Below are 416,959 nucleotides of genomic sequence, written 5' to 3'. Positions count from 1 at the left end.
TTTGCCTGGCGGCTTTAGCGCGGTGGTCCCACCTGACCCCATGCCGAACTCAGAAGTGAAACGCCGTAGCGCCGATGGTAGTGTGGGGTCTCCCCATGTGAGAGTAGGGAACTGCCAGGCATCAAATCAGTGAAGAGGCCATCCGCAAGGATGGCCTTTTTGCGTTTTTGAACCACCGGTTTTTATATGCCCGGTAAGGCGAAGCCGCCACCCGGCAATGTGGACCACACGATCCCCCCTTTCTGGCCTTTCTCCTAATCCCTTATCCTGCTAATGAAATATGTGATCTCCATCGCAATGTTATTTATAACAAAATTATAACATTTTGTTTACGAAGCAATTGAGACTCTTAGGCTCAACACGCCGCTGTAGATGGCAGGAGCATAATCATAATGACAGAAAACATCACATCACACGGGACGCTGGTTAACAGTGATACCCGCCGAAGGGTATGGGCAATCGTCAGCGCCTCTTCAGGTAATCTGGTTGAATGGTTCGACTTCTACGTCTATTCGTTCTGTTCGCTCTATTTCGCTCACATTTTCTTCCCGTCCGGCAACACAACCACACAGCTACTGCAAACTGCGGGCGTTTTTGCCGCTGGGTTCCTGATGCGCCCAATTGGCGGCTGGCTGTTCGGCCGAATTGCGGATCGTCGTGGCCGTAAAGTCTCTATGCTGATCTCGGTCTGTATGATGTGCTTTGGTTCGCTGGTGATTGCCTGTTTACCAGGTTACGACGCAATTGGTACATGGGCACCGGCGCTGCTGTTACTGGCTCGCTTATTCCAGGGGCTTTCCGTTGGCGGGGAATACGGCACCAGCGCGACTTACATGAGTGAAATTGCGCTCGAAGGTCGTAAAGGATTCTACGCATCTTTCCAGTATGTCACTCTCATTGGCGGCCAACTTTTGGCGATCCTTGTCGTGGTGATCCTTCAGCAGATCCTGACCGATGAACAGCTACACGCCTGGGGATGGCGGATCCCCTTTGCGATGGGAGCTGTACTGGCGATCGTTGCGCTTTGGCTTCGTCGGCAGTTAGATGAAACATCGCAACAGGAAGTCAGGGCGTTAAAAGAAGCCGGTTCATTCAAAGGCTTATGGCGTAACCGTAAAGCATTTCTGATGGTGCTGGGCTTCACCGCCGGGGGCTCGCTGAGCTTTTACACCTTCACCACCTATATGCAAAAGTACCTGGTGAATACAACGGGAATGCACGCGAACGTCGCCAGTGTGGTGATGACCGTGGCGCTGTTTGTCTTTATGCTGATACAACCGGTGATTGGTGCGCTCTCTGATAAAATTGGTCGGCGCACGTCGATGCTGATTTTTGGCGGAATGTCCGCGTTATGTACCGTGCCCATTTTGTCCGCACTTCAGCATGTCTCCTCACCTTATGCAGCTTTTGCCCTCGTTATGCTGGCAATGGTGATAGTCAGTTTCTACACCTCTATCAGCGGGATATTAAAAGCGGAAATGTTCCCGGCACAGGTGCGTGCTCTGGGGGTTGGCCTCTCTTACGCGGTGGCTAACGCACTGTTTGGCGGCTCAGCTGAATATGTCGCACTGTCACTCAAATCGTGGGGAAGTGAAACGACCTTCTTCTGGTATGTCACCGTCATGGGGGCGCTGGCCTTTATTGTTTCTCTGATGCTGCACCGTAAAGGGAAGGGGATCCGCCTTTAATAATGTGCCATCTGCCACACGGCATAGCCGGTGGTTGCCCCAGCGACATCCCACGCGAAATCTTTCCAGCTCCAGCCGCTCCCTGCCGGGCGGCTATCCCACAATTCTTTGGATGCACCCAGGCTTACAGAGAACATGAAACCAATCGCTGCGCTACGATCCCGGCTGTAACCCTGATGTTGTGCATACTCATTGCCCGCAGCGGACAACATTGCGGAGGCGATAAAGTGCTGCGCCTTGTCCTGACCATACCAGTTATCGTTAGCCATATGGCTACATCCGGTCAGACAGAGGATTGTAAGCAGCAGAGGAATACGCACAGTGAGCTCCATAAAAAAAGCCCTGTCGTTGACAGGGCCTCGTGTTACAGAATGCGGCTAATAAGGCGGTCAATTCGGATCCGACGCAAACGGCGGATGAGCTTGCGGACTTTCACCGGATAATCAGCAATGCTTTGCAGATCGCGATAGTGACGTACCACAGTGGTATGTGTGCGAATCAAATCCAGTTCGCGCTCACGTTTCGCAGCTAGTTCATGCTGCGGATCGTGGATCAGAATGGCATTTTCCAGATCCAGGCGCCAGGCGCGCGGGTTCAGGTTATTACCTGTCAGCAGCATCCACTCATCATCTACCCACATCCCTTTCAGGTGATAGGTATTGTCTTCATCTTTCCACAGGCGCACGACCAGCTGGTCAGTGTTGACATAATACTGTAAACGGCTCAGGAAACGGCGCAGGTTAATCTCATAGAGATAAGGCAACGCACCGATGATTTTGAACGGCTGATCTTCCGGGATAAAAAAGTCGTTAGCCGTTTTATCACCCACGATGATTTCGACCTTCTTACCATCACGCAACAGCTGAATGATGTTACGCACCAGCACAGCCGGCAGGTTGAAGTAAGGGGTACAGATCGTGAGTTTCTGATCGGCACACGGCATCAGATGGAAGATGGTCTTATTCAGCAGGCTCGACTTGCCCAGCCCAACCAGCGGCGTGACAGATAACTGCTCGTTGTTTGCATCACCCTGAAAATGATAAATCGCGTCACGTAATTCCTGGCGGAAGAGACGAACGTCGTTTTTAATTTCCGGACTCTTGGGGCGGTGAGGATTATCCAGACGATTCACGCCACGCCCATGTACCAGATTCTTATCAACCCAGTTGAACATGATGTCAGCCATCTGCGGGTTACGAATCAGATGGTAGCGGTCGTAACGATATTTATCGAGCTGGTGCAGGTAAACATCATTCAGGCTCGCGCCGCTATACAGCACGCTGTCGTCGATGATGAAACCTTTGAAATGGAGAACGCCAAGCGCTTCGCGCGTATTAACAGGAACGCCATATACCGGGATATCAATTCCCGGATTTTCCTGGGCAGTTCGGCAATACCAGTCTGCGTTGGTGTTAGAAGCCGCGGCGCCAATACGGCCGCGTTGTGCACGGTGCCAGTCAACCAGCACACGTACATCCAGCTCTGGACGAAGACGTTTTGCTTCATAAAGCGCGTTCAGGATCCCGCGGCCACCTTCATCTTGTTCGAGATAAAGAGCCACAATGCAAATGCGTCGCGTGGCGCTGGCAATCTTTTCCAGAAGCGTCTCCCGAAAATGAGCGGGAGCATAAAAGAACTCTACATCATCAACTGACTGAGAAATCTTCGGTAGTTGAGCAAGGTGTTGTTGATGTTTATTACGCTTAAATTTTGACAACATCACAGTGCGTTTCTTCTCTGTTCATTGAAGGGTTGTCTGTACCAGGCAAACAACATAAGCGGACAATGATACCACCAGTACCATCCAAAGTGGTTAACATTTCCAGTAGGTTACTCTTGTTTATCCGCCGAATTCAGGCCGAGAGTCAGGGAAACAATACCTTCCTCAAGTTGGACATCAACGTCAAAACCAAGTTTTCGCGCCAGAGTGACCATGCCACGATTGTTAGGCATAGTAATGCCATTCAGGCGTAACAATCCGTGATCGCGCGTATAACTGATGAGTTTTTCCAGCAGGCGTCTGCCCAGCCCCAGCCCTTTCAGATCGGAACGTACCAACACGGCAAACTCCGCATCGACATTATCAGGATCAGAGATCGCCCGCGTAACCCCCAGGATCTCTTCCTCTGCTTCAACACGACGAACAGCAACAAATGCCATTTCACGATCGTAGTCGATCTGGGTCATGTTGGCTAAATCTTCGTGGGTAAATTCGTTGATTTCACTGAAGTAGCGATAGTAGAGATCTTCTTTCGTTACTTGCGAGATAAACACCCGCAGCTGCGGTTCGTCTTCTGGCAGGATAGGGCGGAACAGCACGCGTTCGCCGTTCTTCATTTCCACCCATTCTTCAAGTTGCAGCGGGTAAGGACGAATGGCCAGCCGGCTTTCGCTGTCACCTTTAAAGGAAGCAATATCCAGCGTGACGTCCAGGGCGGTAAATTCATTGCCAGAAGCCAGCAGCGGATGAATATCCAGGCGCTGAATTTCAGCACAATCAACAATCAGGTTCGAAACCTGTACCAAAAACTGGCTGAGTCCGGCGATGTCCAGCGGGCGCAACGCACTTCGTCCGCGGATTTTCTTGCTTTTAATGGCCTGAATAACCAGATAGCGCGCCAGATTCATGTTCAGTGGTGGTAGGGCGACCACTGCCTGCTCTTCAGGTCGCCATTCCACTCCGCCTTCACCCAGCATAATCAGCGGGCCAAAGACCGGGTCATGTTCAACCACCACCCGTAATTCCTGGGCGCCAGCGCGGTTAGCCATACTTTGTACCAGTAAACCGTGGATCCTCGCCTGCGGCCAGGCCATTTTTACCCGATCGAAAATGGCGTCTGCGGCCTGCTGTACTTCCGCAGCGGTGCGTAGATACAACATAACACCCTGAATATCAGACTTATGCGGTATGTCCGGCGAGCGCAGTTTCAGTGCAACCGGGTAACCAATTTGCTCGGCGATATGAACGGCCTCTGCGCTGTCGCTGGCAATCCAGGTGGGCAAGGTGTGGAGCCCATAGCTGCCGAGGATCGGCTGCACTTCATGGGTGTCCAGCGACGTTGCACCTTCCTCAATGGCCCGTTGCAACAACCTGCGCACATCAACGGTATTCCCCGCCAGATTACCCGGTAACGCAGGTGTTTCGCGCAGCTGCTTCTGGTTACGACGATATTCCACCATATGCATAAACGCGGTGATGGTCCCTTCCGGGGTACGATAGGTCGGGAGTCCGGCTTCGCTAAACAACCGTCGTGCTTCCTGCGATGAAAACTCCCCACACCAGTTGGTTAACAGCGTGACATATTTCCCGCGAGGATGATGTCGAACCGCCTCGATAAGCCCTCGCGCACTTTCGCTGCCGGGGGCCGCGGCGCTTGGCGAATGAATGATCATCAGCGCATCAAAATCCTGGCTATCCAGCAAGATAGAGATGGCTTTAATGTAACGCTCGCTGCTGGCATCATCGCGCAAATCCAGCGGATTGCCGGGTGAAACGCTTGTCGGCAGAGCATCACGCAGGCGCTGGAGCGTCTCCTCACCGAGCGTCGCCAGTTTGCCGTTACGTAGCCACAGTTCGTCCAGAGCCAGCGCGGCAGGTGCTGCGCCATTGCTGACTATCATTAATTTCTCACCGCGTAACGGGCGCATATGGCTCAGCGTTTCAACCGCGGAGAAAAGCTCATGCGTATCCTGAACACGCAGCAAACCTGCACGCTGAATGGCGGCATCCCACGCAGGATCCATACCAGAATGTGAGTGCAGAAGCCGTTGTGCGGCCGGGCTACGGCCACTTTTGATGACCAGAATCGGTTTATTACGCGATGCGCTACGGGCTGCTGAGACAAAACGGCGGGCATCGCTTAAATGTTCGAGGTAGAGCAAAATCGCGCTGGTTTTGCTGTCTCTGGCGAGGAAATCCAGCAGCTCATCGACATCAATATCCAGGCTGTCACCCAGCGCGATGAAGTAGGAGAATCCCATTTCGCGCTGCTGCGCCCAGTCGAGGATGGTATTTGATACAGCCGCTGACTGGGAAATAAACGCCAGCTTGCCTTTGCGAATCGGAACGGGGGAAAAACTGGCATTCAGGCCCTGCCATGGCGCCAGCAAACCGAGGCTGTTTGGGCCGAGAATGCGCATCTGATACCGGCTGGCGCAGGCCAGAAGTTCAGGCTGCTGTTCAGGAGGAGAAGAGAGGATAATGCAGGTTTTACATCCTTTCTGGCCAAGTGACTCAAGCAGGTCCAGGTTGCGTTTCGCGTTTGTACACAGCACGGCAAGGTCCGGCACAAAAGGCAGGCTCTGCACATCGGGCCATGCCAGTACGCCCTGAACCGCTTTCCAGGAGGGCGTAACTGGTAACACGGGGCCATTAAATCCACCCGCCAGCAAATTACGCATCATCAGATAACCTGCACGATCAGGCTTCATTGACGCACCGATAACGGCAATGGATTTAGGGCGCAGTAACGCTTCCAGGCCTCGCTGACTCATGCAAGTCTCCAGTAGATACGAGTGACCTGATGATTTTAAACGCTTTCTGCTTCGTCTGCTGTGACACTGCCCTTATGAATGGTTTTTCCTGCCAGGTAGCGCTCGCGGAAACGGGAAAAATGGTCGCCCAGCGCAGCTGCCGCTGACGTATCCCCGGCAAGGTCCAACAGCGCAATAGCCACTTCTGCTGTGCAGTATTGCCCCTCAGCGTGCGCTTCACGCAACCGGTAGGCAGAGACGCGTGACAGATCGACTGAAATCACCGGCAGCGCGTCAAGATAAGGACTTTTGCGGAACATTTTTCGCGCTTCCGTCCAGGTGCCATCCAGCATAATGAAGAGCGGCGGCTTACCGGAAGGCGGTGCGGACAGCACCTGACGGCTCTCTCCTGCATAAGACGCCGGGAAAACGACCATCGGCTGATACTCATCGCTGGCAACCAGATCGAGCAGCGCCTTAGGCGGTTCGGTACGTGACCACTGAAATGCCGTTGTCTCCGGAAGAATATCCGCAATCAGCCGACCCGTATTGCTGGGCTTCATGGGTTCGGTATCGAACATGACCAGGCAAAAACGGCTTTTCGCTTCAGCAGGAGCGAGGGTTTCGCACAGGCAAACCTTGAGCGGCAGCAGGCAGCGCTGACAGCGGCGGATACGGTTGCCACGAGCGAGAAAAGGGCGGGTTGCACGCGCAAGGCGTTCAGCGCGCAATTGGAGAACAGCGTTATCAGTCATGGGCGAAATGCAGGAAAAACACCATTTTCGCAGAGGGAAGTACGGGGCACAAGATGTGCCCCGTGATTGTTACACGGATTCGTTCAGCCAGCTCTCAAATGGAGCCTTAGGAACTGCGCCGTTAAGCATGTCGATCACTTCGCCATTTTTGAAAATCATAATGGTCGGGATGCTGCGGATACGGAAGCGAGCGCTCAGCTCGCGTTCCGCTTCGGTGTTCACTTTTACGAAACGCATTTTACCACTGCGCTCTTCGGCAACATCTTCAAAGATTGGCGCAAAGCTCCGGCACGGGCCACACCATGGCGCCCAGAAATCCACCACCACGGGCAGATCATCCTTGAGGAGTTTGTCCAGCGTAGCACCCGTCGCGTTAATCACATCGCCATCAAACAATTCGTGACCGCAACGCCCGCACTTCGCACCATCATCAATCCGGTCTTCGGGAATGCGGTTAAGAGCCTGACAGTTGGCACATACGGTATTCATAACTAACCTCTGATAGAGCTGTGGGACAGAGCGGCAGAACGCCGATTTTGTTTCTAATATGTTACATATTATCAATGAGCCTGTTTGAAACGACAATGCGTTTTATTCAATGAGAACAATAGTCGCAGGCTTTTGTACGAAATAATGGCTATGAGCTTGCACATCGGGTAATCTGCGCGCTTCGCGCAGCGCTGGTGGAGAAAAGCATGAACGACGAATTAAAGAACAAAAGCGGCAAGGTCAAAGTGATGTATGTCCGCAGTGATGAGGATTCTGATAAACGCACCCAAAATCCGCGTACCGGAAAAGGTGGCGGGCGTCCGGCGTCTTCTCGTGCAGACGGTGGCCGTCGCCCCGCCCGCGATGACAGAAATAACCGCGGTGATGACCGCAAACGTGATGACCGTAAGCGTGACGATCGCAAACGCGATGACCGTCCACGTGATGATTTCTCACGTGATGGCTCGTCCCCGTGGCGTACCGTTTCTCGTGCCCCTGGCGACGAGACCCCAGAAAAGGCCGATCACGGCGGTATCAGTGGTAAAAGCTTTATCGACCCTGAAGTGCTGCGCCGTCAGCGTGCGGAAGAGACCCGTGTGTACGGTGAGAATGCGTGCCAGGCTCTGTTCCAGAGCCGCCCTGAGTGCATCGTTCGCGCCTGGTTTATTCAGAGCGTAACGCCACGCTTTAAAGAAGCTCTGCGCTGGATGGCAGCGAACCGTAAAGCTTACCATGTGGTTGATGATGCCGAGCTGACCAAAGCGTCCGGGACCGAACACCACGGTGGCGTTTGCTTCCTGATCAAAAAACGTAATGGAACGACTGTTCAGCAATGGGTGAGCCAGGCTGAGGCAGATGACTGCGTTCTGGCGCTGGAAGATGTGGGCAACCCGCATAACCTGGGTGCGATGATGCGTAGCTGCGCGCACTTTGGCGTGAAAGGCGTGTTGTTGCAGGACGCAGCGCTGCTGGAATCCGGTGCGGCGATCCGTACCGCAGAAGGTGGTGCTGAGCACGTTCAGCCGATCACCGGTGATAGCGTTCTGGATGCCATTGAGCAGTTCCGCAAAGCGGGCTATTCCATTGTGACCACCTCCAGCCATGCTGGTACGCCGCTGTTTAAAGCGACGCTGCCGCGTAAGATGGTGCTGGTGCTGGGCCAGGAGCGTGATGGTCTGTCTGATGCTGCACTGTCGAGTGCCGATCTGAGCGTGTCTATCGACGGTACCGGCAATGTCGAAAGTCTCAACGTTTCCGTTGCAACCGGCGTACTGCTGGCTGAATGGTGGCGTCAGAATAAGGCATAAGCCTTAATCTGCGGTGGTATGCCCGGTGAGCCGGGCATACTGCATCAAACTACTCGCTTTCTGCCGGTAACACAGGCATCCAGTCAATCGGCGTTTCGCCGCGCTTTTCCAGCCATTCATTCGCCAGTACAAAATGATTACTGCCAAAGAATCCGCGATGTGCAGACAGCGGTGATGGATGCGGCGCTTTCAGCACGTGATGACGCTGCGGGTCAATAATCGCCCCTTTTTTCTGCGCATGAGATCCCCACAATAAAAACACCACGCCTTCACGATGTTCATTGATAAGGCTTATCACTTTATCCGTAAAGGTTTCCCAGCCCAGGCTGGCGTGAGAGTGGGCCTGGCCTGCACGCACGGTTAATACGGTATTCAATAACAGAACACCCTGATGCGCCCAGCTTTCCAGGTAACCGTGTGTTGGTCGGGTAAATCCGGGAAGGGTACCTTCAAGCTCTTTATACATATTCAAAAGAGAAGGCGGAATGGCAATGCCAGGACGCACGGAAAATGCCAGGCCATGCGCTTGCCCTGGCCCATGGTAAGGATCCTGACCGAGGATAACCACTTTTACATCGCTCAGTTCGGTATAGCGGAAAGCGTTGAAGACATCTTTCTGTGGCGGATAAATCGTCTGGCCCGATTGCCGCTCAGTCGCGACGGTGCTGAGGGTATTAATAAAATAGGGCTGCTGTTTTTCTTCGGCCAGCACGTCGTGCCATGTTAAAGGGGTTGTCATCTCGCTCTCCTGCGAATCTCATCTGCGCCTAGCTTACCCGTTAAACCCTGGTGATCAAAATTCCACGCGGAAAAATGCCCTAAGTCCTTAAATTTAATTTGAATCTATGCGGATTAGGTTGAATTGGTAAGATCGTTAAATTGATCTGGAGCAATAAAATCAAACCACACTCTTTATGTGGTTGGTGTTTTTGTTGATTTAAATCAATAAATCACGGGGTGCTGAGTGATATATATACACGCAAGCAACAATGGTTTTACCAATTGGCCTTAACAGGCCGACACCAGTTAATGTAGCCTAAGGGAGGCATCACATGATTACAGGTATCCAGATTACTAAAGCTGCAAATGACGACCTGCTCAACTCTTTCTGGCTGCTGGACAGCGAGAAAGGCGAAGCACGCTGTGTAGTGGCTAAAGCAGGTTTTGCAGAAGATGAAATCGTTCCAGTAAGCAAACTGGGCGACATCGAATACCGTGAAATTCCAATGGAAGTGAAACCGGAAGTCCGCGTGGAAGGTGGTCAGCACCTGAACGTTAACGTGCTGCGTCGCGAAACGCTGATGGATGCCGTTGAGCACCCGGAAAAATATCCACAGCTGACCATTCGTGTGTCTGGCTATGCAGTGCGTTTCAACTCTCTGACTCCAGAGCAGCAACGCGACGTTATCGCGCGCACCTTTACTGAAAGCCTGTAAGGCTTTTTGTCACGGGAGCAGCACGGAAGCAGAATGAAAAAAGCCGGGTGATAACCCGGCTTTTTTTTACTCTTCAGTTTGCGAATCTGGCGCAGCAGCACTTGGCTTACGGCGCTTACCAATGTTCTTGGTATCGCGGTGGCGTTGTTTAACGCGCGGCTTCTCTTTTTCTTTCTCTTTCTTCTCAGCACGTTTGGCGAGTGCTTTCTTGGACGGTTTGCCCGTCATTTTTTCGCTCGGGGCACGTGTGGTCGGGCGAAGCTCACTGATAACGCGAGCTTTCAGCGGCTCATCAACATAGCGGCCGATTTTCTGCAACAGCAGGAAGTCATGTGCTTCAACCAGAGAAATAGCGATACCTTTGCGGCCTGCACGACCGGTACGGCCAATGCGGTGCAGATAGGTGTCACCGCTGCGTGGCATATCGAAGTTAATCACATGGCTGACATCCGGAATGTCGATCCCGCGTGCAGCAACGTCGGTGGCGACCAGCACGTTTACGCGACCATCGGTCAGACGCTTGATACCTTCGGTACGCTTAACCTGTGCCATCTCGCCTTCAAGATAGCAGTTGTTGATCCCTGCATTACGCAGCATTTCAGCCAGCTCGTGCACACGCTCGCGCTTACGCACGAATACGATGGTGCGAGTCGCGTCTTCTTGCTTCAGCAAATGCTTGAGCAGCTCAACCTTGTGTTCCAGATCATCTGCACGGTAGTACCACTGGTGGATCTTCTTGCGCTCACGGGTGGAAGGGGTTGCAGATACCTCCACCGGATCTTCCAACAGTCGCTCTGCGAAGTCTTTAATCGCTTCCCCTTCCAGGGTGGCAGAGAACAGCATGGTCTGGTTACGCCAGCGCGTTTCACCCGCGATATGTTCGATATCCTGCGCGAAGCCCATGTCCAGCATGCGGTCAGCTTCGTCGAGGATCAGCGTTTCAACCGCACGGCAGTCAAAGTTCTCTTCTTTAATGTATTGCAGCAGGCGACCGGTCGTGGCTACCACGATATCCTGGTTCTCACTGAACACTTCAGCGTGGTTCATATACGCAACACCGCCGGTAATGGTGGCGATATCAAGATGGGTGTTCGCCGCCAGTTCACGCGCGTGTTCGGCAACCTGCATCGCCAGTTCACGCGTAGGCGTCAGGATCAAAATACGTGGCGGGCCTGATTTTTTGCGTGGGAAATCGAGCAAATGCTGCAAGACAGGCAGCAAGTAGGCTGCTGTTTTCCCCGTGCCGGTTGGCGCAGAACCGAGCACATCGCGGCCCTCAAGCGCAGGCGGAATGGCCGCGGCCTGAATGGCGGTCGGGCGTGTAAAGCCTTTGCTCTCTAACGCATTGAGCAGGCTTTCATCGAGTTCAAGTTCGGAAAAAGTCGTTACAGTCATGTTCTACCTCTGTGTGGGGCGCTGATTATAGACGTTACGGCTGTAATCTTCATCTGTTTGTATGGATATCGCTTTGCGACCACTTCGCTTTCCCCTATGCTACTCCAGTTTCACTTAGAAGGTTGCCCTGACATGTCTCAACTCAAAGCGCAATTGCGCCGCGATGGTTTTACATTTAAACAGTTCTTTATTGCTCACGATCGCTGTGCGATGAAAGTCGGCACAGACGGGATCCTGCTGGGATCCTGGGCGCCTGTTGCTGGCGTTAAACGTATTCTTGATATTGGTACAGGAAGTGGGCTTCTGGCGCTGATGCTGGCGCAGCGTACCGAGCAACATGTCACCATTGATGCCGTTGAGCTTGATGCACAAGCCGCTGAGCAGGCAAGTGAAAATGCCGCTGAATCCCCCTGGGCTGAACGTGTAAAAGTGGAATGTGCCGATGTACTTACCTGGGCACCCGAGCAGACTTCCCGTTACGACCTTATTGTCAGCAACCCACCTTACTATGAACCCGGCGTAGAGTGCGGTACGCCGGAGCGTGAGCAGGCCCGCTATACCGGTTCGCTCGATCACCGTGCATTATTAACCAGTGCCGCTGAGTTGATCTCTGAAGAGGGATTTTTCTGCGTCGTATTGCCGGAAAGCACCGGTAATACCTTTATTGAAATTGCGCGGGAAATCGGCTGGAACTTGCGCCTGCGTACCGATATTTCAGATACAGAAGGGCGCTTGCCTCACCGTGTGCTGCTGGCACTGTCGCCAAAAGAGGGCGAGTGTTTTAATGACCGGATGGTTATCCGTGGGCCAGACCAGCGTTATTCCGAAGATTACACTGCTCTGACCCAGGCATTTTACTTGTTTATGTGAGCACCCGGGGAGAGTACCGACGGGCCTGATTCGGCCAGCTGATCCGGGTAATCCAGAGTGTGGTGCAATCCGCGGCTCTCTTTACGCATCATGGCACAGCGCACAATCAGCTCTGCTACCTGCACCAGGTTACGCAATTCCAGCAGGTTATTGGACACGCGGAAGTTTGCGTAGTACTCGTCGATTTCCTGTTGCAGCATGGTAATGCGTCGCAAAGCACGTTCAAGGCGCTTGGTTGTACGCACAATGCCCACGTAGTCCCACATAAATAGCCTTAACTCGTGCCAGTTATGCTGGATGACAACCAGCTCATCCGGGTTTTCAACGCGGCTCTCATCCCAGGCAGGTAAGTGCGCCGTCGGGCGAGCGTAAGGCATCCGCTTAATAATATCTTCTGATGCAGACCACCCGTAGACCAGGCATTCGAGCAGCGAGTTCGACGCCATGCGGTTTGCCCCATGCAGCCCCGTGTAGCTCACTTCGCCAATGGCATACAGGCCGTCAACGTCGGTACGACCATGATCGTCAACCATGACGCCGCCACAGGTATAGTGTGCTGCGGGAACAATAGGAACCGGCTCGCGGGTGAGATCAATACCCAGGCCCAGCAGCTTTTCGTAAATCATAGGGAAGTGCTGGCGAATGAAATCAGCCGGTTTATGGCTAATATCCAGATACATACAATCAACGCCAAGACGCTTCATCTCGTGGTCGATGGCGCGCGCAACGATATCACGCGGGGCGAGTTCGCCTCTGGCATCAAAGTCCGGCATAAAACGCGAACCGTCCGGCCGCTTCAGGTACGCACCTTCGCCGCGCAGGGCTTCAGTCAGTAAGAAGTTGCGCGCCTGTGGGTGGAACAAGGCAGTTGGATGGAACTGGTTAAATTCCAGATTCGCCACCCGGCAGCCCGCGCGCCAGGCCATGGCGATGCCATCACCCGAGGCGATATCCGGGTTCGTGGTGTATTGATAAACTTTGGATGCACCGCCAGTTGCCAGAACCACGGCTTTTGCCTGGCAGGTTTCGACTTTCTCTTTATTACGATTCCAGACCCAGGCACCCACTACGTGGCGCGTGCCTGGAAGCCCAATCTTATCGGAAATAATAAGGTCGACCGCATTACTGCGTTCCAGTACCCGAATATTCGGGTGACTCAGGGCTTTACTGACCAGCGTGGTTTCAACTTCTTTACCGGTTGCATCCGCTGCGTGGAGGATGCGGCGGTGGCTGTGCCCGCCTTCACGGGTAAGGTGATAACTCTCTTCACCGTTGGGCTGGATCTGCGTATCGAATAAAACACCCTGATCGATGAGCCACTGAACGCAGTGGCGAGCATTGCTGGCGACAAATTCGGCGGCGTGCGCATCCACGATCCCCGCCCCGGCAATCAGCGTATCTTCCACATGGGATGCAATACTGTCTGTCTCATCAAACACGGCGGCAATACCGCCCTGGGCATAAAAGGTTGAGCCTTCGCTCATTGGCCCTTTACTCAGTACGATAACTTTCTGATTTTTAGCCAGGCGAAGCGCCAAAGATAACCCGGCAGCGCCGCTGCCAATAATCAGTACGTCACACGTCAGTTCTGGTGTTGTGTTCATGATTTTTGTTTAATTTACTAAACATTGTTTGGCCAGAATAGCACCCGAATGCGAGATGTCGCACGTTTTTTTTAAATGATGTTGCAATGGCTAAACTCGATATCAAGGCTTAAAAGCGGGTAAATGTATGAAAATATTTTGCGAAGCAGATCGTTAGCTTCAGATTTTGTGGTGAAATAAAGCCTGTGTTGCGTTACTCTTCTGACGGTAAACAGGTAGTTTCTTGACAGAAAGTGCCTACGTATCGTGAACGGACATATAATGATAGAAAATGAACGGTCTGCGGCGCGATGAACAAAAACAAAGGCGTTACGGAACTTATTGAAGAACAGACACTCTAACTCGGTGCTTGCTCAAAAGTGCAGTGTTTTTAGAGTGGCGTTTCGATAACGCGTGGAATTTAGGTTTGGGGAGACATTACCTCGGATGAGCGAGCAGTTAACGGACCAGGTCCTGGTTGAACGGGTCCAGAAGGGAGATCAGAAAGCCTTTAACCTTCTGGTGGTTCGCTACCAGCATAAGGTGGCGAGTCTGGTTTCCCGCTATGTACCGTCAGGGGACGTCCCTGATGTGGTACAAGAGTCTTTTATTAAGGCCTATCGTGCGCTGGATTCTTTCCGGGGAGATAGTGCTTTTTATACCTGGCTGTATCGTATTGCAGTTAATACAGCAAAGAATTATCTGGTCGCTCAGGGCCGCCGTCCACCTTCCAGTGATGTGGACGCAATCGACGCCGAAAACTTCGAAAGTGGCGGCGCATTGAAAGAAATTTCGAACCCTGAGAACTTAATGTTGTCAGAAGAACTGAGACAAATCGTTTTTCGCACGATCGAGTCGCTCCCGGAAGATTTACGCATGGCAATTACGTTACGGGAGCTGGATGGTCTGAGCTATGAAGAGATAGCCGCTATCATGGATTGTCCGGTCGGCACGGTACGTTCACGAATCTTCCGTGCGCGAGAAGCTATTGATAATAAAGTTCAACCGCTTATCAGGCGTTGACGATAGCGGGATACTGAAAAAGGTATTAGGCATGCAGAAAGAAAAACTTTCCGCTTTAATGGATGGTGAAACGCTGGATAGTGAGCTGCTCAACGAGCTGTCTCATTCTCCCGAAATGCAAGAGACCTGGGCGAGTTATCATCTCATCCGTGACACCCTGCGCGGTGATACCGGAGAGGCTCTCCATTTCGATATCTCAGCACGCGTTATGGCGGCGATTGAGAACGAGCCTGTTCATCAGACCACACCGCTGATTCCTGAAGCTCAACCTGCACCTCACCAGTGGCAGAAAATGCCGTTCTGGCAAAAGGTGCGCCCGTGGGCCAGTCAACTTACCCAAATGGGTGTGGCTGCATGTGTATCGCTTGCAGTTATCGTTGGCGTCCAGCACTATAATACTCAGTCTGAAGCCAATCAGCAGCCTGAAGCGCCAGTGTTTAATACACTGCCGATGATGGGTAAAGCCAGCCCGGTTAGCCTGGGCGTACCGGCAGATGCATCCGCAAGCGGCGGTCAGCAACAGCAGGTACAAGAGCAGCGCCGTCGCATTAATGCGATGTTGCAGGATTATGAGTTGCAGCGTCGCCTGCACTCTGAACAGCTTCAGTTTGAGCAGGCACAAACCCAGCAAGCCGCTGTGCAGGTGCCAGGTAACCAAACTTTAGGAACGCAATCGCAGTAATGAAGCAACTTTGGTTCGCCATGTCTCTGATGGCGGGTAGCCTGTTCTTCTGTGCAAACGCCTCGGCTGATGTTTCATCCGGGGCGTTGTTGCAGCAAATGAATCTGGCCAGCCAGTCACTCAATTACGAGTTGGCATTTATCAGCATCAATAAGCAGGGTGTAGAGTCATTACGCTATCGCCATGCCCGCCTTGATAAACAGCCGCTTGCCCAGCTTTTACAGATGGATGGCCCGCGTCGGGAAGTTGTTCAGCGCGGTAACGAAATCAGCTATTTCGAACCTGGTCTTGAGCCTTTCACGCTTAATGGCGATTACATCGTTGATTCCCTTCCATCGCTTATCTATACAGACTTTAAGCGTCTTGCGCCTTTCTACGATTTTATTTCGGTAGGTCGTACGCGCATTGCCGATCGTCTGTGCGAAGTGATCCGCGTAGTTGCGCGCGATGGCACACGATACAGCTACATTGTCTGGATTGACGCAGAAACCAAGCTGCCGATGCGTGTAGACCTGCTCGATCGTGATGGCGAAACCCTGGAGCAGTTCCGGGTTATCTCCTTCACCGTCAACAACCAGGTCGGCAACAGTATGCTGAATCTGGCAAAAGCCAGCCTGCCACCGCTTCTGTCTGTACCAGCGGGTGACACAGTTAATTTCAACTGGGTACCTTCCTGGATCCCACAGGGCTTTAGCGAAGTTTCCAGCAGCCGCCGTCAGTTGCCGACCATCGAAACACCAGTGGAGTCGAGACTCTACTCCGATGGGTTGTTCAGTTTCTCGGTTAACATCAACCGTGCAACGGCAAACAGTTCTGAGCAAATGCTCCGTACCGGTCGCCGGACAGTCAGCACCACGGTGCGAGATAACGCAGAAATTACGATTGTAGGTGAATTGCCGCCGCAAACAGCGAAGCGCATTTCCGACAGCATTAAATTCAAGGCAGCACAATGATTAAAGAGTGGGCCACGGTCATTTCGTGGGCGGATGGCATTGCGCTGGTCAGCTGTGATGTAAAAGCCTCGTGCAACAGCTGCGCATCCAGAGCCGGTTGTGGAAGCCGTGTGCTGAACAAGCTTGGGCCACAGACCTCGCACACTATCTCCGTGCCGAGTGAACAACCGCTGGTGGAAGGGCAAAAAGTCGAACTGGGTATCACTGAAGGCAGTTTACTCACTTCTGCTATGCTGGTTTATCTTTCGCCGCTGGTGGGCTTGTTCGTGATGGGCGGTGTGTTCCAGATGCTTTTTGGCACCGATCTGGCCGCAATGTGCGGCGCAGCATTGGGTGGCGTTGGCGGTTTTTTACTGGCTCGAGGCTTTTCCCATAAGCTTGCAGCACGGGAAGAATGGCAGCCCGTCATTCTGAACGTGGCGCTGGCACCAGACCAGCTTCGTGTTGAAACGCTCTCTTCTGAAGCCCGGTAATTTCACCGGGCTTTATCATTATTTACATCTCTGATAAGAAAACGCTGTTTCTTCACGCTATGCTTGGCTCTAAGTGCATTTCCAGGTTACGGGGATGTAGTGTAGAATGCTGCGTTTTCGCACTGAAAAACGTCAGGCTAAGAACAGCGGCCTCCAGGAATTCGTAAGGCATAATTATTTAACTATATGAAGAACATACGTAACTTTTCGATCATTGCTCACATTGACCACGGTAAGTCGACGCTGTCTGACCGTATTATCCAGATTTGCGGTGGCCTGTCTGATCGTGAAATGGAAGCCCAGGTTCTGGACTCCATGGACCTGGAACGCGAACGTGGTATTACCATCAAAGCACAGAGCGTAACGCTCGATTACAAGGCTGCTGATGGCGAAACCTACCAACTGAACTTTATCGACACCCCGGGCCACGTTGACTTCTCCTATGAAGTTTCGCGCTCGCTGGCGGCCTGTGAAGGTGCGCTGCTGGTAGTGGATGCCGGGCAGGGCGTAGAAGCCCAGACCCTGGCAAACTGCTATACCGCGATGGAAATGGATCTCGAGGTTGTGCCGGTTCTGAACAAAATCGACCTGCCTGCCGCCGATCCAGAGCGCGTAGCCGAAGAGATTGAAGACATTGTCGGTATCGACGCCACCGATGCCGTGCGCTGCTCGGCCAAAACCGGTGTGGGTGTTCCGGATGTGCTGGAGCGTCTGGTGCGTGATATCCCGGCGCCAGAAGGTGACCCGGATGCCCCATTACAGGCGCTGATCATCGACTCCTGGTTTGATAACTACCTGGGCGTTGTGTCGCTGGTCCGTATTAAAAACGGCACCATGCGTAAAGGCGACAAAATCAAGGTGATGAGCACCGGGCAGGTCTATAACGCTGACCGTCTGGGTATCTTCACGCCAAAACAGGTTGACCGTACCGAGCTGAAATGCGGCGAGGTAGGCTGGCTGGTGTGTGCAATTAAAGACATCCTCGGCGCGCCGGTAGGCGATACGCTGACGCTGGCACGTAATCCAGCGGATAAAGCGCTACCTGGCTTCAAAAAAGTGAAGCCGCAGGTATACGCGGGTCTGTTCCCGGTCAGCTCTGATGACTACGAAAACTTCCGTGATGCGCTCGGTAAACTGAGCCTTAACGATGCTTCCCTGTTCTATGAACCAGAAAGCTCAACGGCGCTGGGCTTCGGCTTCCGCTGTGGCTTCCTCGGCCTGCTGCACATGGAGATCATTCAGGAACGTCTGGAACGTGAATACGATCTGGATCTGATCACCACGGCGCCGACCGTAGTCTATGAAGTAGAGACCACGTCGAAAGAAGTTATCTACGTCGATAGCCCGTCCAAGCTTCCGCCGCTGAACAATATTTATGAACTGCGCGAGCCAATTGCTGAGTGTCACATGCTGCTGCCGCAGGAGTTCCTCGGCAACGTGATCACCCTGTGTATCGAGAAGCGTGGCGTTCAGACCAACATGGTTTACCACGGTAACCAGGTGGCGCTGACCTACGAAATCCCGATGGCAGAAGTGGTGCTCGACTTCTTCGACCGTCTGAAGTCTACCTCTCGGGGCTATGCGTCGCTGGATTACAACTTCAAACGCTTCCAGGCATCCAACATGGTACGTGTGGACGTGCTGATCAACAGCGAGCGTGTTGATGCGCTGGCGCTGATCACCCACAACGACAACGCACCATACCGTGGCCGTGAGCTGGTTGAGAAGATGAAAGAGCTGATCCCGCGTCAGCAGTTCGACATCGCTATCCAGGCCGCAATCGGTAACCACATTATTGCGCGTTCTACCGTGAAACAGCTGCGTAAAAACGTTCTGGCTAAATGCTATGGCGGTGACGTCAGCCGTAAGAAAAAGCTGCTCCAGAAGCAGAAAGACGGTAAGAAGCGTATGAAGCAGGTCGGTAACGTTGAGCTGCCGCAGGAAGCATTCCTTGCCATCCTTCACGTTGGTAAAGACGGCAAATAACCCTTAAGGAGTTGGCATGGCGAACATGTTTGCCCTGATCCTGGTCATTGCTACCCTGGTGACAGGTCTGTTGTGGTGTCTGGATAAGTTTATTTTCGCCCCAAAACGTCGTGAACGTCAGGCTGCCGCTCAGGCAGCCACTGGCGACGGGCTCGATGCGAAGACCCTGAAGAAAGTTGGCCCGAAACCGGGCTGGCTGGAAACCGGTGCATCGGTGTTTCCGGTGCTGGCGATTGTTCTGGTTGTCCGTTCGTTCATTTACGAACCTTTTCAGATCCCGTCTGGTTCAATGATGCCAACACTGTTGATTGGTGATTTTATTCTGGTAGAGAAGTTTGCCTACGGCATTAAAGATCCTATCTACCAGAAAACGCTGATCGAAACGGGTCATCCGAAACGTGGCGACATCGTTGTCTTTAAATATCCGGAAGATCCACGTCTTGATTACATCAAGCGTGCGGTGGGCCTGCCGGGTGACCGGGTCTCTTACGATCCGGTAGCGAAAGAAGTGACCGTACAGCCAGGTTGCAGCTCCGGTACGGCATGTGAAAACGCGCTGCCAATCACTTACTCAAACGTTGAGCCAAGCGATTTTGTGCAGACCTTTGCTCGCCGTAACGGCGGTGAAGCGACCAGCGGTTTCTTCCAGGTTCCGAAAGGTGAAAGCAAAGATAACGGCATTCGTCTGGTTGAGCGCAAAGAGACGCTGGGGGATGTTACCCACCGTATTCTGACCGTGCCGATTGCGCAGGATCAGCTGGGTATGTACTACAAACAACCTGGTCAGCAGCTGGCAAGCTGGATTGTTCCTCCTGGACACTACTTCATGATGGGTGATAACCGCGATAATTCAGCGGACAGCCGTTACTGGGGCTTTGTGCCGGAAGCCAATCTGGTGGGTAAAGCGACCGCTATCTGGATGAGTTTTGAGAAGCAGGAAGGCGAATGGCCGACCGGCGTTCGCCTGAGTCGTATTGGCGGGATCCATTAATTCTCAATAATTGAACGCGTAGCCACTTGAATTGGTGGCTACGTGAATTATTTAAGCGATAAATCTCTTCGAACTAACGACATCCCCTGTCGTTGTGTATAGAATATTCCCCCGAAGTTTAAGGTTGGCCCTGTAAGGGTGCCACGGCACACGAAACCGCGTTGGTTTTCTCAGGTCGGTTTCGTGTGCTGCATTTTTGACGCATTCATTTATTGGTATCGCATGAACCCCATCGTAATTAATCGGCTTCAACGAAAGCTGGGCTACACTTTTCAGCATCAGGAGTTGTTGCAACAGGCATTAACCCACCGCAGTGCCAGCAGCAAACATAACGAGCGTCTTGAGTTTTTAGGCGACTCTATTTTAAGTTTTGTGATTGCTAATGCGCTTTATCACCGTTTCCCGCGTGTGGACGAAGGTGATATGAGCCGGATGCGCGCCACGCTGGTTCGGGGTAATACCCTTGCGGAAATCGCACGCGAATTTGAACTGGGCGAATGTCTGCGTCTTGGGCCGGGCGAGCTCAAAAGCGGTGGTTTCCGCCGTGAATCTATTCTCGCAGATACGGTCGAAGCATTAATCGGTGGCGTTTTCCTGGACAGCGATATCCAGACCGTAGAAAAGCTGATCCTGAACTGGTATCAGACCCGTCTGGACGAAATCAGTCCGGGCGATAAACAAAAAGATCCGAAAACGCGTTTGCAGGAATATTTGCAGGGTCGTCATCTCCCGCTGCCATCCTATCTGGTGGTGCAGGTGCGTGGCGAAGCACACGATCAGGAATTTACCATCCATTGCCAGGTCAGTGGCCTGAGTGAACCGGTGGTGGGCACAGGTTCTAGCCGACGCAAGGCTGAACAGGCTGCCGCCGAACAGGCGTTAAAAATGCTGGAGCTGGAATGAGCGAAGAAAAAACCTATTGCGGATTTATTGCCATCGTCGGACGTCCGAACGTTGGTAAATCCACCCTGTTGAATAATCTGCTTGGGCAGAAGATTTCTATCACCTCTCGTAAGGCGCAGACCACGCGTCACCGCATCGTTGGTATCCATACTGAAGGCGCGTATCAGGCGATTTACGTCGATACCCCGGGCCTGCACATGGAAGAGAAGCGTGCCATCAACCGCCTGATGAACAAAGCTGCGAGCAGCTCGATCGGTGATGTTGAGCTGGTAATCTTCGTTGTGGAAGGTACCCGCTGGACGCCGGACGACGAAATGGTGTTGAACAAACTGCGCGATGGCAAAACGCCGGTTATTCTGGCCGTCAACAAAGTGGACAACGTCCAGGAAAAAGCTGACCTGCTGCCGCATCTGCAATGGCTGGGTAGCCAGATGAATTTCCTCGACATCGTACCGCTCTCAGCAGAGACCGGTCTGAACGTCGATACTATCGCCGGCATCGTGCGTAAGCATCTGCCAGAAGCGATTCATCACTTCCCGGAAGAGTACGTCACCGACCGCTCCCAGCGCTTTATGGCGTCTGAAATCATCCGCGAAAAGCTGATGCGTTTCCTGGGCGCTGAACTGCCGTATTCTGTTACCGTTGAAATCGAACGTTTCCAGAGCAACGAGCGCGGTGGCTATGACATCAACGGCCTGATCCTCGTTGAGCGTGAAGGGCAGAAGAAGATGGTGATTGGTAACAAAGGTGCCAAGATCAAAACCATCGGTATTGAAGCCCGTAAAGACATGATGGATATGTTTGAAGCACCGGTTCACCTGGAACTGTGGGTGAAAGTGAAATCTGGCTGGGCCGATGATGAGCGTGCTCTGCGCAGCCTCGGTTACGGCGAAGATCAGTAGTTTTCATACTCTATGGCTTTCGAGGTGCAGGAAGGCGGCAAGGCCGTGAATCCCCGGGAGCTTTCTTCAGTAAGTGACTGGGGTGAACGGGCGCAGCCAACGCATCTGCAACTTGAAAGACGACGAGTATGATGGAAGGATGGCAGCGCGCCTTTGTATTGCATAGTCGTCCCTGGAGCGAAACCAGCCTTATGCTGGACGTCTTCACGGAAGAGTCGGGTCGCGTGCGCCTTGTTGCTAAAGGCGCACGTTCCAAACGTTCTAATCTGAAAGGCGCATTACAGCCTTTCACACCGCTGCTGGTCCGTTTTGGCGGGCGAGGGGAAGTGAAAACCCTGCGCAGTGCTGAAGCCGTCTCTCTGGCGCTCCCCCTTTCTGGTATCACCCTTTACAGCGGCCTATATGTCAATGAACTCATCTCACGCGTTCTTGAACATGAGACTCGCTTCTCTGAACTTTTCTTTGATTATCTGCACTGTATCCAGGCACTTGCTGGTGCAACCGGCACGCCGGAACCGGCGCTGCGCCGTTTCGAGCTGGCGCTGCTGGGGCATCTTGGCTACGGCGTGGATTTTCTGCATTGCGCAGGTAGCGGTGAACAGGTAGACGACACGATGACGTACCGTTATCGCGAGGAAAAAGGCTTTATCGCCAGTATCGTCATTGATAACAGTACATTTACCGGGCGGCAGCTCAGGGCGCTGTATGAACGCGAGTTCCCGGATGCTGATACCCTGCGCGCGGCAAAACGCTTTACCCGAATTGCACTCAAGCCGTATCTTGGTGGCAAGCCCTTAAAGAGCCGCGAATTATTCAGGCAGTTTTTGCCGAAACGTTAACGTTTTACCCCTCACCCCAGCCCTCTCCCGGAGGGAGAGGGGGAAGGGAAATGAACCAAAATACCGAGGATTGTCATGGCTGAATTACTGTTAGGCGTCAACATTGATCATATTGCCACGCTGCGTAATGCACGCGGCACGGCGTATCCTGATCCGGTTCAGGCGGCATTTATCGCTGAGCAGGCTGGCGCTGACGGCATTACCGTTCACCTGCGTGAAGACCGCCGCCACATCACCGACCGTGACGTGCGCATTCTGCGTCAAACGCTGGATACCCGCATGAATCTGGAAATGGCCGTCACGGAAGAGATGCTGACCATCGCCTGCGACACCAAACCGCATTTCTGCTGCCTGGTGCCGGAAAAACGTCAGGAAGTGACCACCGAAGGTGGGCTGGATGTGGCAGGCCAGTTCCACAAAATGCGTGATGCCTGCAAACGCCTGGCGGACGCGGGCATTCTGGTTTCGCTGTTTATCGATGCTGATTTCGACCAGATTAAAGCCGCTGCTGACGTGGGCGCGCCATACATCGAAATCCATACTGGCTGCTATGCAGATGCTGAAGACGATGCCACTCAGGCTAAAGAGCTGGAGCGCATTGCTAAAGCTGCCACCTATGCGGCAGGTCTGGGTCTTAAAGTTAACGCGGGCCACGGCCTGACCTATCACAACGTCAAAGCCATCGCAGCATTGCCAGAAATGCATGAGCTGAATATCGGTCACGCCATTATTGGCCGTGCGGTGATGAGTGGCCTGAAAGAGGCGGTATCAGAGATGAAACGCCTGATGCTGGAAGCGCGCAAGTAATGGCTATTCTGGGCTTAGGCACGGATATCGTCGAAATAGCCCGCATTGAAGCGGTGATCGCCCGTAGCGGCGATCGCCTTGCACGACGCGTGTTAAGCGATAACGAATGGGCCATCTGGGAAGCGCATCAGCAGCCGGTGCGTTTTCTGGCAAAGCGTTTTGCGGTGAAAGAAGCGGCCGCCAAAGCCTTTGGTACGGGCATTCGCAACGGGCTGGCGTTTAATCAGTTTGAAGTGTTTAACGATGAACTGGGTAAGCCACGCCTGCGTTTATGGGGCGAAGCGCAGAAGCTGGCCGAGAAACTCGGCGTGGCGCATATGCACGTGACAATCGCGGATGAACGCCACTACGCCAGCGCGACGGTGATTATCGAAAGTTAGAGACAGACCCTTACAGTTTGTCCGCGTGGTGCATCAGGACAAACTTATCCCACAGCTGTTCTTCGCTTTCAACGTGTGCCGGATCTTTGAGTATCGTATTGGGGATTGGGCACACTTTCTGGCAGGTCGGTGTTTCGTAGTGGCCGATACATTCCGTGCAGCGGTCGCTGTTAATCTCATAAATGCTGTCACCCATCGAAATCGCCTCGTTTGGGCATTCGGGTTCGCACATATCGCAATTGATGCATTTTTTGGTGATTAACAGCGCCATCAGGAATTTCTCAGAAACAACACAAACAGGGCGGGCATTATATGCGCATTCCCTGTTCAAACCAATTTTTTTACCAGCTCCTCGCTGTGGCGAATACGTTCCGGAGCGTGTTCCAGATCCTGCTGAACCAACGCCATAAACAGAAGGTCCGTCAGCATCATTTGGGCGCTGGTGGATGAGATAGCCGCGCTGCGCGTCGCCTGCTCTTCCGCAATGGTATACAAACAGCGCGTTGCCCGTTGTTGCAGGGCATTAGGGGTAAAACCGGTGATCGCCAGTATTTTCCCGCCAACGCGCAGGGCCTCATCGGTAGCCATGTTGATCTCGCGACGCTCGCCGGAATAGGAGATAGCCACCAGTAAATCATCAGGCTCCATCGCCTGCACCGTAGCAAGCAGGGCGTGCATATCAAGCTCGACAATGCCGTTGTAACCAATTTTGGTGAGCTTCCAGCCAAAGTTACGCGCCACCAGACCCGACGCGCCAATCCCGGTCAAAATGATCCGCCGCGCGGTACGCAGCATCGCCACGCTTTCCAGCAATTTTTCTTCTGTATTGACGTCGAGCGTGGCGTGCATCGCTGCCACATTCTCTTTGATTAGTTTTTCCCCCACCAGACGCATCGGGTCATCACCGCGGATCTGGTTGTGCACCGGCATAGACTGCGGGTTGGGATTGCTCACCAGCGCTTCGCTGATGGCAAGCTTTAAAGCCGGGAAACCTTTAAAGCCAATCTTCTGGGCAAATTTCACCACGCTGGACTGGCTCACTCCCGCTTCGCTCGCCAACTGCTGCGAGCTGAGATGGCGGGCGTGATCGGGCTGCGTCAGCAGGAAATCCGCCAGCTTTTTATCGCTCTGGGCAAAGCCTGCGTAACGCTGGCGGATGCGGATTAAACAGTTCATACGTTCTCCTGGCGAAAATGTGATTGCTGCTGCAAATAAAGAAATTTGCTCGCCTGAATGAATTTTATATTCCATTATAGTGTGATTATTATGAATTAAAAATTCTTGAGGTACAAAAGATGAATCTTGGCTCACTTGTTTCTGAAACGCGTAACCCGCAAACCATGGATCTGGACGCACTCTCCACGCTGGAGCTGGTTAACCGTTTTAATCAACAGGATACGCTGGTCGCGCAGGCAGTGAAAGAGACATTACCGGAAGTGGCAAAAGCTGTCGATGCGGCAGCCACCGCACTGAAATCGGGTGGCCGCATCATCTATATGGGCGCGGGAACCAGTGGGCGTCTTGGCGTGCTCGATGCCTCTGAATGTCCGCCAACGTTCGGTGTACCGCATGGGCTGGTTATCGGGCTTATCGCCGGTGGCCCGGGCGCGCTTCTGAAAGCCGTAGAGGGCGCGGAAGACAACAAACAGCTCGGGGAAGATGACCTGAAAGCGCTGAATCTGAGCGAGCGGGATCTGGTCGTTGGGCTGGCTGCATCCGGGCGCACGCCGTATGTCATCGGCGGGCTGGAATATGCTAACCACACTGGCTGCACCACGGTTGCTATCTCGTGCAATCCTGGCTCGCCGATTGCGCAGGTCGCCGCCATTGCTATTTCCCCGGTCGTCGGGCCTGAGGCGCTTACCGGCTCCACACGTCTGAAATCCGGCACGGCACAAAAGCTGGTGCTCAACATGATTTCAACAGGCGCGATGGTCAAGTTTGGCAAGGTGTACCAAAACCTGATGGTGGATATGAAAGCCACCAACATCAAGCTGATTGACCGGGCCTGCCGGATGGTGGTGGAAGCCACAGGCGCAAGCCGCGAAGAGGCGGAATCCGTCCTCAGACAGACGGATTATGATGTGAAACCCGCCATTCTGATGATTTTAAGCGGGCTGGATGCAACCGCTGCGAGAGCAAAACTCGATACGCATCATGGGTTTTTACGGGCGGCTTTAGAAAACTAAAACAGAGGCGTGTATGGAAAAAACGGCAGCGCTCGCCAGCGGTATTTTGCAGGGGATTGGCGGGGAAAAAAATATTCAGCGTCTGGAAAACTGCATGACGCGTGTGCGTGTTGAAGTGCATGACGACGAGCAGCTTGACCTGCCGCGCCTGAAGCAGCTTTCTGGAGTGAGCGGATATGTCAAACAGGGCCAGCAGCACCAACTGATTGTCGGCCCGGGTAAAGCCGCACAGGTGGTGGATGCCATGCGGGCGTTGATGGGGGGAGAAGTCACCGCCTCGTTTGACGATGCTGAACGCACCAAAGCGCAGGCTAAGGCAAAATACAAAGCCCCAATGAGCGATGCGCTGCGGCAGCTGGCAAACGTCTTTATTCCACTGATCCCGGCCTTCATTGCCTCCGGTTTGATCACCGGGATCATCAATATCCTTAAGCGCCCGGATATCGTGGGGGACTTTGCTACCCACTATCCAAACTTGCTGGGTATTCTGGCCATTTTCGGCAGCGCTGTGTTTGCCATTATGAATATTCTGGTGGGGGTCAACACCGCAAAAGTATTTGGCGGCTCGCTGGCAATGGGCGGGGTGATGGCCGGGATCCTCTCCAGCCCGCAGCTGGCGCAGATTACCCTGTTTGGTGAAGCCCTACAGCCCGGGCGCGGCGGCGTTATCGCGGTGCTGCTGGTGGTTATCCTGATGTGCTGGATTGAGAAAAAGCTGCGTACCCTGCTGCCTGGCTCGATTGAACTTATCCTCAATCCATTGCTTACCACTTTAATTACCGGCAGCGTGGCGATTATTGCACTGCAACCGCTCGGCGGCTGGATTTCAGAGGCCATCGCTCATGGTGCGTCTTTGGCTATTGACCGGGGCGGTTTGCTGGTGGGCGCAGTACTGTCAGGGACGTTCCTGCCGCTGGTGTTAACCGGTTTGCATCAGGGACTGGTGCCTATCCACGTTGAGCTGGTACAGGCGCATGGCTATAACGCTTTGCTGCCCATCTTGTCGATGGCGGGCGTCGGGCAGGTTGGCGCGGCTATTGCGGTGCTGATGAAGACCCGAAATACACGTCTGAAGAAGGTGATTAAAGGGGCGCTGCCGGTCGGATTACTGGGCATTGGCGAGCCGCTGATCTTTGGGGTAACCCTGCCGCTCGGCAAGCCTTTCCTCGGGGCATGTCTGGGTGGGGCTGTAGGCGGTGCGCTCATCAGCTACTGGAAAGTGGCAACGGTGATCACCTTTGGCATTTCCGGTTTGCCGCTGGCGTTAACCATCGTGACCGGAAAAGTCATGCTCTATCTGTTAGGCTATCTGGTAGCGGTGATCGCCGGGTTCTTGTTTACCTGGCTGTTAGGATTCAACGATCCAGAGGAGTAAGGTTTGGCTAATCACGAGCGTCGCGTTGTCTTTTTTGACCTGGACGGAACGCTGCATCAGCAGGATATGTTTGGTACGTTTATGCGCTACCTGCTACGGCGTCAGCCGCTGAATGCACTGCTCGTACTGCCTCTCTTACCGGTTGTTGGCCTGGCATTGCTGATTAAAGGGCGCGCTGCGCGTTGGCCGATGAGCCTGCTGTTGTGGGGCTGTACATTCGGCCACAGCGAAGCGCGGCTTAAACAGCTTGAAGTGGATTTTGCCCACTGGTTTCGCGGTCATGTGATCGCGTTTCCGGTTGTGCAGGAAAGGCTGACACGATACCTCGCTGAAAATGATGCGGATATCTGGCTGATTACCGGTTCGCCGCAGCCGCTGGTGGAACAGGTCTACGCCGATACACCGTGGCTACCGCGGGTTAATCTTATCGCCACTCAAATCGCCCGCGGTTACGGCGGCTGGGTGCTGACTATGCGCTGCCTCGGGCACGAAAAGGTGGCGCAACTGGAAAAGCGGATCGGCACGCCGCTTCGCCTCTACAGCGGCTACAGCGACAGCAAGCAGGATAACCCGCTGCTCTATTTCTGCCAGCACCGCTGGCGTGTCACCCCGGTTGGTGAACTTCAGCAACTCGAATAGTCTTATGCGGAGGTGGTGTGTATAATGCCGCCCGCTTTAGACTGGAGTATCTAACGTTGTCCAATCCCGAACACAATCATGAATACTGGATGCGCCACGCGCTGACGCTGGCCCAACGCGCCTGGGAAGAGGGCGAAGTGCCCGTGGGTGCGGTTCTTGTTCATAACAACCAGGTGATTGGAGAAGGGTGGAACCGTCCTATAGGCCGCCACGATCCCACGGCTCATGCTGAAATCATGGCGTTACGCCAGGGTGGGCTGGTGCTGCAAAACTACCGTCTGCTGGATACCACGCTGTATGTCACCCTGGAACCCTGTGTTATGTGCTCCGGGGCCATGGTGCACAGCCGTATTGGCACGCTGGTGTTTGGTGCGCGGGATGAAAAAACCGGTGCGGCAGGTTCACTGATGGATGTGCTTGGTCATCCGGGCATGAACCATCAGGTCAAGACTATCGGCGGGGTGCTTGCACCAGAGTGTTCGGGGCTACTAAGTGACTTCTTTCGAATGCGCCGGCAGCAGAAAAAGCAACAAAAGGCAGAATTGAAGCCGTCGGACGATTAACTTCGTTCGGCAAGACCACCGGATAGCTTTGTGCCAGCTGTTTTGCCTCTACCGCTTCTTTTTCTTTTTCAAGCAAATAACCTACCAGGCTAATCTGATACTTACGGATGTTTTCCACATAGGCGTAAGCCTCATGCCCGCGCGCGTAACCATAGGTCAGCTTGTTGTACCAGGGTTTTTGGCTCAGTAACGGCAGCCGCTGTTTTACATCCGACCAGCTATCCGGGTTGCCTTTTGTTTTTGCCGTCAGCGCGCGCGCATCAAGCATATGCGCGTAGCCCATGTTATAGGCCGCCAGCGCAAACCAGATGCGTTCTTCTTCCGGCACTGTCTCCGGCACTTTGGTCATCATATCCTGCAAATACTGTGCGCCACCGCTGATGCTCTGTTCCGCATCGGTCCGGTCGCTAATGCCAAGGCTCTGTGCGGTATTTTTGGTCAGCATCATTAAACCACGCACACCCGTCGGCGAGGTGGCCTGAGTGTCCCAGTGGGATTCCTGATAAGAAATCGCCGCCAGCAGCCGCCAGTCAATCTCCTGGGCGTATTTCTCGAACAAAGGTTGCAGGTCTGGTAGCACGCTATCTACCGCGCGCAGAAAACTCCGGGTATCGACATAATCAAAGTCTTCACCGTGGCCCAGATATTTCTCTTCCAGACGCGCCAGGGTCCCGTCTTCATTGATCGAATTAAAGAAATCGAGCATGGCGGCGGACAGGGTTTGATCGTCATCGAGCTGGCTAAACCAGGTAACAGGCTGTTCATCAGTGACATCAAGTGCCACGGCGATTTCAGGATGTACGCGCTGGAAAAGGCTGATGGCCACGGAGTCAGCAATGGTGTAAGCCAGCTTTTTGTCTTTTACCTGCTCCAGCAGCGCAGTGGTGCCAAGCTTAGGATCTACCGTCCAGCTGAGATCCGGGTATTTCTTTTCTTTGAGAGTTCGCAGGTCGTCAATCACCACATGGCCCGGGGCGATAGCGAGCTGTTGCTCATTAATAGAGGCAAGGGAACGCGGGCGCGGGTTTCCCACGCGATAAACCAGCTGCTGTGAAACCGAATAGTAGGTTGGCCCGGGCTGATAGTTCTTGCTGCGCTCGCTGTTATACACCAGCCCAGCGGCCAGGATATCGGCATCGTCGTTATCCAGGTCATCAAACAGCTGGCTGATATTCTGGCGAACGGTGATTTTGAGCTTCACGCCGAGGTAATCGGCGAACTGCTGGGCCAGTTCATAATCCAGGCCAATGGTTTTGCCGTTGATGTCGCCGTAAATCAGCGGGGAGCTCAGGGTACTGACGCGCAGCTCCCCCCGCTCTTTGATCGCGGCGATACGGTTTTCGGCTTTGCCGAACCAGGGGATAGAAGGCCAGAGGGCCACTGCCAGCAGCAAGGTAACTATGCCGATGAGCAGATAATTAATCTTTAATTTTTTCAATTAGTTAATTCTCTGCGACGCCGGGTGCCTCAGTGTGCTGTAGCCATGTGAAGAATAAGGTTTGTCATTGAATGTGCGGCATTTTGCGCAAACTTACGCCAGTTGGCAACAAATTAGAGAGAGAGGTCACATCTATTGTTAAATGTCGCGGTCGATTTTATTTCGACGCAAACGGTTTCGTCGGCGCTCAGGATTCTCTATAATGACGCCCGTTTTCCCCCCTTGCGCACACTGTAAGCGCCCCGGCGCTTCGAAGACGAGAGACTTATGATGGAAATTCTGCGTGGTTCGCCTGCACTGTCTGCCTTCCGTATCAACAAACTGCTGGCACGTTTTCAGGCAGCCGACCTTCCGGTAAGCAATATTTACGCTGAGTATGTCCATTTTGCTGACCTGAATGCACCCCTGAATGCAGAGGAGCGAGTACAGCTGGAACGCCTGCTCAAGTATGGCCCAAGTCTGAGCAGCCATACGCCAACCGGCAAACTAATCCTGGCTACGCCTCGCCCTGGCACCATCTCACCCTGGTCTTCCAAAGCCACCGACATTGCCCACAACTGCGGCCTGAGCCAGATTAACCGTCTGGAACGTGGTGTGGCGTACTATGTGGAAGCCTCTACGCTGATGGCCGAACAATGGCAGGCCGTTGCCGCTGAACTGCACGATCGCATGATGGAGAGCGTGTTTACCTCTCTGGACGACGCGCAAAAACTCTTCTCCCATCATCAGCCTGCGCCAGTTCAGAGCGTGGACCTGCTGGGGCAGGGCCGTCAGGCGCTGATTGACGCCAACCTGCGTCTCGGCCTGGCACTGGCTGAAGATGAGATTGATTACCTGCAGGATGCGTTCGTTAAGCTGAACCGTAACCCGAACGACATCGAACTCTACATGTTCGCGCAGGCTAACTCCGAACACTGCCGCCACAAAATCTTCAACGCCGACTGGGTTATCGACGGTGAACAACAGCCGAAGTCGCTGTTCAAAATGATCAAAAACACCATGGAACAAACCCCTGACCACGTGCTGTCTGCTTATAAAGACAACGCCGCGGTGATGGAAGGTTCCGAGGTGGGCCGCTTCTTCGCCGACCGCGAAGCAGGGCGCTATGACTTCCACCAGGAGCCTGCGCATATCCTGATGAAGGTTGAAACCCACAACCACCCGACGGCGATCTCTCCGTGGCCGGGTGCGGCAACCGGCTCTGGCGGTGAAATCCGCGATGAGGGAGCAACCGGACGTGGTGCAAAACCGAAAGCCGGTCTGGTGGGCTTCTCTGTTTCCAACCTGCGTATCCCGGGCTTTGAACAGCCGTGGGAGGAAGATTTCGGTAAGCCAGAGCGCATTGTGACTGCGCTGGATATCATGACCGAAGGCCCACTGGGCGGCGCAGCGTTTAACAACGAATTTGGTCGTCCGGCGCTGAACGGTTACTTCCGTACCTATGAAGAGAAAGTCGACAGCCACAACGGCGAAGAGCTGCGTGGCTATCACAAACCGATCATGCTGGCAGGCGGGATCGGTAACATTCGTGCCGATCACGTGCAGAAAGGCGAGATCGTCGTTGGTGCGAAGCTGATCGTACTGGGTGGCCCGGCAATGAATATCGGCCTGGGCGGCGGTGCGGCCTCTTCAATGGCCTCCGGTCAGTCTGACGCGGATCTCGACTTCGCTTCTGTACAGCGCGACAACCCGGAAATGGAACGTCGTTGCCAGGAAGTGATCGACCGCTGCTGGCAGCTTGGCGAAGCTAACCCAATTCTCTTTATTCACGACGTGGGCGCGGGCGGTCTGTCTAACGCCATGCCGGAGCTGGTCAGCGACGGTGGTCGTGGTGGCCGCTTTAACCTGCGCGACATCCTGAGCGATGAGCCAGGCATGAGCCCGCTGGAAATCTGGTGTAACGAATCCCAGGAACGCTACGTGCTGGCGGTTGCCGCTGACCAGTTGCCGCTGTTTGACGAGCTGTGCCGTCGCGAGCGCGCACCTTATGCCGTTATCGGTGAAGCCACCGAAGAGCAGCACCTGAGCCTGAGTGACACCCACTTCGACAACCAGCCGATTGATCTGCCGCTGGACGTGCTGCTGGGCAAAACGCCGAAGATGACCCGCGACGTCACAACCCGTAAAACGGCGGGCAAGGCGCTGGATCGTCAGGACATTACCGTTGCCGAAGCGGTTAACCGCGTTCTGCACCTGCCTGCTGTGGCGGAAAAAACCTTCCTGGTCACCATCGGCGACCGTACCGTAACCGGTATGGTGTCGCGCGATCAGATGGTTGGTCCGTGGCAGATCCCGGTGGCTAACTGCGCCGTGACCACCGCAAGCCTTGACAGCTACTACGGTGAAGCAATGGCGTTGGGTGAGCGTACTCCGGTAGCCCTGCTGGACTTCGCAGCATCTGCGCGTCTGGCTGTAGGTGAAGCGCTGACCAACATCGCGGCCACCCAGATTGGCGACATTAAACGTATCAAATTGTCAGCAAACTGGATGGCGGCTGCTGGTCACCCGGGTGAAGATGCGGGCCTGTATGAAGCGGTGAAAGCGGTAGGTGAAGAGCTGTGTCCTGCGCTCGGCCTGACCATTCCGGTGGGTAAAGACTCCATGTCGATGAAAACTCGCTGGCAGGAAGGCAACGAGCAGCGCGAGATGACGTCTCCGCTGTCGCTGGTGATCACCGCATTTGCCCGCGTGGAAGATGTGCGTCATACCATCACCCCGCAGCTGGCGACCGAAGACAACTCCCTGCTGCTGATTGACCTGGGTAAAGGCCACAACGCACTGGGCGCAACCGCGCTGGCGCAGGTTTACCGTCAGCTTGGTGATAAACCTGCCGATGTGCGTGACGTAGCACAGTTAAAAGGTTTCTACGATGCCATTCAGGCGCTGGTTGCTCAGCGCAAACTGCTGGCCTACCACGACCGTTCAGATGGTGGCCTGCTGGTTACCCTGGCAGAAATGGCCTTTACCGGCCACTGCGGCGTGGAAGCAAACATTGCTACGCTGGGCGAAGACCGACTGGCTGCACTGTTCAACGAAGAGCTGGGTGCAGTGATTCAGGTTCGTGCCGCGGATCGCGACGCCGTTGAAGCCGTACTGGCACAACACGGTCTGGCTGACTGCGTGCATTATCTGGGTAAAGCCGTTCAGGGCGACCGCTTTGTGATTGAAGCAGACGGCCACACAGTGTTCAGCGAAAGCCGCACCACCCTGCGTATGTGGTGGGCAGAAACCACCTGGCAGATGCAGCGCCTGCGTGACAACCCGGAATGTGCCGATCAGGAACACGACGCAAAAGCCAACGACAACGATCCAGGCCTGAACGTGAAGCTCTCCTTCGATATCAACGAAGACATTGCTGCACCGTACATCGCGACCGGCGCGCGTCCGAAAGTGGCCGTGCTGCGTGAGCAGGGCGTTAACTCCCACGTTGAGATGGCGGCTGCCTTCCACCGTGCAGGCTTTGATGCCATCGACGTGCACATGAGTGATCTGCTGGCAGGACGTACCGGTCTGGAAGATTTCCAGGCGCTGGTGGCGTGCGGCGGCTTCTCTTACGGCGACGTGCTGGGTGCGGGTGAAGGCTGGGCGAAATCCATTCTGTTCAACAATCGCGTGCGTGATGAATTCGAGACCTTCTTCCACCGTCCGCAGACGCTGGCGCTGGGCGTTTGTAACGGCTGCCAGATGATGTCTAACTTGCGTGAACTGATCCCGGGTAGCGAAGCCTGGCCGCGCTTTGTGCGTAACCAGTCCGACCGATTCGAAGCACGTTTCAGTCTGGTCGAAGTCACGCAAAGCCCGTCTCTGCTGTTGCAGGGGATGGTGGGCTCGCAGATGCCAATTGCGGTTTCTCACGGCGAAGGTCAAATCGAAGTGCGTAACGCGGCACACCTTGCCGAGCTGGAAAGCAAAGGTCTGGTGGCGCTGCGCTTCGTCGATAACTTCGGTAAAGTCACGCAAACCTACCCGGCTAACCCGAACGGCTCAGCGAACGGTATCACCGCCGTCACCACTGAAAACGGCCGTGTGACCATCATGATGCCACACCCGGAACGTGTATTCCGCACAGTGAGCAACTCCTGGCACCCGGAAAACTGGGGCGAAGACAGCCCGTGGATGCGTATTTTCCGCAACGCGCGTAAACAGTTGGGGTAATCGGTTCTGCCGGGCGGCACCAGGTTTGCCCGGCCTACATACTTACTCTTGTCGGCCCGGTAAGCGTCATCGCTACCGGGCTTTTTTGTCCTTGTCGCAAAATCGCGACAATCCTGTGAGTTAGGTGTCTCCAAAAGGAGACATTTAACTCATTGATTTATATATGGCAGTTAAGGTTCCCGTTAAGGTGTTGCTGAATAGCGACACTTAGCCTGAAAATCATTCAACTGATAATTTACAGGTTAAACGAGTAAAGATTATATATTTCAATAAGTTAATATTTTGTTTTGTATTTTGGCACGGCTGTTGCATAATAATAACCAGTGGCTCATTCACCTTCTTATGTCAGCCCCTTCGGGACGTGCTACATAAACTTCGAATGACGCACAAAAAGGTGCCTGCCGTCCAACTACTGATAAAAGCATTGCTTATCAGGCCAGGGCGTAACGTCGAGTTAGGCACCGCCTCATTCCACAACAAAGCCGGGTTTTTACCCGGCTTTGTTGTATCTGAAGGGCAGACTCAGTTACGCTCTCCTGAAACCAACATGAAGAGAGTAATGTGTTGAAACGCTGGCCTGTTTTCCCTCGTTCCTTGCGACAACTCGTGATGATGGCGTTTTTGCTGATCCTGCTGCCTCTGCTGGTGCTGGCGTGGCAGGCATGGCAAAGCCTGAATGCACTGAGTGCTCAGGCTGCACTGACCAACCGTACTACGCTGGTCGATGCCAGGCGCAGTGAAGCGATGACGAACGCGGCGCTGGAGATGGAGCGTAGCTATCGTCAGTATTGCGTTCTGGACGATCGCACGCTGGAAAAGGTCTATCAAAATCAACGCAAGCGCTACAGCGAAATGCTGGATGCGCACGCAGGTGTCCTGCCTGACGACAAGCTGTATCAGGCGCTGCGTCAGGATCTTAACGATCTGGCTCAGCTTCAGTGCCACAACAGTGGCCCGGCAGCCTCTGCCGCCGCGCGCCTTGAGGCCTTTGCCAGCGCTAACACCGACATGGTTCAGGCGACGCGTACGGTGATTTATTCCCGTGGGCAGCAGCTGCAACAAGAGATTGCCGAGCGAGGCCAGTTCTTTGGCTGGCAGGCGCTGGTGCTGTTTTTGGTCAGCCTGGGGCTGGTACTGCTGTTCACCCGTATGATTATCGGCCCGGTGAAGGGGATCCAGCGCATGATCAATCGCCTGGGCGAGGGGAAATCGCTAGGTGATACGGTCGCTTTCAAGGGGCCGCGCGAGTTACGCTCCGTCGGGCAGCGGATCATCTGGCTTTCCGAGCGCCTGGCATGGCTTGAATCTCAGCGTCATCAGTTTTTACGCCATATCTCCCATGAACTCAAAACGCCGCTCGCCAGTATGCGCGAAGGCACAGAGTTGCTGGCTGATGAGGTCGCAGGACCATTAACCGTCGAACAAAAAGAGATTGTCGAAATCCTGGATGCCAGCAGCCGTAATTTGCAAAAGCTCATCGAGCAACTGCTGGATTACAACCGCAAACTGGCTGATAGCTCGGTGGTTCTGGAGAAAGTTGCGATAGCGCCGCTGGTGGATATGGTTATCTCCGCACACAGCCTGCCAGCAAGAGCTAAAATGATGCATACCGAAGTGGAGCTTGGCGAGTCAGTCTGTTTTGCCGAGCCGATGTTGTTAATGAGCGTGCTGGATAATCTTTATTCCAATGCGGTGCACTATGGTACTGAATCCGGTAACATTTATATCCGTAGTTATACCAATGGCTCGCGTGTGTTTATTGACGTAGCCAATACGGGAACCCCGATCCCTGATGATGAAAAAGCGATGATTTTCGAACCCTTTTTCCAGGGGAGCCATCAGCGAAAAGGTGCGGTTAAAGGAAGCGGTTTGGGGCTGAGTATTGCCCGCGACTGCATACGGCGAATGCAGGGTGAGCTCAATATCGCCAGTGACGAACGCTCGGATGTGTGCTTTCGTATCGAACTGCCTCTTGGGCCGGAAAAATCAATACAATGAATCTATGTCTGGTGAGTATGTCACACGTCTTTTCCCGCGCAGTGCGCGCGGTGTTTTCCAGCAAAAAATTACGCCTGGGTCTGCCATGTCTTCTGCTGGCAGGCTGCGTTTCCCATGCACCCACGAGTGCTATCAGTGATAAACCTGATGCCAAATGGCCAGAGAATCAACTGGCCGATTTTCTGACAACGGGATGCGACGATATCTGGAATTTATCGGGGCATGACGTTGAAGCAAACCCGCTGTTCTGGTTGCGGGGTATTGATTGCTCGCAGCGCCTTGCGCCGACAACAGCTCGCGCCAGGGCAGCAATGTGGGACGATGACACCTGGCAGGATGCGTTTAAACGCGCAATCTTACTGGCCGATGCCAAAATTACGCCTGTCGAACGTCGTGCCAATACCTCACGTCTGGACGGGCTGGCAACAAGCATTCCGGCGCAGGTTCGCCCGGTGTATCAGCTCTGGCGGGACGGACAGGTGCAGCAACTTCAGTTGGCTGAAGAGCGCTCACGCTACGGCAAGTTGCAGCAGTCCAGCGATGCTGAACTCGATACGCTGCGCCAGCAGCAGGATTATTTGCGCGCTCAGCTTGATACCACGACACGCAAGCTTGAAAACCTGACGGACATTGAAAGGCAGCTTTCAACGCGTAAACCGGCGAGCAACTATCTGCCTGATGGAACAAAGGGGAGTTCGCCATCCACCTCGCCGGATCAGGATAGCGACACGAAACAAGAGGATGTGAAGCCATGACAAGCCGCAAACCTGCCCATCTCTTGCTGGTGGACGATGACCCTGGATTGTTAAAACTGCTGGGAATGCGTCTGGTCAGCGAAGGCTATAGCGTGGTCACCGCCGAAAGTGGGCAGGAAGGGCTGAAAGTGCTCAGTCGCGAAAAGATAGACCTGGTGATTAGCGATTTGCGCATGGACGAGATGGACGGGATGCAGCTGTTTGCGGAGATCCAGAAGCAGCAGCCAGGGATGCCGGTTATCATCCTCACCGCCCACGGCTCTATCCCCGATGCGGTCGCTGCCACACAGCAGGGCGTATTCAGTTTTCTGACCAAGCCCGTCGATAAAGATGCGCTTTATAAAGCCATCGACAGCGCGCTTGAACACACTGCACCGTCGGGTGATGAAGCATGGCGGGAATCCATCGTGACCCGCAGCCCCGTTATGTTACGCTTGCTTGAACAGGCACGGATGGTGGCACAGTCTGACGTCAGCGTGCTGATTAACGGCCAGAGCGGAACCGGGAAAGAGATCCTGGCACAGGCCATCCACAATGCCAGCCCGCGCAGCAAAAATGCCTTTATCGCCATTAACTGCGGCGCACTGCCGGAACAGCTGCTGGAGTCTGAGCTGTTTGGTCACTCGCGCGGGGCCTTTACCGGCGCGGTGAGCAGCAGAGAAGGGCTGTTCCAGGCCGCAGAAGGCGGCACGCTATTCCTTGATGAAATTGGCGATATGCCTGCGCCGTTGCAGGTTAAGCTGTTGCGCGTATTGCAGGAACGCAAAGTGCGTCCGCTGGGCAGTAACCGCGATATCGACATCAACGTGCGCATCATTTCAGCGACCCACCGTGATTTGCCTAAAGTGATGGCGCGCAACGAGTTCCGTGAAGACCTTTACTACCGTCTGAACGTTGTGAACCTGAAAATCCCCGCGCTTGCCGAGCGCGCGGAAGATATCCCGCTGCTGGCGAACCATTTGCTGCGCCAGTCTGCCGATCGCCATAAACCCTTCGTCCGTGCTTTTTCGACCGATGCCATGAAGCGCCTGATGACCGCAAGCTGGCCGGGGAACGTGCGTCAGCTGGTCAACGTTATCGAGCAATGTGTCGCGCTCACCTCGTCGCCGGTGATCAGCGATGCGCTGGTGGAGCAGGCGCTTGAAGGGGAAAATACGGCTCTGCCGACTTTTGCAGAGGCACGTAACCAGTTCGAGCTAAACTATTTGCGTAAGCTACTGCAAATTACCAAAGGCAACGTGACTCACGCGGCGCGAATGGCCGGGCGTAACCGCACAGAATTCTACAAATTGCTGTCGCGGCACGAGCTGGAAGCGAACGATTTTAAAGAGTAGTACCGCAAAAACCGAATGAATATGATACTGTGAGCAACCGATTACGAGGCAGCTTACTGGCAAGAGTTTAAGGACCCACCATGAAAAAGATTGATGCGATTATTAAACCTTTCAAACTGGATGATGTACGTGAAGCACTGGCTGAAGTCGGCATCACCGGGATGACCGTAACAGAAGTGAAAGGTTTTGGTCGCCAGAAAGGCCACACCGAACTGTACCGTGGTGCAGAGTACATGGTGGACTTCCTGCCAAAAGTGAAAATCGAAATCGTGGTGAGCGATGACATCGTGGATACGTGTGTGGATACCATTATCCGTACGGCGCAGACGGGCAAGATTGGCGACGGTAAAATTTTCGTCTTTGACGTGGCGCGCGTAATTCGAATCCGTACCGGCGAAGAAGACGACGCGGCGATTTAACAATGCCAACGGTTTTGTAGGCCGGGTAAGGCGCAGCCGCCACCCGGCGAAAAAAAGCCCCTCGAACGAGGGGCTTTTTCATTACAGCACTTTATGCGGGCCGAAGCATTCATAATGAATGCTGTCTTTATTTACGCCCAGCTCAACCAATTGCTTCGCTGCATACTGCATAAACGCTACCGGGCCACATACATAGAACTGCATATCCGGTGCGCTAAATGCCCCTTCATGCTGGCTTAAGTCGATCAAACCTTCGCTGTCGAAACGTGCAGCCGCGCGGTCAGCATCGGTTGGCAGACGATACCAGGTATGCGCGATAAAGCGCGGCAGATCCGCCGCCAGCGTTTTCACTTCATCCGCAAAGGCATGAACGTCGCCGTTTTCTGCGGCGTGGAACCAGTTTACCTGCGCTTTGTGGTGAGCTTTCGCCAGCGTATCCAGCATCGCCAGCATTGGTGTTTGACCAACACCTGCGGAGATAAGCGTTACCGGTGTATTGGCGTCAACAGCCATAAAGAAATCACCCGCAGGCGCGGCCAGATGCACCACATCACCCACGCTGGCTTCGTTGTGCAGCCAGGTAGAGACCTGACCGCCGTCTTCGCGTTTCACGGCAATGCGGTAGCCTTTGCCGTCAGGCTTACGGGTCAGAGAGTACTGGCGTATCTCCTGGTGCGGGAAACCTTCTGGTTTCAGCCATACGCCCAGGTATTGACCCGGCTGATAATCTGCCACTGGCTTGCCATCCACAGGTTCAAATTCAAAGCTGGTAATCAGCGCGCTGCGTGGCGTTTTTTCGACAATACGGAATGCGCGAGTACCTTCCCAGCCGCCATTTTTACTGGCGTTTTCGCTGTAGATCTGCGCTTCGCGATTAATAAAGACGTTTGCCAGCACGCCGTAGGCTTTACCCCATGCGTCCAGCACTTCCTGACCCGGGCTGAACATCTCATCGAGCGTTGCCAGCAGGTGACCGCCAACGATGTTGTACTGCTCTGGTTTGATCTGGAAGCTGGTATGTTTCTGCGCAATTTTCTCCACCGCAGGCAGCAGCGCCGCCAGGTTTTCGATATTGCTGGCATACGCTGCGATGGCGTTAAACAACGCTTCGCGCTGATCGCCGTTACGCTGGTTGCTCATGTTGAAAATCTCTTTGAGCTCCGGGTTATGCGTGAACATACGATCGTAGAAATGGGCGGTGAGTTTAGGGCCGGTTTCAACCAGCAGGGGAATAGTAGCCTTAACGGTAGCGATGGTTTGAGCGTCGAGCATAGCAGCTTCCTTCAAATGTTACTTTAATAATGTATTTTAAATGCATCTTATAAAAAATACCCCTGCGTTGTAAATGGTTCTTTGCATCGTGAAAAATATGCATCACAAACCTGAAAAGAAATCCGTTGAAAAGGGTGAGCGCTTTATTCCTCAAACCCTTGCGTGGCGTGGAGGTAAACGTTTGCGTAAAATCGTTTGTCAAGACCTGTTATCGCAGAACTAATCAGTTATACTGTTGCCCGTCGTCCAACAGGACTGCCTTTTCAGGCCAAAATTTTATTGTTAGCTGAGTCAGGAGATGCGGATGTTAAAGCGTGAAATGAACATTGCCGATTATGATGCCGAACTGTGGCAGGCTATGGAGCAGGAAAAAGTACGTCAGGAAGAGCACATCGAACTGATCGCCTCCGAAAACTACACCAGCCCGCGCGTTATGCAGGCGCAGGGTTCTCAGCTGACCAACAAATATGCTGAAGGTTACCCGGGCAAGCGCTACTACGGCGGTTGCGAATACGTTGATATCGTTGAGCAACTGGCTATTGACCGTGCAAAAGAACTGTTTGGTGCTGACTACGCTAACGTGCAGCCGCACTCTGGCTCTCAGGCTAACTTCGCGGTTTACACCGCGCTGCTGCAACCGGGTGATACCGTTCTGGGTATGAACCTGGCGCAAGGCGGTCACCTGACTCACGGTTCCCCGGTTAACTTCTCCGGCAAACTGTACAACATCATCCCTTACGGTATTGATGAGTCCGGTAAAATTGACTACGAAGACATGGCTAAGCAGGCTAAAGAGCACAAACCGAAGATGATCATCGGTGGTTTCTCTGCTTACTCCGGCATCGTTGACTGGGCAAAAATGCGTGAAATCGCAGACAGCATCGGCGCATATCTGTTCGTTGATATGGCGCACGTTGCCGGTCTGATCGCCGCAGACGTTTACCCGAACCCGGTTCCACATGCTCACGTTGTGACTACCACCACCCATAAAACCCTGGCGGGTCCGCGCGGCGGCCTGATCCTGGCGAAAGGCGGTAGCGAAGAGCTGTACAAAAAACTGAACTCTGCTGTGTTCCCAAGCGCGCAGGGCGGCCCACTGATGCACGTCATCGCGGGTAAAGCGGTTGCGCTGAAAGAAGCAATGGAGCCTGAGTTCAAGGTTTATCAGCAGCAGGTTGCTAAAAACGCCAAAGCGATGGTGGAAGTGTTTCTGAACCGTGGCTACAAAGTGGTTTCTGGCGGTACTGAAAACCACCTGTTCCTGCTGGATCTGGTTGATAAAAACCTGACCGGTAAAGAAGCTGACGCTGCCCTGGGCCGTGCCAACATCACCGTGAACAAAAACAGCGTGCCAAACGATCCAAAGAGCCCGTTTGTGACCTCTGGTATCCGTATCGGTTCTCCGGCTGTGACTCGCCGTGGCTTTAAAGAAGCTGAAGTGAAAGAGCTGGCTGGCTGGATGTGTGACGTTCTGGACAATATCAATGACGAAGCGGTTATCGAGCGCGTTAAAGGTAAAGTTCTGGATATCTGCGCACGCTTCCCGGTTTACGCATAATTATCCTGCTTTGCAGAAATAAAAAAGGCCGCGATTGCGGCCTTTTTTGTGTTTAACGCCTGTCGAGGGATATTGCGCCAGGCCCGGTTATCGCCAGCAAAATAAACGCGCCAGCAATACTGACGTTCTTGTAGAAGTTAATCATATTTGGCACCACGGCATCACCGGTCAAATTCCAGTAATGGTGACCAATCACCGCCGTTCCCAGCGTATAGAAAATAAAGAGCACGGCAATAGGGCGGGTGAAAAAGCCCAGCACGATAAGAATAGCCGCGGGGACTTCCATCACTACCGCGATAATGGCTGCCAGCATGGGCGCAGGCGCGCCAAGGGATGTCATATATTGTACCGTGCCGCTAAAGCCGGTCATTTTCGGAAAGCCAAAAATAATAAACAGCACAACAATCGCGATACGGGCAATCAGCAACAACAAGTGACGAGACTGGCCGAAATCAAAATAACGTAGAGAGTTCATAGCAGGCTCTTTTTTCGGTGGGACCTGATTTAAAACTAATACACAAACCGGCAGCCTGCCATTCAGCTTTTCTTCATAAATCAGCCGTAAGGATGATATTCATTTTTCGCCATTCAGCATGGTGACCCTGGGCGATAAAATAGAGGTCATTGCGCCATCTAAGCCCTGTGAAGTGTGGGTGTTATTTGCTTGTTAATAGTCACTTGCGCTGGCTTACATTTAACGACAGACTATCGCCTCCATTTCAGGAGGGATTCATGGTTTTGCATTCCACACGCTGGCTGGCGCTCAGCTATTTCACCTACTTTTTTAGCTACGGTATTTTTCTGCCTTTCTGGAGCGTCTGGCTCAAAGGGATTGGCCTTACGCCAGAAACCATTGGTGTACTGTTGGGTGCCGGGCTGGTTGCGCGTTTTCTGGGAAGTCTGTTAATTGCGCCGCGCGTCAGCGATCCCTCCTTACTGATTAAAGCCGTGCGTATTCTGGCGCTGCTGACGCTGGTCTTTATGGCCTGCTTCTGGGTCAGTCATCAGTTTGCCTGGCTGATGGTAGTAATGGTGGGCTTCAACCTGTTCTTCTCTCCGTTGGTGCCGCTGACGGATGCGCTGGCGAATACCTGGCAAAAACAGATAACCATGGACTATGGCCGCGTTCGCCTGTGGGGATCGATTGCCTTTGTCATTGGCTCGGCGCTGGTGGGCAAGCTGGTCAGTCTCTACGATTATCGCGCCATTCTGGCGCTGTTGAGTGTCGGGATCGCCTCGATGCTGCTGGGCATGTTATTGCGCCCATCAGTGATGCCGCAGGGGGAAAGCCGTCATCAGGAGAGCGCAGGCTGGCCGGCCTGGCGGGCGTTGATCGTCCAAAGCTGGCGTTTTCTGGCGTGCGTGTGTCTTCTTCAGGGGGCACATGCGGCCTATTACGGTTTTAGCGCGATTTACTGGCAGGGGGCTGGATACTCGGCTTCAGCCGTGGGGTATCTCTGGTCGCTTGGTGTTGTCGCTGAGGTGATTATCTTTGCCCTGAGCAAAAAATTGTTCCGTCGCTTTGGAGCTCGTGACCTGCTGCTGCTTTCCGCCGTCTGTGGTGTGGCGCGCTGGGGCATTATGGGCTGGACGACAGAACTGCCGTGGCTTATCGTGGCGCAAATCCTGCACTGTGGCACCTTCACGGTGTGTCATCTGGCTGCCATGCGCTATATCTCAGCCCGGGAAGGTGGGGATGTTATTCGCTTGCAGGCGGTCTATTCAGCCGTCGCGATGGGTGGCAGTATTGCCGTGATGACGGTATTTGCGGGCTTCCTGTATCAGCAGCTCGGCCACGGCGTATTCTGGGTCATGGCACTGGTCGCACTGCCTGCAATGGTGGTACGTCCAAAAGTGGCGGCGCGGGTCTGATTACGACTCCAGCATCGCGCGAATATGTTCTTGCTGCTGCGCATTGAGTGTCTCAACGGCATGGATCAGTGGCGGTGAGAACAGCGGCAGCGCCGTGGGGTAGGGAGTGATAACCAGTGAGGCTTCACGCGGTGCTCCCTCCTTCTGAAAGGCCTGTAACGTCAGATAACGAATATTGAGCGGCAGCAGCGTCAGTTCACGTAGCTGTTGCTCAATTAACGCCTCGCACTCTTTATCATCCCCCGTTAACAGCACGACCTGTTTTTCGTGCAGATCGTTCTCCTGCATCAGCCAGGCACCAAAAATCACTGCCACCAGGCTCATCTCTTCCTCGGAAAAACGCAGCCCGAATTCCGCTTCCAGCTCAAACAACGACTCTTTGGTCGTGCGCAGCAGGCGTGGGTAAAGACGATGGATCTCTTCAGGCAGGCTGTTATCGATGCCGATATCAAATAAAGAGCGATCAAGCGCCTGAGCCAGGTGGATATAAAGCTGATCGGTCAGCCCCTGCTCGTCGCTGAAATTCATCCCGGTCTGCGCCCGAAAGCGCGCAATCATGCGGACAATGGTGCGGCGCAAGCGCTGGTCCTGCTGGTGCTTGTCCAGAACCGGATCGGGGGTGCGCAGCATCATAAACAGTAGCGACAAAAACAGTTGCTCATCGATATGCGGAGCCGAGGGTACCCGGCGTTTCCAGTGGCGAACAATCTCCTGTGCGGTGAAATACTCACCTCTGGACTGCGCCCAGTTACGCTGAACGTGGGTGAAGTGCGGCGTGTTACCCTGATGATGTTGAATCAGACAATATTGTAAAAACAGCTGTAAAAACTGCACATCCCGGCATTCGAACTGGCGCTGAAGCCTGCGCGAACAGAAGTTAATCAGTGCGCGCAGGTTGGTGTCATCGTACAGAGGGCGGGCAATGCCGTGCCGTTTAAGTGCGGTTTTTAATGCCGGGGTAAACTGGTGAGACACAAACTGTGGGCAAAGCCTGAGCGCCCTGCGCAGCCAGTGCAGCAGGCATAAACGCTGGTTCAGTGCGGTGCCCTCAATTCGGTAGCTGCCGTCATGATGCGTGATGATATCAAGCCGATGATAGCGCTGGATTTCATCGCGTGTCTCGGCTATATCTTGCCGTGCGATGGTGTCGTCTACCCCGTTGGCAGCCGTAATGCTCTGTGCGGTGACGACAGCATCTGGCAGGTAAAGCATCAAAAGCACCTGGCAGCGGCGCTGCGAACTGGAAAGCACAGATGGTATCTCAAGCGTCGTCATCATCTGTCGGGTATCCAGTATGAGTGTTTGGTAAGAATAGCTAAAGGATGTCGGCAATAAAGCGCAACGGGAACGCTTTCCTTCAGGATTGCAGGCGAACATCACAGAATTTTTGACGTGAGGAATTGATGCAAATAGTTAAACAAAGTGCTCTGGCGTTATTTTTGGCGGTTTTCACTTTTACCGTCAGCGCACATCCTCACAGTTTTATCAGCCTGAAAACAACGCTGGTGACAGACGGGACGCAGCTTAGCGGCCTTAAAATGCGCTGGACGATGGACGAAATCACCTCTGCTGACCTGCTTTATGATGCCGGAAACGCCAAACCCGGGGATGAAGTCTGGAAAAAACTGGCGGCTGAAGTGATGGCAAATGTGCTGGGTCAGCACTATTTCACCGAGTTCTGGCATAACGGCCAGAAGGTCAAATTCCTTAATCGCCCAACGGAATACGGGATGTCGCGTGAAGGGCATCAGGCGGTGCTGACGTTTGTGCTGCCGCTGGCGCAACCCCAGCCGCTGGCGGGGCAAAAGTACACCTTTTCTACTTTTGACCCAAGCTATTACGTCGATATGAGTTATGCCGAAGACAGCAATGCGCAGCTGCCAGCTGAGCTACAAAAACGCTGTACGCTGGCGGTTCATACCCCGAAACCCAGTGAAGAAACGCTTAACTTTGCCGTGTCTCTCGATAAAGAAGATGCTCCGCCAGAGGACATGGATCTGGGTAAACAGTTTGCACAGCAGGTGACGTTGCAATGTCAGTGATCTCTTCCCCCGTCAGAAAATCCCGCCGTTGGTTACAGCTTTGGCCGCTGGCTCTGTTCCTGGTGTTGGCCGCAGGCGGTGTGCTTTGGCTGTGGCACTCATGGCCGCAGGTGATGATGAAAAGCATCCTCTGGCAGCGTGATGTTAATCAGCAGATGAGCGGGCTGCTAAAAGCGGTGGCGGACAACCCAACTCAGGCGGGGGGATCGCTGCTGATTTTCAGCTTTTTGTATGGCGTTCTGCACGCGCTTGGCCCCGGACACGGCAAAATTGTGATCACCACCTGGCTTGCCACGCATCCCTCAAAGCTGAAATCGAGCATCGGCCTGACGCTGGCCTCCTCGTTGCTACAGGGGCTTGTGGCTATTGTGCTGGTGGTGGTTGTGCTGTCGCTTTTGCAGCTTCCTGCTCGCCAGTTGCACATGAGCAGTTTCTGGCTGGAGAAGGGTAGTTACGCACTGGTGGGCATTCTGGGGCTGATCCTCTGCTGGCGGGCGCTGAAAAAATTGCGCATCTTACTGCAAAAACCAAAATTCAAAACGTTCACGCCGCATCACGTTCACGATGCCCACTGCTGCTGCGGGCATCAGCATTTACCGACCCAGGAACAGCTGCAAAATGGCGACGACTGGCGCGCACGGTTGATGATTGTTCTCTCGATGGGGATGCGCCCGTGTTCGGGGGCGATAATGGTGCTGCTGTTCAGTAAGGTTATCGGTGTGTTTGGCTGGGGAATGATCTCCGCGCTGGCGATGGCAGCAGGGACATCTCTGACCATCTCTTCGCTGGCGTTGCTGGTGCACAGTTTCCGTCAGCTGGCGGTCAAACTGAGCGGCAACAAAACGCCGGTATTGTGGCGACAGGTTGGCTGGACAACGCTTGCGCTGGCAGGTGGGGTTATTTTACTGGTTGCGGCGGTAACGATGTGGATGAGTGCTGTGCCGGTAGGAAGGGGATTGCGACCGTTTTGACAGGAGCGGGCTGGTGCCCGCACCCTGATACTGAATTAACGCTTCAGCGCATCGCTCAGTTCATCACGCATGTTTGCCAGCATGGCTTTAACAACGCGTGGGTTACCTGCAACGATGTTGCCGGTGGTCATGTAATTGTGACCGCCGGTGAAATCACACACCAGTGCACCTGCTTCACGCGCGATCAGCTCGCCCGCAGCAAAGTCCCACGGCTTCAGTGCCAGTTCGAAGTAACCGTCAACGCGACCGGTCGCAACGTAGGCCAGATCCAGCGCAGCAGAACCGGTGCGACGGAAATCAGCACATTCGGTGAACAGTTTGCCCAGGATATTCATATAGGTAGTTGCGTGCTGCTTCGCTTTGAACGGGAAGCCGGTCGCCAGAATGGTGCCGTCCAGGTCACGTGCATTGCTGCAACGCAGACGATAGCCGTTCAGCTGAGCGCCCTGGCCGCGGGTTGCGGTGAACAGTTCGTTACGCATTGGATCGTAGACAACGGCGACTTCAGTACGGCCTTTAATGCGTACTGCGATAGACACAGAGAAGTGTGGCAGGCGTTTTACGAAGTTGGTGGTGCCATCCAGTGGATCGATAACCCATTGAACATCCTGATCGGTACCTTCATGTTCACCGCTTTCTTCGGTGATGATGGTGTGCTGTGGGTAAGATTTGCGGATTGTTTCGATAATAATCGCTTCTGCGGCTTTATCGACGTTAGTCACGAAATCATTGCTGCCTTTCTGGCTGGTTTCTACGGAGTCTGGAGTTTCGTAGTGTTTGGCAATTACATTACCCGCCTTGCGCGCTGCGCGCACGGCGATGGTCAGCATCGGATGCATCGGTCTCTCTCACTGGATGTTAAAGAACATGAAAATCGGCGCAGAGTATAGCAGCGGGATCGGATTATGTCTCCCGATTATGATAATATGCCCGAATATTCTTCAGACACTGAATTCAGACACCAAAAACTATGCTGCAAAATATTCGAATCGTGCTGGTCGAAACATCGCATACCGGCAATATGGGCTCTGTCGCCCGCGCAATGAAAACCATGGGTTTAACCAATCTGTGGCTGGTTAACCCATTGGTCAAACCCGACTCCCAGGCAATCGCCCTGGCGGCCGGCGCCAGTGACGTTATCGGCAATGCCCAGATTGTTGATACCCTCGACGAAGCCCTGGCGGGTTGTAGCCTGGTGGTGGGCACCAGTGCGCGTTCGCGTACGCTGCCATGGCCAATGCTGGATCCGCGTGAATGCGGTCTGAAAAGCGTGGCGGAAGCTGAACAGGCGCCAGTTGCTTTGGTGTTTGGTCGTGAGCGCGTGGGCCTGACCAACGATGAACTGCAAAAATGCCATTATCACGTGGCGATTGCCGCAAACCCGGAATACAGCTCACTGAACCTGGCGATGGCGGTACAGGTCATTGCCTACGAAGTGCGCATGGCCTGGCTGGCAACGCAGGAGAAACCGGTAGAACAGAAAGAAGAGGCGGCTTACCCGCTGGTGGACGACCTTGAGCGTTTCTACGGCCACCTGGAGCAGACGCTGCTCTCAACCGGCTTTATCCGTGAAGGTCACCCGGGCCAGGTGATGAATAAGCTGCGTCGTATGTTTACCCGTGCGCGCCCGGAAAGTCAGGAGCTGAACATCCTGCGCGGGATCCTGGCGTCGATTGAGCAGAAGAATAAAGAGTAGTGCCGGTTTGTTTTCCCCTCTCCCCTTGGGAGAGGGCCGGGGAGGGCATCAGGCCGCACCCGACAAAAACGGCACGGAAGGTTAAATACCTGACTAAAACAGTCAAGTAAATAGTTGACCAATTTAGTCAGGAATGTCAGACTTGGCCCTGCTATGCAATACCCCCATTTTACAATAAAAAACCCCGGGCAGGGGCGAGTTTGAGGTTAAGTAAGACATGAGACTGACATCTAAAGGGCGTTATGCCGTGACCGCGATGCTGGACGTTGCGCTCAACTCCGAAGCGGGCCCGGTTCCGTTGGCTGATATTTCTGAACGACAAGGGATCTCCCTCTCTTATCTGGAACAGCTGTTCTCCAGACTGCGTAAAAATGGACTGGTTTCCAGCGTTCGTGGCCCAGGCGGCGGATATCTGCTGGGTAAAGACGCGGGCAGTATTGCGGTAGGCGAAGTGATTAGCGCAGTTGACGAATCCGTTGACGCGACCCGTTGCCAGGGTAAAGGCGGCTGCCAGGGCGGCGATAAATGCCTGACCCACGCGCTGTGGCGCGATCTGAGCGACCGTCTGACCGGCTTCCTGAACAACATCACTCTCGGTGAGTTGGTGAATAACCAGGAAGTCCTGGATGTGTCTGGTCGCCAGCACAGCCATGAATCACAACGCAGCACCCGCGCGCAAGACGCAATCGACGTTAAATTACGCGCCTAATTTGCCCGTTATATTTCGTGCCGCAACTGCGTTGGCCGCACTAGCTCGCCCCAGTCACTTACTTGATGTAAGCTCCTGGGACTCGCAAGTTTGCCGCCTTGCTGCAACACGAACTATTTAGGGCAAAAATTATAAGATTTCAGAATCAGGCCGGGGTGGAAACACCCCGTGTACTCGGTCGTACATCCAGCCGGTTGCCTGATTCCTTGCATTGAAGCGATGTACGGAGTTTATAGAGCAATGAAATTACCGATTTATCTCGACTACTCCGCAACCACGCCGGTGGACCCGCGTGTTGCCGAGAAAATGATGCAGTGTCTGACCCTGGACGGAAACTTTGGTAACCCAGCTTCCCGTTCACACCGTTTTGGCTGGCATGCTGAAGAGGCGGTAGATATCGCCCGTAATCAGATTGCTGACCTGGTGGGTGCCGATCCGCGTGAAATCGTATTCACCTCCGGTGCAACCGAATCCGACAACCTGGCGATCAAAGGTGCAGCCAACTTCTATCAGAAAAAAGGCAAGCACGTTATCACCAGCAAAACCGAACACAAAGCCGTGCTGGATACCTGCCGCCAGCTGGAGCGTGAAGGGTATGAAGTCACCTACCTGGCGCCACAGAGCAACGGTATCATCGACCTGAAAGAGCTCGAAGCGGCAATGCGTGAAGACACCATTCTGGTTTCCATCATGCACGTGAACAACGAAATCGGCGTCGTGCAGGATATCGCGACCATCGGCGAAATGTGCCGTGCGCGCGGCATCATCTATCACGTTGATGCAACTCAGAGCGTGGGCAAACTGCCTATCGACCTGAGCCAGCTGAAAGTGGACCTGATGTCCTTCTCTGGCCACAAAATCTATGGCCCGAAAGGTATTGGCGCACTGTATGTTCGTCGTAAGCCACGTATTCGTATCGAAGCACAGATGCACGGCGGCGGTCACGAGCGCGGAATGCGTTCCGGTACTCTGCCTGTTCACCAGATCGTGGGCATGGGCGAAGCGTACCGCATTGCGAAAGAAGAGATGGAAACCGAGATGGCGCGTCTGCGCACTCTGCGTAACCGTCTGTGGGACGGCGTGAAAGATATGGAAGAAGTGTATCTGAACGGCGATCTGGAGCAGGGCGCACCAAACATCCTCAACGTGAGCTTCAACTATGTTGAAGGCGAATCGCTGATCATGGCGCTGAAAGACCTGGCTGTTTCTTCTGGCTCTGCATGTACTTCTGCAAGCCTCGAGCCATCCTACGTGCTGCGCGCGCTGGGGATGACCGACGAGCTGGCACACAGCTCTATCCGTTTCTCTTTAGGTCGTTTCACTACCGAAGAAGAGATTGACTACACCATCAAGCTGGTTCGCAACTCCATCGGCCGTCTGCGTGACCTTTCTCCACTGTGGGAAATGTTCAAACAGGGCGTGGATCTGAACAGCATTGAATGGTCACATCACTAATCGGTACATAAGGAGAATTCAATCATGGCATACAGCGAAAAAGTTATTGATCATTACGAGAACCCACGCAACGTTGGCTCTTTTGACAACAGCGATGAATCCGTAGGTAGCGGCATGGTCGGTGCACCGGCGTGTGGCGACGTGATGAAGTTGCAGATTAAAGTCAACAATGAAGGTATCATTGAAGACGCGCGCTTCAAGACCTATGGCTGCGGTTCTGCAATTGCGTCCAGCTCACTTGTGACCGAGTGGGTAAAGGGCAAGTCTCTGGACGAAGCACAGGCAATCAAAAACACCGATATTGCTGACGAACTCGAACTGCCGCCGGTGAAAATTCACTGCTCTATCCTGGCAGAAGACGCGATCAAAGCCGCTATTGCGGATTACAAAAGCAAACGTGAAGCAAAATAATTGAGGTTTGAGTATGTCGATTACCCTTAGCGACAGCGCTGCCGCGCGAGTAAGCGCCTTCCTGGCGAACCGTGGTAAAGGCTATGGCCTGCGACTGGGCGTACGTACCTCCGGCTGTTCTGGTATGGCTTACGTACTGGAGTTTGTTGATGAACCGGCGTCTGACGACACCGTGTTTGAAGACAAGGGCGTGAAGGTGGTGGTCGATGGCAAGAGCCTGCAATTCCTCAATGGCACTCAGTTGGACTTTGTAAAAGAAGGCCTGAACGAAGGGTTTAAATTCACGAACCCTAACGTAAAAGACGAGTGCGGTTGCGGCGAAAGCTTCCACGTTTGATCGTGCGTCATCCGATGAACCCCACCGCAGGAATCTGTGCGTGGGGTTTGTTTTAATCGGCTACCCCTGAGATTGTTATGGATTACTTCACCCTCTTCGGATTACCCGCTCAATACACTGTCGATATTCCGGCCCTGACGGTCCGTTTTCAGGATCTGCAACGTCAGTACCATCCGGATAAATTTGCCAGTGGTACTCAGTCAGAGCAATTGGCGGCCGTATCGCAATCTGCGACCATCAATCAGGCCTGGCAGACGCTGCGTAATCCGTTAACCCGCGCAGAGTACTTACTCTCCCTTCACGGATTTGATCTGGCGAGCGAACAGCACACCGTGCGTGATACCGCATTTCTGATGGAACAGCTGGAGCTGCGTGAAGAGCTGGATGAGATAGACCAGGCGAAAGACGAAACCCGGCTGGCGCGCTTTATCAAACGTGTCAAAGAGATGTTTGATACCCGCCATCAGCAGATGGTTGAACAATTGAATAACGAGACATGGGACGTAGCGGCGGACACAGTACGCAAGCTCCGTTTTCTCGATAAACTGCGAAGCAGCGCTGAACAACTCGAAGAAAAGCTGCTCGATTTTTGATTCTGGAAGCTCAACATGGCCTTATTACAAATTAGTGAGCCTGGTTTAAGTGCTGCACCGCACCAGCGTCGTCTGGCGGTGGGCATTGATTTAGGTACCACCAATTCCCTCGTGGCGACCGTGCGTAGCGGCCAGGCGGAAACGCTGGCAGACGCAGACGGCCGCCATTTGCTGCCATCTGTGGTCCACTATCATCAGCAGGGCCACACGGTCGGCTACGATGCACGCACTAACGCTGCGCGCGATCCGGCCAATACCATCATCTCTGTTAAGCGCATGATGGGCCGCTCTCTGGCTGATATCCAGAGCCGCTACCCGCACCTGCCTTATCAGTTCCAGGCAAGTGAAAATGGCTTGCCAATGATCGCCACCACCGCCGGTTTACTGAACCCGATTCGTGTGTCTGCGGACATCCTCAAAGCGCTGGCGGCTCGCGCTACAGCCACGCTTGAAGGTGAACTGGACGGCGTGGTGATCACCGTTCCGGCCTATTTTGATGATGCACAGCGTCAGGGTACTAAAGACGCTGCGCGTCTGGCGGGCCTGCACGTACTGCGCCTGCTGAACGAACCGACGGCTGCTGCCATTGCCTATGGCCTGGACTCCGGTCAGGAAGGGGTGATTGCAGTTTACGATCTGGGCGGCGGGACGTTTGATATCTCTATCCTGCGCTTAAGCCGCGGTGTATTTGAAGTGCTGGCCACCGGCGGTGACTCTGCGCTCGGCGGTGATGACTTCGATCATCTGCTGGCGGATCACATTCGCGAGCTGGCGGGCATTACCGATCGTAGCGATGCGCGCGTGCAGCGTGAACTGCTGGATGCGGCGGTTGAAGCCAAAATTGCACTCAGCGACGCCCAGACTGTCACCGTGAATGTGGCGGGCTGGCAGGGTGACATCACCCGTGAACAGTTTAATGATCTGATTACCTCGCTGGTGAAACGCACACTTCTGGCCTGCCGCCGCGCGCTGAAAGACGCGGGCGTCGAAGCGGAAGAAGTACTTGAAGTGGTCATGGTGGGGGGCTCCACACGTGTACCGCTGGTGCGTGAACGCGTGGGTGAATTCTTTGGCCGCACGCCGCTGACCTCCATCGACCCGGACAAAGTGGTCGCTGTGGGCGCCGCAATTCAGGCTGATATTCTGGTCGGCAACAAGCCGGACAGCGAAATGCTGCTGCTGGACGTCATTCCACTTTCCCTGGGGCTGGAAACCATGGGCGGCCTGGTAGAGAAAGTGATCCCGCGTAATACCACCATTCCGGTGGCGCGTGCGCAGGAGTTCACCACCTTCAAAGACGGTCAGACCGCGATGTCCATCCACGTGATGCAGGGCGAACGCGAACTGGTGCAGGACTGCCGTTCTCTGGCTCGCTTTGCGCTGCGCGGTATTCCGGCGCTGCCTGCGGGTGGGGCGCACATTCGCGTGACCTTCCAGGTGGATGCGGACGGCCTGCTGAGCGTCACAGCGATGGAAAAATCGACCGGTGTTGAATCGTCCATCCAGGTGAAGCCGTCTTACGGCCTGACCGATGGCGAAATCGCGACCATGATTCAGGATTCAATGAGCTACGCCGAACAAGACGTGAAGGCGCGAATGCTGGCTGAACAGAAAGTTGAAGCCGCACGCGTGCTGGAAAGCCTGGTTGGCGCACTCACTGCCGATGCCGCGCTGTTAAGCGCCGCTGAGCGTCAGGTGATCGACGAAGCTGCCGCGCACTTACGTGCCGTAGCGCAAGGCGATGACGCTGATGCAATAGAAGAAGCCATTAAAAACGTTGATAAACAAACCCAGGACTTCGCCGCTCGCCGCATGGACAAATCTGTCCGCGTCGCGCTGAAAGGCCAGTCCGTGGACGAGGTTTAATATGCCAAAGATTGTTATTTTGCCTCATGCGGACCTCTGTCCGGATGGCGCTGTTCTGGAAGCGAAGACCGGTGAAACCATTCTCGATGTTGCCCTGCGTAACGGTATCGAAGTGGAACACGCCTGTGAAAAATCCTGTGCCTGCACCACGTGTCACTGCGTAGTGCGTGAAGGTTTCGACTCTCTTGCTGAGAGCACCGAAGACGAAGATGACATGCTGGATAAAGCATGGGGTCTGGAGCCAGACAGCCGTTTAAGCTGCCAGGCGCTGGTAACCGATGAAGATCTGGTCGTGGAATTCCCACGCTACACCATCAACCACGCACGCGAGCATTAATATGGGACTGAAGTGGACAGACAGCCGTGAAATCGGCGAAGCGCTCTACGACGCGAACCCGGATCTCGATCCAAAGACCGTACGATTCACCGACATGCACCAGTGGATCTGCGATTTAGAGGATTTTGACGACGATCCAAACGCATCCAATGAAAAAATTCTGGAGGCGATTCTGTTAGTCTGGTTAGATGAAGCAGAGTAAATCACTTAACGGGCTGCCTTCAGGCGGCCCGTTTGCTAATAAGGATAAATAAAATGACCGAAGCGATGAAGATTACGCTCTCCACACAGCCTGCTGACGCACGCTGGGGCGAGAAAGCCACCTACAGCATCAACAACGACGGCATTACCCTGCACCTGACAGGCAACGATGACACCGGCCTGATCCAGCGTGCCGCGCGTAAAATTGACGGCCTGGGCATTAAACATGTTTCTCTGGACGGCGAAGGCTGGGATACCGATCGCAGCTGGGCTTTCTGGGCAGGTTATAAAGGTCCGAAAGGCACCCGTAAAATTGAGTGGGCGAACCTCGATGAAGCCGGCCAGAAAGAGCTGGAAAGCCGTCTGACCATTATCGACTGGGTGCGTGACACCATCAACGCTCCGGCTGAAGAGTTAGGCCCGGAGCAGCTGGCACAGCGCGCGGTTGACCTGCTGTGCGGCGTGGCGGGTGACAAAATGTCTTACCGCATCACCAAAGGCGAAGATCTGCGCGAGCAGAACTACATGGGTATTCACACCGTGGGTCGCGGCTCTGAGCGTCCTCCTGTGCTGCTGGCGCTGGATTACAACCCAACCGGCGACAAAACAGCGCCCGTCTTTGCTTGCCTGGTCGGTAAGGGTATTACCTTTGATACCGGCGGTTACAGCCTGAAGCAGAGCGCGTTCATGGATTCCATGAAGTCCGATATGGGCGGCGCAGCCACCATCACTGGTGCACTGGCGTTTGCGATTACCCGCGGTCTGAACAAGCGCGTGAAACTGTACCTGTGCTGCGCCGACAATATGGTCAGCGGCAATGCCTTCAAGCTGGGCGACATCATTCGCTACCGCAACGGCAAAAACGTCGAAGTGATGAACACCGACGCCGAAGGCCGTCTGGTGCTGGCCGATGGCCTGATCGACGCTTGCGCCCAGAAACCCGAGCTGATTATCGATATGGCAACGCTGACCGGTGCGGCGAAAACTGCCCTGGGCAACGACTACCATGCGCTGTTCAGCTTTGACGACAAACTGGCTGCCCGCCTGCTGGCAAGCGCTGCCGCAGAGAACGAGCCGTTCTGGCGTCTGCCGCTGGACGAGTTCCACCGCAGCCAACTGCCGTCTAACTTTGCCGAATTGAACAACACCGCGAGCGCGGCGTACCCGGCAGGTGCAAGCACCGCCGCGGGCTTCCTGTCTCACTTCGTTGAGAACTACCACGAAGGCTGGCTGCACATCGACTGCTCCGCAACGTACCGTAAAGCGGCAGTTGAGCAGTGGTCTGCGGGCGCGACCGGTCTGGGTGTGCGTACCGTGGCGAACCTGCTGACGGCTGAGTAATCTCATTGCCCTCACCCTAACCCTCTCCCACGGGGAGAGGGGATGGTTTGCTCCCTCTCCCTTGAGGGAGAGGGCCGGGGTGAGGGGGGAAATGCATCATCTGGAATTGTTATGTCCGAAACCAAAAATGAATTAGAAACCCTGCTGGAACAGGCGGCGACCGAGCCTGCGCATCGTCCAGCATTTTTCCGCACCTTGCTGGAATCCAGCGTCTGGGTGCCAGGCACGGCAGCGGAAGGTGAGCAGGTTGTGGAAGACAGTGCGCTGGATCTGCTGCACTGGGAGAAAGACGACGGCACCTCCGTTATCCCGTTCTTCACCTCTCTTGAAGCACTCCAGGAAGCGGTTGAAGACGAACAGGCGTTTGTGGTGATGCCGGTGCGCACGCTGTTTGAAATGACGCTGGGCCAGACGCTGTTCCTGAACGCCAAACTGCCGACCGGGAAAGAGTTCACCCCGCGTGAAATCAGCCATCTGATTGGCGAAGAGGGCAACCCGCTCAGCACGCAGGAAGTGATTGAAGGTGGCGAAACGCTGCTGTTGTCTGAAGTGGCGGAACCGCCAGCACAGATGATTGACTCCCTGACCACGCTGTTCAAAACCATCAAGCCGGTAAAACGCGCGTTCCTGTGCTCCATTAAAGAGAGCGCGGAAGAGCAGCCGGTGCTGCTGATTGGTATTGAAGCCGACGGTGAAATCGATGAGATCATTCAGGCGGCCGGGAACGTAGCCACTGACACACTGCCAGGTGATGAGCCGATTGATATCTGTCGCGTTGTGAAAGGTGAGAAGGGCATCAGCCACTTTATTACTGAACACATCACCCCGTTCTATGAACGTCGCTGGGGCGGTTTCCTGCGCGATCTGAAAACCAATCGCATTATCTGATAGCACTGGGGTGAGCACTCACCCCGTTGCTTCCAACAGCAGTAAATCCATCAACAGCACCAGGTTAGACTCGAACGACGTCACGCCAGCGGCTTCGGCGGCGTAATGCACCGCTTCGTCATACAACGCGAAATGCAGATCCGCCATACCTGCCAGGGTATTTGCCGAGGCGCGGGTAAAGGCCACCACCGTCATGCCAACGTTTTTGGCAATCCGCGCTTTATCCAGCACCTGTTCCGTTTCGCCACTGCGCGACACGGCGATAAACACCTGATAACGAGCAGCGTTACTCAGAAAAATATTCCTGCTGTCGCCGGGCCCGGAAATAAAGGCCGTTTTGCCCAACACCTGCAATTTCTTGGTGAGGTACTCGGCAAAAAGATACGAAAACCCGGCACCGTAGAGAAAGAAACTCTCTTTCTGGCGCAACAGGTCGGCAAACTGCTGGCGTTTATCTTGCGTAACCCACTGGAATGTCTGCTGATAATTCGCAATAAACTGGCTGAACAGGGCAGGCAATTCCGGGAGATCATTCCTTTGCGCAGTAATGTGTGGCGTGTCTGAAAGAAGCTGTTTGCAGTGCCAGATAAACTCGCTAAAACCGCTAAACCCCAGCTTCTGGCACAGGCGCATAATGGTGGCGGTAGAGACGAATGTCGCCTGCGCCAGCTCGCGCACCGTGATGTTACCCACCAGCAGCGGATGTTCCGTGAGGTGGGCGAGCACGCGATACTCCGCGCGGGTCAATGACTCCCCGCGCGTTAAGAGCGTTATCAGGCGGTTATCCATTATTTGGCAGGTTCAACCGGCAAATCGTCACGGGCACCCCATTCGCTCCAGGCACCGTCATAGAGCGTCACATCGGCTGCGCCAAGCGTGGCGAGCGCCAGGATCACCACACAGGCCGTCACGCCGGAACCACAACTGGCGATAATCGGACGCTGCAAATCCACACCCTGACGAGCAAAAATGGCCTGTAGTTCGTCGGTGGTTTTCAGTTCGCCCTCAAACACCAGATCGCCCCACGGTACGTTCAGCGCGCCGGGGATGTGTCCGCGCTTGAGGCCCGGACGCGGTTCGTCCGCTTCGGCGTTGAAACGCGGTGCAGGGCGAGCATCAACGATTTGCGCTGTTTTTTCATGGCTTACTACCAGCACATCGGTCAGACGTTTTACGATAGTGGCATCAAACGTGGCGTCGAAATCCCCTTCAGGCAACGTCACGTCACCCTGCTGGAGTGGCAGCTCATCGCGTTTCCAGGCGGCGAGTCCGCCCGCCAGAATCGAAACTTTTTCCGCACCGAAGTTCTTCAACATCCACCACGCGCGCGGGGCGGAGAAGAGATTGCCTTCGTCATAGACAACCAGATGCTTGTCACGGCTGATGCCAAGCTCGCGCATCGCCACGGAAAAGGCTTCCGGGCGTGGCAGCATATGCGGCAGGGGAGATGTGTGGTCAGAGAGGGCTTCAATATCAAAAAATACTGCGCCAGGCAGATGCCCTGCACGGTACTCACCGGGAACGTCGCGATGCTCTTGCCCCGGCGGGGCCATGCGCGCGTCTATAATCTGGACTTCCGGGTCGTCACTGTGTTCAATCAACCAGTCGGCGGCGACAAAATATGAGGTGGACATGGGTGCCTCCATTCTTTTCCGTAAAAAAGGATTGTCGGTGTTTTTTCTGACACCGACAAGCACACCACGTTCAACTCGCGAGCAACGCCTTATTTTTTCACCGCTTCGCCGTTATTCCAGGCTTTTTGCAGCGCAGGCCAGTAATCACGGTTAGCCTCTATCATCTCATCGAGAATCGCTTTTGCATGTTCCATAGTGGGCACGGTACGGTTCAGGGTGAATGCCTGCAACGCTTTTTCATAGTTGCCTTCTATAGTGGCTTCCACCAGCAGCTGTTCAGAAGCCAGTTGCTGTTGCAGCAACGTCTGGTGGAACAGCGGCACCTGGCCCACGCGTATTGGCTCCGGCCCTTCTGAGGTGATATAGGCTGGCACTTCCACCACGGCATCGTACGGTAGGTTAGTAATCGCCCCGCGGTTTTCCACCATCACCAGATGGCGTTGGCGCAGGTTGAACGCCAGCGAGCAGGCAACATCAACAATGAATTCACCGTGCACACCTACGTGGAAGGCGTCCGACAGTACGCCAGTGCGCTTGTACTCTTCTGCGGCCGCGAACAGCTTTTTCTCGCGCCCGTTCATCACTTCGTTAGCACGGGTGTATTCCGGGTTCTGGTGCTCGACAATCTGGTTCGGCATCAGGTAGTACTGCAGATACGGGTTCGGCAGATAATCCGGGAAATTGTCCATGATCGGTTTGATGTTGCGCCAGGTCTTCACCCATGACGGATCGGAATGCTGCGGGTCGGTTTTCGCGGCATCTTCCGTCAGCAGGCCAAACTTCGCGATATGTCGACGTAGCTCCGGCAGCTTATCTTCGCCATCCACCAGCACGCGGGTAAACCAGCCGAAGTGGTTCAGACCAAAGTAGTCCACTTCCAGCTTGTGGCGATCGACACCCAGAATCGCCCCCATATTACGCATCGCGGCCACCGGCATATCGCAGATGTTTAGCACGCGGGCGTTCGGACGCAGACGACGCACGCCTTCTGCGACGATCGCCGCCGGGTTGGAGTAATTTACGATCCACGCTTTTTCATGCGCGTAGCGATCCACTAAATCGATAAGCTCTACCATCGGCAGGATGGTGCGCAGGCCGTACGCCAGCCCGCCAGGGCCGCAGGTTTCTTGCCCAACCACGCCGTGACGCAATGGGATCTTCTCATCCTGCTCGCGCATTTTGTACTGGCCAACGCGCATCTGGGCGAAGACAAAGTGTGCGCCGCTGAAAGCCACTTCTGGGTCACTGGTTACGGTGAACTTGATACTCTGGCTGTGGTCGCGAATAACTTTCTCTACCACCGGCGCAATGGTGTTCTGACGCGCGTCGTCAATATCGTAGAGGCGTATTTCTGCCAGCGGGAAATCCTGCAGGCGTACCATCAGGCTTTTCACGATGCCCGGCGTGTAAGTACTACCGCCACCGGCAATAGAGAGAATAAACGGGGGTTTAAACATCTTTAGCTCCTTTCAGAGAAACGTCTCAACGGCTTCTCGCATTTTTTTGACATGCAGCCCGTAGACCACCTGAACGTTGTTACCTTGTTTGATAATCCCTTTCGCGCCGGTCGCCTTGAGGCGCGGTTCGTCGATGATGGCGACATCCTTCACCGTGACGCGTAAGCGGGTGTAGCAGTTATCCACCACTTCAATATTTTCCCGGCCACCCAGGCCTGACACGATTGACTCACCCAGCCCATCGTTGTTGCCTTTCGCCTGGTATTCCTGCTTGCTGTAGAGCCGTGTTTCTTGTTCGTCATCTTCACGGCCTGGCGTCTTCATGTTGAAACGCAGGATCAGGAAGCGGAACACCACGAAGTAGAGCGCGAACATAATCAGCCCAACCACGAGGTACATTGGCCAGTTGGATTTCTCTGTGCCGAGCGGCAGGTTGTAAAGAATGAAATCAATAATCCCGTTAGCGCCAATCGCATGAACGCCAAACAGCGAGAAGAGCATCATGCCGATGCCGGTCAGCACCGCGTGCACCACGAACAGCAGGGGGGCAACAAACAGGAACGAGAACTCAATCGGCTCGGTCACTCCCACCAGCAGGGAGGTCAACGCCGCCGGGATCAAAATAGCCTTCGCGATAGCTTTACGCTCTGGCTTCGCGGTCATATACATCGCCAGCGCCGCCGCAGGCAGGCCAAACATTTTGCTGATGCCACGCGCATCCCACACCACGGTACTGCTAAGTTGTTTGACCTGCGGGCAAGCCATCTCGGCGAAGTAGATATTGCGCGCACCCTGGTAGGTTGCACCGCAGACCTCTTGCGTCCCGCCCAGTTCGGTATACAGGAACGGCGTATAGACCAGATGGTGCAAACCGGTTGGCACCAGAATGCGCTCCAGGAAGCCGTAGATTGCGACACCAAACGGGCCGGAACCTTTTATTGCCAGTGCCAGGGTGCTGATTCCATGTTGGGCAAATGGCCAGAGTTCACTCATCACCACGCCGAGGAGCATGGAAACGGGAAGCATCACAATGGCGACAAAACAGTGGCCGGAATAAATCGCCATCGCGCCATTAAACTGTACGCTGGCGTATTTGTTGTACAGGTAGCCGGAGAGCGCCCCGGTCAGGATCCCGGCAAAGACGCCCATCTCCAGTACCTGAACCCCCAGCACCATGGCTTGTCCGGCCGCTTTCATCTGATCTACCGGAGCAAGCTCGCCCTGCAACTGCAGTGTGACGTTCATGGCATTGATAAACACCACAAAGGTCACCAGACCAATCAGGGCGGCGTAGCCTTTATCACGGGTCGCCAGGCCAATTGGGATACCCACGGCAAAGACCAGCGCCAGGTTAACCAGCACTGACACGGCAGATTTGGCGATAAGTTGCCCCAGGCTCTGGATTAACGGGTGGCCGAGAAATGGCAGATAGTCTGCCAGGTTACCGTTACCCAGCACGTTCCCCAGTGCGATAAAAAGGCCGACAATCGGTAAGATAAGTACCGGTCCGTACAATGATTTTCCGAAATTTTGTAGGGCGTTCACGGCTCGTTTCATGGCTATCTCTCTTATTGAACCGCGCACTCGGTGTGCGTCTTGGGCCTTAAACTAGCAGGCAACTGGCGGGTTCATCCAGCTATCTGATTGTTTTAAAAACAAATGACGTGAAAGGTAACATGTGACGTTTGAGGGTGTGATCGGCGTTGCAGCATCGGTTGTGAGGTACCAACTCTTTGCGAGGTGCTTTCCAGAATCTCAATTTAGACTTTTTGTATTAATGAAACTTGCGGATAATACTTAACCGGATGACGACCAACAGGCCCGATGGGCCAGGGATAAAGGATGAAACCGTTTCGTTTAGCCGCGATCTCTCTCGCGCTGCTTACCACTTTTACGCTTGTCGGCTGTGATAACGGCGACGATAAACCACAGGCTTCGGCCCCGGCACCTGCAAGCGCCAGTCCATCGAAAGAGAACACTCCGGCAAAACCCGATAGCGCGCAGTTGGCGAAGCTGGCCTCTGCCAGCCAGGGTAAACCTCTCACCTTACTGGATGCGTCTGAAATCCAGCTCGACGGCGCGGCTACGTTAGTTCTGACATTCTCTGTCCCGCTCAATCCCGACCAGGATTTTGCAAAGACGGTGCACGTAGTGGACAAGAAAAGCGGCAAAGTGGATGGCGCGTGGGAGCTGGCACCCAACCTGAAAGAGCTGCGTCTGCGTCACCTCGAGCCGAACCGCAATCTGGTGATTACCGTCGAACGCGACCTGCTGGCGCTGAACAAAGCCACCTTTGGCATTGATTACGAAAAAGCGATCACCACCCGGGATGTTGAACCGACGGTCGGTTTTGCCAGCCGCGGATCGCTGCTGCCTGGAAAAGTGGTGGAAGGGCTGCCGGTGATGGCGCTCAACGTCAACAACGTGGATGTTAATTTCTACCGCGTGAAGCCAGAGTCCCTGGCATCGTTTGTCAGCCAGTGGGAATACCGTAACTCGCTCACCAACTGGGAGTCTGACAATCTGCTCAAAATGGCCGATCTGGTCTATACCGGCCGTTTTGATCTCAACCCGGCGCGAAACACACGGGAAAAACTGCTGCTACCCCTGAGTGATATCAAACCGCTGCAACAGTCCGGCGTGTATATCGCCGTGATGAACCAGGCGGGACATTACAACTACAGCAATGCGGCAACCCTCTTTACCCTGAGCGACATTGGTCTGTCCGCTCACCGTTATCATAATCGCCTCGATATCTTTACCCAGAGCCTGGAAAACGGCGCGGCGCAGGCCGGTATTGAGGTCGCATTACTCAACGATAAAGGCCAGACGCTGGCACAGGGCACCAGCGATGCTGACGGCCACGCCAGGCTTGAGACCGATAAAGAAGCTGCGTTAATACTGGCGCGCAAAGACGGGCAGACCACGCTGCTCGACCTGAAACTTCCGGCGCTGGATCTGGCTGAATTTGATATCGCCGGTGCGCCGGGTTACAGCAAACAGTTCTTTATGTTTGGCCCGCGCGATCTCTATCGCCCGGGTGAAACCGTTATTCTCAACGGCCTGCTGCGTGACAGTGACGGTAAGCCACTGCCTGCACAACCGGTGAAACTTGATGTGCTGCGCCCGGATGGACAGGTGGCACGCACCCTGGTGGTTCAGCCAGAAAACGGTCTGTATCGCTTTACCTATCCGCTGGACAGCGGGGCGCAAACCGGTATGTGGCATATTCGCGCCAATACTGGCGATAACCTGCAACGGATGTGGGATTTCCACGTCGAAGATTTTATGCCGGAGCGAATGGCGTTAAATCTGACTGGGCAAAAAACGCCGGTGTCCCCGGCAGATGACGTCAGGTTTGATGTGACGGGCTATTACCTGTATGGCGCGCCCGCCAACGGAAACAGCCTGCAAGGGCAGTTATTCCTGCGTCCTCTGCGTGAGGCCGTGTCGGCACTGCCGGGCTTCCAGTTTGGCGATATCGCGGAAGAGAACCTGACCCGCAGCCTGGATGAAGTGCAGCTCACGCTTAACGAGCAGGGCCGGGGTGAGGTATCAGCGGAAAGCCAGTGGAAAGAGGCGCACTCGCCGTTACAGGTGATTCTGCAAGCCAGCCTGCTGGAATCTGGCGGCCGTCCGGTGACTCGTCGCGCAGAGCAGGCCATCTGGCCAGCGCAAACCTTGCCGGGGATCCGCCCGGAGTTTGCCAGCAAAGCGGTATATGACTACCGCACAGACACCACCGTCAATCAGCCTATTGTGGATGAAAACAGCAATGCCGGTTTTGATATCGTCTATGCCGATGCCAGCGGAGCGAAAAAAGCGGTTTCAGGGCTACAGGTCCGGCTTATCCGCGAACGTCGGGATTACTTCTGGAACTGGTCAGAAACTGACGGATGGCAGTCTCAGTTTGATCAAAAAGATCTGGTTGAAGGTGAGCAATCGCTCGATATCGCCGCCGATCAGACCGGTAAAGTGACCTTCCCAGTGGAGTGGGGCTCTTATCGTCTGGAGGTCAAAGCCCCGGATGATACGGTCAGTAGTGTGCGTTTCTGGGCCGGCTACAGCTGGCAGGATAACAGCGATGGTACCGGTGCGGCGCGTCCCGACCGTGTGACGCTGAAGCTGGATAAACCGTCTTACCAGCCTGGCGACACCATTAATCTTCACATTGCCGCACCTGCCGCAGGCAAAGGCTACGCGATGATTGAATCCAGCGAAGGGCCGCTGTGGTGGAAAGAAATCGATGTTCCGGCCAACGGTCTTGATCTGGCTATTCCGGTGGATAAAGCCTGGAAGCGTCACGATCTGTATCTCAGCACGCTGGTGGTGCGTCCGGGCGATAAATCTAAATCGGCCACGCCAAAACGTGCTGTTGGGCTGCTGCACCTGCCAATGGGTGACGAAAATCGTCGCCTGAATATTGTGCTCGATAATCCGCAAAAAATGCGCCCAAATCAGACGCTGTCGGTGAAAGTGAAAGCCAGCGTGAAAGAGGGCGCGGTGCCACAGAAAGTCAACGTGCTGGTTTCTGCGGTGGATAGTGGCGTGCTGAGCATTACGGATTACGTCACGCCAGATCCTTGGCAGGCGTTCTTTGGGCAGAAGCGTTATGGGGCAGATATTTATGATATCTACGGCCAGGTTATCGAAGGCCAGGGCCGTATGGCGGCGCTGCGTTTTGGTGGTGATGGTGATGAACTGAAACGCGGTGGTAAACCGCCGGTGAATCACGTCACCATTATCGCCCAGCAGGCGCAACCCGTAGAGCTTGATGCCAACGGCGAAGGCACTATTACGATGCCGATTGGTGATTTCAACGGCGAATTACGTCTGATGGCGCAGGCCTGGACGGAAGACGACTTTGGCAGCAGCGAAAGCAAAGTGATTGTCGCGGCGCCAGTTATCGCTGAACTGAACACGCCACGCTTCCTCGCCAGCGGTGATACCTCAAGGTTAACGCTGGATGTCACAAACCTGACCGATCAACCGCAGACCCTGAACGTTGCCTTAACGGCATCCGGCTTGCTGAGCCTGGAAAGCGCGCAGCCGCAGCCGGTTAAGCTGGCACCAGGTGTGCGAACTACCCTGTTTATCCCGGTTAGGGCGCTCGCGGGTTATGGCGACGGTGAAATTACCGCTCAGGTAACAGGGCTTACGCTTCCGGGTGAAACCTTCGCACCGCAGCAAAAAAGCTGGAAAATCGGCGTTCGTCCGGCGTTCCCGGCCCAGACGGTAAATACGGGAGCAATGCTGAACCCGGGTGAGTCCTGGACTGCACCTGCTCAGCATATCAATGGGTTAGCTCCTGCGACCTTGCAGGGGCAGCTGTTGCTTAGCGGTAAACCACCGTTGAACTTGGCACGCTATATTCGTGAGTTGCAGGCTTATCCATATGGTTGTCTTGAGCAGACGACCAGTGGCCTGTTCCCGTCGCTTTATACCAACGCCGCACAACTGACGGCGCTGGGCATTAAAGGGGATAGCGATGATAAGCGTCGTGCTGCGATCGACATCGGGATTTCTCGTCTGTTGCAAATGCAGCGTGATAACGGCGGCTTTGCGCTCTGGGATAAAAATGGTCAGGAGGAGTACTGGCTCACCGCCTATGTGACCGATTTCCTGGTGCGTGCTGGAGAGCAGGGCTACAGCGTTCCGGCCGATGCCATCAATAATGCCAATAACCGCCTGCTGCGCTATTTGCAGGACCCGGGCATGATGTCAATTCGCTACAGCGACGATACTCAGGCCAGCAAATTTGCGGTTCAGGCTTATGCCGCGCTGGTGCTGGCACGTCAGCAAAAAGCACCACTCGGCGCATTGCGGGAAATCTGGGATCGTCATGGTCAGGCGGCGTCTGGCTTGCCACTGATGCAGCTCGGCATGGCATTAAAACTGATGGGGGATGCGCCACGCAGCCAGCAGGCGCTGGATCTGGCCATCAAAACGCCGCGTAACGATAGCAAAAACTGGATGGCCGATTACGGCAGCGCGCTTCGCGACAACGCGCTGATGCTCTCCCTGCTGGAAGAGTACAAGCTGCTGCCGGATGCGCAAAACACTTTGCTGAACACGCTTTCTGAACAGGCGTTTAGTCAGCGCTGGCTCTCCACTCAGGAGAGCAATGCGCTGTTCCTCGCTGGCCGTGCATTGCCGACGCTTTCCGGCGCCTGGCAGGCCACGACCAGTCTGGCGGATAAACCACTCAGCGGCGACAATGCGCAGGTGCAAAACGTCAATGGCGACCAGCTCGGTGCGTTGCAGGTGACCAACACCGGCACGACGCCGCTCTGGATCCGCCTTGATAGCAGCGGATACCCGGAATATGCGCCTCAGCCGTCATCTAACGTATTGCAGATCGAACGACATATTCTGGCCACCGATGGCAGCACCAAATCGCTCTCTTCGCTGAAAAGTGGTGAACTGGTGCTGGTATGGCTTGATGTGAAAGCCAACCAGAACGTCCCGGATGCGCTGGTGGTTGATTTGCTCCCGGCAGGGCTGGAGCTGGAGAATCAGAATCTGGCAAACAGTAGTGCCAGCTTGCAGGACAGCGGAAGCGAGGTGCAGAACCTGCTGACGCAGATGCAGCAGGCGGATATTCAGCATATGGAGTTCCGCGACGATCGCTTTGTGGCGGCGGTTCCTGTCAGTGACGGCCAGCCGGTAACGCTGGTTTATCTGGCGCGCGCCGTAACGCCTGGAACCTATCAGGTGCCGGCTCCGATGGTGGAATCCATGTATGTTCCGCAGTGGCGGGCAACGGGTGCGGCAAGTGGCCCGCTGATTGTCGTTCCATAACATGCAGATAGCTCGTCTGACACGCTCCCGCTGGCTTCAGCTCGCGGGAGCGCTTCTCGTTTTATGGGGGCTAATCATTGCCGCCGATCGCCTGTGGCCGTTACCGCTCAAAGAGGTTAATCCCGCGCGCGTGGTGGTGGATGAGCAGGGGACGCCACTGTGGCGCTTTGCCGACAGCGAAGGGATCTGGCGTTATCCGGTGACCATTGAAGAAGTTTCTCCGCGCTATCTCGACGCCCTGATCCAGTATGAAGACCGCTGGTTCTGGGATCATCCCGGCGTTAACCCTTTTTCCGTGCTGCGTGCGGCCTGGCAGGATCTGAGTTCCGGCAAAGTGGTGTCCGGGGGAAGCACGCTCACCATGCAAGTTGCACGGTTACTCGACCCGCATCCGCGTACCTTTGGCGGTAAAATCCGCCAGCTCTGGCGGGCTGTCCAGCTCGAATGGCATCTCTCAAAACGCGATATTCTGACGCTCTATCTGAACCGCGCGCCTTTTGGCGGCACGTTACAGGGCGTGGGCGCGGCCAGCTGGACTTATCTTGGCAAACCGCCCTCGCAGCTAAGCTATTCGGAAGCCGCGTTGCTGGCCGTTTTACCCCAGGCGCCAAGCCGGTTGCGCCCTGACAGATGGCCTGAGCGTGCCGAAGCCGCGCGCAATAAAGTGCTCGACAGAATGGTGACTCAGGGCGTCTGGTCAGCTCAGCAGGTTAAAGAGTCTCGTGAAGAGGCCATCTGGTTGGCGCCACGGCAAATGCCGCAGCTGGCACCGCTTTTTTCGCGGATGATGCTCGGCAAAAGCCGGGACAACAAAATCATCACCACGCTGGATGCGTCATTGCAGCGACAGCTTGAGGAGCTGGCGCTTAACTGGAAGGCGCGCCTGCCGGAAAGAAGCTCTCTGGCGATGATCGTCGTTGATCATACCAACATGAAAGTGCGCGGCTGGGTAGGTTCCGTGGATATCAACGACGACAGCCGGTTCAGCCACGTGGATATGGTCAATGCGATCCGATCGCCGGGTTCGGTACTCAAGCCCTTTATCTATGGCATGGCGCTGGACGAGGGGCTGATCCATCCTGCGTCACTGCTACAGGATGTGCCGCGCCGCACCGGGGATTATCGGCCCGGTAATTTCGACAGCGGATTTCATGGGCCCGTCAGTATGAGCGAAGCGCTGGTGCGATCGCTGAACCTCCCGGCGGTGCAGGTGCTGGAAGCCTACGGGCCAAAACGTTTTGCCGGAATGCTCAGCAATGCCGGGCTTCCGCTTATTCTGCCTGCGGGTGCTCAGCCCAATTTATCGCTCATCCTGGGGGGCGCAGGAGCAAGGCTTGCGGATATCACCGCTGCCTACAGCGCGTTTGCCCGTCACGGCAAAGCGGCAAAACTGCGTGTCCGGCCAGGCGATCCGATCCTGGAGCGCCCTTTGTTGTCACCGGGTGCGGCGTGGATTATTCGCCGGATCCTGGCAAACGAGGCACAACCACTGCCGGATGGTGCGCTGCCACAGGTGATGCCGCTTGCGTGGAAAACCGGCACCAGTTATGGCTATCGGGATGCCTGGGCTATCGGCCTTAATGCCCGCTATATCATTGGGATCTGGACCGGACGGCCGGACGGTACGCCAGTAGCTGGACAGTTTGGCTTCGCGAGTGCGGTTCCGTTGCTCAATCAGGTGAATAACATGCTTCAGTCTCGCTCAACGATTGCTGAAGCGCGTCTGCCGCGCGACCCACGTCCGGCATCGGTTGGGCGCGGTGTTATCTGCTGGCCTGGCGGGCAGTCTCTGCCGGAAGGTAGCGAGAACTGCCGCCGTCGCCTTTCGACCTGGCTACTGGATGGCAGCGAGCCACCTACGTTGCTGCTGCCGGAGCAGGAAGGCGTTCGCGGTATCCGCTTCCCCATCTGGCTGAGTAAAGAGGGCAAGCGTGTTGCCGCGGATTGCCCGGATGCCACAGAGAAGGTTGTGGACGTGTGGCCGCTGCCGTTGGAACCGTGGCTCCCGGCAGCCGAGCGGCGGGCTGCAAGGATCCCCGCGGCGTCTGCAGTTTGTCCGCCGTTAGCGCAGGATTCTCCGGCACCGCTCATCCTCTCTGGCGTGCGTGAAGGGGCCGTTATCAAGCGTCTGCCGGGTGAAGCACGTGTGTCGCTGCCTCTCCTGGCCAGTGGCAGTAGCGGCGAACGCTGGTGGTTTTTAAACGGGGAACCGCTGGATGTGAAAGGTAGGGTTTACACTTTACAGCTTGATAAGTCAGGTGATTATCAGTTACTGGTAATGGATGATGCAGGTCAGGTAACAACGGTGAACTTTACGCTTCAGTAGCGAAATAGTGGCCTTTAGATGTGAGCTGTTGCTAAAACTCATCTTATTTTAAAAAAATGTTACTTAGATCCGTAGGCAATGGCGCTATTGCTCATTATAATCCGCGCCACACCATACTCCGGTATGCAAACAACAGAACATTTGACAGAGGTTATCATGGCTATTGAACGTACTTTTTCCATCATCAAACCAAACGCGGTGGCAAAAAACGTTATTGGCAGCATCTTCGCTCGCTTTGAATCAGCAGGGTTCAAAATCGTTGGCACCAAAATGCTGCACCTGAGCGTTGAACAGGCTCGCGGTTTCTACGCTGAGCACGAAGGTCGCCCATTCTTCGACGGCCTGGTTGAGTTCATGACTTCTGGCCCAATCGTCGTTTCCGTACTGGAAGGCGAAAATGCAGTACAGCGTCACCGCGATCTGCTGGGCGCAACCAACCCGGATAACGCGCTGGCAGGTACTCTGCGCGCTGACTACGCTGACAGCTTCACCGAGAACGGCACCCACGGTTCTGACTCTGTAGAATCTGCTGCGCGCGAAATCGCTTTCTTCTTCGCTGAAGGCGAAGTGTGTCCACGTACCCGTTAATTTAACGGTTTCGTTTACACATTATTTTCGTAAATGCCGCGTGCAGACGTGGCATCCCTGCGCCAGACTTTGTACAATGCAACGCCCCGGATGAGCAGATGCTTTCTGGGGCGTTTCTTTTTAACCCTCCACGGGCCATAACGTGTAACAACGAGGCCGGAAAAAATTATGTCTGAACTAGTGAATACCTCCGAAGTCGTCATTCCTGCGGTTCCAAATAAAAATGGAAAAATCAACCTGTTGGATCTGAACCGTCAGCAGATGCGCGAATTCTTTAAAGAGATGGGCGAGAAGCCGTTTCGTGCCGACCAGGTCATGAAATGGATGTACCACTATTGCAGCGACAACTTTGATGACATGACTGACATCAACAAAGTGCTGCGCAATAAGCTTAAAGAAGTGGCCGAAATCCGTGCGCCAGAAGTGGTAGAAGAGCAACGCTCTGCCGATGGCACCATCAAATGGGCTATCGCAGTAGGCGATCAGCGTGTTGAAACCGTGTATATCCCGGAAGATGACCGCGCCACGCTGTGCGTCTCTTCTCAGGTCGGTTGTGCGCTGGAGTGCAAATTCTGCTCTACGGCTCAACAAGGCTTTAACCGTAACCTGCGCGTGTCCGAAATTATCGGCCAGGTGTGGCGTGCGGCTAAAATCGTGGGCGCAGCAAAAGTGACGGGCACGCGTCCCATCACCAACGTGGTGATGATGGGCATGGGTGAACCCCTGCTGAACCTGACCAACGTCGTTCCGGCGATGGAAATCATGCTCGACGACTTCGGCTTTGGTCTGTCCAAGCGTCGAGTGACCCTGTCTACCTCGGGTGTTGTGCCTGCGCTGGATAAGCTCGGCGACATGATTGACGTTGCGCTGGCGATTTCCCTGCATGCCCCGAACGATGCGATTCGTGACGAAATTGTGCCGATCAACAAAAAGTACAATATCGAAACCTTCCTCGCCGGTGTTCGCCGTTACCTGGAGAAATCCAATGCGAACCAGGGTCGCGTAACCATCGAATACGTGATGCTGGATCACGTGAACGACGGTACCGAGCATGCACACGAGCTGGCTGAGCTGCTGAAAGATACGCCGTGCAAGATTAACCTGATTCCATGGAACCCGTTCCCGGGCGCGCCGTATGGCCGCAGCTCGAACAGCCGTATCGATCGCTTCTCCAAAGTACTGATGGAGTACGGTTTCACCACTATCGTGCGTAAAACACGTGGTGATGATATTGATGCCGCGTGCGGACAGCTGGCAGGTGATGTGATTGACCGTACGAAACGAACGCTGCGTAAACGTATGCAGGGTGAGACAATCGCGGTGAAAGCTGTTTGATTATTATGCAGTCACGGCGCATCATCGTCGCCGTGACGCATAATCTTACTGAATAATCAGTCATATTCGTGATGATTGATTAATAATTACGGTGCGTTTCATGCGACTTTCGGGCAGTATGTAACGGCCTAAAAACAGTTTGGCTGCGCAGGCAGGGCTTTACTGTCATCTACGGGCTGACAGTCTTATACTGTCTGTTCGAGGTTAACTGACCAGAAGTTTCGCGGTGCGGGTGGCATTGTGACTCACCGGCACCTGAACCCTTATTTTTCACGTACCAGTAGTTGTAGCGAATGAATACTGAAGCCACTCACGACCAACATGAAGCACTCTCCACTGGCGTTCGTCTTCGCAACGCCCGTGAACAACTCGGACTCAGCCAGCAAGCTGTTGCAGAACGCTTGTGCCTGAAGGTTTCCACGGTTCGCGATATTGAAGAAGATAAGGCGCCTGCCGATCTGGCTTCAACATTTCTGCGTGGTTATATCCGCTCTTACGCAAAACTGGTGCATATCCCCGAAGAAGAATTACTGCCTATGATCGAGAAGCAGGCGCCGGTGCGTGCAGCAAAAGTTGCGCCGATGCAGACCTTCTCGCTGGGGAAACGTCGTAAAAAACGTGATGGCTGGTTGATGAGCTTTACCTGGCTGGTGCTGTTTGTAGTTATTGGCCTGACGGGCGCATGGTGGTGGCAAAACCACAAAGCGCAGCAGGAAGAGATCACCACCATGGCCGATCAATCTTCCGCCGAGCTGAACAACGCAGGTAGCGATAACGCACAGAACGTGCCGCTGAACACCGACAATGCGGCAACGTCTAACGACCCGCAAACGGCTGCAACAGATGCACCTGCAACCGACCCGGCTCAGGCACAAGCGCCAGCAGCGAATCCTGCTGCGCCAGCACCAAATAATACCGTTGTAGCCCCTTCTCAGGCGAATGTTGATACCGCGGCAACCACGCCAGCGGCATCTGCGCCTGCGGAAAGCGCGGCTCAACCACTGCCAACCGATCAGGCGGGCGTAGCGAATGCTGCGGCTAACCCGAATGCGCTGGTGATGAACTTCTCGGCCGATTGCTGGTTAGAAGTGACCGATGCAACCGGTAAAAAACTTTTCAGCGGCTTACAGCGTAAAGATGGCACGTTAAACCTAACCGGCCAGGCACCTTACAAACTTAAAATCGGCGCTCCGGCAGCGGTACAGATCCAGTACCAGGGAAAACCTGTCGATCTGAGTCGCTTTATCAGAACTAACCAGGTTGCGCGTCTTACCGTTAATGCCGAACAATCAGCAGCACAGTAACAGACGGGCAACGCGGGAGATTTTTCATGCATAACCAGGCTCCGATTCAACGTAGAAAATCGAAACGGATTTACGTTGGGAATGTGCCAATCGGCGATGGGGCTCCTATCGCCGTCCAGTCGATGACCAACACGCGCACCACGGATGTGGAAGCTACGGTCAATCAAATCAAAGCATTAGAACGTGTCGGCGCGGACATTGTCCGCGTTTCCGTGCCAACCATGGATGCCGCCGAGGCGTTCAAACTGATCAAACAACAGGTCAGTGTCCCGCTGGTTGCAGATATTCACTTCGACTACCGTATTGCACTCAAAGTCGCCGAATATGGCGTTGACTGCTTGCGCATCAACCCAGGCAACATCGGTAACGAAGAACGTATCCGCATGGTGGTGGACTGCGCACGTGACAAAAATATTCCAATCCGTATCGGTGTAAACGCCGGTTCTCTGGAAAAAGATCTGCAAGAAAAGTATGGCGAGCCAACGCCGCAGGCGTTGCTTGAATCCGCTATGCGCCATGTGGATCATCTGGATCGTCTTAACTTCGATCAGTTCAAAGTCAGCGTGAAAGCTTCTGATGTATTCCTGGCAGTTGAATCTTACCGTCTGCTGGCAAAGCAGATCGATCAGCCGTTGCACCTGGGGATCACCGAAGCTGGTGGCCTGCGTAGCGGTTCCGTTAAATCGGCGATCGGTTTGGGGCTGCTGCTCTCGGAAGGGATCGGCGACACCCTGCGTGTCTCTCTGGCAGCCGATCCGGTTGAAGAGATCAAAGTCGGTTTCGATATCCTGAAATCACTGCGTATCCGCGCGCGTGGGATCAACTTTATTGCCTGCCCAACCTGTTCGCGTCAGGAGTTTGACGTCATCGGTACGGTGAATGCCCTTGAGCAGCGTCTGGAAGACATTATCACCCCGATGGATGTGTCCATTATCGGTTGTGTGGTAAATGGTCCAGGTGAAGCACTCGTGTCAACGCTTGGCGTAACCGGTGGTAACAAGAAAAGTGGTCTCTATGAAGATGGTATTCGTAAAGATCGTCTGGATAATAGCGACATGATCGACCAGCTTGAGGCCCGCATTCGCGCCAAAGCCACGATGATGGATGAAGCGCAGCGTATCAGCATCCAGCAGGTTGAAAAATAACGTGATGGGAAGCCGCTCGCTTCCCATGTATGATTGAACCCATTCCTTGGGTTCTTTTTTGTATATAGAAAGAGAATAAACGTGGCAAAAAACATTCAAGCCATCCGCGGCATGAACGATTATCTGCCTGGCGAAACCGCCATCTGGCAGCGCATTGAAGGCACACTGAAACAGGTGCTCGGCAGCTACGGTTACAGCGAAATCCGTTTGCCGATTGTAGAGCAGACCCCGTTATTCAAACGCGCGATCGGCGAAGTGACCGACGTGGTTGAAAAAGAGATGTACACCTTTGAGGACCGCAACGGCGACAGCCTGACACTGCGTCCGGAAGGTACGGCGGGCTGCGTACGCGCCGGCATCGAACATGGTCTCCTGTACAATCAGGAGCAGCGCCTGTGGTACATCGGCCCGATGTTCCGCCACGAACGTCCACAGAAAGGTCGTTACCGCCAGTTCAACCAGCTGGGTGTTGAAGTCTTTGGTCTGCAAGGCCCGGATATCGATGCAGAACTGATTATGCTTACAGCACGCTGGTGGCGCGCGCTCGGTATTTCTGAGCATGTTTCTCTGGAGCTGAACTCTATCGGTTCTCTTGAAGCACGTGCGAACTACCGCGATGCGCTGGTTGCATTCCTGGAACAGCATAAAGAGTCGCTGGACGAAGACTGCAAACGTCGCATGTACAGCAACCCGCTGCGTGTTCTGGATTCCAAAAACCCAGAAGTCCAGGCGCTGTTGAATGATGCGCCTGCGCTGGGTGATTACCTGGACGACGATTCTCGCGAGCACTTCGCGGGTCTGTGCAAACTGCTGGAAGCGGCAGGCATTTCTTATACCGTTAACCAGCGTCTGGTGCGCGGTCTGGACTACTACAACCGTACCGTTTTCGAGTGGGTGACGAGCAGCCTCGGCTCACAGGGAACCGTATGTGCAGGCGGTCGTTATGACGGTCTGGTTGAGCAGCTTGGTGGCCGTGCGGCACCTGCCGTTGGTTTTGCAATGGGCCTTGAGCGACTTGTTTTGTTGGTTCAGGCAGTTAATCCGGAATTTAAAGCAGATTCCGTTGTCGATATATACCTGGTGGCCTCAGGCGCGGATACGCAGTCTGCGGCAATGCAGCTTGCCGAACGCGTTCGTGATGAACTGCCGGGCGTTAAGCTGATGACCAACCATGGCGGCGGCAACTTCAAAAAACAGTTTGCTCGTGCCGATAAGTGGGGCGCAAGTGTTGCACTGGTGCTGGGTGAGTCTGAAGTGGCTAACGGCGAAGTGGTGGTTAAAGACCTGCGCTCTGGTGAGCAAACAACGGTAACGCAGGATGGCGTTGCGGCGCACTTGCGCGCTTTGACTTCCTAAGGAGAAGAACTGCGTGGAAATTTACGAGAACGAAAACGACCAGGTTGATGCGATTAAACGCTTCTTTGCTGAAAACGGCAAGGCACTGGCTGTTGGGGTAATTTTGGGTGTGGGTGCGTTAGTGGGCTGGCGTTTCTGGAACGGTCATCAGGCTGATTCTGCGCGTGGCGCTTCTCTGGCGTATGAAAACACCATCAGCGCTATCCGTGCCGATCAGCCGCAAACGCTGACCGCTGCCGAGAAATTTTCTGCTGAAAACAAGAACACCTACGGTGCGCTGGCCGCACTGGAAGTCGCGCAGCAGTTTGTTGATAAAAATGAGCTGGATAAAGCGGTAGCACAGCTGTCACAAGGCCTTGCTGCGGCGAGTGATGAAAACCTGAAAGCGGTCATCAACATGCGCCTGGCGCGTATCCAGGTTCAACAGAAAAAAGCCGATGATGCGCTGAAAACGCTCGATACCATCAAAGGTGAAGGCTTTGCGGCCATTGTTGCCGACCTGCGCGGTGAAGCACTGCTGAGCAAAGGTGATAAAGAGGGCGCGCGTAAAGCGTGGCAAGCTGGCGTAGATAGCAAAGCTTCACCTGCGCTGAGCGAAATGATGCAGATGAAAATAAATAATTTGTCCGTCTGAGAGGGACCCGATGCAATTGCGTAAATTACTTCTGCCAGGACTGCTTTCTGTTACGTTATTGAGTGGCTGTTCACTGTTCAGTGGCGAAGAAGATGTTGTAAAAATGTCCCCGCTGCCAACGGTTGAAAACCAGTTTACCCCGTCAACCGCGTGGAGCTCTTCCGTCGGTGACGGTATTGGTGAATTTTATTCCAACCTGCACCCGGCATTTGCTGACAGCGTTGTCTATGCGGCCGACCGTAAAGGCACGGTAAAAGCGCTTAATTCCGACGACGGAAAAGAAGTGTGGTCCGTTAACCTGGCGGAAAAAGATGGCTGGTTCTCCCGTAAGCCTGCACTGCTCTCTGGTGGCCTGACGGTTGCTGGCGGCCACGTCTATGTGGGCAGTGAAAAAGCGCAGGTTTATGCACTGAACACCAGTGATGGCTCAATCGCATGGCAAACCACAGTGGCTGGCGAATCGCTGTCCCGCCCGGTTGTGAGCGATGGTCTGGTTCTGATCCATACCAGCAACGGCCAGTTGCAGGCGCTGAACGAAGCCGATGGTCTGGTGAAATGGACGGTAAACCTGGATATGCCTTCACTGTCTCTGCGCGGTGAATCTGCTCCGGCATCTGCTTTTGGCGCGGCGATTGTTGGCGGCGACAATGGTCGTGTCAGTGCGGTACTGATGCAGCAGGGTCAGATGATTTGGCAGCAGCGTATCTCCCAGGCGACCGGTTCGACTGAAATCGACCGCCTGAGCGACGTGGACACGACGCCGGTTATCGTCAATGGCGTGGTTTACGCGCTGGCTTATAATGGTAACCTGACCGCGCTGGACCTGCGCAGCGGCCAGATCATGTGGAAGCGTGAGCTGGGCTCTGTGAATGATTTCATCGTTGATGGCAACCGTATTTATATGGTTGATCAGAACGATCGCCTGCTGGCACTGAACACCGAAGGTGGCGTAACGCTGTGGACGCAAAGCGATCTGCTGCACCGTCTGCTGACGGCACCGGCGCTGTATAACGGCAGCCTGGTTGTCGGTGATAGCGAAGGTTATATGCACTGGATTGATCCAGAAACGGGTCGCTTCACTGCTCAGCAAAAAGTTGACAGCTCTGGCTTCCTGACCGAACCGGTTGTGGCTGATGGCAAACTGCTGATCCAGGCAAAAGACGGCACGCTGTACGCGATCACGCGTTAATTACTCAGCGGTTGTTGTATACTAAACGGCTCCTGTTAACTCAGGGGCCGTTTTGACTTTTTTAAAAACGCCGCGAAAGCGACGTGATTTTGAATTTTATGAGGCTTCAAACATGGTACCTGTGGTCGCGCTTGTCGGGCGCCCTAACGTTGGAAAATCCACTCTTTTTAACCGTTTAACACGCACCCGTGATGCGCTGGTTGCGGATTTCCCGGGGCTGACGCGTGACCGTAAGTACGGTCGTGCAGAAGTGGAAGGACGTGAGTTCATCTGCATCGATACCGGCGGTATTGATGGGACAGAAGACGGCGTCGAAACTCGTATGGCGGAACAGTCTCTGCTGGCCATCGAAGAAGCAGACGTAGTTCTGTTTATGGTTGATGCCCGTGCTGGCCTGATGCCAGCGGACTCCGCTATTGCCAAACATCTGCGCGCGCGTGAAAAGCCAACTTTCCTGGTGGCCAACAAAACTGACGGCATCGATGCCGATCAGGCGATTGCTGATTTCTGGTCGTTAGGTCTGGGTGAGATCTACCCAATCGCGGCATCTCATGGCCGTGGCGTGACCAGCCTGCTCGAAACCGTTCTGCTGCCGTGGGTTGACGAAGTGAACCCGCCGGAAGAAGTGGACGAAGACGCTGAATACTGGGCGCAGTTCGAAGAAGGTGAAGAGGGCGAAGAAGAAGAGCCTGAAGAGGCATTCAACCCGCAGGATCTGCCGATTAAGCTGGCGATTGTGGGCCGTCCAAACGTAGGTAAGTCTACGCTTACTAACCGTATTCTGGGTGAAGAGCGCGTGGTCGTTTACGACATGCCTGGCACCACGCGTGACAGTATCTACATCCCGATGCAGCGCGATGAACGTGAGTACGTACTTATCGATACTGCCGGTGTGCGTAAACGCGGGAAAATCACCGATGTGGTGGAAAAATTCTCCGTTATCAAAACCCTACAGGCAATTGAAGATGCCAACGTGGTGCTGCTGGTTATCGATGCGCGCGAAGGGATCTCCGATCAGGATCTGTCGCTGCTGGGCTTTATCCTCAACAGCGGGCGCTCACTGGTTATCGTCGTCAACAAATGGGACGGCCTGAGCAATGAAGTGCGCGAGCAGGTGAAAGAGACCCTGGACTTCCGTCTGGGCTTTATCGACTTCGCGCGCGTGCACTTTATCTCTGCGCTGCACGGTAGCGGCGTGGGTAACCTGTTCGATTCCGTTCGCGAAGCCTATGACAGCTCTACCCGTCGCCAGAGCACCGCGATGCTGACCCGTATTATGAATATGGCAGCAGAAGACCATCAGCCGCCGTTGGTGCGTGGTCGCCGTGTGAAGCTGAAATATGCTCACGCCGGTGGCTATAACCCGCCAATCGTGGTTATCCACGGTAACCAGGTGAAAGATCTGCCGGATTCCTACAAACGTTATCTGATGAACTACTTCCGTAAATCGCTGGATGTGATGGGCACACCTATCCGTATCCAGTTCAAGGAAGGGGATAACCCGTTTGCGAACAAGCGCAATACCCTGACGCCAAACCAGATGCGTAAGCGTAAGCGTTTGATTAAGCACATCAAGAAAAGCAAATAATCATTGCTAGCTTTCATATAACCCGCGTATTTCGCGGGTTTTTTTTCGTCTTAACCTGTCGTATGTTTCTCTGTGTGATGTCAATCACTATTCGTTATTAGCCAATTTTAAATCTGAGAAAGTAGACGATTGTCGAACTTTCATCTTAAAGGCCTGCTGTTGGTACTAGACAAAACTGGCACCAGGTTATCAAATGGTTAAATAACTCTTCGCCGCAGGCAAAAAATCGGCCAGATATATAACTGGTCGGCGTGTTTTGCGGTGTTTACAAGCACGACGACATACCTTTTCGGGAGAATTATGCAATCCTCTGTTAATCAAAAAGAAAGCCGAACGTTCTTCGGCCATCCGTATCCGCTTGGCTCACTGTTCTTTACTGAAATGTGGGAGCGCTTCTCGTTTTACGGTATCCGCCCGTTACTCATTCTGTTTATGGCGGCAACCGTTTATGACGGCGGCATGGGACTGGCACGTGAGAACGCGTCTGCCATCGTGGGGATTTTTGCCGGTGCGATGTACCTCGCCGCGCTGCCGGGCGGCTGGCTGGCAGATAACTGGCTCGGCCAGCAAAAAGCCGTCTGGTACGGCTCTATTCTGATTGCCCTCGGCCACCTGTCGATCGCGCTCTCTGCCGTGATGGGGAATAACCTGTTCTTCATCGGCCTGATGTTTATTGTGCTCGGCTCTGGCCTGTTCAAAACCTGTATCTCGGTGATGGTCGGGACTCTGTATAAAAAAGGCGATGCACGCCGTGACGGCGGTTTCTCGCTGTTTTATATGGGCATCAACATGGGGTCGTTCATTGCTCCGCTGATTTCTGGCTGGCTGATTAAAACTCATGGCTGGCACTGGGGCTTTGGTATCGGTGGTATCGGGATGCTGGTGGCGCTGGTGATCTTCCGCGTGTTTGCCGTTCCATCCATGAAACGCTACGACAGTGAAGTTGGCCTGGATTCCACCTGGAACAGCCCGGTCGTGAAGCGAAAAGGCGTGGGTGCCTGGCTGCTGGCGCTGGCCGTGGGTGTGGCTGTTGTTGTGACGCTGATTGCGCAGGGTGTGATTGTCATTAACCCGGTAGCGGTTGCCAGTACGCTGGTTTATGTCATTGCCGCGTCTGTTGCGCTGTACTTCATCTACCTGTTTGTTTTTGCTGGCCTCAACCGTAAAGAGCGCGCCAGACTGCTGGTGTGTTTCATCCTGCTGGTTTCCGCCGCATTCTTCTGGTCTGCGTTTGAGCAAAAGCCAACCTCGTTCAACCTGTTTGCCAACGACTACACTAACCGCATGATCGGCGATTTCGAGATCCCGGCGGTGTGGTTCCAGTCGGTCAACGCGCTGTTTATCATCATTCTGGCGCCGGTATTCAGCTGGGCATGGCCGAAGCTTGCGAGCATGAACATTCGCCCAAGCAGCATCACCAAATTTGTTATTGGCATTCTGTGTGCCGCAGCGGGCTTTGGCCTGATGATGCTGGCCGCGCAGAATGTGCTGGCTAACGGCGGGGCGGGGGTTTCTCCGTTCTGGCTGGTGGGCAGTATTCTGATGCTGACCCTGGGTGAGCTGTGCTTAAGCCCGATTGGCCTGGCGACCATGACGCTGCTGGCACCGGAAAGAATGCGTGGTCAGATGATGGGCCTTTGGTTCTGTGCAAGTGCGCTGGGTAACCTGGCGGCTGGCCTGATTGGTGGGCATGTGAAGGCCGACCAGCTGGATATGCTGCCGGATCTCTTTGCCCGTTGCTCTGTCGCACTGCTGATTTGTGCCGCGGTACTGATTGTGCTCATTGTTCCGGTACGCCGGATGCTGGAAAATACCCAGACTAAACCGGCCGCTAACGCCTGATAAAACCTCGACGTTGCCGGGGCAGGCGTAATGCCCCGGCAATTTACTCAACGAGGTAAGCACATGCTGTTAGGGTTTGTTGGACTTGGCTCCGTGGTTGAAACGGCATACCTGCCTGCATTACGACATCGCTTCGGCGACTCGCTACATTGTCTGGGGTTTGATGTTGACCCCGCAAAGCAGCCCGGCGGCGTGACGCGATGCGCATCGCTTGCTGGACTCCTCACCCAACCTCTCGATACCCTGTTTATCACCACGGCTTCTCTGCACCATCTTGAGGTGCTTGAGCAGGCGCTGGCTTCCCCGGTCCGGCGTATTGTGGTCGAAAAGCCCATCGTCGCGACGCTAACCCAAATCGAAAAACTGAAAACTCTGCTGGTTTTGCCCGGTGCGGCTAGCCGCGTGCTGGCGCTCGATCACTGGATGGCGCGTCTCGGTACCGTGCATCAGGGGCTGGTCGACACCGTAGCTGATATTGTCAGAATCGAAGGATTTCTTCAGGAGCCGAGTGGGTTTAACGCGACGGGTGAGCCCATTGCGCTGAACTTTGCCACCGGCGAGCCGGATACACGCACCCTGCGCCACCCGGATGGCGTTATCCTGGATATTGGCACGCATGTGCTGGCGATGATGCGTGAAACCTTGCGCTATCTGGGGGGAAAGGGCGATATGGCCTTGCAGGTGGTGACCGCGAAGGACCGTTTGGGCCGCGATATCAGAAAAGGGGATATGACCACCGCAGAGGGCGAGGCACATCTCCAGGGGCAGATCAGCGGCTTGCCGGTCGATCTCTGGTTAAACAAATATGCCGGGCCGTCTGGCGGGCAAAAAGGGCTGCGGATTTATCTGCGCGATGGACGCATCATCAGTCACGACAGACGCGGTGCAGAAGATGTTCTGGAACATGTTGATGGCGAGGACATTCAGCGCTGGCACGTGCCCGGTTCCATCTATGAGCACTGCCTGGCCGGGCATATTCTGGGGGCGCAAAGCCTGTTCGAACGCGATCCGCAGGAAGTGCCCCGCACGACGCAACGCAGGATTGAAGAGGTTGAGCTGCTGCTGACATTACAGCAACAGCTGCGTGGCCCTCATTAAACGCATCGTGATAAAATTAACGCAGTAATGAATACCTGGCCAAAGGAGTCACTATGTCGATTATCTGCCCGGATTGCCATGCAGAGCTGGAGCCACAAAACGGTGTGGCGCACTGTGAACAGTGCAACAACGATATTGCGCTGGAAGCGCGCTGCCCGGAGTGCCATAAGCCGCTCCAGGTGCTAAAAGCCTGCGGAGCAGTGGATTATTTCTGTCAGAACGGCCACGGGTTGATCTCTAAAAAACGCGTGGAATTTGTGCCGGTTTAATCCGGCTTTTTCTTCCGCGTTTTTTTCGCAGCGGTCACGCCTTTCACTTCGCTTTCCACCCAGCCATCTGATAGCCGGGTGGTGAGCACATCACCGGCTTTCACCTGTTTGGTCTGCTTCAGCACTTTGCCATCCGTTGCGGTTGTCACGCTGTAGCCACGCGCAAGCGTAGAGAGCGGGCTGACGGCCTCAAGATGGGTCACGGCATTACCAAAGCGCTCACGGGTGCTGCTCAGCCGTGCACGCAGGTTCTCTGCCAGGCGAAACTCCAGCTGCTGAATACGCGTTTGCGCGCGATAAATTTTCGGCTGCGGGTTTTGCTGGTTCAGGCGCTGGGTCACACGCTGCTGGCGTGATACCGCGCGCTTAAGCTGATTATCCAGGGCGAGGTTCATCCGCTGACGCAGGCGATCCAGAACCGTCTGCTGACGCGCCAGACGCAGCTGAGGGTGCTGCTGTTGCAGGCGATGATGAATCTGCGTAAAGCGGCGGGTGCGGTTGGCGAGGAAATAATCCATCGCCATTTCCAGACGCTGCTGCCCGTTCTGAAGCTGGCGCAGTAATTCAAGCTGATTGCGGCTCACCACTTCTGCTGCCGCCGATGGCGTTGGTGCGCGCAGATCTGCCACAAAATCCGCGATAGTCACGTCTGTTTCGTGTCCGACGGCGCTCACCACCGGGATAAGGCTGGCAAAGATGGCCCGCGCTACCCGCTCGTCGTTAAAGCTCCACAAATCTTCCAGCGAACCGCCGCCGCGGCCGACGATCAACACGTCACACTCCTGACGCGTATTGGCCAGCTCTATCGCACGGACAATTTGCGCTGGCGCATCGTCACCCTGAACGGCTGTCGGGTAGATGATGACCGGCAGGGAAGGATCGCGGCGCTTAAGCACGTGCAAAATATCATGCAGGGCCGCACCGGTCCTGGAGGTGATGACGCCCACGCAGTGCGCAGGTGAGGGCAGTGGTTTTTTGAACTGCTGGTCGAACAGACCCTCTGCGGAGAGTTTGGCTTTTAACTGTTCGTATTTTTGTTGCAGTAAGCCTTCACCCGCCGGCTGCATACTCTCGACAATAATCTGATAGTCGCCGCGCGGTTCATACAGGGTGATATTGGCGCGAACCAGAACCTGCTGGCCATGCTGCGGGCGGAAGGTCACGCGACGATTGCTGTTGCGGAACATCGCACAGCGTACCTGAGCGGTATCGTCTTTTAGCGTAAAGTACCAGTGGCCGGATGACGGTTGGGTGAAGTTTGAGATTTCACCACTGATCCAGACCTGCCCCATTTCCTGCTCAAGCAGTAAACGAACCGTTTGATTTAGGCGGCTGACAGTAAAAATTGAGGGGGTTTGAGAGGATAACATGTGAGCGGGATCAAATTCTAAATCAGCAAGTTATTCAGTCGATAGTAACTTGCTGAGAGGGGAGCGCAAGTATTTTTTATAAAAAAGTGTGGATGCAATCGGTTACGCTCTGTATAATGCCACGGCAATATTTAACCACCCAGGTCAGAGATATTGCCCATGCTACGTATCGCTAAAGAAGCACTGACGTTTGACGACGTCCTCCTTGTTCCCGCTCACTCCACCGTTCTGCCGAATACTGCCGACCTCAGCACGCAGTTGACTAAAACCATTCGCCTGAACATTCCTATGCTCTCTGCGGCAATGGACACCGTGACGGAAGCGCGCCTGGCTATCGCCCTGGCACAGGAAGGTGGCATTGGCTTTATTCACAAAAACATGTCTATCGAGCGTCAGGCTGAAGAAGTTCGCCGTGTGAAGAAACATGAGTCCGGTATCGTCACCGACCCACAGACCGTTCTGCCAACCACCACGCTGCACGAAGTTAAAGCCCTGACCGAACGTAACGGCTTTGCCGGTTACCCGGTTGTGACTGAAGCCAACGAACTGGTCGGTATTATCACCGGCCGTGACGTGCGTTTCGTGACCGACCTGAACCAGCCTGTCAGCGTTTACATGACGCCGAAAGAGCGTCTGGTGACCGTGCGTGAAGGCGAAACGCGTGAAGTGGTCTTCGCGAAAATGCACGAAAAACGCGTTGAGAAAGCGCTGGTTGTGGATGCGAACTTCCACCTGCGTGGCATGATCACCGTTAAAGACTTCCAGAAAGCAGAACGTAAACCAAACGCCTGTAAAGACGAGCATGGCCGTCTGCGCGTAGGTGCTGCGGTTGGCGCGGGTGCTGGCAACGAAGAGCGTGTTGATGCGCTGGTTGCGGCAGGCGTTGACGTGCTGCTGATTGACTCCTCTCACGGCCATTCCGAAGGCGTTCTGCAACGTATCCGTGATACCCGTGCGAAATATCCTGACCTGCAAATCATTGGCGGTAACGTGGCGACTGGTGCAGGCGCTCGTGCTCTGGCTGAAGCTGGTTGCAGCGCGGTGAAAGTGGGTATTGGCCCTGGTTCCATCTGTACTACCCGTATCGTCACCGGCGTGGGCGTTCCGCAGATCACCGCCGTTTCTGACGCGGTTGAAGCGCTGGAAGGCACCGGTGTTCCGGTTATCGCTGATGGCGGCATCCGCTTCTCTGGTGACATCGCTAAAGCTATCGCCGCTGGCGCTGCTGCCGTAATGGTAGGCTCCATGCTGGCCGGTACTGAAGAATCCCCGGGCGAAATCGAACTCTTCCAGGGCCGTTCTTACAAATCTTACCGTGGTATGGGCTCCCTGGGCGCGATGTCCAAAGGCTCTTCTGACCGTTACTTCCAGACCGATAACGCCGCTGACAAACTGGTACCGGAAGGTATCGAAGGTCGCGTTGCCTATAAAGGCCGTCTGAAAGAGATCATTCACCAGCAGATGGGCGGCCTGCGCTCCTGTATGGGGCTGACCGGCTGTGGTACCATTGACCTGCTGCGTACTAAAGCGGAATTCGTACGTATCAGCGGTGCGGGTATCCAGGAAAGCCACGTTCACGACGTGACGATCACTAAAGAGTCCCCGAACTACCGTCTGGGCTCCTGATTTTCTTCGCCCGACCTTGTGTCGGGCGATTTATTTAATCTGTTTCACTTGCCTCGGAATTAGCGTCAATGACGGAAAACATTCATAAACATCGCATCCTCATCCTCGATTTTGGTTCTCAGTACACTCAGTTGGTGGCGCGTCGCGTACGTGAACTGGGCGTTTACTGTGAACTGTGGGCGTGGGATGTCACGGAAGCACAGATTCGCGAATTCAATCCAAGCGGCATCATCCTGTCCGGTGGCCCGGAAAGCACCACCGAAGAGAACAGCCCGCGCGCACCGCAGTACGTGTTCGAAGCAGGCGTTCCGGTATTTGGCGTGTGCTACGGGATGCAAACCATGGCAATGCAGCTGGGCGGCCACGTTGAAGGTTCTAACGAGCGTGAGTTCGGCTATGCGCAGGTTGAAGTGGTTACCGACAGCGCGCTGGTGCGTGGTATCGAAGACTCCCTGACCGCAGATGGCAAACCGCTGTTGGACGTATGGATGAGCCACGGCGATAAAGTGACCGCTATCCCGTCCGATTTCGTGACCGTTGCCAGTACCGAAAGCTGCCCGTTCGCGATTATGGCGAACGAAGAAAAACGCTTCTACGGCGTACAGTTCCACCCGGAAGTAACCCACACCCGTCAGGGGATGCGGATGCTGGAACGCTTCGTGCGTGACATCTGCCAGTGTGAAGCCCTGTGGACCCCGGCAAAAATCATCGACGACGCCGTTGAGCGTATCCGTCAGCAGGTTGGCGATGACAAAGTGATCCTCGGCCTGTCCGGTGGCGTAGACTCCTCCGTGACCGCGATGCTGCTGCACCGTGCTATCGGCAAAAACCTGACCTGCGTATTCGTGGACAACGGTCTGCTGCGTCTGAACGAAGCCCAGCAGGTTATGGACATGTTCGGTGACCACTTCGGTCTGAACATCGTTCACGTGGAAGGTGAGAAGCGCTTCCTCGATGCGCTGGAAGGTGAAAACGATCCAGAAGCCAAACGTAAAATCATTGGCCGCGTCTTCGTAGAAGTGTTCGACGAAGAAGCGCTGAAGCTTGAAGACGTTAAATGGCTGGCACAGGGCACTATCTACCCTGACGTTATCGAATCCGCTGCATCAGCAACCGGTAAAGCACACGTCATCAAATCTCACCACAACGTGGGCGGCCTGCCGAAAGAGATGAAGATGGGTCTGGTTGAACCGCTGCGTGAGCTGTTCAAAGATGAGGTGCGTAAGATCGGTCTGGAGCTGGGTCTGCCGTACGATATGCTCTACCGTCACCCGTTCCCGGGTCCAGGTCTGGGCGTGCGCGTGCTGGGCGAAGTGAAGAAAGAATACTGCGACCTGCTGCGTCGTGCGGATGCTATCTTCATCGAAGAGCTGCACAAAGCTGATCTGTACAACAAAGTGAGCCAGGCGTTCACCGTGTTCCTGCCGGTTCGTTCTGTAGGCGTGATGGGTGATGGCCGTAAATACGACTGGGTTGTTTCCCTGCGTGCTGTTGAAACCATCGACTTCATGACTGCGCACTGGGCGCACCTGCCGTACGACTTCCTGGGCCGCGTGTCTAATCGCATCATCAACGAAGTTAACGGTATTTCCCGCGTGGTGTACGACATCAGCGGTAAGCCACCGGCTACGATTGAGTGGGAATAACCCCCCCTCTGATCTAACCCCAAAACCCTCTGCCTGTGCAGGGGGTTTTTTATTTCCTCACTTTCTTACTTCCCTTCACCCAACCGATACGCCAGCGCCACCACCAGCGACTGCACCAGGCACAGCGTCGCCGACTGAGACCGGAACGCATCCACCTGCGCCTCTTTCACCACGAAGCAGAGGTCACTAAATGTCGCCAGCGGGCTAATCTGGCTATCCGTAATCACAATCTGCCGCGCGCCGACGCTGGCAGCAGTTTCGCTGACCATCACCGTCTCTTCCGCGTACGGCGAGAAGCTGATCGACACCACAATGTCCCGCGCCTTAATGCGGCTGATCTGCTCGCGCAGCATCCCGCCCATGCCGTCGAGCAGAATAGGGCGGCACTCCAGGTGGCTCAGGGCGTAGGTCAGATAAGCGGCGACGCTAAAGGAGCGGCGTAAACCGGCGATGTAGATGGTGTCGGCATCGGCCAGCAGCTGCACGGCGCGCTCCAGCATCTCCGGCTCGGCGCGGGCGGCCAGCTGCTGTAGCGCCTGTGCATTTGAACGGGCGAACTCTTGCAGGATATCGAGCGGCGTTTCCGGCACGGTCTCGTTCTCCATTTCGCGGAACAGCCGGGCGCGATCGCTGTAGCTGGCGGTTTCTTCCACCAGGTTCATACGAAACAGCTGTTTCATTTCGTTGAACCCGGTGAAGTCAAAGGCGTTGGCAAAGCGGATCAGCGTCGATGGCGGCACGTCGGCACGCTCGGCAATGACGGCAACCGTATCAAAGGCCACACTGTTAGTGTTATCCAGCACATAGCGGGAGACCTGTTGCAGCCTCTTGCTCAGGCTATCGTAGCGATCGCGGATTTGCTGCTGCAGTTCGTTCAGGCTGGTTGCTGTCGTCATGTTATCCCCCAAATACAGTCATATGATTCTAAACGCAAAACCGCGTCTTTTAAATGTCGGCCATCCATCTGGCAGCAAAAATGAAACAGAAGCTTCAGTCATTTCCTCGCCTGAAATGCCTTAATAGCGCACGCTGCGTCAGTGTTGTTGGCTGTTAACATAAAAATCCATCCTTGATCACAATAATCATCATTTATTTTATTTCAACTTAAAATGGAATATTTGTTTCATATATAGTGTTCTGTACACAGTGTTCAGGTAACAGTCACGTATCAACAGCGAGAGGTTAAGGATGGAGACGGTAGCGAATTTTATTCACGGCGAAAGTGTCACCGGTTCAGGCCAGCGCGTTCAGGCGATCTTCAACCCGGCCACTGGCGAGCAGATCCGCCAGGTGGTGATGAGTACGGCACAGGAAACCGGGCAGGCCATTGCCGCCGCGCAGCAGGCGTTTCCGGCGTGGGCGCGCCAGGCTCCGCTTAAGCGCGCGCGTGTGATGTTCCGCTTCAAAGCGCTGCTGGAAGAGAACATGACGCGCCTGGCCCGCATCATCAGCGAAGAGCACGGCAAGGTCTTCTCCGACGCGGTGGGCGAACTGACCCGCGGCCTGGAGGTGGTGGAATTTGCCTGCGGCATCCCGCATCTGCAAAAGGGTGAACACTCTGCGAACGTGGGCACCGGCGTCGACAGCCACTCGCTGATGCAGCCGCTCGGGGTCTGCGTCGGGATCACGCCGTTTAACTTCCCGGCGATGGTACCGATGTGGATGTTCCCGATTGCACTGGCGACCGGCAACACCTTTGTGCTGAAACCGTCGGAAAAAGACCCTTCTCTCGCGCTCGCTCTGGCGCAATTGCTGAAAGAGGCTGGCCTGCCGGACGGCGTTTTCAACGTAGTACAGGGCGATAAAGAGTCCGTTGATGTGCTCCTGACCGACCCGCGCGTGCAGGCGGTGAGCTTTGTCGGCTCCACGCCAATTGCCGAATACATATACCAGGCCGCGTCTGCCCACGGGAAGCGCTGTCAGGCGCTGGGCGGCGCGAAAAACCACTGCATTTTAATGCCGGATGCGGATATGGAGATGGCGGCCAACGCCATTATGGGCGCAGGCTTCGGCGCAGCGGGGGAACGCTGCATGGCACTCTCGGTGGTGCTGGCGGTGGGCGATAAAACTGCCGATGACCTCTGCGCCAGGCTGGAAAAACAGATTGCCGCGCTGCGTGTCGGGCCGGGTCTGGACCAGTCGCCAGAAAACGAAATGGGGCCGCTTATCTCTGCCGCGCATCGCAGCAAGGTGCTGGGCTATATCGACAGCGGGGAAGCGCAGGGGGCGAAACTTCGCGTGGACGGTCGCGGCTTCAGCGTGAAAGGGCACGAACAGGGCTATTTCGTCGGGCCGACGCTGTTCGACAACGTCACCCCGGAAATGACCATCTATAAAGAAGAAATTTTCGGCCCGGTGCTTTCTGTGGTGCGTGTAGCAGATTACGCCAGCGCGGTGGATCTGATTAACCGCCACGAATATGGTAATGGCTCGGCGATCTTCACCCGTGACGGCGGCTGCGCGCGTCGCTTCTGCGAAGAGGTGCAGGCGGGCATGGTGGGGGTCAACGTGCCGATCCCGGTGCCGATGGCATTCCACAGTTTTGGTGGCTGGAAGCGCTCGATTTTTGGCGCGCTCAACGTCCACGGCAACGACGGCGTGCGTTTCTACACCCGAATGAAAACCATCACCGCGCGCTGGCCGGAAATGCAGCAGGAGACAGGCGCTGCGTTCTCCATGCCAACGCTGGGCTGACAGGAGGTTTTATGCAAACCGAACGTATGACCATGGCCCAGGCGCTGGTCCGGTTCCTGAATCAACAGTACGTCAGCGTGGACGGTGACGAAACGCCCTTTGTGGAGGGCATCGCCACAATCTTCGGGCACGGCAATGTGCTCGGTATTGGCCAGGCGCTGGAGCAGAACCCCGGCCATTTGCACGTGATGCAAGGGTGTAACGAGCAGGGCATCGCCCATATGGCAACGGGGTTCGCCAAACAGCACCGTCGTCAGCGTATTTTTGCCGTCACCTCGTCCGTCGGGCCGGGCGCCGCGAATATGGTGACCGCTGCGGCAACCGCCACGGCGAACCGCATTCCGCTGTTGCTGCTGCCCGGTGATATCTACGCCAGCCGCCAGCCTGACCCGGTGCTACAGCAGATCGAGCAATATCACGATCTCAGCATCAGCACCAACGACTGCTTCCGCCCGGTCTCCCGCTACTGGGACCGCATTAACCGGCCGGAGCAGCTGATGAGTGCAATGTTAAGCGCGATGCGAACGCTTACTGACCCCGCCAATACCGGGGCGGTGACCATCTGCCTGCCGCAGGACGTGCAGGGCGAAGCCTGGGATTATCCCCTTAGCTTCTTCGTGCGTCGCGTGCATCACATCGAACGTCGTCCGCCTGACCCGCAGCGTCTGGCGCAGGCGCAGGCGCTGATTGCCCGCAAGCGTCGTCCGCTGGTGGTGTGTGGCGGCGGCGTACGTTACTCCGGCGCGCATGAGGCATTTCGCGAATTTGTCGAGACGTTACAACTGCCGTTTGCCGAAACCCAGGCCGGAAAGGGGGCGCTGGTAAGTGACCACCCACTTAATCTGGGCGGGTTGGGTGTGACGGGCGGAATGGCTGCCAACCAGCTTGCGCCGCAGGCGGATTTAGTGATTGGCATCGGTACGCGCCTGACCGACTTTACCACCGGCTCCAAGGCGCTCTTTTCCCATCCTGACGTCGAATTTCTGCTGCTGAACGTGGCCGAATTTGACGCCCTGAAGCTCGACGCCACCGCGCTAATTGCCGATGCCCAAACCGGGCTGAAGGCGCTGACCCATGCGCTCAGGAATTACCGCAGCGGCTGGGGAGAAGAGATTGCCCTGGCGCAATCCGCCTGGCGCGATGAGTGCCGCCGTCTGTGGGATCGCCAGTGGCATCCGGCAGATATACCCGAAGTGGCGGGGCACCTGGATGCGCAGCTGGCGGAATACGGCGAGACGCTTAATACCCGCCTGACCCAGACGCGGGTGCTGGGGCTGATTAACCAGCATATTGAAGATAATGCCATCGTGGTGGGTGCAGCCGGTTCGCTGCCGGGAGATTTGCAGCGCCTCTGGCAGGTCAAAACGCCGGACAGCTATCACCTGGAGTACGGCTATTCCTGCATGGGCTACGAGATTGCGGCCGCCATTGGCGCCAGGCTCGCCAGGCCCGAGCAGCCGGTATACGCCATGGTGGGGGATGGTTCCTACATGATGCTGCACTCCGAGCTGCAAACCGCGGTGCAGGAGGGGATTAAGGTCACCATATTGCTGTTTGATAACGCCAGCTTCGGCTGCATTAACAATCTGCAAATGGGGCACGGCATGGGCAGCTTTGGCACGGAAAATCGCCAGCGTAATCCAAAAACCGGGCGGCTTGACGGGCCGCTGGTGAAGGTCGATTTTGCGCAAAACGCGGAAAGCTATGGCTGCCGCGCGTGGCGGGTAAACGATGAGCAAAGCCTGCTGGCGGCGCTTGAGGCGTCACGTGCGCATCCGGGCCCGACGCTGCTGGACATCAAAGTGCTGCCGAAGACCATGACCCACGATTACGCCGCGTGGTGGCGAACCGGCGATGCGCAGGTGGCAGAGTCATCTGCCGTGCGCCAGGCCGCTCTGCAAACGCAGGCGCAGGTGAAAAAAGCCCGTCAGTATTAAGTTTTCCCGCCGTAACGAAATTTTCATTTCATTTCCCCCTCACCCTAACCCTCTCCCCAAAGGGGAGAGGGGATAGTTCGGTGCGGCCTTTTCTCCCTGGCCCACTTGGGGAGATGGGACGGCTCAGGGCTGTCTTTTCTCCCTCGCCCCTTTGGGGAGAGGGCCGGGGTGAGGGGAAGATGTCCTCCCTCCCATGTTGTGAGATTGATAACAGAATTTATCTCATTCATCTCAAAAGTGTTAACTCACACTCAAAAACATAATTTTCACTATTTATAAAAATGAAATAAATGTTTTATTTATAGGGTCGTTAGTTCACAGCATTCACCAACACCGGGAGCCGTTATGTTTAACATTGCTTTACTGGGCGCTGGCCGAATTGGCCAGGTACATGCAGCTAACATCGCCAGTCACAGCGCGACCACGCTCTGGTCCGTGGTTGACCCGAATCAGGAATTTGCCACCCGCCTCGCGACGCAGTATCAGGCCCGTCAGCAGAGCCTTGACGAAGCGATGACTGACCCTAACGTTCATGCCGTGCTGATCGCTTCCGCGACCGATACCCACGCGGACCTGATTGAAATGGCCGCCCGCCACGGCAAGGCCATCTTCTGTGAAAAGCCGGTACATCTTGATCTCGCCCGCGTGCGCGATTGCCTGAAAGTGGTCAAAGAGTACGACGTGCCGCTGTTCATCGGCTTTAACCGTCGGTTTGACCCGCAGTTCCGCCGTGTGAAAACCGACGTCCAGGCCGGGCGCATCGGCAAACCAGAGTCACTGCTGATTATCTCACGCGATCCCTCCCCGCCGCCCGCGGAGTACGTGCGCGTCTCTGGCGGCATGTTCTGCGATATGACCATCCACGACTTTGACATGGCGCGCTTCATCATGGGTGAAGAGCCGGTGTCGGTGTATGCCCAGGGCAGCAACCTGGTGGATCCGGCGATTGGCGAGGCGGGGGATATCGATACCGCGTTTATCGTTCTGAAATATGCCTCCGGCGCGATGGCCACCATCGTCAACAGCCGCCGCTCCTCTTATGGCTATGACCAGCGCCTTGAACTGCACGGCTCCGAAGGGCTGCTGTGCGCGGGCAATATTCTTGAAAACCAGGTGCAGCACTACGGCCAACAGGGTTGCACCAGCGCGTTGCCGGAACACTTCTTCCTGCAACGCTACAAATCCGCTTACGCCGCGGAATGGGAACACTTTGTCGCGGTCCTGCGCGGCGAAGCGGTGCCTGATTGCAGCGGCGATGATGGTGAACGTGCGCTGTACCTTGCGGATAAAGCGCTGGAATCGCTGCGTAGCCAGCGCGAGATCGTCCTCTAAACACAACAACCCTACACAGAGAGACATAATAATGAAAAAACTGATCTTAGCCGCCCTCATCGCCATGACGTCCGGGGCTGCCCTTGCCGAAAACGAGCAAATTGTTTTCAGTACGCCAAACCTGGCCATGCCGTTTGAAGTTCACATGCAGCGCACGGCGGTGAAAGCCGCAAAAGAGATGGGCGTGAAGCTTCAGGTTCTGGACGGGCAGGGCAGCTCACCGAAACAGGTAGCTGACCTTGAAAACGCCATCACCCGTGGGGCGCAGGGTTTTATCGTCTCCCCGAACGACGTGAACGCTGTCTCCAGCGCGGTGGATGAAATTCAGGATGCGAAGCTGCCGGTGGTCACCCTGGACCGCTCCGTCGATAGCCAGAAGAAAGTGCCGCACTTTGGCGCCAACAACTACAAGGGCGGCCAGGCGATTGGCGATTTCGTCAAAACCAAATTCCCCAACGGCGCGGACATTATTCTGCTCACCGGTCAGCCAGGCTCTTCCTCCAATATTGAACGCACCAAAGGGATCCGCGACAGCCTGAAGGCGGGCGGGGATAAGTACAAGATCGTCGCCGATCAGACCGGCAACTGGATGCGTTCAGAAGGGATGCGCATTGTTGAAAGCGTCCTGCCTTCACTGCCGAAACGTCCACAGGTGATCCTCTCCGCCAACGACGATATGGCGCTGGGGGCGATTGAAGCCCTGCAAAGCCAGGGCGTGAAACCGGGTGAAATTCTGGTCACCGGTTTTGATGCCGTTCCTGAAGCGCTGGCCCGCGTGCGCGACGGCTGGCTGGCGGTAACGGCGGATCAGCGTCCGGGCTTTGCGGTGCAGACGGCGATGAGCCAGTTGGTAGCCAGCGTGCGTGAGAAGAAAACCATCACCGGTGCGGATTACCCGCCGACGCTGATCACCAAAGAGAACCTGCAGCAGGCTGAGCGTATCGGTGAGGCCGGTAACTAACATATTCGGAGCCGCCCCAGCGGCGGCTCCTTATGAGGAGGAGCAGACTGATGTCGCAACCCTTACTGAAAGTGACCGACCTGGCCAAAAGCTTTTCCGGCGTCTGGGCTCTGAGCAGCGCTCAGCTGACCGTCGGCAGCGGCGAAATTCACGCCCTGCTGGGGGAAAACGGGGCAGGGAAATCCACACTGCTGAAAGCACTCGCGGGTGCGCAGCCGCAAACGCGCGGCGATATCTGGTTCAACGGCGAAACGCTGCCGGTGGACGACTCCCCGGTGGCGCGGCAGAACAAAGGCATTATCACCATCTATCAGGAATTTAACCTGCTGCCCAACATGACCGTCGCGGAAAATATGTTTCTCGGGCGCGAGCCGCGCAGGCGTAACCTGATCGTCGACGAAAAGGCGGTAAATCAGGAAGCGCAGGTCATTCTCGATTACCTGCAACTGAACGTCGCCCCCACCACGCCTGTCGCCCGTCTGAGCGTCGCCCAGCAACAGATGGTGGAGATCGCCCGGGCGCTGACCCTCAACGCCAGGTTAATCATTATGGACGAACCTTCCGCCGCGCTGAGCGACAGCGAGGTGGAAAGCCTGCACCGCGTGGTGCGTGAGCTTAAAAACCGTGGCGTGAGCATTATTTATGTTACCCACCGTCTGCACGAAGTTTTCCAGCTTTGCGATCGCTTCACCGTGTTCCAGGACGGCCGTTTCACCGGTACCGGCGCGGTGGCAGAGACCAACGTCGAACAGCTGATCCGCCTGATGGTCGGGCGCGACGTGGCCTTTAATCGCCGCCCGGCCAGCGAAACCCATCATGAAGACAAACCCGTCCGCCTGGCCGTTAAGGGGCTGAGCCGCGAAAAACCGCCGCTGGATCCGCACGGCATTGCCTTGCACGACATCAGCTTCCACGTCCACGCCGGGGAAGTCTTAGGCATTGCCGGGCTGGTGGGCGCAGGGCGTACCGAAGTGGCGCGCTGCCTGTTTGGCGCAGACGCCTTTACCTCGGGCAGCTTTGAGCTGGACGGCGTGCCGTATCAGCCGCGCGACCCGCTTTATGCCCTTGATCAGGGCGTGGCGCTGGTACCGGAAGACCGCAAAAAAGAGGGGGCGGTGCTGGGGCTGTCGATTCGCGACAACCTGTCGCTCTCCTGCCTTTCGTCGCTCCTGCAATGGCGCTGGTTCGTGAACACCCGCAAAGAGGACGACCTGATCGAGTCATACCGCAAAGCGCTACAGATCAAAATGGTCAACAGCGAGCAGGAGGTGCGCAAGCTCTCCGGCGGCAACCAGCAAAAAGTGATCCTCGCGCGCTGCATGGCGCTCAATCCGCGGGTGCTGATCGTTGATGAACCGACGCGCGGCATCGACGTAGGGACCAAATCAGAAGTGCACCAGGTGCTGTTTGACATGGCGAAAAAGGACGTGGCGGTGATCGTGATCTCCTCCGATCTGCCTGAAGTGATGGCGGTGTCTGACCGGATCATCACGCTCAGTGAAGGTCGGGTGACCGGCGAGATCCACGGTGACGACGCTAACGAAGAACGGCTGATGACGATGATGGCCATCAACCACAACGCCCTGAACGCGGCATAACGGAGTTTCTCATGACGCAGATGATTTCTAAAACGCAGGCCCCGGCTAAACGTGCCGGTCGCATCGATCCCATCGCCTTCTTCGAGCGCTTCGGGGTACTGATTTTCATGATCCTGCTGCTGATTTTCTTCCAGTCGCAGAACAGCAATTTTTTCTCTGAACGCAATATTTTCAACATCCTGACCGAAGTCTCTATCTACGGGATCATGGCCGTGGGGATGACCTTCGTCATCCTGACCGCCGGGATCGACCTCTCCGTAGGCTCCATTCTGGCGGTGTGCGCCATGACCGCGGCGTACGTGATTAAGGGCGACAACTTCACCACCGTCGACCCGAACGCCTGGGGCGGCATGAGCTGGCTGATTGGGCTGGGGATTTGTCTGGCAATGGGCACGGCGATTGGCTTCCTGCACGGTCTGGGCGTGACTCGCCTGCGCCTGCCGCCGTTCATCGTTACCCTCGGCGGGATGACCATCTGGCGCGGCCTGACGCTGGTGATTAACGACGGCGCACCTATTGCCGGTTTCGATCCTGGCTACCGCTGGTGGGGACGCGGGGAGCTACTCGGCATCTCCATTCCTATCTGGATCTTCGCCATCGTTGCCATCGGCGGTTATCTGGCACTGCATAAAACCCGCTGGGGTCGCTTCGTCTACGCCATTGGCGGTAACCCGGAGGCGGCACGCCTGGCGGGGGTGAACGTCAAGCGTGTACTGGTCAGCGTGTATGTGTTGATTGGCTGTCTGGCGGGGCTGGCGGGCTTCATTCTGAGCGCACGTCTGGGAAGCGCCGAGGCGGTCGCCGGGATCTCCTTTGAGCTGCGCGTCATCGCTTCGGTGGTGATTGGCGGCACCTCGTTGATGGGGGGTTATGGACGCATCGGCGGCACCATTATCGGCTCCATCATCATGGGCATTCTGATTAACGGCCTGGTGCTGATGAACGTCTCGGCCTACTACCAGCAAATTATCACCGGATTAATTATCGTTCTGGCGGTGGCGTTTGATACCTACGCCAAGAGCCGTCGCGGCGCACTGTGAGGATCATGATGAAAGAGGTTCGTATTGGATTGATTGGCACCGGGTATATCGGCAAGGCACATGCCATCGCCTATGCCCAGGCCCCGACGGTATTCAACCTGCGCGGCAAACTGGTGCGCGAGATGGTGGCCGAAGTGAACCCGACGCTGGCGGCAGAGCGGGCGCAGGCGTTTGGCTTCAACCGCTCAACCGGGGACTGGCGGGCGCTGGTGGCCGACCCGGTCATTGATGTGGTGGATATTTGTTCGCCTAACCATCTGCATAAAGAGATGGCGCTGGAGGCGATCCGCCACGGCAAGCACGTTTACTCGGAGAAGCCGCTGGCGCTTAACGCCCACGATGCGCGTGAGATGGTCGACGCCGCGAAGCGGGCAGGGGTGAAAACCCTGGTGGGGTTCAACTACATGAAAAACCCGACAGCGCAGCTGGCGAAAGAGATTATTGCGCGCGGCGAGATTGGTGAGGTGATCCATTTCTACGGCACCCACAACGAAGATTATATGGCCGACCCGCTCTCTCCGATCCACTGGCACTGCTTTAAAGAGACCGCCGGGCTGGGGGCGCTGGGCGACCTCGCGGCGCATATCGTCAATATGGCGCAGTACCTGGTGGGGGATATTGAACAGGTATGCGGCGACCTGAAGATTGTCGTCCCGGAACGCCCGGCGAAGGCCGGTTCGTCGGAGATGATTGCCGTTGAAAACGAGGATCAGGCCCACACGATGGTGCGTTTTGTGGGAGGTGCGCAAGGGGTCATTGAAACTTCACGCGTCGCCTGCGGCCGTAAGATGGGGCTGTCGTATGTCATCACCGGGACGAAAGGCGCCATCAGTTTCACCCAGGAGCGCATGGCCGAGCTGAAGCTCTATCTGCATGACGATCCGGTGAATCGCCAGGGGTTCCGCACGCTACTCGTTGGCCCGGCACACCCGGACTACGCCGCGTTCTGCATGGGCGCAGGCCACGGGATTGGCTTTAACGACCAAAAAACGGTGGAGGTGCGCGACCTGGTAGACGGGATTGCCGCCGACGTGCCGATGTGGCCGGACTTCGAAGAGGGCTGGAAGGTGTCTCGCGTGCTGGACGCGATTGCCCTCTCGCATCTACAGGGCCGCTGGCTGAACGTGAACGACATTGTCTGATGAGGTATCAACGTGGAAAAGCAGTTTGATGTGATATGCATGGGCCGCGTGGCGGTAGACCTCTACAGTCAGCAGATTGGTGCCCGTCTGGAAGATGTGTCGAGCTTCGCCAAATATCTCGGTGGTTCGTCCGGTAACGTGGCGTACGGCACTGCGCGTCAGGGGTTACGCTCGTCGATGCTGGCGCGGGTTGGCGATGAACATATGGGGCGCTTCCTGCGCGAAGAGTTAAACCAGGTGGGCTGCGATACCAGCCATCTGATAACCGATAAAGACCGCCTCACGGCGCTGGTGCTACTCGGCATTAAAGACCGGGACACCTTTCCTCTGATTTTTTATCGCGATAACTGCGCGGATATGGCGATTACCGCCAGCGATGTGAACGAAAGCTACATTGCCTCCGCACGGTGTCTTGCCATCACCGGGACTCACCTTTCTCACCCACAGACCCGCGAGGCGGTGTTGACGGCGCTAGGCTATGCCCGTCGCCACGGCGTGCGCACGGTGCTGGATATCGACTATCGTCCGGTGCTGTGGGGGCTAACCTCCTTAGGCGATGGCGAAACGCGCTTTATCGCCGCCGATAAGGTCACCCGCGAATTGCAGGAGGTGCTGCATCTCTTTGATGTCATTGTCGGCACCGAAGAGGAGTTCCATATTGCGGGTGGCAGCACGGATACCCTACGGGCGCTGGAGCAGGTGCGTGGCGTGAGCCAGGCCACGCTGGTCTGCAAACGTGGTGCGCTCGGCTGTTCGGTCTATCCCGATACCATTCCGCAACGACTGGACGATGGCCTGACGGTGACCGGCGTGCGCGTGGAGGTGCTGAACGTTCTCGGTGCGGGGGACGCGTTTATGTCCGGTCTGCTGCGAGGCTACCTGAATGACGAGGGCTGGGAGCAGGCGTGCCGCTATGCCAACGCCTGCGGCGCGCTGGTGGTCTCGCGCCACGGCTGTGCTCCGGCGATGCCGAGCAAAATTGAGCTGGATGATTATCTCTCCCGTGCTGCGCTCGTACCGCGCCCGGATCTTGACCCGCATCTTAACCATCTTCATCGCGTCACCACCCGCCGCCGCGAATGGCCGGAGCTGTGCGTGATGGCCTTCGACCACCGCAGCCAGCTGGAAGAGATGGCGATGCAGTGCGGTGCGTCGCTCAAGCGCATTCCGGCGCTGAAGCAGCTGATCCTGCAAGCCAGCCGTGAGGCGGCGAGCCGCGCCGGGCTGGAGGGCAAAGCCGGTCTGCTGTGCGACGGCACCTTTGGCCAGGACGCGCTGAACGCGATAACCGGCGAAGGCTGGTGGATTGGTCGCCCCATTGAGCTGCCGGGCTCGCGTCCGCTGGAGATGGAGCACGGCAACATCGGCACCCAGCTTATCAGCTGGCCACAGGAGCATGTGGTGAAATGCCTGGTCTTTTTCCATCCGGAAGATGCCCACGGCCTGCGCCTGGAGCAGGAGCAGAAAATCGCCGAGGTTTACCACGCCTGCTGCCAGTCCGGGCATGAGCTGCTGCTGGAGGTGATATTGCCTGCGACCATGCCGCGCAGCGATGAACTTTACCTGCGTGCAATCTCCCGTTTCTACAATCTCGGCATTTACCCCGACTGGTGGAAACTGCCGCCGCTCTCATCCGAGGGCTGGACGGCGCTGAGTGAAATCATCAAACGCCGTGACCCGCACTGCCATGGGGTGGTGATCCTGGGTCTGGACGCCCCGGCAGAACAGCTGCGCGCCGACTTCAAAGCCGCCTCGGGGCAGGCGCTGGTGAAAGGCTTCGCCGTGGGACGCACTCTGTTTGGCGATGCCTCCCGCGCGTGGCTGAAACACGATATTGACGATGCGCAGCTGGTGGCGCGCATTCGGGACAACTACCTACAGCTTATCGCCTGGTGGCGCGAGCGCGGACACGCATAATGGAGACGACAATGAGTGTACAACTGGGCATTAACCCTCTGACATGGACTAACGACGATCTGCCTTCCCTCGGTGCGGAGACATCGCTGGAGACTTGCCTGAGCGAAGGTAAAGAGGCCGGTTTTGCCGGTTTTGAGCTGGGCAATAAATTCCCGCGCGAAGCGCGCCTGCTCGGCCCCATTTTGCAGCGCCACGACCTGCAACTGGTTTCCGGCTGGTACTCTGGCCGCCTGCTGGAGCGCAGCGTGGAGGAAGAGATCGCCGCCGTTCAGTCCCACCTGACGCTGCTGCGCGAGCTGGGGGCGAAGGTGCTGGTCTTTGCGGAAGTGAGCGGCTGCATTCACGGCGAGCAGCAGACTCCGGTACATCTGCGCCCGCGTTTCCCGCAGGAGCGCTGGAAAGAGTATGGCGAGAAGCTCACCGAATTTGCCCGTTATACACAGCAACAGGGTGTGCAAATTGCTTATCATCACCATATGGGCACGGTCATTGAGTCTGCCGAAGACGTGGACAACCTGATGACCCATACCGGCGACGCGGTGGGGTTACTGTTGGATACCGGCCATCTGACCTTTGCCGGGGCCGATCCGCTGGCGGTCGCGCAGCGCTGGGCGTCGCGTATCAATCATGTTCACTGCAAAGACGTGCGTGCCGACGTGCTGGCGGATGTGAAAAACCGTAAAACCAGCTTCCTCGATGCGGTGCTGAGCGGCGTGTTTACCGTGCCGGGCGACGGTTGCGTAGATTACCCACCGATCATGCGCCTCCTGAAAACACAGGATTATCATGGCTGGCTGGTCGTTGAGGCAGAGCAGGATCCGGCGATTGCCCATCCGCTGACTTACGCCCGTCTGGGGTATAACAATCTGAGCCGTCTGGCGCGCGACGCCGGACTTATTTGAGGAGGTGACATGTCACGTCTGTTATCACGCTGGCAACAGCCGAACGGCGAGGGGCGCACGCAGTCCGTCACGCCGGAAAGCGCAGGCTGGGGGTATGTCGGCTTTGAGGCGTATGAGCTACAGGAGGGGCAGCAGTTGACGCTGCCCGCCGTCAGCGAAGAGCGCTGTCTGGTGCTGGTGGCCGGACGCGCTTCCATCAGCACGCCTTCCGCGCAGTTTAACGACATTGGCGAGCGGATGAGCCCGTTCGAGCGTATCAAGCCGTGGGCGGTTTACGTCACCCCGCAGGAGGCGGTGCAGGTGAAGGCGCTGACGAAGCTGGAGCTGGCGGTCTGCGCCGCCCCTGGTAAAGGCACGTACCCGACGCGGCTGATTGCCCCGCAGGATATCGACGGTGAAGCGCGCGGCAAGGGGCATAACCAGCGCTACGTGCACAACATTCTTCCGGAAGATAAACCGGCCGACAGCCTGCTGGTAGTGGAGGTCTGGACCAACGAAGGTTGCACCAGCTCGTACCCGAGCCATAAGCACGACACGGATAACCCGCCAGACGAAACCTATCTGGAGGAGACGTACTACCATCGTCTCAACCCGGAGCAGGGGTTTTGTATGCAGCGTGTCTATACTGACGACCGGTCGCTGGATGAGTGTATGGCAGTCTACAACCGGGATGTGGTCATGGTGCCGAAGGGCTATCACCCGGTGGCGACGATGGCCGGGTATGACAGCTATTATCTCAACGTGATGGCCGGGCCGGTGCGTAAATGGATGTTCACCTGGGAAGATGACCACGCGTGGATTAATCGCGATTATCCCGCGGATGGCGGGCGCTGAGGCTGTTTTTTGCCGGGTGGCGCTGCGCTTACCCGGCCTACAATTCGCAAAAAATTACTTTGCTTCAATCGCCTGCTCAATCGTGCGGGCGATGGCGTCCGGCTGGCTCACCATCGACACGTGGCTGGCCGCCACCTCGGTGGTTTTTGCGTGGAGCGCTTTCGCCATAGCACGTTCAAGATCGGGGTTGATCATACGGTCATTCTTGCTGACCACAAACCAACTCGGTTTGTCATGCCACGCCGCGTGGGCAACTTTTTCACCAAATGCCTCGGCCTTAATTGGCCCCTGTGTGGCTGCAATCGTATCTTGAATGGCTGGCTTCACGTCAGGCGCGAAGTCCTTCCTGACGGCTCCTGTCGGCAGGTATAAGTAGCCGTCCGCTGTTTTAGCAATGCCCGCGCTGCCCGGCGGCGCGGGGAAGCTTCCTGTAAGATCCGCCGTAGACTGACCGGAATCCGGCGCGAATGCCGCCACGTAAACCAACGATTTTACCCGTGCATCATTGCCCGCTTCGCTAATCACCGTCCCGCCCCAGGAGTGGCCGACCAGCACCACATTACCCTGTGCACGAGCAATGGCACGCTGTGTGGCGGCCACGTCATCTTTCAGCGACGTTAACGGTAGCTGCACGGCAATGACCTCCGTGTGCTGTTTTTGCAACTGGCTAATGACCTTATTCCAGCTACTGCCATCGGCAAAGGCGCCATGAACCAGCACCACGCTGGTTTGGGTTTCAGCAAATGCGCTGGCAGAAAGCGCCAGCAGGCCAGCGGTTAAGATCGACAATGTTTTCATTTTCAGCCCCTTAAAAGTGATGAATTGCCGCATGTGGCGGTACGGTGAACACGATGGTTTTGTGGTCGATGGGTTTATGCGTCGGATCGGCGAGGATGAAGGTCACTTTATGTTGACCTGCGGGTAGCCCAACCAGGATCACCGGCTCACTGCTGGTGTCCGCCCAGTGCCATGGCGCGTCATCCACGACGACGTGAATATGGCCAATACGCGGCGTGACCTTTAGCGCTTCCGGGCCGAATACCGGCTCGATACGCAGGTTTTCGACCCGGTATTGAATAAACACCGCGCCTTTGCTCAGCGGGCCCGCAAGCGGCGGGTCGACAATCAGCTTTGCCGGCGGTTGTGGCTGCGATAGTGGCGCAACTGCCGCCGGGCCGTTCACCTCAGCAGCGCTGAGGCCATCTAATGGGCCAGCCCAGCCAGGGGAGGTGAGCGCGATAAAGGGGAGTAACAGATAGTGATATTTCATCCAGTGTCTCCTGTGAATGTAAAAACTGACGACAGACACAGAAGACCACTTTTATGTATCAGGCCTGTTTGTCTTCATGGGTTTTTTGTATCGCCGCGTAAGCCTGGGCGGTGAGATACAGTGCGATACAGTTGGCTCATGCACCGCCGCGGAACTACTGGCATGGTGTCTTCAGTGGCACCTTTTATGGGGCTGACATAAACCGGAGAGAACATCATGAACAACGAGAAAGTCGCTTTGATTTTTGGCGGTGCTCGCGGAATTGGCGCGGCCATTGCCGCACGGCTGGCACGGGAAGGGTACCGCATTGCAATCACCTGGGTTTCCCGACCAGACCGGGCAGAGACGCTTGTAACGTCTGTCAAAAACGCAGGTGGACAGGCGCTGGCCATCAGAGCCGATAGCGCGGATCCTGCCGCCATTCAATCGGCCGTTGATGCCACACTTCATCATTACGGAAGGCTGGACATCGCGGTGGTGAATGCGGGCGTGCTTCGTCTGGGCAGAATTGAGGATTTTCAGCTGGACGACCTCGATGCCACGCTAGCAGTTAATGTACGCGGTGTTTTCCTGTCTGTTCAGGCGGCAGTTAAACGTATGACGGACGGGGGGAGAATAATCACCATTGGCAGCAATACCGCAGTGCGCACGGGACATGCGGGAAGCAGCGTATACGCCATGAGCAAAGCGGCGGTGGCCGCAATGGTGCAGAACCTGGCGCTGGATTTGGCACCCAGACGGATAACCATCAATAACATCCAGCCAGGTCCCATTGCGACGGACATGACCGCCGCAATGGTGGAGCAGATTACCGCGCAGATCCCGTTGCAACGCATTGGGCAACCGGAGGAGATCGCCTCGCTTGCCATATGGCTTGCCAGCGAGGAATCTGGCTATATGACGGGCGCGAGTTTGACGATTGACGGCGGGTTTGTACTTTAACTGCTCAGGGCAGGGACGCCCTGACGACGTTGCTTTCTCACGAGCGTGATGGCCAGTGCAGCAATCACCAGCGTCAGGCTTAACGAAACCCACATCGCGCCTGTTATTCCAAGCGTTTTATTCAGCCACGCATAAGCAAAGGGTGACGCCGCTGCCATCAACTGACCCGGGATAAGCAATAATCCGGTGCGCCTGGCATAGCTTTCAGCATTGAACAGCTCCAGCGGCAGCGTTGCTTTGACTATCGTCACCAGCCCGTTTATCGCGCCATACCCCAGCACAAATCCGGCGGCGCACCACACAAATGTAGACCCACTCAACCCAACGAGAAAACAGAGCGGCATGGCCAGCGAGGTCATTAGCGTCAGCCTGAGCGCTGTCAGGCGCGTACCCGCCAGTACTTCCATCAGCCGTGCACCGGTTTGACCAAATCCCCACAGCATCCCGATACCCACCGGCAGGCCAAAGCTGGCGATAAATTCCGGCAGATGTGTCGACGTACCGTTAGAGACAAAGGTGATAAGAGCGATAAATGTCGCATACAGCCATCCGTTATTCGGGTCATCTTCCGGTACAGAGGCTTTGGCTTTTGCAGTGACCAGAGGCTTGTGGTGAGGCAACTGGCAGATAAGCACAGCACTCAGTAGGCCAAAAAGAGCATAGATCAGCAGCGCATCCTGCCAGCGCATCACCCTGAGCAGCGCATCGCCCAGGGGCCAAAATACCGCGGATGCCAGGCCACCGGCCAGCGTCACGCGGGAAATCGTGCGCCGGGCCTGCTGACCGTAGAGGTTTACCAGAGAGGCGAAAAGCGCGTCATACAGCGAGAGCCGCATTCCGATGCCGGTGATGAGCCAGACGGCATACCAGCTCGCGAGCGTAGAGGTATAGGTCATTGCCACACAGCTTGCGGCAATCAGTAAAGTCCCGCTCATCACCACCCGTTGCCCGCCAAAGCGCGCCAGCAAGCGGGCGACAAAAGGGGAGACGGCGGCCATCATCAGCATGGCGAGAGTCAGACCAAGATAGATTTCCGGCGATGACCATCCCCGGTCGCGGGCAATCGCCTGTGCAAAGGTGCCCGGCATATAAAAAGAGATGCCCCAGTTGATGAGCTGATTACAACCGGCAGTCAGAGAGAGGCGTCGGGGCAGAGCAGGTGTTTCCATTATTTTTCATTCCGTTAATGCAGTTGTCCTCAGCATAACGGGCGCGGTATTGTGCAGGCAGGCTCGCGACCTTATGACCTGTATAAGAGAAACTTTGAATGACGACGCTAAATCTGGGCAATCTGGCGACTTTTCGCCTGGTGGTACAGCGGGGTAGCTTTTCCGCCGCTGCGGATGTGCTGGGCATTTCTCAGCCTGCGGTTAGCCTACAAATCCGCCAGCTTGAGCAATTTCTCCAGACGCGATTAATCGAGCGCACAGGGCGCGGCATTAAAGCCACCGCAGCCGGGCTGGCGCTGCTGAGCCACGGGGAACGTATCGAACAGGTGGTGGATGAGGCCATTCGTTTCGTTAGCGAGTTTAACCGCGAGGTGAGCGGGACAATCACGCTCGGGACGGGGGCAACAGCCTGTATCCATCTTTTGCCCCCGCTGTTGCAGCAGTTACGAAACGACTACCCGTTGTTAAAGGTGGGGGTCACCACCGGGAACACGCTCGATATTGTGCGCGCGATTGAAGAAAACCGTCTGGACATGGGGCTGGTCACGCTGCCTGTCAGCGGGCGTACGCTGGATGTCATGCCGGTGATGAACGAAGAGTTTGTTTTTATTGTTTCGCAGGAGCAGCCTGGCGCGTGGGATCTACTGACGCCAGAGGTCCTGCACGCTCAGCCCCTGATTGCGTTCGAATCGGGAAGCGGTACGCGTGCGCTGATTGACGGCTGGTTTGAGGCCTGCGGAATAGCGATAGCGCCGGTAATGCAGCTCGGGAGCATTGAGGCGATCAAACGTATGGTGCGTGCAGGGCTTGGATACAGCATCGTGCCGCGAATGGCGGTAGAAAACCTGGCCGATCGGGAAGGGTTAAGCGTGCATTCATTGACGCCGGTTTTGCAGCGTCAGTTGGCCGTGGTGATGCGCCAGGACAAAATCCTGAGCAAAGGGATCTCTGCCATTATACGGATGCTGCAAAATAAGCCGCTGGATTAGCGTTCGGAAGTCTCGACAGACAAACTGGTTTGCTGGGATTGCATCTTGTCCTGATGGTGATACCAGGCGCCAATGGAAGAATAAACAAAGCGGCCAAAGAAAAAGAGAAAACTGATAAGCAGTATGATGCGGGTCATCCGAGTGTTAAATCGATGTCGTTTGTGCATACGCGTGGCCTGACTCACTGTGTTTATCCTGGGCATACCCTTTTGGGCGATACGGATATTAAGGCACAGCGGGAAGAGGGGGTCAATTCCGGGATGTGTAAAAAACCGTCAATGTTTACATTAACTAATGTTATTAAACATGGTTCATGCATTTACTGCTTTGATAAAATAAAGGAAATTAGTGCCGAATTTCGTAAGAAAGCATTATTCGAATAAATTAGTTTGATTTAAGTCAACGGATTCCCTGGGCCTCGAACTAAAATCCTTCCTCCTTATGCTCACGCAGAAATTGACTGGCGAGCATGTTCGTCAGGTTGGATGCCTGTCTTAATTTACCCACAGGAGCGAATGGGTTTTTAATCGGGCATCTATGAACATTCTCCTCTTCCTGAAAAACAACAAAGATCGCTGGTGGGCGCTTCCGCTAATTTTACCCAGCCTGTTGTTGCCGTTACTGAGTGAGGTGAATACCTTTGCGCAACTGGGTGATGGAGTGGCTGTTCTCTATTACCTCCCTCTCTTTTTCCTGCTGGCCATGATGTTGTTTTTTGGCCTGGTGGCCGTCCCCGGGATCATTCTGGCGCTGTTTTTCCGCTACTACCCTTCGGTTGGGCTGTTTGAAACGGGCGCATGTATTTTGCATTTTATCGTCCCGCTGGTGCTGAGTTGGGGAGGGTATCGCGTATTTACCCCCAGACGTAATATGACGGCCTATGGGGATGTGCGCCTGATGGCACAGCGCATTTTCTGGCAAGTCTTTTGCCCTGCGACGCTGTTTCTGTTGCTGTTTCAGTTCGCGGTGTATCTGGGGGTGTATGAAAGCCGCCAGAGTTTGGCGGGGCTGAATCCCCTGAATATCCGTACGCTTATCAATTATCAGGCGCTGCTGGTCAGCGGGCTGACGGGCGTGCCATTGAGCTATCTGTTGATTCGCCTGATCCGTAACCCGCGCTACATCAGAGGTTTGATCTCTCAGGTACGTGCGCAGATAGATAAGAAAGTCAGCGTCATGGAGTTCCTGATCTGGGCCGTGATATTAGGCGGCTTGCTCTCTCTGCTGCTGGTCCCGATGAACGAAAACAGCTCCATTTTCAGCACTAACTATACTTTGTCGCTGCTGATGCCTGTGATGCTCTGGGGCGCAATGCGGTTTGGCTATAAGCTGATGTCGATTATCTGGACGCCGGTACTGCTGGTTTCCATTCACTACTATTACCGCTACATTCCGCTGCACCAGGGATATGACGTGCAGCTGGCGATCACCTCGTCGAGCTATCTGGTCTTTTCATTTGTGGTGACTTATATGTCCATGCTGGCGACACGCCAGCGGGCCATTAATATCCGCTCGCGCAGGCTGGCGCTACTCGACCCGGTCGTGCATATGCCAAACCTGCGGGCGTTGTCGCGCGATCTGGCCAAAAATCCGTGGTCGGCGCTTTGTTTGTTGCGTATCCCTGAACTGGAAGTGTTAGGGCGTAACTATGGCGTGCTGCTGCGCATTCAGTACAAACAAAAACTGGCGGAATGGATTAATGGCACGCTCCAGCCCAATGAACGGGTTTACCATCTTACAGGCTACGACCTGGCTGTACGCCTGAATACAGAATCTCACCAGCAGCGTATCGACACGCTGGATGAGCATATTAAACAGTTCCGGTTTATCTGGGATGGAATGCCGTTGCAGCCCCAGGTGGGTGTCAGCTACTGCTTTGTCCGTTCGCCGGTTAATCATCTCTATCTTGTTCTGGGTGAACTGGGGGTCATTGCTGACCTCTCGATGTCTACCAACCATCCTGAAAACCTTCAGCAGCGCGGTGCCGTGAATTTGCAGCGGGATCTGAAGGGCAAAGTGGCAATGATGAACCGGCTCCAGCGCGCGCTGGAGCAGGATGAGTTTACCCTGATGATTCAGCCGGTGCGGGGACTGCGTGGCGATCATTACCATGAAGTGTTGCTGAGGATGCCAGATGAACGGGGTGAACTCATCTCGCCTGATATGTTCCTGCCGGTGGCTCAGGAGTTTGGTTTGTCGTCGCGTGTTGATTTGTGGGTACTGGAACGTACGCTGCGTTTTCTCACTGAACATCGCGACAGACTTCCGGGCCAGCGTTTTGCCATTAACCTGGCACCGTCGACGGTGTGTCGGGCGCAACTGCCGCTGGAAGTCAGCCGCCTGCTAAGGAAGTACAGCGTTGAGGCCTGGCAGTTAGTGTTTGAAATCACCGAAAGCAGTAGCTTCGGTAACTCGCCGCTGGCAGCGCAAACGCTCAGGCAGTTGCAGCAGATGGGCGTGCGAATTGCCATTGATGATTTCGGTACGGGATATGCCAGCTATGCGCGTCTGAAAAGCGTCGATGCCGATATTCTGAAGATTGATGGCAGCTTTATTCGCAATATTGTGAGCAACAGTCTGGATTATCAGATTGTGGCATCAATTTGCCATCTGGCCCGGATGAAGAAAATGCTGGTGGTGGCGGAATATGTGGAAACTGAAGAGATACGTAGCGCGGTGCACGCGCTAGGTATCGATTATGTTCAGGGATACCTGATAGGTAAACCGGTGCCGCTGGAATCGTTACTCGAAGAGAAGGCGCCCTGTGAGAGCGCCTGAGTCACTAGGCCGCAACGTTCGCGTCAGGTGAGCTCTCTTCTTCAATTTTCAGTAACCAGCCGGTCACGGCTTCCCAGTACTGTTGCTCGCGTTCCAAATCCAGCAGCACCAGCGCATTCTGGCTAAACCAGTCATGCGGGAAACTCAGCGTCCAGTGATGATCGTCCGTTTTCAGGCGCAGCGTTGGCGGCGTGGTGGTCGCCTGGCGCTGGTTATTCAGCAGCACGCTTAAACGCAGCAGCTGAATCAACGGCAGGAACTGCTTTTTCTTAAACAGCGTAAAGCGCGGCAGCTCGTCGAGCTTAATGGCTTTGCGATGGTAACGCACCAGCGTCGCCATCATCATCTGCTGCTCCTGGTTGAAGCCAGGTAAATCACTGTTTTGCAGAATATAAGCAGAATGGCGATGCATTCCACTGTGGTTAATATTCAGTCCCACTTCGTGCAGCATGGCGGCCCATTTCAGCAACGCGGCCAGCTGCGGATGCGCGAGCTTAGGATTCTGCTCTTGCCACTGATCATACATTTGGGTCGTGGTATCCAGCACGCGCTTGGCCTGTTCGCGGTCAATGTTGTACTGGTTAGCCAGGCTTTGCGCCGTGCGGCTACGGATATCCTGATGACGGAAGCGGCCTTCCATTTCATACAGGACACCTTCACGCAGCGCGCCATCGGAAAGACGCAACTCCTTAATGGCCAGCGCATCAAACACACCGCACAGGATAGCAAGGCCCGGCACAAACACCGCTTTACGTTCGTCGGAAAGACCGGGCAGGCTCAGCGCGTTAAAGCTTTTATGCTTGAGCACCTCTTCGGTGAGCATGGTCAGGCGTTCTGGGGTAATAAAACCGTCTTTTTCACCCATCGCCAGCAGCACTTCATGCGCCGATTTAATGCTGCCGGATGCCCCAAGCGCCACGTTCCAGCCCTGTATGCGGTACTGCCAGGAGAGCGTTTCCAGCTTTTGAATGGCTGCCATGCGCGCACGCTGGAAGTTTTCGCGGGTGATTGCTCCGCCAGGGAAGTAGATCTGCGCGAAGCTGACACACCCCATGCGGCGGCTTTCCACCAGACGCGGTTCGAAGTCTTCGCCAATTACCAGCTCCGTCGAACCACCGCCGATGTCGATCACCAGCTTGCGGCCTTTTTCGGGTTGCGTGTGTTCCACGCCCATGAAAATCAGACGCGCTTCTTCATTACCCGAGATGATTTCAATCGGGTAGGGGATCACTTTTTCAGCGCGTTTGAGAAATTCCGGCGCATTCAGCGCCTGGCGCAAGGTATGTGTTCCCACGATACAAACGCTGGAGGGAGAAAAGCCTTGCAGGCGTTCAGCGAACAGAGACAGGCAGTTTAGGCCGCGCTCCATCGCTTCTTCGCTGAGCATACTTCTCTCATCCAGACCGTCCGCCAGATGTACACGTTGCTTCAGACGACCGATTATCTGCAACGCGCCATCCACCTCACGGGCGATGACCATGTGGAAACTGTTAGAGCCAAGATCGACCGCGGCAAATTCCTGCGGTCGTGGGGTCTGATCATTTATCGGCATAGGTTAATCGGGTTGCTCGAGTGATTTGATATAGTCGTAAATCGCCAACTGTGACCGCACTTTGCGGCGGTTGCCGCGCGGCACATAGCGGTTACTGAGTTCTTTATCGATATGGCGTGCTTTCACCGTATCGCTAAACAAAATCTCGATAATGTCGAGGATCTGCTGCTTCAGTCGAGGATCCAGCAGCGGAGCCGCTACTTCAATTCTGTAATCAATATTGCGTGTCATCCAGTCCGCAGATGAAAGATAAACTTGTTTATCTCCCGCATTATCGAAAATGTAGATCCTGTCGTGCTCCAGATAGCGGTCAACGATGCTGATCACGCGGATATTTTCGCTGATACCTTCCAGTTCCGGGATCAGGGAACACATACCGCGAATCAGCAGATTGACCGGCACGCCGGAACTGGACGCAGCGTAAAGTCTGTCGACCAGTCCTTTATCCACCAGGTTGTTGAGCTTCAGCGTGATGCCGGAAGACAACCCTTTTTGCGCATTGGCGATCTCTTTGTCGATCATCTCGTACAGCAGGCGGCGCGAGTTCTGCGGCGATACCAGCAGATAATCGAAGCTGACCGGGCGGTACGGGTTCTCAATGAAGTTAAACACCCGACGCACTTCGTTGGTGATGCGCGCATCAGCGGTCAGGAGCGAGTAGTCGGTATAAATTCGCGCGGTCTTCTCGTTAAAGTTACCGGTACCGATATGGGCATAACGCACCACGTCGTCACCCTCTTTACGGGAAATAAGGAACAGCTTGGCGTGAATTTTCAGGCCTGGAGCCGAGAAGATAACGTGCACACCCGCTTCCGTCAGACGACGAGCCCAGTGAATGTTAGCTTCTTCGTCGAAACGCGCCTGCAACTCAACGACCACGGTCACTTTCTTGCCGTTATGCGCAGCATGGATCATGGCGTCGATGATGCGGGAATCTTTGGCCACGCGGTAGATGTTGATCTTGATGGCCAGCACGTTCGGGTCGAAAGAGGCCTGGCGCAGCAGTTCCAGCACGTGTTCAAACGTGTGATACGGATAGTAGAGCAGCACATCGCGTTCACGGATGGCATCGAATCCGTTGCGGAATTTATCAAACCAGAGATGGCGTAAACGTGGCAGCGGTTTGTTGACCAGGTTGGCTTTGCCGACGTTCGGGAAACCAATAAAGTCTTTAAAGTTGTGGTAGCGACCACCCGGTACGATGGAGTCATAGCGGGAAATCGTCAGTTTTTCGCGCAGCATTTCAACCATGGCATCTGGCATGTCACGCTGATAAACGAAGCGCACTGGCTCTGCCGTCAGACGCTGTTTCAGGCTGGATGACATCAGCTCCATCAGGCTGGCTTCCATCTCGTGCACCAGGTCATATTCGGCGTCACGGGTCATCTTCATGGAATAGGCGTTTAACGCATCGTAATCGAAGAAACCTTTGAAGATATCATCCAGGCAATAACGCAGAATGTTGTCCAGCAGGATCATCGGCTTGCGTCGGCGCGGCGTTTCCGGCGGCAGGTTCACAAAACGCGGAACCTTATCAGACGGGATTTCCAGCAGCGCATAGCGAATAGATTCGCCGCGAATGATCTCAACCGCCAGATAGGTGTAATCATCTTTCAGGAACTGCACCAGGTCAGTTTCGCGGTTAATCAGAATCGGGGTAATGTGCTGGCGCAGATACTGTTTGAAGTAGTGGCGTAACCAGTTTTGCTGGTTGACGGAGAGCTGGCGTTCGTTGATCAGGAAGATTTGGTTGCGTGCCATTTCCAGCAGCAGTTCGTTGTACAGACCGTCAAATTCCTGATCGGCTTTCAATACGCGGGCCTGGATTTTGCCAAGCAGATGCCGCGAATGCGAGTTTAAGCCTTGCTCTTCACTGATGATGATTCGGCGCTTCAGCTCTGCAAAGCGAACTTTATAGAATTCATCCAGGTTGTTGGAATAAATACCCAAAAAACGCATACGCTCAATCAGCGGGTTGGCTTTATCTGCCGCTTCCTGGAGTACACGCTCGTTGAATGCTAACCAGCTTAGCTCTTTCTCGATATATAACTTTTCCTGACCCATTACAGCTCACACTCCAGTTCAATCACAGGACGTGGTAAATCCGTCTCGTCCTTATTATGGCGAGCATTTCCACGATATGTCCAACAGTGCCAGAAAAGTATGACAGTTATTTTTTTTCTGGGGGATTTTAGAGGTTTGAGGGAAGGGAATATCGGGTAATGCAATGTGTAGGTCGGGTAAGCGCAACGCCACCCGACATAACAAACTACTCTTCCGCCGCATAGCCCTGCGGGGGTAACTGAACGCCGTCCAGCCAGGCCGTGCCGTCGCGCATCTCCAGACGCCCATCGACAAACCAGCTCACCACCAACGGATAGATAGCGTGTTCCTGCGTCTGCACGCGCTCTGTCACATCCTCTTCGGTGTCGCCGTCAAATACCGGAACCTTCGCCTGTAAAATAACAGGCCCGCCGTCAAGTTCGTCGGTCACGAAGTGTACGGACGTCCCGTGCTCTTCATCGCCATTTTCCAGCACCTGGCGATGGGTATGCAGGCCCGGGTATTTAGGCAGAAGAGAAGGGTGGATATTGAGCAGACGCCCGGAATAGTGAGAAACAAACGCCGGGCTGAGAATACGCATGTATCCTGCCAGCACCACCACATCCGGCGCGTAGGCGTCTATCTCTTGCACCAGTTCGCGGTCAAAGGCTTCACGCCCGGAGAACTGGCTGGCTTCCAGCGCGTGCGCCGGGATATTTGCATCGCGGGCACGCTCAAGGCCGAATGCATCGGCCTTGTTGCTGAAAACTGCACGTATGGTGCCATTTATCTTCTTCTGTTTGCAGGCGTCAATGACCGCCTGCAAATTGCTTCCGTTGCCGGAAATGAGCACCACGATGTTTTTCATTCAATGACCACACGCTGTTCGGAATCAGATGCTTTGATGATACCGATTTTCCACGCGTTTTCACCTTTCTCATTCAGAAGCGCAATCGCCTTATCCGCTTCGCTTGCAGGCAGCGCGATGACCATGCCCACGCCGCAGTTAAAGGTACGATACATTTCATGAGAGCTGACGTTGCCTGCGGTTTGCAGCCAGTTAAATACGGACGGCCACTGCCAGGAGGATTCGTCGATCACGGCCTGGGTGTTATCCGGCAGTACGCGTGGAATGTTTTCCCAGAAGCCGCCACCGGTCAGGTGGGCAATCGCGTGAACGTCGACGTTCTCGATAAGCTCCAGCACGTTTTTCACGTAGATGCGGGTTGGTGCCAGCAGGTGATCGGCCAGAGGTTTGCCATCCAGTTCAGTGGTCAGCGGGTCAGAACCGCTGACTTCAAGGATTTTACGTACCAGAGAATAACCGTTGGAATGCGGGCCGCTGGAAGCCAGCGCAACCAGCACATCGCCGTCAGCCACTTTGCTGCCGTCGATAATTTCTGATTTTTCTACCACGCCGACGCAGAAGCCGGCGACGTCATAATCTTCACCGTGGTACATACCTGGCATTTCAGCGGTTTCGCCACCGACCAGTGAACAGCCCGATTGCAGACAACCTTCGGCGATGCCGTTAATCACGCTGGCTGCGGTATCCACGTCCAGTTTGCCGGTTGCGTAGTAGTCAAGGAAGAACAGCGGCTCAGCGCCCTGTACCACCAGGTCGTTTACGCACATTGCCACCAGATCGATACCGATCGTGTCATGACGTTTAAGATCCATCGCCAGGCGCAGTTTAGTACCTACACCGTCAGTACCCGAGACCAGAACAGGTTCACGATATTTTTGCGGCAGCGCGCACAGTGCGCCGAATCCACCCAGACCACCCATCACTTCCGGGCGGCGGGTTTTTTTCACCACACCTTTGATTCGGTCAACCAGCGCATTACCTGCGTCAATATCAACACCGGCATCTTTGTAGCTGAGAGAAGTTTTGTTGGTCACGGCTCAAGTCCCCACGCGATTGCATAGCTAGTAAGAAAAATCGGCGCAATTCTAACAGTCCAGGCAAACGTTTGCGAGCCTATTCTCGGTACGAGGATTTTTTTTTCTTCCGGGCAGGGAAGAGCCGCCAAACTTGACTCTGTTCACGAAAATGAAACCGGTTTCGGTGATCTGCTTGCAACACGCTGCCCCTTTGCACATCATCGAACTGAAACCGGTTTCTGTAATTGTTTTTGCAGAAAATAACGCAGAATGAGGGAAAGCGAATGCCAGGATTTAAAGAAGGTTTTCTGTGGGGTGGCGCGGTTGCGGCGCACCAGCTTGAAGGCGGCTGGAAAGAGGGTGGCAAGGGCGTCAGCGTCGCCGACGTGATGACCGCAGGCGCGCACGGCGTACCGCGTGAAATCACCAACGGCGTGTTGCAGGGGAAAAATTACCCGAACCATGAAGCCATCGATTTCTACCATCGCTATAAAGAAGACATCCGACTCTTTGCCGAAATGGGGTTCAAATGTTTCCGAACCTCTATCGCCTGGACGCGTATTTTCCCGAAAGGGGATGAGCTGGAGCCTAACGAGGCTGGCCTGAAATTCTACGACGATCTTTTCGACGAGTGCCTGAAGTACGGCATCGAACCGGTCATCACGCTCTCGCACTTCGAAATGCCTTTCCATCTGGTTACCGAATACGGCGGCTGGCGTAACCGCAAGCTGATCGATTTCTTTGTGCGTTTCTCAAAAGTGGTCTTCCAGCGCTACCAGCATAAAGTGAAGTACTGGATGACCTTCAACGAGATCAACAACCAGGCAAACTTCCACGAAGACTTCGCGCCGTTTACCAACTCCGGGCTGAAGTACGAGCCGGGCGAAGACCGTGAGCCGGTGATGTTCCAGGCGGCGCACTACGAGCTGGTGGCCAGCGCGCTGGCCGTCAAAGCCGGGCGCGAAATTAACCCGTCGTTGCAGATTGGCTGCATGATTGCCATGTGCCCGATTTATCCGCTGACCTGCGCGCCAGACGACATGATGATGGCGATGAATGCAATGCACCGTCGCTACTGGTTTACTGACGTGCACGTACGCGGCAAGTACCCGCAGCATCTGCTCAACTACTTTGAGCGTCGTGGCTTCGCGCTGGATATTACCGCTGAAGATAAAGCCGCGCTGAAACAAGGCTGCGTGGATTACATCGGTTTCAGCTATTACATGTCATTCGCCACAAAAGCCACGGCAGATAATCCACAGCTGGATTACGACGAGAGCAAGAGCCTGGTCTCTAACCCGTACGTGCAAAAATCTGACTGGGGCTGGCAGATTGACCCGGTTGGCCTGCGTTATTCCCTGAACTGGTTCTGGGATCACTACCAGCTGCCGCTGTTTATCGTGGAGAACGGTTTTGGCGCAATCGACGTGCAGGAGAGTGACGGTACGGTGAACGATCAGTACCGCATTGATTATCTTGCGGCGCACATCAGCGAGATGAAAAAGGCGGTGGTGGAAGACGGCGTTGACCTGATGGGTTACACCCCGTGGGGCTGTATCGATCTGGTTTCCGCCGGTACTGGCGAGATGAAAAAACGCTACGGTTTTATCTTTGTCGATAAAGACAATGAAGGAAACGGTACGCTGAACCGCAGTAAGAAGAAGTCGTTCGACTGGTATCAGCAGGTTATTGCCAGTAACGGCGAGCAGCTATAATTGCCCGGTGGCGCTGCGCTTGCCGGGCCTACGGGATTTGTAGGCCGGGTAAGCGTTAGCGCCACCCGGCAGAACCCCGCACCAAAGCCGGAGCTTGTCTCCGGTTTTTTTGTCTCTAAATCATTTTGATTGATCGTAGTCAAGTAAGATGGGTATGGCCTAATCCGAAAAAAGCGGTATAATCCCGCGATTTTTTTGCGGTTGCCACCTCAGAGGAGAAAGAGAATGAAGATTGTGGAAGTGAAACACCCACTCGTTAAACACAAGCTGGGCCTGATGCGTGAGCATGACATCAGCACGAAGCGTTTTCGCGAACTGGCATCGGAAGTGGGTAGCCTGCTGACTTACGAAGCAACCTCTGACCTGGCAACTGAAAAAGTGACCATCGAAGGCTGGAACGGTCCGGTTCAGGTCGAGCAGATCAAAGGTAAGAAAATTACCGTTGTGCCAATCCTGCGTGCGGGTCTGGGCATGATGGAAGGTGTGCTGGAGCACGTACCAAGCGCGCGTATCAGCGTTGTGGGTATCTACCGTAATGAAGAGACGCTGGAGCCGGTTCCGTATTTCCAGAAGCTGGTGTCCAACATCGACGAGCGTATGGCGCTGGTTGTTGACCCAATGCTTGCGACTGGCGGCTCTATGATCGCCACCATCGACCTGCTGAAAAAAGCAGGCTGTAGCAGCATTAAAGTTCTGGTTCTGGTTGCGGCACCTGAAGGTATCGCTGCGCTGGAAAAAGCGCACCCGGATGTTGAGCTGTACACTGCATCTATCGACCAGGGGCTGAACGAGCACGGGTACATTATCCCGGGGCTTGGCGATGCCGGCGATAAGATTTTTGGTACTAAATAATCGAATAACAAATGAAAAGCCGACTTTGATAGTCGGCTTTTTTTTGAATAAAACGTCCCACAACAAACAACACTTGAGGAAAACACTATGACGCGCCGTGCTATCGGGGTGAGTGAAAGACCGCCGCTTTTACAGACAATCCCGCTTAGTTTGCAGCACCTGTTCGCCATGTTTGGCGCAACCGTGCTGGTGCCAATCCTGTTTCACATTAACCCGGCTACCGTACTGCTGTTTAACGGTGTCGGTACGCTCCTTTACCTCTTTATCTGTAAAGGTAAAATCCCGGCCTATCTGGGGTCGAGCTTTGCCTTTATCTCGCCAGTGTTGCTGCTGCTGCCGTTAGGCTATGAAGTGGCGCTGGGTGGTTTCATTATGTGCGGCGTACTGTTCTGTCTGGTTTCCTTCATTGTGAAAAAAGCGGGTACGGGCTGGCTGGATGTGATGTTCCCGCCTGCGGCGATGGGCGCAATCGTTGCCGTCATCGGTCTTGAACTGGCGGGTGTTGCGGCAAATATGGCGGGTCTGCTGCCTGCTGACGGCCAGTCACCGGATTCCAAAACCATCATTATCTCAATGGTTACGCTGGGTGTGACCGTATTTGGCTCTGTGCTGTTCCGCGGATTTATGGCCATTATCCCGATCCTTATCGGTGTGCTGGCGGGTTATGCGCTCTCCTTCGTGATGGGTGTTGTGGATACGACACCTATCGCGCAGGCGCACTGGTTCGCACTGCCAACCTTCTACACCCCGCGTTTCGAATGGTTTGCTATTTTCACCATTCTGCCTGCGGCGCTGGTGGTTATCGCGGAACACGTGGGTCACCTGGTGGTGACGGCCAACATCGTTAAGCGTGACCTGATCCGTGACCCGGGCCTGCACCGTTCGATGTTTGCTAACGGCCTTTCTACGATTATCTCCGGTTTCTTCGGCTCTACGCCTAACACCACTTACGGTGAGAATATCGGCGTAATGGCGATCACCCGTGTATACAGCACCTGGGTTATCGGTGGTGCGGCGATTATCGCTATCCTGCTCTCCTGTGTGGGTAAGCTGGCTGCTGCCATTCAGATTATCCCGGTTCCGGTCATGGGCGGTGTCTCTCTGCTGCTGTACGGGGTGATCGGTGCATCCGGTATTCGCGTACTGATTGAATCCAAAGTGGATTACAGCAAAGCACAAAACCTGATCCTGACCTCTGTTATCCTGATCATCGGCGTGAGCGGTGCGAAGGTGCACATTGGTGCAGCCGAGCTGAAAGGCATGGCGCTGGCCACCATCGTGGGTGTGGCGCTGAGCCTGATCTTTAAACTGATCTCCGTTCTGCGCCCGGAAGAAGTTGTGCTGGATGCTGACGACAGCGAAGAAAAAGTGCAACACTGATCGTTATATCGGGCGGACGATCCGCCCGTTTCTCTCCTTGCAGGTTCCGTGCTAAACTCGTTGCCGATTTTATGTAAGATCTGGTTGAGGTATTTCTGAACGGACCGGCACAGCTCTCTCTGCCACTTTATCTACCTGACGACGAAACTTTCGCGAGTTTCTGGCCGGGCGATAACCCCTCTTTACTGGCTGCACTGCAAAACGTGTTGCGCCAGGAACACAGCGGATACATCTATATCTGGTCACGCGAAGGCGCGGGGCGCAGCCATCTTTTGCACGCTGCCTGCGCGGAGCTTTCTGCGCGCGGTGACGCAGTTGGCTATGTGCCGCTGGATAAGCGTACCTGGTTCGTACCCGAAGTGCTGGAGGGAATGGAACACCTCTCTTTGGTCTGCATCGACAATATCGAATGCGTTGCGGGAGATGAGCCATGGGAAATGGCGATGTTTAATCTCTATAACCGCATCCTGGAGTCGGGCAAAACCCGGCTGCTGATCACCGGCGATCGTCCACCGCGTCAGCTCAATCTGGGGCTGCCGGATCTGGCTTCGCGCCTGGACTGGGGGCAAATCTACAAATTGCAGCCGCTGTCTGACGAAGACAAACTCCAGGCGCTGCAGTTGCGGGCAAGACTGCGCGGATTTGAACTCCCGGAAGACGTGGGTCGCTTCCTGCTCAAGCGCCTGGATCGCGAAATGCGCACGCTGTTTGATACGCTCGATCAGCTCGATCGCGCCTCTATTACCGCCCAGCGCAAGCTGACCATTCCGTTTGTGAAAGATATTCTCAAGCTTTGAGTTTGCTCGCCCGGTGGCGCTGCGCTTACCGGGCCTACGAAAACCCGCCACCCGGCATAACATTCAGGCACTATCCCCCAACAAGTGCTCCATGAGCAGCGGAATCGGCCTGCCCGATGCCACGCTCCGCCCATTCTCACGCCATAACGCCGTTCCGCTAATATCCAGATGTGCCCACGGGATCGTCGGCGGGCAGAAGTGGTGCAGCAGCCAGGCCGCCGACGCGCTAATTGCCGCGTTGTTGGTCGGCGTGTTGCACAGATCGGCGATGGCACTGTCGGTCTGCTTTTTCAGCCGCGCATCCAGCGGCAGCGACCATACTTCATCGCCGCTCTTTTGACCTGCCCGGGAAAGCGCATGACGTAATGGCTCATCCTGAGTCATTAGTCCGCTTAGCTCATACCCCAGCGCTTTTACCACTGCACCGGTTAACGTCGCCATATCAATAATATAGCGCGCCTGCGGATGGCGCTTGCTGGCCCAGGCGATAGCATCTGCCAACACCAGTCGCCCTTCAGCATCGGTATTGTTGATTTCCACCGTGGTCCCGTTGCAAGCCGTCGCCACGGAGCCTGGCTGCATGGCATCCGGGCCAATGGCATTTTCCGCCAGGGCCAGCACGCCCATGATCCGAACGGGCAGGCCCAGCTCTGCCATGCTGAGCATCAAACCCAGCACGTTTGCCGCGCCGCACATGTCGTACTTCATGGTGTACATGCCCGCGCCTTCTTTGAGCCACAGGCCGCCGGTATCAAACGTAATGCCTTTGCCCACGTAGCAGCGCACCGGGCCGTCAGGCACGCCGTTATAGTGGATGGCCAGCAGACGTGGCGGGCAGGTAGCGCCTTTGCCAACGGCGTGCAGCAGCCCCAGACCTTGCGCCACGATCTGTCGTTCATCAAGCACCTCGCAGTGCAGGGCAGGGAAGGCGGCACACAGTTTCTGCGCCTCTTCGACCATAAACTGTGGGGTACAACGATCGGATGGGAGGTCGGCAAGGCGTCTTGCGGCAACCATGCCCTGCGCAATGGCCTGCTGCTGGCGGAAGAATGTTTCCAGGCTTACCTGCTGTTCCGGCCGACAGAGGGCAGTAATGTGGCAAAGGCGGACGGCGGTTTCGTCGGTTTTCTTCAGCTGTAAATCGCTCAGGGAATGGGCCTGATTAAAGAGAAACAGGAGCACCTGCGCCAGGACGGTATCGTGGATGTTCGTTATATCAAGCACTATCTCACGGCTGACGGGGGCGGCGAAAAGGGGGCGCAGTGCGGCAAGTAAGCCCCCGGTTAGCGCGTCGTGCCACAAAGCCTCTGGCAGCAGGGTTATCCGGGAAAACGGGGCGCAACCAAAACGGGTATCTGCGACGGTTTGCTGTTCACGCATTTCATCGATAAGCGCCGTGTCCGGCAGCTGTGAACAGGATGAACAGGCAATCAGGTGACTTTGCGGCTTAGCCTGTGAAAGGGTGGTTATGAGTTGCCAGGTGATCATCATTCTTCCTCAATCGGGGCGCGAATACGCTCGGCATAAGCCTGCATCCAGCCATCATCGACGGCGTGATAATGGGTTTTCTCCTGCAGCCGCTCGGTGCGAAACACCGTAAGCGGCTGGCGGGCGGTGGCCACCACGAACGAAAAGGTTTTGATATTGGTGGCTGCGCCGAATTCGCCTTTGTTATTCATGCAGACGACGGAGAGATCCCCAACGCGGCCAAAGCGAGACATCAGCTTATCTTCCAGCTCAAAGACCACCGAGTCTGCCGCCTGTTGCGGTGACATTCCCTGCGCCATCCGACGCACAATTTCGTAGCTGGTGCAGCCTTTCATCAGATCTTCACCCACACCGGTAGCGGTGGCGGCACCGGTTTCACTGTCACAGTAAAAGCCGGACCCAATGATGGGCGAATCACCAATGCGGCCACGCTTTTTCATAAACAGGCCGCTGGTGGACGTCGCCACGCTCATCGAGCCCTGTTTATCCAGCCCAATAATACCGACGGTATCGTGGCCATCGTACGGGCTTAAGCCCTTATCCAGCGTTTCGCGGCAGCGTTTGCGGTAATGCTGCATAGCGCGGTCGGTCAGCATGGTTTTGTCGGCAAAGCCCTGGCTCAGAGCCCACTCGCGCGCGCCCTGGCCAACCAGCAGGCTGTTATAGCGCTGGCGGCTTAATGCGTGAGCGACGCGCACCGGGTTGGCAATATCCACCAGATTACCCACGGCACCAAAGGCCAGCGAATCGCCGTCCATGTATGCGGCATCGAGTTCCACCTCGCCATTCTCCGTGGGAAGCCCGCCATAGCCGACGGATTTATAAAACGGGAAGTCCTCTACGGTGGCGACAGCATCCACTACCGCTGTTGCCACCGGTTTCCCCGCAGCCAGCGCAGACGCAGACTCCGTTACCCCTTCAAGCGCCATTCGCCAGGTTGCGATAATTCCCCACATGCTTTACTCCTGTTTAGCCAGCGTGGTTTCGGGTTGCGTAAGGGTGGCAATTTCCGCCGCGCGGTACTGTTTGTCCACGATACGCATGAAAGGCAGGTACAGCATTGCGCCGATCAGCAAGTTGATAAGCTGCATGACGCTGCCACTGAGATGTCCGGTGACGATAAAACCGCTGATGACGGGGGGCAGCGTCCAGGGGATAAAGACCCCGGTGGTGACGGCAACTGCACCGATTTTCATCGCCGCATACTGCACGGTGACCAGCACCAGCGGGACAAGATTGAAAGGGATAAGCATGATGGGGTTCATGATGACCGGCAGGCCAAACAGGATCGGTTCGTTAATGTTGAACACCGAGGCCCCTGCGCCAAGCCGGGCCACTTCGCGCATGTTTTTACTGCGGGCGAAAATCAGCATGGCTATCACCAGCGACAGGGTTGCGCCTGCACCACCCATCCAGATCATGTCAAAAAACTGTTCGGTAATAATGTGCGGCGGGGTTGTACCCGCCTGGATAGCGGCGATGTTATCGGTCTGGTTCTCCATCCACAGCGGGCGAATAATGCCGTTGATCATCGATCCGGAGTTAATGCCCACTGACCACAGGATAGTGATACTGAACACCGTCATCAGCGCGCCAAAGTAGGACGTGCCGTAGTGGCGCACCGGCGTGGCAACGACCTCGTAAATAAACTGATGAATGGTGTGGTAGTGGGTGTTTTCGAAGACGATGCGGATAACCAGCACCAGAATCATGACCAGCAGGGCCGGGATCAGCGCTGCAAACGACTCCTGCACCGCAGGTGGCACGCCATCAGGCATTTTAATCACCAAATTTTTGCGCTTCAGCCAGCAGAACAGTTCCGTCCACAGCAGCGAGCCGATCATCGCCACAAACAGCCCCTTACTGCCTATCCACTCCACCGGTATTACAGTAATACCGCCGTTTTCAGCCACCTTAATAAACGGCGTCAGGATCAGGAATGCCACCAGCGCCAGAATACCGCAAGAGATGCGGTCTTCACCGTAGTGTTCGGCCAGGCGGAAGGCGACCAGGAAGCTAATGAACAACGACATGGTCGAGAACACCGCATTGAACGGGATTTCGATAATCGCGCTCCAGCTCTCACCAAAGGCCTGCGCCATAAAGTGCTGATAGTTTTGATTCGGGAACGACGAGATCACCAGCAGTATTGAGCCAACGATAATAAACGGCATGAATGAAACGTAAGCACCGCGAATGGCCCCAAGATGACGCTGCTGTGCCGTTTTTGCTGCCAGCGGCATCAGTTTTGCTTCAAGAAATCCCAGAACATTGTTCATTGTGAACTCCGTACAAGATTGAGTGGTGTTGTTTATGTTATGTCTGTGGATTATCAGTGAAGCGGGGTGAGTGAAAGGTGAAATCGGTCACATTGTATTCGCTGAGATAATATAAATCTCATAAGATTGGTTATAAGAAAATTAACTGGAACTCTCGCGATGGAAATCAAACTGCACGCTAACGCCACAACCACACCGCGTATTCGCCGCTATCTTCAGCAGTCTGATAAGAGCGACAGAGAGCTGGCCACCGAGCTTGGGATCTCTGTGACAACCGTCAGACGCTGGCGTAATCGTGAGCAGGTTTCAGATAATCACACCACACCAAAAGTGATACACAAAGCGATGATACAAGATCAGGTTTTACTGGTGAACTGTCTTCGTGATACTACTGGCGCCCCCCTTGATGAGTTACTCCTTCTGGTCAATGAAGGGCTGGGGATTGCCGTTTCTCGCGCCACGCTGAACCGCTACCTGAAACCCGCGTCGGCAAAAACCAGAAACGCACCCTTGCAGGGAAAAAAGGCGCTAAAGGCCGGTATTGTGCCCCGGCAGCTGGCATTGCACCATCAGCCGCTATCACTGCATATGGATGACGGTGGTGAGCAACATCTGCTGTGGGCGCGTGAGCCTGTGAGTGGATGGCTGTATGCCCGCCTTTACGCCGGTGTTTCACCCCAGCTGCTGACGAACTGGGCGCTGGCGCTGCTGGATGCCTGTCCGGCTGATATACAATCTCTTGAGACTTTTGGTTTTGAGGTCGCTCTGCCCGGGCGCGATATCGCGGTCAAGGCCCATGCGGCAAAACACAATGCCGTGCAGGTGGCGGTTCCGTTAGGGGAGATTATTCCGCGGGTGAATGTTGAGCCGGCCGGGCAGCTCCTGATCCAGATGTGTGATTTCTACAACCGGGGGAAAACGCAGAAAAAACTGGGGGATTGTACGCCGCAGGCCTTTCTCGAAGCACTGCAGCGTAAAGATTAGAGGATTTCGAGCACGTCTTCCGGCGGGCGACCAATACGTGCCTGGCCGTTGGCCACGACTATCGGGCGCTCAATCAGCTTTGGATTTTCAACCATCGCCTGAACCAGCTGGTCTTCCGTAAGATGCGAGTCGTCCAGATTGAGCGACTTATACAGGTCTTCTTTCTGGCGCATCAGTTCTCTTGCGCTGCCCATTCCCAGCATGTGCAGCAGTTGGCGGATAGTCTGCGCATCCGGCGGTGTTTCCAGATACAGCACCACGTCAGGATCCACGCCGTTAGACTTCAGCAGGCTGAGGGTGTCGCGGCTCTTGGAGCAGCGAGGGTTGTGGTAGATTTTTACCGCGTCTGTCATGACCTGTTCTCTCCTTTATTACATCTTTTCATACGGCTTGAAGCGCTGCTGCAAACCACGCAGCTGATCGATTCGGGCATCGTAGCGAGCCTGTTGCAGGCTGCCGAGCTTAACCTGCGAGCTGGCACTGCTTAACAGCGAAATCGCCTGATCGAGACGGCCGACCAGCGCAAAACCTTCAGCACGCGCCGCCAGCTCCTGATCGCGGTTGCCCAACTGTGCTTCCGCTTGCGCCAGTAAATCCCAGCCGTTTTGGTCGTCTTTATTATTAAAGGTGTAGCGGTTAAGAATGTTCGCCGCTTCATTTGGCTGGCCGCCCTGTAAGTAAGCATTCGCCAGGTTTAATTGCAGTACCGGGTTGGTACGCACATCTTTTGCGCCCTTCAGGCGATTAATAGCATCGGTGGCTTTTTTCTGCCCCAGGTCGATATCGGTGGCAAGGTCGAGATACCACGGATTATTCGGGTCTGCCGACAGAAGGGGTTGCAGCGCTTTGCGCGCTTCATCGTATTTATCGGCTTCCATCGCCTGCAATGCCTGGCCGTACTGCGCCGCATTTTTCTCGCGCACGTTGCCTTTAGCCAGCGCATCCAGCAGATCGCTGGTGAGTATATTACGCCCGGATTTATACATCCCCAGCGTTCTCACTTTCGCCATATAGAAATCCTGCGACGACTGCACCACCACCGGGCGCATCTGGTTGGCGCGGTTACGCGCATCTGACAGACGGCTTTCCGGCAGGGGGTGAGTCAGTAAGATTTCAGGTGGACGAGTTGAATAACGTGCCTGATCGAGCAGTTTTTCCAGGAAGGTTGGCATGGCCTGCGGATCAAACCCTGCGCGCTGCAACACCTGAATACCGATACGGTCAGCTTCCTGTTCGTTCTGCTGAGTAAAACTGATCATGCCCTGGCGCGTACCGGCCAGCGTACCGGTTAACGCTGCCATCCCGGCCTGAGGGCTGGCCATTGCCAGCAGAATCGAGCCCAGTGCGCCAACCCAGGTCAGCGGGGCATTACGTTTCTGGTCTTCCATCGCGCGCGCCAGGTGGCGCTGCGTGACGTGGGAGATTTCGTGCGCCATTACTGAAGCGAGCTGGCTTTCGTTATCGGAATAGCGGAATAACGCCGAATGCAGCACCACGTTGCCGCCAAAGAAGGCGAAGGCGTTGATTTCGTCGTTATTAATTAAATAGAAGTGGAACGGGGTTTTCACCGAGTTGGCGTGCGCGACAAGGCGCATCCCCAGGCCGTTGATGTATTGCACCAGTAGCGGGTCATTAATGAGCGGGGCACTGCCGCGCAACTGGCGAACGTAGTAATCACCCATTTGCATCTCCTGCCCGATGGAGAGCGTGCTTCCTGCTGAGGTGCCCATATCCGGCAAAGTATCGGCCGAGTCGGCAAAAGCAGGCATGACCTGACCGACCGTCAGTGCGGCGATAAGTGTCGCAACCAGTGTTTTTCTCAACTGCCTGAACATAACCACTGTCCTGTATTTTGGGTGTGCTAATTTGACCGACGAACCCGTACTTCGTTCATCACCACTGCCCTGCGAGTGTAGCCGTGTTGCAGCATGAAGAAAATCCCATTCATCAGGCTTTTGCGGATCGTTACAGTGATACAAAAAGCGAAAGTCTTTTTTGTGACAGTTAGATACAATTCACATTCTCACTCCCGCCATTCGATTCAGGGAAGGGTTGTATGCTCGAAATGTTAATGCAGTGGTACCGGCGTCGTTTTAGCGACCCGGAAGCCATTGCTTTGCTCGTCATTCTGGTTGCCGGATTCGGTATTCTGTTCTTCTTTAGCGGCCTGCTGGCTCCGCTGCTGGTGGCCATTGTTCTGGCGTATCTGCTGGAGTGGCCAACGGTGCGCCTGGAAAATATCGGCTGCTCCCGTCGCTGGGCGACGAGCATTGTGCTGGTGTTGTTTGTCGGCATCCTGTTGCTGATGTCTTTTGTGGTGATGCCGGTTGCCTGGCAGCAGGGCATTTACCTTATCCGCGATATGCCTGGCATGTTGAATAAGCTCTCCGATTTTGCCGCCACGCTACCGCGCCGCTATCCTGCGTTGATGGACGCCGGAATTATTGATGCGATGGCTGAAAATATGCGCGCCCGGATCATGACGATGGGGGATTCCGTGGTGAAATACTCCCTGGCGTCCCTGGTTGGTCTGCTGACGCTGGCGGTGTATCTGGTGCTGGTTCCGTTAATGGTTTTCTTCCTGGTCAAAGATAAAGATCAGATGCTGAATGCGGTACGGCGCATTCTGCCGCGCAACCGCGGTCTGGCCGGTCAGGTCTGGGAAGAGATGAACCAGCAGATCACCAATTACATTCGCGGCAAGGTACTGGAGATGATTGTGGTGGGTGTGGCGACCTGGATTGGCTTCCTGATCTTCGGTCTGAACTACTCGCTGCTGCTGGCGGTACTGGTGGGGCTTTCGGTGCTCATCCCATATATCGGTGCTTTTGTGGTGACGATTCCCGTGGTGGGCGTAGCGTTGTTCCAGTTTGGTCTGGGAACCGAATTCTGGAGCTGTTTCGCGGTATACCTGATCATACAGGGGCTGGACGGCAATCTGCTGGTGCCGGTGCTGTTCTCTGAGGCTGTGAACCTGCATCCGCTGGTGATTATCTTATCGGTGGTGATTTTTGGCGGGCTGTGGGGATTCTGGGGCGTGTTCTTTGCCATTCCACTGGCGACGCTGATTAAGGCTGTGGTTCACGCGTGGCCGGACGTGCCGGCGGTCGACGAAACGTAGAGGTTGTGCGGCCTGATGCCCTCACCCCGACCCTCTCCCACGGGAGAGGGGGAAAACATTAAAAACGGCAACCTGGGTTGCCGTTTTGCTGTTTATCACGCGTTCTCTTTCAGCCAGTTCAACACCACGTCGTGGTGATTGCTGGTTTTGAAGTCATCAAACACATGCTCAACTTTACCGTCAGCGTCGACCAGGAAGCTGATGCGATGAATACCGTCATAGGTTTTACCCATAAAGGTTTTCTCGCCCCAGACACCAAACTGCTCGCACACCTGGTGCTCTTCGTCGGAAAGCAGCGTGAAGTTCAGCAGCTCTTTCTCAGCAAAACGTGACAGTTTTTCTGGTTTGTCGGTGCTGATCCCCAGCACTTCCACACCGACTTTTTTCAACTCGTCCATGTTGTCGCGTAAACCGCAGGCCTGTACGGTACAGCCCGGCGTCATGGCTTTCGGGTAGAAATAGACCAGAACACGCTGTCCCTGGAAGTCGGTTAAATTTACTTGCTCGCCGTCTTGATCCGGCAGGCTAAATTTCGGTGCGATGTCACCGGCTTTCAGTGGATTCATTAATCAACTCCATCTTGTTCATGCTGCGAATAATTGACGACGCTTATACTGCCTTGCGCGTTTAATTCTGTACAGAGGGCTTTAAACGCTTGCTCGATATTTGACGCATCCTGCGAGGCAGGGCAGTGCGCGGTAATCTGAATAAACAGCATTGGAAGTGCGCTGTCATCGCCAGTCTGGGTACGGGAAACCAGCTCAGCAATGTTCATTTGATGGCTGTCAAAAAGCGCGGTAAAGCGTTCAATAAGATGCGGTGAGTCAGGGACTTCAACCTGCACCCACACGGTTGCAGGCATAGCAGGACGCGGGCGAGCCGTGGTGCGTTTCATCACGATCAATAAATCCAGCTCCGCGCCTTTTAGCGGCAGGGTGGATTCAATCAGCGTAATGGCGTTCCATGTCCCGGAAAGCAACATAATAAATGTGAACTCTTCGCCCAGCATCGCCAGGCGGCTGTCTTCAATATTACAGCCGCAACTGCTTACGTGGCGGGTGATGGTGTTCACGATACCCGGCCTGTCAGCACCCAGCGCAGTGATAACCAGGTAATGTTGTGATGAGGTTGTCAAACCCGTTCTTCCTTTGCTTGGTTAAGTCTTCCTAAGGAAAGCATAAAAAAAACATGCATACAACCGCCTGAGAGCCTCAGGTCGCTTGCTTTTATTACAGTTCCAAACGTAACATTGAGGCTCTTGTTCGCACAGAGGATGGCCCATGTTCACGGGAAGTATTGTCGCGCTTGTTACACCGATGGATGAAAAAGGTAATGTCTGCCGGTCAAGCATGAAGAAGCTCATTGATTACCATGTCGCCAATGGAACCTCGGCGATCGTTTCGGTAGGGACTACCGGTGAATCTGCAACGCTGAGCCATGAAGAGCACGGCGATGTGGTTATGCTGACCCTGGAGCTGGCCGATGGACGTATTCCGGTCATTGCAGGAACGGGCGCTAATGCAACCGCAGAAGCTATCAGCCTGACCAAACGTTTTAACGACAGCGGCATTGTTGGCTGTCTGACGGTAACGCCATATTACAACCGTCCTACTCAGGAAGGTTTGTTCCAGCATTTCAAAGCCATCGCTGAACATACTGACTTGCCACAAATTCTGTATAATGTGCCGTCCCGTACCGGGTGCGATATGCTGCCGGAAACAGTTGGCCGCCTCTCGAAAGTAAAAAATATTATCGGGATTAAAGAAGCGACCGGGAACTTAAGTCGTGTTCACCAGATCAAAGAGCTGGTTTCAGATGACTTTATCCTGCTGAGCGGTGATGATGCGACCTCGCTGGACTTTATGCAGCTGGGTGGCCATGGCGTGATTTCCGTAACCGCTAACGTTGCGGCACGTGATATGGCCGAAATGTGCAAACTGGCTGCGGCCGGTCATTTCGATGAAGCTCGCGTGATTAACCAGCGTCTGATGCCGTTGCACAATAAATTATTTGTCGAACCCAATCCGATCCCAGTGAAATGGGCTTGTAAGGAATTGGGACTTGTAGCGACCGACACGTTGCGTCTGCCAATGACACCGATTACCGACCACGGTCGCGAAATCGTTGCAGCAGCGCTGAAACATGCCGGTTTGCTGTAAAGTTTAGGGAGATTTGATGGCTTATTCAGTACAGAAGTCGCGCCTGGCGAAGGTTGCGAGTGTTTCGCTTGTTATGCTGCTCGCTGCCTGTAGCTCAGATTCACGCTACAAGCGCCAGGTGAGCGGTGATGAATCCTATCTGGAAGCGACACCGCTTGCTGAACTTCATGCACCCGCGGGAATGATCCTGCCGATCCAGAACGGCGATTATAATATCCCCGTGACCAACGGGAGTGGCCAGGTCGGTAAAGCGCTCGATATTCGTCCGCCAGCTCAGCCTCTGGCTCTGGTAAGCGGGGCTCGTACCCAGTTTACCGGTGATACGGCTTCTCTGATGGTTGAAAACGGTCGTAACAATACGTTGTGGCCGCAGGTTGTTAGCGTGATTCAGTCGAAGAACTACGCGATTGCGAAACGCGATGACGCCAGTCAGACGTTAACCACTGACTGGGTTGACTGGAACCGTCTGGATGAAGATCAGCAGTACCGTGGTCGTTATCAAGTCTCCGTTAAACCTCAGGGTTACCAGCAGGCTGTTACCGTTAAACTGCTGAACCTGGAGCAGGCTGGTAAGCCGGTTGCCGATCCTTCCTCAATGCAGCGTTACAGCACCGAAATGCTGAACGTTATCGCGTCAGGGCTGGACAAAAATGCGACTGATGCCGCTAACGCCGCACAGAGCCGCAACGGTGCAACCTTCGACGTTCAAAGCGCCGCAGATGATACCGGTCTGCCAATGCTGGTGGTGCGTGCACCGTTTAACCAGACATGGCAGCGCCTGCCAGCAACACTTGAAAAAGTGGGCATGAAAGTGACCGACAGCACCCGCTCAACGGGTAGCATGACGGCAACCTACAAGCCGCTGTCCGATAGCGCATGGCAGGAACTGGGCGCACACGATCCAGATCTGGCCTCGGGCGACTACAAAATTCAGGTAGGTGACCTCGATAACCGCAGTAGCTTGCAGTTTATTGATCCGAAAGGTCACACGCTGACCCAGTCGCAGAATGATGCGCTGGTCGCCGTCTTCCAGGCTGCATTCAGCAAATAAAAAAGAGGGCTGGTTAATCCAGCCCTTTTTATTTTAGTGCTACGCAAACGTGTGCGTGGCATAATATCCCCAGTTTTGAACACAAATCATCACACCAGGAGTAATGAAGATGCAGAAGCAAGCTGAGTTGTATCGTGGCAAAGCGAAAACCGTATACAGCACGGAAAACCCGGATCTGTTGGTGCTCGAATTCCGCAATGATACGTCAGCAGGGGATGGCGCGCGCATTGAGCAGTTCGACCGTAAAGGTATGGTGAACAACAAGTTCAACCATTTCATTATGACCAAACTGGCCGAAGCGGGCATTCCGACTCAGATGGAAGCGTTGCTGTCCGACACGGAATGTCTGGTGAAAAAACTGGATATGGTGCCGGTTGAGTGTGTTGTGCGTAACCGTGCCGCGGGCTCCCTGGTGAAGCGTCTTGGCATTGAAGAAGGTATCGAGTTGAACCCGCCGTTGTTCGACCTGTTCCTGAAAAACGATGCAATGCACGACCCGATGGTCAACGACTCTTACTGCGAAACCTTCGGCTGGGTGAACAAAGAGAACCTGGCGCGCATGAAAGAGCTGACCTACAAAGCCAACGACGTGCTGAAAAAACTGTTTGATGATGCTGGCCTGATCCTGGTCGACTTCAAACTGGAATTCGGTCTGTTCAAAGGCGAAGTGGTGCTCGGCGATGAATTCTCTCCGGACGGCAGCCGTCTGTGGGACAAAGAAACGCTGGATAAAATGGACAAAGACCGTTTCCGTCAGAGCCTGGGTGGCCTGATTGAAGCCTATGAAGCGGTTGCTCATCGTTTAGGCGTTAAGCTCGACTAATACCTGCCTCTGCCAAAGGATGTACGCATCCTTTGGCGTCTTACCTTTGTTTCCTATGGTAATCTTGCCGTTAACCGCCTACGATCATAGCTATTGTTAATGGAATAGTTCGAGGTGGTTATGCGCTGGCAAGGGCGTCGTGAAAGTGACAATGTAGAAGACAGGCGCAGCAGCGGCGGCGGTGGCCCGATGATGGGTGGCCCCGGTTTCCGTTTACCTGGCGGGAAGGGCGGCATTATTTTGCTGGTCATCGTGCTGGTTGCGGGCTACTACGGCGTCGATCTTACCGGTTTAATGACCGGGGAACCGCTACAACAGCAGCAACAAACTCAGCGCTCCATCAGCCCGAATGAAGATGAAGCCGCTAAATTCACCTCTGTTATTCTGGCGACCACGGAAGATACCTGGGGCCAGCTTTTTGACAAGATGGGGCGTACCTATCAACAGCCAAAACTGGTGATGTACCGCGGTGCGACACGCACCGGGTGCGGCACCGGCCAGTCGGTGATGGGACCTTTCTACTGCCCGGCTGACAGCACCGTCTATATCGACCTCTCTTTCTACGATGACATGAAACGTAAGCTGGGCGCCGATGGTGATTTTGCCCAGGGCTATGTCATTGCCCACGAAGTGGGGCATCACGTGCAAAAGCTGCTGGGAATTGAACCGAAAGTCCGCCAGCTGCAACAAAATGCCTCTCAGGCGGAAGTGAACCGCCTCTCCGTGCGTATGGAATTGCAGGCAGACTGCTTTGCGGGTGTCTGGGGCCACAGTATGCAGCAGCAAGGTGTGCTGGAAGCCGGTGATTTAGAAGAGGCGTTAAACGCCGCACAGGCCATTGGCGACGATCGTCTCCAGCAGCAAAGTCAGGGTCGTGTCGTGCCGGACAGCTTCACGCACGGAACATCCGAACAACGCTACACCTGGTTTAAACGTGGTTTCTCCAGCGGTGACCCGGCGCAATGTAATACCTTCGGTAAAGCACTGTAAAACATGCCTTTTGAACGTCTGACTGGCCAGTTACAGCGCAGAGGGCATCGTCATCTGGTGGTGTTGAGCGGTGATGAACACTGGGCGAAGGAGCAGGCGCTGGCCTTACGCGAACAGCTGCGGGGAGACTGGCTGTGGGTGGGGCAACATGCGCCGGTTGAGCCGCACAGCGCGCCTGATGCGTTAAGCGGGCTGCTGGGGCGGGAGTTCCTTCATGCCATCTTTGATGCCCGCAGCGGCTTTGACGTATCGGCTTTTGCCGCGCTGAGCGGCACGTTACGTGCCGGTAGCCTGCTGGTATTGCTGCTTCCGCCGCTTTCCTCCTGGGCAGAACGGCCAGACGCCGACTCTCTGCGCTGGAGCGACAGCGCAGAGCCCATCGCCACCCCGCATTTTATCCACCATTTTAGCCAGGTTATCGCGGCCGACCCGGATGTGGTGTTATGGCAGCAGCACTCGCCATTGCATCTTGAGTCGCTTCCGCCGTCGCACGACTGGCTTCCGGCTAACGGTGAGCCACAGCGTGAACAGGCTGCGATCCTGACACAACTTCTGGCTATGCAAGAGGGCGTTGCTGCCGTCACGGCAGCGCGTGGGCGCGGGAAATCGGCGCTTGCGGGGATGCTACTGAACTGCATAGCCGGTAGCGCCGTTGTGACCGCGCCCGCCAAAGGGGCAACGGATGTCATTGCCCGTTTTGCCGGTGAAAACTATCGCTTTATGGCCCCGGATGCACTACTGGCCTCCAGCGTTCAGGCCGACTGGCTGATTGTTGATGAGGCGGCTGCCATTCCAGGCCCACTCCTTGAAAAGCTGGTGCGACGTTTCGCCCGTGTATTGCTCACCACCACCGTCCAAGGCTACGAAGGAACGGGCAGGGGCTTTTTACTGAAATTCTGTGCCCGGTTTAGCGGGTTGCAGCGCTTTACGTTATCCACCCCGATCCGCTGGGCGGCAGGCTGCCCGCTCGAGCGAGTCGTCGCAAAAGCCTTGCTGTTTGATGACGCGCTTATTGATAGTGTTCCTAAAGGCGCGGTACGCATCAGGGCGTTAGAGCCTCAGGCGTGGGAAAGCCACCCGGAATTAACCGCCAGCGTGTATGAGCTGTTATGTGCGGCACATTACCGCACCTCTCCGCTTGATTTACGCCGCATGATGGACGCGCCGGGCCAGCATTTTACAGTGGCAGAAACCGATGATGCCATCGCCGGGGCGTTGTGGCTGGTGGATGAGGGCGGGTTAACGACCGGGCTTAGCCTGGCCGTCTGGGCGGGATTTCGGCGCCCGCGCGGTAACCTTGTCGCCCAGTCTCTTGCCGCACATGGCGGCTCTCCTCTGGCTGCTACCCTCACGGGCAGACGGGTCACCCGAATTGCCGTCCACCCTGCTCGCCAGCGCGAAGGTATCGGACACGCGCTTATTCACAGCGCACAACAGCACGCGCATCAGGATTACCTGTCGGTCAGTTTTGGCTACACCGATGAACTTTGGCATTTCTGGCAGCAGTGCGGTTTTGTGCTGGTACGAATGGGCAGTCACCGCGAGGCCAGCAGCGGTTGTTATACGGCGATGGCATTACTGCCATTAAGCGACGCGGGGCATCAGCTCTGCGCGCAGGCGCATCAGCGGCTTTGCCGGGATGCACGCGTGCTGTCGGCCTGGAATGCGGAACAGATCCCAGTGGAAGATGGCTGGGAAGCTACCCTTAATAATGACGACTGGCTGGAGCTGGTAGGGTTTGCCTTTGCACATCGGCCCTTTTCCACATCAGTGGCCGCCTTAACTCGTCTGTTGCTGACGGTTGAAGCTCCACTCCCGGCGCTGCGCGGCAAAATTGAAGGACAAAAGGATGATGCCACGCTCAGTGCTGAACTGGCGCTCAGCGGGCGAAAAGCGCTTCTGGTCATGCTTCGCGCTGAAACGGCGCAGATGCTGGAATATCTGGATGCCGACCGCTGCCAGCGGCTGAAGCACGACATTTTGCAATGGCAATTTTTTCAATGACTTCTTCAGTAAAGTGGCATGGTCATTACCCCCGAGAGGCGTAGAATCCAGGTCATCAATTAAGGAGACCGCCATGAAACACGACCATTTTGTTGTTCAACGTCCTGACAAACCGGCTAAACAGTTACTGCTTCTGTTTCATGGTGTTGGTGATAATGCCGCCAATATGGGTCAGATTGGCAGCTGGTTCGCGCCGCTTTTCCCGGACGCGATGATTATCAGTGTCGGCGGTGTGGAGCCGTGCGGTCCGAACGGACGGCAATGGTTCTCCGTGCAGGGCGTGACCGAGGAAAATCGTCAGGCGCGTATTGATGCCATTATGCCAACCTTTATTGAAACGGTTCGCTACTGGCAGCAAGAGAGCGGCGTGGGCGCGGAGGCCACTGCGCTTATCGGTTTCTCTCAGGGGTCGATTATGTCTCTTGAAAGCGTCAAAGCACAGCCTGGGCTGGTATCCCGCGTCATCGCCTTTAACGGCCGCTTTGCCACCTTACCGCAAAGTGCAACCACGCAGACCACTATCCACCTTATTCACGGCGGTGAAGACCGGGTGATTGAGCTTTCTCATGCTGTTGCTGCACAGGAAGCCCTGATCCGCGGTGGTGGTGATGTGACGCTGGATATTGTTGATGATCTGGGCCACGCCATTGACGATCGCAGTATGCAGTTTGCGCTCGATCATTTGCGTTATACCGTGCCGAAGCATTACTTCGACGAAGCACTGAGCGGCGGTAAGCCGAATGACGATAATATTGTCGAATTTATGTGATGAAATTCAACGCTCTCCCCACAGGGGAGAGCGCTGAGATAGAGAGGATTACTTCTTCTGGTCTTTGTTCGGCCAGTTGTCGTCATCATCCCATTTGTCGTTGAAATCACGGTGTGGCGGGAGTTCCGGCTTGTTAGCAAGGAACTTTTTATGGTCAACACGTTTCAGATCTTTAATGACGTTGAGCAACACGCCGACCAAAAAAACCAACACCAGGATCCACCAATATTTTGCCAGCCAGTCCATTCGCTATTCCTTCTCAGAGCAATCGTCAGGCGACGAGTTGCTCCATGATACGTTGATACATGCGGGCCAACAGCTGCAAATCTGCCGCATTTACACATTCATTAATTTTATGAATGGTGGCATTCACCGGGCCCAGTTCTACAACCTGCGCACCCATACGAGCGATAAAGCGCCCGTCTGATGTTCCGCCGGTCGTCAACAGTTGTGGCTTTATTTCATTATAGTGCGCGATAGCGTTCACCACCGCATCCACCAGTTTCCCGCGTTGCGTCAGGAATGGCTGACCCGAAAGCCACCAGTCAACGGTGTAGCGCAGTGAATATTTTTCCAGCAGCGCCACGACGCGGGCTTTGATCATCTCGTCGGTCAACTCGGTGCTGAAGCGGAAGTTGAACTGCACGTAAAAATCACCCGGAATGACGTTGTTGCTGCCCGTGCCAGCCTGCACGTTGGCAATTTGCATACTGGTCGGCGGGAAGAATTCATTGCCTTTATCCCACTCAATCGCGACCAGCTCATTCAGCATTGGTGCGGCACGGTGAACAGGGTTGTCGGCAAGGTGCGGATAAGCAACGTGCCCCTGTACGCCATGAATGGTCAGATTACAGGTCAGCGAACCACGACGGCCATTTTTCACCACATCACCGACCACTTCGGTGCTGGATGGCTCACCCACCAGGCAGTAATCCAGGCGCTCGTTACGCGCCATCAGCGCTTCAACGACCTTCACGGTACCATTGTGCGCGCTGGCTTCTTCATCAGAGGTGATCAGAAACGCGAGGCGGTTTTTATGGTCTGGATGCTGGGCGACAAAGCGTTCCGCTGCAACGACCATTGCCGCCAGCGAGCCTTTCATATCTGCCGCGCCACGGCCAAACAGCATACCGTCGCGGATAGTCGGTTCGAACGGTGGGTTGATCCAGCGGTCTGCATCCCCGGCGGGAACCACATCGGTATGCCCGGCAAAGGCCAGCGTTTCACCCTGGCCACGCCAGGCCCAGAAGTTTTGCGTATCGCCAAAATCCATACGTTCGACGGTAAAACCGATCGCACGCAGGCGCTCAATCATTAATGCCTGACAACCTGCGTCGTCCGGGCTGAGGGAAGGACGGCGAATAAGCTGCTGAGTCAGCTCAATGACCGGGCATGACATAGACTACACCTCAACGAAAAAAGTCTGATAAAGAGAATCACTAAAGCCCAGCAGCATAGGCTGCCCGGGCGCGCAGAGCAATGGGCGTTTGATAATTGCTGGCATTTCCAGCATCAGTTTAACCGCGCTGCTCGCGTCGTTGATACTGGCACGCAGCGATTCGTCCAGTTTTCTCCAGGTCGTGCCCCGGGTATTCAGCAGTGCTTCCCAGCCCAGTTCAGCGATAGCGGTATGCAGAAATTCTGCATCAAGACCGTCGGCGCGGTAATCATGAAAACGATACTCCACACCGTGCGTTTCCAGCCAGCGGCGTGCTTTTTTGATGGTGTCACAATTTTTAATGCCGTACATCACAACCATGTTGAATCCTTTTGTTCTTATGATGGTTAAACGTTCAATTATTTCGAAGATATATCCTTAAGTGGAATATAACACATTCAGAATATCGCTGATTTACAATTCTTCTTAATTCAACTCACACCTGTAAGCTGAATATTCTTTCATCATTTAAGCATAGATGTCCATATTGTTTAAATTCCTAATAAAGTCAGCGATTAATTTAATTCTCACCCGCGCGTATGGTTATTTCAAAATATTGCTATTGGTCACATAAAATTTAGGGTTCTGCGCTCATATTTAGCCTAAGTCCTGATGAGGCGCGGGGCTTATCACAGTAATTGGTTAAAATGTCTTCACAGTGATGATGGGTTTACGTAGAATGCGCATAATAATAAGAGAGGTAGTTATGATTGAACGTGAACTGGGGAACTGGAAAGATTTTATCGAAGGTATGCTTCGTAAATGACTTTCAGCAGAAAATGCAAGAGCACTAAAATAACTAAAATAACCATAGTGTGAATTAATCACACAATAAAAAGGCGGCCTTAAGAGCCGCCTTTTTTATACCCGTTATGCGTTATTCCGGACGTGGCTTCAGCGGGAAGCGGCGACGTACCAGAACAAAGAACAGCGGAACAAAATAGATGGCCAGGATGGTGGCTGAAATCATGCCGCCCATCACGCCTGTCCCTACCGCATGTTGGCTGCTTGAACCTGCGCCTGAGCTGGTCGCCATCGGCAAGACGCCGAACACAAACGCCAGTGACGTCATCAGGATCGGGCGTAAACGCTGACGGCAGGCGTGCAGCGTGGCCGACATCAGATCGTGACCTTTCGCATTCATCTCGTTGGCAAACTCAACAATCAGAATGGCGTTTTTCGCAGACAAGCCAATTACGGTGAGCAACCCGACCTGGAAGTAGACATCGTTTTCCAGTCCGCGCATCCAGGTTGCCAACAGCGCACCGATCACGCCAAGCGGTACAACCAGCATGACGGAGAACGGTACAGACCAGCTTTCATAAAGCGCAGCCAGGCAGAGGAAGACCACCAGCAACGAGAGTGCATAAAGGGCAGGGGCCTGGGCACCAGAGAGCCGTTCCTGGTAAGACATAGCCGTCCACTCAAGACCAAACCCGCTCGGGAGCTGCTGCACCAGTTTTTCCATGGTGTCCATCGCGGTCCCTGTACTGACACCCGGTGCGGCTTCACCGACGATTTCTACCGCAGAATAGCCATCGTAACGCTCCAGGCGCGGAGAGCCACTTTCCCAGTGCGAGCTGGAGAAAGCAGAGAAGGGCACCATGCTGCCGGCATTGTTACGCACAAACCAGCGGTTGATATCATCCGGCAACATTCGGAACTGCGCATCGGACTGGACGTAAACCTTTTTCACACGCCCCCTGTCCATAAAGTCGTTCACGTAGCTGGAGCCCCACGCCGTTTGCAGCGTGTCGTTAATATCGTCGATGGAAACACCCAACGCCTGCGCCTTACGCTGGTCAATATCGACCTGTAGCTGCGGGCTGTCATCAAGGCCGTTATGGCGAACTCGGGTCAGGGTGGTGTCTTTGCCTGCCAGTTCAAGCAACTGGTCACGCGCCGCCATTAACGCCGTGTGTCCTGCACCGGCATGGTCCTGAAGCTCCATATCAAACCCGGCGGAGCTACCCAGCCCGCTGATGGCCGGTGGGCTGCTGGCAAAGACGCGCGCTTCCTTAATTTTGTTAAACGCTTTGGTGGCGCGTTCGATAATGGCAAACGACGTGCCCGTTTTCGTGTCGCGTTCATCCCAGTCTTTCAGGCGCACGAACATGCGCGCCACGTTTTGACCGTTGCCTCCAGGCCCGGAGCCAACGGTTGAAAACACCGACACCACGTTGTCTTTCTCTTTGGTGAAGAAGTAGTGCTCAACCTTTTCGACCACTTTCAGCGTCTGCTGTTGCGTTGCCCCGCTGGGGAGCTGCACAGACGTAGTGAACATACCGCGGTCTTCCATCGGCAGGAATGACGTAGGAAGATGCAGGAACAGCCAGACCATGCCGCCCAGCAGCACCACGTAAATCATCATCCAGCGCAGGCTTCGGTGCAGCACCCGGCCAACGCCCGCTTCATAACGCGCCGCGTTACGATTAAACATGCGGTTAAACCAGCCGAAGAAACCTTTCTGGCCGTGATGTTCACCTTTATGCAGCGGTTTGAGGATCGTGGAACATAAGGCCGGGGTGAGGATCATTGCCACCAGCACCGAAAGCACCATTGCCGACACAATGGTGATGGAGAACTGGCGATAGATTGCACCGGTTGTGCCGCCAAAGAACGCCATCGGAATGAATACCGCCGAGAGCACCATCGCGATACCCACCAGCGCGCCCTGAATTTGCCCCATCGATTTACGCGTGGCGTCACGCGGCGAGAGCCCTTCCTCGCTCATGATTCGCTCGACGTTTTCGACCACCACGATGGCGTCATCCACCAGCAGGCCTATCGCCAGCACCATCGCAAACATGGTCAGGGTGTTGATACTGTAGCCAAACGTGTAAAGCACCGCGAAGGTACCCAGCAGCACCACTGGCACCGCAATGGTCGGGATAAGCGTGGCGCGGAAGTTTTGCAGGAACAGGTACATCACCAGGAACACCAGCGCGATGGCTTCGAGCAGGGTTTTCACCACGTCCTCAATTGAGGCCTTCACGAAGGAGGTGGTTTCGTAGGCGACTTTGTACTCCAGCCCGTGCGGGAAATACTGCGAAAGCTCGTCCAGACGATCTAACACCAGCTTCGCGGTGGCCATTTCGTTTGCCCCGGACGCCAGTTTAATCCCCAGACCGGACGCCTGATTGCCGTTAAAGCGGCTCAGGTAGTCATATTTTTCCGCCCCCATTTCTACCGTGGCGACATCCCCCAGGCGCACTTCAGAGCCGTCCTGATTTACGCGCAGCGTAATATTGCGGAACTGGTCAGGCGTTTGCAGTAGCGACTGTGAGTTGATGGTGGCGTTCAGCGCCTGCTTATCAACGGAAGGGGTACCACCCAGTTGCCCGACGGCGATTTGGGCGTTCTGGGATTTGATGGCGTCGGTGACGTCTGTCGCGGTCATCTGGAAGCTGTTCAGCTTGTTGGGATCCAGCCAGATGCGCATGGAATATTGCGAGCCATAAGCATCGATATCGCCGACACCGTTGATACGGCTAATAGGATCCTGAATATTACTGGCAACGTAGTCCGCAATATCCTGCTTATCCATTGAACCATCGGTGGAAACAAACGCAATGGTCAGAATGTTGGTATCGCCGGTTTTACGCACCGTGACGCCCTGGTTCTGGACCGCCTGAGGCAGCTTACGCATGGCCGATTGCAGCTGGTTTTGCACCTGCTGGACGGCTTCATCCGGGTCAGTACCGGCAGTAAAGCTCAGGGTGACCGTCGCCTGCCCGGTGGCGCTACTTTGCGAGGACATGTACATCAGGTTATCGAGCCCGGTCATGTTCTGCTCGACGACCTGCGTCACGGTATTTTCCAGCGTCTGTGCCGACGCACCAGGGTAGTTTGCCGTGATACGTACGTTTGGCGGTGCCAGATCGGGATATTGCTCAACAGGAAGTGAAGTAATTGCCAGGACGCCAGTCAGACATAAAATAATTGCTAGCACCCAGGCAAAAATGGGGCGATCGATAAAGAAATTCGCCATGAAAATGTGACCTCTTTTTGCTGCACGTCATTATTGTATATTGCCCGCATCACTCTAGCGGTAAGGCGAGAGCCAAACGTGGAGAAATAAAGGAGATATTGTAAATTATCATGCCCTTTTACAGCGTTCCTCCCCGCAGGCGTAACGGCAAGTATCACGCATGACAGTGGCGTGATGGTGGCAATAGTCGTTAATTTACCGTTATTTACCCGCAAGGCTCATCGGCGTTCTGAATGTTACGCTGACCTGGGTTCCGCCATTCGGTGGCTGAGAAAAGTGCAGGGTGCCGCCCAGCCTGCCAGCGCGCTCACGCATAATGTTCAGCCCGTAGTGTCCTGGTGGCTCGCTTGCTTCGCCAATACCAATCCCGTTATCGCGAATATTGACGCTATGCGTCCCGTCAGTGGAGGTCACACAGCTGACGGTTATCTCGCTCGCCTGGGCATGTTTAATGGCATTCAGCACCGCCTCACGGACTATCTGTAACAGGTGCACCTGTTTTTGCGCATCCAGCGCCAGCGAAGACAGACGGCAGTCGAGGATCAGTCTGGCCTGTGTCTGGCTTTGTAGGCTATCCAGCGACTCCTGTAACGCCCCCGGCAGGTTGGCGTGGTTGAGCGTCAGGCGGAAGGTGGTAAGCAGCTCGCGCAACTGGTGCCACGCATTGTTAAGCTCGCGGGAAAAGTCAGAAATAATGGTTTGCGCCGGGGCATTTTCTTCCGGCACAGCGTGCCTGAGCAACGTCAGCTGGATACGTAAATACGAGAGTACCTGCGCCAGCGAATCGTGCAGCTCGCGAGCGATCGTGGCGCGCTCCTCCATTAACAGCAGCTGTTGATAATGTTTTTGTGCCTGGTTGAAGTAAAGCCCGCGGCCCAGCATCGTGGCCACGCTTTTCATCAGCGGAACCGGCACCGTCCCGGTTTCGCTTTGCCATCGCAGCTCGCCGTAAAGCGTATCCTGCATCAGCACCGGCAGGTTTTGCATCTTTAGTGCCTCCTGCTCACTGCCTTCGCAAAGCTGCCAGTCGTCGCTGGTGCGCAGCTCCAGGTAACTCATCTGCGTGTACTCATGCACAATCTGCAAAATATGGCGGAAGCAGTGGCTGTCTATCTGGCCGGTATTCAGCGCCTGCGAGCACTTGAATAACATTTCGAGCTGCTGATGTGCTTCATTCAGATGTTGGGTTTTTTCCGCAACCGAGTGTTCCAGAGAGCGATACAGCGAGTGCAGCTCTGCCGACATATGATTGAACGCGCGGGATAATTGGCCCAGTTCATTAGGCAGGTGGGTATTCGGGACAGGGGTACTAAAATCGCCCTGTTCGATACGTTCACTCGCCTCAACCAGATGGTTCAGCGGTGCCACAACCTGACGGCGGGTGCCCCGCAGGGTAATGAGGGCGAGCAGTAAAATACCCAGCCCACCGGCGAGTGAAATCAGGATAACCAGCTGGATCTTGTGTTCCGTATAGTGCTGAAGCGCCAGCACGAAGGCGTCGATACGGCCGACAAAGTCCTGAATATGCGTCTGATACCAGGCGGTGTCCCCTTTTGCTATCTGTCTGTCCATCTCTTGCCAGGCAAGATGCAGCTGCTGGTAGCGCTGTTTAACGTTGTCCGGCACATACCAGCGGTCGAGCTTTTGCAGCGCGGGCGCACTCAGGGTCTGCTGCCAGGACTGGCGGTGTTTTTGCAGTTCCGGGCTTGCCCGCTGCATTTCGTAGCCCAGGCGATAGCTCTGCATTCGCAGAGAACCCGCAATGTTAATGGCCTCGGCGTCACGCTGGCTGCTGGCAAGCGTCAGCAGCGCGATGGCGCAGGTGAAAACGGACAGCAACACTATCGAAAAAAAAGCCCGAGCCAGGCTTCTGGAAACAGGTCGTTTAACGGTCACAAAACAGCTTCCTGAAAATAAAGGTAATCAGATGAAACGCAATTTCATCCCGAATGAAATAAATTGATCTGCCACAGGTTCACTGTAAATAGTTTGGCTTCCTGGGCATTTGAACATTGCCTGATAACACTGCACTCGGTAAATACAATATTCATATAAAGAATAAGGTTATTGAAGCCAAAACAGGTGTAGTTATGAATCGTTTTATCATGGCCAACAGTCAGCAATGTATCGGATGTCGTGCTTGCGAAGTCGCCTGTGTTATGGCGCACAACGACGAGCAGCATGTCCTGAGCGAGCGCCATTTTCATCCCCGCATTACGGTACTCCGGTCCGGCGCCAGAAAAAGCCCCGTTACCTGTCATCATTGTGAGAATGCACCCTGCGCGCAGAGCTGTCCTAACGGCGCTATCAGTAAAAACCATGACAGCGTACAGGTGAATCAACAAAAATGCATTGGTTGCAAAGCCTGCGTGGTGGCCTGCCCGTTTGGCACGATGGAAATCATCGTTACGCCGCTGAACAACGGTAGCGTGAAGGCCACGGCCCACAAGTGCGACCTCTGCGTGCAACGTCCGCAAGGCCCGGCCTGCATCGAAAATTGCCCGGCGGATGTCCTGACGCTCGCCACGCCTGGCGTGCTGGATAACCTGGCGAAATCGCGTCGCCAGCGCACCGCAAGGCTCGAAGCGCAGCCCTGGCATAGCGAGGCGGCAGAGCGCCAAACGCCACCCACAAAATTGCAGCAGATGCAGGCCCTGGTACCCCGCGGCGAGCCGGACAAGCTTAGCCCTGAAGCACGCGCCTGCCATTTTAACGAGATCTACCTGCCATTCCGGGCAGAGCAGGCGCATCGCGAGGCCTCACGCTGCCTGAAATGCGGCGAACACAGTATCTGCGAATGGACATGCCCGCTGCATAACCACATCCCTCAGTGGATTGAACGCGTAAAAGAAGGGGACATCGCCGGTGCGGTGGCGCTCTCTCATCAGACCAACTGTTTACCTGAAATTACCGGCCGGGTCTGCCCGCAGGACCGATTATGTGAAGGTGCCTGCACGGTGCGGGATGAATCTGGTGCGGTGACGATTGGCAATATCGAACGCTATATCTCCGATCAGGCGCTGGCCATGGGCTGGACTCCGGACATGACCGGGGTCGTCCCGGTAGATAAACGCATCGCCATTATTGGCGCTGGCCCCGCCGGGCTTGCCTGTGCAGACGTGCTGGTGCGCCACGGGGTGAACGTCACCGTATATGACCGACACCCGGAAATCGGCGGATTACTGACCTTCGGCATCCCGGCCTTCAAGCTGGACAAATCACTGCTGGCACGCCGCCGGGAGATCTTTACCGCCATGGGGATCCACTTCGAACTGAACTGCGAAGTGGGCAAAGACGTGTCGATGTCTCAGTTGTTGAGTGACTACGACGCCCTGTTTATCGGCGTTGGCACCTATCGTTCGATGAAAGCGGGTATTCCTCACGAGGATGCGCCTGGTGTGTACGATGCTCTGCCGTTTTTAGTGGCCAACACGCGTCAGGTGATGGGGCTTGAACCGACAGCCGCCGAGCCGTACATCAACACACAGGGGCTGAACGTGGTGGTGCTGGGCGGGGGCGATACGGCGATGGACTGCGTGCGTACTGCATTACGCCATAGCGCGGCGAAAGTGACCTGCGCCTACCGCCGCGATGAGGCCAATATGCCGGGCTCGAAAAAAGAGGTGAAAAACGCGAAGGAAGAGGGTGCAGAGTTTGAATTTAACGTGCAGCCGGTTGAGCTGACGCTGGCGAAGAACGGGCAGGTGAATGGGATCCGAATGCTGCGCACTGAACTGGGCGAGCCTGATGCTCAGGGACGTCGTCGGCCGGTTCCGGTGGCGGGCAGTGAGTTCGTGATGCCTGCGGATGCGGTCATCATGGCATTTGGCTTTAACCCGCACGCCATGCCGTGGTTACAGGCCCAGGGGGTTAACACCGACGACTGGGGACGGATTGTGGCCTCAGTTGACAGCCCTTATCGCTACCAGACAACCAACCCACAAATTTTCGCCGGTGGTGATGCGGTGCGCGGTGCGGATCTGGTGGTTACCGCGATGGCGGAAGGGCGTCATGCAGCGCAGGGCATGATGGACTGGCTTGGGGTTCGCGCGCCAAAAACGCACTAAATCAGGCGGGCGACAAAGCGGGTTTCGCGGCGTAGTATAAGCACATTCCTTGCGCCGTGGAGCCCGTATGACCCTGAAAATAGACGTTATCAAAGACAAAATCCTTTCTGAAAATTACTTTGTCCTGCGTAACATCACCTATGATTTAACACGTAAAAACGGTGAGGTGATCCGTCACAAGCGTGAGGTCTACGATCGCGGTAATGGGGCGACCATCCTGCTGTATAACCGTGAAAAACAGAGCGTGGTGTTAATTCGCCAGTTCCGCGTTGCGACATGGGTAAACGGTAATCCGGACGGACGGCTCATTGAAACCTGTGCCGGTCTGCTTGATGACGACGAGCCGGAAGTCTGTATCCGCAAAGAGGCCATTGAAGAGACTGGCTTTGAAGTGGGCGAAGTGAAAAAAGTCTTTGAGTTATTTATGTCGCCAGGCGGCGTCACGGAATTAGTGCACTTCTTTATTGCAGAATACAGCGATGCGCAGCGCACTCACCGGGGCGGCGGTGTGGATGACGAAGATATCGAAGTACTGGAAATCCCTTTTTCTCAGGCATTAACAATGCTGCGTTCAGGGGAGATCAAGGACGGTAAAGCGGTGATCTTATTGCAGTATTTGCAAACAACCGGGTTAATGAGCGGCGCTTTCGAACGGTAGTCTGATGAGTTTCGGATAAATCTATCCGATAAATCCGATTGAGCCCGCCTGGTTGTAACACGAAGATACTGCCCAGATTTGCGTTTTTGTTTCCGGGATTGTGCCATCCATGCGCTACTGCGTTTTTATTCTCTCGTTATGTTGCGTGCTACGCGCGCCTCTGGTGTGGGCTGCGCCTGCACAGCAGTCTTTTTCTGACTGGCAGGTGACCTGTAATAACCAAAACTTTTGTGTTGCACGCAATACCGGTGAACATCATGGGCTGGTGATGACGCTAAGCCGCAGTGCTGGCGCGAAAACAGATGCCACGCTGCGTATCGACCTGGGAGGGCTTGATTCCCCATCGGTTAAAGAGCCTGACATCGCGCCGCGCCTTCTGCTGGATAACGCCCCGTTAAAGCTGGAACCTCTGCACTGGCAGGTCACTGCATGGCATTTAATGACGGATGACGCCACAACCATTACCGCCTTTTTGAAAAACATCCAGGAAGGCAAAGCGCTGACCCTGAAAGGGGGAAGACAGATTATCTCTCTGGACGGGCTGAAGGCCGCTCTGCTGTTTATTGATGCCCAGCAAAAGCGCGTGGGGAGCGAAACCGCGTGGATTAAAAAAGGCGGAGAGCCGCCGCTGAGCGTGCCGCCTGCGCCCGCCCTGAAAGAAGTGGCGGTCGTGAACCCCACGCCGACACCGCTTTCCCATGATGAACTCAACGATCTGCTGGATTATGGCACCTGGCGGATGAACAACAGCCAGTGCTCACTTGATCCTAATCGCCGGGAAGTGCGGGTGACGGCATTAACCGACGACAAAGCGCTGTTGATGGTAAGCTGTGAAGCCGGGGCCTACAACACCGTCGACCTCGCCTGGCTGGTATCACGTAAAAAGCCCTTTGCCGCCAGAAGCGTCAGGCTACGACTGCCGTTTACGCCATCGAGCGACAGCAGTGAAATGGAGCTGATGAACGCCAGTTTTGACGAGAAAACCCGTGAGCTGAGCACGCTGTCGTTAGGGCGGGGGATTGCGGATTGCGGCATTCAAACCCGCTGGCGTTTTGACGGCCAGCGTTTTCGCCTGGTGCGGTATGCCGAAGAGCCAAGCTGCGATAACTGGCATGGGCCAGATGCCTGGCCCACGCTGTGGATCACGCGCTGAGTTTTGCCGGGTGGCGGCTACGCCCTTGTGCGTTAAAGAATGCTCAACGCTTTCTCCACCACGTTCTCAACGGTAAAGCCGAAATACGGGAACAGTTTGTCGGCCGGGGCAGATTCGCCGTAGCCGTGCATCCCGACAATTGCCCCTTTCAGCCCGACATATTTGTACCAGTAGTCGGCGATCCCGGCTTCGACGGCCACGCGGGCGGCCACATTCGATGGCAGAACCGATTCGCGGTATGCCTCATCCTGGGCATCAAAAATATCCGTTGAGGGCAGGGAAACCACGCGTACCGCATGTCCTTCGGCGGTCAGTTTCTCTGCGGCTTTAACCGTGATTTCAATCTCTGATCCTGTCGCAATCAGAATAACATCAGGCTTGCCGCCACTGTCTTTCAGGATATAGCCGCCGCGCGCGATGTTTTTCACCTGCTCTGGCGTGCGCTCAATTTGCGCCAGATTTTGCCGCGACAAAATCAGCGCCGTTGGCCCGGTGTGGCGCTCTACGGCCAGCTTCCAGCCCACCGCTGCTTCAACCTGATCGCACGGACGCCAGGTGCTGAAGTTTGGCGTCAGGCGCAGGCTTGCCAACTGCTCGACCGCCTGGTGCGTTGGCCCATCTTCGCCAAGCCCGATGGAATCATGGGTGTAGACCATGATCTGCCGCGCCTTCATCAGCGCCGCCATACGCGCGGCGTTGCGGGCATACTCCACAAACATCAGGAAGGTGGCGGTGTAGGGCACAAACCCACCGTGATGGGCGATGCCGTTGGCAATCGCGGTCATCCCGAACTCACGCACGCCGTAGTGAATGTAATTCCCGGAGATATCTTCTTTCAGCGATTTAGAACCCGACCAGATTGTCAGGTTGCTGGGCGCCAGATCCGCAGAGCCGCCCAGCAGTTCCGGCAGAATGGGGCCAATGGCGTTGAGGGTATTTTGTGATGCTTTACGGGTGGCAATTTTTGCCGGGTTGGATTGCAGATTTTCGATCAATGCCTGGGTTTTAGCTTCCCAGTCGTCCGGTAATCCCCCACTCATACGGCGGGAAAACTCGCGGGCCAGGTCCGGGTGTGCCTGCTTATAGGCGGCAAATTTGTCGTTCCAGGCGTGCTGTTCTTTTTCCCCGGCCTCACGGGCATCCCAGGCGTGGTAGATCTCTTTTGGGATTTCGAATGCAGGGTATTTCCAGCCCAGTTTTTTCCGGGTCAGCGCCACTTCTTCCTCGCCCAGCGCGGCGCCGTGCGCCTCTTCTTTCCCGGCTTTATTCGGGGAGCCGAAACCAATGACCGTGCGGCAGATAATCAGCGACGGTTTATCCTTCACGCTCTGGGCTTCGAGGATCGCTTTTTTCACCGCCTCAGGATCGTGGCCGTCAATTTCATGCACCACATGCCAGTGGTATGCCTCGAAGCGTTTTGCCGTATCGTCGGTAAACCAGCCTTCGGTTTCGCCGTCGATAGAGATGCCGTTGTGATCGTAAAAGCCGATCAGCTTGCCAAGACCCAGCGTGCCCGCCAGCGAACAGGCTTCATGCGAGATGCCCTCCATCAGACAGCCGTCGCCCATAAATACATAGGTGTAGTGATCGACAATGTCATGCCCTGGCTGATTGAACTGCGCACCCAGCGTGCGTTCCGCAATCGCCATTCCTACCGCGTTCGCTAACCCCTGGCCCAGCGGCCCGGTGGTGGTTTCCACGCCTGGCGTATAGCCGAGCTCCGGGTGGCCTGGCGTTTTCGAGTGCAGCTGGCGGAAGTTTTTCAACTCCTCGAGTGGCAGATTGTATCCGGTTAAATGCAGCAGGCTGTAGAGCAGCATCGACGCGTGGCCATTGGAGAGAATAAAGCGGTCTCTGTCGGCCCAGGTGGGGTCATTGGGGTTGTGTTTGAGAAAGTCATTCCACAACACTTCGGCAATATCTGCCATGCCCATGGGGGCGCCAGGGTGGCCGGAATTGGCTTTTTGCACGGCATCCATGCTGAGGGCGCGAATGGCATTGGCGAGCTCTTTACGGGACATAATTCACTCCATGGCAAGGTTAAAGTTTGGCGGCGAGCAGATCTTCAAGTTTGCGCTGGTCAACGGCGAACAGACGGATGCCTTCCGCCAGCTTGTCGACGGCCATTGCGTCCTGATTGTGCTCCCAGCGGAACTCCGCTTCCGTCATTGCTTTTGGTTTCGGTAACAGGGTTGACGTCGGTATCAGCTTACGGACGACGGGTTCTTCTTTTTCCTGAAGTTCTTTCAGCAGAGCGGGTGAAATGGTCAGGCGGTCGCAGCCCGCCAGCGCGAGGATCTGCTCGGTGCGGCGGAAACTGGCGCCCATGACAATGGTCTCGTAGCGGTGTTGTTTGAAATAGTCGTAGATATTACGCACGGACTTGACGCCGGGGTCTTCATCAACGATGTACGGATCCATCGGCTGTCTGGACTGATACCAGTCGTAGATGCGCCCGACAAACGGCGAGACCAGAAACACGCCAGCCTCAGCGCAGGCACGCGCCTGAGCAAAGGAAAAGAGCAGCGTCAGATTGCAGTTGATCCCCTCTTTTTCCAGCACTTCCGCTGCGCGAATACCTTCCCAGGTGGAGGCCAGCTTAATCAGGATGCGTGATTTATCGATACCTTGCTCCTGATATAACTCAACCAGCCTGCGGGCCTTGGCGATGCTTTTTTGCTGGTCAAAAGAGAGGCGAGCGTCCACCTCGGTTGAAACCCGACCCGGAACGCTTTTCAGGATCTCCACGCCGAAGTTCACCGCCAGCTTGTCACTGGCTTCGGCAACATGCTGCTCCTGGGTTTTACCGCGCTGCTTGCCGTAGGCGATGGCGTCATCGATCAGGTGGCTGTAATGCGCAAGTCCGGCGGCTTTCAGCAGCAGAGAAGGGTTGGTGGTCGCATCTTCGGGCTGATAGTGACGAATAGATTCAATATCACCACTGTCGGCGACGACGGTGGTGAATTGTTTGATGCCGTCTAATTGGTTCATTGAAATTACTCCTTTGGAATAAAAGAGTTAGATGAGTGCGTTAGTTCACACTTCTGCGAAATACGAGAGGTACTTAACAAAAAAGCATAGCAGACGAGGGAGGCATTGCTTTCTGCGACGGGTAACATGATTGTTATAAATTGATAACAATTTTTGCTTTCTGATGGTGAGAGTTTGGCAGCCTTCAAAGTTTGTCGCGCCTGCATTGGCGATACTAGCCGGCATTCCTGGGTGAGCATCAGGAGAGTTATTACGCCACCCTTTATGAACGATACGTGAAAGGAACGATAAGATGGACGATCAGTTAAAACAGAGTGCCCTCGATTTTCATGAGTTTCCTGTTCCGGGCAAAATCCAGGTTTCCCCTACCAAACCGCTGGCAACCCAGCGCGATCTGGCGCTGGCTTATTCGCCAGGCGTTGCCGCGCCATGCCTTGAAATCGAAAAAGATCCGCTGGCGGCCTACAAATACACTGCGCGCGGTAACCTGGTCGCGGTTATTTCTAACGGCACGGCGGTGCTGGGTTTAGGTAACATCGGCGCGCTGGCCGGTAAGCCGGTCATGGAAGGGAAAGGGGTGCTGTTCAAGAAATTTGCCGGTATCGACGTATTCGATATCGAAGTCGATGAGCTCGATCCCGATAAATTTATCAACGTGGTGGCGGCACTTGAGCCAACGTTTGGCGGTATCAACCTGGAAGACATCAAAGCGCCGGAATGTTTCTACATTGAGCAGAAACTACGTGAACGTATGAACATTCCCGTGTTCCACGACGACCAGCACGGTACGGCGATTATCAGTACAGCGGCCATTCTGAATGGCCTGCGGGTGGTAGAAAAAAATCTTTCTGACGTGCGCATGGTGGTGTCCGGTGCGGGCGCCGCTGCCATTGCCTGTATGAACCTGCTGGTGGCGCTTGGGATGCAGAAGCACAACATTGTGGTCTGTGACTCCAAAGGTGTGATCTACAAAGACCGCGAGCCAAACATGGCCGAAACCAAAGCGGCCTACGCAGTGGAGGACGACGGCAAGCGCACCCTGGATGATGTGATTGACGGTGCGGATATCTTCCTTGGCTGTTCTGGCCCGAAAGTGCTGACCCAGGAGATGGTGCAGAAGATGGCGCGCGCGCCAATGATCCTGGCCCTGGCTAACCCGGAACCGGAAATTCTGCCGCCGCTGGCAAAAGCGGTGCGTGAAGATGCCATTATCTGTACCGGGCGTTCTGACTACCCGAACCAGGTGAACAACGTGCTGTGCTTCCCGTTCATCTTCCGTGGCGCACTGGATGTGGGCGCAACGGCGATTAACGAAGAGATGAAGCTGGCGGCCGTTCACGCCATTGCTGAGCTGGCTCATGCTGAGCAGAGCGAAGTGGTAGCTTCGGCTTACGGCGACCAGGATCTGAGCTTTGGCCCGGATTACATCATTCCAAAACCGTTCGACCCGCGCCTGATCGTTAAAATCGCACCTGCGGTGGCGAAAGCGGCGATGGATTCCGGAGTGGCAACGCGTCCGATTAAGGATTTCGATGCTTACGTCGATAAGCTCACTGAGTTTGTCTACAAAACCAACCTGTTCATGAAACCTATCTTCTCTCAGGCACGTGCGGATGCAAAACGTGTGGTGCTGGCCGAAGGGGAAGAGGCGCGCGTGCTGCACGCCACGCAGGAGCTGATCTCCCTGGGGCTGGCGAAGCCAATCCTGATTGGTCGCCCGAGCGTTATCGAAATGCGTATTCAGAAACTGGGCCTGCAAATCAAGCCGGGTGTGGATTTTGAAATCGTAAACAACGAATCCGATCCGCGCTTTAAAGAATACTGGAACGAGTACTACGCCATCATGAAGCGCCGCGGCATCACCCAGGAGCAGGCGCAACGGGCAGTTATCAGCAATACGACGGTGATCGGGGCTATCATGGTGCATCGCGGTGAGGCCGACGCGCTTATCTGCGGTACGATCGGTGATTACCACGAGCATTTCAGCGTTGTGCAGGAGATCTTCGGTTATCGCGAAGGGGTACACACCGCCGGGGCAATGAACGCACTGCTGCTGCCAAGCGGTAACACCTTTATTGCCGATACCTACGTCAACGACGATCCAACCCCGGAACAGCTGGCGGAGATCACCGTGATGGCGGCTGAAACCGTACGCCGCTTCGGCATTGAGCCAAAAGTGGCGCTGCTGTCGCACTCCAACTTCGGTTCATCTAAATCCCCGGCGGCGTGCAAAATGCGTCAGACACTGGAGCTGGTGCGCGAGCGTGCGCCGGAGTTGATGATTGACGGCGAGATGCATGGTGATGCGGCGCTGGTGGAGAGTATTCGTAACGAGCGGATGCCGGACAGCCCGCTGAAAGGCTCGGCTAACGTGCTGATTATGCCAAACGTGGAAGCGGCGCGAATCAGCTACAACCTGCTGCGTGTGTCCAGCTCTGAAGGGGTGACCGTGGGGCCGGTACTGATGGGCGTGGCGAAACCGGTGCATGTGTTAACACCGATTGCGTCCGTGCGTCGTATTGTGAACATGGTGGCGCTGGCGGTGGTTGAAGCGCAGACGCAGCCTCTGTAATTAACCCCCCCTCACCCTAACCCTCTCCCCAAAGGGGAGAGGGGACGGCTCCGAGCTGTTTTTTCACCCTCGCCCCTTTGGGGAGAGGGCCGGGGTAAGGGTTAAACCCAGTCCCGAACCTGAATAAACTCTTTTAAGGCGGCCTCCGGGCTGCCTTCTTTTGGCTCGAAACTGTACTCCCAGCGCACCAGCGGCGGCATCGACATTAAAATCGACTCCGTGCGTCCACCCGTTTGCAGGCCAAACAGCGTACCGCGATCCCACACCAGGTTGAATTCCACATAGCGCCCGCGGCGATAGAGCTGGAACTCGCGTTCCCGCACGCCGTAGTCGGTGTTTTTACGGCGTTCAACAATCGGCAGATAGGCATCGGTATAACCCAGGCCGACGGCCTGCATAAAGCGGAACGCAGTGTCAAAATCAGGCGTGTTCAGATCGTCAAAGAACAACCCGCCAATACCACGCTGCTCGTCGCGATGCTTGATGTAGAAGTAGTCATCGCACCACTTTTTGTATTTCGGGTAAACGTCTTCACCAAACGGCAGGCACAGGTCGCGTGCGGTGGTGTGCCAGTGCACGGCGTCCTCTTCAAAACCGTAGAATGGCGTTAAGTCGAAACCACCGCCAAACCACCACACCGGGTCGGCACCGGGTTTTTCGGCAATGAAAAAGCGCACGTTAGCGTGGCTGGTCGGGACAAACGGGTTAAGCGGATGCACCACCAGAGAAACGCCCATTGCTTCAAAGCTGCGGCCAGCCAGTTCAGGGCGATGCGCCGTGGCGGAAGCGGGCATGGCATCACCGTGAACGTGAGAAAAATTGACGCCCGCCTGTTCAAAGATGCTGCCGTTACGCAGTACGCGGCTGCGCCCGCCGCCACCGGCTTCTCGCTGCCAGTTATCTTCCTGGAATTCACCGCCGTCAACGGCAGCCAGTTTCTGGCAAATCTCATCCTGCAAATGCAGCAGAAATTCTTTTACCCGCTCAGCATTGGGTTTCATTAACGTTTCCTGGAGTGCGCTTTCTGGTTATCGAACCAGTTGAAATAACTGATGATCCCGGAGGCGATTGCATTGGCGATTTTCTGGCGAAACGCCGTGGTGCCAAGCAGACGTTCTTCGTCCGGGTTAGTAATAAAGGACGTTTCGACCAGTACCGACGGAATCGACGGCGATTTCAGCACCACAAACGCCGCTTGTTCCGTGCCTTTACTGTGCAGGCGGTGGACGGGCTTAATCTTTTTCAGAATGTGCGACCCGAGCGTCAGGCTGTTTTTAATGGTGTCGGTCTGGACTAAATCGAACAGCACCTGCTGTAGCAGATGGTCTTTGTCAGTGGTTTTTTTCCCGGCGACTTCATCCGCGCGGTTTTCACGGTCTGACAGGTATTTCGCCATGGCGCTACTGGCCCCACGGTTAGAGAGCGCAAACACCGACGCTCCGGCCGCAGAGGGATTAGTAAAACCATCTGCGTGAATCGACATAAACAGATCCGCGCCGTGCTGATGGGCAATCTCTACGCGATCGTAGAGCGGGATAAAGGTGTCACCAGAGCGCGTCAGACGGGCGTCAATGCCGTTGCTGCGTAAAATCGAGCGCACATTTTTTGCAATCGCCAGTACGACATGTTTTTCTTTAGAGCCATTTTTACCGATGGCGCCGGTATCAATACCACCGTGGCCCGGGTCGAGCATGACAATGCGCTTCCCGCCCGCTTTTTTAGCTTTTGGCTTACTGTGCCCGTTACTGGTTTTCAGCGCGGTCTCTTCTTTTGCCTGCGCCTGTGATGCGATGCCCGTTAACGTTAAGGCCGCCAGCCCCGCTTTGAGAACCTGACGACGCGATGTGAGTGCTTTTAATGGTTTGAATGTGCTCATGCGGCCTGAATTGTAAAAAATTGGGGTCCTGGTGTTATATCGTATCGCGTTTCACGTTACGACAGTCCTTGTTGATAATTGTTTTACTTTTCATTTCAATACGTGACAGAGTGACATTATGCCAAATTTTAGTGGGATTTTCGCCGGTTATTGGCTATTGGCGGCGTTCGCGCCATAATCACTGTTTTTAAACCTGAAAAGGCGGTTAATACCATGGAGATACGCGTTTTTCGCCAGGAAGATTTCGAAGAGGTGGTCACCCTTTGGGAGCGCTGCGATCTGTTGCGTCCGTGGAATGACCCGGAAATGGACATTGAACGTAAGGTGAACCACGACGTCAGTCTGTTCCTGGTTGCCGAAGTGAACGGCGAAGTGGTTGGTACGGTGATGGGCGGTTACGATGGTCATCGCGGCTCTGCTTATTATCTGGGTGTGCATCCGGAATACCGTGGTCGCGGGATCGCCAATGCGCTGCTCAATCGTCTGGAAAAGAAATTGATTGCCCGCGGCTGCCCGAAAATTCAGATCATGGTGCGGGAAGATAACGACGTGGTGCTGGGCATGTATGAGCGCCTGGGTTATGAGCATTCTGATGTGTTGAGTTTAGGTAAGCGCCTGATCGAAGATGAAGAGTACTGAGATCCATCCGGCAGACTATGATGCGCAAGGGCGTGTCAGGCTGCCGTTTTTGTTCTGGTGTGTTTTGCTGTTGCAGGCCCGCACCTGGGTGTTGTTTGTTATGGCCGCGGCATCACGCGGGCAGGGCGATACGCTGCTGACGCTTTTTTACCCCGATCACGATGCCTTCTGGCTGGGATTGTTGCCTGGCGTACCGGCGGTGGTGGCGTTTCTGTGCAGCGGGCGACGCCATCTTATCCCGCGGCTGTGGCAGGCGCTTCGCTGGCTGCTGATTGTGGCGCAAATTGCGCTGCTGTGCTGGCAGCCCGTACTTTGGCTCTATGGCGAGCCGCTCACCGGGCTGGGGATTGGATTGCTGGTGGCGGATATCGTGGCGCTGATGTGGCTGCTAACTAATCCCCGTCTTCGCGCCTGTTTTACGCCCGAGAAAGATTAAGCGGCACTTTTTGCCGATGCTGCACTCCAACAAGCGTTGATTTAACAAGTAAGGACGTTTCAATGAAATCGCTGCGTTTACTTTTATGCGCTCTCCCGCTGGCATTAACCGGCTGCTCAACGCTCTCCTCAATTAACTGGTCGGCCGCGTATCCGTGGAACTGGTTTGGTTCTTCAACAGAAGTGACCGAGCAGGGCGTGGGCAAAATCACCGCGTCGACGGCGCTGGATCAGGACGCTATTCAGTCTGCGCTGAGCAGTGACTATCGCCTGCGTAGTGGCATGAAAACGGAAAATGGCACCATCGTGCACTATTTCGAAGCGCTGAAAGGTGACAAGCTGGCGCTGGTGATTAACGGTGATAAAGGCACGGTAAACCGCGTTGCGGTACTGGACGAAGATATCCCGACCGCAAGCGGTGTGAAAGTCGGTACGCCATTTAGCGAGCTCTACAAACAGGCTTTCGGCAACTGCACCAGCGTGCCATCCGACGACAGCGTGGCGGTGGAGTGTAAAGCAGAAGGCAGCGCGCACATCAGTTACCTCTTTACCGGCACCTGGAGCGGCCCGGAAGGGTTAATGCCGTCTGACGATACGCTGAAAAACTGGAAAGTGAGCAAAATTATCTGGAAGCAGTAATTTGCGTCTGAACAAACCGCCCCGCTGAAATCCAGGTATAATAGCCGCCATGAATGCCACGTTGTCGTGGCATCTTTATTTCAGGAGGAGCGATGTCTCAGGTTCAGAGTGGCATTTTGCCAGAACATTGCCGCGCGGCGATTTGGATTGAAGCCAATGTAAAAGGGGACGTGGATGCCCTGCGTGCGGCCAGCAAAGTATTCGTTGATAAACTGGCCTCCTTCCAGGCCAAATTCCCTGACGCCCACCTGGGTGCGGTTGTTGCCTTCGGTAATAACGTCTGGCGTCAGCTGAGCGGCGGCGAAGGGGCTGAAGAGCTGAAAGACTTTATCCCTTACGGTAAAGGTCTTGCGCCAGCGACCCAGTACGATGTACTGATTCATATTCTCTCTTTACGTCACGACGTGAACTTCTCTGTTGCGCAGGCGGCGGTAGCAGCGTTTGGCGACAGCATCGACGTGCAGGAAGAAGTGCACGGTTTCCGCTGGGTAGAAGAGCGCGATCTGAGCGGCTTTGTTGACGGTACTGAAAACCCGGCGGGTGAAGAGACGCGCCGTGAAGTGGCGGTCATCAAAGACGGTGTGGACGCAGGCGGCAGCTATGTGTTCGTGCAGCGCTGGGAGCACAACCTCAAGCAGCTTAACCGCATGAGCGTGCACGACCAGGAGATGATGATCGGTCGTACCAAAGAAGCCAACGAAGAGATCGACGGCGACGACCGTCCGGTTACGTCTCACCTGACCCGTGTTGATCTGAAAGAAGACGGCAAAGGCCTGAAGATTGTTCGCCAGAGCCTGCCGTATGGCATGGCAAGCGGCACGCATGGCCTGTACTTCTGCGCGTACTGCGCACGTCTGTACAATATCGAACAGCAACTGCTGAGCATGTTTGGTGATACCGACGGCAAGCGCGATGCGATGCTGCGTTTCACCAAACCGGTAACCGGCGGCTACTACTTCGCGCCGTCCGTTGAGCGCCTGCTGGCGCTGTAATGACCTTTCTCCCTCTCCCTGTGGGAGAGGGCTGGGGTGAGGGCATCAGGCCGCACCCTTATTCTCTTTTCTGCTTGTAAATCACCAAACGGTATATAAAACCGTTACTCCTTTCGTACTCGTTATAAATATTATGACCATTAGATAGTCATCACATTTATAAGGGTGCTCAATGGCCGTTACTGTACTGAAAAAAGGATCTCTGGCGCTGGCAGGTTTACTGCTGGTGGCACAGGCGCAGGCAACTGAGCTGTTGAACAGTTCTTATGATGTGTCCCGCGAGCTGTTTGCCGCCCTGAATCCACCGTTTGAACAGCAGTGGGCGAAAGAGAACAACGGCGACAAGCTGACCATCAAACAATCTCATGCGGGCTCGTCCAAACAGGCGCTGGCGATCCTTCAGGGCCTGAAAGCTGACGTGGTGACCTACAACCAGGTGACGGACGTGCAGATCCTGCATGACAAAGGCAAGCTGCTCCCGGCGGACTGGCAGAGCCGTCTGCCGAATAACAGCTCGCCGTTCTACTCCACCATGGGTTTCCTGGTGCGTAAGGGCAACCCGAAAAATATTCACGACTGGAACGACCTGGTGCGTTCTGACGTAAAACTGATTTTCCCGAATCCGAAAACCTCCGGCAACGCGCGTTATACCTATCTGGCGGCGTGGGGCGCAGCGGACAAAGCTGACGGTAACGATAAAGCCAAAACCGAGCAGTTCATGACCCAGTTCCTGAAAAACGTCGAAGTGTTTGATACCGGCGGTCGCGGCGCGACCACCACCTTCGCGGAACGCGGTCTTGGCGATGTGCTGATTAGCTTTGAATCTGAAGTGAACAATATTCGTAAGCAGTACGAAGCGCAGGGCTTTGAAGTTGTTATCCCGAAAACCAATATCCTGGCCGAATTCCCGGTGGCATGGGTGGATAAAAACGTTGCGGCCAACGGTACAGAGAAGGCGGCAAAAGCCTACCTCAACTATCTGTACAGCCCGCAGGCGCAGACCGTTATCACTGATTATTACTACCGTGTGAATAACCCGGAAGTGATGAACAAACTGAAGGACAAATTCCCGCAGACTGAGCTGTTCCGCGTGGAAGACCATTTCGGCTCCTGGCCTGATGTGATGAAAACACATTTTGCCAGTGGCGGTGAGTTAGACAAGTTGCTGGCGGCGGGGCGTAAGTAATGTTTGCAGTTTCTTCCAGACGTGTGCTGCCGGGCTTTACCTTAAGCCTCGGGACCAGCCTGCTGTTCGTCTGCCTGATTTTGTTGTTGCCGCTGAGCGCGCTGGTGATGCAGCTCGCGCAGATGAGCTGGTCGCAGTACTGGGAAGTGGTCACCAACCCTCAGGTGGTGGCCGCCTACAAAGTGACGCTGCTGTCGGCGTTTGTGGCCTCGATTTTCAATGGCGTATTCGGTCTGCTGATGGCGTGGATCTTAACCCGCTACCGTTTCCCGGGCCGTACATTGCTCGATGCGTTAATGGATTTGCCCTTTGCCCTGCCGACGGCGGTCGCCGGTTTAACCCTGGCATCGCTCTTTTCCGTGAACGGTTTTTACGGCGAATGGCTGGCGAAGTTTGATATCAAAGTGACCTACACCTGGCTTGGAATTGCCGTGGCGATGGCCTTTACCAGTATTCCGTTTGTGGTGCGTACCGTTCAGCCGGTGCTAGAAGAGTTAGGCCCGGAATACGAAGAAGCGGCTGAAACGCTGGGCGCTACGCGGTGGCAGAGCTTCCGCAAAGTGGTATTGCCAGAGCTGTCTCCGGCGCTGCTGGCGGGCGTGGCGCTGTCGTTCACTCGCAGTCTTGGTGAGTTCGGCGCGGTTATCTTTATCGCCGGGAACATCGCGTGGAAAACAGAAGTCACCTCGCTGATGATTTTTGTGCGTTTGCAGGAGTTTGATTATCCGGCAGCCAGCGCTATCGCGTCGGTGATCCTGGCCGCATCGCTGCTGCTGCTGTTCTCGATTAACACTCTGCAAAGTCGCTTTGGTCGACGTGTGGTAGGTCACTGATGGCAGAAGTTACTCAATTGAAGCGTTACGACGCGCCCCGCATTAACTGGGGAAAATGGTTTCTGATTGGTACGGGCGTGCTGGTGTCTGCGTTCATCCTCGTCGTGCCAATGGTCTATATCTTCGTTCAGGCGTTCAGCAAAGGGCTGATGCCAGCGCTGGAAAACCTTGCTAACCCGGACATGCTGCACGCCATCTGGCTGACCGTGCTGATTGCGCTTATCACCGTGCCGGTCAACCTGGTGTTCGGTACGCTGCTGGCCTGGCTGGTGACGCGCTTTAACTTCCCGGGGCGTCAGCTGCTGCTGACCCTGCTGGATATCCCGTTTGCCGTGTCACCTGTGGTGGCCGGTCTGGTTTATCTGCTGTTTTACGGCTCCAATGGCCCGCTGGGCGGCTGGCTTGATGAGCACAACCTGCAGGTCATGTTCGCCTGGCCGGGCATGGTGCTGGTGACGGTGTTTGTGACCTGTCCGTTTGTGGTGCGCGAGCTGGTGCCAGTGATGTTGAGCCAGGGCAGCAATGAAGACGAAGCGGCGGTGCTGCTGGGCGCATCCGGCTGGCAGATGTTCCGCCGTGTGACGCTGCCAAACATCCGCTGGGCGCTGCTTTACGGCGTGGTACTGACCAACGCCCGCGCGATTGGCGAGTTTGGTGCGGTGTCGGTGGTATCCGGATCGATCCGCGGCGAAACTCTGTCGCTGCCGTTACAAATTGAATTACTGGAACAGGACTACAATACCGTCGGTTCCTTTACCGCCGCAGCGTTACTGACGCTGATGGCTATTTTGACCCTGTTTTTGAAGAGTGTGGTGCAGTGGCGTTTAGAGAATCAGGAAAAACGTCAGCATCAGGAGGGAAATCATGAGCATTGAGATTGCCAATATTAAGAAGTCTTTTGGTCGCACCCAGGTGCTGAATGATATTTCGCTGGATATCCCTTCCGGACAAATGGTGGCGCTGCTGGGGCCGTCTGGCTCCGGTAAAACCACATTGCTGCGTATTATCGCCGGGCTTGAGCATCAGACCAGCGGACACATCCGTTTCCACGGCACCGACGTGAGCCGTCTTCATGCCCGCGACCGTAAGGTGGGTTTTGTGTTCCAGCATTACGCGCTGTTCCGCCACATGACGGTGTTCGATAACATCGCTTTCGGTCTGACCGTGCTGCCACGCCGTGAACGCCCGGACGCTGCCACGATTAAGGCGAAAGTCACCAAGTTGCTGGAGATGGTGCAGCTGGCCCATCTGGCCGATCGCTTCCCGGCACAGCTGTCTGGCGGGCAGAAGCAGCGTGTGGCGCTGGCGCGTGCGCTGGCAGTAGAGCCGCAGATCCTGTTGCTGGATGAGCCGTTTGGCGCGCTGGATGCACAGGTGCGTAAAGAGCTGCGTCGCTGGCTGCGTCAGCTGCATGAAGAACTTCAGTTCACCAGCGTCTTCGTGACCCACGACCAGGAAGAGGCGATGGAAGTGGCCGACCGCGTGGTGGTGATGAGCCAGGGTAACATCGAGCAGGTTGATGAACCAGAACAGCTCTGGCGCGAACCGGCGACCCGTTTCGTGCTGGAATTTATGGGCGAAGTGAACCGTTTGCAGGGCACCATTCGCGGGGGGCAATTCCACGTCGGCGCGCACCGCTGGCCGCTGGGCTATACCTCTGCGCATCAGGGGCCGGTTGATTTGTTCCTGCGCCCGTGGGAAGTGGATGTGAGCCGTCGCACCAGTCTCGACTCACCGCTGCCGGTACAGGTGCTGGAAGCTAGCCCTAAAGGTCACTACACCCAATTGGTAGTACAACCTCTGGGCTGGTACACCGAACCGTTGACCGTGGTTATGCGTGATGAAGAGCCGCCATTCCGGGGCGAACGCCTGTTTGTTGGCTTGCAACATGCGCGGATTTACCACGGTAACGAGCGTATTGAAACGCGCGAGGATATTGCTCTGGCGGAGTCAGCCTGATAGGTTAAGGTCACGTAGTTTTGCCGGGTGGCGCTGCGCTTACCCGGCCTACAATCGTGCTCTCTGTAGGCCCGGTAAGCGAAAGCGGCACCGGGCTTTTTATTGGGCAACGAGCATGAGTACATTAGAACACACCATCGGCAACACCCCTCTGGTCAAACTTCAGCGCATGGGGCCTGGCAACGGCAGCGAAATCTGGGTCAAACTCGAAGGCAATAACCCGGCGGGATCGGTCAAGGACAGAGCGGCATTGTCGATGATTGTCCAGGCGGAAAAACGCTGCGAGATTAAGCCCGGCGACGTGCTGATTGAAGCAACCAGCGGCAACACAGGGATCGCCCTGGCGATGATCGCCGCGCTGAAAGGCTATCGCATGAAGCTGCTGATGCCGGATAACATGAGCCAGGAACGCCGCGCTGCTATGCGGGCTTACGGCGCGGAACTGATTCTGGTGACCAAAGAGCAGGGGATGGAAGGGGCGCGTGACTTAGCGCTGGAGATGGCTGAACGCGGCGAAGGGAAGCTGCTCGATCAGTTCAACAACCCGGACAACCCGTACGCACACTACACCACTACCGGTCCGGAAATCTGGCAGCAAACCGAAGGGCGCATCAGCCATTTTGTCTCCAGCATGGGTACTACGGGCACCATTACGGGGGTTTCCCGTTTTCTGCGTGAGCAGGCTAAACCCGTCACCATTGTTGGCCTGCAGCCGGAAGAGGGGAGCAGTATTCCCGGTATTCGCCGCTGGCCTGCTGAATACATGCCGGGGATTTTTAACGCCCAGCTTGTGGACCAGGTACTGGATATTCACCAGCGCGAGGCGGAAAATACCATGCGCGAGCTGGCTGTCCGTGAAGGTATTTTTTGCGGTGTCAGTTCGGGCGGCGCGGTAGCGGGCGCGATCCGGGTTGCAGAGGCAAATCCGGGCGCAGTGGTGGTGGCGATTATCTGCGATCGCGGAGATCGTTACCTGTCTACCGGTGTCTTTGGGGAAGAGAGTTATTCGCAGGGGGCGGGGATTTAAGCATCATGGAGATGGTTTTATTTCGGGACACATCCCGGGCGCAGCAAACCGATATTGTCGCGGTGCAGTCACAGGTCGTGTACGGCAGCGTGGGTAACAGCATTGCGGTGCCGAACATCAGAACGCATCAGCTAAACGTCACCGCCGTGCCGACGGTCCTGTTCAGCAACACGCCGCATTACGACACCTTCTACGGCGGCGTGATCCCCGATGAGTGGTTTAGCGGCTATCTTAAAGCGCTGGAAGAGCGTGACATCCTGCGTGAATTAAAAGCGGTTACCACTGGCTATATGGGTAGTGCCAGCCAGATTGCGCTGCTGGCCCAGTGGCTTAACGCCATCAAGGTACAGCATCCTGATTTACTGGTGCTGGTCGATCCGGTGATTGGCGATACCGACAGCGGTATCTATGTTAAGCCCGACATTCCAGACGCCTACCGTCAGCATCTGCTGCCACTGGCGCAGGGCATCACGCCAAACGTCTTTGAGCTTGAAATCTTAAGCGGTAAACCGTGCCGGACGCCTGAAAGCGCCATTGAGGCTGCGCAGGGACTGTTGTCAGAGACGCTGAAATGGGTGGCGATCACCAGCGCTCCGGTAGCTGACGACCCTGAAAACATTCATGTTGTGCTGGTGACCAAAGAGAGCGTGACGGTCAGTGCGCACCCGCGTGTAGAGACCGATTTGAAAGGGACAGGGGATCTGTTCTGCTCTGAGCTGGTGAGCGGTATTGTCGAGGGCAAAACGGTGGCTGATGCGATTCGCCGTGCGGGCGATCGCGTCACGGACGTGATGACTTATACGCAGTCGAAAGGGTACGACGAGCTTATTTTACCTTCATAAACAAAAATGGCGCCCGAAGGCGCCATTTTTCTGTGCGGCAAGAATTACTTCTTGATGCGGATAACCGGGGTTTCACCCACGGTAACGCTGCCGGACAGTTTGATCAGTTCTTTGATTTCGTCCATGTTGGAGATAACAACCGGAGTCAGGGTAGACTTGGCTTTCTCTTCCAGCAGTGGCAGATCGAATTCAATGACCGGGTCGCCAACTTTAACGCGCTGGCCTTCTTCCGCGATACGTTTGAAGCCTTCGCCTTTCAGTTCAACGGTGTCGATACCGAAGTGAACGAACAGTTCGATACCGCTATCAGATTCGATAGAGAACGCATGGTTGGTTTCAAAAATTTTACCGATGGTGCCGTCAACTGGAGCAACCATTTTGTTGCCAGTTGGTTTGATAGCAATGCCATCACCAACGATTTTCTCAGCAAACACTACATCCGGCACGTCTTCGATGTTGACGATCTCGCCGGAGAGCGGAGCAACAATCTCAATAGTTCCGGAGTCTTTCTTATCATCAGAAACCAGAGATTTCAGTTTATCGAACAAACCCATGATCTTCTCCTAAGCAGTAAATTGGGCCGCATCTCGTGGATTAGCAGATTGTTTTTTCTTCAATGAACTTGTTAACCAGCGTCATTAACTCGTCCGTTGTCGGTTGAGCAAGAGCTTGCTCTGCTAATACCTTCGCATCTTCGAAGTTCGTGTTACGGATAATCTTCTTAATGCGTGGGATGGAAATGGCGCTCATAGAGAATTCGTCCAGACCCATACCCAGCAACAGAAGTGTAGCACGTTCGTCGCCTGCAAGCTCACCACACATGCCTGTCCATTTACCTTCTGCATGAGAAGCATCAATAACTTGCTTAATAAGCGTCAGTACGGACGGTGACATTGGCTGGTAGAGATGTGAAATCATATCATTACCACGGTCAACTGCCAGGGTGTACTGCGTTAAATCATTGGTACCGATACTAAAGAAATCAACTTCTTTGGCTAAATGACGCGCAATGGTCGCCGCAGCAGGTGTTTCCACCATCACGCCAACTTCGATTGCTTCATCAAAGGCTTTACCTTCGTCACGCAGTTCCTGTTTGTAGATTTCGATCTCTTTCTTCAGTGCACGCACTTCTTCAACAGAGATGATCATCGGGAACATGATGCGCAGTTTACCGAAAGCGGAAGCACGCAGGATAGCGCGAACCTGGTCACGCAGGATCTCTTTACGATCCATAGCGATACGTACTGCACGCCAGCCCAGGAACGGGTTCTCTTCTTTCGGGAAGTTCATGTACGGCAGCTCTTTGTCGCCACCGATGTCCATAGTACGGACGATAACTGCCTGAGAGCCACAGGCTTCAGCAACAGCTTTGTACGCAGCAAACTGTTCTTCTTCAGTTGGCAGCGCGTCGCGGTCCATGAACAGGAATTCAGTACGATACAGACCTACACCTTCCGCGCCGTTGCGCTCAGCGCCGTCAACGTCACGAACGGTACCGATGTTCGCGCACACTTCTACCTGATGGCCGTCCAGCGTAATGGCTGGCAGGTCTTTCAGTTTAGCGAGTTCCGCTTTCTCGGTGGCAACCTGCTCCTGAACGGCACGCAGTTGCTCGATCTCTTCGTTTGTTGGGTTGACGTAAACCAGGTTGTTTACGGCATCCAGAATCAGATAGTCGTCGTTTTTCACCTGAGCGGTAACGCTACCGGTGCCCACGATGGCTGGCAGTTCCAGAGAACGCGCCATGATAGAGGTGTGGGAGGTACGTCCGCCTGCGTCAGTGATGAAACCCAGCACCTTGTTCAGGTTCAGCTGTGCGGTTTCAGACGGTGTCAGGTCAGCGGCAACCAGGATAACTTCGTCCTGAATTGAGCTCAGATCGATGATGGCCAGACCCAGGATGTTGCGCAGCAGGCGCTTACCGATGTCACGTACGTCAGCCGCACGCTCTTTCAGGTATTCATCATCCAGTTCTTCCAGGGCAGTCGCCTGACCTTCGATAACTTCATGCGCAGCCGCATCGGCCGTCATGCCTTTATCTTTAATCAGGGCTATGATTTCCTGCTCCAGCTCCTCATCTTCGAGCAACATGATGTGCCCTTCGAAGATGGCTTCTTTTTCTTCACCGAAAGTTTCGCCAGCTTTAGTTTTGATCGCTTCCAGTTGCGCAGATGCCTTGGCACGACCGCTCAGAAAACGTTCAACTTCCTGATCAACCTTGTCGGCAGAAATTTTTTTCCGGTCAATGACGATTTCGTCTTCTTTCAGCAGCAGTGCTTTGCCGAAAGCGATACCCGGGGATGCTAAAATGCCTGAAATCATAACCCTACCTTACTTGTGACTGATATTTAAAAGAACCCGGAAACTTACTCGAGCTCAGCCATCAGTTTTACCAGATGCTCAACTGCTTTCTGCTCGTCTTCACCTTCAGCAGAGATGGTGACTACGGTGCCTTGAGTCAGGCCCAGAGTTTGCAGTTTGAACAGGCTTTTTGCGCTAGCGCTTTTGCCGTTGGAAGTCACAGTGATTTCAGAAGTGAAGCCTTTCGCTTCTTTAACAAACTGAGCAGCAGGGCGGGTGTGCAGACCGTTCGGAGCGGTAATGGTAACTTCTTGCTGGAACATTGTATTTCCCCAACTTATAGGTTTAGTGTTGTGGAACTAAAGTCTAGCCTGGCGACTGAACTTTAGCCTGTATTGTTAGCGCTGACGTTTCGATCGTCATTAAACATTATGCAGTGAAAGCAAGACTTGAACCAAATCATAAAATCGATTCAGCAAGGCTATTTCGTTCACTGATTAATTTCACGCATCAAAATAATTGCTGGTTTAAATACCAGACCCAACGAGGTGAATCAATGCCAGGAGGGGTAAAAGTTTGAAGCAGGCCACAAAAAAGCACCCAGAAAGGTGCTTTTTTACGCGTTTTTAACATGCTGGCATTACTGTTGCAGCTCTTTCTCAGTGAAGAGGTCGGCAAACAGTGCAGTGCTTAAGTAACGCTCACCCGAGGAAGGAAGGATAACCACAATATTCTTATTGGTAAAGGTTTCATCTTCCTGAAGTTTGAGTGCAGCGGCTACAGCAGCACCGGAAGAGATACCGGCCAGAATACCTTCTTCATCCATCAGACGACGGGCGGTAGAGATGGCTTCTTCGTTGGTGATAGCAACAACTTTATCGATCAGTTTCAGATCCAGGTTACCTGGAATAAAACCAGCACCGATACCCTGGATTTTATGTGGGCCTGGTTTGAGCTCTTCACCCGCCAGCGCCTGGGCAATAACAGGGGAGTCAGTTGGCTCTACGGCAACGGTAATCAGGTCTTTTTTACCTTTTGTGCCTTTAATATAGCGGCTAACACCAGTCAGCGTACCGCCAGTACCCACGCCAGAGATAAACACATCAACCTGACCGTCAGTATCTTCCCAGATTTCCGGGCCGGTGGTTTTTTCGTGAATTTCAGGGTTGGCTGGGTTGCTAAACTGCTGAAGCAGCAGATATTTCGCTGGATCGCTGGCCACAATTTCTTCGGCTTTCTGGATGGCACCTTTCATGCCCTTAGCGCCTTCGGTCAAAACCAGGTTTGCACCCAGCGCTTTCAGCAGCTTGCGACGTTCAATACTCATGGTTTCAGGCATGGTCAGCGTCAGCTTATAGCCGCGCGCGGCTGCAACGTAGGCCAGTGCAATACCGGTGTTGCCGCTGGTTGGCTCAACCAGTTCTACGCCAGGCTTCAGAACGCCACGTTTTTCAGCATCCCAAATCATGTTTGCACCGATACGGCATTTTACGCTGAAGCTTGGGTTACGTGATTCGACCTTCGCCAGAATGCGTCCATTACCGATACGGTTCAGTCGAACCAGGGGCGTATGACCGATAGTCAGCGAGTTGTCTTCATAAATCTTACTCATGGCCTGTCCTTAACTGTATGAAATTGGGATACCGACCCAGCATACCTGTTGAATAAGTATGGGGAAGTAAGGAATTCGCATATCTATATGCTGCAAGGAAATAATGGGGATCAGTATGGAATAAGGGGCGGCATAAGCCACCCCTTGTTTACACATTTTTGCATTACTTCCATAACGCGTGCTTAGCACGGTAGCAGTCCACCCACATCGCTGTTGCCCCGCAGACGGCCACCGGCATGATGAACAGGTTGAGAACGGGGATCATGGTAAACAGACTGGTGAGCGCGCCGAACTGCATGTTGGCAACTTTCTGGGTGCGCAGGGCAGTGCGCATCTCTTTAAACGGCACTTTGTGGTTATCGAATGGGTAATCACAGTACTGAATTGCCAGCATCCAGGCGCTGAACAGGAACCACAGTACCGGGGCCACCGTCTGGCCGATGCCAGGCACAAAATAAAGGATAAGCAGCACAATCGCGCGCGGCATATACCAGGCCAGCTTCTGCCACTCGCGCTTCATGATGCGCGGAATATCTTTCATTATTCCCAGCACGCCGGTATCTGGCGGTGTGGCACCGGTAAGACGCGCTTCTAATTGTTCTGCCAGCAGGCCGTTAAAAGGCGCGGCTATCCAGTTGGCGATTGTTGAGAAGAAGTAGCCAAACACCAGCAGCACCGAGATAACGACAATGGGCCACAGCAGATAGCTTAACCACTGGAGCCAGTCCGGAACGTGGCCCATGATGGCCGGGACCCAGCTTTCCAGTTTCGTGAATAGCCACCAGAACGCGCCACCCATCAGAAGGATGTTGATTAATAGAGGCAAAATCACGAAGCGGCGGATGCCCGGCAGAGAAACGAGTTTCCAGCCCTGAGAAAAATAGTGAACGCCGCTGCGAGGGGCGGATGTTGATGTTGAAACCATGACCAGGCTGTACTCCTTTTTTCACAACCAGTGGAATTGCACGACTATATTATCCAGTTACGGACCAATGACCAGTTCGGAAATGTTCGAAAAAACAGCAAAAAGCACGATTTAACTCATCTTTATGCTGTGAATGCTCTGCACACACTTGCACTTGACGTCAACGGCAAATACTCTTAGTGAGTAAATGTTTGCCGTGGTGGCAAGGTGTTAGAACAACAGAGAATATAATGATGCAGGATTTGCGTCTGATATTAATCATTGTTGGCGCGATCGCCATAATCGCTTTACTGGTACATGGTTTCTGGACCAGCCGTAAAGAACGTTCTTCTATGTTTCGCGATCGCCCACTGAAGCGCATGAAGTCCAGTCGTGACGAAGATGACGGTGAAGACGACATCGACGATAGCGAAGACGACGGCGTGGGTGAAGTTCGCGTTCATCGGGTCAATACTGCGCCCGGCGCAGGCCATGGGGAGCATGAAGCACCTCGCGCCGCGCAGCACCAGTATCAACCGCCGTATGCTTCTGCACAGCCGCGCCAGCACGCGCCGCAGCCTGTGGAAGAGCCGGTACGCCAGCCGCCGCAACAGCCTGTTCATCAGCAGCCTGCTGCACCGCAGCCAGTTCAACAGCAACCTGTGCAACAGCCTCAGCAGCCGGTACAGCAACCGCAGCAGCCTGTTCATGTGCAGCCTGCGCCGCAGCCTGCGCCGCAACCTGCGCCAGCGCCAGCTCCGCACGTTGAGCCTGAACCTGTTGTTGAAGAGGCCCCTGTGGTTGAAAAACCGCAGCGTAAAGAAGCCGTTATCATCATGAACGTGGCCGCTCATCATGGCAGCCATCTGAATGGCGATGTACTGCTTAACAGTATTCAACAGGCTGGCTTCAAGTTTGGCGATATGAATATTTTCCATCGTCACCTGAGCCCTGACGGTAGCGGCCCTGCGCTGTTCAGCCTGGCTAACATGGTGAACCCAGGTACGTTTGACCCGGAAATGACCGGTGATTTCGTAACGCCTGGCGTGACCATCTTTATGCAGGTGCCGTCTTACGGTGACGAGCTGCAAAACTTTAAGCTGATGCTCCAGTCTGCTCAGCACATTGCCGACGAAGTGGGTGGTGTGGTGCTCGACGACCAGCGCCGCATGATGACGCCGCAGAAACTGCGCGAGTATCAGGACCGCATCCGCGAAGTTAAGGAAGCCAACGCGTAATTTCCGCGTTAACTTCAACTCCTCCTCAACCCCCGCATGTCGGGGGTTTTTTCTCATTGATGGTGCGATATGGACTCAATCGAACAACAACTGACTCAACTGCGAACCACGCTTCGCCATCATGAATATCTGTATCATGTTATGGACGCGCCGGAGATCCCGGATGCGGAGTACGATCGCCTGATGCGCGAGCTGCGCGAGCTGGAAGCGCAGCACCCTGAGCGTATTACGCCAGATTCCCCCACGCAGCGCGTGGGCGCTGAACCGCTGGGCGCGTTCAGCCAGGTACGCCATGAAGTACCCATGTTGTCGCTCGATAACGTTTTTGATGAAGAGAGCTTCCTGGCGTTCAACAAGCGCGTGCAGGACAGGCTGAAAAGCAGTGATACCCTGAGCTGGTGCTGTGAACTGAAGCTTGATGGTCTTGCCGTCAGTATTCTTTATGAAAACGGCGTGCTGGTGCGTGCCGCCACCCGTGGCGACGGTACAACCGGTGAGGACATCACCACCAACGTTCGCACCATCCGCGCCATCCCGTTAAAGCTGCGCGGCGAGAATATCCCTGCTCGCCTGGAAGTGCGTGGCGAGGTGTTTCTGCCGCAGGCAGGTTTTGAAAAGATCAACGAAGAGGCGCGTCGCACCGGCGGCAAAGTCTTTGCAAACCCGCGTAACGCAGCCGCAGGCTCTCTGCGCCAGCTGGACTCCCGTATTACCGCGAAGCGACCGCTTACTTTCTTCTGCTATGGCGTGGGGATTCTGGAAGGCGGTGAATTGCCTGATACCCATCTGGGGCGTCTGCTGCAATTCAGGGAGTGGGGGTTGCCGGTGAGCAATCGCGTGCAGCTTTGCGACTCCCCCGAGGCAGTGCTGGCGTTTTATCACAAGGTGGAAGAAGACCGCCCAACGCTCGGCTTTGATATCGACGGTGTGGTGATTAAGGTCAACTCGCTTGAGTTGCAGGAACAGCTCGGCTTTGTGGCCCGTGCGCCGCGCTGGGCGGTAGCCTTTAAGTTCCCGGCGCAGGAACAGATGACTTTTGTCCGCGATGTGGAATTCCAGGTGGGCCGTACTGGGGCGATTACGCCTGTGGCGCGTCTTGAGCCGGTTCAGGTTGCCGGCGTACTGGTCAGTAATGCCACGCTGCACAACGCCGATGAGATTGAGCGTCTGGGTCTGCGTATTGGCGACAAAGTGGTTATTCGCCGTGCGGGAGATGTGATCCCGCAGGTGGTGAACGTCGTCGAATCAGAGCGTCCTGACGATACCCGCGCCATTGAATTTCCAACCCATTGTCCGGTGTGTGGATCGGACGTTGAGCGTGTGGAAGGTGAAGCGGTGGCGCGTTGTACCGGCGGGTTAATTTGCGGTGCTCAGCGTAAAGAAGCGCTGAAACACTTCGTCTCGCGTCGGGCGATGGACGTTGACGGCATGGGCGATAAAATTATCGATCAACTGGTCGAGAAAGAGTATGTCCACACGCCAGCGGATCTGTTTAAGCTGACGGCAGGTAAGCTGACCGGCCTTGACCGTATGGGGCCGAAATCGGCGCAAAACGTGGTGAATGCGCTGGAAAAAGCGAAAGAAACCACCTTTGCGCGCTTCCTCTATGCACTGGGCATTCGTGAGGTGGGCGAGGCGACAGCGGCAGGGCTGGCGGCCTATTTTGGTACGCTGGAGGCGCTGGAAAAAGCGACTCTCGACGAGCTACAAAAAGTGCCGGATGTGGGTATTGTGGTTGCCACACACGTCTTTAACTTTTTTGCCGAAGAGAGTAACCGTGAGGTGATCGGTAAGTTGCTGGAAGAGGGCATTAAATGGCCTGCGCCGGTGGTGGTGAATGCAGAAGAGATAGACAGCCCGTTCGCCGGTAAAACGGTGGTGCTGACCGGGAGCCTGAGCCAGTTGTCGCGTGATGATGCAAAAGCACGTCTGGTGGCGCTGGGGGCGAAAGTGGCGGGCAGTGTGTCAAAGAAAACAGACCTGGTGATTGCCGGAGAAGCGGCGGGTTCGAAGCTTGCCAAAGCACAGGAGCTGGGCATTGCGGTTATCGACGAAGCCGAAATGCTGCGCCTGTTAGGAGAGTAATGTGGAAAAAGAACAGCTCATTGATATCGCCAACACCGAGATGCCGTTCGGCAAGTACAAAGGCCGCAGGCTGATTGATTTGCCGGAAGAGTATCTGCTGTGGTTTGCCCGTAAGGATCAATTTCCGGCCGGGCGGCTGGGTGAGCTGATGTCCATCACATTACTGATCAAAACTGAGGGGCTGACGCAATTGGTTCAGCCCCTGAAACGCCCTTAAGCTTTCGCGGCGCGGGTCTCTTCCTGCGCCTGCTTTTCTGCCTGTTGCTTGTAGCGACGTGCCAGTACCGCGCAGACCATAAGCTGGATCTGATGGAAAATCATCAGCGGCAGCACCATCATCCCAATCACTGATGTCGGAAACAGGATGTTGGCCATCGGGATACCGTTCGCCAGACTCTTTTTCGAACCGCAGAAGACAATCGTGATTTCATCTGCTTTATTGAAGCCGCATTTGCGGGCGACGACGGTGTTGACGGCAATCACAATTGCCAGCAGCACAATGCTGACAACAACGATAAACAGTAACGACCCCACGCCAACCTTGTGCCAGATGCCGTTCACAACGGCTTCACTGAACGCGGAATAGACCACCAGCAGAATCGAAGTCTGGTCGGTTTTCGAGATCCATTTCTTGTGCTTCGCTACAAATGCGCCAGTCCACGGACGGGAAAGATGCCCAAGCACAAACGGCAGCAGCAGCTGCAAACAGATTTTACCCACCTGTTCCAGGTTACCTTCCGCACCGTGCATATTCATCAGCAGACCAACCAGCAGCGGGGAGACAAAAATCCCCAGCAGACTTGATGCCGAGGCAGAACAAACGGCTGCGGCGACGTTGCCGCCAGCGAGCGAGGTAAACGCAATGGCAGACTGAACGGTCGCGGGCAGAATGCACAGATACAGGAATCCGGTATACAGCGCCGGGTCGACATTCACTGGCGCCCACCAGGCAAATAGCACGCCAAGGATCGGGAACAGAATGAAGGTGCTGCACATCACCCACAGGTGGAGCCGCCAGTGGCTACCGCCAGCGATAATGGCTTCGCGGGAGAGTTTGGCCCCATGCATAAAGAACAGCAGGGCGATCGCTGCGGTCGTTAACCCTTCAAAGAAAGGGACGAAGCCGCCGCGTGCCGGGAAAAAAGAGGCCAGTAAGACGGTAACGATAAGGGTAAGCGTAAATGGATCAAGGATACGAAAGAGTTTCATAGTGACTCCTGAAAACAGATTTCGCTATTGTGCTTTTTTCTGTTTGAGAAATAAAATTGATTTATTGCATCCATTCATGAATAAAAAAGATGAATTATTCCCTACGTCAGCTTCGTGTCTTTGTGACCGTGGCACATGCCCGTAGCTTTAGCCGGGCAGGAGAAATAATCGGTTTAAGCCAGTCGGCGGTCAGCCATAGCGTGAAAGAGCTTGAGATGCAGACCGGGGTGCGGCTGCTTGACCGTACCACGCGCGAAGTGGTGCTCACCGATGCAGGTCAGCAACTGGCTTCCCGGCTCGAAAGGTTACTGGACGAGCTGAACATCACGCTGCGGGATGTGGGCCGGCTCGGGCAACAACTTTCCGGTACGGTGAGAGTGGCGGCCAGCCAGACCATCTCCGCGCATCTTATTCCGCAGTGCATTGCTGAAAGTAATCATCGCTTTCCGGATATCGATTTTGTCCTGCATGACAGACCACAGCAGTGGGTACTGGAGAGCATTCGTCAGGGGGATGTGGATTTCGGGATCGTTATCGATCCTGGTGCCGTGAGCGATCTTGAATGCGAAGTTGTGCTTTCGGAACCATTTTTACTGTTATGTCGTGACGACGATCCGCTGGCATCGTTGCCGGAGGTAACATGGCAGGCGATGGAAGGGGCGGATCTTGTGCTTCAGGATTACGCCTCGGGAAGTCGCCCGCTGATTGATGCCGCGCTTGCGGAGCAGGGGGTCAATGCAAGGATAGTGCAGGAGATCGGTCATCCTGCCACGCTGTTTCCGATGGTTGAAGCGGGGATAGGCATTAGCGTGTTACCCGCACTTGCGCTGCCGCTGCCTCAGGGAAGCCATCTGACAGTGAAACGGTTTACACCGACTATCGACCGTAAGCTGATGCTGGTCAGGCGTAAAAATCGTTCTATCTCTGGTGCGGCGCTGGCCATCTGGGAAGTGGTGCGTATGCAGGCTCAGCAATTAACCGAAGCACGGATACGCGACCCACTATTTAACCCAACCGATTATCAGATGTAGATATCAATCTGATGTTTGTCGGAAGGGCTATTAACACCTTCCTCTTTACCCTGCTTTTGATCCTGTTTTTTCTGGGCTGCTTCGGCCTGCTGGCGCTGGAGTTGCGCCAGTTGTGCCTGCAGCATTTTGATTTGCGCCTGTAGCAACTCTTGCTGCTTTTTCTTATCTTCCGCACTGCCACTTCCGTTAGCGACATCTTTTAGCTGCTGGGTCAGTTTAGTGATCTGCGATGTAATGCGACTGATCTGTGAAGAGATATCGTTACCGCCTGAGTTGCTGCTGCCTCCGCTACTGCTTGTCTGAATGGAGGGTGTTGATGCCTGAATAGTTGTCATGCTAGTTCCTCTCGCCATAAAAAAGAGATATCGGCACGGGTGACAGTAGCTTGAGAAAAACAGCCATATTTGGCGGGGAGAGCGGGGGATTGATACTGAATCTGTATCGATAGTGCCGCGAAAGTGTATTGGTGATAACCCACAGGCTCCGGATATAAGACATGCAACATGCGATCAGTGGTATCGCATTCTTCGCCCACAAGGAGCCTTTATGACCCTCTCGAATGACCCATTGTATTGTGCCGACATTATCCGTGCAGCTAAGCCGAATTTTATCCCTCGTGTTGCGTTTATTCTGGGGTCCGGGCTCGGCGCACTTGCAGACCAGATTGAAGACACTGTGGCTCTCTCTTATGACAAGCTGCCAGGCTTTCCGGTTAGTACGGTTCACGGCCACGCGGGCGAGTTGGTATTAGGCCATCTTGCCGGGGTTCCGGTTGCTTGTATGAAAGGTCGCGGTCATTTCTATGAAGGCCGGGGCATGACCATCATGACCGATGCTATCCGCACCTTTAAACTGCTGGGCTGCGAGCTGCTGTTCAGTACTAATGCGGCAGGCTCTTTGCGCCCGGAAGTCGGGCCTGGCAGCCTTGTTGCCCTGAATGATCACATCAATACCATGCCCGGAACGCCAATGGTTGGGTTAAACGATGAGCGTTTTGGCGAGCGCTTTTTCACCCTGGCTAATGCCTATGACGCGGAATACCGTGCCGTGCTGCAAACCGTCGCGGCTGAAGAGGGCTTCCCGCTGAGCGAGGGGGTGTTTGTTTCCTATCCTGGCCCGAATTTCGAAACGGCGGCAGAGATCCGCATGATGCAGATTATCGGTGGTGATGTCGTGGGTATGTCGGTTGTCCCGGAAGTAATTTCCGCGCGCCACTGTGACCTGAAAGTGGTTGCTGTATCGGCTATTACCAATCTGGCCGAAGGGCTGGGCGATGTGAAACTGTCCCATGAGCAGACGCTGGCGGCTGCAGAACTCTCACGGCAGAATTTCATCAATCTTATCTGCGGCTTCCTGCGCAAAATCGCCTGATAAAAATAAGTGGCCCTGAACAGGGCCACACCCTGCGAAAAGGAACAGGTTATGAACATCACGACCCGATTAAAGATGATGTCCTTTATGCAATATTTTATCTGGGGGAGCTGGCTGGTTACGCTGGGTTCCTACATGATTAATACCCTACATTTTACCGGCTCAGACGTGGGGCTGGTCTATAGCTCCAAAGGGCTTGCGGCGATCGTTATGCCATCCCTGGTGGGCATCATTGCTGATAAATGGCTGCGCGCAGACCGGGCCTATATGATTTGCCATCTCGTGTGCGCGGTTGCACTCTGCTATGCCGCGCATGTCAACGAACCCAGCCTGATGTTCTGGGTGATGCTGGTCAATGCGATGGCGTTTATGCCCACAATTGCGTTATCGAATACGCTCTCTTATTCCTGTCTTGAGCAGGCCGGGCTGGACACGGTGAGCCATTTTCCACCTGTACGCGTGTACGGTACGGTGGGCTTTATTGTGGCGATGTGGGCAATCAGTCTGATGGGTGTTGAACTCAGTAATGTTCAGCTCTACATCGCTGCGGGGGCCTCACTGGTGCTTGCTCTGTATTCTCTGACATTGCCCAAAATCCCGGTAGTGAAGAGCAAATCAGTCCCGACGTTTGCAAGCAAACTGGGCCTGAATGCTTTTGTGTTGTTCAGACAGCCGCGAATGGCCGTCTTTTTCTTGTTCGCGATGCTGCTGGGCGCGGTGCTGCAAATCACTAATACCTTCGGTAGCCCTTTCCTGCATGATTTTGCGCGCAACCCGGAGTATGCAGACAGCTTTATCGTTAAATATCCGTCGATATTGCTCTCCGTCTCGCAGATGTCTGAAGTTTTCTTCATTCTGACAATCCCGTTTTTCCTGAAACGCTTTGGTATTAAAACCGTGATGCTGATGAGCATGGTGGCCTGGATGCTGCGTTTCGGGCTGTTTGCCTTTGGCGACCCGTCGGTGGTGGGATTTGTTCTGCTGATGTTGTCGATGATTGTCTATGGCTGCGCCTTTGATTTCTTCAACATCTCGGGCTCGGTATTTGTGGAGCAAGAGGTGACGCCGGACATCCGCGCCAGTGCCCAGGGCTTATTTATGACCATGGTAAATGGCGTTGGGGCATACGTGGGGTCGATCCTGAGCGGGATGGCGGTGGACTATTTCTCCGTTGATGGCGTGAAAGACTGGCAGACCATCTGGCTGGTATTTGCGGCTTATGCGCTGATCCTGGCCGTGGTGTTTTTCCTGTGTTTTAACTACCGACACGCGGGTAAAAACAACGCGTTGCGCACAGCGACGCATTAAAACGGGTTGTTCCTGACGCGAAAAGATTTAAGGTGGGGTATTCAGTGTTATCTCCGGGATATGTTTTGATGGAACGCGTCTACCGAACCGATCTGAAATTGCTACGCTACTTTTTGGCGGTGGCGGAAGAACTTCACTTTGGACGGGCTGCGGCCCGTCTCAATATGTCGCAACCGCCATTAAGCCTGCATATCAAAGAGCTGGAAAGCCAGCTTGGTACGCTGCTGTTTATTCGTCACTCCCGTAGCGTTGCGTTAACCCATGCCGGGAAAGTGTTGATGGAGGAGTCGCGTCGATTGCTGACCAGTGCCAATCAGGCTCTGGCGCGCGTTGAACAAATTGGTCGGGGTGAGGCAGGGCGTATTGAGCTGGGGATCGTCGGTACGGCTATGTGGAGTGAGGTACGCACGATTATGCGCGGTTATTTAAAAGTGCATCCCAATGTTGATGTGATTTTCCGGGAAAGATCTCCGGTGATGCAGATGGCGCTGCTGGAGCGGCGTGAACTGGATGTGGGGATATGGCGTATGGCAACCGAACCTTCGGCAGGTTTTAGCAGTATCCGGCTGCGTGATGCCGCATTTTTGGTTGCGATGCCCGAGGATCACCGCCTGGTGGGGGAAACGGCTATCGCGCTAACCGATCTGCAAAATGAGTATTTTGTCACGATGCCTTCTGCCCACTCCGACTGGGCCTTTCTGCATCGCGTCTGCCAGCAGGCCGGTTTTTCACCGCTGATAGTGCGTGAAGCGGTTGAGCCTCAAACGGTACTGGCGATGATTAGCATGGGGATGGGTATTACACTCGCGGCTGACAGCTACGCGCAGATGCAATGGCCTGGCGTGGTATTCCGTCCGCTTAAAGAGCGCATACCGGCAGATTTGTATGTTGTGTATGACGAGAGGCAGGCGACGCCCGCAGTAGATAAGTTGATAGCGACTTTGATAGCAGGGTAATGCGCACATTGTTCAAATCGAAGATAGTAAAAAAGCGCCTTTAGGGCGCTTTTTTACATTGGTGGGTCGTGCAGGATTCGAACCTGCGACCAATTGATTAAAAGTCAACTGCTCTACCAACTGAGCTAACGACCCGAAATGGTGGGCGATGACGGGCTCGAACCGCCGACCCCCTCCGTGTAAAGGAGATGCTCTACCAACTGAGCTAATCGCCCATTTCGGAACTGCTATCGATAAGGTGAGAATGGTGGGCGATGACGGGCTCGAACCGCCGACCCCCTCCGTGTAAAGGAGATGCTCTACCAACTGAGCTAATCGCCCATTCTCAATACTTATCTACACTGCGAGTCTACGTGAAGTAGATGGTGGGTGATGACGGGCTCGAACCGCCGACCCCCTCCGTGTAAAGGAGATGCTCTACCAACTGAGCTAATCACCCCCGCTGTGTGGAGTCGCATTATAGGGAGAGTTGAAAATGAGTCAACGCATTTTCTAAAGTTTTTATTCGTTCGTCGTAAAATTAAACAAAACGATCGCGAAATGGACTATTGCGCATGATTTCTAAACAAAAACAGCAAACTCGAACCCGATACAGGGATCAACATTGAGGAATCGCCCCACAGTGATAGAATATTGCCCATTGTTTTTTTCCCAGGATTTGCCGATTGCCGGCATCTTTATAACGTAAGGCCATTTCATGAAAATCAAAACTCGCTTCGCGCCCAGCCCGACAGGCTATCTGCACGTCGGTGGTGCACGTACTGCTCTCTATTCCTGGCTTTTCGCACGCCACAACAAGGGCGAGTTCGTGCTGCGTATTGAAGACACCGATCTCGAGCGCTCCACGCCGGAAGCAATCGAAGCCATTATGGATGGGATGAACTGGCTGAATCTGGAGTGGGATGAAGGTCCGTATTTCCAGACCAAACGTTTTGACCGCTATAACGCTGTGATTGATGAAATGCTGGTCGCGGGCACCGCATATAAATGCTACTGCTCTAAAGAGCGTCTGGATGCCCTGCGCGAAGAGCAGATGGCAAATGGCGAAAAACCACGTTATGACGGCCGTTGCCGCCACGACCACAGCGAACATGCTGCGGATGAGCCGTGTGTTGTGCGTTTTGCCAACCCGCAGGAAGGTTCTGTTATCTTTGACGATCAGATCCGTGGCCCGATCGAATTCAGCAACCAGGAGCTGGATGACCTGATCATCCGTCGTACCGACGGTTCACCAACCTATAACTTCTGCGTTGTGGTAGATGACTGGGATATGGAAATCACCCACGTTATCCGTGGTGAAGACCATATCAACAACACCCCACGTCAGATCAACATCCTGAAAGCTCTGAATGCACCTGTGCCAGTGTATGCGCACGTTTCTATGATCAACGGTGACGACGGTAAAAAACTGTCTAAACGTCATGGCGCGGTTAGCGTAATGCAATACCGTGATGACGGTTATCTGCCAGAAGCGCTGCTGAACTATCTGGTTCGCCTGGGCTGGTCCAGCGGTGACCAGGAGATCTTCAGCCGTGAAGAGATGATCAATCTGTTCTCCCTGGGCGCGGTCAGCAAATCCGCCAGTGCATTCAACACCGATAAACTGCTGTGGCTGAACCACCACTACATCAACACCATGCAGCCAGAGTACGTTGCGACGTACCTGCAATGGCACATCGAACAGGCAAACATCGATACCCGCACTGGCCCTGAGCTGGCGGAACTGGTGAAACTGCTTGGCGAACGTTGCAAAACGCTGAAAGAGATTGCCGAAAGCTGCCGTTACTTCTATGAAGAGTTCGACGAGTTTGATGCCGATGCAGCCAAGAAACACCTGCGTCCGGTTGCACGTCAGCCGCTTGAAGTCGTGCGTGACAAACTGGCAGCAATTACCGAGTGGACCGCTGGAAATGTTCACCACGCTATTCAGGCGACTGCCGATGAGCTGGAAGTGGGCATGGGTAAAGTGGGGATGCCGCTGCGCGTGGCAGTAACTGGCGCTGGCCAGTCACCTGCACTGGATGTCACCGTCCATGCTATTGGTAAAACACGCAGCGTTGCGCGTATTAACAAAGCACTGGGCTTTATTGCTGAGCGTGAAAGCCAGCAGTAATTGCGCAAAAGGTAAGAATAACGGCAGGGGAACCTGCCGTTTTTTATGCGTGCAATTCAGTAATGCCGAGGCGGGTAAGAAATCCCTGAAGGCCTTCCCGGGTCAGTAACGCCTGAAGTCGCTCTTGCTCAATCAGTGTTAAATTCTCAAGAGAGTCGATGATTTGAGGAAGTAAGCCAGATGGTTTAGATTCCCCGTATAAAGAGGGCGCTTCTGCCAGTTGATAGATAGCCTGGCTGTTACGGATGGCAGGAATACTCATGATATGCTCACGAACACGGGCATCAATATGAATCAACCGCGCACGTCCGCCTTTTACCCCATTAATGCCTTCCGTTTTCCATCCTTGCTGCCGTATCCAGCGATTAACGGTTTGCCGGGCAACACCCAAACTATCGGCCAACTCTTCGGTCGTCATTTTACTGCGTAATCTTTTCATATCAGCTCTGATCGCGTATCCCTAAACGTTGCAATAATCCGGTAATCCCTTCCCGCAGTAACAGAGATGTCAGCTGCTTTTGCTCATCCGGCGTCATTTCATTTGCCAGCGTCAGAAGTAACGTGTGGAGCGAACGGTCATGGTTTTCTGGCATATCAGGTGCGTTGGACGCCCGGCGGGCGCTATGAATAAAGTCCCGAACTTGCTCATTGACATGCACCAGCCGCGCCTTGCCACCCTGTACTCCTGGCTTTGGCGATGTAATCCAACCCTCTTTACGAACCCATTTATTGATGGTCTGGCGGCTATAGCCAGTGAGCAGGGCTAACTCTTCTGGCGTCATTCGTTCCTTGATCATGCAATTGCCTGAATAATAGTAGGGTTAATTAGTGGTTCATTTTATAGCACCGTTTTACGTGAAAACGTGACAGGCTTAACTCCTGACTGCGAGCAGGTACGCAAAGTGATTCATTTGCATGATTTTTCGGCGATTGATTCACGGCGATCAATTTTGCCGTTGACACTCCGCAGCGGAATTCATATTATGCCGCCCGTCAACATGACAGCTTTACGATGGGGCTATAGCTCAGCTGGGAGAGCGCTTGCATGGCATGCAAGAGGTCAGCGGTTCGATCCCGCTTAGCTCCACCAAACTCTGAACCCAACAGAGTGCGGTATGTAAAGTAACATGTGGGGCTATAGCTCAGCTGGGAGAGCGCTTGCATGGCATGCAAGAGGTCAGCGGTTCGATCCCGCTTAGCTCCACCAAAATTTGAACCCTCGTCGAAAGACGGGGGTTTTTTTATGCTTTTGTAACATCTACGCACGGCTTTTGTTGCAAGTAATGGTGTTTTCCTATACCTCACCTCAATCCAGCTTCAGAAAACGGTCTATTTATAGACTTGATCTTGCTTCGCACAATTAATAAACCTATTATCCGTCCGGTCAATGAATAATAGCGGGAAATAGTTTATTCACCTTAATGAAAAGTAAAAATGTCAATAATGTAAAGATATTTATGATTGCGTTACTGCTTTGTCTGATTGCGGTGCCGTTTTCTCGTTATATCTCACCGCGAGCAATAGTTAACGGTCATGATGTTTATTTGGCATGGTTACCATTAAGTGTAATGCTGGCCGTGATTTTATTGTTTGGCCGCCGCGCAATTATTCCCATCTTGTTAAGTTTTACTGCTGCTAATATTTACAATATTAATTTAGCACCGCTACAACATTTAGTTTTGCTGTTTTGTCAGACCTTCTCTGTCTTTGCCGCTTGTGGCGTGATCCGTCTGGTGCTGGGCAAGCGCTGGCGCCATAGTGTGCCCAATAAGCACATCGGCATACGTATATTCTGGCTCGGTTTTATGGTGCCGATAGGCATTAAGCTATCGATGTATCTGGCGGGCTATTTATTTGATTTCCCGGTGACTATCTCCACATTCTTCGGCGAAGGCACTGCAATTTATAACGTTGTTGATATTCAGAGCCTGATATGTGCCGCGCTCATATTTACAATGATGTTTTACTACCCCTTAAGAATGATAATTAGTCCCCGCTACGCCGCATCATTCTGGCGACAAAGTCTTAAACCATTACTCCTGAATAAACAACCTATTTATATAGTAATCTGGCTAATGGTTTTGGTGTTTATTGTTGCAGTTTTGTGCGCTCCACTGGAGTCACCGATAATTGCGGGTTATTTAATGCCCATCATATTTATCCTCTTTACGCTTGGGATCAGCCGCCTGAGCTACGCGCTTATCTCGCTGCTGTGGGCGACGTCGGCACTGTTACTGCTGACGTACAATTATAACTTCCTTAACGGGGTGGAATCGGGATACTCCCTCTCCTTTATCCTGTCGGTACTGATCTCTTTCGCTATTTGTTTGCTCTATATGTCGAGAATTTACCGACGCAGTGAATGGATGAAACGAGGCTGGCAGAAGAGGGCATTAACCGATCCGCTGACCGGTCTGCCCAACATTCGTGCGCTTGAGGATTATCTGCATCTTCATCCTGATGCGAAGATCTGCTGCCTGCGGATGGACAACCTCGAGTTTCTGAGTCGCCACTACGGTATTCTCATGCGCGTGCATTGCAAGCGCATGATTACGGCCTCCCTTCGGCCGCTGATGCAGAAAGATGAACAACTGTTCCAGTTACCCGGCAGTGAACTGGTGCTGGTTATGCTGGGACCGGGAACGGCTGAGCGCTTACAGCATATGGTTGATCAGCTGAACAGCCGTAAAATCTTCTGGAACAACACCGGGCTGGATATTGAGTTTGGCGCATCCTGGGGTGAGATTGAAAACGGTGAAAATCTCCATCACACCCTGGGGCAACTGAGCTGGCTCTCTGAGCAGTCTTGTGCAACGCATAATGTGCTGGCACTGACCAACAGCCTTGAAACCGTTTCAGGGCAAACCACCGACAGAGTGCTGATGTTAGGGCGTATCAAACGTGCGCTCGACGCGGGTGGTATCCGTTTGTACGCCCAGCCGATCCAGAATGCTGCCGGAAAGGGCTATCACGAGATCCTGACCCGGCTCGAGAGTGATGGCGAAATCATTACGCCTGACCGTTTTATCCCGCTGATTGCCCAGTTCAACCTGAGCCATCGGTTCGATTTGAGCGTGGTAGAGAACTTACTGGCATGGCTGCGTGATAACCCGGTATCGCATGACAAAACCCGGTTTTCCGTTAACCTTATGCCGTTGACGCTGATGCAAAAAGAGGTCGCGAACGAGATTATCACGCTCTTCGAACACTATCGGGTTCCGCCTCATGCTGTTGTGATTGAGATAACCGAAGAGCAGGCATTCTCGAACTCAGGAACCAGCATCAAGAACATTCAGCAACTAAGGGATTATGGTTTCCGTATTGCAATTGATGACTTTGGCACAGGGTATGCCAATTACGAACGCCTCAAGCGTCTTCAGGCCGATATCATCAAGATTGATGGCTGTTTCGTAAAAGACATCTGTAGCGACAGCATGGATGCGATGATTGTGCAGTCAATTTGTAATCTGGCGAAAACGAAGTCGTTGTGTGTGGTTGCTGAATTTGTTGAAACGCCGGAACAGCGCGAGATGTTGCTCCGCTTTGGCGTGGACTATTTGCAGGGATACCTGCTGGGTAAACCTGTGCCGCTTAGCGAACTACAGACATAAAAAAACCGGGAGCACAGGCCCCCGGTTTTGTTTTGGTCTGGATTTACAGTACCAGTGCTGCGATAGAAGCAGACAGTACGCTCACCAGGGTAGAACCGTAAACCAGTTTCAGACCGAAGCGGGAAACCACGTTACCTTGCTCTTCGTTCAGGCCTTTAATCGCACCCGCGATGATGCCGATAGAAGAGAAGTTAGCGAAGGAGACCAGGAACACAGAGATAATGCCTTCAGCGCGCGGAGACAGCGTGCCGGCAATTTTCTGCAGATCCATCATCGCAACGAATTCGTTGGAAACCAGTTTAGTGGCCATGATGCTACCAACCTGCAACGCTTCGCTTGCCGGAACACCCATTACCCATGCAACCGGATAGAAGATGTAGCCCAGGATGCCCTGGAAGGAAATACCCAGGACCGCAGCGAACAGTGCGTTCAGTGCAGAAATCAGCGCGATAAAGCCGATCAGCATTGCCGCAACGATAATCGCAACTTTGAAACCTGCCAGAATGTACTCGCCCAACATTTCGAAGAAGCTCTGACCTTCATGCAGATTTGCCATCTGCAGGTTCTCTTCGCCTTCTTCAACGCGGTATGGGTTGATCAGGGACAGCACGATAAAGGTGCTGAACATGTTCAGAACCAGAGCTGCAACAACGTATTTTGGTTCCAGCATTGTCATGTACGCGCCCACGATAGACATGGAAACGGTAGACATCGCCGTGGCTGCCATGGTGTACATACGGTTGCGGGACATTTTGCCCAGAATGTCTTTATACGCGATGAAGTTCTCAGACTGACCCAGGATCAGGGAACTTACTGCGTTGAAGGATTCCAGTTTGCCCATACCGTTGACTTTAGACAGCACAGTACCAATTGCGCGGATAACGACAGGCAGAACACGGATGTGTTGCAGAATACCAATCAGCGCAGAGATGAAGACGATAGGGCACAGCACTTTCAGGAAGAAGAATGCCAGGCCTTCGTCGTTCATTTTACCGAAGACAAAGTTAGTCCCTTCGTTGGCGAATCCGAGCAGTTTTTCGAACATTTCGGAGAAGCCTTTCACGAAGCCAAGCCCCACGTTGGAGTTCAGGAAGAACCACGCGAGTAAAACTTCAATAACGAGAAGCTGAACAACATAGCGGATGCGGATTTTTTTGCGGTCATGGCTGACCAATAACGCAAGCGCAGTAACGACAACGAGTGCCAGGACAAAGTGAAGGACGCGGTCCATATTTGCTCCAAATTTGAGGCAGGTTTAATTTCCGTGCACATTCTATGTAACAAGCGTAAAGAAAACGAGATCAAAGCCACACTATAGTCACATCCTGTGACGAGTCTCAAAAATAGTGATCAACAAGACATTTTTGTTATGTTAGGTAAATGAGTGAAAAGTTAAGTTTGTGTGCTACGCTTCACAAAAGACTGCGCGATTTCACATTCTGTGAGGTCGCACCAGCGAACCTGCCCATCTATCGTTCAAAGCTATCAGAGAAATCACACAAAACGTTTTAAATGATCTTGATAATCATTCTCATTTTGTTAGCATTAAACATAGCAAAGGCTATATTTCCAGAGGCAGAAATGACAAACAGTCGCGTAGAGGGTAGCAGTGGCAGAGCAGCGCGCAAGTTGCGGTTCGCATTAATGGGACCTGCGTTCATTGCTGCCATTGGCTATATCGATCCGGGTAATTTTGCGACCAATATTCAGGCCGGGGCGAGCTTCGGCTATAAGCTGCTATGGGTTGTCGTCTGGGCAAACCTGATGGCAATGCTGATTCAGATGCTCTCCGCGAAGCTTGGGATTGCCACGGGTAAAAATCTGGCAGAACAGATCCGTGACTATTATCCACGCCCGGCCGTCTGGCTTTACTGGGTCCAGGCCGAAATCATTGCGATGGCAACGGATCTGGCTGAGTTTATCGGGGCGGCCATCGGGTTCAAGCTGATACTGGGCGTTTCTCTGTTACAGGGTGCGGTACTGACCGGGATTGCCACTTTCCTTATCCTGATGTTGCAGCGTCGTGGGCAAAAGCCGCTCGAAAAAGTGATTGGCGGCCTGCTGCTGTTTGTGGCTGCGGCTTATATTGTGGAGTTAATTTTCTCACAGCCTGATCTGGCACAGCTTAGTAAAGGGATGGTTATCCCAAGCCTGCCAACCTCTGAAGCGGTATTCCTGGCTGCGGGTGTTCTGGGTGCCACTATTATGCCGCACGTGATTTACCTTCACTCTTCATTAACGCAGCACCTGCACGGCGGGACACGCCAGCAGCGTTATTCTGCGACCAAATGGGATGTCGGTATCGCGATGACAATTGCCGGGTTTGTGAATCTGGCGATGATGGCAACCGCCGCCGCCGCGTTTCATTTTAACGGACACACGGGAATTGCCGATCTTGATGAGGCGTATTTGACACTGGAACCTTTGCTGAGCCATGCCGCCGCCACCGTATTTGGGTTGAGCCTGGTTGCTGCTGGCCTGTCTTCGACCGTGGTCGGCACCCTGGCAGGGCAGGTGGTCATGCAGGGATTCGTGCGCTTTCACATCCCACTGTGGGTGCGCCGTTCCGTCACCATGCTGCCATCCTTTATCGTGATCCTGATGGGGCTTGATCCAACGCGTATTCTGGTCATGAGCCAGGTACTGCTGAGCTTTGGTATTGCATTGGCGCTGGTTCCGCTGCTGATCTTTACCAGCAACAAATCCCTGATGGGCGATCTGGTGAACACTACCCTTGTGAAACGTGCAGGGTGGGCCATTGTGGTTGTGGTGGTGGCGCTCAACCTGTGGTTGTTGATTGGGACAATCCTGGGATTATAGAAATATGAAAGGAGCCAAAAGGCTCCTTTCTGTTTTAGTGGTGGTGACCATGGCCGTGGCCACGTCCCCAACCTCCGCGACGATCGTCACGGTCGTCCCACCCTTCGCGATAGCCGCGCTCGTAGGCTTTACGGTTATCCCAGCCACGATGGCGACCATTATCATGTTTCCACCAGCGATCTCTACGCCATTCATAATGACGATGCCAGTAATCACGGTCGCGCCAGCCGCCACCGTCCCAGTAGTTACCGTAATTATCGCGATCGCCAATTTGTAATTTTACTGATGGCAACAGGGTGATTTCGCCCGCATTTGCAACCAGCGGCGCCGCAGCCATTAAAACCGCAGCCAGAATCAGTGACCTGAACATACTCTTCTCCTTCACGATCGGGGCCGTCGTACGGCCTGTTAACGCAATATTACGGGGCGGTAAAGCCCCGTTTCATCGCCTCAACTCCTAAATCACAAGTGAGAGCACGTTTTGCTAAAAATGGTTTTAATTTGACCGGTTAAGGATATCGTCGATAGTGGCCAGCTCTTGTGTGGAGAACTGGCGATTCTCGAGCATCCCGACCGCATCATCAATTTGCGACGTTTTACTCGCCCCAATCAGTACGGACGTTACCGCATCGTGGCGCAATACCCACGCCAGAGCCATTTGCGACAGCTTCTGGCCGCGGCTTTCCGCCAGTGCGTTCAGCGCGACAACCTTTAACCGTTTTTCTTCGGTTAACTGGTCAGGGTTAAGGAACTGGCTGCCGCTGGCCGCGCGTGAGTCCTGCGGAATACCGTGCAGATAGCGGTTAGTCAGCTGCCCACCCGCCAGCGGCGAGAAGGGTATGCACCCGACACCTTTCTCTTTCAGAACGTCCAGCAACCCCGCTTCCGGCGCGCGCTCAAACATGGAGTATTTAGGCTGGTGGATAACACAAGGCGTGCCGAGATCGTTAAGAATATCAATCGCTTTACGTGCCAATTCCGCCGGATAGTTGGATAACCCAACGTACAGGGCTTTCCCCTGACGCACCACGTGGTCAAGCGCTTTCATGGTCTCCTGAAGTGGCGTTTCAGGATCAGGGCGGTGGTGATAGAAGATATCGACGTATTCAAGCCCCATACGCTTAAGGCTTTGATCCAGACTTGAGATCAGATATTTGCGTGAGCCCCAGTCACCGTAAGGGCCGTCCCACATGGTGTAGCCCGCTTTGGTGGAAATAATTAACTCGTCACGCCAGGGAAGAAAATCTTCCTGCAAAATCCGCCCGAAATTGCGTTCGGCTGAGCCAGGAGGTGGGCCGTAGTTGTTGGCAAGATCAAAATGGGTGATGCCCAAATCGAAAGCCCGCTGTAAAAGTTGACGGCTGTTTTCAATGAGCGTGGTGTCACCAAAGTTATGCCAGAGCCCCAGAGAGATGGCCGGTAACTTAAGCCCTGTTTGGCCGCAACGGCGGTACTGCATTGTCTGATAACGATTTTTGTCAGGCTGATAACCCATTCTCGTGACCCCTGGCGCTGAAAAGAAAAACGAATGTATACGTTTACACTCGCATGAAGAAAAAGAGCATAGCGCAGCCTTTTTTGTAAAGCATTCTTTCCATGTCCATCTTATTGCCAATTCTGGACAGCCATCACGCTTCTTTAATACTCAAAGTGAGGTCAACATAAGAAGGATACCTGTCATGCGTACCCCATACTGCGTCGCCGATTACCTGCTGGACCGTCTAACAGATTGTGGAACCGATCATCTGTTTGGCGTGCCAGGCGACTATAATTTGCAGTTTCTCGACCATGTTATAGACAGCCCGGATATCTGTTGGGTGGGCTGTGCAAATGAGCTGAATGCATCTTACGCCGCCGACGGCTATGCCCGATGTAAGGGCATAGCCGCGCTGCTGACGACGTTTGGCGTCGGTGAGTTAAGTGCCATGAATGGCATTGCTGGCAGCTTTGCCGAGTATGTTCCGGTGTTGCATATTGTGGGTGCGCCGGGCATGGCTTCTCAGCAACGAGGCGAGCTGTTACACCACACTCTGGGTGATGGAGATTTCCGCCATTTTTACCATATGAGTGAACCTGTCACTGTCGCCCAGGCGATCCTTACCGAACAAAATGCCTGCTATGAAATAGACCGGGTACTCACCACCATGCTGCGTGAGCGCCGTCCTGGCTATCTGATGTTGCCCGCCGATGTGGCAAAAAAAGCAGCCACCCCGCCTGTAACCGCTCTCACCTATAAGCCTGCTCATGCTGATAATGGCTGCCTGAAAGCATTTCGTGAGGCCGCCCAGAACCGGATCGCCAGCAGCAAGCGAACGGCTCTGCTGGCCGATTTTCTGGTCCTGCGCCACGGGCTTAAGCACGCGCTTCAGAAGTGGGTGAAAGAGGTACCGATGGCTCACGCAACCATGCTGATGGGCAAGGGGATTTTTGATGAGCGTCAGCCGGGTTTTTACGGAACCTACAGTGGATCGGCAAGTGCTGATGCCGCGAAAGAAGCGATTGAAGGCGCGGATACAGTCCTGTGCATCGGCACGCGTTTTACCGATACGCTGACCGCCGGTTTTACCCATCAGCTAACCCCGGCGCAAACCATTGAAGTTCAGCCTCATGCATCCCGCGTGGGCGATATCTGGTTTACCGGTATCCCGATGATCCAGGCGATAGAAACGCTGACCGAGCTTTGCAAACAGCACATTACCGGGCCGGTTGCGCCTGCTACGCATCATGCATTTTCACCGGCGGCTCAGGACAGTGAACTGACGCAGGAAAGTTTCTGGAGCACCCTGCAAACCTTCATCCGGCCCGGAGACATCATCCTGGCCGATCAGGGGACCTCTGCTTTTGGTGCATTCGCGCTGCGCTTACCATCAGATGTGAATTTTATCGTTCAGCCGCTGTGGGGATCGATTGGATACACACTGGCAGCCGCGTTTGGCGCTCAGACGGCGTGCCCTCAGCGCCGCGTGATTGTGCTTACGGGTGATGGTGCCGCACAGCTGACCATCCAGGAGATGGGATCTATGCTGCGCGATAAACAGCGGCCGATAATCCTGGTGCTGAATAACGAGGGGTATACGGTGGAAAGGGCGATCCACGGACCAGAGCAACGGTACAACGATATTGCCCTGTGGAACTGGACGCAAATTCCGCAGGCACTCAGCCTGAATCCACAGGCCGAGTGCTGGCGAGTTAGCGAGGTCGAACAACTGGCAGATGTACTGGAAAAAGTGGCGCACCACGAGCGGCTTTCGCTGATTGAGGTCATGCTACCGAAGGCCGATATCCCGCCGCTGCTCGGTGCCATCACCAAAGCCCTGGAGGCGCGCAACAGAGCCTGATTATTTGTCGTTTCGCCAGGCCATCATCATCGGTTTGCCCGCCAGCAGGAGCCAGGCGGGCAACATCACGATACATAACAGTGGGATAAGCGTGGCGTCCGGTACCACTACGGCAGCCATAAACAGGCTGAGCCACGCATCGCGCGTCACGACCAGAACCAGCCCCAGAATAGAACAGGAAACAGTAATCGCCGCTGGGACGGCATCCACATGCTCGTGCAGCATCAGCCCCAGCGCCACGCCGATAAACACCGCCGGGAAGATACGCCCACCGCGAAAACCACACGCTGCTGCCACAACCAGCGCGGCCAGTTTCACCAGTGCAAACAACAGATAATCTGACACGCTAAACACCTGGCTGAAGGCCAGTTGCTGCATCTCATCCAGACCTTTAAACAGCGTTACCGGCCCGCCGATAGCGCCCAAAATGCCAAGAATTAGACCGCCGACACCCAGCATCAGCACCGGGTGTTTAAGCTTATGCATCAGGCGGTGCAGGCGCGGAAGGCACCACACCGCCACCATCCCCAGCGCAATCGCGATGGCAACCACGATGGCACCACTGAAAATATCGGCAATCTGCATTTGCCCGTAATGGGGTAACGAGAGCGAAAAATGTGGGTGGAAAAAAAGGCTGGTGGTCAGCGCGCCTGCGGCAGCGGCCATCAGCGGGGCAAAGAGCCTATCCCAGAGGGGCACATCATTGTTGCCACTGAGCGTCTGAGAGAAAATCAGTGCGGCAGCAACAGGCGTACCAAACAATGCGCCAATCGTGCCTGCTGACGCCAGAATCGTCCAGTCCAGCACACCAACGCGGGGAAGGATACGTGAACCCAGAAACACCGCCAGGGCGATATTCACCGCCATAATGGGATGTTCTGGCCCCAGGCTAACGCCACCCGCAAGACCAATAATCAGCGCAATGATAAGCCCCGGTAACGCCGACGGGCTGACAGGGGCGCTAATCAACGGCTCCAGAGCCGGATCGGGCCCCGCATGACCCGGGCTAAACCGAATCACCAGACCTACCGCAATACCGGTGAGCGTCAGCATCACCACTATCCACATCGGTGAATCGAAGCTGATCCCCAATTTTACCGGAATAGCAGTCCATAACATCGTTTGCAGCACCGACGCGACCTTCATCACGACGATGAGCACAAGGCTTGAGGCAATACCAATGATGAGCGCCGGGATAGCCAATAGCAGCATGGTTCTGGCTCGCGGGTGGAGCATGATGATTTCCTTGTACAAAACGTATGGTGTTACTTTGCACAATCAACTTTGTGGCATTAGTGCAAAAGATGCTGAAACGGTAAAGTGATTCTGTGACGAAGATCGATAATCCTGGGGCAGTTGTCTTCAGGTCGTTGTTGTTATCCAGCCTTGAATTTACAGTGTCCCAAAGATTTATTCTGACTTTAGCGGAGCAGTAGAAGAATGACAAAGTATGCTTTAGTAGGTGACGTGGGTGGGACTAACGCACGTCTTGCCCTCTGCGATGTAAACACCGGTGAGATTTCTCAGGCGAAGACCTATTCAGGGCTGGATTATCCAAGCCTTGAGGCCGTGGTTCGCGTCTATCTTGATGAGCATAAGATAAGTGTTGAGGACGGTTGTATTGCTATTGCCTGCCCGATTACCGGCGACTGGGTAGCCATGACCAACCATACCTGGGCATTCTCTATCGCAGAAATGAAAAAGAACCTCGGTTTTTCGCATCTTGAAATCATTAATGACTTTACTGCGGTGTCGATGGCGATCCCGATGTTAAAGCCAGAACACCTGATTCAGTTTGGTGGCACCGCCCCAGTCGAAGGCAAACCGATTGCCGTTTATGGTGCAGGCACCGGTCTGGGGGTGTCACATCTGGTGCACGTTGATAAACGCTGGGTCAGCCTGCCGGGCGAGGGTGGCCACGTTGATTTTGCGCCAAACAGCGAAGAAGAGGGGATTATTCTCGAAGAGTTGCGTGCAGAGATTGGCCACGTGTCCGCTGAGCGTGTGCTTTCCGGCCCCGGGCTTGTGAATCTCTATCGCGCGATTGTGAAGTCTGACGGTCGTCTGCCTGAAAACCTGCAACCGAAAGATGTCACCGAACGCGCGCTGGCAGACACCTGCATCGACTGTCGTCGTGCGCTGTCGCTGTTCTGCGTCATCATGGGGCGTTTTGGCGGCAACCTGGCGCTGAACCTCAACACCTTCGGCGGCGTGTTTATCGCAGGCGGCATCGTGCCGCGTTTCCTCGATTTCTTTAAAGCCTCTGGTTTCCGTGGCGGGTTTGAAGATAAAGGTCGTTTCAGAAGCTACGTTCAGGACATTCCGGTGTACCTGATTGTGCACGATAACCCAGGCCTGCTGGGCTCTGGTGCGCATTTGCGTCAGGTTCTCGGTCAGGTGCTGTAAATCGTGTTCCCCTCTCCGGTGGGAGAGGGGATACCCCTTACAGGTGCATGAGCTGGCGAAACTCCTTCACTTTGCTGCGGCTTACCGGCACCTGAAAATCGAGATCTTTCAGACGCAAAATATAGGTGTTGTTAAACCAGGGTTCGATCTCACGAATCTTATTTAAATTCACGCAAAACGAACGGTGGCAGCGGAAAAAGTGCGCGGCCGGCAGTTTGCTGCAAAACTCGGTGATGTTCATCGCCATCACGTACGATTCGCGCCGGGTATAGACAAACGTCATCTTCTCATGCGCTTCGGCATAGTAGATATCGTCTATCGGCGTCACGATTATTCGCTCATCCTTGACCAGATTAATGGTGTCATTTTCACGCGTTGCCGGGCTTGTGTTCACGGGCGCCGCCTGCTGCTGCCATGCTGCTTCCAGCTTTTGCAACATGCTCACAATGCGTGACTCCTGGTAAGGTTTGAGAATGTAGTCAAACGCTTCCAGTTCAAAGGCTTCTACCGCGTGCTCTTTCCAGGCGGTAACAAACACAATAAACGGTTTATGGGCGAACTGATTGATGTTCTGCGCCAGCAACACGCCGTCCAGTGAAGGGATATTGATATCCAGAAAAATCGCATCGACCCGGTTGTGCTGCAAAAATTTCAGCACGTCGAGGCCATCTTCAAAGGTGCCCACGATCTCCATCTGACTGTGGGTTTTAATCAGCCAGCTCAGCTCTTGTTGAGCCAGAAATTCATCTTCTACGATGATGACTTTCATGCGTTACTCCTGCCTACGGCAACAGGGATGTCGGCGCATGAACGGGTGAGCGTTCATTCGGGACGTAAAAAGCGATTTCAGTGCCTGGCTCAAGGCGGTGAATATGCAGCCCATCGCCATACAGCAGTTTGACGCGGTGGTGCACGTTCAGTAACCCAATCTTATTGCCGGGCATTTCGTTGGACTCAACGCGCTCAATCACTTTGGGATCAATGCCGTGGCCGGTATCACGCACGGAGATGCGGACGCGGTTTCCGCTTTCTGCCACGCTGATGGTCACCACGCCTTTGCCTTTACACGGCTGAATACCGTGAACAATGGCGTTTTCGACCAGCGGCTGGATCAGCAGGCTTGGGATCACACAGTTAACCTCTTCATCGATATCGTAGATGACCGTCAGCTTGTCGCCAAAGCGCGCCTGCTCAATGGCGATGTAATCTTTAATCTGATACAGCTCTTTTTTGATGTCGATCTGCTCATCGTCCTTCAGTTCGATGTTGTAGCGCAGATAGCGTGACAGATTGAAAATCAGCTGGCGTGCGGTGTCTGGATTCAGGCGGATGGACGAAGAAATCGCGTTCAGCGCGTTAAACAGGAAATGGGGATTAATTTTACTTTGCAGCGCGCGCAGCTCTGCCTTATTTGCCATCTCGCGCAGTTGCTCGGCGCGGGAGACTTCAAGCTGGGTCGAAATGATTTGCGACAGGCCAATAGCCATCTCCTGAAGCGAAGAGGTTATCTGGTGCGCATGGCAGTAGTAAATTTTCAGCGTGCCGGTCACCACGCCTTTCTCCCACAGCGGAATCACCAGCATAGAGTGAATTTCAGGGGTTCTGTAGGCTTCATCATTGTTTTTAATGATGATTTTACCGTAATTAATCGCCTGTCGGGTGGTGGGGCTAACGGTGTCATCGTTGTCGCGATAGTTATGCTCACCCACACCCACGTAGGCCAGCACGTGATCGATATTCGTGATCGCGACGGCATCGGCGTGAATATCGCGGCGGATAATATCGCAGACCTGGCGCAATGACTCGGCATTGACATGACGGAACAAAGGCAGCGTTTTGTTGGCAATATCGAGCGCCAGCTTGGCCTGACGTGCCGCGCTGGCCTCTTTCTCACCCTCGACACTCTGTACCAGCAGCACAATAAAGCCGATGCAGACGCTACCCAGAATCATCGGAATACCGATTTTCGAGACAATATCCAGCCCCAGATCCGTGGTAGGCGCCCAGGCGACCACCAGGATCATGGTCAATGTTTCACACGCCATACCGGCGATGATCCCCGCGCGCCAGTGCTGCTTTTTCGGGATTTTGCGGTTGATACAACCGGAAAGTACCCCGGCGATAATACTGGTGATAAAGCAGGGAATGGCGGTAACGCCGCCAATATCAATCAGGTAACGATGTGTCCCTGCGATGAGGCCTGTGATAATTCCCACCCACGGGCCAAATAAGATCCCGCCGGACATAACGGCGATGATGCGCACGTTAACCAGCGAGCCTTCAACCGGGACGCCAGACCAGGTGCTGAACAGGGCGAACATCGAGAAGATGGCCGTGACGGCCAGCAGCTCTTTGGGCGAGTGGGCGGATTTATGTAAAAGCTCGCGGAACAGGCGAATGCGGATCAGGAAAAACAGGCAGATCAGCATTAATGCCGCGCGGTCAAAAACCGCCAGGAGCATATCGAATATTTCGTGCACGGGTGAACCTGGGAAATCGGGAAAAAACTATGATAAAAAACCTGGCACCTAATGACCAGCTATCCATCTGCTTTATCAAATGGGGAAAAACCATAATTTACAAAGGGGATTGATAAAAGATTCCTGAATCGTGCCGGGTGTATCGCCTGTGGCAGGTTGAAGGTAACGTATTTGATATCATTGTGTTAAATAACAGGTATTAAAAATGCGTATTTAGACTTTACTGTTCCGCTTTTACGCGCAGCAGCATTCCCATTTTAGCGGGAAATATTTTTTTTATTTTCCCTCTCGACAGCACGTTTTTTTTCAGGTTATTTTCTAAGCACGCCACATACGTGGCAGCGTCGCTCGGACGGTCCGGGCGCTAACGTGAATCTGAGGAACTTATGGCTGACTCCAGTCCTGAACGCCGTTTTACGCGTATCGATCGTTTACCCCCTTATGTTTTCAATATCACTGCTGAACTGAAAATGGCTGCGCGTCGGCGCGGCGAAGACATTATCGATTTCAGCATGGGTAACCCTGACGGCCCTACACCACCGCATATTGTCGAAAAATTATGTACGGTTGCCCAGCGTCCTGATACGCATGGCTACTCGACTTCCCGCGGTATTCCTCGTTTACGTCGTGCGATCTCCCGTTGGTATCAGGATCGCTATCAGGTCGATATCGATCCTGAAAGCGAAGCCATTGTGACCATCGGGTCGAAAGAGGGGCTGGCGCACCTGATGCTGGCAACCCTGGATCACGGTGATACCGTTCTGGTGCCAAACCCGAGCTATCCCATTCATATTTACGGGGCGGTGATTGCCGGTGCGCAGGTTCGCTCTGTGCCGCTGGTGGAAGGCGTAGACTTTTTCAACGAACTCGAACGTGCTATCCGCGAAAGTTATCCAAAACCGAAGATGATGATCCTCGGTTTCCCGTCAAACCCAACGGCGCAGTGCGTTGAACTCGACTTCTTTGAGAAAGTGGTCGCCCTGGCAAAACGTTACGACGTGCTGGTGGTTCACGATTTAGCCTATGCCGATATTGTGTATGACGGCTGGAAAGCACCTTCAATTATGCAGGTGCCTGGTGCGCGCGATGTGGCAGTCGAATTCTTCACTCTTTCCAAAAGCTACAATATGGCCGGCTGGCGTATTGGCTTTATGGTCGGTAACAAAACGCTGGTGAATGCCCTGGCGCGCATTAAGAGCTACCACGACTACGGTACTTTTACCCCGTTGCAGGTGGCGGCAATTGCCGCGCTGGAAGGCGACCAGCAGTGTGTGAAAGACATTGCTGCGCAGTATAAACGCCGCCGCGATGTGCTGGTCAAAGGGCTGCATGAGGCGGGCTGGATGGTAGAAATGCCGAAGGCGTCAATGTATGTCTGGGCAAAAATCCCTGAGCCGTATGCGGCGATGGGGTCGCTGGAGTTTGCCAAAAAGATGCTGCACGACGCGAAAGTCTGTGTCTCCCCGGGCGTTGGCTTTGGTGAGTATGGCGATACCCACGTACGGTTTGCGCTGATCGAAAACAGCGATCGTATTCGCCAGGCGGTGAGAGGGATTAAGAGCATGTTCCGTGCTGATGGGCTTCTTACATCGAAGAGCGGCAGCGAGTAAGCCAGCTTGTGATGACATAAAAAAACAGGAGCCAATGGCTCCTGTTTTTTTTGACTGCATTCACTTTGCTAGATCATGAGAGCAAAGGTTCCGGCCCAGACTAAAACAATCACCGAAATGCCCATAAAGAAATATTTCACGTTTCATCGCTCCGCGTATCTTATGGTACGCATTGAAAAACAGAGTCCACCTGATGTTAGAGAACTGGAATTGAGCCGCTTACAAAGCCGCTAACTTCAGCTCAGAATTCTGTGCTTTCCTGTTGCCAGACGGCGCTAATGTACGCCTAAATATGGGGGGTGACAAGAGGGATTTTTTTAAATAATTTCCGATACTTACGAGTGTCGTGGAACGGCGACAGTTTGATTTCAACACGCAATAAATTCCCGTTGAGCGACGTGAAAAAAAAACAGTTACTCAGCGTAATTACAGGTGATTGAAAAGGTTAGTTTCTTAGTGAAACTAACCTTTTAAAAGGGCTTAGATATAGAGCGAGGATTCGCCAAGCGGGCGGGTTTTAAAGCGGCGGTGCATCCACAGATATTGCTCTGGTGCACGCATGATCTCTTTCTCGATCACTCTGTTGATAAACACAGCGGCTTCGCATTCGTTTTCCGGGTAGTTAGCCATTTCCGGGGAAATGTGCAGACGATAGCCCGACTTATCCGCTTTTCTCACCATTGTTACGGTCAACATGGCTGAGCCTGACAGACGCGAAATCACGAATGTACCATTGGTGGTCGCAACGTTTTTAACTGCAAAGAATGGGGCAAAGCTGCTGCCTTTACGTCCGTAATCCTGATCCGGGGCAAACCAGACGGCTTCGCCTTTTTTCAGAGCGCCTACCATGCCACGCAGGTTATTACGGCTGATCATCGCTTTATTGGAACGCATACGCCCGCGCGTTTGTACCCACTCCATCAGCGCGTTGTTGTGCGGACGGTAGGTTGCCATCATTGGCTGGCAAAGACCCATGACACGGCCACCCAGTTCCAGTGACATAAAGTGGACACCTACCACCATCACGCCACGGTTCTGCGCCTGCGCGCGTTTCAGATTATCCAGACCTTCAACGTCAAACCATTTTCGCACTCGCTCATCAGGCCAGAACCAGGCCATACCGGTTTCGAGCAGCGCCATACCAATAGATTTGAAGTTTTCGGAAATGAGTTTTTCGCGTTCGTGCTCATTGTACTGAGGGAAGCAAAGCTCAATATTTTTGCGGGCGATAGATTCACGACGCTTAAGGAAGTGACGCGATGCGCTGCCCAGTTTCGAACCCAGTAAACGAAGTACAGGGTAAGGAAGTTGAACCAACAGCCAGAGGACGCCAAGACCAAACCAGGTAAACCAGTAACGCGGGTGTAAAAACGCGCGTTCAAATTTGGATTGAGACAAGATAGTAAAACCTATATGAAGCCAGTAAAGGTAGCGCAGACATCGCGATACGTCGTGCCGATAAGACCATATATTGAGGTGATGGTTGCAGGCTTTACCGAACTTTACGGCGTCACCTGTCCACTGCCGATGTTGGCTGGCGGCGTAATGTAGCACCCTTATACGATATGTGCTATTGATCGTTTTTGATTAAAAAAGCGGCAAATCTGGACGTGCTTGCTTTGGCTGGGCAAGGGGCGCATTTTTTGTTCATAAAATAGCCCGCAGTAACAAAACTTTCAGATTCATGCGGGCTATTTCTTGCTGCGGGATTATTGGTTAAACGCGCGCGCACCGGGTTGCACGTGTTTATACCAGTCCATCAGTTCTGTGGTCCCGGTTTCGCCTTCTGCGGGGGCCCAGGCGGCGAAATCCTCAGCAGCAACGGGCTGATAGCCACCGTGTTTAACTTCAAAGATCACCCCGCCATTATCCAGCGATAGCACTGCGTGCCAGGTGCCGGCTTCCATCTCAAGCGCCATGCACTCTTCGCCTAACACCACGCGACGCGTAACGTTTCCGTTGTCGTCAAAATTCAACACCACAAAACGCCCACTGAGTGGGATGAGCAGCTCAAATGTATGCGGGTGACGATGAGGACGCACATAAGTGCCAGGCTCCATCGCAATGGCCAGACGCTGTACGGGGTCGCTCAGCTCCGGATGAAAATTGCGGTGGGCACGTAAGCGGGGGGAGTTTGCAGCTGCTTCACTTTGTTGCTTCAGATCGCTGACGGTAATTTGTTTCATGTAAGTCGCCTGAGGTGAGTTCAGTAACGGTTTCTGGAAAGTGCTGAAGAGTGTAAGTGAATGTGCGGATCTGCGGAAAGTACTTTGATGGGTATTAGGTTTTTAGAGGGAAGTTAAAGTGTCCCCTGCAGGAATCGAACCTGCAACTAGCCCTTAGGAGGGGCTCGTTATATCCATTTAACTAAGGGGACGAAGCGGCACGAGTATAGCCTTATTTACACTTTGCGTTAAGCTCATCGCCGCCTGACTGCTCAAAGAGTCGCCATTCAGTCCATTTTTTTTGCCGATTTTTCATTATCTTCCCGAGCCTTAAGTTCGGCTTTACGCTTGTTGGACATGTCATTGCGGATTTGTGCGTGGCTCAGCAGGGCAAAAATAAACGTCCCGCCGCTGATATTGCCTGCCAGCGTCGGAAGCGCAAAAGGCCATAAAAAATCGCTCCAGTGCAGCGTGCCGCTAAAGACTAGATACAGAATTTCGACGCTGCCCACCACAATGTGTGTGGTGTCTGCGAGCGCGATAAGCCAGGTCATCAGGATAATCACCACAAGTTTCGCACTGCCCGCAGAGGGGAACATCCAGACCATCGTGGCGATAATCCAGCCGGAGATAATCGCATTCGCAAACATCTCAGCAGGGGTGTTTTTCATTACATCCATACCGATTTTCACAAATGCGTCTCGGGTGGCTTCATCAAATATCGGCATGTACTCAAAGGCCCAGGCCGCAACACCCGTGCCGATAAGATTTCCGAGTAACACCACGCTCCATAAGCGTAACAGCAGGACGGCATTCCCGAAGGTAGGGCTATGCATCACGGGGAGCACGGCTGTGACAGTGTTCTCCGTAAACAGTTGCTGGCGGGCCATAATGACGATAACAAAGCCGAACGTGTACCCGAGGTTTTCCAGTAAAAATCCGCCGGGGACATCCGCCAGATGAACATGAAAAATCCCCTTCGCCAGCAGCGATGCGCCCATCGATAAACCTGCGGCAATGGCCGACCACAACAGGGCCATGGCATCCCGTTCCAGTTCTTTTTCCCCGTCCTGGCGAATATGCTCGTGGATGGCCATCGCCCGGGAAGGCAGACGGTCTTCATCAACTTCTATCTTTTCTCCGCGGCTTTTTTCCTCACTCTCGACTTCATGGTCGCCATTCTGCTCACCGATTTTTTCTTCGCCAATTTCTTTCATAATCGCTCCGGATAAGGGACTTTCTGTTAAGGGTAGCGATTTTTCTTGGTTTACCTGTGGGGATGCTCTTAAATTCCTGACAATGGCAACAAAGGTGATACATCTCTTTCAAAGCCAATATAAAATTGGCAACGAAACGAAATCAAAAAGCCAGGCTATGCTGAGATCAGAGTGACGGTGATTACTGCCCGTAATTGTGTGCGTGGACATCGGTAAGCGTGCTGTTACAATCACTTGCACGTTTACAGGCGGGGCGTCAGACGCTCCGTTACGGATGGCAATCAACGATAGCCATACTGAACAGGGAGATATTTATGAAACTTCGGCTGTCGGCGCTTGCGCTGGGCACTACGTTGCTCGTGGGCTGTGCAAGCTCGGGCGAGCAAACTGGGCGCTCTGATCCTTTAGAAGGGTTTAACCGCACCATGTACAACTTTAACTACAACGTGCTGGATCCCTATGTGGTTCGTCCGGTTGCGGTTGCGTGGCGCGATTATGTTCCACAGCCTGCACGTAACGGGTTGAGCAACTTCACCAGTAACCTGGAAGAGCCTGCGGTGATGGTGAACTTCTTCCTGCAAGGCGATCCGTATCAGGGTATGGTGCACTTCACCCGCTTCTTCCTGAACACCCTGTTGGGTATGGGCGGCTTTATTGATGTTGCAGGTATGGCGAACCAGAAACTGCAACGTGAACAGCCACACCGCTTTGGTAGTACTCTGGGCAGCTATGGCGTGGGTTACGGTCCGTATATGCAGTTGCCATTCTACGGCAGTTTTACTATCCGTGATGATGGCGGCGATATGGTCGATACGTTGTATCCGGTGCTGTCGTGGCTGACGTGGCCACTATCAATTGGGAAATGGACGGTTGAAGGTATTGAAACCCGCGCTCAGTTGCTGGATTCCGACGGTCTGCTGCGCCAGTCTTCCGATCCGTACATCATGGTGCGTGAAGCGTACTTCCAGAATCACGACTTTATTGCCAATGGCGGCAAGCTGAAGCCGGAAGAGAATCCAAACGCGAAGGCAATCGAAAACGAATTAAAAGATATCGATTCGCAGTAAATAAAAAAGGTGAGCAATGCTCACCTTTTTTGAACTCTGCGCGATTAGAACTTGTAGTTGAAGTTCGTACCGAACAGCCAGGCTTTACCTTCTGAGTGGAAGGTGTAAGCCGCCGCGCCTTCACCTTCGGTGAAGTTCACGTTCTGACCGTGCATATAAGATGCGCCAACGTCGATTGACGCGTCATCGTTAAATGCGTAAGTCGCACCGGCGCTCAGCCACAGACGGTCCTGGTCCGGGATGGAGATAGAACGCTTGTCGGCCGGAACCGGGCTATCATCAAACGCGATACCGGTACGGAAAGTCCAGTTCTTATCGTAGTAGTAGGTTGTACCCAGCGCGATACGATAAGCATCTTTGAAGCTTTCATCTTTATAGAACAGCGTCTGGCCGTTATCACCGGTGGCTTTCAGCTCCTGGAACTGGCTCCAGCTGGTGTAGGTCAGGCTATAGTGGATAGCCCACTGTGGTGCTACACGGTTATAACCGGAGATTTCCCACATTTCTGGCAGATGCAGTGACAGAGAACCGTTCTCGGTTCGCCCGCCGGTACCCGCCGGAAGGCCCGTCAGACCCATATTACCCAGAATGGTGCTCAGGTTCGGGTTGATGGAGCTTTTATAGTCGCCGTCGAAGTCAATTTTCACTTCTGAACGGTAGGTCAGGCCCCAGCGGTTGTTTTTATCCAGTTCATACAGGATACCCGCGTTCCAGCCGAAGCCCCATTCGTCACCTTTCAGGTGGGCGATTTGGTCATCAGGGGAGCTGATCCCGTCCAGATAAGAAGGCGGAACTCTGCCATTGAGTTGCCCTGCCAGAAGTGGGCCCAGAGAGCCGGCGTAACGCTCGATCTTCGCTTTTGCGTAAACAGCATCTACGCCTAAGCCGAAGCTCCAGTTGCTATCCAGACGATAGGCACCGCTCAGGTTCAGGTTAACGGTTTGCAGGTCGGTTTTACCGCCATAAATACCGGCACCGTAGTTTTCGCCAAACTCCGTTGCCAGACCATAGTTGGAGGTCACGGATGCACCCCAACCGAACTGATCGTTGATTGGCATAACAAAGTGCATGTTAGGAACCCATGCACTTGGCGCAATGTTGTCCTGGTTGGCACTTTGTCCGGTTAAGCTGGATTTGCCGGTGACGTTAACATCAGGGTCGATATAAACCGCACCGATAGAGAAGGCCGGACGATCAAACATCGTGATAAGCGCAGGGTTACGACTCACGTTACCTGCATCATCCGCTATTGCACCTTCCCCGGAATACGCGCGGCCAAGGCCAGAGGAAGAAAATTCGTTAAGCTGGAAGCCCGCTGACCAGGCGGACGTTGAGACGATTGCCACTGCAACTGCTAACGCAGTCTTTTTGAACAGGGTTTTCTGGCTCATGACCATAACCTCATTGAGTTATTTTTATTCAAAATTTGTTACATACCGTAACAGGAGCGCGAAGTGTAGGGTCTGTGTTAAGACATACAAATCAGACCAGTGGCGTGAGTATAGGTCTGACCAGATGTAATGTTGCAAGTTTGTTTATTAAATTTTTCCAATATGTTTCTTGAAACGGGATCTGCTTGGCAAAAATGTGACCATCCCGGCTCACCCAAAAGGGTGATTTTTGTCTTAGATCATTTTTAAGCGTGATATTGGTCACTTATCCCATTTTGCGCCATTAACGGCTGGAGCACCTGGTCATCGGGGCGTAAAATATCGGCAACGTGTTTATCTCGCGCCCGGCGCGAATACAGAGGAAAGCTACTATGAGTAAATGCAGTGCTGATGAAACCCCGGTTTGCTGCTGTATGGATGTTGGTACCATCATGGACAACACCGATTGCACCGCTTCCTACAGCCGTGTGTTCACTAACCGTACCGACGCTGAAGAAACCCTGGCTGCGCTGACTAAGCGTGCGCGCGATGTTGAGTCCGAACCGTGCGACATCAAATCAACCTTCACAGAAGTAGAAGGCGGCGTGCAGCTGGATATCGACTTTGTGTTCGCCTGTGAAGCAGAAACGCTGATCTTCCAGCTGGGCCTGCGTTAATTCCTGCGGTCTGGTGCCCTCACCCCAACCCTCTCCCACGGGAGAGGGTGCAAACACTAAAAACGGTAACCTTCGGGTTACCGTTTTGCTTTTACCTCCAGGGGCATTTTCTTTTTCTTCTCTGTGTTTTAGCTCGCACTTTTTCGTTTCCCCGATTGGCTGAATGTAAAAAAATGGTTAAGACTGTTATCAGGTCAGACCACTTTGCGTTGAGCATGAATTTTTACAGGGGAGTGTTATGAGTCAGGCATTACCGCTTATCACCCGACATGGTGACCGCATCGCCATTGTCAGCGGGTTGCGTACGCCGTTTGCGCGTCAGGCAACGGCGTTTCACGGCATCCCGGCGGTCGATCTGGGAAAAATGGTGGTGGGGGAGATGCTGGCTCGCAGCGAAATACCGCCTGAGGTTATTGAACAGCTGGTTTTCGGCCAGGTCGTGCAAATGCCGGAAGCCCCCAACATTGCGCGTGAAATTGTCCTGGGTACCGGTATGAACGTGCATACCGATGCTTATAGCGTCAGCCGCGCGTGTGCCACCAGTTTCCAGGCGGTAGCAAACGTGGCAGAAAGCCTGATGGCCGGTACAATCCGCGCGGGCATTGCCGGCGGTGCCGACTCCTCTTCCGTACTGCCCATCGGAGTCAGTAAAAAGCTGGCCCGCATTCTGGTGGACGTCAATAAAGCCCGTACTACCGGGCAGCGACTCAAACTCTTCTCACGCCTGCGTTTACGCGATCTGATGCCTGTACCGCCTGCCGTGGCGGAGTATTCGACCGGTTTGCGCATGGGCGATACCGCCGAGCAGATGGCGAAAACCTATGGCATCACACGTGAACAGCAGGATGCGCTGGCACACCGTTCACACCAGTTGGCCGCAAAAGCCTGGTCTGAAGGTAAACTGGCCGACGAAGTGATGACCGCTTATATCCCGCCTTACCGCGAACCGCTTGCGGAAGATAACAATATTCGTGGCACCTCGACGCTGGCAGATTACGCGAAACTCCGCCCGGCATTTGATCGCAAACATGGCACCGTCACCGCCGCCAACAGTACGCCACTGACGGACGGCGCCGCCGCCGTGATCCTGATGACCGAATCCCGTGCCAGAGAGCTGGGCATAAAACCGCTGGGTTATCTGCGCAGCTATGCGTTCACGGCCATTGATGTCTGGCAGGACATGCTGTTAGGCCCAGCCTGGTCTACGCCGCTGGCACTGGAGCGCGCGGGGCTAACGCTCGCGGATTTGACGCTCATTGATATGCATGAAGCCTTTGCCGCACAAACCCTGGCTAACGTGCAGCTTCTGGCAAGCGACAGATTTGCTCGCGAGGTTCTGGGGCGCGCAAACGCCACCGGCGAAGTGGACGAAAGCAAATTTAACGTGCTGGGTGGTTCTATTGCTTATGGCCATCCTTTCGCCGCCACGGGCGCGCGAATGATCACCCAGACATTACACGAACTGCGTCGTCGCGGTGGTGGATTCGGGTTAGTGACTGCCTGTGCAGCGGGTGGGTTGGGTGCGGCAATGGTTCTGGAGGCTGAATAATGGACATGACATCGGCATTTACGCTCAATATTCGCCCCGATAACGTCGCTGTTATCACAATTGATGTCCCCGGCGAAAAGATGAATACCCTGAAGGCCGAGTTCGGTGTTCAGGTGCGGGTGATGTTAAAGCAGATCCGCGAAAATAAAGAGCTTCGTGGGCTGGTCTTTATTTCGGCCAAGCCGGATAACTTTATTGCCGGGGCGGATATCAACATGATCGCCCGCGCGAATAATGCCCTGGAAGCGGAAGAGCTGGCGCGGCAGGGACAGCAGGTGATGGCCGAGATCCACGCGTTGTCTGTTCCGGTGATTGCGGCTATTCACGGGGCGTGTCTCGGTGGTGGGCTGGAACTTGCCCTGGCCTGTCACAGCCGGATATGTACCGACGATGCGAAAACCGTTTTAGGTTTACCCGAAGTGCAGCTTGGGCTGTTACCGGGGTCGGGGGGCACGCAGCGTTTACCACGGCTGGTCGGCGTGAGTACGGCGCTGGAGATGATTTTAACCGGCAAGCAACTTCGTGCGCGTCAGGCGCTGAAAACGGGTCTGGTGGATGAGGTTGTACCGAATTCGATATTACTGGAAGCCGCTGTTGAACGGGCGCTGAAAGGGCGTCAGGCCAAACGTCATCTGCCGGTACGTGAGCGTATCCTGGCGGGCCCGCTTGGGCGCGCGCTACTTTTCAGTATGGTCGGTAAGAAAACAGCGCAAAAAACGAAGGGTAACTATCCGGCAACCACACGCATTCTGGAAGTGATTGAAACCGGTCTGGCGCACGGCAGCAGCAGTGGGTATGCCGCTGAAGCAAAAGCCTTTGGTGAACTGGCGATGACGCCGCAGTCTCAGGCATTGCGCAGCATCTTCTTTGCCAGCACCGATGTGAAAAAAGATCCGGGCAGTGACGCTGAACCTGCATCTTTGCGCGCTGTGGGAGTGTTGGGTGGTGGGCTGATGGGCGGTGGTATCGCCTTTGTGACCGCCAGCAAAGGCAAATTGCCCGTGCGTATCAAAGACATCAACCCGAAAGGGATTAATCATGCGCTGCAATACAGCTGGCAGCAGCTTGATCAAAAGGTCAAACGCCGCCATATAAAGGCTAGTGAGCGAGACAAAGTGCTGGCGCTGATTTCGGGGACGACGGATTACAGCGGGTTTGCCCACCGTGACCTTGTTATTGAAGCGGTATTTGAAGATTTAGCGCTCAAGCAAAAGATGGTGGCAGATGTAGAGCAGTATTGCGCACCCCATACCATTTTTGCCTCTAACACCTCGTCGCTACCGATTGGTGATATTGCGGAGCACGCTGCTCGCCCTGAACAGGTGATTGGCCTGCATTTCTTTAGTCCGGTCGAAAAAATGCCGCTGGTAGAAGTCATTCCACACGCCACGACCAGCCCGCAGACCATCGCTACCGTCGTGAAGCTTGCCAAAATGCAGGGCAAGACGCCGGTTGTGGTGGCCGATAAAGCCGGTTTCTACGTTAACCGTATTCTTGCGCCTTATATAAATGAGGCGATGCGGCTACTGACGGAAGGGGAGAAGATCGAACATGTTGACGAGTCGCTGGTCAAGTTTGGTTTCCCGGTTGGCCCAATCCAACTTTTGGATGAGGTAGGAATAGATACCGGCACTAAAATTATACCAGTGCTGGAAGCCGCATATGGAGATCGTTTTAGCCCGCCTGCAAACATTGTTTCCGTAATATTGAAGGACGATCGCAAAGGCAGAAAAAATGAACGCGGTTTCTATCTTTACGCGCAGAAAGGGCGTAAAAGCAAGAAACAGGTCGACCCTTCGGTTTATGGGCTTATTTCGGCAACCGGGCAGGGAAAACTGTCGGCGGTTCAGTGTGCTGAACGCTGTGTGATGATGATGCTTAATGAAGCAGCGCGCTGCTTTGGTGAGCAGGTAATCAAAAGCGCACGTGATGGTGACATAGGTGCTGTTTTTGGTATCGGTTTCCCGCCGTTCCTTGGCGGCCCGTTCCGTTATATGGATACACTGGGAGCGGGTGAAGTGGTTGCCACTCTGCAACGCCTTGCCACGCAATATGGTCCGCGGTTTACACCCTGTGACGAATTATTGCAAATGGCAGAACGCGGCCAAACTTTTTGGTCTGCAAGGGAAACTGGCCTCGTAAGTTGAGGTCAAAGAAGGGTAAATCCTGAGTTGAATGAACCTGATTTGGCGAATTTGTAAACAGAGATTGACTATACTTACGCCAATGAGGTAAAAAACAGCGTTTCATTCACCGAATGGATCAGGCACAATGCCCGGCCACCAGGTTTTCTACCTCTATAGCGTCATCCCGGGTAGTCAGCGCTGGTGATTCTGGTTAACAAAAGCGGTGCAATATGCAAGTTTTTATCATGCGTCACGGCGACGCGGCACTCGATGCCGCCAGTGACTCAGTACGTCCTTTGACTCTCTGTGGCTGCGACGAATCTCGTCAAATGGCTACCTGGCTTGAAGGTCAAAAAGTGGACATCGAACGTGTTCTGGTGAGTCCGTTCCTGCGTGCAGAACAGACACTGGGAGTGGTGGGTGAGTGTATGCTCCTGCCGTCCAACGTTGATGTTCTCCCAGAACTTACGCCGTGCGGCGATGTTGGCCTTGTGAGCGCGTATCTTCAGGCGCTGTGCAATGAGGGCGTCTCTTCTGCGCTGATCATTTCCCACCTGCCTCTGGTTGGCTATCTGGTATCTGAACTGTGCCCGGGCGAAACGCCACCGATGTTTACGACTTCTGCCATTGCTAACGTAACACTCGACGAAACGGGCAAAGGGGTCTTTAACTGGCAAATGAGTCCGTGCAATCTGAAGATGGCGAAAGCTATCTGACCTGACATGCTTTCTGGCGGGGCTACCCGCCAGTCTGTCACGGCAGTTCCGGCGGTTGCCACTCTTCCACTTCAATCAACACCAGTAAAGCGGCATCACCGCCGTATTCTTTTGGTGCCTGATGAAATGCCATTACGTGCGGATGTTGAGCAAGCCATAAAGGCGTTTGCTGCTTAAGAATGTGTTTACCGTGGCCGTGCATCACGCAGGCGCAAAATACATGTTCCCGACGGCATGCGGCAATTAATGCTCCCAGCTCTTGTTTCGCCTGCATCTGGGTTAACCCGTGCAGATCGAGAAACAATTCCGGTGAATAATCTCCCCGACGTAATTTTTTTAGCTCAAAGTGGCTGACGTCTTCACGCACATACTTCACTGCGCCCTGCGTATTAAGCAGCGGCTGAAACTCGTCCGAAAAATAGTGGCTGTTATCAGCCTGTTCCTGCAATAAACGTTTAACCGGAACTTCGGTCACTTTCTTGCGCATCGGGCGTTGGACAATGGTGTCCTGCTTGATTTGACGCGTTCCGGTCATGAGTTGACGGAAGAGCGACTGATCCTCCTGGCTGAGCGTTGTTTTCTTTTTCATTAGCCTGTCTCATCTCTTATTTCCAATAGTGTACCTGACTAAACGCATTTTTTAACCTCAAGCAGTAAGCGTCATTGCTGATTTATCGCCGTCTTCATGGCAAACTAGCCGCCGAAAATTATGCGAGCGTGCCCTGGAGGAAAGAGTGGATAAAATATTTGTCGATGAAGCAGTAAACGAGCTGCATACCATACAGGACATGTTGCGTTGGTCGGTTAGCCGCTTCAGCGCCGCGAATATCTGGTACGGTCACGGTACCGATAACCCGTGGGATGAGGCTGTTCAGCTGGTGCTGCCGTCCCTCTATCTGCCGCTGGATATCCCTGAAGACATGCGCAGCGCGCGTCTCACCTCTAGCGAAAAGCATCGCATCGTTGAGCGCGTGATCCGTCGCGTTAACGAACGTATTCCTGTTGCCTATCTGACCAACAAAGCCTGGTTCTGCGGCCACGAATTCTATGTTGATGAACGTGTTCTGGTGCCGCGCTCGCCGATCGGTGAGCTGATCAACAACCACTTCGATGGCCTGATTAATCACCAGCCGCAGCATATTCTGGACATGTGTACCGGCAGCGGCTGTATCGCTATTGCCTGCGCTTATGCCTTCCCGGAAGCGGAAGTAGATGCCGTGGATATCTCCACCGATGCGCTGGCCGTGACCGAGCACAACATTGAAGAACATGGGCTTATCCATCACGTGACGCCGATCCGTTCCGATCTGTTCCGTGATTTGCCTGCGCTCCAGTACGATCTGATCGTGACTAACCCGCCGTATGTAGATGCAGAAGACATGTCCGATCTGCCAAATGAGTATCGCCACGAGCCGGAATTGGGTCTGGCATCAGGCTCTGACGGCCTGAAGCTGACGCGTCGCATTCTGGCCTGCGCGCCGGATTATCTGACTGACGATGGTGTTCTGATTTGTGAAGTCGGCAACAGCATGGTACATCTGATAGAGCAGTACCCGGATGTGCCGTTCACCTGGCTCGAGTTCGACAACGGCGGTGATGGCGTCTTTATGTTGACCAAAGCGCAGCTTCTCGACGCGCGCGAACACTTCAGCATCTATAAAGATTAATCCAGCGGGCTTCGGCCCGTTTCACAACGCTCAAACACAAATAACGACAGCGGAGCCGTGATGGCAGGAAACAGTATTGGACAATTATTCCGCGTGACCACCTTTGGTGAGTCGCACGGGCTGGCACTGGGTTGTATCGTTGATGGCGTACCGCCGGGCATCGAACTGACCGAAGCCGATTTACAGCACGACCTTGACCGTCGTCGCCCGGGTACCTCTCGCTACACCACGCAGCGTCGCGAGCCGGACCAGGTCAAAATTCTTTCTGGCGTGTTCGAAGGCCGTACCACCGGCACCAGCATTGGCTTGCTGATTGAAAATACCGATCAGCGTTCCCAGGACTACGGCGCTATCAAAGACGTATTCCGTCCGGGCCACGCCGACTACACCTACGAGCAAAAATACGGTTTTCGCGATTATCGCGGCGGCGGTCGTTCTTCCGCGCGTGAAACCGCGATGCGCGTAGCCGCAGGCGCTATTGCGAAAAAATACCTGGCACAAAAATTTGGCGTCGTTATCCGCGGTTGCCTGACCCAAATGGGCGATATTCCGCTGGCGATCAAAGACTGGGAGCAGGTTGAACAAAACCCGTTCTTCTGCGCCGATGCTGATAAGCTGGAAGCACTGGACGAACTGATGCGCGGCCTGAAAAAAGAGGGCGACTCCATCGGTGCCAAAGTGACCGTCGTGGCTGATGGCGTTCCTGCAGGCTGGGGCGAGCCGGTCTTTGACCGTCTTGACGCTGATATCGCCCACGCGATGATGAGCATTAATGCGGTGAAAGGTGTTGAGATTGGCGACGGTTTTGGCGTGGTGGCCCTGCGTGGCAGCCAGAACCGCGACGAAATCACGAAAGACGGTTTCCAGAGCAATCACGCGGGCGGTATTCTCGGCGGGATCAGCAGCGGGCAACAGATTGTCGCTAACATCGCGCTGAAACCGACCTCCAGTATTACCGTGCCGGGGCATACGATTAACCGCTCTGGTGAAGAAGTCGAGATGATCACGAAAGGCCGTCACGATCCGTGCGTGGGGATCCGCGCAGTGCCGATCGCCGAAGCGATGCTGGCGATCGTGCTGATGGATCACTTCCTGCGCCAGCGCGCGCAGAATGCGGATGTGACGACCACCATTCCACGCTGGTAAACATGAAAAAAACCGCAATTGCTCTGCTGGCGTTACTCGCCAGTGGAGCCAGTCTGGCCGCTACGCCGTGGCAAAAAATCACTCACCCGGTGGCGGGAAGTGCGCAGTCTATCGGGGCGTTTTCGAACGGCTGTATCGTTGGTGCACAAGAGTTGCCTCTGCAATCAGACACCTATCAGGTGATGCGTACTGACCAGCGCCGCTATTTTGGCCACCCGGACCTGGTGCTGTTTATTCAGCGTCTGGGCAACCAGGTGCACAATCTGGGGCTGGGAACCATGCTCATCGGCGATATGGGAATGCCTGCCGGTGGCCGCTTCAACGGTGGACACGCCAGCCACCAGACCGGACTGGATGTCGATATCTTCCTGCAACTGCCGAAAGCGCGCTGGAGCTCCGCACAACTGCTGAAACCGCAGGCACTGGATCTGGTCGCGAGCAGCGGTAAAAACGTTGTGCCCTCGCTTTGGTCACAGGATGTCTCCAGCATGATTAAGCTGGCGGCGAAAGATAACGACGTCACGCGGATTTTTGTAAACCCGGCCATTAAGCAGCAGCTCTGCCTGGATGCTGGCACCGATCGCGACTGGCTGCGTAAAGTGCGCCCGTGGTTCCAGCACCGTGCGCATATGCACGTCCGTCTGCGTTGCCCGGCAAACAGTCTTGAATGTGAAGATCAGCCGTTACCACCGCCAGGCGATGGCTGTGGCGCGGAACTGCAAAGCTGGTTTGAACCTGCAAAACCTGGAACCTCTAAGCCTGAGAAGAAGACACCGCCTCCGTTGCCGCCTTCCTGTCAGGCGCTACTGGATGAGCATGTACTCTGATGGATAATTTCGTCGATCTGTTTATGGTGTCGCCCACGCTGCTGGTGGTGCTGTTTTTTGTCGCTATGTTAGCCGGGTTTATTGATGCACTGGCGGGTGGGGGCGGTTTACTGACGGTTCCGGCCCTGCTGGCCGCAGGCATGAACCCTGCTCAGGCACTGGCAACCAATAAGCTCCAGGCCTGTGGCGGCTCTCTGTCCGCATCGCTCTATTTTATCCGCCGTAAGGTGGTTAATCTTGCCGATCAGAAACTGAATATCCTGATGACCTTTATCGGCTCTACGTCAGGCGCACTGCTGGTTCAGCACGTGCAGTCTGACATTTTGCGCCAGATCCTGCCCATTCTGGTTATCTGTATCGGCCTGTACTTTTTACTGATGCCGCGACTCGGTGAAGAAGACAGACAGCGTCGCCTGCATGGCCTGCCGTTTGCGCTGATCGCGGGTGGCTGTGTCGGTTTTTACGATGGCTTCTTCGGGCCAGGCGCGGGTTCATTTTATGCATTAGCGTTCGTCACGCTGGCCGGATTTAACCTCGCCAAATCGACTGCCCATGCCAAAGTGCTCAATGCAACCTCCAACGTAGGTGGCTTGCTGTTGTTCATCATTGGCGGAAAGGTTATCTGGGCGACCGGGTTTGTGATGATGGCAGGGCAATTTTTGGGCGCGCGCGCAGGCTCGCGTCTGGTGTTAAGCAAAGGGCAGAAGCTGATCCGTCCGATGATTGTTGTGGTGTCGGCGGTGATGAGTGCCAAGCTTCTTTATGATAGCCATGGACAGGAGATCCTCCACTGGTTGGGGATGAACTAATGGACAGTAAGCATAATTACGAACAGCTGATTGAGATTTTTGACGGCTGTTTTGCCGCTGAATTTAATACCCGTCTGATTAAAGGCGACGACGAACCGATCTATCTTCCTGCTGATGCAGAGATCCCGTACAACCGTATTGTGTTCGCGCACGGCTTTTATGCTAGCGGGATGCATGAGATCTCGCACTGGTGTATCGCGGGGAAAGCGCGTCGTGAGCTGGTGGACTTCGGCTACTGGTACTGCCCGGACGGACGCGACGCCGCGACGCAGGGGCAGTTTGAAGATGTAGAAGTGAAGCCGCAGGCACTGGAATGGCTGTTGTGCGTAGCGGCAGGATTCCCGTTTAACGTCAGCTGTGACAACCTCGAAGGCGACTTCGAGCCTGACCGTATTGTCTTCCAGCGCCGCGTTCATGCGCAGGTGATGGAATACCTTGAAAAAGGGATCCCGGCACGCCCGGCGACTCTGATCAGGGCTTTACAGAATTATTACCACACGCCGGAGATGACGGCGGAATGCTTCCCGTGGCCGGAAGATCTTTAATTGAGGAAATAAGATGATCGCAGAATTTGAATCACGCATTCTGGCGTTAATTGATGACATGGTGGAACACGCCAGTGATGATGAGCTGTTCGCCAGCGGTTATCTGCGTGGTCACCTGACACTGGCGGTTGCTGAGCTGGAAGCTGGGGACGATCACTCTGCTGAAGCTGTGCACCAGGAAGTGACCCGTAGCCTGGAGAAAGCGATTCAGGCCGGTGAACTCTCCCCGCGCGACCAGACCTTAGTGCTGGGTATGTGGGACACGTTGTTCCAGCAGGCTAAACGCTAAGTCATCCGAATATCCCCTCTCCCTGTGGGAGAGGGTTAGGGTGAGGGCATCAGACCGCACCCCTACTTGACACTCTTCCCCTTCAGCAGTTTTCGTACCCACAAGCGATTCGGATTGAGCCCCGCCAGCGTCACCCTGTCCAGCGGAATCGGCTCATCGCTCATCTGTGCGGCCAGCACTTCTGCCAGCAATGGCGCAGAACACAGCCCGCGGGATCCCAGGCCACCCAGCATAAACAGATCAGGATAAACCGGCGCATTGGCTGCCGATGTCTTGTTTTCAGCAAGATCCTGATAGGTTTCAAGCGTTGCTTCAAAGTCCGGCACATTGCCCACCATTGGCAGATGATCGCGGGTGGCGCAGCGTACGCCGCAGCGCGCTTCTCCGGCGCTGATGTCTACCTCTTTCGCCCAGCCAGCCTGCGGGAAGCAGTCAATCAGGCGTTGGCGATTCTGTTGCTGGTCTTCTTCGCTGTAGTGCATCTCCGTCGCACCACGATGGTAGCTGGCACCGATGCAGTGATGCCCGTTAGACGGGTTTTGAGGCGTAAGATAACCGTCATAGCACAGCACCTGGCGTAGTTTGCTCAGTTCAGGCGTTGCGGGAATATGGCTGACCTGACCACCGACCGGATAGAGCGGCAGGTCTTCTGTCTGGGTAAACTGGTTGATGTGGTGGCCGTTTGCCAGCACTATGCTGGTATGTCGTGCGGGCGCACCCTGGGTAAAGTGCAGGGACCATTGCTCGTCATCCCGACTCAATGACGCAACCTCACGGGAATAGTGCACTGTTAACCCGCGCGACTGCGCAAGGCCGATTGCTGCGCTTGTCAGTTCGGCCGGGCATAGCCAGCCGCCGTGCGGATACTGGATGCCATCGCAGCCGGTTTCGAGGCCGGTGGTGTCCAGGACCTGCTGCGCCGTTACCGGACGGGCTATCTCGGGGGGGAATCCCAGCGAGAGCATTTGCGTGATTTTTTGCTGACTCTTTTCATCCCACCCGAGCTGCGTCACACCGCACCAGTCATGATCGAATGACACCGGCAGGGTATCGTACAGGCGGCGGGCAAAGGTAAATGCCGCCGGGAAGAACTGACTCAGCGCCGGATCGTGTGCGCTCAACAGCGGGTAGAGCGCGCCCTGACGGTTACCCGATGCGCCTGTCGCTGGGGCGTCGTCAGCGCAATAAAGCGTCACTTTCCAGCCCCGCTGCACAAGCGCGAGAGAGAGCAGGGCGCTGGCAATGCCCCCGCCAATAATTGCCGTCTCGCGGGATGCGCTGGCGCTGCGGGCGAACCAGGGGGCCTGAGCGGGTTGGTCGAGAGTCTGCTCCATCACGCCTGTCAGCATTTCGCGTTTGCGGCCAAATCCTTTGGTTTTCTGCATGGTAAAGCCCGCTTCCTGTAACCCACGGCGGACAAAACCCGCAGAGGTGAAGGTAGCAAGCGTTGCACCAGGGCGTGCCAGCCGTGCCATTGCCATAAACAGATGTTGGCTCCACATGTCCGGGTTTTTGGCGGGGGCGAACCCGTCCAGGAACCAGGCGTCCACTTTCTGATTTTGCGTATCGTCGAGTTTGTCGGTCAGGTCGTTAATATCGCCAAGCCATAAATCCAGCGTCACGCGTCCGCCATCAAGCCACAGGCGATGGCAGCCGCCAACGGCCGGTGGCCACTGGGCCTGAAGCTGCTCTGCCCAGGGGGCCAGTTCCGGCCAGTGCTGGTGCGCCAGCGTCAGATCGTGCGCGGTCAGCGGAAATTTTTCGAAACTGATGAAATGTAATCTTTGTAGCGTAGCCTCAGGATGCGTCGCGTGAAACCGGTCAAACGCCTGCCAGAGGGTGAGGAAATTAAGCCCGGTACCAAAACCACTTTCCGCCACCACAAACTGACTGCGCGGATGCGAAGGGAAGCGATCGGGGAGCTGGTTTCCGCCGAGGAAAACATACCGGGTTTCCTCTAGTCCATTATCATTAGAAAAATAGACGTCATCAAAATCTCGGGAAACAGGTGTACCCTCAGCATTGAATTCGAGGTTGGCGGGTTGTATAGCGTTTTGTTTCACGTAAGTTACTCGTCTGGCAGGCAGTGGCACGATCTTAACGATGTGAGCCCATCGGTGCAAATTTCCGCAGAAATTGGCTGATCGGACTTGTTCGGCGTACAAGTGTACGCTATTGTGCGACTCGAAACTTAATATAGTGCGACTTACAGAGGTATTGAATGAAACGTGCAGTGATTACTGGCCTGGGCATCGTTTCCAGCATCGGTAATAACCAGCAGGAAGTCCTGGCATCTCTGCGTGAAGGACGCTCCGGGATCACTTTCTCTGAAGAGTTTAAAGATTCGGGAATGCGTAGCCACGTATGGGGTAACGTCAAACTGGACACCACCGGTTTGATCGACCGTAAAGTGGTTCGTTTCATGAACGATGCCTCTATTTACGCCTATCTTTCTATGAAGGAAGCCATTGCTGACGCCGGTCTGAGCGAAGAAGTTTACCAGAACAACCCACGTGTTGGTCTGATTGCAGGCTCAGGTGGTTCTTCTAAAGCTCAGGTCTTTGGTGCTGACGCGATGCGTAGCCCACGCGGCCTGAAAGCTGTGGGTCCTTACGTTGTGACCAAAGCGATGGGTTCAGCGGTTTCCGCGTGCCTGGCAACGCCGTTCAAAATCCACGGCGTGAACTACTCCATCAGCTCCGCTTGTGCGACTTCCGCACACTGTATCGGTAATGCGGTTGAGCAGATCCAACTGGGCAAACAGGACATCGTATTTGCTGGCGGCGGCGAAGAACTGGGCTGGGAAATGGCCTGTGAGTTCGATGCGATGGGCGCACTGTCCACCAAATACAACGAAACGCCAGACAAAGCTTCCCGTACCTATGACGCGCACCGTGACGGTTTCGTTATCGCTGGCGGTGGCGGTATGGTTGTGGTTGAAGAGCTGGAACACGCTCTGGCACGTGGTGCTCACATCTATGCTGAAATCGTGGGCTACGGCGCAACGTCTGACGGTGCTGACATGGTTGCACCATCTGGCGAAGGCGCAGCGCGCTGCATGAAGATGGCAATGCACGGCGTTGATACCCCAATCGACTACCTGAACTCCCACGGGACTTCTACTCCGGTAGGCGATGTGAAAGAACTGGGTGCGATCCGTGAAGTGTTCGGCGACAACAGCCCGGCAATTTCTGCAACCAAAGCGATGACCGGTCACTCTCTGGGTGCGGCTGGCGTGCAGGAAGCCATCTACTCTCTGCTGATGCTGGAAAACGGCTTTATCGCCCCAAGCATCAACGTAGAAGAGCTGGACGAGCAGGCTGCTGGCCTGAACATCGTAACCAAACCAACTGAAGCGACACTGACTACCGTAATGTCCAACAGCTTTGGTTTCGGCGGCACGAACGCCACTCTGGTTATGCGTAAGCTGAAAGCATAAGTTTTATATTTGATTCGAAAGGGGAGCCATAAGGCTCCCTTTTTTTATGCGTTGACAACCGGCTGATCTTGCAGGCAAACTTCACAGCTCAACATTATCCTCACGATAATGCGTAAGCGTTTAACGTCAACCAACGCACCTTAATCCTGATAATCAGGTAGAGGGGGCGTGGCATTTCCCCGCCTTACTCTTCATTCTGGAGTAAAGCATGACCGCAGTAACTCAGACAGAAACAACCTCGTCAGCGAATGTCTCGCTGTTTCGTATCGCTTTTGCGGTATTCCTGACCTATATGACCGTTGGCCTGCCGCTACCGGTGATCCCGCTGTTTGTTCATCAGGAGCTGGGCTATGGCAACACCATGGTCGGCATTGCCGTGGGTATCCAGTTTTTAGCCACGGTATTAACGCGCGGTTATGCCGGGCGTCTGGCCGATCAGTACGGAGCTAAACGCTCTGCGCTACAGGGCATGTTCGCCTGCGGGCTGGCCGGTGGCGCCTGGCTACTGGCCGCACTTTTGCCGGTGGAGCCCATGTACAAATTTGCGTTGCTGATAGTGGGGCGCTTAATTCTCGGTTTTGGCGAAAGCCAGTTACTGACCGGCACCCTGACCTGGGGAATGGGGCTGGTTGGCCCCGCACGTTCAGGTAAAGTGATGTCCTGGAACGGAATGGCCATCTATGGTGCACTGGCCGCAGGGGCGCCATTAGGGCTGCTGATCAACAGTCAGTTTGGTTTTGCGGCGCTGGCGGGTACGACTATGGTGCTGCCACTGCTGGCGTGGGCGTTTAACGGTTCGGTGCGTAAAGTTCCGGCGCATAAAGGTGAACGTCCGTCCCTGTGGAGTGTGGTCGGGAAAATCTGGCAACCCGGGCTGGGATTAGCCCTGCAGGGCGTAGGCTTTGCAGTGATTGGCACGTTCGTCTCGCTTTACTTTATGAGCCGTGGCTGGGCGATGGCCGGTTTTACCCTGACGGCCTTTGGTGGCGCGTTCGTACTGATGCGCGTGCTGTTCGGCTGGATGCCGGATCGCTTCGGTGGGGTGAAAGTGGCGGTGGTATCGCTGGTGATTGAGGCCATTGGTCTGGTCATGCTCTGGCAGGCGCCTGTGGCGTCCGTTGCTTTGCTCGGTGCGGCATTGACCGGCTGCGGTTGCTCGCTTATTTTCCCGGCGCTTGGCGTTGAGGTGGTTAAACGTGTCCAGCCGCAGGTCAGAGGGACTGCCCTTGGCGGGTATGCCGCGTTTCAGGATATCTCCTACGGGGTGACCGGACCACTGGCGGGAGTGCTGGCAACATCGTTTGGTTATCCGTCCGTCTTCCTGGCAGGTGCGGTGTCCGCAGTTGTTGGGATTGTGGTGACGCTGGTGGCGTTTCGCAGGTCCTGATCCGTTGTTGCCGGGTGGCGGGTTGAGTCGTTGTAGGCCCGGTAAGCGAAGCGCCACCGGGCAAAACATCACGCGACCAGCCAGAAAATCGCCAGTGCTACCAACAGCGCAATAAACATCAACCCAGGGCGGGCTGACAAGGTTCTGAACGTCTCCACGACCGGTGCAAACAGCGGGCTGTAGATCGGCTGGATGTTGCGCGCTTCCGGTATACCGCCTTCGCGTTCTGCGCGGCGGACAAAGATCTGATTCAATAAATCCTGCACCTGCGGCGTGGTCAATACGGTTTGCGGCGTTGCCTGCCAGGTCTGCTGGGCGTAATCCCGAATCACTTCAAACTCATGCGGCTCAAGCGGTTGTTTTAGGGCCGCCTGTAGCGTATGCAACGTGGGGGCGCTCTGGGTGCTGAGCGTCTGACGCGCCTGGAGCCAGGTAACCAGATGGGTAAACTGTTTTGCAGGGATCATCTCCCCGGCTTTCACACCTGATAGTTCCAGCATGGATTGCCAGATAAGCTTCGTCGGTTCGCCTGTCGCGGCCGCCAGTTTGGTCACCATCTGCTTAAGCGTATTGTGCTCTGCGGGCAGCAGTGGGCGCTCGGTCGCCGGGCGCTGCTGCGGCTGAGGGATAGCAAGCTGATTGGTTTGCAAAAGCGTCAGCACGGTCTTTAACTGTTCTGGTGTGAGCTGGCTGAGCGCAGTCTGGCCGTACTGCTGGCGAATGAAATCGCTCGCCGCCTGGCGGTTATTGCCCTGGCCTAACAGCTCAGTCAACTGCGCAATAATCTGGCGAGTATTGTGGTTAAGTTGCGCCGAATTCAGGCGCTGATTCAGGTTTTGCTCCGCAGCAGGGAAGTGGCGCGACTGGAGCGGCGCATCGTTTCGTATCCCTAAATCATGCTTCACCCCGGCCCATACCTCTGCATTTTGCTGCGAAGTGAGTGAAATAAGGCGTGTTATCAGGCGCTCCAGCACCGTACGCTGTTGCGTGGATAGCGGCTGTTCACCTGCGATATTGGGGGTTACGGGGCCTTCGCCGGGAGGGCGCGGCGGCGTACCTGAAATGGGCTGCATCGTCAAAAATCCTTAAAGTCAAAACTCTGCGTAAACCAGGGTTTCGTGTATGCCTGGCGGCAAGATTATGGCACACTTGGCAGGTTTTCTTCCTCTCAAACAGGTACTCAGACGTGAAAATCCTCGTTGATGAAAATATGCCTTACGCCCGTGAGCTGTTCAGCCGCCTGGGTGAGGTTAAGGCTGTCCCGGGTCGCCCAATTCCAGTCAACGAGCTGGATGATGCTGACGCGCTGATGGTGCGTTCGGTGACCAAAGTAAATGAGGCGTTACTTTCTGGCAAAGCGGTGAAATTTGTCGGGACGGCAACGGCAGGGACCGATCATGTGGATGACAAATGGCTCAGCCAGGCGGGGATTGGTTTCTCTGCCGCACCGGGTTGCAATGCCATTGCCGTAGTGGAATATGTTTTCTCCTCACTCCTTATGCTGGCAGAGCGTGATGGTTTTGCTCTGAAAGACCGTACGGTGGGGATCGTGGGAGTGGGCAACGTTGGCGGGCGTCTGCAAAAACGCCTTGAAGCGCTGGGCATTCGCACGCTGCTTTGCGACCCGCCGCGTAAGGATAAGGGCGATGAGGGTGACTTCCGTGCGCTCGACGAGCTGGTCGCGCAGTGCGATGTGATCACCTTCCATACGCCACTGTTCAAAGATGGCCCGTATAAATCGTTGCATCTGGCCGATGAAACCCTGATCCGCCGTTTGAAGCCTGGCACTATTCTGATAAATGCCTGCCGTGGCCCGGTTGTCGATAATGCGGCGCTGCTGAAATGTCTGGAAGAAGGGCAGGCGCTGAGCGTCGTACTGGACGTGTGGGAGCCTGAGCCGGAACTGAATGTTGAGCTGCTCAACAGAGTCGATGTGGCCACTGCGCATATTGCAGGCTATACCCTTGAAGGCAAAGCGCGTGGTACCACGCAGGTCTTTGAAGCCTATAGCGCCTTTATTGGCAAACCGCAGCAGGTCGCACTGGATATGTTGCTGCCTGCACCGGAATTTGGCCGCATCACGCTGCATGGCCCGCTTGATGAGGCTACGCTGAAAAGACTGGTGCATTTGGTGTATGATGTGCGCCGCGATGACGCGCTGCTGCGAAAGGTTGCAGGTATTCCGGGTGAGTTTGACAAGCTGCGCAAGAATTATCTTGAGCGCCGTGAATGGTCTTCCCTGTATGTGATGTGCGATGACGCAGCGGCGACGACGCTGCTGCATAACCTGGGTTTTAACGCCACACATAACCCGGCGCGTTAATGTCTTCTTAATGCTCCCTGTCGGATACTCCGACAGGGACGCTTTTTTATTTCTGGAGTAAACCACCATGTCTGAAGGCTGGAACATTGCCATTTTAGGTGCCACTGGCGCCGTGGGCGAAGCCCTGCTTGAAACTCTTGCTGAACGTCAGTTCCCGGTGGGCGATATTTACGCCCTGGCGCGTACTGACAGCGCAGGCGAACATCTGCGTTTTGCTGGTAAATCCGTCATGGTTCAGGATGCGGCCGAATTCGACTGGACGCAGGCGCAGCTGGCGTTTTTCGCGGCTGGCGTTGAAGCCACAGCGTCGTACATTGAAGACGCAACCAACTCAGGCTGTCTGGTGATTGACCTGAGCGGCCTGTTCGCAATGGAGCCGGACGTTCCGCTGGTGGTGCCGGATGTGAACCCGTTTGTTCTGGCTGACTACCGTAACCGCAACATTATCGCGGTGCCGAACAGCCTGACCAGTCAGCTGCTTACCGCGCTGAAACCGCTGATCGACGACGGTGGCCTGTCTCGCATTACCGTGACCAGCCTGTTGTCAGCCTCCGCCCACGGCAAAAAAGCCGTCGATGCGCTGGCGGGGCAGAGTGCGAAGCTGCTGAATGGCATCCCGATTGACGAAGACGATTTCTTTGGTCGTCAGCTGGCATTCAACATGCTGCCGCTGCTGCCCGACCGTGAAGGCTCTGTGCGCGAAGAGCGCCGTATCGTCGATGAAACCCGCAAAATTTTGCAGGATGATGGCCTGATGATCTCTGCAAACGTGGTGCAGTCACCTGTGTTCTATGGCCATGCGCAGATGGTGAGTTTCGAAGCGCTGCGTCCGCTGGCGGCAGAAGAGGCACGCGATGCGTTTGGACGTGGTGACGATATCGTGCTGTCTGAAGAGAGCGAATTCCCGACCCAGGTTGGTGATGCCACCGGTAGCACACATCTTTCCGTTGGCTGTGTGCGTAACGACTACGGGATGCCGGAGCAGGTCCAGTTCTGGTCCGTTGCCGATAACGTGCGCTTTGGCGGCGCGCTGATGGCGGTAAAAATTGCTGAAAAACTGGTGCAGGAGTACCTGTACTAATGTCGGAAGTGGAACAAAAGCCAGTTCATAAAATTGCCCTCGGTATCGAATATGATGGCAGTAAATACTATGGCTGGCAGCGTCAGAATGAAGTGCGCAGCGTCCAGGAAAAGCTGGAGAAAGCGCTCTCTCAGGTGGCGAATGAGCCGATCAACGTCCTGTGCGCTGGCCGCACGGACGCCGGTGTTCACGGCACCGGGCAGGTGGTTCATTTCGAAACTACCGCGGTGCGTAAAGACGCGGCATGGACGCTGGGCGTAAATGCGAATTTACCTGGAGACATTGCGGTTCGTTGGGTGAAAGCTGTGCCGGACGATTTCCATGCGCGTTTCAGCGCCACTGCGCGGCGTTACCGCTACGTCATCTATAATCAGCGCCTGCGTCCTGCGGTGTTAAGCCAGGGCGTGACCCATTTTTATGAACCGCTGGATGCAGAACGTATGCACCGTGCGGCGCAGTCTCTGATTGGTGAAAATGATTTTACGTCGTTTCGTGCGGTGCAGTGTCAGTCCCGTACGCCGTGGCGTAACGTCATGCACATTAACGTCAGTCGTTATGGCGCATATGTGGTGGTAGATATCAAAGCCAATGCCTTTGTACATCATATGGTCAGGAATATTGTTGGCAGCCTGATGGAAGTGGGCGCCGGACACCAGCCGGAGAGCTGGATTGCAGAACTGCTGGCAGTGAAGGACAGAACGCTTGCGGCAGCAACGGCGAGAGCAGAAGGGCTGTATCTGGTATCAGTCGATTATCCGGAACGGTTTGACCTTCCTAAACCGCCAATGGGCCCGCTATTTTTAGCGGACTAAACAAGGTGCAATTAAGGCTTAGATAATATGGACTTAATACGTTTTCTGATTGATTTCATTCTGCATATCGATGTTCATCTGGCGGAGCTCGTCGCACAATATGGCGTGTGGGTATACGCCATTCTGTTCCTGATCCTGTTCTGCGAAACCGGTCTGGTTGTTACCCCGTTCCTGCCGGGCGATTCGCTGCTGTTCGTTGCCGGGGCGTTATCGGCACTGCCAACAAACGATCTGAATGTACATATGATGGTGGCGCTGATGGTGGTTGCGGCGATTGTGGGTGATGCCCTCAATTACACCATTGGTCGGGTTTTTGGTGAGCGATTATTCAGCAACCCTGACTCGAAGATTTTCCGTCGTAGCTACTTAGACAAGACGCACGCGTTCTATGAACGTCACGGCGGTAAAACCATTATCCTTGCGCGTTTTGTGCCAATTGTTCGTACTTTTGCTCCCTTTGTGGCGGGAATGGGCCATATGTCCTATCGTCATTTTGCGGCGTACAACGTGGTTGGCGCACTGCTGTGGGTACTGCTGTTTACCTACGCAGGTTACCTGTTCGGTGACCTCCCGGTAGTGCAGGAAAACCTTAAGTTGCTGATTGTAGCCATTATTGTGCTTTCAATCCTGCCCGGCGTTATCGAAATTATTCGCCACAGACGCGCGGCGGCAAAACAAGCGAAGTAAATGCGCATTCGCGGTTCGACCACTTTTTTGTCCAAAGTTTCGGGCTGTTATGTTTTAATGTGCAACATTCATGGTCTGTTGGAGGCAAAAATGGCATTATTCGCCTCTTATAGCAAAACTGGCATCCGACCAGGTTCAGGCAGAAAGGTTATCAATGAGCTGGATTGAACGAATTAAAAGCAACATAACCCCGACTCGTAAAGCGAGTATTCCAGAAGGGGTGTGGACGAAGTGTGATAGCTGCGGCCAGGTTCTGTACCGCGCCGAGCTGGAACGCAATCTTGAGGTGTGTCCTAAGTGTGACCACCACATGCGCATGTCGGCGCGTAACCGCCTGCATAGCCTGCTGGACGAAGGTTCTCTGGTAGAACTGGGTAGCGAACTCGAGCCGAAAGACGTGCTGAAGTTCCGCGATTCCAAAAAATACAAAGATCGTCTGGCCTCTGCTCAGAAAGAGACTGGCGAGAAAGACGCGCTGATCGTGATGAAAGGTACTCTGCACGAGATGCCGGTCGTTGCCGCAGCGTTTGAGTTCTCCTTTATGGGCGGCTCAATGGGCTCCGTAGTGGGTGCGCGTTTCGTGCGTGCTGTTGAGCAGGCGCTGGAAGACAATTGCCCGCTGATCTGCTTCTCCGCCTCTGGCGGTGCGCGTATGCAGGAAGCGCTGATGTCCCTGATGCAGATGGCGAAAACCTCTGCTGCGCTGGCGAAAATGCAGGAACGCGGTCTGCCGTACATTTCTGTACTGACCGACCCAACGATGGGTGGTGTTTCTGCAAGCTTCGCGATGCTGGGCGATCTGAACATCGCTGAGCCAAAAGCGCTGATCGGCTTTGCGGGCCCTCGCGTTATCGAACAAACCGTACGTGAAAAACTGCCGCCGGGATTCCAGCGCAGTGAATTCCTTATCGAGAAAGGCGCTATCGACATGATCGTTCGCCGCCCGGAAATGCGCCTGAAACTGGCAAGCATCCTGGCGAAGCTGATGAATCTGCCAGCGCCTAACCCGGATGAGCCGCGCGAAGGCGTGGTCGTACCGGATCAGGAACCCGAGGCCTGATAACTGAAAAGGGCAGGGCCGGTTGGCGCTGCCCTTTTTCTTTCTAATCGTTAATGACAACCGGGCATCATGGAAAATAAAAGCATTCCCCAAGCCACGTCGCCCCTGGCCGCGTGGCTTTCTTATCTGGAAAACCTGCACAGTAAAACCATTGATATGGGACTTGAGCGCGTAAGCCAGGTCGCCGCGCGTCTGGGCGTGTTAAAACCCGCACCGTTCGTGTTTACCGTTGCGGGCACTAACGGTAAAGGCACCACCTGCCGCACGCTGGAATCGATGCTGATGGCTGCGGGCTTTAAGGTTGGCGTTTACAGCTCTCCGCATCTGGTACGTTACACCGAGCGCGTGCGCGTGCAGAACAGCGAACTGTCGGAATCTGCCCACACCGCTTCGTTTGCGGAAATCGAGGCCGCGCGCGGCGAGATCTCATTAACCTATTTTGAATACGGTACCCTTTCCGCATTGTGGCTGTTCAAGCAGGCGCAGCTGGATGTCGTGATCCTGGAAGTTGGCCTGGGCGGGCGTCTGGATGCCACCAATATGGTGGACGCGGATGTCTCCGTGGTGACCAGCATTGCCCTGGATCATACCGACTGGCTGGGGCCGGACAGAGAAAGCATTGGCCGCGAGAAAGCCGGTATCTTCCGCGCCAGCAGGCCTGCTGTGGTCGGTGAGCCGGATATGCCGCACACCATTGCTGATGTGGCGAAAGAGAAGGGCGCTGTGCTGCTGCGTCGCGGCGTTGACTGGCAGTATGAAGTGCAGGATAACGGCTGGCGTTTCAGCGATGCTCAGGGCGTGCTGGATAACCTGCCGCTGCCGCAGGTGCCACAGCCGAACGCGGCAACCGCGCTGGCTGCACTGCGCGCCAGTGGGCTGAATGTTAGCGAACAGGCCATTCGTGATGGCATTCAGAATGCGATTCTGCCCGGGCGTTTCCAGATCGTCAGCGAGTCACCGCGCCTGATCCTGGATGTGGCGCACAATCCCCATGCGGCGGCATATCTTGCCGGACGTCTTAAATCGTTACCAAAAACCGGGCGCGTGCTGGCGGTTATCGGTATGCTTCATGATAAAGATATCGCTGGCACGCTGGCCTGCATGGAGACTGTGGTCGATTGCTGGTATTGTGCTCCACTGGAAGGGCCACGTGGCGCCACTGCCGAACAGTTGATGGAACATCTCGGCAAAGGCGAAATCTATAAAAGCGTGGCGCTGGCCTGGGAAGCTGCGATGGCAGATGCTAACCCAGAAGATACCGTGCTGGTGTGTGGGTCGTTCCACACAGTCGCACATGTCATGGAAGTGATGGACGCGGGGAGAACCGGTGGCGAGTAAGTTTCAGAACCGTTTAACAGGAACCATTGTGCTTGTTGCGCTGGGGGTGATTATTCTCCCTGGGTTGCTCGACGGGCAGAAAAAGCATTATCAGGACGAATTTGCGGCAATCCCGCTGGTCCCTAAACCGGGCGATCGTGACGAGCCTGACATGTCTCCTGCTGCCACGCAGGCTCTGCCTGCTCAGCCCCCTGAAGGTGCGGCTGAAGAGGTGCGGGCAGGGGATGCTGCGGCACCGTCGCTCGATCCCTCTCGTCTGGCAGTGAATACCAACAGTGAAATCGATCCTGTGCCTGTTCCGGTTGAACAGCCTAAGCCTGTTGAAAAACCGAAACCTGTCGAGAAACCACAGCCAAAACCGCAGCGTGATAAAACCGCCGATCAGCTTGCGGCAGCGTCAGAAACGCCGCCTCCGGCAAAACCGGCCCAGCAGGATGCTGCCCCAACCGGTAAAGCCTACGTTGTGCAGCTCGGTGCGCTAAAAAATGCCGATAAAGTCAATGAGGTAGTGGGCAAACTGCGCGGTGCGGGTTATCGGGTTTACACTTCACCTTCCACGCCAGTACAGGGTAAAATCACCCGTATTCTTGTGGGGCCAGAAGCGTCGAAAGATAAGCTGAAAGGTTCGCTTGGCGAGCTGAAGCAAATCTCTGGTCTGAGCGGTGTGGTGATGAATTACAGTGCGAACTGATCTTCCTCTCTCCCCACTGGGGTGAGGGAAACATACGTCCGCAGAGACGTAAAAAGCCTGTGGCGTTGAACATTTTTTCAGCGCCTTTTTTATTTACGCGCGGGAAGGAAATCCCTACGCAAACGTTTTCTTTTTCTGTTAGAATTCGCCCCGAACTGGATGACAGGGCGTTTAATCGTGGGACACATATGGTCTGGATTGATTACGCCATCATTGCGGTGATTGGTTTTTCCTGTCTGGTTAGCCTGATCCGTGGCTTTGTTCGTGAAGCGTTATCGCTGGTGACATGGGGTTGTGCTTTCTTTGTTGCCAGTCATTACTACACTTACCTGTCTGTCTGGTTCACGGGCTTTGAAGATGAACTGGTCCGAAATGGAATCGCCATCGCGGTATTGTTTATCGCGACGCTGTTAGTCGGCGCTATCGTGAATTACGTGATAGGTCAACTGGTCGAGAAAACCGGTCTGTCAGGAACGGACAGGGTGCTCGGGATCTGTTTCGGGGCGTTGCGAGGCGTGCTGATTGTAGCCGCGATACTGTTCTTCCTTGATACCTTTACCGGTTTCTCAAAAAGTGAAGACTGGCAGAAGTCGCAGCTCATTCCAGAGTTCAGCTTCATCATCAGATGGTTCTTTGACTATCTGCAAAGCTCGTCGAGTTTCTTGCCCAGGGCATAAACCCTGAGATGTGGCTTAACGAGGAAAAGACGAATGTGCGGTATTGTCGGTATCGCCGGTTTCATGCCGGTAAACCAGTCTATTTATGACGCATTATCGGTGCTTCAGCACCGTGGACAGGATGCAGCAGGCATCATCACTATTGATGCACACAACTGCTTCCGTTTACGTAAAGCAAACGGCCTGGTAAACGATGTGTTTGAAGCCCGCCATATGCAGCGCCTGCAAGGTAATATGGGGATTGGTCACGTTCGTTATCCTACCGCTGGCAGCTCCAGCGCCTCTGAGGCTCAGCCTTTCTACGTTAACTCTCCATACGGCATCACGCTTGCCCACAACGGCAACCTGACCAACGCCCATGAGCTGCGTAAAAAGCTGTTCGAAGAGAAACGTCGCCACATTAACACCACCTCTGATTCTGAAATCCTGCTCAACATCTTCGCCAGCGAGCTGGATAACTTCCGCCATTATCCGCTGGAAGCAGATAACATTTTTGCCGCCGTTGCCGCGACTAACCGCCAGATCCGTGGCGCGTATGCCTGTGTGGCGATGATTATCGGTCACGGAATGGTTGCCTTCCGCGATCCAAACGGTATCCGTCCGCTGGTGCTTGGCAAGCGCGATCTTGGCGATGGCCGTACTGAATATATGGTTGCCTCTGAAAGCGTGGCGCTGGATACCCTGGGTTTTGAATTCCTGCGTGACGTTGCACCAGGTGAAGCGGTTTACATCACGGAGAAGGGCCAGCTGTTTACCCGCCAGTGTGCCGACAACCCGGTCAGCAACCCGTGCCTGTTCGAATACGTCTATTTCGCGCGTCCTGACTCCTTCATTGACAAGATTTCTGTGTACAGCGCACGCGTGAACATGGGAACCAAACTGGGTGAGAAGATTGCCCGCGAGTGGGACGATCTGGATATCGACGTGGTTATTCCAATCCCGGAAACCTCCTGCGATATCGCTCTGGAAATCGCCCGCATTCTGGATAAGCCATATCGTCAGGGTTTTGTGAAAAACCGCTACGTTGGCCGTACCTTCATCATGCCGGGCCAGCAGCTGCGCCGTAAATCTGTACGCCGTAAGCTGAACGCCAACCGCGCTGAGTTCCGTGACAAAAACGTGCTGCTGGTGGATGACTCCATCGTGCGTGGTACCACGTCTGAGCAGATTATCGAGATGGCGCGTGAAGCCGGTGCGAAGAAAGTGTATCTGGCCTCTGCGGCACCGGAAATTCGCTTCCCTAACGTGTATGGCATCGATATGCCAACCGCCAATGAGCTGATTGCTCACGGTCGCGAAGTAGACGAAATTCGCCAGATCATCGGTGCCGACGGCCTGATTTTCCAGGACCTGAACGATCTGATCGACGCCGTGCGCGCCGAGAACCCGGATATTCAGCAGTTCGAATGTTCCGTGTTCAACGGTGTGTATGTGACCAAAGACGTTGACCAGCAGTATCTCGACTACCTTGATTCGCTGCGCAATGACGATGCGAAAGCCGTCCAGCTGCAAAACGATCTCGAAAGCTTAGAGATGCACAACGAAGGTTGATGTTTCAGCAAGTGAGGGCGTTCGCCCTCACTTGCAACTCCTCGTAAAATCCTGCACAGTCAGCCCTGAAATCGGCAAGGGCAAAAATCATGAAACGACTCATTGTAGGGATAAGCGGTGCCAGCGGCGCAATTTACGGCGTCCGTCTGTTGCAGGTACTGCGTGATGTGGCAGAAGTGGAAACCCATCTGGTGATGAGCCAGGCGGCGCGTCAGACGCTCTCCCTCGAAACCGATTTCTCCCTGCGCGATGTTCAGTCTCTGGCTGATGTGGTTCACGATGCCCGTGATATCGCGGCCAACATCTCTTCGGGTTCGTTTAAAACGGCAGGAATGGTGATTTTGCCCTGCTCAATCAAAACCCTCTCCGGCATCGTTAACAGCTATACCGACACGCTGGTGACGCGCGCGGCGGATGTGGTGCTGAAAGAGCGCCGCCCGCTGGTATTATGCGTACGCGAAACGCCACTGCACCTGGGGCATCTGCGCTTAATGACCCAGGCGGCAGAGCTGGGTGCCGTCATTATGCCGCCTGTTCCGGCGTTCTATCATCGCCCGGAGTCTCTGGATGATGTGATTAATCAAACGGTTAACCGCGTGCTGGATCAGTTTGATATCGACCTGCCCGAAGACCTTTTCACGCGCTGGCAAGGCGCCTGAATCTGTGCACCAGCAGCGTGCATGAAAAGACAAGTTGCCCTGTTTCAGGGCAAAACTGCAACCGCGATCATATCCTCAACATTTAATTCGTTTTTTCCCTTTTTCTCTTTCCGGTTCGTTCGGCAGACCTGCTATCTTTCACCATTAAGGCAATATCGCAACGTTTTATTAACATATTTAACGTCGATTTTTTCACCAGACGGCAATGTGGCATAAGACCTGCAAGAGAAGCCTGCAACACAACACACAACACACAACACAATACATAATAAAATCACGGTACTTGAGGGTAAATGTATGAAGAAGACGGTTTTGGCTCTGTCTTTGCTCGTGGGGTTAAGTGCAGCAGCAGGTAGCTACGCGGCACTTCCACAGACAGTACGTATCGGTACAGACGCAACCTACGCGCCATTCTCTTCCAAGGATGCGAAAGGCGATTTCGTTGGGTTTGATATCGATCTGGGAAATGAAATGTGCAAACGCATTGCGGTGAAATGCACATGGGTGGGCAGTGACTTCGACGCGCTGATCCCGTCACTGAAAGCCAAGAAAATTGACGCCATTATCTCCTCTCTTTCCATCACCGAAAAACGTCAGCAGGAGATTGCCTTCTCTGACAAGCTCTACGCCGCAGACTCCCGTCTGATTGCCGCGAAAGGCTCCCCAATCCAGCCGACCATCGACTCGCTGAAAGGCAAGCATGTAGGCGTTCTTCAGGGCTCAACCCAGGAAGGCTTCGCCAATGCAAACTGGCGTGAGAAGGGCGTGGACGTGGTGGCTTACCAGAACCAGGATCTGATCTACTCTGACCTGGCGGCAGGCCGTCTGGATGCGGCGTTCCAGGACGAAGTGGCCGCAAGCGAAGGCTTCCTGAAGCAGCCTGCGGGTAAAGATTACGCATTTGCTGGCCCGTCTGTTAAAGACAAAAAATACTTTGGTGACGGCACCGGTATTGGCCTGCGCAAAGACGATACCGAGCTGAAAGCAGCGTTCGACAAAGCCTTTGCCGAGCTGCGTAAAGACGGTACCTACGACAAACTGGCGAAGAAATACTTCGACTTCAACGTATACGGCGATTAATCGCTGTGACGGGAATGCACCATGGCAGGGGGCTGTCATGGTGCGTTGCGGGTGTCGGTGAACCATTATGGTGCATTGGCGGTCAGTTATTGGCCTGTTAATGCATACTTAAGCACTCATGATGCAAAAAATCCCACTGATGGGGCATTATCTTTTGCCTTGCGGAGGCGATTAATGGCACATTAGGGCCACCCCGTCGTAGTAAAAAATCCCGTAAGAATCCAGTCTGTTGAGGATAGATATGAAAAAACTGATATTGTCACTTTCTCTGGTGTTGGCCGTTTCCAGCACAACCGCGGCTTTCGCTGCCATTCCGCAGAAAATTCGTATTGGTACTGATCCAACCTATGCCCCGTTCGAATCGAAGAATGCGAAAGGGGAACTGGTCGGTTTTGACATCGATCTGGCCAACGAACTGTGCAAACGTATCAAAGCGCAATGTACCTACGTTGAAAACCCACTGGATGCGCTGATCCCGTCGCTGAAAGCGAAAAAAATCGACGTGATCATGTCCTCTCTCTCTATCACCGAAAAACGCCAGCAGGAAATTGCCTTCACGGACAAACTCTACGCTGCGGATTCTCGCCTGGTGGTGGCAAAAGCGTCTGATATCCAGCCAACGATTGAATCACTGAAAGGCAAACGCGTGGGCGTGTTGCAGGGAACCACTCAGGAAACCTACGGCAACGAGCACTGGGCGCCGAAAGGGATTGAAATTGTCTCTTATCAGGGCCAGGAAAATATCTACGCTGACCTGACGGCGGGCCGTATTGATGCCGCATTCCAGGATGAAGTCGCCGCAAGCGAAGGCTTCCTGAAACAGCCTGTGGGTAAAGATTACAAGTTCGGCGGTCCGTCCATTAAGGATGTGAAACTCTTTGGTGTGGGCACCGGCATGGGTCTGCGCAAAGAAGACAACGAACTGCGTGAAGCACTGAACAAAGCCTTTGCAGAAATGCGTGCTGACGGTACTTACGAAAAACTGGCGAAAAAATACTTTGATTTCAACGTGTACGGCGGCTAATCACCCCGTCATATAACGTGCGCCCCCTCCCGATAAGGGAGGGGAAAAGACACGGTTTCACTACTCACGATACGACAGGGCACGCGGTATGCTGTACGGATTTTCTGGCGTTATTTTACAAGGCGCGCTGGTCACCCTTGAGCTGGCTATCAGCTCCGTGGTGCTGGCGGTGCTGATAGGCCTGGCGGGTGCGGGGGCAAAGCTTTCGGCGAGCAGACCTCTGGCGCTGCTGTTTGAAGGCTATACCACGCTGATTCGCGGTGTTCCTGATCTGGTGTTGATGCTGCTGATTTTTTACGGCCTCCAGATTGCACTGAATAGCCTGACAGACGCCATCGGCATGGAGCAAATTGATATCGACCCAATGGTGGCCGGTATTATTACCCTCGGCTTTATCTACGGCGCGTACTTCACGGAAACCTTCCGCGGTGCCTACATGGCCGTGCCGAAAGGGCACATTGAAGCGGCGACCGCGTTCGGTTTTACCTCCTCACAAACATTTCGCCGGATCATGTTCCCGGCCATGATGCGCTACGCGCTGCCGGGCATCGGCAACAACTGGCAGGTTATCCTCAAGGCGACCGCGCTGGTTTCTCTGCTTGGGTTGGAAGACGTGGTTAAAGCGACCCAGCTTGCCGGTAAGAGTACCTGGGAGCCGTTCTACTTTGCCGTGGTCTGTGGCGTTATCTATCTGGTCTTTACGACCGTCTCCAATGGTGTGCTGCTTCTGCTCGAACGTCGCTACTCCGTGGGTGTGAAGAGGGCTGACCTGTGATTGAGATTATTCAGGAATACTGGAAATCGCTGCTGTGGACGGATGGCTATCGCTTTACCGGTGTGGCGATAACTCTGTGGCTGCTGATTTCGTCGGTGGTGATGGGCGGCATTCTGGCGGTGTTTCTTGCCATTGGCCGCGTGTCGAACAATAAATTTATCCAGTTCCCGATCTGGCTGTTTACTTACGTGTTTCGCGGTACGCCGCTATACGTGCAGCTGCTGGTGTTTTATTCCGGTATGTACACCCTGGAGATCGTAAAAGGCACTGAGATGCTGAATGCTTTCTTCCGTAGCGGTCTGAACTGTACGGTGCTGGCCTTAACGCTGAATACCTGCGCCTATACCACCGAGATTTTCGCCGGTGCTATTCGCTCGGTGCCGTATGGTGAAATCGAAGCCGCGCGCGCGTACGGGTTCTCTTCCGTGAAGCTTTATCGTTGCATTATTTTGCCATCGGCACTGCGCATCGCGCTGCCGGCATACAGCAACGAAGTGATTTTGATGCTGCACTCGACCGCGCTGGCGTTTACGGCCACCGTACCGGATCTGCTCAAAATCGCCCGCGATATTAACTCCGCGACCTATCAGCCGTTTACCGCGTTTGGCATTGCGGCAGTACTCTATTTGATTATTTCGTATGTCCTGATTAGCCTGTTCCGCAAGGCTGAAAAACGCTGGTTGCAGCATATAAAACCTTCTTCGACGCACTGAGAATTATGATGGCTGAGAACAAACTAAACGTTATCGACTTGCACAAACGCTACGGCGAACATGAAGTGCTGAAAGGGGTGTCGTTGCAGGCTAATGCGGGCGACGTGATCAGTATCATCGGCTCATCAGGCTCGGGTAAAAGTACCTTCCTGCGCTGCATTAACTTCCTCGAAAAGCCGAGTGAAGGCTCCATCGTGGTGAGCGGCCAGAACATCAACCTGGTGCGTGATAAAGACGGCCAGCTGAAAGTGGCGGATAAAAACCAGCTGCGCCTGCTGCGTACCCGCCTGACGATGGTATTCCAGCACTTTAACCTCTGGAGCCACATGACGGTGCTGGAGAACGTGATGGAAGCACCGGTTCAGGTGCTGGGCTTAAGCAAGCAGGAAGCACGCGAACGCGCGATCAAATACCTGGCGAAAGTGGGTATTGATGAGCGCCAGCAGATGAAGTACCCGGTGCATTTGTCCGGTGGTCAGCAGCAGCGTGTTTCCATTGCCCGCGCGCTGGCAATGGAGCCGGAAGTGCTGTTGTTCGATGAACCGACTTCCGCGCTCGACCCGGAACTGGTTGGCGAAGTGCTGCGTATTATGCAGAAGCTGGCCGAAGAGGGGAAAACGATGGTGGTGGTGACACACGAAATGGGCTTTGCCCGTAACGTATCAAACCACGTGATTTTCCTGCATCAGGGGAAAATTGAAGAGCAAGGACATCCGGATGAGGTATTAGCGAACCCGCAGAGCCCGCGTTTGCAGCAGTTCCTGAAAGGGTCGTTGAAGTAAGTTTTGCCCTTCTCCCTCTCCCTGTGGGAGAGGGTTGGGGTGAGGGCATCAGACCGAACTACACTCCAGCCGATATACCCAGTCGTCATACCGAACGTCGTCAATCTCATACGCTTTTTCCAGCACCTGCGTACGCACAAAACCCGCTTTTTCTAACACCCGTACCGACCCGGCATTATCCGCCAGCACATAGGCATTAACCGCCTTCACGCCCGTCTGGTTAAAGGCGTACTCACACACCGCACGAAGCGCTTCGCTGGCGATCCCTTTTCCCTGCGCCGCAGGCACCACCGTATAGCCGATATCCGCTTCCTCACGGTTTACCGCGCTGATTTGCAGGCCTATATCGCCAAGCGGGGTATCATCATCATGCATACGGATCACAAAAACATGCGGCGCGGTCAGGCGTGCCGCGAACACGCGACGTGTCTCTTTTTCCGGGGCGATGGCAGCCATATAGCGCATGATGGCGCGGTCTTCCCGCAGGGTGCGGAAAAACGCCCAGTCAGAGGGTTCGAAAGGAGTCAGGTGCAGCCGGGGTGTAGTGATTGTTGCCATAATTACGCCGCCTTGCGAAGGATACGGGTGTATCACTTTACCACAATCTAGGGATGGGCTTTACCCACCACATCCCCCAGCGCTTCTTCCAGGTCGTACCAGCGGAACGCGAATCCCGCCGCTTCCAGCCGTTTTGGCAGCGCGCGTTGCCCGCCGAGCACCAGCACAGACGCTTCGCCCATCATTAAGCGGATTACCGTGGCCGGTACGCGCAATATCGCCGGGCGATGAAGCGCATGACCCAGCGCATGAGCAAACTGTTCATTACGCACCGGGTACGGAGACACCATATTGAACGGCCCGCGCAGATCGTTATCCAGCAGCCAGAGAATGCCGTTTACCATATCGTCGATATGGATCCAGGCAAGATACTGACGACCGTTACCGATAGGCCCGCCCAGGCCGAGCCGGAAGGGGGGGAGCATCTTCGCCAGAATGCCGCCTTTTGGCGCCAGCACCACGCCGGTTCGCAACAGGCACACGCGGGTATTTTCGCTCTGCGCGGCGCAGGCGATGCGCTCCCACTGGGCGCAGAGTTTATGGGTAAATTCGTTATGCGGTGGTTCCTCTTCGGTCACCACCACTTCACCCAGATCGCCGTAATAACCGGCAGCGGAGCCGGAAATAAACACGGCTGGCGGGGTATGGCTGTTGCGGAAAAGCTCAACCAGCTTTTCGGTGATGTTCCACCGGCTGCTGCACAGCAACTGTTTTTGCTCTTCCGTCCAGCGTTTGTCGGCGATGGGTTCGCCTGCAAGGTTGATAACGGCGTCAAAGCCGTCAAGATTCTGCTGTTCTGCCAGACTTTTCCAGATGTCGACCCCAGTTCCAAGCACCTGACGTGCTTTTTCCGGGCTACGGGTGACAACGGTTATCTCATGGTGTAACGCTTGCAGGCGAGGAATGAGATGGCTTCCAATCAGACCAGTGCCGCCAGTCAGCAGAATCTTCATACAACCTCCAGGTTTACGCCTGGCGTTGCCAGCTTAACGTCATGGAGACTGAGTCGGCGTAACGCAGGGCGTGAAGTTTATCGATCTCTACTTCAGCATAAGTGACCCAGTGATGTTCGCGTGCGATATCGAGCACATCCTGAGTTAATTTTTCCAGCAAAGAGAAGCGGTTGTTTTCAACGTACTGGATGATGCTTTTGGTAATGGTGCGATAGTTCAGCGCGTCGTTGATGTCTTCGCTGGCGCGGGCTTTTTCGGCCGGGTAGTGGATAGCCACATTGATGACGATATCCTGGCGGTTGGCGATCTCTTCTTCCTTGATACCGATGAAGGTGCGTAAGCGTAAGTTTTTGATGCGAATAATAGCGTCATGTTGCGACATTGCAGGTCTTCTCCGTGTCATTATTTCTTCTATGATACATGAGGATATAACACCTGCCCAAGAGGGGCAGGTGTTTAAATCTGCTGCGCTTTTTGCAGGGCGCGCTCGGTGGCCGGGCGCGTGCGGATGCGCTCGAACCAGTTATTCACCGCAGGGTAAGTGGCTAAGTCGATACGGTGGCGTTCGTGGGTGTTGATCCACGGCCAACAGGCAATGTCGGCAATACTGTAATGATCGCCACCGAGCCAGGGTGATTTTTCCAGCCGACGATTCATCACGCCATAAAGTCTTTGAGTCTCAACCTGATAGCGCTCTATCGCGTAGGGGATGAGCTGCGGCGCGAAAGCATTAAAATGGTGATTTTGCCCCAGCATGGGGCCGAGCCCGCTCGATTGCCAGAACAACCATTGAAGTGTGTGGTGGCGTTCACGCAATTCACCGCTGAGCAGCTTGCCGGTTTTCTCTGCCAGATACAGCAGTATCTCGCCTGATTCAAACAGGCTAAGCGGTCTGCCGCCGTCCGCTGGCGCATTATCAACGATGGCAGGAATTTTGTTATTGGGTGAGATGGCCAGAAAATCCGGTCTGAACTGGTCGCCCTTGCTGATATCGACGCGGATGATCCGGTAATCCAGTTTTGTTTCTTCCAGAAAGAGGGTGACCTTATGACCATTCGCGGTAGGGGCATAGTAGAGGTCTATCATGCTCATCTCCTGTTATGACAAAGTGCCGGGCGATAAAAACGAGTATAGGTGCTTGTTGTAAATCGTGAGTTTTCATCAAGTGACAGGGAAGCAAAGAGATTATATGTTGAGTGAAAACCAGTCAGTCGATGAGGAAATTATGAACCAACCTGCAATTGCATTGTGGTCCGATGCCGATTTCTTTTCCCCGTATGTGATGAGCGCGTACGTCGCATTGGCCGAAAAAGGGCTGTCGTTTACGCTTAAAACCGTTGATTTGAACAGTGGCGCCCACCTGAAACCTGAATGGCAGGGTTACACGCTGACCCGCCGCGTGCCGGTACTGGAAATTGACGGGTTCGAGCTCAGCGAATCGTCGGCGATTGCGGAATACCTGGAAGACCGGTTTGCGCCGCCAGAGTGGGAACGTATCTACCCGCACGATCTCCAGAAGCGTGCGCGTGCGCGTCAGATCCAGGCGTGGCTACGCAGCGATCTGGTGCCGATCCGTGTGGAACGCTCCACCGATGTGGTTTTTGCCGGGGTGAAAAAACCGGCGCTCAGTGAAGAAGGTCTTGCCAGTGCACGTAAACTCATCGATACCGCATCGTCGCTGCTGGCGCACGGTAATCCGAATCTGTTTGGTGAATGGTGTATCGCCGATGTCGATCTGGCACTGATGCTGAACCGGCTTATTCTCAACGGCGACGAGGTTCCTCAGTTGCTGGTGGATTATGCAACATTCCAGTGGCAGCGCGCGTCAGTACAGCGCTTTGTGGCACTCTCCGCTAAGCGTGCGGGCTGATAAGACCTGAGGCTTCAGGTATGATAGGGCAGTCTGTTTTCCAGAGGAGTGGCTGATGAAACTTATGTTTGCGTCGGATATTCACGGGTCGCTGCCCGCAACAGAGCAAGTGTTGTCTCTGTTCGCACAGAGCAGGGCGCAGTGGCTGGTTATTCTGGGCGATGTGTTAAACCATGGCCCGCGCAATGCGCTACCGGAGGGGTACGCCCCTGCGCAGGTGGCTGAGAAGCTCAACACGGTTGCTGGGCGTATTATTGCGGTTCGCGGTAATTGCGACAGCGAAGTTGACCAGATGCTGCTGCATTTCCCCATGACCGCACCCTGGCAGCAGGTTCTGCTGGAAAAGTGTCGTCTTTTTTTGACTCACGGCCATCTTTTTAGCCCGGACAATCTCCCTGCGCTCGCCGCTGGCGATGTCCTGGTTTATGGTCATACTCATATTCCGGTGGCGGAAAAACGTGGGGAGATTTATCACTTTAACCCCGGTTCGGTGAGCATTCCGAAAGGCGGATATCCGGCGAGCTACGGCATGTTGGATGAGAATACGTTAAGCGTTATCGCACTTAATGATCAGCAAGTTATTGCGCAGGTAACGATTAATCCGTAAGTTACACCTCAACTGCAAACGCGCCGTAAGAGCGCTCAGACGAAAAGGTTTCCCGATGGTGGAGCAGAGTCATTTGGCAAGTACAGAGTGGGTAGACATTGTCAACGAAGACAATGAAGTGATCGCGCAGGCAAGCCGCGCGCAAATGCGTGCAGAGCGTCTGCGCCACCGTGCAACGTATATCGTGGTTCATGATGGTATGGGCAAAATCCTGGTACAACGTCGCACGGACACCAAAGATTTTCTCCCCGGAATGCTGGATGCCACTGCAGGCGGCGTCGTTCAGGCAGATGAAGTGTTGCTGGAGTCTGCGCGTCGTGAAGCTGAAGAAGAGTTAGGTATTGCGGGCGTGCCGTTTGCCGAGCACGGTCAGTTCTATTTTGAAGACGAAAACTGCCGCGTCTGGGGCGGGCTGTTCAGTTGCGTATCCCATGGGCCGTTCGCGCTTCAGGAAGAAGAAGTCAGCGAAGTGAGCTGGATGACCCCGGAAGAGATCACCGCCCGCTGCGACGAATTCACCCCCGATTCGTTAAAAGCGCTGGCGCTGTGGATGAGCCGCAACGCCAACAACGAATCCGCAAAACCAGAGAAACAGGAAGAGGCTGAATAAGCCTTAGCAGCTCTCGCGTAAACACAGGCTGGAGGCGATAGGTTTATGATCGCTCCAGTCTCCGTCATTGAGACGTTCCAGCAGCGCTTTTCCCGCTTCAATACCAATCTTACGATGTGGCACGGCCATTGTGGTTAGCGGTGGCTGACAAACCCGGCTCACATCGCTATCACCAAACCCGACCACCGCCAGCTCGTCCGGCACTTTGATGCGGCGACGCTGACATTCGTACAACGCCCCGCAGGCCAACTCGTCCGAGACGCACACCAGTGCATCCAGCTCAGGCCAGGCCAGTAAAAACTCAGGCAGCTGCGCCGAGCCGGTGGAGAAATTAGGCGGCATGGCGGCATTAATCACCCGATTAGGCGACATATGGTGGCGCAGCATAGCTTTGTACCAGCCCTGCAAATGTTGCTGGAATATCCACTGCTCCTGGTTGGCGCACAGCAGGCCGATGTTCTGGTAGCCGCGCTGGATGAGCATCTCCGTCAGCTCATACATGGCGGCCACGTTGTCGATCCCGATATTCATATCGATAGGGTCGGCACGCATCGCCCCCATTTCCATCACCGGAATGGAGGCATTCTTCAGCCAGTGGCGCACGGTATCGCTATGTTCAACGCTGAGTAAAATTGCGGCGGCTATGTTTGACGCCAGCAAGGTTTCGAGCAATTTCTCTTCTTGTTCAAGACGATGCTGAGATTCTGCCAGCATTATCTGGTAGCCAGCGGGTTGCAGTACCTGCTGTAAACCGGCGAACATTTCCGAGCAACCTGCTTCGGAAAGATTGGGAACAACCATCGCAATCGTCCATGAGGAGGCCGATGCCAGCGCGCTTGCTGCCAGATTGGGCATATACCCCAACTCCTGCACAGCGGCTTCAATTTTCTCACGTAGTTTATCGGAAACCTGTTCGGGTGTGCGTAACGCACGGGACACGGTCATCGTGCCCACACCAGCAAGTTGTGCAACATCGGCAAGTGTCACTTTACCGGTACTACGTCGTTTTCGGGTTAGAGACATACACCTTCCTGCTGACCAGTCGCGACTCATTTCATCCTTCGCTTTACGTGAGAGGCAGTATACGCCTTAAATCCCTTTATTTTCTGTGATTTCACACATTGATTACAATTTGATAGCGCTATCACAATTCTGAATGTTAGTGATTGGTAGCGCTATCTTTGTGATCATGATCGCAGTCAAGTATTCAGGTGTTGAATAAAGTTTGCTCATCTTTTGTGTAACACCGGGAGAGCAAAGTGCTCAAAAGCTGGATATATGATACAACCATCACCCTTCAGGACAGCGTAGAAAGCTGGCCTCAGGCGCTGGAGTTGTGTGCAAAACCGTTGCTCGACATGCAGGTGATCGCGCCAGAATATGTGACGGCAATTGTTGAGCAGCACCATAAGCTCGGACCCTATTATGTGCTGGCACCAGGGCTGGCTATGCCACATGCACGGCCAGAAGAGGGGGCAAAAGGACTTGGCCTGTCATTATTAAAACTTAAACATGGAGTCTCATTTGGCGCCGGAGAATTCGATCCCGTTGATGTGATCGTTATGCTGGCTGCCCCCGATAAACATAGTCATATTGAAATGATATCTGCGCTGGCGGAGTTATTTTCCAGCGACGAGGATATGGCTGAGCTGCATCAGGCGAATACGCTGGAGGATATTAAAAAGATTATCGACCGCTTCTGATTTAATTATTTTAAACCGATAAGTCACAACATTACGCGAAAGCGTGATGGGACGTACTCTACTCAAAAAAGGGGATAACAATGAAAATCATGGCTATTTGCGGTTCTGGCCTGGGCAGTAGTTTTATGGTCGAAATGAATATTAAAAAGGTGCTTAAGAAGCTGGAAATTGACGCGGATGTCGAACACTCCGATCTCTCGTCCGCCACGCCGGGCGCCGCCGATCTGTTTGTGATGGCAAAAGACATTGCGGCCAGTGCCAGCGTGCCGGAAAGCCAGCTGGTGGTGATCAATAACATCATCGATATCAACGAACTCGAAACGCAACTGCGTGCCTGGTTCGCGAAACAATAAACCCTGATCAGGCGAGGTGGATATGTTTATCCTTGAAACGCTGAATTTTGTTGTTGATATTTTAAAAGTCCCTTCGGTGCTGGTTGGCTTAATTGCGCTTATTGGTTTGGTTGCGCAGAAAAAAGCATTTTCCGATGTCGTTAAAGGCACAATTAAAACCATCCTGGGTTTTATTGTTCTGGGCGGCGGGGCAACGGTACTGGTGGGCTCGTTAAATCCATTAGGCGGAATGTTTGAACATGCCTTCACTATTCAGGGCATTATCCCGAATAACGAAGCCATTGTGTCTATTGCGCTGGAGAAATACGGTGCGTCCACGGCACTGATTATGGCTTTCGGGATGGTGGCGAATATTATTGTCGCGCGATTCACCCGCCTGAAGTACATCTTCCTGACCGGACACCATACCTTCTATATGGCGTGCATGATTGGCGTGATCCTGACGGTAGCAGGGTTTGAAGGTGTCGGCCTGGTGTTCACCGGCTCACTGATCCTGGGGCTGGTCATGGCGTTCTTCCCGGCGCTGGCGCAGCGTTATATGAAGCGTATCACCGGTAATGACGACATCGCTTTCGGCCACTTTGGCACGCTTGGCTATGTGCTTTCAGGCTGGATTGGCAGCAAGTTCGGCAAAGGTTCGCGTTCAACCGAAGAGATGAACCTGCCGAAGAACCTCAGCTTCCTGCGTGACAGCTCCATTTCTATCTCCCTGACGATGATGATTATCTACCTGATCATGGCAGTCAGTGCCGGGCGTGAATACGTAGAGGCGACCTTCAGCGGCGGCCAGAACTACCTGGTGTACGCCATCATCATGGCGATTACCTTTGCGGCTGGTGTGTTCATTATCCTGCAAGGTGTGCGTCTGATTCTGGCAGAAATTGTCCCGGCCTTTACCGGCTTCTCGGAAAAACTGGTGCCGAATGCGCGCCCAGCGCTGGACTGCCCGGTGGTCTACCCGTATGCGCCAAACGCGGTGTTGATTGGCTTCCTGTTCAGCTTCCTCGGTGGTCTGGTTGGGCTGTTCATCTGCGGTCAGTTCAGTTGGGTGCTGATCCTGCCAGGCGTGGTGCCGCATTTCTTCACGGGGGCAACGGCGGGCGTGTTCGGTAATGCAACCGGTGGGCGTCGTGGGGCCATGATCGGCGCGTTTGCCAACGGCCTGTTGATCACCTTCCTGCCTGTACTGCTGCTGCCGGTTCTGGGAGCGATTGGTTTTGCCAACACCACCTTCTCGGACGCTGACTTCGGCGCGGTCGGGATTGTGCTGGGCAACCTCGCACGCTTCCTGTCGCCAATGGCGATCACCGGGCTTGTTGTTGCGTTGTTCGCGCTGCTGGTGGCGTACAACGTGTTCGCTAAAAACAAATCTGCGGGCGGTAATGCGCAGGAAAACACCGGAGCCAAATCATGAATGTAACTGAAATCACCCAACTGGCGCGTGATATCCGCGTTGAAACCCTGAAATCACTGACGCAGCTAGGTTTTGGTCACTATGGCGGCAGTATGTCGGTGGTCGAAACGCTGGCCGTGCTGTACGGGGCGGTAATGAAAATTGACCCGGCCGACCCCGACTGGCCAGAGCGGGATTATTTTGTGCTGTCGAAAGGGCACGCTGGCCCGGCGCTATACAGCACCCTGGCGATTAAGGGCTACTTCCCGGTTGAAGAGCTAAGTACGTTGAACCAGAACGGAACACGCCTGCCAAGCCATCCGGACAGGCTCAAAACGCGCGGTGTGGATGCCACCACCGGTTCACTGGGGCAGGGGATTTCCATCGCGGGTGGAATGGCGCTGTCGCACAAGCTGGCAGGCAGGCCAAACCGGGTCTTCTGCATCGCGGGTGACGGCGAGCTGAACGAAGGGCAGTGCTGGGAAGCATTCCAGTTTATTGCTCATCATCGCCTGAACAACCTGACGGTGTTCGTCGACTGGAACAAACAGCAGCTTGATGGCGAACTTGACGACATCATCAGCGCCTTCGACCTGGAAGGGAAATTCCGCGCCTTTGGCTATGACGTAGTGACCGTCAAAGGCGATGACATCCCGGCGCTGCTGGAGGTGACATCCCTGATACCTGAAGCCGATGCACGTCCGCTGGTGGTGATCCTCGACAGCATTAAAGGGCAGGGGGTGCCGTATCTGGAACAGCTCAGCAATTCGCACCACCTGCGATTGACCGAAGAGAGCAAAGCGGCACTCAACGAGACAATCCGCCAACTGGAGGCTTCACATGATTAAGGTTGCACCCGCAGGACAAAAAGATGCCGTAGAGATGCGTAAAGTCTACGCCGGTTTTGTGGCAAAACAGATTGAGGCCGGGAGCAAAATAATTGCCCTGGAAGCCGATCTGATGAGCTCTATGGCAATGGACGGCGTGGCGCGCGATTACCCGCAGCATGTGATTAACTGCGGCATTATGGAGGCTAACGTTATCGGTACGGCGGCAGGGTTGTCTCTCACCGGGCGTAAACCCTTCGTGCATACCTTTACCGCGTTTGCCAGCCGTCGCTGTTTTGACCAGCTGTTTATGTCCCTGGATTATCAGCGCAACAACGTGAAAGTGATCGCATCTGATGCCGGCGTGACGGCCTGTCACAACGGCGGCACGCATATGTCGTTTGAGGATATGGGCATTGTGCGTGGCCTGGCGCATTCGGTGGTGCTGGAAGTGACTGACGCGGTGATGTTTGAAGACGTGCTGCGCCAGCTTATCGACCTCGAAGGCTTTTACTGGGTGCGCACCATCCGCAAACAGGCGCCGAGCGTCTATGCTCCGGGCTCGACGTTTACTATTGGCAAAGGTAACGTGCTGCGCGAAGGAACCGACATTACCCTGATTGCCAACGGCATTATGGTGGCAGAAGCGCTGGAAGCTGCGCGTCAGCTTGAGCAGGAAGGGGTGAGCGCTGCGGTCATCGACATGTTTACCCTGAAACCGATTGATCGCATGTTAGTGAAAAATTATGCCGAGAAAACCGGGCGTATCGTGACCTGCGAAAACCACAGCATTCATAACGGGCTGGGTTCAGCCGTCGCGGAAGTGCTGGTGGAGACGTGTCCGGTGCCGATGCGGCGTGTGGGCGTGAAGGAGCGTTACGGCCAGGTGGGTACGCAGGATTTCCTGCAAAAAGAGTACGGCCTGACGGCACATGACATTGTGTCGGCGGCGAGAGAGCTGCTGTAAATAAAAAAGGCGACCGGTTAAGTGGTCGCCTTTCTTGCCGGATGGCGCTTCGCTTATCCGGCCTACAAAACCGTAGGCCCGGTAAGCGCTAGCGCCACCGGGCTTTTTAACATTACTGCTGCTGCGAAGACTGGATCGCGGTCAGAGCGATGGTGTAGACGATATCGTCTACCAGAGCGCCACGAGACAGGTCGTTCACAGGTTTGCGCATCCCTTGCAGCATTGGCCCGATGGAGATCAGGTCAGCTGAACGCTGTACCGCTTTGTAGGTGGTGTTACCGGTGTTCAGATCCGGGAAGATGAACACGGTAGCGCGACCTGCAACCGGAGAGTTCGGCGCTTTGGATTTCGCAACGTCTGCCATAACAGCGGCGTCGTATTGCAGAGGGCCGTCGATCATCAGGTCAGGACGTTTTTCCTGTGCCAGACGGGTCGCTTCGCGAACTTTCTCTACATCGCTACCTGCACCAGAAGTACCGGTGGAGTAGGAGAGCATCGCCACGCGCGGTTCGATACCGAATGCAATCGCGGAGTCAGCAGACTGAATAGCGATTTCAGCCAGTTGTTCTGCGGTTGGATCTGGGTTGATCGCGCAGTCACCGTAAACATAAACCTGTTCAGGCAGCAGCATGAAGAACACAGAAGACACCAGAGAGCTGCCTGGCGCTGTTTTGATCAGCTGCAATGGCGGGCGAATGGTGTTCGCAGTGGTGTGAACCGCACCAGAAACCAGGCCGTCAACCTCGTCCTGTTCCAGCATCAGTGTACCCAGCACAACGTTGTCTTCCAGCTGCTCACGCGCAACGGCTTCGGTCATACCCTTGCTCTTACGCAGCTCAACCAGACGTGCAACATAGCTTTCGCGAACCACTTCTGGATCGACAATTTCAATGCCTGTGCCCAGCTCAACGCCCTGAGAGGCCGCTACGCGGTTGATCTCTTCCGGGTTACCCAGCAGCACACATGTCGCGATACCGCGTTCTGCACAGATGGCAGCCGCTTTAACGGTACGTGGTTCGTCGCCTTCTGGCAGAACAACGCGTTTGCCCGCTTTACGCGCCAGCTCGGTCAGCTGGTAACGGAATGCCGGAGGAGACAGACGACGGCTGCGCTCGGAGGTCGCAGTCAGGGATTCGATCCAGTCTGCGTTGATGTAGCTTGCAACGTATTCCTGAACTTTCTCGATACGCTCGTGGTCATCAACCGGCACTTCCAGGTTGAAGCTTTGCAGGCTCAGAGAGGTCTGCCAGGTGTTGGTGTTCACCATGAATACTGGCAGGCCAGTGGCGAAAGCACGCTCGCAGAGCTTGCTTACGCGTGGGTCCATTTCATAAGCACCGGTCAGCAGGATGGCACCGATTTCCACGCCGTTCATCGCAGCCAGGCACGCGGCAACCAGCACGTCAGGACGGTCAGCAGAGGTCACCAGCAGGGAACCTGCACGGAAGTGTTCCAGCATGTGCGGGATGCTGCGTGCACAGAAGGTAACAGACTTCACGCGGCGAGTGTTGATGTCGCCTTCGTTAACCACGGTTGCGTTCAGGTGACGCGCCATATCGATTGCACGGGTAGCAATCAGATCAAAGCTCCATGGCACCGCGCCCAGAACTGGCAGCGGGCTCGCTTCCTGCAGTTTAGCCGCATCCACTTTAACCACTTTCGCTTTGGAAGAGTCGTCAAAGATTTCGGACAGGTCAGGACGAGTACGTCCCTGCTCATCAACCGGTGCGTTCAGTTTGTTAACGATAACGCCGGTGATGTTGGTGTTTTTCGCGCCGCCGAAGCTGCTGCGAGTCAGTTCGATACGCTCTTTCAGCTGTTCCTGGGTGTCAGTACCCTGGGACATCACGAAGACGATTTCTGCGTTCAGCGTTTTCGCGATCTCAAAGTTCAGAGACTGGGCAAACTGGTGTTTACGGGTAGGAACCAGGCCTTCAACCAGAACCACTTCTGCATCTTGCGTGCTGGCGTGGTAGTTGGCGATGATCTCTTCCATCAGCACATCTTTCTGGTTGCTGGAGAGCAGAGATTCAACGTGGCTCATCTTCAGCGGTTCAGCGGCTGGCAGATTGGAGTTCTTACGCACGATGGTGGTGGTCTGGTCTGGCGCATCGCCACCGGCACGTGGCTGGGCGATTGGCTTAAAGACGCTCAGACGAACGCCTTTGCGTTCCATAGCACGGATAACGCCAAGGCTGACGCTGGTCAGGCCGACGCTGGTTCCGGTAGGGATCAGCATAATAATACGGGACACGGTTTATCCTCTTTCGTTACCGCCGAAATTGGGCGGGCTACAAAACAGCACCGCCAGCTTAGCTGGCGGTGTGGAATCAGGCAGTCAGGCGGCTCGCGTCTTGCGCGATGACCAGCTCTTCGTTAGTTGGAATAACGATAGCAGGACGGGTGCCTTCTTTGTTGATGAAACCAGACTTACCGAAACGGGCAGCCAGGTTACGTTCATGATCAACGTCGAAGCCCAGAACGCCCAGTTTACCCAGGGACAGTTCACGGACCATTGCTGCGTTCTCACCGATACCACCGGTGAAGATAACCGCATCCAGACGACCGTCCATCAGTGCAGTGTAAGAACCGATGTACTTAGCCAGACGGTGGCAGTAAACGTCCATTGCACGTTTAGCGTCTTCTTTGTCTGCGTAGTTGTCTTCAACATAACGGCAGTCGCTGGTCACTTCGGTCAGACCCAGCAGGCCAGACTCTTTGGTCAGCATCTTGTTGATCTGGTCAACGCTCATGCCCAGGGTGTCGTGCAGGTGGAAGATAATCGCCGGGTCGATATCACCGGAACGCGTACCCATCACCAGGCCTTCCAGTGGGGTCAGACCCATGGAGGTATCAACACATTTGCCGTTGCGGATAGCAGAAACAGAACCACCGTTGCCCAGGTGGCAGGTGATGATGTTCAGTTCTTCAACTGGCTTGTTCAGCACTTTTGCCGCTTCCTGAGTCACATAGAAGTGGCTGGTACCGTGCGCGCCATAACGACGAACGCCGTGCTCTTTGTACAGGCTGTACGGCAGGGCATACAGGTAAGATTCTTCCGGCATAGTCTGATGGAACGCGGTATCGAACACGGCCACGTTTTTGTCTTTCAGATTCGGGAAGGATTTCAGTGCTTCAGCGATACCGATCAGGTGTGCTGGGTTGTGCAGCGGTGCAAAGGATGCAGAGTCTTTGATACCCTGGATCACAGATTCGTCAATCACAACGGAACTGGTGTATTTTTCGCCGCCGTGGACGATACGGTGACCAATCGCAGTCAGCTGAGCAGACAGTTCTGGTTTTTGTGCCAGAATAGTGTTAACGATAAAGTTCAGCGCTTCACTGTGAGCGGCGCCTGCACCTAAAGCCGCTTCTTGTTTGCTGCCGTCCATCTTCCACTTGATACGTGCTTCTGGCAGGTGGAAACATTCGGCCAAACCAGAGAGGTACTCGTCACCGTTGAGCGCATCGATGATGGCGAATTTCAGTGAGGAGCTACCGCAGTTCAGAACCAGTACTAACTTACTCGACATGGAAGTACCTATTATTGATACGTGGCTAAAAAAACGTCAGTGAGTCGTGAAGCGTAACGCAATCGGACCCAGACATTTATGATTAACATCATGCCGAACGAACATTCTGGCATGATGGAAGAAATACATATGATTTTATGCCATTTTGAACATTTTTCAGACAATGGCATAATATGCGATAATTTGACGAGTTAACGATTCTCGTCTAAGGCCCTATGAGGCTGGCACAGAATACCCGATACTGGGTAGCGATGACAAAATATTTTGAACGTTGTCATAGCTTGTTGTGGTTTTGCACGAAAATTTTAATTTTTATATGTGAAGTTGAGGTACAGCCATGTCGACACCTGAGATCCCCTCCGTGAGCTTTTTCAGTCTGTTTCGTCGGGGCCAGCATTACGCAAAGACGTGGCCCATGGAAAAGCGCCTTGCGCCAATGTTCGTTGAGAATCGCGTGATCCGCGCTACGCGCTACGCGATTCGTTTTATGCCGCCAGTGGCTATCTTTACCCTGTGCTGGCAAATCGCACTGGGTGGTCAGCTTGGGCCAGCCGTTGCTACCGCGCTTTTCGCGCTAAGCCTGCCGATGCAGGGCCTGTGGTGGTTAGGTAAACGTTCGGTCACGCCGTTGCCACCAACAATTTTACACTGGTTTTATGAAGTGCGCGGAAAACTTGAAGAGGCAGGGCAGGCCCTGGCTCCGGTTGAAGGTAAACCGGATTATCAGGCGCTGGCCGATACCCTCAAGCGGGCATTTAAACAACTTGATAAAACATTCCTCGATGATTTGTGATTGATCATCGAAACGACTAATAAAAGAAGGCACAGTAACAAACAGTTACCGTGTCTTTTTTTTACAGTGCAATGCGCTACAGGAGTCGAAAGATGGAAATGACCCATGCTCAACGTCTGATTTTGTCTAACCAGTACAAGATGATGACTATGCTTGATCCCGACAACGCTGAGCGCTACAGCCGCTTGCAGACTATCGTTGAACGCGGGTTTGGTTTGCAGATGCGCGAACTGGATCGTGAGTTTGGCGAACTTAAAGAAGAAACCTGCCGCATCGTTATCGATATCATGGAGATGTATCACGCGCTGCACGTGTCCTGGGCCAATCTCAAAGATCAGCAGTCCATCGATGAACGTCGCGTTACGTTCCTCGGCTTTGATGCCGCAACCGAAGCGCGTTATCTCAGCTATGTGCGCTTTATGGTGAACACAGAAGGGCGCTATACCCACTTTGATGCGGGCACGCACGGCTTTAATGCGCAGACCCCAATGTGGGAAAAATACCAGCGTATGTTGAGCGTCTGGCACTCCTGCCCGCGCCAGTACCATTTAAGCAGCAACGAAATTCAACAAATCATTAATGCCTGACGGAGGTGGATGTGCAGTGTAAAGGTTTTCTGTTTGATCTGGACGGTACGCTGGTGGATTCGCTGCCGGTTGTGGAGCGCTCCTGGTGCCATTGGGCCGACAGGCATGGCATAGACCACCAGGAAGTATTGAATTTCATCCATGGCAAACAGGCCATTACCTCATTGCGCCACTTCCTTGCGGGGAGCTCTGAGGAAGAGATTCAGGCGGAGTTCAACTATCTTGAGCAAATTGAAGCGACAGATACTGACGGGATCGTTGCACTGCCTGGTGCGCGTGAACTGCTTGAGCATTTGAACGAGGCGCACATCCCGTGGGCTATTGTGACATCCGGCTCAATCCCGGTTGCTCATGCGCGTCATAAAGCGGCAGGTTTACCAAAGCCTGAAGTGTTTATCACCGCAGAGCGCGTTAAGCGCGGCAAACCAGAGCCTGACGCATTCTTACTGGGCGCGGAGTTACTGGGGCTTGCACCCGCAGAATGTGTCGTGGTGGAAGATGCGGCGGCTGGTGTTCTGGCAGGTTTGAATGCCGGTAGCCATGTTATCGCGGTTAACGTACCGGCGGACTCTCCACGGCTGGACGAAGTCGATTTTGTCCTCAGTTCTCTGACGGCGATTACAGTTTCTAAGTCGCCAGACGGAATTGTAACTGTCTCGCTGAAAATGTAATCCCATGATTTAGCCCCACTTTGTTGGGGCTTTTTTATGGCACTCTTTTCTTCTGCTCCCTCAGACAAGGATATGTTGTGAACGGTGAACTGATTTGGGTCCTCAGCCTGCTTTTAATCGCCATCATTCTCTTTGCTACAGGCAAGGTGCGCATGGATGCCGTCGCCTTGTTTGTGATTGTCGCCTTTGTATTAAGCGGCACACTCACGCTGCCTGAAGCCTTCTCAGGGTTTAGCGACCCTAACGTCATTCTTATTGCGGCCCTGTTTATTATCGGCGATGGCCTGGTGCGTACCGGTGTGGCAACCATTATGGGGGCGTGGCTGGTCAAGGTTGCGGGCAACAGTGAAACCAAAATGCTAGTCTACCTGATGGTAACCGTAGCCGGGCTGGGCGCATTTATGAGCTCTACCGGTGTGGTGGCCATTTTCATTCCGGTCGTCCTCAGCGTCTCCATGCGAATGCAGACCTCGCCATCACGTCTGATGATGCCCCTGAGCTTTGCCGGGCTTATCAGCGGAATGATGACGCTGGTGGCCACGCCGCCAAACCTGGTGGTCAACAGTGAGTTAATCCGTGAAGGATTGCAGGGGTTTAGCTTTTTCAGCGTCACTCCGCTCGGACTGGTGATTCTGGTTCTGGGCGTTATCTACATGCTGCTAACCCGGTTTGCGCTGAAGGGCGAAAAACAGGATAAATCGAAAGACGGCTGGAAGCGGCGCACCTTCCGCGATTTGATTAAAGAGTATCGTCTGACTGGCCGCGCCCGCCGCCTGGCGATCCGCCCGGGCTCGCCGATGGTGGGTCAACGGCTTGATGACCTCAGACTGCGCGAGCGCTACGGCGCGAACGTTATCGGTGTGGAGCGCTGGCGTCGCTTTCGTCGGGTGATTGTTAACGTTAACGGGGTATCAGAATTCCGTGCGCGTGACGTTTTGCTGATTGATATGTCCACGGCAGACGTCGACCTGCGCGAGTTTTGCAGCGAGCAACTGCTTGAGCCTATGGTTCTGCGCGGCGAGTACTTTTCGGATCAGGCGCTGGATGTGGGCATGGCGGAAGTCTCTCTTATCCCGGAATCGGAACTGTTGGGTAAAACCGTGCGCGAAATTGGTTTTCGTACCCGCTACGGCCTGAATGTGGTTGGCCTTAAGCGTGACGGCGTAGCGCTTGAAGGTGCCGTGGTCGATGAACCTATTCTGCTGGGAGATATTTTCCTGGTGGTAGGTAACTGGAAGCTTATCAGTCAACTGGGACAAAAAGGCCGTGATTTTGTGGTGCTCAATATGCCGGTTGAAGAGAGCGATGCCTCTCCGGCTCACAGCCAGGCTCCTCATGCGATTTTTTGCCTGGTGCTGATGGTCGCCCTGATGCTGACCGATGAGATCCCCAATCCGGTGGCGGCAATTATTGCTTGTCTGCTGATGGGTAAATTCCGTTGCATAGATGCGGAAAGTGCCTACAAAGCCGTGCACTGGCCGAGCATTATTCTTATCGTCGGGATGATGCCCTTTGCGCTGGCGCTGCAAAAAACTGGTGGTGTGGATTTGATTGTGAAAGGGTTGATGGACGTTGGTGGGGGCTACGGGCCTTACATGATGCTGGTGTGCTTGTTTGTCATGTGCGCCGCAATTGGCTTGTTTATTTCGAACACCGCAACCGCCGTATTAATGGCACCTATTGCTCTGGCGATGGCAAAATCAATGGGCGTCTCCCCTTATCCGTTTGCCATGATGGTGGCGATGGCAGCATCGGCAGCATTTATGACCCCCGTCTCATCACCGGTTAACACGCTGGTGCTGGGGCCAGGGAACTATAAGTTCAGCGATTTCGTGAAGATTGGTGTGCCCTTCACGGTGCTGGTGATGCTGGTGTGCGTGGTGTTAATTCCGGTTTTATTCCCGTTTTAGCGCGAGCGCAGAAACGTAGGCCGGGTAAGGCGAAGCCGCCACCCGGCAAAAATTACAACGGAGAATCCTGGCTAATTTCGTCCAGCGATAAATGGAAGCTTGGCACAAACACCTGCATAAAATAATCCATCTCATCGCTGCGACGGGCCTCAAGCGTTTTTTCCAGACGCGTTTTTGCCAGAAGAAATTCATTGTTCCCCGCGGATAGCTCTTCCAGACATTTCAGATAGGCGCACAGCGCATCTGCCTGCTTCACCAGCGATTTCTCGTCTTCGGTATAGCTGTGCTCATCGATAAGCGGCTCGAAGATATCGCGTAACTCTTCCGGCACCATGTCGATCAGCTTCTGCTGGGCAATCTTCTCGATCGCTTTATATTCCTGGGCAATCTGCGAATTGAAATATTTCACCGGGGTGGGTAAATCCCCCGTCAGAACTTCTGATGCATCGTGGTACATCGCCAGCAGGGCAATGCGTTCTGCGTTGACCTGTCCGTTAAACTTACGGTTTTTAATGGCTGCCAGCGCGTGGGCGACCATCGCGACCTGCAAACTGTGCTCTGATACATTCTCAGTGCGAACATTGCGCATCAGCGGCCAGCGGTTGATGAGCTTAAGGCGGGAGAGGTGGGCAAAGAAATGACTCTGACTCATAGGTTACCTTTTGTCTTCACAGCGACAGGCTTCATTGTGCGGGGAGGGGAGGGAAGATGCAAATGCGGGTTTTTGTAGGCCGGGTAAGCGTAGCGCCACCCGGCAAGCAAAGCAGTTACTGATGGTAACCAGAGAGGAAGCGCCCGAAGCGGCTGATGGCCATTTCAAGATCATCTTCACGCGGCAGGGTCACGATACGCACGTGATCCGGCCACGGCCAGTTAAACGCAGTCCCCTGAACCAGAAGCACTTTTTCCTGAAGCAAGAAATCGAGCACCATTTTCTGATCGTCATGAATATTGAAGCGCTTCGCATCAATTTTCGGGAACATATAGAGCGCGCCGTTAGGTTTCACGCAGGATACACCCGGAATATCGTTGATGAGCTCCCAGGCACGGTTACGCTGTTCATACAAACGTCCGCCAGGAACGATAAATTCGCTGATGCTCTGGTAACCGCCCAGCGCCGTCTGGATCGCGTGCTGCGCCGGGACGTTTGCGCACAAGCGCATAGAGGCCAGCATTTCCAGCCCTTCGATATAGCCTTTCGCGTGCTTTTTCGGGCCGTTCAGCACCATCCAGCCCTGACGGAAGCCCGCCACGCGGTAGGTTTTTGACAGGCCGTTGAAGGTGACGGTGAGCAGGTCTGGCGCCAGTGCGGCGATAGAGTGGTGCTGCGCTGCGTCGTACAGGATCTTGTCGTAGATTTCGTCAGCGAAAATGATCAGGTTGTGCTGGCGGGCGATCTCTACGATCTCCATTAGCAGTTCTTTGGAGTACACCGCACCCGTTGGGTTGTTCGGGTTGATAATCACGATCCCGCGCGTACGTGGGGTGATTTTGGCGCGGATATCATCCAGATCCGGGAACCAGTCTGAGGACTCGTCGCACAGGTAGTGCACCGCTTTACCGCTGGATAGCGACACAGCAGCCGTCCACAGCGGGTAATCCGGTGCCGGTACCAGCATTTCATCACCGCTGTTCAGCAGTGCCTGCATCGCCTGCACGATCAGTTCGGAAACGCCGTTACCGATATAGATATCTTCCACGGTGACATCACGCATCCCACGCGCCTGATAATGCTGCATGATGGCTTTACGTGCTGAGTAGAGTCCTTTGGAATCGCAATAACCTTGCGCAGTAGGCAGGTTGCGGATCACATCAACCAGGATTTCATCCGGCGCTTCAAAACCAAATGGCGCGGGGTTACCAATGTTGAGCTTCAGAACCTTGTTGCCTTCTTCTTCGAGACGTTTTGCCTCTTTGAGAACCGGGCCGCGAATGTCATAACAGACGTTATCTAGTTTGCTGGATTTTTCGATAGGGGACATGAACCTTTAACCTTTTCGCTATTATTGCCACTCCCTGCCGTGGAAGTCAGCACGGAACAATGTACTCCCACCTCGCTTCGTTTTGAAGGGCGAACAGAAGAAGATTTTGCACAACGGGGTAAATCCTTTGTAATCTATTTCGCTATCCACAAACGATTTGCCTGCCTTAAAGTAACGCCTGTAATGTGGATTTAGGTTTATTGTGCTTTATGAGTCTTGTTTTGTTGCATTTTATGCTGAAATAAATAAAGCTCAGACCCGCAAAGTGGGGAACAGGCGAGCAGTTGCCCTGCGTGACTTTTCGTAAAACCTGAGCTTTAGGGGTGTTGCGCATTATATTGATTAACTGGGTTAAAAGTTGTCCATGTAAATTTAATGTTAAGTGTTATTAATGAATAACCTTAATCTAAATTAAAATTTATTTATTATTACCGATGAAATTGCAACTTTCGTTAATTTTAATAAAATTAGTTAAGTTGCTTATCAACCCTGTTAAATCCTGAATATTGCAATAATACTTATAAATAAAGTGGATTTGGGTTAAGATGTCTTTCAGGAGAGTAGATGAGAGATACTCATGTATTGCCTATCTGAATCAACTTTTCTTATATAATTGATTGTTATTGTTGGAGTTATCTCTGGCTAGAATGTGGAAACCACATCTTGCTACGTTAACAGCGCTGCGATCAAGATGGCAGAAAATGTGCGTTTCCTTTAATGGAATTTACATAAACCTGCAAACATCTAAATATCCTGAACGTTTAAGAGAATAAAAATAACGTCATGAAACGTGATTTCTGACTGTTGGTTTACAGCAGCACAATAACTATCTGTCAGGCAGTCTGCCGGGCCGGGATGCGAGGGAAATCCTTCAGAAGGAATTGTTTAACTGTTACACACAGCTTCAACCCGGGCAGCTCCGCACGAGCAACCTGTAAGTGAATAGATATGATAAATGCAAATCGTCCGATAATGAATCTCGACCTCGATCTGCTGAGAACGTTTGTTGCGGTCGCCGATCTCAACACTTTTGCAGCAGCTGCTGCCGCAGTATGCCGTACCCAGTCAGCCGTGAGCCAACAAATGCAAAGGCTGGAGCAACTGGTCGGTAAAGAGCTTTTTGCACGCCATGGGCGTAATAAGCTTTTAACTGAGCACGGTATTCAGCTTTTAGGTTATGCCAGGAAAATACTTCGCTTTAATGATGAAGCATGTATGTCATTAATGTTTAGCAACCTTCAGGGGGTGCTAACATTAGGCGCATCTGATGAATCTGCTGATACCATATTGCCTTTCCTTCTCAACCGTATTAGTTCGGTTTATCCGAAACTTGCGCTGGATGTTAGCGTAAAACGTAACGCCTTTATGGTGGATATGTTGAAGGGGAATGAAGTTGATTTGGTGGTGACTACGCACCGTCCTGGGCAATTTGATTGTCTGACGTTACGGACCTCACCAACGCATTGGTATTGTGCAGCTGAATATGTCCTGCAAAAAGGTGAGGCTATTCCGCTGGTCTTGCTCGATGATCCAAGCCCGTTCCGCGATATGGTGATTTCTGCGCTGAATGAAGCCAATATCCCGTGGCGTCTGGCCTATGTGGCATCGACCTTGCCAGCAGTGCGTGCCGCCGTGAAAGCGGGGCTTGGTGTAACGGCTCGTCCGGTAGAGATGATGAGCCCGGATCTGCGCGTATTGGGTAAAACCGATGGTCTTCCCGTGCTGCCGGAGACGGAATACCTGCTCTGCCACAATGCGTCCAGCAATAACGAACTGGCGAAGGTCGTGTTCGAGGCCATGGAAAACTACCATAACCCCTGGCAATATGAGCATGTTACTCCCGAAGGGGGGGGCGACTCTCTGATGGTTGAAGGGGATTTTGAGTGATCAATAGCTCAAATTTCTGGTAACAAAATGTAAGTGTAAAAAAAGGCCACTCGCGTGATTTTCTCACGGAGTGGTTTTTTTTTGACAAAAATAACCTTCATCTGACTAGGGTTTAGGTAAATAAGTCTTAATTATCATGCTATTGATATGATTGGTTTAAAATTTAGACAATTTCTGTTCTCAGTTCCTTTCTGGGGTGCTCATGTTAAAAAAACGGGAAATATGTTGCCGTTTTTTTGATTGAATTAACAAAAGCGTGTCTCAGATCAAGAAAATACTCCTATTTGGGGGGAGGAATCGTTGGCGAATCCTGTCAAAATAGGAGGGTTATTTTTTTTACTTCCAAAACGGACACGATTCAACAACATGCATTTGACGTAAAGTCAGGTACCCACCAGGGTTAAAGGGCATGAAATGTTAATGAGAATCGCTCGATGTAATTTAATGTGAAGAAACCTTTGTTAAAGTTGACAAAAGGTTATAGAAAGGAGTAAAAAACCACATCATTTTGCTGTCTACGCCTCATTTCCGACAGTTAGTGTAAGGTTATTTGTTCCTCCCCATGAATCGATGTGATGCCCATCTGCCAGCAAGAGCAGTGTCGTAGGTATCACTTTTGATGAGTAAGCAATGAGTATGTCAACATCCACAGAAGTCATCGCTCATCACTGGGCATTCGCAATCTTTCTTATTGTAGCCATTGGCCTGTGCTGCCTGATGTTAGTCGGCGGCTGGTTCCTGGGCGGTCGCGCCCGCGCAAGGCACAAAAACACACCTTTCGAATCAGGTATTGATTCAGTAGGTTCCGCTCGCTTACGCCTGTCTGCCAAGTTCTACCTGGTAGCCATGTTCTTCGTCATCTTCGACGTGGAAGCGCTTTACCTTTTCGCATGGTCTACTTCCATCCGCGAAAGTGGTTGGGTGGGCTTTGTCGAGGCCGCAATTTTCATTTTAGTGTTACTGGCCGGTCTGGTTTATCTGGTGCGTATTGGCGCGCTGGACTGGACACCTGTGCGTTCACGCCGTGAACACATCAACCCGGAAAACAGTATCTCTAATCGTCAGCAGTAACAGCGAGGCAATAAGATGGATTATACGCTCACCCGCATAGATCCTAACGGTGAGAATGACCGTTACCCCCTGCAAAAACAGGAGATCGTAACCGACCCCCTGGAGCAAGAAGTCAATAAAAGCGTGTACATGGGCAAGCTCGAGCACGCCATGCACGATATGGTCAACTGGGGTCGTAAGAACTCCATCTGGCCATACAACTTTGGCCTTTCTTGCTGCTACGTTGAAATGGTGACGTCATTCACTGCGGTGCATGACGTTGCGCGTTTTGGGGCAGAGGTACTGCGTGCTTCCCCACGTCAGGCCGACCTGATGGTGGTAGCCGGTACATGCTTTACCAAAATGGCACCTGTCATTCAGCGTCTTTATGACCAGATGCTTGAGCCAAAATGGGTTATCTCCATGGGCGCATGTGCAAACTCAGGCGGTATGTACGACATTTATTCCGTTGTGCAGGGCGTTGATAAGTTCATTCCGGTGGACGTGTACATCCCTGGTTGTCCGCCACGTCCGGAAGCTTACATGCAGGCTCTGATGCTGTTGCAGGAGTCCATCGGTAAAGAGCGCCGCCCACTTTCCTGGGTTGTAGGCGATCAGGGTGTGTATCGCGCCAACATGCAGTCTGAGCGTGAGCGTAAACGCGGTGAACGTATTGCAGTCACCAACCTGCGTACGCCTGACGAAATTTAATTTGCGCCTGTGAGCCTGGAGAACACCTTCGCATATCACTACTCAAATAGCGCGAAGCCAGGCTTGACAGTCACCACGGACCATTTGCAATGGTGAACAATATGACCGACTTAACCGCGCAAGAAGCCGCATGGCAAACCCGGGATCATCTGGATGACCCGGTCATTGGCGAGCTGCGCAACCGTTTTGGGCCGGATGCCTTTACTGTTCAGGCCACCCGCACCGGGGTACCCGTAGTTTGGGTGAAGCGTGAACAATTACTGGAAGTTGTCGATTTCCTCAAGAAATTGCCAAAACCATACGTCATGCTGTTTGACTTACACGGCATGGATGAACGTCTGCGTACCCACCGCCAGGGTCTCCCTGCTGCGGATTTTTCCGTTTTCTACCACCTGATCTCAATAGACCGCAACACGGATATCATGCTCAAGGTGGCATTGTCTGAAAACGACATGCATCTGCCGACGATCACTAAACTTTTCCCGAACGCTAACTGGTATGAGCGTGAAACCTGGGAAATGTTCGGCATGACCTTTGACGGCCACCCACATCTGACGCGCATCATGATGCCGCAGACCTGGACCGGCCACCCGCTGCGTAAAGACTACCCGGCACGTGCAACTGAATTCGACCCGTTTGAGCTGACCAAAGCCAAGCAGGATCTGGAGATGGAAGCACTGACCTTCAAGCCGGAAGACTGGGGTATGAAGCGCGGTACCGAAAACGAGGACTTCATGTTCCTTAACCTCGGTCCAAACCACCCGTCAGCGCACGGTGCATTCCGTATTATTCTTCAGCTCGATGGCGAAGAGATTGTCGACTGCGTACCGGATATCGGCTACCACCACCGTGGTGCTGAGAAGATGGGCGAGCGTCAGTCCTGGCACAGCTACATTCCGTATACCGACCGTATCGAATACCTCGGCGGCTGCGTAAACGAAATGCCATACGTGCTGGCCGTTGAGAAACTGGCAGGCATCACCACGCCGGATCGCGTTAATGTCATCCGCGTAATGCTGTCTGAATTGTTCCGTATTAACAGCCACCTGCTCTACATCTCCACGTTCATCCAGGACGTTGGCGCGATGACCCCGGTCTTCTTCGCCTTTACCGACCGTCAGAAAATCTACGATCTGGTAGAAGCGATTACCGGCTTCCGTATGCACCCGGCCTGGTTCCGTATCGGCGGTGTGGCACACGATCTGCCGCGCGGATGGGACCGTCTGCTGCGTGAATTCCTCGACTGGATGCCAAAACGTCTGGCTTCTTACGAGAAAGCCGCGCTGCGTAACACCATCCTGAAAGGCCGTTCCCAGGGCGTTGCTGCTTACGGTGCGAAAGAAGCGCTGGAGTGGGGCACAACAGGGGCAGGTCTGCGTGCGACCGGTATTGATTTCGACGTGCGTAAAGCCCGTCCTTACTCTGGCTACGAGAACTTCGACTTTGAAGTCCCGGTTGGCGGCGGCGTTTCCGACTGCTACACCCGTGTGATGCTGAAAGTGGAAGAATTGCGCCAGAGTCTGCGCATCCTTGAGCAGTGCCTCAACAACATGCCGGAAGGCCCGTTCAAAGCGGATCACCCGCTGACGACGCCGCCACCGAAAGAGCGCACGCTGCAACATATCGAAACCCTGATCACGCACTTCCTGCAAGTGTCCTGGGGCCCGGTCATGCCGGCGCAGGAATCCTTCCAGATGATTGAAGCGACCAAGGGTATCAACAGTTACTACCTGACCAGCGACGGCAGCACCATGAGCTACCGTACCCGTGTGCGTACGCCAAGCTTCGCACACTTGCAGCAGATCCCGGCCGCTATCCGCGGCAGTCTGGTCTCTGACCTGATTGTGTATCTGGGTAGTATCGATTTTGTTATGTCAGATGTGGACCGCTAATTATGCACGAAAATCAACAACCACAGACCGAGGCTTTTGAGCTGAGTGAAGCAGAACGTGCCGCCATTGAGCATGAGATGCACCACTACGAAGACCCGCGTGCGGCGTCCATTGAAGCGCTGAAAATCGTACAGAAACAGCGTGGTTGGGTGCCGGATGGGGCGATCTATGAGATCGCAAAAGTGCTGGGTATTCCGGCAAGCGACGTAGAAGGTGTGGCAACGTTCTATAGCCAGATCTTCCGCCAGCCGGTTGGCCGCCACGTGATCCGCTACTGTGACAGCGTGGTTTGCCACATCACGGGTTATCAGGGCATTCAGGCTGCTATTGAGAAAAAACTCGATATCAAACCAGGCCAGACCACGTTCGACGGTCGTTTTACCCTGCTGCCAACCTGTTGCCTGGGTAATTGCGACAAAGGGCCGACCATGATGATTGATGAGGATACTCACAGTCATCTGACGCCGGAAGCCATTCCTGACCTGCTGGAGCAGTACAAATGAAAACTGTAATTCGTACTGCTGAAACTCATCCGCTGACCTGGCGTCTGCGCGATGACAAACAGCCGGTATGGCTTGAAGAATACGAAAGCAAAAACGGCTATGCCGGTGCGCGTAAAGCCCTGGGCGGCATGGCACCGGACGAAATCGTTAATGCGGTAAAAGACGCTGGCCTGAAAGGGCGCGGCGGTGCGGGCTTCTCCACCGGTCTGAAGTGGAGCCTGATGCCAAAAGACGAATCCATGAACATCCGTTACCTGCTGTGTAACGCCGATGAAATGGAACCTGGCACCTATAAAGACCGCCTGCTGATGGAACAACTGCCGCACCTGCTGGTGGAAGGTATGTTGATCTCCGCGTTTGCGCTGAAAGCATACCGTGGCTACATCTTCCTGCGCGGTGAGTACATCGAAGCCGCAGAAAACCTGCGTCGCGCGATTGCCGAAGCGACCGAAGCGGGTCTGCTGGGTAAAAACATTCTGGGCACCGGTTTTGACTTCGAACTGTTCGTGCACACCGGTGCAGGGCGTTACATCTGTGGTGAAGAAACCGCGCTGATTAACTCCCTCGAAGGCCGTCGTGCGAACCCGCGTTCCAAGCCACCGTTCCCGGCAAGCTCCGGCGTATGGGGTAAACCGACCTGTGTTAACAACGTCGAAACCCTGTGTAACGTTCCGGCGATCCTCGCCAACGGCGTGGAGTGGTATCAGGGCATCTCTTCAAGTAAGGATGCAGGTACCAAACTGATGGGCTTCTCTGGCCGCGTGAAGAACCCGGGTGTCTGGGAGCTGCCATTTGGTACGACCGCGCGCGAAATTCTTGAAGACTATGCAGGCGGGATGCGTGACGGGCTGAAATTCAAAGCCTGGCAGCCAGGCGGGGCAGGAACCGACTTCCTGACCGAGGCTCATCTTGACCTGCCAATGGAATTCGAAAGCATTGGTAAAGCAGGCAGCCGTCTCGGTACGGCGCTGGCGATGGCCGTCGACCACGAGATCGGCATGGTATCGCTGGTACGTAACCTGGAAGAGTTCTTCGCTCGCGAGTCCTGCGGCTGGTGTACACCGTGCCGTGATGGTCTGCCGTGGAGCGTGAAGATCCTGCGTGCTATTGAACGTGGCGAAGGCCAGCCGGGCGATATCGAGACACTTGAGCAACTGTGTCGATTCCTGGGCCCTGGTAAAACCTTCTGTGCCCACGCACCGGGTGCTGTAGAGCCATTGCAGAGCGCGATTAAATATTTCCGCGACGAATTCGAAGCAGGCATCAAGCAGCCGTTCAGCAATACCCATTCAATTAATGGTATTCAGCCGAACCTGCTGAAAGCGCGCTGGTAAAGACAGAATTTTGATTAACGCTCAGAGCTAATCTGAGCCAACTGGAAGCATGCTAATGGCTACGATTCATGTAGACGGCAAAGAATACGAGGTCAATGGGGCGGACAACCTGCTAGAAGCTTGTCTGTCGCTCGGCCTTGATATTCCGTACTTTTGCTGGCATCCGGCGCTGGGCAGCGTCGGTGCTTGCCGCCAGTGTGCGGTGAAGCAATATCAAAACGCGGAAGACACGCGTGGTCGCCTGGTGATGTCCTGTATGACGCCAGCCACCGAAGGCACCTTTATTTCGATTGACGACGAGGAAGCCAAACAGTTCCGCGAAAGCGTTGTGGAATGGTTGATGACCAACCACCCACACGACTGTCCGGTCTGTGAAGAGGGCGGTAACTGCCACCTTCAGGATATGACCGTGATGACCGGTCACAGCTTCCGTCGCTATCGCTTTACTAAACGTACCCACCGCAATCAGGATCTGGGGCCGTTCATCTCTCATGAAATGAACCGCTGCATCGCCTGTTACCGCTGTGTGCGTTACTACAAAGACTATGCAGACGGTCAGGATCTGGGCGTTTATGGCGCACATGACAACGTCTACTTTGGTCGTCCGGAAGACGGTACGCTGGAAAGCGAATTCTCCGGTAACCTGGTAGAAATCTGCCCGACCGGCGTATTCACAGATAAAACGCACTCCGAGCGTTACAACCGTAAATGGGACATGCAGTTTGCTCCAAGCATCTGCCAGCAGTGCTCTCTTGGCTGTAACACCAGCCCGGGTGAACGTTACGGCGAACTGCGTCGTATCGAAAACCGCTATAACGGTACCGTTAACCACTACTTCCTGTGCGACCGTGGTCGTTTCGGTTATGGCTATGTGAACCTGAAAGACCGTCCGCGTCAGCCGGTTCAACGCCGTGGCGATGACCTGATCACCCTGAACGCTGAACAAGCGATGCAGGGCGCGGCAGATATTCTGCGCCAGTCGAAGAAAGTGATTGGTATCGGCTCCCCACGTGCCAGCGTTGAAAGTAACTTCGCGCTGCGTGAACTGGTTGGGGCTGAAAACTTCTACACCGGTATCGCCCAGGGCGAGCAGGAACGTCTGCAACTGGTGCTGAAAGTGCTGCGCGAAGGCGGTATTCATACTCCTGCGCTGCGCGAAATCGAATCCTATGATGCAGTTCTGGTGCTGGGTGAAGACCTGACTCAGACCGGCGCTCGCGCGGCTCTGGCGGTTCGCCAGGCGGTGAAAGGTAAAGCACGTGAAATGGCGGCAGCCCAGAAAGTGGCTGACTGGCAGATTGCAGCAATCCTGAACATCGGCCAGCGCGCCAAGCATCCTCTGTTTGTCACCAGCATTGATGACACCCGTCTGGATGATATTGCGGCGTGGACCTACCGCGCACCGGTTGAAGACCAGGCTCGTCTCGGCTTTGCCATTGCACACGCGCTGGACAACAACTCTCCAGCCGTTGAACTGGATCGCGACTTGCAAAACAAGGTTGACGTGATTGTTCAGGCGCTGGCGGGTGCGAAGAAACCGCTGATTATTTCCGGTACTAACGCCGGTAGCGCCGAGATCGTTCAGGCGGCAGCAAACGTTGCTAAAGCCCTGAAAGGCCGTGGTTCTGACGTTGGCGTGACCATGATTGCCCGTGCGGTGAACAGCATCGGTCTGGGTATGATTGGCGGCGGCTCTCTGGACGCAGCGTTAAGCGAACTGGAAACCGGTGCTGCTGACGCGGTTATCGTGCTTGAGAACGACCTGCATCGTCATGCCTCTGCGTCACGCGTTGACGCTGCGCTGGCAAAAGCGCCACTGGTGATGGTGATTGACCATCAGCGTACCGCGATTATGGATAAAGCGCATCTGGTGCTCTCTGCGGCAAGCTTCGCTGAAAGCGACGGTACGGTGATTAACAACGAAGGCCGCGCACAGCGCTTCTTCCAGGTTTATGACCCGGCGTACTACGACAGTAACACCATCATGCTGGAAAGCTGGCGCTGGCTGCACTCTCTGCACAGCACCGTGCAGAGCCGTGAAGTGGACTGGACGCAGCTTGACCACGTTATCGATGCGGTTGTGGAAAAACTGCCTCAGCTGGCGGGCATCAAAGATGCTGCACCTGACGCAAGCTTCCGTATTCGCGGCCAGAAACTGGCGCGTGAACCGCACCGTTACAGCGGTCGTACCGCAATGCGTGCCAACATCAGCGTGCATGAACCTCGTCAGCCGCAGGACAAAGACACCATGTTCGCCTTCTCTATGGAAGGGAACAACCAGCCGTCTGCGCCGCGCTCTCAGGTTCCGTTTGCATGGGCTCCAGGCTGGAACTCCCCACAGGCATGGAACAAGTTCCAGGCAGAAGTGGGCGGCTCCCTGCGTCACGGCGATCCGGGTGTGCGTCTGATTGAAGCCTCCGAAACCGGTCTGGATTTCTTCAGCGCCGTGCCGGCAAGCTTCCAGGCTCAGGATGGCAACTGGCGTATTGCGCCGTACTACCATCTGTTTGGTAGCGACGAAATGTCCCAGCGTTCTCCGGTATTCCAGCAACGTATGCCGCAGCCTTACATCAAGCTCAACCCGGCAGACGCCGCGAAGCTTGGCGTGAATGCGGGCGCGAACATTGCCTTTAGCTACGATGGCCAGACAATCAGCCTGCCGCTGATTATCTCCGAAGGTCTGACAGCAGGGCAGGTGGGTCTGCCGATGGGGATGCCTGGCATCGCTCCGGTACTGGCGGGCGCGCGTCTTGATAACTTGCAGGAGGCAAAAGCATGAGTTGGTTAACGCCGGATCTTATCGACATCCTGCTGAGCATTCTGAAAGCGGTTGTGATTCTGCTGGTGGTCGTCACCTGTGGCGCGTTCATGAGCTTTGGTGAACGTCGTCTGCTCGGTCTGTTCCAGAACCGTTACGGACCGAACCGCGTGGGCTGGGGTGGTTCACTCCAGCTGGTCGCGGACATGATCAAGATGTTCTTTAAAGAGGACTGGATCCCGCGCTTCTCGGATCGCGTGATCTTTACTCTGGCACCGATGATCGCCTTTACCTCACTGCTGCTGGCGTTTGCCATCGTACCAGTCAGTCCAACATGGGTTGTGGCTGACCTGAACATCGGCATTCTGTTCTTCCTGATGATGGCAGGCCTCGCGGTTTACGCGGTACTGTTTGCAGGCTGGTCCAGTAACAACAAATACTCCCTGCTGGGTGCGATGCGTGCTTCCGCGCAGACGCTGAGCTACGAAGTATTCCTGGGTCTTTCCCTGATGGGCGTGGTGGCGCAGGCCGGTTCATTCAACATGACCGACATCGTCAACAACCAGGCCGATATCTGGAACGTTATCCCGCAGTTCTTTGGTTTTGTTACCTTTGCTATCGCGGGCGTGGCGGTGTGTCACCGTCACCCGTTTGACCAGCCAGAAGCCGAACAGGAACTGGCCGACGGTTACCACATTGAATATTCCGGTATGAAATTCGGTCTGTTCTTCGTGGGCGAGTACATCGGTATCGTCACCATTTCCGCGTTGATGGTAACGCTGTTCTTTGGTGGCTGGCATGGCCCGTTCTTACCGCCGTTCATCTGGTTCGCGCTGAAAACCGCGTTCTTCATGATGATGTTCATTTTGATTCGTGCGTCATTACCGCGTCCTCGTTATGACCAGGTAATGTCCTTCGGCTGGAAAGTGTGCCTGCCGCTGACGCTCGTCAACTTGTTGGTAACGGCAGCTGTCATTCTCTGGCAGCAGCCATAAGGGGCTTTAGACCATGACCTTAAAAGAATTATTGGTAGGCACCGGCACCCAGCTACGCAGTATCTGGATGATCGGCCTGCACGCGTTTGCCAAACGCGAAACCCAGATGTACCCGGAAGAGCCGGTATATCTGCCGCCGCGCTACCGTGGCCGTATCGTGCTGACGCGCGATCCAGACGGTTCCGAGCGCTGCGTTGCCTGTAACCTGTGTGCGGTAGCGTGTCCGGTAGGCTGTATCTCTCTGCAAAAAGCAGAGACGGTAGATGGCCGCTGGTATCCTGAGTTCTTCCGCATCAACTTCTCACGCTGCATCTTCTGCGGTCTGTGTGAAGAAGCGTGCCCAACCACGGCGATTCAGCTGACTCCAGACTTCGAGCTGGGTGAGTACAAGCGTCAGGATCTGGTGTACGAGAAAGAGGATCTGCTGATTTCCGGTCCGGGCAAATACCCGGAATATAACTTCTACCGGATGGCGGGTATGGCAATCGACGGCAAAGATAAGGGCGAAGCAGAGAACGAAGCCAAGCCTATCGACGTCAAGAGCCTGTTACCGTAAGGAGAGGGCAATGGAATTCGCTTTTTATATCTGTGGCCTTATCGCCATCCTGGCTACGCTGCGAGTGATTACGCACACCAACCCGGTGCATGCGCTGCTCTATTTAATCATTTCGCTGCTGGCTATTTCCGGGGTGTTCTTTGCGCTGGGCGCGCACTTTGCCGGTGCGCTGGAAATCATCGTCTACGCCGGGGCCATCATGGTGCTGTTCGTCTTCGTGGTGATGATGCTGAACCTGGGCGGCTCTGAAATTGAGCAGGAACGTCAGTGGTTAAAACCGCAGGTGTGGATTGGCCCGGCAATTCTGTCGGCCATCATGCTGGCGGTGATCGTTTACGCCATTCTGGGCGTGAACGACCAGGGTATCGACGGCACGCCAATCAGCGCGAAAGCCGTGGGTATTACCCTGTTTGGCCCGTACGTTCTGGCGGTTGAACTGGCCTCCATGCTGCTGCTGGCAGGTCTGGTTGTTGCCTTCCACGTTGGCCGCGAAGAGCGTGCCGGCGAGGTGCTGAGCAACCGCACTGACGACCGCGCGAAAAGAAAAACGGAGGAACGCGCATGATCCCCTTAACACATGGACTGATCCTCGCTGCGATTTTATTCGTTCTGGGTCTGACCGGCCTGGTTATCCGCCGCAATCTGCTGTTTATGCTGATCGGCCTGGAAATCATGATTAACGCTTCCGCGCTGGCCTTTGTGGTTGCCGGTAGCTACTGGGGCCAGACCGATGGTCAGGTGATGTACATTCTCGCCATCAGCCTCGCGGCTGCCGAAGCGAGTATTGGCCTGGCGCTGTTGTTGCAGCTCCATCGTCGCCGCCAGAACCTGAACATCGATTCAGTAAGTGAGTTGCGTGGATGAACATGCTTGCCTTAACCATTATTTTTCCGCTGATTGGCTTCGTGCTGCTGGCGTTTTCTCGTGGCCGCTGGTCGGAGAATCTGTCTGCTACCGTTGGCATTGGCTCTATTGGTCTGGCGGCGCTGGTAACAGCGTACGCGGGTATCGATTTCTTCAACAACGGACGCCAGCCTTTCAGCGTGCCGCTGTGGACCTGGATGTCGGTCGGTGATTTCAACATCGGTTTCAACCTGGTGCTGGATGGTCTGTCTCTGACCATGCTCTCCGTGGTGACCGGCGTGGGCTTCCTGATCCACATGTTCGCCTCCTGGTATATGCGCGGTGAAGAGGGTTACTCCCGCTTCTTCGCCTACACCAACCTGTTTATCGCGAGCATGGTCGTTCTGGTGCTGGCCGATAACCTGTTGCTGATGTATCTGGGCTGGGAAGGCGTGGGTCTGTGTTCTTACCTGCTGATCGGTTTCTACTACACCGATCCGAAGAATGGCGCAGCGGCCATGAAAGCGTTTGTCGTGACCCGTGTGGGTGACGTGTTCCTCGCTTTCGCGCTGTTCATTCTCTACAACGAACTGGGCACGCTGAACTTCCGCGAAATGGTGGAACTGGCGCCAGCTCACTTCGAAGCAGGCAACAACATGCTGATGTGGGCAACGCTGATGCTGCTGGGTGGTGCTGTGGGTAAATCCGCGCAGCTGCCGTTGCAGACATGGCTGGCAGACGCGATGGCGGGTCCAACCCCTGTCTCCGCGCTGATCCACGCAGCGACCATGGTTACCGCGGGTGTTTACCTGATTGCACGTACCCACGGTCTGTTCCTGATGACCCCGGAAATTTTGCATCTGGTGGGTATTGTGGGTGCGGTCACTCTGGTGCTGGCAGGCTTTGCAGCGCTGGTTCAGACCGACATCAAACGCGTTCTCGCGTACTCCACCATGAGCCAGATTGGTTACATGTTCCTGGCGCTGGGCGTTCAGGCATGGGACGCGGCGATTTTCCACCTGATGACGCACGCCTTCTTTAAAGCGCTGCTGTTCCTCTCATCCGGTTCCGTGATCCTGGCCTGCCACCACGAGCAGAACATCTTCAAAATGGGCGGACTGCGTAAGTCCATCCCGCTGGTATATGTTTGCTTCCTGGTGGGCGGCGCGGCGCTGGCGGCACTGCCGCTGATTACCGCGGGCTTCTTCAGTAAGGATGAAATCCTTGCGGGTGCCATGGCGAATGGTCATATCAATCTGATGGTTGCAGGTCTGGTCGGTGCGTTCATGACCTCTCTGTATACCTTCCGTATGATTTTCATCGTATTCCACGGTAAAGAACAAATTCACGCTCACGCAGGGAAGGGGATTACCCACCACCTGCCGCTGATTGTGCTGCTGGTACTGTCCACCTTCGTTGGCGCAATGATTGTGCCACCGTTGCAGGGCGTACTGCCGGACACCACTGAGCTTGAGCACGGTCGCGTTCTGACGCTTGAAATCACCTCTGGTGTGGTCGCTATTGCGGGCATCCTGATTGCTGCATGGCTGTGGCTGGGGAAACGTACGCTGGTAACGTCTGTTGCCAACAGTGCGCCAGGCCGTCTGCTGGGCACCTGGTGGTACAACGCGTGGGGCTTCGACTGGCTGTACGACATGATTTTCGTCAAGCCGTTCCTGGGCGTTGCGTGGCTGGTGAAACGCGATCCACTGAACAGCATGATGAATATCCCGGCGATCCTGTCCCGCTTTGCAGGTAAAGGCCTGCTGTTCAGCGAGAACGGTTACCTGCGCTGGTATGTGGCGTCCATGAGCATCGGTGCGGTTGTCGTACTGGCGCTGCTGATGGTGTTGCGTTGATCGTTAAGTGAATTTTATTCGAATTCGTTGAAAATCAGGCCCCTGCTGGGGGCCTTAAAAAGGAATGTAAATCGCCATGTTACTACCCTGGCTAATATTAATTCCCTTCATCGGCGGCTTCCTGTGCTGGCAGACTGAACGCTTTGGCGTGAAGATGCCGCGCTGGATCGCGCTGATCACCATGGGATTGACGCTCGCACTTGGTCTGCAACTGTGGTTGCAGGGTGGCTATTCTCTGACGCAGTCTGCGGGTATTCCGCAGTGGCAGTCTGAATTTGTTCTGCCGTGGATCCCACGTTTTGGCATTACTATCCACCTGGCCATTGATGGTCTGTCGCTGCTGATGGTAGTGCTGACCGGTCTGCTCGGCGTTCTGGCGGTACTTTGCTCCTGGCGAGAAATCGAAAAATACCAGGGCTTCTTCCACCTGAACCTGATGTGGATCCTGGGCGGCGTCATCGGCGTGTTCCTTGCCATCGACATGTTCCTGTTCTTCTTCTTCTGGGAGATGATGCTGGTGCCGATGTACTTCCTGATCGCGCTGTGGGGCCACAAGGCATCCGACGGTAAAACGCGTATCACGGCGGCAACCAAGTTCTTCATCTATACCCAGGCGAGTGGTCTGGTGATGCTGATTGCTATCCTGGCGCTGGTGTTTGTTCACCACAACGCGACCGGTATCTGGACCTTCAACTATCAGGATCTGCTGAAGACGCCAATGTCTCACGGCGTTGAATATCTGCTGATGCTGGGCTTCTTCATCGCCTTCGCGGTGAAAATGCCGGTAGTTCCGCTGCACGGCTGGCTGCCAGATGCACACTCCCAGGCACCAACGGCGGGTTCCGTTGACCTGGCGGGCATCTTGCTGAAAACCGCGGCCTACGGTCTGCTGCGTTTCGCACTGCCGCTGTTCCCGAACGCCTCCGCTGAGTTCGCACCGATTGCCATGTGGCTGGGTGTGATTGGTATCTTCTACGGTGCCTGGATGGCGTTTACGCAGTACGACATCAAACGTCTGATTGCTTACACCTCCGTTTCCCACATGGGCTTCGTGCTGATTGCTATCTACACCGGCAGCCAGCTGGCATACCAGGGCGCGGTTATTCAGATGATTGCGCACGGTCTGTCCGCAGCCGGCCTCTTCATCCTGTGTGGCCAGCTGTACGAACGTCTGCACACGCGCGATATGCGTATGATGGGCGGTCTGTGGAGCAAAATCAAATGGCTGCCAGCGCTGTCCATGTTCTTTGCGGTTGCCACCCTGGGGATGCCAGGTACCGGTAACTTCGTCGGCGAATTTATGATTCTGTTCGGCAGCTTCAAAGTGGTTCCGGTGATTACCGTTGTCTCTACATTCGGTCTGGTGTTCGCTTCTGTGTACTCACTGGCGATGCTGCACCGCGCTTACTTCGGTAAAGCGAAGAGTGAGATTGCTGCACAAGAACTGCCTGGGATGTCGCTGCGTGAGCTGTTCATCATCCTGTTGCTGGTCGTACTGCTGGTGCTGTTGGGCTTCTATCCACAGCCGATTCTGGATACCTCGCATTCCGCGATGGGTAACATCCAGCAGTGGTTTGTTAATTCTGCTTCTACTACAAGGCCGTAATTCGCCATGACAATAACTCCACAACAACTGATCGCGCTGCTACCGCTGCTGATCGTCGGATTGACGGTGGTGGTTGTGATGCTCTCCATTGCGTGGCGACGCAATCACTTCCTGAATGCGACCCTGTCCGTTCTGGGTCTGAACGCTGCGTTGGTTTCCCTCTGGTTTGTTGGCCAGGCGGGCGCGATGGATGTCACCCCGCTGATGCGTGTTGACGGCTATGCCATGCTGTATACGGGGCTGGTTCTGCTGGCGAGTCTGGCAACCTGTACCTTTGCGTACCCATGGCTTGAAGGCTACAACGACAACAAAGAAGAGTTTTACCTGCTGGTACTGATTGCCGCACTGGGCGGCATTCTGCTGGCGAACGCGAACCACCTGGCTGCGCTGTTCCTCGGTATTGAGCTTATCTCTCTGCCGCTGTTCGGCCTGATTGGTTACGCCTTCCGTCAGAAGCGTTCGCTGGAAGCGAGTATCAAGTACACCATTCTGTCAGCGGCGGCATCATCGTTCCTGCTGTTTGGTATTGCGCTGCTGTACGCACAGTCCGGTAACCTCTCTTTCGTGGCGCTCGGCAAGAGCCTCGGCGACGGGATGCTGCACGAACCGCTGCTGCTGGCTGGCCTGGGTATGATGATTGTTGGCCTCGGCTTTAAACTGTCTCTGGTTCCGTTCCACCTGTGGACGCCAGACGTATACCAGGGTGCTCCGGCTCCGGTATCGACCTTCCTGGCGACGGCGAGCAAAATCGCCATCTTCGGTGTGGTAATGCGTCTGTTCCTGTACGCTCCAGTGGGTGATAGCGAAGCGGTTCGCGTGGTGCTCGGCATTATCGCGTTCGTTTCCATCATCTTCGGTAACCTGATGGCGCTGAGCCAGACCAATATCAAACGTCTGCTGGGCTACTCGTCTATCTCCCATCTGGGTTACCTGCTGGTGGCACTGATTGCGCTGCAAAGCGGTGAGATGTCGATGGAAACCGTAGGCGTGTATCTGGCAGGTTATCTGTTCAGCAGCCTCGGCGCGTTCGGCGTGGTGAGCCTGATGTCCAGCCCGTACCGTGGCCCGGATGCAGATTCCCTGTTCTCTTACCGTGGTCTGTTCTGGCACCGTCCGATTCTGTCTGCGGTCATGACCGTGATGATGCTGTCTCTGGCCGGTATTCCGATGACACTGGGCTTTATCGGTAAGTTCTACGTTCTGGCAGTCGGTGTGCAGGCTGGCCTGTGGTGGCTGACCGCGGGTGTGGTGATTGGCTCCGCGATTGGTCTGTACTACTACCTGCGCGTGGCTGTGAGCCTGTACCTGAGTGCACCTCAGCAGCTCAACCGCGATGCACCAACCAACTGGCAGTACAGCGCCGGGGGTATTGTGGTGCTGATCTCCGCGCTGCTGGTACTGATCTTCGGTATCTACCCGCAGCCGCTGATCACCATCGTGCAGCACGCGATGCCGCTGATGTAAGCAAGGTAAAAACAAAAAACCCGCCTCGGCGGGTTTTTTTATGGTTTTCTCCCTCTCCTTGTGGGAGAGGGCCGGGGTGAGGGCACCAGTCCGCACGAACTTAAGCCAGCTGCTTCCTGCTAATCAACGGCCCGTCAATCTTCTTCACCGAACGCTCCAGCACTTCTTCGATAACCGACGACAGCTCGTTAAGCTCAAACTTCGCCACATACCCGTCGGCCTTCACCTTGCGGATATGGTCTTCGTTGGCATTCCCTGAAAGGGACGAGTGGATCACCACCGGAATATCTTTCAGAACCGGGTCAGTTTTAATTTTGCGCGTCAGCGTAAAACCGTCCATCTCTGGCATTTCGAGGTCGGTCAGCACCAGGGCGATTTTATCGGTGATCGGCACACCTTCAGCCTGCGCCTGGGCAGCGAGAACGCCAATTTTTTCCCATGCGTCTTTGCCGGTGATATGCAGCTGGGCCGGGATCTCCATTGCCTGCAAGCCTTTCTCCAGCATGGAGCGCGCAACTTTAGAATCTTCCGCCACGATAGCCACTGCGCCAGGCTTGATGTTGAATTTCGTGGTTTGCAGATTGGTGGCGTGCAGATCGTGGTTCGCCGGGGTGATGTCATACAGGATTTGCTCAACGTCCAGCACCATCGCCAGATCGTTGGTATCGGTCTTCTCATCAAGACAGGCAATGCTGGTGATGTAACGCCCGCTGACGGCAGTTTCCGCTGCGTGCACCTGCTTCCAGTCCAGACGCATGATGTTCTCGACCGATTCCACAGCAAAGGCCTGCACGCTGCGGGCATATTCCGTAATCAGCAGAATGTTCAACCCGGTTGTAGGTTTGCAACCCGCGACGGCAGCCAGGTCGATCACCGGGATCACCTGGTCGCGAATGTTCACCATTCCCATCAGTGGTGATTTCATTCCCGCGGGTTTGGTGAATTCCGGCATCGGCACAATTTCGCGCAGCTTAAAAACGTTAATGCCAAACAGCTCGGATTTGTTTTCATTCAGAGAGGTGCCAAGACGGAACAGCAACAGCTCAAAACGGTTCGACAGGGTCAGATTCGCCCTGTCATCAATATCTTTCTGGAAATTATCCATTCTACCCTCAAGTGAAATGCTGACCTTTTAATCGTTATCGGCATCCTGAGGGAAAAATGAAGGACTAAACGCTGACCTGAGTGAAATCTTCCGCCAGCTCGCAGTTTGCAAACACCTCGCGGCACTCCGCCAGCAGATTTTCACAGCCGTGGGCGTCGTAACGAGAGCTGACGTGCGTTACGATTAACTTCCTTACACCCGCGTCCAGCGCAAGCCGGGCGGCCTGACGGGTAGAGCTATGGCCACGGCTGTTGGCTTTCTCTTCCATTGCCGTTTCGAGTGTGGCTTCATGCACCATCACATCAACACCCTGAGCAAGCTCATGTGCACCAGGGCATGGCGCGGTATCGCCAAAAATCGCCAGCGTCTTGCCAGGCAATGGCGCCGAAAGATAATCCTGCCCGTTTATCATCCGCCCGTCTTCAAGCTCAACGGTTTCGCCCTGTTTCAGCCGCTGGAACAATGGCCCCGGGCGCACGCCGTCGGCAATCAGCGCCGCGGCGTTAAGCGTGCCCGGTTTATCATGCTCTTCAATGCGATAGCCATAACACTCAACGGGGTGGTTTAGCTGCCGGGCAATGACCCGGTAAGCGCCATCATCGAAGACCAGCCCATCGGTAATCTCAATGACCTCCAGCGGATAGTCGGTCCACGAACCGCTCAGACGCAGCGTGGTTTCAACAAATTCTGCGATCCCCGCAGGGCCATAAATGGTCAGGGGATTGGCATTCCCGGCCATTGAGCGGCTGCATAGCAGGCCGGGCAGACCAAACAGATGATCCCCGTGCAGGTGGGTAATGAAGATTTTATCGAGCTTACCGGGATGATAAGTCGTGTGTAATAGCTGATGCTGCGTGCCTTCGCCACAGTCAAATAACCATAGCCCGCCACGGGTGGGATGCTGCAAATCCAGCAGCATGGCCGTTACATTTCGTGAACGGGTTGGCACGCCGGCGGAAGTACCCAGAAAAATCAGTTCCATAACACAGTCAGACCCTTTGCTGAATGGGGAGGGGTCTAGTATAACGTGATGAACACTAAGAAGGAGCCTGACATGATCCAGTGGCAAGATTTACACCATAGCGAGCTGACGACCTTTTCCCTGTACGCGCTGCTCAAACTGCGCTGCGAAGTATTCGTTGTTGAACAAACCTGCCCCTACCAGGACATCGATGGCGATGACCTGGTAGGGGAAAACCGTCATATTCTGGGCTGGAAAGATAACGAACTGGTCGCGTATGCGAGGATTCTGAAAAGCGAAGACGAACTTGAGCCGGTGGTGATTGGCCGCGTCATCATCAGCGGCAGCGCGCGTGGCGAAAAGCTCGGTTATCGCTTAATGGAACAAACGCTGGCGGCCTGCGAAAAACAGTGGCCAGACAAGGCGTTATACCTGGGCGCTCAGGCGCATCTTCAGTCATTCTATGCGCACTTCGGGTTCGCTCCGGTGACGGATGTGTATGACGAAGACGGCATTGCGCATATCGGGATGGCGCGAGAAACGAAACAGGCGTAATGGGGTGTCGTTGTCTATAGTTAGCGGACTGGTGTACTAACATGGAGAAAAAAATGTCTTTTCATTCCTGGGAGACCCGTATCGACGACGACCTGGCTTTACTGAGCGAAACGCTGGAAGAGGTGTTACGTTCTTCGGGCGACCCCGCCGATCAGAAGTATATCGAGCTGAAAGAGCGTGCCGAGCAGGCATTGCGTGACGTGCAGTCCCGCGTCAGTCAGGCTTCTGATACCTACTACTACCGCGCCAAACGCGCGGTGTATCGTACCGATGATTATGTGCATGAAAAACCCTGGCACGGCATCGGCGTTGGCGCTGCGGCGGGGCTGGTGTTAGGGCTGCTGCTGGCGCGTCGTTAAGAGGTTGATGCAGACGGTAAACCACTCCCTATACGTGGGTACTGCTATTTATTATCAGTACCCCGTATAATGTGGGGTTTTAACAGGGAGAGGTTCGCGTGCAATCGATTTTCATCGCGCTGGAACGTCTGCGTGACCAGCTTGCGCAAGCACTACCGGCTACGCCCGGTTTACGTCATTTCGATGTCTCTTTCCCGCTAAATGATGCCTTTGATCCCCTGGCCTGGCTTGGCTCCCAGGCGTGTTATCCCCAATTCTACTGGCAACAACGTAACGGCGATGAAGAGCTGGCCGCGCTGGGTGCGGTCGTGCATTTTTCATCTCTGGCGTTGGCATCACAGTTTTTAAAAGCCTGTGACGCGCCGGATACCACCCGAATCTGCGGGCTTAATGCCTTCAACCCGGAGCAGGGCAGCCTGTTTTTGCCGCGCCTGCTGTGGTTACGCAATGCGGGAATCGCCACATTACGCCTGCATCTGTGGAGTGCCACTTCCCTTCAGGATGATGCGCGTCAGGCGCTGGACTTTTTACAGCAGTTGGGTGAAACCCGACCGATCCCCGCACTTTCGCTTCAGGTTCTGCGGGAGACGCATCACCCCGACAAACCTGAATGGCTGCGCCTTGTCAGGCTTGCAACACAGACTATTGCGCACGGCGATTTTGAAAAAGTGGTGCTCGCCCGGGCGACAGACTTGCAGTGTAACCAGCCCGTTAATGCCATCGCACTAATGGCCGCCAGCCGGGCGCTGAATTTACATTGCTATCATTTCTGCATGGTGTTTGACGCCAGTAACGCGTTTCTGGGCTCCACGCCTGAACGTTTGTGGCGACGCCGTGGCGAACTGTTACGCACCGAGGCGCTGGCCGGGACGGTTGCCAGCCATACTGAAGATAAACAGGCGAAGCGGCTTGGCGACTGGCTGATGAATGACGACAAAAACCAGCGCGAAAATATGCTGGTGGTAGAAGATATCTGCCAGCGTCTGCAACATCACACCCGGACGCTGGAGGTTCTGCCCGCACAGATTGTACGCCTGCGTAAGGTGCAGCATTTGCGTCGATGCATCTGGACTGCGCTAAAACATACCGATGACGAGCAATGTCTGAACGTCCTGCAACCGACCGCCGCCGTGGCGGGGTTACCGCGTCAGGCGGCGCGTGAGTTTATCGAAAATAACGAACCGTTCGACAGAGAGTGGTATGCCGGATCTGCCGGGTATTTATCTCCCGGACAAAGTGAGTTTTGTGTGGCGCTCCGCTCTGCACGGCTGCAAAACGACGCGCTGAGGCTGTACGCCGGGGCCGGAATTGTTAGCGGCTCTGACCCGGAGCAAGAGTGGCTGGAGATAGAAAATAAAGCCGCAGGGTTGCGCACTCTGCTCCTTAGGGATTAATACTGAGTCACGCATTCCCGATTCATATCAAAATTCCATCTTTTTCTATTATTTATACTGTGTCGCAATATTGATACCGGACAATCTCATGTCAGTAAGTTCTTTTAACCGACGCTGGGCGACGGTGATCCTTGAAGCCCTGACCCGCCATGGCGTCAGGCACGTGTGTATTGCACCCGGTTCCCGCTCTACGCCGCTGACCCTTGCGGCAGCTGAAAACCGGACGTTTATTCATCACACCCATTTTGATGAGCGTGGTTTAGGTCATCTGGCGCTGGGGCTGGCAAAAGTCAGCAAAGAACCCGTGGCGATGATTGTCACGTCCGGCACGGCGGTGGCTAACCTCTATCCGGCCATTATTGAAGCCGGTTTAACCGGTGAAAAATTAATCCTGCTGACCGCAGACCGCCCGCCAGAGCTTATCGACTGTGGTGCCAATCAGGCTATTCGTCAGCCGGGCATTTTTGCGTCCCATCCTTCGCATAGTATTTCCTTGCCGCGCCCAACTCAGGACATCCCGGCAAGCTGGCTGGTATCGACGCTCGATCACGCGATGGGCTCTTTGCGCGGTGGGGCATTGCATATCAACTGTCCGTTTGCCGAGCCGCTGTATGGCGAACTGGATGACACAGGGCTTGACTGGCAACAGACGCTTGGCGACTGGTGGAACAGCGAAAAAACCTGGCTGCGCGAACAGACTCATCTTGAAAGCGCGAAGCAGCGCGACTGGTTCTTCTGGCGGCAAAAGCGCGGCGTGGTGATTGCCGGGCGCATGAGCGCGGCGGAAGGGCGGCAGGTGGCTGAATGGGCGCAAACCCTCGGCTGGCCGCTGATTGGCGATGTCCTTTCACAAACCGGGCAGCCGTTGCCGTGCGCCGACCTCTGGCTGGGTAATGCGAAAGCGGTAACCGAGCTGGCACAGGCGCAAATTGTCGTCCAGATTGGCTCAAGCCTAACGGGAAAACGCGTCCTGCAGTGGCAGGCCACCTGCGAGCCGGAAGAGTACTGGCTGGTGGATCCGCTGGAAGGGCGGCTCGACCCGGCGCATCATCGCGGTCGTCGTCTGGTCAGCAGTATTGATGCCTGGCTGGAACTCCACCCCGCAGAAAAACGTAAACCCTGGGCGGTGGAGATCCCTGAGCTTTCGCGCCAGGCGTGGGAGTTAACCAAATCTCAGTGCGAAACCTTCGGCGAAGCCGGGCTTGCCCATCGCATTCGTCAGTATCTGCCAGAGCAGGGGCAGCTGTTCGTCGGTAATAGCCTGGTGGTGCGCCTGATTGATGCATTCTCTAAGCTGCCTGCCGGATACCCGGTGTACAGTAACCGTGGCGCGAGCGGGATTGACGGGCTTATCTCTACGGCGGCAGGCGTGCAGCGCGCCAGCGCCAAATCTACCCTGGCGGTGGTGGGCGATCTCTCTGCACTTTACGATCTTAACGCGCTGGCGTTGTTGCGCCAGGCTTCGGCTCCGTTTGTGCTGATTGTGGTGAACAACAATGGCGGGCAGATTTTCTCGTTACTGCCCACGCCGCACAGTGAGCGCGAGCAGTTCTATCTGATGCCGCAGAATGTGCAGTTTGAACACGCAGCGGCGATGTTCAGCCTGAAATATCACCGCCCGGAAAACTGGTCAGAGCTGGAAACCGCGCTGAGCAGCGCATGGCGTCAGCCTGGTGCCACGCTGATTGAGCTGGTGGTGAATGATTCTGCCGGGGCGCAGCAGCTGCAAAGCCTGCTGGCACAGGTAAGCCACCTGTGATCCTTGCGGGTGTGCAGCAGGCCGGAAAGCCAGGAACGCCCTGGCTGGTCTTTTTGCACGGTTTTTCCGGTGATAACCGCGAGTGGCAGGTCGTTGGGGGAGCGCTGAGCGACTCTCCCCGGTTGTATCTTGATCTGCCTGGACACGGAGGGTCAGCGCATCTTTCCGTTTCTGGTTTTGAAGCGGTTAACGCGTTACTGGAAAATACCCTTCTTAGTTACAACATACTTAACTACTGGCTGGTGGGGTACTCGCTCGGCGGCCGCATTGCGATGTTCCATGCGGCTCAGCAACCGCCGGGGCTGTGTGGGTTGATTGTCGAAGGTGGGCACCCGGGGCTGCGAAATGCCGAAGAACGCACTGCCCGACGCCAGTCCGACGGGCGCTGGGCAACGCGCTTTCGCCAGCAGCCGCTCGAGTCTGTTTTTGCCGACTGGTACCAGCAGCCTGTTTTTGCGTCCCTCACGGATGCGCAACGTCACGACCTGATTATGCTGCGCAGCCAGAATAGCGGTGCGCACCTGGCGGATATGCTTGAGGCAACCTCGCTTGCCGCTCAGCCCGATTTGCGTGCGGCACTTCGCGCCCGCAATCTCCCTTTTCACTATTTATATGGTGAACGTGATGAAAAGTTTGCCGCCATCGCGCGCGAACTGGATGCCGTTTGCCATGTGATCCCTAATGCCGGACACAACGCCCACCGGGAAAACCCGGCCGCAGTTGCCGCGAGTCTGGCTCAGATACTGCGTCTTCGAATAAAGGACTCTCTATGATCTATCCTGATGAACAAATGCTCTATGCACCGGTTGAATGGCAAGACTGCTCCGAAGGCTACACCGACATTCGTTACCATAAATCCGCTGACGGCATTGCCAAAATCACGATTAACCGCCCGCAGGTGCGTAACGCGTTCCGTCCGCTGACCGTCAAAGAGATGATTCAGGCGCTGGCCGATGCGCGCTATGACGACAACATCGGGGTGATCGTTCTGACTGGCGAAGGCGACAAAGCATTCTGCTCCGGTGGCGATCAGAAAGTGCGTGGCGACTACGGCGGATATCAGGATGATGCAGGCACGCATCACCTGAACGTGCTCGATTTCCAGCGTCAGATCCGCACCTGCCCGAAACCGGTTGTTGCGATGGTGGCAGGTTACTCCATCGGTGGTGGCCACGTGCTGCACATGATGTGTGACCTGACCATTGCCGCTGAAAACGCCATCTTCGGCCAGACTGGCCCGAAAGTCGGTTCCTTCGATGGAGGCTGGGGCGCATCCTATATGGCGCGCATCGTTGGGCAGAAAAAAGCCCGTGAGATCTGGTTCCTGTGCCGTCAGTACAATGCTCAGGAAGCGCTGGATATGGGGCTGGTTAACACCGTTGTGCCGATCGCTGACCTCGAAAAAGAAACAGTACGCTGGTGTCGCGAGATGCTGCAAAACAGCCCAATGGCGCTGCGCTGCCTGAAGGCCGCACTTAACGCCGACTGCGACGGCCAGGCCGGTTTGCAGGAGCTGGCGGGTAACGCCACCATGCTGTTCTACATGACCGAAGAAGGTCAGGAAGGACGCAACGCGTTTAACGAAAAACGCCAGCCAGACTTCAGCAAATACAAACGGAATCCATAATGCGTCGCGCGCAGGTTTACCGCTGGCAGATACCCATGGACGCGGGCGTGGTGCTGCGTGAACGGCGGTTAAAAACCCGTGACGGATTTTTCGTTTACTTACAGCAGGGCGACCAGCACGGGTGGGGCGAAGTGTCTCCGCTGCCGGGCTTTAGCCTGGAGTCGCTGGACGACGCTCAGGCCGCGGTAATGGCCTGGGCGAACGAATGGCGTGCGGGAGCTGATCCCGCGTTGCCTGACGTGCCTTCTGCGGCGTTCGGGATAAGCTGCGCGCTGGCAGAGCTTGACGGCAGTCTGCCTGCCGAAGCAGATTACCGCGCAGCACCGCTGTGTACCGGCGATCCTGATGAACTGTTTGCGCTGCTCTCGGCCATGCCGGGTGAGAAAGTGGCGAAAATAAAAGTCGGGTTATACGAAGCGGTGCGTGACGGAATGGTGGCTAACCTGTTGCTGGAGGCCATCCCCGATTTGCGTCTGCGTCTGGATGCCAATCGCACCTGGACTCCGCTCAAGGCGCAGCAGTTTGCGAAGTACGTCAATCCGGCGTATCGCGACCGTATCGCCTTTCTGGAAGAGCCGTGTAAAACCCGTGACGATTCGCTAGCCTTTGCCCTGGATACGGGGATCGCGATTGCCTGGGATGAAAGCCTGCGCGAGCCGGATTTTGTGTTTGCGGCGGAACCGGGTGTCAGTGCGGTGGTCATTAAACCCACGCTGACCGGTAGCCTGGAAAAAGTGCGCGAGCAGGTTTCTGCGGCACACGCTCTGGGAATGACGGCGGTGATCAGCTCGTCGATTGAATCCAGCCTTGGCCTGACGCAACTGGCGCGCATTGCCGCATGGTTAACGCCTCGCACCGTTCCCGGGCTGGATACGTTAAACCTGATGCAGGCGCAGCTTATCCGCCAGTGGCCAGGCAGCACGCTGCCGTGCCTGGGGGTTGAGGCGCTGGAGCCGTTGCGATGAGTTTTACCGACTGGCCATGGCGGCACTGGCGTGCGCAATTTGCTGATAAACCGGCGCTGCGCCTGGATGACAGCATCCTCAGCTGGGCGATGTTGTGCGCGCGCATCGATCGTCTTGCCGCCGGGTTTTATCAGCAAGGGGTGCAAGAGGGCGATGGCGTCATGCTGCTCGCCCATAACCATCCTCAGACGTTACTGGCATGGCTGGCGTTGCTGCAATGCGGCGCCCGTATCCTGCCCGTAAATCCGCAGTTGCCGCGCCCACTGCTGGATGTGTTGATCCCACAGATGACGCTTCGCTTTTCGCTGGTGCTGGATGCAACCTATGACGGACTCCCGCCACTGCGAATGGAGGATCGGTCCGGTGACGATGCGGTGATGTGGCAGCCTGAGCGTCTGGCTTCCATGACGCTGACGTCTGGCTCCACCGGGTTACCCAAAGCGGCAGTGCATACCTGCGCTGCACATCTTGCCAGTGCGCGTGGCGTGTTGTCGTTAATGCCCTATGGCGAAGAGGATGACTGGCTGCTTTCGCTGCCGCTTTTCCATGTTTCCGGTCAGGGGATCTTGTGGCGCTGGCTGCTTTCGGGAGCGCGCTTAACCGTGCGTGAAAAGCAGCCGCTTGAGCAGGCATTGCAGGGATGTACTCATGCTTCGCTGGTGCCCACACAGCTCTGGCGCTTGCTCAATGTTCCGCATCATATTGCGCTGAAAGCGGTCTTACTCGGCGGGGCGGCAATCCCTGTCGAACTGACGCACCAGGCGCGTGAGCAGGGGATCCGCACATTTTGCGGCTACGGCCTGACCGAATTTGCCTCAACGGTATGTGCCAAAGAGGCGGACGGTGAGCCGGATGTCGGTGTCGCGCTGCCGGGCAGGGAGGTGCAGGTCGTTGAAGGCGAAGTCTGGATCAGGGCGCAGAGTATGGCCGCAGGCTACTGGCGAGACGGTGCGCTGATCCCGCTCACCAACGATCAGGGCTGGTTTGCTACCCGCGATCGTGGAGAGTTGCATAACGGCGTCCTGACCATTCTTGGGCGTATGGATAATCTCTTTTTCAGCGGCGGCGAAGGGGTTCAGCCGGAATCCCTGGAGCGCGTTATCGCTACCCACCCGCAGATAAGCCAGGTGTTTGTTGTCCCGCTGGATGACGCCGAATTTGGCCAGCGTCCGGTGGCGGTAGTGGAATGTGAGCCGGGTACGGATATCACGCTTTTCCCTGACTGGATCAGAGATAAGCTGGCGCGTTTCCAGCAGCCTGTGCGCTGGCTGGCGTTGCCGGCGGAACTCAAAAATGGCGGCATTAAGGTTTCGCGCCGTGCGTTGCAGCAGTGGGTTAATGCAACGCTGAAGGGAAAGCCGTACCTGCCGGAGTATCAAATAGTTACAAACTTCTTGTCTGGCGCACGCAGAGTGCTTGATCCCTGAGAGACTCAGGTTAAAATCTCGCGGTTTTGGGACATCTCTAATTAAACGGTGTGGGATCACGACAATGAAAAAAGTGGCATTACTGGGCCTGAGCGGCCTTATTTTTGTTTCTGCGGCGGCTAACGCCATCAGCTTCAATGGCTCGGCGGGTCAGGATTATACCCACCTGGGCTTTGGCCTGGGCACGGAAACTTCCGGCCTGGCAATGACCGGCGGCTGGACACATAACGACGACGATGGCGATGCGGCAAGCCTCGGCCTGGGTCTGAACATTCCTCTGGGGCCATTCCTGGCGACCGTAGGCGGCAAAGGCATTTACACCAATCCAAATGATGGTGATGAAGGCTATGCGGCGGCAGTCGGTGGTGGTTTGCAGTGGAAAATCGGTGACAGCTTCGGCCTGTTCGGCGAGTACTACTACTCCCCGGATTCGCTTTCCAGCGGCATTGATAGTTATGAAGAAGCCAACGCCGGTGCGCGCTGGACTATCATGCGTCCGATCACGATCGAAGCAGGCTACCGTTACCTGAATCTGGCCGGTAAAGATGGCAATCGCGACAACGCCCTGGCCGATGGCCCGTATGTGGGTGTCAGCGCAGGCTTCTAATCTCTTCGGCGCGGTGTTCTGCCGCGCCAGTTTCTCTTCCCACCCATCCTCATTGCGCTATAGTATTTTGACCATAGAAGTGGGAGAACACAATGATAAACGTGGAAATGTTATCCACTGGGGACGAAGTGCTGCATGGACAAATTATTGATACCAATGCTGCCTGGCTGGCCGATTTATTCTTTGAGCAAGGATTACCGTTAACGCGTCGCAATACGGTGGGCGACAATCTTGAGTCGCTGGTGAATATTCTGCGCGAACGCAGTGAACACGCCGATGTGCTGATCGTGAATGGCGGGCTTGGCCCCACCAGTGATGATTTAAGCGCGCTGGCCGCCGCCACGGCCAAAGGTGAAGGTCTGGTGATGCATGAAGAGTGGCTCGCTCAGATGGAGCGCTTCTTTACCGAACGCGGCAGAGTCATGGCTCCGAGCAACCGCAAGCAGGCTGAAATTCCCGCCAGCGCCGAGCTGGTCGATAATCCGGTAGGCACCGCCTGCGGATTCGCCATCAAACTGAACCGCTGCCTGATGTTCTTCACCCCGGGTGTCCCTTCTGAATTTAAAGTGATGGTGGAGCAGCAAATTCTGCCGCGCCTGCGCGAGCGTTTTACGCTGCCTGAACCGCCGCTGTGCCTGCGCCTGACCACTTTTGGCCGCTCTGAAAGCGATCTGGCGCAAAGCCTTGATCACCTGCAACTGCCACCTGGCGTGTCGATGGGCTACCGCTCCTCAATACCGATTATCGAGCTCAAACTGACAGGGCCGGCAACGCAAAAAGCGGCCATGCTGGCGCTGTGGCCAGAAGTGCAGCGCGTGGCAGGTGAAAGCCTGATTTTTGAAGGGACGGAAGGGCTGCCCGCGCAAATTGCCCGCAATCTGCAATCCCGTCAGTTGAGCGTCACCTTAAGCGAACAGTTCACCGGCGGATTGCTGGCATTGCAGCTTTCCAGGGCCGAAGCACCGCTGCTCGCCAGCGAGGTTGTACCGTTCCAGCAAGAGACGCTGGCGCAAACCGCGTACTGGGCGTCTGAGCGCAGGGTGAATCATTTTGCCGGACTGGCGCTTGCCATCGGCGGGGTTGACGATGACCACCTTAACTTTGCGCTCGCCACCCCGGAAGGGACACACGCGCTGCGGGTGAGAATGAGCATTACCCGCCACAGTTTAGCCGTGCGTCAGGAGGTGTCCGCCATGATGGCGCTGAACATGCTGCGCCGCTGGCTGAACGGAAAAGAGGTGGCCAGCGAACACGGCTGGATTAACGTTGTCGAGTCGATGTTTATCGGGTAATCCCTTTGCCGGGGTGATCGTACCCCGGCATGACTTACCCCAGAGCCTTCGCCAGCAAGGTGATAGGGTGTTCACAACGTTTGCTGGTGGACATCTCAATCTGCCATTTACAGGTTTCGCAGTCGGTCACCACCAAATCCGCACCACTTTCTTCAATCTGGCGGAACAAAGGCGCCCCAATCGCCTGCGATGTTGCGTAGTTTTCACTTTTAAAGCCGTAGGTTCCCGCGATACCACAGCAACGTGAATCCAGTACCGTCAGCTCCAGCCCGGGGATCAGGCGCAACAGTTCGAGCGTGTAGAGCGACCAGCCCATTTTTTCCATGTGACAAGGAGTGTGATAGACCACTTTCAGCGGCAATTTGCCCAGCGGCAGGGTCTGCCCGCTATCGAGCTTGCGCCACAGAAAACGGGTTGCCAGTTCGATGTGTTCACGCAGGCCGCTGTTATCCACATCCAGCACGTGCGGATACTCATCGCGTAGCGTAAAAGTACAGGTGGATGAGGTCGCCAGCACCGGAATACCTTTGTCGATAATCGCCTCGCGCAGCGACGTGACATTGCTTTTGGCCTGCTTACGCGCTTTATCGGTAAAACCATTGGCTATCAACGGTACGCCACAGCACTTCTCTTTGCTCAGCAGTTGCACGCCGGTGCCCATCGCATTCAGTACTTTCAGCAGATCTTTCCCCAGCTGCGGATGGTTGTAATTCACGAAGCAACCGTGAAAGAAGGCCACCTGTTCGGCAAACTGTGCCTGTTCTGCCGCGACCGATTTGTACCAGCGCCGGAACGTGCCGTGGGAATATTTCGGCAGGCTGCGATGGTGATCGATCTTAAGCGTGGCATCCAGCAACTGGCGTACCGGTTTGAGTGATGTGGCGGCATTCACCAGCGGAGCGAAAGGCGTTGAGACACTGCCCATCAGATCGGTATGGCTGAGGATCGCATCGCGCAGCGTGGGCTTTTGCTGGCTGTAGCGCGCCCGTGCCCGCTGAATGATATCGCCAATTTTAACATCTGACGGGCAGGCCACTTCACACCGTTTACAGTTGATGCAGTACTTCAGCGCTTCATCGTACAGTGCGCCATCTTTCAGGCGCAGGCGTTCGCCGTCCGGCCCGGCCTGCTTTGGCCCTGGATAGGCAGGATTAACACCGCTTACCGGGCAAACCGTGGTGCAGACCGTACATTTAATGCAGCTTTCAAAATGGGTGTCGTTCATTGTTCCGCCTCCGCGCGCTGGCAAATCTGTTCTGCAACACTGAGCGCCGTGATGGCACAAACACCGCCGCCACAGCCCTGAGCGATGGGATCGTAGCCGCCCAGAATGGAGCCAATGGCGTAGAGATTGTCGATGGACGTGCCCGCCAGTCGCGGGCGCAGGGTACTATCAACAATAACGCCGAACTGCTGCCAGGGCTGCGGAGTGAAGAAATCGCTCTGATACCAGTCGGCACGGGATGTGCTTTGCCGGACGTCCAGCCCCAGAATGGCCTCGCGGATGCCGGTGCGGCTGCTTAACAACCCATTGCTGAAGAAACTACCGCTGGCGAGCACCGCAAAACGGGTGCGCAGGGGAATATCAGCATGGTTTCGGGTCCAGATCTCACTGACAGCGCCCTCTGTGAGAGTGATATTTTTTACCTCATCTCCTGCCATCCAGATACCGCCCTGGGCGATGAACTGGCGTTGTAGCTGGTTATGCAGCCGAATGCCGGGCACCGACGGTGGCAGCGTGGGGAGTAAACCGACAGAACATGTAAGACGATCTGACAGCCAGCGCCAGAGCCGGTTGTCCGTTAAGCCAAAGCAGGCGGGCATAAACAGGGTGTCGTACTTTTTGCTGAGCGGTTTTAGCGCTTCGAACAGCAGCGGCCATTTGTCTTCGTTATCAAGCAGTCGGGCGATGTTGACTGCCCGAAATTCGCTTGGGTTTTCCCGCAGAACATCCAGTTCAGGGAGCTCAATTTCTGCCGTGTCGGCACTGATACCCAACTGGTTAAGCGAGGCCGCAGCAAGATGCGGCTGGAAATCGAGAAAACCGCTGATGCCCACCACCAGCACGTGTCTGGCTTTAAAGGGGGCGACCGGAACCTCTTCCGGGCTAAGCCAGGCGCTACGCAGTGTGCCGAGCGGCGTCACCCGCTGGTGGTTGAATTGCGCGCTGCCTTGCAAACGTGCACCGCAGGCCGTCAGCAGGGTTTCGGTTTGATGGGCAAAACGGGCAACATTTTGTGCGCCGACCTGGGAATAAGGATGTTCAGAGGGTAGATAATCAAGGGCTTTTAGCGGTGCGTCGACAGGTGAGCCGTCAGGCAGCGCGCCCAGCAGATCCAGAGAGCCTGAAGAGAAGTGCAGGGCACTTTGGCCGCGCGTAATGATCGCACAGCGCAGACCCTGCTGTGTCAGCCGGATACCGCAAAGCACACCGGCCAGCCCGCCGCCGACGATAACCGTATCAAATTTCATCGTGTTGTTCCTTCTCCAGACCGCAAAGCCCCTGGTAGACCCAGCGGGTGAATTCGCTTTCGCGCAGGGCATCGCCCCAGGCAACAGGCTGAATGCCTTTCCAGCGTTCGTTTAAAAAATCGCTGAGCTGAGCAAGCGACTGGGTTGAGGTGGTGGCGTGAAAACGTTGCAGCAGCCCGGCCGCGCGGCAGGCGCACAGCTCGCCCTGACAGGTCCCCATGCCGACGCGCGTGCGGCGGCGTAAATCTAGCAGGTTATTCACCGTCAGATTTTCAACGGCGTACTGCACTTCACCTGCGGTTACGGCCTCGCACTCGCACACCAGGCTTCGGCTAAGACGTCCCTCACCGAGCCATGCTGGTGTGCGGTCACCGTGGCGATAGACCGCAGAACCACGCAGCGGCGCGGGCAGTGAGATGATTTTTTGCAGCGTTTTTTCCGTGGATTGCTGTGATCCTGGGAGGGGCTTCTCTGCGGTTACGCAGGGTTCGGTATTGCCCAGTTTGCGACACACGGCGTCTGTGGCCCACTGTGCCATCAGACGGTAGGTCATCAATTTACCGCCGGTGATAGTGATAAACCCTTCCATGCCGTCGCGCTCTGCGTGATCGAGCAACACAATGCCACGGCTGACGTTACGTCCGCTGGGATCGTTATCGCTGGCAACCAGCGGGCGTACACCTGCATAAGCACGAAGAATACGGGTGTGAGCCATCACCGGCGCCAGTTTTTCCCCTTCGCGCAGCAGAATATCGACCTCTTCGGCGGTCACCCGATTGTAATCAATTTCACTGTAGTCAACGTGGGTTGAAGTGGTGCCAATCAACGAGATAGTGTCACCCGGCACCAGGATATCGGCGTCAGACGGTTTACGGCAGCGGTTAATGACATGGTTATTGATGCGGTGATCGAGGATCAGCAGCGAGCCTTTGGCCGGGAACATGCGGATGGATAAGTCGGCGTATTCTGCAATGCGCTGCCCCCAGATCCCCGCCGCATTGACCACCACGGGCGCATACAGCTCGCTGTATTCATTATATTGCGGGTCAAACACCCGCACACCGCACACGGTATCTCCCTTGCGGATAAGCCCGGTGACTTCATGCCCGGTCAGGATGCGGGCGCCATGCTCACGGGCATCCAGCATATTAGCGGCCGCGAGACGAAACGGGTCAACGGTGCCGTCAGGGACTTTAACGGCACCCATCAGCGCCGGATTTACAGAAGGCTCAATGCGGCGTGCCAGCGCGGGATCTATAGCTTCGGCGTGAATACCCGCGGCGGTACAGGCCGTAATAAAGGTGTGCTGGAACGCGAGATCATCTTCGGGAAGGGTGATGAAAAGACCATCGGTCGGTTCAATACAATGACGGGCGATGCGTTTGAGGATCTGGTTTTCGGCAATACACTCGCGTGCGGATTCACCGTCTGTGACGGCATAACGTGCGCCGCTGTGCAGCAAACCATGATTGCGCCCGGTTGCGCCGGTGGCGATATCGTGGCGCTCCAGCAGCGTGACCTTTAACCCTCGCAGGGCGCAGTCGCGTGCGATACCGGCACCGGTTGCCCCGCCGCCAATGATAATCACATCGCTATAGCGGGGATCGTGAATTGTCATTGTCTTCCCTCATGTTCGTTTTTTTACCATTTAGCCACATCAATTCTGTGGTTTGTTTGATTTCGAACATAATCGAGCAAAATACGAAAGTGAAACGTGATTTCATGCGCCTTTTTGCGCATATTGTCATATTTCTGTAACAATCTGTGCGTTGTTTCACAGTAACAATCACTGTGATTTTTTAACATCGCCACCTCTCTGGAGTTAGGAGGGTAGATAACCCTCTGAAAATTCAAATATGGCCACGGAGGCTGTCATGCTCAGTATCTTCAAACCTGCGCCGCATCGGGCGCGTCTGCCAGAGGCAGAAATCGATCCGCTTTACCGTCGCCTGCGCTGGCAAATCTTCCTCGGGATTTTCTTCGGGTACGCGGCTTACTATCTGGTACGTAAGAACTTTGCGCTCGCCATGCCGTATCTGGTGGAGCAGGGCTTTTCACGCGGCGACCTGGGGTTTGCGCTGTCCGGGATTTCAATTGCCTACGGTTTTTCTAAATTCATTATGGGGTCGGTGTCGGATCGCTCGAATCCGCGCGTGTTCCTGCCTGCCGGTCTGATTCTGGCGGCAGCGGTGATGTTGTTTATGGGCTTTGTGCCGTGGGCGACCTCCAGCATTGCCGTTATGTTTGTGCTGCTGTTCCTGTGCGGCTGGTTCCAGGGGATGGGGTGGCCGCCGTGCGGACGTACCATGGTGCACTGGTGGTCGCAGAAAGAACGTGGCGGCATCGTGTCGGTGTGGAACTGTGCGCATAACGTGGGGGGCGGTATTCCGCCGCTGTTGTTCCTGCTGGGGATGGCCTGGTTCAACGACTGGAAAGCTGCGCTCTACATGCCTGCCTTTGGCGCAATTGTAGTAGCGATTTTTGCCTTCGCGCTGATGCGCGATACGCCGCAGTCCTGCGGCCTGCCGCCGATTGAAGAGTATAAAAATGACTACCCGGATGATTACAGCGAGCAACACGAAGAAGAGCTGACCGCAAAGCAGATCTTCATGAAGTACGTGCTGCCCAACAAACTGCTGTGGTACATCGCGGTGGCGAACGTGTTTGTCTATCTGCTGCGTTACGGCATCCTCGACTGGTCACCAACCTACCTGAAAGAGGTGAAGCACTTCGCGCTGGATAAATCCTCCTGGGCGTACTTCCTGTATGAATACGCCGGGATCCCGGGCACGCTGCTGTGTGGCTGGATGTCGGACAAAGTGTTCCGTGGCAACCGTGGTGCGACAGGCGTGTTCTTTATGACCCTGGTGACTATCGCCACCGTGGTTTACTGGCTCAACCCACCGGGCAACCCGGGCGTGGACATGGCCTGTATGATTGTGATCGGCTTCCTGATTTACGGCCCGGTGATGTTGATTGGTCTTCATGCGCTGGAGCTGGCACCGAAAAAAGCGGCAGGGACGGCTGCGGGCTTCACCGGTCTGTTTGGTTATCTGGGCGGCTCGGTCGCGGCGAGCGCCATTGTGGGCTATACCGTTGACTTCTTCGGCTGGGATGGCGGCTTTATGGTGATGATTGGCGGTAGCGTGCTGGCTGTTCTGCTGCTGATTGTTGTGATGATCGGTGAAAAACGTCACCACGCCGATGTGCTGGCGCGTCGTGGATAAGGAGCACTGCGATGAAATTAACGCAATTAGCAAGTGGCCTGCTGCTGGCAGGCCTGATGACCGGTTCCGCACTGGCGGCAGATAAAATCGTGATTGCCCACCGTGGCGCGAGCGGCTATTTGCCGGAACACACACTCCCGGCGAAAGCGATGGCCTATGCGCAGGGCGCGGATTACCTGGAGCAGGATTTGGTGATGACAAAGGACGACCAGCTGGTCGTCCTGCATGACCACTATCTTGACCGCGTGACAGACGTGGCCGAACGTTTCCCGCAGCGTGCGCGTAAGGACGGGCGCTATTACGCCATCGACTTCACACTGGCGGAAATTCGCTCGCTGAAATTTACCGAAGGCTTTGAGATTGAAAACGGCAAGAAAGTGCAGGTCTACCCTGGTCGTTTCCCGATGGGCAAATCTGATTTCCGCATTCATACCTTCGAAGAGGAGATCGAGTTTGTTCAGGGGCTGAACCACTCGACGGGCAAAAACATTGGCATCTACCCGGAAATCAAAGCGCCGTGGTTCCATCATCAGGAAGGGAAGGACATTGCTGCCAGAACGCTGGAGGTACTGAAGAAGTACGGTTACACCAGCAAGCAGGACAAGGTCTATCTGCAATGTTTTGATGCCGCTGAACTGAAACGCATTAAAACCGAGCTGGAGCCAAAAATGGGGATGAACCTCAACCTGGTGCAGCTGATTGCCTATACCGACTGGAATGAAACCCAGGAGAAACAGCCTGACGGGAAGTGGGTGAACTACAACTACGACTGGATGTTTAAGCCGGGCGCGATGAAACAGATTGCGCAGTACGCCGACGGTATCGGGCCGGATTACCATATGCTGGTGGCAGAAGGTTCAACGCCAGGCCACATAAAGCTGACGGCGATGGTGAAAGAAGCACACGCCAGCAAGATGCTGGTGCATCCGTATACGGTGCGGGCAGATCAGTTGCCGACGTATGCAACGGATGTGAATCAGCTGTACGACGTGTTGTATCACCAGGCGGGTGTGGACGGGTTGTTTACGGATTTCCCGGATAAAGCGGTCGAATTCATTCACCGGAAGTAGGTTTTGTAGGTCGGGTAAGGCGAAGCCGTCACCCGACAATCAGGCTCTGCGGCCTGATGCCCTCACCCTAACCCTCTCCCATGGGGAGAGGGAACAAGGGCAATCACATCTCGATTTCGATATCGCCTTTTGCCCGGCAGCAGCAGGGCAAAATTTCCCCTTCGTTGATAAAGGCCAGCGGTTCGGTCAGCCAGTCGACCTGGCCTGCGACCAGGCGGCAGCGGCAGGAGCCGCAATACCCGGCACGACACTGGTACTCTACCTCAACCTGATGCGCTTCAAGCGCGACCAGCAGAGAAGGGTGCTCTTCCTGGCACAGCACTTCTGTACCAGAAAGACGGAGCGTTACGCGTGTCATCAGAGCTGGAAGTTGCTCAGGTCGTCAGTATCGACTTCTGCGTCGATCTGACCGACCAGATAAGAACTTACTTCCACTTCCTGCGGCGCAACCTGCACGTTATCGGACACCAGCCAGGTGTTGATCCACGGGATCGGGTTGGAACGGGTCTGGAACGGCAGATCCAGGCCAACAGCCTGCATACGGATGTTGGTGATGTACTCAACGTACTGGCACAGAATGTCTTTGTTCAGGCCGATCATGGAACCATCGCGGAACAGGTAATCAGCCCACTCTTTCTCCTGCTGAGCGGCCAGTACGAACAGGTCATAACATTCCTGTTTGCACTCTTCAGCGATTTCCGCCATCTCCGGGTCGTCCGTACCGCTGCGCAGCAGGTTCAGCATATGCTGAGTGCCGGTCAGGTGCAGAGCTTCGTCGCGGGCGATCAGACGGATGATTTTAGCATTACCTTCCATCAGCTTGCGCTCGGCAAAGGCGAAGGAGCAGGCGAAGCTGACGTAGAAGCGGATGGCTTCCAGCGCATTCACGCTCATCAGGCACAGGTACAGCTGTTTTTTCAGCGCGCGCAGGTTCACGGTAACGGTTTTGCCGTTCACGTTGTGCGTGCCTTCGCCCAGCAGATGCCAGTAGCTGGTCATCTCGATAAGCTCATCATAGTAGTGCGCAATGCCTTCCGCGCGCTTTTGGATCTGCTCGTTGGTCACGATGTCGTCAAACACCACCGCCGGATCGTTTACGATGTTGCGGATGATGTGGGTGTAAGAGCGCGAGTGAATCGTCTCAGAGAACGCCCAGGTTTCCACCCAGGTTTCCAGCTCCGGAATCGAGATCAGTGGCAGCAGCGCCACGTTCGGGCTGCGGCCCTGAATGGAGTCCAGCAGCGTCTGATACTTCAGGTTGCTGAGGAAGATATGCTTTTCGTGATCCGGCAGTGCCTGGAAATCAATACGATCGCGGGAAACGTCAACTTCTTCCGGGCGCCAGAAGAAGGAGAGTTGCTTTTCGATCAGCTTTTCGAAGATGTCATATTTTTGCTGATCGTAGCGCGCCACGTTGACCGGCTGGCCGAAGAACATCGGCTCTTTGAGCTGGTCGTTTTTCGTCTGTGAAAAGGTGGTATATGCCATTGCGGTGAGTCCTGTTGAGATTTTATTGCCCGGCGGCACTGCGTTTGCCGGGCCTACAAAACCGTAGGCCGGGTAAGCGTAGCGCCACCCGGCGAAGTGCTTAGATCTTACATGCGCCGCTTTCGCAGCCATCGTCCTGAATTGACGGTGCCAGGTCATCCTGGGCGTCTTCCGCACCATCACGGGTGTTGTGATAGTACAGGGTTTTCACGCCAAATTTATAGGCGGTGAGCAGGTCTTTCAGCAGTTGTTGCATCGGAACCTTGCCAGACGGGAAGCGCGTCGGGTCATAGTTGGTATTCGCAGAGATCGACTGGTCGATAAACTTCTGCATGATCCCAACCAGTTGCAGGTAGCCGTCGTTGTTTGGCATTTCCCACAGCAGCTCGTAGTTGTTACCCAGCGTTTCGTAATCCGGCACAACCTGACGCAGCACACCGTCTTTCGACGCTTTGATGCTCACATGGCCGCGTGGTGGCTCAATACCGTTGGTGGCGTTAGAGATCTGCGAAGAGGTCTCGGACGGCATCAGGGCAGAGAGCGTGGAGTTACGCAGACCGTGGGCCTTGATGGACTCGCGTAAACCTTCCCAGTCGAGGTGCAGCGGTTCGCTGACAATCCCATCCAGGTCTTTTTTGTAGGTATCGATAGGCATGATGCCTTTGGCGTAAGTGGTTTCGTTAAACCACGGGCACGCGCCTTGCTCTTTCGCCAGCTCGTTAGAGGCTTTCATCAGGTAATACTGAATAGCTTCAAACGTCTGGTGAGTCAGGTTGTTGGCGCTGCCGTCAGAGTAACGCTTACCGTTTTTCGCCAGCCAGTAGGCGAAGTTGATCACGCCAATACCCAAGGTACGACGACCCATTGCACCACGTTTTGCCGCCGGGATTGGGTAGTCCTGGTAATCCAGCAGGGCATCGAGTGCGCGTACAGCCAGCACCGCCAGTTCTTCCAGCTCGTCCAGGCTCTTAATGGCGCCCAGGTTAAATGCAGACAGCGTACACAGCGCAATTTCACCGTTTTCGTCGTTTACATCGTCCAGCGGTTTGGTTGGCAGGGCGATTTCCAGGCACAGGTTAGACTGGCGCACTGGTGCAACGGCCGGATCGAACGGGCTGTGGGTGTTGCAGTGGTCAACGTTCTGAATGTAGATACGGCCAGTAGAGGCACGTTCCTGCATCATCAGAGAGAACAGATCTACCGCTTTCACACGCTGTTTACGGATGCTGTCGTCTTTTTCGTATTTGGTGTACAGACGCTCAAACTCATCCTGATCGGCGAAGAAGGCATCGTACAGGCCCGGGACGTCGGACGGGCTGAACAGGGTGATCTCTTCACCTTTCAGCAGACGGGTGTACATCAGTTTGTTGATCTGCACGCCGTAGTCCATGTGGCGCACGCGGTTGCCTTCAACGCCACGGTTGTTTTTCAGTACCAGCAGGCTTTCAACTTCCAGGTGCCACATTGGGTAGAATAGGGTTGCTGCACCACCACGCACGCCACCCTGAGAGCAGGATTTCACTGCCGTCTGGAAGTGTTTGTAGAACGGGATACAGCCGGTGTGGAACGCTTCACCGCCGCGAATCGGACTACCCAGCGCACGAATACGACCGGCGTTAATACCGATACCGGCACGCTGGGAGACGTATTTCACAATGGCGCTGGAGGTGGCGTTGATGGAATCCAGGCTGTCGCCGCACTCGATCAGTACGCAGGAGCTGAACTGACGGGTAGGGGTGCGCACGCCAGACATAATTGGCGTTGGCAGAGAAATCTTGAACGTCGACACCGCATCGTAGAAACGCTTCACGTATTCCAGACGGGTATCACGCGGATAGTTAGAGAACAGGCAGGCTGCAACCAGAATATAAAGGAACTGGGCGCTCTCGTAGATTTCGCCAGTGACACGGTTCTGAACCAGGTATTTGCCTTCAAGCTGTTTCACTGCCGCGTAGGAGAAGTTCATATCGCGCCAGTGATCGATAAACCCGTTCATCTGCTCGAACTCTTCTTCCGTGTAGTCTTCCAGCAGATGCGTGTCGTATTTGCCTAACTCAACCATTTTCACAACGTGATCGTAAAGTGCTGGCGGCTCAAACTGGCCGTAGGCTTTTTTACGCAGGTGGAAAATGGCCAGGCGTGCAGCCAGGTACTGATAATCCGGAGCTTCGCGGGAGATCAGGTCTGCCGCCGCTTTGATGATGGTTTCGTGAATATCAGACGTTTTGATGCCGTCGTAGAACTGGATATGGGAACGCAGTTCAACCTGGGAGATAGATACGTTGTTCAGTCCTTCTGCTGCCCAGTCGAGAACTCGATGGATTTTGTCCAGATTGATACGCTCGGTAGTACCGTCGCGTTTTGTCACCAGCAGACTCTGATTCATGTGGGTTTTTACCTGTCCGTGAAATAAAAAATATCCCCCGTTTATCCACAGATTCGCCTTGTGACTAACTCTGTGGATAAATACTACATATAGGGGGTTTGCGATAAGAGAAACGCTATATGGTGAGTATTCTAGTATCGAATCATTTCAGCACAAGGGTTGATTTTGACGTTAAATTGAGGTTGTGAAAGGGTAAAAAAGCCTAAGTCCTCGTACCGTAAGGCCTGGAAGACATGTCAATAATTTAGAAAAAAAATTCAAAATTTGATCGAGTGCTGATTTCTTCAACGAGAGGTCAAAATTGCGCAACATGATGTCGCGCAATCTTTATAAGATTATTTGATGACGTTAGTCATTTTTGGCTGTTGTATGTAACATATAGTTAACATCAACACCCGGGGCGAGCTTGAATTTGTCTGTTAATGGATTGTAATGCAGACCCGTGATGTGCTGCTCTTTGAGCCACGTTTGATCCACCCAGCTCAGTAATTCAGCAGGCTTGATGAATTTCTTCACGTCATGCGTCCCTTTCGGCACCATGCGCAGGACATATTCTGCACCGACCACGGCCATCAACCAGGCTTTACCGTTACGGTTAATAGTAGAGAAGAACACCTGCCCGCCGGGTTTAACCAGTTTTGCGCAGGCATTCACTACCGACTGCGGGTCAGGAACGTGTTCGAGCATCTCCATACAGGTCACCACATCATATTGATGGGCGTGCTTCGCCGCATGTTCCTCGACGGTTTCTTGCACATACTCTACCTGCACACCAGATTCCAGCGCGTGTAAGCGTGCAACCTGCAAAGGTTCAAACCCCATGTCCAGGCCGGTAACGGTTGCCCCTTCGCGTGCCATGCTTTCCGCCAGGATGCCACCACCACAGCCTACGTCGAGCACTTTCTTCCCGAACAGACCGCCGGAACGCTCCGCGATATAGCCCAGACGCAGCGGGTTAATACGGTGCAAAGGTTTAAACTCACCTTCGAGATCCCACCAGCGGGACGCCACCGCTTCGAATTTGGCAATCTCTTCATGGTCAACGTTGTGAGCCACCGGGGATTTTTCGGCATTCATGGACGCTTTTACTCCGTAATTTAAAGACGGGGCAGTATATCAGGATAATAAACCAAATTGGTTTATAACCCTGTGGGTGTGTTATAATTTGCGACCTTTGAATCCGGGATACAGTAGAGGGATAGCGGTTAGATGAGCGACCTTGCGAGAGAAATTACACCGGTCAACATCGAGGAAGAGCTGAAGAGCTCCTATCTGGACTATGCGATGTCGGTCATTGTTGGCCGTGCGCTGCCGGACGTCCGCGATGGCCTTAAGCCGGTACACCGTCGCGTACTATACGCCATGAACGTATTGGGCAATGACTGGAATAAAGCCTACAAAAAATCTGCCCGTGTCGTTGGTGACGTAATCGGTAAATACCATCCCCATGGTGATTCCGCGGTGTACGACACCATCGTTCGTATGGCGCAGCCATTCTCGCTGCGTTACATGCTGGTAGATGGTCAGGGTAACTTTGGTTCTATCGACGGCGACTCCGCCGCGGCAATGCGTTATACGGAAATCCGTCTGGCGAAAATTGCGCATGAACTGATGGCCGACCTGGAAAAAGAGACGGTTGATTTCGTTGATAACTATGACGGCACGGAAAAAATCCCTGACGTTATGCCAACGAAAATCCCTAACCTGCTGGTGAACGGTTCGTCCGGTATCGCCGTAGGTATGGCAACCAACATTCCGCCGCACAACATCACGGAAGTGATCAACGGCTGCCTGGCCTATATCGAAGATGAAGACATCAGCATTGAAGGGCTGATGGAACACATCCCGGGCCCGGACTTCCCGACGGCGGCGATCATCAACGGTCGTCGTGGTATCGAAGAAGCGTACCGCACCGGTCGCGGCAAGATTTATATCCGTGCCCGCGCTGAAGTGGAAGCGGACGCGAAAACGGGTCGTGAAACGATCATCGTTCATGAGATCCCGTATCAGGTGAACAAAGCTCGTCTGATTGAAAAAATCGCCGAGCTGGTAAAAGAAAAACGTGTTGAAGGTATCAGCGCGCTGCGTGACGAGTCTGACAAAGACGGGATGCGCATCGTGATTGAAATCAAACGCGACGCGGTGGGCGAGGTTGTGCTGAACAACCTGTATTCCCAGACTCAGCTCCAGGTTTCCTTCGGTATCAACATGGTTGCACTGCACCATGGCCAGCCGAAGATCATGAACCTGAAAGAGATCCTGAGCGCGTTCGTGCGTCACCGCCGTGAAGTGGTGACTCGCCGTACTATCTTTGAACTGCGCAAAGCCCGCGACCGTGCTCATATCCTGGAAGCACTGGCTGTTGCTCTGGCGAACATCGACCCAATCATCGAGCTGATCCGTCGCGCGCCGACGCCAGCTGAAGCGAAAGCTTCCCTGATTGCGCGTCCGTGGGATCTGGGTAACGTGGCAGCAATGCTGGAACGTGCCGGCGATGACGCTGCGCGTCCTGAGTGGCTGGAGCCAGAGTTTGGCGTGCGTGACGGTCAGTATTACCTGACTGAACAGCAGGCCCAGGCCATTCTGGATCTGCGTTTGCAGAAACTGACCGGCCTTGAGCATGAAAAACTGCTCGACGAGTACAAAGAGCTGCTGGAGCAGATCGCTGAACTGCTGCATATCCTGGGTAGCGCAGATCGTCTGATGGAAGTGATCCGTGAAGAGCTGGAGCTGATCCGCGATCAGTTCGGCGATGAGCGTCGCACCGAAATCACCGCGAATACTGCGGACATCAACATCGAAGACCTGATCAACCAGGAAGACGTTGTTGTTACCCTGTCTCACCAGGGCTATGTGAAGTATCAGCCGTTGACCGACTACGAAGCACAGCGTCGTGGTGGTAAAGGTAAATCTGCGGCACGTATTAAAGAAGAAGACTTTATTGACCGCCTGCTGGTGGCCAACACCCATGACACGATCCTCTGCTTCTCAAGCCGTGGTCGTCTGTACTGGATGAAAGTGTATCAGCTGCCAGAAGCGAGCCGTGGCGCGCGTGGTCGTCCGATCGTCAACCTGCTGCCGCTGGAAGCGAACGAGCGTATCACCGCCATTCTGCCAGTACGTGAGTACGCGGAAGGCGTGAACGTCTTTATGGCGACCGCCAGCGGTACCGTGAAGAAAACGGCGCTGACCGAGTTCAGCCGTCCTCGCTCTGCCGGTATCATCGCCGTGAATCTGAACGAAGGCGATGAACTGATTGGCGTGGATCTGACCTCCGGTTCCGATGAAGTGATGCTGTTCTCTGCCGCCGGTAAAGTGGTGCGCTTTAAAGAGAACGCAGTACGTGCGATGGGTCGTACAGCGACCGGTGTTCGCGGGATCAAACTGGCGGGTGAAGACTCCGTGGTTTCCCTGATCGTTCCGCGTGGTGAAGGGGCAATCCTGACCGTGACGCAGAACGGCTACGGTAAACGTACCGCGGAAACGGAATATCCGACCAAGTCCCGTGGCACGCAGGGCGTTATCTCTATCAAAGTGACCGAGCGCAACGGTTCCGTTGTGGGCGCGGTTCAGGTAGATGATACCGACCAGATCATGATGATCACCGATGCCGGTACGCTGGTGCGTACCCGTGTTTCCGAGATCAGCGTGGTTGGCCGTAATACCCAGGGCGTTATCCTCATCCGTACTGCGGAAGATGAAAACGTAGTGGGCCTGCAACGTGTGGCAGAGCCAGTGGATGACGAAGAGCTCGACTCTATCGACGGAAGCGCAGCAGAAGGCGACGATGAAATCGCGCCAGAAGCCGACACCGACGATGATGCAGCGGATGATGCTGACGAGTAATGTCTCCTGATGCAAAAAGGGCCGGATTCCGGCCCTTTTCTTTTTCAGATGCAGACAAGTGAACGTTGCGACAAGGCGCGTTTACCGCTACCTTAAACCCATTCTTTTTGACCCCGACGGCGGAGCCTCGCCCCCTTGAAATACCTCGTTTCCTTTCGTACCACGCTAAAAGTTTCTCGCTATCTGTTTCGGGCGTTGGCGCTCTTGCTTTGGTTGCTGGTGGCACTGTTCTCGGTGTTTTACATCGTTAATGCGCTACACCAGAAAGAATCTGAGATCCGCCAGGAGTTCAATCTCAGTTCCGATCAGGCTCAGCGTTATATTCAGCGCACCTCAGATGTGATGAAAGAGCTGAAGTACATCGCTGAAAATCGTCTGACGGCGGAAAACGGGGTGCTTGCCACGCGCGGGCGAAATGACAAAACGGAAGTGCCGGACTTCGAACCGTTGTTCCCGGACTCTGACTGCTCTGCAATGGGCAGCACCTGGCGGGGTTCGCTGGAATCGCTGGCCTGGTTTATGCGCTACTGGCGCGATAATTTTTCCGCCGCCTATGACCTTAATCGCGTGTTCCTGATAGGCAGCGATAACCTGTGCATGGCTGATTTCGGCCTGCGGGATGTTCCGGTTGAACGCGATGACGCCCTGAAAAGCCTGCATGAGCGGATCGTAAAGTACCGCAATGCGCCGCAGGACGAGCGCGGCAACAATCTTTTCTGGATAAGCCAGGGCCCGCGTATGGGCGTGGGTTATTTCTATGCCCTGACGCCGGTTTATCTGGGGAATCGCCTACAGGCCCTGCTGGGTATTGAACAAACCATCCGTATGGAGAACTTCTTCACCCCTGGCAGCCTGCCGATGGGCGTGACCGTTCTGGATGAAAATGGTCACACCCTGATTTCCCTGACCGGGCCGGAAAACCGTCTAAAAGTCGATTACCACTGGATGCAGGAACGTTCATGGTTTGGCTACACGTCCGGTTTCCGTGAGCTGGTGCTGAAGAAAAGTTTACCGCCGTCTTCGCTCAGCATTGTTTACTCCGTGCCGGTGGATATGGTGCTTGAGCGGATCCGCATCCTTATCCTTAACGCCATCATTCTTAATGTGCTGGTCGGGATTGCGCTGTTTACGCTGGCGCGAATGTATGAGCGGAAAATCTTTATCCCGGCGGAAAATGACGCGCAGAGGCTGGAAGAGCACGAGCAGTTTAACCGTAAAATTGTTGCTTCCGCCCCGGTGGGCATCTGTATCCTGCGCACCCAGGATGGGACGAACATCCTCAGTAACGAGCTGGCGCACAACTATCTGAACATGCTGACGCATGAAGACAGGCAGCGGCTGACGCAGATTATCTGCGGGCAGCAGGTTAACTTTGTGGATGTGCTGACCAGCACCCACACCAACCTGCAAATCAGTTTCGTCCATTCCCGTTATCGTAATGAAAACGTGGCGATTTGTGTGCTGGTGGATGTCTCTGCCCGCGTGAAAATGGAAGAGTCATTGCAGGAAATGGCCCAGGCGGCAGAGCAGGCCAGCCAGTCGAAATCCATGTTCCTTGCGACAGTCAGCCACGAGCTGCGCACCCCGCTGTACGGGATCATCGGTAACCTCGATCTTCTGCAAACCAAAGAGCTGCCAAACGGCGTTGAGCGCCTGGTGACGGCGATGAACAACTCGTCGAGCCTGCTGCTGAAAATCATCAGCGATATCCTCGACTTCTCCAAAATTGAGTCTGAGCAGCTGAAAATTGAGCCGCGCGAGTTCTCCCCGCGTGAAGTGATGAACCACATCAGCGCCAACTATATGCCGCTGGTGGTGCGCAAACAGCTCGGGCTTTACTGCTTTATCGAACCGGATGTGCCGCTGACGCTACAGGGCGACCCGATGCGTTTGCAGCAGGTGATTTCTAACCTGTTGAGCAATGCCATTAAGTTTACCGACATCGGGTGCATTGTGCTGCACGTCAGTCGCGCTGGAGATTACCTGAGCATTCGCGTGCGCGATACGGGCGTGGGGATCCCGGCGAAGGAAGTGGTTCGCCTGTTTGACCCATTCTTCCAGGTCGGCACCGGGGTGCAGCGTAACTTCCAGGGCACAGGACTGGGGCTGGCGATTTGTGAAAAACTGATCAGCATGATGGACGGCGATATCTCGGTTGACACCGAGCCGGGCATGGGGAGCCAGTTCACCATTCGTATTCCGCTCTATTCGGCGCAGTATCCGGTGAAATCCACGCTGGACGGGCTGAACGGCAAACGCTGCTGGCTGGCGGTGCACAACGCCTCGCTGCATGATTTCCTTGTTTCGTTGCTGAGCAACAGCGGGATGCGGGTGTCGCGTTATGAAGGGCAAACGCCGGATGCTGACGATATGCTGGTCACCGATGACGAGCTGGAACAGGCCTGGACGGGGAGGGGCGTGGTCACGTTCTGCCGTCGTCATATTGGTATCCCGCTTGAACGCGCTCCGGGAGAATGGATCCACAGCGTCGCCACGCCGCATGAAATTCTGGGGCTGCTGGCACGTATTTATAGTGTCCAGCTGGAAGACAGCGAAGGCGCTGCGGCTCTGCCGTCACCGGAATCTTTGGCGTCTGAGAACGACGATATGATGATTCTGGTGGTGGATGATCACCCGATTAACCGCCGACTGCTGGCTGACCAGCTGGGTTCGCTGGGTTACCAGTGTAAAACGGCCAATGACGGCGTGGACGCCCTGAATGTCCTGAGTAAAAACCACATCGATATCGTGCTGAGTGACGTGAACATGCCGAACATGGACGGTTATCGCCTGACGCAGCGTATTCGCCAGCTTGGCCTGACGCTGCCGGTGGTAGGGGTGACGGCAAATGCGCTGGCGGAAGAGAAGCAACGCTGTCTGGAATCCGGCATGGACAGTTGCCTGTCGAAACCGGTGACGCTGGACGTGCTCAAGCAGACGCTGTCAATTTATGCCGAGCGGGTAAGAAAAACGCGGATATAAAAAAGGCCCCTGGGGGCCTTTTTTATTTGCCCGGCGGCGCTGCGCTTGCGCGGGCCTACGGGTTCTGTAGGCCGGGTAAGCGCGAGCGCCACCCGGCATTTACAGTGGGATCAATCCTTGTCCGTCGCGCTCAGTGTAACGGAAGAGAGATAGTTCAGCAGTGCAATATCGTTATCCACACCCAGTTTCATCATGGCTGATTTCTTCTGGCTACTGATGGTTTTAATACTGCGGTTCAGCTTCTTGGCAATCTCGGTCACCAGGAAACCTTCAGCGAACAGGCGCAGAACTTCACTCTCTTTTGGCGACAGACGTTTGTCACCGTAGCCACCCGCGCTGATTTTCTCCAGCAGACGGGAAACGCTTTCAGGGGTGAATTTCTTGCCTTTCTGCAACGCGGCCAGCGCTTTTGGCAGGTCGGTTGGTGCGCCTTGTTTCAGCACAATTCCTTCGATATCCAGATCCAGCACGGCGCTTAAAATCGCCGGGTTGTTGTTCATGGTCAGAACGATAATCGAGATATCCGGGAAATGGCGTTTAATGTATTTGATGAGCGTGATCCCATCACCGTATTTATCGCCCGGCATGGAGAGATCGGTAATGAGCACGTGTGCATCAAGCTTTGGGAGGTTATTGATCAGTGCTGTGGAGTCTTCAAATTCACCGACTACATTCACCCACTCGATCTGTTCAAGTGATTTGCGAATACCGAACAGTACAATCGGATGGTCATCGGCAATAATTACGTTCATATTGTTCATGTATTAGGCTACCTTGCTACAGCAAGCTTTTGACGTAGGCGTCAATGTCGCTGATATATTTTTCAATGCCAGAGGCATCTTTCTCACGAATTAGATGTTCCAGCGTTTCACATAACTGCTTGCCGGGAACCAGATTAAGCATGGCAAACACCCCTTTAAGCCGGTGTGCTGTCTGTGCCAGCGCTGCAAAATCATTTGCAGCGGACTCAGTATACAACCGCTTAACATCATCTGGTACTGTATCAACAAAGAGTGAATAGTAGCCACTGGCATGGAGTTCGGCATTTTCATCGCCGCCCAAAGGGGACTCCAGGATCTCTTCTTGCGCCAGCTGTTCTTCTATTAGTTGTAGTACAGCTTCCTGCATAGCATTGCTCATATTAAAGTTGACGCGCATCTGGCCAGGGCCGATTTTTCGCACGCCTGGCTCATCATCGCTTAAAAGCAAGCCGGAGGCTGTAAGATTAGACGGATTATCTGTTAAAAACAGATCAAATTCTTGACTCGTGAGTCTTTCATCAGGCGTGATGCACGCCGCTCCCCAGTTTTCTAACTGACGAACCACGATATTGCGGATCTCATTTGAGGTCACATCTACCATCACCGTCACTTCATCCAGCAGGCGTTCTTCATCTTCTTCTTGCGGATTTGCCGCCATTTTCACGTGCAGAGAATAACGGGTGCCAAGCGACTCGCGGGCTTTGATATTCAGGTGCCCGCCAAGTTTGCGCGCCAGCTGATCGCACAGCCAGAAGGTCAGGGCATTGGCTTTGCCGTAGTGATCGCTCTGGGTATCGTTCAGGAACGGGAAGTGCAGGTTATCGATTTCACTTGTGGTGACGCCTTCTCCGGTATCCAGAATGCGGAACGTCAGACGATCGTCAGCCGATTCGTCGGTACTAACCTCCAGCGTCACCTTGCCAATCTGGGTGGTGGTCACCGAATACTGAATCAGCATCAGTAGAATACGGCGCAGCGCTTCCCGATCGCCGTGGCGTTCGTCATTGGCTGGCAAGTGGTTGTTGATCAGCAGTTGCAGCCCTTTGCGTTTAATAACCGGTAAAACCTCAGGCACCACTTCGTCGATCAAATCCTGGATAGAGAAGAGGGTAGAGCTTCCTTTCCAGTTGTCATTTTCCAGCATATTCGCCAGCTGAATTTCATCCACCAGGCGAACCAGTGAATCCGCCTGGCTGGCTATCTGATGGCCTTCAGGCGTGTTGATGCTGGCGACTCCGCTCGCGAGGGCTTTCAATGGGCGTTTAAAGGCCTCGCCAATATTCTGCATAAATGCCGCACGACCCTGCTGGTTTTTCTCGTAAAGTCGCTGCGCCTGCTTGAGCTTTTTGTTGACCAGCACTTCACGATCCTGGTCGCGGATAATAAAGATTTGCGTGCGGGAAGCGACCTGACTGCGGAACTGACGGATCTCATACAGTTCATTATTGATGGTGGCCTGAATCACGCCCTGGTGCTGATCCGCCATGGTGGTGATGTTTTGCAGATTAAGATGCGGCAGCAGATGATCGGCAATCTTATTGCTCATCACCGTGCGGTTCGCCTCCTGATCGTGAACCAGCACCCCAAGCGGCAGAACGGAAATAATCTCTTCGTTCAACGCCCGCAATACGCGCAGTTCGTTACTGGTTCCTGCTGAGGTCGATGCAGTTTCACTCTGACGTCCTGGCTGGAAACGGAAAGTGCTGTAACCAAACAGCGCCAGTGCCAGCAGACCAATATTCAGCAGCAGCGGCAGTAAAATGTTTTGCAGCGTATCGAGCAGCAGGGTGCCAAACGGCACTTGCCACACCAGGCGCATCCCGGTCGAGTTAAGCGAGGAGGCTATCTCTATCTTCGAACCGTTAAAGGAGATAGCGACACTTTCAGCGCCTTCTTTATCCGGCGGCGTGCGCATGTTTTGCGTGTTGTTATCGGGATCCAGACGGAAACTGTCCAGCGGCATATCCGGCGGGATCAGATCGTTAATAGGCAGATCAAATGCCACCACGGTTGCCAGGTGTCCTGGCTGATTGAAGGTGGTACGAAGCGTAAAGTAGTGACCGTTCTGCCAGGCAAGGCGGCGTAATGAAGAGAAACTCTCGCGTTCATCAAGTGCGTTGGCCTGTTGCAGCATTTCCGCACGACGGGAATCCACAATGCTGCCCACCGTGGTTTCTTTAAACCCGGAGGAGAGATCTTTGAGTGGTAAGGTCGAAATCAGGATCATGCTGTTGTCCTGACCGTTCAGATAGTACATCGACCACGGTACTGTTTCTGCACCCCAAAGGGTATCAAGGTACGAGGAGATGCGCTGGGTCATCTCAAGCGTTGCGCTGTCATGCGAACCGAAAATGAGCGCTTCTGTTTTACGCTGCGGTTTTTCCAGGTAGTAAACGTCCTGCTTCAGGCGCGTTTCCTGTAACCCTTCCCCGGATGACGTTGCAGGCGCAGCGGCAATATTGTCGTAAATCTGCCAGGTAGCGTAGCGCCATGTATCGATGCGCTTATGCACCGCATGGGTAATATCCACGACCTGATAGCTTTTATCCTTCAGCCAGGCATTAACCGCACTCTGAACCATCACCCCCATCGTGACTAACAGCACGACGATCAACAGAAGAAAGAAACGGGTGATACTCCCGGGAAGAAGGGAGAATTTGCTCGGGGCGGTGGTTTCAGACTGACTCATTGATATGTTAACCCGTGATGGCCGCGCTTTAAGGGGATAGGGCAGTATAAAGGGTAATAACTGAATTTCCAGCGCCGTCGTCTGTGAATAGATGACTTTTTCCATGGCGATTATCCCTGCGCCACATTGCATTAAACGTGTACAACTTGAGGGTGTTTGTACAAATAAGAAACGGCGAAGTTCAGGAAATAGCACGAATTAACAAGAAATTATGCTTTTCAGGAATGGCGAATACGACGAGATGATTTCGGCTGAATTTAATTAATAGTCGTTATGATTTCCGGGTGGTAGCACAACGAAAATATAATTACGTAAAGAAAGGTAAAAAAAAACCGAATGCTCGGCATTCGGTTCAATTAGGGATAAACAGACATTCAAAACTGAATGACGGTAATAAATAAAGTTAATGATGATAGCGGGAGTTATTTTAGTGATTTTGCTGGTTTTTGTTTTGTCATTCAGTGCTGTAACATTTTTATGTGTAACTTATTGATTTTATATAGTGAAATTTTTGGTTTGATTATAAGTGCTATATTTTTAAGCTCTTCGTGCTTTGTAAAAGTTCCCGTGAATTTACAAAATGAAACATCTTGGGTGAAAAATGAAACATCTTCAAAGTTTTCGTATCATATTCCCGTTGGATTATTCTGTAATTTTAAGGAGAATGAAATTGCCGACTGGTTAAGAGGGTTAATCAGTAAGCAGTGGTAATAATAAGGCATATAACAGAGGGTTAATAACATGAAAGTTAAAGTACTGTCCCTCCTGGTACCAGCACTGCTGGTAGCAGGCGCAGCAAATGCGGCTGAAATTTATAACAAAGACGGCAACAAATTAGATCTGTACGGTAAAGTCGACGGTCTGCACTATTTCTCCGACGACAAAGGTAACGACGGCGACCAGACCTACATGCGTATCGGCTTCAAAGGCGAAACTCAGGTTAACGATCAGCTGACCGGTTACGGCCAATGGGAATACCAGATTCAGGGTAATACCTCTGAAAGCGACAACCAGTCCTGGACTCGTGTTGCGTTCGCAGGTCTGAAATTCGCTGATGCGGGTTCTTTCGATTACGGTCGTAACTACGGCGTTATCTACGACGTGACCTCCTGGACCGACGTTCTGCCAGAATTCGGCGGCGACACCTACGGTGCAGATAACTTCCTGCAATCCCGTGCTAACGGCGTAGCAACCTACCGTAACCAGGACTTCTTCGGTCTGGTTGATGGCCTGAACTTTGCTCTGCAGTATCAGGGTAAAAATGGCAGCGTAGACGGCGAGAACAACACCGGTCGTAGCACCCTGAAACAGAACGGTGACGGTTACGGCGCATCCCTGACCTACAACCTGGGTGAAGGCTTCAGCATCGGTGGTGCAATGTCTTCTTCCAAACGTACTTACGATCAGAACAACACCGCAGCACTGGGTAACGGCGATCACGCTGAAGTCTACTCTGGTGGTCTGAAATATGATGCGAACAACATCTATCTGGCCGCGCAGTACTCTCAGACCTATAACGCAACCCGTTTCGGTAACTCCCAGAACAACAGCGACGTTTACGGCTTTGCTAACAAAGCTCAGAACTTCGAAGTGGTTGCTCAGTACCAGTTCGACTTCGGTCTGCGTCCTTCCGTGGCTTACCTCCAGTCTAAAGGTAAGGACATCGAAGGTTACGGCGACCAGGATCTGCTGAAATATGTTGATGTTGGCGCGACTTACTACTTCAACAAAAACATGTCCACCTACGTGGACTACAAAATCAACCTGCTGGATGACAACAACTTCACCAAACAGGCTGGTATCGGTACTGATGACATCGTAGCGCTGGGTCTGGTTTACCAGTTCTAATCGCTTCTCAGTATTACAAAGGGGCCATCTGGCCCCTTTTTTCATACATTTTTTGGGGTCTTACAAATGCCCCGTTTTGGTGTACTCTTGCCGACCTGGCATGAGGATAATAATGAATGGACATGACTTTTTTACGCGCCAGCTTTCTGGCTACCCTTTTTTTCCTGACAGCATGTGACTCTTCCACCACTCCGGTGACCCAAAAAGACACCCCTGCGGCAACGGTTCTTGAAGGCAAAACGATGGGCACCTTCTGGCGTGTCAGCGTGATGCACCTCGACAGTGCACGTGCCGACGATCTGCGCGGAAAAATTCAGGCACAGCTGGATGCCGACGATCAGCTGCTTTCCACATACAAAAACGACTCTGCGCTGATGCGCTTTAATCTGTCGAAAAGCACTTCGCTCTGGCCGGTAAGTGAAGCAATGGCTGATATCGTGACCGAGTCGATGCGCGTGGGTTACAAAACAAACGGCGCTATGGATGTGACAGTCGGGCCGCTGGTCAATCTGTGGGGATTTGGTCCGAATAAGCAGCCGGTGATAACGCCCGATCAGGCGGCCATTGATGATGCGCGCGCCCGAACAGGTTTGCAGCATTTGACGGTAATTAATCAGTACGGTCAGCAGTACCTGCAAAAAGATATCCCAGATTTGTTTGTCGATCTCTCAACGGTAGGAGAGGGGTATGCCGCCGATCACCTGGCCGCACTGATGACCCAGGAAGGGATCTCGCGTTATCTGGTCTCTGTCGGCGGCGCCTTAGTCAGCCGGGGAATGAATGCCACTGGCAAAGCGTGGCGCGTGGCCATTCAAAAACCGACCGATCAGCAAAACGCCGTGCAGGCGATTGTGGATATCAACGGCCATGGGATCAGTACATCCGGCAGCTACCGTAACTATTACGAGCTGGACGGCAAACGCATTTCACACGTTATCGATCCGCAAACGGGTCGTCCGATCGAGCACAATCTGGTGTCCGTGACGGTGATCGCCCCGACTGCTCTGGAAGCGGATGCCTGGGACACTGGGTTAATGGTCCTTGGTCCGGAAAAGGCTAAAGAGGTGGTTCGTCAGGAAGGTCTTGCGGTTTACATGATAACCAAAGAGGGTGATGGGTTTAAAACCTGGAGCTCCCCGCAGTTTGAAAGCTTCCTCGTGAGCGAAAAAAATTAAAAAGCAAGGTTGCGGGTTTTTGTCCGGTGGCGCTCAGGCAAGGTATGAGTATGCTTGTAAGAGGAGCCGATGATGAAAAACCTGACCTTTAAAACCGATGAGGATCGCTGGCAGGCCGTGCTCGCCCGCGATCCGCGTGCTGATAATCAGTTTGTCTTTGCCGTGCAAACGACCGGTATCTTTTGCCGTCCGTCCTGCCGGGCCCGCCACGCGCTGCGCAAAAATGTTCGCTTTTATCCTGATGCCCAACACGCCGGGCAGGATGGCTTTCGCCCCTGTAAGCGCTGTATGCCGGATAAACGCGACCCGCAGGAGCAGAAACTGGCAAAAGTCGAACAGGCCTGCCGTCTGCTGGAACAGGACTCGTCCATTACCCTCGAAATGCTTGCGCAGCAGGTGGCGATGAGTCCGTTCCATTTCCATCGTCTGTTTAAATCCATCACCGGCATGACGCCCAAAGCCTGGCAGCAGGCCGCGCGCGATCGCCGTCTGCGCAGTGCGCTGGCACAGGGCGATAAAATTACCGATGCCGTGCTGGCCGCAGGTTTTCCTGACAGCAGCAGTTATTATCGTAAAGCCGATAGCGCGTTGGGTATGACGGCTAAACAGTACCGTAAAGGTGACGTTGCGGTGCATTACGCGCTGAGCAACTGCACGCTAGGCCGCTGCCTGGTGGCGGAAAGCGAGCGGGGGATCTGCGCTATTTTGCTGGGTGACGACGACGCGATGTTAACGGATGAGCTGCATTCACTGTTTCCCCATGCCCAGCCCGAGCCTGCGGACGGCGCTTTTGCGCTGCGGGTAAGCCAGGTTATCGAAAGCCTCGACAATCAAAATACTCCGTTAACGTTACCGCTGGATATTCGCGGCACGGCTTTCCAGCAGCAGGTCTGGCAGGCGTTGCGCGACATCCCCTGCGGTGAAACGGCGAGCTATCAGCAGGTGGCGAAAACCATCGGGAAACCCGCCGCCGTGCGCGCCGTTGCCGGGGCATGTGCTGCCAATAAGCTGGCGATAGTGATCCCCTGTCATCGGGTGGTGCGCAACGATGGCGCGCTTTCAGGCTACCGCTGGGGCACTGCGCGCAAGGCGCTGTTGTTACAACGTGAAGCGAAAAACCGGGAGGGATAATGCTCGATCTGTTTGCTGAGGCTGAGCCCTGGCAAGAGCCGCTGGCGCCGGGCGCGGTGATCCTGCGCCGTTTTGCGCTCTCCCGCGCGGCAGCGCTGTTTGACGGTATCAACGCCGTCGCGGCCCGTTCGCCGTTTCGCCATATGGTGACGCCGGGCGGCTATACCATGTCAGTGGCGATGACCAACTGCGGCAGGTTAGGCTGGACGACGGACGATCGCGGCTATTTGTATGCCCCGCTGGATCCCATCACGGGTAACCCCTGGCCCGCCATGCCCGATGCGTTTCAGGCGTTGTGCCATGATGCCGCCGTGGCTGCGGGTTATGCCGATTTTACCCCGGATGCTTGCCTGGTTAACCGCTACGCCGTTGGCGCGAAGCTCTCGTTGCATCAGGATAAAGATGAGCCGGATCTGCGGGCGCCCATTGTCTCGGTCTCTTTAGGGCTGCCGGCGGTCTTTCAGTTTGGCGGGCTACGGCGTAACGACCCGCTGAAACGTCTGATGCTGGAGCATGGTGATGTGGTGGTATGGGGCGGGGAATCGCGGCTCTATTACCACGGTATTCAGCCGCTAAAACCGGGTTTTCATCCGCAGGCGCAAGCGTTCCGCTATAACTTGACCTTCCGCCAGGCATCGTATAACGAATAAAAATAAGAATTATTCTTGATGTGAGCGCAGGGCAGTTTACACTGCTGGCTGATTTTTATTGCCTGGATTGCTCTGTATGCAGCTACTTCTTCTTGTCTGGCGTCAGTACCGCTGGCCTTTTATGGCGGTGATGGCACTAAGCCTGGCCAGCGCGGCGTTAGGTATTGGCCTGATCGCGTTCATCAATGTTCGACTGATCGAAATGGTCGACACGTCTTTGTCGGTGCTGCCAGAGTTTCTGGGCTTACTGTTGCTGTTGATGGCCGTAACGTTAGGCTCCCAGCTGGCGTTAACCACACTTGGCCACCACTTTGTTTATCGCCTGCGTAGCGAGTTTATCAAACGAATTCTGGACACTCAGGTCGAGCGCGTCGAGCAGCTCGGCAGTGCTTCTCTGCTGGCGGGACTGACCAGCGATGTGCGTGCTATCACCATCGCGTTTGTGCGTTTGCCGGAGCTGGTGCAGGGGATTATTTTGACCTTTGGCTCGGCGGCTTATCTTGCCTGGCTCTCAACCAAAATGCTGGCGGTGACTGCGCTGTGGATTGTGGTCACCATCTGGGGCGGTTACCTGCTGGTGGCGCGTGTCTATAAACACATGGCGGTGCTGCGTGAAACGGAAGATAAGCTCTATAACGATTATCAGACGGTGCTGGAAGGGCGCAAAGAGCTTACGCTGAACCGCGAGCGTGCCGAGCATATCTTTAATCATCTCTATATCCCGGATGCCCGCGAGTATCGTCATCATATTATCCGGGCGGATACCTTCCACCTGAGCGCGGTGAACTGGTCAAACATCATGATGCTGGGCGCCATTGGTCTGGTGTTCTGGATGGCCAACAGCCTGGGATGGGCTGACACCAATGTCGCGGCGACCTACTCGCTGACGCTGCTGTTTTTACGCACACCGTTGCTTTCTGCTGTTGGGGCGCTGCCGACGCTGCTGAGTGCCCAGGTGGCCTTCAACAAACTGAAGAAATTTGACCTCGCGCCGTTTAAGGCCGAGTTCCCGCGTCCACAGGCGTTCCCGGACTGGAAAACGCTGGAACTGCGCAATGTGACGTTCCGTTATCAGGACAACGCGTTTTCGGTTGGCCCGGTTAATCTCACCATTCACCGGGGTGAGATGCTTTTCCTGATTGGCGGTAACGGCAGCGGGAAATCCACACTGGCAATGTTGCTCACCGGGCTATACCAGCCGCAATCTGGCGAGATCTTGCTGGATGGCAAGGCGCTGAACGCAGAAAAACCGGAGGACTACCGCAAGCTGTTTTCAGCGGTGTTCACCGACGTCTGGCTGTTTGAGCAACTGCTGGGGCCAGAGGGGCATCAGGCGGATCCGGCACTGGTGGAGAAGTGGCTTTCGCATCTGCAAATGTCGCATAAGCTGGAGCTGAAAGGGGGCAAGATCCTGAACCTCAAGCTGTCCAAAGGGCAGAAAAAACGCGTGGCGCTGCTGCTGGCGCTGGCTGAAGAGCGTGACATCATCCTGCTGGATGAATGGGCCGCCGATCAGGATCCGCATTTCCGCCGCGAGTTTTATCAGGTGCTGTTGCCGTTGATGCAGGAGATGGGCAAAACCATCTTTGCTATCAGCCATGACGATCACTACTTTATTCACGCCGATCGTCTGCTGGAGATGCGTGACGGACAGCTGAGCGAGCTGATCGGTGAAGAGCGCGATGCCGCGTCCCGTGATGCGGTGGCGCGTACGGCATAAGAGTTTGTGTGCCGGGCGGTGGCTTCGCCTTACCCGGCCTACGATTTTGTAGGCCCGTACAAGCGTAGCGCCGCCGGGCACAATGATTTGCACGATATGCTGTTTTTTTATCCATCCCGCCCCGTTGTTTATTCTTATTTACATATCCCCGCGCTATGCTTGATGTCATCTCATTTTATGGATTAATGATTGATGTCGGTAATAAACAAAAACAGCGCAAGGCTGCGCGACCAGGAGCGTGCGCGTCTCATCTGGCTTCTCACGACCGATAAAGCGGTCACTTCAGCGTTATTAGGCAAACTGACCCTGGCTGAGCAATATGATGTCGGCACCTTATCCGACGATATTGCTGAGGTAGGTGCGCTGGTTGCTCATCTTCCGCCGCCCGACCTGGCGGATACCCTTGAAGCACTCCCCTCCGAAGAGCGTCACGCCCTGTGGCGCCTGGTTGAAGATCACGAACGTGGTCAGGTATTGCTGGAAGCCTCCGAAAACGTCTGGGATGACCTCATTGATGAGATGAGTGACCGGGATATTCTCGATGCCGTGCAGACCCTGGATATCGATGAGCAGATTTACCTTGTTCAGCACCTGCCACGAAATCTGACTGGCCGACTGCTGGCCTCATTACCTGCCGATGAACGTGCCCGTGTACGCCAGGTGATGAATTACGAGAAAAACAGCGTCGGCGCGATTATGGAGTTTGGCGTCATCACGGTACGTCCGGACGTGACGCTTGGGGCGGTGCAGCGCTATCTGCGCCGCCTGGGCAAGATGCCGGACAACACCGATAAGCTGTTTGTGACCTCGCGCGATAAAACCCTGCTGGGTGAACTCGAGCTGAAGACCATTCTGCTGAACAGTGCACAGCGGCGGGTGAGTGAGGTGATGGAAACCGAGCCCATGGTCTTTTCACCTGAAGATGATGCCGAAAAAGCGGCGCGAACCTTCGAACGTGACGACCTGGTCAGTGCGGCGGTAGTGGATTCCGTGGGCAAGCTGATGGGGCGTCTGACCATCGATGAGATTGTTGATGTGGTTTACGAAGAAACCGATAACGACCTGCGTGCTCTCGGCGGCCTGAGTGCGGAAGATGACGTACACGCCTCGGTGGGTAAGGCCGTTAAAACGCGCTGGGCATGGCTTGCCATTAACCTGTGTACAGCGTTTATTGCCTCCCGCGTGATTGATGGCTTCGAACACACGATTTCGCAACTGGTGGCGCTGGCCTCTCTGATGCCTATCGTCGCCGGGATTGGCGGGAACACCGGAAACCAGACCATTACCATGATTGTTCGTGCCCTGGCGCTGGAAAACATTCAGCCCGGTAACTTCGCGTTTCTTATCTTCAGGGAAATGGGGGTGGCGCTGATTAACGGCCTGGTGTGGGGCGGGATCATGGGCGGGATAACATGGTGGTTGTACAGCGATATGGCATTAGGCGGTGTGATGATGCTGGCGATGGTGCTTAACCTGCTGATGGCCGCCATGATGGGCGTGATTATCCCTATGACGATGACCAGGCTTGGCCGCGACCCCGCAGTGGGGTCGAGCGTGATGATCACCGCCATTACCGATACCGGCGGTTTCTTTATTTTTCTTGGGCTGGCGACGATTTTTCTGATGTAAGTTCGTGCCTGCGCTTAATCCGCGCAGGGAGGATCGCCATCACAATAATCCCGCCGAGCACGCCAATCGCCAGATTACCGGTCGATACCGTCGCGGCTACGGTAATCAGCATCACCACTGTTTCTGCGATGGGCGCACCTTTCACCGTCGCGGGCTGAATGCTGTGCCAGCTGAAGGTTTTGATGGCGACAATCGCCATAATTCCGGCCAGAACGGCCATCGGGATTTTGGCCATCACTTCGCTCTGCGCGGTGACCAGCACCAGCAGCACAATGCCTGCGGCAAGGGTCGAAATGCGGCTGCGGCCTTTACCCATCTCCACGTTGACGATGGTTTGCCCAATCATGGCGCAACCGGCAATGCCCCCGTAAAGACCGGCCATGATATTACCGATGCCCAGGCCAATGCTTTCGCGGCGCTTGCCCGATGGCGTAACCGTCAGTTCATCCACCAGTTTTGCTGTCAGCAATGATTCCAGCAGGCCGACAAACGCGATACTTAACGCACAGGGCCAGATAATGCTCAGGGTGTCCAGATTAAGGGGGACAAGCAGCTGAGTCAGCCCGGGAAGATCGCCACTCATTGAGCCTTCATCACCCACGGTCGGCAGGATTTGCCCGGTGGTCACCGTGAACAGGGTTAAGACCACAATGGCAATCAGCGGAGAGGGAATAGTTTTTATATAGCGCGGAACCCACAGCACAATCAGCAGCGTCAGCACGAACAGGCCAACAATCAGCGGGCTTCTGCTCCAGAAATGGGGCACCTGAGCAAAGAAAATCAAAATCCCGAGAGCGTTAACAAAGCCGGTCATCACCGATTGCGGAATAAAACGCATCAACCGCGCCATCCCGAGCGCGCCAAACAGGATCTGAATCCCTCCCGCCATCATCACCGCAGGCAAAATGTACTGTACGCCGTGCTGATGCACCATCGGGCCGATAACCAGCGCCACAGAGCCCGCCGCGGCTGTTACCATAGCAGGGCGGCCGCCGAGTACCGAGAGGGCAAGACAAAGCACCACAGAGGCGATCAGGCTGACTTTCGGGTCCACGCCCGCAACCACAGAGAAGGAGATAACTTCAGGGATCAGTGCCAGCGCGGTAATCACCCCGGCTAGTGTTTCACGGATGAAGAGCCTTGGTGAGCGCAGTACAACAGCAATGCGGCCCTCATCGGGCAAAGAAGAGTGTGGTAATGACATAACAGTTCGCAGGTTAGGGCAGGCTTCCGTGCGCGCGATCACAAAGTGCAGCATAGTAGCCAGAAAAACAGCGCTTTGCCAGTCGAACGCCCAATCCCCTACAAACAATCCATCATTAAATTTCACAATTACAATAATTTCGTAACCTTTAAACAATATTTAAAAGTTGTTACCGTTCCCCCCGCAGCTTTTTTCACCTGCAATTTCCACGCATAAAGCACTATTACTCTAAGGCATAAATTATGAAAAAAATGACTGCCATGCTCTTCTCTGTGGCTATGGGACTGAATGCAGTCTCAATGGTGGCTAACGCCGCCGCGCCAAAAGAGCAGGAAACGGACGTCCTTTTAATTGGTGGTGGCATCATGAGCGCCACGCTGGGAACCTATCTGCAAGAATTACAGCCGGACTGGTCGATGACCATGGTCGAACGTCTTGATGGCGTGGCTCAGGAGAGCTCTAACGGCTGGAACAACGCCGGCACCGGGCACTCGGCACTCATGGAACTGAACTACACGCCGCAGAAAAAGGACGGTTCCATTAGTATCGAGAAGGCGGTAGAGATCAACGAAGCGTTCCAGATCTCCCGTCAGTTCTGGTCACACCAGGTGAACAGCGGTGTGATGCACGATCCGCACTCCTTCATCAATACCGTGCCGCACATGAGCTTTGTGTGGGGCGATCAGAACGTCAACTTCCTGCGCGCGCGTTACGCGGCTTTACAGCAGAGCACGCTGTTCCGCGGCATGAAATACTCAGAAGACCACGCGCAGATTAAAGAGTGGGCTCCGCTGGTCATGGAAGGTCGTGATCCTAACCAGAAAGTCGCAGCAACCCGCACTGAAATCGGTACGGACGTCAACTACGGCGAAATTACCCGTCAGCTGGTGGGCTCTCTGAAGAAAAAAGAGAACTTCAACCTGCAACTGAGCACCGAAGTGCGCGGCTTCAAGCGTAACGCGGATAACAGCTGGAGCGTGACGGTTGCCGATCTGAAAAACAACGACGCTGAACATGTGATTAAAGCGAAGTTTGTCTTTATCGGTGCGGGCGGTGCAGCGCTGAAACTGCTTCAGGAGTCAGGCATTCCGGAAGCTGACGACTACGCTGGCTTCCCGGTAGGTGGTCAGTTCCTGGTGTCGGATAACCCGGAAGTGGTGAATCGTCATCTGGCGAAAGTGTACGGTCAGGCTTCCGTAGGGGCGCCGCCGATGTCCGTTCCGCACATCGATACCCGTATTCTTGACGGTAAACGCGTCGTGCTGTTCGGGCCATTCGCGACCTTCTCGACTAAATTCCTGAAAAACGGTTCTCTGTTCGATCTGCTGAGTGCGACCACCACATCCAACTTCAAACCGATGGTTGATGTGGGTCTGGATAACTTTGATCTGGTGAAATACCTGATTAGCCAGGTCATGCTCTCTGATGACGATCGCTTCGCGGCGCTGAAAGAGTACTACCCGCAGGCGAAGAAAGAAGACTGGCGTTTGTGGCAGGCGGGTCAGCGCGTGCAGATCATCAAGCGTGATCCGAAAGAAGGCGGCGTACTGCGTCTGGGTACTGAAGTGGTGAGCGATAAGGATGGCTCTATCGCGGCTCTACTGGGAGCCTCTCCTGGCGCTTCTACTGCTGCGCCAATCATGCTTCACCTGATGGAAAAAGTGTTTAAAGATAAAGTCGCCAGCCCGGAATGGCAGGCGAAACTGAAAACCATTATCCCTTCTTACGGTACGAAGCTGAACGGCAACGTAGCAGCAACGGAGCAAGAGCTGGAATACACCAGCCATGTTCTGCAACTGCAATATGTGAAGCCGCAGGCTGCTGAAGCGGCGCCACAGGCCGAGCTGAAGCCTCAGGCGGAAAGCAAACCGGTCGCGGATATCGCGCTGTAAAACTAAAAAAGCCGGGTAATCATTACCCGGCTTTTTATTAACGTGCTACCGCTTGTCCGATAGTTTCATCTGCCTTCCACACCCGATATTTCACGTCGATGTTTTCAGGCGTATAGACCACAATCGGCAGCTTGCTGTTGTAGCGCAGCAGATTGTTATCACCCAGATACGCGGTCACAAATTTCTTCTCTTTTTTACCGTCCGGGCAGGCCATCATGGTCGATACCGGAGAGGTGACTTTATCAAAGACGTAGTAGTCGTAACCCCAGCCTTCCAGAGTTTTGCTTTCCAGCTGGCCGCCCAGGCGATGCTGGTTGCAGTCCACTTCCAGCGTTTGCCCAATCAACAGTTCCACTTTGAAGTTCGCTTCATCCTGCTGAACCGGTAATTGGATCACCTGACGCTTCATGCCTTTTTCCGCTTGCGGATAAGGCGCGACTTTTTCCAGAGGCTGCTCTTTTGAGGTTTCACTGGCAAAAGCGCTGGTGCTGACGCACGCTGCGGCGAGGAGGACAATGGCAAATTTAGGTGCGTTTTTCACAGTCATTCCTTTATGTCAAAACGATCCTGTTCAGATTAGCATAACGATGGTGAATGGTTGGATGTATTTACTTACATTTTCAATAGTTTTAGTGTAATAAACTGCATTTTAGGATCTTTGGTGGTTGTTAATTCTGGAATGGAGTCTGGCGGGAGATCGTGTTAGTGTTAGGGCTAAATAATGTTGTTCATCTGTAAAGGAAAGAGAGACATGGTTCGCGCAAAACTGAAAACACCTGAAGGCCGGAAATTTTTACTGGCACTGCTCGTTGTGTTTATGATTGCTGCCGCAGGCGTTGGGCGGGCAACCATTGTCGGTGTTATCGAGCAGTATAACATCCCACTTTCCGAGTGGACGACCAGCATGTATGTGCTGCAATCAGCGATGATTTGCGTTTACAGCCTGGTGTTTACTGTTCTGCTCGCCATCCCGTTGGGGATCTATTTCCTGGGTGACCGCGAAAAGAATTAAGCCGCTATTCGCTATACTAAAGCCAGCCTGCGGGTTGGCTTTTTTTATGCCGTCATATCTTTTAACGATATTTATTCTCATTTCCGGTCTAACCTGTTGCGAACGCTATGATTGTTCAACAGAAAGCAGGAGACGTTAATGTTATCCCGGTTTGCAACGCTTAGCCGGATCCCAAAGGGAGTCTGGGTTGTGGGTGGTGTCAGTATGCTGATGGATATCTCATCGGAGATTATCCATAGCCTGTTGCCGCTGTTTATGGTGACCACGCTTGGGGCCAGCGTGATTTTTATCGGTCTGATTGAAGGGTTGGCAGAAGCTACCGCGTTATTTATCAAAATCTTTTCCGGGGCAATCAGCGATTACATCGGAAAAAGAAAAGGATTAGCCGTGCTGGGTTATGGGCTGGGGGCGTTAAGTAAGCCGTTGTTTGCGATAGCCTCGTCGTCCGGCATGATCTTAGGCGCACGATTAATCGACCGTGTAGGGAAGGGGATTCGCGGTGCTCCGCGGGATGCGCTGGTCGCAGATGTTACGCCTCCTGAACTGCGTGGTGCTGCGTTTGGCCTGCGTCAGTCAATGGACACGGTCGGCGCTTTTCTCGGGCCGTTGCTGGCCGTAGGGTTAATGCTGCTGTGGAGTGATAATTTCCGCGCTATTTTCTGGGTTGCGGTGATCCCCGGCGTACTCGCGGTTGCGCTGCTGTTCTTTGGGCTGCATGAACCCAAAGCGCCGGTTGAACATAAGCGTACGAACCCGATAAAAAAAGAGAATCTTAAGCGACTGGGTAAAGGCTGCTGGTGGGTCATTGGCTTAGGGGCCGTCTTCACCCTTGCGCGTTTCAGTGAAGCCTTTCTGGTGCTTCGGGCGCAACAGTCAGGCGTACCGCTGGCCCTGATCCCGCTGGTTATGGTTGCCATGAACCTGCTCTATTTCCTTTCTGCCTATCCGTTTGGCAAGTTATCCGATGCGATGAGTCATACCCGCCTGTTGCAGTGGGGGCTGGTGGTGTTAATCGCTGCGGATATCGTGCTGGCGTTCACGACCCACTGGACAGGTATCATTCTGGGCGTCGCGCTCTGGGGCGTGCACATGGGAATGACGCAGGGACTGCTTGCGGCAATGATTGCGAAAACCGCACCAGCGGATCTGCGCGGCACGGCTTACGGTATTTTCAGCATGGTCAGTGGCGTTGGATTATTGATTGCCAGTGTGGTGGCCGGGGTTATCTGGGAAACGTGGGGCGCGGAGTATACGTTTTATACCGGGGCGGTTATCTGTCTGCTGACGCTCTGTTACCTGATGAGAACGCCGAATGACGTGCAATAAAAAAACCAGCCATAAGGCTGGTTTTCAGGGAAATTTGGTCGGCACGAGAGGATTTGAACCTCCGACCCCCGACACCCCATGACGGTGCGCTACCAGGCTGCGCTACGTGCCGACGCGTAAAAAGAATACTACTCGATTCCTTTTTGAATGCAAGGGAGTCAGGCGCTAACTGGTTTATAATTAATCAGTTAGCAATGAACCGCTTCTCATCCGTCAGCACTTGCAGAAGCAGGCTAAGCTGCGGTTTCTGGTCATGCAATTTTTCACCTTGCAGATTATACGTCTGGTAATTGCCGTTACTGTTCAGCACCAGCGTCAGCTCTGGCGTGGTCACCACCAGCGTATTATTTCCGGCAGCGGTCACCCAGTTGTGGCGGCGAGTGGCGCTGAACAGATCCTGTCCTTGCGAGTACTCATTCGCCGGGGTGCTTACGTGCAGCAGACGTTGCATCAGTGTGGTCATCACGTCTTTATGATCGGTAAGCATATTGATGCGCTGTGCCGGCGTTCCCGGCCAGTGGATAACCAGCGGAACATGCAGGTTAGGGCGCGACCAAACCATGCTTTTCGACTCATCACCCAGCGGGATGCCGTGGCCGGCAGTAATAATGACCACGGTGTTTTCCAGCTTGCCGGATTCACGCAGTGCGTCCAGCACCCGGCCAATTTGTGCATCAACGTCACCCGCTGCGCGGCTATAACGGCGAGCAAAGCCTTTCTGGTTGCTGTCATCAAGTGTGGTGCCGTTAAACGCAACCCACGAGAACCAGCGGTTATCTTCCTGCGCATAACGCTGAAGCCAGTTCACCCACTGATTAGCGGTCTGTTCATCAGACTGGCTCTGCGCGGCAGGCAATGAGAAATCAGACAACAGCGCCTGGCGATACAGTGAGCTGTTAAAGCCATCCGAAGAGAACAGCCCCAACTGGTAACCCTGCTGGTTAAGCCCGGTAATCAGTGCCGCAGGAACGCGCGCTGAAAGCACGCCATCCATGTAACCGGCCGAAATGCCGTAGAACAGGCCAAAAATACCGGCATCGGTTGAGTTGCCGGAACTCATATGCTGCGTGAACGTCACGTTCTTATCAGCGAACTCTGCGAGCGCAGGCATCTGCTTCTCGTAGCGCGAGTAGTTCAGACCATCAACGGTAATCAGCAGTACGTTTTGGCCACGGCCCATATCCCGGTAACGCAGATCGCTCAGCGGATACTGAACGGTGACCGCTTCCGGGTTACCTTGCTCAACCAGACGACGCTGATACTCCTGCGCATCCAGCAGACCGTGTTTTTCAAGAAAACGACGTGCCGTCATTGGATAAGAGAGCGGCAGGTTAGCGCGCTGCATGGTAATAGGGCGATAGAAGTTCGCATCGGCCCAGATATACATGATGTGCGAACCAATAAATGAGACAAAAAAGAGCGCCGCAACGGGCTTCGCGTAATGGCGGCGGCGCGTCAGGCTGCGGAGCTTTTGCCAGCTCCAGGTGGCGAACAGCATCTCAATCAGCAGGATCACCGGCACGCTGATAAACATCAGCTGCCAGTCACGCGCGGTTTCGTTCTGGTCCGGGTTAATCACCAGTTCCCAGACGATAGGGTTGAGATGGAGGTGGAAACGGGTAAAGACTTCGCTGTCGATAAGCAATAACGTCATGCCCGCCGTCGCAAGGATGGCGGATAAGAACCGCATCAGGCGCTGCGACATGACGATAAACGTCAGGGGGAACAGAATCAGCAGATAGGTGGCGAAAACCAGAAAACTAAAGTGGCCGACAACGCTCATCCAGGAGTAGATACGCCCGGTCAGCGTGGTTGGCCAGTCCGCCACAAACAGATAACGGCAGCCAAGTACCATGGCCAACAGAATGTTGAACAGGGCAAACCAGTGCCCCCAGCTAACCATCTGGGAGACTTTTTCACGGTAGCGCTGACGATTCGTCACCATAAACTGTTGTTCGTTTCCCTTAATGGGCCTGGTCGTCGCTAACGGAAGACTGCAAAGCCTGGGCGAAAGATTTGGCGATCGCCTGACGCTGAGCCGGAGCAACGCTGGTATTGATAAGGTTGGTAACCATATTTCCCAACACCATCAGGGAAAGATCGGTCGGCGTTTTATGTTTTTCCAGTACGTTGACCAGCTCACTGAGCAGTTGTTCAACGTGTTCATCACTGTAGCGGGAATGTTGTGGCATAAATCAAAATCAGTTTGTTGATGAAAGGGCAACATATTACCGTAGGAGCAGCTTTTTTTCCCCTTTTTTCTCTTGTTGCACACATGCGTTGGTGGTGGTTGAATACCGCCCGGTCTAAAAGGAGAGTTTATCATGAGTCTGGATATCAACCAGATTGCCTTGCACCAGCTTATCAAGCGTGATGAGCAAACCCTTGAAGTGGTGCTGCGCGATTCGTTACTTGAACCAACGCCTACCGTTGTTGAAATGATGGCAGAATTGCATCGCGTTTATAGCGCTAAAAATAAAGCCTATGGCCTGTTCAGCGAAGAGAGCGAACTGGCGGATAGCCTGCGCCTGCAACGCCAGGGCGAAGAAGATTTTCTGGCATTCAGCCGGGCGGCTACCGGGCGTCTGCGTGATGAGCTGGCGAAATACCCGTTCGCTGATGGCGGCATCGTTCTGTTCTGCCAGTACCGCTATCTGGCGGTTGAGTATCTGCTGGTGACCGTGCTGAACAATTTAAGCAGTATGCGCGTCAATGAGCAGCTGGATATCAGCTCTACGCACTATCTGGACATTAACCATGCCGATATCGTCGCGCGCATCGATCTGACCGAATGGGAAACCAACCCGGAATCCACCCGCTATCTGACCTTCCTGAAAGGACGTGTCGGCCGTAAAGTGGCGGATTTCTTTATGGACTTCCTGGGCGCCAGCGAAGGCCTGAACGCCAAAGCACAGAATAAAGGTCTGTTGCAGGCAGTGGATGACTTCACCGCTGAAGCTCAGCTTGATAAATCAGAACGTCAGAACGTGCGTCAGCAGGTTTACAGTTACTGCAACGAACAGTTGCAGGCGGGCGAAGAGATTGAGCTGGAGTCGCTTTCCAAAGAGCTGGCGGGCGTGAGTGAAGTGAGCTTCCAGGAATTTACGGCTGATAAAGGTTATGAACTGGAAGAGAGCTTCCCGGCAGACCGCAGTACGCTGCGACAGTTAACCAAATTCGCCGGTAGCGGCGGTGGGTTAACGGTTAACTTTGATGCCATGCTGCTTGGCGAACGCATTTTCTGGGATCCGGCGACCGACACCCTGACCATCAAAGGGACGCCACCGAACTTGCGCGATCAGCTGCAACGCCGCACCTCTGGCGGTAAATAGCAGCCATAAAAAAACCCCGCAGAAGCGGGGTTTTTTTCGACAAGTTTGCGATTACGCGCGAACGAAGTCGATGTGAGACAGTTTTGGCTTGAACGGGTGACGCTGAACAGCCTGAACTTTCACTTTTTCTTCTTTACCGCCAACAACGATGGTCAGAACTTCGCTGTAGAATTCAGCTTTAGTCTGGATGTTCCACACTTTGTCGTGATCCAGTTCGATAGCAACTGGAGCAGCTTCGCCACCGTAAACGATAGCCGGGAACTTGTTAGCGTTACGCAGGCGGCGGCTCGCACCCTTACCCTGCACGTTACGTACTTCTGCTTCGATAGTGAACATTGATTTCTCTCTGTATTTTAAAACCCTACTACAGGCGACCCAGCAGCAGGTGAGTGTTCTGCTTTGCGGATGCAAAAGCGGGCGGCATTATAGCCCCCAATCCCGCGCGGGGCAATCAAAACGTACGGTTACACTGCGGGATGTGCATCCAGCCACTGGCGGATCCGCTGCTGGCTCTCGTCATCTGCGGGGTTAAAGATCATCATGGTTAAGTCAGGCCTTCCGTCGACGATGAAGGTTGAAAACTCCAGCGCAATGTCCTGAAGATGCGGATGGCGAAGATGTTTTACCCCCTCAGCATGCCCGGCAACGTCGTTACGACGCCACAGTGCGGCAAATTCCGGGCTGGCAAGCGACAGCTCCGCAATTAGCTGCTCTGTTTCTCGTGAGCGGCCGGCGCGAGCGACGTCGGCGCGAAATGCATTAACCACCACGCTTGCGACGTTTTCCCACTCTTTCTGAATGGATCTCGCCCGGCTGTCGCTAAACATCAGGCGCAGAATATTGCGCTTTTCGCGGGGAAGTGCGCCGTAGTCGGTGAGTACCGCGGCGGCGGCCCGGTTCCAGGCAATCACATCCCAGGTGACGGTCTTAATGATGGCCGGGCTGTCGGTCATGGCATCCAGCACGCGCTGCAGGCGAGGGGTAATGATGTCTGGTCCGCGAAAATGATTTTCCGGTGGGTGGCCAAACGCAAGGATAAAAAGGTGCTCACGTTCGGGCGCGGTCAACCGCAAACCGGACGCAATACGGTTCAGCACCTCTTTCGACGGCGCGCCGCCGCGACCTTGCTCAAGCCAGGTATACCAGGTGGGGCTAATATTGGCTAACTGCGCCACCTCTTCACGGCGCAAACCCGGCGTGCGCCGCCGCCCGGTAATGAAACCGAAAGAGGTTGGGTCAAGGCGCAGCCTGCAGGCCTTTAGAAAGGCACCTGGCGCGTTAGGATATTCATCAGCCATGATTAGCCTGTTAGTTATTATAATACGATAATCTCACTACTTTTATAGTATCAAAAGCGGCGTTACCGTGCCTGTGACATTCATCAGGAGGTAAGTTATGCGTCTCTTTTTAACCGGAGCTACGGGATTTATTGGTTCACGCATCGCTGAAGAACTTAAGCGCGGCGGACACCGGGTGATTGGCCTTGCGCGGTCACAGGCGAGCGCTGAGCGCCTGCTTGCGGCAGGTATTGAGGTACAGCGCGGGACGATTGATGAACCAAAAACGCTATTGCCTGCAGTGGAAAATGCGGACGCGGTGATTCACACCGCGTTCGATCATGACTTCAGCCGCTTCGTCGCCAACTGCGAAAAGGACAGGCAGGTTATTAACACGTTAAGTCACGTGCTAAAGGGATCCGCGCGGCCATTAATTATTACCTCTGGTACCGGTATGGGCGACCCGGAGAACGGTCGGCCTGCAGCGGAGGCCATCTTCAACCGCAACCATCCTAACCCTCGTATCGCTTCTGAACTGGCAGGACATGCTGCGCTTGAGAACGGTGTGGATCTCCGGGTGGTTCGCCTGCCGCAGGTGCATGACACGCGCCGTCAGGGGCTCATTTCATATTACATTCAGCTTTGCCGGGAAAAAGGCGCTGCGGCCTGGATTGACGCGGGAACAAACTGCTGGTCGGCTGCCCATGTTGACGATGTGGCCCGGCTGTACTGCGCCGTTCTTGAGAAAGGATCGCGCGGTGAGCGTTATCACGCGGTGGCTGAAGAGGCGATACCGTCAAAAATGATTGCAGAAACGGTGGCTGCGGAAATGGGGCTGCCAACGCTTTCACTCGCGAAAGAAGAGGCTGATGCGTGGTTTGGCTGGTTCGCCGCTTTTGCGAAGTTGGACCTTCGCGCCAGCGGCATATGGACGCAGGAAAAGCTGGGGTGGCAGCCCGTTGGGCCAGGGTTGCTGGATGACCTGCGCGCCATGAACTACAGCGAAATCGCGCACTAGCGTATTTCATTCGCCCGACGGAAGCGGCCTTCGTAGTCAAAGACCTTTTCACGCACCTGCCAGAACTGGCCTTTCTTCCGGGCGACGACAAAATCGGGATGGCGCAACAGCACCTGCTGGTGCACGATATCGGCCACCGTTATCCAGCGCAATGGCACGCCTGGCGTGCGGGTATGCGGGCGGATGAAAAGTTGTTCGAAGGCCGTTCTCTGGGCTGGCGTGTGTACCCTGAATCGCTCGCTGACGTCGGCCCCATCCTCGTCGTAATAGGTAATTTTCAGCCACTCGCCTTTTTCATCTGCACCCGGTTGTAACGCCATACCGGAACAGCGCAGCACCAGCGCATCTTTGAGCTTCAGCGCGGCCTTCAGCATATCGTCCGGGTCGACCAGGATCGTGTCACACTCCCGGCAGCGTCGGGCGGCAATGTCGTTTTCGGCATGACACTGTGGGCAGTTTTTAAAGCGGAAACGAAAATCGCACTGTTCACGGTGGCCTTCGTCATCTTCAAACCAGCCCTGGCAGCGGCGGCCGAAATGTTCAATCAACGTGCCGTCGGCGGTAGTTTTGCCCCAGAACGTATTGGCGAAACCACAGGCCGGGCAAAAGACCTGAACCGGCACGTTGTCACTTTTCCCTTTTGGGGTACCCACTTCCGGGGAGTAAAGATCGTGCGGGTTCCCGGCATAGTCCAGAATCAGGCAATCGGTTTTACCTGGTGCCAGGCGCAGGCCGCGCCCGACAATCTGCTGATACAGGCTGACGGATTCGGTGGGGCGTAAAATGGCAATCAGATCGACATGCGGCGCATCAAACCCGGTGGTTAACACCGAGACGTTAACCAGATAACGGAACTGCTGTTCCTTGAACGCGTTAATCAGCGCGTCACGTTCGGGGCCAGGGGTTTCGCCGGTAATGAGCGCAACGTCCCCGGGCGGAAGTAGGCCTGTTATCTCCCTGGCGTGCTCAACGGTGGCGGCAAAGATCATCACCCCTTTGCGCGTCTGAGCGAATTCTTCAATCTGGCTGATGATATGCGGGGTGATACGCTGCTGTTTTTTCAGCTCATGGTTGAGGTCGGCTTCGCTGAATAAGCCGTTGCTCTGCGCCTGCAAGCGGCTGAAATCGTACTGTACCACGGGCATGTCCAGACGTTCGGGCGGCGTCAGATAGCCATGTTTAATCATGTAGCGTAGCGGGAGTTCATAGATGCAGTCGCGAAACAGCGCTTTCTCATCCCCGCGAACCATCCCGTGATAATGGAAATGATAAATCCAGCCTTTGCCCAGACGAAATGGCGTGGCGGTCAGGCCGAGCAGTCGCAGGTGAGGGTTAACCTCTTTCAGATGAGAAAGGATTTGCTGATACTGACTGTCGTCATCATCGCTGATGCGGTGACACTCATCGACAATCAACAGCGAGAATTCGCCGCGAAAATGTTCCAGATTACGCGCCACCGACTGCACGCTGCCAAAGACCACTTTGCCGTGGCTCTCTTTGCGTTTAAGCCCGGCGGCGAAAATATCCGCCTCCAGACCAAGCGCACAATATTTGGCGTGGTTTTGCGCCACCAGCTCTTTGACGTGCGCCAGCACCAGCACACGCCCACGCGCCAGGCGCGCCAGCTCGGCGATCACCAGGCTTTTACCTGCTCCTGTTGGGAGCACAATGGCAGCCGGTTCTTTATGTTTTCGAAACCAGGCGAGCGTGGCGTCGACGGCTTCTTGCTGATAGGGGCGAAGTGTAAAAGTCATGGGTTCTCTGATTCGTTAACTCGCCAATAGTATGCCACGAAACTTTTTCCCTTGAGTGGCGCAACCAGACCATTATACTGAACCGTTCTTGACTGCTTCTTTTTTCGGACGCGTCGTCCGACTTCCAGCACCATTAAGGCTAAAAAGACTTCATGCGACTTGATAAGTTTATCGCTCAGCAACTCGGCGTTAGCCGCGCTATTGCCGGGCGTGAAATTCGCGCCAGCCGCGTTACCGTGGATGGCGACATTGTAAAAGACACGTCCTTCAAACTTCAGCCTGAACATCAGGTGGAGTACGACGGTAACCCGCTGACGCAGCAAAATGGCCCACGCTATTTCATGCTGAACAAACCGGAAGGTTATGTCTGTTCCACGGATGATCCCGATCATCCGACGGTCCTTTATTTCCTCGACGAACCGGTGGCGCATAAGCTTCATGCGGCCGGACGTCTTGATATCGACACCACCGGACTGGTGCTGATGACCGACGACGGTCAGTGGTCTCATCGCATTACCTCCCCGCGCCATCACTGCGAAAAAACCTACCTGGTGACGCTGGAATCGCCGGTGTCCGATGACACAGCAGAACAATTCGCCAAAGGCGTTCAGCTGCATAATGAGAAAGACCTGACGAAACCGGCGGTGCTGGAAGTGATCGCGCCGACCGAAGTGCGTCTGACCATCAGCGAAGGGCGCTACCATCAGGTGAAGCGCATGTTTGCTGCTGTGGGAAATCATGTTGTGGGCTTACACCGTGAGCGTATTGGTGCGATTGAACTCGACCCGGAACTTGAGCCAGGTGAATACCGCCCACTGACGGAAGAAGAAATCGCCAGCGTAGGCTTACCTTCGCGCTAATTTCAGGAGAACTCTGTGACCACCAGGCCACACTCGTCTTTCAAAATTGTATTCATCCTTGGCCTGCTGGCCATGCTGATGCCGTTGTCCATCGATATGTATCTGCCTGCGCTACCGGTCATTTCCGCGCAGTTTGGCGTACCGGCGGGCAGCGCACAGATGACGCTCAGTACCTATATTCTCGGCTTTGCGATTGGGCAGCTGTTATATGGGCCAATGGCCGACAGTCTTGGCCGTAAACCGGTCATTCTGGGTGGCACGCTGGTGTTTGCGGGCGCAGCAGTGGCCTGTGCTCTGGCGCAAACCATCGATCATCTGATTGTTATGCGCTTTTTCCACGGGCTTGCAGCGGCAGCAGCCAGCGTGGTGATTAACGCCCTGATGCGCGATGTGTATCCGAAAGAAGAGTTCTCCCGCATGATGTCGTTTGTCATGCTGGTCACCACCATTGCTCCGCTGATTGCGCCGATGGCGGGTGGGGCAGTGCTGGTATGGTTTAGCTGGCACGCGATTTTCTGGATCCTGGCGCTTGCGGCGCTGCTGGCGTCGGCAATGATTTTCTTCTTCATCGATGAGACGCTGCCCGTTGAACGTCGACAAAAATTCCACATCCGCACCACGCTGGGTAACTTTGCTTCGCTGTTCCGCCACAAGCGGGTGCTGAGCTATATGCTGGCAAGTGGTTTCAGCTTCGCCGGGATGTTCTCTTTCCTGAGCGCCGGGCCGTTTGTTTATATCGAGCTTAACCACGTTTCGCCGCAGCATTTTGGCTATTACTTCGCGCTGAATATCGTGTTCCTGTTTATCCTGACCATTATCAACAGCCGTTTTGTCCGGCGGGTTGGGGCGCTGAACATGTTCCGTGCCGGGCTTTGGATCCAGTTTGTGATGGCTATCTGGCTGGTGGTGAGTGCGTTCCTGGGGATCGGTTTCTGGGCGCTGGTGCTGGGCGTTGCGGCATTTGTGGGCTGTGTGTCGATGATCTCCTCAAACGCGATGGCCGTTATTCTTGATGAGTTCCCTCATATGGCAGGGACGGCATCATCGCTTGCGGGGACGTTCCGCTTTGGCATTGGCGCTATCGTGGGGGCGCTGCTGTCGATGGCAACGTTTAACACTGCCTGGCCGATGCTCTGGGCTATCGCGTTCTGTGCGACCAGCTCTATTCTGTTTTATCTCTACGCCAGTCGGCCGCGAAAAACGGCCAACTAGCGCACACATCAGGCCCGTTTCGGGCCTTTTTGTTGATGCATATCAACCAAACCTCCGTTCGTTTACCCCGTGTTTGTTTCTTTTATGTAAAATCTATTTATGTAAAAAGTCACATCATTGTATTTAAAAAGGTTGAGTTAGATCGCAGAAACGGGTACATATAGCGCCGACGCGAACCTGTAACTCCCATAAAAAAGCCCGGATAAATAAGATGCTAACGCCCGCAAACTGGGGCTGTAAGCGTTTTCTTATCAAAAACAGGGCAGGTTAGCGATGATGTGTTACTATGAATGTAAATAAATTGTGAAGTAAATTTTGCTTCCGGGGAACGAACGTGAATACATTACAACTCTCCATTGTCCACCGCTTGCCCCAGAGCTATCGCTGGTCGGCGGGTTTTGCAGGTTCGAAAGTTGAACCGATTCCGCAAAACGTTGCCGGGTGCGAGAATTGTCTGGTCGCGCTCAAACTGCTGAGCCCGAGCGATGAAAGCGCATGGCCGGTAATGGAGCGCCTGAGCCAGGCGCTGACGGATATCGAAGTCGACAGTTCAGTGCTGGAGTGTGAAGGTGAGCCGTGCCTGTTTGTTAAAAGCCAGGACGAATTCGCCGCCACCTGCCGTCTGAAAAACTTCGGTGTGGCGATTGCTGAACCCTTTTCCGGGCAATATCCTTTCTAAGCGCTAGCGTAAGGCTAAAAGCTGGCGCGTGTAGCTCTGCGTCGGCGCAGCGAACACGCGCTGGCACTCTCCTTGCTCCACCACTTCTCCCTGCCGCAACACAATCACCTGATGGCATAACGCACGCACCACCTGTAAATCGTGGCTGATAAAGATATAGGCCAGCTGGTGCTTTTCCTGTAAGCCCTTCAGAAGCGCTAAGATCTGCGCCTGTACAGTTCTGTCCAGTGAAGATGTGGGTTCATCCAGAATGATCAGTTCAGGCTTGAGGATCAGCGCGCGGGCGATGGCGATACGCTGACGCTGCCCGCCTGAGAACTCCGCCGGGTAGCGATGTCGCGTCTGGGGTTCCAGCCCGACTTCTTCCATGACCCTTATCACCTCTTCTTCGCGCTGTTGCGGCGTGAGGGCCGGGCGGTGAACGCGAAGACCTTCTTCAATAATTTGCAAAACGCTCAGGCGAGGGTTGAGTGAGGAATTGGGATCCTGAAACACCACCTGCATTCGCGGGCGAACGGGCAGCATCTGGCGGCGATCCCAGCTGTGTAACGGCATCCCGTCAAACTGGATTGTCCCCTGAGAGGCGATTAAACGCAGCAGCGCCAGGCCGGTGGTACTTTTACCCGATCCCGATTCGCCGACCAGCCCCAGCGTTTCTCCCGGGTGCAGGGTAAAGCTGACGTTTTTCAGCACCGGATTTTCATCCACAATGCGCCGTAATATGCCTTTGCGTATCGGGAACGAAACGGCCAGATCGGCCACGCTCAGCAAGGGCGTTGTGTTCGCGGGAAGCGGGACCGGATCGCCGGAAGGCTCGCTATCAAGCAGACGCTGGGTGTAAGGGTGCTGAGGGGCGGTCAGGAGCGTCCGGGCGGTGTTTTGCTCAACGCAGCGCCCGTTTTGCATCACCGCAACGCTGTCCGCCAGTTTTTTCACAATACTGAGATTATGCGTGATGAATAGCAGGCTCATATTTAGCTCATCTTTCAGCTCGCGTAGAAGCTGAAGGATTTGCGCCTGTACCGTTACGTCCAGCGCGGTGGTGGGTTCGTCGGCAATCAGCAGTTCCGGGCGCGTCAGCAGGGCCATCGCAATCATCACGCGCTGGCGCTCTCCCCCTGAAAGCTGATGCGGGAAATCGCTCAGCCGTTTTGCCGCATGGCGAATCCCCGTGCGTTCAAGACAATCCAGGATCTCGCCCCGGGCCGCCTCTTTACGCATTCCCCGGTGCAGCGACAAGACTTCGTACAGCTGTTTTTCCAGGGTATGCAGCGGATTAAGAGATACCATCGGCTCCTGAAAGATCATGGCTATCTTGTTGCCGCGAATGCCACGCAGCGTGTGCTCGTCGGCATGTAGCAGCGACTTACCCTGAAACAGGATATCGCCCTGCGGATAACTCACCGGCGGTGAGGGTAGCAAACGCAGCACGGAAAGGGCGGAAACACTCTTACCGGAGCCTGACTCACCCACAAGCGCCAGCGTTTCACCCGCCTGGATACGCAGCGACAAATCGTTGACCACGGTGCGTGTTTCACCCTGATTCGAAAACGCAATCGACAGATTATCGATACTGAGAAGAGGTTGCGTCATCTTATACCGCCTTGTTGGGATCAAATGCATCGCGCACGGCTTCGCCAATAAAAATCAGCAGTGAGAGCAACACCGCCACAGAAAGAAATGCCGTTATGCCAAGCCAGGGCGCCTGCAAGTTATTCTTGCCTTGCAGCAACAATTCACCGAGCGAAGGCGACCCAAGGGGCAAGCCGAACCCGAGAAAATCGAGCGACGTCAGGGTGGTGATGGAGCTGCACAAAATAAAGGGCAGGAAGGTGAGGGTAGCCACCACGGCATTGGGGAGCATATGGCGGAAGATGATCCCCCGGTCGCTGACCCCCAGCGCCTGTGCGGCGCGAATGTAATCGAAATTACGGGTACGTAAAAATTCGGCGCGAACCACGCCCACCAGCGCCATCCAGCCAAAGAGCACCGTAATGGCCAGTAACCACCAGAAGTTGGGCTGCACCACGCTTGAGAGCAGGATAATTAAAAACAGCGTCGGCATCCCGGACCAGACCTCAATCACGCGCTGGCCCCAGAGGTCAATCTTTCCGCCGTAATAACCCTGAACCGCACCTGCCACAACGCCCATCACGCTTGAGAAAAGCGTCAGCATCAGCCCGAAAAGCAGAGAGATACGTGTCCCGTAGAGGATGCGTGCCAGCACATCGCCGCCGTTTGCGTCGGTTCCCAGCCAGTTTTGCGTGGATGGGGGCGACGGGAAGGGGGCTGAGGTCGCATAGTTAATGCTGTTGGCACCAAAGCGAACAGGGGCCCAGATTGCCCAGCCGTGCTGGTCTATCTGTTCGCGAAGCCACGGATCCTGGTACACCGCCGGCGTGGCGAAAGGGCCGCCAAAATCGCTTTCGCTGTAATTCGCCAGCACGGGGACGTACCAGCGGTCATTAACGTGCACCAGCAGAGGTTTATCGTTAGCCACCAGCTCTGAACACATGCTGAAGATAAAGATCACGGCAAAAATCCACAGCGACCAGTAGCCGCGGCGGTTGTGGCGAAAACGGGCCCAGCGGGCCTGATTGACGGGGCTTAAACGCGGCATCAGCGACCCTCAAAATCGATTCGGGGATCAACCAGCGTATAGCTGATATCACTGATGATATTCAGCAGCAGGCCAATCAGGGTGAAAATGTAGAGTGTGCCAAACATCACCGGGTAATCGCGCGAGACGGTGGCCTCATAACCCAGCAGACCCAGACCGTTTAACGAGAACATGACTTCTATCAGCAGCGAACCGGTAAAAAACATACTGATGAACGTGGCAGGAAATCCGGCTATCACCAACAGCATGGCGTTGCGGAACACGTGCTTCCACATAATCTGCTTCTCACCCACGCCTTTTGCGCGTGCGGTCACCACATACTGTTTGCGGATCTCATCCATAAAGGCGTTTTTGGTGAGCATGGTCAGCGCTGCAAATCCGCCAATCACCGTGGCGAGGACGGGCAGCGTGATGTGCCAGAAATAATCCGTGATTTTTTTATACCACGGCAGGGTGCTGAAATCCGCTGACACTAATCCGCGCAGCGGGAAGACATCGAAGTAACTTCCACCGGCAAAAAAGACAATCAGCAACACCGCGAACAGAAACGCCGGGATGGCGTAACCAATGATAATAAATGTGCTGCTCCAGATATCGAAGCGACTGCCGTTGTAAACCGCCTTGCGGATCCCAAGCGGAATCGACACCAGATAAATAATCAGTGTTCCCCACAGACCGAGCGTAATGGACACGGGAAGGCTTTGCTTGATCAAGGTTAAGACGGAGGCGCTGCGAAACAGGCTGTCGCCAAAGTCAAAACGCACGTAGTCCCAGAGCATTTTGAAATAACGTTCGTGTATGGGTTTATCAAAACCGTAGCGGTGGGTTATTTCGGCGATCACTTCTGGATCAAGCCCGCGCCCGCCCCGGTAGTGGCTTTCGCTGATATTGCCTGTCCCGGTTCTGGCGTGGCTGGCGCTCAGGTTTTCACCGCCGCCGCCGGGCATCCCGCCGTTATTGCCAAACTCAATAGCGGCAATCGCCTGATCAACCGGGCCGCCTGGGGCAATTTGCACGATAAAAAAGTTAATGGTGATAATCGCCCACAGCGTAGGGATAACCAGCAATAAGCGGCGTATCAGATAAGCACCCATTTTGGTTCCTTAACGCCGCTCTGCGGGCAGTTTGGCGGCTTTATTAACGTCGTACCACCAGTTATCGAATCCCAGTGAGTAAATGGGGCGTACGGCGGGCTGCGAGAATTTGTTCCATTGGGCCACGCGGTCTTCGCCCATATACCACATCGGCAGCATGTAATAATTCCAGGTTAACACCCTGTCGAGGGCACGCCCTAAAGGTAACAGTTTGGTCTTATCTCCCTGTGCCGCCACAATTTTGGCGATCAGCGCATCGATAGCCGGGCTTTTCACGCCGGGCGCGTTATAGGACGAATTGATGTAGCTGGAGGCCCACGAGATTTGCAGATCAGAGCTTGGCCACGGCTGGGCGGACCACAGACGCTGCATCATATCGTAATCGCGGCTGCGCATCCGGTTCGTTATCTGCGCATTATCGACCTGACGAATGTTCATGGTGATGCCAAGTCTGGCAAGATTCTGTTTAAACGGCAGCACCCACTGGTCATTTCCGCCCGAAGAGAGCAAAAGCTCAAAGCTCAGCGGTTTACCTGTTTGTGTATTGACTCGTTTCTGATCTTTCAGAACCCAACCTGCGTCATCCAGCAGTTTGCTGGCTTTCAGCAGGTTTTCGCGATCAAAGCCCTTGCCGTCGGATGTCGGTGGCTGAAACACGCTGGTAAACACCTCTGGCGGGATCTCCGCTTTCAGTGGCGCCAGCAAGGTGAGTTCATCAGCGTCCGGGTAATTGCGCGCCGCATATTCGGTATTCTGGAAATAGCTGTTAGCGCGGCTGTAGGCGCCGTAAAACAGCGCTTTGTTCATCCATTCGAAATCAAATGCCAGGGTAATAGCCTCGCGAACCCGGCGATCGGTAAATACAGGGCGCTGGATATTGAACGCCAGCCAGCGCGTATCTTGCGCAGACTCATTTTTGTGTTCGTCTTTGACGATATACCCGTTGGTGAAGTTTTTGCCGATATAGCGAGTGGCCCAGTTTTTGGCGCTGTTCTCCACGCGTAAATCGAAGGCGCCGGCTTTAAAGGCTTCGAACGCCACGTTGTCGTCGAGATAGTAATCATAGCGAAGGGTATCGAAGTTCCAGCGGCCACGGTTTACGGGAAGATTGGCAGCCCAATAGTCTTTGACGCGGGAATAGACCACATATTGCCCCATGCTCCAGTCCGTAATGCGATAAGGCCCGCCTGCCAGCGGTGGTGTGGATAAGGGGTCGCTGAGTTTGTGGTTTTTCCAGAAAGACTCTGGCATGACGGGCAGTGAGAACAGGCTGAGCATGTTCTCTTTATTCGGTTCACTCAGTTCGATGCGTACTGTCAGCGGGGCGATGGCCTTAACCGTTGCGCCTTTATACACCAGGCGGAACTGCGGAACACCTTCGGTCATAAACTTATGAAACGTGAAGGCCACATCGCTTGCCTGCACATGCGAGCCGTCATGAAAACGAGCCTGAGGGTTAATCGATATTTCCGCCCAGGAGAAGTTATCGGCGTAGCGGACGTTGTCTGCCACCAGCGGATAATAGCTGCCTGGCTCATCGTCAGACGTCACAAAGAGCGTGTCGTAAAGTGACTCCGTTCGCGCCGCCGCCACGCCACGTAATGCGAAACGGTTAAAGTTATCAAACGTCCCGGTCGCCGAGAGCGTCACTTTCCCGCCTTTTGGTGCCGCAGGATTGACGTAATCGAAGTGAGTAAAGTTAATGGCGTACTTAGGCTCACCCAGCACGGCAAAGGCGTAGTTTTCTTTGATGGTTTCCGACTGACCGGAAAAACTGACAAATGCCAGTAGCAGCAACACGGAGCGCATTAACATCTTGCGGCGGTTCCCTCTTTTATTCTGACTTATGCGCATCGGCGCACTTAGTTAAGCTGAATAATAAGTGACGCCGCCACCGTTGTGAAATTATTCACGGTCAGGATGCATGTCCGGCTGCCATTTTCTGAATTGCGCCAGCGGCATCGGACGGCTTATCCAGTAACCTTGCAGGAAATTAACGCCGTGTTCACGCAACCAGGCGGCTTGTTCGGGCGTTTCTACACCTTCTGCCACGGTGGACATATTCAGGCGCCTTGCGAGCGTCAAAACGGCGTCAAGCACCGGAGAGGTGACGGTTTCTGTACCAATCGCGTTCACAAAACCACGATCGATCTTGAGATAATCCATCGTGAAACGTTCCAGATAAATCAACGCGCTGTGGCCGGTGCCAAAATCGTCAATCGCAATTTCAAACCCTTCGTTGTGTAGCCATTCGAAGAGCTGATTGGCTTCACGCTGCTGAATCATATCGCGTTCGGTAATTTCCAGTACCGTCTGGAAATGATCCGGCGGTAGGGCGGCGTTGAACGTGCGCATATCCTCTTTAAAGCTGTCGGCGTGCAGGTGTCCTGGCGCGATGTTAATCCCCAGCTTAGCCCCCGGCGGCAGTACAGTTTGTAAAACCGGGGCATCCTGGATGATCAGATCAAACAGATGGAGCGTAAGCGGGACAATCAGTTTTTGCGCTTCGGCAAAATTGATAAAAGCATCGGGTGGGATCTCTCCCATCGTCGGGTGTTTCCAGCGCATCAGCACTTCAACGCCGCGCATTTTGAGCTCTTTAGCATCCACCACCGGCTGGTAGACCACATAAAACTGGCCACGCTTAATGGCGGTTAAAATTTCTTTACCCGGATTCAGGCGAATCGTCAGGATATAGTAACTGAGTGACCCGGCCGCGATACCGCACACCAGCCCAAAAAAGAGCGCAAACAGCAATTCATCCGTCGTCCACTGTTCGGCATATAAGTTAATGGTGAGAGGCACATCTTTCAGTGTGGCGGTGCGGGCGGGAATTTCATGGAGGTCGTGTGCATTGAGCAAAGAGCCAGACATTGTGGACAAGGCCTGATCGCCAATAATCACTGCAATACCTGCAAATTCGTCCTGGCGCGCCGTGTAAAGCAGATAAGGGGTAAGGTTGATATTGACGGAAGTAAAGACACCCCCGTTTTTCACCAATGGATTTCGATACCAGATAGCAATCGCCGGCTTATTGGGCAGCATAGGTGTGCCTGGCAGCAGGGCCATATCAATGGGTTTATCGATGTGAAGCTCGGGAATAAGTTCTTCCAGGGGGACGTTCATTGGCCCGGTTGCGGAGGAGCAGAAAGCCTTGTTATCCCTGACCAGCAAAAAGGCGCGGACGTTGATGCTAAAAGCGGCGCGGGAGGTTAACTCAGCGCTAACGTCATGGCAGTTATTCAGGGTGAGCGGCTGGAGTGTATCGATTGAGGTTTTTAGCTCATCGAAATAGGTTTCCATGTAAACGCTCAAATCCGTAATTAAGGTATCGAATTTGACTTCCCGCTTATGGTAGCTCCAGAAAAACTGCAATGTCCCCAGGAGCAGGGCAATGAATAAACCAGCCAAAATACTGACGGTGAGGATCTTGCGGTTACTGGACAGGTAGCGGGTGAACATAGACGTCGTTGTTCCTGGATTGCCGTGAGTGCCATCAGGACGGCCAAACTTACGTAATTACAAGACTATAGTCTGGTACAGCGTTAAGTGAATTACGAGTGACGGGCAAAAAAAAGCACTGCCGAAGCAGTGCTTTTTTTTATCGTGTTACCAGCCAAGGGATAACCGGCAACAAGACAGATTAACTGCGGGTCAGAACGCGTCGCGCTTCGTTGTAGCGCTTCTTCCAGTAAGGTTCATTCATACTGGAGATAGTCACACCACTGCTGGTGGAGGCATGTACAAACTGGTCGTTACCAATGTAGATGCCAACATGTCGACCCGTAGAGCCTGCACGGAACAGAACTAAATCACCTGTACGCAGTTTGGTACGAGAAATCGACTTGCCCATCTCCTGCTGTTCATAGGTTGAACGCGGAAGATCTAACCCAAACTGTTCACGGAAAGTACGCTGTACGAAACCGGAACAATCGATACCTGTTTTGGTGCTGCCGCCCAGACGATAACGCACGCCTTTCCAGCTAGCATACTGATCCATAATTCGGGACTTCACGTCCAGGTTACGAACCATATTCTCAAATTCATCCTGAGAGGCTTGCAGTGAAGAGGAATCTTCCATTCCCACAACACGCGTCTCAGGATGCATATTCTTCGCGGTGTTAGATGTACTACATGCTGAAAGCAGTACCGCAACTGCAATCGCCGGGATCCCCCGTAAGATATATCTCAAAATCGGTTGAGATTTGACCATTTTGTTTATTTTCCCTTGAAGTCCTTAACGATAAATATCGTTATAAAAATGCCAACCGTGACGAGACTAATTATCTGTTCACAATGAGACAATTCTTTCTGGTCAGATTTGTGGCACAACGCACAAAATTATTCACCCTGAAAATAATTGTCTCTATGGGGCAAAGCGAGTTCGAGATTAACCGATTGCCAGGGGCATTGCGAGCAAAAATAACCGTTTTTTTATAAGAAATTGTGATACAGAAAGTGAATAAACGGAATTGCTCAAAATGCCGCCAGTTTAGGTTAAAAACCGTGCAACGCATTCATTTATATCACGAATAGTATTACGAGATTATGACAAAAGCGGAAGGATAGGGGTGAGAATCCATCAGGGATCGAAAATGATCCCTGATGGATAACCTGAATTTAGGTTAATTACTTGTTCTGAACTTGTTGCATTCTACGGGGCAGATAGCGATCAAATAGCTTTATTATCCAGTCGCTCAAGGGGGTCATCAGGCACCACGGCAGCGCTATAAGCGCAACGGAAAGGGAGCCAACGGCAATATCAGTGAACCAGTGAGCGCCGATCATTACCCGTGGGAAGGCAAAAACCACAAAAATAATCAGGGCTACAGCGAACGCTTTTTGACCGAAATAACGAAGCATGATTGCGGAAAAAATAAGCAACATCATTCCATGATCGCCCGGGAAACTGTCTTTAGACGCATCTTTTGTCGGCACAGACAACAACTCGCTGACGCGATGAATATTGTTGAAAAAGAGCGTTGGGCTTGAGCGTTTCACGGGAATAATGTTGGACGCCAGCTGATTAATCACCACCGCCAGCAGTAACATCACCAGACCAATAATCAGAATACGGCGGCGCCCTGATTTATCTTCTTTCAGCCAGAACGAGAGCATCAGGCCGCCCATCGCTAACAGCGAACAGCCGTCGAAAGCGCGATTGTTGGTGAGGGCTACCAGCCACAGGAATGCCTGGCTCTTCACTAACTCTTCGTTAAAGAAGTGGAAGATCGCGGAGTCCAGCGGGAACCAGAAACCGTGATCCGCTGGCAGATACCAGGAGAAAAAGAGTGCCAGGCCGGCAACGTTAAGCAATAAAATCAGGGGAAATCGAGTCGTCATCACAATTCAGCTTACAGTTAAATCAGGGGCAACGTTAGCCGCCCGAACTTAAACGAAGCTTCAACAGGCTGGACTGCAAGGCGTTCCAGTCGGTGTTAACCGCACTAATTAACTCTATTCGGCTATCTGGTGGCGCGACATTTTGCGTTTCAATGAAGAAATCCTCTCCCTGACGGTTGATGCGAACCAGGCCATCCTGGGTACGCATGATCCCTTTCACGCGATCCACCGGGGCAAGTCTTGCCCATTCCAGGATCCCAATGGTGTCGAAAACCGTATCAGCATCGAAAATCCATCCGCAGGCCTGATGACCCTGGCCGCTGTTCAGGTTACGACGCCAGCGCTGATGTTCAGGCAGACTCAGTGCCGCCAGACCCTTTGTTGTGCTTTGGCTGTGGCTATGCGCTGCGCTGGCGGGCAGTTCAGTCTGATTCAGGCGAGGAAGGTCGAGCAGGGCGTTGTCAATTTTGCCCTGTGTGGAGTATACGCGCTGGCGCTCACCACCAAAATGCTGCCACCAGGTATCAAACGCCGCATGGCTATCTGCGGTTGCACGATCTTCTTTATTGGCGACGATAATATCGGCGCAGGCAAGCTGATCGCGGAAGTTTTCATTGTTAACGGCGCGCTCATCCAGCAACTGACGAGGATCAAGCAGGCACAGCGTGGCCCGCAGGTCGATCCACGGCTCGTACACAGGCGCGGTCAGTAAATCGAGAATTTGTTTTGGATGGCCGAGCCCGGTCGGTTCAATCAGCAGACGGTCTGGCTTGCCCTGGCGCAGCAGGGTGTTCAGCCCAACCTGCATCGGTAAACCATTCACACAACACATGCATCCACCGGGGATCTCTTTGATCAACGCGCCGCTGTCTGCCAGCAACGCACCATCAATACCGACCTCGCCAAATTCATTCACCAGAACGGCCCATTTTTCTGCCGGGTCTTTATTGGCCAGCAAATGCAGAATTGAGGTGGTTTTACCGCTGCCGAGAAAGCCGGTGATAAGGTTGCTTTTGGTCATGTGCGCTCCAGAAATCAGTGTGATGCTATGCACATCATCCTGACGAAAAAAGAGCGCAATGAGAAGGGGGAACGCGAACGGAGAACATTTCCGTTCGCGTTAAGCGCAATTATCGCTAAATATTTAACGTCTCGATAACAGCCTGGCGCGCGCCACGTTGCGCGATACGCTGATAGGCCTGGGTCACCGCGTCAACAAACAGCGGCGATTGCGGCAGATCCTGGCCGAAGATTTCATTCAGCGTCAGCAGGGCGTTGACGCGCTCATCATTGCTGCTGGCGTCGACAATTGCGCGGATCTTATCACTGAGCGGATCGCGCACATCAATAGCGTTGCCGCTGTCATCCACACCGCTGACATAACGGATCCAGCCCGCAACACCCAACGCCAGCAGTGGCCACGCGCTACCACGTTCCAGATGAACACGAATACCCTCCAGCATCCGCTGCGGCAGCTTCTGGCTACCGTCCATGGCGATTTGCCAGGTACGGTGCTGTAACGCCGGATTGGCAAAACGGTCAATCAGGCTATCGGCATACGCCGTGAGGTCAACGTCGGTGATACGTAGCGTAGGGGCCTGCTCGTCCAGCATCAGCCTGCGTGCAGCTGTGCGGAAGCTGGCGTCCTGCATACAGTCGCTGATATGCGCGTATCCGGCAAGATAACCCAGGTAGGCCAGGAAAGAGTGGCTGCCGTTCAGCATCCGCAGTTTCATCTGTTCCCAGGGTAAAACGTCCTGCACCATCTGTACGCCAGCCACTTCCCACTCCGGGCGCCCGGCGACAAAGTTATCTTCGACGACCCACTGAATAAAGGGCTCGCAGCTAATGGCACAAGGGTCTTCAACACCCAATTCTTGCGTGATTTCCGCAAGCGAAGCTTCCGTAGCGGCAGGGACAATTCTGTCGACCATCGTGCCCGGGAAACTGACATGCGCGCTAATCCACTCTGCAAGTTCGGCTGAGCGCTTCTGGGCCATCCCCAGTACTGCATTTTTCACTACATGGCCGTTGTCCGGGATGTTATCGCAGGAAAGCACTGTAAATGGCGGCAAGCCACGTTCGCGACGTCTGTGCAGAGCCTCCACCAGGATCCCGGGTGCGGAATGCGGTTCGCAAGGCGTTTCCAGATCGTGAATAATGCGGGCATTGTTCAGATCCAGTTTCCCGGTTGCCGGGTCAATGCAGTAGCCTTTCTCCGTGATGGTGAGTGAAACAATCGCCACCTGCGGTTCACAGAATTTCTCAATGATGGCGGTCAGGGAATCCAGCTTTGCATTCAGGCATTCATGGACGGCGCCGACAACGATCGGCTGATTTCCGTCGGCCCCTTTTTCCATCACGGTAAACAGGTGGTCTTGCGCGCGCAGCTGGCTCATCAGCACATCGCCGCTGAAGAGGCTTATCTCACAAATCCCCCAGTCGCCTCCTTTCGCATTCAGAACGCGATCGGTCAATAATGCCTGATGTGCGCGGTGAAAAGCACCAAACCCAAAGTGAACGATACGTGAGCGTAACTGCTGGCGATCGTAGCGGGGCTGCTGGACGTGGGCAGGAAGCGAGGCGGAGGCAATAGTCTTCATTAAGTACACACCTGATTAACCATTAATTAACAATGGCAGTGTAAAGTTATATGACAACAAATTAAATTGGTGAGCCGTAAATATCCCTGTTCTGTGAGTTTGATCAATCAATGTGGCGTGGTGTATTGACCCTTCTCATTAAACATGTATGGTAGTCGTCATTGCATTAACACATATTGGTATAATAACTTTAGAGGGTGAGGCAATGGAACAAACCTGGCGTTGGTACGGGCCGAACGATCCGGTTTCTCTTGATGATGTGCGTCAGGCTGGCGCAACGGGTGTCGTTACCGCACTGCATCATATCCCTAACGGCCAGGTCTGGCCGGTAGACGAAATCAAAAAGCGCCAGGCACTGCTGGCTGAAAAGGGCTTAACCTGGTCTGTTGTTGAAAGTATTCCTGTCCACGAAGATATCAAAACGCATTCAGGTGAATGTGAAACCTGGATTGCTAACTATCAGCAAAGCATCCGCAACCTGGCTGTCTGCGGTATTGACACGGTTTGCTATAACTTTATGCCGATTCTGGACTGGACGCGTACCGACCTGGAATACACCTTGCCGGACGGTTCAAAAGCGTTGCGCTTTGATCAGATTGCCTTCGCGGCATTTGAATTACATATTCTGAAGCGCGAAGGTGCGGCTGCGGATTACACCGCAGAAGAGCAGCAGCAGGCGCTGGCATGGTTTAACGCCGCAAGCGATGCTGATATCGAAAAACTGACCCGCAACATTATTGCTGGCCTACCGGGTGCCGAAGAAGGTTACACGCTGGATCAGTTCCGCGCCCGTCTGGCGGAGTATGGCAATATAGATAAGAACCAGTTGCGCGAAAACATGGCGCACTTCCTGCGTGCCATTGTGCCAGTAGCGGAAGAGGCGGGCGTGCGCCTGGCGGTTCACCCGGACGATCCTCCGCGTCCTATTCTCGGTTTGCCGCGTATTGTTTCCACCATTGAAGATATGCAGTGGCTGAAAGAGACGGTAAACAGCATCTACAACGGCTTTACCATGTGTACCGGTTCATACGGTGTGCGTGCGGATAACGACCTGGTGCGGATGATTGAAACCTTCGGCGATCGTATTCACTTCACCCACCTGCGTGCAACGTGCCGTGAAGACAACCCGAAAACTTTCCACGAAGCTGCGCACCTGGGCGGAGATGTGAACATGGTGGCGGTAGTGGACGCAATCCTGGCTGAAGAACAGCGCCGTAAACACGCGGGTGATTTACGTCCTATTCCGTTCCGTCCTGACCATGGTCATCAGATGCTGGACGACCTGCGCAAGAAAACCAACCCAGGTTATTCGGCAATTGGCCGACTGAAAGGGATGGCTGAAGTGCGTGGCGTTGAGCTGGCACTGAAGATGACGAAGTATCCGGAACTGCTGTAAGTTCTGTTGCCCGGTGGCGCTACGCTTACCGGGCCTACAAAAAAACCGGCCACAGAGCCGGTTTTTTTATTTGTGCTTTTGTAGGCCGGGTAAGGCGAAGCCGCCACCCGGCAAATGCCACAATTAATCAGCACGACCCATATAACGTTTTTCTTCGATATGGATACGGATCTTCTCGCCAGCGGACAGGTATTCAGGAACCTGTACGACCAGGCCGGTGGTCAGAGTGGCGGGTTTGTTACGTGCGCTTGCGGAAGCGCCTTTGATGCCTGGTGCCGTTTCAACGATTTCCAGGTCTACGGTCTGTGGCAGTTCAAGCGCCAGCAGCACGCCATCCCAGGTCAGAACCTGCATGTCCGGCATCCCACCTTCTGGAATGAACAGCAGCTCTTCTTCAATCTGATCTTTGGTGAAGATGTACGGGGTGTAGTCTTCTTTATCCATGAACACGTATTCGTTGCCGTCGATGTAAGAGAAATCAACGTAACGACGGGTCAGGGTCACGGTATCCACGATATCGTCACCTTTAAAGCGCTCTTCTACCTTCAGGCCGGTACGCACATCGGCGAAACGCATTTTGTACAGCGTTGCTGCTCCACGGGCGCTAGGTGCCTGAATATCGATATCTTTCACAATCAGCAGTTTGCCGTTGTAATTCAGTACCATACCTTTCTTAATTTCGTTCGCTCTTGGCATTGCAGTAATCCTGTTTACGGGAGGTAAAAAATATCGCGCCAAATTACTCGCGCGCGGCCTTTCAGGCAAGTGGATTTCGTGGCTTTTGCTATCAATACGCAAAAGGTGTTACTGTGCGCGCCACGCCCGATTGTGCGGGTATCCGTCCCTGAAAGAGAACATTTATGGATTGCCGTCCAGACTGTGGCGCATGTTGCACCGCACCGTCCATTTCAAGCCCCATTCCAGGGATGCCGGATGGCAAGCCTGCTAATACGCGCTGTATTCAGCTTTCTGAAAACAACCTGTGTATGATTTTTGGTTCACCCCTGCGCCCAAAAGTGTGTTCCGGGCTAATGCCTTCGGCTGAGATGTGCGGTAACACCCGCGTGCAGGCGATGACGTATCTTCTGGAGCTGGAATCGCTCACGGCGCCCTAAACATCCTTAATGCGCGTCAGGCAGCCAATCGTCAGCGTGCACATCACCAGCGCAATCCAGAACACCGTGTGATAGTTCCAGATTTCGGCAACGACACCGGCCATTGAACCGGCAATAATCCAGCCTACGCGAGTAGTATTGGTATAAAGGGTTGTTGCTGACCCTGCCTGACCTGGCATGAGATCCTGGAAGTAAAGCATCCCAATCCCGGCGAGGATCCCGATATAAATCGCGTTCAGCAGCTGTAAAGCAAGCAGCAACGCAGGCGTGTGAACGGTCAGCATTCCAATATAGAACAGCAACCCTGCCACTGCTGCTATGCGCATCAAAAAACGTTTCCCGAAGCGCTTTGCGTAATAACCCGCAATCAGCATGGTAGGGATTTCCAGACCAGCGGCTGTACCCATCATGATCCCGGCCAGTTTCTCTGGCAGATGCAGTTCATCAATAATAAACAGCGGCATATTGATGATGTAGAGACTGTTAGTGCCCCACATTAAGGTGCAGATAATAAAGAGCAACAGTGCATCGCGGCGATTACGGCGGGGGGCTTCCAGCGCACCGGTAGCCACTTTGGGCTCTTTACGCATCGAAGGCAGGAAAAACCACACCATCGCGCCACACACCACAAAGGCCACCGCCGCGCTCAGATACATCACTGTAAAACCAAAGCCCATCGCCAGTGCATAGGCCAGCGGCGGGCCAATCACCCAGGCCAGGGACACCTGTGCACGAAGAATCGAGCTGAACATGACGGCTTCACGCCCGGTGCGGTCGGCGTGCTCGCGGGCGAGGGCAAACATTTGCGGGTTAGCGGTAGAGCCGAAGCTGCTCAGGAACACACCCACGAAAAGCAAAATAAAGTAGTTACGGTTCCAGGCAAACAACACACAGGCAAAGACACCTAACAAACAGCAGAAGACGATAAGGCTTTTGCGGTCGCCTTTTCGATCCGAACGCCCAGCCAGAAACTGGCTGACCAGGATGCCGATGATGGCGCTTCCGGTAAAGAAGAAGCCGACCATCGCCGGGCGGGCATGGACTTCGTTAGTCAGAAACAAACTTAGCGTTGGTGTTTGTAACGCACCGGCGATCCCGGTGAGGAAGGCAACAATCAAAAACGCCGTTGACGTCAAATCAAAAGGCTTTGGTGAGGCGGCAGCGGGGGTGTTATGCATGTTTCTATATCAGTGATTGCATGAGAGACGCGGAGTGTACGCCGCTTGTCAGAAAATAAACAGATGGTGCGGTCAATTTCACCACAAAAAATCAAAATGGCATTTCAACTTACAGGTTCAGGCTGACCTTAGCTGAAACTGGATTGCTGAACGTCAGCAAGTTTCAGCTGAACGAAGAAGAAATGTGCTGCATCTCTAAATTCTGAAACGAGAAATGTAACTTTCCTTGCAACACCTTGCAGAAAGAGCAAGACTTCTTGAAACGTTTCAGCGCTATCTTGTTTTAACTGACGGAGCAGGTTAGCGCATTTTTTCTCATTTAAGCTGAAACGATTCAAGTTCAGCAGGAGAGGAGAACCATGTTCCAGTTATCTGTTCAGGATATTCACCCGGGCGCTCAGGCCGGGAATAAAGAAGAGGCCATTCGCCAGGTTGCCGCTGCACTCGTACAGGCAGGCAACGTTGCTGACGGCTACGTTAACGGGATGCTGGCGCGCGAGCAGCAGACCTCTACCTTCCTCGGCAATGGCATCGCCATTCCGCACGGCACAACCGACACCCGCGACCAGGTGCTGAAAACCGGTGTTCAGGTGTGTCAGTTCCCTCAGGGCGTGCTGTGGGGAGATGGCCAGGTGGCTTACGTGGCTATCGGCATCGCCGCCAGCAGCGACGAGCACTTAGGTTTGTTGCGTCAGCTGACGCACGTGCTGAGCGATGACTCTGTTGCAGAACAGCTGAAATCAGCAACCACGGCTGAAGAGCTGCGTGCATTGCTGATGGGTGAAAAACAGAGCGAAGCGCTGAAACTGGATAATGAAACGCTGACGCTGGATGTGGCTGCCACCGATCTGGTGACCTTGCAGGCACTGAACGCTGGCCGTCTTAAAGAGGCAGGCGCTGCTGACGCGGCATTTGTCGCGCACGTGATCAACGATAAACCGCTGAATCTGGGCCAGGGTATCTGGCTGAACGACAGTGCTGAAGGCAACCTGCGCAGCGCTATCGCCGTGAGCCGTGCCGCGAACGCCTTTGAGGTTGACGGCGACCGTGCCGCGATGCTGGTGACTGTTGCCATGACGGATGACCAGCCGGTTTCTGTGCTGAAGCGTCTGGGCGATCTGCTGCTGAACAACAAAGCTGAAAAACTGCTGAACGCCGATGCGGCGACCGTGCTGGCGCTGCTGACCAGCGACGATGCACTGACTGACGATGTGCTGAATGCTGAATTCGTGGTGCGTAACGAACACGGCCTGCACGCGCGTCCGGGCACTATGCTGGTAAATACCATCAAACAATTCGACAGTGAAATCACCGTAGCGAACCTTGATGGCACGGGTAAACCGGCCAATGGCCGTAGCCTGATGAAAGTGGTTGCTCTGGGTGTGAAAAAAGGCCACCGCCTGCGTTTCACCGCACAGGGTGCTGATGCTGAACAGGCATTGAAAGCGATTGGCGATGCCATCGCGGCCGGTCTTGGGGAGGGCGCATAATGAGCAGACGTGTTGCGACTATTACGCTGAACCCGGCTTACGACCTGGTGGGGTTTTGCCCGGAGATTGAGCGCGGCGAAGTAAACCTCGTGCGTACCACTGGCCTTCATGCAGCAGGCAAAGGGATTAACGTCGCGAAAGTGCTCAAGGATCTCGGTATCGATGTCACCGTGGGCGGATTCCTCGGTAAAGATAACCAGGATGGTTTCCAGCAGCTGTTCAGCGAGCTGGGCATTGCCAACCGTTTCCAGGTTGTGCAGGGACGTACCCGTATCAACGTCAAGCTGACGGAGAAAGACGGTGAAGTGACCGACCTGAACTTCTCCGGCTTCGAAGTAACCCCGGCTGACTGGGAGCGTTTTGTTACTGATTCCCTGACCTGGCTTGGTCAGTTCGACATGGTGTGCGTCAGCGGCAGCCTGCCGTCCGGCGTCAGCCCGGAAGCGTTCACCGACTGGATGACGCGTCTGCGTAGCCAGTGCCCGTGCATTATTTTCGACAGCAGCCGCGATGCGCTGGTTGCGGGTCTTAAAGCTGCGCCGTGGCTGGTTAAACCTAATCGCCGTGAACTGGAGATCTGGGCTGGCCGTAAGCTGCCAGAATTAAAAGATGTGATTGAAGCTGCACATGCGCTGCGCGAACAGGGTATCGCTCACGTGGTGATTTCTCTGGGTGCAGAAGGGGCGTTGTGGGTTAACGCGTCTGGCGAATGGATCGCCAAACCACCATCGGTTGAAGTTGTGAGTACCGTTGGTGCAGGGGATTCAATGGTTGGCGGCCTGATCTATGGTCTGCTGATGCGCGAATCCAGTGAACATACTTTACGTCTTGCCACCGCCGTTGCTGCCCTGGCCGTGAGTCAGAGCAATGTCGGTATTACCGATCGTACCCAGTTAGCCGCGATGATGGCGCGCGTTGACTTAAAACCTTTTAACTAACAGCAGGAGAGGAATAATGAAAACGCTGCTGATTATTGACTCCGGTCTTGGACAGGCTCGCGCCTATATGGCGAAGACCCTGCTGGGAGCGGCGGCAAGCAAAGCACATCTGGAGTTTATCGATAACCCGGGCGATGCCGAACTGGCGGTTGTTCTTGGCGATAAAATCCCGGCGGATAGCGCACTGAACGGCAAAAAAGTGTGGCTGGGCGATATCAATCGCGCGGTGGCACACCCGGAGCTGTTCCTGAGTGAAGCGAAAGGTCATGCATCTGTTTACAGCGCACCTGTTGCGGCTGCTCCGGTCGCCGCCTCTGGTCCAAAACGCGTTGTCGCAGTCACCGCGTGCCCGACAGGCGTTGCACATACCTTTATGGCTGCTGAAGCCATTGAAACCGAAGCCAAAAAACGCGGTTGGTGGGTAAAAGTTGAAACCCGCGGCTCCGTGGGTGCGGGCAATGCGATCACCCCGGAAGAAGTGGCCGAAGCCGATCTGGTAATTGTCGCGGCCGACATCGAAGTGGATCTGGCGAAGTTTGCCGGTAAGCCGATGTACCGTACCTCTACTGGCCTGGCGCTGAAAAAGACCGCTCAGGAGTTTGATAAAGCGCTGGTGGAAGCCAAACCTTATCAGGCGACCGGCGCAACGCAGAGTGCGACTGAAGGTAAGAAAGAGTCTGCGGGAGCCTACCGTCATCTGTTGACCGGTGTTTCCTACATGCTGCCGATGGTGGTGGCGGGCGGTCTGTGTATCGCGCTGTCGTTCGCGTTTGGTATTACCGCGTTTAAAGAAGAAGGCACTCTGGCGGCTGCACTGATGCAGATCGGCGGTGGTTCAGCCTTCGCGCTGATGGTTCCGGTTCTGGCAGGCTTTATCGCCTTCTCCATTGCGGACCGTCCGGGTCTGACGCCGGGTCTTATCGGCGGTATGTTGGCGGTGAGCACCGGTTCCGGCTTTATTGGCGGTATCATTGCGGGCTTCCTGGCCGGTTATGTTGCGAAGCTGATCAGCTCGAAACTGAAACTGCCGCAAAGTATGGAAGCGTTAAAACCTATCCTGATCATCCCGCTGATTTCCAGCCTGGTGGTGGGTCTGGCGATGATTTACCTGATTGGTAAACCGGTTGCTGGTATCCTGGCGGGTCTGACCCACTGGCTGCAAACCATGGGTACGGCGAACGCGGTTCTGCTGGGTGCTATCCTCGGCGGTATGATGTGTACCGACATGGGTGGGCCGGTGAACAAAGCGGCATACGCCTTTGGTGTGGGCCTGCTGAGTACGCAGACCTACGCCCCGATGGCGGCGATTATGGCTGCGGGTATGGTGCCTCCTCTGGCGCTGGGTCTGGCAACCATTATTGCGCGTCGTAAGTTCGATAAAGCGCAGCAGGAAGGTGGTAAAGCCGCACTGGTGCTGGGCCTGTGCTTCATCACTGAAGGTGCAATCCCGTTCGCTGCGCGTGATCCGATGCGTGTACTGCCATGCTGTATCGTCGGCGGTGCAGTGACCGGTGCCATCTCCATGGCGATTGGCGCGAAACTGATGGCACCACACGGTGGTCTGTTTGTTCTGCTGATCCCAGGTGCTATTACCCCGGTTCTGGGTTATCTGATGGCGATCATTGCCGGTACGCTGGTGGCTGGTGTGTCTTATGCAGTGCTGAAACGTCCAGAAGTGGAATCCGTGGCAAAAGTTGCCTGATCCCACTCAACTTCGCAAGGGCAGAGATTTCTCTGCCCTTTTTTTATGTCTTCGTTTTGTGCCTCACTTCTCAACTTTGTTTCCCTGCCTGAATTGTATCTATAAAAAAATGTGACTCTGTTCATATCTATTCGCTTTCGCACTTGCAGGCGGATTTACTTTGTCAAAAACCTGCATATTATAAACATATGTTCATATGTGAACACATGCTCTAAATCGTGGTGTCAGTTACGACCTTTATTCTTAACGAACTCATTGTTATGGCGTTTTATTGCCAGAGGATGTGCTATGCGTGGAAAGGAATACATCGTTACGATCGGTTCGGCAAATATGGATGTTGCCGGGTACTCACATGCTTCATTAAATTATGCAGATTCCAACCCCGGTAAAATAAAATTTACCCCTGGCGGCGTGGGGCGAAATATCGCACATAATCTGGCGTTGCTCGGGAAAAATTCCTGGCTTCTGACGGCAGTGGGTGATGATTTTTATGGGCAGTCATTGCTGGCTCAAACTAGGCAATATGGCGTGCATGTCGATAAATGTTTTCTGGTGCCAGGTGAAAATACCTCGTGCTATTTATCCTTGCTCGATAATACCGGCGAAATGCTGGTGGCAATTAATGATATGACGATATCAGAACAGATATCGGTCGCATTTTTAGAACAACATTTGGATTTTATTCGCAGTGCAGCGGCGATTATTGCGGACTGTAATATCAGTGAAGAAACCCTGGCATGGCTGCTGGAAAATTCAGGCGATGCGCCGGTCTTTGTTGACCCGGTATCTGCCTGGAAGTGCGTCAAAATTCGCGGGCGGCTTAACAAAATACACACCCTGAAGCCCAACCGTCTGGAGGCCGAAACCCTAAGCGGCATCACGCTTTCCGGCAGGGATGATGTGGCAAAAGTCGCCGCCTGGTTCCATGAAAACGGGTTAACGCGTCTGGTGCTGAGCATGGGCGGCGACGGCGTGTATTACAGCCATGCCAACGGTGAAAGCGGCTGGTCTTTACCGGTTAAAACGCAGGTGATTAATGTTACCGGTGCCGGGGATGCCATGATGGCAGGGCTGGTTTCCTGCTGGGTGGATGGAAGGCCTTTTATTGACTCCGTTCGATTTGCACAGGGTTGTTCATCCATGGCGCTGGCCTGCGAATATACCAATAACCCTGATTTGTCAGTTGAAAATGTTACATCCTTAGTGGAGAACGCAGAATGTCTGAATTAATGCTGAACGCTGAATTATTACAAATCTCACCCGAAGTGCAGGAAGCTATCCAGAATAAAAAGCCGATTGTCGCGCTGGAGTCGACTATTATTTCCCACGGAATGCCATTCCCACAGAATGCACAAACGGCAATTGAAGTTGAACAGACTATTCGTAATCACGGCGCAGTACCGGCAACTATCGCTATTATTAACGGCGTGATGAAAGTTGGCCTGAGCAAAGAAGAGATTGAATTATTAGGCCGTGAAGGGCATAGCGTGACAAAAGTCAGTCGTCGCGATTTACCTTTTGTAGTCGCCGCGAAAAAAAATGGCGCAACAACCGTGGCCTCAACCATGATTATTGCTGCCCTGGCCGGAATTAAAGTTTTTGCAACCGGTGGGATTGGTGGTGTGCACCGTGGTGCGGAACATACCTTTGATATTTCTGCCGATCTTCAGGAGCTGGCGCATACCAATGTCACGGTCGTCTGTGCCGGGGCAAAATCTATTCTCGACCTGGGATTAACGACCGAATATTTAGAAACCTTCGGCGTGCCGCTTATTGGCTATCAGACCAAATCTCTCCCGGCATTTTTCTGTCGTACCAGCCCGTTTGAGGTAAGCATTCGCCTGGACAGCGCCGAAGAAATTGCCCGTGCGATGGCGGTGAAATGGCAGGCCGGGCTGAAAGGCGGCCTGGTGGTGGCAAACCCGATCCCGGAGCAGTTTGCGATGGCGGAAGGGAAAATCAACGCGGCAATCGACCAGGCGGTGCGGGAAGCGCAAGAACAGGGCGTTGTGGGTAAAGACAGCACGCCGTTCCTGCTGGCGCGCGTGGCTGATCTAACCGGTGGTGACAGCCTGAAATCCAATATCCAACTGGTCTTCAATAACGCCGTACTGGCCTGCGAGATAGCGAAAGCGTATCAACGCCTCGCCTGATAAAACCGCGCGGGCAGAAAGCGGTCGCCCACGAATTGCAAACATACCAAAACCTGGCGATAGCGCCGGGTTTCCTGGCATGAAGGGAATTCACAATGGACATAATGAGAAGTGTGGTGGGGATGGTGGTATTACTGGCAATTGCTTTCCTGTTGTCAGTCAATAAAAAGCGCATCAGTCTGCGAACCGTGGGTGCGGCGCTGGTGCTACAGATCGCGATTGGTGGGGTCATGCTCTATTTTCCACCGGGGAAATGGCTGGTAGAGCAGGCCGCGTTCGGCGTTCACAAGGTGATGTCCTATAGCGATGCGGGAAGCGCCTTTATTTTTGGTTCGCTGGTAGGGCCTAAGATGGATGTGCTATTTGACGGGGCTGGTTTTATCTTTGCCTTCCGCGTGCTGCCTGCCATTATCTTCGTCACCGCGCTTATCAGTTTGCTGTATTACATTGGCGTGATGGGGCTGCTTATCCGTGTTCTCGGCGGTATTTTCCAGAAAGCGCTGAACATCAGCAAGATTGAATCCTTCGTGGCGGTCACCACGATATTCCTCGGGCAAAACGAGATCCCGGCTATCGTGAAACCTTTTATCGATCGCCTCAACCGCAATGAGCTGTTTACCGCGATTTGCAGCGGGATGGCCTCGATTGCCGGGTCGATGATGATAGGTTACGCCGGAATGGGCGTGCCGATTGATTATCTGCTGGCGGCCTCGCTGATGGCGATTCCGGGCGGGATTTTGTTTGCCCGAATACTAAGCCCGGCCACGGAAGCGTCGAATGTCTCTTTTGAGAATCTGTCATTCACTGAATCACCGCCCAAAAGCATTATCGAAGCCGCGGCAAGCGGGGCGATGACGGGGTTAAAAATCGCCGCCGGAGTCGCAACCGTGGTGATGGCGTTTGTGGCGATCATTGCACTGATTAACGGCATTATTGGCGGTGTGGGCGGTTGGTTTGGTTACGGCCATGCCACTCTGGAGGGGATTTTCGGTTACGTGCTGGCTCCGCTGGCCTGGATTATGGGCGTGGACTGGAGCGATGCATCACTTGCCGGTAGCCTGATTGGTCAAAAACTGGCGATTAACGAGTTCGTGGCTTATCTCAACCTCTCGCCATACCTGCAAACGGCGGGCGCGCTGGATGTCAAAACGATTGCGATTATTTCATTTGCGCTGTGTGGCTTCGCAAACTTTGGCTCTATTGGTGTGGTGGTTGGGGCATTTTCCGCCATTGCGCCGCAACGTGCGCCGGAAATCGCCCAGCTCGGAATGCGCGCCCTGGCGGCAGCAACGCTCTCTAACCTGATGAGCGCCACTATTGCCGGGTTCTTTATTGGTTTGTAATGAAACTGCCCGGGCATTACGCCTGGGCGGTTTGCAGCAGATAAAGTGCGTTATCCGCGGAAAGCGTTGGGTTGTTAATACTGACACTGGCGCGCGATAACGCGGCACAAGCCATCGCGAAGTGCGCGCTGTCGCGAAAATCGCTCCCTTCCAGATAGCTGTAGATAAGCCCGGCCATAAAGCCATCATCGGCGCCAAAGCTGTCCACCACCGTGTGAGCAGGGGGCGTGAGCAGGAACTGCTCGCCATTCTTCTTGCTGCAAAAGACCGACTCATCTTTCAGGCACACATAAATGTGCTCAACACCCTGTTGATGCAGTGCATTTATCGCTTTTATGCGGTCGGCATCGGAGCGGATGGGCTGGCCCCACAGGATCTCCAGCTCTTTTTGCGTCGGTTTCAGGGTGTGGATCCGCGAATACCAGGTCTTGATTTTTTCTGCTTTAAATTCAGAAACGGTATCAATAAAGACCGGGATATCGTCGGCGATGGTAAATACCCACTCGATAGCTTCAGTCGTCAGGTTGCAGTCAGCCAGCACGACACCGGCATGGCGGATAAGATCCCTGGAGCCGTTCAGCAGCTGCGGGGTCAGTTTTTCCAGAATATGGGTATCGTTAATCGCCAGAACCGTCTCTTCCTGCTGGTTGGCAATGGAGAGATAGGTAGAGGTGTTATGCCCGTGCAGACGGATGCAGCTGGAGATATTTACTCCGGCCTGGCGGGTCTGCTCCAGCAGGGTTTCGCCGTAAAAATCGCTGCCTACGGCGGAGATCAAATGCACATCGCGCCCCAGCAGGGCCAGGTTATGCGCGATGTTGCGACCCACGCCGCCCGCCGAACATTGAATGTTCCCGGGGTTTGACGCCGCCTGCGGATAGTGGATATCCGCTACGCCACGAATATCCATGTTAATCGCACCGACCACCACACAGTACTCTTGCTCGGTCAGGATATAACCCTTCCCTTTGATCATCCCTTTGCGCATCAAATCCATGATATGCGCCGCTACGCGCGAGCGGCTGATCTGCAAAATATCGGCGATCTCATTTTGCTGGATAAGAGGATTACGACGCAGGATCTTGAGTATCTGCTTCTCTCTGTCGTTCATTATTACGCAACCGCCTTATCAGTCTGCTGTGCTTTCAGCCAGGCTATCTCTTCTGCCCAGATATCCGGGTTAATGGTTTCCAGCACCATCGGGATACCATCAAACCGGGCGTCCTGCATGATAAAGCGGAAAGCGTCATGACCGATATTGCCTTCGCCCAGACTGTGATGGCGGTCAACACGGCTGCCAAAGGCGCTTTTGGCATCGTTTAAGTGCATCCCGCGCAGGTATTTAAAGCCGACAATGCGCTCGAATTCGTCGAAGGTCTTTTTGGTCTCTTCGAGAGTGCGTAGATCGTAACCGGCAGCGAAGGCGTGGCAGGTATCAATGCACACACCGACGCGAGTCTTGTCTTCCACGCCGTCGATAATGGCCGCCAGATGCTCGAACTTAAACCCGAGGTTACTGCCCTGACCGGCGGTATTTTCGATAACCGCCGTCACGCCTTTGGTTTTATCCAGCGTAATGTTGATGGATTCCGCAATCCGCGCCAGGCAAGCATCTTCATCTATTTGCGTCAGGTGGCTGCCCGGGTGGAAGTTCAGCAGCGTCAGGCCAAGCTGTTCGCAGCGCTGCACTTCATCGAGGAAGGCTTCACGGGATTTCTCCAGTGCCTCTTCAACCGGATGACCGAGGTTAATCAGATAGCTGTCGTGGGGAAGGATCTTGCCCGGCCCGAAGTGATATTTCTCACAGGCGGCTTTGAAATCATCAATGACGTCACGGGTGAGCGGGGCGGCGCGCCACTGGCGCTGGTTCTTGGTGAACAGAGCGAAAGCGGTCGCGTCGATTTCAGCAGCACGAATGGCGGCATTCGCAAGGCCACCGGCAGCGCTTACGTGCGCTCCAACATATTTCATACAAGAACTCCTGTTAACCCGAAATGCTTATGATAGCGGGTTAACAGGAGAAGGACGAGGTGGTTTATGCCATCAAACTGTGAACGACCAGGTTAATTGCACCGCCGCCCACAATCAGCCAGATAAAGAGCACCAGCGCCATCAGCAGCGGCTTAGCACCGGCTTTTTTCAGTGCGCTAACGTGGGTGGTGACACCCAGCGCCGCCATTGCCATCGCCAGTAAAACCGTATCCAGCGTAACCAGCATATCAACCACGGCTTTAGGCAGCAGATGGAAGGAGTTAAACACCGCCACCACAATGAACAGAATGGCGAACCACGGGATCGTGATTTTGCTTTTCTGGTTGTTGCCCGCCGGAGCCAGCTGTTTAACACGCGCCGCCAGGATAATCAGGAACGGTGCCAGCATCATTACGCGCAGCATCTTGGCAATCACCGCCGCGTTCTCTGCATCCGGGTTAATGGCATGACCCGCGGCCACGACCTGGGCAACCTCATGCATGGTTGAACCAATGTAGATGCCATAGGTTTCAGGCGTAAACCAGTGGGCGACCAGTGGATACATGGCCGGATAGAGGAATATCGCCAGCGTACCGAAGATAACAACGGTCGCCACGGCCACGGTCACTTTGCTGGATTCAGCCTTAACCACTGGCTCGGTTGCCAGCACAGCGGCGGCACCACAAATACTGCTGCCCGCACCGATAAGCCAGCTGGTCTGTTTATCCAGCCCGAAAACTTTCTGCCCGATAAAGCAGGCCAGTAAAAAGGTGCTGGTCAGCGTGAGCACATCGATGGCGATACCGCTGACGCCGACATCCGCAATCTGCGAAAAGGTCAGGCGGAAGCCATACAGGATGATCCCGAGGCGCAGCAGATGTTGTTTGGCGAAGATAACGCCGCCATCGCAGGATTTCCAGATATGCGGGTAGACGGTATTCCCGACGACCATACCAAGCAAAATGGCCAGCGTTAATGCGCTGAAACCTGCGCCAGCAACCGCCGGAATACTGCCGCCCCATAATGCCACGCCAGTGATAACGGCACTGAGCGCAAGACCGGGCACGAAGTGCCACACTGTACGATGATTCTGTAGGGTGAGTTCTGTCATAACCTTCTCCTTTCTCTGGCTAAAAGGTTACGGCGGTCTGGCTTAAAAATAAAATTGATTATATATTTATAATTAATCTTTATAAGTGGTAAGCAACCATGCACATTACATTGCGTCAGCTGGAAGTTTTTGCCGAAGTGCTGAAAAGCGGGTCAACAACCCAGGCTTCGCAGATGCTGGCTTTGTCTCAGTCTGCGGTCAGTGCAGCGTTGACCGATCTTGAAGGGCAGCTTGGCGTTCAGCTCTTCGACAGGGTAGGGAAGCGCCTGGTGGTGAATGAACACGGCCGCCTGCTTTATCCACGCGCGCTGGCGTTACTGGAACAGGCAACAGAAATCGAGCAACTGTTCCGCGAAGACAACGGCGCGATCCGCGTTTACGCCAGCAGTACCATTGGTAACTACATTCTCCCGGAAGTGATTGCCCGCTATCGCCGTGATTTCCCCACTTTGCCGTTGGAGATGAGCGTGGGAAATAGTCAGGATGTGATTAATGCGGTGATCGATTTCCGCGTGGACATTGGTCTTATCGAAGGACCCTGTCATAACGTGGATGTGATTGCTGAACCCTGGCTGGAAGATGAGCTGGTGGTATTTGCGTCTCCTGCTTCTTCTTTATTAGAAGGAGAGGTAACCCTGGATCGCCTGGCCCAGGCGCAGTGGATCTTACGTGAACACGGCTCCGGGACGCGCGAAATTGTTGATTACCTGCTGTTATCCCATCTGCCGCAGTTTCAGCTGGGAATGGAGCTTGGGAATTCCGAGGCGATCAAACACGCGGTGCGCCACGGATTAGGGATAAGCTGCCTCTCCCGTCGCGTGATTGCGGAACAGCTCGAATCCGGCACTCTGGTCGAAATTCCGGTGCCGCTGCCTAAACTGGTGCGAACCCTGTGGTGCATTCACCATCGCCAGAAGCATCTTTCCAGCTCGCTCCAGCGTTTTCTGCGTTACTGCGAAATCTGAATTTCTCTCCCCGGTGGCGCATCGCGGGCCGGGGATGGGCCTCTTTTTATCCTGCCTTTTTTTGCGTTACTTATAATCCAGACCGAGTCATGAAGGTCTCTTATAACTGGGCATTTCTGCCAGAAGGAACGCTTATCGTCTGTTACAATCGCGCCTCATTTATTAAATGGACAGCATTTTCACATGGTTTCAGAAATTAAAACCACAGAAGCGCCCGCGCTACGTCGCGAACTTAAGGCGCGTCACCTGACGATGATCGCCATCGGCGGTTCTATCGGTACAGGTCTTTTCGTTGCCTCTGGCGCAACGATTTCCGCGGCAGGCCCGGGTGGGGCACTCTTTTCTTATATCCTGATTGGCCTGATGGTGTACTTCCTGATGACCAGTCTGGGCGAACTGGCGGCATATATGCCAGTGTCAGGTTCGTTTTCAACCTACGGTCAAAAATACGTTGAAGAAGGCTTTGGCTTCGCGCTGGGCTGGAACTACTGGTACAACTGGGCGGTGACCATCGCCGTGGACCTGGTGGCTGCACAGCTGGTCATGAACTGGTGGTTCCCGGATACGCCGGGCTGGATCTGGAGTGCACTCTTCCTGTGCGTCATCTTCCTGCTGAACTACATCTCTGTTCGCGGTTTTGGTGAAGCAGAATACTGGTTCTCTCTGATTAAAGTGGCGACCGTCATTATCTTTATCGTTGTCGGTGTGGCAATGATCGTCGGTATTTTCAAAGGTGCTGAACCTGCGGGCTGGAGCAACTGGTCGATTGGCGATGCGCCGTTCGCGGGCGGGCTTTCAGCCATGATTGGCGTGGCGATGATTGTCGGCTTCTCCTTCCAGGGGACAGAACTTATTGGTATCGCCGCAGGTGAATCTGAAGATCCAGAGAAGAACATTCCGCGCGCGGTGCGTCAGGTGTTCTGGCGTATCCTGCTGTTCTATGTATTCGCTATTCTGATTATCAGCCTGATCATTCCTTACACCGATCCGAGCCTGCTGCGTAACGATGTGAAAGACATCAGCGTGAGTCCGTTTACGCTGGTCTTCCAGCACGCGGGTCTGCTCTCTGCGGCTGCGGTGATGAACGCCGTTATCCTGACCGCGGTGCTGTCTGCGGGTAACTCAGGTATGTACGCCTCAACCCGTATGCTCTACACCCTGGCATGCGATGGTAAAGCGCCGCGCATCTTCGCGAAATTGTCCCGTGGCGGCGTACCGCGTAACGCGCTGTATGCGACCACTGTGATTGCGGGTCTGTGCTTCCTGACCTCGATGTTTGGTAACCAGACGGTCTACCTGTGGCTGCTTAACACCTCCGGTATGACGGGCTTCATCGCCTGGCTGGGGATTGCTATCAGCCACTACCGCTTCCGTCGCGGGTATGTGATGCAGGGTCATGACATTAACAACCTGCCGTACCGTTCAGGTTTCTTCCCGCTGGGGCCGATTTTCGCTTTCATTCTGTGCCTGATTATTACCCTTGGTCAGAACTATGAAGCCTTCCTTGCGGACACCATTGACTGGGGCGCAGTAACGGCCACGTACATTGGTATCCCGCTGTTCCTGATCATCTGGTTTGGTTACAAACTGACGAAAGGAACCCAATTCGTTCGCTACAGCGAGATGGATTTCCCGGAACGATTTAAAAAATAATCGCACTTCCTCTCTTTTAACCCGCTCAACCGAGCGGGTTTTTTATCTCCACATTATGAAGAACAGATATATTTCTTAACAATTAAATTGATAATAGTTATCGTTTGCTTTATCGTTACGGAAAAATAAGCAGGAACCCGACCAGCCGGAGATGCGGGCGGGTAGCAAGGCATTGCGAGCAATAATTATTTGATTTAGTTGTATTTACCTCATGGAGATATGGAATGTTTAGGTTAAATCCCTTCGTCAGGGGAGGACTTTGTGCGTCCGCAATGTCCCTGGCACTGCCTGTCATCGCAGCCGAATCCGGCGACACAATGGTGGTGACGGCCGCCGCTACCGAGCAAAACCTGAAAGATGCCCCGGCCAGTATCAGCGTCATTACTCAGGAAGATTTGCAGCGTAAACCCGTCCAGAACCTGAAAGATGTGTTACAGGACGTGCCAGGCGTGCAGCTCACCAACGAAGGGGATAACCGTAAAGGGGTCAGCATCCGTGGCCTGGACAGCAGCTACACGCTGATCCTGGTCGATGGAAAACGCGTGAACTCCCGTAATGCGGTTTTCCGTCACAACGATTTTGACCTGAACTGGGTACCGGTGGATGCCATCGAGCGCATCGAAGTGGTGCGCGGGCCGATGTCTTCGCTGTATGGCTCCGACGCCCTCGGTGGGGTGGTAAACATCATCACCAAAAAAATCGGCCAGAAATGGACGGGAACCCTGAGTGCGGATTCCACTATTCAGGAACACCGCGATCGTGGTGACACCTACAACGGCCAGTTCTATACCAGTGGTCCACTGGTGGACGGTGTTCTGGGGCTGAAAGCCTACGGTAGCCTGTCTAAGCGTGAAAAAGACGACCAGCAAGAATCTTCCACGTCTGCCTCCGGGGAAACGCCGCGTATTGAGGGCTTCACCAGCCGCGATGCCAACGTTGAGTTCGCCTGGACGCCAAATGAAAATCATGACTTCACCGCGGGCTATGGTTTCGATCGCCAGGATCGTGACTCCGACTCGCTGGACCAAAACCGCCTGGAGCGCCAAAACTACTCCCTGAGCCACAATGGCCGCTGGGGGATGGGCAATAGCGAGCTCAAATTCTACGGCGAAAAAGTGGATAACAAGAACCCGGGGAACACTGGCACTATCACGTCCGAAAGCAATTCTGTTGACGGTAAATACGTGTTGCCGCTGTCTGAGATCAACCAGTTTCTGACCTTCGGCGGGGAGTGGCGTCACGACAAGCTGAAGGATCCGGTTAACCTGACGGGTGGCTCCAGCAGCGCGACGTCTGCGAGCCAGTATGCGCTCTTCCTGGAAGACGAATGGCGCATCTTTGAACCGCTGGCGCTGACCACCGGCATCCGTATGGATGACCATGAAACCTACGGCGATCACTGGAGCCCGCGTGCCTATCTGGTCTACAACGCGACCGATACCGTTACGGTGAAAGGGGGCTGGGCAACCGCATTTAAAGCGCCATCGCTCCTGCAACTTAGCCCGGACTGGGTGACGGGTTCATGCCGTGGTGCCTGTGAAATTGTGGGTAACCCGGACCTGAAACCGGAAACCAGCGAAAGCTTCGAGCTGGGGCTGTACTACAGCGGAGAAGAGGGCTGGTTAGAAGGCGTGCAGGCCAGCATTACCACGTTCCAGAACGACGTGGATGATCGGATCAGTATCAGCCGTACGGCTAACGTCAATCAGGCTCAGAGCTACCCGAACTATGTCGGGCTGAACGCCGACGGCGAACCTATTTTCCGTTATTACAACGTCAATAAGGCCCGCATCCGTGGGGTAGAAACAGAGCTGAAGTTCCCGGTGGCAGAAGACTGGAAAGTGACGCTGAACTACACCTATAACGATGGCCGCGATATCAGTAACGGCGGTAATAAACCGTTGTCCGAACTGCCGTTCCACACCGCCAATGGTACCGTTGACTGGAAGGCAACGCAGGACTGGTCGTTCTATGTGCAGGGGAACTACACCGGTGAGAAGCGTGCGCTGACGTCGGGCGAAGCGACACCGGGTGGCTATGTTATCTGGAACACCGGCGCGGCATGGCAGGCAACGAAAAGCGTGAAGCTGCGTGCCGGCGTGCAGAACCTGCTGGATAAAGATCTGAGCCGTGACGATTACAGCTACACGGAAGATGGTCGCCGTTACTTTGTGGGCGTGGATTATAAGTTCTGATGTCGCCAGGGTAAAAGCAAAACGGCAACGGAAGTTGCCGTTTTTAGTGTTTGTTCCCTCTCCCTGTGGGAGAGGGCCAGGGTGAGGGTATCAGAGCGCACGTAGCCGCACTTATCCGAACAAATGCTCCGCATGGAAGCGGAGATGATCCTCAATAAAGGACGCAATAAAGTAATAGCTGTGATCGTACCCAGGCTGAATACGCAGCGTCAGCGGCCAGTCTTTCTGGCGTGCCGCTTCAGCAAACACCGCAGGCTGTAGCTGTCCGGCCAGGAACTGATCGGCATCACCCTGATCGATAAGCGTCGGGATCGCATCTTCAGCATTGCTGGCCAGCAGCAGTGCACAGCTATCCCATGCCTGCCATTTTTCGGCATCATTCCCGAGATAGTGCGTAAAGGCTTTCTGCCCCCACGGCACGTGCGTTGGGTTCACAATGGGTGCAAATGCTGAAACGCTGGTGAACTTACCTGGATTTTTCAGCGCCATGATCAGCGCGCCGTGTCCGCCCATCGAATGACCGCTGATAGCGCAACGGTCGCTGACCGCAAACTCGGCCTGAATCAATGCCGGCAGCTCGTCACGGACATAATCATACATGCGGTAATGACTGGCCCACGGCTGCTCGGTGGCGTTCAGATAGAAGCCTGCGCCTTTGCCTAAGTCGTATCCGGCGTCATCGGCAACATCCTCACCGCGCGGGCTGGTGTCCGGCATCACCAGGGCAATGCCCAGTTCAGCGGCAATGCCCTGCGCACCCGCTTTGGTGGTGAAGTTTTCGTCGTTACAGGTTAAACCCGACAGCCAGAAAAGAACGGGTGGTTTCGCACCTTCTTCTGTAGGTGGCAGGAAAATGCTGAACGTCATGGCGCAGTTCAGTACGGTGGAGTCGTGCCGCCAGCGCTGCTGTCGACCTTCAAAACAACGGTGCTCTTCGAGCAGTTCCATGCAAGGCTCCTTATACGAAGTGATATTCATTAAACCCATAATACAGAGTTTTCATTTACCTGTGAGTAACTTTCACTTCCGCTTAGCGGCAAGATACTGCATCATAAATTAACTTATTTTTAACAATTGGAGTGGTCATGGCGCTGCGTATTGCGCTCAGCGGATTTGTCGTTCTGGTCGTTGCGATGGGGATTGGGCGCTTCGCCTTCACCCCACAGGTGCCGCTGATGATTGCGGACGGACAACTTACGCTGACAAGCGCCGGGCTGGTGGCGGCGATGAATTACCTCGGCTATCTGGCTGGGGCCTGGGATGCCATGCGAGCGCATCGTTTCGTGGAAGCGCGACTCTGGGCCGGGATAACCGGTGCGGTTGCGCTGACGTTGCTGTCGGCGGTTGCGGATAACGCCATAGTTCACGGCGTGCTGCGGTTTGCCATCGGCTGTATGAGCGGCTGGTCAATGGTGCTCATTGCTGCGTGGACCAACGAACGGCTGGGATATCTGGGCAAACCGGGGCTGAGTGCGGCGGTGTTTGCCGGGCCGGGCGCGGGTATCGCCCTCAGCGGCTTGCTGGCGGTCTATATTCAAAGCAGGGCGATCCCGGCGGGTGCCGCATGGCAGATTTATGGCGTACTGGCGTTGATCCTGGTGACGCTGGTGGCGCGCTATCTTCCCCGCGGCGGCCAGCTTCACCGCCCTGAGACGGCGCCTGAACCGCTGGTACTGACCACCAATCTGCGGCGTCTGGTCTGGAGCTATAGTCTGGCGGGCTTTGGGTATATCCTCCCGGCGACATTTTTATCGCAAATGGCGGTCGCGCGTTTCCCGGGCAGCCTGTTTGCACAGTTTGTCTGGCCGCTTTTTGGCGCGGCATCCGTGGTGGGGATTGGGCTCAGCATTATGCTGCGTCACTTCTCATCGTCTAACCGCAGGCTGGCCGTTGTGTTGTGGTTGCAGGGAGTCGGTGTACTGGCGGCCTGGCTGGTGCCGGGTATCGCGGGGTTATTGCTGGGCGGATTGCTGGTGGGCGGCGGGTTCCTGTGTGCCGTTCAGCTTTCTCTGTTGTATGGCCGGGAACTGGCACCTCAGCATACGCGTTATATGGCCGGGCTGCTCACCACAGGCTATGCGGTCGGGCAACTTGTGGGTCCCGTGACCTCGGCCTTATCGACCTGGATTTTGCATCAGCTGGAGCCTGCGTTAGGGCTTGCGGGTATTGCGCTGTTTATCGGCGGCGCGTTAGTCTGGAACCGTCAGGCTGAAAGGCAACAGCAATTGCAATAATTATCGTCTTGAATACTGGATTATGTGCGCCGCCTCACGCACAATGAGCGCACACTTTTGCCACAACGAGGGCAGAAGACAGCCACACCTGCGGGAGAAAATAAATGTCATCACTCAGTAAAGAAGCTGCCCTGGTTCATGAAGCCCTGCTCGCGCGCGGCCTTGAAACGCCTCTGCGTCCACCCGTTCAGGAGATGGACAATGAAACACGTAAACGTCTGATTTCCGGCCATATGACCGAGATTATGCAACTGCTGAATCTCGATCTGAGCGATGACAGCCTGATGGAAACCCCTCACCGCATCGCGAAAATGTATGTCGATGAGATCTTCTCAGGTCTGGACTACGCTAACTTCCCGAAAATCACCGTTATCGAAAACAAGATGAAGGTTGATGAGATGGTCACGGTTCGCGATATTACGCTGACCAGCACCTGCGAACATCACTTCGTCACCATCGACGGTAAAGCCACCGTGGCCTACATTCCGAAAGATACGGTCATTGGTCTGTCTAAGATTAACCGTATCGTGCGCTTCTTTGCCCAGCGCCCGCAGGTACAGGAGCGTCTGACGCAACAGATCCTGACTGCGCTGCAAACGCTGCTGGGGACCAATAACGTGGCGGTGTCTATCGATGCGGTTCACTACTGTGTGAAAGCGCGTGGCGTTCGCGATGCAACCAGCGCGACCACGACCACGTCTCTGGGTGGCCTGTTTAAATCCAGCCAGAACACTCGCCAGGAGTTCCTGCGCGCGGTGCGTCACCACAACTAATCAGGCAGGGCAGGGTACATGGAGCGAAATGTCACGCTCGATTTTGTTCGCGGCGTCGCCATTCTCGGTATCCTGCTGCTTAATATCAGCGCCTTTGGTTTGCCAAAGGCCGCTTATCTCAACCCGGCGTGGTACGGTGACATCACCCGTAGTGATGCCTGGACATGGGCGTTCCTCGATCTTTTCGCCCAGGTTAAATTCCTCACCCTCTTCGCACTGCTGTTTGGTGCCGGTCTTCAGTTGCTGTTAAAGCGCGGTACGCGCTGGATACAGTCACGTCTGACTCTGTTAGTGATCCTGGGTTTTATCCACGGCCTGCTTTTCTGGGACGGCGATATTCTGCTGGCTTATGGGTTAGTCGGCTTAATCTGCTGGCGACTGATCCGCGATGCGCACAGTGTGAAAAGCCTCTTTAACACCGGCGTGATGCTATATCTCATGGGCATTGGCGTGCTGATCCTGCTGGGGATGATTTCGGGCGACGCCACCAATCGGTCGTGGATCCCGGATGCGGCTAACCTCCAGTATGAACAGTTCTGGAAGCTGAAAGGTGGCGCAGAAGCCATTAGCAACCGGGCAGATATGCTCGGCGACAATCTTCTGGCGCTGGGGGCACAGTACGGCTGGCAGCTGGCGGGAATGATGCTGATGGGTGCCTCGCTGATGCGTACGGGCTGGCTGAAAGGTGAATTCAGCTTTCGACATTATCGTCGTGTCGGGGCCTGGCTGGTGGCCATTGGCGTGCTGATTAACGTTCCGGCTATCGTGATGCAGTGGCATCTCGACTGGAATTACCGCTGGTGTGCCTTCCTGCTCCAGGTGCCACGCGAGCTTGGCGCACCGTTCCAGACCATTGGCTATGCGGCGCTGATTTACGGCTTCTGGCCGCAGCTGTGTCGCTTCTGGTTAGTGAGTGCTGTTGCCTGTGTTGGGCGAATGGCGCTGAGCAATTACATTCTGCAAACGCTGATTTGCACCACGCTTTTCTATCGTTTTGGTCTGTTTATGAAATTCGACCGACTCGAACTGCTGGCGTTTGTTATTCCGGTCTGGGTCGTGAATGTGGCGTTTTCGGTTATCTGGCTGCGTTATTTCCGCCAGGGACCACTGGAATGGCTATGGCGGCAATTAACCGCACATGCTTCGGGTGTATCATTGAGTAATACATCCAGATAACGATCTGGATCACAATCATTAACAAAACGGATGTAAACGTTTTCATCCGTGTGAGCTTCTTCACGTAGTCCCCTTTCTCTCGCTGCCAAAATAGCCACCTTGCTTAACACAGGGGGTGTCTGTGAGTTGCTGCAATCCTATTAAGGATGGTGAATATGATCACCATTCGTGACGTCGCCCGCCTGGCGGGCGTTTCTGTTGCTACTGTCTCGCGCGTGCTGAACAACAGCGCGCTGGTCAGCCCTGAAACCCGTGAAGCCGTGATGAAAGCCGTCACGCAGCTGGGATACAGGCCGAATGCCAACGCCCAGGCGTTAGCCACCCAGGTCAGTGACACCATTGGCGTGGTGGTGATGGATGTCTCAGACTCATTCTTTGGCGCGCTGGTCAAAGCGGTCGACGTTGTCGCGCAGCAGCACCAGAAATATGTGCTGATCGGCAACAGCTACCACGAGGCTGAAAAAGAGCGTCATGCGATTGAAGTTCTGATCCGCCAGAGATGTAACGCCTTGATTGTTCACTCAAAAGCTTTGAGTGACGAGGAGCTGGCCGGGTTTATGGAACAGATCCCTGGCATGGTGCTGATCAACCGAATTGTGCCGGGTTACGCCCACCGTTGTGTCGGGCTGGATAACATCAGCGGTGCCATGATGGCCACGCGGATGCTGATTAACAATGGCCATCAGCGTATCGGCTTTCTGGCGTCCAGCCATCATATTGAAGACGATGCGATGCGCCGTGAAGGGTGGCAGCGGGCGCTGAAAGAGCACGGCATTACACCTCTGGAAAGCTGGGTGGGTACGGGCTCGCCGGATATGCAGGGTGGGGAAGCCGCGATGGTCGAACTGCTGGGGCGCAATCTTCAGCTTTCTGCGGTCTTTACTTACAACGATAACATGGCGGCGGGTGCGCTTACGGCGCTGAAAGACAACGGTATTGCGGTGCCACAGCATTTGTCGCTGATTGGCTTTGACGACATCCCGATTGCCCGTTACACCGATCCGCAACTGACCACGGTGCGTTACCCGATTGCGTCAATGGCAAAACTGGCGACTGAGCTGGCGTTACAAGGCGCGGCAGGGCAGCTGGATCCGGGAGCAACACACTGTTTCATGCCGACTTTAGTGCGTCGCCATTCGGTAGCTATTCGGCAAACTGTGGTTCCGATCACTAACTGATTACGCAGGTCGATGTAACCGTTTTCAATCTGTGAGTAAATTCACAGTATCTTAACAAGGCGCTTACTATGATGTCAGCGTTTTAGGAGCTGAAACGCTATGTAACGGTGATTAATCACTTTCACTATAGCCAAAGTGCCGCAAACAACCAATAAAACGCATTTCTGGAGCGTTACCGAACACGGAAGATAGAAATTTTATAAGTGAACTTCGGCTGTCAGTAACGTTTTCTTAACACCTGCCCGCCGACCGTTATTCACAAGAACTACCCTGCATAAAAAAACCGGAGATACCATGAATAAGAAGGTGTTGACTCTGTCTGCTGTTATGGCAAGTATGCTTTTTGGTGCAACAGCGCACGCTGCGGATACCCGTATTGGTGTGACAATCTATAAATACGACGACAACTTTATGTCTGTTGTGCGTAAAGCTATCGAGAAAGATGCTAAAGCAGCGCCAGACGTTCAGCTGCTGATGAATGACTCCCAGAACGACCAGTCCAAGCAGAACGATCAGATCGACGTACTGCTGGCGAAAGGCGTGAAAGCACTGGCCATCAACCTGGTTGACCCAGCTGCGGCAGGCACAGTTATCGAGAAAGCGCGTGGCCAGAATGTGCCAATCGTTTTCTTCAACAAAGAACCTTCTCGCAAAGCGCTGGACAGCTATGACAAAGCGTTTTACGTGGGTACTGACTCTAAAGAGTCCGGTATTATCCAGGGCGATCTGATTGCTAAACACTGGGCGGCAAACCCTAACTGGGACCTGAACAAAGACGGTCAGATCCAGTTCGTTCTGCTGAAAGGCGAACCAGGCCACCCGGATGCTGAAGCACGTACCACTTACGTTATCAAAGAACTGAACGACAAAGGCCTGAAAACTCAGCAGCTGGCGTTAGATACCGCAATGTGGGATACCGCTCAGGCGAAAGATAAGATGGACGCGTGGCTGTCTGGCCCAAATGCTAACAAAATCGAAGTGGTTATCGCCAACAACGATGCGATGGCAATGGGTGCAGTAGAAGCGCTGAAAGCACACAACAAATCTTCCATTCCTGTGTTCGGTGTGGATGCCCTGCCAGAAGCACTGGCGCTGGTTAAATCTGGCGCAATGGCCGGAACCGTTCTGAACGATGCCAACAACCAGGCGAAAGCCACCTTCGATCTGGCGAAAAACCTGGCCGACGGTAAAGGTGCAGCTGATGGCACCAACTGGAAGATTGAAAACAAAATCGTTCGCGTTCCATACGTGGGCGTAGACCAGTCCAACCTGGCTGAGTTTATCGGTAAATAAGTAATTAGTACTGTCTCCACTGGGCGCAATTCGTTGCGCCCTTTTATAACGCGATATGCGAGGCCAACAAGGTATAATTATGGTCAGCACAAATACTCAGTCGTCCGGTGAATACTTGTTGGAAATGACCGGTGTCAACAAGTCTTTTCCCGGTGTTAAGGCACTCGATAATGTTAATTTAAAAGTTCGTCCTCACTCTATTCATGCCTTGATGGGTGAAAACGGTGCAGGGAAATCAACATTATTAAAATGTCTTTTTGGGATCTATCAAAAAGATTCTGGCAGCATTCTTTTTCAGGGGAAAGAGATCGATTTCCATTCGGCTAAAGAAGCACTGGAAAACGGTATCTCGATGGTTCACCAGGAATTGAACCTGGTACTGCAACGCTCGGTAATGGATAATATGTGGTTGGGTCGTTATCCAACCAAAGGTGTGTTTGTCGATCAGGATAAAATGTATCGCGACACCAAAGCCATTTTCGATGAGCTGGATATTGATATCGATCCGCGCGCCCGCGTCGGTACATTATCGGTATCCCAGATGCAGATGATCGAAATTGCAAAAGCGTTCTCCTATGATGCAAAAATCGTCATCATGGATGAACCAACATCGTCATTAACGGAAAAAGAGGTTAACCACCTTTTTACCATTATTCGTAAACTCAAAGATCGCGGCTGCGGTATTGTCTATATCTCGCACAAAATGGAAGAGATCTTCCAGCTGTGCGATGAAATCACCATCCTGCGTGACGGTCAGTGGATTGCCACTCAGCCGCTCGAAGGGCTGGACATGGACAAGATCATCGCCATGATGGTTGGCCGTTCGCTGAACCAGCGCTTCCCGGACCGTGAGAACAAGCCGGGTGAAGTGATCCTCGAGGTGCGTAACCTGACCTCGCTGCGTCAGCCGTCCATTCGCGATGTCTCCTTCGACCTGCATAAAGGCGAAATTCTGGGGATCGCAGGACTGGTCGGTGCTAAACGTACCGATATCGTCGAAACCCTGTTTGGTATCCGCGAAAAAGCTGACGGCACCATTACGCTGCACGGTAAAAAAATTAACAACCATAACGCCAACGAAGCCATTAACCACGGTTTTGCGCTGGTGACGGAAGAGCGTCGTTCTACCGGTATTTACGCTTATCTGGATATTAACTTTAACTCGTTAATTTCGAATATTCGTAATTATAAGAACAAAGTCGGTCTGCTGGATAATTCCCGCATGAAGAGTGATACCCAATGGGTTATTGACTCCATGCGTGTTAAAACGCCAGGCCACCGTACACAAATCGGCTCTCTGTCAGGTGGTAACCAGCAGAAAGTGATTATCGGTCGTTGGTTATTAACCCAGCCAGAAATTCTGATGCTGGATGAACCAACCCGCGGCATCGATGTGGGTGCAAAGTTTGAGATTTATCAGCTGATTGCTGAACTGGCTAAAAAGAATAAAGGGATCATTATTATTTCTTCCGAAATGCCGGAATTGTTAGGGATCACAGATCGTATTCTGGTTATGAGCAATGGTCTCGTTGCCGGTATTGTTGACACCAAAACGACAACGCAAAACGAAATTCTCCGTCTTGCGTCTTTGCACCTTTAAGATCAGGGGCTCCTCATGAGTGCGTTAAATAAAAAAAGTTTTCTCACTTATCTGAAAGACGGCGGTATTTACGTTGTTCTTTTAGTGTTACTGGCCATTATCATTTTCCAGGACCCTACGTTCTTAAGCCTGCTGAACTTGAGTAACATTCTGACCCAGTCTTCCGTGCGTATTATTATCGCACTCGGCGTGGCAGGTCTGATTGTGACCCAGGGTACTGACCTTTCCGCAGGGCGTCAGGTTGGCCTTGCCGCGGTTATCGCCGCAACCATGTTGCAGTCGATGGAAAACGCCAACAAAGTGTTCCCGGAAATGGCAACCATGCCGATTTTCGTGGTGATCCTGATTGTGTGTGCCATCGGTGCCATCATTGGCCTGATTAACGGCATCATCATTGCTTACCTGAACGTGACACCATTCATCACCACCTTAGGTACGATGATCATCGTTTACGGTATCAACTCCCTGTACTACGACTTCGTCGGTGCGTCCCCAATTTCAGGCTTCGACAGCGGCTTCTCGACCTTTACGCAAGGGTTTATCGCGCTGGGTAGCTTCCGCCTGTCATATATCACCTTCTATGCGCTGATTGCGGTGGCATTCGTCTGGGTCCTGTGGAACAAAACCCGTTTCGGTAAGAACATCTTCGCAATCGGCGGTAACCCGGAAGCGGCGAAAGTCTCTGGCGTAAACGTGGCTCTGAACCTGCTGATGATTTATGCCCTGTCTGGCGTGTTCTACGCCTTCGGCGGGATGCTGGAAGCGGGCCGTATCGGCTCTGCAACCAACAACCTCGGCTTCATGTACGAACTGGATGCGATTGCAGCGTGCGTGGTCGGCGGCGTTTCCTTCAGCGGCGGCGTGGGTACGGTGCTCGGCGTGGTAACCGGTGTAATCATCTTCACCGTTATCAACTACGGTCTGACATATATCGGCGTAAACCCGTACTGGCAGTACATCATCAAAGGCGCAATCATTATCTTCGCGGTTGCGCTGGATTCACTGAAATACGCCCGTAAGAAATAAACACGCTCTGCATTATCTGGCCCGCTCTCTGAGCGGGCTTTTTTATTTCACGCAAGCGTCAATTCTTGTTCGGTAACGATACGTTCAAACCCCTCCAGCTCAGAAAGTTTGCAGGCAATCCACTGCTGTGAAAAGGCCTCGCCCAGGCTATCAATCAAATATTGGTTGCCGGAAAATGCCTCGATAGCGTGCTGCTGGAAAAGCGGGAGTACAGGTTCATCATGTTGCGGTTCAGGTAAATCTTGCTCATCGATGTTTTCCAGCCCATATAACATACCGGTCAGGATGGTAGCCACCACCAGATAGGGGTTGGCATCTGCACCCGCCAGCCGATATTCAATACGCCTATTGCTTTCGTCCGAGCAAGGGATGCGTAGCGCGGCAGAGCGGGTGTTATAGCCCCAGGAGTTGAATAACGGCTCGGTCAGGTTTTTACGCAAACGGCGGAACCCGTTAACACCTGGAGCAAGAATGGCGATGGATGCGGGCATCAGCGCCAGCTGGCCTGCGAGACATAAACGCATCATGCCATTGAGTTCCTCGGCGGGTGAGGCAAACACGTTTTCGCCGTGAATATTATTCAGACTGAAATGGAAATGCAGACCGCTGCCGGACAGAAGGCTAAAGGGTTTAGCCATAAAGCTGGCCTGAAGACCGTTTTTTTCGGCGACAAAACGGGTCAAACGGCGTAATGCCAGCACGTTATCGCACGTCTCAACCACCCGATGACTGTGCCTGAGGTTCAGTTCGAACTGACCAGATTCAGCCTCAGCGACGATCCCGGTGAGTGAGATATGCTGGCTTTGTGCCAGCTGTTCAAGTTCATCAAAAAGCGCCGCGTGTGCCGTTGAGGTGTCCATGTGAAAACAGCCCTGATTTTGCGGATCCAGAGCGCCGTTCCCTGTCAGATAAAACTCAACTTCCGGCGCAATCACCGGGAAAAGCCCGTGCTGGTGGAAGCGTTCGAGGACGTTCTGCAATATCACGCGGGGTTCAAACGGACAGCTTTCCCCGTTACTGTCTTTCATCGTCAACAGGATCTGCGCGCTGTGCTGTGGATCGTGCAAAGAAGGGAGCAGGGAACCGGCAACCGGAACGCATAACCGGTCTGGCTCATCATCAAGCGGTGCGGCAATCTTCCCTTTCTGATCCATCGAATAGACCGAGAGAGGAAAATAACAGCCGTTCTCGAGACTCAGCATGTTATCCACTGAAAGTCGCTTACCGCGCATAATGCCATTGATATCGTTCAGGTAAACGTCAATGTGTTTTGTCTGTGGATAACGCTCCAGATAATCCGCCACTTCAACCGAAAACGTGCGCTTCATGGCCGCCATTTTCTCATCGAAATAGAGTCCCGAATTGTGTGTGCCTGGTAGTGATAAACCCGGAAAGCTGAAGTAATGGCGGATATTTTTCAGGAAAAAAGCATTCATGATCGAGTTCATAATCATTCTTCAATGAAGCCGTAATGGCAGTGAACTCAGCTTAAAAGGGCGGGTGTAAAGGAGGGATAAAAAGAGAGGCTAGTGCCGTAAAGAAAAAATAAATGCGGGCTATTTTTTCTCTTTTTTCTGCTGAACATCCAGCAGTTGCTCTGGCGTGACTGCCGGGTAACCCTGCGCATCTTCCGGCACTTCGTGCATCGCCGGGATCGGCACCAGCGGGCCTAAGAAGCGCGGTTCGCGTTTGAATATGTACAGGTCAGCCAGTGCGCCAAAACGGGCACCGAATTCACGCACGCGCACGCTAAGCATGTCTTTTGGTGATGGCACGGCATAACACTGAGCCTGAATCCCCATATGCAGCGCGATAAACAGCGCGCGTTCGCAGTGGAAACGCTGGGTAATAATGATGAAGTCGTTAGTGTCGAAAACCTTGCGGGTCCGCACGATTGAGTCGAGGGTACGGAAACCGGCGTAGTCGAGCACGATATCTGCCGGATCAACGCCAGCAGCAATCAAATCCTTACGCATCGTCACCGGCTCGTTATAGCTTTGCAGAGCGTTATCGCCGCTGAGCAGCAGGTAATTCACTTTGCCGCTGTTGTAGGCGTTCAGCGCGCCCTGAATACGGTAACGGTAATACTGATTGATAACGCCAGTGCGATAATACTTAGCGGTGCCAAGCACCACGCCGACCTGGCGGTAAGGTAAATCTTGCAGGTCATCAAAGATGTAAGGAGCGGTTTTCCAGCTCATCCAGCGGTCGAGGCCAAGCGCAGTCAACAGCAGTATGCCGACCAGGACAGACAGGCTGTAAAAAACGCGCTTTAACATACAGATGGCTCGTTCCGTAGATGAGATTTCACTCAGGCTACTTTACCCGTCCGGTAAGAGCAAGAAACAGCGGTTCAACTGAGGGGTTTTTCATCAGATGGGCGGGCATTTCTGCCCGCACTCAGTATTACGCCAGCAATACGCGGTCAATGGTGGTACAGCCGAGCGCTTTCAGCGTGGCGGCGGTTGCATCCCACTGGATCAGCGGCGCATCGGCAATTTCAGCCAGAATCGCACGCTGGATGTCAGGATAATCGTACCCATTCAGACTCAGCAGGTTCAGTGCGCCTTGCAGAGGTGGCAGCGTTGGGTTGAATGCCGCATTTTCAGCGTAGCTGCCGCTAAAGATGCGACCATCACGACACTGAAGCGCCACGCCGCTTGGTGATTTGCTGTACGGGGTATGGCTTTTATTAGCGGCCGCGATTGCTGCTTCGCTCAGCGCATCACCGGAAAGCGCAAAACCATGATCCTGCTCGTCCATCAGCAGGGTTTTGATGTCGAGATCTTTCGGGCCGAAGGCGTCTGGCAGGTAATCCCCCAGCGTGTGCGGTGCACGGCCTGGCAGGTTGATACGCAGTTGCAGTCCGCTGTTCAGTTCATTCATAAACTGGCGACAGTGGCCACACGGGGTGTAGTTAACGGTAATGGCGCTCAGCGCCGTTTCGCCGCGAAGCCAGGCGTGGCTGATGGCGCTCTGCTCAGCGTGAACCGTTTGCTGCATGGTCGCGCCGAGGAATTCCATATTCCCGCCGAAATACCAGGTTCCGCTTACGCCGCGTGCAATGGCACCAACGTTGAAGTGGGAGAGATCGGCGCGGGCGCAGGCGGCAGCCAGCGGCAACAGTGCGAAAGCCAGCGCGTCTTCGTCCAGCCCCGTCGCCTGTTTAAGCGTCGTGACTTGCTCTGCCGTTAGCAGGGCGGGGAAATGCTCATCCGCCAGAACCGGGGCCAGGGCTGACTGCAAATTCTCTGCAAGCTGGGCGAAAGCGGCTTGAAAACGTGGATGCATGGCGATGCCTCATAAAGGTTAATGGATCGGTAGTGTACGGAGCCGTCAGGGCTTTATATGTGATCCACTTCTCATTATGTATGCAACTTATGAAAACAAAATTAAATTTGCGCGACGCATCGCAAATTTTAGCCCATAACCGCCAGAATTATCGGGAAGACGAACGGCGCAATCAGGGAGGTGATAATCCCGCAGATCACCAGCGCCAGCGAGCTGAATGCACCTTCCTGATAATCCATCTCAGCGCAGCGCGCGGTACCCAGAGCGTGCGATGCTGTCCCCATCGCCAGGCCACGGGCCGCTTTGGTGCGAATACGCATGGCATTTAACAGGCTGTGGCCAAACACGGCGCCAAGGATACCGACGAAAATGACGCACATGGCGCTGATGGCCGGAATGCCGCCGATGCTGCCACCCACGGCCATCGCAATAGGCGTAGTGACGGATTTAGGCAGGATTGAAGCAGCAATTTGCGGAGATGCCCCCATCAACAGCGCGACGGATGTCCCGGTGATCATCGCTACCAGGCTGCCGATAAAACAGATGGTGATGATGGATTTCCAGCGCGCGCGGATCTGGTGCAACTGTTCATATAAAGGAAAGGCGAGCGCCACAACGGCGGGTTGCAGCAGGTCGTTTAAAATTTTGCTGCCGGCGAAATAGCGTTCGTACGGAATACCCGTCAGCAGAAGAAAAGGAATAATCACCACCATTGCCACCAGCAGCGGGTTAAGCAATGGCATCTTAAAACGTACGGCAAGCTTACGCGCGGCGAAAAACACAATCAGCGTTAACGGCAGCGACCACCAGATATTGGCCATCATTTTTTTGTTTTCTCCCCAACCACTTTGCGTTCGCCGTGAACCAGATGCGAACTCCAGCTGACGACCAGGAAAACCACCAGCGTGCTTATCGTACAAGACACCACAATGGGGCCGAACTGGGCTTTGAGCAAATCAAAGTACTGCATCACCCCGACACCGATAGGCACGAACAGCAGGGCCATATAGCGGATGAGTACGAAGCAGCCCGGGTTGACCCATTTTGCCGGCAGGATTTGCAGCGCCAGCAGCACAAACAGGATCAGCATTCCGATAATGCTGCCGGGAATGGTGATAGGGAGCAGCGACGCGAGGAAAATCCCGGCGTAGAGACAGGCGTAAATCAGGATGAATGCGCGCAAGTACTGCCAGATGATATTCAATGATTTGCTCATGGTGAAAGTCCTTGATGAAACGCATTCATCATACAATTAAACCCAGAAATGTGCCACGGATCACATCATGAATTTTGAGCATACCAGACATTCCCGAATGGAACGTCGGGCATTTCCACAAATGGACAGCGCGCCGGTTAAATGAGAATATATGTTTCATATATGAATCGTTACGGTATGTATAAATGGGAATCGTAAAAATATCTGACCTGCTGCATGACGACATCCGTGATGCCAGCAAGGCCATGTCGCGTTCGGTGAACGCACAGGCTGAATACTGGCTCCGTCTGGGGATGCTGTGTGAACTCTATCCTGAACTTAACTATCAACAAATTAAGATGATGATGCTGAAATCAGGATCCGACCGTCTGCTGGAGGTGATCAATGCCGTCAATAATCATTAAAACCGCTGACGAGCTGGCAACACAGCGCCATGCCGGTGAACTTCTCGCCTCCGTGTTTACCATGTTAGACGGATTTATCCAGCCCGGCGTCACGACAATGGCCATCAACAACCGGGTGGAAGATTTTATTGTTAATGAGCTGCACTCCCGCCCGGCCAGTAAAGGGCAGTATGACTTTCCGTACGTGCTGAACACCTCGGTGAACGAGGTCGTTTGCCACGGGATCCCGAAAGAGTCGGAGCACCTGAAAACCGGGTCAATCGTTAACGTGGATATCACCCTTGAGAAAGGCGGCCTGATTGCCGATTCCAGCAAAATGTACCTGATTGGTGATGTGTCACCGCTGGCGCGTCGGCTGGTGAAAAAAACCTATGAAGCCATGTGGAAAGGGATCAAGGAGGTGAAACCTGGCGCAACGCTTGGGGACATTGGCCACGCCATTCAGTCGCATGTTGAAGGCAACGGCTACAGTGTGGTGCGTGAATATTGCGGACACGGCGTGGGCAAAGAGATGCACGAAGATCCGCAGGTGCTGCACTACGGCAAACCGGGTGAAGGCGCGGTGCTGAAAGAGGGGATGGTGTTTACCATTGAACCGATGGTGAATCAGGGTGACAGCCGGATCAAAACCAAAAAAGATGGCTGGACGGTGGTCACCCGCGATAAAAAACTGTCTGCCCAGTGGGAGCATACCATTGCCGTTACCGCCGATGGTTTTGAAGTGCTGACGCTGCGCCCTGACGAGACGATCCCGGATTAACCCCCGTAGCGGGTGGTGAGTTTATCCAGAAACGAAAACAACGCCTGATTCATTTCCTGGTAGTCGTGCGAGCGTAATTGTTCAGGCGTTTCGACAAAGCGCAATTCCCCTGCCTGGCGTAAGTCGCTTTGCGAATGCGCGATAAGCAATTCAACTACCTCTGGCGTCAGTTCCAGGTGACACTGGAAACCGTAAACCCGCTCGCTGTACTGCACTATCTGGCGCGGACAACCTTCGCTGAACGCCAGGGTTTTCGCCTGTGGCGTTAACCCTGGCATATCGTTATGCCAGTGGCCCACCGCCAGTTTGCTGCCAAACCCGGCGAACAGCGGGTTTGCTTTACCCGCCTCAGTGAGGGTAATGGGAAATTTGCCGATCTCTTTTTCCGGGCTGTGGCTGAATGTGGCCCCCAGTGCCTCGCCAATAAGCTGGGATCCGAGACAGACACCAATGACCATTTTACCTGCCTGAATGGCGTGGTTAATAACGGCCATTTCTGCCTGGGCGTCAAACCAGGGGCACTCCTGAAGCGTGGTGGCTGGCGACTGCGGTCCGCCCATCACGATAAGCATATCGATGCCGTCCAGTTTTTCTGGTAGTGGTTCCCCTTTATAGACTCGGGAGCAGGTCAGGGTGTGGCCGTGATGTTTACCCCAGATCTCATAGGCGCCGGGCGCTTCGAAATGTTCGTGAATGATAAAATGGATGTGCATTGCGTATCCTTCAGGTTAAGTGTACAAGCAGCATCTTAACGGGAAGGGAGGATTGCGAAATGCCAACCATTATAGACAGAACGCCAATTCACGACGATGCCGTCGGCTGGTCGAGAGGGGCGATTAGCTATGCGCGTGGCGAAGTGGATCCCCCGCATCATCATTCGCAAGGCCAACTGCTGTTTGCCACCAAAGGCGTCATGCTGGTGGAAACGGGTAGCCAACGTTGGGTCATTCCCCCGCAGCGCGCATTGTGGATCCCGCCTTTTCAGGAACATACCTACAGCGTGTTGTCCGCCACAGAGCTGCGCGCGGTGTGGTTCAGCCCCACGCTTATCGATCGCTGCGAGCCGTTTATACACCGGGATGAGGTTCACGTGATCATAGCAACACCGCTGTTTAAAGAGCTGATTGCCGGGTTGTTCAGCGCAGAGTACCGGCCAACAAGCCAGCTCAGCATGGCCGTTTTGCTGCTGGAGATCCTCAGTGAAACACAGCACGTTTCAGCGGAACTGCCGATGCCGGTCGACGAACGATTGCACCGGATTGCCCGTGACATCATTGCCGGCGATCTCTGGACTGTGCCGATGGAACAGCTGGCAGAACGGGCGGCGATGTCAGAACGCACCTTTTCGCGGCTCTTTATCAAAGATACCGGATTCAGCTTCCGCAACTGGCGTCAGCGTGCAAGGATTTGTGCCTCGCTTGATCTCCTTGCGAACGACATACCGATAAAACAGGTCGCATGGAAACTGGGGTTTTCCGGCCCGGCGGCATTTGCGGCGGCATTTCGTTCCATTATAGGGGCAACACCCGGGGAATTTCTTCCTGAGCGGAAGGACTTCCCAGCGCTATAGAGAGCGGCTACCATAGCGCGTCTTTTTTCACAGGTACTGATATGCGTGTTTTACTGGCCCCAATGGAAGGCGTGCTCGATTCTCTTGTGCGCGAGCTTCTGACCGAGGTGAACGATTACGATCTCTGCGTAACGGAGTTTTTGCGCGTGGTCGATATGTTGCTGCCAGCAAAATCATTCTACAGACTCTGCCCGGAGCTGCATCGTCAGAGCCGTACCACCTCCGGCACGCTGGTGCGTATTCAGCTGTTAGGTCAGTACCCTGAATGGCTGGCGGAAAACGCCGCCCGCGCGGTCGAACTTGGCTCGTATGGCGTTGATCTCAACTGTGGCTGTCCGTCTAAGCTGGTGAACGGCAGCGGCGGTGGGGCAACGTTGCTCAAAGATCCGGAACTTATTTACCGTGGCGCGAAAGCCATGCGTGAAGCCGTGCCATCGCATCTGCCGGTGACGGTAAAAGTGCGTCTGGGTTGGGACAGCGATGCACGACAGTTTGAAATTGCCGATGCGGTGCAGCAGGCCGGGGCAACCGAGCTGGTGGTGCATGGCCGTACAAAAGAAGATGGCTATAAAGCCGAGCGCATCAACTGGCAGGCAATTGGCGAGATCCGTAAACGACTCACCATTCCCGTTATCGCCAACGGCGAAATCTGGGATTACGCCAGCGCGCAGGCCTGTCTGAAAGAGACCGGCTGTGATGCGGTAATGATTGGTCGCGGTGCCCTTAACGTACCCAACCTCAGCAGGGTGGTAAAATACAACGAGCCGCGCATGGCCTGGCCGGATGTCGTCACCTTACTGCAAAAATATACCCGCCTCGAAAAACAGGGGGATACCGGTTTGTATCACGTCGCGCGAATTAAACAGTGGCTGAGCTATTTGCGTAAAGAATATTCTGAGGCGCTGGGATTATTCCAGGAGATCCGCACGTTACAGACATCGGCCGATATTGCACGCGTCATTCAGTCAAAATAATAAGCGTTAATTTGCTCACACTTTTTTAAAATATAAAACAATTCCGGTTTTCAATGTGGCACGAGGGTGTTAAGGTGCCACTGTTTTCTACGCAGGATTGTTACTGGTTAACAGGCAAAACCTAAGCGTTCCACGGCACTCATCGCTGTGGAACGCTTAGGTTTTTTTTTGCCTGTCATTTACGCAGGAGAGACATTTGCCTTAACGCGAAACGAAGAAATAAAGCAGGACGACATTTGTGGTTATTGAATAACTGCACGGGCTGCTATTACCAAAATAAATTTAATGATGACAGGCGATATATAAATTGCCTGCGACCGGTTACGTACTAAATACTCAATCACAGGTTTAATTATGGCATATAAAAATATTCACTATAAGCTGTGTGCACTTGCCTTATTGACGGTTTCACCTTTGTCGATGGCGCAGGAGTGGAACGGGACGGTGTTAGGTTTTGAAGCGCCGCCAGACCCGATCCTGGGCGATATGCTCGGCATTCGTAAGATCCTCAATGACAACGGGTTTACCTACAACCTGGGCTATCTGAATGAAATCGGCTGGAACGGTGGCGGCGGCTATAACCATGACTCCCATGTGGCCTACATTGACCAGTTTGCGTTGACCTTCAATCAGGATCTGGAGCGCTGGACAGGTATCCCGGATGCACGCATCGAAGGGAATATCGTCAACCGTAACCACAATGACGATCTCACCACTAAACGTGTGCAGGATCCGCGCGTTAACTTTAACGACCTGACCCAGGAGAGCTGGGGAGGCCAGTCCATTACCCGTCTGGGCTGGCTGACCTTTGCCCGTAGCTTCGACGACCGCCGCCTGACCTGGCGTATCGGGATGATGAACAAGGTGCAAACCTTCGACCAAATCATCCCGTGCGACTTCCAGATGCTTTCCCAGTGCGGCGGGAAATCGGCCAACTCACTGACCTGGAACAACTGGAACGTCCACACCTGGGGCACCACGCTGGAGTATAAAGTGACGCCAACCGTCACCTTAAAAGGCGGCGTGATGGAGCAAAATCCGGATGCCTCCAGCCGTAACCACGCCTGGAGCTGGTCAACGAAAGGCAGCCAGGGCGTCTTACTGCCGGTCGAAATCGAAGCCCGACCGCTGATTAACGGCCTGCCAGGAGCGTACAACCTGGGCGTGGTGTTTACCAATGCACCGCAGGCTGACCTCTATCGTGGGAAATCGGGCGGCGCAGGGGCAAGCGACCCGCAAGGCTATGAAGAGCATAACCGGACATGGTTTATGTATGCCGGGCTGAACCAGCAGCTGACGCGGCATCAGGACGATCCCAATCGCGGCCTGAGCACCTCTGTCAGCATGAGCCTTGCCGATCAAAGCAGCAACTACATGCACCAGGTTTATGCCGCTTCGCTGCGTTATCGCGGACTGTTTGACGCCCGCCCGAATGACTGGATTGGCTTTGGTCTGACCTGGATTGATATGAGCAGCCAGTACGCGCGTAACCAGCGCTATCTCAATTCCCTGAGCGGTGTTTCGGACTATAACGATCCGGCGTATCACCCGGTTCCGGGGCACTCGTTGAACGGTGAATTCTATTACCGCTTCCGCCCGGTATCCTGGCTGGAGCTGCAACCAGGTATTCAGTACTGGCACCATCCAGGCGGGGTTGCCCGCACTCAGGATGCATGGGTAACCGAACTGAAAACCGTTGTGACCTTCTGATAAAACCGTAGCAAGTACGATCTGCGTCACGTTTTTGCTCGTGACACATTGAGGCTACGAATGAAACTGATAGAGTGCCAGAACTGGATTGTTACTGCTTAGGCAGGCAAAACCTGATTTTCTGGCATCTGCCGGAGGTCAGGTTTTTTTGTTTCTGGGGTTCCGATGAAAATCGCCAAAATTCTTAATAATAATGTGGTGGTTGTTCAGGATGAACGCGGGCGCGAACAGGTTGTGATGGGCCGAGGACTGGCCTTCCAGAAGCGCGTCGGTGAAGAGTTGGATACTGCGCTTGTCGAAAAAGTGTTCGCGCTGCAAAGTGACGAACTGGTGCGTCGACTGGGGGAACTGCTGAGCCAGATCCCGCTGGAAGTGATGACCACCTGTGACCGCATCATTGGGCTGGCCGCGCAGCGGTTAGGGAAATTGCAGGACAGTTTGTATATCACCTTAACTGACCACTGTTACTTTGCGATTGAACGGCAAAAGAAAGGGCTGGCAATCAAAAACGTGCTGCTGTGGGATATTAAACGTCTGTATCCGAAAGAGTTCGAACTGGGGCAGGAGGCGCGGGCCATTATCGCCAAACGCCTGAATGTCGAACTGGCAGAGGATGAGGCCGGGTTTATCGCGCTGCATCTGGTGACCGCGCAGCTGAACAGCGAAATGCCGGAAGTGATGCACGTTACCCGGGTCATGCAGGAGATCCTGCAACTGGTGAAATACCAACTGCACCTGGAGTACGACGAAGAGTCGTTGAGCTATCAGCGTTTTGTGACTCATCTGAAGTTTTTTGCCCAGCGGATGCTCACCCGCACCGTAGTGGAAGACGATGATGTATCACTGCATACGGCGGTGAAAGACAACTACGCGAAAGCCTGGAAATGCGCCGAGAAAATCGCGCAGCATTTGCAGAAAAGTTATCAGCGTGAGCTGACAACCGAAGAAATTATGTTCCTCGCCATTCATATTGAACGGGTGAGAAAAGAGGGGCGTTAAGCCTCAAAATCTGGATTGTTACTGCATAACGCAGGCAAAACCTGAGCGCGGCCTTCGAAAGGAGGACGTTCTCGGGTTTTTTTATTTTTATACTCAGTCAACAGGTGCCTGCGGGCATCAGATGTAAGGAAATCGAGATGGAATACCAGGCTTTAGCGAAGGATATTCTCGGCCACGTTGGCGGAAAAGAGAACATTGTCAGTCTGGTGCATTGTGCCACCCGACTGCGCTTCAAACTGAAAGACAATCAAAAAGCCAACGCCGAAGGGCTGAAGAAAAATCCGGGCGTGATTATGGTGGTCGAAAGCGGCGGCCAGTTTCAGGTGGTGATTGGTAACCATGTGAACAGCGTCTGGAAAGCGGTGCGTAGCGAAGCAGGGCTGACGGATGATACGCCGGTTGTGGAAGAGAAGGGTGAAAAGGGTAACCTGCTGGGGCGTCTGATTGATATCGTCTCCGGGATTTTCACGCCGTTTATCGGCATCCTGGCGGCATCGGGGATCCTGAAAGGTCTGCTGGCCCTGGCGGTGGTGTGCGGCTGGCTCACGACCGACAGCGGGACGTATAAAATCTGGTTTGCGGCCAGTGACGCACTGTTCTTCTTCTTCCCGCTGGTGCTGGGCTATACCGCCGGGAAGAAATTTGGCGGCAACCCGTTTATCACCATGGTGATTGGCGGCGCACTGACACATCCACTGATGATCTCGGCGTTTACCGCCAGCCAGCAGCCGGGGGCAGTTGCTGATGCATTCCTCGGTATTCCGGTGACCTGGTTCAACTACAGTTCGTCGGTGATCCCGATTATCCTCGCGGCCTGGGTGAGCTGCTGGCTGGAAAAACAGAGCACTAAGCTTCTGCCGCCGTCGATGAAAAACTTCTTCGCGCCGCTGATCTGCTTAGGCATTACCGTACCTCTGACCTTCCTGGTGATTGGCCCGCTGGCGACCTGGCTGAGCCAGTTGCTGGCGAATGGCTACCAGTGGATTTACGTGCTGGCGCCGTGGCTGGCGGGCGCGGCAATGGGCGCGCTGTGGCAGGTCTGCGTGATCTTCGGTCTGCACTGGGGGCTGGTGCCGCTGATGATCAACAACCTGGCCGTGCTGGGTCACGACTCCATGTTGCCAATGCTGTTGCCTGCGGTGTTCGGGCAGGTGGGCGCGGCGCTTGGTATCTTCCTGCGTACCCGTGATGCACGCCAGAAAATGCTGGCGGGGTCATCCGTGACGGCGGGGATTTTCGGGATTACCGAGCCGGCGGTGTATGGCGTTAACCTGCCGCTGCGTCGCCCGTTTATCTTTGGCTGTGTGGCCGGGGCGATTGGCGGGGCGATTGTCGGCTTTAGCGATACCCATGTCTATTCGTTCGGCTTCGCCAACATCTTTACCATCGCGCAGATGATCCCGCCAGGTGGCGTGGATGCAACCCTGTGGGGCGGCATTATCGGTACGATCGTGGCGCTGGTGTTGAGCTGCGGCCTGACGCTGGTGGCGGGGATGCCAGGGCGTACCACGCCAGAAACGGCAGTGCCGGTGAGCGTGGGCGAAAATGATGTCTTGTCGCCGATGACCGGTACCGTGCTGGCGCTGGACCAGGTACCGGACGCGACCTTTGCCAGCGGTCTGCTGGGCAATGGCGCGGCGATTATTCCGGCGGATAACAAGGTGATTGCGCCGTTTGCCGGTGAAGTGGCCTCGCTGTTCCAGACCAAACATGCCATCGGCCTGCTCAGTGAAAGTGGCATTGAAGTGTTGATCCACGTGGGGATCGACACTGTGAAACTCGACGGCAAGCCGTTTACCGCCCACGTGAAGGTGGGCGATAAGGTACAGCCGGGCGACCTGCTGCTGGAGTTTGATCGTCAGGCCATTCTTGATGCCGGATACGACCTGGCGACCCCGATTATTATCAGTAACAGCGACGAGTATCGTGAAGTGGTGACCGTGGCGGCGACGTCCGTCAACGCCGGAACCCCGTTACTCAGCGTAAGCCATCAATAACAGGAGAACGTGATGAAAACTTTCCCGGATGATTTTTTATGGGGCGGCGCGGTTGCCGCGAATCAGGTAGAAGGCGCTTACCTGACCGATGGCAAAGGGTTATCCACCTCTGACGTCCAGCCGCAGGGGGTGTTTGGCCCGGTGGTCGAGCGTGTGGCGGGTGACAACGGCATTAAAGATGTGGCGATTGATTTCTATCACCGCTATCCGGAAGACATCGCCCTGTTTGCCGAGATGGGCTTTAGCTGCCTGCGTGTCTCGATTGCCTGGACGCGTATCTTCCCGAACGGGGATGAACAACAGCCAAACGAAGCTGGCCTGGCGTTTTACGACAAGCTGTTTGACGAACTGGCTGCACACAACATTACGCCGCTGGTGACTCTGTCGCACTATGAAATGCCGTGGGGACTGGTGAAGCAATACGGTGGCTGGGGCAGCCGTCAGGTGATTGGTTTCTTCGAGCGTTACGCCCGCACGGTGTTTGCGCGTTACAAAGAGAAAGTCAAACTGTGGCTGACCTTCAACGAGATCAACATGTCGCTGCACGCGCCGATGACCGGTGTTGGCCTGCCGGAAACCAGCAGTAAAGGCGAGGTGTATCAGGCAATCCACCATCAGCTGGTGGCCAGCGCGCTGGTGGTAAAAGCCTGCCATGACATTATCCCTGACGCCAGAATTGGCAACATGCTGCTGGGCGGCCTGATGTATCCGCTGACCTGTAAGCCAGAAGATGTGCTGGAAGCGCTTCAGGAAAACCGCGCCTGGCAGTTCTTTGGCGACGTGCAGTGCCGTGGCGCCTATCCGGGCTACATGCTGCGTTTCTTCCGTGATAATGGCATTCAGCTGGAGATGACCGATGCCGATCGCGATGCGCTGAAATCGACCATCGATTTCATCTCCTTCAGCTATTACATGACCGGCTGTGTGACCACCGATGAAGCGCTGAACCAGCAGGCGCGCGGTAATATCCTGAGCATGGTGCCGAACCCGCACCTTGCAAGCTCTGAATGGGGCTGGCAGATTGACCCGGTTGGCCTGCGCACCCTGCTGAACGTGCTGTGGGATCGCTATCAGAAGCCGCTGTTTATCGTGGAAAACGGTCTGGGTGCGAAAGATAAACCGGATGCCGACGGCGTGGTGCAGGACGACTACCGTATCAGCTATCTCAACGATCACCTGGTTCAGGTGCGAGAAGCGATTGACGACGGCGTAGAGGTAATGGGCTATACCAGCTGGGGGCCAATTGATCTGGTCAGTGCCTCGAAAGCGGAACTGTCTAAACGTTACGGCTTTATTTATGTCGACCGTGACGATAGCGGAAAAGGGACGCTGGCGCGCAGCCGTAAGAAAAGTTTCCACTGGTATAAAGAAGTGATTGCCACAAAAGGCGCGTCACTGAAAGTGTAAAACGATTGTTATTAACCCGGCAGGTTTTATTTCTGCCGGGTTAATAATGAGTTTGGGTATTAAATATATTTAATTAATTCGTTCGCTGAATATTTTTCTAAACGTGAATTTGTATAACAAATTACGGATTGCCACGGTTTCCTAAAAAAAATAAGTTTTACAGGGGTAATTTGCGCCTTTATTTTTTGAGTCAATGGCGTAATGAAACCTTCTCTTTTTATATCTCTGAGTGCTCCTCTTGTTTTAATTCTTACCGCCTGCGCACCGCAACATTCCACGGTAGCTCCCATCGGAACACAAGCGGTAAACGCCACGGTGGCAACACAGCTGAGCCATACCGACTGGCCGAAAAGCGAATGGTGGACATCCTATGGCGACCCGCAACTCAACGCGCTGATTACAAAAGCCCTGGACGATGCGCCAGATATGCAAATCGCCCGGCAGCGCATTACGCTTGCGGAAGCGCAGGCAAAAGCTGCCATGGCCGAAGACGGCCCGCAGATCGATGTATCCGCAGATGTTGAACGGCAAAAAATGTCTGCCGAAGGGTTAATGGGGCCTTTCGCGATAACCGACCCGGCAGCGGGTACGACCGGGCCGTGGTATACCAACGGCACCTTTGGCGTGACGGCGGGCTGGGATCTGGATCTGTGGGGTAAAAACCGCGATCTCGTTGAGGCGCGTATCGGTAAAGTTAACGCTCAGAAAGCCGAGCTGGAACAAACCCGGCAACTGCTGGCCAGCAGCGTGGCACGGCTCTACTGGGAGTGGCAAACCGAGTCGGCGATTAACACGGTGTTAAGCGACATCAGGCAGGAACAAAATTCGATTATCTCAGCGGATAAAGAGCTTTATCAGCACGGGATCACGTCATCCATCGAAGGGGTGGAGACAGATATTAACGCCAGCAAAACCGATGAACGTATTGCCGAAGTGAGCGGCAAGATGAAAGTCATTGAGGCGAGATTACAGGCGCTGACCAACTCGTCGTCGGTGAAACTGGTCCACCACGATTTACCTGCGGTTGAGGCCGCGTTACCGACAACGCTGGGTTATGAGCTGCTGGCGCGTCGCCCGGATCTTCAGGAAGCACACTGGTACATTGAGGCTTCCATGAGCAATGTCGATGCCGCCAAAGCGGCGTTCTACCCGGACTTCAACCTGATGGCCTTCCTGCAACAGGATGCCCTGCATCTGAGCGACCTGTTCCGCCATTCTGCACAGCAGATGGGCGTCACCGCCGGGTTTACGCTGCCTATCTTCGATAGCGGCCGGCTTAATGCACAGCTGGATATTGCCCAGGCGCAAAACAACCTGAGCGTTGCCGATTACAACAAAGCGGTCGTGGATGCGGTGAATCAGGTAGCGCGAACCGCCAGTGAAGTTGAAACGTTGGCCAGCAAAAATCAACAGCAGCAGAAAGTGGAACGCGATGCTGCGCGGGTGGTGAACCTTGCTCAGGCGCGCTTTAACGCCGGGTTGATTGCCGGTTCACGCGTCAGCGAGGCCAAAATTCCCGCGCTACAGGAAAGAATTGCCGGGCTGACCCTGAAAGGGCAGTACCTGGATGCCTCGCTTAAGCTGACCTCCGCGCTGGGTGGGGGCTATCACCACGGGTAACGGGCACGGCGGGAGCGCATTTTCACTCCCGCTTATCGTCCCGGCGTTTGAGCCAGATGCGCACGGCAATCACCGCTCCAACCACCAGAATCAGCCATGCCCAGTGTTTAACGTGCTGGTCAAGATTGTGCAGCCACGGGCCAATGACTTCACCGCCGAGATAGCCCAGGGTGGTAAAAATCAACGCCCAGGCGATGGCGCCAAGAATATTTAACGGCAGGAAAATTTTAGGCGGCAGGCGGCTGGCGCCAATCAGGATCGGCCCGATAATACGAAAGCCGTACATAAAGCGCGTACCAATCACAAACAGGTACGGATGACGCTGAATGAGTCGCTGGGCACGGCGGATTTTCTTGCGGTGTTTTGAAAATCGTTGCAGCAGGGTTGGCCCGAAGCGCAGTCCCAGAAAATAGAGCAGCTGATCGCCAATCATGCCACCCAGTGCCACGGCAGCCACCACCAGCGGGAAACGCAACAACCCCTGATGTGCGATAACACCGCCAAGCAGCGTGATGGTTTCACCTTCAGCCACGCTGCCTATCACCAGCGCTGCGTAGCCGTACTGTTCAATCAGACCATTGATATCCATAAAGTCAGCGTAGTCTCCCTGTCAGTATCTGCATTAATCATACACCCCATGAATCAATAATGGCGCAATGAAAGCAGATTGCCCGAAGCGGCATTTTTAGCCTTGTACATAAAATAATCTGAAGCCTGCATTATACTTGAAGTATCGCTGACGGGCCGACAACAAGGGGGCGCTATGAACCATGTCTGGGGACTCTTTTCCCATCCCGACCGTGAAATGCACGTGATAAGAGGCGAGAACGAAACGGTTGCGCATCACTACACGCACCATGTGCTGCTGATGGCGGCAGTGCCGGTGATCTGCGCATTTATAGGTACCACGCAAATTGGCTGGAACTTCGGTGATGGCACCGTTGTGAAGCTTAACTGGTTTACCGGGCTGTATCTCGCCATTCTGTTCTACGGCGTCATGCTGGCGGGGGTGGCCGTCATGGGGCGGGTCATTCACTGGATGGCTCGTAACTATCCACAACGCCCGTCGCTGACACACTGTATGGTCTTTGCCGGATATGTCGCGACTCCGCTGTTCTTAAGCGGTATTGTTGCGCTCTATCCACTGGTCTGGCTGTGCGCGCTGATCGGTACTATTGCTCTCTTTTACACAGGTTATCTGCTGTATCTGGGGGTTCCAACCTTCCTGAATATCAACAAAGAAGAGGGGCTTAGCTTCTCCAGTTCAACACTCGCGATTGGTGTGCTGGTTCTGGAAGCCTTACTTGCCCTGACGGTTATTCTTTGGGGTTATGGATATCGTCTCTTTTAAGTTCACTGCATTGCTGGCGTAAATGCCAGCAATGCAGCATCTGTTCACGATTCTTCGCTGGCGACAAAGCACGGTGACCGCTATGATGCCGAAGCCAGCCTGTGCTTATCCTTCAACACAGGCGGTGTACGTCATTACGTGCGTGAATAATTATCAGAAGTCTCACCATGCTGAAATTCCGAGTTTCTTTACTTAGCCTTGCGCTGATTTTTGGCGCATCTGTTGCTGTGCCAGCGTTAGCCAAAACGCCCGCAGTGACCACCGCTGCACAACCGGAAATTGCCTCCGGCAGCGCGATGATTGTCGATCTGAACACTAACCAGGTGATCTACTCCAGCCACCCGGATCTGGTGCGCCCGATCGCGTCAATCACCAAATTAATGACCGCGATGGTGGTGCTTGATGCACGACTGCCGCTGGATGAAAAACTGAAGGTAGACATTAGCCATACGCCAGAGATGAAAGGGATTTATTCTCGCGTGCGTCTGAACAGCGAAATCAGCCGTAAGAATATGCTGCTGCTGGCGCTGATGTCCTCTGAAAACCGCGCGGCGGCGAGCCTGGCTCACCATTATCCGGGCGGTTATGACGCGTTTATTCGCGCAATGAATGCAAAAGCCAAATCGCTTGGCATGACCAACACCCATTATGTTGAGCCGACCGGGCTGTCGATTCACAACGTCTCTACCGCACGTGATTTGACGAAGCTGCTGATTGCCAGCAAGCAGTATCCGCTGATAGGCCAGCTCAGCACCACACGTGAAGAGATGGCAACCTTTGCCAACCCTGCGTACACGCTGCCGTTCCGCAATACTAACCATCTGGTGTATCGCGAAAACTGGAATATCCAGTTAACGAAAACGGGCTTTACCAATGCGGCGGGTCACTGTCTGGTGATGCGTACCGTGTTTAACGGTAAACCGGTGGCGCTGGTGGTGATGGATGCTTTTGGCAAATATACCCACTTCGCGGATGCAAGCCGCCTGCGTACCTGGATTGAAACCGGGAAAGTGCAACCGGTGCCGGCTGCGGCGCTGAGCTATAAAAAGCAGAAAGCTGAACAGATGGCGACGGCGCAAAACGATTAGGTAAAAGCAAAACGGTAACCCAGGTTACCGTTTTTTTATGTTTTCTCCCTCTCCCCGTGGGTGAGGGCATCAGACCGCACAGCGCCTTATTCTGGCAGCGTCCAGTCACCATCGTTCAGTGACCGCTGCATAATAATCGTATCCCGCCAGTTGCCTTTTTTATAACCCACGCTGCGCAACTGCCCGACCACTTCGAAGCCATGCTTTTTATGCAATCGCAACGAGCCAGGGTTGTTATTTCCGTCGCCGACAACGGCGATCATTTGCCGCCATGGTCCCTCTTCACAACGCGCAATCAGAGCGTCCATCAGTGCCGTGCCAAAACCGCGACCTGTGGTGCTGGCATCCACATAGATAGATTCTTCAAGGGTATACCGATAGGCCTGACGTGGACGATAAGGGGTGGCATAGCAATAACCCACCACAATGCCGCGATACAGCGCTACCAGCCACGGCAGACCGCTATCAGCAACACTTTTCATTCGCTGGCGCATTTCGTCAATCGCAGGGGGGACTTCCTCGAACGACGCGCGTCCGTGGAGTACATGCCAGGCATAAATTGCTGAGATAGCGTGCACATCGTCGGGTAGGGCATCGCGCACTTCAACTTCGGTTTCGGATAAAATATCGACGGCCGACATGATGTGCTTGCTCCTCGTCATAAAAAGCCGGAGAAACGTTTCTCCGGCGTCGGTCGTTTACTCTAGTACGATTGAGGAACGCTTAACAATCTCTCAAAAATGGCTGCACACATTAATCAATGTTTTGTGTATCAGGATCCACGGTTTCAGCCTGCTCTTTCCAGTGTTTATGCCGCGTGGTTTTACCAATCCCGGGGTTCATACTGTTTGTTGGGTCATTCTCGCGATAAAAACGCGTTAACGTTTCTGGTGCTTTATACAGATGCCCGACGTTGTGTTCGGCAGGATATTGCGCGCCACGCTCATGTAACAGGGCGAGCATTTGCTCCTTCAGCGCATGCGCGTCCACCCCTTTTTTGACAATGTAATCCTGATGGAAGACATAACACATAAAGTGGCCGTAATAGAGCTTATGCACCAGCTTGCTGTCAATTTCCGGCGGCAGATGCTCATACCATTCGGTGTCATTACGGCGCAAGGCAATATCCAGCGCAAGAATATCTTCCACCTCGTCCGCGTGAACGGCCTGATAACGAATCGCCGCACCTGCGGCGGCAAAACGGTGCAGGAAAGCTTTGCTGCCTTCTTCTGGCGTACAGGCAAAGAAATCGCCTTCGGCAGTTTTGAAGAACTCCGTCAGCCAGGTTTGCGCCTCTTCGATGCCATCCCCGGCCATTTTCAGCAGCAGATGGTGTTCGTACTTATCGCGCCAGGTTTTCATCCGCTCCGGTAAATGCGCCGGGAAGACGTTGCCCAGTTTCTGCATAAAACGGTCGGTGAAGTGGGGCTTGAACAGCGACACTTTATCGAGCATCGCGTCGGTGCGGCCCTTCATGGTGAAGAAGAACGGCATTTTGTCGGTGCCGAGCTTGTCGATCATCAGGAAGGTGTCTTTCCCGTAACGCTCGGCGATGTCGTAAATATCCCGGTGCATATATTCGCCCGCCACCGGCAGATGGGTGAATTCCCCCAGAATATGACGACGAATTTCGGTCAGCACGTCCGGTTGATTGGTACCGATATAAAACACCTGCTGTTTTTTCTCTGCCGGGAAAGTGTCCAGACGCACCGCAAACACCGCCAGTTTGCCCGCACAGCCGGAAGACTCAAACAGCCTGTCCGGGTCAGCGTTGTACCGCGCTGGCGTGTCGGCGTCGATATCGCGTACGCGCGTTACGTAGTCATGATCGTGGGCATGGCGGCCGTCGTGCTGAACGTCGGTGTCTTTTACGCGGTCATCATCGAGCTTACTGAGGATCTGTTCCGGGGTCACACCCAGATCAATCCCGAGATGGTTAACAAGCGTCAGCTTGCCGTTTTCATCGATACGGGCGTATAGCGACATCTCGGTGTACGCGGGACCGCGCTGCACCAGCGAGCCGCCGGAGTTATTACAGATACCGCCAATAACCGAGGCACCAATACAAGAGGAACCAATCACCGAATGCGGTTCGCGTCCCAGCGGTTTCAGTGCTTTTTCCAGCGAATAGAGTGTGGTGCCCGGGAAGGCGAGGACCTGTTCGCCTTTGTCCAGCAGGTGCAGTTTGTCGAGACGCAGGGTGCTGATGATCACGATGTCGCGATCGTAATCGTTGCCGTTTGGCGTCGAGCCTTCGGTCAGACCGGTGTTGGCCGCTTGCATCAGTATAATCTTGTCGGCATCCACGCAGACGCTTAGCACACGCCACAGTTCCAGCAGCGTGCCGGGGAACACAACCGCCAGCGCATCGCCCTGACCGGAACGAAATCCCTTGCGGTAGCGGGCCGTTTTGGCCGGGTCGGTGAGCAGGTGAGAGTGACCAACCAGGCGCGACAGTTCGTTAATAAAAGTATTGTTATCGTAGGTTCGAACAGAAGACATCTTCCACTCCTTGTGGTGGGGCAAATTTCTCGCTGTAAAGCATAGCGCGATAAACTGTTAAGCGGTCTAGTATTCATGAGAAAAATCAGAGAATAACCCTGCAAGGTTCAGAGGGTTTGTGGCACACTGCGCTTTTCGCACGGTTTGGCCGAGATCTTCCGGCGGTTATTGATGAGAGAGTAAAACAACATGAAATGGCTTTGTTCTGTAGGGGTCGCCGTCTGCCTGGCGTTACAACCTGCACTGGCAGATGATTTGTTTGGCAATCACCCGCTAACGCCGGAAGCTCGTGATGCATTTGTCACTGAACTGCTCAAGAAGATGACGGTCGATGAAAAAATCGGTCAGCTTCGTCTTATCAGTGTCGGCCCGGATAACCCGAAAGAGGCCATCCGCGAAATGATTAAAGATAGCCAGGTCGGGGCGATCTTTAACACCGTCACTCGCCAGGATATCCGCAAAATGCAGGATCAGGTGATGGAACTCAGCCGCCTGAAAATTCCTCTGTTCTTCGCCTATGACGTGCTGCACGGTCAGCGTACCGTCTTCCCGATTAGCCTGGGCTTAGCCTCTTCCTTTAACCTCGACGCGGTCAACACCGTCGGGCGCATTTCTGCTTATGAAGCGGCGGACGACGGCCTGAATATGACCTGGGCGCCGATGGTGGATGTCTCGCGCGATCCGCGCTGGGGCCGTGCCTCTGAAGGATTTGGTGAAGATACTTATCTGACCTCGACGATGGGCAAAACCATGGTTGAAGCGATGCAGGGCAAGAGCCCGGCGGATCGCTATTCGGTCATGACCAGCGTCAAACACTTCGCGGCTTACGGTGCAGTTGAAGGCGGGAAAGAGTACAACACCGTCGACATGAGCTCGCAGCGCCTGTTCAACGACTATATGCCGCCGTACAAAGCGGGCCTGGATGCAGGCAGCGGCGCGGTGATGGTGGCGCTGAACTCGCTCAACGGCACGCCTGCTACCTCTGACGCCTGGCTGCTAAAAGACGTACTGCGTGACCAGTGGGGCTTTAAAGGCATCACGGTGTCTGACCACGGCGCGATTAAAGAACTTATCAAACACGGTACGGCATCCGACCCTGAAGATGCCGTGCGTGTGGCGCTCAAATCTGGCATCAACATGAGTATGAGCGACGAGTACTACAGCAAATACCTGCCGGGGCTGGTGAAGAGCGGCAAAGTGACGATGGCAGAGTTGGACGACGCCACCCGCCACGTGCTGAACGTGAAATATGACATGGGGCTGTTTAACGATCCGTACAGCCACCTGGGGCCTAAAGATTCCGACCCGGTGGATACCAACGCTGAAAGCCGCCTGCACCGCAAAGAAGCGCGTGACGTGGCGCGCGAAAGCCTGGTGTTGCTGAAAAACCGTCTGGAAACGCTGCCGCTGAAAAAGTCCGGCACAATTGCCGTGGTTGGCCCGCTGGCCGACAGCAAGCGTGATGTGATGGGCAGTTGGTCTGCGGCCGGTGTGGCCGATCAGTCCATCACCGTTCTGACCGGCATTAAAAACGCCATCGGTGACAACGGTAAAGTGGTGTACGCCAAAGGGGCGAACGTCACTAACGATAAAGATATCGTCACCTTCCTGAATCAGTACGAAGAGGCGGTGAAAGTTGATCCTCGCTCGCCGAAAGAGATGATTGACGAAGCCGTGGCCGCTGCGAAGCAGTCCGACGTGGTGGTTGCCGTTGTCGGCGAAGCACAGGGGATGGCGCATGAAGCGTCCAGCCGTACCGACATCACCATTCCGCAAAGTCAGCGTGACCTGATTGCGGCGCTGAAAGCCACCGGTAAACCGCTGGTGCTGGTGCTGATGAACGGCCGTCCGCTGGCGCTGGTGAAAGAAGATCAGCAGGCCGACGCCATTCTGGAAACCTGGTTTGCCGGTACCGAAGGCGGTAACGCCATTGCCGACGTGCTGTTTGGCGATTACAACCCGTCAGGCAAGCTGCCGATGTCCTTCCCGCGCTCGGTTGGGCAGATCCCGGTTTACTACAGCCACCTGAACACCGGTCGTCCGTATAACGCCGACAAGCCGAACAAGTACACCTCGCGCTACTTCGACGAAGCCAACGGCCCGTTGTATCCGTTTGGTTATGGCCTGAGCTACACCACCTTCAAGGTTTCTGACGTGAAAATGTCTGCGCCAACACTGAAGCGTGACGGTAAAGTGACCGCCAGCGTGGAGGTGACCAACACCGGCAAACGTGAAGGGGCAACGGTTATCCAGATGTATGTTCAGGATGTCACCGCCTCCATGAGCCGTCCGGTGAAACAGCTGCGCGGCTTTGATAAGGTGAACCTGAAACCGGGTGAGACCAAAACCGTCAGTTTCCCGATTGATGTGGATGCACTGAAGTTCTGGAACCAGCAGATGAAATACGATGCTGAGCCGGGCAAATTCAATGTATTTATCGGGGTGGATTCAGCTCGCGTGAATAAAGGCGAGTTTGAATTGCAGTAAATTTTCCCACCGCTCTCTCCTATGGGGGGAGCGGATACCCACCTGCCTCTGGCAACCCCCACCATCCTCTCATTCCTGCTGTTCCGTGACCCACAACACAACTTTTCTGACTTCTTGCGACAAAAAACCTCAAACCCCGCTTTTTTTCCCGCTCTGCGCCCCTGAAATGTGAAGGTTTTCACACTTCTTTTTTGCGCTACGGGCGAAAACGTGAACAACGTCAAAAGTGCCGGTAACGCCGCCAGACTGGCGTGATGACCTTCACTGTTCATATAAATTCCCGCTGATTACGCCGGGAACGTGCGCCGAAATCCCCGTTTAATGCCTGTTAAAACAACGCTGACAGGTAACGACATGAATATCACATTAGAAAACGTCGAACTGGATCGTACCGGGGCATCGCCCGTGACGGCGACCCTACAGGGTTTACTCGACGAGCTGGCGATGTCCGGGGGCGGCACGCTGGTGGTCACGCCAGGCATCTATCTGACCGGAACCCTGGTATTGTCCTCACACATCACGCTGCATCTGGAAGCAGGCGCACGACTGCTTGCCAGCCATCGCGAAGAGGATTACCTGGCGGCGGTGACGCAAAGCATGGCGGAGCTTTCCCACATGGCGCTGATATACGCCCGTGATGCGCGCGGCGTGACACTGAGCGGGGCTGGCTGTATTGACGGGAACGCCACTGCCTGGTTTGAACCACAGGCGGATGCGCAGGGGTATCGCCAGCCGAAAACCCGCCGTCCTCGTCTGGTGGTGTTCGAAAGCTGCGAGCAGGTGCGTATCAGCAATATCACCCTGTATGACTCACCTATGTGGACCGCCCATCTGGTGAGCTGCAACCACGTCTTCATCCGTAATCTCACTATTGATAACGACCTGGCGCTCTCCAACACCGACGCGCTGGATATCGACAGCTGCCAGCATGTACATATCAGTGACAGCTACTTCAGCGCTGCTGATGACGGCATCTGCCTGAAAACTACCGCCAAAGCACCTGAACTTCAGCAGCCGGTTTATAACGTCACGGTGAATAACTGCATTATTCGCTCTAAAAGTTGCGCGATTAAAGTCGGGACTGAAACCCACGCCGATATCCGCAATATCGCCGTCAACAACTGCGTGATTTTTGAATCCAATCGCGGCATCGGCCTGGTGTCCCGCGATGGCGGCGCGTTCAGCCAGATGGTCTTTAGCAATATCCTGTTTGACTGCCACCACGGCGATCCCTGCCACTGGGGGAAAGCCGATCCGGTCTTTGTCTCCCTGCGTTACCGCGCGCCGGATGTCCGGCCCGGCAATATCAGTCAAATCACCTTCTCTGGCCTCAATGGCGTGGGTGAGGGCGCCATCAATCTTCACAGCGAAATACCCGATGCCATTTCCGGTATCACCTTCAGCGGAGTGACCTTCAACCAAATTTGCGGGCCATCAGACGAGCAGGGCTGCTACGACGTGCGCCCACCGTGCAACCCGGAACGTCCCACCGGAATGGGGCTGGATAACGCCTATAAGGTGAACCCCGATACCGGGCGCGCCCACGGTGTAGAGCGTTATCCGCAAGGACTCCCCGCAATTTTCGCCAGCGGCGTCAGCCGGCTGCAATTAAGTGATTTACACATAACGCGTCCTTCACCGCTGCCTGAGGGTTGGGATGCTGAGGAAATCCGGGTTTAACACGGTAAATTCAGGGGACAAAAATGATAAAAAAAATACGTGAAATAAAGCTGCGTAACTATGTCTGTTACGGGCTGGCGGATGTGATTGGTTCTGGGGCCTTTACGCTTGTCAGCGCCTGGCTTTTGTTCTTCCTGACCACATTTTGCGGCCTGACGCCTATCCAGGCGGGGTCGCTGTTTGCAGTGGCAAGGATTGTCGATGTAATTATGTGCCCGGTTATCGGTTACGTTTCCGATAACTTCCATAAAACCCGCCTCGGACGTCGATTCGGCCGCCGCCGTTTCTTCCTGCTGGCCAGTATTCCGCTGGTGTCGGTCTACAGCCTGCTGTGGGTTGAAGGGTTCAACTACTGGATGTATCTGCTGTTCTATATCCTCTTTGAAATCGTCTACACCATGATAATTATCCCGTACGACACCCTGTCGGCGGAGATGACCTCTGATTTTAAAAAACGCTCAAAACTGACCAGCGCCCGCATGTACATTGCCCAGTTGGCCGGGTTTGCGGCGGCATTCCTGCCAGGGCGGCTGGTAGGTTACTTCGGCCAGGACTCTTCGGATTCCTTCTTCTATACCGGGGCCATTTTCACCGTGTCGTTCATGATAGTGCTGTTCTTTGTCTATTTCGGCACCTGGGAGCGCTCGCTGGAAGAGATTCAGCAAAACGAGCACCACGCGGAAGATGAGGAAAAAGAGCCGTTTGGGACCCGCATTTTCCATATCTACTATGATTTTGTCTCAACGCTTAAGATAAAGACCTTCCGCTCGCATCTGGGCATGTACCTTGGCGGCTCCGTCGCGCAGGACATCTTCAACTCGGTGTTTACCTATTTTGTGGTCTTCGCGATGATGACCTCATCCGTGATGGCCTCTAACCTGCTGGGGGTGATCAACGGCCTGCAATTCTTTGGCGTTGGTATCGCCACCTGGTTGACGCTGCGCTTCTCGCCTTCCCGGGCTTTCGCCACTCAGGCTACCATGGCGCTGGTCGCTTTTGCCCTGTTTGTTTCGGCGTACATCAGCGGCGTGGGGGGAATGACCATTCTGTATGCGGGCGCTGCGGTTGCTGGTCTGGCGCGCGGGGGGATTTATGCCATTCCGTGGAACAACTACACCTTTGTGGCCGATGTGGATGAGATCCTCACCGGGAATCGTCGCGAAGGGATCTTTGCCGGGTTTATGAGCCTGCTGCGCAAAGCGTCTCAGGCGCTCTCTATCTTCCTGGTCGGGGTGGCGTTGCAGATGTCAGGCTTCGTCTCCGGGCAGAGCTCTCAGCCGCAGTCAGCGATCAGCATGATCATGATTATCATGATTGCTCTGCCGGTCGTCCTCACCCTGTGGGGGATCTGGTCTGCCTTCCAGTTCAGGGTGAACAGCCGCACGCACGCCATTCTGAACGAAGAAGTCGCGCGTCTGAAACAGGGCGGCAGCAAGGCCACCGTGAGCGCAGAAAACCGGGCGGTGATCGAAAGCCTGACCGGGATGCCATACGAACATTGCTGGGGTGAAAACACCGTCGGCTACCTCAATCGCAAGCGGATGCTTGCCCGCAAACTGGCCGGGCAACTGGAAAACGCCTGACTTCCTGATTTGGCCGGGTCTGTGCGCCCGGCCTGCTTAAGATGAACTGACATGACAGAACACAGTATGATTATCCAGCAGGGGATTTGGGCCCGGTTAGGGCTGCCCCGTGAGTTGTGCTGGGGATTTTTTGGCATTTTCCTGTTTATTACCGGGGCAACTATCGAACAAAGCTGGCTCGCCTCGTTGCTACAACACCGTGGTTTTGATGCGGTGCATATCAGCCTGCTTTCATCGGTCTTCGGCCTGTGTGTGGCACTGGTGTCGTGGTTCTCTGGCATTGGCGCGGGCGTGCTCGGGCTGCGTCGTCTGATGTGGGCCGCTACGCTGATTTACTTTATCGGCTCTATTCCGTTTATCGGCTGGGCGCTGCCACAGGGGCATTACCCGCTGATGGTGGCGAGCTACGCCCTGCGCGGCGTGGCGTATCCACTGTTTGCCTACTCGTTTCTGGTGTGGGTCAACCAGCGCTGCGAGCCGGGTATTCTTGGCCGCGCGGTCTCCTGGTTCTGGATTGCCTTCGGCGTGGGGATGACCATTGTCGGGCCGTGGTATTCCGGCGTGATGTTGCCTGTGATTGGCGAAACCGCCACGCTGCTTAGCGGCTTTGTATTTGTGGTGCTGGGAGCGTTTTGCGCACTGGTGCTCAACCGCGACCGCCCGCAGTGGCAACACGATGGCAGGCTTGGCACGGCGCTGGCTGAAGGATTACTGGTGCTGGTACGCGAGCCCAAAATGCGCCTTGCGGTTATCGTCAAAACCATCAATGACATCGGCAAGTTTTCGCTGGTGATCCTGATGCCGGTCTACCTGCCACGCTATGGTTTCAGCATCGCCCAGTGGCTGGCCATCTGGGGGCTGGTGAACGTGGTCAATATCTTCGCCAACTACTTTTTCGGCTGGCTGGGGGACACTATCGGCTGGCGCAAGACGGTTGTCTGGTTCTCCGGCACGCTGTGCGGGCTGGCGATGCTTGCCGTCTGTTACGTGCCGGTGTGGTTTGGCAACAGTGAAACGGCCCTGTTTATGGCGCTGGTGTTATATGCCATTGGGCTTGGGGCGTTTGGCCCACTGAGCGCACTGATCCCTTCTCTGTTACCCCAAAACAAAGGGGCGGCCATCTCCTGCCTGAATCTGGGCTCCGGGTTAAGCAACTTTGTCGGGCCGCTGATTGTCACGCTCTGCGTTGTCCCGCTTGGTGTGGAGGGCACGTTATGGGTGATCGCCATTCTCTATTTTGCCGCCAGCCTGCTGAGCGTGCCGCTGACCTTACCGGAAGAAGGCTGAATTCTGGTTTTTAGACTACGCTTTTCTCTCAAGCCTATGAAAAAGGCGGCAAAATAATGAGGAAAGCCCAATGACGATTGCAAAGGGGATCACAGGCTCAGCGGTACTTCTGGCGGCGCTGAGCCTGCCGCTACAGGCGGCAGAGCCGGTGAAAGTCGGCTCTAAGATTGATACCGAAGGTGCGCTGCTTGGCAATATCATCTTACAGGTACTGGAAAGTCACGGTGTTAAAACGGTCAATAAAGTACAGCTTGGCACAACGCCCGTTGTGCGTGGTGCGATTACCTCTGGCGAGCTGGATATATACCCGGAATACACCGGTAACGGGGCCTTCTTCTTCAAAGATGAAAACGATCCTGCCTGGAAAAATGCCCAGGCTGGCTATGAGAAAGTCAAAAAGCTGGATGCGGATCAGAACAAACTGGTCTGGCTGACGCCATCGCCTGCCAACAACACCTGGACCATCGCCGTGCGCAAAGATCTTGCCGAAAAAGGCAAGTTGACGTCGCTGGACGACCTGAGTCGTTACCTGAAAGAGAAGGGCGACTTTAAGCTCGCCGCGTCCGCTGAGTTTATCGAGCGGCCAGACGCGCTTCCGGCGTTTGAAAAAGCCTATGACTTTAAGCTTGATCAGAGCCAGTTGCTCTCTCTGGCCGGGGGCGATACGGCGGTGACCATCAAAGCGGCAGCGCAGCAAACCTCTGGCGTGAATGCCGCCATGGCCTACGGGACCGATGGCCCGGTTGCGGCGCTTGGCCTGCAAACTCTGACCGATCCGAAAGGCGTTCAGCCGATTTATGCTCCGACGCCCGTGGTACGTGAAGCCACGCTGAAGGCATACCCGGAGATTGGCACGTGGCTCAAACCGGTGTTTGAAAAACTGGATGAGAAAACGCTGCAACAGCTCAATGCCAGTATTGCCGTCGAGGGGCTGGATGCCAAAAAAGTGGCTGCCGACTTCCTGAAACAACAAGGGCTTGTGAAGTAACAGGACAGGGCTGTGCCGATAAAATGTCATAACCGCGTGTTGCTGATGCTGGCTTGTGTCGCCATCTCGGCCGTTGCGCTGCCGTTTGTGAATGTCGCGCCCAACCGCCTGGTGTCAGGTGAAGGGCGCGCGCTCTGGCAGGTCTGGTCATTTTCGCCGCTGCTGCTGGCAGGGGCACTTTGCGCGATTATCGCGTTATCACTCTGGCAAGGACGTGCAGCGCAGTGGCTGACGCTTATCCTCTGCGAAGCGCTGTTTATTGTGTTGTTCTGGGGCGCTGGCCTTGCAGCAACGCTGATGGTTTCTGCCGAAAGCCCGCTGGCGCGAACCTCCGTAGGGAGCGGCCTGTGGCTGTGGCTTGCGCTCTGTCTGCTGGCCAGCAGTGATGCCATTCGTCGTCTTACGCCGCACGCCGTCTGGCGCTGGGGGCTTAATGCACAGATCTGGTTTATCCCGCTATTACTGCTGTTCAGCGGTGCGCTGAACAATCTTTCATTGTTAAAAGAGTATGCCAACCGCCAGGACATCTTCGATGATGCCCTGGCGCAGCATCTGACAATCCTGTTCGGGACGCTGTTCCCGGCGTTGCTGCTGGGGTTGCCGTTGGGGATGTGGTGTTATCGTCATCCTGCGCGCCAGGGTGCGGTCTTTGCGCTGCTGAACGTCATCCAGACCATTCCGTCGGTGGCGCTGTTTGGCCTGCTGATCGCACCGCTGGCAGGGCTGGTCAAATCAATCCCGTTGCTCGCTTCACTCGGCATCGCCGGTACGGGATTAACCCCGGCACTGATTGCGCTGGTGCTGTATGCGCTCTTGCCGCTGGTTCGCGGTGTGGTGGCGGGGCTAAGCCAGGTTGCACCGGATGTGCTGGAAAGCGCTCAGGCGATGGGGATGAGCGCGCGCCAGTGCTTCTGGAAGGTACAGCTGCCCATCGCACTGCCGCTGCTGTTGCGCAGCCTGCGAGTGGTGGCCGTGCAGACGGTAGGGATGGCGGTGATCGCGGCGTTGATTGGCGCAGGCGGGTTTGGTGCACTGGTATTCCAGGGATTGCTCAGCAGCGCACTGGATTTGGTGCTGCTGGGCGTTGTTCCGGCGATTGCCCTGGCGGTGGTGGTGGATGCGCTGTTTGCCCTGTGGCTCGCGCTGCTCAGGGGGAGGGAGAATGATTGAATTCCACGATGTAAGTAAAACCTTTGCGGGGCGTCCGGCGGTAAGTCACCTGAATCTGCATTTTGAGGAGGGGGCATTTACCGTGCTGATAGGCACTTCGGGTTCGGGAAAATCCACCACGCTTAAGATGATCAATCGGCTGGTGGAACACGACAGCGGTCTGATCCGTTTTGCCGGTGAAGAGATCCGCAGCCTGCCGGTGCTCGAGCTTCGCAGACGAATGGGATACGCCATTCAGTCCATTGGCCTGTTTCCCCACTGGACGGTGGCGCAGAATATCGCCACCGTGCCGCAGCTGGAGAAATGGTCGCGGCAAAAAATCAATGCGCGTGTGGATGAGCTAATGGCGCTTCTGGGGTTAGAGCCAGCCTTGCGCGAGCGTTATCCGCATCAGCTTTCCGGCGGGCAGCAGCAGCGGGTTGGCGTGGCGCGGGCGCTGGCGGCCAATCCGCAGGTGCTGTTGATGGATGAACCTTTTGGTGCGCTGGATCCGGTGACGCGTAGCGCGTTGCAGGCGGAGATGACCCGTATTCACCGCATTCTGGGGCGTACGATAATCCTCGTGACCCACGATATCGACGAGGCGCTTCGGCTGGCCGACCGGCTGGTGCTGATGGACAGCGGCGAAGTCATTCAGCAGGGCACACCGCTTGAGATCCTCACGCGTCCGGCGAACGATTTTGTGCGTGAGTTTTTTGGCCGCAGCGAACTGGGCGTGCGCCTGCTTTCGTTGCGAACCGTCGGGGAGGCGATGCGTCGACAGGAGACGCAGACCGGCGGTGAACCGTTGCTGGAGCACATGAGCCTGCGCGATGCGTTATCGGCTTTTGTTGCCCGGCAGTGTGAAGTGCTGCCTGTGGCGGACGCGCAGGGCAAATCCTGCGGCACGCTCCATTTTCGCGATCTACTGGAGGGGGAGGTGGCGCGTGAAGTGGATGCGTGATCCGCTTATCTGGCTGGTGCTGCTTTTTGTCGCACTGTTAATCCTGATGCCGCACAGCGCCGGGGTATTCAGCGCGCTCTTTCCTGGGCTACCGCGCCCGGTCTACCAGCAGGAAAGCTTTATTAATCTGACGCTGGCGCACTTCTGGCTGGTGGCAGTATCCAGTGTGCTGGCTATTGTGCTTGGTGTGGGAGCCGGGATTGTGGTCACACGTCCGTCCGGCCGGGAGTTTCGCCCGCTGGTTGAAACCATTGCCGCCATCGGCCAGACATTTCCGCCCGTGGCCGTGCTGGCAATCGCCGTTCCGGTGATAGGTTTTGGTCAGGAGCCTGCAATTATTGCCCTGATTTTGTATGGCGTGCTGCCCATTTTGCAGGGGACGCTTGCAGGGATTTCGGCCGTGCCCGCATCGGTGATGAGTGTGGCAGAAGGGATGGGAATGAGTGCCTGGCAGCGACTGCGCAACGTTGAACTGCCGTTGGCCGCGCCGGTCATTATTGCGGGGATCCGCACATCCGTGATTATTAACATAGGCACCGCGACCATTGCCTCTACGGTGGGGGCAAACACCCTGGGCACGCCGATCATTATCGGCTTAAGCGGATTTAATACGGCCTATATTGTTCAGGGGGCAGTGCTGGTTGCGCTCGCGGCCATTGTGGTTGACCGCGGTTTCGAGCGCCTGGCGAGTTATCTCAGCCGACACCGCCGCGAACAATAAACGAGTAACCTGCCAGCATAACGCCGCCAATCCCGCTGACGGCCATCAGGACGAAAAGGGTGATTACGGCCAGTTTAGTTGCCTTCATAAATGTGCTCCTGTTGTTAATAGAGCAATTATACGGTGAAGCGCAGCTGTTAATGAACCATTAAATGCCGTTACGACTCATTCGGACCGAGCGAATAAACCGGGTAGCCGTGCTCGCGCCACTCCGTCAGCAGCTGTTGCTGCGAGGCTGTCGGGACTTCACCACACCAGACCAGCAGCGTCTGCCCGTCAAAAAATTCGGGGCGAAACTGCGCCAGAGAATGTGCCAGCACATCCACGCGCCAGCCCTGCTGGGTGGCTATCCACGCTTCCAGCCACAGACGGGTGGTATCGTGCACATTCCAGCCAACGACCAGCGCATCTTTTCCGTTTTTGTTTCTTGCCGATGCCAGGCAAACGGAAATGTAATTGATCAGTACGCCATCGAGCATACTCAGCAGCGCCTGTAAGGTGGACTGCTGGCACTGAAGACGGCGGCGTAAGGGGATAAAAAGATGCGTAATCAGGGTTTGCGCAGGGTAGTCGCGCCCTTGCTCTTTAATCCACGCACGCAGGCGTTGCAGATTCCCCGCCTGCAACAGGCGCAGCAGGGCTTCTTGTTGTTCGCGCCAGATATGCTGTGTGTCAGGATCGTCCTGGCTGAGCAACGATTTCACTTTCCCAACCTGAACACCGTTGTCGATCCAGCTTTTGATCTCGCGGATCCGGTCGATATCCGCGTCATTAAACAGGCGGTGACCACCGTCTGTTCTCTGCGGTTTGAGTAATCCGTATCGTCGTTGCCAAGCCCGTAGGGTCACGGGATTGATATCACAAAGGAGTGCCACTTCACCTATTGTGTAAAGCGCCATATTCGCCCCCTGGCTTACGCGTCCCCAGCTTAACTGTAGACCCAGATTGGTGAACCAGGAAGTGCTGGTGAATTTTTGAACAAAAAATGCGAGGGATACGTTATGTTCAGCAAAAGGTGTGATACCGGACACGAATTACACCTTTTTCGGTACGCTTCAAAGAAAGTTTAACCACATCAGTGTATGTTACGCGTTTTTAGAACGTGCGGTTTGCGAGTATGTACGAGTTTAACCTGGTGTTGCTGCTGCTTCAGCAGATGTGTGTTTTCCTGGTCATCGCCTGGTTGATGAGTAAAACGCGCCTGTTTATCCCGCTGATGCAGGTTACCGTACGTCTGCCGCATAAGCTCCTCTGCTACGTAACTTTCTCTATTTTCTGCATTATGGGGACTTACTTTGGTCTTCATATCGAAGATTCGATCGCCAATACGCGCGCCATCGGTGCGGTGATGGGCGGGCTGCTCGGGGGGCCTGTCGTTGGCGGCCTTGTCGGGTTAACGGGCGGTCTGCATCGCTATTCGATGGGCGGCATGACGGCGCTAAGCTGCATGATCTCGACGATCGTCGAAGGGCTGCTCGGCGGCCTGGTTCACAGCTACATGATCAAGCGCGGTCGCCCGGATAAAGTCTTTAGCCCCATTACTGCGGGCGCTATTACCTTCATCGCAGAAATGGCGCAGATGGCCATTATTCTGCTGATTGCCCGTCCGTTTGAAGATGCGCTGCATCTGGTGGGCAGTATCGCCGCCCCAATGATGGTAACAAATACCGTGGGCGCGGCGCTCTTTATGCGCATCCTGCTGGATAAGCGTGCGATGTTTGAAAAATACACCTCAGCGTTTTCCGCGACCGCCCTGAAGGTGGCCGCCTCTACGGAAGGTATTCTTCGCCAGGGGTTTAACGAAGAAAACAGCATGAAGGTGGCGCAGGTTCTCTATAAAGAGCTGGATATTGGTGCGGTGGCGATAACCGACCGCGAGCGGCTGCTGGCGTTTACCGGAACAGGGGACGACCACCACCTGCCAGGCAAACCGATTTCGTCTACCTATACGCTGCGCGCCATTGAAACCGGGGAAGTTGTGTATGCCGACGGTAACGAAGTGCCGTATCGCTGTTCGCTGCATCCTCACTGCAAACTCGGTTCTACTCTGGTGATCCCGCTGCGTGGGGAAAATCAGCATGTTATGGGAACCATCAAGCTGTACGAGGCTAAAAACCGGCTATTCAGCTCAATCAACCGCACACTTGGCGAAGGGATTGCGCAGCTGCTTTCGGCGCAGATCCTGGCCGGGCAATATGAGCGGCAAAAGGCGCTCTTAACCCAGTCGGAGATCAAACTTCTCCATGCGCAGGTGAACCCGCATTTCCTGTTTAACGCCCTGAATACGCTAAAAGCGGTGATTCGTCGTGACAGCGACCAGGCCGCGCAGCTGGTGCAGTATTTATCGACATTCTTCCGTAAGAACCTCAAGCGTCCTTCGGAAATTGTCACCCTGGCCGATGAAATTGAGCATGTGAACGCCTATCTGCAAATCGAGCAAGCGCGTTTTCAGTCGCGGCTGCACGTGTCGTTATCCGTGCCGGACGAGCTGGCGTATCAGCATCTTCCGGCCTTTACCCTGCAACCTATCGTGGAAAATGCCATCAAGCATGGCACGTCACAGTTGCTGGGCATCGGGGAGATAAGCATAGCGGCGAGCCGTTTTAATCACCATCTGGTGCTGGATATTGAAGATAACGCCGGGCTCTATCAGCCAACTGCCTCTGGCGGGTTGGGGATGAGCCTGGTGGATAAACGTCTGCGCGCTCACTTCGGCGACGCGTGCGGCATTACCGTCTCCTGTGAGCCGGACCGATTTACCCGCATTACTTTACGATTACCGCTGGAGGAAAACGCATGTTGAAAGTGCTGATTGTTGATGATGAGCCGTTAGCACGGGAAAACCTGCGCATTCTGTTGCAGGAGCAAAGCGATATCGAGATCGTTGGCGAGTGTGCTAACGCTATAGAAGCGATTGGCGCCGTTCATAAACTGCGCCCGGACGTACTGTTTCTGGATATCCAGATGCCACGCATCAGCGGGCTGGAGATGGTCGGGATGCTCGACCCGGAACACCGCCCGTACATTGTGTTTTTAACGGCGTTTGACGAGTACGCCGTGAAAGCTTTTGAAGAACATGCTTTTGATTACCTGCTCAAACCGATAGAAGAGAAGCGACTGGAAAAGACGCTTACCCGCCTGCGCCAGGAGCGTACCGTGCAGGATGTAACCCTGTTACCGGAAAATCAGCAGCCGCTGAAGTTTATTCCCTGCACCGGGCACAGCCGCATTTATCTACTGCAAATGGACGATGTGGCTTTTGTCAGTAGCCGCATGAGCGGCGTGTTTGTCACCAGCGCCGAAGGTAACGAAGGGTTTACCGAGCTGACCCTGCGCACGCTGGAAAGCCGCACGCCGTTGATTCGCTGTCATCGTCAGTATCTGGTGAACATGGCGCACCTGAAAGAGATCCGCCTGGAAGATAACGGCCAGGCAGAGCTGGTATTGCGCGCCGGGCAAACCGTGCCGGTGAGCCGTCGCTATCTGAAAAGTTTGAAAGAGGCGATTGGCCTGTAAAGCTGGTACACTGCGCGCCATTGCATCATCGACATTTGAAGGCTCTATGCTCAGTAACGATATACTCCGTAGCCTGCGCTACACCCTGAAAGCAAACAACAACGATATGGTGCGCATTCTTGCGCTGGCCGATATGGAATCCACGTCCGCCGGTTTTGACACCTGGATGACCAAAGAAGATGAAGAGGGCTTCGTGCGCTGCCCGGACATCATTCTGTCGGGTTTCCTGAACGGCCTGATTTACCATAAGCGCGGCAAAGATGAGTCTGCGCCTGAGCTTGCGCTGGAACGTCGTGTGAATAACAACACGGCGCTGAAAAAGCTGCGTATCGCGTTTTCACTGAAAACGGACGATATTCTGGCGATCATGACCGAGCAGAAATTCCGCGTGTCGATGCCGGAGATCACCGCCATGATGCGCGCCCCGGATCATAAAAATTACCGCGAGTGCGGCGACCAGTTTATGCGTTATTTTTTACGCGGGTTGACGGTGCGCGAGCACGCGAAAAAAGCGTAGGTTACAGGCCGGGTAAGGCGAAGCCGCTGCCCGGTAAAAAGGCCAAAAAAAAGCCGGAGATTATCTCCGGCTTTTTTATTATTTCACCTGCTGACCAGGCTTCGCGCCTTCATCAGGGCTTAACAGGAAGATATCTTTCCCGCCAGGACCTGCGGCCATCACCATGCCTTCGGAGATACCAAAGCGCATTTTACGCGGTGCCAGGTTAGCAACCATCACGGTCTGGCGGCCAATCAGTACCTGCGGGTCAGGATACGCAGAACGGATACCAGAGAAGACGTTACGCTTCTCGCCGCCCAGATCCAGCGTCAGACGCAGCAGTTTATCGGAGCCATCGACAAATTCTGCGTTTTCAATCAGCGCCACGCGCAGGTCAACTTTTGCGAAATCATCAAAGGTGATGGTTTCCTGAATCGGATCGTCAGCCAGCGGGCCGGTAACCGGTGCAGCAGCGGCTTTCACCTCTTCTTTAGAGGCTTCAACCAGCGCTTCAACCTGTTTCATCTCAATGCGGTTATACAGCGCTTTGAAGGTGTTCACTTTGTGGCTGAGCAGCGGCTGAGCCATCGCATCCCAGGTCAGTTCCGTGTTCAGGAACGCTTCTGCACGGGCAGAAAGCTGCGGCAGAACCGGCTTCAGATAGGTCATCAGCACGCGGAACAGGTTGATGCCCATAGAGCAGATGGCCTGCAAATCGGCATCACGGCCTTCCTGCTTCGCCACAACCCACGGTGCCTGCTCGTCAACATAGCGGTTAGCCAGATCGGCCAGCGCCATGATTTCACGCACGGCTTTACCGAACTCACGTGCTTCCCACGCTTCGCCAATGATCGCAGCCGCGTCGGTGAAGGTTTTGTACAGGGCTGGGTCAGCCAGTTCGGCCGCCATCACGCCGTCGAAACGCTTAGCGATAAAGCCTGCGTTACGGGAAGCCAGGTTCACCACTTTGTTCACGATGTCTGCGTTCACGCGCTGCACGAAATCTTCCAGATTCAGGTCGATATCGTCGATGCGTGAAGAGAGTTTCGCGGTGTAGTAATAGCGCAGGCTGTCCGCGTCGAAGTGGTTCAGCCAGGTGCTGGCTTTAATGAAGGTACCGCGAGATTTGGACATCTTCGCGCCGTTCACCGTCACATAACCGTGCACGAACAGGTTGGTAGGCTTGCGGAAGTTGCTGCCTTCCAGCATTGCCGGCCAGAACAGGCTGTGGAAGTAAACGATGTCTTTGCCGATGAAGTGATACAGCTCGGCGTCGGAGTCTTTCTTCCAGTATTCGTCAAAGCTGACGGTGTCGCCGCGCTTGTCACACAGGTTCTTGAACGAGCCCATGTAGCCAATTGGCGCATCCAGCCAGACGTAGAAATATTTGCCCGGTGCGTTCGGGATTTCAAAACCGAAGTACGGCGCATCGCGGGAGATATCCCACTGCTGCAAGCCAGACTCGAACCACTCCTGCATTTTGTTGGCAACCTGCTCCTGCAACGCGCCGCTGCGGGTCCAGGCTTGCAGCATTTCGCTGAAGGATGGCAGGTCGAAGAAGAAGTGTTCGGAATCACGCATCACCGGCGTAGCACCAGACACCACAGATTTTGGCTCGATAAGCTCGGTTGGGCTGTAGGTTGCGCCACACACTTCGCAGTTATCGCCATACTGGTCTGGTGATTTACATTTCGGGCATGTGCCTTTCACGAAACGATCCGGCAGGAACATGCCTTTTTCTGGATCGTACAGCTGAGAGATGGTGCGGTTTTTAATAAAACCGTTCTCTTTCAGACGCGTGTAGATAAGCTCCGACAGCTCACGGTTCTCGTCGCTGTGCGTGGAGTGGTAGTTGTCGTAGCTGATGTCAAAGCCAGCAAAATCAGTCTGATGCTCCTGACTCATTTCGGCAATCATCTGCTCAGGAGAAACACCCAACTGCTGTGCTTTCAACATAATTGGCGTGCCGTGGGCATCGTCCGCGCAGATGAAGTTGACCTGATGGCCGCGCATTCGCTGGTAACGGACCCAGACATCAGCCTGGATATGCTCCAGCATGTGGCCGAGGTGGATTGAGCCGTTGGCGTACGGCAGTGCGCACGTTACCAGAATTTTTTTCGCGACTTGAGTCATAGTAGTCATTACTTCTTTTAACTGTGAAAAGGGTTTTTGATATTACCAAATGGGGCATTATTAAGTAAGCACAAACCGCGGCCTTTCAGGTAAACTTGTTCAACTAAGGTCTTATTCACAAGAACAAAGGAGTCGGGATGAGTTCGCAATCCCAGGCCAAATCACCGGAAGTCTTACGAGCAATGGTTGCCGGTATACTGGCTAATTTTCAGCATCCAACCCTGAAGCACAATCTCACTACGCTGAAAGCGCTGCATCATGTCGCCTGGCTGGATGACACGCTGCACATCGAACTGCAAATGCCGTTTGTGTTTACCAGTGCCTTCGATACGTTAAAAGAGGAGTGCAGCTCCGATCTGCTGCGCATCACCGGGGCGAAAGCCATTGACTGGAAGCTGACCCATAGCATTGCCACGCTCAAGCGGGTGAAAAACCATCCGGGCGTGAACGGGGTGAAGAATATCATCGCGGTGAGCTCTGGTAAGGGTGGGGTGGGTAAATCCTCCACAGCGGTAAACCTGGCGCTGGCGCTGGCTGCCGAAGGGGCAAAAGTCGGTATTCTGGATGCTGATATCTACGGCCCATCTATTCCCAACATGCTGGGTGCAGAAAACCAACGTCCAACCTCGCCAGATGGCACGCACATGGCGCCGATTATGGCGCACGGCCTGGCAACCAACTCGATTGGTTATCTGGTGACTGACGATAACGCGATGGTCTGGCGTGGCCCGATGGCCAGCAAAGCGCTGATGCAGATGTTGCAGGAAACCATGTGGCCCGATCTGGATTACCTGGTCCTGGATATGCCACCGGGTACAGGCGACATTCAGCTCACCCTGGCGCAGAACATTCCGGTGACCGGTGCCGTTGTGGTGACCACGCCGCAGGATATCGCGCTGATTGATGCCAAAAAAGGCATCGTCATGTTCGAGAAAGTTGAGGTGCCGGTACTCGGTATTGTCGAGAACATGAGTATGCATATTTGCAGCAACTGCGGACACCATGAGCCAATCTTTGGCACCGGTGGCGCAGAGAAACTGGCTGAGCAATATCACACTCAACTGCTTGGCCAGATGCCGCTGCACATTACGCTGCGTGAAGATCTGGACAGCGGTAAACCGACCGTCGTGAGCCGCCCTGAAAGTGAGTTTGCTGATATGTATCGCCAGCTGGCGGGCCGTGTTGCCGCACAGCTCTACTGGCAGGGCGAAGTGATCCCGAGCGAGATTGCATTCCGCGCAGTGTAAGCTTTGTAGCCGGGCCTGCGATGCGCAGCCCGGCGTTAACGCAACCGGTAGTGCATCAAATAATATTCTCCGTCCGGAGAATCCCCTGATGCTTCGATGTGCCAGCCGTGGCGCTGGTAAAATGCAACAGCCCGTTTATTTTTAACCAGACACTTCAACGCTCCCGTGCTGGTAAATGTCCGCTGCGCCTGTTCCAGTAATAACGCCCCCACGCCCTGACTCTGCCTGCGCGGATCAACAAACAAATTGTGCAGAAAATTATCGTTCGTCCAGATGGAGGCAAAGCCAAGCCGATGGCCGTCTTCAACCGCGACCCAAATCAGTTCGTCGCGGGTTGCCGCGTCAAAATCTTCGAGCTGCCATTCGGAAGCATCCAGCCACGGCCAGGCTTCACGCCGGGCATGAAGGTAGAGCGTGCGCAGGAAAGGGCGATCGCTCTCCTGCCACGGTCGAATCAGAAGGGGATCAGCGGTGATAGAAGATATCTCCGTTATAGGCTTTGTAGATTTTGCCGTCAGCATCACCAATCAGGACGTAGTTTTCGCCCATGTATGTCCAGTGGGTACCGGCATCCGGGGCCGGAAGATTACGCAGCTGATACTGTTTAATGGTGTACTCAGGCGTTTGGTATAGCGCCGGAGCCGTGTCACCAATCTTGAATTTTGTGAAATCGGCGATGAACTCTTGTTCTTCATAGGCCTTAATGCCAGAAGGGGCAGACGCCGTTTGTGGGGCGGCAGAGGCCGCACTCGCCAGAGACATAACTACACCCAGAAGCAGCCATTTACGCTTAGCCATTTTTTCTCCATTTATACCGTTACTGATACATTCAGCCTGCTGTTACGTTGACAGCCCGGCAGTAAGCCTATTCTAAGTACCATAGCCGAGTATGTTCGAAAAAAAATGTAACAAAAGTGAACGGTTTTGTGTGGTGCGGATGGGGAGTGTTATTTTTTATATGAATATGAGTGTCTCGCTATAATTCATCATTGTTATGTTTTATTTAATTAAATCTGAAAATGAATTTCTAATGCAAGTTTGTAACGACTATGACGTGCATTTTCGCAAGCGAGGATTTAAGATTTTTTAAAATTCTACGGTTTGATTTTTTTCTCGCGGCGGCTTCAGGGATTCCGTTATTTTTTTACCTTTCTTTAACGTTTGTATGTAATGACTTTAAACTCAGCTGATTACAGGTGGCGAGACGTGCGAGCTTGTGCGCCGGGCTGCATTTTTTGCGTGCATGGATGATAAATTTATATAAATGAAAAAAACAACAGCATTTTCTTTAATATTCCTCGTGATAAGTCAGCTGACCGGATGCGTAATTTCGCCTGGCCAAACATTGAAGACGACCGGGAAAAATAGTATTACGCCTTTTGATATAAATAATGATTTAGATAAACAAGTAGATATATATCCATTAACGCCTTTTTTAATCGAAAAACTGCGTCCCGTCGCGGTTAAATCTCAGGCTAATCCTAATCTGGATGAACAGGTCAAAAACTGGGAATACCACATTGGTACCGGTGACATCCTGACGGTCACCGTCTGGGATCACCCCGAGCTCACAACACCCGCCGGTCAGTACCGTAGTGCAAGTGATACAGGTAACTGGGTCAATGCAGATGGTACGCTTTTCTATCCTTACCTGGGCAAACTGCACGTGGCGGGAAAAACGGTTTCAGAGGTACGTGAGGCAATCACAGTGCGGCTGGATAGCGTCATTGAAAGCCCGCAGGTGGATGTGAGTGTTGCCTCTTTCCGTTCGCAAAAAGCTTACGTAACGGGTGAAGTGGTGAAATCGGGTCAGCAGGCTATCACCAATATTCCCCTGACGGTCATGGATGCCGTTAACGCTGCGGGAGGGCTGTCTGCTGACGCCGACTGGCGTAATGTGGTGCTCACCCATAATGGCCAGGATTCACGAATATCACTCTACGCCCTGATGCAGCATGGCGATCTGACCCAAAATAAGCTGCTCTATCCTGGCGATATCCTGTTTATTCCGCGTAATGACGCGCTGAAAGTGTTCGTGATGGGTGAAGTCATTAAGCAGAGTACGCTGAAGATGGATCGTAGCGGTATGACGCTCGCCGAAGCCCTGGGGAATGCCGGAGGGCTGAATCAGGATATGGCCGATGCAACGGGCATTTTTGTTATCCGCTCGATACGCGAAACCGGGAAGGCAGGCAAAATCGCCAATATTTATCAGCTTAATGCACAAGACGCGTCGGCAATGGTGTTGGGAACGGAATTTCAGCTAGAGCCGTACGATATTGTTTATGTCACCACTGCACCGGTGTCGCGCTGGAATCGGGTGATCGCGCAGTTAGTGCCGACGATAACGGGCGTGCATGACCTGACCGAAACGGTTCGTTACATCAGATCGTGGCCACAATAATGTTCCGTTCAATACTCGTAGTTTGCACCGGAAATATATGCCGCTCCCCAATCGGGGAACGGCTTTTACGCCAGCAATTGCCTGGAAAATTGATCACGTCGGCGGGTATCTATGGGCTGGAGGGGCATCCGGCGGATGAAGCTGCGCAGGAGGTCGCCTGGCGTCATGGTCTTTCACTTGATGGGCACATTGCCCGCAGGCTGACTCACAGCCAGATGGAGAAATCCGACCTTATTCTGGTGATGGAACCGCAGCATCTTCACTTCATTGCCGCCATGGCCCCGGAAATTCGTGGAAAATCACTTCTGTTTGGGCACTGGCTGAAACAACAGGATATTCCCGATCCGTACAGGAAAAGCAATGAAGCCTTTGAGTATGTTTTCGATCAGTTAGGGAAAGCCAGTCAGGAATGGGCTCGTCGCCTGGGTCAAAAAGGAATTCAGCATTAATGTCGACAAACACAATAGGTCATTACAGTACACCAGCGCCGGAACATAATGAAGTGGATCTCCTGCGATTCATTGGGGAGATAATCGATCACCGCACGCTGATCCTCAGCATCACACTCTTTTTCACTCTTGGTGCTGCGTTTTTCGCTTTTATCAGCACTCCGGTGTATCAGGGCGATGCCCTGATACAGGTAGAGAGTAAGCAAGATAACGATCTTCTCAAGAGTTTAAGCCAGTTTAGCGGGGATCTTACACCAGACACTGGGCCTGAGATTCAGCTGCTTAAATCACGTATGATCCTGGGTGCGACGGTAGATCAGCTAAGACTGTCGCAGCAGGTTAAGCCGTATTATTTCCCTGTGCTGGGTTCGCTCTGGGCGAAACTCCAGGGGCGCACCCCGCCGGGAATCACCCTGAAGTGGCTGAATATCCCGCTGTTCAAAGGAAAGCCGCAAAAACTTATCCTGACCGTCCTGGAGAAGGGGCGTTATCGTCTTGAGGGCGACAACGTTGAGGCTGAAGGTATTACCGGAAAACCCTTCGCCCTGAAGGGCATTTCTCTCTTTGTCACCGATATCGCCGCATCGACCGGGGACAAGTTTGAACTGAAAACATCCAGCAGACTGGAGGCAATCAATGCTCTTAACAAGCGGTTGACGGTAGCCGAATCGGCCAAGCAAAGCGGGATGCTGACATTAACCCTGACGGGTGAAAAACCTGAGAAAATTATTCAGATACTGGATACGGTTGCTGAAAATTATCTTAAGCAAAATATTGCGCGCCAGGAAGCGCAGGATACCCGCAGCCTGGCGTTTCTGCAGAATCAGCTTCCCATAATCAGTCATGAACTGGATTTGGCCGAAGCGCGGCTGAATGCTTATCGTGAGAAACGTGACTCTGTCGATTTATCGCTGGAGGCAAAATCGGTTCTGGATCAGGTCGTCAACGTAGAGAATCAGCTCAACGAACTGACCTTCCGTGAGGCGGAAATCTCTCAGTTATTTAAGAAAGAGCACCCCAGCTACCGTGCATTGAGGGAAAAACGCCAAACGCTTCAACAGGAAAGAACGCGTTTGAACAATCGCGTTTCAGCCATGCCCTCTACGCAGCAGGAGATTTTACGCCTGAGCAGGGATGTCGAGTCCGGCCGCACCATCTACTTACAGCTGCTGACGCGTCAGCAAGAATTGAATATTTCTCGTTCCAGCGTAATTGGCAACGTGCGCATCATTGATCGAGCTGTCACCCAACCCGATCCGGTTTGGCCCAAAAAAGTGCCGTTCGTCGTCATCGGTATACTGACAGGATTGATACTCTCTACAGGTAGCGTCTTGTTTCGCTTAGGCGTACAGCGCGGCATTACAACTTCTGAGCAACTTGAAGCTAAGGAAAGACCTGTGCTGGCAACGTTGCCAAGATCGGTCTGGCTGTGGAAAAAAACGCATCTCAGAAGAAAAAGCCTGTTTGCTTCCCGGTGGGTGCATAAAACCTCGGAAATTCCATTTCTGCCGGTTGACCGTCCAACAGATATTTTTGTTGAAGCAATACGTGGGTTACGAACCAGCCTGCACTTCACCATGATGGACGCAGAAAACCAGACCGTGGTAATTACCGGGCCAACGCCGGACTGCGGAAAGACGCTGGTCAGTACCTCACTGGCGGCAGTCGCAGCCCAGGCTGGGCTGCGGGTGCTATTTATCGATGCCGATATGCGCGAAGGATACGTCCATAATATCTTTGGGCTCAGTAACCAGACTGGGCTTTCCAGCGTGCTGGAAGGAAAGTGTGAGTATCGGGACGCGATTCAGTCTTACGAGAAAGGCGGGATAGATGTTATGACCTGTGGGCCTGTGCCTTCTGCTCCTTCGGAGCTGCTGCTGGGTCACACATTTCGGGAAATGATGTCATGGGTGAATGAAAACTATGATCTTATTATTCTCGATACCCCGCCGGTACTTGCGGTCACGGATGCAGCGCTAATAGCCAGATATGCGGCAACCTCCGTGCTGGTGGCTCGCTATCATAAAACCAGTGAGAAAGAGATCGAAAACAGCATAAAACGTCTGCTTCAGGCGGGTGTGCAGGTGAGAGGAACGATCCTCAACGACATTATGAAATCCGCTGCGCTTTATTACAGCTCGGGATATAGCCAGCAGGGTTATGGCTATACCCAAAGGAATAAACGCGAGAGTTAGCTTTTTACCAGAAGATACCAGAGGAACGATGTGGATCAGAACAGGAGGGGGGATGACGCGTCGAAGTAGCCCCTCTCTCTGTGAGAGAGGGGCAGGGTATTATTTCGCCAGAACTTCCTGCGCAGTACGCTCAACCAGAGACAGCAGGACTTTGATGTCCTCAAGCGTCACGGTTGGGTTCAGCAGAGTCAGCTTCAGGCAGGTAACACCGTTATGCTCGGTGACACCGACGTTGGCACGGCCGGATTCCAGCAACGCATCGCCGATTTTCTGGTTCAGCAGCGCAACGCCCGCGTTGTCCATCTGCATTTGCGGACGGAAACGGAACAGCACGCTTGCCAGCTGAGGTTGCATCACCAGTTCAAGAGCAGACTGCTCTTTCACATACGCAGCAACCTGCTGTGCCAGGGTCACACCGTGATCGATGATCGCCGCATATTGTTCCTGACCCAGAGCTTCCAGGCTCATCCACAGTTTCAGCGCATCGAAACGACGCGTGGTTTGCAGAGACTTGGATACCAGGTTAGGCACGCCAGCTTCTTCGTCGAACTCAGAGTTCAGGTATGCCGCCTGATAACGCATCAGCTCATAGTGACGCGCTTCTTTCAGCAGGAACGCGCCGCAGCTGATGGTCTGGAAGAACTGCTTGTGGAAGTCCAGGGTAATGGAATCCACCAACTCGATGCCGTCCAGATAGTGACGATACTGCTCAGACATCAGCAGCGCGCCGCCCCAAGCCGCATCAACGTGTACCCAGATATTCTGCTTCGCCGCCAGCTCAGCAATCGCACGCAGCGGATCGATAGCACCGGCATCGGTCGTACCTGCTGTCGCGACAATCGCCAGGATCTGTTCACCGTTGGCGTTGCACTGCTCAATTTTCGCCGCCAGATCGGTCAGATCCATGCGGGAGAATTCGTCAGTTTTCACCTGCACCACGGACTGGTAACCCAGGCCCATCAGCGCCATGTTTTTCTGCACGGAGAAGTGCGCGTTTTCGGAGCACAGCACGCGAATTTTACGCAGATCGCCAACCAGACCATCTTGCTGGACGGAGTGGCCCAGACGCGCAAAGAACGCATCACGTGCCAGCATCAGTCCCATCAGGTTGCTCTGGGTGCCGCCGCTGGTGAAGACACCAGCGTCGCCAGCCTGATAACCCACGCGGGTACGCAGCCATTCGATCAGTTTGATTTCGATAATGGTTGCGGACGGGCTTTGATCCCAGGAGTCCATACTCTGGTTAGTTGCGTTAATCAGCACTTCCGCAGCCTGGCTTACCACCAGGCTTGGGCAATGCAGGTGCGCAACACACTGCGGGTGATGAACGGACAAACTGTCTTTCAGGAAGAACTCAACGGCGCGTTCAATCGCCGCGTCATTGCCCAGCCCTTTCGGGTTGAAATCCAGCTTAATACGGTCGCGCAGTTCCGCGACCGTTTTGCCCTGGTACATCTCAGGCTGTTTCAGCCACTGCATCACAGCCTGAGTGCTTTGTTCAATCGCCTGCTGGTAAGCTTCAATGCTCTGCGCAGAGGAGAACAAAATTGGGTTTGAATCAGACATCGTAATCAATAACTCCGGTTACGCCGGGCGAACGCCCGCAGCAAGCAGTGCCTGCTCGAATTTATCCAGGAAGATTTTCAGCTCTTCATCGCTGATCAGCAGAGAAGGCAGCAGACGCAGCACAATGCCGTTACGACCGCCACGTTCCAGAATCAGACCGGCTTCGAAGCACTTCTTCTGAATCAGTGCAGACAGCTCGCCATCGCCCGGGTAGCAACCCATGTGATCAGCTGCTTCGTGTGGCTTAACGATCTCGATACCGATCATCATGCCCAGACCACGAACGTGACCGATTACCGGATAACGTTTTTGCAGCTCAGCCAGCTGTGCTTTCAGCCATTCGCCTTGTGCAGCTACTTTACCTGCGATGTTCTGGTCTTTGAGGATTTTCAGCGTCGTCAGACCGGTTGCCATCGCCAGCTGGTTGCCGCGGAAAGTACCGGTGTGGTGACCTGGAGCCCATGCATCGAACTGCTTTTTGATACCGAGCACGGCCAGTGGCAGACCGCCACCTACAGCTTTGGACATCACGATGATGTCTGGCTCGATGCCAGCGTGTTCGAAGGCGAAGAATTTACCGGTACGGGCAAAACCTGCCTGAACTTCGTCGAGGATCAGCAGAATGCCGTGTTCCTGGGTCACTTTACGGATGCGCTGCAACCACTCAGCCGGAGCCGGGTTCACGCCGCCTTCGCCCTGAACCGCTTCCAGAATAACGGCAGCAGGTTTACGCACGCCGCTTTCAACGTCGTTGATCAGGTTATCGAAATAGTAAGTCAGTGCTTTCACGCCCGCTTCACCGCCGATACCCAGTGGGCAACGGTACTGGTGCGGGTAAGGCATGAACTGAACTTCTGGCATCATGCCGTCAACCGCTTCTTTCGGAGACAGGTTGCCGGTCACGGACAGTGCGCCGTGAGTCATACCGTGGTAACCACCAGAGAAGCTGATGATACCGCTACGGCCGGTGACTTTTTTTGCCAGTTTCAGTGCCGCTTCAACAGCATCGGCGCCAGATGGGCCGGTGAATTGCAGGCAATACTCTTTGCCCTGACCAGGCAGCAGAGACAGCAGATATTCGGAGAACGCGTCTTTCAACGGCGTAGTCAGATCCAATGTATGTAACGGCAAGCCGCTGGTAATGACATTTTGGATGCTTTTCAGCACATCAGGGTGGTTATGGCCAAGCGCAAGGGTGCCTGCGCCTGCTAAACAGTCAAGGTATTCTTTATTATCTGCATCGGTGATCCACACGCCGTCTGCTTTAGTGATAGCTAAAGGCAGCTTGCGCGGATAACTCCTGACGTTAGATTCAAACTCGGCCTGACGGGCCAGATAGGTTTCGTTGCTTTTATGGGCATCTACGGTGTCAATACGGACTTTATCCGTCATCATATCACTCCTACAACCGCAGCTTCGTTATGCGCCACGATTGAATAAAAAGTTAAAAAACAGATGGGGCCTGGAAAAAACGCCGCCAATATAGAGCCTTTTGCCACGGGGCTCAATGGTTAATTTGTTTACTGTTTTGTTACATGGCGCTCAGGGGGAGGAATATCCTCGTTTTGAGAAAGAAAGTAGTGAATTCTTAGTAATAAAAACAGTGCGTTACACTGACTTCGGCCTGACTGTAAAAGTCAGGGATAGAGTGTTACAAATCGTGCCTTTTTTTGCCTGAAAAGGAGGCTTATTGCCTCCTCCGCTTCGTTATTTCTGTGTCACCTGCAAAAGTCCGTGCTCGCGTCCTTTGGCTTTATTCCACGAAGCATCCGTAATACCGTTCTCATCAAGGCTAATGGATATAACAAATCCATTACCATGTATTTCATAAAAATTAGCATTTAGGCGTTTAACGGTCGCTTTTTTACCATTTACCGTTGCGCTAAAAAAGCCGTTCGAAAGGGTGGCATTCAGTCCGTTCGCTGAGAACGACGCTTCGCGCAGGGGATCGTGGATCCTGGCTTCTTGCGCATGTTGTACTGCGGCGGTGACATTCTCCAGCGCTTGCTTTTCAGCCGCTGCGTTTACCGCTGCCGTCCGGTTTTGCTCGGCAAGGTAGCAGGTATCACGGCTGATGCCCTGCGCTTCGCATTTCGCCATCCGATCCGCCTGGTTTGTACACCCCGCCAGCGTTGAAAGGGTTACGGCTATCATCACTAACTTTTTCATTATATGACCTTGATTATTGGAAACGACACAGAATCAATTCGTTTATTTACCTGGCAGCTGTAAACACTGGTTTATTTGCGTAAAATAAATCACGCCAATAAAAATGCCCGTCGCAACCAGGCACATAGACACTATTGCGCTATATATGATTAATTTCATCGAATTAATATCAATATGACGAGTAAGGAATGTCGTAAATATTATAAATTATCGTAGAACCTTTTTGAGTATGTGTTTCTTTAGTAGCGACACTGATAACGGAGGACAACTATCCAATATCAGGACTGTCTTCATTTTGATGTGGATCACCTTTGTTACTATTAGATAAGCCCACGATCATATAAAAGTTGTTTTTATAATATGTTGTTTTTGATGAATATTTTTGGATGTCGTACAAGCGGGATAAATCAGGATGAACGTTTAATTACTCATAAATCAATAACATTAAATGTATGCATTTAAATATAGTTGCAGCAAAAAATAATGGATAAATATTTGATTGTTTAGCACGGGTATCACTGAGGTAGCCGAAAGGGGCAGGGCTTGCTATTACGTGTCGCTTACCTTAGTCTGCCCCTGTTACAGCATTTTGTGTAATTTGACTCGGGGTGCCCTTCTTTGTGAAGGCTGAGAAATACCCGTATTACCTGATCTGGATAATGCCAGCGTAGGGAAGTCAGATGCCTTCCCGGTCATCGCTTCTTCACGCAAGGCAGGAGCGAAACCATGCAGCCTGACCTGCTCGACTTACACGTTTTACATCAGTTCCGAACCCGTTCCCCGCTCACGCACTGCATGACCAACGATGTCGTGCAAGCCTTTACCGCTAACGTGCTGCTGGCGCTTGGCGCCTCTCCGGCGATGGTCATTGAAGCGGAAGAAGCTGAACAGTTCGCCACCTTTGCAGATGCGCTGCTGATTAATGTCGGCACACTGACCGCCCCGCGCGCGCAATCGATGCGCCGGGCAATAGAGAGCGCCGTTGCCGCAGGTAAACCCTGGACGCTCGACCCGGTTGCGGTCGGCGCGCTGACGTTCCGCACTCGTTTTTGCCATCAAATCCTCGCGCTCAAACCTGCTGCTATTCGCGGTAATGCCTCGGAAATTCTGGCGCTTGCCGGAATGAGTGCCGGCGGTCGTGGCGTTGATACCACCGATACGGCCGCAAGCGCGCTGCCCGCGGCGCAGGCGCTGGCGCGGCAGACCAACGCCATCGTCGTGGTCACCGGGGAAGTCGACTATGTGACTGACGGGCTGCGAACCCATACGGTGACAGGGGGTGATCCGCTGATGACGCGCGTTGTGGGAACCGGATGCGCGCTTTCGGCGGTGGTGGCGGCCAGCTGTTCATTGCCAGGTGACCGGCTGGATAACGTGGCGGCAGCCTGTGGGTTTATGAAGCGCGCCGGAACGGTCGCCATCAGACATTCTCGCGGCCCGGGCAGCTTTGCCAGCGCGTTTCTCGATGCGCTTTACACCCTGGAGGAACAGGCATGAAGCAGATTAATGCATTGACCATTGCCGGAACCGACCCAAGCGGCGGCGCGGGTATTCAGGCCGATCTGAAAACCTTCTCGGCGCTGGGGGCCTATGGTTGTTCGGTTATTACTGCCCTGGTGGCGCAAAACACGCGCGGCGTGCAGTCGGTTTATCGCATTGAGCCTGATTTTGTCGCAGCACAGCTGGACTCGGTGTTCAGCGATGTGCGCATCGACACCACAAAAATCGGGATGCTGGCGGAGACAGATATTGTCGAAGTGGTAGCTGAGAGGCTTAAACGTTACCAGATACAAAACGTGGTGCTTGATACCGTCATGCTGGCCAAAAGCGGCGATCCGCTGCTTTCTGTTTCTGCTGTCGAGACATTGCGACAAAAACTGCTGCCGCAGGTGGCGTTGATCACCCCAAACCTGCCAGAAGCCGCAGCCTTGCTGGATGCGCCGCACGCGCGCAATGAATGCGAAATGAAAGAGCAGGGCAGCGCACTGCTGGCCATGGGCTGCGGCGCGGTACTGATGAAAGGCGGTCATCTCGATGATGCCGAAAGCCCGGACTGGCTCTTTACCCGTGACGGGGAAATGCGTTTTACCGCCCCGAGGGTGCAGACTAAAAACACGCACGGCACGGGCTGTACGCTCTCGGCGGCGCTGGCGGCGCTGCGCCCACGACATAATTCCTGGGCAGATACGGTGCAGGAAGCCAAAACCTGGCTCTCTGCGGCGCTGGCAAAAGCCGATACTCTGGAAGTGGGTCACGGTATTGGGCCGGTTCATCATTTTCATGCATGGTGGTAAGCCGTATACTGGCAATAAACACCACGCCTGAGAAAATACAGATGGAACAAGCGCATACCCGGTTAATCGAGCAGCTTAACGAACGGATCGCCGCGCCGGACAACACGCCGCTGTACCTTAAGTTTGCCGAAACGGTCAAAAATGCCGTGCGCAGTGGCGTGCTGGAGCACGGGAATATTCTGCCGGGCGAACGCGATCTGAGCCAGCTGACCGGGGTGTCGCGTATTACTGTACGTAAAGCGATGCAGGCGCTGGAAGAAGAGGGCGTGGTCACGCGCGCCCGGGGCTACGGCACGCAAATTAATAATATCTTTGAATATTCCCTCAAAGAGGCGCGCGGGTTTTCTCAGCAGGTGGTGTTACGCGGGAAAAAGCCCAATACGCTGTGGGTCAATAAGCGAGTGGTGAAATGCCCGGAAGAGGTCGCCAGCCAGCTGTCACTTGCGCCGCAAAGCGATGTCTTCTTACTTAAGCGTATTCGTTACGTGGATGACGACGCCGTGTCGATTGAGGAATCCTGGGTTCCGGTGGGTTTAATTCACGACCCGGATGCGATTGGTATCTCGCTGTACGATTACTTCCGCAGTCAGAATATCTTTCCGCAGCGCACTCGTTCCCGCGTCAGCGCCCGGATGCCGGACAGCGAATTTCAGACGCATATCAAAATGGACGATAAAATACCGGTGCTGGTGATAAAGCAGGTTGCGCTTGACCAACAACACCGGCCCATTGAGTACAGCATCAGCTATTGCCGAAGCGATCTATACGTTTTTGTGTGCGAGGAGTAACTCATCACGGGTGGGGGCACAATCTCCACCCCGATGGCTGACCACCCACGCCGCGACCGCGTTGCCAAGCTGCACCGCATCGGCCAGGCTCCATCCCGCCGCCAGCCCGGCAAGCGTACCGCCTGCATGACTATCGCCGGCGCCAATGGTGTCCACCACCGTGGCAGGAAAGGCCGGAACATACCCGCTATCCTCCCCGTTAAAATACCCGGCGCCGTCTTTATCGTGACGCACAATCAGCGCAGAGGCGAACCGCTTTTGCCATTGCCCGCCTAATGACTCCGGATCCATGCCAAACCTTTCGGCGGCAATCTCTGCCTCCTGGCGATTAAGCGACACAATGGGCTGACAGGCCATAATGCGCGCCATCAGTGAGTCGGGGATATCGGCAATGCGCGGGCCAAAGTCGATAAACGCCGTCACGTTATGCAGACCTTCCAGCCATGTCGTGAGCAGCTCGCCGCAGGGTGACGCCAGCTGGTAGCCGGATAAATACACCAGGCTTGCGGGCGGTACGTCGAGCGCATCCAGCCAGGGCTGCTGCCACTGGTTTTCCACGCCGCTGAACGACATAAACGTGCGTTCACCGTCAGGCTCGACCAGCGCCAGACACCAGCCGTTGTCGCCTGTATCGGCTTCCACTGCACTGTGCAGATCCTGTTTTGCCATCGCGTTACGAATGATATCCGCCCACACGCCGTGCCCGACGGGCAGTGCGTTTTGCGCGGTAATGCCGAGCCGTTTCAGCGCAATGGCAATATTCAGCGCGCAGCCACCAATGTTCACACCCTGCTGTTTTAGCTCGATATCACATCCGCGCCACGGCAGGGCGTAGGCATCAGCAATGACGTCAATCACTGCCGCGCCCAGCACCGTTACCGGGCGTGTAGCCTGTAATGTCTCAAGGTGACGGGCAAAATCTGACGTCATACGCCCTCCCTTTGCTCCCGGTAGTGCAGTAATTTTTCGCAGTAATGACCAAAGTCGAGTTGGTTAACGGCATCGAGTTCATTTTTGAGCGCCGGATCAATCGCCTGCACGCCATGCAGCGCGCCGCAGATAGCCGTTGCCATCGCGCCGATGGTGTCAGTATCGCCGCCCAGATTGGCACATAAAATGGCGCAGCGATTCGGATCGGTTCCTGCCAGTTCAACCATCGCAATGGCTGCCGGAACAGACTCAATGGTACTGGTGCCCGCCCCGACGAGTTGATAAACCTGCTCGCTGGCGGATTCGATCCCTTTTGCATTGCGCACGGTGTGTAGCGCCAGTTCGATACGCGCGGTCAGAGAAGCGCTGAATGTGGTGGGCTTCGCTTCCTGGGCATAGCGGGCGATACCGGGCAGGGCATCAACGATGTTCTGCCAGCGCTCGCCGTCGATGGCGCGTGAAACCGCCCAGGCAATCACCACCGCCCCTGCAATCGCAAGGTCAGATTTATGTGTAGGGCTGGACGCAAGCGCCACCTGTTCGACAAAGTGTTCAAGACGGGTGGCGGGCAGCAAACATCCTAGTGGGGATGCGCGCATGGCCGCGCCGTTGGTTACGCCGTTGTTCTCAAGCGCACTCACCGGTTTACCGTCGCGGATGGCATTCAGCGCGATTTTCGACGTTGGGCCAAGCACGTTTTTGTTAAACGCGTCGAATGATTCGGCCCAGTGCAGAATATGTTTGCCGATGACATCCGCATTGATCTGCCCGTCGCATTCGATAATCGCGTCGGCCAGGCACAGCGCCATTGAGGTGTCATCGGTAAACTCTGCCTGGTCAAAATAGCAGGCCGCGTTGTTCTCGGCCGGCCCCGGTAAGAAGCGGTCTATCCAGCCGAAGTGGGCTTTCACACGGCTTCTTGGCCACAGTTCCGATGGCATCCCCATTGCATCCCCTAACGCCTGCCCGTAAAGAGCACCGAGAACACGTTCGTGTTTCATTTCACTTCCCCTTGTGTCAGCGCGGTATCGCCATCAACCACCTCAATTGGGGTGATCTCTTTATCCGATTCGCGGAAAAACAGCATAAACATCACGGCGATCACGGCAATCATGATCCCACCAAATGCCCACATTCCGGCCCAGTTGAAGGTCAGCCCGTTCACCGGCTCTTTGTATGCGAACATTTTTTCCATCATCACGCCGCCCAGACGGTAACCCAGCAGGCTACCAAAGCCCTGACAGCACAGCGTGATCAAGCCCTGCGCGGCAGTACGCATATGCGCGGGCGCTTTTTTATCGACATAGATGTACGCGGTCACGTAATAGAAGTCATAGCTCACGCCGTGCAGCAGAATGCCGAGGAACAGCAGGGCGTAAGTGAAGTATTGCTCTGCGCCGCCGTAAACAAAGAAACCATAACGGATTGCGGCGGTGATAAGTCCCAGCAGCAATACCTTCTTAATACCAAAGCGCTTGGTGAAGAACGGCAGCGCCAGCATAAAGAAGATTTCAGAGAACTGGCCAAGCGTCATCCAGCCGGTGGCGTTTTTCATGCCCACTTCGGTGAGATAACCGTTGGCGAAGATGTAGTAAAACGCCAGCGGCATGGCGAACAGGAACGAGCAGCAGAAGAACACCAGGAAGTTCTTGTCGCGCAGCAGGATCAGCGCATCAAGCCCCAGCATCACTTTGATGTCCAGTTTGCCGGTGCTCTTCGGTGGCGTATTCGGCAGAAACAGTGCAAACACGCCGAGCAGCGCGGAGCTGGCGGCGGTCATCAGCAGCGGGATATTGGTATCAGAGATATCGTTATAGCCCATCATCTGCGGTAGAAAACCACAGGCCAGGCCGGAGGCGATCCAGCCGATAGTGCCCATCACGCGGATACGCGGGAAATCGGCCTCCACATCGTCCACGTTAGAGAAGGCGATGCTGTTGGTCAGGGCGATGGTGGGCATATAGGTCAGGGAATACGCCAGCAGCAGCGGGAAGAAGGTGGCGAACTGGGTCTGCTGCGCGGCGAAGTACATCAGTACGGCACCGGCAAACATCAGCACCGCCAGCACTTTCTGGGCGGCAAAGAAGCGGTCGGTCAGTGAGCCCACAAGGATCGGCGAGAGGATCGCGGCGATCGCGGTACAGGCATAAGACCAGCCAATTTCCCCGGCGCTAAAGCCGCTTTTGCTCAGCCAAAGCCACAGTGGCACAAACCACGCGCCCCAGATAAACCATTCAACAAACATCATGAATGACAGTTGGACTTTCGTTTTCATTGTTTAATCCTGCATGTCAGAGAGAGTACTCCTTTAACATACCATTCAATAATACCTTTTAAATACCTTTGTGGTGATTGTTTGATCAATGTAACATTTTTGTTGTACACGAATCGAGCCAGCAGATTGTGCTGAAAAAATCCCGACTGGTGGAAAATCTGTTAAGTCAGTACCAGGCTTAGTCTGCCCGCAAAAATGTGGGTCTGGATATCACTCACCGACACGACGTCGGAATTACGG

The 416,959-nt window shown here is 54.4% G+C and carries 365 protein-coding genes, 8 tRNA genes, 1 rRNA gene, 2 pseudogenes and 1 riboswitch; of the genes and pseudogenes, 240 read left to right on the top strand and 136 right to left on the bottom strand.

Going from position 1 to position 416,959, the window contains the following annotated elements:
- Window positions 1–4: 4 nt before the first annotated feature.
- A 5S ribosomal RNA gene (gene rrf / locus F3J30_RS06510) occupies window positions 5–120 on the top strand.
- 272 nt (window positions 121–392) lie between these two features.
- Window positions 393–1,688: an MFS transporter gene (locus F3J30_RS06505; RefSeq protein ID WP_014071392.1), complete on the top strand. Its 1,296-nt coding sequence runs from the start codon at window positions 393–395 to the stop codon at window positions 1,686–1,688.
- Here F3J30_RS06505 and F3J30_RS06500 read toward each other — a convergent pair.
- From F3J30_RS06500 to trxC, 5 genes are all read right to left on the bottom strand, one after another.
- Window positions 1,685–2,008: a YfiM family lipoprotein gene (locus F3J30_RS06500; RefSeq protein ID WP_041162270.1), complete on the bottom strand. Its 324-nt coding sequence runs from the start codon at window positions 2,006–2,008 to the stop codon at window positions 1,685–1,687. The genes F3J30_RS06505 and F3J30_RS06500 overlap by 4 nt on opposite strands.
- A gap of 44 nt (window positions 2,009–2,052) precedes the next feature.
- Window positions 2,053–3,408: a CDP-diacylglycerol--serine O-phosphatidyltransferase gene (gene pssA, locus F3J30_RS06495; RefSeq protein WP_166716704.1), complete on the bottom strand. Its 1,356-nt coding sequence runs from the start codon at window positions 3,406–3,408 to the stop codon at window positions 2,053–2,055.
- A gap of 110 nt (window positions 3,409–3,518) precedes the next feature.
- Complete coding sequence (pat, locus tag F3J30_RS06490) at window positions 3,519–6,182, bottom strand: protein lysine acetyltransferase (RefSeq protein WP_166716669.1); 2,664 nt, start codon at window positions 6,180–6,182, stop codon at window positions 3,519–3,521.
- Between the two features lie 35 nt (window positions 6,183–6,217).
- Window positions 6,218–6,916, bottom strand: a complete 699-nt coding sequence (gene tapT / locus F3J30_RS06485) for a tRNA-uridine aminocarboxypropyltransferase (RefSeq protein WP_166716668.1) — start codon at window positions 6,914–6,916, stop codon at window positions 6,218–6,220.
- 69 nt (window positions 6,917–6,985) lie between these two features.
- On the bottom strand, window positions 6,986–7,405 hold the full coding sequence (gene trxC, locus F3J30_RS06480) for a thioredoxin TrxC (RefSeq protein WP_014071387.1): 420 nt from the start codon (window positions 7,403–7,405) through the stop codon (window positions 6,986–6,988).
- A gap of 206 nt (window positions 7,406–7,611) precedes the next feature.
- Here trxC and F3J30_RS06475 point away from each other — a divergent pair, with 206 nt between their 5' ends.
- Complete coding sequence (locus F3J30_RS06475; RefSeq protein WP_014071386.1) at window positions 7,612–8,712, top strand: tRNA/rRNA methyltransferase; 1,101 nt, start codon at window positions 7,612–7,614, stop codon at window positions 8,710–8,712.
- A 49-nt stretch (window positions 8,713–8,761) separates the two neighbouring features.
- On the opposite strand, the gene ung is transcribed toward F3J30_RS06475, so the two are convergent.
- A complete protein-coding gene (gene ung, locus F3J30_RS06470) occupies window positions 8,762–9,451 on the bottom strand; it encodes a uracil-DNA glycosylase (RefSeq protein WP_014071385.1) in 690 nt (229 codons plus the stop codon).
- Window positions 9,452–9,764: 313 nt separating this feature from the next.
- On the opposite strand from ung, the gene grcA reads away from it, so the two are divergent.
- A complete protein-coding gene (gene grcA, locus F3J30_RS06465; RefSeq protein ID WP_014071384.1) occupies window positions 9,765–10,148 on the top strand; it encodes an autonomous glycyl radical cofactor GrcA in 384 nt (127 codons plus the stop codon).
- Between the two features lie 66 nt (window positions 10,149–10,214).
- On the opposite strand, the gene srmB is transcribed toward grcA, so the two are convergent.
- Entirely contained in the window at window positions 10,215–11,543 is a 1,329-nt protein-coding gene (srmB, locus tag F3J30_RS06460) for an ATP-dependent RNA helicase SrmB (protein WP_166716667.1), read from the bottom strand.
- Window positions 11,544–11,675: 132 nt separating this feature from the next.
- Between srmB and F3J30_RS06455 the strand changes: the two genes are divergently transcribed.
- On the top strand, window positions 11,676–12,413 hold the full coding sequence (locus F3J30_RS06455; protein ID WP_041162106.1) for a tRNA1(Val) (adenine(37)-N6)-methyltransferase: 738 nt from the start codon (window positions 11,676–11,678) through the stop codon (window positions 12,411–12,413).
- Here the strand turns inward: F3J30_RS06455 and nadB are convergent.
- A complete protein-coding gene (gene nadB, locus F3J30_RS06450; RefSeq protein WP_166716666.1) occupies window positions 12,398–14,017 on the bottom strand; it encodes an L-aspartate oxidase in 1,620 nt (539 codons plus the stop codon). The genes F3J30_RS06455 and nadB overlap by 16 nt on opposite strands.
- 364 nt (window positions 14,018–14,381) lie before the next feature.
- On the opposite strand from nadB, the gene rseD reads away from it, so the two are divergent.
- The 12 genes from rseD (at window position 14,382) to acpS (ending at window position 23,935) form a co-directional block, all read left to right on the top strand.
- The gene (rseD, locus tag F3J30_RS22605) at window positions 14,382–14,447 is read left to right on the top strand and encodes a rpoE leader peptide RseD (protein WP_224955222.1); all 66 of its coding nucleotides are present in this window, start codon (window positions 14,382–14,384) and stop codon (window positions 14,445–14,447) included.
- Window positions 14,444–15,019, top strand: a complete 576-nt coding sequence (gene rpoE, locus F3J30_RS06440; RefSeq protein WP_006176728.1) for an RNA polymerase sigma factor RpoE — start codon at window positions 14,444–14,446, stop codon at window positions 15,017–15,019. The genes rseD and rpoE overlap by 4 nt, the downstream gene beginning before the upstream one ends.
- A 31-nt stretch (window positions 15,020–15,050) precedes the next feature.
- On the top strand, window positions 15,051–15,701 hold the full coding sequence (gene rseA / locus F3J30_RS06435; RefSeq protein WP_014071381.1) for an anti-sigma-E factor RseA: 651 nt from the start codon (window positions 15,051–15,053) through the stop codon (window positions 15,699–15,701).
- Window positions 15,701–16,654 (top strand): sigma-E factor regulatory protein RseB, encoded by a 954-nt coding sequence (gene rseB, locus F3J30_RS06430; protein WP_166716665.1) that lies wholly within the window; start codon window positions 15,701–15,703, stop codon window positions 16,652–16,654. The genes rseA and rseB overlap by 1 nt, the downstream gene beginning before the upstream one ends.
- On the top strand, window positions 16,651–17,127 hold the full coding sequence (gene rseC / locus F3J30_RS06425) for a SoxR-reducing system protein RseC (RefSeq protein ID WP_014071379.1): 477 nt from the start codon (window positions 16,651–16,653) through the stop codon (window positions 17,125–17,127). Before rseB ends, rseC begins: the two co-directional genes overlap by 4 nt.
- Window positions 17,128–17,313: 186 nt before the next feature.
- A complete protein-coding gene (lepA, locus tag F3J30_RS06420; protein ID WP_014071378.1) occupies window positions 17,314–19,113 on the top strand; it encodes a translation elongation factor 4 in 1,800 nt (599 codons plus the stop codon).
- A 16-nt stretch (window positions 19,114–19,129) separates the two neighbouring features.
- Window positions 19,130–20,104, top strand: a complete 975-nt coding sequence (lepB, locus tag F3J30_RS06415; protein ID WP_014071377.1) for a signal peptidase I — start codon at window positions 19,130–19,132, stop codon at window positions 20,102–20,104.
- A gap of 222 nt (window positions 20,105–20,326) precedes the next feature.
- Complete coding sequence (gene rnc / locus F3J30_RS06410) at window positions 20,327–21,007, top strand: ribonuclease III (RefSeq protein ID WP_014071376.1); 681 nt, start codon at window positions 20,327–20,329, stop codon at window positions 21,005–21,007.
- Entirely contained in the window at window positions 21,004–21,909 is a 906-nt protein-coding gene (era, locus tag F3J30_RS06405) for a GTPase Era (protein WP_014071375.1), read from the top strand. The genes rnc and era overlap by 4 nt, the downstream gene beginning before the upstream one ends.
- A 131-nt stretch (window positions 21,910–22,040) precedes the next feature.
- Window positions 22,041–22,748, top strand: coding sequence for a DNA repair protein RecO (gene recO / locus F3J30_RS06400; protein WP_166716703.1), 708 nt, complete (start codon window positions 22,041–22,043; stop codon window positions 22,746–22,748).
- 75 nt (window positions 22,749–22,823) lie between these two features.
- The gene (gene pdxJ / locus F3J30_RS06395) at window positions 22,824–23,555 is read left to right on the top strand and encodes a pyridoxine 5'-phosphate synthase (protein ID WP_166716664.1); all 732 of its coding nucleotides are present in this window, start codon (window positions 22,824–22,826) and stop codon (window positions 23,553–23,555) included.
- Window positions 23,555–23,935, top strand: coding sequence for a holo-ACP synthase (acpS, locus tag F3J30_RS06390; protein WP_166716663.1), 381 nt, complete (start codon window positions 23,555–23,557; stop codon window positions 23,933–23,935). Before pdxJ ends, acpS begins: the two co-directional genes overlap by 1 nt.
- A gap of 10 nt (window positions 23,936–23,945) precedes the next feature.
- Here acpS and F3J30_RS06385 read toward each other — a convergent pair whose 3' ends face one another.
- Both F3J30_RS06385 and F3J30_RS06380 read right to left on the bottom strand, forming a co-directional pair.
- On the bottom strand, window positions 23,946–24,206 hold the full coding sequence (locus F3J30_RS06385; RefSeq protein ID WP_014071370.1) for a YfhL family 4Fe-4S dicluster ferredoxin: 261 nt from the start codon (window positions 24,204–24,206) through the stop codon (window positions 23,946–23,948).
- Between the two features lie 56 nt (window positions 24,207–24,262).
- Window positions 24,263–25,111 carry a MurR/RpiR family transcriptional regulator gene (locus F3J30_RS06380; protein WP_014071369.1) on the bottom strand — a complete coding sequence of 283 codons (849 nt, stop codon included), beginning with the start codon at window positions 25,109–25,111 and terminating at the stop codon, window positions 24,263–24,265.
- A gap of 119 nt (window positions 25,112–25,230) precedes the next feature.
- Between F3J30_RS06380 and murQ the strand changes: the two genes are divergently transcribed.
- Genes murQ through tadA form a run of 4 tightly spaced genes read left to right on the top strand, consistent with a single transcriptional unit; the run spans window position 25,231 to window position 28,701 of the window.
- Window positions 25,231–26,124, top strand: a complete 894-nt coding sequence (gene murQ, locus F3J30_RS06375; RefSeq protein ID WP_166716662.1) for an N-acetylmuramic acid 6-phosphate etherase — start codon at window positions 25,231–25,233, stop codon at window positions 26,122–26,124.
- 13 nt (window positions 26,125–26,137) lie between these two features.
- Entirely contained in the window at window positions 26,138–27,499 is a 1,362-nt protein-coding gene (locus F3J30_RS06370; RefSeq protein WP_166716661.1) for a PTS transporter subunit EIIC, read from the top strand.
- 3 nt (window positions 27,500–27,502) lie between these two features.
- Window positions 27,503–28,138, top strand: coding sequence for a phosphatidylglycerophosphatase C (yfhb, locus tag F3J30_RS06365; RefSeq protein ID WP_166716660.1), 636 nt, complete (start codon window positions 27,503–27,505; stop codon window positions 28,136–28,138).
- A gap of 56 nt (window positions 28,139–28,194) precedes the next feature.
- Window positions 28,195–28,701 (top strand): tRNA adenosine(34) deaminase TadA, encoded by a 507-nt coding sequence (tadA, locus tag F3J30_RS06360; protein WP_041162105.1) that lies wholly within the window; start codon window positions 28,195–28,197, stop codon window positions 28,699–28,701.
- Here the strand turns inward: tadA and mltF are convergent.
- Window positions 28,589–30,139: a membrane-bound lytic murein transglycosylase MltF gene (mltF, locus tag F3J30_RS06355; protein ID WP_014071364.1), complete on the bottom strand. Its 1,551-nt coding sequence runs from the start codon at window positions 30,137–30,139 to the stop codon at window positions 28,589–28,591. The two genes, tadA and mltF, sit on opposite strands and share 113 nt — an antisense overlap.
- A gap of 267 nt (window positions 30,140–30,406) precedes the next feature.
- Here mltF and purL point away from each other — a divergent pair, with 267 nt between their 5' ends.
- The 5 genes from purL (at window position 30,407) to glnB (ending at window position 38,800) form a co-directional block, all read left to right on the top strand.
- Window positions 30,407–34,294 (top strand): phosphoribosylformylglycinamidine synthase, encoded by a 3,888-nt coding sequence (gene purL, locus F3J30_RS06350; RefSeq protein ID WP_166716659.1) that lies wholly within the window; start codon window positions 30,407–30,409, stop codon window positions 34,292–34,294.
- A gap of 564 nt (window positions 34,295–34,858) precedes the next feature.
- A complete protein-coding gene (gene qseE / locus F3J30_RS06345; protein ID WP_166716702.1) occupies window positions 34,859–36,292 on the top strand; it encodes a two component system sensor histidine kinase QseE/GlrK in 1,434 nt (477 codons plus the stop codon).
- Window positions 36,289–37,047 (top strand): two-component system QseEF-associated lipoprotein QseG, encoded by a 759-nt coding sequence (qseG, locus tag F3J30_RS06340; protein WP_166716658.1) that lies wholly within the window; start codon window positions 36,289–36,291, stop codon window positions 37,045–37,047. Before qseE ends, qseG begins: the two co-directional genes overlap by 4 nt.
- Window positions 37,044–38,381 (top strand): two-component system response regulator GlrR, encoded by a 1,338-nt coding sequence (gene glrR, locus F3J30_RS06335; protein ID WP_014071360.1) that lies wholly within the window; start codon window positions 37,044–37,046, stop codon window positions 38,379–38,381. Before qseG ends, glrR begins: the two co-directional genes overlap by 4 nt.
- Window positions 38,382–38,461: 80 nt before the next feature.
- Window positions 38,462–38,800, top strand: coding sequence for a nitrogen regulatory protein P-II (gene glnB, locus F3J30_RS06330; protein ID WP_003860685.1), 339 nt, complete (start codon window positions 38,462–38,464; stop codon window positions 38,798–38,800).
- Between the two features lie 81 nt (window positions 38,801–38,881).
- On the opposite strand, the gene hmpA is transcribed toward glnB, so the two are convergent.
- Window positions 38,882–40,072 carry an NO-inducible flavohemoprotein gene (gene hmpA, locus F3J30_RS06325; protein ID WP_166716657.1) on the bottom strand — a complete coding sequence of 397 codons (1,191 nt, stop codon included), beginning with the start codon at window positions 40,070–40,072 and terminating at the stop codon, window positions 38,882–38,884.
- A 304-nt stretch (window positions 40,073–40,376) separates the two neighbouring features.
- Here hmpA and glyA point away from each other — a divergent pair, with 304 nt between their 5' ends.
- The gene (gene glyA, locus F3J30_RS06320; RefSeq protein WP_014071358.1) at window positions 40,377–41,630 is read left to right on the top strand and encodes a serine hydroxymethyltransferase; all 1,254 of its coding nucleotides are present in this window, start codon (window positions 40,377–40,379) and stop codon (window positions 41,628–41,630) included.
- 52 nt (window positions 41,631–41,682) lie between these two features.
- Here the strand turns inward: glyA and F3J30_RS06315 are convergent, their stop codons facing one another.
- A complete protein-coding gene (locus F3J30_RS06315; protein WP_014071357.1) occupies window positions 41,683–42,105 on the bottom strand; it encodes a DoxX family protein in 423 nt (140 codons plus the stop codon).
- A gap of 257 nt (window positions 42,106–42,362) precedes the next feature.
- Between F3J30_RS06315 and F3J30_RS06310 the strand changes: the two genes are divergently transcribed.
- Complete coding sequence (locus tag F3J30_RS06310; RefSeq protein WP_166716656.1) at window positions 42,363–43,502, top strand: 3-phenylpropionate MFS transporter; 1,140 nt, start codon at window positions 42,363–42,365, stop codon at window positions 43,500–43,502.
- On the opposite strand, the gene csiE is transcribed toward F3J30_RS06310, so the two are convergent.
- A complete protein-coding gene (csiE, locus tag F3J30_RS06305; RefSeq protein ID WP_166716655.1) occupies window positions 43,503–44,780 on the bottom strand; it encodes a stationary phase inducible protein CsiE in 1,278 nt (425 codons plus the stop codon).
- Window positions 44,781–44,905: 125 nt separating this feature from the next.
- Here csiE and F3J30_RS06300 point away from each other — a divergent pair, with 125 nt between their 5' ends.
- Window positions 44,906–45,544 carry a DUF1007 family protein gene (locus F3J30_RS06300; protein WP_166716654.1) on the top strand — a complete coding sequence of 213 codons (639 nt, stop codon included), beginning with the start codon at window positions 44,906–44,908 and terminating at the stop codon, window positions 45,542–45,544.
- Complete coding sequence (locus F3J30_RS06295) at window positions 45,535–46,515, top strand: nickel/cobalt transporter (RefSeq protein WP_166716653.1); 981 nt, start codon at window positions 45,535–45,537, stop codon at window positions 46,513–46,515. The genes F3J30_RS06300 and F3J30_RS06295 overlap by 10 nt, the downstream gene beginning before the upstream one ends.
- Before the next feature lie 35 nt (window positions 46,516–46,550).
- On the opposite strand, the gene suhB is transcribed toward F3J30_RS06295, so the two are convergent.
- Window positions 46,551–47,354 (bottom strand): inositol-1-monophosphatase, encoded by an 804-nt coding sequence (gene suhB, locus F3J30_RS06290; protein WP_014071352.1) that lies wholly within the window; start codon window positions 47,352–47,354, stop codon window positions 46,551–46,553.
- A gap of 131 nt (window positions 47,355–47,485) precedes the next feature.
- Between suhB and trmJ the strand changes: the two genes are divergently transcribed.
- From trmJ to sseB, 11 genes are all read left to right on the top strand, one after another.
- Window positions 47,486–48,211, top strand: a complete 726-nt coding sequence (gene trmJ / locus F3J30_RS06285) for a tRNA (cytosine(32)/uridine(32)-2'-O)-methyltransferase TrmJ (RefSeq protein ID WP_166716652.1) — start codon at window positions 47,486–47,488, stop codon at window positions 48,209–48,211.
- Between the two features lie 217 nt (window positions 48,212–48,428).
- Window positions 48,429–48,920, top strand: coding sequence for a Fe-S cluster assembly transcriptional regulator IscR (gene iscR, locus F3J30_RS06280; RefSeq protein ID WP_006176693.1), 492 nt, complete (start codon window positions 48,429–48,431; stop codon window positions 48,918–48,920).
- 240 nt (window positions 48,921–49,160) lie between these two features.
- Window positions 49,161–50,375: a cysteine desulfurase gene (gene iscS / locus F3J30_RS06275; RefSeq protein WP_014071349.1), complete on the top strand. Its 1,215-nt coding sequence runs from the start codon at window positions 49,161–49,163 to the stop codon at window positions 50,373–50,375.
- A gap of 24 nt (window positions 50,376–50,399) precedes the next feature.
- Window positions 50,400–50,786, top strand: coding sequence for a Fe-S cluster assembly scaffold IscU (gene iscU, locus F3J30_RS06270; RefSeq protein WP_005120408.1), 387 nt, complete (start codon window positions 50,400–50,402; stop codon window positions 50,784–50,786).
- Window positions 50,787–50,799: 13 nt separating this feature from the next.
- Entirely contained in the window at window positions 50,800–51,123 is a 324-nt protein-coding gene (gene iscA / locus F3J30_RS06265) for an iron-sulfur cluster assembly protein IscA (protein WP_014071348.1), read from the top strand.
- A gap of 77 nt (window positions 51,124–51,200) precedes the next feature.
- The gene (hscB, locus tag F3J30_RS06260; RefSeq protein WP_166716651.1) at window positions 51,201–51,716 is read left to right on the top strand and encodes a co-chaperone HscB; all 516 of its coding nucleotides are present in this window, start codon (window positions 51,201–51,203) and stop codon (window positions 51,714–51,716) included.
- A 15-nt stretch (window positions 51,717–51,731) separates the two neighbouring features.
- The gene (gene hscA / locus F3J30_RS06255) at window positions 51,732–53,582 is read left to right on the top strand and encodes a Fe-S protein assembly chaperone HscA (RefSeq protein ID WP_166716650.1); all 1,851 of its coding nucleotides are present in this window, start codon (window positions 51,732–51,734) and stop codon (window positions 53,580–53,582) included.
- Between the two features lies 1 nt (window position 53,583).
- Window positions 53,584–53,919 carry an ISC system 2Fe-2S type ferredoxin gene (gene fdx, locus F3J30_RS06250; protein ID WP_014071345.1) on the top strand — a complete coding sequence of 112 codons (336 nt, stop codon included), beginning with the start codon at window positions 53,584–53,586 and terminating at the stop codon, window positions 53,917–53,919.
- A 1-nt stretch (window position 53,920) separates the two neighbouring features.
- Window positions 53,921–54,121: a Fe-S cluster assembly protein IscX gene (gene iscX, locus F3J30_RS06245; RefSeq protein WP_003860650.1), complete on the top strand. Its 201-nt coding sequence runs from the start codon at window positions 53,921–53,923 to the stop codon at window positions 54,119–54,121.
- Window positions 54,122–54,174: 53 nt separating this feature from the next.
- The gene (gene pepB / locus F3J30_RS06240) at window positions 54,175–55,461 is read left to right on the top strand and encodes an aminopeptidase PepB (RefSeq protein WP_166716649.1); all 1,287 of its coding nucleotides are present in this window, start codon (window positions 54,175–54,177) and stop codon (window positions 55,459–55,461) included.
- Between the two features lie 111 nt (window positions 55,462–55,572).
- Window positions 55,573–56,349, top strand: coding sequence for an enhanced serine sensitivity protein SseB (gene sseB / locus F3J30_RS06235; protein WP_166716648.1), 777 nt, complete (start codon window positions 55,573–55,575; stop codon window positions 56,347–56,349).
- A gap of 18 nt (window positions 56,350–56,367) precedes the next feature.
- Here sseB and F3J30_RS06230 read toward each other — a convergent pair whose 3' ends face one another.
- The 4 genes from F3J30_RS06230 to F3J30_RS06215 all read right to left on the bottom strand — a co-directional run bounded on the left by F3J30_RS06230 (window position 56,368) and on the right by F3J30_RS06215 (window position 60,997).
- Window positions 56,368–57,138: a MurR/RpiR family transcriptional regulator gene (locus F3J30_RS06230; RefSeq protein WP_166716647.1), complete on the bottom strand. Its 771-nt coding sequence runs from the start codon at window positions 57,136–57,138 to the stop codon at window positions 56,368–56,370.
- Window positions 57,138–57,983, bottom strand: a complete 846-nt coding sequence (gene sseA / locus F3J30_RS06225; RefSeq protein WP_166716646.1) for a 3-mercaptopyruvate sulfurtransferase — start codon at window positions 57,981–57,983, stop codon at window positions 57,138–57,140. The genes F3J30_RS06230 and sseA overlap by 1 nt, the downstream gene beginning before the upstream one ends.
- An 89-nt stretch (window positions 57,984–58,072) precedes the next feature.
- Window positions 58,073–59,440 (bottom strand): 6-phospho-alpha-glucosidase, encoded by a 1,368-nt coding sequence (locus tag F3J30_RS06220; RefSeq protein ID WP_166716645.1) that lies wholly within the window; start codon window positions 59,438–59,440, stop codon window positions 58,073–58,075.
- Window positions 59,441–59,452: 12 nt separating this feature from the next.
- Window positions 59,453–60,997, bottom strand: coding sequence for a PTS transporter subunit EIIC (locus F3J30_RS06215; protein ID WP_166716644.1), 1,545 nt, complete (start codon window positions 60,995–60,997; stop codon window positions 59,453–59,455).
- A gap of 285 nt (window positions 60,998–61,282) precedes the next feature.
- Here F3J30_RS06215 and F3J30_RS06210 point away from each other — a divergent pair, with 285 nt between their 5' ends.
- The 13 genes from F3J30_RS06210 to F3J30_RS06150 all read left to right on the top strand — a co-directional run bounded on the left by F3J30_RS06210 (window position 61,283) and on the right by F3J30_RS06150 (window position 80,915).
- Window positions 61,283–66,241 carry an alpha-2-macroglobulin gene (locus F3J30_RS06210; RefSeq protein WP_166716643.1) on the top strand — a complete coding sequence of 1,653 codons (4,959 nt, stop codon included), beginning with the start codon at window positions 61,283–61,285 and terminating at the stop codon, window positions 66,239–66,241.
- Between the two features lies 1 nt (window position 66,242).
- Window positions 66,243–68,567 (top strand): peptidoglycan glycosyltransferase PbpC, encoded by a 2,325-nt coding sequence (gene pbpC, locus F3J30_RS06205; RefSeq protein WP_166716642.1) that lies wholly within the window; start codon window positions 66,243–66,245, stop codon window positions 68,565–68,567.
- Window positions 68,568–68,723: 156 nt separating this feature from the next.
- Window positions 68,724–69,155, top strand: coding sequence for a nucleoside-diphosphate kinase (ndk, locus tag F3J30_RS06200; protein WP_014071336.1), 432 nt, complete (start codon window positions 68,724–68,726; stop codon window positions 69,153–69,155).
- Between the two features lie 168 nt (window positions 69,156–69,323).
- The gene (locus F3J30_RS06195) at window positions 69,324–70,490 is read left to right on the top strand and encodes a bifunctional tRNA (adenosine(37)-C2)-methyltransferase TrmG/ribosomal RNA large subunit methyltransferase RlmN (RefSeq protein ID WP_014071335.1); all 1,167 of its coding nucleotides are present in this window, start codon (window positions 69,324–69,326) and stop codon (window positions 70,488–70,490) included.
- A gap of 293 nt (window positions 70,491–70,783) precedes the next feature.
- The gene (rodZ, locus tag F3J30_RS06190; protein WP_166716641.1) at window positions 70,784–71,794 is read left to right on the top strand and encodes a cytoskeleton protein RodZ; all 1,011 of its coding nucleotides are present in this window, start codon (window positions 70,784–70,786) and stop codon (window positions 71,792–71,794) included.
- A 26-nt stretch (window positions 71,795–71,820) separates the two neighbouring features.
- Window positions 71,821–72,939, top strand: coding sequence for a flavodoxin-dependent (E)-4-hydroxy-3-methylbut-2-enyl-diphosphate synthase (ispG, locus tag F3J30_RS06185; protein ID WP_014071333.1), 1,119 nt, complete (start codon window positions 71,821–71,823; stop codon window positions 72,937–72,939).
- Window positions 72,940–73,020: 81 nt separating this feature from the next.
- Window positions 73,021–74,295, top strand: a complete 1,275-nt coding sequence (gene hisS, locus F3J30_RS06180; protein ID WP_166716638.1) for a histidine--tRNA ligase — start codon at window positions 73,021–73,023, stop codon at window positions 74,293–74,295.
- A 13-nt stretch (window positions 74,296–74,308) separates the two neighbouring features.
- A complete protein-coding gene (locus F3J30_RS06175; RefSeq protein WP_014071331.1) occupies window positions 74,309–74,929 on the top strand; it encodes a YfgM family protein in 621 nt (206 codons plus the stop codon).
- Window positions 74,930–74,939: 10 nt separating this feature from the next.
- Complete coding sequence (gene bamB, locus F3J30_RS06170; RefSeq protein ID WP_014071330.1) at window positions 74,940–76,118, top strand: outer membrane protein assembly factor BamB; 1,179 nt, start codon at window positions 74,940–74,942, stop codon at window positions 76,116–76,118.
- A 112-nt stretch (window positions 76,119–76,230) separates the two neighbouring features.
- A complete protein-coding gene (gene der / locus F3J30_RS06165; RefSeq protein WP_014071329.1) occupies window positions 76,231–77,706 on the top strand; it encodes a ribosome biogenesis GTPase Der in 1,476 nt (491 codons plus the stop codon).
- 300 nt (window positions 77,707–78,006) lie between these two features.
- Window positions 78,007–79,548 carry a peptide MFS transporter gene (locus F3J30_RS06160; protein WP_166716635.1) on the top strand — a complete coding sequence of 514 codons (1,542 nt, stop codon included), beginning with the start codon at window positions 78,007–78,009 and terminating at the stop codon, window positions 79,546–79,548.
- Between the two features lie 63 nt (window positions 79,549–79,611).
- Window positions 79,612–80,646, top strand: a complete 1,035-nt coding sequence (locus F3J30_RS06155; protein ID WP_166716633.1) for a Gfo/Idh/MocA family oxidoreductase — start codon at window positions 79,612–79,614, stop codon at window positions 80,644–80,646.
- Between the two features lie 53 nt (window positions 80,647–80,699).
- Entirely contained in the window at window positions 80,700–80,915 is a 216-nt protein-coding gene (locus tag F3J30_RS06150) for a zinc ribbon domain-containing protein (RefSeq protein ID WP_014071323.1), read from the top strand.
- Here the strand turns inward: F3J30_RS06150 and xseA are convergent.
- Complete coding sequence (gene xseA, locus F3J30_RS06145) at window positions 80,912–82,285, bottom strand: exodeoxyribonuclease VII large subunit (RefSeq protein WP_166716631.1); 1,374 nt, start codon at window positions 82,283–82,285, stop codon at window positions 80,912–80,914. The two genes, F3J30_RS06150 and xseA, sit on opposite strands and share 4 nt — an antisense overlap.
- Window positions 82,286–82,444: 159 nt before the next feature.
- Here xseA and guaB point away from each other — a divergent pair, with 159 nt between their 5' ends.
- Window positions 82,445–83,911, top strand: a complete 1,467-nt coding sequence (guaB, locus tag F3J30_RS06140; RefSeq protein ID WP_014071321.1) for an IMP dehydrogenase — start codon at window positions 82,445–82,447, stop codon at window positions 83,909–83,911.
- Between the two features lie 68 nt (window positions 83,912–83,979).
- The gene (gene guaA, locus F3J30_RS06135) at window positions 83,980–85,557 is read left to right on the top strand and encodes a glutamine-hydrolyzing GMP synthase (protein WP_166716629.1); all 1,578 of its coding nucleotides are present in this window, start codon (window positions 83,980–83,982) and stop codon (window positions 85,555–85,557) included.
- A gap of 65 nt (window positions 85,558–85,622) precedes the next feature.
- Here the strand turns inward: guaA and F3J30_RS06130 are convergent, their stop codons facing one another.
- The gene (locus tag F3J30_RS06130) at window positions 85,623–86,453 is read right to left on the bottom strand and encodes a MurR/RpiR family transcriptional regulator (RefSeq protein WP_014071319.1); all 831 of its coding nucleotides are present in this window, start codon (window positions 86,451–86,453) and stop codon (window positions 85,623–85,625) included.
- A gap of 292 nt (window positions 86,454–86,745) precedes the next feature.
- On the opposite strand from F3J30_RS06130, the gene F3J30_RS06125 reads away from it, so the two are divergent.
- The 10 genes from F3J30_RS06125 to iolB all read left to right on the top strand — a co-directional run bounded on the left by F3J30_RS06125 (window position 86,746) and on the right by iolB (window position 99,914).
- Complete coding sequence (locus F3J30_RS06125; RefSeq protein WP_166716626.1) at window positions 86,746–88,251, top strand: CoA-acylating methylmalonate-semialdehyde dehydrogenase; 1,506 nt, start codon at window positions 86,746–86,748, stop codon at window positions 88,249–88,251.
- A gap of 11 nt (window positions 88,252–88,262) precedes the next feature.
- Window positions 88,263–90,188: a 3D-(3,5/4)-trihydroxycyclohexane-1,2-dione acylhydrolase (decyclizing) gene (gene iolD, locus F3J30_RS06120; RefSeq protein ID WP_166716624.1), complete on the top strand. Its 1,926-nt coding sequence runs from the start codon at window positions 88,263–88,265 to the stop codon at window positions 90,186–90,188.
- A 345-nt stretch (window positions 90,189–90,533) separates the two neighbouring features.
- Window positions 90,534–91,520, top strand: coding sequence for an inositol 2-dehydrogenase (iolG, locus tag F3J30_RS06115; RefSeq protein WP_166716622.1), 987 nt, complete (start codon window positions 90,534–90,536; stop codon window positions 91,518–91,520).
- Window positions 91,521–91,551: 31 nt separating this feature from the next.
- The gene (locus tag F3J30_RS06110) at window positions 91,552–92,481 is read left to right on the top strand and encodes a substrate-binding domain-containing protein (protein ID WP_166716619.1); all 930 of its coding nucleotides are present in this window, start codon (window positions 91,552–91,554) and stop codon (window positions 92,479–92,481) included.
- Window positions 92,482–92,531: 50 nt separating this feature from the next.
- Window positions 92,532–94,079, top strand: coding sequence for a sugar ABC transporter ATP-binding protein (locus tag F3J30_RS06105; RefSeq protein WP_166716617.1), 1,548 nt, complete (start codon window positions 92,532–92,534; stop codon window positions 94,077–94,079).
- A gap of 11 nt (window positions 94,080–94,090) precedes the next feature.
- Window positions 94,091–95,119: an ABC transporter permease gene (locus F3J30_RS06100; RefSeq protein ID WP_014071313.1), complete on the top strand. Its 1,029-nt coding sequence runs from the start codon at window positions 94,091–94,093 to the stop codon at window positions 95,117–95,119.
- A gap of 8 nt (window positions 95,120–95,127) precedes the next feature.
- Window positions 95,128–96,261, top strand: a complete 1,134-nt coding sequence (locus F3J30_RS06095) for a Gfo/Idh/MocA family oxidoreductase (RefSeq protein ID WP_166716701.1) — start codon at window positions 95,128–95,130, stop codon at window positions 96,259–96,261.
- 12 nt (window positions 96,262–96,273) lie between these two features.
- A complete protein-coding gene (gene iolC / locus F3J30_RS06090) occupies window positions 96,274–98,178 on the top strand; it encodes a 5-dehydro-2-deoxygluconokinase (protein WP_166716615.1) in 1,905 nt (634 codons plus the stop codon).
- Between the two features lie 11 nt (window positions 98,179–98,189).
- Window positions 98,190–99,080, top strand: a complete 891-nt coding sequence (iolE, locus tag F3J30_RS06085; RefSeq protein ID WP_166716612.1) for a myo-inosose-2 dehydratase — start codon at window positions 98,190–98,192, stop codon at window positions 99,078–99,080.
- 9 nt (window positions 99,081–99,089) lie between these two features.
- The gene (iolB, locus tag F3J30_RS06080) at window positions 99,090–99,914 is read left to right on the top strand and encodes a 5-deoxy-glucuronate isomerase (RefSeq protein WP_166716610.1); all 825 of its coding nucleotides are present in this window, start codon (window positions 99,090–99,092) and stop codon (window positions 99,912–99,914) included.
- A gap of 54 nt (window positions 99,915–99,968) precedes the next feature.
- On the opposite strand, the gene F3J30_RS06075 is transcribed toward iolB, so the two are convergent.
- A complete protein-coding gene (locus tag F3J30_RS06075) occupies window positions 99,969–100,712 on the bottom strand; it encodes an alpha/beta hydrolase (protein WP_166716608.1) in 744 nt (247 codons plus the stop codon).
- 10 nt (window positions 100,713–100,722) lie between these two features.
- Window positions 100,723–101,184: a DUF6130 family protein gene (locus tag F3J30_RS06070; RefSeq protein WP_166716606.1), complete on the bottom strand. Its 462-nt coding sequence runs from the start codon at window positions 101,182–101,184 to the stop codon at window positions 100,723–100,725.
- Between the two features lie 216 nt (window positions 101,185–101,400).
- On the opposite strand from F3J30_RS06070, the gene F3J30_RS06065 reads away from it, so the two are divergent.
- Window positions 101,401–102,126 (top strand): SDR family oxidoreductase, encoded by a 726-nt coding sequence (locus F3J30_RS06065; protein ID WP_166716604.1) that lies wholly within the window; start codon window positions 101,401–101,403, stop codon window positions 102,124–102,126.
- Here F3J30_RS06065 and F3J30_RS06060 read toward each other — a convergent pair.
- Window positions 102,123–103,295 (bottom strand): MFS transporter, encoded by a 1,173-nt coding sequence (locus F3J30_RS06060; protein WP_166716602.1) that lies wholly within the window; start codon window positions 103,293–103,295, stop codon window positions 102,123–102,125. The two genes, F3J30_RS06065 and F3J30_RS06060, sit on opposite strands and share 4 nt — an antisense overlap.
- 98 nt (window positions 103,296–103,393) lie before the next feature.
- Here F3J30_RS06060 and F3J30_RS06055 point away from each other — a divergent pair, with 98 nt between their 5' ends.
- Window positions 103,394–104,284 carry a LysR family transcriptional regulator gene (locus tag F3J30_RS06055; protein ID WP_166716600.1) on the top strand — a complete coding sequence of 297 codons (891 nt, stop codon included), beginning with the start codon at window positions 103,394–103,396 and terminating at the stop codon, window positions 104,282–104,284.
- Here the strand turns inward: F3J30_RS06055 and F3J30_RS06050 are convergent.
- Window positions 104,281–104,469: a YfgG family protein gene (locus tag F3J30_RS06050; protein WP_041162103.1), complete on the bottom strand. Its 189-nt coding sequence runs from the start codon at window positions 104,467–104,469 to the stop codon at window positions 104,281–104,283. The genes F3J30_RS06055 and F3J30_RS06050 overlap by 4 nt on opposite strands.
- 352 nt (window positions 104,470–104,821) lie before the next feature.
- Here F3J30_RS06050 and F3J30_RS06045 point away from each other — a divergent pair, with 352 nt between their 5' ends.
- Window positions 104,822–107,062 (top strand): EAL domain-containing protein, encoded by a 2,241-nt coding sequence (locus F3J30_RS06045; protein WP_166716597.1) that lies wholly within the window; start codon window positions 104,822–104,824, stop codon window positions 107,060–107,062.
- Between the two features lie 4 nt (window positions 107,063–107,066).
- Here the strand turns inward: F3J30_RS06045 and ppx are convergent, their stop codons facing one another.
- The 4 genes from ppx to purM form a co-directional block, all read right to left on the bottom strand.
- The gene (gene ppx / locus F3J30_RS06040) at window positions 107,067–108,614 is read right to left on the bottom strand and encodes an exopolyphosphatase (RefSeq protein WP_166716594.1); all 1,548 of its coding nucleotides are present in this window, start codon (window positions 108,612–108,614) and stop codon (window positions 107,067–107,069) included.
- Window positions 108,615–108,617: 3 nt separating this feature from the next.
- Entirely contained in the window at window positions 108,618–110,678 is a 2,061-nt protein-coding gene (gene ppk1 / locus F3J30_RS06035) for a polyphosphate kinase 1 (RefSeq protein ID WP_166716591.1), read from the bottom strand.
- A 205-nt stretch (window positions 110,679–110,883) separates the two neighbouring features.
- On the bottom strand, window positions 110,884–111,525 hold the full coding sequence (gene purN, locus F3J30_RS06030) for a phosphoribosylglycinamide formyltransferase (RefSeq protein ID WP_014071299.1): 642 nt from the start codon (window positions 111,523–111,525) through the stop codon (window positions 110,884–110,886).
- Window positions 111,522–112,559, bottom strand: coding sequence for a phosphoribosylformylglycinamidine cyclo-ligase (purM, locus tag F3J30_RS06025; protein WP_014071298.1), 1,038 nt, complete (start codon window positions 112,557–112,559; stop codon window positions 111,522–111,524). The genes purN and purM overlap by 4 nt, the downstream gene beginning before the upstream one ends.
- A gap of 266 nt (window positions 112,560–112,825) precedes the next feature.
- Here purM and F3J30_RS06020 point away from each other — a divergent pair, with 266 nt between their 5' ends.
- From F3J30_RS06020 to F3J30_RS06005, 4 genes are all read left to right on the top strand, one after another.
- Window positions 112,826–114,256, top strand: coding sequence for a 6-phospho-beta-glucosidase (locus F3J30_RS06020; RefSeq protein ID WP_014071297.1), 1,431 nt, complete (start codon window positions 112,826–112,828; stop codon window positions 114,254–114,256).
- Between the two features lie 225 nt (window positions 114,257–114,481).
- Window positions 114,482–115,108: a uracil phosphoribosyltransferase gene (gene upp / locus F3J30_RS06015; protein WP_014071296.1), complete on the top strand. Its 627-nt coding sequence runs from the start codon at window positions 114,482–114,484 to the stop codon at window positions 115,106–115,108.
- A gap of 87 nt (window positions 115,109–115,195) precedes the next feature.
- Entirely contained in the window at window positions 115,196–116,488 is a 1,293-nt protein-coding gene (uraA, locus tag F3J30_RS06010) for a uracil permease (RefSeq protein ID WP_166716588.1), read from the top strand.
- Window positions 116,489–116,583: 95 nt separating this feature from the next.
- On the top strand, window positions 116,584–117,285 hold the full coding sequence (locus F3J30_RS06005) for a DnaA inactivator Hda (protein ID WP_217187534.1): 702 nt from the start codon (window positions 116,584–116,586) through the stop codon (window positions 117,283–117,285).
- Between the two features lie 63 nt (window positions 117,286–117,348).
- Here F3J30_RS06005 and F3J30_RS06000 read toward each other — a convergent pair whose 3' ends face one another.
- The 3 genes from F3J30_RS06000 to celB are packed head-to-tail and all read right to left on the bottom strand — an operon-like array spanning window position 117,349 to window position 121,052.
- Complete coding sequence (locus tag F3J30_RS06000) at window positions 117,349–118,773, bottom strand: leucyl aminopeptidase family protein (protein ID WP_166716700.1); 1,425 nt, start codon at window positions 118,771–118,773, stop codon at window positions 117,349–117,351.
- On the bottom strand, window positions 118,773–119,729 hold the full coding sequence (locus F3J30_RS05995) for a N(4)-(beta-N-acetylglucosaminyl)-L-asparaginase (RefSeq protein ID WP_166716586.1): 957 nt from the start codon (window positions 119,727–119,729) through the stop codon (window positions 118,773–118,775). Before F3J30_RS05995 ends, F3J30_RS06000 begins: the two co-directional genes overlap by 1 nt.
- Before the next feature lie 3 nt (window positions 119,730–119,732).
- Entirely contained in the window at window positions 119,733–121,052 is a 1,320-nt protein-coding gene (gene celB, locus F3J30_RS05990) for a PTS cellobiose transporter subunit IIC (protein ID WP_166716582.1), read from the bottom strand.
- 159 nt (window positions 121,053–121,211) lie between these two features.
- Here celB and F3J30_RS05985 point away from each other — a divergent pair, with 159 nt between their 5' ends.
- Window positions 121,212–122,036, top strand: coding sequence for a helix-turn-helix domain-containing protein (locus F3J30_RS05985; RefSeq protein ID WP_166716579.1), 825 nt, complete (start codon window positions 121,212–121,214; stop codon window positions 122,034–122,036).
- On the opposite strand, the gene arsC is transcribed toward F3J30_RS05985, so the two are convergent.
- Together arsC and bepA are read right to left on the bottom strand one after the other, a co-directional pair.
- Complete coding sequence (gene arsC, locus F3J30_RS05980) at window positions 122,033–122,389, bottom strand: arsenate reductase (glutaredoxin) (protein WP_014071290.1); 357 nt, start codon at window positions 122,387–122,389, stop codon at window positions 122,033–122,035. The two genes, F3J30_RS05985 and arsC, sit on opposite strands and share 4 nt — an antisense overlap.
- A gap of 18 nt (window positions 122,390–122,407) precedes the next feature.
- The gene (bepA, locus tag F3J30_RS05975; RefSeq protein ID WP_166716576.1) at window positions 122,408–123,871 is read right to left on the bottom strand and encodes a beta-barrel assembly-enhancing protease; all 1,464 of its coding nucleotides are present in this window, start codon (window positions 123,869–123,871) and stop codon (window positions 122,408–122,410) included.
- A 221-nt stretch (window positions 123,872–124,092) separates the two neighbouring features.
- Here bepA and F3J30_RS05970 point away from each other — a divergent pair, with 221 nt between their 5' ends.
- A complete protein-coding gene (locus tag F3J30_RS05970) occupies window positions 124,093–125,157 on the top strand; it encodes an AI-2E family transporter (RefSeq protein WP_014071288.1) in 1,065 nt (354 codons plus the stop codon).
- Between the two features lie 95 nt (window positions 125,158–125,252).
- Here the strand turns inward: F3J30_RS05970 and bcp are convergent, their stop codons facing one another.
- Together bcp and F3J30_RS05960 are read right to left on the bottom strand one after the other, a co-directional pair.
- On the bottom strand, window positions 125,253–125,723 hold the full coding sequence (bcp, locus tag F3J30_RS05965; RefSeq protein ID WP_166716574.1) for a thioredoxin-dependent thiol peroxidase: 471 nt from the start codon (window positions 125,721–125,723) through the stop codon (window positions 125,253–125,255).
- The gene (locus tag F3J30_RS05960; protein WP_014071285.1) at window positions 125,723–126,292 is read right to left on the bottom strand and encodes a glycine cleavage system transcriptional repressor; all 570 of its coding nucleotides are present in this window, start codon (window positions 126,290–126,292) and stop codon (window positions 125,723–125,725) included. The genes bcp and F3J30_RS05960 overlap by 1 nt, the downstream gene beginning before the upstream one ends.
- Before the next feature lie 145 nt (window positions 126,293–126,437).
- Between F3J30_RS05960 and dapA the strand changes: the two genes are divergently transcribed.
- The 6 genes from dapA (at window position 126,438) to ypfH (ending at window position 132,953) form a co-directional block, all read left to right on the top strand.
- Window positions 126,438–127,316 carry a 4-hydroxy-tetrahydrodipicolinate synthase gene (dapA, locus tag F3J30_RS05955; protein WP_014071284.1) on the top strand — a complete coding sequence of 293 codons (879 nt, stop codon included), beginning with the start codon at window positions 126,438–126,440 and terminating at the stop codon, window positions 127,314–127,316.
- 16 nt (window positions 127,317–127,332) lie between these two features.
- Window positions 127,333–128,367 carry an outer membrane protein assembly factor BamC gene (gene bamC, locus F3J30_RS05950; RefSeq protein ID WP_014071283.1) on the top strand — a complete coding sequence of 345 codons (1,035 nt, stop codon included), beginning with the start codon at window positions 127,333–127,335 and terminating at the stop codon, window positions 128,365–128,367.
- A gap of 109 nt (window positions 128,368–128,476) precedes the next feature.
- A complete protein-coding gene (gene purC, locus F3J30_RS05945) occupies window positions 128,477–129,190 on the top strand; it encodes a phosphoribosylaminoimidazolesuccinocarboxamide synthase (protein ID WP_014071282.1) in 714 nt (237 codons plus the stop codon).
- A 120-nt stretch (window positions 129,191–129,310) separates the two neighbouring features.
- Window positions 129,311–130,180: a neutral zinc metallopeptidase gene (locus tag F3J30_RS05940; protein WP_166716570.1), complete on the top strand. Its 870-nt coding sequence runs from the start codon at window positions 129,311–129,313 to the stop codon at window positions 130,178–130,180.
- Window positions 130,181–130,183: 3 nt separating this feature from the next.
- Window positions 130,184–132,184 carry a GNAT family N-acetyltransferase gene (locus F3J30_RS05935; protein WP_166716567.1) on the top strand — a complete coding sequence of 667 codons (2,001 nt, stop codon included), beginning with the start codon at window positions 130,184–130,186 and terminating at the stop codon, window positions 132,182–132,184.
- A gap of 73 nt (window positions 132,185–132,257) precedes the next feature.
- Window positions 132,258–132,953: an esterase gene (gene ypfH / locus F3J30_RS05930; protein ID WP_166716565.1), complete on the top strand. Its 696-nt coding sequence runs from the start codon at window positions 132,258–132,260 to the stop codon at window positions 132,951–132,953.
- 48 nt (window positions 132,954–133,001) lie between these two features.
- Here ypfH and F3J30_RS05925 read toward each other — a convergent pair whose 3' ends face one another.
- From F3J30_RS05925 to F3J30_RS05915, 3 genes are read right to left on the bottom strand one after another with little or no spacing between them, the layout of a single operon-like run.
- Complete coding sequence (locus F3J30_RS05925; RefSeq protein ID WP_014071278.1) at window positions 133,002–133,199, bottom strand: YpfN family protein; 198 nt, start codon at window positions 133,197–133,199, stop codon at window positions 133,002–133,004.
- A gap of 25 nt (window positions 133,200–133,224) precedes the next feature.
- Window positions 133,225–134,352, bottom strand: coding sequence for a succinyl-diaminopimelate desuccinylase (gene dapE / locus F3J30_RS05920; RefSeq protein WP_166716562.1), 1,128 nt, complete (start codon window positions 134,350–134,352; stop codon window positions 133,225–133,227).
- Window positions 134,353–134,355: 3 nt separating this feature from the next.
- Window positions 134,356–134,712: an ArsC family reductase gene (locus F3J30_RS05915; RefSeq protein ID WP_166716560.1), complete on the bottom strand. Its 357-nt coding sequence runs from the start codon at window positions 134,710–134,712 to the stop codon at window positions 134,356–134,358.
- Between the two features lie 385 nt (window positions 134,713–135,097).
- On the opposite strand from F3J30_RS05915, the gene ypfM reads away from it, so the two are divergent.
- A complete protein-coding gene (gene ypfM, locus F3J30_RS05910; RefSeq protein WP_015572204.1) occupies window positions 135,098–135,157 on the top strand; it encodes a protein YpfM in 60 nt (19 codons plus the stop codon).
- Window positions 135,158–135,268: 111 nt separating this feature from the next.
- Here ypfM and acrD read toward each other — a convergent pair whose 3' ends face one another.
- Window positions 135,269–138,382: a multidrug efflux RND transporter permease AcrD gene (gene acrD / locus F3J30_RS05905; protein WP_014071275.1), complete on the bottom strand. Its 3,114-nt coding sequence runs from the start codon at window positions 138,380–138,382 to the stop codon at window positions 135,269–135,271.
- 201 nt (window positions 138,383–138,583) lie between these two features.
- Entirely contained in the window at window positions 138,584–140,278 is a 1,695-nt protein-coding gene (gene narQ, locus F3J30_RS05900; RefSeq protein ID WP_166716556.1) for a nitrate/nitrite two-component system sensor histidine kinase NarQ, read from the bottom strand.
- A gap of 194 nt (window positions 140,279–140,472) precedes the next feature.
- On the opposite strand from narQ, the gene aegA reads away from it, so the two are divergent.
- The 3 genes from aegA (at window position 140,473) to F3J30_RS05880 (ending at window position 144,260) form a co-directional block, all read left to right on the top strand.
- Window positions 140,473–142,449 (top strand): formate-dependent uric acid utilization protein AegA, encoded by a 1,977-nt coding sequence (gene aegA, locus F3J30_RS05890; protein ID WP_211053107.1) that lies wholly within the window; start codon window positions 140,473–140,475, stop codon window positions 142,447–142,449.
- 67 nt (window positions 142,450–142,516) lie between these two features.
- Window positions 142,517–143,107: a GDP-mannose pyrophosphatase NudK gene (gene nudK / locus F3J30_RS05885; protein ID WP_166716553.1), complete on the top strand. Its 591-nt coding sequence runs from the start codon at window positions 142,517–142,519 to the stop codon at window positions 143,105–143,107.
- Window positions 143,108–143,216: 109 nt separating this feature from the next.
- Complete coding sequence (locus F3J30_RS05880) at window positions 143,217–144,260, top strand: DUF1176 domain-containing protein (RefSeq protein WP_166716550.1); 1,044 nt, start codon at window positions 143,217–143,219, stop codon at window positions 144,258–144,260.
- Window positions 144,261–144,292: 32 nt separating this feature from the next.
- Here F3J30_RS05880 and tkt read toward each other — a convergent pair whose 3' ends face one another.
- Complete coding sequence (tkt, locus tag F3J30_RS05875; protein ID WP_166716546.1) at window positions 144,293–146,281, bottom strand: transketolase; 1,989 nt, start codon at window positions 146,279–146,281, stop codon at window positions 144,293–144,295.
- Between the two features lie 19 nt (window positions 146,282–146,300).
- Complete coding sequence (gene tal, locus F3J30_RS05870) at window positions 146,301–147,251, bottom strand: transaldolase (RefSeq protein ID WP_014071262.1); 951 nt, start codon at window positions 147,249–147,251, stop codon at window positions 146,301–146,303.
- Between the two features lie 292 nt (window positions 147,252–147,543).
- Between tal and maeB the strand changes: the two genes are divergently transcribed.
- Entirely contained in the window at window positions 147,544–149,823 is a 2,280-nt protein-coding gene (maeB, locus tag F3J30_RS05865) for an NADP-dependent oxaloacetate-decarboxylating malate dehydrogenase (protein ID WP_166716543.1), read from the top strand.
- A 101-nt stretch (window positions 149,824–149,924) separates the two neighbouring features.
- Here the strand turns inward: maeB and hemF are convergent, their stop codons facing one another.
- Entirely contained in the window at window positions 149,925–150,824 is a 900-nt protein-coding gene (gene hemF, locus F3J30_RS05860; RefSeq protein WP_166716540.1) for an oxygen-dependent coproporphyrinogen oxidase, read from the bottom strand.
- Window positions 150,824–151,699 carry an N-acetylmuramoyl-L-alanine amidase AmiA gene (gene amiA, locus F3J30_RS05855; protein WP_166716537.1) on the bottom strand — a complete coding sequence of 292 codons (876 nt, stop codon included), beginning with the start codon at window positions 151,697–151,699 and terminating at the stop codon, window positions 150,824–150,826. The genes hemF and amiA overlap by 1 nt, the downstream gene beginning before the upstream one ends.
- Before the next feature lie 213 nt (window positions 151,700–151,912).
- Here amiA and F3J30_RS05850 point away from each other — a divergent pair, with 213 nt between their 5' ends.
- The 10 genes from F3J30_RS05850 to pdxK all read left to right on the top strand — a co-directional run bounded on the left by F3J30_RS05850 (window position 151,913) and on the right by pdxK (window position 160,251).
- Window positions 151,913–152,338, top strand: a complete 426-nt coding sequence (locus F3J30_RS05850; protein ID WP_014071258.1) for a GNAT family acetyltransferase — start codon at window positions 151,913–151,915, stop codon at window positions 152,336–152,338.
- On the top strand, window positions 152,325–152,774 hold the full coding sequence (locus F3J30_RS05845) for a DUF2919 domain-containing protein (protein ID WP_014071257.1): 450 nt from the start codon (window positions 152,325–152,327) through the stop codon (window positions 152,772–152,774). The genes F3J30_RS05850 and F3J30_RS05845 overlap by 14 nt, the downstream gene beginning before the upstream one ends.
- A 62-nt stretch (window positions 152,775–152,836) precedes the next feature.
- Complete coding sequence (locus F3J30_RS05840; protein WP_166716534.1) at window positions 152,837–153,412, top strand: RpoE-regulated lipoprotein; 576 nt, start codon at window positions 152,837–152,839, stop codon at window positions 153,410–153,412.
- Between the two features lie 92 nt (window positions 153,413–153,504).
- The gene (locus tag F3J30_RS05835; RefSeq protein WP_166716531.1) at window positions 153,505–154,404 is read left to right on the top strand and encodes a Dyp-type peroxidase; all 900 of its coding nucleotides are present in this window, start codon (window positions 153,505–153,507) and stop codon (window positions 154,402–154,404) included.
- Window positions 154,405–154,576: 172 nt separating this feature from the next.
- On the top strand, window positions 154,577–155,590 hold the full coding sequence (locus F3J30_RS05830) for a sulfate ABC transporter substrate-binding protein (protein ID WP_166716527.1): 1,014 nt from the start codon (window positions 154,577–154,579) through the stop codon (window positions 155,588–155,590).
- Window positions 155,590–156,423, top strand: a complete 834-nt coding sequence (gene cysT / locus F3J30_RS05825; protein ID WP_014071253.1) for a sulfate/thiosulfate ABC transporter permease CysT — start codon at window positions 155,590–155,592, stop codon at window positions 156,421–156,423. Before F3J30_RS05830 ends, cysT begins: the two co-directional genes overlap by 1 nt.
- Entirely contained in the window at window positions 156,423–157,298 is an 876-nt protein-coding gene (gene cysW / locus F3J30_RS05820) for a sulfate/thiosulfate ABC transporter permease CysW (protein WP_014071252.1), read from the top strand. Before cysT ends, cysW begins: the two co-directional genes overlap by 1 nt.
- Window positions 157,288–158,382, top strand: coding sequence for a sulfate/thiosulfate ABC transporter ATP-binding protein CysA (cysA, locus tag F3J30_RS05815; protein ID WP_166716524.1), 1,095 nt, complete (start codon window positions 157,288–157,290; stop codon window positions 158,380–158,382). The genes cysW and cysA overlap by 11 nt, the downstream gene beginning before the upstream one ends.
- A gap of 115 nt (window positions 158,383–158,497) precedes the next feature.
- The gene (gene cysM, locus F3J30_RS05810) at window positions 158,498–159,409 is read left to right on the top strand and encodes a cysteine synthase CysM (protein ID WP_166716521.1); all 912 of its coding nucleotides are present in this window, start codon (window positions 158,498–158,500) and stop codon (window positions 159,407–159,409) included.
- A gap of 5 nt (window positions 159,410–159,414) precedes the next feature.
- The gene (gene pdxK / locus F3J30_RS05805) at window positions 159,415–160,251 is read left to right on the top strand and encodes a pyridoxine/pyridoxal/pyridoxamine kinase (RefSeq protein WP_166716518.1); all 837 of its coding nucleotides are present in this window, start codon (window positions 159,415–159,417) and stop codon (window positions 160,249–160,251) included.
- 44 nt (window positions 160,252–160,295) lie between these two features.
- Here the strand turns inward: pdxK and crr are convergent, their stop codons facing one another.
- The 5 genes from crr to cysZ all read right to left on the bottom strand — a co-directional run bounded on the left by crr (window position 160,296) and on the right by cysZ (window position 165,089).
- The gene (crr, locus tag F3J30_RS05800; RefSeq protein ID WP_003861316.1) at window positions 160,296–160,805 is read right to left on the bottom strand and encodes a PTS glucose transporter subunit IIA; all 510 of its coding nucleotides are present in this window, start codon (window positions 160,803–160,805) and stop codon (window positions 160,296–160,298) included.
- Between the two features lie 40 nt (window positions 160,806–160,845).
- Window positions 160,846–162,573 carry a phosphoenolpyruvate-protein phosphotransferase PtsI gene (ptsI, locus tag F3J30_RS05795; protein ID WP_014071248.1) on the bottom strand — a complete coding sequence of 576 codons (1,728 nt, stop codon included), beginning with the start codon at window positions 162,571–162,573 and terminating at the stop codon, window positions 160,846–160,848.
- Between the two features lie 44 nt (window positions 162,574–162,617).
- Window positions 162,618–162,875 carry a phosphocarrier protein Hpr gene (gene ptsH, locus F3J30_RS05790; protein ID WP_000487600.1) on the bottom strand — a complete coding sequence of 86 codons (258 nt, stop codon included), beginning with the start codon at window positions 162,873–162,875 and terminating at the stop codon, window positions 162,618–162,620.
- A 317-nt stretch (window positions 162,876–163,192) separates the two neighbouring features.
- Window positions 163,193–164,164, bottom strand: a complete 972-nt coding sequence (gene cysK / locus F3J30_RS05785; RefSeq protein ID WP_006176601.1) for a cysteine synthase A — start codon at window positions 164,162–164,164, stop codon at window positions 163,193–163,195.
- 163 nt (window positions 164,165–164,327) lie between these two features.
- Window positions 164,328–165,089, bottom strand: a complete 762-nt coding sequence (cysZ, locus tag F3J30_RS05780) for a sulfate transporter CysZ (protein WP_166716514.1) — start codon at window positions 165,087–165,089, stop codon at window positions 164,328–164,330.
- Between the two features lie 230 nt (window positions 165,090–165,319).
- Here cysZ and zipA point away from each other — a divergent pair, with 230 nt between their 5' ends.
- The 3 genes from zipA (at window position 165,320) to F3J30_RS05765 (ending at window position 168,608) form a co-directional block, all read left to right on the top strand.
- Window positions 165,320–166,306, top strand: a complete 987-nt coding sequence (zipA, locus tag F3J30_RS05775) for a cell division protein ZipA (RefSeq protein WP_166716511.1) — start codon at window positions 165,320–165,322, stop codon at window positions 166,304–166,306.
- A gap of 69 nt (window positions 166,307–166,375) precedes the next feature.
- The gene (ligA, locus tag F3J30_RS05770) at window positions 166,376–168,391 is read left to right on the top strand and encodes an NAD-dependent DNA ligase LigA (RefSeq protein WP_166716507.1); all 2,016 of its coding nucleotides are present in this window, start codon (window positions 166,376–166,378) and stop codon (window positions 168,389–168,391) included.
- A gap of 1 nt (window position 168,392) precedes the next feature.
- Entirely contained in the window at window positions 168,393–168,608 is a 216-nt protein-coding gene (locus F3J30_RS05765; RefSeq protein WP_014071243.1) for a DUF3820 family protein, read from the top strand.
- On the opposite strand, the gene F3J30_RS05760 is transcribed toward F3J30_RS05765, so the two are convergent.
- Window positions 168,605–169,600, bottom strand: a complete 996-nt coding sequence (locus F3J30_RS05760; RefSeq protein WP_014071242.1) for a bile acid:sodium symporter family protein — start codon at window positions 169,598–169,600, stop codon at window positions 168,605–168,607. The genes F3J30_RS05765 and F3J30_RS05760 overlap by 4 nt on opposite strands.
- Window positions 169,601–169,689: 89 nt before the next feature.
- On the opposite strand from F3J30_RS05760, the gene F3J30_RS05755 reads away from it, so the two are divergent.
- Complete coding sequence (locus F3J30_RS05755) at window positions 169,690–170,631, top strand: LysR family transcriptional regulator (RefSeq protein WP_166716496.1); 942 nt, start codon at window positions 169,690–169,692, stop codon at window positions 170,629–170,631.
- Here F3J30_RS05755 and F3J30_RS05750 read toward each other — a convergent pair.
- Window positions 170,622–170,966 carry a FlxA-like family protein gene (locus F3J30_RS05750; RefSeq protein ID WP_014071240.1) on the bottom strand — a complete coding sequence of 115 codons (345 nt, stop codon included), beginning with the start codon at window positions 170,964–170,966 and terminating at the stop codon, window positions 170,622–170,624. The genes F3J30_RS05755 and F3J30_RS05750 overlap by 10 nt on opposite strands.
- Before the next feature lie 211 nt (window positions 170,967–171,177).
- Here F3J30_RS05750 and xapA point away from each other — a divergent pair, with 211 nt between their 5' ends.
- The 3 genes from xapA to F3J30_RS05735 all read left to right on the top strand — a co-directional run bounded on the left by xapA (window position 171,178) and on the right by F3J30_RS05735 (window position 174,266).
- Complete coding sequence (gene xapA, locus F3J30_RS05745) at window positions 171,178–172,002, top strand: xanthosine phosphorylase (RefSeq protein ID WP_166716494.1); 825 nt, start codon at window positions 171,178–171,180, stop codon at window positions 172,000–172,002.
- Window positions 172,003–172,053: 51 nt separating this feature from the next.
- Entirely contained in the window at window positions 172,054–173,310 is a 1,257-nt protein-coding gene (locus tag F3J30_RS05740) for a nucleoside permease (protein WP_014071238.1), read from the top strand.
- 68 nt (window positions 173,311–173,378) lie between these two features.
- Entirely contained in the window at window positions 173,379–174,266 is an 888-nt protein-coding gene (locus tag F3J30_RS05735) for a LysR family transcriptional regulator (protein ID WP_166716492.1), read from the top strand.
- Between the two features lie 59 nt (window positions 174,267–174,325).
- Here the strand turns inward: F3J30_RS05735 and F3J30_RS05730 are convergent.
- The 4 genes from F3J30_RS05730 to F3J30_RS05715 form a co-directional block, all read right to left on the bottom strand.
- Window positions 174,326–174,401, bottom strand: a tRNA-Lys gene (locus F3J30_RS05730).
- Between the two features lie 4 nt (window positions 174,402–174,405).
- A tRNA-Val gene (locus tag F3J30_RS05725) sits at window positions 174,406–174,481 on the bottom strand.
- Between the two features lie 30 nt (window positions 174,482–174,511).
- Window positions 174,512–174,587, bottom strand: a tRNA-Val gene (locus F3J30_RS05720).
- Between the two features lie 42 nt (window positions 174,588–174,629).
- Window positions 174,630–174,705 (bottom strand) — tRNA-Val (locus F3J30_RS05715).
- 258 nt (window positions 174,706–174,963) lie between these two features.
- On the opposite strand from F3J30_RS05715, the gene gltX reads away from it, so the two are divergent.
- Entirely contained in the window at window positions 174,964–176,379 is a 1,416-nt protein-coding gene (gene gltX / locus F3J30_RS05710; RefSeq protein WP_166716490.1) for a glutamate--tRNA ligase, read from the top strand.
- 43 nt (window positions 176,380–176,422) lie between these two features.
- Here gltX and F3J30_RS05705 read toward each other — a convergent pair whose 3' ends face one another.
- Both F3J30_RS05705 and F3J30_RS05700 read right to left on the bottom strand, forming a co-directional pair.
- Entirely contained in the window at window positions 176,423–176,818 is a 396-nt protein-coding gene (locus F3J30_RS05705) for a YfeC-like transcriptional regulator (protein WP_166716488.1), read from the bottom strand.
- A gap of 1 nt (window position 176,819) precedes the next feature.
- Window positions 176,820–177,176, bottom strand: a complete 357-nt coding sequence (locus tag F3J30_RS05700; RefSeq protein WP_014071234.1) for a YfeC-like transcriptional regulator — start codon at window positions 177,174–177,176, stop codon at window positions 176,820–176,822.
- 217 nt (window positions 177,177–177,393) lie between these two features.
- Between F3J30_RS05700 and F3J30_RS05695 the strand changes: the two genes are divergently transcribed.
- From F3J30_RS05695 to F3J30_RS05685, 3 genes are all read left to right on the top strand, one after another.
- Window positions 177,394–177,469: transfer RNA gene (locus tag F3J30_RS05695), tRNA-Ala, on the top strand.
- 41 nt (window positions 177,470–177,510) lie between these two features.
- A tRNA-Ala gene (locus F3J30_RS05690) sits at window positions 177,511–177,586 on the top strand.
- Window positions 177,587–177,800: 214 nt separating this feature from the next.
- Complete coding sequence (locus F3J30_RS05685) at window positions 177,801–179,990, top strand: EAL domain-containing protein (RefSeq protein ID WP_166716485.1); 2,190 nt, start codon at window positions 177,801–177,803, stop codon at window positions 179,988–179,990.
- 43 nt (window positions 179,991–180,033) lie between these two features.
- On the opposite strand, the gene F3J30_RS05680 is transcribed toward F3J30_RS05685, so the two are convergent.
- Entirely contained in the window at window positions 180,034–181,221 is a 1,188-nt protein-coding gene (locus F3J30_RS05680) for a NupC/NupG family nucleoside CNT transporter (protein ID WP_014071232.1), read from the bottom strand.
- A 350-nt stretch (window positions 181,222–181,571) separates the two neighbouring features.
- Between F3J30_RS05680 and F3J30_RS05675 the strand changes: the two genes are divergently transcribed.
- Window positions 181,572–182,810 carry an Nramp family divalent metal transporter gene (locus F3J30_RS05675; protein ID WP_166716483.1) on the top strand — a complete coding sequence of 413 codons (1,239 nt, stop codon included), beginning with the start codon at window positions 181,572–181,574 and terminating at the stop codon, window positions 182,808–182,810.
- A gap of 34 nt (window positions 182,811–182,844) precedes the next feature.
- Here F3J30_RS05675 and ypeC read toward each other — a convergent pair whose 3' ends face one another.
- Together ypeC and mgrA are read right to left on the bottom strand one after the other, a co-directional pair.
- Entirely contained in the window at window positions 182,845–183,180 is a 336-nt protein-coding gene (gene ypeC / locus F3J30_RS05670) for a DUF2502 domain-containing protein YpeC (protein ID WP_014071230.1), read from the bottom strand.
- A gap of 126 nt (window positions 183,181–183,306) precedes the next feature.
- Window positions 183,307–184,305 (bottom strand): L-glyceraldehyde 3-phosphate reductase, encoded by a 999-nt coding sequence (gene mgrA, locus F3J30_RS05665; protein ID WP_166716481.1) that lies wholly within the window; start codon window positions 184,303–184,305, stop codon window positions 183,307–183,309.
- A gap of 184 nt (window positions 184,306–184,489) precedes the next feature.
- Here mgrA and ipdC point away from each other — a divergent pair, with 184 nt between their 5' ends.
- Window positions 184,490–186,148, top strand: coding sequence for an indolepyruvate decarboxylase (ipdC, locus tag F3J30_RS05660; RefSeq protein ID WP_166716478.1), 1,659 nt, complete (start codon window positions 184,490–184,492; stop codon window positions 186,146–186,148).
- Here the strand turns inward: ipdC and F3J30_RS05655 are convergent, their stop codons facing one another.
- Window positions 186,149–187,384 (bottom strand): ion channel protein, encoded by a 1,236-nt coding sequence (locus tag F3J30_RS05655; protein WP_166716475.1) that lies wholly within the window; start codon window positions 187,382–187,384, stop codon window positions 186,149–186,151.
- A gap of 204 nt (window positions 187,385–187,588) precedes the next feature.
- On the opposite strand from F3J30_RS05655, the gene glk reads away from it, so the two are divergent.
- Window positions 187,589–188,554 carry a glucokinase gene (glk, locus tag F3J30_RS05650; protein WP_166716473.1) on the top strand — a complete coding sequence of 322 codons (966 nt, stop codon included), beginning with the start codon at window positions 187,589–187,591 and terminating at the stop codon, window positions 188,552–188,554.
- Window positions 188,555–188,591: 37 nt separating this feature from the next.
- Here glk and F3J30_RS05645 read toward each other — a convergent pair whose 3' ends face one another.
- Together F3J30_RS05645 and F3J30_RS05640 are read right to left on the bottom strand one after the other, a co-directional pair.
- Window positions 188,592–189,323 carry a LytTR family DNA-binding domain-containing protein gene (locus tag F3J30_RS05645; RefSeq protein WP_166716470.1) on the bottom strand — a complete coding sequence of 244 codons (732 nt, stop codon included), beginning with the start codon at window positions 189,321–189,323 and terminating at the stop codon, window positions 188,592–188,594.
- A gap of 13 nt (window positions 189,324–189,336) precedes the next feature.
- Complete coding sequence (locus F3J30_RS05640; RefSeq protein ID WP_014071224.1) at window positions 189,337–191,034, bottom strand: sensor histidine kinase; 1,698 nt, start codon at window positions 191,032–191,034, stop codon at window positions 189,337–189,339.
- Between the two features lie 386 nt (window positions 191,035–191,420).
- Here F3J30_RS05640 and alaC point away from each other — a divergent pair, with 386 nt between their 5' ends.
- Window positions 191,421–192,644 carry an alanine transaminase gene (alaC, locus tag F3J30_RS05635; RefSeq protein WP_014071223.1) on the top strand — a complete coding sequence of 408 codons (1,224 nt, stop codon included), beginning with the start codon at window positions 191,421–191,423 and terminating at the stop codon, window positions 192,642–192,644.
- 68 nt (window positions 192,645–192,712) lie between these two features.
- On the opposite strand, the gene ypdK is transcribed toward alaC, so the two are convergent.
- The 5 genes from ypdK to F3J30_RS05610 all read right to left on the bottom strand — a co-directional run bounded on the left by ypdK (window position 192,713) and on the right by F3J30_RS05610 (window position 196,026).
- Window positions 192,713–192,784, bottom strand: coding sequence for a membrane protein YpdK (gene ypdK, locus F3J30_RS22725; protein WP_099458937.1), 72 nt, complete (start codon window positions 192,782–192,784; stop codon window positions 192,713–192,715).
- Between the two features lie 340 nt (window positions 192,785–193,124).
- The gene (gene lpxP / locus F3J30_RS05625) at window positions 193,125–194,045 is read right to left on the bottom strand and encodes a kdo(2)-lipid IV(A) palmitoleoyltransferase (protein WP_166716699.1); all 921 of its coding nucleotides are present in this window, start codon (window positions 194,043–194,045) and stop codon (window positions 193,125–193,127) included.
- 308 nt (window positions 194,046–194,353) lie between these two features.
- Window positions 194,354–194,830 (bottom strand): WbuC family cupin fold metalloprotein, encoded by a 477-nt coding sequence (locus F3J30_RS05620; RefSeq protein WP_166716468.1) that lies wholly within the window; start codon window positions 194,828–194,830, stop codon window positions 194,354–194,356.
- 119 nt (window positions 194,831–194,949) lie between these two features.
- Window positions 194,950–195,021 (bottom strand) — tRNA-Arg (locus F3J30_RS05615).
- Window positions 195,022–195,096: 75 nt separating this feature from the next.
- A complete protein-coding gene (locus F3J30_RS05610; RefSeq protein WP_166716465.1) occupies window positions 195,097–196,026 on the bottom strand; it encodes a formate/nitrite transporter family protein in 930 nt (309 codons plus the stop codon).
- Window positions 196,027–196,340: 314 nt separating this feature from the next.
- On the opposite strand from F3J30_RS05610, the gene mlaA reads away from it, so the two are divergent.
- A complete protein-coding gene (mlaA, locus tag F3J30_RS05605) occupies window positions 196,341–197,093 on the top strand; it encodes a phospholipid-binding lipoprotein MlaA (protein ID WP_014071160.1) in 753 nt (250 codons plus the stop codon).
- Window positions 197,094–197,137: 44 nt separating this feature from the next.
- On the opposite strand, the gene fadL is transcribed toward mlaA, so the two are convergent.
- Complete coding sequence (fadL, locus tag F3J30_RS05600; protein ID WP_014071159.1) at window positions 197,138–198,484, bottom strand: long-chain fatty acid transporter FadL; 1,347 nt, start codon at window positions 198,482–198,484, stop codon at window positions 197,138–197,140.
- A gap of 371 nt (window positions 198,485–198,855) precedes the next feature.
- Here fadL and F3J30_RS05595 point away from each other — a divergent pair, with 371 nt between their 5' ends.
- The 4 genes from F3J30_RS05595 (at window position 198,856) to sixA (ending at window position 203,531) form a co-directional block, all read left to right on the top strand.
- Complete coding sequence (locus tag F3J30_RS05595) at window positions 198,856–199,140, top strand: YfcZ/YiiS family protein (protein WP_014071158.1); 285 nt, start codon at window positions 198,856–198,858, stop codon at window positions 199,138–199,140.
- A gap of 238 nt (window positions 199,141–199,378) precedes the next feature.
- Complete coding sequence (gene fadI, locus F3J30_RS05590; protein WP_166716463.1) at window positions 199,379–200,689, top strand: acetyl-CoA C-acyltransferase FadI; 1,311 nt, start codon at window positions 199,379–199,381, stop codon at window positions 200,687–200,689.
- The gene (gene fadJ / locus F3J30_RS05585) at window positions 200,689–202,836 is read left to right on the top strand and encodes a fatty acid oxidation complex subunit alpha FadJ (RefSeq protein WP_166716461.1); all 2,148 of its coding nucleotides are present in this window, start codon (window positions 200,689–200,691) and stop codon (window positions 202,834–202,836) included. The genes fadI and fadJ overlap by 1 nt, the downstream gene beginning before the upstream one ends.
- A gap of 209 nt (window positions 202,837–203,045) precedes the next feature.
- Window positions 203,046–203,531 carry a phosphohistidine phosphatase SixA gene (sixA, locus tag F3J30_RS05580; protein WP_166716459.1) on the top strand — a complete coding sequence of 162 codons (486 nt, stop codon included), beginning with the start codon at window positions 203,046–203,048 and terminating at the stop codon, window positions 203,529–203,531.
- 37 nt (window positions 203,532–203,568) lie between these two features.
- On the opposite strand, the gene smrB is transcribed toward sixA, so the two are convergent.
- On the bottom strand, window positions 203,569–204,120 hold the full coding sequence (smrB, locus tag F3J30_RS05575) for an endonuclease SmrB (RefSeq protein ID WP_014071154.1): 552 nt from the start codon (window positions 204,118–204,120) through the stop codon (window positions 203,569–203,571).
- A 145-nt stretch (window positions 204,121–204,265) separates the two neighbouring features.
- Between smrB and prmB the strand changes: the two genes are divergently transcribed.
- The 6 genes from prmB to F3J30_RS05545 are packed head-to-tail and all read left to right on the top strand — an operon-like array spanning window position 204,266 to window position 208,814.
- Window positions 204,266–205,198, top strand: a complete 933-nt coding sequence (gene prmB, locus F3J30_RS05570; protein ID WP_041162095.1) for a 50S ribosomal protein L3 N(5)-glutamine methyltransferase — start codon at window positions 204,266–204,268, stop codon at window positions 205,196–205,198.
- A 60-nt stretch (window positions 205,199–205,258) separates the two neighbouring features.
- A complete protein-coding gene (gene aroC, locus F3J30_RS05565) occupies window positions 205,259–206,344 on the top strand; it encodes a chorismate synthase (RefSeq protein ID WP_014071153.1) in 1,086 nt (361 codons plus the stop codon).
- Window positions 206,345–206,346: 2 nt separating this feature from the next.
- Window positions 206,347–207,171, top strand: a complete 825-nt coding sequence (gene mepA, locus F3J30_RS05560; RefSeq protein ID WP_014071152.1) for a penicillin-insensitive murein endopeptidase — start codon at window positions 206,347–206,349, stop codon at window positions 207,169–207,171.
- On the top strand, window positions 207,171–207,980 hold the full coding sequence (locus F3J30_RS05555; RefSeq protein WP_014071151.1) for a sulfite exporter TauE/SafE family protein: 810 nt from the start codon (window positions 207,171–207,173) through the stop codon (window positions 207,978–207,980). Before mepA ends, F3J30_RS05555 begins: the two co-directional genes overlap by 1 nt.
- Entirely contained in the window at window positions 207,980–208,525 is a 546-nt protein-coding gene (locus tag F3J30_RS05550; RefSeq protein ID WP_166716457.1) for an elongation factor P hydroxylase, read from the top strand. Before F3J30_RS05555 ends, F3J30_RS05550 begins: the two co-directional genes overlap by 1 nt.
- Window positions 208,526–208,538: 13 nt before the next feature.
- On the top strand, window positions 208,539–208,814 hold the full coding sequence (locus F3J30_RS05545; RefSeq protein WP_014071149.1) for a YfcL family protein: 276 nt from the start codon (window positions 208,539–208,541) through the stop codon (window positions 208,812–208,814).
- Between the two features lie 62 nt (window positions 208,815–208,876).
- Here the strand turns inward: F3J30_RS05545 and mnmC are convergent, their stop codons facing one another.
- Window positions 208,877–210,877, bottom strand: coding sequence for a bifunctional tRNA (5-methylaminomethyl-2-thiouridine)(34)-methyltransferase MnmD/FAD-dependent 5-carboxymethylaminomethyl-2-thiouridine(34) oxidoreductase MnmC (gene mnmC / locus F3J30_RS05540; RefSeq protein WP_166716455.1), 2,001 nt, complete (start codon window positions 210,875–210,877; stop codon window positions 208,877–208,879).
- A gap of 158 nt (window positions 210,878–211,035) precedes the next feature.
- Between mnmC and fabB the strand changes: the two genes are divergently transcribed.
- Both fabB and F3J30_RS05530 read left to right on the top strand, forming a co-directional pair.
- Window positions 211,036–212,253, top strand: coding sequence for a beta-ketoacyl-ACP synthase I (gene fabB, locus F3J30_RS05535; RefSeq protein ID WP_166716453.1), 1,218 nt, complete (start codon window positions 211,036–211,038; stop codon window positions 212,251–212,253).
- Window positions 212,254–212,461: 208 nt separating this feature from the next.
- Window positions 212,462–213,640 (top strand): MFS transporter, encoded by a 1,179-nt coding sequence (locus F3J30_RS05530; protein ID WP_166716450.1) that lies wholly within the window; start codon window positions 212,462–212,464, stop codon window positions 213,638–213,640.
- A gap of 68 nt (window positions 213,641–213,708) precedes the next feature.
- On the opposite strand, the gene flk is transcribed toward F3J30_RS05530, so the two are convergent.
- Window positions 213,709–214,713, bottom strand: a complete 1,005-nt coding sequence (gene flk / locus F3J30_RS05525; RefSeq protein ID WP_166716448.1) for a flagella biosynthesis regulator Flk — start codon at window positions 214,711–214,713, stop codon at window positions 213,709–213,711.
- A 113-nt stretch (window positions 214,714–214,826) separates the two neighbouring features.
- Between flk and pdxB the strand changes: the two genes are divergently transcribed.
- The 15 genes from pdxB to hisP all read left to right on the top strand — a co-directional run bounded on the left by pdxB (window position 214,827) and on the right by hisP (window position 228,893).
- A complete protein-coding gene (gene pdxB, locus F3J30_RS05520; RefSeq protein WP_166716445.1) occupies window positions 214,827–215,963 on the top strand; it encodes a 4-phosphoerythronate dehydrogenase PdxB in 1,137 nt (378 codons plus the stop codon).
- 67 nt (window positions 215,964–216,030) lie between these two features.
- Window positions 216,031–217,044, top strand: a complete 1,014-nt coding sequence (locus F3J30_RS05515; RefSeq protein ID WP_166716443.1) for an aspartate-semialdehyde dehydrogenase — start codon at window positions 216,031–216,033, stop codon at window positions 217,042–217,044.
- Entirely contained in the window at window positions 217,044–217,856 is an 813-nt protein-coding gene (gene truA, locus F3J30_RS05510; RefSeq protein ID WP_166716440.1) for a tRNA pseudouridine(38-40) synthase TruA, read from the top strand. Before F3J30_RS05515 ends, truA begins: the two co-directional genes overlap by 1 nt.
- Before the next feature lie 27 nt (window positions 217,857–217,883).
- The gene (locus tag F3J30_RS05505; protein ID WP_014071141.1) at window positions 217,884–218,543 is read left to right on the top strand and encodes a DedA family protein; all 660 of its coding nucleotides are present in this window, start codon (window positions 217,884–217,886) and stop codon (window positions 218,541–218,543) included.
- A 154-nt stretch (window positions 218,544–218,697) separates the two neighbouring features.
- Window positions 218,698–219,603, top strand: a complete 906-nt coding sequence (gene accD / locus F3J30_RS05500) for an acetyl-CoA carboxylase, carboxyltransferase subunit beta (protein WP_003861408.1) — start codon at window positions 218,698–218,700, stop codon at window positions 219,601–219,603.
- Window positions 219,604–219,672: 69 nt separating this feature from the next.
- Window positions 219,673–220,941: a bifunctional tetrahydrofolate synthase/dihydrofolate synthase gene (gene folC, locus F3J30_RS05495; RefSeq protein WP_166716438.1), complete on the top strand. Its 1,269-nt coding sequence runs from the start codon at window positions 219,673–219,675 to the stop codon at window positions 220,939–220,941.
- Window positions 220,931–221,632 (top strand): cell division protein DedD, encoded by a 702-nt coding sequence (dedD, locus tag F3J30_RS05490; protein ID WP_014071139.1) that lies wholly within the window; start codon window positions 220,931–220,933, stop codon window positions 221,630–221,632. The genes folC and dedD overlap by 11 nt, the downstream gene beginning before the upstream one ends.
- 188 nt (window positions 221,633–221,820) lie before the next feature.
- Window positions 221,821–222,309, top strand: coding sequence for a colicin V production protein (gene cvpA / locus F3J30_RS05485; RefSeq protein ID WP_014071138.1), 489 nt, complete (start codon window positions 221,821–221,823; stop codon window positions 222,307–222,309).
- A 33-nt stretch (window positions 222,310–222,342) separates the two neighbouring features.
- Complete coding sequence (gene purF, locus F3J30_RS05480; protein WP_014071137.1) at window positions 222,343–223,860, top strand: amidophosphoribosyltransferase; 1,518 nt, start codon at window positions 222,343–222,345, stop codon at window positions 223,858–223,860.
- Window positions 223,861–223,949: 89 nt separating this feature from the next.
- On the top strand, window positions 223,950–224,519 hold the full coding sequence (locus F3J30_RS05475; protein ID WP_166716436.1) for a UbiX family flavin prenyltransferase: 570 nt from the start codon (window positions 223,950–223,952) through the stop codon (window positions 224,517–224,519).
- Window positions 224,520–224,816: 297 nt separating this feature from the next.
- Window positions 224,817–225,599: a lysine/arginine/ornithine ABC transporter substrate-binding protein ArgT gene (gene argT / locus F3J30_RS05470; RefSeq protein WP_014071135.1), complete on the top strand. Its 783-nt coding sequence runs from the start codon at window positions 224,817–224,819 to the stop codon at window positions 225,597–225,599.
- 241 nt (window positions 225,600–225,840) lie between these two features.
- Complete coding sequence (hisJ, locus tag F3J30_RS05465) at window positions 225,841–226,623, top strand: histidine ABC transporter substrate-binding protein HisJ (protein ID WP_014071134.1); 783 nt, start codon at window positions 225,841–225,843, stop codon at window positions 226,621–226,623.
- 88 nt (window positions 226,624–226,711) lie between these two features.
- Window positions 226,712–227,398 carry a histidine ABC transporter permease HisQ gene (locus tag F3J30_RS05460; RefSeq protein WP_166716434.1) on the top strand — a complete coding sequence of 229 codons (687 nt, stop codon included), beginning with the start codon at window positions 226,712–226,714 and terminating at the stop codon, window positions 227,396–227,398.
- Window positions 227,395–228,111, top strand: a complete 717-nt coding sequence (locus F3J30_RS05455) for an ABC transporter permease (protein ID WP_008502590.1) — start codon at window positions 227,395–227,397, stop codon at window positions 228,109–228,111. The genes F3J30_RS05460 and F3J30_RS05455 overlap by 4 nt, the downstream gene beginning before the upstream one ends.
- Window positions 228,112–228,119: 8 nt before the next feature.
- On the top strand, window positions 228,120–228,893 hold the full coding sequence (gene hisP / locus F3J30_RS05450) for a histidine ABC transporter ATP-binding protein HisP (protein ID WP_014071131.1): 774 nt from the start codon (window positions 228,120–228,122) through the stop codon (window positions 228,891–228,893).
- A 48-nt stretch (window positions 228,894–228,941) separates the two neighbouring features.
- Here the strand turns inward: hisP and F3J30_RS05445 are convergent, their stop codons facing one another.
- From F3J30_RS05445 to yfcG, 4 genes are all read right to left on the bottom strand, one after another.
- The gene (locus F3J30_RS05445; RefSeq protein WP_166716431.1) at window positions 228,942–229,451 is read right to left on the bottom strand and encodes a GNAT family N-acetyltransferase; all 510 of its coding nucleotides are present in this window, start codon (window positions 229,449–229,451) and stop codon (window positions 228,942–228,944) included.
- Window positions 229,452–229,498: 47 nt separating this feature from the next.
- On the bottom strand, window positions 229,499–230,404 hold the full coding sequence (locus tag F3J30_RS05440) for a TIGR01777 family oxidoreductase (protein ID WP_166716429.1): 906 nt from the start codon (window positions 230,402–230,404) through the stop codon (window positions 229,499–229,501).
- A gap of 13 nt (window positions 230,405–230,417) precedes the next feature.
- On the bottom strand, window positions 230,418–230,786 hold the full coding sequence (gene folX / locus F3J30_RS05435; protein WP_014071128.1) for a dihydroneopterin triphosphate 2'-epimerase: 369 nt from the start codon (window positions 230,784–230,786) through the stop codon (window positions 230,418–230,420).
- 74 nt (window positions 230,787–230,860) lie between these two features.
- Window positions 230,861–231,490: a GSH-dependent disulfide bond oxidoreductase gene (yfcG, locus tag F3J30_RS05430; RefSeq protein WP_166716427.1), complete on the bottom strand. Its 630-nt coding sequence runs from the start codon at window positions 231,488–231,490 to the stop codon at window positions 230,861–230,863.
- A 139-nt stretch (window positions 231,491–231,629) separates the two neighbouring features.
- Between yfcG and yfcF the strand changes: the two genes are divergently transcribed.
- From yfcF to yfcD, 3 genes are read left to right on the top strand one after another with little or no spacing between them, the layout of a single operon-like run.
- Window positions 231,630–232,274, top strand: a complete 645-nt coding sequence (yfcF, locus tag F3J30_RS05425) for a glutathione transferase (RefSeq protein WP_166716425.1) — start codon at window positions 231,630–231,632, stop codon at window positions 232,272–232,274.
- A 55-nt stretch (window positions 232,275–232,329) separates the two neighbouring features.
- Window positions 232,330–232,881, top strand: a complete 552-nt coding sequence (gene yfcE / locus F3J30_RS05420) for a phosphodiesterase (protein ID WP_014071125.1) — start codon at window positions 232,330–232,332, stop codon at window positions 232,879–232,881.
- A 55-nt stretch (window positions 232,882–232,936) separates the two neighbouring features.
- Window positions 232,937–233,491, top strand: coding sequence for an NUDIX hydrolase YfcD (gene yfcD, locus F3J30_RS05415; RefSeq protein ID WP_014071124.1), 555 nt, complete (start codon window positions 232,937–232,939; stop codon window positions 233,489–233,491).
- Between the two features lie 3 nt (window positions 233,492–233,494).
- On the opposite strand, the gene F3J30_RS05410 is transcribed toward yfcD, so the two are convergent.
- A complete protein-coding gene (locus F3J30_RS05410) occupies window positions 233,495–234,514 on the bottom strand; it encodes a LacI family DNA-binding transcriptional regulator (protein WP_166716423.1) in 1,020 nt (339 codons plus the stop codon).
- Window positions 234,515–234,750: 236 nt separating this feature from the next.
- On the opposite strand from F3J30_RS05410, the gene F3J30_RS05405 reads away from it, so the two are divergent.
- The 5 genes from F3J30_RS05405 (at window position 234,751) to F3J30_RS05385 (ending at window position 238,734) form a co-directional block, all read left to right on the top strand.
- Window positions 234,751–235,194: a PTS sugar transporter subunit IIA gene (locus F3J30_RS05405; RefSeq protein ID WP_014071122.1), complete on the top strand. Its 444-nt coding sequence runs from the start codon at window positions 234,751–234,753 to the stop codon at window positions 235,192–235,194.
- Window positions 235,195–235,274: 80 nt separating this feature from the next.
- Window positions 235,275–235,547 (top strand): PTS sugar transporter subunit IIB, encoded by a 273-nt coding sequence (locus tag F3J30_RS05400; RefSeq protein ID WP_014071121.1) that lies wholly within the window; start codon window positions 235,275–235,277, stop codon window positions 235,545–235,547.
- Window positions 235,548–235,569: 22 nt separating this feature from the next.
- Window positions 235,570–236,961, top strand: coding sequence for a PTS ascorbate transporter subunit IIC (locus F3J30_RS05395; RefSeq protein ID WP_014071120.1), 1,392 nt, complete (start codon window positions 235,570–235,572; stop codon window positions 236,959–236,961).
- The gene (locus tag F3J30_RS05390) at window positions 236,958–237,788 is read left to right on the top strand and encodes a transketolase (protein ID WP_166716421.1); all 831 of its coding nucleotides are present in this window, start codon (window positions 236,958–236,960) and stop codon (window positions 237,786–237,788) included. The genes F3J30_RS05395 and F3J30_RS05390 overlap by 4 nt, the downstream gene beginning before the upstream one ends.
- Window positions 237,781–238,734 (top strand): transketolase family protein, encoded by a 954-nt coding sequence (locus tag F3J30_RS05385; protein WP_166716418.1) that lies wholly within the window; start codon window positions 237,781–237,783, stop codon window positions 238,732–238,734. Before F3J30_RS05390 ends, F3J30_RS05385 begins: the two co-directional genes overlap by 8 nt.
- A 112-nt stretch (window positions 238,735–238,846) precedes the next feature.
- Here the strand turns inward: F3J30_RS05385 and pta are convergent, their stop codons facing one another.
- Both pta and ackA read right to left on the bottom strand, forming a co-directional pair.
- Window positions 238,847–240,988 carry a phosphate acetyltransferase gene (pta, locus tag F3J30_RS05380; RefSeq protein WP_014071117.1) on the bottom strand — a complete coding sequence of 714 codons (2,142 nt, stop codon included), beginning with the start codon at window positions 240,986–240,988 and terminating at the stop codon, window positions 238,847–238,849.
- A gap of 76 nt (window positions 240,989–241,064) precedes the next feature.
- Window positions 241,065–242,267: an acetate kinase gene (ackA, locus tag F3J30_RS05375; RefSeq protein WP_014071116.1), complete on the bottom strand. Its 1,203-nt coding sequence runs from the start codon at window positions 242,265–242,267 to the stop codon at window positions 241,065–241,067.
- A 337-nt stretch (window positions 242,268–242,604) separates the two neighbouring features.
- Here ackA and yfbV point away from each other — a divergent pair, with 337 nt between their 5' ends.
- The 4 genes from yfbV to F3J30_RS05355 all read left to right on the top strand — a co-directional run bounded on the left by yfbV (window position 242,605) and on the right by F3J30_RS05355 (window position 246,228).
- Entirely contained in the window at window positions 242,605–243,060 is a 456-nt protein-coding gene (yfbV, locus tag F3J30_RS05370) for a terminus macrodomain insulation protein YfbV (protein WP_014071115.1), read from the top strand.
- A 92-nt stretch (window positions 243,061–243,152) separates the two neighbouring features.
- Window positions 243,153–243,647 (top strand): YfbU family protein, encoded by a 495-nt coding sequence (locus F3J30_RS05365; RefSeq protein WP_014071114.1) that lies wholly within the window; start codon window positions 243,153–243,155, stop codon window positions 243,645–243,647.
- An 11-nt stretch (window positions 243,648–243,658) separates the two neighbouring features.
- Window positions 243,659–244,318 (top strand): sugar phosphatase, encoded by a 660-nt coding sequence (locus F3J30_RS05360; protein WP_166716416.1) that lies wholly within the window; start codon window positions 243,659–243,661, stop codon window positions 244,316–244,318.
- A gap of 77 nt (window positions 244,319–244,395) precedes the next feature.
- A complete protein-coding gene (locus F3J30_RS05355; RefSeq protein WP_014071112.1) occupies window positions 244,396–246,228 on the top strand; it encodes an SLC13 family permease in 1,833 nt (610 codons plus the stop codon).
- A 52-nt stretch (window positions 246,229–246,280) separates the two neighbouring features.
- Here F3J30_RS05355 and yfbR read toward each other — a convergent pair whose 3' ends face one another.
- Together yfbR and alaA are read right to left on the bottom strand one after the other, a co-directional pair.
- Window positions 246,281–246,880, bottom strand: coding sequence for a 5'-deoxynucleotidase (gene yfbR / locus F3J30_RS05350; protein WP_014071111.1), 600 nt, complete (start codon window positions 246,878–246,880; stop codon window positions 246,281–246,283).
- A gap of 115 nt (window positions 246,881–246,995) precedes the next feature.
- The gene (alaA, locus tag F3J30_RS05345) at window positions 246,996–248,210 is read right to left on the bottom strand and encodes an alanine transaminase AlaA (protein WP_003861471.1); all 1,215 of its coding nucleotides are present in this window, start codon (window positions 248,208–248,210) and stop codon (window positions 246,996–246,998) included.
- A gap of 948 nt (window positions 248,211–249,158) precedes the next feature.
- Between alaA and lrhA the strand changes: the two genes are divergently transcribed.
- The 14 genes from lrhA to nuoN all read left to right on the top strand — a co-directional run bounded on the left by lrhA (window position 249,159) and on the right by nuoN (window position 265,668).
- A complete protein-coding gene (gene lrhA, locus F3J30_RS05340; RefSeq protein WP_014071110.1) occupies window positions 249,159–250,097 on the top strand; it encodes a transcriptional regulator LrhA in 939 nt (312 codons plus the stop codon).
- 630 nt (window positions 250,098–250,727) lie between these two features.
- Window positions 250,728–251,168: an NADH-quinone oxidoreductase subunit NuoA gene (nuoA, locus tag F3J30_RS05335; RefSeq protein ID WP_014071109.1), complete on the top strand. Its 441-nt coding sequence runs from the start codon at window positions 250,728–250,730 to the stop codon at window positions 251,166–251,168.
- Window positions 251,169–251,183: 15 nt separating this feature from the next.
- Entirely contained in the window at window positions 251,184–251,858 is a 675-nt protein-coding gene (nuoB, locus tag F3J30_RS05330) for an NADH-quinone oxidoreductase subunit NuoB (RefSeq protein WP_003861482.1), read from the top strand.
- A gap of 89 nt (window positions 251,859–251,947) precedes the next feature.
- A complete protein-coding gene (nuoC, locus tag F3J30_RS05325) occupies window positions 251,948–253,750 on the top strand; it encodes an NADH-quinone oxidoreductase subunit C/D (RefSeq protein ID WP_014071108.1) in 1,803 nt (600 codons plus the stop codon).
- A gap of 2 nt (window positions 253,751–253,752) precedes the next feature.
- Window positions 253,753–254,253, top strand: a complete 501-nt coding sequence (nuoE, locus tag F3J30_RS05320; protein ID WP_014071107.1) for an NADH-quinone oxidoreductase subunit NuoE — start codon at window positions 253,753–253,755, stop codon at window positions 254,251–254,253.
- Window positions 254,250–255,587 (top strand): NADH-quinone oxidoreductase subunit NuoF, encoded by a 1,338-nt coding sequence (gene nuoF / locus F3J30_RS05315; protein ID WP_014071106.1) that lies wholly within the window; start codon window positions 254,250–254,252, stop codon window positions 255,585–255,587. Before nuoE ends, nuoF begins: the two co-directional genes overlap by 4 nt.
- 55 nt (window positions 255,588–255,642) lie before the next feature.
- Window positions 255,643–258,366, top strand: coding sequence for an NADH-quinone oxidoreductase subunit NuoG (gene nuoG, locus F3J30_RS05310; RefSeq protein WP_166716414.1), 2,724 nt, complete (start codon window positions 255,643–255,645; stop codon window positions 258,364–258,366).
- A complete protein-coding gene (gene nuoH / locus F3J30_RS05305; RefSeq protein WP_006176509.1) occupies window positions 258,363–259,340 on the top strand; it encodes an NADH-quinone oxidoreductase subunit NuoH in 978 nt (325 codons plus the stop codon). Before nuoG ends, nuoH begins: the two co-directional genes overlap by 4 nt.
- A gap of 13 nt (window positions 259,341–259,353) precedes the next feature.
- Window positions 259,354–259,896: an NADH-quinone oxidoreductase subunit NuoI gene (nuoI, locus tag F3J30_RS05300; protein ID WP_014071104.1), complete on the top strand. Its 543-nt coding sequence runs from the start codon at window positions 259,354–259,356 to the stop codon at window positions 259,894–259,896.
- Between the two features lie 10 nt (window positions 259,897–259,906).
- Window positions 259,907–260,461: an NADH-quinone oxidoreductase subunit J gene (gene nuoJ, locus F3J30_RS05295; protein ID WP_006811379.1), complete on the top strand. Its 555-nt coding sequence runs from the start codon at window positions 259,907–259,909 to the stop codon at window positions 260,459–260,461.
- The gene (gene nuoK, locus F3J30_RS05290) at window positions 260,458–260,760 is read left to right on the top strand and encodes an NADH-quinone oxidoreductase subunit NuoK (protein WP_003861496.1); all 303 of its coding nucleotides are present in this window, start codon (window positions 260,458–260,460) and stop codon (window positions 260,758–260,760) included. The genes nuoJ and nuoK overlap by 4 nt, the downstream gene beginning before the upstream one ends.
- Window positions 260,757–262,598, top strand: a complete 1,842-nt coding sequence (nuoL, locus tag F3J30_RS05285) for an NADH-quinone oxidoreductase subunit L (RefSeq protein WP_014071102.1) — start codon at window positions 260,757–260,759, stop codon at window positions 262,596–262,598. The genes nuoK and nuoL overlap by 4 nt, the downstream gene beginning before the upstream one ends.
- A 76-nt stretch (window positions 262,599–262,674) precedes the next feature.
- Window positions 262,675–264,204 carry an NADH-quinone oxidoreductase subunit M gene (gene nuoM, locus F3J30_RS05280; RefSeq protein ID WP_014071101.1) on the top strand — a complete coding sequence of 510 codons (1,530 nt, stop codon included), beginning with the start codon at window positions 262,675–262,677 and terminating at the stop codon, window positions 264,202–264,204.
- 6 nt (window positions 264,205–264,210) lie between these two features.
- Window positions 264,211–265,668, top strand: a complete 1,458-nt coding sequence (nuoN, locus tag F3J30_RS05275) for an NADH-quinone oxidoreductase subunit NuoN (protein WP_014071100.1) — start codon at window positions 264,211–264,213, stop codon at window positions 265,666–265,668.
- A 100-nt stretch (window positions 265,669–265,768) separates the two neighbouring features.
- Here the strand turns inward: nuoN and F3J30_RS05270 are convergent, their stop codons facing one another.
- On the bottom strand, window positions 265,769–266,773 hold the full coding sequence (locus tag F3J30_RS05270) for a chemotaxis protein (protein ID WP_014071099.1): 1,005 nt from the start codon (window positions 266,771–266,773) through the stop codon (window positions 265,769–265,771).
- A gap of 64 nt (window positions 266,774–266,837) precedes the next feature.
- Window positions 266,838–267,755, bottom strand: coding sequence for a ribonuclease Z (rnz, locus tag F3J30_RS05265; RefSeq protein WP_166716411.1), 918 nt, complete (start codon window positions 267,753–267,755; stop codon window positions 266,838–266,840).
- A gap of 72 nt (window positions 267,756–267,827) precedes the next feature.
- Between rnz and F3J30_RS05260 the strand changes: the two genes are divergently transcribed.
- From F3J30_RS05260 to F3J30_RS05215, 10 genes and pseudogenes are all read left to right on the top strand, one after another.
- Window positions 267,828–268,289: a GNAT family N-acetyltransferase gene (locus tag F3J30_RS05260; protein ID WP_014071097.1), complete on the top strand. Its 462-nt coding sequence runs from the start codon at window positions 267,828–267,830 to the stop codon at window positions 268,287–268,289.
- A gap of 53 nt (window positions 268,290–268,342) precedes the next feature.
- Complete coding sequence (gene elaB / locus F3J30_RS05255; protein WP_014071096.1) at window positions 268,343–268,648, top strand: stress response protein ElaB; 306 nt, start codon at window positions 268,343–268,345, stop codon at window positions 268,646–268,648.
- Window positions 268,649–268,746: 98 nt separating this feature from the next.
- Window positions 268,747–270,042, top strand: a complete 1,296-nt coding sequence (menF, locus tag F3J30_RS05250) for an isochorismate synthase MenF (RefSeq protein ID WP_166716409.1) — start codon at window positions 268,747–268,749, stop codon at window positions 270,040–270,042.
- Window positions 270,043–270,130: 88 nt separating this feature from the next.
- Complete coding sequence (gene menD, locus F3J30_RS05245; protein ID WP_166716406.1) at window positions 270,131–271,801, top strand: 2-succinyl-5-enolpyruvyl-6-hydroxy-3-cyclohexene-1-carboxylic-acid synthase; 1,671 nt, start codon at window positions 270,131–270,133, stop codon at window positions 271,799–271,801.
- Window positions 271,798–272,574, top strand: a complete 777-nt coding sequence (gene menH / locus F3J30_RS05240; RefSeq protein WP_166716404.1) for a 2-succinyl-6-hydroxy-2,4-cyclohexadiene-1-carboxylate synthase — start codon at window positions 271,798–271,800, stop codon at window positions 272,572–272,574. The genes menD and menH overlap by 4 nt, the downstream gene beginning before the upstream one ends.
- On the top strand, window positions 272,571–273,428 hold the full coding sequence (gene menB, locus F3J30_RS05235; protein ID WP_014071092.1) for a 1,4-dihydroxy-2-naphthoyl-CoA synthase: 858 nt from the start codon (window positions 272,571–272,573) through the stop codon (window positions 273,426–273,428). The genes menH and menB overlap by 4 nt, the downstream gene beginning before the upstream one ends.
- The gene (menC, locus tag F3J30_RS05230; RefSeq protein WP_166716401.1) at window positions 273,428–274,393 is read left to right on the top strand and encodes an o-succinylbenzoate synthase; all 966 of its coding nucleotides are present in this window, start codon (window positions 273,428–273,430) and stop codon (window positions 274,391–274,393) included. Before menB ends, menC begins: the two co-directional genes overlap by 1 nt.
- Window positions 274,390–275,748: pseudogene (gene menE / locus F3J30_RS05225) on the top strand (o-succinylbenzoate--CoA ligase); the annotation flags it as partial. The gene menC and the pseudogene menE, both read left to right, overlap by 4 nt.
- 136 nt (window positions 275,749–275,884) lie before the next feature.
- Window positions 275,885–276,427, top strand: coding sequence for a YfaZ family outer membrane protein (locus F3J30_RS05220; RefSeq protein WP_166716395.1), 543 nt, complete (start codon window positions 275,885–275,887; stop codon window positions 276,425–276,427).
- 92 nt (window positions 276,428–276,519) lie between these two features.
- Window positions 276,520–277,719: a nicotinamide mononucleotide deamidase-related protein YfaY gene (locus F3J30_RS05215; protein WP_166716392.1), complete on the top strand. Its 1,200-nt coding sequence runs from the start codon at window positions 276,520–276,522 to the stop codon at window positions 277,717–277,719.
- A gap of 34 nt (window positions 277,720–277,753) precedes the next feature.
- Here F3J30_RS05215 and glpC read toward each other — a convergent pair whose 3' ends face one another.
- The 3 genes from glpC to glpA are packed head-to-tail and all read right to left on the bottom strand — an operon-like array spanning window position 277,754 to window position 281,809.
- Complete coding sequence (gene glpC / locus F3J30_RS05210) at window positions 277,754–278,944, bottom strand: anaerobic glycerol-3-phosphate dehydrogenase subunit GlpC (protein WP_014071087.1); 1,191 nt, start codon at window positions 278,942–278,944, stop codon at window positions 277,754–277,756.
- Complete coding sequence (glpB, locus tag F3J30_RS05205; protein ID WP_166716388.1) at window positions 278,941–280,191, bottom strand: glycerol-3-phosphate dehydrogenase subunit GlpB; 1,251 nt, start codon at window positions 280,189–280,191, stop codon at window positions 278,941–278,943. Before glpB ends, glpC begins: the two co-directional genes overlap by 4 nt.
- Window positions 280,181–281,809: an anaerobic glycerol-3-phosphate dehydrogenase subunit A gene (glpA, locus tag F3J30_RS05200; RefSeq protein WP_166716386.1), complete on the bottom strand. Its 1,629-nt coding sequence runs from the start codon at window positions 281,807–281,809 to the stop codon at window positions 280,181–280,183. The genes glpB and glpA overlap by 11 nt, the downstream gene beginning before the upstream one ends.
- 256 nt (window positions 281,810–282,065) lie before the next feature.
- On the opposite strand from glpA, the gene glpT reads away from it, so the two are divergent.
- Together glpT and glpQ are read left to right on the top strand one after the other, a co-directional pair.
- Window positions 282,066–283,418 (top strand): glycerol-3-phosphate transporter, encoded by a 1,353-nt coding sequence (gene glpT, locus F3J30_RS05195; RefSeq protein ID WP_014071083.1) that lies wholly within the window; start codon window positions 282,066–282,068, stop codon window positions 283,416–283,418.
- Window positions 283,419–283,429: 11 nt separating this feature from the next.
- Window positions 283,430–284,488 (top strand): glycerophosphodiester phosphodiesterase, encoded by a 1,059-nt coding sequence (gene glpQ, locus F3J30_RS05190; protein ID WP_166716383.1) that lies wholly within the window; start codon window positions 283,430–283,432, stop codon window positions 284,486–284,488.
- Window positions 284,489–284,591: 103 nt separating this feature from the next.
- Here glpQ and yfaE read toward each other — a convergent pair whose 3' ends face one another.
- The 4 genes from yfaE to ubiG all read right to left on the bottom strand — a co-directional run bounded on the left by yfaE (window position 284,592) and on the right by ubiG (window position 289,439).
- Window positions 284,592–284,846, bottom strand: coding sequence for a class I ribonucleotide reductase maintenance protein YfaE (gene yfaE, locus F3J30_RS05185; RefSeq protein WP_014071081.1), 255 nt, complete (start codon window positions 284,844–284,846; stop codon window positions 284,592–284,594).
- A complete protein-coding gene (nrdB, locus tag F3J30_RS05180) occupies window positions 284,846–285,976 on the bottom strand; it encodes a class Ia ribonucleoside-diphosphate reductase subunit beta (protein ID WP_166716380.1) in 1,131 nt (376 codons plus the stop codon). The genes yfaE and nrdB overlap by 1 nt, the downstream gene beginning before the upstream one ends.
- Window positions 285,977–286,076: 100 nt before the next feature.
- A complete protein-coding gene (gene nrdA / locus F3J30_RS05170; protein WP_014071079.1) occupies window positions 286,077–288,362 on the bottom strand; it encodes a class 1a ribonucleoside-diphosphate reductase subunit alpha in 2,286 nt (761 codons plus the stop codon).
- A gap of 348 nt (window positions 288,363–288,710) precedes the next feature.
- Entirely contained in the window at window positions 288,711–289,439 is a 729-nt protein-coding gene (ubiG, locus tag F3J30_RS05165) for a bifunctional 2-polyprenyl-6-hydroxyphenol methylase/3-demethylubiquinol 3-O-methyltransferase UbiG (RefSeq protein ID WP_014071078.1), read from the bottom strand.
- Between the two features lie 132 nt (window positions 289,440–289,571).
- On the opposite strand from ubiG, the gene gyrA reads away from it, so the two are divergent.
- Together gyrA and rcsC are read left to right on the top strand one after the other, a co-directional pair.
- Window positions 289,572–292,208 carry a DNA topoisomerase (ATP-hydrolyzing) subunit A gene (gene gyrA / locus F3J30_RS05160; RefSeq protein WP_014071077.1) on the top strand — a complete coding sequence of 879 codons (2,637 nt, stop codon included), beginning with the start codon at window positions 289,572–289,574 and terminating at the stop codon, window positions 292,206–292,208.
- Between the two features lie 135 nt (window positions 292,209–292,343).
- Window positions 292,344–295,190, top strand: coding sequence for a two-component system sensor histidine kinase RcsC (gene rcsC, locus F3J30_RS05155; RefSeq protein ID WP_166716376.1), 2,847 nt, complete (start codon window positions 292,344–292,346; stop codon window positions 295,188–295,190).
- A gap of 110 nt (window positions 295,191–295,300) precedes the next feature.
- Here rcsC and rcsB read toward each other — a convergent pair whose 3' ends face one another.
- On the bottom strand, window positions 295,301–295,951 hold the full coding sequence (gene rcsB, locus F3J30_RS05150; protein ID WP_003859405.1) for a response regulator transcription factor RcsB: 651 nt from the start codon (window positions 295,949–295,951) through the stop codon (window positions 295,301–295,303).
- Between the two features lie 16 nt (window positions 295,952–295,967).
- Window positions 295,968–298,640 (bottom strand): phosphotransferase RcsD, encoded by a 2,673-nt coding sequence (gene rcsD / locus F3J30_RS05145; protein WP_166716372.1) that lies wholly within the window; start codon window positions 298,638–298,640, stop codon window positions 295,968–295,970.
- A gap of 741 nt (window positions 298,641–299,381) precedes the next feature.
- Between rcsD and F3J30_RS05140 the strand changes: the two genes are divergently transcribed.
- From F3J30_RS05140 to mgtE, 6 genes are all read left to right on the top strand, one after another.
- Window positions 299,382–300,488: a porin OmpC gene (locus tag F3J30_RS05140; RefSeq protein WP_014071074.1), complete on the top strand. Its 1,107-nt coding sequence runs from the start codon at window positions 299,382–299,384 to the stop codon at window positions 300,486–300,488.
- 116 nt (window positions 300,489–300,604) lie between these two features.
- Complete coding sequence (gene apbE / locus F3J30_RS05135; protein ID WP_166716368.1) at window positions 300,605–301,663, top strand: FAD:protein FMN transferase ApbE; 1,059 nt, start codon at window positions 300,605–300,607, stop codon at window positions 301,661–301,663.
- 72 nt (window positions 301,664–301,735) lie between these two features.
- A complete protein-coding gene (ada, locus tag F3J30_RS05130; protein WP_166716698.1) occupies window positions 301,736–302,794 on the top strand; it encodes a bifunctional DNA-binding transcriptional regulator/O6-methylguanine-DNA methyltransferase Ada in 1,059 nt (352 codons plus the stop codon).
- Window positions 302,794–303,444: a DNA oxidative demethylase AlkB gene (gene alkB / locus F3J30_RS05125; RefSeq protein WP_166716364.1), complete on the top strand. Its 651-nt coding sequence runs from the start codon at window positions 302,794–302,796 to the stop codon at window positions 303,442–303,444. The genes ada and alkB overlap by 1 nt, the downstream gene beginning before the upstream one ends.
- A 76-nt stretch (window positions 303,445–303,520) precedes the next feature.
- Window positions 303,521–305,164 carry a multidrug ABC transporter permease/ATP-binding protein gene (locus F3J30_RS05120; RefSeq protein WP_166716361.1) on the top strand — a complete coding sequence of 548 codons (1,644 nt, stop codon included), beginning with the start codon at window positions 303,521–303,523 and terminating at the stop codon, window positions 305,162–305,164.
- 192 nt (window positions 305,165–305,356) lie between these two features.
- On the top strand, window positions 305,357–306,793 hold the full coding sequence (mgtE, locus tag F3J30_RS05115) for a magnesium transporter (RefSeq protein WP_014071069.1): 1,437 nt from the start codon (window positions 305,357–305,359) through the stop codon (window positions 306,791–306,793).
- On the opposite strand, the gene F3J30_RS05110 is transcribed toward mgtE, so the two are convergent.
- Window positions 306,756–308,051, bottom strand: a complete 1,296-nt coding sequence (locus tag F3J30_RS05110; RefSeq protein WP_166716697.1) for a SulP family inorganic anion transporter — start codon at window positions 308,049–308,051, stop codon at window positions 306,756–306,758. The two genes, mgtE and F3J30_RS05110, sit on opposite strands and share 38 nt — an antisense overlap.
- 188 nt (window positions 308,052–308,239) lie before the next feature.
- Between F3J30_RS05110 and mqo the strand changes: the two genes are divergently transcribed.
- Window positions 308,240–309,889 carry a malate dehydrogenase (quinone) gene (gene mqo, locus F3J30_RS05105; protein WP_014071067.1) on the top strand — a complete coding sequence of 550 codons (1,650 nt, stop codon included), beginning with the start codon at window positions 308,240–308,242 and terminating at the stop codon, window positions 309,887–309,889.
- Window positions 309,890–309,926: 37 nt separating this feature from the next.
- Here the strand turns inward: mqo and eco are convergent, their stop codons facing one another.
- Complete coding sequence (gene eco, locus F3J30_RS05100; protein ID WP_166716358.1) at window positions 309,927–310,436, bottom strand: serine protease inhibitor ecotin; 510 nt, start codon at window positions 310,434–310,436, stop codon at window positions 309,927–309,929.
- A gap of 204 nt (window positions 310,437–310,640) precedes the next feature.
- Here eco and F3J30_RS05095 point away from each other — a divergent pair, with 204 nt between their 5' ends.
- Window positions 310,641–310,901 (top strand): DUF2534 family protein, encoded by a 261-nt coding sequence (locus F3J30_RS05095; protein ID WP_166716355.1) that lies wholly within the window; start codon window positions 310,641–310,643, stop codon window positions 310,899–310,901.
- Between the two features lie 138 nt (window positions 310,902–311,039).
- A complete protein-coding gene (locus F3J30_RS05090; protein WP_166716352.1) occupies window positions 311,040–312,227 on the top strand; it encodes an MFS transporter in 1,188 nt (395 codons plus the stop codon).
- A gap of 35 nt (window positions 312,228–312,262) precedes the next feature.
- Here the strand turns inward: F3J30_RS05090 and F3J30_RS05085 are convergent.
- The 3 genes from F3J30_RS05085 to F3J30_RS05075 form a co-directional block, all read right to left on the bottom strand.
- Window positions 312,263–312,339, bottom strand: a tRNA-Pro gene (locus tag F3J30_RS05085).
- 72 nt (window positions 312,340–312,411) lie between these two features.
- Window positions 312,412–314,172, bottom strand: coding sequence for an LPS biosynthesis-modulating metalloenzyme YejM (gene yejM, locus F3J30_RS05080; protein WP_014071064.1), 1,761 nt, complete (start codon window positions 314,170–314,172; stop codon window positions 312,412–312,414).
- 19 nt (window positions 314,173–314,191) lie between these two features.
- Window positions 314,192–314,419, bottom strand: coding sequence for a YejL family protein (locus tag F3J30_RS05075; protein WP_001135586.1), 228 nt, complete (start codon window positions 314,417–314,419; stop codon window positions 314,192–314,194).
- A 132-nt stretch (window positions 314,420–314,551) separates the two neighbouring features.
- Here F3J30_RS05075 and yejK point away from each other — a divergent pair, with 132 nt between their 5' ends.
- The gene (yejK, locus tag F3J30_RS05070) at window positions 314,552–315,559 is read left to right on the top strand and encodes a nucleoid-associated protein YejK (RefSeq protein WP_014071063.1); all 1,008 of its coding nucleotides are present in this window, start codon (window positions 314,552–314,554) and stop codon (window positions 315,557–315,559) included.
- Window positions 315,560–315,610: 51 nt separating this feature from the next.
- Here yejK and rplY read toward each other — a convergent pair whose 3' ends face one another.
- On the bottom strand, window positions 315,611–315,895 hold the full coding sequence (rplY, locus tag F3J30_RS05065) for a 50S ribosomal protein L25 (protein WP_014071062.1): 285 nt from the start codon (window positions 315,893–315,895) through the stop codon (window positions 315,611–315,613).
- A 128-nt stretch (window positions 315,896–316,023) separates the two neighbouring features.
- Window positions 316,024–316,857: a helix-turn-helix transcriptional regulator gene (locus F3J30_RS05060; protein WP_166716350.1), complete on the bottom strand. Its 834-nt coding sequence runs from the start codon at window positions 316,855–316,857 to the stop codon at window positions 316,024–316,026.
- 97 nt (window positions 316,858–316,954) lie between these two features.
- Here F3J30_RS05060 and F3J30_RS05055 point away from each other — a divergent pair, with 97 nt between their 5' ends.
- Window positions 316,955–317,854: an SDR family oxidoreductase gene (locus F3J30_RS05055; protein WP_166716347.1), complete on the top strand. Its 900-nt coding sequence runs from the start codon at window positions 316,955–316,957 to the stop codon at window positions 317,852–317,854.
- Here the strand turns inward: F3J30_RS05055 and F3J30_RS05050 are convergent.
- The gene (locus tag F3J30_RS05050; protein WP_166716344.1) at window positions 317,851–319,608 is read right to left on the bottom strand and encodes a DEAD/DEAH box helicase; all 1,758 of its coding nucleotides are present in this window, start codon (window positions 319,606–319,608) and stop codon (window positions 317,851–317,853) included. The genes F3J30_RS05055 and F3J30_RS05050 overlap by 4 nt on opposite strands.
- A gap of 152 nt (window positions 319,609–319,760) precedes the next feature.
- On the opposite strand from F3J30_RS05050, the gene rsuA reads away from it, so the two are divergent.
- The 3 genes from rsuA to F3J30_RS05035 all read left to right on the top strand — a co-directional run bounded on the left by rsuA (window position 319,761) and on the right by F3J30_RS05035 (window position 322,359).
- Window positions 319,761–320,468: a 16S rRNA pseudouridine(516) synthase RsuA gene (rsuA, locus tag F3J30_RS05045; protein WP_166716342.1), complete on the top strand. Its 708-nt coding sequence runs from the start codon at window positions 319,761–319,763 to the stop codon at window positions 320,466–320,468.
- Window positions 320,469–320,483: 15 nt separating this feature from the next.
- Window positions 320,484–321,680, top strand: a complete 1,197-nt coding sequence (locus tag F3J30_RS05040; protein WP_014071059.1) for a Bcr/CflA family multidrug efflux MFS transporter — start codon at window positions 320,484–320,486, stop codon at window positions 321,678–321,680.
- A 334-nt stretch (window positions 321,681–322,014) separates the two neighbouring features.
- Window positions 322,015–322,359 carry a YejG family protein gene (locus F3J30_RS05035; RefSeq protein WP_014071058.1) on the top strand — a complete coding sequence of 115 codons (345 nt, stop codon included), beginning with the start codon at window positions 322,015–322,017 and terminating at the stop codon, window positions 322,357–322,359.
- Window positions 322,360–322,362: 3 nt separating this feature from the next.
- Here F3J30_RS05035 and yejF read toward each other — a convergent pair whose 3' ends face one another.
- From yejF to F3J30_RS04990, 9 genes are all read right to left on the bottom strand, one after another.
- Complete coding sequence (gene yejF, locus F3J30_RS05030) at window positions 322,363–323,952, bottom strand: microcin C ABC transporter ATP-binding protein YejF (protein WP_166716340.1); 1,590 nt, start codon at window positions 323,950–323,952, stop codon at window positions 322,363–322,365.
- Between the two features lies 1 nt (window position 323,953).
- Entirely contained in the window at window positions 323,954–324,979 is a 1,026-nt protein-coding gene (locus tag F3J30_RS05025; protein ID WP_166716338.1) for an ABC transporter permease, read from the bottom strand.
- Window positions 324,979–326,073 (bottom strand): microcin C ABC transporter permease YejB, encoded by a 1,095-nt coding sequence (locus tag F3J30_RS05020; protein WP_166716336.1) that lies wholly within the window; start codon window positions 326,071–326,073, stop codon window positions 324,979–324,981. Before F3J30_RS05020 ends, F3J30_RS05025 begins: the two co-directional genes overlap by 1 nt.
- 9 nt (window positions 326,074–326,082) lie before the next feature.
- The gene (locus F3J30_RS05015; protein ID WP_014071054.1) at window positions 326,083–327,888 is read right to left on the bottom strand and encodes an extracellular solute-binding protein; all 1,806 of its coding nucleotides are present in this window, start codon (window positions 327,886–327,888) and stop codon (window positions 326,083–326,085) included.
- A gap of 90 nt (window positions 327,889–327,978) precedes the next feature.
- Window positions 327,979–329,535 carry a cyclic di-GMP phosphodiesterase gene (locus F3J30_RS05010; RefSeq protein ID WP_166716333.1) on the bottom strand — a complete coding sequence of 519 codons (1,557 nt, stop codon included), beginning with the start codon at window positions 329,533–329,535 and terminating at the stop codon, window positions 327,979–327,981.
- A gap of 181 nt (window positions 329,536–329,716) precedes the next feature.
- Window positions 329,717–330,286: a bifunctional murein DD-endopeptidase/murein LD-carboxypeptidase gene (gene mepS, locus F3J30_RS05005; RefSeq protein ID WP_014071052.1), complete on the bottom strand. Its 570-nt coding sequence runs from the start codon at window positions 330,284–330,286 to the stop codon at window positions 329,717–329,719.
- Between the two features lie 416 nt (window positions 330,287–330,702).
- Window positions 330,703–331,416, bottom strand: a complete 714-nt coding sequence (locus tag F3J30_RS05000) for a phosphatase PAP2 family protein (RefSeq protein WP_166716331.1) — start codon at window positions 331,414–331,416, stop codon at window positions 330,703–330,705.
- A gap of 34 nt (window positions 331,417–331,450) precedes the next feature.
- Entirely contained in the window at window positions 331,451–332,437 is a 987-nt protein-coding gene (locus F3J30_RS04995; protein ID WP_166716329.1) for a GTP-binding protein, read from the bottom strand.
- Between the two features lie 115 nt (window positions 332,438–332,552).
- Window positions 332,553–334,019, bottom strand: a complete 1,467-nt coding sequence (locus tag F3J30_RS04990; protein WP_166716326.1) for a fructuronate reductase — start codon at window positions 334,017–334,019, stop codon at window positions 332,553–332,555.
- 205 nt (window positions 334,020–334,224) lie between these two features.
- Here F3J30_RS04990 and uxuA point away from each other — a divergent pair, with 205 nt between their 5' ends.
- Entirely contained in the window at window positions 334,225–335,415 is a 1,191-nt protein-coding gene (uxuA, locus tag F3J30_RS04985; RefSeq protein ID WP_166716324.1) for a mannonate dehydratase, read from the top strand.
- Window positions 335,416–335,538: 123 nt separating this feature from the next.
- On the opposite strand, the gene yeiP is transcribed toward uxuA, so the two are convergent.
- Entirely contained in the window at window positions 335,539–336,111 is a 573-nt protein-coding gene (yeiP, locus tag F3J30_RS04980; RefSeq protein WP_008500940.1) for an elongation factor P-like protein YeiP, read from the bottom strand.
- A gap of 164 nt (window positions 336,112–336,275) precedes the next feature.
- Here yeiP and F3J30_RS04975 point away from each other — a divergent pair, with 164 nt between their 5' ends.
- The gene (locus F3J30_RS04975) at window positions 336,276–336,530 is read left to right on the top strand and encodes a YkgJ family cysteine cluster protein (RefSeq protein WP_166716322.1); all 255 of its coding nucleotides are present in this window, start codon (window positions 336,276–336,278) and stop codon (window positions 336,528–336,530) included.
- Here F3J30_RS04975 and setB read toward each other — a convergent pair.
- Window positions 336,527–337,708, bottom strand: a complete 1,182-nt coding sequence (gene setB, locus F3J30_RS04970; RefSeq protein WP_014071046.1) for a sugar efflux transporter SetB — start codon at window positions 337,706–337,708, stop codon at window positions 336,527–336,529. The two genes, F3J30_RS04975 and setB, sit on opposite strands and share 4 nt — an antisense overlap.
- A gap of 359 nt (window positions 337,709–338,067) precedes the next feature.
- Here setB and fruB point away from each other — a divergent pair, with 359 nt between their 5' ends.
- From fruB to F3J30_RS04940, 6 genes are all read left to right on the top strand, one after another.
- On the top strand, window positions 338,068–339,198 hold the full coding sequence (fruB, locus tag F3J30_RS04965) for a fused PTS fructose transporter subunit IIA/HPr protein (protein WP_166716319.1): 1,131 nt from the start codon (window positions 338,068–338,070) through the stop codon (window positions 339,196–339,198).
- The gene (fruK, locus tag F3J30_RS04960; RefSeq protein ID WP_166716317.1) at window positions 339,198–340,136 is read left to right on the top strand and encodes a 1-phosphofructokinase; all 939 of its coding nucleotides are present in this window, start codon (window positions 339,198–339,200) and stop codon (window positions 340,134–340,136) included. The genes fruB and fruK overlap by 1 nt, the downstream gene beginning before the upstream one ends.
- 16 nt (window positions 340,137–340,152) lie before the next feature.
- A complete protein-coding gene (fruA, locus tag F3J30_RS04955) occupies window positions 340,153–341,838 on the top strand; it encodes a PTS fructose transporter subunit IIBC (RefSeq protein ID WP_166716315.1) in 1,686 nt (561 codons plus the stop codon).
- A gap of 288 nt (window positions 341,839–342,126) precedes the next feature.
- A complete protein-coding gene (locus F3J30_RS04950) occupies window positions 342,127–343,068 on the top strand; it encodes a pseudouridine kinase (RefSeq protein ID WP_166716696.1) in 942 nt (313 codons plus the stop codon).
- Complete coding sequence (locus F3J30_RS04945; protein ID WP_014071041.1) at window positions 343,056–343,991, top strand: pseudouridine-5'-phosphate glycosidase; 936 nt, start codon at window positions 343,056–343,058, stop codon at window positions 343,989–343,991. The genes F3J30_RS04950 and F3J30_RS04945 overlap by 13 nt, the downstream gene beginning before the upstream one ends.
- Before the next feature lie 95 nt (window positions 343,992–344,086).
- A complete protein-coding gene (locus tag F3J30_RS04940) occupies window positions 344,087–345,334 on the top strand; it encodes a NupC/NupG family nucleoside CNT transporter (protein ID WP_166716312.1) in 1,248 nt (415 codons plus the stop codon).
- Window positions 345,335–345,350: 16 nt separating this feature from the next.
- On the opposite strand, the gene F3J30_RS04935 is transcribed toward F3J30_RS04940, so the two are convergent.
- From F3J30_RS04935 to F3J30_RS04925, 3 genes are all read right to left on the bottom strand, one after another.
- A complete protein-coding gene (locus F3J30_RS04935) occupies window positions 345,351–346,445 on the bottom strand; it encodes a sugar kinase (protein WP_166716310.1) in 1,095 nt (364 codons plus the stop codon).
- Between the two features lie 2 nt (window positions 346,446–346,447).
- Window positions 346,448–347,305 carry a deoxyribonuclease IV gene (gene nfo / locus F3J30_RS04930; protein ID WP_166716307.1) on the bottom strand — a complete coding sequence of 286 codons (858 nt, stop codon included), beginning with the start codon at window positions 347,303–347,305 and terminating at the stop codon, window positions 346,448–346,450.
- A gap of 64 nt (window positions 347,306–347,369) precedes the next feature.
- Window positions 347,370–348,416, bottom strand: coding sequence for a YeiH family protein (locus F3J30_RS04925; protein WP_014071037.1), 1,047 nt, complete (start codon window positions 348,414–348,416; stop codon window positions 347,370–347,372).
- A 98-nt stretch (window positions 348,417–348,514) separates the two neighbouring features.
- Here F3J30_RS04925 and yieE point away from each other — a divergent pair, with 98 nt between their 5' ends.
- The 3 genes from yieE to cirA all read left to right on the top strand — a co-directional run bounded on the left by yieE (window position 348,515) and on the right by cirA (window position 353,229).
- Entirely contained in the window at window positions 348,515–349,381 is an 867-nt protein-coding gene (gene yieE / locus F3J30_RS04920) for a DNA-binding transcriptional regulator YeiE (protein WP_166716305.1), read from the top strand.
- A gap of 183 nt (window positions 349,382–349,564) precedes the next feature.
- Window positions 349,565–351,034: an amino acid permease gene (locus tag F3J30_RS04915; protein ID WP_166716303.1), complete on the top strand. Its 1,470-nt coding sequence runs from the start codon at window positions 349,565–349,567 to the stop codon at window positions 351,032–351,034.
- A gap of 224 nt (window positions 351,035–351,258) precedes the next feature.
- The gene (gene cirA, locus F3J30_RS04910; RefSeq protein ID WP_014071034.1) at window positions 351,259–353,229 is read left to right on the top strand and encodes a catecholate siderophore receptor CirA; all 1,971 of its coding nucleotides are present in this window, start codon (window positions 351,259–351,261) and stop codon (window positions 353,227–353,229) included.
- Window positions 353,230–353,340: 111 nt separating this feature from the next.
- On the opposite strand, the gene fghA is transcribed toward cirA, so the two are convergent.
- Window positions 353,341–354,177 carry an S-formylglutathione hydrolase gene (gene fghA, locus F3J30_RS04905; protein WP_166716301.1) on the bottom strand — a complete coding sequence of 279 codons (837 nt, stop codon included), beginning with the start codon at window positions 354,175–354,177 and terminating at the stop codon, window positions 353,341–353,343.
- Between the two features lie 137 nt (window positions 354,178–354,314).
- Here fghA and F3J30_RS04900 point away from each other — a divergent pair, with 137 nt between their 5' ends.
- The 7 genes from F3J30_RS04900 (at window position 354,315) to mglC (ending at window position 362,509) form a co-directional block, all read left to right on the top strand.
- A complete protein-coding gene (locus tag F3J30_RS04900; protein WP_166716299.1) occupies window positions 354,315–355,463 on the top strand; it encodes a YbfB/YjiJ family MFS transporter in 1,149 nt (382 codons plus the stop codon).
- Window positions 355,464–355,567: 104 nt separating this feature from the next.
- Window positions 355,568–356,236 (top strand): GTP cyclohydrolase I FolE, encoded by a 669-nt coding sequence (gene folE / locus F3J30_RS04895; RefSeq protein ID WP_014071031.1) that lies wholly within the window; start codon window positions 355,568–355,570, stop codon window positions 356,234–356,236.
- A gap of 18 nt (window positions 356,237–356,254) precedes the next feature.
- Window positions 356,255–357,412, top strand: coding sequence for a DUF418 domain-containing protein YeiB (yeiB, locus tag F3J30_RS04890; protein WP_166716296.1), 1,158 nt, complete (start codon window positions 356,255–356,257; stop codon window positions 357,410–357,412).
- Window positions 357,413–357,567: 155 nt separating this feature from the next.
- The gene (galS, locus tag F3J30_RS04885; RefSeq protein ID WP_014071029.1) at window positions 357,568–358,590 is read left to right on the top strand and encodes an HTH-type transcriptional regulator GalS; all 1,023 of its coding nucleotides are present in this window, start codon (window positions 357,568–357,570) and stop codon (window positions 358,588–358,590) included.
- A 294-nt stretch (window positions 358,591–358,884) separates the two neighbouring features.
- A complete protein-coding gene (gene mglB / locus F3J30_RS04880) occupies window positions 358,885–359,883 on the top strand; it encodes a galactose/glucose ABC transporter substrate-binding protein MglB (RefSeq protein ID WP_014071028.1) in 999 nt (332 codons plus the stop codon).
- 79 nt (window positions 359,884–359,962) lie between these two features.
- Window positions 359,963–361,483: a galactose/methyl galactoside ABC transporter ATP-binding protein MglA gene (gene mglA, locus F3J30_RS04875; protein WP_014071027.1), complete on the top strand. Its 1,521-nt coding sequence runs from the start codon at window positions 359,963–359,965 to the stop codon at window positions 361,481–361,483.
- Between the two features lie 15 nt (window positions 361,484–361,498).
- A complete protein-coding gene (mglC, locus tag F3J30_RS04870) occupies window positions 361,499–362,509 on the top strand; it encodes a galactose/methyl galactoside ABC transporter permease MglC (protein ID WP_014071026.1) in 1,011 nt (336 codons plus the stop codon).
- A 47-nt stretch (window positions 362,510–362,556) separates the two neighbouring features.
- On the opposite strand, the gene F3J30_RS04865 is transcribed toward mglC, so the two are convergent.
- The 5 genes from F3J30_RS04865 to F3J30_RS04845 all read right to left on the bottom strand — a co-directional run bounded on the left by F3J30_RS04865 (window position 362,557) and on the right by F3J30_RS04845 (window position 367,016).
- Window positions 362,557–363,945 (bottom strand): glutamine synthetase family protein, encoded by a 1,389-nt coding sequence (locus F3J30_RS04865; protein WP_166716294.1) that lies wholly within the window; start codon window positions 363,943–363,945, stop codon window positions 362,557–362,559.
- Window positions 363,946–364,065: 120 nt separating this feature from the next.
- Complete coding sequence (sanA, locus tag F3J30_RS04860; protein ID WP_014071024.1) at window positions 364,066–364,788, bottom strand: outer membrane permeability protein SanA; 723 nt, start codon at window positions 364,786–364,788, stop codon at window positions 364,066–364,068.
- 127 nt (window positions 364,789–364,915) lie between these two features.
- On the bottom strand, window positions 364,916–365,800 hold the full coding sequence (gene cdd / locus F3J30_RS04855; RefSeq protein ID WP_014071023.1) for a cytidine deaminase: 885 nt from the start codon (window positions 365,798–365,800) through the stop codon (window positions 364,916–364,918).
- A gap of 128 nt (window positions 365,801–365,928) precedes the next feature.
- Window positions 365,929–366,624, bottom strand: a complete 696-nt coding sequence (locus tag F3J30_RS04850; protein WP_166716292.1) for a CidB/LrgB family autolysis modulator — start codon at window positions 366,622–366,624, stop codon at window positions 365,929–365,931.
- A complete protein-coding gene (locus F3J30_RS04845; RefSeq protein WP_014071021.1) occupies window positions 366,621–367,016 on the bottom strand; it encodes a CidA/LrgA family protein in 396 nt (131 codons plus the stop codon). Before F3J30_RS04845 ends, F3J30_RS04850 begins: the two co-directional genes overlap by 4 nt.
- Before the next feature lie 185 nt (window positions 367,017–367,201).
- On the opposite strand from F3J30_RS04845, the gene F3J30_RS04840 reads away from it, so the two are divergent.
- Together F3J30_RS04840 and map are read left to right on the top strand one after the other, a co-directional pair.
- Window positions 367,202–367,420, top strand: coding sequence for a ParD-like family protein (locus F3J30_RS04840; protein ID WP_014071020.1), 219 nt, complete (start codon window positions 367,202–367,204; stop codon window positions 367,418–367,420).
- Entirely contained in the window at window positions 367,401–368,180 is a 780-nt protein-coding gene (gene map, locus F3J30_RS04835; RefSeq protein WP_166716289.1) for a type I methionyl aminopeptidase, read from the top strand. The genes F3J30_RS04840 and map overlap by 20 nt, the downstream gene beginning before the upstream one ends.
- Here map and F3J30_RS04830 read toward each other — a convergent pair.
- Window positions 368,177–368,893: a type 1 glutamine amidotransferase gene (locus F3J30_RS04830; RefSeq protein ID WP_166716287.1), complete on the bottom strand. Its 717-nt coding sequence runs from the start codon at window positions 368,891–368,893 to the stop codon at window positions 368,177–368,179. The genes map and F3J30_RS04830 overlap by 4 nt on opposite strands.
- 59 nt (window positions 368,894–368,952) lie before the next feature.
- Between F3J30_RS04830 and F3J30_RS04825 the strand changes: the two genes are divergently transcribed.
- From F3J30_RS04825 to mdtQ, 7 genes and pseudogenes are all read left to right on the top strand, one after another.
- Window positions 368,953–369,750 (top strand): helix-turn-helix transcriptional regulator, encoded by a 798-nt coding sequence (locus tag F3J30_RS04825; protein ID WP_166716285.1) that lies wholly within the window; start codon window positions 368,953–368,955, stop codon window positions 369,748–369,750.
- Window positions 369,751–369,791: 41 nt separating this feature from the next.
- Window positions 369,792–370,724 carry a tRNA dihydrouridine(16) synthase DusC gene (gene dusC / locus F3J30_RS04820; RefSeq protein ID WP_166716282.1) on the top strand — a complete coding sequence of 311 codons (933 nt, stop codon included), beginning with the start codon at window positions 369,792–369,794 and terminating at the stop codon, window positions 370,722–370,724.
- A gap of 420 nt (window positions 370,725–371,144) precedes the next feature.
- Window positions 371,145–372,434 carry a carbohydrate porin gene (locus F3J30_RS04815; RefSeq protein ID WP_245551576.1) on the top strand — a complete coding sequence of 430 codons (1,290 nt, stop codon included), beginning with the start codon at window positions 371,145–371,147 and terminating at the stop codon, window positions 372,432–372,434.
- Between the two features lie 165 nt (window positions 372,435–372,599).
- The gene (gene bglG, locus F3J30_RS04810; RefSeq protein ID WP_014071014.1) at window positions 372,600–373,433 is read left to right on the top strand and encodes a transcriptional antiterminator BglG; all 834 of its coding nucleotides are present in this window, start codon (window positions 372,600–372,602) and stop codon (window positions 373,431–373,433) included.
- A gap of 25 nt (window positions 373,434–373,458) precedes the next feature.
- Window positions 373,459–375,430 (top strand): annotated as a pseudogene (gene bglF / locus F3J30_RS04805) (PTS beta-glucoside transporter subunit IIABC).
- 12 nt (window positions 375,431–375,442) lie between these two features.
- On the top strand, window positions 375,443–376,837 hold the full coding sequence (gene ascB, locus F3J30_RS04800; protein WP_166716278.1) for a 6-phospho-beta-glucosidase: 1,395 nt from the start codon (window positions 375,443–375,445) through the stop codon (window positions 376,835–376,837).
- A 201-nt stretch (window positions 376,838–377,038) separates the two neighbouring features.
- Complete coding sequence (mdtQ, locus tag F3J30_RS04795; RefSeq protein WP_166716276.1) at window positions 377,039–378,457, top strand: multidrug resistance outer membrane protein MdtQ; 1,419 nt, start codon at window positions 377,039–377,041, stop codon at window positions 378,455–378,457.
- Window positions 378,458–378,479: 22 nt separating this feature from the next.
- Here the strand turns inward: mdtQ and F3J30_RS04790 are convergent, their stop codons facing one another.
- The gene (locus tag F3J30_RS04790; RefSeq protein ID WP_014071010.1) at window positions 378,480–379,046 is read right to left on the bottom strand and encodes a DedA family protein; all 567 of its coding nucleotides are present in this window, start codon (window positions 379,044–379,046) and stop codon (window positions 378,480–378,482) included.
- 174 nt (window positions 379,047–379,220) lie between these two features.
- Here F3J30_RS04790 and F3J30_RS04785 point away from each other — a divergent pair, with 174 nt between their 5' ends.
- A complete protein-coding gene (locus F3J30_RS04785) occupies window positions 379,221–379,808 on the top strand; it encodes a Yip1 family protein (protein ID WP_014071009.1) in 588 nt (195 codons plus the stop codon).
- Window positions 379,809–379,975: 167 nt separating this feature from the next.
- Window positions 379,976–380,896: a D-alanyl-D-alanine endopeptidase gene (gene pbpG, locus F3J30_RS04780; protein ID WP_014071008.1), complete on the top strand. Its 921-nt coding sequence runs from the start codon at window positions 379,976–379,978 to the stop codon at window positions 380,894–380,896.
- An 86-nt stretch (window positions 380,897–380,982) separates the two neighbouring features.
- Here pbpG and F3J30_RS04775 read toward each other — a convergent pair whose 3' ends face one another.
- Window positions 380,983–381,537 carry a GNAT family N-acetyltransferase gene (locus F3J30_RS04775; RefSeq protein WP_014071007.1) on the bottom strand — a complete coding sequence of 185 codons (555 nt, stop codon included), beginning with the start codon at window positions 381,535–381,537 and terminating at the stop codon, window positions 380,983–380,985.
- Window positions 381,538–381,649: 112 nt separating this feature from the next.
- Entirely contained in the window at window positions 381,650–383,398 is a 1,749-nt protein-coding gene (dld, locus tag F3J30_RS04770) for a D-lactate dehydrogenase (protein WP_166716275.1), read from the bottom strand.
- Window positions 383,399–383,587: 189 nt separating this feature from the next.
- On the opposite strand from dld, the gene bglX reads away from it, so the two are divergent.
- The 8 genes from bglX to F3J30_RS04730 all read left to right on the top strand — a co-directional run bounded on the left by bglX (window position 383,588) and on the right by F3J30_RS04730 (window position 394,257).
- A complete protein-coding gene (gene bglX, locus F3J30_RS04765) occupies window positions 383,588–385,885 on the top strand; it encodes a beta-glucosidase BglX (protein ID WP_166716273.1) in 2,298 nt (765 codons plus the stop codon).
- A gap of 354 nt (window positions 385,886–386,239) precedes the next feature.
- On the top strand, window positions 386,240–387,565 hold the full coding sequence (locus tag F3J30_RS04760) for a glycoside hydrolase family 28 protein (protein ID WP_166716270.1): 1,326 nt from the start codon (window positions 386,240–386,242) through the stop codon (window positions 387,563–387,565).
- Window positions 387,566–387,588: 23 nt separating this feature from the next.
- Window positions 387,589–389,148, top strand: coding sequence for an MFS transporter (locus tag F3J30_RS04755; protein ID WP_166716268.1), 1,560 nt, complete (start codon window positions 387,589–387,591; stop codon window positions 389,146–389,148).
- Between the two features lie 51 nt (window positions 389,149–389,199).
- Window positions 389,200–390,435, top strand: coding sequence for an MFS transporter (locus tag F3J30_RS04750; RefSeq protein WP_166716266.1), 1,236 nt, complete (start codon window positions 389,200–389,202; stop codon window positions 390,433–390,435).
- 70 nt (window positions 390,436–390,505) lie between these two features.
- A complete protein-coding gene (locus tag F3J30_RS04745) occupies window positions 390,506–391,423 on the top strand; it encodes an ABC transporter substrate-binding protein (RefSeq protein WP_166716263.1) in 918 nt (305 codons plus the stop codon).
- Between the two features lie 12 nt (window positions 391,424–391,435).
- Complete coding sequence (locus F3J30_RS04740) at window positions 391,436–392,593, top strand: ABC transporter permease (protein ID WP_348771112.1); 1,158 nt, start codon at window positions 391,436–391,438, stop codon at window positions 392,591–392,593.
- A complete protein-coding gene (locus F3J30_RS04735; RefSeq protein ID WP_166716261.1) occupies window positions 392,586–393,536 on the top strand; it encodes an ABC transporter ATP-binding protein in 951 nt (316 codons plus the stop codon). The genes F3J30_RS04740 and F3J30_RS04735 overlap by 8 nt, the downstream gene beginning before the upstream one ends.
- The gene (locus tag F3J30_RS04730) at window positions 393,520–394,257 is read left to right on the top strand and encodes an ABC transporter permease (protein WP_014070998.1); all 738 of its coding nucleotides are present in this window, start codon (window positions 393,520–393,522) and stop codon (window positions 394,255–394,257) included. Before F3J30_RS04735 ends, F3J30_RS04730 begins: the two co-directional genes overlap by 17 nt.
- On the opposite strand, the gene F3J30_RS04725 is transcribed toward F3J30_RS04730, so the two are convergent.
- Both F3J30_RS04725 and mlrA read right to left on the bottom strand, forming a co-directional pair.
- Window positions 394,232–394,345, bottom strand: a complete 114-nt coding sequence (locus tag F3J30_RS04725; protein ID WP_010433613.1) for a protein YohO — start codon at window positions 394,343–394,345, stop codon at window positions 394,232–394,234. The genes F3J30_RS04730 and F3J30_RS04725 overlap by 26 nt on opposite strands.
- Window positions 394,346–394,415: 70 nt before the next feature.
- The gene (gene mlrA / locus F3J30_RS04720; RefSeq protein ID WP_166716258.1) at window positions 394,416–395,156 is read right to left on the bottom strand and encodes an HTH-type transcriptional regulator MlrA; all 741 of its coding nucleotides are present in this window, start codon (window positions 395,154–395,156) and stop codon (window positions 394,416–394,418) included.
- 218 nt (window positions 395,157–395,374) lie between these two features.
- Here mlrA and F3J30_RS04715 point away from each other — a divergent pair, with 218 nt between their 5' ends.
- Genes F3J30_RS04715 through F3J30_RS04705 form a run of 3 tightly spaced genes read left to right on the top strand, consistent with a single transcriptional unit; the run spans window position 395,375 to window position 398,290 of the window.
- Window positions 395,375–397,060 carry a sensor histidine kinase gene (locus F3J30_RS04715; RefSeq protein WP_166716255.1) on the top strand — a complete coding sequence of 562 codons (1,686 nt, stop codon included), beginning with the start codon at window positions 395,375–395,377 and terminating at the stop codon, window positions 397,058–397,060.
- Window positions 397,054–397,773, top strand: a complete 720-nt coding sequence (gene btsR, locus F3J30_RS04710; protein ID WP_014070995.1) for a two-component system response regulator BtsR — start codon at window positions 397,054–397,056, stop codon at window positions 397,771–397,773. The genes F3J30_RS04715 and btsR overlap by 7 nt, the downstream gene beginning before the upstream one ends.
- 46 nt (window positions 397,774–397,819) lie before the next feature.
- On the top strand, window positions 397,820–398,290 hold the full coding sequence (locus F3J30_RS04705) for a DUF1456 family protein (protein WP_014070994.1): 471 nt from the start codon (window positions 397,820–397,822) through the stop codon (window positions 398,288–398,290).
- Between the two features lie 78 nt (window positions 398,291–398,368).
- Here F3J30_RS04705 and metG read toward each other — a convergent pair whose 3' ends face one another.
- Window positions 398,369–400,402 (bottom strand): methionine--tRNA ligase, encoded by a 2,034-nt coding sequence (gene metG / locus F3J30_RS04700; protein WP_166716253.1) that lies wholly within the window; start codon window positions 400,400–400,402, stop codon window positions 398,369–398,371.
- Window positions 400,403–400,539: 137 nt separating this feature from the next.
- Between metG and apbC the strand changes: the two genes are divergently transcribed.
- Window positions 400,540–401,649: an iron-sulfur cluster carrier protein ApbC gene (gene apbC, locus F3J30_RS04695; protein ID WP_014070992.1), complete on the top strand. Its 1,110-nt coding sequence runs from the start codon at window positions 400,540–400,542 to the stop codon at window positions 401,647–401,649.
- A gap of 35 nt (window positions 401,650–401,684) precedes the next feature.
- On the opposite strand, the gene F3J30_RS04690 is transcribed toward apbC, so the two are convergent.
- Together F3J30_RS04690 and F3J30_RS04685 are read right to left on the bottom strand one after the other, a co-directional pair.
- Window positions 401,685–402,170, bottom strand: coding sequence for a GNAT family N-acetyltransferase (locus tag F3J30_RS04690; RefSeq protein ID WP_014070991.1), 486 nt, complete (start codon window positions 402,168–402,170; stop codon window positions 401,685–401,687).
- Window positions 402,115–402,447, bottom strand: coding sequence for an RcnB family protein (locus F3J30_RS04685; protein WP_014070990.1), 333 nt, complete (start codon window positions 402,445–402,447; stop codon window positions 402,115–402,117). The genes F3J30_RS04690 and F3J30_RS04685 overlap by 56 nt, the downstream gene beginning before the upstream one ends.
- 466 nt (window positions 402,448–402,913) lie before the next feature.
- Between F3J30_RS04685 and F3J30_RS04680 the strand changes: the two genes are divergently transcribed.
- From F3J30_RS04680 to F3J30_RS04670, 3 genes are read left to right on the top strand one after another with little or no spacing between them, the layout of a single operon-like run.
- A complete protein-coding gene (locus tag F3J30_RS04680; RefSeq protein ID WP_166716250.1) occupies window positions 402,914–404,053 on the top strand; it encodes a polysaccharide export protein in 1,140 nt (379 codons plus the stop codon).
- Window positions 404,053–404,502 carry a protein tyrosine phosphatase gene (locus F3J30_RS04675; protein WP_211053097.1) on the top strand — a complete coding sequence of 150 codons (450 nt, stop codon included), beginning with the start codon at window positions 404,053–404,055 and terminating at the stop codon, window positions 404,500–404,502. The genes F3J30_RS04680 and F3J30_RS04675 overlap by 1 nt, the downstream gene beginning before the upstream one ends.
- Window positions 404,502–406,697 (top strand): polysaccharide biosynthesis tyrosine autokinase, encoded by a 2,196-nt coding sequence (locus F3J30_RS04670; RefSeq protein ID WP_166716245.1) that lies wholly within the window; start codon window positions 404,502–404,504, stop codon window positions 406,695–406,697. The genes F3J30_RS04675 and F3J30_RS04670 overlap by 1 nt, the downstream gene beginning before the upstream one ends.
- Before the next feature lie 99 nt (window positions 406,698–406,796).
- On the opposite strand, the gene F3J30_RS04665 is transcribed toward F3J30_RS04670, so the two are convergent.
- The 3 genes from F3J30_RS04665 to F3J30_RS04655 all read right to left on the bottom strand — a co-directional run bounded on the left by F3J30_RS04665 (window position 406,797) and on the right by F3J30_RS04655 (window position 410,432).
- Entirely contained in the window at window positions 406,797–408,263 is a 1,467-nt protein-coding gene (locus F3J30_RS04665) for an aspartate aminotransferase family protein (protein WP_014070986.1), read from the bottom strand.
- 18 nt (window positions 408,264–408,281) lie between these two features.
- On the bottom strand, window positions 408,282–409,658 hold the full coding sequence (locus F3J30_RS04660) for a diaminobutyrate--2-oxoglutarate transaminase (RefSeq protein WP_166716243.1): 1,377 nt from the start codon (window positions 409,656–409,658) through the stop codon (window positions 408,282–408,284).
- A gap of 312 nt (window positions 409,659–409,970) precedes the next feature.
- Entirely contained in the window at window positions 409,971–410,432 is a 462-nt protein-coding gene (locus tag F3J30_RS04655; protein ID WP_166716240.1) for a hypothetical protein, read from the bottom strand.
- Window positions 410,433–411,026: 594 nt separating this feature from the next.
- Window positions 411,027–411,123, top strand: a riboswitch (TPP riboswitch).
- 35 nt (window positions 411,124–411,158) lie between these two features.
- On the opposite strand from F3J30_RS04655, the gene thiM reads away from it, so the two are divergent.
- The 3 genes from thiM to F3J30_RS04640 are packed head-to-tail and all read left to right on the top strand — an operon-like array spanning window position 411,159 to window position 413,514.
- Window positions 411,159–411,929 (top strand): hydroxyethylthiazole kinase, encoded by a 771-nt coding sequence (thiM, locus tag F3J30_RS04650; protein ID WP_166716238.1) that lies wholly within the window; start codon window positions 411,159–411,161, stop codon window positions 411,927–411,929.
- The gene (gene thiD / locus F3J30_RS04645) at window positions 411,926–412,726 is read left to right on the top strand and encodes a bifunctional hydroxymethylpyrimidine kinase/phosphomethylpyrimidine kinase (RefSeq protein ID WP_166716235.1); all 801 of its coding nucleotides are present in this window, start codon (window positions 411,926–411,928) and stop codon (window positions 412,724–412,726) included. The genes thiM and thiD overlap by 4 nt, the downstream gene beginning before the upstream one ends.
- A 41-nt stretch (window positions 412,727–412,767) precedes the next feature.
- A complete protein-coding gene (locus tag F3J30_RS04640) occupies window positions 412,768–413,514 on the top strand; it encodes a GntR family transcriptional regulator (RefSeq protein ID WP_014070981.1) in 747 nt (248 codons plus the stop codon).
- Here F3J30_RS04640 and F3J30_RS04635 read toward each other — a convergent pair.
- From F3J30_RS04635 to F3J30_RS04625, 3 genes are read right to left on the bottom strand one after another with little or no spacing between them, the layout of a single operon-like run.
- Window positions 413,488–414,444 (bottom strand): PfkB family carbohydrate kinase, encoded by a 957-nt coding sequence (locus tag F3J30_RS04635; RefSeq protein ID WP_166716233.1) that lies wholly within the window; start codon window positions 414,442–414,444, stop codon window positions 413,488–413,490. The two genes, F3J30_RS04640 and F3J30_RS04635, sit on opposite strands and share 27 nt — an antisense overlap.
- The gene (locus F3J30_RS04630; protein ID WP_166716231.1) at window positions 414,441–415,445 is read right to left on the bottom strand and encodes an ADP-ribosylglycohydrolase family protein; all 1,005 of its coding nucleotides are present in this window, start codon (window positions 415,443–415,445) and stop codon (window positions 414,441–414,443) included. Before F3J30_RS04630 ends, F3J30_RS04635 begins: the two co-directional genes overlap by 4 nt.
- Complete coding sequence (locus tag F3J30_RS04625; protein ID WP_166716229.1) at window positions 415,442–416,719, bottom strand: nucleoside permease; 1,278 nt, start codon at window positions 416,717–416,719, stop codon at window positions 415,442–415,444. The genes F3J30_RS04630 and F3J30_RS04625 overlap by 4 nt, the downstream gene beginning before the upstream one ends.
- Window positions 416,720–416,959 lie beyond the last annotated feature (240 nt).

Origin of the sequence: Enterobacter sp. Tr-810, assembly GCF_011752765.1 — a bacterium.
Classification (GTDB): Bacteria; Pseudomonadota; Gammaproteobacteria; order Enterobacterales; family Enterobacteriaceae; genus Enterobacter; species Enterobacter soli.
Note: the sequence above shows the minus strand (reverse complement) of the source record. Positions and strands in the feature narration are given on the sequence as shown.

Coding starts and splice junctions, on each gene's coding strand:
- lepB (WP_014071377.1), top strand. CDS start 19,130: ATGGCGAACATGTTTGCCCTGATCCTGGTCATTGCTACCCTGGTGACA.
- cysW (WP_014071252.1), top strand. CDS start 156,423: ATGGCAGAAGTTACTCAATTGAAGCGTTACGACGCGCCCCGCATTAAC.
- nuoL (WP_014071102.1), top strand. CDS start 260,757: ATGAACATGCTTGCCTTAACCATTATTTTTCCGCTGATTGGCTTCGTG.
- F3J30_RS06295 (WP_166716653.1), top strand. CDS start 45,535: ATGTCAGTGATCTCTTCCCCCGTCAGAAAATCCCGCCGTTGGTTACAG.
- iolE (WP_166716612.1), top strand. CDS start 98,190: ATGAGTGTACAACTGGGCATTAACCCTCTGACATGGACTAACGACGAT.
- bcp (WP_166716574.1), bottom strand. CDS start 125,723: ATGAATCCACTGAAAGCCGGTGACATCGCACCGAAATTTAGCCTGCCG.
- zipA (WP_166716511.1), top strand. CDS start 165,320: ATGATGCAGGATTTGCGTCTGATATTAATCATTGTTGGCGCGATCGCC.
- aegA (WP_211053107.1), top strand. CDS start 140,473: ATGAATCGTTTTATCATGGCCAACAGTCAGCAATGTATCGGATGTCGT.
- yejM (WP_014071064.1), bottom strand. CDS start 314,172: ATGGTGACGAATCGTCAGCGCTACCGTGAAAAAGTCTCCCAGATGGTT.
- eco (WP_166716358.1), bottom strand. CDS start 310,436: ATGACTGTGAAAAACGCACCTAAATTTGCCATTGTCCTCCTCGCCGCA.
- lrhA (WP_014071110.1), top strand. CDS start 249,159: ATGATAAATGCAAATCGTCCGATAATGAATCTCGACCTCGATCTGCTG.
- F3J30_RS05735 (WP_166716492.1), top strand. CDS start 173,379: ATGGAACGCGTCTACCGAACCGATCTGAAATTGCTACGCTACTTTTTG.
- F3J30_RS04675 (WP_211053097.1), top strand. CDS start 404,053: ATGTTCCGTTCAATACTCGTAGTTTGCACCGGAAATATATGCCGCTCC.
- F3J30_RS05985 (WP_166716579.1), top strand. CDS start 121,212: ATGGAAATCAAACTGCACGCTAACGCCACAACCACACCGCGTATTCGC.
- F3J30_RS06095 (WP_166716701.1), top strand. CDS start 95,128: ATGAAAGAGGTTCGTATTGGATTGATTGGCACCGGGTATATCGGCAAG.
- F3J30_RS05595 (WP_014071158.1), top strand. CDS start 198,856: ATGAGTAAATGCAGTGCTGATGAAACCCCGGTTTGCTGCTGTATGGAT.
- F3J30_RS05700 (WP_014071234.1), bottom strand. CDS start 177,176: ATGATCAAGGAACGAATGACGCCAGAAGAGTTAGCCCTGCTCACTGGC.
- pssA (WP_166716704.1), bottom strand. CDS start 3,408: ATGTTGTCAAAATTTAAGCGTAATAAACATCAACAACACCTTGCTCAA.
- nuoN (WP_014071100.1), top strand. CDS start 264,211: ATGACAATAACTCCACAACAACTGATCGCGCTGCTACCGCTGCTGATC.
- glpA (WP_166716386.1), bottom strand. CDS start 281,809: ATGACAATTCACGATCCCCGCTATAGCGATGTGATTATCATTGGCGGC.
- F3J30_RS05505 (WP_014071141.1), top strand. CDS start 217,884: ATGGACTTAATACGTTTTCTGATTGATTTCATTCTGCATATCGATGTT.
- F3J30_RS05220 (WP_166716395.1), top strand. CDS start 275,885: ATGAAAAAAGTGGCATTACTGGGCCTGAGCGGCCTTATTTTTGTTTCT.
- F3J30_RS06215 (WP_166716644.1), bottom strand. CDS start 60,997: ATGAAACGAGCCGTGAACGCCCTACAAAATTTCGGAAAATCATTGTAC.
- F3J30_RS05845 (WP_014071257.1), top strand. CDS start 152,325: ATGAAGAGTACTGAGATCCATCCGGCAGACTATGATGCGCAAGGGCGT.
- rcsD (WP_166716372.1), bottom strand. CDS start 298,640: ATGAGTCAGTCTGAAACCACCGCCCCGAGCAAATTCTCCCTTCTTCCC.
- menC (WP_166716401.1), top strand. CDS start 273,428: ATGCGTCGCGCGCAGGTTTACCGCTGGCAGATACCCATGGACGCGGGC.
- F3J30_RS04900 (WP_166716299.1), top strand. CDS start 354,315: ATGGCGCTGCGTATTGCGCTCAGCGGATTTGTCGTTCTGGTCGTTGCG.
- F3J30_RS05000 (WP_166716331.1), bottom strand. CDS start 331,416: ATGACGACTCGATTTCCCCTGATTTTATTGCTTAACGTTGCCGGCCTG.
- cysZ (WP_166716514.1), bottom strand. CDS start 165,089: ATGGTTTCAACATCAACATCCGCCCCTCGCAGCGGCGTTCACTATTTT.
- F3J30_RS05260 (WP_014071097.1), top strand. CDS start 267,828: ATGATCCAGTGGCAAGATTTACACCATAGCGAGCTGACGACCTTTTCC.
- maeB (WP_166716543.1), top strand. CDS start 147,544: ATGGACGATCAGTTAAAACAGAGTGCCCTCGATTTTCATGAGTTTCCT.
- sseB (WP_166716648.1), top strand. CDS start 55,573: ATGTCCGAAACCAAAAATGAATTAGAAACCCTGCTGGAACAGGCGGCG.
- fdx (WP_014071345.1), top strand. CDS start 53,584: ATGCCAAAGATTGTTATTTTGCCTCATGCGGACCTCTGTCCGGATGGC.
- fruB (WP_166716319.1), top strand. CDS start 338,068: ATGTTCCAGTTATCTGTTCAGGATATTCACCCGGGCGCTCAGGCCGGG.
- mglB (WP_014071028.1), top strand. CDS start 358,885: ATGAATAAGAAGGTGTTGACTCTGTCTGCTGTTATGGCAAGTATGCTT.
- yieE (WP_166716305.1), top strand. CDS start 348,515: ATGCACATTACATTGCGTCAGCTGGAAGTTTTTGCCGAAGTGCTGAAA.
- F3J30_RS05120 (WP_166716361.1), top strand. CDS start 303,521: ATGCAGCTACTTCTTCTTGTCTGGCGTCAGTACCGCTGGCCTTTTATG.
- flk (WP_166716448.1), bottom strand. CDS start 214,713: ATGCAGCCCATTTCAGGTACGCCGCCGCGCCCTCCCGGCGAAGGCCCC.
- F3J30_RS05020 (WP_166716336.1), bottom strand. CDS start 326,073: ATGGGTGCTTATCTGATACGCCGCTTATTGCTGGTTATCCCTACGCTG.
- truA (WP_166716440.1), top strand. CDS start 217,044: ATGTCGGAAGTGGAACAAAAGCCAGTTCATAAAATTGCCCTCGGTATC.
- ipdC (WP_166716478.1), top strand. CDS start 184,490: ATGCGTACCCCATACTGCGTCGCCGATTACCTGCTGGACCGTCTAACA.
- rsuA (WP_166716342.1), top strand. CDS start 319,761: ATGCGACTTGATAAGTTTATCGCTCAGCAACTCGGCGTTAGCCGCGCT.
- F3J30_RS05835 (WP_166716531.1), top strand. CDS start 153,505: ATGTCTCAGGTTCAGAGTGGCATTTTGCCAGAACATTGCCGCGCGGCG.
- celB (WP_166716582.1), bottom strand. CDS start 121,052: ATGAACAATGTTCTGGGATTTCTTGAAGCAAAACTGATGCCGCTGGCA.
- F3J30_RS05395 (WP_014071120.1), top strand. CDS start 235,570: ATGTTTATCCTTGAAACGCTGAATTTTGTTGTTGATATTTTAAAAGTC.
- mglA (WP_014071027.1), top strand. CDS start 359,963: ATGGTCAGCACAAATACTCAGTCGTCCGGTGAATACTTGTTGGAAATG.
- F3J30_RS06210 (WP_166716643.1), top strand. CDS start 61,283: ATGAAACCGTTTCGTTTAGCCGCGATCTCTCTCGCGCTGCTTACCACT.
- F3J30_RS04790 (WP_014071010.1), bottom strand. CDS start 379,046: ATGGATATCAATGGTCTGATTGAACAGTACGGCTACGCAGCGCTGGTG.
- F3J30_RS05055 (WP_166716347.1), top strand. CDS start 316,955: ATGCGTCTCTTTTTAACCGGAGCTACGGGATTTATTGGTTCACGCATC.
- yfbV (WP_014071115.1), top strand. CDS start 242,605: ATGTCGACACCTGAGATCCCCTCCGTGAGCTTTTTCAGTCTGTTTCGT.
- lepA (WP_014071378.1), top strand. CDS start 17,314: ATGAAGAACATACGTAACTTTTCGATCATTGCTCACATTGACCACGGT.
- F3J30_RS04990 (WP_166716326.1), bottom strand. CDS start 334,019: ATGAAGACTATTGCCTCCGCCTCGCTTCCTGCCCACGTCCAGCAGCCC.
- nrdA (WP_014071079.1), bottom strand. CDS start 288,362: ATGAATCAGAGTCTGCTGGTGACAAAACGCGACGGTACTACCGAGCGT.
- cdd (WP_014071023.1), bottom strand. CDS start 365,800: ATGCATCCACGTTTTCAAGCCGCTTTCGCCCAGCTTGCAGAGAATTTG.
- F3J30_RS06060 (WP_166716602.1), bottom strand. CDS start 103,295: ATGGAAACACCTGCTCTGCCCCGACGCCTCTCTCTGACTGCCGGTTGT.
- F3J30_RS05915 (WP_166716560.1), bottom strand. CDS start 134,712: ATGGTTGTGATGTACGGCATTAAAAATTGTGACACCATCAAAAAAGCA.
- nuoI (WP_014071104.1), top strand. CDS start 259,354: ATGACCTTAAAAGAATTATTGGTAGGCACCGGCACCCAGCTACGCAGT.
- cysA (WP_166716524.1), top strand. CDS start 157,288: ATGAGCATTGAGATTGCCAATATTAAGAAGTCTTTTGGTCGCACCCAG.
- F3J30_RS05410 (WP_166716423.1), bottom strand. CDS start 234,514: ATGTCTCTAACCCGAAAACGACGTAGTACCGGTAAAGTGACACTTGCC.
- F3J30_RS04975 (WP_166716322.1), top strand. CDS start 336,276: ATGGATTGCCGTCCAGACTGTGGCGCATGTTGCACCGCACCGTCCATT.
- F3J30_RS05025 (WP_166716338.1), bottom strand. CDS start 324,979: ATGCCGCGTTTAAGCCCCGTCAATCAGGCCCGCTGGGCCCGTTTTCGC.
- rpoE (WP_006176728.1), top strand. CDS start 14,444: ATGAGCGAGCAGTTAACGGACCAGGTCCTGGTTGAACGGGTCCAGAAG.
- F3J30_RS05840 (WP_166716534.1), top strand. CDS start 152,837: ATGAAATCGCTGCGTTTACTTTTATGCGCTCTCCCGCTGGCATTAACC.
- crr (WP_003861316.1), bottom strand. CDS start 160,805: ATGGGTTTGTTCGATAAACTGAAATCTCTGGTTTCTGATGATAAGAAA.
- F3J30_RS06065 (WP_166716604.1), top strand. CDS start 101,401: ATGAACAACGAGAAAGTCGCTTTGATTTTTGGCGGTGCTCGCGGAATT.
- F3J30_RS05935 (WP_166716567.1), top strand. CDS start 130,184: ATGCCTTTTGAACGTCTGACTGGCCAGTTACAGCGCAGAGGGCATCGT.
- F3J30_RS04690 (WP_014070991.1), bottom strand. CDS start 402,170: ATGCTGACGGCAAAATCTACAAAGCCTATAACGGAGATATCTTCTATC.
- F3J30_RS05440 (WP_166716429.1), bottom strand. CDS start 230,404: ATGAAGATTCTGCTGACTGGCGGCACTGGTCTGATTGGAAGCCATCTC.
- F3J30_RS05760 (WP_014071242.1), bottom strand. CDS start 169,600: ATGAAACTCTTTCGTATCCTTGATCCATTTACGCTTACCCTTATCGTT.
- F3J30_RS05140 (WP_014071074.1), top strand. CDS start 299,382: ATGAAAGTTAAAGTACTGTCCCTCCTGGTACCAGCACTGCTGGTAGCA.
- F3J30_RS06020 (WP_014071297.1), top strand. CDS start 112,826: ATGCCAGGATTTAAAGAAGGTTTTCTGTGGGGTGGCGCGGTTGCGGCG.
- F3J30_RS04815 (WP_245551576.1), top strand. CDS start 371,145: ATGGCGCAGGAGTGGAACGGGACGGTGTTAGGTTTTGAAGCGCCGCCA.
- mglC (WP_014071026.1), top strand. CDS start 361,499: ATGAGTGCGTTAAATAAAAAAAGTTTTCTCACTTATCTGAAAGACGGC.
- F3J30_RS06160 (WP_166716635.1), top strand. CDS start 78,007: ATGCAATCCTCTGTTAATCAAAAAGAAAGCCGAACGTTCTTCGGCCAT.
- yeiB (WP_166716296.1), top strand. CDS start 356,255: ATGGAGCGAAATGTCACGCTCGATTTTGTTCGCGGCGTCGCCATTCTC.
- gltX (WP_166716490.1), top strand. CDS start 174,964: ATGAAAATCAAAACTCGCTTCGCGCCCAGCCCGACAGGCTATCTGCAC.
- nuoJ (WP_006811379.1), top strand. CDS start 259,907: ATGGAATTCGCTTTTTATATCTGTGGCCTTATCGCCATCCTGGCTACG.
- F3J30_RS05475 (WP_166716436.1), top strand. CDS start 223,950: ATGAAACGACTCATTGTAGGGATAAGCGGTGCCAGCGGCGCAATTTAC.
- F3J30_RS06385 (WP_014071370.1), bottom strand. CDS start 24,206: ATGGCGCTGTTAATCACCAAAAAATGCATCAATTGCGATATGTGCGAA.
- F3J30_RS05075 (WP_001135586.1), bottom strand. CDS start 314,419: ATGCCACAACATTCCCGCTACAGTGATGAACACGTTGAACAACTGCTC.
- thiD (WP_166716235.1), top strand. CDS start 411,926: ATGAAGCAGATTAATGCATTGACCATTGCCGGAACCGACCCAAGCGGC.
- grcA (WP_014071384.1), top strand. CDS start 9,765: ATGATTACAGGTATCCAGATTACTAAAGCTGCAAATGACGACCTGCTC.
- F3J30_RS05215 (WP_166716392.1), top strand. CDS start 276,520: ATGATAAACGTGGAAATGTTATCCACTGGGGACGAAGTGCTGCATGGA.
- F3J30_RS04760 (WP_166716270.1), top strand. CDS start 386,240: ATGAATATCACATTAGAAAACGTCGAACTGGATCGTACCGGGGCATCG.
- iolB (WP_166716610.1), top strand. CDS start 99,090: ATGTCACGTCTGTTATCACGCTGGCAACAGCCGAACGGCGAGGGGCGC.
- fadI (WP_166716463.1), top strand. CDS start 199,379: ATGAGTCAGGCATTACCGCTTATCACCCGACATGGTGACCGCATCGCC.
- gyrA (WP_014071077.1), top strand. CDS start 289,572: ATGAGCGACCTTGCGAGAGAAATTACACCGGTCAACATCGAGGAAGAG.
- nuoM (WP_014071101.1), top strand. CDS start 262,675: ATGTTACTACCCTGGCTAATATTAATTCCCTTCATCGGCGGCTTCCTG.
- tkt (WP_166716546.1), bottom strand. CDS start 146,281: ATGTCCCGTAAAGAGCTCGCCAATGCCATTCGCGCCCTCAGCATGGAT.
- mgrA (WP_166716481.1), bottom strand. CDS start 184,305: ATGGGTTATCAGCCTGACAAAAATCGTTATCAGACAATGCAGTACCGC.
- F3J30_RS05850 (WP_014071258.1), top strand. CDS start 151,913: ATGGAGATACGCGTTTTTCGCCAGGAAGATTTCGAAGAGGTGGTCACC.
- acrD (WP_014071275.1), bottom strand. CDS start 138,382: ATGGCGAATTTCTTTATCGATCGCCCCATTTTTGCCTGGGTGCTAGCA.
- pbpG (WP_014071008.1), top strand. CDS start 379,976: ATGCTGAAATTCCGAGTTTCTTTACTTAGCCTTGCGCTGATTTTTGGC.
- fadJ (WP_166716461.1), top strand. CDS start 200,689: ATGGACATGACATCGGCATTTACGCTCAATATTCGCCCCGATAACGTC.
- cysM (WP_166716521.1), top strand. CDS start 158,498: ATGAGTACATTAGAACACACCATCGGCAACACCCCTCTGGTCAAACTT.
- srmB (WP_166716667.1), bottom strand. CDS start 11,543: ATGACTGTAACGACTTTTTCCGAACTTGAACTCGATGAAAGCCTGCTC.
- F3J30_RS05925 (WP_014071278.1), bottom strand. CDS start 133,199: ATGGACTGGCTGGCAAAATATTGGTGGATCCTGGTGTTGGTTTTTTTG.
- F3J30_RS04715 (WP_166716255.1), top strand. CDS start 395,375: ATGTACGAGTTTAACCTGGTGTTGCTGCTGCTTCAGCAGATGTGTGTT.
- F3J30_RS04660 (WP_166716243.1), bottom strand. CDS start 409,658: ATGATGACGGATAAAGTCCGTATTGACACCGTAGATGCCCATAAAAGC.
- smrB (WP_014071154.1), bottom strand. CDS start 204,120: ATGAAAAAGAAAACAACGCTCAGCCAGGAGGATCAGTCGCTCTTCCGT.
- setB (WP_014071046.1), bottom strand. CDS start 337,708: ATGCATAACACCCCCGCTGCCGCCTCACCAAAGCCTTTTGATTTGACG.
- uraA (WP_166716588.1), top strand. CDS start 115,196: ATGACGCGCCGTGCTATCGGGGTGAGTGAAAGACCGCCGCTTTTACAG.
- murQ (WP_166716662.1), top strand. CDS start 25,231: ATGAATCTTGGCTCACTTGTTTCTGAAACGCGTAACCCGCAAACCATG.
- F3J30_RS06155 (WP_166716633.1), top strand. CDS start 79,612: ATGCTGTTAGGGTTTGTTGGACTTGGCTCCGTGGTTGAAACGGCATAC.
- folX (WP_014071128.1), bottom strand. CDS start 230,786: ATGTCGCAACATGACGCTATTATTCGCATCAAAAACTTACGCTTACGC.
- cirA (WP_014071034.1), top strand. CDS start 351,259: ATGTTTAGGTTAAATCCCTTCGTCAGGGGAGGACTTTGTGCGTCCGCA.
- F3J30_RS04735 (WP_166716261.1), top strand. CDS start 392,586: ATGATTGAATTCCACGATGTAAGTAAAACCTTTGCGGGGCGTCCGGCG.
- F3J30_RS04755 (WP_166716268.1), top strand. CDS start 387,589: ATGATAAAAAAAATACGTGAAATAAAGCTGCGTAACTATGTCTGTTAC.
- F3J30_RS05685 (WP_166716485.1), top strand. CDS start 177,801: ATGAAAAGTAAAAATGTCAATAATGTAAAGATATTTATGATTGCGTTA.
- F3J30_RS05090 (WP_166716352.1), top strand. CDS start 311,040: ATGTTATCCCGGTTTGCAACGCTTAGCCGGATCCCAAAGGGAGTCTGG.
- bglX (WP_166716273.1), top strand. CDS start 383,588: ATGAAATGGCTTTGTTCTGTAGGGGTCGCCGTCTGCCTGGCGTTACAA.
- F3J30_RS05550 (WP_166716457.1), top strand. CDS start 207,980: ATGGACAGTAAGCATAATTACGAACAGCTGATTGAGATTTTTGACGGC.
- cysK (WP_006176601.1), bottom strand. CDS start 164,164: ATGAGTAAGATTTATGAAGACAACTCGCTGACTATCGGTCATACGCCC.
- yfbR (WP_014071111.1), bottom strand. CDS start 246,880: ATGAGTCAGAGTCATTTCTTTGCCCACCTCTCCCGCCTTAAGCTCATC.
- glrR (WP_014071360.1), top strand. CDS start 37,044: ATGACAAGCCGCAAACCTGCCCATCTCTTGCTGGTGGACGATGACCCT.
- F3J30_RS04825 (WP_166716285.1), top strand. CDS start 368,953: ATGCCAACCATTATAGACAGAACGCCAATTCACGACGATGCCGTCGGC.
- alaC (WP_014071223.1), top strand. CDS start 191,421: ATGGCTGACTCCAGTCCTGAACGCCGTTTTACGCGTATCGATCGTTTA.
- mlrA (WP_166716258.1), bottom strand. CDS start 395,156: ATGGCGCTTTACACAATAGGTGAAGTGGCACTCCTTTGTGATATCAAT.
- pdxK (WP_166716518.1), top strand. CDS start 159,415: ATGGAGATGGTTTTATTTCGGGACACATCCCGGGCGCAGCAAACCGAT.
- mlaA (WP_014071160.1), top strand. CDS start 196,341: ATGAAACTTCGGCTGTCGGCGCTTGCGCTGGGCACTACGTTGCTCGTG.
- rnc (WP_014071376.1), top strand. CDS start 20,327: ATGAACCCCATCGTAATTAATCGGCTTCAACGAAAGCTGGGCTACACT.
- F3J30_RS04845 (WP_014071021.1), bottom strand. CDS start 367,016: ATGAGCAAATCATTGAATATCATCTGGCAGTACTTGCGCGCATTCATC.
- F3J30_RS04725 (WP_010433613.1), bottom strand. CDS start 394,345: ATGAAGGCAACTAAACTGGCCGTAATCACCCTTTTCGTCCTGATGGCC.
- fadL (WP_014071159.1), bottom strand. CDS start 198,484: ATGAGCCAGAAAACCCTGTTCAAAAAGACTGCGTTAGCAGTTGCAGTG.
- F3J30_RS05015 (WP_014071054.1), bottom strand. CDS start 327,888: ATGTTAATGCGCTCCGTGTTGCTGCTACTGGCATTTGTCAGTTTTTCC.
- pepB (WP_166716649.1), top strand. CDS start 54,175: ATGACCGAAGCGATGAAGATTACGCTCTCCACACAGCCTGCTGACGCA.
- F3J30_RS06045 (WP_166716597.1), top strand. CDS start 104,822: ATGAACATTCTCCTCTTCCTGAAAAACAACAAAGATCGCTGGTGGGCG.
- dusC (WP_166716282.1), top strand. CDS start 369,792: ATGCGTGTTTTACTGGCCCCAATGGAAGGCGTGCTCGATTCTCTTGTG.
- F3J30_RS05060 (WP_166716350.1), bottom strand. CDS start 316,857: ATGGCTGATGAATATCCTAACGCGCCAGGTGCCTTTCTAAAGGCCTGC.
- menD (WP_166716406.1), top strand. CDS start 270,131: ATGTCAGTAAGTTCTTTTAACCGACGCTGGGCGACGGTGATCCTTGAA.
- yfaE (WP_014071081.1), bottom strand. CDS start 284,846: ATGACACGCGTAACGCTCCGTCTTTCTGGTACAGAAGTGCTGTGCCAG.
- rplY (WP_014071062.1), bottom strand. CDS start 315,895: ATGTTCACTATCGAAGCAGAAGTACGTAACGTGCAGGGTAAGGGTGCG.
- xapA (WP_166716494.1), top strand. CDS start 171,178: ATGACCCTCTCGAATGACCCATTGTATTGTGCCGACATTATCCGTGCA.
- glpT (WP_014071083.1), top strand. CDS start 282,066: ATGCTCAGTATCTTCAAACCTGCGCCGCATCGGGCGCGTCTGCCAGAG.
- sixA (WP_166716459.1), top strand. CDS start 203,046: ATGCAAGTTTTTATCATGCGTCACGGCGACGCGGCACTCGATGCCGCC.
- pat (WP_166716669.1), bottom strand. CDS start 6,182: ATGAGTCAGCGAGGCCTGGAAGCGTTACTGCGCCCTAAATCCATTGCC.
- metG (WP_166716253.1), bottom strand. CDS start 400,402: ATGACTCAAGTCGCGAAAAAAATTCTGGTAACGTGCGCACTGCCGTAC.
- F3J30_RS05680 (WP_014071232.1), bottom strand. CDS start 181,221: ATGGACCGCGTCCTTCACTTTGTCCTGGCACTCGTTGTCGTTACTGCG.
- bamB (WP_014071330.1), top strand. CDS start 74,940: ATGCAATTGCGTAAATTACTTCTGCCAGGACTGCTTTCTGTTACGTTA.
- yejK (WP_014071063.1), top strand. CDS start 314,552: ATGAGTCTGGATATCAACCAGATTGCCTTGCACCAGCTTATCAAGCGT.
- guaA (WP_166716629.1), top strand. CDS start 83,980: ATGACGGAAAACATTCATAAACATCGCATCCTCATCCTCGATTTTGGT.
- iolD (WP_166716624.1), top strand. CDS start 88,263: ATGCAAACCGAACGTATGACCATGGCCCAGGCGCTGGTCCGGTTCCTG.
- F3J30_RS06125 (WP_166716626.1), top strand. CDS start 86,746: ATGGAGACGGTAGCGAATTTTATTCACGGCGAAAGTGTCACCGGTTCA.
- tal (WP_014071262.1), bottom strand. CDS start 147,251: ATGAACCAATTAGACGGCATCAAACAATTCACCACCGTCGTCGCCGAC.
- rodZ (WP_166716641.1), top strand. CDS start 70,784: ATGAATACTGAAGCCACTCACGACCAACATGAAGCACTCTCCACTGGC.
- F3J30_RS05675 (WP_166716483.1), top strand. CDS start 181,572: ATGACAAACAGTCGCGTAGAGGGTAGCAGTGGCAGAGCAGCGCGCAAG.
- nuoC (WP_014071108.1), top strand. CDS start 251,948: ATGGTGAACAATATGACCGACTTAACCGCGCAAGAAGCCGCATGGCAA.
- bamC (WP_014071283.1), top strand. CDS start 127,333: ATGGCTTATTCAGTACAGAAGTCGCGCCTGGCGAAGGTTGCGAGTGTT.
- F3J30_RS06220 (WP_166716645.1), bottom strand. CDS start 59,440: ATGTTTAAACCCCCGTTTATTCTCTCTATTGCCGGTGGCGGTAGTACT.
- F3J30_RS05110 (WP_166716697.1), bottom strand. CDS start 308,051: ATGCTGCACTTTGTGATCGCGCGCACGGAAGCCTGCCCTAACCTGCGA.
- sanA (WP_014071024.1), bottom strand. CDS start 364,788: ATGTTAAAGCGCGTTTTTTACAGCCTGTCTGTCCTGGTCGGCATACTG.
- fghA (WP_166716301.1), bottom strand. CDS start 354,177: ATGGAACTGCTCGAAGAGCACCGTTGTTTTGAAGGTCGACAGCAGCGC.
- F3J30_RS05610 (WP_166716465.1), bottom strand. CDS start 196,026: ATGAAAGAAATTGGCGAAGAAAAAATCGGTGAGCAGAATGGCGACCAT.
- F3J30_RS05940 (WP_166716570.1), top strand. CDS start 129,311: ATGCGCTGGCAAGGGCGTCGTGAAAGTGACAATGTAGAAGACAGGCGC.
- F3J30_RS06110 (WP_166716619.1), top strand. CDS start 91,552: ATGAAAAAACTGATCTTAGCCGCCCTCATCGCCATGACGTCCGGGGCT.
- purC (WP_014071282.1), top strand. CDS start 128,477: ATGCAGAAGCAAGCTGAGTTGTATCGTGGCAAAGCGAAAACCGTATAC.
- folC (WP_166716438.1), top strand. CDS start 219,673: ATGGAAAATAAAAGCATTCCCCAAGCCACGTCGCCCCTGGCCGCGTGG.
- F3J30_RS06505 (WP_014071392.1), top strand. CDS start 393: ATGACAGAAAACATCACATCACACGGGACGCTGGTTAACAGTGATACC.
- F3J30_RS06230 (WP_166716647.1), bottom strand. CDS start 57,138: ATGGATAACCGCCTGATAACGCTCTTAACGCGCGGGGAGTCATTGACC.
- F3J30_RS06105 (WP_166716617.1), top strand. CDS start 92,532: ATGTCGCAACCCTTACTGAAAGTGACCGACCTGGCCAAAAGCTTTTCC.
- hemF (WP_166716540.1), bottom strand. CDS start 150,824: ATGAAACCCAATGCTGAGCGGGTAAAAGAATTTCTGCTGCATTTGCAG.
- F3J30_RS05620 (WP_166716468.1), bottom strand. CDS start 194,830: ATGAAACAAATTACCGTCAGCGATCTGAAGCAACAAAGTGAAGCAGCT.
- trxC (WP_014071387.1), bottom strand. CDS start 7,405: ATGAATACCGTATGTGCCAACTGTCAGGCTCTTAACCGCATTCCCGAA.
- sseA (WP_166716646.1), bottom strand. CDS start 57,983: ATGTCCACCTCATATTTTGTCGCCGCCGACTGGTTGATTGAACACAGT.
- amiA (WP_166716537.1), bottom strand. CDS start 151,699: ATGAGCACATTCAAACCATTAAAAGCACTCACATCGCGTCGTCAGGTT.
- F3J30_RS06100 (WP_014071313.1), top strand. CDS start 94,091: ATGACGCAGATGATTTCTAAAACGCAGGCCCCGGCTAAACGTGCCGGT.
- F3J30_RS06475 (WP_014071386.1), top strand. CDS start 7,612: ATGAACGACGAATTAAAGAACAAAAGCGGCAAGGTCAAAGTGATGTAT.
- arsC (WP_014071290.1), bottom strand. CDS start 122,389: ATGACAGACGCGGTAAAAATCTACCACAACCCTCGCTGCTCCAAGAGC.
- apbC (WP_014070992.1), top strand. CDS start 400,540: ATGAGTTCGCAATCCCAGGCCAAATCACCGGAAGTCTTACGAGCAATG.
- nadB (WP_166716666.1), bottom strand. CDS start 14,017: ATGAACACAACACCAGAACTGACGTGTGACGTACTGATTATTGGCAGC.
- nrdB (WP_166716380.1), bottom strand. CDS start 285,976: ATGGCATATACCACCTTTTCACAGACGAAAAACGACCAGCTCAAAGAG.
- iolG (WP_166716622.1), top strand. CDS start 90,534: ATGTTTAACATTGCTTTACTGGGCGCTGGCCGAATTGGCCAGGTACAT.
- cvpA (WP_014071138.1), top strand. CDS start 221,821: ATGGTCTGGATTGATTACGCCATCATTGCGGTGATTGGTTTTTCCTGT.
- hisP (WP_014071131.1), top strand. CDS start 228,120: ATGGCTGAGAACAAACTAAACGTTATCGACTTGCACAAACGCTACGGC.
- mepS (WP_014071052.1), bottom strand. CDS start 330,286: ATGGTCAAATCTCAACCGATTTTGAGATATATCTTACGGGGGATCCCG.
- F3J30_RS05515 (WP_166716443.1), top strand. CDS start 216,031: ATGTCTGAAGGCTGGAACATTGCCATTTTAGGTGCCACTGGCGCCGTG.
- F3J30_RS05995 (WP_166716586.1), bottom strand. CDS start 119,729: ATGTGGGGAATTATCGCAACCTGGCGAATGGCGCTTGAAGGGGTAACG.
- nuoE (WP_014071107.1), top strand. CDS start 253,753: ATGCACGAAAATCAACAACCACAGACCGAGGCTTTTGAGCTGAGTGAA.
- F3J30_RS04925 (WP_014071037.1), bottom strand. CDS start 348,416: ATGACAGAACTCACCCTACAGAATCATCGTACAGTGTGGCACTTCGTG.
- nuoG (WP_166716414.1), top strand. CDS start 255,643: ATGGCTACGATTCATGTAGACGGCAAAGAATACGAGGTCAATGGGGCG.
- yeiP (WP_008500940.1), bottom strand. CDS start 336,111: ATGCCAAGAGCGAACGAAATTAAGAAAGGTATGGTACTGAATTACAAC.
- yfcE (WP_014071125.1), top strand. CDS start 232,330: ATGAAACTTATGTTTGCGTCGGATATTCACGGGTCGCTGCCCGCAACA.
- F3J30_RS05970 (WP_014071288.1), top strand. CDS start 124,093: ATGCTCGAAATGTTAATGCAGTGGTACCGGCGTCGTTTTAGCGACCCG.
- F3J30_RS04915 (WP_166716303.1), top strand. CDS start 349,565: ATGGTTTCAGAAATTAAAACCACAGAAGCGCCCGCGCTACGTCGCGAA.
- uxuA (WP_166716324.1), top strand. CDS start 334,225: ATGGAACAAACCTGGCGTTGGTACGGGCCGAACGATCCGGTTTCTCTT.
- purF (WP_014071137.1), top strand. CDS start 222,343: ATGTGCGGTATTGTCGGTATCGCCGGTTTCATGCCGGTAAACCAGTCT.
- F3J30_RS05445 (WP_166716431.1), bottom strand. CDS start 229,451: ATGGCAACAATCACTACACCCCGGCTGCACCTGACTCCTTTCGAACCC.
- map (WP_166716289.1), top strand. CDS start 367,401: ATGCCGTCAATAATCATTAAAACCGCTGACGAGCTGGCAACACAGCGC.
- pdxJ (WP_166716664.1), top strand. CDS start 22,824: ATGGCTGAATTACTGTTAGGCGTCAACATTGATCATATTGCCACGCTG.
- nuoH (WP_006176509.1), top strand. CDS start 258,363: ATGAGTTGGTTAACGCCGGATCTTATCGACATCCTGCTGAGCATTCTG.
- mdtQ (WP_166716276.1), top strand. CDS start 377,039: ATGAAACCTTCTCTTTTTATATCTCTGAGTGCTCCTCTTGTTTTAATT.
- F3J30_RS05390 (WP_166716421.1), top strand. CDS start 236,958: ATGAATGTAACTGAAATCACCCAACTGGCGCGTGATATCCGCGTTGAA.
- F3J30_RS05095 (WP_166716355.1), top strand. CDS start 310,641: ATGGTTCGCGCAAAACTGAAAACACCTGAAGGCCGGAAATTTTTACTG.
- bglG (WP_014071014.1), top strand. CDS start 372,600: ATGAAAATCGCCAAAATTCTTAATAATAATGTGGTGGTTGTTCAGGAT.
- F3J30_RS05385 (WP_166716418.1), top strand. CDS start 237,781: ATGATTAAGGTTGCACCCGCAGGACAAAAAGATGCCGTAGAGATGCGT.
- F3J30_RS06055 (WP_166716600.1), top strand. CDS start 103,394: ATGACGACGCTAAATCTGGGCAATCTGGCGACTTTTCGCCTGGTGGTA.
- menB (WP_014071092.1), top strand. CDS start 272,571: ATGATCTATCCTGATGAACAAATGCTCTATGCACCGGTTGAATGGCAA.
- tapT (WP_166716668.1), bottom strand. CDS start 6,916: ATGACTGATAACGCTGTTCTCCAATTGCGCGCTGAACGCCTTGCGCGT.
- purL (WP_166716659.1), top strand. CDS start 30,407: ATGATGGAAATTCTGCGTGGTTCGCCTGCACTGTCTGCCTTCCGTATC.
- ypfH (WP_166716565.1), top strand. CDS start 132,258: ATGAAACACGACCATTTTGTTGTTCAACGTCCTGACAAACCGGCTAAA.
- F3J30_RS05530 (WP_166716450.1), top strand. CDS start 212,462: ATGACCGCAGTAACTCAGACAGAAACAACCTCGTCAGCGAATGTCTCG.
- F3J30_RS06315 (WP_014071357.1), bottom strand. CDS start 42,105: ATGAACTCTCTACGTTATTTTGATTTCGGCCAGTCTCGTCACTTGTTG.
- F3J30_RS05010 (WP_166716333.1), bottom strand. CDS start 329,535: ATGTTCACCCGCTACCTGTCCAGTAACCGCAAGATCCTCACCGTCAGT.
- ppk1 (WP_166716591.1), bottom strand. CDS start 110,678: ATGGGTCAGGAAAAGTTATATATCGAGAAAGAGCTAAGCTGGTTAGCA.
- F3J30_RS04785 (WP_014071009.1), top strand. CDS start 379,221: ATGAACCATGTCTGGGGACTCTTTTCCCATCCCGACCGTGAAATGCAC.
- F3J30_RS06150 (WP_014071323.1), top strand. CDS start 80,700: ATGTCGATTATCTGCCCGGATTGCCATGCAGAGCTGGAGCCACAAAAC.
- F3J30_RS05050 (WP_166716344.1), bottom strand. CDS start 319,608: ATGACTTTTACACTTCGCCCCTATCAGCAAGAAGCCGTCGACGCCACG.
- upp (WP_014071296.1), top strand. CDS start 114,482: ATGAAGATTGTGGAAGTGAAACACCCACTCGTTAAACACAAGCTGGGC.
- xseA (WP_166716631.1), bottom strand. CDS start 82,285: ATGTTATCCTCTCAAACCCCCTCAATTTTTACTGTCAGCCGCCTAAAT.
- F3J30_RS05755 (WP_166716496.1), top strand. CDS start 169,690: ATGAATTATTCCCTACGTCAGCTTCGTGTCTTTGTGACCGTGGCACAT.
- era (WP_014071375.1), top strand. CDS start 21,004: ATGAGCGAAGAAAAAACCTATTGCGGATTTATTGCCATCGTCGGACGT.
- F3J30_RS04705 (WP_014070994.1), top strand. CDS start 397,820: ATGCTCAGTAACGATATACTCCGTAGCCTGCGCTACACCCTGAAAGCA.
- rseB (WP_166716665.1), top strand. CDS start 15,701: ATGAAGCAACTTTGGTTCGCCATGTCTCTGATGGCGGGTAGCCTGTTC.
- glpC (WP_014071087.1), bottom strand. CDS start 278,944: ATGAACGACACCCATTTTGAAAGCTGCATTAAATGTACGGTCTGCACC.
- glyA (WP_014071358.1), top strand. CDS start 40,377: ATGTTAAAGCGTGAAATGAACATTGCCGATTATGATGCCGAACTGTGG.
- accD (WP_003861408.1), top strand. CDS start 218,698: ATGAGCTGGATTGAACGAATTAAAAGCAACATAACCCCGACTCGTAAA.
- ppx (WP_166716594.1), bottom strand. CDS start 108,614: ATGCCGATAAATGATCAGACCCCACGACCGCAGGAATTTGCCGCGGTC.
- F3J30_RS05880 (WP_166716550.1), top strand. CDS start 143,217: ATGCGCTACTGCGTTTTTATTCTCTCGTTATGTTGCGTGCTACGCGCG.
- cysT (WP_014071253.1), top strand. CDS start 155,590: ATGTTTGCAGTTTCTTCCAGACGTGTGCTGCCGGGCTTTACCTTAAGC.
- F3J30_RS04935 (WP_166716310.1), bottom strand. CDS start 346,445: ATGAACGACAGAGAGAAGCAGATACTCAAGATCCTGCGTCGTAATCCT.
- argT (WP_014071135.1), top strand. CDS start 224,817: ATGAAGAAGACGGTTTTGGCTCTGTCTTTGCTCGTGGGGTTAAGTGCA.
- iscA (WP_014071348.1), top strand. CDS start 50,800: ATGTCGATTACCCTTAGCGACAGCGCTGCCGCGCGAGTAAGCGCCTTC.
- F3J30_RS04685 (WP_014070990.1), bottom strand. CDS start 402,447: ATGGCTAAGCGTAAATGGCTGCTTCTGGGTGTAGTTATGTCTCTGGCG.
- F3J30_RS06070 (WP_166716606.1), bottom strand. CDS start 101,184: ATGAAATATCACTATCTGTTACTCCCCTTTATCGCGCTCACCTCCCCT.
- F3J30_RS04950 (WP_166716696.1), top strand. CDS start 342,127: ATGCGTGGAAAGGAATACATCGTTACGATCGGTTCGGCAAATATGGAT.
- rseC (WP_014071379.1), top strand. CDS start 16,651: ATGATTAAAGAGTGGGCCACGGTCATTTCGTGGGCGGATGGCATTGCG.
- galS (WP_014071029.1), top strand. CDS start 357,568: ATGATCACCATTCGTGACGTCGCCCGCCTGGCGGGCGTTTCTGTTGCT.
- fruK (WP_166716317.1), top strand. CDS start 339,198: ATGAGCAGACGTGTTGCGACTATTACGCTGAACCCGGCTTACGACCTG.
- btsR (WP_014070995.1), top strand. CDS start 397,054: ATGTTGAAAGTGCTGATTGTTGATGATGAGCCGTTAGCACGGGAAAAC.
- F3J30_RS05555 (WP_014071151.1), top strand. CDS start 207,171: ATGGATAATTTCGTCGATCTGTTTATGGTGTCGCCCACGCTGCTGGTG.
- ispG (WP_014071333.1), top strand. CDS start 71,821: ATGCATAACCAGGCTCCGATTCAACGTAGAAAATCGAAACGGATTTAC.
- yfcD (WP_014071124.1), top strand. CDS start 232,937: ATGGTGGAGCAGAGTCATTTGGCAAGTACAGAGTGGGTAGACATTGTC.
- nuoF (WP_014071106.1), top strand. CDS start 254,250: ATGAAAACTGTAATTCGTACTGCTGAAACTCATCCGCTGACCTGGCGT.
- ackA (WP_014071116.1), bottom strand. CDS start 242,267: ATGTCGAGTAAGTTAGTACTGGTTCTGAACTGCGGTAGCTCCTCACTG.
- nfo (WP_166716307.1), bottom strand. CDS start 347,305: ATGAAATATGTTGGAGCGCACGTAAGCGCTGCCGGTGGCCTTGCGAAT.
- F3J30_RS04830 (WP_166716287.1), bottom strand. CDS start 368,893: ATGCACATCCATTTTATCATTCACGAACATTTCGAAGCGCCCGGCGCC.
- apbE (WP_166716368.1), top strand. CDS start 300,605: ATGGACATGACTTTTTTACGCGCCAGCTTTCTGGCTACCCTTTTTTTC.
- F3J30_RS04630 (WP_166716231.1), bottom strand. CDS start 415,445: ATGAAACACGAACGTGTTCTCGGTGCTCTTTACGGGCAGGCGTTAGGG.
- thiM (WP_166716238.1), top strand. CDS start 411,159: ATGCAGCCTGACCTGCTCGACTTACACGTTTTACATCAGTTCCGAACC.
- yfcF (WP_166716425.1), top strand. CDS start 231,630: ATGAACCAACCTGCAATTGCATTGTGGTCCGATGCCGATTTCTTTTCC.
- rseA (WP_014071381.1), top strand. CDS start 15,051: ATGCAGAAAGAAAAACTTTCCGCTTTAATGGATGGTGAAACGCTGGAT.
- glpB (WP_166716388.1), bottom strand. CDS start 280,191: ATGAAATTTGATACGGTTATCGTCGGCGGCGGGCTGGCCGGTGTGCTT.
- mgtE (WP_014071069.1), top strand. CDS start 305,357: ATGTCGGTAATAAACAAAAACAGCGCAAGGCTGCGCGACCAGGAGCGT.
- F3J30_RS06195 (WP_014071335.1), top strand. CDS start 69,324: ATGTCTGAACTAGTGAATACCTCCGAAGTCGTCATTCCTGCGGTTCCA.
- nuoB (WP_003861482.1), top strand. CDS start 251,184: ATGGATTATACGCTCACCCGCATAGATCCTAACGGTGAGAATGACCGT.
- alkB (WP_166716364.1), top strand. CDS start 302,794: ATGCTCGATCTGTTTGCTGAGGCTGAGCCCTGGCAAGAGCCGCTGGCG.
- F3J30_RS04625 (WP_166716229.1), bottom strand. CDS start 416,719: ATGAAAACGAAAGTCCAACTGTCATTCATGATGTTTGTTGAATGGTTT.
- alaA (WP_003861471.1), bottom strand. CDS start 248,210: ATGTCCCCTATCGAAAAATCCAGCAAACTAGATAACGTCTGTTATGAC.
- csiE (WP_166716655.1), bottom strand. CDS start 44,780: ATGATGACGACGCTTGAGATACCATCTGTGCTTTCCAGTTCGCAGCGC.
- yfcG (WP_166716427.1), bottom strand. CDS start 231,490: ATGATAGACCTCTACTATGCCCCTACCGCGAATGGTCATAAGGTCACC.
- F3J30_RS06370 (WP_166716661.1), top strand. CDS start 26,138: ATGGAAAAAACGGCAGCGCTCGCCAGCGGTATTTTGCAGGGGATTGGC.
- F3J30_RS06310 (WP_166716656.1), top strand. CDS start 42,363: ATGGTTTTGCATTCCACACGCTGGCTGGCGCTCAGCTATTTCACCTAC.
- trmJ (WP_166716652.1), top strand. CDS start 47,486: ATGCTGCAAAATATTCGAATCGTGCTGGTCGAAACATCGCATACCGGC.
- F3J30_RS04840 (WP_014071020.1), top strand. CDS start 367,202: ATGGGAATCGTAAAAATATCTGACCTGCTGCATGACGACATCCGTGAT.
- ascB (WP_166716278.1), top strand. CDS start 375,443: ATGAAAACTTTCCCGGATGATTTTTTATGGGGCGGCGCGGTTGCCGCG.
- F3J30_RS05270 (WP_014071099.1), bottom strand. CDS start 266,773: ATGGATAATTTCCAGAAAGATATTGATGACAGGGCGAATCTGACCCTG.
- bepA (WP_166716576.1), bottom strand. CDS start 123,871: ATGTTCAGGCAGTTGAGAAAAACACTGGTTGCGACACTTATCGCCGCA.
- F3J30_RS04995 (WP_166716329.1), bottom strand. CDS start 332,437: ATGACCAAAAGCAACCTTATCACCGGCTTTCTCGGCAGCGGTAAAACC.
- hisJ (WP_014071134.1), top strand. CDS start 225,841: ATGAAAAAACTGATATTGTCACTTTCTCTGGTGTTGGCCGTTTCCAGC.
- F3J30_RS04680 (WP_166716250.1), top strand. CDS start 402,914: ATGAAAAAAACAACAGCATTTTCTTTAATATTCCTCGTGATAAGTCAG.
- F3J30_RS04850 (WP_166716292.1), bottom strand. CDS start 366,624: ATGATGGCCAATATCTGGTGGTCGCTGCCGTTAACGCTGATTGTGTTT.
- F3J30_RS04940 (WP_166716312.1), top strand. CDS start 344,087: ATGGACATAATGAGAAGTGTGGTGGGGATGGTGGTATTACTGGCAATT.
- F3J30_RS04655 (WP_166716240.1), bottom strand. CDS start 410,432: ATGAAAAAGTTAGTGATGATAGCCGTAACCCTTTCAACGCTGGCGGGG.
- ypeC (WP_014071230.1), bottom strand. CDS start 183,180: ATGTTCAGGTCACTGATTCTGGCTGCGGTTTTAATGGCTGCGGCGCCG.
- glnB (WP_003860685.1), top strand. CDS start 38,462: ATGAAAAAGATTGATGCGATTATTAAACCTTTCAAACTGGATGATGTA.
- rcsB (WP_003859405.1), bottom strand. CDS start 295,951: ATGAACAATATGAACGTAATTATTGCCGATGACCATCCGATTGTACTG.
- F3J30_RS05460 (WP_166716434.1), top strand. CDS start 226,712: ATGCTGTACGGATTTTCTGGCGTTATTTTACAAGGCGCGCTGGTCACC.
- F3J30_RS04670 (WP_166716245.1), top strand. CDS start 404,502: ATGTCGACAAACACAATAGGTCATTACAGTACACCAGCGCCGGAACAT.
- iscX (WP_003860650.1), top strand. CDS start 53,921: ATGGGACTGAAGTGGACAGACAGCCGTGAAATCGGCGAAGCGCTCTAC.
- F3J30_RS05705 (WP_166716488.1), bottom strand. CDS start 176,818: ATGAAAAGATTACGCAGTAAAATGACGACCGAAGAGTTGGCCGATAGT.
- iscU (WP_005120408.1), top strand. CDS start 50,400: ATGGCATACAGCGAAAAAGTTATTGATCATTACGAGAACCCACGCAAC.
- iscS (WP_014071349.1), top strand. CDS start 49,161: ATGAAATTACCGATTTATCTCGACTACTCCGCAACCACGCCGGTGGAC.
- ptsI (WP_014071248.1), bottom strand. CDS start 162,573: ATGATTTCAGGCATTTTAGCATCCCCGGGTATCGCTTTCGGCAAAGCA.
- dapA (WP_014071284.1), top strand. CDS start 126,438: ATGTTCACGGGAAGTATTGTCGCGCTTGTTACACCGATGGATGAAAAA.
- nuoK (WP_003861496.1), top strand. CDS start 260,458: ATGATCCCCTTAACACATGGACTGATCCTCGCTGCGATTTTATTCGTT.
- F3J30_RS04745 (WP_166716263.1), top strand. CDS start 390,506: ATGACGATTGCAAAGGGGATCACAGGCTCAGCGGTACTTCTGGCGGCG.
- F3J30_RS06380 (WP_014071369.1), bottom strand. CDS start 25,111: ATGAACTGTTTAATCCGCATCCGCCAGCGTTACGCAGGCTTTGCCCAG.
- glpQ (WP_166716383.1), top strand. CDS start 283,430: ATGAAATTAACGCAATTAGCAAGTGGCCTGCTGCTGGCAGGCCTGATG.
- ubiG (WP_014071078.1), bottom strand. CDS start 289,439: ATGAATGCCGAAAAATCCCCGGTGGCTCACAACGTTGACCATGAAGAG.
- hscA (WP_166716650.1), top strand. CDS start 51,732: ATGGCCTTATTACAAATTAGTGAGCCTGGTTTAAGTGCTGCACCGCAC.
- F3J30_RS05830 (WP_166716527.1), top strand. CDS start 154,577: ATGGCCGTTACTGTACTGAAAAAAGGATCTCTGGCGCTGGCAGGTTTA.
- mqo (WP_014071067.1), top strand. CDS start 308,240: ATGAAAAAAATGACTGCCATGCTCTTCTCTGTGGCTATGGGACTGAAT.
- F3J30_RS06455 (WP_041162106.1), top strand. CDS start 11,676: ATGTCTCAACTCAAAGCGCAATTGCGCCGCGATGGTTTTACATTTAAA.
- hscB (WP_166716651.1), top strand. CDS start 51,201: ATGGATTACTTCACCCTCTTCGGATTACCCGCTCAATACACTGTCGAT.
- ada (WP_166716698.1), top strand. CDS start 301,736: ATGAAAAACCTGACCTTTAAAACCGATGAGGATCGCTGGCAGGCCGTG.
- F3J30_RS04640 (WP_014070981.1), top strand. CDS start 412,768: ATGGAACAAGCGCATACCCGGTTAATCGAGCAGCTTAACGAACGGATC.
- dld (WP_166716275.1), bottom strand. CDS start 383,398: ATGTCTTCTGTTCGAACCTACGATAACAATACTTTTATTAACGAACTG.
- purN (WP_014071299.1), bottom strand. CDS start 111,525: ATGAAAAACATCGTGGTGCTCATTTCCGGCAACGGAAGCAATTTGCAG.
- rnz (WP_166716411.1), bottom strand. CDS start 267,755: ATGGAACTGATTTTTCTGGGTACTTCCGCCGGCGTGCCAACCCGTTCA.
- elaB (WP_014071096.1), top strand. CDS start 268,343: ATGTCTTTTCATTCCTGGGAGACCCGTATCGACGACGACCTGGCTTTA.
- F3J30_RS04750 (WP_166716266.1), top strand. CDS start 389,200: ATGACAGAACACAGTATGATTATCCAGCAGGGGATTTGGGCCCGGTTA.
- F3J30_RS05740 (WP_014071238.1), top strand. CDS start 172,054: ATGAACATCACGACCCGATTAAAGATGATGTCCTTTATGCAATATTTT.
- F3J30_RS04865 (WP_166716294.1), bottom strand. CDS start 363,945: ATGAATGCTTTTTTCCTGAAAAATATCCGCCATTACTTCAGCTTTCCG.
- mepA (WP_014071152.1), top strand. CDS start 206,347: ATGAAAAAAACCGCAATTGCTCTGCTGGCGTTACTCGCCAGTGGAGCC.
- fruA (WP_166716315.1), top strand. CDS start 340,153: ATGAAAACGCTGCTGATTATTGACTCCGGTCTTGGACAGGCTCGCGCC.
- yejF (WP_166716340.1), bottom strand. CDS start 323,952: ATGACGCAACCTCTTCTCAGTATCGATAATCTGTCGATTGCGTTTTCG.
- F3J30_RS05645 (WP_166716470.1), bottom strand. CDS start 189,323: ATGAAAGTCATCATCGTAGAAGATGAATTTCTGGCTCAACAAGAGCTG.
- ndk (WP_014071336.1), top strand. CDS start 68,724: ATGGCTATTGAACGTACTTTTTCCATCATCAAACCAAACGCGGTGGCA.
- F3J30_RS04635 (WP_166716233.1), bottom strand. CDS start 414,444: ATGACGTCAGATTTTGCCCGTCACCTTGAGACATTACAGGCTACACGC.
- ligA (WP_166716507.1), top strand. CDS start 166,376: ATGGACTCAATCGAACAACAACTGACTCAACTGCGAACCACGCTTCGC.
- folE (WP_014071031.1), top strand. CDS start 355,568: ATGTCATCACTCAGTAAAGAAGCTGCCCTGGTTCATGAAGCCCTGCTC.
- F3J30_RS05365 (WP_014071114.1), top strand. CDS start 243,153: ATGGAAATGACCCATGCTCAACGTCTGATTTTGTCTAACCAGTACAAG.
- ung (WP_014071385.1), bottom strand. CDS start 9,451: ATGACAACCCCTTTAACATGGCACGACGTGCTGGCCGAAGAAAAACAG.
- suhB (WP_014071352.1), bottom strand. CDS start 47,354: ATGCATCCGATGCTGACCATCGCCGTGCGCGCAGCGCGCAAGGCGGGT.
- iscR (WP_006176693.1), top strand. CDS start 48,429: ATGAGACTGACATCTAAAGGGCGTTATGCCGTGACCGCGATGCTGGAC.
- pbpC (WP_166716642.1), top strand. CDS start 66,243: ATGCAGATAGCTCGTCTGACACGCTCCCGCTGGCTTCAGCTCGCGGGA.
- aroC (WP_014071153.1), top strand. CDS start 205,259: ATGGCAGGAAACAGTATTGGACAATTATTCCGCGTGACCACCTTTGGT.
- F3J30_RS06300 (WP_166716654.1), top strand. CDS start 44,906: ATGCAAATAGTTAAACAAAGTGCTCTGGCGTTATTTTTGGCGGTTTTC.
- F3J30_RS04665 (WP_014070986.1), bottom strand. CDS start 408,263: ATGTCTGATTCAAACCCAATTTTGTTCTCCTCTGCGCAGAGCATTGAA.
- nuoA (WP_014071109.1), top strand. CDS start 250,728: ATGAGTATGTCAACATCCACAGAAGTCATCGCTCATCACTGGGCATTC.
- F3J30_RS05545 (WP_014071149.1), top strand. CDS start 208,539: ATGATCGCAGAATTTGAATCACGCATTCTGGCGTTAATTGATGACATG.
- nudK (WP_166716553.1), top strand. CDS start 142,517: ATGACCCTGAAAATAGACGTTATCAAAGACAAAATCCTTTCTGAAAAT.
- acpS (WP_166716663.1), top strand. CDS start 23,555: ATGGCTATTCTGGGCTTAGGCACGGATATCGTCGAAATAGCCCGCATT.
- F3J30_RS06000 (WP_166716700.1), bottom strand. CDS start 118,773: ATGATCACCTGGCAACTCATAACCACCCTTTCACAGGCTAAGCCGCAA.
- dapE (WP_166716562.1), bottom strand. CDS start 134,352: ATGTCATGCCCGGTCATTGAGCTGACTCAGCAGCTTATTCGCCGTCCT.
- F3J30_RS05750 (WP_014071240.1), bottom strand. CDS start 170,966: ATGACAACTATTCAGGCATCAACACCCTCCATTCAGACAAGCAGTAGC.
- der (WP_014071329.1), top strand. CDS start 76,231: ATGGTACCTGTGGTCGCGCTTGTCGGGCGCCCTAACGTTGGAAAATCC.
- F3J30_RS05655 (WP_166716475.1), bottom strand. CDS start 187,384: ATGCTCCACCCGCGAGCCAGAACCATGCTGCTATTGGCTATCCCGGCG.
- recO (WP_166716703.1), top strand. CDS start 22,041: ATGGAAGGATGGCAGCGCGCCTTTGTATTGCATAGTCGTCCCTGGAGC.
- F3J30_RS06075 (WP_166716608.1), bottom strand. CDS start 100,712: ATGAAAACATTGTCGATCTTAACCGCTGGCCTGCTGGCGCTTTCTGCC.
- F3J30_RS04945 (WP_014071041.1), top strand. CDS start 343,056: ATGTCTGAATTAATGCTGAACGCTGAATTATTACAAATCTCACCCGAA.
- F3J30_RS05400 (WP_014071121.1), top strand. CDS start 235,275: ATGAAAATCATGGCTATTTGCGGTTCTGGCCTGGGCAGTAGTTTTATG.
- ptsH (WP_000487600.1), bottom strand. CDS start 162,875: ATGTTCCAGCAAGAAGTTACCATTACCGCTCCGAACGGTCTGCACACC.
- glk (WP_166716473.1), top strand. CDS start 187,589: ATGACAAAGTATGCTTTAGTAGGTGACGTGGGTGGGACTAACGCACGT.
- qseG (WP_166716658.1), top strand. CDS start 36,289: ATGAATCTATGTCTGGTGAGTATGTCACACGTCTTTTCCCGCGCAGTG.
- fabB (WP_166716453.1), top strand. CDS start 211,036: ATGAAACGTGCAGTGATTACTGGCCTGGGCATCGTTTCCAGCATCGGT.
- F3J30_RS06130 (WP_014071319.1), bottom strand. CDS start 86,453: ATGACGACAGCAACCAGCCTGAACGAACTGCAGCAGCAAATCCGCGAT.
- guaB (WP_014071321.1), top strand. CDS start 82,445: ATGCTACGTATCGCTAAAGAAGCACTGACGTTTGACGACGTCCTCCTT.
- hmpA (WP_166716657.1), bottom strand. CDS start 40,072: ATGCTCGACGCTCAAACCATCGCTACCGTTAAGGCTACTATTCCCCTG.
- F3J30_RS04775 (WP_014071007.1), bottom strand. CDS start 381,537: ATGTCGGCCGTCGATATTTTATCCGAAACCGAAGTTGAAGTGCGCGAT.